The sequence below is a fragment of the Rhodococcus sp. K11/5 genome (assembly GCF_055193735.1).
This window is the reverse complement of sequence record NZ_CM143721.1, coordinates 743,438-1,204,810: the sequence shown is the minus strand read 5'-3', so window position 1 is coordinate 1,204,810 and position 461,373 is coordinate 743,438. Positions and strand designations below refer to the sequence as shown.

The 461,373-nt window shown below is 67.5% G+C and carries 421 protein-coding genes, 1 tRNA gene, 17 pseudogenes and 1 riboswitch (1 of these 440 running past the window's edge); of the genes and pseudogenes, 234 read left to right on the top strand and 205 right to left on the bottom strand.

Annotated elements, in window-relative coordinates:
• Positions 1–524 precede the first annotated feature (524 nt).
• From ACY466_RS05825 to ACY466_RS05810, 4 genes are all read right to left on the bottom strand, one after another.
• On the bottom strand, positions 525–989 hold the full coding sequence (locus ACY466_RS05825) for a lysostaphin resistance A-like protein (protein WP_463250602.1): 465 nt from the start codon (positions 987–989) through the stop codon (positions 525–527).
• A gap of 178 nt (positions 990–1,167) precedes the next feature.
• Positions 1,168–2,901, bottom strand: coding sequence for an alpha/beta hydrolase (locus ACY466_RS05820; protein ID WP_463252145.1), 1,734 nt, complete (start codon positions 2,899–2,901; stop codon positions 1,168–1,170).
• A gap of 82 nt (positions 2,902–2,983) precedes the next feature.
• Positions 2,984–5,302, bottom strand: coding sequence for a phosphoribosylformylglycinamidine synthase subunit PurL (gene purL, locus ACY466_RS05815; RefSeq protein WP_463250601.1), 2,319 nt, complete (start codon positions 5,300–5,302; stop codon positions 2,984–2,986).
• Between the two features lie 99 nt (positions 5,303–5,401).
• Positions 5,402–6,676, bottom strand: a complete 1,275-nt coding sequence (locus ACY466_RS05810; RefSeq protein ID WP_463250599.1) for a M18 family aminopeptidase — start codon at positions 6,674–6,676, stop codon at positions 5,402–5,404.
• 120 nt (positions 6,677–6,796) lie between these two features.
• On the opposite strand from ACY466_RS05810, the gene ACY466_RS05805 reads away from it, so the two are divergent.
• On the top strand, positions 6,797–8,065 hold the full coding sequence (locus tag ACY466_RS05805; RefSeq protein WP_463250596.1) for an alpha-amylase family protein: 1,269 nt from the start codon (positions 6,797–6,799) through the stop codon (positions 8,063–8,065).
• A gap of 21 nt (positions 8,066–8,086) precedes the next feature.
• On the opposite strand, the gene purQ is transcribed toward ACY466_RS05805, so the two are convergent.
• Both purQ and purS read right to left on the bottom strand, forming a co-directional pair.
• The gene (gene purQ, locus ACY466_RS05800; RefSeq protein WP_463250594.1) at positions 8,087–8,803 is read right to left on the bottom strand and encodes a phosphoribosylformylglycinamidine synthase subunit PurQ; all 717 of its coding nucleotides are present in this window, start codon (positions 8,801–8,803) and stop codon (positions 8,087–8,089) included.
• 5 nt (positions 8,804–8,808) lie between these two features.
• Positions 8,809–9,042, bottom strand: a complete 234-nt coding sequence (gene purS, locus ACY466_RS05795) for a phosphoribosylformylglycinamidine synthase subunit PurS (RefSeq protein ID WP_463250592.1) — start codon at positions 9,040–9,042, stop codon at positions 8,809–8,811.
• Between the two features lie 107 nt (positions 9,043–9,149).
• Between purS and ACY466_RS05790 the strand changes: the two genes are divergently transcribed.
• The gene (locus tag ACY466_RS05790; RefSeq protein WP_463250590.1) at positions 9,150–9,797 is read left to right on the top strand and encodes an MBL fold metallo-hydrolase; all 648 of its coding nucleotides are present in this window, start codon (positions 9,150–9,152) and stop codon (positions 9,795–9,797) included.
• Here the strand turns inward: ACY466_RS05790 and ACY466_RS05785 are convergent.
• Positions 9,790–11,433, bottom strand: a complete 1,644-nt coding sequence (locus tag ACY466_RS05785) for an FAD-binding dehydrogenase (protein ID WP_463250587.1) — start codon at positions 11,431–11,433, stop codon at positions 9,790–9,792. The genes ACY466_RS05790 and ACY466_RS05785 overlap by 8 nt on opposite strands.
• 155 nt (positions 11,434–11,588) lie before the next feature.
• The gene (locus ACY466_RS05780) at positions 11,589–12,188 is read right to left on the bottom strand and encodes a helix-turn-helix domain-containing protein (protein ID WP_463250585.1); all 600 of its coding nucleotides are present in this window, start codon (positions 12,186–12,188) and stop codon (positions 11,589–11,591) included.
• 65 nt (positions 12,189–12,253) lie between these two features.
• Here ACY466_RS05780 and ACY466_RS05775 point away from each other — a divergent pair, with 65 nt between their 5' ends.
• Both ACY466_RS05775 and hglS read left to right on the top strand, forming a co-directional pair.
• Positions 12,254–13,804, top strand: a complete 1,551-nt coding sequence (locus tag ACY466_RS05775; RefSeq protein ID WP_463250583.1) for an FAD-dependent oxidoreductase — start codon at positions 12,254–12,256, stop codon at positions 13,802–13,804.
• Between the two features lie 24 nt (positions 13,805–13,828).
• Complete coding sequence (hglS, locus tag ACY466_RS05770; RefSeq protein WP_463250581.1) at positions 13,829–15,136, top strand: 2-oxoadipate dioxygenase/decarboxylase; 1,308 nt, start codon at positions 13,829–13,831, stop codon at positions 15,134–15,136.
• A 1-nt stretch (position 15,137) separates the two neighbouring features.
• Here hglS and ACY466_RS05765 read toward each other — a convergent pair whose 3' ends face one another.
• The 3 genes from ACY466_RS05765 to ACY466_RS05755 form a co-directional block, all read right to left on the bottom strand.
• Positions 15,138–15,887, bottom strand: coding sequence for a DUF2334 domain-containing protein (locus ACY466_RS05765; protein ID WP_463250578.1), 750 nt, complete (start codon positions 15,885–15,887; stop codon positions 15,138–15,140).
• A 78-nt stretch (positions 15,888–15,965) separates the two neighbouring features.
• Positions 15,966–16,466, bottom strand: a complete 501-nt coding sequence (locus ACY466_RS05760) for a glutathione peroxidase (protein ID WP_463250576.1) — start codon at positions 16,464–16,466, stop codon at positions 15,966–15,968.
• Between the two features lie 115 nt (positions 16,467–16,581).
• The gene (locus ACY466_RS05755; RefSeq protein WP_463250575.1) at positions 16,582–17,967 is read right to left on the bottom strand and encodes a cation:dicarboxylate symporter family transporter; all 1,386 of its coding nucleotides are present in this window, start codon (positions 17,965–17,967) and stop codon (positions 16,582–16,584) included.
• 153 nt (positions 17,968–18,120) lie between these two features.
• Here ACY466_RS05755 and ACY466_RS05750 point away from each other — a divergent pair, with 153 nt between their 5' ends.
• Both ACY466_RS05750 and ACY466_RS05745 read left to right on the top strand, forming a co-directional pair.
• Positions 18,121–19,704 (top strand): sensor histidine kinase, encoded by a 1,584-nt coding sequence (locus ACY466_RS05750; protein ID WP_463250573.1) that lies wholly within the window; start codon positions 18,121–18,123, stop codon positions 19,702–19,704.
• Positions 19,701–20,390: a response regulator gene (locus ACY466_RS05745; RefSeq protein ID WP_463250571.1), complete on the top strand. Its 690-nt coding sequence runs from the start codon at positions 19,701–19,703 to the stop codon at positions 20,388–20,390. The genes ACY466_RS05750 and ACY466_RS05745 overlap by 4 nt, the downstream gene beginning before the upstream one ends.
• A 9-nt stretch (positions 20,391–20,399) precedes the next feature.
• On the opposite strand, the gene ACY466_RS05740 is transcribed toward ACY466_RS05745, so the two are convergent.
• The 3 genes from ACY466_RS05740 to ACY466_RS05730 all read right to left on the bottom strand — a co-directional run bounded on the left by ACY466_RS05740 (position 20,400) and on the right by ACY466_RS05730 (position 24,429).
• Positions 20,400–21,290, bottom strand: a complete 891-nt coding sequence (locus ACY466_RS05740) for an alpha/beta hydrolase (protein ID WP_463250569.1) — start codon at positions 21,288–21,290, stop codon at positions 20,400–20,402.
• A gap of 95 nt (positions 21,291–21,385) precedes the next feature.
• A complete protein-coding gene (locus ACY466_RS05735) occupies positions 21,386–23,548 on the bottom strand; it encodes a S9 family peptidase (protein WP_463250567.1) in 2,163 nt (720 codons plus the stop codon).
• Entirely contained in the window at positions 23,545–24,429 is an 885-nt protein-coding gene (locus ACY466_RS05730; RefSeq protein ID WP_463250564.1) for a phosphoribosylaminoimidazolesuccinocarboxamide synthase, read from the bottom strand. The genes ACY466_RS05735 and ACY466_RS05730 overlap by 4 nt, the downstream gene beginning before the upstream one ends.
• Positions 24,430–24,497: 68 nt before the next feature.
• Between ACY466_RS05730 and ACY466_RS05725 the strand changes: the two genes are divergently transcribed.
• Positions 24,498–25,967 carry an MDR family MFS transporter gene (locus tag ACY466_RS05725; RefSeq protein ID WP_463250563.1) on the top strand — a complete coding sequence of 490 codons (1,470 nt, stop codon included), beginning with the start codon at positions 24,498–24,500 and terminating at the stop codon, positions 25,965–25,967.
• Here the strand turns inward: ACY466_RS05725 and ACY466_RS05720 are convergent.
• From ACY466_RS05720 to ACY466_RS05700, 5 genes are all read right to left on the bottom strand, one after another.
• Positions 25,925–26,839, bottom strand: a complete 915-nt coding sequence (locus ACY466_RS05720; RefSeq protein ID WP_463250561.1) for a siderophore-interacting protein — start codon at positions 26,837–26,839, stop codon at positions 25,925–25,927. The two genes, ACY466_RS05725 and ACY466_RS05720, sit on opposite strands and share 43 nt — an antisense overlap.
• Positions 26,840–26,954: 115 nt before the next feature.
• Positions 26,955–28,754, bottom strand: coding sequence for a DUF4012 domain-containing protein (locus tag ACY466_RS05715; protein WP_463250559.1), 1,800 nt, complete (start codon positions 28,752–28,754; stop codon positions 26,955–26,957).
• 136 nt (positions 28,755–28,890) lie between these two features.
• Positions 28,891–30,216 carry a UDP-glucose dehydrogenase family protein gene (locus ACY466_RS05710; RefSeq protein WP_463250557.1) on the bottom strand — a complete coding sequence of 442 codons (1,326 nt, stop codon included), beginning with the start codon at positions 30,214–30,216 and terminating at the stop codon, positions 28,891–28,893.
• Positions 30,217–30,344: 128 nt separating this feature from the next.
• Positions 30,345–31,766 carry an adenylosuccinate lyase gene (gene purB, locus ACY466_RS05705; RefSeq protein WP_463250555.1) on the bottom strand — a complete coding sequence of 474 codons (1,422 nt, stop codon included), beginning with the start codon at positions 31,764–31,766 and terminating at the stop codon, positions 30,345–30,347.
• Between the two features lie 30 nt (positions 31,767–31,796).
• On the bottom strand, positions 31,797–32,429 hold the full coding sequence (locus ACY466_RS05700; protein ID WP_463250553.1) for a TetR/AcrR family transcriptional regulator: 633 nt from the start codon (positions 32,427–32,429) through the stop codon (positions 31,797–31,799).
• Positions 32,430–32,497: 68 nt separating this feature from the next.
• On the opposite strand from ACY466_RS05700, the gene ACY466_RS05695 reads away from it, so the two are divergent.
• A complete protein-coding gene (locus ACY466_RS05695) occupies positions 32,498–33,556 on the top strand; it encodes a threonine aldolase family protein (protein WP_463250552.1) in 1,059 nt (352 codons plus the stop codon).
• On the opposite strand, the gene ACY466_RS05690 is transcribed toward ACY466_RS05695, so the two are convergent.
• Together ACY466_RS05690 and purD are read right to left on the bottom strand one after the other, a co-directional pair.
• Positions 33,557–34,711, bottom strand: coding sequence for a pyridoxal phosphate-dependent aminotransferase (locus ACY466_RS05690; RefSeq protein WP_463250550.1), 1,155 nt, complete (start codon positions 34,709–34,711; stop codon positions 33,557–33,559). It abuts the gene before it with no gap.
• A complete protein-coding gene (gene purD, locus ACY466_RS05685; protein ID WP_463250548.1) occupies positions 34,711–35,970 on the bottom strand; it encodes a phosphoribosylamine--glycine ligase in 1,260 nt (419 codons plus the stop codon). The genes ACY466_RS05690 and purD overlap by 1 nt, the downstream gene beginning before the upstream one ends.
• A 102-nt stretch (positions 35,971–36,072) precedes the next feature.
• On the opposite strand from purD, the gene ACY466_RS05680 reads away from it, so the two are divergent.
• The 4 genes from ACY466_RS05680 to ACY466_RS05665 are packed head-to-tail and all read left to right on the top strand — an operon-like array spanning position 36,073 to position 38,778.
• Positions 36,073–37,164 (top strand): serine hydrolase, encoded by a 1,092-nt coding sequence (locus ACY466_RS05680; RefSeq protein WP_463250546.1) that lies wholly within the window; start codon positions 36,073–36,075, stop codon positions 37,162–37,164.
• Positions 37,161–37,649, top strand: coding sequence for an ArsR/SmtB family transcription factor (locus tag ACY466_RS05675; RefSeq protein ID WP_463250545.1), 489 nt, complete (start codon positions 37,161–37,163; stop codon positions 37,647–37,649). Before ACY466_RS05680 ends, ACY466_RS05675 begins: the two co-directional genes overlap by 4 nt.
• Positions 37,650–37,703: 54 nt before the next feature.
• Entirely contained in the window at positions 37,704–38,129 is a 426-nt protein-coding gene (locus ACY466_RS05670) for an HIT family protein (protein WP_463250543.1), read from the top strand.
• A 34-nt stretch (positions 38,130–38,163) separates the two neighbouring features.
• The gene (locus ACY466_RS05665) at positions 38,164–38,778 is read left to right on the top strand and encodes a LysE/ArgO family amino acid transporter (RefSeq protein WP_463250541.1); all 615 of its coding nucleotides are present in this window, start codon (positions 38,164–38,166) and stop codon (positions 38,776–38,778) included.
• On the opposite strand, the gene ACY466_RS05660 is transcribed toward ACY466_RS05665, so the two are convergent.
• Positions 38,695–40,182: a sensor histidine kinase gene (locus tag ACY466_RS05660; RefSeq protein ID WP_463250539.1), complete on the bottom strand. Its 1,488-nt coding sequence runs from the start codon at positions 40,180–40,182 to the stop codon at positions 38,695–38,697. The two genes, ACY466_RS05665 and ACY466_RS05660, sit on opposite strands and share 84 nt — an antisense overlap.
• Position 40,183: 1 nt before the next feature.
• Entirely contained in the window at positions 40,184–40,900 is a 717-nt protein-coding gene (locus tag ACY466_RS05655) for a response regulator transcription factor (RefSeq protein WP_463252144.1), read from the bottom strand.
• A 116-nt stretch (positions 40,901–41,016) separates the two neighbouring features.
• Positions 41,017–41,081: riboswitch (guanidine-III (ykkC-III) riboswitch) on the top strand.
• 13 nt (positions 41,082–41,094) lie between these two features.
• On the opposite strand from ACY466_RS05655, the gene ACY466_RS05650 reads away from it, so the two are divergent.
• Together ACY466_RS05650 and ACY466_RS05645 are read left to right on the top strand one after the other, a co-directional pair.
• Positions 41,095–41,409: a DMT family transporter gene (locus tag ACY466_RS05650; protein WP_463250537.1), complete on the top strand. Its 315-nt coding sequence runs from the start codon at positions 41,095–41,097 to the stop codon at positions 41,407–41,409.
• Between the two features lie 41 nt (positions 41,410–41,450).
• Entirely contained in the window at positions 41,451–42,299 is an 849-nt protein-coding gene (locus ACY466_RS05645) for an ABC transporter (RefSeq protein WP_463250535.1), read from the top strand.
• A gap of 10 nt (positions 42,300–42,309) precedes the next feature.
• Here ACY466_RS05645 and ACY466_RS05640 read toward each other — a convergent pair whose 3' ends face one another.
• Both ACY466_RS05640 and ald read right to left on the bottom strand, forming a co-directional pair.
• Entirely contained in the window at positions 42,310–43,011 is a 702-nt protein-coding gene (locus ACY466_RS05640; protein WP_463250533.1) for a dienelactone hydrolase family protein, read from the bottom strand.
• A gap of 34 nt (positions 43,012–43,045) precedes the next feature.
• Positions 43,046–44,131 (bottom strand): alanine dehydrogenase, encoded by a 1,086-nt coding sequence (ald, locus tag ACY466_RS05635; protein ID WP_463250531.1) that lies wholly within the window; start codon positions 44,129–44,131, stop codon positions 43,046–43,048.
• A gap of 121 nt (positions 44,132–44,252) precedes the next feature.
• Between ald and ACY466_RS05630 the strand changes: the two genes are divergently transcribed.
• Both ACY466_RS05630 and ACY466_RS05625 read left to right on the top strand, forming a co-directional pair.
• Positions 44,253–44,786: an Lrp/AsnC family transcriptional regulator gene (locus tag ACY466_RS05630; RefSeq protein ID WP_463250529.1), complete on the top strand. Its 534-nt coding sequence runs from the start codon at positions 44,253–44,255 to the stop codon at positions 44,784–44,786.
• Between the two features lie 148 nt (positions 44,787–44,934).
• On the top strand, positions 44,935–45,744 hold the full coding sequence (locus ACY466_RS05625) for an anti-sigma factor (RefSeq protein ID WP_463250527.1): 810 nt from the start codon (positions 44,935–44,937) through the stop codon (positions 45,742–45,744).
• Between the two features lie 370 nt (positions 45,745–46,114).
• Here the strand turns inward: ACY466_RS05625 and ACY466_RS05620 are convergent, their stop codons facing one another.
• Together ACY466_RS05620 and pruA are read right to left on the bottom strand one after the other, a co-directional pair.
• A complete protein-coding gene (locus ACY466_RS05620) occupies positions 46,115–47,056 on the bottom strand; it encodes a proline dehydrogenase family protein (RefSeq protein WP_463250524.1) in 942 nt (313 codons plus the stop codon).
• Positions 47,056–48,696 carry an L-glutamate gamma-semialdehyde dehydrogenase gene (pruA, locus tag ACY466_RS05615; protein WP_463250522.1) on the bottom strand — a complete coding sequence of 547 codons (1,641 nt, stop codon included), beginning with the start codon at positions 48,694–48,696 and terminating at the stop codon, positions 47,056–47,058. Before pruA ends, ACY466_RS05620 begins: the two co-directional genes overlap by 1 nt.
• 137 nt (positions 48,697–48,833) lie before the next feature.
• Here pruA and ACY466_RS05610 point away from each other — a divergent pair, with 137 nt between their 5' ends.
• Positions 48,834–50,462: a PucR family transcriptional regulator gene (locus tag ACY466_RS05610; protein WP_463250520.1), complete on the top strand. Its 1,629-nt coding sequence runs from the start codon at positions 48,834–48,836 to the stop codon at positions 50,460–50,462.
• Here ACY466_RS05610 and ACY466_RS05605 read toward each other — a convergent pair.
• A complete protein-coding gene (locus ACY466_RS05605) occupies positions 50,447–51,079 on the bottom strand; it encodes a DUF2461 domain-containing protein (RefSeq protein WP_463250518.1) in 633 nt (210 codons plus the stop codon). The two genes, ACY466_RS05610 and ACY466_RS05605, sit on opposite strands and share 16 nt — an antisense overlap.
• 91 nt (positions 51,080–51,170) lie before the next feature.
• Here ACY466_RS05605 and ACY466_RS05600 point away from each other — a divergent pair, with 91 nt between their 5' ends.
• The 16 genes from ACY466_RS05600 (at position 51,171) to ACY466_RS05525 (ending at position 68,409) form a co-directional block, all read left to right on the top strand.
• The gene (locus ACY466_RS05600; RefSeq protein ID WP_463250516.1) at positions 51,171–51,692 is read left to right on the top strand and encodes a VOC family protein; all 522 of its coding nucleotides are present in this window, start codon (positions 51,171–51,173) and stop codon (positions 51,690–51,692) included.
• Between the two features lie 81 nt (positions 51,693–51,773).
• The gene (locus tag ACY466_RS05595) at positions 51,774–52,433 is read left to right on the top strand and encodes an FAS1-like dehydratase domain-containing protein (protein WP_463250515.1); all 660 of its coding nucleotides are present in this window, start codon (positions 51,774–51,776) and stop codon (positions 52,431–52,433) included.
• 212 nt (positions 52,434–52,645) lie between these two features.
• Entirely contained in the window at positions 52,646–53,062 is a 417-nt protein-coding gene (locus ACY466_RS05590; RefSeq protein ID WP_463252143.1) for a Fur family transcriptional regulator, read from the top strand.
• A gap of 71 nt (positions 53,063–53,133) precedes the next feature.
• Positions 53,134–55,338, top strand: a complete 2,205-nt coding sequence (gene katG, locus ACY466_RS05585; RefSeq protein ID WP_463252142.1) for a catalase/peroxidase HPI — start codon at positions 53,134–53,136, stop codon at positions 55,336–55,338.
• 212 nt (positions 55,339–55,550) lie between these two features.
• A complete protein-coding gene (locus ACY466_RS05580) occupies positions 55,551–56,378 on the top strand; it encodes an SDR family NAD(P)-dependent oxidoreductase (RefSeq protein ID WP_463250513.1) in 828 nt (275 codons plus the stop codon).
• Positions 56,379–56,618: 240 nt separating this feature from the next.
• Positions 56,619–56,717 carry a potassium-transporting ATPase subunit F gene (locus ACY466_RS05575; RefSeq protein WP_463250511.1) on the top strand — a complete coding sequence of 33 codons (99 nt, stop codon included), beginning with the start codon at positions 56,619–56,621 and terminating at the stop codon, positions 56,715–56,717.
• Positions 56,718–56,723: 6 nt separating this feature from the next.
• The gene (kdpA, locus tag ACY466_RS05570) at positions 56,724–58,439 is read left to right on the top strand and encodes a potassium-transporting ATPase subunit KdpA (protein ID WP_463250509.1); all 1,716 of its coding nucleotides are present in this window, start codon (positions 56,724–56,726) and stop codon (positions 58,437–58,439) included.
• Positions 58,436–60,520: a potassium-transporting ATPase subunit KdpB gene (kdpB, locus tag ACY466_RS05565; protein ID WP_463250508.1), complete on the top strand. Its 2,085-nt coding sequence runs from the start codon at positions 58,436–58,438 to the stop codon at positions 60,518–60,520. Before kdpA ends, kdpB begins: the two co-directional genes overlap by 4 nt.
• A 1-nt stretch (position 60,521) precedes the next feature.
• Positions 60,522–61,157: a potassium-transporting ATPase subunit C gene (locus tag ACY466_RS05560; protein ID WP_463250506.1), complete on the top strand. Its 636-nt coding sequence runs from the start codon at positions 60,522–60,524 to the stop codon at positions 61,155–61,157.
• Between the two features lie 14 nt (positions 61,158–61,171).
• Positions 61,172–63,676: a sensor histidine kinase gene (locus ACY466_RS05555; RefSeq protein ID WP_463250504.1), complete on the top strand. Its 2,505-nt coding sequence runs from the start codon at positions 61,172–61,174 to the stop codon at positions 63,674–63,676.
• Complete coding sequence (locus ACY466_RS05550) at positions 63,666–64,367, top strand: response regulator (RefSeq protein ID WP_463250502.1); 702 nt, start codon at positions 63,666–63,668, stop codon at positions 64,365–64,367. Before ACY466_RS05555 ends, ACY466_RS05550 begins: the two co-directional genes overlap by 11 nt.
• A gap of 118 nt (positions 64,368–64,485) precedes the next feature.
• Complete coding sequence (locus tag ACY466_RS05545; RefSeq protein ID WP_463250500.1) at positions 64,486–64,662, top strand: hypothetical protein; 177 nt, start codon at positions 64,486–64,488, stop codon at positions 64,660–64,662.
• A gap of 293 nt (positions 64,663–64,955) precedes the next feature.
• On the top strand, positions 64,956–65,627 hold the full coding sequence (locus ACY466_RS05540) for a SipW-dependent-type signal peptide-containing protein (RefSeq protein WP_463250499.1): 672 nt from the start codon (positions 64,956–64,958) through the stop codon (positions 65,625–65,627).
• Positions 65,628–65,652: 25 nt separating this feature from the next.
• Entirely contained in the window at positions 65,653–66,315 is a 663-nt protein-coding gene (locus ACY466_RS05535; protein WP_463250497.1) for a hypothetical protein, read from the top strand.
• Positions 66,316–66,346: 31 nt separating this feature from the next.
• Complete coding sequence (locus ACY466_RS05530; RefSeq protein ID WP_463250495.1) at positions 66,347–66,895, top strand: signal peptidase I; 549 nt, start codon at positions 66,347–66,349, stop codon at positions 66,893–66,895.
• 41 nt (positions 66,896–66,936) lie between these two features.
• Positions 66,937–68,409, top strand: a complete 1,473-nt coding sequence (locus ACY466_RS05525) for a hypothetical protein (RefSeq protein WP_463250494.1) — start codon at positions 66,937–66,939, stop codon at positions 68,407–68,409.
• Positions 68,410–68,414: 5 nt separating this feature from the next.
• Here ACY466_RS05525 and ACY466_RS05520 read toward each other — a convergent pair whose 3' ends face one another.
• Positions 68,415–69,644 carry a polysaccharide pyruvyl transferase family protein gene (locus ACY466_RS05520; RefSeq protein WP_463250492.1) on the bottom strand — a complete coding sequence of 410 codons (1,230 nt, stop codon included), beginning with the start codon at positions 69,642–69,644 and terminating at the stop codon, positions 68,415–68,417.
• Between the two features lie 186 nt (positions 69,645–69,830).
• Positions 69,831–69,920 (bottom strand): annotated as a pseudogene (locus ACY466_RS05515) (MFS transporter); the annotation flags it as partial.
• Between the two features lie 281 nt (positions 69,921–70,201).
• Here ACY466_RS05515 and ACY466_RS05510 point away from each other — a divergent pair.
• Positions 70,202–70,333, top strand: coding sequence for a hypothetical protein (locus ACY466_RS05510; RefSeq protein ID WP_463250490.1), 132 nt, complete (start codon positions 70,202–70,204; stop codon positions 70,331–70,333).
• Positions 70,334–70,421: 88 nt separating this feature from the next.
• Here ACY466_RS05510 and ACY466_RS05505 read toward each other — a convergent pair whose 3' ends face one another.
• From ACY466_RS05505 to ACY466_RS05475, 7 genes and pseudogenes are all read right to left on the bottom strand, one after another.
• Positions 70,422–71,858 (bottom strand): GntP family transporter, encoded by a 1,437-nt coding sequence (locus ACY466_RS05505; RefSeq protein WP_463250488.1) that lies wholly within the window; start codon positions 71,856–71,858, stop codon positions 70,422–70,424.
• A 39-nt stretch (positions 71,859–71,897) separates the two neighbouring features.
• On the bottom strand, positions 71,898–72,818 hold the full coding sequence (locus tag ACY466_RS05500; protein ID WP_463250486.1) for an NAD(P)-dependent oxidoreductase: 921 nt from the start codon (positions 72,816–72,818) through the stop codon (positions 71,898–71,900).
• Entirely contained in the window at positions 72,815–74,260 is a 1,446-nt protein-coding gene (locus ACY466_RS05495; RefSeq protein WP_463250484.1) for a four-carbon acid sugar kinase family protein, read from the bottom strand. The genes ACY466_RS05500 and ACY466_RS05495 overlap by 4 nt, the downstream gene beginning before the upstream one ends.
• An 80-nt stretch (positions 74,261–74,340) precedes the next feature.
• Entirely contained in the window at positions 74,341–75,051 is a 711-nt protein-coding gene (locus ACY466_RS05490; protein WP_463250481.1) for a FadR/GntR family transcriptional regulator, read from the bottom strand.
• A gap of 147 nt (positions 75,052–75,198) precedes the next feature.
• Positions 75,199–75,885 carry an acetate uptake transporter family protein gene (locus ACY466_RS05485; protein WP_463250479.1) on the bottom strand — a complete coding sequence of 229 codons (687 nt, stop codon included), beginning with the start codon at positions 75,883–75,885 and terminating at the stop codon, positions 75,199–75,201.
• Between the two features lie 103 nt (positions 75,886–75,988).
• Positions 75,989–76,435, bottom strand: coding sequence for an MmyB family transcriptional regulator (locus tag ACY466_RS05480; RefSeq protein ID WP_463250478.1), 447 nt, complete (start codon positions 76,433–76,435; stop codon positions 75,989–75,991).
• 184 nt (positions 76,436–76,619) lie between these two features.
• Positions 76,620–76,838 (bottom strand): annotated as a pseudogene (locus ACY466_RS05475) (helix-turn-helix domain-containing protein); the annotation flags it as partial.
• A 102-nt stretch (positions 76,839–76,940) separates the two neighbouring features.
• Between ACY466_RS05475 and ilvD the strand changes: the two are divergent.
• A pseudogene (ilvD, locus tag ACY466_RS05470) lies at positions 76,941–78,778 on the top strand (dihydroxy-acid dehydratase).
• Here ilvD and ACY466_RS05465 read toward each other — a convergent pair.
• The 3 genes from ACY466_RS05465 to ACY466_RS05455 form a co-directional block, all read right to left on the bottom strand.
• Positions 78,779–79,663 carry a universal stress protein gene (locus tag ACY466_RS05465; RefSeq protein WP_463250476.1) on the bottom strand — a complete coding sequence of 295 codons (885 nt, stop codon included), beginning with the start codon at positions 79,661–79,663 and terminating at the stop codon, positions 78,779–78,781.
• On the bottom strand, positions 79,660–82,368 hold the full coding sequence (locus ACY466_RS05460; RefSeq protein ID WP_463252141.1) for an HAD-IC family P-type ATPase: 2,709 nt from the start codon (positions 82,366–82,368) through the stop codon (positions 79,660–79,662). Before ACY466_RS05460 ends, ACY466_RS05465 begins: the two co-directional genes overlap by 4 nt.
• 62 nt (positions 82,369–82,430) lie before the next feature.
• Positions 82,431–82,781, bottom strand: a complete 351-nt coding sequence (locus tag ACY466_RS05455; RefSeq protein ID WP_463250474.1) for a cupin domain-containing protein — start codon at positions 82,779–82,781, stop codon at positions 82,431–82,433.
• A gap of 339 nt (positions 82,782–83,120) precedes the next feature.
• On the opposite strand from ACY466_RS05455, the gene ACY466_RS05450 reads away from it, so the two are divergent.
• From ACY466_RS05450 to ACY466_RS05440, 3 genes are all read left to right on the top strand, one after another.
• Positions 83,121–83,642: a flavodoxin domain-containing protein gene (locus ACY466_RS05450; protein WP_463250473.1), complete on the top strand. Its 522-nt coding sequence runs from the start codon at positions 83,121–83,123 to the stop codon at positions 83,640–83,642.
• 190 nt (positions 83,643–83,832) lie between these two features.
• Positions 83,833–84,273, top strand: coding sequence for a universal stress protein (locus ACY466_RS05445; RefSeq protein ID WP_463250471.1), 441 nt, complete (start codon positions 83,833–83,835; stop codon positions 84,271–84,273).
• Positions 84,266–84,682 (top strand): VOC family protein, encoded by a 417-nt coding sequence (locus tag ACY466_RS05440; RefSeq protein WP_463250470.1) that lies wholly within the window; start codon positions 84,266–84,268, stop codon positions 84,680–84,682. The genes ACY466_RS05445 and ACY466_RS05440 overlap by 8 nt, the downstream gene beginning before the upstream one ends.
• A gap of 19 nt (positions 84,683–84,701) precedes the next feature.
• Here the strand turns inward: ACY466_RS05440 and ACY466_RS05435 are convergent, their stop codons facing one another.
• The 3 genes from ACY466_RS05435 to ACY466_RS05425 all read right to left on the bottom strand — a co-directional run bounded on the left by ACY466_RS05435 (position 84,702) and on the right by ACY466_RS05425 (position 87,251).
• Complete coding sequence (locus ACY466_RS05435; RefSeq protein ID WP_463250468.1) at positions 84,702–85,289, bottom strand: hypothetical protein; 588 nt, start codon at positions 85,287–85,289, stop codon at positions 84,702–84,704.
• A 187-nt stretch (positions 85,290–85,476) separates the two neighbouring features.
• Entirely contained in the window at positions 85,477–86,913 is a 1,437-nt protein-coding gene (locus tag ACY466_RS05430; protein WP_463250466.1) for a bifunctional aminoglycoside phosphotransferase/ATP-binding protein, read from the bottom strand.
• Positions 86,914–86,996: 83 nt separating this feature from the next.
• Positions 86,997–87,251: a hypothetical protein gene (locus ACY466_RS05425; RefSeq protein WP_463250464.1), complete on the bottom strand. Its 255-nt coding sequence runs from the start codon at positions 87,249–87,251 to the stop codon at positions 86,997–86,999.
• A gap of 268 nt (positions 87,252–87,519) precedes the next feature.
• Here ACY466_RS05425 and ACY466_RS05420 point away from each other — a divergent pair, with 268 nt between their 5' ends.
• The 3 genes from ACY466_RS05420 to otsB all read left to right on the top strand — a co-directional run bounded on the left by ACY466_RS05420 (position 87,520) and on the right by otsB (position 94,164).
• Positions 87,520–88,410, top strand: coding sequence for an alpha/beta fold hydrolase (locus ACY466_RS05420; protein WP_463250462.1), 891 nt, complete (start codon positions 87,520–87,522; stop codon positions 88,408–88,410).
• 106 nt (positions 88,411–88,516) lie between these two features.
• Entirely contained in the window at positions 88,517–90,070 is a 1,554-nt protein-coding gene (locus ACY466_RS05415; RefSeq protein ID WP_463250460.1) for an alpha/beta fold hydrolase, read from the top strand.
• Between the two features lie 152 nt (positions 90,071–90,222).
• Positions 90,223–94,164, top strand: coding sequence for a trehalose-phosphatase (gene otsB / locus ACY466_RS05410; RefSeq protein ID WP_463252140.1), 3,942 nt, complete (start codon positions 90,223–90,225; stop codon positions 94,162–94,164).
• Between the two features lie 112 nt (positions 94,165–94,276).
• On the opposite strand, the gene ACY466_RS05405 is transcribed toward otsB, so the two are convergent.
• The 4 genes from ACY466_RS05405 to ACY466_RS05390 all read right to left on the bottom strand — a co-directional run bounded on the left by ACY466_RS05405 (position 94,277) and on the right by ACY466_RS05390 (position 97,891).
• A complete protein-coding gene (locus ACY466_RS05405) occupies positions 94,277–94,735 on the bottom strand; it encodes a hypothetical protein (RefSeq protein WP_463250458.1) in 459 nt (152 codons plus the stop codon).
• Between the two features lie 114 nt (positions 94,736–94,849).
• Positions 94,850–95,896 (bottom strand): alcohol dehydrogenase catalytic domain-containing protein, encoded by a 1,047-nt coding sequence (locus ACY466_RS05400; protein WP_463250456.1) that lies wholly within the window; start codon positions 95,894–95,896, stop codon positions 94,850–94,852.
• 102 nt (positions 95,897–95,998) lie between these two features.
• Positions 95,999–96,784, bottom strand: coding sequence for a GAF and ANTAR domain-containing protein (locus ACY466_RS05395; protein WP_463250454.1), 786 nt, complete (start codon positions 96,782–96,784; stop codon positions 95,999–96,001).
• Between the two features lie 96 nt (positions 96,785–96,880).
• Positions 96,881–97,891, bottom strand: coding sequence for a zinc-dependent alcohol dehydrogenase (locus ACY466_RS05390; protein ID WP_463250452.1), 1,011 nt, complete (start codon positions 97,889–97,891; stop codon positions 96,881–96,883).
• 313 nt (positions 97,892–98,204) lie between these two features.
• Here ACY466_RS05390 and ACY466_RS05385 point away from each other — a divergent pair, with 313 nt between their 5' ends.
• On the top strand, positions 98,205–98,582 hold the full coding sequence (locus ACY466_RS05385; RefSeq protein ID WP_463252139.1) for a DUF1003 domain-containing protein: 378 nt from the start codon (positions 98,205–98,207) through the stop codon (positions 98,580–98,582).
• Positions 98,583–98,591: 9 nt separating this feature from the next.
• Positions 98,592–98,960: a DUF5313 family protein gene (locus ACY466_RS05380; protein ID WP_463250450.1), complete on the top strand. Its 369-nt coding sequence runs from the start codon at positions 98,592–98,594 to the stop codon at positions 98,958–98,960.
• Between the two features lie 15 nt (positions 98,961–98,975).
• Here ACY466_RS05380 and ACY466_RS05375 read toward each other — a convergent pair whose 3' ends face one another.
• Both ACY466_RS05375 and ACY466_RS05370 read right to left on the bottom strand, forming a co-directional pair.
• Complete coding sequence (locus tag ACY466_RS05375; RefSeq protein WP_463250448.1) at positions 98,976–99,854, bottom strand: universal stress protein; 879 nt, start codon at positions 99,852–99,854, stop codon at positions 98,976–98,978.
• Complete coding sequence (locus ACY466_RS05370; RefSeq protein WP_463250447.1) at positions 99,851–100,420, bottom strand: DUF5994 family protein; 570 nt, start codon at positions 100,418–100,420, stop codon at positions 99,851–99,853. The genes ACY466_RS05375 and ACY466_RS05370 overlap by 4 nt, the downstream gene beginning before the upstream one ends.
• A gap of 268 nt (positions 100,421–100,688) precedes the next feature.
• On the opposite strand from ACY466_RS05370, the gene ACY466_RS05365 reads away from it, so the two are divergent.
• Genes ACY466_RS05365 through ACY466_RS05345 form a run of 5 tightly spaced genes read left to right on the top strand, consistent with a single transcriptional unit; the run spans position 100,689 to position 105,014 of the window.
• A complete protein-coding gene (locus tag ACY466_RS05365) occupies positions 100,689–100,922 on the top strand; it encodes a heavy-metal-associated domain-containing protein (RefSeq protein ID WP_463250445.1) in 234 nt (77 codons plus the stop codon).
• The gene (locus ACY466_RS05360; RefSeq protein ID WP_463250444.1) at positions 100,919–102,907 is read left to right on the top strand and encodes a heavy metal translocating P-type ATPase; all 1,989 of its coding nucleotides are present in this window, start codon (positions 100,919–100,921) and stop codon (positions 102,905–102,907) included. The genes ACY466_RS05365 and ACY466_RS05360 overlap by 4 nt, the downstream gene beginning before the upstream one ends.
• A gap of 54 nt (positions 102,908–102,961) precedes the next feature.
• Positions 102,962–103,387: a cupin domain-containing protein gene (locus tag ACY466_RS05355; RefSeq protein WP_463250442.1), complete on the top strand. Its 426-nt coding sequence runs from the start codon at positions 102,962–102,964 to the stop codon at positions 103,385–103,387.
• Positions 103,384–104,292, top strand: a complete 909-nt coding sequence (locus ACY466_RS05350) for a universal stress protein (RefSeq protein ID WP_463250440.1) — start codon at positions 103,384–103,386, stop codon at positions 104,290–104,292. The genes ACY466_RS05355 and ACY466_RS05350 overlap by 4 nt, the downstream gene beginning before the upstream one ends.
• Positions 104,289–105,014 (top strand): VIT1/CCC1 transporter family protein, encoded by a 726-nt coding sequence (locus ACY466_RS05345; RefSeq protein ID WP_463250438.1) that lies wholly within the window; start codon positions 104,289–104,291, stop codon positions 105,012–105,014. Before ACY466_RS05350 ends, ACY466_RS05345 begins: the two co-directional genes overlap by 4 nt.
• A gap of 37 nt (positions 105,015–105,051) precedes the next feature.
• On the opposite strand, the gene ACY466_RS05340 is transcribed toward ACY466_RS05345, so the two are convergent.
• The gene (locus tag ACY466_RS05340; RefSeq protein ID WP_463250436.1) at positions 105,052–105,930 is read right to left on the bottom strand and encodes a LysR family transcriptional regulator; all 879 of its coding nucleotides are present in this window, start codon (positions 105,928–105,930) and stop codon (positions 105,052–105,054) included.
• A gap of 70 nt (positions 105,931–106,000) precedes the next feature.
• Between ACY466_RS05340 and ACY466_RS05335 the strand changes: the two genes are divergently transcribed.
• Positions 106,001–106,927 carry an EamA family transporter gene (locus ACY466_RS05335; protein WP_463250434.1) on the top strand — a complete coding sequence of 309 codons (927 nt, stop codon included), beginning with the start codon at positions 106,001–106,003 and terminating at the stop codon, positions 106,925–106,927.
• A 157-nt stretch (positions 106,928–107,084) separates the two neighbouring features.
• Positions 107,085–107,963 carry a bile acid:sodium symporter family protein gene (locus tag ACY466_RS05330; protein WP_463250432.1) on the top strand — a complete coding sequence of 293 codons (879 nt, stop codon included), beginning with the start codon at positions 107,085–107,087 and terminating at the stop codon, positions 107,961–107,963.
• A gap of 24 nt (positions 107,964–107,987) precedes the next feature.
• On the opposite strand, the gene ACY466_RS05325 is transcribed toward ACY466_RS05330, so the two are convergent.
• Positions 107,988–109,214 carry an AI-2E family transporter gene (locus ACY466_RS05325; protein WP_463250430.1) on the bottom strand — a complete coding sequence of 409 codons (1,227 nt, stop codon included), beginning with the start codon at positions 109,212–109,214 and terminating at the stop codon, positions 107,988–107,990.
• 165 nt (positions 109,215–109,379) lie between these two features.
• On the opposite strand from ACY466_RS05325, the gene ACY466_RS05320 reads away from it, so the two are divergent.
• Positions 109,380–110,558: an acyl-CoA dehydrogenase family protein gene (locus tag ACY466_RS05320; RefSeq protein ID WP_463250428.1), complete on the top strand. Its 1,179-nt coding sequence runs from the start codon at positions 109,380–109,382 to the stop codon at positions 110,556–110,558.
• A 308-nt stretch (positions 110,559–110,866) separates the two neighbouring features.
• Entirely contained in the window at positions 110,867–113,047 is a 2,181-nt protein-coding gene (locus ACY466_RS05315; RefSeq protein ID WP_463250426.1) for an EAL domain-containing protein, read from the top strand.
• 124 nt (positions 113,048–113,171) lie between these two features.
• On the opposite strand, the gene ACY466_RS05310 is transcribed toward ACY466_RS05315, so the two are convergent.
• The gene (locus tag ACY466_RS05310; protein WP_463250424.1) at positions 113,172–113,432 is read right to left on the bottom strand and encodes a hypothetical protein; all 261 of its coding nucleotides are present in this window, start codon (positions 113,430–113,432) and stop codon (positions 113,172–113,174) included.
• A gap of 591 nt (positions 113,433–114,023) precedes the next feature.
• Here ACY466_RS05310 and ACY466_RS05305 point away from each other — a divergent pair.
• Positions 114,024–114,938 (top strand): alpha/beta fold hydrolase, encoded by a 915-nt coding sequence (locus ACY466_RS05305; protein ID WP_463250422.1) that lies wholly within the window; start codon positions 114,024–114,026, stop codon positions 114,936–114,938.
• Positions 114,939–115,003: 65 nt separating this feature from the next.
• Positions 115,004–115,714, top strand: coding sequence for a glycosyltransferase family 2 protein (locus ACY466_RS05300; RefSeq protein ID WP_463250420.1), 711 nt, complete (start codon positions 115,004–115,006; stop codon positions 115,712–115,714).
• Between the two features lie 28 nt (positions 115,715–115,742).
• On the opposite strand, the gene ACY466_RS05295 is transcribed toward ACY466_RS05300, so the two are convergent.
• The 4 genes from ACY466_RS05295 to ACY466_RS05280 form a co-directional block, all read right to left on the bottom strand.
• Positions 115,743–116,306, bottom strand: coding sequence for a class I SAM-dependent methyltransferase (locus ACY466_RS05295; RefSeq protein WP_463250418.1), 564 nt, complete (start codon positions 116,304–116,306; stop codon positions 115,743–115,745).
• The gene (locus tag ACY466_RS05290; RefSeq protein ID WP_463250416.1) at positions 116,303–117,055 is read right to left on the bottom strand and encodes a PIG-L deacetylase family protein; all 753 of its coding nucleotides are present in this window, start codon (positions 117,053–117,055) and stop codon (positions 116,303–116,305) included. Before ACY466_RS05290 ends, ACY466_RS05295 begins: the two co-directional genes overlap by 4 nt.
• Entirely contained in the window at positions 117,052–118,014 is a 963-nt protein-coding gene (locus tag ACY466_RS05285) for an acyl-CoA dehydrogenase (RefSeq protein ID WP_463250414.1), read from the bottom strand. The genes ACY466_RS05290 and ACY466_RS05285 overlap by 4 nt, the downstream gene beginning before the upstream one ends.
• Positions 118,015–118,167: 153 nt before the next feature.
• Entirely contained in the window at positions 118,168–118,794 is a 627-nt protein-coding gene (locus ACY466_RS05280) for a TetR/AcrR family transcriptional regulator (protein ID WP_463250412.1), read from the bottom strand.
• Between the two features lie 137 nt (positions 118,795–118,931).
• Here ACY466_RS05280 and ACY466_RS05275 point away from each other — a divergent pair, with 137 nt between their 5' ends.
• Genes ACY466_RS05275 through ACY466_RS05265 form a run of 3 tightly spaced genes read left to right on the top strand, consistent with a single transcriptional unit; the run spans position 118,932 to position 122,354 of the window.
• Positions 118,932–119,573: a VOC family protein gene (locus ACY466_RS05275; RefSeq protein WP_463250410.1), complete on the top strand. Its 642-nt coding sequence runs from the start codon at positions 118,932–118,934 to the stop codon at positions 119,571–119,573.
• A 37-nt stretch (positions 119,574–119,610) separates the two neighbouring features.
• Positions 119,611–120,537 (top strand): fumarylacetoacetate hydrolase family protein, encoded by a 927-nt coding sequence (locus tag ACY466_RS05270; protein ID WP_463250408.1) that lies wholly within the window; start codon positions 119,611–119,613, stop codon positions 120,535–120,537.
• Complete coding sequence (locus tag ACY466_RS05265; RefSeq protein WP_463250406.1) at positions 120,534–122,354, top strand: FAD-dependent monooxygenase; 1,821 nt, start codon at positions 120,534–120,536, stop codon at positions 122,352–122,354. The genes ACY466_RS05270 and ACY466_RS05265 overlap by 4 nt, the downstream gene beginning before the upstream one ends.
• A 325-nt stretch (positions 122,355–122,679) precedes the next feature.
• On the opposite strand, the gene ACY466_RS05260 is transcribed toward ACY466_RS05265, so the two are convergent.
• Positions 122,680–123,969: a carboxylesterase family protein gene (locus tag ACY466_RS05260; RefSeq protein ID WP_463250404.1), complete on the bottom strand. Its 1,290-nt coding sequence runs from the start codon at positions 123,967–123,969 to the stop codon at positions 122,680–122,682.
• Complete coding sequence (locus ACY466_RS05255; RefSeq protein ID WP_463250402.1) at positions 123,966–124,688, bottom strand: 1-acyl-sn-glycerol-3-phosphate acyltransferase; 723 nt, start codon at positions 124,686–124,688, stop codon at positions 123,966–123,968. The genes ACY466_RS05260 and ACY466_RS05255 overlap by 4 nt, the downstream gene beginning before the upstream one ends.
• A gap of 213 nt (positions 124,689–124,901) precedes the next feature.
• Here ACY466_RS05255 and bla point away from each other — a divergent pair, with 213 nt between their 5' ends.
• The gene (gene bla, locus ACY466_RS05250; protein WP_463250400.1) at positions 124,902–125,852 is read left to right on the top strand and encodes a class A beta-lactamase; all 951 of its coding nucleotides are present in this window, start codon (positions 124,902–124,904) and stop codon (positions 125,850–125,852) included.
• A 104-nt stretch (positions 125,853–125,956) separates the two neighbouring features.
• Here bla and ACY466_RS05245 read toward each other — a convergent pair whose 3' ends face one another.
• Positions 125,957–126,421: a YdeI/OmpD-associated family protein gene (locus ACY466_RS05245; protein WP_463250398.1), complete on the bottom strand. Its 465-nt coding sequence runs from the start codon at positions 126,419–126,421 to the stop codon at positions 125,957–125,959.
• Between the two features lie 119 nt (positions 126,422–126,540).
• On the opposite strand from ACY466_RS05245, the gene ACY466_RS05240 reads away from it, so the two are divergent.
• The 6 genes from ACY466_RS05240 to ACY466_RS05215 all read left to right on the top strand — a co-directional run bounded on the left by ACY466_RS05240 (position 126,541) and on the right by ACY466_RS05215 (position 131,753).
• Positions 126,541–127,122: a TetR/AcrR family transcriptional regulator gene (locus ACY466_RS05240; RefSeq protein WP_463250396.1), complete on the top strand. Its 582-nt coding sequence runs from the start codon at positions 126,541–126,543 to the stop codon at positions 127,120–127,122.
• Positions 127,119–128,279, top strand: coding sequence for an SGNH/GDSL hydrolase family protein (locus ACY466_RS05235; protein ID WP_463250394.1), 1,161 nt, complete (start codon positions 127,119–127,121; stop codon positions 128,277–128,279). The genes ACY466_RS05240 and ACY466_RS05235 overlap by 4 nt, the downstream gene beginning before the upstream one ends.
• Positions 128,280–128,448: 169 nt before the next feature.
• On the top strand, positions 128,449–128,970 hold the full coding sequence (locus ACY466_RS05230; RefSeq protein ID WP_463250392.1) for a TetR/AcrR family transcriptional regulator: 522 nt from the start codon (positions 128,449–128,451) through the stop codon (positions 128,968–128,970).
• 41 nt (positions 128,971–129,011) lie between these two features.
• Complete coding sequence (locus ACY466_RS05225) at positions 129,012–129,668, top strand: NAD(P)H-dependent oxidoreductase (protein ID WP_463250390.1); 657 nt, start codon at positions 129,012–129,014, stop codon at positions 129,666–129,668.
• A gap of 77 nt (positions 129,669–129,745) precedes the next feature.
• The gene (locus tag ACY466_RS05220; RefSeq protein WP_463250388.1) at positions 129,746–130,996 is read left to right on the top strand and encodes an MFS transporter; all 1,251 of its coding nucleotides are present in this window, start codon (positions 129,746–129,748) and stop codon (positions 130,994–130,996) included.
• Positions 130,989–131,753: a helix-turn-helix domain-containing protein gene (locus ACY466_RS05215; protein WP_463250386.1), complete on the top strand. Its 765-nt coding sequence runs from the start codon at positions 130,989–130,991 to the stop codon at positions 131,751–131,753. The genes ACY466_RS05220 and ACY466_RS05215 overlap by 8 nt, the downstream gene beginning before the upstream one ends.
• A gap of 54 nt (positions 131,754–131,807) precedes the next feature.
• Here the strand turns inward: ACY466_RS05215 and ACY466_RS05210 are convergent, their stop codons facing one another.
• Positions 131,808–134,354 (bottom strand): putative bifunctional diguanylate cyclase/phosphodiesterase, encoded by a 2,547-nt coding sequence (locus ACY466_RS05210; RefSeq protein WP_463250384.1) that lies wholly within the window; start codon positions 134,352–134,354, stop codon positions 131,808–131,810.
• A 123-nt stretch (positions 134,355–134,477) separates the two neighbouring features.
• Positions 134,478–135,338, bottom strand: a complete 861-nt coding sequence (locus tag ACY466_RS05205; RefSeq protein ID WP_463250382.1) for a class I SAM-dependent methyltransferase — start codon at positions 135,336–135,338, stop codon at positions 134,478–134,480.
• Positions 135,339–135,397: 59 nt separating this feature from the next.
• Here ACY466_RS05205 and ACY466_RS05200 point away from each other — a divergent pair, with 59 nt between their 5' ends.
• Positions 135,398–136,210 carry a class I SAM-dependent methyltransferase gene (locus ACY466_RS05200; RefSeq protein ID WP_463250381.1) on the top strand — a complete coding sequence of 271 codons (813 nt, stop codon included), beginning with the start codon at positions 135,398–135,400 and terminating at the stop codon, positions 136,208–136,210.
• A complete protein-coding gene (locus tag ACY466_RS05195) occupies positions 136,201–137,175 on the top strand; it encodes a phytanoyl-CoA dioxygenase family protein (protein WP_463250379.1) in 975 nt (324 codons plus the stop codon). Before ACY466_RS05200 ends, ACY466_RS05195 begins: the two co-directional genes overlap by 10 nt.
• Before the next feature lie 11 nt (positions 137,176–137,186).
• On the opposite strand, the gene madM is transcribed toward ACY466_RS05195, so the two are convergent.
• The 4 genes from madM to ACY466_RS05175 all read right to left on the bottom strand — a co-directional run bounded on the left by madM (position 137,187) and on the right by ACY466_RS05175 (position 141,274).
• The gene (gene madM / locus ACY466_RS05190) at positions 137,187–137,951 is read right to left on the bottom strand and encodes a malonate transporter subunit MadM (protein WP_463250377.1); all 765 of its coding nucleotides are present in this window, start codon (positions 137,949–137,951) and stop codon (positions 137,187–137,189) included.
• Position 137,952: 1 nt separating this feature from the next.
• Positions 137,953–138,354 (bottom strand): malonate transporter subunit MadL, encoded by a 402-nt coding sequence (madL, locus tag ACY466_RS05185; protein ID WP_463252138.1) that lies wholly within the window; start codon positions 138,352–138,354, stop codon positions 137,953–137,955.
• A gap of 26 nt (positions 138,355–138,380) precedes the next feature.
• The gene (locus ACY466_RS05180; protein ID WP_463250375.1) at positions 138,381–139,901 is read right to left on the bottom strand and encodes an AMP-binding protein; all 1,521 of its coding nucleotides are present in this window, start codon (positions 139,899–139,901) and stop codon (positions 138,381–138,383) included.
• Positions 139,902–139,981: 80 nt separating this feature from the next.
• Positions 139,982–141,274 (bottom strand): malonyl-CoA decarboxylase domain-containing protein, encoded by a 1,293-nt coding sequence (locus tag ACY466_RS05175; RefSeq protein WP_463250374.1) that lies wholly within the window; start codon positions 141,272–141,274, stop codon positions 139,982–139,984.
• 153 nt (positions 141,275–141,427) lie between these two features.
• Here ACY466_RS05175 and ACY466_RS05170 point away from each other — a divergent pair, with 153 nt between their 5' ends.
• Positions 141,428–142,090 (top strand): GntR family transcriptional regulator, encoded by a 663-nt coding sequence (locus ACY466_RS05170; protein ID WP_463250372.1) that lies wholly within the window; start codon positions 141,428–141,430, stop codon positions 142,088–142,090.
• 328 nt (positions 142,091–142,418) lie between these two features.
• Entirely contained in the window at positions 142,419–142,997 is a 579-nt protein-coding gene (locus ACY466_RS05165; RefSeq protein WP_463250370.1) for a GNAT family N-acetyltransferase, read from the top strand.
• Positions 142,998–143,100: 103 nt separating this feature from the next.
• Here ACY466_RS05165 and ACY466_RS05160 read toward each other — a convergent pair whose 3' ends face one another.
• The gene (locus ACY466_RS05160) at positions 143,101–143,685 is read right to left on the bottom strand and encodes a TetR/AcrR family transcriptional regulator (RefSeq protein WP_463250368.1); all 585 of its coding nucleotides are present in this window, start codon (positions 143,683–143,685) and stop codon (positions 143,101–143,103) included.
• Positions 143,686–143,741: 56 nt separating this feature from the next.
• On the opposite strand from ACY466_RS05160, the gene heR reads away from it, so the two are divergent.
• The 3 genes from heR (at position 143,742) to ACY466_RS05145 (ending at position 146,947) form a co-directional block, all read left to right on the top strand.
• On the top strand, positions 143,742–144,554 hold the full coding sequence (heR, locus tag ACY466_RS05155) for a heliorhodopsin HeR (protein WP_463250366.1): 813 nt from the start codon (positions 143,742–143,744) through the stop codon (positions 144,552–144,554).
• A 222-nt stretch (positions 144,555–144,776) separates the two neighbouring features.
• Positions 144,777–146,009 (top strand): DUF3500 domain-containing protein, encoded by a 1,233-nt coding sequence (locus ACY466_RS05150; RefSeq protein WP_463250364.1) that lies wholly within the window; start codon positions 144,777–144,779, stop codon positions 146,007–146,009.
• A gap of 32 nt (positions 146,010–146,041) precedes the next feature.
• Positions 146,042–146,947: an alpha/beta fold hydrolase gene (locus ACY466_RS05145; protein ID WP_463250362.1), complete on the top strand. Its 906-nt coding sequence runs from the start codon at positions 146,042–146,044 to the stop codon at positions 146,945–146,947.
• A 19-nt stretch (positions 146,948–146,966) separates the two neighbouring features.
• Here the strand turns inward: ACY466_RS05145 and ACY466_RS05140 are convergent, their stop codons facing one another.
• The 3 genes from ACY466_RS05140 to ACY466_RS05130 all read right to left on the bottom strand — a co-directional run bounded on the left by ACY466_RS05140 (position 146,967) and on the right by ACY466_RS05130 (position 149,314).
• The gene (locus tag ACY466_RS05140; RefSeq protein ID WP_463250360.1) at positions 146,967–147,530 is read right to left on the bottom strand and encodes a dihydrofolate reductase family protein; all 564 of its coding nucleotides are present in this window, start codon (positions 147,528–147,530) and stop codon (positions 146,967–146,969) included.
• An 86-nt stretch (positions 147,531–147,616) separates the two neighbouring features.
• Positions 147,617–148,201: a dihydrofolate reductase family protein gene (locus tag ACY466_RS05135; RefSeq protein ID WP_463250358.1), complete on the bottom strand. Its 585-nt coding sequence runs from the start codon at positions 148,199–148,201 to the stop codon at positions 147,617–147,619.
• 36 nt (positions 148,202–148,237) lie between these two features.
• Positions 148,238–149,314, bottom strand: a complete 1,077-nt coding sequence (locus tag ACY466_RS05130; RefSeq protein WP_463250357.1) for a helix-turn-helix domain-containing protein — start codon at positions 149,312–149,314, stop codon at positions 148,238–148,240.
• Positions 149,315–149,426: 112 nt separating this feature from the next.
• Between ACY466_RS05130 and ACY466_RS05125 the strand changes: the two genes are divergently transcribed.
• Positions 149,427–149,804, top strand: coding sequence for a VOC family protein (locus ACY466_RS05125; RefSeq protein ID WP_463250355.1), 378 nt, complete (start codon positions 149,427–149,429; stop codon positions 149,802–149,804).
• A 117-nt stretch (positions 149,805–149,921) separates the two neighbouring features.
• Here ACY466_RS05125 and ACY466_RS05120 read toward each other — a convergent pair whose 3' ends face one another.
• Positions 149,922–150,872: an alpha/beta hydrolase gene (locus ACY466_RS05120; protein WP_463250353.1), complete on the bottom strand. Its 951-nt coding sequence runs from the start codon at positions 150,870–150,872 to the stop codon at positions 149,922–149,924.
• Between the two features lie 82 nt (positions 150,873–150,954).
• Positions 150,955–151,752, bottom strand: coding sequence for an SDR family NAD(P)-dependent oxidoreductase (locus tag ACY466_RS05115; protein ID WP_463250351.1), 798 nt, complete (start codon positions 151,750–151,752; stop codon positions 150,955–150,957).
• Between the two features lie 161 nt (positions 151,753–151,913).
• Here ACY466_RS05115 and ACY466_RS05110 point away from each other — a divergent pair, with 161 nt between their 5' ends.
• Positions 151,914–152,444, top strand: a complete 531-nt coding sequence (locus ACY466_RS05110) for a TetR/AcrR family transcriptional regulator (RefSeq protein WP_463250349.1) — start codon at positions 151,914–151,916, stop codon at positions 152,442–152,444.
• Between the two features lie 8 nt (positions 152,445–152,452).
• Here ACY466_RS05110 and ACY466_RS05105 read toward each other — a convergent pair whose 3' ends face one another.
• Positions 152,453–153,931 (bottom strand): flavin-containing monooxygenase, encoded by a 1,479-nt coding sequence (locus ACY466_RS05105; protein WP_463252137.1) that lies wholly within the window; start codon positions 153,929–153,931, stop codon positions 152,453–152,455.
• Positions 153,932–154,217: 286 nt separating this feature from the next.
• Between ACY466_RS05105 and ACY466_RS05100 the strand changes: the two genes are divergently transcribed.
• From ACY466_RS05100 to ACY466_RS05075, 6 genes are all read left to right on the top strand, one after another.
• Positions 154,218–155,033 (top strand): SDR family oxidoreductase, encoded by an 816-nt coding sequence (locus ACY466_RS05100; protein WP_463250347.1) that lies wholly within the window; start codon positions 154,218–154,220, stop codon positions 155,031–155,033.
• Positions 155,030–156,556 carry a flavin-containing monooxygenase gene (locus ACY466_RS05095; protein ID WP_463250346.1) on the top strand — a complete coding sequence of 509 codons (1,527 nt, stop codon included), beginning with the start codon at positions 155,030–155,032 and terminating at the stop codon, positions 156,554–156,556. Before ACY466_RS05100 ends, ACY466_RS05095 begins: the two co-directional genes overlap by 4 nt.
• A complete protein-coding gene (locus ACY466_RS05090) occupies positions 156,553–158,187 on the top strand; it encodes a phytoene desaturase family protein (protein ID WP_463250344.1) in 1,635 nt (544 codons plus the stop codon). Before ACY466_RS05095 ends, ACY466_RS05090 begins: the two co-directional genes overlap by 4 nt.
• An 89-nt stretch (positions 158,188–158,276) precedes the next feature.
• The gene (locus tag ACY466_RS05085) at positions 158,277–159,065 is read left to right on the top strand and encodes a cyclase family protein (RefSeq protein ID WP_463250342.1); all 789 of its coding nucleotides are present in this window, start codon (positions 158,277–158,279) and stop codon (positions 159,063–159,065) included.
• The gene (locus tag ACY466_RS05080) at positions 159,062–160,726 is read left to right on the top strand and encodes a thiamine pyrophosphate-binding protein (RefSeq protein ID WP_463250339.1); all 1,665 of its coding nucleotides are present in this window, start codon (positions 159,062–159,064) and stop codon (positions 160,724–160,726) included. The genes ACY466_RS05085 and ACY466_RS05080 overlap by 4 nt, the downstream gene beginning before the upstream one ends.
• 117 nt (positions 160,727–160,843) lie before the next feature.
• Entirely contained in the window at positions 160,844–161,812 is a 969-nt protein-coding gene (locus tag ACY466_RS05075; protein ID WP_463250336.1) for an AraC family transcriptional regulator, read from the top strand.
• Here the strand turns inward: ACY466_RS05075 and ACY466_RS05070 are convergent.
• The 6 genes from ACY466_RS05070 to ACY466_RS05045 are packed head-to-tail and all read right to left on the bottom strand — an operon-like array spanning position 161,794 to position 168,538.
• Positions 161,794–162,237, bottom strand: a complete 444-nt coding sequence (locus ACY466_RS05070; protein WP_463250334.1) for an acyl-CoA thioesterase — start codon at positions 162,235–162,237, stop codon at positions 161,794–161,796. The genes ACY466_RS05075 and ACY466_RS05070 overlap by 19 nt on opposite strands.
• Positions 162,234–164,615: a bifunctional salicylyl-CoA 5-hydroxylase/oxidoreductase gene (locus tag ACY466_RS05065; protein ID WP_463250331.1), complete on the bottom strand. Its 2,382-nt coding sequence runs from the start codon at positions 164,613–164,615 to the stop codon at positions 162,234–162,236. Before ACY466_RS05065 ends, ACY466_RS05070 begins: the two co-directional genes overlap by 4 nt.
• A complete protein-coding gene (locus tag ACY466_RS05060; RefSeq protein WP_463250329.1) occupies positions 164,612–166,270 on the bottom strand; it encodes an AMP-binding protein in 1,659 nt (552 codons plus the stop codon). Before ACY466_RS05060 ends, ACY466_RS05065 begins: the two co-directional genes overlap by 4 nt.
• Positions 166,267–167,205: an acyl-CoA thioesterase gene (locus ACY466_RS05055; RefSeq protein ID WP_463250327.1), complete on the bottom strand. Its 939-nt coding sequence runs from the start codon at positions 167,203–167,205 to the stop codon at positions 166,267–166,269. Before ACY466_RS05055 ends, ACY466_RS05060 begins: the two co-directional genes overlap by 4 nt.
• Positions 167,202–167,642 (bottom strand): cupin domain-containing protein, encoded by a 441-nt coding sequence (locus ACY466_RS05050; protein WP_463252136.1) that lies wholly within the window; start codon positions 167,640–167,642, stop codon positions 167,202–167,204. Before ACY466_RS05050 ends, ACY466_RS05055 begins: the two co-directional genes overlap by 4 nt.
• Before the next feature lie 50 nt (positions 167,643–167,692).
• The gene (locus ACY466_RS05045) at positions 167,693–168,538 is read right to left on the bottom strand and encodes a fumarylacetoacetate hydrolase family protein (RefSeq protein WP_463250325.1); all 846 of its coding nucleotides are present in this window, start codon (positions 168,536–168,538) and stop codon (positions 167,693–167,695) included.
• A gap of 107 nt (positions 168,539–168,645) precedes the next feature.
• On the opposite strand from ACY466_RS05045, the gene ACY466_RS05040 reads away from it, so the two are divergent.
• Positions 168,646–169,059, top strand: coding sequence for a RidA family protein (locus ACY466_RS05040; RefSeq protein ID WP_463250323.1), 414 nt, complete (start codon positions 168,646–168,648; stop codon positions 169,057–169,059).
• A 9-nt stretch (positions 169,060–169,068) separates the two neighbouring features.
• On the opposite strand, the gene ACY466_RS05035 is transcribed toward ACY466_RS05040, so the two are convergent.
• The 7 genes from ACY466_RS05035 to ACY466_RS05005 form a co-directional block, all read right to left on the bottom strand.
• Positions 169,069–169,941, bottom strand: a complete 873-nt coding sequence (locus ACY466_RS05035) for a PaaX family transcriptional regulator (protein WP_463250321.1) — start codon at positions 169,939–169,941, stop codon at positions 169,069–169,071.
• 81 nt (positions 169,942–170,022) lie between these two features.
• Entirely contained in the window at positions 170,023–171,798 is a 1,776-nt protein-coding gene (locus tag ACY466_RS05030) for a GMC family oxidoreductase N-terminal domain-containing protein (RefSeq protein ID WP_463250319.1), read from the bottom strand.
• Between the two features lie 31 nt (positions 171,799–171,829).
• Positions 171,830–172,708: a hypothetical protein gene (locus tag ACY466_RS05025; protein ID WP_463250317.1), complete on the bottom strand. Its 879-nt coding sequence runs from the start codon at positions 172,706–172,708 to the stop codon at positions 171,830–171,832.
• Between the two features lie 147 nt (positions 172,709–172,855).
• Positions 172,856–173,248 (bottom strand): hypothetical protein, encoded by a 393-nt coding sequence (locus tag ACY466_RS05020; RefSeq protein WP_463250315.1) that lies wholly within the window; start codon positions 173,246–173,248, stop codon positions 172,856–172,858.
• Positions 173,249–173,257: 9 nt separating this feature from the next.
• Positions 173,258–174,406, bottom strand: a complete 1,149-nt coding sequence (locus tag ACY466_RS05015) for an NAD(P)/FAD-dependent oxidoreductase (protein ID WP_463250313.1) — start codon at positions 174,404–174,406, stop codon at positions 173,258–173,260.
• A complete protein-coding gene (locus tag ACY466_RS05010) occupies positions 174,403–174,600 on the bottom strand; it encodes a ferredoxin (protein WP_463250311.1) in 198 nt (65 codons plus the stop codon). Before ACY466_RS05010 ends, ACY466_RS05015 begins: the two co-directional genes overlap by 4 nt.
• Positions 174,597–175,799: a cytochrome P450 gene (locus tag ACY466_RS05005; RefSeq protein ID WP_463250309.1), complete on the bottom strand. Its 1,203-nt coding sequence runs from the start codon at positions 175,797–175,799 to the stop codon at positions 174,597–174,599. The genes ACY466_RS05010 and ACY466_RS05005 overlap by 4 nt, the downstream gene beginning before the upstream one ends.
• 343 nt (positions 175,800–176,142) lie before the next feature.
• On the opposite strand from ACY466_RS05005, the gene ACY466_RS05000 reads away from it, so the two are divergent.
• From ACY466_RS05000 to ACY466_RS04990, 3 genes are all read left to right on the top strand, one after another.
• Complete coding sequence (locus ACY466_RS05000; RefSeq protein WP_463250307.1) at positions 176,143–176,817, top strand: TetR/AcrR family transcriptional regulator; 675 nt, start codon at positions 176,143–176,145, stop codon at positions 176,815–176,817.
• Between the two features lie 326 nt (positions 176,818–177,143).
• Entirely contained in the window at positions 177,144–178,136 is a 993-nt protein-coding gene (locus ACY466_RS04995) for an SDR family oxidoreductase (protein ID WP_463250305.1), read from the top strand.
• A complete protein-coding gene (locus ACY466_RS04990; protein WP_463250303.1) occupies positions 178,133–179,677 on the top strand; it encodes an SDR family NAD(P)-dependent oxidoreductase in 1,545 nt (514 codons plus the stop codon). Before ACY466_RS04995 ends, ACY466_RS04990 begins: the two co-directional genes overlap by 4 nt.
• Positions 179,678–179,910: 233 nt before the next feature.
• Here the strand turns inward: ACY466_RS04990 and ACY466_RS04985 are convergent, their stop codons facing one another.
• Positions 179,911–181,026: an ATP-binding protein gene (locus ACY466_RS04985; RefSeq protein WP_463250301.1), complete on the bottom strand. Its 1,116-nt coding sequence runs from the start codon at positions 181,024–181,026 to the stop codon at positions 179,911–179,913.
• Positions 181,027–181,100: 74 nt separating this feature from the next.
• On the opposite strand from ACY466_RS04985, the gene ACY466_RS04980 reads away from it, so the two are divergent.
• The 3 genes from ACY466_RS04980 (at position 181,101) to ACY466_RS04970 (ending at position 184,837) form a co-directional block, all read left to right on the top strand.
• Positions 181,101–181,937, top strand: coding sequence for a TetR/AcrR family transcriptional regulator (locus ACY466_RS04980; RefSeq protein ID WP_463250299.1), 837 nt, complete (start codon positions 181,101–181,103; stop codon positions 181,935–181,937).
• 47 nt (positions 181,938–181,984) lie between these two features.
• Positions 181,985–183,631, top strand: coding sequence for an FAD-dependent monooxygenase (locus ACY466_RS04975; protein ID WP_463250297.1), 1,647 nt, complete (start codon positions 181,985–181,987; stop codon positions 183,629–183,631).
• Positions 183,632–183,838: 207 nt separating this feature from the next.
• Positions 183,839–184,837 (top strand): DUF368 domain-containing protein, encoded by a 999-nt coding sequence (locus ACY466_RS04970; RefSeq protein WP_463250295.1) that lies wholly within the window; start codon positions 183,839–183,841, stop codon positions 184,835–184,837.
• Between the two features lie 48 nt (positions 184,838–184,885).
• On the opposite strand, the gene ACY466_RS04965 is transcribed toward ACY466_RS04970, so the two are convergent.
• Positions 184,886–185,713 (bottom strand): SDR family oxidoreductase, encoded by an 828-nt coding sequence (locus ACY466_RS04965; RefSeq protein WP_463250293.1) that lies wholly within the window; start codon positions 185,711–185,713, stop codon positions 184,886–184,888.
• 217 nt (positions 185,714–185,930) lie between these two features.
• Between ACY466_RS04965 and ACY466_RS04960 the strand changes: the two genes are divergently transcribed.
• A complete protein-coding gene (locus ACY466_RS04960) occupies positions 185,931–187,181 on the top strand; it encodes a PucR family transcriptional regulator (RefSeq protein ID WP_463250291.1) in 1,251 nt (416 codons plus the stop codon).
• A gap of 154 nt (positions 187,182–187,335) precedes the next feature.
• On the opposite strand, the gene ACY466_RS04955 is transcribed toward ACY466_RS04960, so the two are convergent.
• Positions 187,336–188,052, bottom strand: coding sequence for a GGDEF domain-containing protein (locus tag ACY466_RS04955; protein WP_463250289.1), 717 nt, complete (start codon positions 188,050–188,052; stop codon positions 187,336–187,338).
• A 194-nt stretch (positions 188,053–188,246) separates the two neighbouring features.
• Between ACY466_RS04955 and ACY466_RS04950 the strand changes: the two genes are divergently transcribed.
• On the top strand, positions 188,247–188,384 hold the full coding sequence (locus ACY466_RS04950; protein ID WP_463250287.1) for a hypothetical protein: 138 nt from the start codon (positions 188,247–188,249) through the stop codon (positions 188,382–188,384).
• Between the two features lie 612 nt (positions 188,385–188,996).
• Here the strand turns inward: ACY466_RS04950 and ACY466_RS04945 are convergent.
• The 3 genes and pseudogenes from ACY466_RS04945 to ACY466_RS04935 form a co-directional block, all read right to left on the bottom strand.
• Positions 188,997–189,311, bottom strand: coding sequence for a TetR/AcrR family transcriptional regulator (locus ACY466_RS04945; RefSeq protein ID WP_463252135.1), 315 nt, complete (start codon positions 189,309–189,311; stop codon positions 188,997–188,999).
• 57 nt (positions 189,312–189,368) lie between these two features.
• Positions 189,369–189,563: pseudogene (locus ACY466_RS04940) on the bottom strand (TetR/AcrR family transcriptional regulator); the annotation flags it as partial.
• A complete protein-coding gene (locus tag ACY466_RS04935) occupies positions 189,563–190,099 on the bottom strand; it encodes a sugar O-acetyltransferase (RefSeq protein ID WP_463250285.1) in 537 nt (178 codons plus the stop codon). The pseudogene ACY466_RS04940 and the gene ACY466_RS04935, both read right to left, overlap by 1 nt.
• A gap of 180 nt (positions 190,100–190,279) precedes the next feature.
• Here ACY466_RS04935 and ACY466_RS04930 point away from each other — a divergent pair, with 180 nt between their 5' ends.
• Both ACY466_RS04930 and ACY466_RS04925 read left to right on the top strand, forming a co-directional pair.
• Positions 190,280–190,870: a DUF1349 domain-containing protein gene (locus ACY466_RS04930; RefSeq protein ID WP_463250283.1), complete on the top strand. Its 591-nt coding sequence runs from the start codon at positions 190,280–190,282 to the stop codon at positions 190,868–190,870.
• 72 nt (positions 190,871–190,942) lie between these two features.
• Positions 190,943–191,851, top strand: coding sequence for an ATP-grasp domain-containing protein (locus ACY466_RS04925; RefSeq protein WP_463250281.1), 909 nt, complete (start codon positions 190,943–190,945; stop codon positions 191,849–191,851).
• Positions 191,852–191,919: 68 nt separating this feature from the next.
• Here the strand turns inward: ACY466_RS04925 and ACY466_RS04920 are convergent, their stop codons facing one another.
• Positions 191,920–192,330, bottom strand: a complete 411-nt coding sequence (locus ACY466_RS04920; RefSeq protein WP_463250279.1) for a RidA family protein — start codon at positions 192,328–192,330, stop codon at positions 191,920–191,922.
• Between the two features lie 80 nt (positions 192,331–192,410).
• Here ACY466_RS04920 and ACY466_RS04915 point away from each other — a divergent pair.
• Positions 192,411–192,773 (top strand): annotated as a pseudogene (locus tag ACY466_RS04915) (winged helix-turn-helix transcriptional regulator); the annotation flags it as partial.
• A gap of 97 nt (positions 192,774–192,870) precedes the next feature.
• On the opposite strand, the gene ACY466_RS04910 reads toward ACY466_RS04915, so the two are convergent.
• Positions 192,871–193,575: a hypothetical protein gene (locus ACY466_RS04910; RefSeq protein ID WP_463252408.1), complete on the bottom strand. Its 705-nt coding sequence runs from the start codon at positions 193,573–193,575 to the stop codon at positions 192,871–192,873.
• A gap of 117 nt (positions 193,576–193,692) precedes the next feature.
• On the opposite strand from ACY466_RS04910, the gene ACY466_RS04905 reads away from it, so the two are divergent.
• Positions 193,693–193,896 carry an HNH endonuclease gene (locus ACY466_RS04905; RefSeq protein ID WP_463252134.1) on the top strand — a complete coding sequence of 68 codons (204 nt, stop codon included), beginning with the start codon at positions 193,693–193,695 and terminating at the stop codon, positions 193,894–193,896.
• A 988-nt stretch (positions 193,897–194,884) separates the two neighbouring features.
• On the opposite strand, the gene ACY466_RS04900 is transcribed toward ACY466_RS04905, so the two are convergent.
• On the bottom strand, positions 194,885–195,139 hold the full coding sequence (locus ACY466_RS04900) for a hypothetical protein (RefSeq protein WP_463250277.1): 255 nt from the start codon (positions 195,137–195,139) through the stop codon (positions 194,885–194,887).
• A gap of 417 nt (positions 195,140–195,556) precedes the next feature.
• Here ACY466_RS04900 and ACY466_RS04895 point away from each other — a divergent pair, with 417 nt between their 5' ends.
• Positions 195,557–197,398, top strand: a complete 1,842-nt coding sequence (locus ACY466_RS04895) for a DUF262 domain-containing protein (RefSeq protein ID WP_463250275.1) — start codon at positions 195,557–195,559, stop codon at positions 197,396–197,398.
• 263 nt (positions 197,399–197,661) lie between these two features.
• Here the strand turns inward: ACY466_RS04895 and ACY466_RS04890 are convergent, their stop codons facing one another.
• The 5 genes from ACY466_RS04890 to ACY466_RS04870 are packed head-to-tail and all read right to left on the bottom strand — an operon-like array spanning position 197,662 to position 201,619.
• The gene (locus tag ACY466_RS04890; protein WP_463250272.1) at positions 197,662–199,062 is read right to left on the bottom strand and encodes a cytochrome P450; all 1,401 of its coding nucleotides are present in this window, start codon (positions 199,060–199,062) and stop codon (positions 197,662–197,664) included.
• Positions 199,059–200,195 carry a DUF6545 domain-containing protein gene (locus ACY466_RS04885; protein WP_463250271.1) on the bottom strand — a complete coding sequence of 379 codons (1,137 nt, stop codon included), beginning with the start codon at positions 200,193–200,195 and terminating at the stop codon, positions 199,059–199,061. The genes ACY466_RS04890 and ACY466_RS04885 overlap by 4 nt, the downstream gene beginning before the upstream one ends.
• Positions 200,192–200,653 (bottom strand): hypothetical protein, encoded by a 462-nt coding sequence (locus ACY466_RS04880; RefSeq protein WP_463250268.1) that lies wholly within the window; start codon positions 200,651–200,653, stop codon positions 200,192–200,194. The genes ACY466_RS04885 and ACY466_RS04880 overlap by 4 nt, the downstream gene beginning before the upstream one ends.
• 46 nt (positions 200,654–200,699) lie before the next feature.
• Entirely contained in the window at positions 200,700–201,098 is a 399-nt protein-coding gene (locus ACY466_RS04875; RefSeq protein WP_463250266.1) for a hypothetical protein, read from the bottom strand.
• Positions 201,099–201,121: 23 nt separating this feature from the next.
• Positions 201,122–201,619, bottom strand: a complete 498-nt coding sequence (locus ACY466_RS04870) for a hypothetical protein (protein WP_463250264.1) — start codon at positions 201,617–201,619, stop codon at positions 201,122–201,124.
• 625 nt (positions 201,620–202,244) lie between these two features.
• Between ACY466_RS04870 and ACY466_RS04865 the strand changes: the two genes are divergently transcribed.
• The 15 genes from ACY466_RS04865 (at position 202,245) to ACY466_RS04795 (ending at position 216,650) form a co-directional block, all read left to right on the top strand.
• Positions 202,245–203,417 (top strand): hypothetical protein, encoded by a 1,173-nt coding sequence (locus ACY466_RS04865; RefSeq protein WP_463250262.1) that lies wholly within the window; start codon positions 202,245–202,247, stop codon positions 203,415–203,417.
• Positions 203,418–203,505: 88 nt separating this feature from the next.
• Entirely contained in the window at positions 203,506–204,402 is an 897-nt protein-coding gene (locus ACY466_RS04860) for a hypothetical protein (RefSeq protein ID WP_463250260.1), read from the top strand.
• Between the two features lie 53 nt (positions 204,403–204,455).
• Entirely contained in the window at positions 204,456–206,120 is a 1,665-nt protein-coding gene (locus ACY466_RS04855; RefSeq protein WP_463250259.1) for a cutinase family protein, read from the top strand.
• 32 nt (positions 206,121–206,152) lie between these two features.
• On the top strand, positions 206,153–206,788 hold the full coding sequence (locus tag ACY466_RS04850) for a DUF6668 family protein (protein WP_463250257.1): 636 nt from the start codon (positions 206,153–206,155) through the stop codon (positions 206,786–206,788).
• Positions 206,789–206,826: 38 nt separating this feature from the next.
• On the top strand, positions 206,827–207,120 hold the full coding sequence (locus tag ACY466_RS04845) for a hypothetical protein (protein ID WP_463250255.1): 294 nt from the start codon (positions 206,827–206,829) through the stop codon (positions 207,118–207,120).
• Positions 207,117–207,326, top strand: coding sequence for a hypothetical protein (locus tag ACY466_RS04840; protein WP_463250253.1), 210 nt, complete (start codon positions 207,117–207,119; stop codon positions 207,324–207,326). The genes ACY466_RS04845 and ACY466_RS04840 overlap by 4 nt, the downstream gene beginning before the upstream one ends.
• Positions 207,323–207,616 carry a hypothetical protein gene (locus ACY466_RS04835; protein WP_463250252.1) on the top strand — a complete coding sequence of 98 codons (294 nt, stop codon included), beginning with the start codon at positions 207,323–207,325 and terminating at the stop codon, positions 207,614–207,616. The genes ACY466_RS04840 and ACY466_RS04835 overlap by 4 nt, the downstream gene beginning before the upstream one ends.
• A gap of 49 nt (positions 207,617–207,665) precedes the next feature.
• Positions 207,666–208,304, top strand: coding sequence for a hypothetical protein (locus ACY466_RS04830; protein ID WP_463250250.1), 639 nt, complete (start codon positions 207,666–207,668; stop codon positions 208,302–208,304).
• Positions 208,301–209,137 carry a hypothetical protein gene (locus ACY466_RS04825; protein WP_463250248.1) on the top strand — a complete coding sequence of 279 codons (837 nt, stop codon included), beginning with the start codon at positions 208,301–208,303 and terminating at the stop codon, positions 209,135–209,137. Before ACY466_RS04830 ends, ACY466_RS04825 begins: the two co-directional genes overlap by 4 nt.
• Complete coding sequence (locus ACY466_RS04820) at positions 209,125–210,693, top strand: hypothetical protein (protein ID WP_463250246.1); 1,569 nt, start codon at positions 209,125–209,127, stop codon at positions 210,691–210,693. The genes ACY466_RS04825 and ACY466_RS04820 overlap by 13 nt, the downstream gene beginning before the upstream one ends.
• The gene (locus tag ACY466_RS04815) at positions 210,690–212,195 is read left to right on the top strand and encodes an SCO6880 family protein (protein ID WP_463250245.1); all 1,506 of its coding nucleotides are present in this window, start codon (positions 210,690–210,692) and stop codon (positions 212,193–212,195) included. The genes ACY466_RS04820 and ACY466_RS04815 overlap by 4 nt, the downstream gene beginning before the upstream one ends.
• An 81-nt stretch (positions 212,196–212,276) precedes the next feature.
• Positions 212,277–214,094, top strand: a complete 1,818-nt coding sequence (locus tag ACY466_RS04810) for an ATP/GTP-binding protein (RefSeq protein ID WP_463250243.1) — start codon at positions 212,277–212,279, stop codon at positions 214,092–214,094.
• On the top strand, positions 214,094–214,417 hold the full coding sequence (locus tag ACY466_RS04805; protein ID WP_463250241.1) for a transposase: 324 nt from the start codon (positions 214,094–214,096) through the stop codon (positions 214,415–214,417). Before ACY466_RS04810 ends, ACY466_RS04805 begins: the two co-directional genes overlap by 1 nt.
• Positions 214,414–216,054, top strand: coding sequence for a peptidoglycan DD-metalloendopeptidase family protein (locus ACY466_RS04800; RefSeq protein WP_463250239.1), 1,641 nt, complete (start codon positions 214,414–214,416; stop codon positions 216,052–216,054). The genes ACY466_RS04805 and ACY466_RS04800 overlap by 4 nt, the downstream gene beginning before the upstream one ends.
• A gap of 17 nt (positions 216,055–216,071) precedes the next feature.
• Positions 216,072–216,650, top strand: a complete 579-nt coding sequence (locus ACY466_RS04795) for a hypothetical protein (RefSeq protein WP_463250237.1) — start codon at positions 216,072–216,074, stop codon at positions 216,648–216,650.
• Positions 216,651–216,954: 304 nt separating this feature from the next.
• On the opposite strand, the pseudogene ACY466_RS04790 reads toward ACY466_RS04795, so the two are convergent.
• A pseudogene (locus ACY466_RS04790) lies at positions 216,955–218,133 on the bottom strand (IS3 family transposase).
• Positions 218,134–218,404: 271 nt separating this feature from the next.
• Here ACY466_RS04790 and ACY466_RS04785 point away from each other — a divergent pair.
• The 3 genes and pseudogenes from ACY466_RS04785 to ACY466_RS04775 form a co-directional block, all read left to right on the top strand.
• Positions 218,405–218,551 (top strand): ANTAR domain-containing protein, encoded by a 147-nt coding sequence (locus ACY466_RS04785; protein WP_463250235.1) that lies wholly within the window; start codon positions 218,405–218,407, stop codon positions 218,549–218,551.
• Positions 218,552–218,849: 298 nt separating this feature from the next.
• Positions 218,850–219,095, top strand: a complete 246-nt coding sequence (locus ACY466_RS04780; protein ID WP_463252407.1) for a hypothetical protein — start codon at positions 218,850–218,852, stop codon at positions 219,093–219,095.
• A 114-nt stretch (positions 219,096–219,209) separates the two neighbouring features.
• Positions 219,210–219,332, top strand: a pseudogene (locus tag ACY466_RS04775) (2-keto-4-pentenoate hydratase); the annotation flags it as partial.
• Between the two features lie 401 nt (positions 219,333–219,733).
• Here ACY466_RS04775 and ACY466_RS04770 read toward each other — a convergent pair.
• Positions 219,734–220,804, bottom strand: a complete 1,071-nt coding sequence (locus tag ACY466_RS04770; RefSeq protein WP_463250233.1) for a YihY/virulence factor BrkB family protein — start codon at positions 220,802–220,804, stop codon at positions 219,734–219,736.
• A gap of 151 nt (positions 220,805–220,955) precedes the next feature.
• Positions 220,956–221,333, bottom strand: coding sequence for a chorismate mutase (locus ACY466_RS04765; RefSeq protein WP_463250231.1), 378 nt, complete (start codon positions 221,331–221,333; stop codon positions 220,956–220,958).
• Between the two features lie 145 nt (positions 221,334–221,478).
• Here ACY466_RS04765 and ACY466_RS04760 point away from each other — a divergent pair, with 145 nt between their 5' ends.
• Complete coding sequence (locus ACY466_RS04760) at positions 221,479–221,988, top strand: hypothetical protein (RefSeq protein WP_463250229.1); 510 nt, start codon at positions 221,479–221,481, stop codon at positions 221,986–221,988.
• A gap of 14 nt (positions 221,989–222,002) precedes the next feature.
• On the opposite strand, the gene ACY466_RS04755 is transcribed toward ACY466_RS04760, so the two are convergent.
• A complete protein-coding gene (locus ACY466_RS04755; protein WP_463250227.1) occupies positions 222,003–222,380 on the bottom strand; it encodes a hypothetical protein in 378 nt (125 codons plus the stop codon).
• A 199-nt stretch (positions 222,381–222,579) separates the two neighbouring features.
• A complete protein-coding gene (locus tag ACY466_RS04750) occupies positions 222,580–222,801 on the bottom strand; it encodes a hypothetical protein (RefSeq protein ID WP_463250225.1) in 222 nt (73 codons plus the stop codon).
• Positions 222,802–222,825: 24 nt separating this feature from the next.
• Between ACY466_RS04750 and ACY466_RS04745 the strand changes: the two genes are divergently transcribed.
• Together ACY466_RS04745 and ACY466_RS04740 are read left to right on the top strand one after the other, a co-directional pair.
• Positions 222,826–222,975 (top strand): hypothetical protein, encoded by a 150-nt coding sequence (locus ACY466_RS04745; RefSeq protein ID WP_463250223.1) that lies wholly within the window; start codon positions 222,826–222,828, stop codon positions 222,973–222,975.
• Positions 222,976–223,275: 300 nt separating this feature from the next.
• Positions 223,276–224,109, top strand: coding sequence for a hypothetical protein (locus ACY466_RS04740; RefSeq protein ID WP_463250221.1), 834 nt, complete (start codon positions 223,276–223,278; stop codon positions 224,107–224,109).
• A gap of 374 nt (positions 224,110–224,483) precedes the next feature.
• Here ACY466_RS04740 and ACY466_RS04735 read toward each other — a convergent pair whose 3' ends face one another.
• Both ACY466_RS04735 and ACY466_RS04730 read right to left on the bottom strand, forming a co-directional pair.
• Complete coding sequence (locus tag ACY466_RS04735) at positions 224,484–224,618, bottom strand: hypothetical protein (protein WP_463250219.1); 135 nt, start codon at positions 224,616–224,618, stop codon at positions 224,484–224,486.
• 484 nt (positions 224,619–225,102) lie between these two features.
• The gene (locus ACY466_RS04730; RefSeq protein WP_463250217.1) at positions 225,103–225,267 is read right to left on the bottom strand and encodes a hypothetical protein; all 165 of its coding nucleotides are present in this window, start codon (positions 225,265–225,267) and stop codon (positions 225,103–225,105) included.
• Between the two features lie 853 nt (positions 225,268–226,120).
• On the opposite strand from ACY466_RS04730, the gene ACY466_RS04725 reads away from it, so the two are divergent.
• Positions 226,121–226,438 (top strand): nuclear transport factor 2 family protein, encoded by a 318-nt coding sequence (locus tag ACY466_RS04725; protein ID WP_463250215.1) that lies wholly within the window; start codon positions 226,121–226,123, stop codon positions 226,436–226,438.
• Positions 226,435–226,767, top strand: a complete 333-nt coding sequence (locus ACY466_RS04720; protein ID WP_463250213.1) for a hypothetical protein — start codon at positions 226,435–226,437, stop codon at positions 226,765–226,767. Before ACY466_RS04725 ends, ACY466_RS04720 begins: the two co-directional genes overlap by 4 nt.
• A 101-nt stretch (positions 226,768–226,868) precedes the next feature.
• Here the strand turns inward: ACY466_RS04720 and ACY466_RS04715 are convergent.
• Positions 226,869–226,973: pseudogene (locus ACY466_RS04715) on the bottom strand (ABC transporter ATP-binding protein); the annotation flags it as partial.
• A 267-nt stretch (positions 226,974–227,240) separates the two neighbouring features.
• On the opposite strand from ACY466_RS04715, the pseudogene ACY466_RS04710 reads away from it, so the two are divergent.
• Together ACY466_RS04710 and ACY466_RS04705 are read left to right on the top strand one after the other, a co-directional pair.
• Positions 227,241–227,645, top strand: a pseudogene (locus ACY466_RS04710) (DUF3995 domain-containing protein); the annotation flags it as partial.
• A gap of 26 nt (positions 227,646–227,671) precedes the next feature.
• The gene (locus tag ACY466_RS04705) at positions 227,672–227,926 is read left to right on the top strand and encodes a DUF2716 domain-containing protein (RefSeq protein ID WP_463250211.1); all 255 of its coding nucleotides are present in this window, start codon (positions 227,672–227,674) and stop codon (positions 227,924–227,926) included.
• Here ACY466_RS04705 and ACY466_RS04700 read toward each other — a convergent pair.
• The gene (locus tag ACY466_RS04700; protein ID WP_463250209.1) at positions 227,915–229,405 is read right to left on the bottom strand and encodes an MFS transporter; all 1,491 of its coding nucleotides are present in this window, start codon (positions 229,403–229,405) and stop codon (positions 227,915–227,917) included. The two genes, ACY466_RS04705 and ACY466_RS04700, sit on opposite strands and share 12 nt — an antisense overlap.
• A gap of 532 nt (positions 229,406–229,937) precedes the next feature.
• Here ACY466_RS04700 and ACY466_RS04695 point away from each other — a divergent pair.
• The 5 genes from ACY466_RS04695 (at position 229,938) to ACY466_RS04675 (ending at position 235,749) form a co-directional block, all read left to right on the top strand.
• Positions 229,938–231,068, top strand: coding sequence for a tyrosine-type recombinase/integrase (locus tag ACY466_RS04695; RefSeq protein WP_463250207.1), 1,131 nt, complete (start codon positions 229,938–229,940; stop codon positions 231,066–231,068).
• Positions 231,069–231,099: 31 nt separating this feature from the next.
• Positions 231,100–231,399, top strand: a complete 300-nt coding sequence (locus ACY466_RS04690; protein WP_463250205.1) for a helix-turn-helix domain-containing protein — start codon at positions 231,100–231,102, stop codon at positions 231,397–231,399.
• 169 nt (positions 231,400–231,568) lie between these two features.
• The gene (locus ACY466_RS04685; RefSeq protein ID WP_463250203.1) at positions 231,569–232,804 is read left to right on the top strand and encodes a recombinase XerD; all 1,236 of its coding nucleotides are present in this window, start codon (positions 231,569–231,571) and stop codon (positions 232,802–232,804) included.
• 91 nt (positions 232,805–232,895) lie between these two features.
• Positions 232,896–233,837: a GlxA family transcriptional regulator gene (locus tag ACY466_RS04680; RefSeq protein WP_006247388.1), complete on the top strand. Its 942-nt coding sequence runs from the start codon at positions 232,896–232,898 to the stop codon at positions 233,835–233,837.
• 481 nt (positions 233,838–234,318) lie between these two features.
• Complete coding sequence (locus ACY466_RS04675; protein WP_463250201.1) at positions 234,319–235,749, top strand: hypothetical protein; 1,431 nt, start codon at positions 234,319–234,321, stop codon at positions 235,747–235,749.
• A 23-nt stretch (positions 235,750–235,772) separates the two neighbouring features.
• Here the strand turns inward: ACY466_RS04675 and ACY466_RS04670 are convergent, their stop codons facing one another.
• A complete protein-coding gene (locus tag ACY466_RS04670) occupies positions 235,773–236,777 on the bottom strand; it encodes a hypothetical protein (RefSeq protein WP_463250199.1) in 1,005 nt (334 codons plus the stop codon).
• A gap of 345 nt (positions 236,778–237,122) precedes the next feature.
• Here ACY466_RS04670 and ACY466_RS04665 point away from each other — a divergent pair, with 345 nt between their 5' ends.
• The 8 genes from ACY466_RS04665 to ACY466_RS04630 all read left to right on the top strand — a co-directional run bounded on the left by ACY466_RS04665 (position 237,123) and on the right by ACY466_RS04630 (position 249,811).
• A complete protein-coding gene (locus ACY466_RS04665) occupies positions 237,123–237,785 on the top strand; it encodes a TraI DNA relaxase (protein WP_463250197.1) in 663 nt (220 codons plus the stop codon).
• A complete protein-coding gene (locus ACY466_RS04660; RefSeq protein ID WP_463250196.1) occupies positions 237,782–238,222 on the top strand; it encodes a hypothetical protein in 441 nt (146 codons plus the stop codon). Before ACY466_RS04665 ends, ACY466_RS04660 begins: the two co-directional genes overlap by 4 nt.
• Positions 238,216–240,108, top strand: coding sequence for a type IV secretory system conjugative DNA transfer family protein (locus ACY466_RS04655; RefSeq protein WP_463250194.1), 1,893 nt, complete (start codon positions 238,216–238,218; stop codon positions 240,106–240,108). Before ACY466_RS04660 ends, ACY466_RS04655 begins: the two co-directional genes overlap by 7 nt.
• Positions 240,105–240,515 carry a DUF4913 domain-containing protein gene (locus ACY466_RS04650; protein WP_463250192.1) on the top strand — a complete coding sequence of 137 codons (411 nt, stop codon included), beginning with the start codon at positions 240,105–240,107 and terminating at the stop codon, positions 240,513–240,515. The genes ACY466_RS04655 and ACY466_RS04650 overlap by 4 nt, the downstream gene beginning before the upstream one ends.
• Before the next feature lie 267 nt (positions 240,516–240,782).
• Positions 240,783–241,397 (top strand): hypothetical protein, encoded by a 615-nt coding sequence (locus ACY466_RS04645; RefSeq protein ID WP_463250190.1) that lies wholly within the window; start codon positions 240,783–240,785, stop codon positions 241,395–241,397.
• 239 nt (positions 241,398–241,636) lie between these two features.
• Positions 241,637–247,645, top strand: coding sequence for a helicase-related protein (locus tag ACY466_RS04640; RefSeq protein WP_463250188.1), 6,009 nt, complete (start codon positions 241,637–241,639; stop codon positions 247,643–247,645).
• Positions 247,646–248,217: 572 nt separating this feature from the next.
• Positions 248,218–248,436 carry a hypothetical protein gene (locus ACY466_RS04635; RefSeq protein ID WP_463250186.1) on the top strand — a complete coding sequence of 73 codons (219 nt, stop codon included), beginning with the start codon at positions 248,218–248,220 and terminating at the stop codon, positions 248,434–248,436.
• 208 nt (positions 248,437–248,644) lie between these two features.
• On the top strand, positions 248,645–249,811 hold the full coding sequence (locus ACY466_RS04630) for a hypothetical protein (RefSeq protein WP_463250184.1): 1,167 nt from the start codon (positions 248,645–248,647) through the stop codon (positions 249,809–249,811).
• Positions 249,812–249,824: 13 nt separating this feature from the next.
• On the opposite strand, the gene mobF is transcribed toward ACY466_RS04630, so the two are convergent.
• Positions 249,825–255,980: a MobF family relaxase gene (gene mobF, locus ACY466_RS04625; protein WP_463250183.1), complete on the bottom strand. Its 6,156-nt coding sequence runs from the start codon at positions 255,978–255,980 to the stop codon at positions 249,825–249,827.
• Between the two features lie 194 nt (positions 255,981–256,174).
• Here mobF and ACY466_RS04620 point away from each other — a divergent pair, with 194 nt between their 5' ends.
• Genes ACY466_RS04620 through ACY466_RS04610 form a run of 3 tightly spaced genes read left to right on the top strand, consistent with a single transcriptional unit; the run spans position 256,175 to position 257,293 of the window.
• Complete coding sequence (locus ACY466_RS04620) at positions 256,175–256,549, top strand: hypothetical protein (RefSeq protein ID WP_463250181.1); 375 nt, start codon at positions 256,175–256,177, stop codon at positions 256,547–256,549.
• Positions 256,546–257,109, top strand: a complete 564-nt coding sequence (locus tag ACY466_RS04615) for an HNH endonuclease (RefSeq protein ID WP_463250179.1) — start codon at positions 256,546–256,548, stop codon at positions 257,107–257,109. The genes ACY466_RS04620 and ACY466_RS04615 overlap by 4 nt, the downstream gene beginning before the upstream one ends.
• A gap of 40 nt (positions 257,110–257,149) precedes the next feature.
• Positions 257,150–257,293 carry a hypothetical protein gene (locus tag ACY466_RS04610; protein WP_463250178.1) on the top strand — a complete coding sequence of 48 codons (144 nt, stop codon included), beginning with the start codon at positions 257,150–257,152 and terminating at the stop codon, positions 257,291–257,293.
• A 191-nt stretch (positions 257,294–257,484) separates the two neighbouring features.
• On the opposite strand, the gene ACY466_RS04605 is transcribed toward ACY466_RS04610, so the two are convergent.
• Positions 257,485–258,111: a DUF6308 family protein gene (locus tag ACY466_RS04605; RefSeq protein WP_463250176.1), complete on the bottom strand. Its 627-nt coding sequence runs from the start codon at positions 258,109–258,111 to the stop codon at positions 257,485–257,487.
• Positions 258,108–258,461, bottom strand: coding sequence for a hypothetical protein (locus ACY466_RS04600; protein WP_463250174.1), 354 nt, complete (start codon positions 258,459–258,461; stop codon positions 258,108–258,110). The genes ACY466_RS04605 and ACY466_RS04600 overlap by 4 nt, the downstream gene beginning before the upstream one ends.
• A 173-nt stretch (positions 258,462–258,634) precedes the next feature.
• On the opposite strand from ACY466_RS04600, the gene ACY466_RS04595 reads away from it, so the two are divergent.
• The gene (locus ACY466_RS04595; protein ID WP_463250173.1) at positions 258,635–258,910 is read left to right on the top strand and encodes a hypothetical protein; all 276 of its coding nucleotides are present in this window, start codon (positions 258,635–258,637) and stop codon (positions 258,908–258,910) included.
• Here the strand turns inward: ACY466_RS04595 and ACY466_RS04590 are convergent.
• Positions 258,904–259,401 (bottom strand): hypothetical protein, encoded by a 498-nt coding sequence (locus ACY466_RS04590; protein ID WP_463250171.1) that lies wholly within the window; start codon positions 259,399–259,401, stop codon positions 258,904–258,906. The genes ACY466_RS04595 and ACY466_RS04590 overlap by 7 nt on opposite strands.
• 213 nt (positions 259,402–259,614) lie before the next feature.
• Between ACY466_RS04590 and ACY466_RS04585 the strand changes: the two genes are divergently transcribed.
• The 3 genes from ACY466_RS04585 to ACY466_RS04575 all read left to right on the top strand — a co-directional run bounded on the left by ACY466_RS04585 (position 259,615) and on the right by ACY466_RS04575 (position 261,523).
• Positions 259,615–260,016 carry a hypothetical protein gene (locus tag ACY466_RS04585; protein WP_463250169.1) on the top strand — a complete coding sequence of 134 codons (402 nt, stop codon included), beginning with the start codon at positions 259,615–259,617 and terminating at the stop codon, positions 260,014–260,016.
• The gene (locus ACY466_RS04580) at positions 260,013–260,999 is read left to right on the top strand and encodes a hypothetical protein (RefSeq protein ID WP_463250168.1); all 987 of its coding nucleotides are present in this window, start codon (positions 260,013–260,015) and stop codon (positions 260,997–260,999) included. Before ACY466_RS04585 ends, ACY466_RS04580 begins: the two co-directional genes overlap by 4 nt.
• Before the next feature lie 107 nt (positions 261,000–261,106).
• Positions 261,107–261,523, top strand: a complete 417-nt coding sequence (locus tag ACY466_RS04575; RefSeq protein WP_463250165.1) for a thermonuclease family protein — start codon at positions 261,107–261,109, stop codon at positions 261,521–261,523.
• A gap of 231 nt (positions 261,524–261,754) precedes the next feature.
• Here ACY466_RS04575 and ACY466_RS04570 read toward each other — a convergent pair whose 3' ends face one another.
• The 8 genes from ACY466_RS04570 to ACY466_RS04535 form a co-directional block, all read right to left on the bottom strand.
• The gene (locus ACY466_RS04570; RefSeq protein WP_463250163.1) at positions 261,755–262,099 is read right to left on the bottom strand and encodes a hypothetical protein; all 345 of its coding nucleotides are present in this window, start codon (positions 262,097–262,099) and stop codon (positions 261,755–261,757) included.
• Positions 262,100–262,202: 103 nt separating this feature from the next.
• Positions 262,203–262,589, bottom strand: coding sequence for a HicB family toxin-antitoxin system (locus ACY466_RS04565; protein WP_377383889.1), 387 nt, complete (start codon positions 262,587–262,589; stop codon positions 262,203–262,205).
• Complete coding sequence (locus ACY466_RS04560; RefSeq protein WP_222684257.1) at positions 262,586–262,789, bottom strand: type II toxin-antitoxin system HicA family toxin; 204 nt, start codon at positions 262,787–262,789, stop codon at positions 262,586–262,588. Before ACY466_RS04560 ends, ACY466_RS04565 begins: the two co-directional genes overlap by 4 nt.
• A 61-nt stretch (positions 262,790–262,850) precedes the next feature.
• On the bottom strand, positions 262,851–263,093 hold the full coding sequence (locus tag ACY466_RS04555) for a hypothetical protein (RefSeq protein WP_463250161.1): 243 nt from the start codon (positions 263,091–263,093) through the stop codon (positions 262,851–262,853).
• Positions 263,093–263,710 (bottom strand): DnaB-like helicase N-terminal domain-containing protein, encoded by a 618-nt coding sequence (locus ACY466_RS04550; RefSeq protein ID WP_463250158.1) that lies wholly within the window; start codon positions 263,708–263,710, stop codon positions 263,093–263,095. The genes ACY466_RS04555 and ACY466_RS04550 overlap by 1 nt, the downstream gene beginning before the upstream one ends.
• A 36-nt stretch (positions 263,711–263,746) precedes the next feature.
• The gene (locus tag ACY466_RS04545; RefSeq protein WP_463250156.1) at positions 263,747–263,899 is read right to left on the bottom strand and encodes a hypothetical protein; all 153 of its coding nucleotides are present in this window, start codon (positions 263,897–263,899) and stop codon (positions 263,747–263,749) included.
• A gap of 32 nt (positions 263,900–263,931) precedes the next feature.
• Positions 263,932–264,165: a glutaredoxin-like protein NrdH gene (gene nrdH / locus ACY466_RS04540; RefSeq protein WP_463250154.1), complete on the bottom strand. Its 234-nt coding sequence runs from the start codon at positions 264,163–264,165 to the stop codon at positions 263,932–263,934.
• A 212-nt stretch (positions 264,166–264,377) separates the two neighbouring features.
• Positions 264,378–264,608, bottom strand: a complete 231-nt coding sequence (locus tag ACY466_RS04535) for a hypothetical protein (protein WP_463250152.1) — start codon at positions 264,606–264,608, stop codon at positions 264,378–264,380.
• A gap of 388 nt (positions 264,609–264,996) precedes the next feature.
• Between ACY466_RS04535 and ACY466_RS04530 the strand changes: the two genes are divergently transcribed.
• The gene (locus ACY466_RS04530) at positions 264,997–265,170 is read left to right on the top strand and encodes a hypothetical protein (RefSeq protein ID WP_463250151.1); all 174 of its coding nucleotides are present in this window, start codon (positions 264,997–264,999) and stop codon (positions 265,168–265,170) included.
• A 197-nt stretch (positions 265,171–265,367) separates the two neighbouring features.
• Here the strand turns inward: ACY466_RS04530 and ACY466_RS04525 are convergent, their stop codons facing one another.
• A complete protein-coding gene (locus ACY466_RS04525; RefSeq protein WP_463250149.1) occupies positions 265,368–266,327 on the bottom strand; it encodes a DUF4192 family protein in 960 nt (319 codons plus the stop codon).
• A 28-nt stretch (positions 266,328–266,355) separates the two neighbouring features.
• Positions 266,356–266,496: a hypothetical protein gene (locus ACY466_RS04520; protein ID WP_463250147.1), complete on the bottom strand. Its 141-nt coding sequence runs from the start codon at positions 266,494–266,496 to the stop codon at positions 266,356–266,358.
• Between the two features lie 690 nt (positions 266,497–267,186).
• On the opposite strand from ACY466_RS04520, the gene ACY466_RS04515 reads away from it, so the two are divergent.
• The gene (locus ACY466_RS04515) at positions 267,187–268,215 is read left to right on the top strand and encodes a TerC family protein (RefSeq protein ID WP_463250145.1); all 1,029 of its coding nucleotides are present in this window, start codon (positions 267,187–267,189) and stop codon (positions 268,213–268,215) included.
• Positions 268,216–268,373: 158 nt separating this feature from the next.
• On the opposite strand, the gene ACY466_RS04510 is transcribed toward ACY466_RS04515, so the two are convergent.
• The gene (locus tag ACY466_RS04510) at positions 268,374–269,048 is read right to left on the bottom strand and encodes a DedA family protein (protein WP_463250144.1); all 675 of its coding nucleotides are present in this window, start codon (positions 269,046–269,048) and stop codon (positions 268,374–268,376) included.
• A complete protein-coding gene (locus tag ACY466_RS04505) occupies positions 269,045–269,590 on the bottom strand; it encodes a class I SAM-dependent methyltransferase (protein ID WP_463250142.1) in 546 nt (181 codons plus the stop codon). The genes ACY466_RS04510 and ACY466_RS04505 overlap by 4 nt, the downstream gene beginning before the upstream one ends.
• A 413-nt stretch (positions 269,591–270,003) precedes the next feature.
• Here ACY466_RS04505 and ACY466_RS04500 point away from each other — a divergent pair, with 413 nt between their 5' ends.
• The 3 genes and pseudogenes from ACY466_RS04500 (at position 270,004) to ACY466_RS04490 (ending at position 273,951) form a co-directional block, all read left to right on the top strand.
• Positions 270,004–270,150 carry a hypothetical protein gene (locus ACY466_RS04500; protein WP_463250141.1) on the top strand — a complete coding sequence of 49 codons (147 nt, stop codon included), beginning with the start codon at positions 270,004–270,006 and terminating at the stop codon, positions 270,148–270,150.
• Complete coding sequence (locus tag ACY466_RS04495) at positions 270,147–271,040, top strand: type II toxin-antitoxin system death-on-curing family toxin (RefSeq protein ID WP_463250139.1); 894 nt, start codon at positions 270,147–270,149, stop codon at positions 271,038–271,040. Before ACY466_RS04500 ends, ACY466_RS04495 begins: the two co-directional genes overlap by 4 nt.
• Before the next feature lie 908 nt (positions 271,041–271,948).
• Positions 271,949–273,951: pseudogene (locus ACY466_RS04490) on the top strand (IS3 family transposase).
• A 326-nt stretch (positions 273,952–274,277) separates the two neighbouring features.
• Here ACY466_RS04490 and ACY466_RS04485 read toward each other — a convergent pair.
• Positions 274,278–274,694, bottom strand: a complete 417-nt coding sequence (locus ACY466_RS04485) for a hypothetical protein (RefSeq protein ID WP_463250137.1) — start codon at positions 274,692–274,694, stop codon at positions 274,278–274,280.
• Between the two features lie 157 nt (positions 274,695–274,851).
• Between ACY466_RS04485 and ACY466_RS04480 the strand changes: the two genes are divergently transcribed.
• Positions 274,852–275,541 carry a TetR/AcrR family transcriptional regulator gene (locus ACY466_RS04480; RefSeq protein WP_463250135.1) on the top strand — a complete coding sequence of 230 codons (690 nt, stop codon included), beginning with the start codon at positions 274,852–274,854 and terminating at the stop codon, positions 275,539–275,541.
• Between the two features lie 164 nt (positions 275,542–275,705).
• On the opposite strand, the gene ACY466_RS04475 is transcribed toward ACY466_RS04480, so the two are convergent.
• Complete coding sequence (locus tag ACY466_RS04475) at positions 275,706–276,248, bottom strand: hypothetical protein (RefSeq protein ID WP_463250133.1); 543 nt, start codon at positions 276,246–276,248, stop codon at positions 275,706–275,708.
• Between the two features lie 514 nt (positions 276,249–276,762).
• On the opposite strand from ACY466_RS04475, the gene ACY466_RS04470 reads away from it, so the two are divergent.
• The 6 genes from ACY466_RS04470 to ACY466_RS04445 all read left to right on the top strand — a co-directional run bounded on the left by ACY466_RS04470 (position 276,763) and on the right by ACY466_RS04445 (position 280,317).
• Positions 276,763–277,002 carry a hypothetical protein gene (locus ACY466_RS04470; protein WP_463250131.1) on the top strand — a complete coding sequence of 80 codons (240 nt, stop codon included), beginning with the start codon at positions 276,763–276,765 and terminating at the stop codon, positions 277,000–277,002.
• Between the two features lie 41 nt (positions 277,003–277,043).
• Positions 277,044–277,559, top strand: a complete 516-nt coding sequence (locus ACY466_RS04465) for an LGFP repeat-containing protein (RefSeq protein WP_463250129.1) — start codon at positions 277,044–277,046, stop codon at positions 277,557–277,559.
• A 131-nt stretch (positions 277,560–277,690) separates the two neighbouring features.
• Entirely contained in the window at positions 277,691–278,449 is a 759-nt protein-coding gene (locus ACY466_RS04460) for a hypothetical protein (protein WP_463250127.1), read from the top strand.
• A gap of 937 nt (positions 278,450–279,386) precedes the next feature.
• Positions 279,387–279,518, top strand: a complete 132-nt coding sequence (locus tag ACY466_RS04455; protein ID WP_463250125.1) for a hypothetical protein — start codon at positions 279,387–279,389, stop codon at positions 279,516–279,518.
• Positions 279,519–279,559: 41 nt separating this feature from the next.
• Positions 279,560–279,763, top strand: a complete 204-nt coding sequence (locus ACY466_RS04450) for a hypothetical protein (RefSeq protein WP_463250123.1) — start codon at positions 279,560–279,562, stop codon at positions 279,761–279,763.
• A gap of 248 nt (positions 279,764–280,011) precedes the next feature.
• On the top strand, positions 280,012–280,317 hold the full coding sequence (locus ACY466_RS04445; protein ID WP_463250121.1) for a hypothetical protein: 306 nt from the start codon (positions 280,012–280,014) through the stop codon (positions 280,315–280,317).
• 336 nt (positions 280,318–280,653) lie between these two features.
• Here the strand turns inward: ACY466_RS04445 and ACY466_RS04440 are convergent, their stop codons facing one another.
• Both ACY466_RS04440 and ACY466_RS04435 read right to left on the bottom strand, forming a co-directional pair.
• On the bottom strand, positions 280,654–281,481 hold the full coding sequence (locus tag ACY466_RS04440) for an EAL domain-containing protein (protein WP_463250119.1): 828 nt from the start codon (positions 281,479–281,481) through the stop codon (positions 280,654–280,656).
• A 42-nt stretch (positions 281,482–281,523) separates the two neighbouring features.
• Complete coding sequence (locus ACY466_RS04435) at positions 281,524–282,696, bottom strand: GGDEF domain-containing protein (RefSeq protein WP_463250116.1); 1,173 nt, start codon at positions 282,694–282,696, stop codon at positions 281,524–281,526.
• Positions 282,697–283,183: 487 nt separating this feature from the next.
• On the opposite strand from ACY466_RS04435, the pseudogene ACY466_RS04430 reads away from it, so the two are divergent.
• A pseudogene (locus ACY466_RS04430) lies at positions 283,184–284,516 on the top strand (IS3 family transposase).
• A gap of 428 nt (positions 284,517–284,944) precedes the next feature.
• Here ACY466_RS04430 and ACY466_RS04425 read toward each other — a convergent pair.
• From ACY466_RS04425 to ACY466_RS04380, 10 genes and pseudogenes are all read right to left on the bottom strand, one after another.
• Positions 284,945–285,874 (bottom strand): GNAT family N-acetyltransferase, encoded by a 930-nt coding sequence (locus ACY466_RS04425; protein WP_463250114.1) that lies wholly within the window; start codon positions 285,872–285,874, stop codon positions 284,945–284,947.
• 132 nt (positions 285,875–286,006) lie between these two features.
• The gene (locus tag ACY466_RS04420) at positions 286,007–286,360 is read right to left on the bottom strand and encodes a VOC family protein (protein WP_046651482.1); all 354 of its coding nucleotides are present in this window, start codon (positions 286,358–286,360) and stop codon (positions 286,007–286,009) included.
• Positions 286,361–286,432: 72 nt separating this feature from the next.
• Positions 286,433–287,257, bottom strand: coding sequence for an IS21-like element helper ATPase IstB (istB, locus tag ACY466_RS04415; protein ID WP_463250110.1), 825 nt, complete (start codon positions 287,255–287,257; stop codon positions 286,433–286,435).
• A pseudogene (gene istA / locus ACY466_RS04410) lies at positions 287,254–288,921 on the bottom strand (IS21 family transposase). Before istA (ACY466_RS04410) ends, istB (ACY466_RS04415) begins: the two are co-directional and overlap by 4 nt.
• 204 nt (positions 288,922–289,125) lie before the next feature.
• Positions 289,126–290,385, bottom strand: coding sequence for a PP2C family protein-serine/threonine phosphatase (locus ACY466_RS04405; protein ID WP_463250108.1), 1,260 nt, complete (start codon positions 290,383–290,385; stop codon positions 289,126–289,128).
• A gap of 139 nt (positions 290,386–290,524) precedes the next feature.
• Positions 290,525–290,905: a histone-like nucleoid-structuring protein Lsr2 gene (locus ACY466_RS04400; RefSeq protein ID WP_463250106.1), complete on the bottom strand. Its 381-nt coding sequence runs from the start codon at positions 290,903–290,905 to the stop codon at positions 290,525–290,527.
• Positions 290,906–291,221: 316 nt separating this feature from the next.
• On the bottom strand, positions 291,222–292,043 hold the full coding sequence (locus ACY466_RS04395; protein WP_463250103.1) for an ANTAR domain-containing protein: 822 nt from the start codon (positions 292,041–292,043) through the stop codon (positions 291,222–291,224).
• A gap of 169 nt (positions 292,044–292,212) precedes the next feature.
• The gene (locus ACY466_RS04390) at positions 292,213–292,557 is read right to left on the bottom strand and encodes a hypothetical protein (protein WP_463250101.1); all 345 of its coding nucleotides are present in this window, start codon (positions 292,555–292,557) and stop codon (positions 292,213–292,215) included.
• A gap of 16 nt (positions 292,558–292,573) precedes the next feature.
• Positions 292,574–293,305: a mechanosensitive ion channel family protein gene (locus ACY466_RS04385; protein WP_463250099.1), complete on the bottom strand. Its 732-nt coding sequence runs from the start codon at positions 293,303–293,305 to the stop codon at positions 292,574–292,576.
• A 204-nt stretch (positions 293,306–293,509) separates the two neighbouring features.
• A complete protein-coding gene (locus ACY466_RS04380) occupies positions 293,510–293,755 on the bottom strand; it encodes a hypothetical protein (RefSeq protein ID WP_463250097.1) in 246 nt (81 codons plus the stop codon).
• Positions 293,756–294,012: 257 nt separating this feature from the next.
• On the opposite strand from ACY466_RS04380, the gene ACY466_RS04375 reads away from it, so the two are divergent.
• Both ACY466_RS04375 and ACY466_RS04370 read left to right on the top strand, forming a co-directional pair.
• Positions 294,013–294,603: an RNA polymerase sigma factor gene (locus ACY466_RS04375; RefSeq protein ID WP_463250094.1), complete on the top strand. Its 591-nt coding sequence runs from the start codon at positions 294,013–294,015 to the stop codon at positions 294,601–294,603.
• A 3-nt stretch (positions 294,604–294,606) separates the two neighbouring features.
• Positions 294,607–295,092 (top strand): hypothetical protein, encoded by a 486-nt coding sequence (locus ACY466_RS04370; protein WP_463250092.1) that lies wholly within the window; start codon positions 294,607–294,609, stop codon positions 295,090–295,092.
• Between the two features lie 307 nt (positions 295,093–295,399).
• Here the strand turns inward: ACY466_RS04370 and ACY466_RS04365 are convergent.
• Together ACY466_RS04365 and ACY466_RS04360 are read right to left on the bottom strand one after the other, a co-directional pair.
• Positions 295,400–295,737, bottom strand: a pseudogene (locus ACY466_RS04365) (aquaporin).
• 41 nt (positions 295,738–295,778) lie between these two features.
• Positions 295,779–296,081: a hypothetical protein gene (locus tag ACY466_RS04360; protein WP_463250090.1), complete on the bottom strand. Its 303-nt coding sequence runs from the start codon at positions 296,079–296,081 to the stop codon at positions 295,779–295,781.
• Positions 296,082–296,428: 347 nt separating this feature from the next.
• On the opposite strand from ACY466_RS04360, the gene ACY466_RS04355 reads away from it, so the two are divergent.
• Positions 296,429–296,851, top strand: a complete 423-nt coding sequence (locus ACY466_RS04355) for a cold-shock protein (protein ID WP_463250088.1) — start codon at positions 296,429–296,431, stop codon at positions 296,849–296,851.
• Between the two features lie 248 nt (positions 296,852–297,099).
• On the opposite strand, the gene istB (ACY466_RS04350) is transcribed toward ACY466_RS04355, so the two are convergent.
• From istB (ACY466_RS04350) to ACY466_RS04325, 6 genes are all read right to left on the bottom strand, one after another.
• Entirely contained in the window at positions 297,100–297,879 is a 780-nt protein-coding gene (gene istB, locus ACY466_RS04350; RefSeq protein ID WP_095719479.1) for an IS21-like element helper ATPase IstB, read from the bottom strand.
• A complete protein-coding gene (gene istA / locus ACY466_RS04345; protein WP_463250086.1) occupies positions 297,876–299,543 on the bottom strand; it encodes an IS21 family transposase in 1,668 nt (555 codons plus the stop codon). The genes istB (ACY466_RS04350) and istA (ACY466_RS04345) overlap by 4 nt, the downstream gene beginning before the upstream one ends.
• 132 nt (positions 299,544–299,675) lie before the next feature.
• On the bottom strand, positions 299,676–300,710 hold the full coding sequence (locus ACY466_RS04340; RefSeq protein WP_463250084.1) for a BtrH N-terminal domain-containing protein: 1,035 nt from the start codon (positions 300,708–300,710) through the stop codon (positions 299,676–299,678).
• A complete protein-coding gene (locus ACY466_RS04335) occupies positions 300,703–301,227 on the bottom strand; it encodes a PadR family transcriptional regulator (RefSeq protein ID WP_338538091.1) in 525 nt (174 codons plus the stop codon). Before ACY466_RS04335 ends, ACY466_RS04340 begins: the two co-directional genes overlap by 8 nt.
• A gap of 979 nt (positions 301,228–302,206) precedes the next feature.
• Entirely contained in the window at positions 302,207–302,497 is a 291-nt protein-coding gene (locus tag ACY466_RS04330; RefSeq protein WP_463250081.1) for a hypothetical protein, read from the bottom strand.
• Positions 302,498–302,503: 6 nt separating this feature from the next.
• Positions 302,504–303,280: a hypothetical protein gene (locus tag ACY466_RS04325; RefSeq protein WP_463250079.1), complete on the bottom strand. Its 777-nt coding sequence runs from the start codon at positions 303,278–303,280 to the stop codon at positions 302,504–302,506.
• A gap of 233 nt (positions 303,281–303,513) precedes the next feature.
• Here ACY466_RS04325 and ACY466_RS04320 point away from each other — a divergent pair, with 233 nt between their 5' ends.
• The gene (locus tag ACY466_RS04320) at positions 303,514–303,876 is read left to right on the top strand and encodes a histone-like nucleoid-structuring protein Lsr2 (RefSeq protein WP_463250077.1); all 363 of its coding nucleotides are present in this window, start codon (positions 303,514–303,516) and stop codon (positions 303,874–303,876) included.
• Positions 303,877–304,053: 177 nt separating this feature from the next.
• Here ACY466_RS04320 and ACY466_RS04315 read toward each other — a convergent pair whose 3' ends face one another.
• Complete coding sequence (locus ACY466_RS04315) at positions 304,054–304,758, bottom strand: DUF3800 domain-containing protein (RefSeq protein WP_463250075.1); 705 nt, start codon at positions 304,756–304,758, stop codon at positions 304,054–304,056.
• Between the two features lie 342 nt (positions 304,759–305,100).
• Positions 305,101–305,532: an endonuclease/exonuclease/phosphatase family protein gene (locus tag ACY466_RS04310; protein WP_463250074.1), complete on the bottom strand. Its 432-nt coding sequence runs from the start codon at positions 305,530–305,532 to the stop codon at positions 305,101–305,103.
• Positions 305,533–305,834: 302 nt separating this feature from the next.
• On the opposite strand from ACY466_RS04310, the gene ACY466_RS04305 reads away from it, so the two are divergent.
• Positions 305,835–306,341 (top strand): hypothetical protein, encoded by a 507-nt coding sequence (locus tag ACY466_RS04305; RefSeq protein ID WP_463250072.1) that lies wholly within the window; start codon positions 305,835–305,837, stop codon positions 306,339–306,341.
• A 220-nt stretch (positions 306,342–306,561) separates the two neighbouring features.
• On the opposite strand, the gene ACY466_RS04300 is transcribed toward ACY466_RS04305, so the two are convergent.
• Positions 306,562–306,795 carry a DUF2188 domain-containing protein gene (locus ACY466_RS04300; protein WP_463250070.1) on the bottom strand — a complete coding sequence of 78 codons (234 nt, stop codon included), beginning with the start codon at positions 306,793–306,795 and terminating at the stop codon, positions 306,562–306,564.
• A gap of 494 nt (positions 306,796–307,289) precedes the next feature.
• Between ACY466_RS04300 and ACY466_RS04295 the strand changes: the two genes are divergently transcribed.
• The 3 genes from ACY466_RS04295 to ACY466_RS04285 are packed head-to-tail and all read left to right on the top strand — an operon-like array spanning position 307,290 to position 313,370.
• Positions 307,290–312,278: a DEAD/DEAH box helicase gene (locus tag ACY466_RS04295; RefSeq protein WP_463250068.1), complete on the top strand. Its 4,989-nt coding sequence runs from the start codon at positions 307,290–307,292 to the stop codon at positions 312,276–312,278.
• Entirely contained in the window at positions 312,275–312,931 is a 657-nt protein-coding gene (locus ACY466_RS04290; protein WP_463250066.1) for a hypothetical protein, read from the top strand. Before ACY466_RS04295 ends, ACY466_RS04290 begins: the two co-directional genes overlap by 4 nt.
• Positions 312,915–313,370, top strand: coding sequence for a hypothetical protein (locus ACY466_RS04285; protein ID WP_463250064.1), 456 nt, complete (start codon positions 312,915–312,917; stop codon positions 313,368–313,370). The genes ACY466_RS04290 and ACY466_RS04285 overlap by 17 nt, the downstream gene beginning before the upstream one ends.
• Positions 313,371–313,382: 12 nt before the next feature.
• Here the strand turns inward: ACY466_RS04285 and ACY466_RS04280 are convergent, their stop codons facing one another.
• Positions 313,383–313,967, bottom strand: a complete 585-nt coding sequence (locus ACY466_RS04280) for a recombinase family protein (protein ID WP_463250062.1) — start codon at positions 313,965–313,967, stop codon at positions 313,383–313,385.
• A gap of 357 nt (positions 313,968–314,324) precedes the next feature.
• Positions 314,325–315,200, bottom strand: coding sequence for a TetR family transcriptional regulator (locus tag ACY466_RS04275; RefSeq protein WP_463250060.1), 876 nt, complete (start codon positions 315,198–315,200; stop codon positions 314,325–314,327).
• 304 nt (positions 315,201–315,504) lie between these two features.
• Here ACY466_RS04275 and ACY466_RS04270 point away from each other — a divergent pair, with 304 nt between their 5' ends.
• Complete coding sequence (locus tag ACY466_RS04270) at positions 315,505–316,416, top strand: M23 family metallopeptidase (protein WP_463250058.1); 912 nt, start codon at positions 315,505–315,507, stop codon at positions 316,414–316,416.
• Positions 316,417–316,515: 99 nt separating this feature from the next.
• On the opposite strand, the gene ACY466_RS04265 is transcribed toward ACY466_RS04270, so the two are convergent.
• From ACY466_RS04265 to ACY466_RS04245, 5 genes are all read right to left on the bottom strand, one after another.
• On the bottom strand, positions 316,516–317,829 hold the full coding sequence (locus ACY466_RS04265) for an MFS transporter (RefSeq protein ID WP_463252133.1): 1,314 nt from the start codon (positions 317,827–317,829) through the stop codon (positions 316,516–316,518).
• The gene (locus ACY466_RS04260) at positions 317,826–318,935 is read right to left on the bottom strand and encodes a PLP-dependent cysteine synthase family protein (protein ID WP_463250056.1); all 1,110 of its coding nucleotides are present in this window, start codon (positions 318,933–318,935) and stop codon (positions 317,826–317,828) included. The genes ACY466_RS04265 and ACY466_RS04260 overlap by 4 nt, the downstream gene beginning before the upstream one ends.
• Positions 318,936–319,033: 98 nt before the next feature.
• A complete protein-coding gene (gene lpqS / locus ACY466_RS04255) occupies positions 319,034–319,441 on the bottom strand; it encodes a putative copper homeostasis (lipo)protein LpqS (RefSeq protein ID WP_463250054.1) in 408 nt (135 codons plus the stop codon).
• A gap of 226 nt (positions 319,442–319,667) precedes the next feature.
• Positions 319,668–320,609, bottom strand: a complete 942-nt coding sequence (locus ACY466_RS04250) for a M56 family metallopeptidase (RefSeq protein WP_463250052.1) — start codon at positions 320,607–320,609, stop codon at positions 319,668–319,670.
• A complete protein-coding gene (locus ACY466_RS04245) occupies positions 320,606–320,968 on the bottom strand; it encodes a BlaI/MecI/CopY family transcriptional regulator (RefSeq protein ID WP_463252132.1) in 363 nt (120 codons plus the stop codon). Before ACY466_RS04245 ends, ACY466_RS04250 begins: the two co-directional genes overlap by 4 nt.
• A 269-nt stretch (positions 320,969–321,237) precedes the next feature.
• On the opposite strand from ACY466_RS04245, the gene ACY466_RS04240 reads away from it, so the two are divergent.
• Positions 321,238–323,271 carry a heavy metal translocating P-type ATPase gene (locus ACY466_RS04240; protein ID WP_463252131.1) on the top strand — a complete coding sequence of 678 codons (2,034 nt, stop codon included), beginning with the start codon at positions 321,238–321,240 and terminating at the stop codon, positions 323,269–323,271.
• A gap of 102 nt (positions 323,272–323,373) precedes the next feature.
• Here ACY466_RS04240 and ACY466_RS04235 read toward each other — a convergent pair whose 3' ends face one another.
• The gene (locus ACY466_RS04235; RefSeq protein WP_463250051.1) at positions 323,374–324,009 is read right to left on the bottom strand and encodes a DUF305 domain-containing protein; all 636 of its coding nucleotides are present in this window, start codon (positions 324,007–324,009) and stop codon (positions 323,374–323,376) included.
• Positions 324,010–324,093: 84 nt separating this feature from the next.
• Positions 324,094–324,513 (bottom strand): hypothetical protein, encoded by a 420-nt coding sequence (locus tag ACY466_RS04230; protein WP_463250049.1) that lies wholly within the window; start codon positions 324,511–324,513, stop codon positions 324,094–324,096.
• Positions 324,514–324,637: 124 nt separating this feature from the next.
• Here ACY466_RS04230 and ACY466_RS04225 point away from each other — a divergent pair, with 124 nt between their 5' ends.
• The 8 genes from ACY466_RS04225 (at position 324,638) to ACY466_RS04190 (ending at position 329,721) form a co-directional block, all read left to right on the top strand.
• Positions 324,638–324,961: an alkylmercury lyase gene (locus tag ACY466_RS04225; RefSeq protein WP_222647681.1), complete on the top strand. Its 324-nt coding sequence runs from the start codon at positions 324,638–324,640 to the stop codon at positions 324,959–324,961.
• A 93-nt stretch (positions 324,962–325,054) separates the two neighbouring features.
• A complete protein-coding gene (locus ACY466_RS04220; protein ID WP_222647680.1) occupies positions 325,055–325,507 on the top strand; it encodes a bleomycin resistance protein in 453 nt (150 codons plus the stop codon).
• Positions 325,508–325,597: 90 nt separating this feature from the next.
• Entirely contained in the window at positions 325,598–325,999 is a 402-nt protein-coding gene (locus tag ACY466_RS04215; RefSeq protein ID WP_222647679.1) for an ArsR/SmtB family transcription factor, read from the top strand.
• On the top strand, positions 325,996–327,105 hold the full coding sequence (gene arsB, locus ACY466_RS04210) for an ACR3 family arsenite efflux transporter (protein ID WP_222647678.1): 1,110 nt from the start codon (positions 325,996–325,998) through the stop codon (positions 327,103–327,105). Before ACY466_RS04215 ends, arsB (ACY466_RS04210) begins: the two co-directional genes overlap by 4 nt.
• Entirely contained in the window at positions 327,105–327,758 is a 654-nt protein-coding gene (locus ACY466_RS04205; protein ID WP_222647677.1) for an arsenate reductase ArsC, read from the top strand. The genes arsB (ACY466_RS04210) and ACY466_RS04205 overlap by 1 nt, the downstream gene beginning before the upstream one ends.
• A 40-nt stretch (positions 327,759–327,798) precedes the next feature.
• Positions 327,799–328,221 carry an arsenate reductase ArsC gene (locus tag ACY466_RS04200; protein ID WP_222647676.1) on the top strand — a complete coding sequence of 141 codons (423 nt, stop codon included), beginning with the start codon at positions 327,799–327,801 and terminating at the stop codon, positions 328,219–328,221.
• Entirely contained in the window at positions 328,218–328,625 is a 408-nt protein-coding gene (locus ACY466_RS04195) for an arsenate-mycothiol transferase ArsC (RefSeq protein ID WP_463250046.1), read from the top strand. Before ACY466_RS04200 ends, ACY466_RS04195 begins: the two co-directional genes overlap by 4 nt.
• Positions 328,626–328,662: 37 nt before the next feature.
• Positions 328,663–329,721 (top strand): ArsO family NAD(P)H-dependent flavin-containing monooxygenase, encoded by a 1,059-nt coding sequence (locus ACY466_RS04190; RefSeq protein WP_222647674.1) that lies wholly within the window; start codon positions 328,663–328,665, stop codon positions 329,719–329,721.
• Between the two features lie 58 nt (positions 329,722–329,779).
• Here the strand turns inward: ACY466_RS04190 and ACY466_RS04185 are convergent, their stop codons facing one another.
• Entirely contained in the window at positions 329,780–330,226 is a 447-nt protein-coding gene (locus ACY466_RS04185; protein ID WP_222647673.1) for an ArsI/CadI family heavy metal resistance metalloenzyme, read from the bottom strand.
• Positions 330,227–330,323: 97 nt separating this feature from the next.
• Here ACY466_RS04185 and ACY466_RS04180 point away from each other — a divergent pair, with 97 nt between their 5' ends.
• From ACY466_RS04180 to fdxA, 4 genes are all read left to right on the top strand, one after another.
• On the top strand, positions 330,324–330,683 hold the full coding sequence (locus ACY466_RS04180; RefSeq protein WP_222647672.1) for an Rv2640c family ArsR-like transcriptional regulator: 360 nt from the start codon (positions 330,324–330,326) through the stop codon (positions 330,681–330,683).
• A gap of 63 nt (positions 330,684–330,746) precedes the next feature.
• Positions 330,747–331,181: a MerR family transcriptional regulator gene (locus ACY466_RS04175; RefSeq protein WP_463250044.1), complete on the top strand. Its 435-nt coding sequence runs from the start codon at positions 330,747–330,749 to the stop codon at positions 331,179–331,181.
• Positions 331,178–332,197, top strand: coding sequence for an arsenic resistance protein (locus ACY466_RS04170; RefSeq protein WP_463250042.1), 1,020 nt, complete (start codon positions 331,178–331,180; stop codon positions 332,195–332,197). The genes ACY466_RS04175 and ACY466_RS04170 overlap by 4 nt, the downstream gene beginning before the upstream one ends.
• A complete protein-coding gene (gene fdxA / locus ACY466_RS04165; RefSeq protein ID WP_222647670.1) occupies positions 332,194–332,505 on the top strand; it encodes a ferredoxin in 312 nt (103 codons plus the stop codon). Before ACY466_RS04170 ends, fdxA begins: the two co-directional genes overlap by 4 nt.
• A 78-nt stretch (positions 332,506–332,583) precedes the next feature.
• Here fdxA and ACY466_RS04160 read toward each other — a convergent pair whose 3' ends face one another.
• From ACY466_RS04160 to ACY466_RS04140, 5 genes are all read right to left on the bottom strand, one after another.
• Positions 332,584–332,907: a DUF4229 domain-containing protein gene (locus ACY466_RS04160; protein WP_222647669.1), complete on the bottom strand. Its 324-nt coding sequence runs from the start codon at positions 332,905–332,907 to the stop codon at positions 332,584–332,586.
• A gap of 110 nt (positions 332,908–333,017) precedes the next feature.
• Positions 333,018–333,575: a hypothetical protein gene (locus tag ACY466_RS04155; RefSeq protein WP_374198549.1), complete on the bottom strand. Its 558-nt coding sequence runs from the start codon at positions 333,573–333,575 to the stop codon at positions 333,018–333,020.
• Positions 333,565–335,205, bottom strand: a complete 1,641-nt coding sequence (resB, locus tag ACY466_RS04150; protein ID WP_222647668.1) for a cytochrome c biogenesis protein ResB — start codon at positions 335,203–335,205, stop codon at positions 333,565–333,567. The genes ACY466_RS04155 and resB overlap by 11 nt, the downstream gene beginning before the upstream one ends.
• Positions 335,202–336,836 (bottom strand): apolipoprotein N-acyltransferase, encoded by a 1,635-nt coding sequence (lnt, locus tag ACY466_RS04145; RefSeq protein WP_463250040.1) that lies wholly within the window; start codon positions 336,834–336,836, stop codon positions 335,202–335,204. The genes resB and lnt overlap by 4 nt, the downstream gene beginning before the upstream one ends.
• A gap of 173 nt (positions 336,837–337,009) precedes the next feature.
• Entirely contained in the window at positions 337,010–337,933 is a 924-nt protein-coding gene (locus ACY466_RS04140; RefSeq protein WP_222647666.1) for a cation diffusion facilitator family transporter, read from the bottom strand.
• A gap of 188 nt (positions 337,934–338,121) precedes the next feature.
• On the opposite strand from ACY466_RS04140, the gene ACY466_RS04135 reads away from it, so the two are divergent.
• From ACY466_RS04135 to ACY466_RS04110, 6 genes are all read left to right on the top strand, one after another.
• Positions 338,122–340,197, top strand: a complete 2,076-nt coding sequence (locus ACY466_RS04135) for a cytochrome c oxidase assembly protein (protein WP_463250038.1) — start codon at positions 338,122–338,124, stop codon at positions 340,195–340,197.
• Between the two features lie 116 nt (positions 340,198–340,313).
• Positions 340,314–341,375 carry a M23 family metallopeptidase gene (locus ACY466_RS04130; RefSeq protein ID WP_463250037.1) on the top strand — a complete coding sequence of 354 codons (1,062 nt, stop codon included), beginning with the start codon at positions 340,314–340,316 and terminating at the stop codon, positions 341,373–341,375.
• A gap of 25 nt (positions 341,376–341,400) precedes the next feature.
• Positions 341,401–341,754 (top strand): BlaI/MecI/CopY family transcriptional regulator, encoded by a 354-nt coding sequence (locus tag ACY466_RS04125; RefSeq protein ID WP_463250035.1) that lies wholly within the window; start codon positions 341,401–341,403, stop codon positions 341,752–341,754.
• Positions 341,751–342,695 carry a M56 family metallopeptidase gene (locus ACY466_RS04120; protein WP_463250033.1) on the top strand — a complete coding sequence of 315 codons (945 nt, stop codon included), beginning with the start codon at positions 341,751–341,753 and terminating at the stop codon, positions 342,693–342,695. Before ACY466_RS04125 ends, ACY466_RS04120 begins: the two co-directional genes overlap by 4 nt.
• A gap of 152 nt (positions 342,696–342,847) precedes the next feature.
• Positions 342,848–343,450, top strand: coding sequence for a copper resistance CopC family protein (locus tag ACY466_RS04115; RefSeq protein ID WP_308115841.1), 603 nt, complete (start codon positions 342,848–342,850; stop codon positions 343,448–343,450).
• A 10-nt stretch (positions 343,451–343,460) separates the two neighbouring features.
• Entirely contained in the window at positions 343,461–344,411 is a 951-nt protein-coding gene (locus tag ACY466_RS04110) for a cytochrome c oxidase assembly protein (protein WP_222647663.1), read from the top strand.
• Positions 344,412–344,537: 126 nt separating this feature from the next.
• On the opposite strand, the gene ACY466_RS04105 is transcribed toward ACY466_RS04110, so the two are convergent.
• The 4 genes from ACY466_RS04105 to ACY466_RS04090 form a co-directional block, all read right to left on the bottom strand.
• Positions 344,538–345,368, bottom strand: a complete 831-nt coding sequence (locus ACY466_RS04105) for a cytochrome c biogenesis CcdA family protein (RefSeq protein WP_463250031.1) — start codon at positions 345,366–345,368, stop codon at positions 344,538–344,540.
• Positions 345,365–345,922, bottom strand: coding sequence for a TlpA family protein disulfide reductase (locus tag ACY466_RS04100; RefSeq protein ID WP_463252130.1), 558 nt, complete (start codon positions 345,920–345,922; stop codon positions 345,365–345,367). The genes ACY466_RS04105 and ACY466_RS04100 overlap by 4 nt, the downstream gene beginning before the upstream one ends.
• A 65-nt stretch (positions 345,923–345,987) precedes the next feature.
• On the bottom strand, positions 345,988–346,626 hold the full coding sequence (locus ACY466_RS04095; RefSeq protein WP_463250030.1) for a vitamin K epoxide reductase family protein: 639 nt from the start codon (positions 346,624–346,626) through the stop codon (positions 345,988–345,990).
• A complete protein-coding gene (locus ACY466_RS04090) occupies positions 346,601–347,260 on the bottom strand; it encodes a DsbA family protein (RefSeq protein ID WP_463250028.1) in 660 nt (219 codons plus the stop codon). Before ACY466_RS04090 ends, ACY466_RS04095 begins: the two co-directional genes overlap by 26 nt.
• A gap of 158 nt (positions 347,261–347,418) precedes the next feature.
• Between ACY466_RS04090 and ACY466_RS04085 the strand changes: the two genes are divergently transcribed.
• The 4 genes from ACY466_RS04085 to ACY466_RS04070 all read left to right on the top strand — a co-directional run bounded on the left by ACY466_RS04085 (position 347,419) and on the right by ACY466_RS04070 (position 351,005).
• Positions 347,419–347,799 carry an ArsR/SmtB family transcription factor gene (locus ACY466_RS04085; protein ID WP_463250026.1) on the top strand — a complete coding sequence of 127 codons (381 nt, stop codon included), beginning with the start codon at positions 347,419–347,421 and terminating at the stop codon, positions 347,797–347,799.
• The gene (locus ACY466_RS04080) at positions 347,796–349,751 is read left to right on the top strand and encodes a heavy metal translocating P-type ATPase (RefSeq protein ID WP_463250025.1); all 1,956 of its coding nucleotides are present in this window, start codon (positions 347,796–347,798) and stop codon (positions 349,749–349,751) included. Before ACY466_RS04085 ends, ACY466_RS04080 begins: the two co-directional genes overlap by 4 nt.
• On the top strand, positions 349,748–350,302 hold the full coding sequence (locus tag ACY466_RS04075; RefSeq protein WP_463250023.1) for a signal peptidase II: 555 nt from the start codon (positions 349,748–349,750) through the stop codon (positions 350,300–350,302). Before ACY466_RS04080 ends, ACY466_RS04075 begins: the two co-directional genes overlap by 4 nt.
• 100 nt (positions 350,303–350,402) lie before the next feature.
• Entirely contained in the window at positions 350,403–351,005 is a 603-nt protein-coding gene (locus ACY466_RS04070) for a cadmium resistance transporter (RefSeq protein ID WP_463250021.1), read from the top strand.
• A 103-nt stretch (positions 351,006–351,108) separates the two neighbouring features.
• Here the strand turns inward: ACY466_RS04070 and ACY466_RS04065 are convergent, their stop codons facing one another.
• Together ACY466_RS04065 and ACY466_RS04060 are read right to left on the bottom strand one after the other, a co-directional pair.
• Positions 351,109–352,134 carry a recombinase gene (locus tag ACY466_RS04065; RefSeq protein ID WP_463250020.1) on the bottom strand — a complete coding sequence of 342 codons (1,026 nt, stop codon included), beginning with the start codon at positions 352,132–352,134 and terminating at the stop codon, positions 351,109–351,111.
• A complete protein-coding gene (locus ACY466_RS04060) occupies positions 352,131–353,297 on the bottom strand; it encodes a site-specific integrase (protein ID WP_463250018.1) in 1,167 nt (388 codons plus the stop codon). Before ACY466_RS04060 ends, ACY466_RS04065 begins: the two co-directional genes overlap by 4 nt.
• A 301-nt stretch (positions 353,298–353,598) precedes the next feature.
• Here ACY466_RS04060 and ACY466_RS04055 point away from each other — a divergent pair, with 301 nt between their 5' ends.
• The 7 genes from ACY466_RS04055 (at position 353,599) to ACY466_RS04025 (ending at position 361,152) form a co-directional block, all read left to right on the top strand.
• On the top strand, positions 353,599–354,288 hold the full coding sequence (locus tag ACY466_RS04055) for a TnsA-like heteromeric transposase endonuclease subunit (RefSeq protein ID WP_226435562.1): 690 nt from the start codon (positions 353,599–353,601) through the stop codon (positions 354,286–354,288).
• Positions 354,285–356,339, top strand: a complete 2,055-nt coding sequence (locus ACY466_RS04050) for a helix-turn-helix domain-containing protein (protein WP_269596755.1) — start codon at positions 354,285–354,287, stop codon at positions 356,337–356,339. Before ACY466_RS04055 ends, ACY466_RS04050 begins: the two co-directional genes overlap by 4 nt.
• Positions 356,336–357,400: an ATP-binding protein gene (locus ACY466_RS04045; protein WP_059384188.1), complete on the top strand. Its 1,065-nt coding sequence runs from the start codon at positions 356,336–356,338 to the stop codon at positions 357,398–357,400. Before ACY466_RS04050 ends, ACY466_RS04045 begins: the two co-directional genes overlap by 4 nt.
• Before the next feature lie 82 nt (positions 357,401–357,482).
• A complete protein-coding gene (locus tag ACY466_RS04040) occupies positions 357,483–358,313 on the top strand; it encodes a TniQ family protein (RefSeq protein ID WP_463250016.1) in 831 nt (276 codons plus the stop codon).
• 148 nt (positions 358,314–358,461) lie between these two features.
• Positions 358,462–358,833 carry an ArsR/SmtB family transcription factor gene (locus ACY466_RS04035; RefSeq protein ID WP_054720048.1) on the top strand — a complete coding sequence of 124 codons (372 nt, stop codon included), beginning with the start codon at positions 358,462–358,464 and terminating at the stop codon, positions 358,831–358,833.
• A complete protein-coding gene (locus ACY466_RS04030) occupies positions 358,830–360,794 on the top strand; it encodes a heavy metal translocating P-type ATPase (RefSeq protein WP_269596756.1) in 1,965 nt (654 codons plus the stop codon). Before ACY466_RS04035 ends, ACY466_RS04030 begins: the two co-directional genes overlap by 4 nt.
• Positions 360,795–360,804: 10 nt before the next feature.
• The gene (locus tag ACY466_RS04025; RefSeq protein WP_054720545.1) at positions 360,805–361,152 is read left to right on the top strand and encodes a DUF3703 domain-containing protein; all 348 of its coding nucleotides are present in this window, start codon (positions 360,805–360,807) and stop codon (positions 361,150–361,152) included.
• 70 nt (positions 361,153–361,222) lie between these two features.
• On the opposite strand, the gene arsA is transcribed toward ACY466_RS04025, so the two are convergent.
• The 3 genes from arsA to ACY466_RS04010 are packed head-to-tail and all read right to left on the bottom strand — an operon-like array spanning position 361,223 to position 363,953.
• The gene (gene arsA, locus ACY466_RS04020) at positions 361,223–363,025 is read right to left on the bottom strand and encodes an arsenical pump-driving ATPase (RefSeq protein ID WP_463250014.1); all 1,803 of its coding nucleotides are present in this window, start codon (positions 363,023–363,025) and stop codon (positions 361,223–361,225) included.
• Positions 363,026–363,079: 54 nt separating this feature from the next.
• Entirely contained in the window at positions 363,080–363,472 is a 393-nt protein-coding gene (gene arsD / locus ACY466_RS04015) for an arsenite efflux transporter metallochaperone ArsD (RefSeq protein WP_059384767.1), read from the bottom strand.
• 58 nt (positions 363,473–363,530) lie between these two features.
• Positions 363,531–363,953 (bottom strand): arsenate-mycothiol transferase ArsC, encoded by a 423-nt coding sequence (locus ACY466_RS04010; protein WP_395116320.1) that lies wholly within the window; start codon positions 363,951–363,953, stop codon positions 363,531–363,533.
• A 52-nt stretch (positions 363,954–364,005) separates the two neighbouring features.
• Between ACY466_RS04010 and ACY466_RS04005 the strand changes: the two genes are divergently transcribed.
• The 4 genes and pseudogenes from ACY466_RS04005 (at position 364,006) to ACY466_RS03990 (ending at position 366,623) form a co-directional block, all read left to right on the top strand.
• The gene (locus ACY466_RS04005) at positions 364,006–364,413 is read left to right on the top strand and encodes an ArsR/SmtB family transcription factor (RefSeq protein ID WP_395116318.1); all 408 of its coding nucleotides are present in this window, start codon (positions 364,006–364,008) and stop codon (positions 364,411–364,413) included.
• 35 nt (positions 364,414–364,448) lie between these two features.
• Positions 364,449–365,487: pseudogene (gene arsB / locus ACY466_RS04000) on the top strand (ACR3 family arsenite efflux transporter).
• 25 nt (positions 365,488–365,512) lie between these two features.
• The gene (locus tag ACY466_RS03995) at positions 365,513–366,163 is read left to right on the top strand and encodes an arsenate reductase/protein-tyrosine-phosphatase family protein (protein WP_463250013.1); all 651 of its coding nucleotides are present in this window, start codon (positions 365,513–365,515) and stop codon (positions 366,161–366,163) included.
• A gap of 25 nt (positions 366,164–366,188) precedes the next feature.
• On the top strand, positions 366,189–366,623 hold the full coding sequence (locus ACY466_RS03990) for an arsenate reductase ArsC (protein WP_072738921.1): 435 nt from the start codon (positions 366,189–366,191) through the stop codon (positions 366,621–366,623).
• A gap of 139 nt (positions 366,624–366,762) precedes the next feature.
• On the opposite strand, the gene ACY466_RS03985 is transcribed toward ACY466_RS03990, so the two are convergent.
• Positions 366,763–367,908, bottom strand: coding sequence for a sensor histidine kinase (locus tag ACY466_RS03985; protein WP_072738922.1), 1,146 nt, complete (start codon positions 367,906–367,908; stop codon positions 366,763–366,765).
• Positions 367,905–368,684, bottom strand: coding sequence for a response regulator transcription factor (locus ACY466_RS03980; protein WP_174561872.1), 780 nt, complete (start codon positions 368,682–368,684; stop codon positions 367,905–367,907). The genes ACY466_RS03985 and ACY466_RS03980 overlap by 4 nt, the downstream gene beginning before the upstream one ends.
• Before the next feature lie 135 nt (positions 368,685–368,819).
• Between ACY466_RS03980 and ACY466_RS03975 the strand changes: the two genes are divergently transcribed.
• The 11 genes from ACY466_RS03975 to ACY466_RS03925 all read left to right on the top strand — a co-directional run bounded on the left by ACY466_RS03975 (position 368,820) and on the right by ACY466_RS03925 (position 379,040).
• Positions 368,820–369,101 (top strand): SHOCT domain-containing protein, encoded by a 282-nt coding sequence (locus tag ACY466_RS03975; protein ID WP_072738923.1) that lies wholly within the window; start codon positions 368,820–368,822, stop codon positions 369,099–369,101.
• Positions 369,094–370,614 (top strand): multicopper oxidase family protein, encoded by a 1,521-nt coding sequence (locus ACY466_RS03970; RefSeq protein ID WP_463250010.1) that lies wholly within the window; start codon positions 369,094–369,096, stop codon positions 370,612–370,614. Before ACY466_RS03975 ends, ACY466_RS03970 begins: the two co-directional genes overlap by 8 nt.
• Positions 370,615–370,691: 77 nt before the next feature.
• Entirely contained in the window at positions 370,692–371,330 is a 639-nt protein-coding gene (locus ACY466_RS03965; RefSeq protein ID WP_463250009.1) for a DUF305 domain-containing protein, read from the top strand.
• Between the two features lie 52 nt (positions 371,331–371,382).
• Positions 371,383–373,575 carry a copper-translocating P-type ATPase gene (locus ACY466_RS03960; RefSeq protein WP_463250008.1) on the top strand — a complete coding sequence of 731 codons (2,193 nt, stop codon included), beginning with the start codon at positions 371,383–371,385 and terminating at the stop codon, positions 373,573–373,575.
• Between the two features lie 40 nt (positions 373,576–373,615).
• Positions 373,616–374,464 (top strand): F510_1955 family glycosylhydrolase, encoded by an 849-nt coding sequence (locus ACY466_RS03955; RefSeq protein WP_072738926.1) that lies wholly within the window; start codon positions 373,616–373,618, stop codon positions 374,462–374,464.
• Positions 374,465–374,878: 414 nt separating this feature from the next.
• The gene (locus ACY466_RS03950) at positions 374,879–375,085 is read left to right on the top strand and encodes a heavy-metal-associated domain-containing protein (protein ID WP_463250006.1); all 207 of its coding nucleotides are present in this window, start codon (positions 374,879–374,881) and stop codon (positions 375,083–375,085) included.
• A 52-nt stretch (positions 375,086–375,137) separates the two neighbouring features.
• Positions 375,138–375,326, top strand: a complete 189-nt coding sequence (locus tag ACY466_RS03945) for a hypothetical protein (protein ID WP_072738928.1) — start codon at positions 375,138–375,140, stop codon at positions 375,324–375,326.
• Between the two features lie 27 nt (positions 375,327–375,353).
• Positions 375,354–377,591 (top strand): heavy metal translocating P-type ATPase, encoded by a 2,238-nt coding sequence (locus ACY466_RS03940; RefSeq protein WP_255314914.1) that lies wholly within the window; start codon positions 375,354–375,356, stop codon positions 377,589–377,591.
• Between the two features lie 304 nt (positions 377,592–377,895).
• Positions 377,896–378,243, top strand: a complete 348-nt coding sequence (locus tag ACY466_RS03935; protein WP_463252129.1) for a metal-sensitive transcriptional regulator — start codon at positions 377,896–377,898, stop codon at positions 378,241–378,243.
• Between the two features lie 108 nt (positions 378,244–378,351).
• Positions 378,352–378,705 (top strand): type II toxin-antitoxin system RelE/ParE family toxin, encoded by a 354-nt coding sequence (locus tag ACY466_RS03930; RefSeq protein ID WP_072738929.1) that lies wholly within the window; start codon positions 378,352–378,354, stop codon positions 378,703–378,705.
• Positions 378,706–378,725: 20 nt separating this feature from the next.
• On the top strand, positions 378,726–379,040 hold the full coding sequence (locus ACY466_RS03925) for a helix-turn-helix domain-containing protein (protein ID WP_463250005.1): 315 nt from the start codon (positions 378,726–378,728) through the stop codon (positions 379,038–379,040).
• Positions 379,041–379,205: 165 nt separating this feature from the next.
• On the opposite strand, the gene ACY466_RS03920 is transcribed toward ACY466_RS03925, so the two are convergent.
• Entirely contained in the window at positions 379,206–379,736 is a 531-nt protein-coding gene (locus tag ACY466_RS03920; RefSeq protein WP_072739027.1) for a DUF2269 domain-containing protein, read from the bottom strand.
• Between the two features lie 2 nt (positions 379,737–379,738).
• Positions 379,739–379,999, bottom strand: coding sequence for a hypothetical protein (locus tag ACY466_RS03915; RefSeq protein WP_072738930.1), 261 nt, complete (start codon positions 379,997–379,999; stop codon positions 379,739–379,741).
• Between the two features lie 98 nt (positions 380,000–380,097).
• Between ACY466_RS03915 and ACY466_RS03910 the strand changes: the two genes are divergently transcribed.
• Both ACY466_RS03910 and ACY466_RS03905 read left to right on the top strand, forming a co-directional pair.
• On the top strand, positions 380,098–380,667 hold the full coding sequence (locus tag ACY466_RS03910; RefSeq protein WP_072738931.1) for a TetR/AcrR family transcriptional regulator: 570 nt from the start codon (positions 380,098–380,100) through the stop codon (positions 380,665–380,667).
• A 249-nt stretch (positions 380,668–380,916) separates the two neighbouring features.
• Positions 380,917–381,078 (top strand): annotated as a pseudogene (locus ACY466_RS03905) (heat-shock protein HtpX); the annotation flags it as partial.
• A 73-nt stretch (positions 381,079–381,151) separates the two neighbouring features.
• On the opposite strand, the gene ACY466_RS03900 reads toward ACY466_RS03905, so the two are convergent.
• Both ACY466_RS03900 and ACY466_RS03895 read right to left on the bottom strand, forming a co-directional pair.
• Positions 381,152–381,481, bottom strand: coding sequence for a DF family (seleno)protein (locus tag ACY466_RS03900; RefSeq protein WP_246442136.1), 330 nt, complete (start codon positions 381,479–381,481; stop codon positions 381,152–381,154).
• Between the two features lie 14 nt (positions 381,482–381,495).
• Complete coding sequence (locus ACY466_RS03895) at positions 381,496–382,380, bottom strand: helix-turn-helix domain-containing GNAT family N-acetyltransferase (RefSeq protein ID WP_395116306.1); 885 nt, start codon at positions 382,378–382,380, stop codon at positions 381,496–381,498.
• 101 nt (positions 382,381–382,481) lie between these two features.
• Between ACY466_RS03895 and ACY466_RS03890 the strand changes: the two genes are divergently transcribed.
• From ACY466_RS03890 to ACY466_RS03870, 5 genes are all read left to right on the top strand, one after another.
• On the top strand, positions 382,482–383,831 hold the full coding sequence (locus ACY466_RS03890; RefSeq protein WP_395116304.1) for an FAD-dependent oxidoreductase: 1,350 nt from the start codon (positions 382,482–382,484) through the stop codon (positions 383,829–383,831).
• 5 nt (positions 383,832–383,836) lie between these two features.
• Positions 383,837–385,072, top strand: coding sequence for an MFS transporter (locus ACY466_RS03885; protein WP_300404303.1), 1,236 nt, complete (start codon positions 383,837–383,839; stop codon positions 385,070–385,072).
• Entirely contained in the window at positions 385,069–386,145 is a 1,077-nt protein-coding gene (locus tag ACY466_RS03880; RefSeq protein ID WP_463250002.1) for a flavin-containing monooxygenase, read from the top strand. Before ACY466_RS03885 ends, ACY466_RS03880 begins: the two co-directional genes overlap by 4 nt.
• Positions 386,146–386,315: 170 nt before the next feature.
• Positions 386,316–386,555 (top strand): hypothetical protein, encoded by a 240-nt coding sequence (locus ACY466_RS03875; protein WP_226435577.1) that lies wholly within the window; start codon positions 386,316–386,318, stop codon positions 386,553–386,555.
• Positions 386,556–386,798: 243 nt separating this feature from the next.
• Complete coding sequence (locus ACY466_RS03870) at positions 386,799–387,338, top strand: DinB family protein (RefSeq protein ID WP_463252128.1); 540 nt, start codon at positions 386,799–386,801, stop codon at positions 387,336–387,338.
• A 241-nt stretch (positions 387,339–387,579) separates the two neighbouring features.
• On the opposite strand, the gene ACY466_RS03865 is transcribed toward ACY466_RS03870, so the two are convergent.
• The 6 genes and pseudogenes from ACY466_RS03865 to ACY466_RS03840 all read right to left on the bottom strand — a co-directional run bounded on the left by ACY466_RS03865 (position 387,580) and on the right by ACY466_RS03840 (position 393,841).
• A complete protein-coding gene (locus tag ACY466_RS03865) occupies positions 387,580–387,924 on the bottom strand; it encodes a hypothetical protein (RefSeq protein WP_463252406.1) in 345 nt (114 codons plus the stop codon).
• Between the two features lie 383 nt (positions 387,925–388,307).
• Positions 388,308–388,766, bottom strand: a pseudogene (locus ACY466_RS03860) (TniQ family protein); the annotation flags it as partial.
• A gap of 14 nt (positions 388,767–388,780) precedes the next feature.
• Positions 388,781–389,680: a TniB family NTP-binding protein gene (locus ACY466_RS03855; protein WP_463250001.1), complete on the bottom strand. Its 900-nt coding sequence runs from the start codon at positions 389,678–389,680 to the stop codon at positions 388,781–388,783.
• A gap of 46 nt (positions 389,681–389,726) precedes the next feature.
• Positions 389,727–391,400, bottom strand: coding sequence for a Mu transposase C-terminal domain-containing protein (locus ACY466_RS03850; RefSeq protein WP_463249999.1), 1,674 nt, complete (start codon positions 391,398–391,400; stop codon positions 389,727–389,729).
• A gap of 597 nt (positions 391,401–391,997) precedes the next feature.
• On the bottom strand, positions 391,998–392,798 hold the full coding sequence (locus ACY466_RS03845; protein ID WP_463249998.1) for a ParA family protein: 801 nt from the start codon (positions 392,796–392,798) through the stop codon (positions 391,998–392,000).
• A gap of 845 nt (positions 392,799–393,643) precedes the next feature.
• Complete coding sequence (locus tag ACY466_RS03840; RefSeq protein ID WP_463249997.1) at positions 393,644–393,841, bottom strand: excisionase family DNA-binding protein; 198 nt, start codon at positions 393,839–393,841, stop codon at positions 393,644–393,646.
• 132 nt (positions 393,842–393,973) lie between these two features.
• On the opposite strand from ACY466_RS03840, the gene ACY466_RS03835 reads away from it, so the two are divergent.
• Positions 393,974–394,612, top strand: coding sequence for a helix-turn-helix domain-containing protein (locus tag ACY466_RS03835; protein WP_463249995.1), 639 nt, complete (start codon positions 393,974–393,976; stop codon positions 394,610–394,612).
• A 284-nt stretch (positions 394,613–394,896) separates the two neighbouring features.
• Complete coding sequence (locus tag ACY466_RS03830; protein WP_463249993.1) at positions 394,897–395,910, top strand: tyrosine-type recombinase/integrase; 1,014 nt, start codon at positions 394,897–394,899, stop codon at positions 395,908–395,910.
• A 139-nt stretch (positions 395,911–396,049) separates the two neighbouring features.
• Here ACY466_RS03830 and ACY466_RS03825 read toward each other — a convergent pair.
• Both ACY466_RS03825 and ACY466_RS03820 read right to left on the bottom strand, forming a co-directional pair.
• A tRNA-Thr gene (locus tag ACY466_RS03825) sits at positions 396,050–396,124 on the bottom strand.
• A 46-nt stretch (positions 396,125–396,170) separates the two neighbouring features.
• The gene (locus ACY466_RS03820) at positions 396,171–397,349 is read right to left on the bottom strand and encodes a GGDEF domain-containing protein (RefSeq protein WP_463249992.1); all 1,179 of its coding nucleotides are present in this window, start codon (positions 397,347–397,349) and stop codon (positions 396,171–396,173) included.
• A gap of 197 nt (positions 397,350–397,546) precedes the next feature.
• Between ACY466_RS03820 and ACY466_RS03815 the strand changes: the two genes are divergently transcribed.
• Positions 397,547–399,040, top strand: coding sequence for a threonine/serine exporter family protein (locus ACY466_RS03815; protein ID WP_463249990.1), 1,494 nt, complete (start codon positions 397,547–397,549; stop codon positions 399,038–399,040).
• A 1-nt stretch (position 399,041) separates the two neighbouring features.
• Here the strand turns inward: ACY466_RS03815 and ACY466_RS03810 are convergent, their stop codons facing one another.
• From ACY466_RS03810 to ACY466_RS03800, 3 genes are all read right to left on the bottom strand, one after another.
• On the bottom strand, positions 399,042–399,284 hold the full coding sequence (locus ACY466_RS03810) for an MbtH family protein (protein WP_463249988.1): 243 nt from the start codon (positions 399,282–399,284) through the stop codon (positions 399,042–399,044).
• 78 nt (positions 399,285–399,362) lie between these two features.
• Positions 399,363–400,640 (bottom strand): lysine N(6)-hydroxylase/L-ornithine N(5)-oxygenase family protein, encoded by a 1,278-nt coding sequence (locus ACY466_RS03805; RefSeq protein ID WP_463249986.1) that lies wholly within the window; start codon positions 400,638–400,640, stop codon positions 399,363–399,365.
• 68 nt (positions 400,641–400,708) lie between these two features.
• Positions 400,709–401,800 carry a Brp/Blh family beta-carotene 15,15'-dioxygenase gene (locus ACY466_RS03800; protein WP_463249984.1) on the bottom strand — a complete coding sequence of 364 codons (1,092 nt, stop codon included), beginning with the start codon at positions 401,798–401,800 and terminating at the stop codon, positions 400,709–400,711.
• 194 nt (positions 401,801–401,994) lie between these two features.
• Here ACY466_RS03800 and ACY466_RS03795 point away from each other — a divergent pair, with 194 nt between their 5' ends.
• Positions 401,995–402,852, top strand: coding sequence for a bacteriorhodopsin-like (locus tag ACY466_RS03795; protein ID WP_463249983.1), 858 nt, complete (start codon positions 401,995–401,997; stop codon positions 402,850–402,852).
• A 63-nt stretch (positions 402,853–402,915) separates the two neighbouring features.
• Here the strand turns inward: ACY466_RS03795 and ACY466_RS03790 are convergent, their stop codons facing one another.
• Together ACY466_RS03790 and ACY466_RS03785 are read right to left on the bottom strand one after the other, a co-directional pair.
• Positions 402,916–419,049: an amino acid adenylation domain-containing protein gene (locus ACY466_RS03790; protein WP_463249981.1), complete on the bottom strand. Its 16,134-nt coding sequence runs from the start codon at positions 419,047–419,049 to the stop codon at positions 402,916–402,918.
• 28 nt (positions 419,050–419,077) lie between these two features.
• Positions 419,078–419,893 (bottom strand): alpha/beta fold hydrolase, encoded by an 816-nt coding sequence (locus tag ACY466_RS03785; RefSeq protein WP_463249979.1) that lies wholly within the window; start codon positions 419,891–419,893, stop codon positions 419,078–419,080.
• Positions 419,894–420,032: 139 nt separating this feature from the next.
• Here ACY466_RS03785 and ACY466_RS03780 point away from each other — a divergent pair, with 139 nt between their 5' ends.
• The 3 genes from ACY466_RS03780 to ACY466_RS03770 all read left to right on the top strand — a co-directional run bounded on the left by ACY466_RS03780 (position 420,033) and on the right by ACY466_RS03770 (position 422,538).
• Positions 420,033–420,203, top strand: coding sequence for a hypothetical protein (locus ACY466_RS03780; protein WP_463249978.1), 171 nt, complete (start codon positions 420,033–420,035; stop codon positions 420,201–420,203).
• Between the two features lie 113 nt (positions 420,204–420,316).
• Complete coding sequence (locus ACY466_RS03775; protein WP_463249976.1) at positions 420,317–421,792, top strand: alpha,alpha-trehalose-phosphate synthase (UDP-forming); 1,476 nt, start codon at positions 420,317–420,319, stop codon at positions 421,790–421,792.
• Positions 421,792–422,538, top strand: a complete 747-nt coding sequence (locus ACY466_RS03770; RefSeq protein WP_463249974.1) for an FAD-binding oxidoreductase — start codon at positions 421,792–421,794, stop codon at positions 422,536–422,538. Before ACY466_RS03775 ends, ACY466_RS03770 begins: the two co-directional genes overlap by 1 nt.
• 9 nt (positions 422,539–422,547) lie before the next feature.
• Here the strand turns inward: ACY466_RS03770 and ACY466_RS03765 are convergent, their stop codons facing one another.
• From ACY466_RS03765 to dnaK, 4 genes are all read right to left on the bottom strand, one after another.
• Positions 422,548–422,949, bottom strand: coding sequence for a heat shock protein transcriptional repressor HspR (locus tag ACY466_RS03765; protein ID WP_463249972.1), 402 nt, complete (start codon positions 422,947–422,949; stop codon positions 422,548–422,550).
• A 24-nt stretch (positions 422,950–422,973) separates the two neighbouring features.
• Complete coding sequence (dnaJ, locus tag ACY466_RS03760; protein WP_463249971.1) at positions 422,974–424,173, bottom strand: molecular chaperone DnaJ; 1,200 nt, start codon at positions 424,171–424,173, stop codon at positions 422,974–422,976.
• A gap of 82 nt (positions 424,174–424,255) precedes the next feature.
• The gene (grpE, locus tag ACY466_RS03755) at positions 424,256–424,879 is read right to left on the bottom strand and encodes a nucleotide exchange factor GrpE (protein ID WP_463249969.1); all 624 of its coding nucleotides are present in this window, start codon (positions 424,877–424,879) and stop codon (positions 424,256–424,258) included.
• The gene (gene dnaK / locus ACY466_RS03750) at positions 424,876–426,720 is read right to left on the bottom strand and encodes a molecular chaperone DnaK (protein WP_463249967.1); all 1,845 of its coding nucleotides are present in this window, start codon (positions 426,718–426,720) and stop codon (positions 424,876–424,878) included. Before dnaK ends, grpE begins: the two co-directional genes overlap by 4 nt.
• 299 nt (positions 426,721–427,019) lie before the next feature.
• Between dnaK and ACY466_RS03745 the strand changes: the two genes are divergently transcribed.
• The 3 genes from ACY466_RS03745 to ACY466_RS03735 are packed head-to-tail and all read left to right on the top strand — an operon-like array spanning position 427,020 to position 430,023.
• Positions 427,020–427,898 carry an ABC transporter ATP-binding protein gene (locus tag ACY466_RS03745; RefSeq protein WP_463249965.1) on the top strand — a complete coding sequence of 293 codons (879 nt, stop codon included), beginning with the start codon at positions 427,020–427,022 and terminating at the stop codon, positions 427,896–427,898.
• Positions 427,898–429,058: an ABC transporter permease gene (locus ACY466_RS03740; protein WP_463249963.1), complete on the top strand. Its 1,161-nt coding sequence runs from the start codon at positions 427,898–427,900 to the stop codon at positions 429,056–429,058. Before ACY466_RS03745 ends, ACY466_RS03740 begins: the two co-directional genes overlap by 1 nt.
• A 38-nt stretch (positions 429,059–429,096) precedes the next feature.
• Positions 429,097–430,023 carry a zinc ribbon domain-containing protein gene (locus ACY466_RS03735; protein WP_463249961.1) on the top strand — a complete coding sequence of 309 codons (927 nt, stop codon included), beginning with the start codon at positions 429,097–429,099 and terminating at the stop codon, positions 430,021–430,023.
• Between the two features lie 50 nt (positions 430,024–430,073).
• Here the strand turns inward: ACY466_RS03735 and ACY466_RS03730 are convergent, their stop codons facing one another.
• Positions 430,074–431,351 carry a lipase family protein gene (locus ACY466_RS03730; RefSeq protein WP_463249959.1) on the bottom strand — a complete coding sequence of 426 codons (1,278 nt, stop codon included), beginning with the start codon at positions 431,349–431,351 and terminating at the stop codon, positions 430,074–430,076.
• A gap of 232 nt (positions 431,352–431,583) precedes the next feature.
• Here ACY466_RS03730 and ACY466_RS03725 point away from each other — a divergent pair, with 232 nt between their 5' ends.
• Positions 431,584–432,138, top strand: coding sequence for a hypothetical protein (locus ACY466_RS03725; RefSeq protein WP_463249957.1), 555 nt, complete (start codon positions 431,584–431,586; stop codon positions 432,136–432,138).
• 10 nt (positions 432,139–432,148) lie between these two features.
• Here ACY466_RS03725 and ACY466_RS03720 read toward each other — a convergent pair whose 3' ends face one another.
• The 3 genes and pseudogenes from ACY466_RS03720 to ACY466_RS03710 form a co-directional block, all read right to left on the bottom strand.
• Positions 432,149–433,615: a dynamin family protein gene (locus tag ACY466_RS03720; RefSeq protein WP_463249955.1), complete on the bottom strand. Its 1,467-nt coding sequence runs from the start codon at positions 433,613–433,615 to the stop codon at positions 432,149–432,151.
• Complete coding sequence (locus ACY466_RS03715; RefSeq protein WP_463249953.1) at positions 433,612–435,519, bottom strand: dynamin family protein; 1,908 nt, start codon at positions 435,517–435,519, stop codon at positions 433,612–433,614. Before ACY466_RS03715 ends, ACY466_RS03720 begins: the two co-directional genes overlap by 4 nt.
• A 4,589-nt stretch (positions 435,520–440,108) precedes the next feature.
• Positions 440,109–440,315: pseudogene (locus tag ACY466_RS03710) on the bottom strand (IniB N-terminal domain-containing protein); the annotation flags it as partial.
• Between the two features lie 230 nt (positions 440,316–440,545).
• Between ACY466_RS03710 and ACY466_RS03705 the strand changes: the two are divergent.
• The 7 genes from ACY466_RS03705 (at position 440,546) to ACY466_RS03675 (ending at position 449,871) form a co-directional block, all read left to right on the top strand.
• On the top strand, positions 440,546–442,378 hold the full coding sequence (locus ACY466_RS03705; protein WP_463249951.1) for an Hsp70 family protein: 1,833 nt from the start codon (positions 440,546–440,548) through the stop codon (positions 442,376–442,378).
• Positions 442,379–442,386: 8 nt separating this feature from the next.
• Positions 442,387–444,885: a LuxR C-terminal-related transcriptional regulator gene (locus tag ACY466_RS03700; RefSeq protein ID WP_463249949.1), complete on the top strand. Its 2,499-nt coding sequence runs from the start codon at positions 442,387–442,389 to the stop codon at positions 444,883–444,885.
• Positions 444,886–445,131: 246 nt separating this feature from the next.
• Positions 445,132–446,232, top strand: coding sequence for a hypothetical protein (locus ACY466_RS03695; RefSeq protein ID WP_463249948.1), 1,101 nt, complete (start codon positions 445,132–445,134; stop codon positions 446,230–446,232).
• An 87-nt stretch (positions 446,233–446,319) separates the two neighbouring features.
• The gene (locus tag ACY466_RS03690) at positions 446,320–447,693 is read left to right on the top strand and encodes a S1 family peptidase (RefSeq protein WP_463249946.1); all 1,374 of its coding nucleotides are present in this window, start codon (positions 446,320–446,322) and stop codon (positions 447,691–447,693) included.
• Positions 447,690–448,994, top strand: a complete 1,305-nt coding sequence (locus ACY466_RS03685; RefSeq protein ID WP_463249944.1) for a S1 family peptidase — start codon at positions 447,690–447,692, stop codon at positions 448,992–448,994. The genes ACY466_RS03690 and ACY466_RS03685 overlap by 4 nt, the downstream gene beginning before the upstream one ends.
• A 48-nt stretch (positions 448,995–449,042) precedes the next feature.
• Entirely contained in the window at positions 449,043–449,180 is a 138-nt protein-coding gene (locus ACY466_RS03680) for a hypothetical protein (RefSeq protein ID WP_463249943.1), read from the top strand.
• Between the two features lie 325 nt (positions 449,181–449,505).
• Positions 449,506–449,871: a hypothetical protein gene (locus ACY466_RS03675; RefSeq protein ID WP_463249941.1), complete on the top strand. Its 366-nt coding sequence runs from the start codon at positions 449,506–449,508 to the stop codon at positions 449,869–449,871.
• Positions 449,872–449,953: 82 nt separating this feature from the next.
• Here ACY466_RS03675 and ACY466_RS03670 read toward each other — a convergent pair whose 3' ends face one another.
• Positions 449,954–450,664 (bottom strand): ammonium transporter, encoded by a 711-nt coding sequence (locus tag ACY466_RS03670; protein ID WP_463249940.1) that lies wholly within the window; start codon positions 450,662–450,664, stop codon positions 449,954–449,956.
• Positions 450,665–451,170: 506 nt separating this feature from the next.
• Here ACY466_RS03670 and ACY466_RS03665 point away from each other — a divergent pair.
• Positions 451,171–454,695 (top strand): (Fe-S)-binding protein, encoded by a 3,525-nt coding sequence (locus ACY466_RS03665; protein WP_463249938.1) that lies wholly within the window; start codon positions 451,171–451,173, stop codon positions 454,693–454,695.
• A gap of 161 nt (positions 454,696–454,856) precedes the next feature.
• Positions 454,857–455,777: a hypothetical protein gene (locus ACY466_RS03660; protein ID WP_463249937.1), complete on the top strand. Its 921-nt coding sequence runs from the start codon at positions 454,857–454,859 to the stop codon at positions 455,775–455,777.
• 67 nt (positions 455,778–455,844) lie between these two features.
• On the opposite strand, the gene ACY466_RS03655 is transcribed toward ACY466_RS03660, so the two are convergent.
• Positions 455,845–456,540 (bottom strand): SOS response-associated peptidase, encoded by a 696-nt coding sequence (locus ACY466_RS03655; protein WP_463249935.1) that lies wholly within the window; start codon positions 456,538–456,540, stop codon positions 455,845–455,847.
• 85 nt (positions 456,541–456,625) lie between these two features.
• Here ACY466_RS03655 and ACY466_RS03650 point away from each other — a divergent pair, with 85 nt between their 5' ends.
• Positions 456,626–457,399 (top strand): ABC transporter ATP-binding protein, encoded by a 774-nt coding sequence (locus tag ACY466_RS03650; RefSeq protein WP_463249934.1) that lies wholly within the window; start codon positions 456,626–456,628, stop codon positions 457,397–457,399.
• Positions 457,396–458,940: a hypothetical protein gene (locus tag ACY466_RS03645; RefSeq protein WP_463249932.1), complete on the top strand. Its 1,545-nt coding sequence runs from the start codon at positions 457,396–457,398 to the stop codon at positions 458,938–458,940. The genes ACY466_RS03650 and ACY466_RS03645 overlap by 4 nt, the downstream gene beginning before the upstream one ends.
• A gap of 152 nt (positions 458,941–459,092) precedes the next feature.
• Here the strand turns inward: ACY466_RS03645 and ACY466_RS03640 are convergent, their stop codons facing one another.
• Both ACY466_RS03640 and ACY466_RS03635 read right to left on the bottom strand, forming a co-directional pair.
• Positions 459,093–461,219: an alpha-galactosidase gene (locus tag ACY466_RS03640; protein ID WP_463249930.1), complete on the bottom strand. Its 2,127-nt coding sequence runs from the start codon at positions 461,217–461,219 to the stop codon at positions 459,093–459,095.
• Positions 461,216–461,373, bottom strand: the final stretch of a protein-coding gene (locus ACY466_RS03635; RefSeq protein ID WP_463249929.1) for a carbohydrate ABC transporter permease. It continues 763 nt past the right edge of the window; 158 of the gene's 921 nt are visible here — the last part of the coding sequence; its start codon lies off the right edge, out of view; it ends in the stop codon at positions 461,216–461,218. Before ACY466_RS03635 ends, ACY466_RS03640 begins: the two co-directional genes overlap by 4 nt.

Here is a 461,373-nt window from a genome sequence, read left to right as displayed (position 1 = left end):
GACTCATACCCACCACCACAGACCAGAACAGCCCGGGCGATGAATGAAAACTAGAGAGCCAAATCCAGCAATAAAACTCACGCCAGCAATACTCCATTGCTGACAAAAAAGAACCAGTTCCCCCTCGACGGGAAGAAGAGAAGAAACCAGCAAACCAAAAACAATTGGCACTGACATTCATCGACACACTGTTGAGTTCTCAAAGAACACGCACACACCATCACCACCCGCCGAAGCGAGCAAGATCCGGGGCAACCGTTCGAGCCTGAACCCGACCACCGAACACACGCAAACCCTGCGCCGGCCGATCAGGAAGTGGACTGTCCGCTCAGCCTACACCACGTGCAGACGAACCTTTTCTGTCCCAGCCATGCGACTCCGTACAACCTCGTTCGCCAGACCCTCAGGTCTTCGGTCGGTGTCCGTGTCGCTCTGACTCGAAGAAAGTTACGCCACCACCAACCACAACGCAAATCCACTGGTCACAGCGCCTACAGGGCCACCAGGGGCGCGCATTCGGCTGCTCAGGTGTCGGCACGGGAACGCCGACGAGCGGCGTACACCCGCAACCCCGCGCCACCGGCGTTCAGCGAGTAGTGCAGAAGTGCCGGCGCGATCACACTGCCGCTTCGGTGCCGCAGGTAACCGAACAGAACTCCCCCGAGACCGGTGGCGACGAGAGTCGACAGCCGACCCCGCGCGACCGGCAGGTGCCAGATCCCGAAGACGACCGACCCGGCGATCGACGAACCGACACGACCGAACACGCCGGTACCGACGCCGTCGAGAGCGCTGCGGAAGATCAGCTCCTCGCACACCACGGTGCCCAGCGGAATTCTCACCGACAGCCACTCCCCCGGCTTGTCCTCGGGCGGCAGTGACGCCACGCGTTTCCGGATACCGGGGACCAGGGCGGCCACGGCGTACCCGGTCAACGGCACGACCGACACTGCCGACCCCAAGGCGAATCCACCCGCGAATCGCGTCATGCCGATCTCCTCCACGCGTCGGCCACGCGACGCCATTGCGGCAAAGCCAACGCCCACAACGGCATTGGTGATCGCACGCCCTCGTGGCCCGACGGGCAACGAGGGCCCCACCCCGATGTTCCACGCCAGGGCGGCACCGGCGAGCGCGGCATAGCCCAACGGTCCGCGGACCGGTGCGCTACTTCTCGGGACCGTCGGCATCGGCGTACTCGTTCATCACCACGCGCACCCGCTCGGTGTCGGCCGGGGTCCACCCTTCGGGGGCAGCGACCGCGGCGAAACCGTCGAGCACGGTCGTTCCGTAGTTGTGCCCGTGCCCGTCCGGAACTCCGGCCGCGTTGGTCAGATCCGCGCTCACCTGCCAGAACGTCACGAACGGGAACCACCGCATGCTGGGAAGACGGTCGTATCCGGCCGGTTCGGCCAGCCAATCCGGACGTTGGAACAGCAGGTCCGGCGTCCACCAGACGATGGGGTCGGAGGGATGTTGGATGTACAGAACTCGTGGGAAGGGCCACTCCCCGGACAGCGCCTCGACGTCTCTCGAACTGTCCGCGAACCGCATGAGCAGGCCACCCGCGTACACGGGCTGGACCTCGGTGGTTCCGGGATCACGACGGTCGACGTACGTCGACCAGATGCGGTTCGAGTTGGGCGGGCCGACCCACAGCACCCCGTCGACGGTGCTCCGAATATCCGCGATGTCGGCGAACGCGCCCTCACCGGCCTGCGTACCCAGGCTTTCGCCGTAGAGGTAGAACTTGGGCCGACTCTCCGCCGGCTCCTGCACCCACCGCTCGTGAACCCGGCCGATCAGCTCGTCACCGGCCGCCGCGGCTTTCTCCCTGTCGGCCAGGAACGAAATCCAGCTCGGCAGGAACGAATACTGGGACGCGACCAGGGCCACGTCGCCGTCGTACATCAGTTCCACCGCGCGGGCAGCCGTGGGATTCACCCATCCGGTTCCCGTCGTGGGGATGACCACGATGGCCTGGCGGGAGAACGCATCGGTTCGATCGAGCTCCCCCACCAACAGGTCCATTCGTTCCTCGGGCGTCTCGGCACTGTCGAGGCCGACGTACACCCGAATCGCCTGCCGGGACTCGCGGCCGGTGGCGCGCTGCATCTCGTCCGCGGACAGCCCTCCGGACACGAAGTTGCGTCCCTCGAAACCCAGTGTGTCCCAACTGATGGGCGAATCCGGACTCCCCGAACGTTCGGGAACGGTCGGCTGCTCGGCACCGTCCCGCGTGTTGCCGTTCTGCGAACTGAAGACCGAATTGGCGACGGTCATCGTGCCGCGCAGCAGAACACCCTGCACCAGCGTCACCAGCACGGTCACGATCAGCACCAGACCGATCAGATTCGCCACCCAGCGAGGCAGCCGGATGAGTCGAAGGATGGACCCGACGACGAAACGTCGTAGATCGCGGAGCACTTGCCACAGTCCGATCAGCGCGGCACACACCACGACGCTGATCACGCCGGTGCGCAGGAATCCGGAGGTGGCCAGACCTTCCGCGTCCATCAACGCCGCCACCTGGCGCTGCCACTCCGCCGACGCATAGAGCATGATCGCTCCGGCCACGGTCGCCACGATCGGCACGGCGACCAGCAGCGCTCGCTCCAGCCGAACCGGGAGCGGCCACCAGGGCTGTTGGCGAAGAACGGTTCGCAGCAGGATCCAGCCCACCGCGACGCCGACCCCGTATCCGATGGCCGCGGTGATTCCACTGACGATTCCCTGGAACAGCCACCCGCGCGGAAGCAGCGACGGCGTCAGCGACCAACAGAAGAACAGCGCACCGAACGCGATACCGCTGACGTCCAATCGAAGCAGACCCCAGAACCACACGACCGCAGGGTGTTTCCGCACCGTGCGCGTAGCCGAAGCGAGAACGTACGCGGGCAATTCCTCGAACGAGAACGAGGTTCCCGCGCTCTCCGACGGGCGGTTGTTCGACGTATCCGGGTCGGCCGACCGACCGAGCGGATCAGCCGAAGAGTCGGGGAAGCGTTCCTTCGTACGCCTCACGGAGTTCGCTCAGCGGCACCGTGAACAGGCCTTGGAACTCGACCTCGCTCGACCCCTCGTCCGCGACACCGATGCGTACCCATGGCAACCCCCTCGCACTGCACATCCCCGTGAAACGTGTCTCTTCCGTCCGAGGCACGGCAACGAGTACCCGCCCGGACGACTCCGAGAACATCGTGACGAAAGGATCTGTTCCCTCGGGCGGCAGTATGCGACAACCGGTCTCACCCGCCAACGCGACCTCGACGACGGTCTGCGCCAGACCACCCTCGGAGAGATCGTGCGCTGCGGTGACCAGACCGTCCCGACTCGACGCGAGCAGAATGTCCGCCAGCAGCTGTTCCCGCGCGAGGTCGACGCGCGGCGGAACGCCACCGAGATGGTCGTGAACCACCTGCGCCCAGATGGAGCCGTCGAACTCGTCGTGCGTGTCCCCGAGCAGAATCAGCGTCTCGCCGGGCTCCAGGCCGATGCCGGTGGGAATACGGCGGTGAACGTCGTCGATGACTCCCAACACGCCCACCACGGGCGTGGGCAGAATCGGCGTCGACCCCGTCTGGTTGTAGAAACTCACGTTGCCGCCGGTGACGGGAATGCCCAGCTCGACGCAACCGTCCGCGAGTCCGCGCACCGCCTGCTGGAACTGCCACATGACTCCGGGGTCCTCCGGGGAACCGAAGTTCAAGCAGTTGGTGACGGCCTTCGGGGTCGCGCCCGTGGTGGCGACGTTGCGGAACGCTTCCGCCAGAGCCAGCTGCGCTCCGCGATACGGGTCGAGCGCCGTGTATCGGCCCGACGCATCCGTCGACAGGGCGATACCGCGACCCGTCGCCTCGTCGATCCGGATCACCCCGGCGTCGGCGTGCTCCGCGAGAACGGTGTTGCCGCGGACGTAGCGGTCGTACTGCTCGGTGATGAGACGCCGACTGCACAGCTGCGGGGAGCTGATCATCTTCAGCAGCGTTTCGCGCAGTTCGACAGCCGTCTCGGGTCGCGGCAGCCCCTCGGTGGTGTTCGCGACCAGGGCGTCCTGAGCGGCGGGCCGCTCGACCGGTCGGCTGTACACCGGGCCGTCGTGCGCGACGGTTCGCGGAGGAACGTCGACGACGGTCTCGCCGTTCCAGGTGATGACCAGGTTGGTGCCGTCGGTGACCTCACCGATGTCGGTGGCCAACACGTCCCACTTGGCGCAGACGGCCATGAACTCGTCGACGTTCTCCGGTGCGACCACCGCGCACATGCGCTCCTGCGACTCGCTGGAGAGAACTTCGGCGGGGGTCATGCCGGTCGCGCGCAGCGGTACTCGGTCGAGCGCGATGTGCATGCCACCGTCGCCGGCCGCAGCCAGTTCCGATGTGGCGCAGGACAGTCCGGCCCCACCGAGGTCCTGGATACCGACGACGAGCTTCTGGGCGTACAGCTCGAGACAGCACTCGATCAGCACCTTCTCGGTGAACGGGTCCCCGACCTGCACGGCCGGCAGCTTGCGACGGCCTTTCGACTGTCCGGCTCCGCCTTCGGCGTCTTCCTGCTCCGCGTCGAACGTCTCCGACGCGAGCACGGACACTCCGCCGATGCCGTCGAGCCCGGTGCGCGCTCCGAACAGGATGATCTTGTTACCTGTGCCCGACGCGAACGCCAGGTGCAGATCCTCGGTGCGCATGACACCGGCGCACAGGGCGTTCACCAGCGGATTGCCGGCGTAGGACGCGTCGAACACGGTCTCGCCACCCACGTTAGGCAGACCGAGCGAATTCCCGTACCCCCCGACGCCACGCACGATGCCCTCGAGGACGCGTCGGGTGTCGGGCGCGTCGGCCGCTCCGAAACGCAACTGGTCCATCACGGCGATCGGCCGGGCACCCATGGCCATGATGTCGCGGACGATCCCGCCGACTCCGGTGGCCGCGCCCTGATACGGCTCGACGAACGAGGGGTGGTTGTGGCTCTCCACCTTGAACGTGACGGCCCACCCGTCGCCGACGTCGACGACACCGGCGTTCTCGCCGATACCGGCGAGCATGCTCGACCGCATCTCGTCGGTGGTGGTCTCACCGAAGTACTTCAGATGCACCTTCGACGACTTGTACGAGCAGTGCTCGCTCCACATCACCGAGTACATCGCCAGTTCGGCGTCGGTCGGACGGCGGCCGAGGATCTCCTTGATGCGGGCGTACTCGTCGTCCTTCAGACCGAGCTCGGTGTACGGCTGAGCGGTGTCCGGCGCGGCTACGGCGTCGGACACGGTGTCGACCTGAGGAGCGGACTCGACAGACATCGGTGGGTGGGTCCTTCCCTCGGCACAGAATTGCGAGGTCATTCTATGTCGAGTCCACCGGCCCCACCGACCGGGCCGCACGCCGACGGCCGGGCGCGGTCAGGCGCCCAGGAACGCGGCGAGCGCGTCGGCGTACATGTCCACGTCGTGAGCACCCATCAGTTCCCGCGCCGAATGCATCGCCAGCTGCGGTGCGCCGACATCGACGGTCGTCAATCCGGTGCGCGAGGCGGTGATGGGGCCGATCGTCGAGCCGCACGGGAGATCGGCCCGGTGGACGTACCGCTGCAGGGGAACGTCGGCGCGCTCGCACGCCAGCGCGAAGGCGGCGGCGCCGGACGCGTCGGTGGCGTAGCGCAGATTCTGGTTGACCTTGAGCACCGGGCCGCCGTTGACCTCGATCCGGTGAGCGGGTTCGTGCCGCTCGGCGTAGTTGGGATGAGTGGCGTGCGCCATGTCGCCGGACGCGTGGATCGATCCGGCCATCGTGCGCAGAAACTCTTCGCGACCGCCGCCGCGGGCCAGCACGATCCGCTCGAGGACCGTGTTCATCAGATCGGAGAACGCGCCTCGGTCGGACATGCTGCCGACCTCCTCGTGATCGAAGAGGGCGAGCACGGGCACCACGTCCTCGGCCCCGGCCGCGGCAGCGAGCAGCGCCGACGTGCCGGCGTAACAAGTGCCCTGGTTGTCCAGTCGCGGCGCACTGACCAGGTCCTCGGTCAAGCCGACCACCGCGGACGGGGCCAGATCGTGAGTCATCAGCTCCCACCCCAGAACGTCGACCGAGTCGACACCCACCTCGTCGGCCAAGAACCCGAGGAACGAGCGCGGCGAGCGGCCGGTGCCCCAGATCGCGTTCAGATGGTTCTGCGGATTCGGCGTCACGCCCTTGCGGTCCTCGGACAGGTGGATCGCGAGCTGCGGCACTCGCAGGATCGGCCGATCGACGCGTACCAGGACCTCGCGCACCGCGTCGCCGTCCCGCACCCCGAGACGGCCGGAGATGCCGAGGTCACGGTCGAGCCAGGAGTTGAGCCACGCCCCGCCGTACGGCTCGAGGCCCACCATCTGCCACCCGGCCGACGTCAGATCGGGGTTCTGTTTGACCCGCAGATTGGGGCTGTCGGTGTGACCGCCGACGATGCGGAAGGGGCCGTCCGGGCAGTTCTCGGTGGACCACGCGATCAGCGAGCCTCCGCGTACCACCAGGTAGCGGCCCGGCTCGCCGGGCCAGCTCTCGGTCTCGTCGACGACGGTGAAACCGTTCGCGACCAGTTCCGCCGACACGGTCGCCACGACGTGGAACGGCGAGGGCGACGCGTCCACGAAGGAACACAGTCCGGATGCAGTGGCCGAGGTGAGGGACGCCATGGGTGTCGATGGTAGGCGCGGACGGTCCGCGCGGTCGCCGGTGCCCGTAGTGTCGCGACCGACGGGTCCGCCGGATCGGTGAAGTGCCAGTGCGGCAAGTGAAACTGCGAGGAGAGTCCGATGCCCGGTTGGGTAGAGCACGCCATCTGGTGGCAGGTGTATCCGCTGGGATTCGTCGGCGCCGAGACCGACGCGATCGACGGCGTCGAGCATCGGCTGGACCGCATCGGCGACTGGTTCGACTACCTTCTCGACCTCGGGTGCAACGGACTCTCGCTCGGCCCTGTGTTCGCGTCGTCCACGCACGGCTACGACACGGTCGACCACTTTCGCGTCGACGGCCGCCTCGGTTCCGCCTCCGACCTCGACGCCCTGATCGCCCGCGCGCAGGACAAGGGTGTGCGAGTCCTCTTCGACGGCGTCTTCAACCACGTCGGTCGGGGGCACGCGAAATTCGTCGAGGCCATGGAACAGGGCCCCGACTCGGACGCGGGGCGCTGGTTCCGGTGGACGAACGGTGAACCGGTGGCCTTCGAGGGCCACGACCTGTTGGTCACGCTGAACCACGACAATCCGGCCGTGCAGGACCACGTCGTCGACGTCATGACCCACTGGCTGGGCCGCGGCATCGACGGGTGGCGTCTCGACGCCGCGTACGCGGTGTCCCCGGAATTCTGGGCTGCCGTACTGCCGCGGGTTCGCGAGAGCTATCCCGACGCGTGGATCGTCGGCGAGATGATCCACGGCGACTACGCGGATTACGTGACGCGCGCGGGACTCGACTCGGTCACCCAGTACGAGCTCTGGAAAGCCACGTGGAGCGCGCTGAACGACGCGAATCTGTTCGAGTTCGCCCACGCACTGGGCCGCCACGACGAGTTGCTCGGCACCTTCGTCCCGGCCACGTTCGTGGGCAACCACGACGTCACGCGCATCGCCAGCACGCTCACCGACGAGCGCCACGTGGACATCGCCACCGCTCTTCTGCTCTTCACCGCGGGCGTGCCGAGCATCTACTACGGCGACGAGCAGGGTTTTCGCGGTGTGAAGGAAGAACGCGTCGGTGGTGACGACGCGATCCGGCCGGAGTTCCCGGCGTCGTCGGAGGACCTGGCGCCGTACGGCTGGCCGACCTACCGAATGCACCAGACGCTCATCGGAGTTCGGCGGCGCTACCCCTGGTTGTACCGCTCTGCGTCGGAGGTCTCGCACCTGTCGAACACGGGTGTGTCGCTGACGGCGACGGACCCGGATTCCGGGACGCGCCTCACGCTCGTGGTCAATCTGTCGGACGACGAGGTGCGGGCGCCGAGGGGCGAACTGCTCGCGGGCGCCGAGCACACGGGCGAGAAGGTCGCACCGCACGGGTGGGGCATCTACCTGCGGTAGTTCCCCGTGTGGGGCATGGCGTCAGGCCGAGACGATGGCGTCCAGTGCGGAGTAGAAGATGCCGAGGCCGTCGTCGCTGGGCCCGGTGAGTGCCTCGGTGGCGTGCTCGGGGTGCGGCATGAGTCCGACCACCCGACCGTTCGCCGACGAGATGCCCGCGATGGAGCGCTGCGAACCGTTGGGGTTGTCGCCGCTGTAGCGGAACACGACGCGCCCCTCACCCTCGAGCTCGTCGAGCACCGACTCGGACGCCTGGAAGCGTCCCTCGCCGGACTTGAGCGGAACCAGGATCTGCGCCCCCGCCTCGTAGCGGGACGACCACGCCGTCGACGTGCTCTCCACGGTCAACCACTGGTCCCGGCAGGTGAAGTGCAGGTTGGCGTTACGGGTCAACGCTCCGGGCAGCAGACCGGCTTCGCACAGGACCTGGAAGCCGTTGCAGATGCCCAGTACCGGCATACCCTTGCGCGCGGCGTCGATCACGGCTCCCATCACGGGAGCGAAGCGTGCGATGGCACCGGCACGGAGGTAGTCACCGTAGGAGAAGCCACCGGGAACGACGACCGCGTCGACGCCCTTCAGATCCTCGTCTCCGTGCCACAGTCCGACCGCCTCGGCGCCGGAGGCGGTCACGGCGCGGGAGGCGTCGATGTCGTCGAGGGTGCCGGGGAAGGTGATGACGCCGATTTTGGCCGGTCGGTTGTCCACGGGAAGGCCGGAGGCCGGTCGGTTGTCCATGCCGCTCACAGCCGGGTCACTTTCCATTCCTCGATGACGGTGTTGGCCAGGAAGGTCTCGGCGATCTGGTCGAGCGTGGCGTCGTCGACGTCGTCGGACACCTCGAGCTCGAACCGCTTGCCCTGCCGCACATCCGAGATGCCGGTGAATCCCAGTCGGGGAAGCGCACCCACGATGGCCTGGCCCTGGGGATCGAGAATTTCCGCCTTGGGCATGACGTCGACTACGACACGGGCCACGTGAGAACTCCTGATGCTTCGGTAACGGTGCGGGGGCGTGATGGTGGAACCTGCGGAAGTTTACCCACCGGACCCTGCCGTCCACGAACCCGGCGCATACTCGTGGCATGGAGCTGACTCACTTCGGACATTCCTGCGTGATGGTGTCGCTGGCGGGGTCCACCGTCCTGTTCGACCCGGGGAACTTCTCCCACGGTTTCGAAGGCATCACCGGGCTGGACGCCATCCTGATCACGCATCAGCATCCCGATCACGTGGACGCCGAACGTCTGCCGGCGTTGCTCGAGGCCAATCCCGACGCGGCGCTCTACGCCGATCCCCAGACCGCTCACGAACTGGGCGCGGCGTGGACCGCGGTGGCGGCGGGCGACGCCTTCACCGTCGGTGACGTGCACGTGACGGGCGCGGGCGGCACCCATGCCGTCATTCATCCGGACATCCCGCTGATCGACAACACCGCCTACCTGCTGGGCACAGCGGAGCGGCCCGCGCAGTTCCTGCATCCGGGCGATTCCCTCGTGGTGCCGGTGGCGCAGGTCGACGTGCTCGCTCTGCCCACCGCGGCGCCCTGGCTCAAGCTCAGCGAAGCGGTGGACTTCCTCCGGGACGTCAACCCTCGCGTCGCCTTCCCCATTCACGACGCAGTCGTCGCCGATCAGGCCAAGGGCATCTACTTCGGCCGCTACGCGGACATGGCCGCCGAGGGCACCGAGTTCCGGACGTGGAGTCCGGAGAACACGCTGTCGGTCAGCTGAGCGCACGCCCGGCGGCGCGGCCGGAGAAGATGCAGCCGCCGAGGAACGTGCCCTCGAGCGAGCGGTATCCGTGTACGCCGCCGCCGCCGAACCCGGCGACCTCGCCGGCCGCGTAGAGACCCGGGAACGGTGTTCCGTCGGCCCGGAGGACCTGCGAGTTCAGGTTGGTCTGCAACCCGCCCAGCGACTTTCGGGTCAACAGGTGCAGCTTCACCGCGATCAGTGGGCCGGACGCCGCGTCCAGCAGCTTGTGCGGTGACGCGATGCGAGCGGCCTTGTCTCCCTTGTACTGTCGCGCCGCGTGGATGGCGGAGATCGACAGATCCTTGCTGAAGGGGTTGTCCATCTCGCGATCGCGCGCGACGACGATGCGTTCGATGTCCGCCGCATCCAGCGTGACCTCGCCGATCTTGTTCATCCCGGCGACCAGTTCGTCCACGGTGTCGGCGAGGACGAAGTCGACACCGCGCTGCTTGAACGCCTCGATGGGACCGGGCGCTCCGGCGCGCACGCGTTCGAGCAGCTTCACGACGCTCTGGCCGGTGAGATCGGGATTCTGCTCCTGGCCGGACAGGCCGAATTCCTTCTCGATGATCTTCTGGTCCAACACGAACCACGTGTAGTCGTACCCGGTGGAGACGATGTGCTCGAGCGTTCCCAGGGTGTCGAATCCGGGAAACAGCGGCGCCGGGAGCTGCTTACCGGTGGCGTCGAGCCACAGCGACGACGGTCCGGGAAGAATGCGGATGCCGTGGTTCGGCCAGACGGAATCGAAATTGGTGATGCCCTCGGTGTAGTGCCACATGCGGTCCGGGTTGATGACGGTGCCCCCGGCGTTCTGCGCGATCTCGAGCATGCGGCCGTCGACGTGGGCCGGGACGCCGGTGAGCATCCGCTCGGGTACGCGACCCATGCGCGTCGGCCAGTTCTTCTTCACCAGATCCCAGTTACCGCCGATACCGCCCGAGGTGACGATCGTTGCGCCCGCGGCGAATTCGAACTCCCCGACCACGGTGCGCGAGGATGCGACTCCGCGATCGAGCTCGCACGGTTCGAGGACCGAGCCCCGGACGCCGGTCACGACGCCGTCCGTGGTCACGAGTTCGTCGACCTGGTGCCGGAAGGCGGTGACGACGGAGCCGCGCTCGATTCCCTCCCGCACGGTCTTCGCGAAGATCTCGACCAGCGCGGGCCCGGTTCCCCACGTCAGGTGGAACCGGGGCACCGAGTTGCCGGGCCCCGTCGCGCCCTGACCACCACGCTCGGCCCACCCCACCAGCGGGAAGATCTTGAGTCCGCGCTCGCGGAGCCAACTGCGCTTCTCACCCGCGGCGAACGCCACGTAGGCCTCCGCCCACTGACGCGGCCAGTGGTCCTCGTCGCGGTCGAACCCGGCGGTTCCCATCCAGTCCTGCAGCGCGAGTTCGTAGGAGTCCTTGATCCCGAGTCGTCGCTGCTCCGGGCTGTCGACGAAGAACAGGCCGCCGAACGACCAGAACGCCTGACCGCCGAGGTTCGCCTCGCTCTCCTGGTCGACGAGGATCACGCGCTTGCCCGACGCCATCAATTCGGCGGTGGCGACGAGTCCGGCGAGTCCTGCTCCGACGACGATGACATCGGCTTCCGTTGTCCTCATGGAATCACCGTATACGGCGAATTCGGTGACCGAGGAGGCTCGCGCGATCTGACCGCCGCGGCCCCGTCGGAACGCGCGCACCGTGCAGTGAGACGCGCACCGTGCACGGTGCGCGTGTCGCCGCAGGGTGCGCGGGAGGTCGTTGCGGCGTCGTGTCAGCGCCCGGGGTAGCTGGCCCGCAGGTGCATCCTCTCCCCCTGCGGTCCGAAGATGCCGAGGTACTCCACCGGCGCAGTGTCCGCGGAACCGAACCAGTGCGGCAGGTGCGTGTCGAACTCCGCCACCTCGCCGGGCCCCAGCACCAGGTCCTGCTCCCCGAGAATCAGCCGCAGTCGGCCGTTGAGGACGTAGAGCCAATGATACCCCTCGTGCGAGCCCAGCGCCGGATCCTCCACCCGCGGGCCGGCCGGGATGATCTGCTTGAACGCCTGCAGTCCCCCCGGCCGCCGAGTCAGCGGTACCACCGTCATGCCGTGGCGCGACTGCGGCTTCAGGTGTACCCGGGGGTCGCCGGTCTCCGGGGCGTCGACGATGTCGTCGAGCGGGACCTCGTAGACCTTCGCGAGCGGCAGCAGCAGTTCGAGACTCGGTTTGCGCTGGCCGGACTCCAATCGCGACAGAGTGCTCACCGGAATCCCGGTTCGCTCGGACACCACGGCGAGCGTCACGTCCGCACGACGCCGCAGCGCGCGCAACCGGGGGCCGATCGCCGTCAGGACGGAGTCGACGTCGTCGGATCCAGGGGTCGCGGTCATGTTCGCTATTGCACTTTCAGCAAAGTTGTTTGTCAAATTCACACGTACGGGTGCAGGGTGTCGCCATGACATCGCACACCCACACCACAGCCGACGTCCTGGTGATCGGCGGCGGCTCCGCGGGCCTCAGTGCCGCCCTGATGCTCGGCCGCGCGCGCCGCCGAGTCGTCGTCCTGGACAACGGGACTCCCCGCAACGCACCGGCCTCCCACATGCACGGCGTCCTCGGACGCGACCACACCTCGCCGCTCGACTACCTGAAGAACGGGCGAGCCGACCTCGAGCGGTACGACGTCACCGTCGTCGACGCCACCGTCGATACGCTCTCCGGAAGCGTCGGGGACTTCACCGCGACCACCGACGACGGGCGCCACTTCACCGCTCGCCGCCTCGTCGTCACCACCGGCATGACGGACGTCCTGCCCGAGATCGAGGGCGTGGCGGAGCGCTGGGGTCGCGACGTCGTCCAGTGTCCGTACTGCGACGGGTGGGAAATCCAGGACCGACGCATCGGCGTACTCCACACCGGACCTTTCAGCGTTCATCACGCTCGGATGTGGCGGCAGTGGACCGACACGCTCACCTACGTCACCAACGGGAACGCCCTGACCGACGAGGACCGCGAGATGCTCGTCGCCCGCCGCGTCGAGATCGTCGAGACACCCGTCGATCACGTGGTGACGGAACAGGATCGACTGTCCGGCCTCGCCCTGGAAGACGGGACGAGCGTCGAACTCGACGCCCTCGCCGTGGCCACGACATTCACCGCACGCTGCGCCCTTCTCGACCCGCTCGGCCTCGTCACCGTTGCCCACCCCACCGGATTCGGCGACATCGTCGAGGCCGACGCGATGGGCGCGACCTCCGTCCCCGGCGTGTGGGTGGCCGGAAACCTGAACAACCCTCAGCACACGGTCATCGCGGCCACGGCTGCCGGCGCCTTCGTCGGAGCAGCGGTCAACGCCCACCTCATCGACGAGGAGACCGAGTCGGCGGTGCAGCGACGTCGCCACCCCACGGTCCTCGACGGTGCGTTCTGGGACGAGCTCTACCGCGGAGCCGAGCAACGATGGAGCGGCAATCCCAACGCGTCCCTGGTCAGCGAAGTCGAGCACCTGAAACCCGGCCGCGCGCTCGACGTCGGCGCCGGCGAAGGCGCCGACGTGCGCTGGCTGGCCGAACACGGGTGGACCGTCACCGCCGTGGACATCTCTGCCGTCGCCATCGAGCGCGCTCGGGCCACCCATCCGGACGTGGCCTGGGAACAGCGGGATCTACTCGTCGATCCGTTCCCGACGGCATCGTTCGACCTCGTGTCGATGCACTACTTCGGCATCCTGCGTTCGGCGGGACCGGAGGCTCTCGCCTCGCTGGTCGACGCCGTCGCACCGGGCGGGACGCTGCTCGTCGTCGGCCACACCCCGGTTCCCGGTCACGACTGGGCCGGGTTCGCCCCGACCGACTTCGTCTCCCCACACGCGATCGCGCTGTCGCTCGACGCGAACGAGTGGACCGTTCACACCGACGAGACCCGGCCCAGGGTGTCGCCCACGAGTGGGTCCGGCGTCGGTCACCACTCCGACGACGTGCTGATCGCGGTCCGCAGGCGCCCCTGACGCCGAAGCGGCTACCGTTCCCTCATGGTGACGGCGACCGCTCTGCGCGCACGCTTCGCGGCGGCGCTGTCCCGTATGTACGGCGACGAGGTTCCGGCGTACCGGACCCTCGTCGAGGTCGCAGCGGCGGTCAATCGCGACGTCCTGACGCGAGACGGAGCCGGCGCGGAGCGGTGGGGATCGATCGAGCGCGTGACCGCCGAGCGGCACGGGGCCATCCGCGTCGGATCCGCGACCGAGCTCCGGGACGTCACGCGCCTGTTCGCGGCGTTCGGCATGCATCCTGTCGGCTTCTACGATCTGCGCGAGGCCGCGACCCCGATCCCCGTGGTCTCGACCGCGTTTCGACCCACCGATCCGGAGCAGTTGGCGCGCAACCCCTTCCGTGTGTTCACCTCGATGCTCGTCACCGACGACCGCCGGTTCTTCGACCGGGATCTCCATCGACGCCTCGACCGCGCACTCGCGACTCGGACGCTGTTCTCCCCCCAGCTACTGGACCTGGCCGACCGCGTCGGCGGCGAGGGTGGTGCCGAGGACGACGACGCCGACACGCTGATCCGACTCGCCACGGCCGCGTTCGAACTGGACCGGAATCCGGTGGACCGCGGGTGGTACGCCGAGCTCTCCGCCGTGTCCCCGGTGGCCGCCGACATCGGTGGCGTGGCGTCCACCCACATCAATCACCTGACACCGCGGGTGCTCGACATCGACGAGCTGTATCGGCGCATGACCGCCCGCGGCATCGAGATGATCGACCGCATCCAGGGACCGCCGAGCCGTCCCGGACGCGATGTTCTGCTGCGGCAGACCTCGTTTCGTGCGCTGGCCGAACCCCGACTCTTCCGGGAAGCGGACGGCCGCGTGTTCTCGGACGAGGTGCGCGTGAGGTTCGGCGAAGTGGAGGCGCGCGGGGTGGCCCTCACCCGTGCGGGTCGTGAACGGTACGACACCGCGATGGCCGCGCCGAATCCGGACGCGTTGTGGGACAACCACTTCCCCACCACCGAGACCGCACTCGCCGCGTCGGGTCTGGGGTACTACACGGTCGCGGCCGCGGACGGCCTCGGACCGCGGCCGCCGACCCGCGCGGAGCGGATCGAGCAGGGGTGGGTAAGAATCACCCCGGTGGTCTACGAGGACTTCCTGCCGGCGTCGGCCGCGGGAATCTTTCGCTCCAACCTCGACGGGGACGGTGCGGTGAGCGCGGAGGTCGAGGGCACACCGTGGTCGAGGCACGCGCTGGCCGAGGCCATCGGGCGCCCGATCGCCGATCCCTACGACCTCTACGACGCCGCGGTGGAACGATCCTGGGCGGCCGCGGAGCGGTGAGTCAGGCGACGGTGCGCGAACGTGTACCCGGGACCCATTCGTAAACAGCCGATTCCGCGCCGTGGAAACGAGCCAGATCGATGGCGTCGAGCATGGCCGTGCGAGGTCCGGGGCGGCCGAGCTGCTTGGCACCGACGGAGAGGCGCACCACTCCGCCGCGCCGCGCGACCCGTCCGGCACCCATGACGAGCGCTTTGCACCACCACGGCTCCGAGGTTCCCGGCTCCCAGACGTAGCCGGCCGACCCGGTGCCGAACCCTTCACCGATTCCGTAGACCCGCGAGCGCACCCGCGTTCCGCGCTCGAGGTCGTGCACCGCGCCGAGGCCGGCGAACGTGCGGAACCCCACCGACGGCAGTGCGGCGACCGCACCCGGCGACGCCACCCACCGCGGCGGTGCGAACACGCGGGTTCGCAGACCGATCTCTTCCATCACCCGATCCGCGGCGGTGAGGCGCAACCGCGCTTCGTGTGCCGGCAGCATCGCGAACTCGGCGCGGCGGCGCTTGGTCGCGGCCTGATCGTAGCCGTGCAGCACGATGGAATCTCCGTGCCGACGGCGCTCGCGCAACCACTCCTGCGTCTCGTCGTCCCTGGTCAACCGGTACTTGTCCTTCAACCGCGGGGCCACGAGAAGCGAGACGCGCACGCCGCGCTCGTCCATGTCGGCAGCGAACGCGGCCGCGTGTTCGCGGGTCTCGTCACGAATGCCGGACACGGAGACGATCAGCTGGGCTCCACCACTGCTCATGAACAAAGACGGTGGCACACGGACATGTACACCGGTCACAGCGAGAGTGAACGCCGGCCCAACGATCGCCGTACGGACTCAGAGGGAGGGGACCGGCAGCACCTTGTCGATGGCCGCGAGGACCTCGGGGGCGTCGGGCTCGGTACGGGGGCGGAACCGGTTCACCACCTCACCGTGCGGCGAGATGAGGAACTTCTCGAAGTTCCACTGCACGTCGCCGGCCTCGCCGTCGGCGTCGGGGGTCTGCGTGAGCTCGGCGTACAGCGGGTGACGGTTCTCGCCGTTCACGTCGACTTTTTCGAGCAGCTGGAACGTGACTCCGTACGAGGTCGAGCAGAACGTCTCGATCTCCTCGGCCGTGCCCGGCTCCTGGCCGCCGAACTGGTTGCACGGCACTCCGACCACGGACAGTCCGCGATCCGAGTACTCCTTCGCGAGCTTCTCCAGCGCGGTGTACTGCGGCGTCAGACCGCACTTCGACGCGACGTTCACCATCAGCACGGCGCGGCCGCGGTATTCCTCGAGAGACGTCGGCGCCCCACCCAGGGTGTTGATGCCGATGTTCTGCAGTTCAGTCATGCGGACACAGTACCGATCGGTAACCCGGCTGCGCATCACGCGGTCACGACGCAGAAATCCGGTGCAGAATCCCTCGCGTGGCGAAGAATTCTGCACCGGATTTCGGGTGCCGATGTCAGTTCTTGACGAGCTCCGGCTTGTCCGCCGGATCCTGCGCCGGACCGTGACCGTCATCGACCATGGTGGTCTCGTCGAACGGAAGCTTGCCGCCGAGTACGTCCTTGACGCGGTCGTTGTCGATGGTCTTGGTCCAGGTACCCACCAGCATGGTGGCGACCGCGTTACCCGAGAAGTTGGTGACGGCGCGGGCTTCGGACATGAACCGGTCGATACCGACGATCAGGCCGATGCCGTCGAGCAGTTCGGGGCGGTGGCTCGAGAGCCCGCCGGCCAGCGTGGCCAGGCCCGCACCGGAGACACCGGCCGCACCCTTGGAGGCGATGATCATGAACAGCAGGAGTGAGAGCTGCTCACCGAATTCGAGCGGCTGTCCCATGGCGTCGGCGATGAAGATCGAGGCCATCGTCAGGTAGATCGCGGTGCCGTCGAGGTTGAACGAGTAGCCGGTGGGGACGACCACACCGACCGTGGTGCGCTGGACTCCGACGTGCTCCATCTTGGCGATGAGGCGCGGCAGGGCCGACTCGGAGGACGACGTGGCGACGATCAGCAGGTACTCGCGGCCGAGGTACTTGCAGAGCTTGAAGATCGAGACACCCGAGACGATCCGCAGGATGGTGCCGAGGATGCCGAAGACGAAGATCGTGCAGGTCAGGTAGAAGGCGATCATCAGGGTGCCGAGCTGGATGACGGCGTCGAAGCCCGTGTCACCGACCACCTTCGCGATGGCGCCGAAGGCACCGATCGGGGCGAGCCACAGGATGCCGGCCAGGATGCGGAAGACCAGCTTCTGGATGGACCCGATGCCACGCAGGATGCCTTCGCCCTGAGCGCCCATGGCCTGGATGCCGAAGCCCACCAGCAGTGCGACGAACAGGGTCTGCAGCACGCTTCCCTCGGTCAGCGAGGACAGCAGCGAGGTCGGGATGATGTTCTGGAAGAACTCGAGTGTGCCGCCGCTCTCCGCGGCTTGACCGGCCAGCTCGGCGCCGGCGTCCGGATCGCCCTGGATGTTCAGGCCCGACCCCGGCTGGATCAGGTTGCCGACCACCAGTCCGATGGCCAGCGCCGCCGTCGACATCGCGATGAAGTAGCCGAGCGCGAGGCCACCGACTCGACCGACGCTCGCCGCCGCCTTGACGGACCCGATGCCGAGCACGATGGTGCAGAAGATGACCGGGCTGATCATCATCTTGATCAGGGACACGAACATCGTGCCGAGAACGCCGAACTCCGATGCGACCTCCGGAGAGACCAGACCGAGGACGACGCCACCGATCACGGCGACGATCACGGCGCTGTAGAGCCAGTGGGTCTTGTCGCGCTTCTTCTTGGGCGGTGGGGTCGTGTTGTCGGTTCCCGCGTCGATGCTGGTTGTCATAAGTGTTCGTCCTTAGGATCAAGCGCGTGAGGTGGCTCACGCTGGGCTGTTGTGAATGGTGGTCCAGACCGTGAGCCGAGTCACCCTTGAGTGCATTTCGTTCACGTGTTCAGCCGTTTCGGGCGAACACCGCCCGACCCCGAGAGGCCCACCGTGACCGCCAGGACCCGACGCAATCGCAGTGTCGCGAGGCAGCTCTTCCTGTGGCAGCTGGGCGTCGTCGTCCTGCTCGTCGCGCTCGGTGGTGCGGCTGCCCTCTACGACGAGCGGCAGGACAGCGACGACGCGACACGGCGCGAGGTCGTGGCGATCGCGGTCGCGTTGGCCACCGCACCCTCCACGCGAGACGCCGTCGAGAACGCCGACCCGACCGCCGTCCTGCAACCGGTGACCGAGCGAATTCGCGCGGAGACCGGGGTCGACTTCATCGTGGTGATGGCCCCGGACCGCACCCGCTACACGCACACCAGGACCGAGCTGATCGGCGGATCGTTCACCGGGAACATCGAACCGGCCCTGGAGGGCGGCACGTTCACGGAGAGTTTCGTCGGTTCGCTCGGGCCGTCGATCCGCTCGGTCACCCCGATCGAGGACGACGGCCGCGTCGTCGGGCTCGTGTCCGCGGGCGTCACGCGCCAGAAGATCTCGGACCAGTTCGTCTCGGGGCTGCCGGCGATCGTGTCCATCATCGCCGCCGCGCTGCTGCTGGCCGTCGCGGCCTCGACCGCACTGAACCGCCGACTCAATCGGCAGACGCTGGGCCTCGCACCCGGCGAACTACGGTCGATGTACGACCAGAACGATGCCGTATTGCATTCCATCGGTGAGGGACTGGTGGTGTGGACGGATGAGCCGGAGGCCGATCTGGTGAACGACGAGGCTCGTCGGCTGCTCGATCTGCCCACAGGACCGGTGACGCGAGACGATCTCCCCGTGTCCCTACGCAACCTCGGCGACGACGGCGTCCGGGACGAGATGCATCTGACGGATTCACGCGTTCTCGTGGTCAATCAGAACCCGGTGCTGCGAGGACACCGCCGCCTCGGAACGGTCACCACGATCCGCGACCACACCGAGCTGCAACGCGTTCTGGGAGAACTCGATTCGATGACGAGCTTCGCGGAGTCACTGCGGTCGCAGGCGCACGAGAGCGCGAACCGATTGCACACCGTGATCACGATGGTGGAGCTGGGCCGGACCGAGCAGGCGGTGGAGTTCGCGACGAAGGAGCTCGCGCTGTCTCAGCATCTCATCGACCGACTGATGGGCACGGTGCAGGAACCCGCTGTCGCCGCCCTGCTGCTGGGCAAGGTCAGCCAGGCCGCCGAGCAGGGTGTGGAACTCACCGTCACCGACGACACCGCGCTGTCCGAGACCACGTTCGATCGCCACGAATTGGTGACCCTCGCCGGAAATTTGATAGACAATGCGATCGACGCCGCCAAGGAGTCGGACCAACCATGGGTGGAGGTGACCGTGCGGGAGCAGGGCTCCGATCTGGTGGTTCAGGTGGCGGACAGCGGCCCCGGTATGGATCCGGACGCACTGGCCACGGCGCGCACGCGTGGTTACTCCACGAAATCGGGATCGCGCGGACTCGGCCTGGCCCTCGTTTCCCAGGTCGTCGCCCGCCATCACGGGCGGTTGGAGTCGGAGAACACGTACGGGTCGGTCGTGACGGCAACCGTCCCCGTCGACTCGCACGATTCCGATCGAACCCCGCCGGCCCCGGCATGATTCGCGTCCTGATCGTCGAGGACGAGCCCCTCATCGCCGAGGCCCACGGGAACTACGTCGGCCGGGTGCCGGGGTTCGTCCTCGGTGGGGTCGCGCACTCGGGCAGTTCCGCGATGCGGTCGGCATCGAAAGCGATCGCGGACGGCACCCCGTTCGACCTGGTGCTGTTGGACATCGGCCTGCCCGACGCCAGTGGGATCGACGTCGCCGCGGCTCTGGGTGGCCTTCGACCGGGGCCCGACGTCATCGCGATCACCTCGGAGCGCGACCTGGCCGTGGTCCGGTCCGCCGTGGCCCACGGGGTGGTGCTCTATCTGCTCAAGCCGTTCACCTTCGCCGCGTTCCGGGACAAGCTGGAGCGGTATCAGGAGTTCCGCAGCGCGCTCCGGGATGGCGAATCCGCGGTCAGTCAGCGCGACATCGACCGCGCCATGGCGTCGCTCCGCACCGCGGACGAGCGTGCCGCTTCCCCCAAAGGCATTGCCCCGCAAACGTTGACCGAGATCTCGAACAGCGTTCGTGCCGAACCGGAGGGCCTCGGCGCCTCCGAGGCCGCCAAGGCGGTGGGCGTCTCCCGGGTCACAGCGTGGCGCTACCTCGAACGGCTCGCCGACGACGGACTCGTCGAGCGTCACACCGAGTACGGGCGGGCCGGGCGACCGCAGGTGCGGTACCGCTGGCGCTGACCGAACCGGTCACGCCTGCAGCGGCACCCGGCGCCGGAGGAATTCGATCTGGTCCGCCACGACGGTCTCGAAGGCCTCCCCCACGTAGATCGCGAAATGCCCGTACGGATACCGCATCACCTCGGCATCGGACAGCCGGCGTGCGTGGCGCAGTGTGGCTTTCGCCGGCGCGACGGTGTCGGGGTCACAGACCGCGAAGAACACCGGACACGTGATCGTGCGGGCGATGCGCCCCGGGAAATAGCGCAGGATGTTCAGCGCGAAACGAGCCGCGACCTCGTTGCGGAAGTCGCTCCCCGGCGGTTGCAGCGCCCGAAAACCCTCCAGCGCGTCGTCGCTCGCCATCAGCGCTGTCCCTCGATGCTCTGCGGCCAGCGGCACCAGTACCGGCTCCCGCCCTCGAACGGCCGCAATCACGTCGCGCACGGCGAGCGGGGCGATGGTCGCCGTGGTCCGAAGGGGAGTGACCGCCGCCGAGGCGAGGCCGTCGGTGAAGGGGCACTGCGCGATCACCGCAGCCACGCGCGCGTCACGGGCGGCGGCGACCAGCGCGTGGCCTCCGCCGAAGGACGAGCCCCACAACACGATCCGACCGGTGTCGACGCCCGCCAGCGTGCGGGCGAAGGCGATGGCCGCCGCCCAGTCCTCGAGTTGTCGGCCGATGTCGAGCAATTGCCGAGGCTGTCCCCCACTGGCGCCGAAGTGCCGATAGTCGAAGACGAGGCACGCGTAACCGGCCGCGGCGAACCGCTCCGCGTAGGCATCGAGTCTCATCTCTCGAACGCCCCCGAGGCCGTGGGCCATGACGACGATCGGCGGCGGACCGGCGCCGTCCGGCCGGTACACCCATGCCGCGCAGTACGAATCCCCCGATACGAACTCGACGTCGTCCCGATCCACTTCGACCCCCCCGGTTTCGTTTCGACCCGGCCTCACGTTCGGATCCGGACGATCCTCGCACCACACGGAGGAGCCGTCCAGACCCGGAACGAAAGTCAGTCGTCGGTCACACCCCACTCGGCACCGGACCGGTCGATGACCCACGCGTGCTCGAAGGCGACTTCACGCCACTTCTCGTAGCGCCCGCTCACCCCGCCGTGGCCGGCGTTCATCTCCGTCTTGAGCAGGATCGGTTCGGTACCGGTGTTCACCGGGCGCAGAGCCGCGACCCACTTCGCCGGTTCCACGTAGAGCACGCGGGTGTCGTTGATCGACGTGATCGCCAGGATCGCCGGATACGGCTGCTCGGCGACGTTCTCGTACGGGCTGTACGACTTCATGTAGTCGTAGACGGCCTTGTCCTCCAACGGGTTACCCCACTCGTCCCACTCGATCACGGTGAGTGGAAGGGACGGGTCCAGGATCGACGTCAGCGGGTCCACGAACGGGACGTTGGCCATGATGCCCGAGAACAGTTCCGGGGCGAGGTTGGCGACGGCACCCATCAGGAGTCCACCGGCACTGCCGCCGTCGGCCACCAGATTCGCGGGCGTCGTGTGACCACGATCGATCAGGTGGCGAGCGGCCGCGATGTAATCGGTGAAGGTGTTCTTCTTGGTGAGCGTCTTGCCGTTGTCGTACCAGAGACGCCCCATCTCGCCCCCGCCGCGCACGTGAGCGATGACGAAGACGATGCCGCGATCGAGCAACGACAACCGCGCCACCGAGAAGCTCGGGTCCATGCTCGCCTCGTAGGACCCGTAGCCGTACAGGATGGTCGGGGCGGGGCCCTCGACGTCCGCGCGCGCGATCACCGACAACGGGATCTCGGTGCCGTCCTCCGCCGTCGCCCACTCCCTCGACTGCGTGTATCGCGAGGGATCGAAGTCACCCAGCACGGGCTGCGACTTCCGCAGGATTCGCTCACCGGTGGCGAGGTCCAGATCGTAGATCTGCGACGGAGTGATGAACGAGGTGTAGCCGAACCGCAGCAGCGGTGCGTCCCACTCCGGATTCGACGCGAGTCCCACCGAGAACAGGTCCTCGTCGAACTCGAGCTCCTTCGGCTCGCCGTAACCTTCGTCGGTCAACGGCCACAGCGCCATTCGTGGGATCGCCCCGCGCCGGTAGGACAGCACGAGGTGGTCGGCGAACGCGTCCACGTCCTCGAGGCGCACGTCCTCGCGGTGTCCGACCAGGATCGTCATGTCGCTGGGGTCGTCGACCGGCGCCTCGGCGAGAACGAAGTTCTCGGACTTCACACCGTCCACCACGTCGTTGTGCATGACGAGGAATCGATCTCGCCCGGCGACGACGGCATGTTCGGCGTTGTACTCGACTCCGTCGCGGCGAGGAAGAATCACGCGGAACTCACCCGTCGGGTCGTCCGCGCTCAGGAACCATCCCTCGGTGGTCACCTTCGAACCGACCCAGATCATGAGGTACTTCTCGCTGCGAGTGGATCCGAAGCTCACCCAGAACGCCTCGTCGGGCTCGTGGAAGACGACTACGTCCTCGTCCGCCCGGGTCCCCACGCGGTGACGCCACACCTTGTCCGGGCGCCACGAATCGTCGACGGTCTGATAGAAGAGGAACTGCTGATCGGCGGACCAGGTGGCACCGGGTGCGGTGCCCTCGATCTCGTCGGCGAACAACTCGCCGGTGCGAAGGTCCTTGATGCGCAACGTGTATCGCTCGTCACCGGCCGTGTCCACCGAATAGGCCAGCAGATGGCCGTCGTCGCTGAGGGCGAAAGCGCCGATGGAGAAGAACTCGTGTCCGGTGGCCAATTCGTTGGCGTCGAGCACGATCTGCTCGTCCGCGATGTCGGCGCCGACCTCGAGATCCGGAGGCGTCCAGTCGTCCTTCGACGCGACCGGGCAGCGGCACTGGATGCCGTAGCTCTTCCCCTCGACGGTTCGGCCGTAGTACCACCACTCGCCGCGACGGGTGGGGACCGAGAGATCGGTTTCCTTGGTACGCGACTTGATCTCGCGGAAGATCTGCTCCTGCAACGGCTTCAGATGCTCGGTCAGCCGATCGGTGTACTCGTTCTCCGCCTCGAGGTACGCGATGACCTCCGGATCGGTCTTGTCCCGCAGCCACTCGTAGTGGTCGACGAAGGTGTCACCGTGGTGCGTGCGCTCGTGCGGTACCCGCTTGGCCACCGGAGGCGCGAGGTCGGGATGGTTCTCGGTCACGGTGTCGCGTTCGGTCACGAGGAGATCCAATCGTCGAAGGAAAGTCCGGAGATGCGTTCGTACGCCTCGATGTAGCGATCCCGCGTTCGTGCGACCACCGACTCGGGCAGCGGGGGCGGCGGGGAATCACCGTGGCGATCCCACCCCGATTCGCCGGTGAGCCAATCGCGGACGAACTGCTTGTCGAAGCTGGGCTGCGTACGCCCCTCGGTGTAGCCGTCGGTGGGCCAGTACCGCGACGAGTCGGGAGTGAGCACCTCGTCGGCGAGCACCAGTCCCCCCTGCGCGTCGAGACCGAACTCGAGCTTGGTGTCCGCCAGGATGATGCCGCGCTCGGCCGCGAACTCCGCGGCCCTGGTGTAGATCTCGAGCGTCGCGGTCCGCAACCGCTGCGCGAGGTCCGCGCCGACCGCGCCGACGACGGCGTCGAAGTCGATGTTCTCGTCGTGATCGCCGAGTTCTGCCTTGCTGGCGGGCGTGAAGATCGGCTCCGGAAGTCTGCTGGATTCGGTCAGCCCGCTCGGCAGGCTCACCCCGCAGACCGATCCGGTCTCGCGGTAGTCGATCAACCCCGAGCCGGTCAGATAACCACGCGCCACGCACTCGACAGGCAGCATCTCGAGGCGTCGCACCACCAGCGCGCGGCCGAGCACCTCCTGCGGAATCCGTGGGTCGTCGGCCGGTCCGGCGAGGTGATCGTCGACGCCGAGGCGGTCGAAGAAGAACACGCTCATAGCGGTCAGCACCCGGCCCTTGTCCGGGATGGGCGTGTCCAACACGAAGTCGTACGCAGAGATGCGATCACTGGCCACGAGGAGCAGATGATCGTCGTCGATGCGATGGAGGTCGCGGACCTTGCCGGCCGCCAGATGCGGGTAGTCAGACAGTGAGGGGCGCACGACGCTCCACCCTAGTCCGGCGTCGGAGGCGTCTGACAGTCTGTAGTCGTACGCAGACGAAAGGATCGGTGGTGACAGCACCCCAACCGGTCAGTGTGGGGTTCCGATCCCAGCGGGGCCCCATCCTCGCGGCGCTGATGCTCAGCAACTCCCTCGTCGCACTCGACTCGACGATCATCGCCACCTCGGTGCTCACCATCGTCGACGATCTGGGCGGCTTCTCGCGGTTCCCGTGGTTGTTCTCCGTCTACCTCCTGGCCCAGGCCGTGACGGTGCCGATCTACGGCAAGCTCGCGGATCTGTTCGGCCGCAAACGCCTCGTGCTGTTCGGTATCGCCGTGTTCGCGCTCGGGTCGGTGCTGTGCGGGCTGGCCTGGAGCATGCCGTCGTTGATCGCCTTCCGTGCCCTTCAGGGCATCGGCGCCGGGGCTGTGCAGCCGATGGTCCAGACCATCGCGGGCGACATCTACACGGTGCGCGAGCGGGCGAAGGTCCAGGGCTACCTCGCGAGCGTGTGGGCGATGTCGGCGATCGTCGGTCCGACGCTGGGTGGGGTGTTCTCGGAATTTCTGTCCTGGCGGTGGATCTTCTTCGTCAACGTCCCGTTGTGCGCGGTGGCGGCGATCGTCCTGTACCGCAGGTTCGACGAGAAGACGCCCGCGAAGACGTCCGTGCGCATCGATTACGCCGGGGGCCTGCTGCTGACGGTGGGTGCCGGCGCGCTGATCCTCGGACTGCTGGAAGGCGGTCAGTCCTGGGCCTGGACGTCCCCGACGTCGCTGGTGGTGTTCGGGCTCGGGGTGCTGAGCACGATCGCCTTCGTCCTCGTCGAGCGCAGAGCGCAGTCGCCGATCCTTCCCCTCTGGGTGCTGACCCGACGCGTCCTGGTGGCCACCAGCGCCGTGGCTGCCGTCATCGGCACGGTGGTGCTGACGCTCACCACGTACGTGCCCACCTTCGCGCAGGGCGTGCTGGGATACGGCGCCCTGGTGGGCGGATTCGCGCTGGCTCCGCTGCTGCTGTCGTGGCCGTTGATGTCGTCGCAGTCGGGAAAGGTCTACCTGAGGATCGGGTTCCGCCGGACGGCCCTCATCGGCAGCGTGGCGGTCCTCGCGGGCGCGGGGCTCACGCTCACCCTGAACGTGGACTCGTCGATCTGGCAGGTCGCGCTCGCGTGCCTGGTGATCGGCGCCGGCATGGGCTTCGTGGCGAGTCCGGCGCTGATCGCAGCTCAGTCGAGTGTCGACTGGTCCGAACGCGGGGTGGTCACCTCGACCAACACGTTCGCCCGCTCCATCGGCAGCGCCGTGGGCATCGCGGTGTGCGGCGCCATCGTGAACGCGAACGTGAGTGCCGACCCCGCCCCGAGCGATCTCGCCGACGCGCTGCACCTGGTCTTCTACACGGTGCTCGGCGGTGCCGTTCTGCTGGCTTTGGCCGCGCTCAGCATGCCCGGCGGCACGGTGGACACGGGTGAATCAGACGTCGAGGACGGTCACAGACCGACGCGCTCGAGCAACGCTTCGAACTCTTCCTGAGCCTGCGCCTCGGTCTTGCCCTCGCGGAGTGCGCGGGCGTATCCGGCGAGCGCCATCTTCTCGTAGCGCTTGTAGTTCGCGAGCCACTCCTCGGCCTTGGCGCGCCAGTACCCGATGACCGAGCACTGTGCGGTGCCGAAGCCCCACTGCTTGCGCACGTGGGAGCGCACCCCGCGAGAGACCGCGGCTTCGCCCGCGAACCACACGTAGCCGGTTCCGTCGGGGCGGTCGAACGAGGTGACGGCGTCGAGCAGAACGCTGGCGGTGCGCCCGTTCCCCGTCCCGATGCGCCAGTCCACGGTGACGTCGCCGACGGAGACGAACTCCTGCACGTCGGCCTCGTCGAGTACTTCGAGGATCACGTGGGCCCGTTGTCCGGGCATCAGCTGTTCGAGGGCGCGACCCACGGCCGGAAGTCCGGTCTGGTCGGCGACGAGAAGCTGCCAGTCGGTGCCGGCAGGCACGGCGTACCACGAGCGGGGGCGGGAGAACACGACCTGGTGGCCGGGCTGCGCGTTCTGCGCCCAGTCCGACGCGATGCCCACCTCGTGCAGGACGAAGTCCACCGTCACGGTGGACGCGTCGCGCTCACGGACGGTGTAGTTGCGGCAGTTGGGACGCGTCGCGGCGTCGTGGTAGCACCACGAGCCGTTGATGCAGGTCATGGGCGGCAGAGCGTCGTCCATCGCGGCCGGGAAGTAGATGGTCACGCACTCGTCGGGTGCGGACTTCCCGACGTATCCGCGGAGGTCCTCACCACCGAAGATCACGCGAACGATGCTGGGAGAGAGGCGTACGACGGACTGAACCGTGGCGTAGTAGAAGCCGGGTTCGATCTCGGCGATCGTGTCGAACTCGAGTGCCGTGGACATCGGCTCCCTCCCGTCGTGACGTCGAATGGAACCCGGCGCCTGAGGCAAGCCTAACCATGCCGATGGATCGACGCAATGGGCTCGGCCCGCGAGATCACCACGCGACCCCGACGGTTCAGTCGGCGCAGTTCGGCACGTCGGCCGATGCCTCCGCGTCGAGCGTCTGCGGCTGGATCGGCACCCGCGCCTCCCCCGGCGCCGTGGGTTCGACGAGATCGAGCACCAGCGTGCGTGTCTCGCCGGGCTCCACGACGAGCGGTGTGTAGAACACCGGACGGCCTCGCTCCGTCATCGTCAGCAGGAAGGTCTTCTGCCCGTCCAGAGTGGCGTCGACCAACTCGGATCCCGTGGTGGTGAACACCTCGAGCACGGAGCGATTGGTTCCGGGCGGTCCCTCGTACGCCGTCGACTCGTTCTGCCGGCCGGCGATGTAGCGCGGGTACTCCTGCGCGGGCGCGGTATTGGTGACGGTGGCCGTGATCTGCGTCCGACGGGTGTCACCCTCGCACGACTCCGCGGTGTACGCCGTGTCGCGGCGGAGGTAGTAGTCGAGCTTGCCGCCCGCCCCGTTGTTCACGACCACCGCGGCGTACGGCGCCGCGTCCTCGGGAACCTCGTGGGCGATGGGGGTGCCGGACAGCGCGGCCTGGATCTCGGGGTTCGCACTCCACACCGCGGTGTGGCGTTCGCTCACCCCTCGCCCGATGGCTTCGAGAAGCCGCTCCGGAGAACTGATGGAACCCTGCACCTTGGCGAACACGCCGGCGGCGATCGACTGCAGGTACTCCTTGCGTGCGTTGTTGTCGTCCTCGAACCGGAAGTACGCCTGCGACTGGGTCAGGTCCACGACGTTGTCCGCGGTGATCTGCTCGCCGTCGGCGAGGATCACCGGGCCGACCACGTCGAGGATGTAGCTCAACGCCACGGGATCGGTCGCCAGAACGCCGTCCACCGATTGCCCCGACTCCTGCTGCCAGATCGAGCGCAGGATCTCCCCCGTGTAGGGGAAGTGTGGGCTCACGTTCGCGTTCTGCCAGTTCGACGTCGCGTCGTACTGGGCGTAGTTCCGTGCGAAATCCGGGCCGAGATCGATGGGGTCGTAGGAGGGCTGCAATTCGGTGTTCCGCGCCAACTCGTCGAGCGTGATCCGGCCGCGATCGGCGTCGACGATCGCGAACCCGCCCATGAGACCGCCGGTCCCGCGCGACTCGGACCCCGTCTGGAACGCGAGGAAGTAGCTGGTCGGTGTCGTCTCGCCGAGCATCTCCGGCAGGACCTGCGCCGCGAGCGAGGTGTTGGTCAACAGGTTGGACAGATCCCCGAGCTGCGCGCGGAAGGATTCGGCGGCGTCCGTGACCTGCCCGACGTAGGTGTCGGTGTCGAGCGCGGCGGTCCGCTCGTTCAGAGCCGCCGCGGAACCGGAGATCTGCGCGAGGGCCGGAGCCGACTCCCGGAGCGAGGCGAGGTCGATGGTGCCGTCGTCGGCGCGCAGCTCGCCGGGATTCAGCGCCGAGCCCACCTCCACGGCGGGATCGAGGACCTCGGTGGTGACATCGCGGACGATGTCGCTGAGCGGTCCGACCACCTGCAGCGGACTGCCGAGCCACGGAACTGCCGCCGCCGCACGCCAGATCGGGGACCCGGTGGCGTCCGCCGCGTCGCCGGACGACGCGATGGCGTCGTCGACTCTCGCCCGAGCCGTCTCGGAATCGCCCTGGACGATAGCCGCGCGTGCGGCGACGACGTCGTCTCGTGCTGCGGCCAGACCCGTGTAGGCGGTGTAGACGGCATATCCCAGCCACGCCAGCAGCGCGAGCACCAGGACGAGGGCGAGCAGGATCCAGGTGCGCGCAGAGAATCGGCGCGGTCGATCGGCGTGGTCGCGCGCATGCGTGGAGGGACTGTGATGACTCATCGGATGGAGAACGCCCCTCGAATTCGACCGCGGCTTCTACGAGCGCACGACTCTCGGCTGTATCGGTCGCAGCTTAGCAATCACCGACGGCCGGTGGAGTCGCGCAAATATCTCCGGCTCGGTGATCACCGAATTACTACGGCCGTCCGATTCCCTTGTAATGCCACCCACCCGCACGCCACAGTTCGGCGTCGAGGCAGTTGCGACCGTCGATGATGCGCTTTTCTCTGACCACCCCGTCCAGATCGGCGGGAACGAGGTCGCGGAACTCCTGCCATTCCGTGAGCACCAGAACCACATCGGCTTTCTCGCACGCCTCGAGCGCCGAGGAGGCGTAGCCCAGGGTGGGAAAGAGGGCACGACAGTTGTCCAAAGCCTTTGGGTCGTAGACGTTCACGTTGGCGCCCTGCAGTTGCATCTGACCGGCCACGTTGAGCGCCGGTGAGTCGCGCACGTCGTCGGAGTCCGGCTTGAACGCCGCTCCGAGGACGGCGACCCGTGCACCGAGCAGGGTGCCGAGGGTGTCCCTCGCCAGCTCGACGGTGCTGGTGCGCCGACGCATGTTGATGTTGTCGACCTCCCGCAGGAAGGTGAGCGCCTGGTCGGCGCCGAGTTCACCGGCGCGCGCCATGAATGCCCTGATGTCCTTCGGCAGGCATCCTCCGCCGAATCCGATTCCGGCATTCAGGAAACGTCGCCCGATTCGAGCATCGTGCCCGATCGCGTCGGCCAGAACGGTCACATCGGCGCCGGCCGCATCGCAAACCTCGGAAATGGCGTTGATGAACGAGATCTTGGTGGCCAAGAATGCATTGGCAGATGTTTTCACCAATTCGGCCGTGGCCAGATCGGTCACGACGAAGGGAATGTCCTCGGCGAGGAGAGTCGCGTAGACCTCGCGGGCGACCGCCTCCGCACGGCCGGGCCGATCTCGCCGAACGCCGAGCACCAACCGGTCGGGGTGGAGGGTGTCGCTGACCGCATGTCCCTCGCGCAGGAACTCGGGGTTCCACGCCACCTCGAGGTCGGTGCCGGCCGGCGACAGTTCGGCCGCCAGCTCGCCGAGCCGCTCGGCGGTCCCCACCGGCACGGTCGACTTACCGAAGATCACCGCAGGACCGATGATCAGCGGGGCCAGCGACGTCACCACGGAGTCGACGTACCGGACGTCCGCGGCGTACTCACCCTTCTTCTGCGGTGTCCCCACGGCGAGGAAGAAGATGTCGCCGAACGACGCGGCCTCCTCGTAGGACGAGGTGAACCGCAACCGTCCGGCGGCGATGTTCCGCTTCAGCACCTCCTCGAGGCCGGGCTCCCAGAACGGGACCTCACCGGCCTCGAGCTTGGCCAGCTTTCCCGGATCCACGTCCACGCCGAGGACGTCGTGACCCAGTTCGGCCATGCAGGCTGCGTGTGTGGCTCCAAGGTAGCCGGTTCCGACGACGACGATCCGCTCACTCATAGGTGGAACCGTAAGGGGTGAGTGGATCCCTCTCCACCGGAGCACCTCGCTGCGGAGAGTGCCTGCCGACGCTGTACGGACGCATCACAGGCGCACCCGAGGTACTTCGCACGCCCATCGGGTGAATCTCACAAAATGGGAGCCGGTGCGTACCCCGCAGCGTCCGGATTCAGCGAAACCAATCGATCCACCGCATCGACGACCTCGGCCACCTGCGCGTGGGCGGCGCCGACGAAGGCCGAGCGGTCCGCGAGTGCCGCGTCGAGCTCGGCCCGGCCGAGGGGAAGACGGTCGTCGGCCGCGAGGCGGTCGAGCAGATCCGGCTCTCGCCCCTGCTCGCGCATGGCCAGCGCGACGGCGACGGCGTGTTCCTTGATCGCCTCGTGCGCGGTCTCGCGGCCGACCCCCGCGCGCACCGCGGCCATGAGCACCTTGGTGGTCGCGAGGAACGGCAGATAGCGATCGAGTTCGCGCGCGATCACCGCGGGGTACGCGCCCATCTCCGCCAGCACCGTCAGAAAGGTCTCCATCATGCCGTCGATCGCGAAGAAGGCGTCGGGAAGGGCGACGCGGCGCACGACGGAACAGAAGACATCGCCCTCGTTCCACTGCGCGCCCGCGAGCTCGGCGGCCATCGATCCGTACCCCCGTAGCACCACCTGCAGGCCGTTGACCCGCTCGCAGGAACGGGTGTTCATCTTGTGCGGCATCGCGGACGAGCCCACCTGACCGGGCTGGAATCCCTCGGTCACCAACTCGTGACCGGCCATCAGCCGAACCGTGTGCGCGAAGGACGAGGGTGCGGCGCCGACCTGGACCAGAGCCGACACGACGTCGTGGTCGAGGGACCGCGGGTACACCTGGCCGACGCTGGTGAACACGTGCGCGAAGCCCAGATGCCGCGCCACGGCCTGCTCGAGCCGGTCGAGCTTGTCCGCGTCGCCGCCGAGCAGATCGAGCATGTCCTGTGCCGTCCCCATCGGTCCCTTGATTCCGCGGAGCGGGTAGCGCTCGATCAGCTCGCGAATGCGGGTCAGCCCCACGAGCAGTTCGTCGGCCGCCGAGGCGAAGCGCTTGCCCAGGGTGGTCGCCTGCGCGGCCACGTTGTGACTGCGGCCGGCCATGACGATCTCGGTGTACTCCGCCGCCCGTTCGGCGAGCCGGGCCGCCACCGCGACACCGTGCGCGTGCACGTGCTCGAGCGAGCGCAGGATCTGCAGCTGCTCGACGTTCTCCGTCAGATCGCGACTGGTCAGGCCTTTGTGAATGTGCTCGTGCCCGGCAAGCGCGTTGAACTCCTCGATGCGCGCCTTGACGTCGTGGCGCGTGACTCGCTCGCGGGCGGCGATGGAGTCGAGGTCGACCTGCTCGAGCACCCGTTCGTAGTCCGCGACGGCGCCCGCCGGAACGTCGATGCCCAGGTCGGCCTGCGCGCGCAACACGGCGATCCACAGCTGGCGTTCCAGAACGATCTTGTGTTCCGGAGACCAGAGCCTGGCCATGTCGGGGCTGGCGTAGCGGTGGGCGAGGACATTCGGGATACGGCTCACGAGCGGGGAGTTTACGGCCAGCGCCCTCGGTCAGGTCACGCCCGTCGCACCCAGCGGAGCGTGCCGATCGACGAAATCGAGGAGCACCTCGCGGACCCGGTGCCGCGGCTCGGATTCCTCCTCCCCCAACGCGCCGAGAACGATGCCGTCGACGAGCGCGATGAGAACCCGTACGCGGTCACGGTCGGACGGCCGCCCCACCCTGGCGAGCGCGTCCACGAGTAGATCCTCGAGGTCCGCGCGAAGGCAGTACTGCAGCTCCTGCAGCTGTGGATGCCGGGCGGCCGCCATGCATCGCTCGTACCGAGCGAGCAGCAGGTCGTGGCGTTCTCGATCTGCACCACGCGGCCCGATCAGGAGGTCGAGCATCATGTCGACGGTGTCCGACACACCGAGGGTGCCCGGAACGACCGAGGTGAGCTGCGTGCGGATGAGATCGATCTCGCGGGATCCGTTGAGGGCTGCCGCGTGCATCACCAGATCGTCGAGCGAATCGAAGTAGTAGGTGGTCGAGGCGAGAGGGAGCCGGGCGCGAGCGGCGACGCTGCGGTGGCGAACCGCGTCGTATCCCCCGGCGAGCAGCAGATCCGCGGCGGCCGCGATCAACGCTTCCCGACGCCGTTGACCCTTCGGCGTCGCTCGTGGTGAGGACCCGATCGACATGGAAACACATGCTGCCACCGAACCGGGCTCCATCCGGGTGAAACGACTGGTATGGAACAGTCCAATTCATGCCGATTGCCGCAGATTCGACCGCAGCCGCCTCACCCGTCACACCACCGCGCATCGACCTCCGCTCGGACACCGTCACCGTCCCCGACGAGGAGATGCGCCGGGCCATGGCGTCCGCCGCCGTCGGGGACGACGTTCTCGACCACGACCCGACGATGCGCGCGCTGGAGGAGGACGTCGCCGCAGCGCTCGGAATGCCCGCGGCTCTGTGGGTGCCCACCGGAACCATGGGCAACGTCATCGCGTTGATGATGCATCTGCGGCGAGGGGACCGCTTTCTCGCGCCCGACCACGCACACGTCCTGGGGTCCGAGCTCGGCTCGGCGGCGTGGCTGGCGCTGGGAATGCCGCATGCGCTCGCGCACGACGGCGGCCCCGGTCGACCCTCGCCCGACGCGGTGCGTCGGGAGGCGTCGGCGGACGGTCCGTACTACGCGCTGCGAACCACGCTGCTGTGCCTCGAGAACACCCACAACTTCGCCGGCGGCACCGTCACCCCCGTGGCGGAGTGGACCGAGTTGACGGACGCGGCCCACGCCGCGGGACTCGCGGTGCACCTCGACGGCGCGCGCCTGTGGAACGCGGCGGCCGCGCTGGGCGTCGACGCATCCGCGCTCACCGCGGGGGCCACCACGGTCAACGTCTGCCTGAGCAAGGGGCTCGGGGCGCCGATGGGGTCGGTGCTGGCGTCGGACGCCGACCGGATCGCCGAGGCTCGCCGCGTTCGCAAGATGCTCGGTGGCGGCGTCCGCCAGGGCGGCGTCGTGGCGGCGGCGGGCCGGCCCGCTCTGCGATCGCGCGATCGGCTCACGGTCGACCACGAGAACGCGCGGCGCCTCGCCGACGGGCTCACCGAACTGGGATGGGACGTGGCGGTGCCCGACACGAACATCGTCCTCGCCGCCACCGCGGATCCGTCCCTCACGGTGCACCGTCTGGGTGAGCGCGGTATCGGCGCGGTCACCGTGGCCGGCAAGGTGCGCTTCACGACGCACCGCGGGATCATCGCCGACGACATCGGGACGGCACTGGCGGCATGCGCCGCGTTGGCGACGTGATCAGCGCAGGTGCGGGGCGAGCCTGACGAGAGCCTGCTCGATGTCGCCCGTGGCACCCGCGAACGAGAAGCGGATCGCGTGGTGGCCGTCGACCGGGTCGAAATCGGCTCCGGGTACGACGGCCACGCCGGTTCGAGCCAGGATGTGCGCGCACCACGTCAGGGAATCGTCCGTCAGGTGCGCGACGTTCGCGTAGACGTAGAACGCGCCGTCCGCAGGAGCGAGGTCGGTGAGCCCCACCGATCGAAGGCCGTCCAGCAGAACGTCTCGATTGCGCGCGTACCGCACCACGTGCGAATCGAGTTCGGTCAGGGACTCCTCGTCGAACGCGGCGATTGCCGCGACCTGCGACACCGTGGGCGGGCACACCGTCATGTTCGACGCCAACCGCTGAACGGCCCGAGTCAGGTTGCGCGGCAATATCATCCAGCCCAGACGCCATCCCGTCATCGAGAAGTACTTCGACACCGAGCCGACCACCACGGCCTCGGTCGAGAACTCGCGCGCGCTGGACGTGGCCACTCCGCCGTAGGTGATCCCGTGGTAGATCTCGTCCGAGATCAACAGCGTCCCGTGCCGCTCGCACCACGCGGCGAGATCGCGCAGCACCTGGGGATCGATCACCGTACCCGTCGGGTTCGCTGGACTGGCGACGATCAGGCCGGCCGGTGGTTCGGCCAGCGCATCGAGCATGGCGACGGTGGGCTGGAAGCGCACGTCCGCACCGCACTCGAGTTCGATCACGCGGCATCCCAACGCGGCCAGGGTGTTCCGGTACGCCGGGTAGCCGGGCCGGGCGACGACCACGGTGTCACCGGCGTCGAACGCCGCGAGGAAGAGCAGGGTGAACGCGCCGGACGAGCCCGTGGTGACGACGATGTCGTCCGCATCGAGCACCACTCCGGATCGTTGTGCGTGGTACCGCGCGATCGCCTCGCGCAGCGGGAGGATGCCGAGCGTCTCGGAGTAGCCGAGAACCTGCGAGTCGAGCGCGGATCTCATGGCGTCGAGAACGGGTCTCGGTGCGGGAGTGGAGGGTTGACCGGCGGCGAGGGACAGCAGATCACCGTGGGACTGCTGTCGACGCGCGGCCGCGGCGAAGACGTCCATCACGTGGAACGGTTCGACGCGGGATCGCGCGGATTCGCCGCGCATCAGGACGGGACGGCGATCCGGCCCTCGACGGCCGCGAGTCCGATGTCGGTTCGGAAGTGACTGCCGGGCAACTTGATTCCCTCCAGCGTTCGGTAGGCGGCCTCGCGCGCCGACGTCAGATCGTCGCCGACTCCGACCACGCTGAGCACGCGTCCCCCCGCCGACACGACGCTGCCGTCCGACGAGGTCGCCGTTCCGGCGTGGAGGACGTTCGGCCGATCGGCACCCGTGATCGTGTCGCCGACCCGGGGACGCCCGGGGTAGTTCTCGGCCGCGACCACCACGGTGACGGCGGATCTGTCGGACCACCGCAGCGGCGGCAGATCCGCGAGCGTGCCGGTTGCCGCCGCGTGCAGGGCGGCGCCGAGCGGCGAGTCGAGCAGAGCGAGCACGGCCTGGGTCTCGGGATCGCCGAAGCGGCAGTTGAATTCGATGACCGCGGGACCCTCCGCGTCCACAGCCAGGCCCGCGTAGAGCAGACCGGTGAAGGGACATCCGCGCGCGACCATCTCGGCGGCGACGGGAGCGACCACCTCGTCGACGATGCGACCGACCATGGCCTGCGGGAGCCACGGCAGCGGCGCGTACGCGCCCATGCCACCGGTGTTGGGTCCGGTGTCACCGTCGCCCACCCGCTTGTGATCCTGCGCGGGCAGCAGCGGAACGACCGTGGCGCCGTCGACGAGGCAGAACAGGGACACCTCGGGACCGGAGAGGAAGGATTCGAGGAGTACCGGATGACCGTTCTCGAGGAGATCCGCGGCGTGTCCGCGAGCGGCGAGCCGGTCGGTGGTGACCACGACACCCTTGCCGGCGGCGAGCCCGTCGTCCTTCACCACCCAGGTGGGGCCGAACCGATTCAGCGCCGCGTCGAGACGAGCCGGACTGTCCACGATCTCGCTGTGCGCGGTGCGAACTCCGGCCGCGGCCATGACGTCCTTCGCGAAGGCCTTGGACCCCTCGATGCGCGCGGCCTCGGCGGATGGGCCGAAGCAGGCGATCCCGGCCGCGCGGACCGCGTCCGCCACGCCGAGGACGAGTGGGACCTCGGGGCCGATCACCACGAGGTCGGCGGCCAGCTCACGGGCCAGTGCCACGACCGCATCGCCCGACGCGACGTCCACGGGGTGGATCGAGGCGATCGCGGCGATGCCGGCGTTGCCCGGGGCGCACATCACGGCGCTCACCTCGGGGTCGGCGGCGAGGGCGAGCAGCAGTGAATGTTCACGGGCTCCGGAACCGATGACGAGTACGCGCACGGGGAGCAGCGTACTGGCAGAGGACCGGCCCCCATCGGTGGACACCGCACGCGCCCGACGTTAGGTTGTTCCGTAATTACGGAATTACGACAAAGGAGCGTCATGCGCACAGCAGTTCTGGTCGTCGCCACGTCCATCGCCCTGACCGGGTGTTCTGCAGCCGGATCCGAGCCCGTGCCCACCACGGAAACCAATTGCGCCCCCACTCCGGCCGCGGATCTCACCACTCCCGACGGGTGGATCGGGTTCCTCGCCGAGAACCCGGACGCCGCGTCGGTGGTGATCGACGACGGCACCGGATCCGCACTCGTTCACGACGGTGATCGAGATCGCCCCCTCGCCTCCGCGGTCAAGGTGGTTCACCTCGGCGCGTACGCACGGGCGGTCGCCGACGGCTCCCTGGATCCGAACGAGCAGGTACCCGTCGCGGACTGGCAACGCTGGTATGTCCCCGGCACCGACGGCGGTGCGCACGTCGCCGCGCTGACCCGGTTGGGGATCGCGAACGACGGGACCTCGCCGTCGGATCCCGCCGCCACGGTTCGACTCGACGACATGGTCACCGCGATGATCCAGGAATCCGACAACGCGGTACCGGACTATCTTCGCAACCGGCTCGGGGATCGGGCGCTGCTCGACGCGGCCGACGCCGGCGGATGGTCCGACTTCCGGGTTCCGAGCCTGGTCGGTACGGTTCTGGGCACGCTCGGGCTGCCGGAGACGAGCGGGGACCCCTGGGATCTCGCCCAGCGGTGGGCGTTCGACGTTCCGTTCCGCGCCTCGATCGTCGCGCCGTCAGCGGACGCGGATCCGTTCGCGTTTCTCGCCGAGAACGGCCCGCGTGGATCTGCGAACGACCTGAGCGCGTGGTACCGCTCCGTCGTCGACGGCACCTTCGGGGCGGGCGTCGCGGACGTCCGCCGCATTCTCGAGTACCAGCCCGCACCGGACGGACCCGCCGCGGCGGGCTTCGACTCCATGGGCTTCAAGGGGGGCAACCTGCCGGGCATTCTGACCCAGGCGTTCGAGTTCCGCCGCGACGACGACACCGGCACCACCGTCGTGTGGTTGACGAGCGGTCTCGACGAGGCCGACTATCTCGACGCGATGGCCGGAGTCGCACCGCAGCAGCAGCTGATCCTGGATGCGGCGACCGATCCCGCGGTGGTCGAACGGATAGCCTGCGCGGTGTGAGTCCCGAACCGCAGGAACCCGACGTCGCCGAGCGTCTCGCCGCGCTCGAGGCGCGGGTGCGCGCGCTGGAAACGGGCGAACGGTCGGCGTCCGACCCCGTGGACGGCGGCACGGGAGGCCACATCTCCTACGCGGGCGAGACGCATCTGCACGGAGACGTCTCGTGGTCCATCGGCTGCTCCCCCGACGCCGTCCTGGATCTTCCCGCCACCGGATCGATGGAAGTACTGGCGGCACTGGGACATCCGGTGCGCCACGCGATAGTGCGCACACTGCTGCGCGGACCCGCGACGGCTTCCGAGCTTCAGGCCGCGGTGGGACTGTCCTCGACGGGGCAGCTCTATCACCACCTGAAGTCGTTGACGAGCACGCGGATCGTGGAGCAACCCACCCGCGGGGACTACCGCCTGGCCCCGACCACCGTGGTCCCCGCGCTGGTACTGATCCTCGCCGCCGCGGACGTCGCGGGCGATCTGCGGCGCTGAATCGACCGATGCGTCCCCACACGGCCGCGGAACCCGCGGCCTAGAGTGACGCCCATGGCATCCGTCTTCAGCGCGATCATCAACGGCGACATCCCCGGTCGTTTCGTCTGGCAGGACGACGACGTCGTCGCGTTCCTCACCATCGCACCCGTGACGCAGGGCCACGTCCTGGTGGTGCCACGGGCCGAGATCGACCAGTGGCAGGACGTGGATCCCGATACGTTCGGATCGCTGACGTCGGTGGCCCAGACCGTCGGCAAGGCCGTCCGCACCGCGTTCGGAGCGCCGCGCGCCGGGCTGCTCATCGCCGGGCTCGAGGTACCGCACCTGCACCTGCACGTGTTCCCGGCGTACGACATGGGCAACTTCGACATCTCCGGCGCGGACCCCTCGCCGTCCGCGGAGTCACTCGACGAGGCGCAGACGAAGATCGTCGCCGCGTTGCGATCCATGGGCCACGGGCAGCACGTCCCCGCCTGACGGATTCCCCGAGTCCGCCATCGGTCGTAGCACCGTGACCTCACTGCTGCTCGGGTTCGGTATCGGGCTGTCCCTCATCGTCGCGATCGGCGCCCAGAACGCGTTCGTCCTCCGATGCGGCATCGCTCGAGCCCACGTCACGACGGTGGTCGCCATCTGCGCCGTGTCCGATGCGGTCCTGATCCTCGCCGGTGTCCTCGGCGTCGGCGCCGTCGTCCGACGCTTCCCCACGGCCGTCACCATCGTCACCATCGCGGGCGCGGTGTTCCTCGTCGGGTACGGAATCCTCGCCCTGAACCGTGCTCGTCGGCCGGCGGCCCTCGACGTGACCGGGGTGGTCGGCCCGGCCTCGCGATCCGCCGCGGCCGCCACCGCACTGGCGCTGACGTGGCTCAATCCACACGTCTATCTCGACACCGTGGTCTTCCTCGGGTCCGTCTCGAACCGCGAAACGGGATCCGACCGTTGGCTTTTCGCAGCCGGCGCCGTGACCGCGAGTCTGGTCTGGTTCACCGGCCTCGGGTACGGCGCGAGGGTGGCGACACCCTTCTTCGCGCGACCGGCGTCATGGCGCATCCTCGACGCGGTCATCGGGGTGGTCATGCTGTCCATCGCGGTGGGGCTCGTTCTCCAGCTGCCGAGTCGATAGTTCCGCGAGCGGGAGTTCGACGCGGAACGTGGTCCCCGCGCCCGGCTCGCTGCGCACCTCGACCCGACCCTCGTGGGCCTCGACGAGCGCCGCGACGATGGACAGCCCCAGACCGCTGCCGCCGCTCTCGCGGGTCCGCGAGCTGTCGGCTCGATAGAAACGCTCGAACACTCGCTCGGCGTCGTGGGCGGACATTCCGGGGCCGGTGTCGCGCACCTCGAGGATGCCGGCACCGCCGTCGGTGCCCACGACCACCGTCACCGCGGCCGAGGTCGGCGTGTGACGGAGCGCGTTGCTCACGAGGTTGCCCAGAACCTGGCGGATCCGAGCGTCCTCACCGAGAACCTCGGCGACTCCGGTTCCGGGAAGCACGTCCAGAGTCACCGAACGCGACGGATCCAGAGCCGACGCGTCGTGCACGGCGTCGGCGGCGATGCGCAGCAGATCCACGGGCCGCCGATCCAGCGGCCGCTGTGCGTCGAGCCGCGCGAGCATCAGCAGGTCCTCGACCAGCACGCCCATGCGGACGGACTCGCCGCCGATCCGCGTCATCAACATCTCGGTGTCGGTCATCGCGCCCTGCCGATACAGCTCCGCGAAGCCCCGGATGGTGGTGAGCGGGGTCCGGAGTTCGTGCGAGGCATCGGCCACGAAGCGGCGCATGCGGTCCTCGGACTCACGCGCCGCGGTCTCCGAGGCCGTGGCGGCGGCGAAGGCCCGCTGGATCTGGGTGAGCATGCCGTTGAGGGCATTCGACAACCGGCCGACCTCGGTCCGTTCGTTCCACTCCGGCACTCGGCGATGCAGGTCGCCGCCCGCGATCGCGGCCGCGGTGGTCTCGACCTCTCGGAGGGGACGCAGGCTCGCGCGCACCACGAAGTAGGCCACTATCGCGAGGACCGCCAGCACGGCGAGTCCGATTGACAACTGGAGGACGATCAGCCGGGCCACGATGGCGCGATTCTGATCGAGGGGGAACGCGATGGTGGTGGACCCATCCGCATTGGTGACCGTCATGGCCCGCCACTGCACGTCCGGGTCGCCGACCGACCCCACCGTGACCGGTACCGGGGACCGGGCCGCAGCGAGATCCGGCGTGGGCCGACCGTCCTCGACGACGGGTGTCCGGACGACGCCGTCGGTTCCCACGGACCGGACGAAGAAATCGCTCGGCGGGCGTAGCGGGCCGGCGTCACCGGGCGGCGCGAAGTCCGGGACCCGGTCGCCGCGAGGCTCCGCCCACCCGCGGGCCGCATCCCGCAACTGATCGTCGACGCGGGCGCTCAGGGTGTTCTGCAGCGCGGTGGTGACGGCGACACCGGACCCGAGGAGTCCTACGGCCACCAGGAACAGCAGGGCGACGACGAGGACCACGCGCAGCGGCACCGATCGGAATCCCGGCACGTCAGCGTCTCGGTTCGCGCAGCACGTATCCGACGCCCCGCAGCGTGTGCAGCAGCCGAGGTTCCGTGGTGTCGATCTTGCGGCGAAGGTAGGACACGTACGACTCCACCACCCCCACCTCGCCGCCGAAGTCGTAGTTCCACACGTGGTCGAGGATGCGCGGCTTGCTGAGCACCGTCCCCGCGTTGATCATGAAGTACCGCAGGAGGGTGAACTCGGTGGGTGACAGGGCGACAGGTTCGCCGGCCTTCCACACCTCGTGGGTGTCGTCGTCGAGTTCGATGTCCGCGAACACCACCCGCGACGGCGCGTCCCGAGTGCCGGGCTGCGAGCGTCGCAGCACGACCCGTAACCGGGCGACGACCTCCTCGAGGCTGAACGGTTTCGTGACGTAGTCGTCCGCGCCGAGGGTCAGACCGGTCACCTTGTCCTCCACCGAATCACGCGCGGTGAGGAACAACACCGGGGCGTCGATCCCGTCGGCGCGAAGCCGCCGCAGCAGACCGAATCCGTCCATGCCCGGCATCATCACGTCGATGATCAGCGCGTCCGGGCGAACGGCGCGCGCGACGTCGAGCGCCGCGGGACCGTCCGACGCCGTGCGCACGTCGAAGCCCTGGAACCGCAGGCTCACCGACAACAACTCGACGATCGTCGGTTCGTCGTCGACCACCAGGACGGTCGCCTCGGCAGCGGAGTCGGCACGCGGTTGGCTCATCACGAAATTCTCGCTCACGGTGTCCAGTGAAGCGGGCGACCCCGGGCCGGACCCGGGCGCACGCTGTGAGGTTCCTGTCAGCGGCGGGCCCGGGTGAGGCCCGATTTGCTACGGTCGAAGACGTCGATCCCGACATCCCGGACGAGCGCACCGTACCCGGCCAGCGACAAGACGGTGCCAGGAGACGAACTCTCATGGCATGGGCGATTCTCGTGATTTCCGGAGTACTGGAAGCGATCTGGGCCACCGCGCTCGGCAGGTCCGACGGTTTCAGCCGCCTGACCCCCACGGTGGTCTTCGGCGTCGCACTCGTCGCGAGCATGGTGGGTCTGGCGTACGCGATGCGCACCCTCCCCGTCGGCACGGCCTACGCGGTCTGGGTCGGTATCGGGGCGGCCCTCACGGTGTCCTACGCGATGGCGACCGGTGCGGAGTCCGCGTCGGTGGTCAAGGTGGCTCTCATCGTCGGGCTCGTGGGGTGCGTCGTGGGGCTCAAGGTGCTGCACTGAACGGTTCCCCGCCACCGTGACCCCCGGTTACAGTGACTCCCATGAACTGGGTGTCTGCGATCACACTGCCGGTGCGGGTGGGTCTGGCCGTCGCGGAATCCGCGGTCGGGGTGGCCGAGGCCGCCGTCTCGACGACGCGCATGACGTTGGCCGCGGGCGCGTCGGGCTCGCTCGACGCGATGGCCCTGGCCAGCCCGCGCAGTGGGCCGCTGCAACTGCTGACCCAGATCGCCGAGCTCACGTCCGAGGACCGCGCTCTCGGACACGCGCTGCGGCCCGGTGGTCCGCTCGACCGCCTGCTCGAACCGGGCGGTGCGGTGGACCGGCTCACCAGCAAGGGCGGCACACTCGATCGACTGCTCGAGCCCGGCGGACCGCTCGAACGCATTCTCGCGGACGACGGACCGCTCACCCGGGTACTCGCCGAGGACGGACCGCTCGATCGGCTGCTCGCCGAGGGCGGACTGCTCGATCGGCTGACCGCGGTCGACGGTCCGATCGAGCGTCTCACCGCGAAGGACGGTCCGTTCGAGATGCTGACCCGGCCGGGCGGCGTGGTCGAGACGTCGCTGCAGGAGGGCGGACTGATCGAGAGCATGCTCGGGGACAGCGGGTCCGTCGCCCGGCTGACCGCCAAGGACGGGCCCCTCGATCAGCTCGTCACCGTGGCCGAGTCGCTCAGCTCCCTCGCACCCAACCTGGAGCGGATGAGCATCAGCGTCGAGATCCTGCAGGACACCGCCGACGTCCTCGCGGCCGCGGTGAACCCGCTGGGCGAACTGGTGGGCAAGCTGCCCACCCGATGGGTCAAGAGCCGTGGGCCGATGGAGTCCAAGAGCGGCACGGCCGAGGTCCGCGGTGCACCGCGGAACCCGGCCCTGGGGCGCTGACCCCGGCGGATCAGCGCTTCACGTGCCGATCGAAGAAGGAGAACACCCGACCGAAGGCGTCCTCCGCCTGCTCGTGCTCGTAGCCGAAGCCGGTGATCCGCATGATCTTCGGCCCCACGCCGGAGCCGAAGTCGTTGGCGAAGCTGTGGCCCGCACCGTCGTAGGTCTTCACGTCGTGCTCGACGCCCTGCTTCGCGAGGGCGTGCTCGAGTTTGCGCCCGGCTCCGGGGAGCAGCACGTCCCGCTTGCCGAAACTGGCGACCACGGGGCAGGTGTTGTTCAGCGCCTGGTCGATGTGCTTGGGAAGAATGCCGTAGAAGGGCGCACTGGCATCGAAACCCCTGGGCGCCAACACGAGTGCGAATCCCCCACCCATGCAGAACCCGACCACGCCGACCCCCTCGGTGGTGTCCGGCCGGGCCAGCAGGGTGTCACGGCAGGCCAGGAGGTCGTCGACGGCGCGGCCGCGCTGCGCGATCAGCTCGCGGAACACCCGCGTCACGCACGTGGTGCGCCCACCTCGGGCATAGAGATCCGGAACCAGCGCGAGGTAGCCGTTGTCGGCGAAGCGTCGGGCGATGGCGCGGATGTCGTCGGTCATCCCGAACACGTCGTGCACGATCACCACGGCGGGCCACGGACCCTCCCCCGCCGGCCGCTCGAGGACCGCCTCGATGGTGTCCGTTCCCGTGTTCACGCCGATGACCGTCATGCCGGGTGACTGTAGCCGCCGCGGCGCGCGTCCGTCAGCGACCGAGCGCAGCCGCGACCGTCTCGGACATCAACTCACCCGCGTGCACACTCAGCCCGTTCTTCAACCCGGGGACCGTCTCGCAGGCCTTCTCCCAGCCGAGATCGGCGAGGGCGATGACGTAGGGCAGCGTGGCGTTGGTCAGCGCCTGGGTGGAGGTGCGCGGCACGGATCCGGGCATGTTGGCGACGCAGTAGAAGACCGAGTCGTGAACGGTGAACGTCGGCGCGTCGTGCGTGGTGGGGCGGGAGTCCTCGAAGCATCCGCCCTGATCGATGGCGATGTCGACGAGCACCGAGCCGGGGCGCATCCGGGCGACCAGTCCGTTGGAGACCAGGGTCGGCGCCTTCGCGCCGGGGACCAGCACGGCGCCGATCACCAGATCCGCGTTCATCACCGCGCGCTCGAGGGCCCACGAGTTGGACACGAGCGTCTTGACCTGCCCGCCGTAGCGAGCGTCGATCTCACGCAGTCGTGCGATGTCGAGGTCCAGGACGGTGACGGACGCGCCGAGACCGTGGGCCATGGCGACGGCGTTGGCGCCCGAGACACCCGCGCCGATCACCACGACGTCGGCCGGGGCGACTCCGGGAACGCCGCCCATCAGGACGCCGCGGCCGCCGGCCTGCTTCATCAGCTGGTACGCGCCGGCCTGGGTGGCGAGCCGGCCCGCGACCTCGCTCATCGGCGCGAGCAACGGCAGCCCACCACCGGCGCCGGTGACCGTCTCGTAGGCGATGGCCGTGGTGCCCGACGCGAGCAGCGCGTCCGTGCACGGTGCCGACGCGGCGAGGTGAAGGTAGGTGAACAGCACCTGGTCCGACCGAAGGCGCGAATACTCCTCGGCCACCGGCTCTTTCACCTTCAGCAGCAGATCGGCGGTCTCCCACACCTCGTCCGCGGTCGAGAGAATGCGGGCGCCCGACGCCTTGTAGTCCGCGTCGTCGAAGGACGAGCCGAGACCGGCGTTCGCTTCCACCACCACGTCGTGGCCGCGCACCACGAGCTCGTGCACTCCGGCGGGGCTGATCGCGACACGGTACTCGTGGTTCTTGATCTCGCGGGGGATCCCGATCTTCATCTCGTTCTCCGATTCGTGGGCTTCACGGCCATCCCCGGCGGTTCCGCGGGATTGCCCATAATCCTGAACTCGTGAGCAATTCACGGCAACGGATGTGAACATCATTCTGTAAACTCGGATCATGGAATCGGATTCTTCGAACAGCGGCCGGGCTGAATCCATTCCGCCGAACGATGTTCGATCGGTGCGATTGGATCGAATCGACCACGCGCTGCTCGCCGCACTCGCGCGCGACGCCCGCATCCCGAACAACGCCCTCGCCGCCCTCGCCGGCATCGCACCGTCCACCTGCCTCGGCCGCGTGCGCGCGCTCGTCGAGCGCGGAGTCATTCGGGGTTTCCACGCGGACATCGACCCGAGCGCACTGGGCCAGGGCCTGCGGGCGATGATCGCGGTCCGACTGCACGCCGGGGCGCGGCGGCACCTGAGCGAGTTCGCCGAGTCGTTCGCCGTGCACCCGGAGGTGCTCGACGTCTATTTCATCGCGGGCGCCGACGATTATCTGATGCACGTGGCCATGCGGGACACCGCTCAGCTCCGGGATTTCGTGGTGCAGAATCTGAGCGACCACCCGTCCGTGGCCGCGACCGAGACCACACTGATCTTCGAACACATCCGTCCGCGCACCGGCGTGCGCGAGCATCCCCGGCCGTGATCCCGTAGCGGCCCACGACCTGCCCTGTCCCATCCGGAGGGCCGAGCGCGCCGAATACCCCTATGAACCACAGAAGAGAAACACACGTTGTTCTCGCGGCCGAAAGGACGTCTCTTCGTCCACGGTTGTCGATATATGGAGGCTGAGCGTGAAAAGCGATGACAATTCGCGCGCCGACGCCTCGGTGACTCCGATGCCGGACCGCGATCTCGTCGAGTTGGCCTACATCTGCGCACTCGACGCGATGGCCGCGTCGGAGCACTACGAGACGATGACCCGCCTCGACAACAGTGATGCTCTGACCCGACGCAAGTTCGACGCCATCACTCGCGACGTTCGTGAAACCATGGCTGTCGCAGGACATTCCGTGTACGTTCCGCCCCCCGCGGATCTACGCAGTCGCATCCTCGACGCCGTGGGGACCACCGAACAGGTCGCTCCCGACGCGATCGGTGCGGACCCGGACGTCGAATCGAATTCCGACATTCCGGTCGAATCCGAATCCCGAGAATTCGACCGCACCCGATACGAGGGGACCGTCGTTCCGCTCGCCGGTCGCAGTCGCCGGTGGCGGCTGGGTGCCGCCGCGGCGATCGCGGTGGTCGCCGTCGGAATCGGCGGAGGCGTCGTGCTCGAACAGACCGCGAGCCCCACCACGGAGGAGATCGCGGCCACGTCGATCCAGGCTTCGGTGACCGGTGGCGGCACGATGACCGTCACCCACACCCCCGGCGACCCCACCGCGACGGTGGCGATGGCCGGCGTCTCCGATCCGCCCGCCGGATCGGTGTATCAGGTGTGGCTGATCGACGGCGGGCCCGTGTCGGTGGGAGTCATGACCGAGAATCCGCAGTCGGTACCGGTCGACGGAGCCGAGGCTCTCTCGATCACGGTCGAACCGACGGGCGGTTCGACGTCTCCCACCTCGGCGCCGATCGCCCGCGTCGATCTGACCTGACCCGGGGACTCCCGAATTCGTCCCAACGGGTTCGAACGCCCGTTCGATAACCGCTAGAGTGAGCGCACCACCCGCTCACGTCTGACCTTCCCTCACGACGTCCGTCTCATCTGGAGTCATCGTGATGAATCGACGCCGAAATCTGCAGCGCATGCCCGCCGGCCTCTGGCACGAGGAGGCCCCCGAGCGCTGCGGCAACGGACACGAACTCCGAGCTCGGACGGTCCTGGTCGGAGCCCGCGCGTGTTCGTGCGGGATCGGGCATCACCGCACTCACCATTGCCGTGAGTGCGGTGACACCGTGTTCAGCCCGGCCCTGGGATCGACGTGCCGGGACGGCACCTTCGACGGCCGGGCGAACCGACGCCCCTCAGCCGCGGGTGAGCAACGACCGTAGGAAGAACGTGGTGTTGGCGGGCCGCTCGGCGAGTCGGCGCATGAAGTAGCCGTACCACTGCGTTCCGAACGGCACGTACACGCGCACGGTGTGGCCGGACCGGGCCAACCGCTGTTGCTCGAGGTCCCGGATGCCGTAGAGCATCTGGAACTCCATCGTCTCCGCCGGGCGTCCGTAACTCAGGGCCGCCTCGATCATCCGCGGATCGTGACTCGCGACCATCGGGTAGCCGTCGCCCTTCATGAGCACCCGCAGGCACCGCTCGTACGACGCGTCGACCTCGGCCGTCGACCGGTAGGCGACCGTCGACGGTTCGTCGTAGGCACCCTTGCACAGCCGGATACGCGACCCTGCGCCCGAGAAGTCGCGGCAGTCCTGCTCGGTGCGGTGCAGGTAGGCCTGCAACACGGTGCCGAGCGTCGGGAAGTCCTTGCGGAGTTCCCGGACGATCGCCAGCGTCGAATCCGTGGTGGTGTGGTCCTCGGCGTCGACCGTGACCAACGCGCCGACGGTATCGGCGGCCGTGCAGATCTTGTGGGCGTTGGCCGTCGCGACCGCGTCCCCGTCACCCGGCAGCGACTGCCCGAGAGCCGACAGCTTCAGCGAGATCTCCAGCGGCGGAGTCACCGACGAGGGAACCGTGATGTCGGCGTACGCCCGCAGCAGCGAGAGGTACGCGTCGACGGTGGCGGTGGCCTGCGCGAGCTCGGTGGTGTCCTCCCCGAGATGGTCGACGCTCACGGCGCGACCGGACTCGAGGAGCGTCCGCACCGAGGCCACGGCGTCGGCCTCGGTGCTGCCGGCGACGAAACGATCGACCACCCGGCGGGTCACCGGAGAGGTGACCACCAACTTCTCGAGGCGCGCCGAACGCGCCGCGGCCAGCAGCACGGGCCGCAACGGGTTCGCCGACATCACTGCACTCCCTGGTGGGGGTAGCGGTGGTCGGTGGCCGGAACGAACGTTTCCTTGATGGTGCGAGCCGACGCCCAGCGCAGCAGGTTCTGCGGCGATCCGGCCTTGTCGTTGGTGCCCGACGCGCGGGCACCACCGAACGGTTGCTGTCCGACCACGGCTCCGGACGGTTTGTCGTTGACGTAGAAGTTGCCGGCGGCGAATCGCAGTGCGGAGGTGGCCTGCGTGACCGCGGTTCGATCGTCGGCGATGATCGACCCCGTCAGCGCGTACTTCGAGTCCGCGTCCACCCGCGTCAACAGATCCGTGAACGCACCGGGCTTCGTGTCGTCGTACACGTGCACGGCGAGGATGGGTCCGAAGTACTCGGTGTGGAAGGCGTCGTCGGCGGGATCGTCGCCGAGGAGCACCGTGGGATCGACGAAGTAGCCGACCGAGTCGTCGCACGTGCCGCCGGCCGCGATGGTCAGACCGGTCGTCGACTTGGCTCGCTCGAGGGCAGCGGCGTTGCGGTCGAAGGACTTTCGGTCGATGACGGCGCCACCGAAGTGGGAGAGATCCGTGACGTCGCCGTAGGACAGCGACGCGGCGGCATCGATGAACTGCTCACCCATGCGCGCCCACACCGACTTCGGCACGAAGGCCCGCGACGCCGCGGAGCACTTCTGGCCCTGGTAGTCGAAGGCGCCGCGCAGCAGCGCGGTGGAGAGGACCTCCGGGTTCGCCGAGCTGTGGGCCACGACGAAGTCCTTGCCACCGGTCTCGCCGACCAGTCGCGGGTAGCCGTCGTAGGTGCCGATGTTGCGACCCACGTCGGACCACAGCCGCTGGAACGTGGCGGTGGACCCGGTGAAATGGATGCCCGCGAGGCGGGGATCCTTCAGCGCGACCTCGGACACCATCGGTCCGTCGCCGATCACCAGATTGATCACGCCGGGAGGCAGTCCGGCGGCTTCCAGAAGCTGCATGGTGAGGTACGCCGCGACGGCCTGGGTGGGCGACGGCTTCCAGATGACGGTGTTGCCCATCAGCGCCGGCGCGGTGGGCAGGTTGCCGGCGATCGCGGTGAAGTTGAACGGCGTGATGGCGTAGACGAAGCCCTCGAGGGGGCGGTACTCCACTCGATTCCACATCCCGGCCGAGGAGACGGGCTGGTCGGCCATGATCTGCCGGGCGAACGAGACGTTGAACCGCCAGAAGTCGATGAGCTCGCAGGGGGTGTCGATCTCGGCCTGGTACGCGGACTTCGACTGACCCAGCATGGTCGCGGCCGCCATGGTCTCGCGCCACGGACCGGACAGCAGGTCGGCGGCGCGAAGGAAGACGGCGGCCCGCTCGTCGAAGGGGAGGTCGCGCCAGGCGGGAGCCGCCGCGGTGGCCGCCTCGATGGCGTCGTGCACGTCCTGGTGGGTCGCGTTGGCGAAGCTGCCGATCACGGCGGAGTGCCGGTGTGGCTGCACGACGTTCTCCCGCGGACCCGATGCGTGCCGATGCGTCCCGCCGATGACCTGGGTGATCTCCGTGGGTTCCGCGGCGAGCCGATCGAGCTGCGCGACGAGCTTCGCGCGCTCGGGGCTGTCCGGGGCGTACGAGTGCACCGGCTCGTTGATCGGTGTGGGCACCGAGGTGATGGCGTCCATGGTGGGACCTCCTTCTGCAGTGGTTCGTCGGCGTGTGGCTCTACTCAAGACCTTTTCCGGCCACCGGTATTCGGCCGATCCGATGAACTCGTGACGGGTTGATTGTTCGATCGGCCAACCGCACCTATCCTGGGCGGATGCCCGCCGCCACCTCCACGCTCGGCGCTCTGCTCCACGCGCTCAACGCCGCGTTCGTCGAGTTGCTCGATGCGCCGAACGGTCTCGGCGTTCCCATCGCGTCGGTCGCTCTGGTCGATGCCGACGACCTCGCCGCCGAGTCCGCCACGGCCGCGGATCTCTATCTCCTCGCCGGAGTGCGCGACCCCGAGGTGCGGGAATGGCTCGACGGCATCGCGGACCGCGAACCGGACCGGCGTCCCGCCGCGATCATGACCAAGATCGACGCGTCGGGAGCCGTGCGAGATGCGGCCCGAACGGCGGGCGTCGCCGTGATCGCCGTGCACTCCCACACGCGCTGGGACCGCCTGCTGTCCATGGTGCGCGGCGTCCTCGACCACGTCGGCGCCCGCACCGAAGCACCCGCCGGCCACGAGGATCTCGCGGGCACGGACACCGACCTCTTCGGGCTCGCACACACGGTGGCCTCGCTGACTCGCGCCATGGTGAGCATCGAGGACGAGCGCGCCCACGTGCTCGCCTACTCGGCATCCGACGACCAGGCGGACGAGCTACGGACCCTGTCGATCCTCGGCCGAGAGGGACCCGTCGAATACCTCCGGCGCCTCGAGGACTGGGGGGTCTACGACCGCCTCCGACGGTCCGACGAGGTGGTCGAGGTCCCTGCGCACCCCGATCTCGGTATCCGGCGACGCTTCGTCACCAGCATCCGCGGCGCCGACGCGGATCGTCGCCGACTCCTCGGCACCCTGTGGATCCAGGAGGGTGGGCGCCCCATCGCCGAGGACGCCGAGGCCGTCCTGCGGGGCGCGGCCGCCGTCGCCGCTCGCCTGATCACTCAGATCCTCGCAGCGCCGACCAACGAGGCCCTGCAGATCCAACGCCTGATCGGGGCGCGCGGCGGTGGGGTCGACGTCCCCTCGCTCGCGTCGGCGCTGTCGATTTCCACCGACGGGTCGGCCGCCGTGATCGGCATCGCCACCGCGGACGACGGTCCCGCCTCCGCCGCCACCCGGTTGGCCCCCGCGATCAGGTTGCACGCCAGCTCGTTTCATCGCACGTCGCTCGTCACCACCGTGGACGACCGCGTCTACGTCGTCATCGCCCACACGGATGCGGGCGCGTCGGTCTCGGGGTGGACGCGGCAGTTGCTGGAGGGAATCGAGGTCCGCACCGGGGCGGTGCTGCGAGCGGCGGTGGCCACTCCCGTCGCGGGTCTGGCCGAGGTCGCGTCCGCCCGGGCGGAGGTCGATCGAGTTCTCGACGGGACGGTCGGCGCGGACCGGGTGACGACGCTCGCCGACTCGCGTACGTCCGTGCTGCTGGGTGAGATCCTCGACCTCGTCGGCGCCGACGACGCGCTCCGCGACCCACGGGTCGACGCCCTGATCGCGTACGACGCGGCATCGTCGTCGACGATGCGCGAGAGCGTCGAGACCTACCTCCGCCGCTTCGGCGACGTCCGCGCGGCCGCCGCGGATCTGCACGTCCACCCGAACACGCTGCGCTACCGCATCCGGCGTGTCGAGGAGATCATCGGCAGCGACCTCACCGACCCGGCGGCGCGCCTGCTGCTCGAGGTTCAACTGGCCGTGTCACGGCGTCGGGATCGTCAGGCCAGTATCTGACGGCACCAGTCGACCACCGGAGTCAGGTCGCGGAACGCGGCCCGCACCCGGTCCGCGCACTCGGGCGTGTCCAACCACGGTGGGGCGCCGAACATGTGGCTCATGGTGAGCGACTTGTGGCGCAGCAGGTCGATGCGGGGGTGGTCGATCTCGAAGCCACGCGGCTTGGTCTTCAGCCGCTCGCCTCCGCGCTGGTACCCCTTCTTCTCCAACCGCGCGATCACACCCTCGAGCTCGCGGCCGCGCACGTCGTCGTCCACCACAGCGCGGAACCGGGCGATGGAATCCGGGGTCGCGTCGTAGAAACCGCCGGCGACCATCAGCCCCTCGGCATCGACCTGGACGTAGTAGCCGGCGGACGGCGCCACCGGAACGAACGCCCCCTGATGCACCTTGTACGGCGTCTTGTCCTTGGAGAACCTGACGTCGCGGTGGGGGCGGAAGAGCTTCGCGGGGCCGAACTCGTCGGCCAGGACCTCCGCCAGCGCGGACACCGGTCCGCGGACGTCGGCGTCGTAGACGTGCTTGTGCTCCGCCCACCACGCCTTGCTGTTGTCGGCCTCGAGGTCCTCGTAGAAATCGAGCGCGGTTTCGGGGATACCGGTGAAGGCGCTCATGGTTTCCGACGATAGCTGCCCGTGCGATGAGTCCGACGGCGACGCGAAGTCTCCATCTCGACACGGTTGACGCATTCGACGGGAGAACACCATGCAGAAGATCACGCCCAGCCTCTGGTTCGACGACCGCGCCGAGGAGGCCGTCGATTTCTACGTCTCGCTGTTCGGCGGACGGGTGCTCGACGTCGTCCGTTACGGCGATTCCGGTCCCGGCCGGTCCGGAAGCGTGATGACGGTCGACTTCGAACTCTTCGGCCAACGGTTCAACGCCCTCAACGGTGGTCCCATGTTCGCGTTCACCGAGGCGATCTCGTTCTCGGTGAGCTGCGCCGACCAGGACGAGGTGGACCGGTACTGGAACGCGCTCGTCGCCGACGGCGGGTCCGAATCGCAGTGCGCCTGGTGCAAGGACCGGTTCGGCGTGTCCTGGCAGATCGTGCCCGTGCAGCTTCCCCGGCTGCTGAGCGATCCCGATCCCGCAGCATCTCGGCGGGTGATGCAGGCGATGCTGTCGATGACCAAGATCGTGGTCGCGGACCTCGAGACCGCACACGAGGGCAACGGCGTAGCTCGGGTCGACACTCGGAGCGAGGGAGGACCCCGCCTCACGTAGGATCACGTCACAACGTCGACCGGGCGGGTGTGTCGCACGTCACGTTCCGGTCGCCTCGTGCCCCCGACGGAGAGGTAATCGGTGTCCACCGACATGGTTCACGGTCAGACCGAATCGACTCGCGAGAGCGACGCCGCTGCCACCGGCGCGATGCCGACGCCCGCGGAGACTCCCCTCATCGCCTCCGACGCGGCGAGCAGCGCCGCGCACGACGACGAGCGGTACGAGCGCACCAAACACCTCGTCGGGCAGAAGTACGTGATGCCCGATTACTACGAGGTGGGCCGCGAGAAGATCCGCGAGCTGGCCCGCTCCATCCAGAACGATCACCGCGCGCACCACGACCCGGCGGTCGCTGCGGAGATGGGGTACAGCGGCCTCGTCGCTCCCGCCACCTTCGTCAGCGTCGTCGGCTCGATCGCCATCGACTACCTCTTCAACTTCATCCTCGTGGAGTACGAGATCACGGCCGTGCTGCAGACCGAACAGGGCTTCGTGTTGCACCGTCCGGTGATGCAGGGCGACAAACTCGTCTCCGAGCTGGAGGTCGTCTCGATCCGCCAGATCGCCGGCAACGACATCATCGTGGTGCAGAACAACCTCTCCCACGAGGGGGAACCGGTCTGCACCAGTTCGACCACCTTCATCGCCCGGTCCGACTCCGAGGCAGATCCGGCGGCCATCGCCCTGGTCGACTCCGTCCTGCCCGCGGGTGTGCCGCGGATCGGGGCCAATCACTGACCTCGGTTCGCCTCTCGGTCGGAGATCGCGATTCGCACCGGTTGTGTGCGGTTCGCACCGTGTTCTGCGCGCTGTAGGCGGTGCGGACACTCGAAACCCGTGCGGATCGCGGTGACCCGTGACAGAAGCGCGCGACTTTCTTCGTTTACTGGACCGGTTCCAGAAACGTATGCATAATGAGAGTTGTGACCACGCCGACGAACTACCCGGAGATGCTGCGTAGTGCCGCGCTCCGAGTCACTCGTCCTCGGCTGGCGATGCTCGACGCGGTCCACGCTCATCCACATGCCGATACCGACACTCTGTTCGGAGCCGTTCGGGCCACACTTCCGGACGTCTCACGCCAGGCCGTCTACGACGTTCTGAGCGCGCTCACCGCTGCCGGGTTGATCCGGCGGATCCAACCGTCCGGGTCGGTGGCCCGGTACGAGAGCCGAATCGGAGACAACCACCACCATCTCGTGTGCCGTTCGTGCGGTGCCATCGCCGACGTCGAATGCGCCGTCGGCGCGGCCCCGTGCCTGACCCCCTCGGAATTCCACGACTTCACCGTGGACGAAGCCGAAATCATCTACTGGGGTCTGTGCGGCTCCTGCTCCAACCACGCGGCAGCCCGATCAGGGTCCTGATCGAGAAGGACCGTATGTCTACTCCCGGAAGGAAACTCGTGTCCGAAGACCACACCACACGCGAAAAAGACATGAACCAGGCGCAGCCTCAGGACGGCGCGTCCGAGGGTGGCAAGTGCCCCGTCATGCACGACTCGATGCCGATGCCCGTCGAGGGTGGCAGCAATCGGGAATGGTGGCCCAAGGCCCTCAACCTGAAGATCCTGAAGAAGAACCCGGCCGTCGGTGACCCCATGGGCGCCGACTACGACTACGCCGCCGAGTTCAACTCCCTCGACCTGAACGAGGTCAAGGAGGACATCCGCGCGCTGATGACCGATTCGCAGCCCTGGTGGCCCGCGGACTTCGGCCACTACGGCCCCTTCTTCATTCGCATGGCGTGGCACGCTGCGGGCACGTACCGCAAGCAGGACGGACGCGGCGGCGCCGGTGCCGGAATGCAGCGCTTCGCACCGCTGAACAGCTGGCCCGACAACGCGAGCCTGGACAAGGCCCGTCGTCTGATCTGGCCGGTCAAGCAGAAGTACGGCCGCAAGCTGTCCTGGGCCGACCTCATCGTGCTCACCGGCAACGTGGCCATCGAGGACATGGGTCTGCCGACCTACGGCTTCGCCGGTGGACGCGTCGACTCGTGGGAGCCCGAGGAGGACGTGTACTGGGGTCCCGAGCAGACCTGGCTGGGCGACGAGCGCTACGGCGAGACGCGCCAGAGCCTCGAGAACCCGCTCGCCGCGGTCCAGATGGGCCTGATCTACGTCAATCCCGAAGGCCCCAACGGCAACCCGGAGCCCGCCCAGTCCGCCATGGACATCCGCGAGACCTTCGGCCGCATGGCCATGAACGACATCGAGACCGCAGCGCTCGCCATCGGTGGACACACCTTCGGCAAGGTGCACGGCGCCGCCGACCCCGACGCCCACATCGGCGCCGAGCCCGAGGGCGCACCCATCGAGCAGATGGGCCTCGGCTGGAAGAACAGCTACAAGAGCGGTGTCGGCGCGGACGCGATCACCAGCGGCCTCGAGGGCACCTGGACGCCGACCCCGACGACGTGGGACAACACCTTCCTCGAGACGCTGTACGGCTACGAGTGGGAGGTCCACAAGGGACCCGGCGGCGCATGGCAGTGGCGTCCGAAGAACGGCGAGGGCGCGGACCTGGTCCCCGACCCCGCCGATCCGAACAAGCGCCACCAGCCGATGATGCTCACCTCGGACATCGCGATGCGCGTCGACCCGATCTACGAGCAGATCACCCGTCGCTGGCTCGATCACCCGGAGGAGCTCGCCGAAGAGTTCCAGAAGGCCTGGTTCAAGCTCACCCACCGCGACATGGGACCCGTTTCGCGTTACCTCGGTCCCGAGATCCCGTCCGAGACGCTGCTCTGGCAGGACCCGATTCCGGCCGTCGATCACGAGCTGATCGGTGAGGCCCAGATCGCCGAGCTCAAGCAGACGATCCTCGACTCGGAGCTCACCGGCGAGCAGCTGATCTCGGCCGCATGGGCCGCAGCCTCGTCGTTCCGCATCAGCGACAAGCGCGGCGGCGCCAACGGTGGCCGCCTCCGCCTGCAGCCGCAGGTCGGCTGGGAGGTCAACGAGCCCGACGAGCTCACGCGCGTCATCCGGGTGCTCGAGGGCATCCAGGAGTCGTTCTCCGGAACGGTCTCGTTCGCCGACCTCGTGGTCCTCGGTGGCGTCGCCGCCGTCGAGCAGGCCGCGAAGAACGCGGGCGTCGACGTCACGGTGCCGTTCACGCCGGGTCGCATGGACACCACGCAGGAACTGACGGACGTCGATTCGTTCTCGGACCTCGAGCCCAAGGCCGACGGCTTCCGCAACTTCCTGGGCAAGGGTCAGCGCCTTCCGGCCGAGTACTCGCTCGTCGACCGCGCGAACCTGCTGTCGCTGAGCGCGCCCGAGATGACCGTGCTGGTCGGCGGTCTGCGCGTTCTCGGTGCCAACCACAAGCAGTCGACGCACGGCGTTCTCACCGACAAGGTCGGCACGCTGAGCAACGACTTCTTCCTGAACCTCCTCGACATGGGCAGCGACTGGGTTCCCACCGCGGAGGACGGCATCTACGAGGCCAAGGACGCCGCCACGGGTGAGAAGAAGTGGACCGGCACGCGCAACGATCTGGTGTTCGGATCGAACTCCGAGCTCCGCGCGATCGCCGAGGTCTACGCCTGCTCCGACGCGAAGGAGAAGTTCGTCCACGACTTCGTCGCCGCCTGGGACAAGGTCATGATGCTGGACCGGTTCGAACTGAGCTGAGTCCCGTAGCACCACCGACACCCCGTGAACTTCGGTTCGCGGGGTGTCGTGCTGTGTGGGGGGGTGCTGTCGTGTTCGCGCTCCCGTTCCTGCGCACCCTCCAGCACCGTGCGCACGCTGCAGCGTCAGCATCACGCTGCAGGGTGCGCGAGGGCGGGGCCAGCCGCGGCCGAGCACCGTACCCCGGACTCTCCCCGCCTACGATGAAACGGGTGAACCTCCCCCGCCCCGCCCCCGATCGCACGGCCGTCGTCACCGGGGCCTCGTCCGGCATCGGCGCGGCCATCGCCCGCGAGCTCGCCCGCCGCGGTCACGGAGTCACCCTTGTCGCCCGACGCGTCGACAAGCTGACCGACCTCGCGGCCGAACTGACACGCCTCGGGATCCGCGCCGAGGTCCTCGCGACGGATCTCGGCGATCGCGAGGCACGCAGCGAACTGCTCGGGCGTATCACCGCCCTCGGTCTGACCCCGGACATCCTGGTCAACAACGCCGGGGTCGCCACCTTCGGCACCGTCGCGGAGTCCGATCCGAACGCCGAGACGGCGATGATCGAACTGGACGTGGTCGCCGTCGCCGATCTGTGCGCCCGCTTCCTTCCGGGGATGACCCGCCGCGGCCGCGGCGCGGTGCTGAACGTCGCGTCCACCGGTGCGTTCCAACCCGTTCCGGGTCAAGCCGGCTACGGAGCGTGCAAGGCATTCGTCCTGTCGTACACCCAGTCGCTGGTCGGGGAGCTCGCCGGCACGGGGGTGACGGCGACGGTGCTGTGCCCGGGCCCGGTGGACACCGGGTTCGGCGACGCCGCGGGTTTCACCAAGGACGAGGCGGAGAAAATGCTGCCGACGCCGCTGTGGAAGTCGGCGGAGCACGTCGCGGCGGTAGGTGTCGACGCCCTCGCCCGCGGACGAATGGTCGCGGTGCCGGGTTTGGCCAACCGGGTCGGATCGATCCTCGCGCACCTCGCGCCGCGCACGTTGCTGGTGCCTCTGCTCGCCCGTGCCCACCCGGCCGTGGGACGGCCCACCGTCGAGCAGTGAGCGTGACCGCATAAAGATTGCGTCAGGGAGGCGTCGGGGGGCGTAAAGATGTCGTAGTGACGACGAGATCGCGGCTCGTCGACGCGTAGATCTGGAGAGCCACGGCAGACCGCCGTGTCCCACGTCTACATCGCAAAGGCACTCCGACATGGCCGATCTGGCTTTTCTCGCGGTCGCCGCACTGGGTTTCGGTGCGTGCGGGTCGATTCTGAAGGCACTCGTCTCCACCGACGTGACGTCGTGAGCACCGCAGGCGTCGTCGACGTCGGCCTGATCGTGATCGCCGCTCTGGTGACGGTGTACCTCTTCGTCGCCCTCGTCGATCCCGAGAGGTTCTAAAACGCCGTGAACTCCGCACTGGCCGCCGGCCTTCAGATCGCCGTCGTCGTCGCGGTCCTCGCCGCTGCCTACGTCCCGCTCGGGGACTACATGGCGAAGGTCTACGGATACGACAAGGCGACCACCCCCGACACCCCACTCGGCTCCCACTGGCGCATCGAGAGTGCCGTCTACCGACTCTGCCGCATCGATCCCCGCGCCCAGCAGACCTGGGGCGGGTACGCCCTGTCCGTGCTCGGATTCTCGGCGGCGAGCGTGTTCTTCCTGTATGCGCTGCAACGCGTTCAGGGTTTCCTGCCGCTGAACAACGGTCTGCCCGGGGTGAGCCCGCCGGTGGCGTTCAACACCGCGATCTCGTTCACCACCAACACCAACTGGCAGTCGTACACACCCGAGACGACGATGTCCCACCTCACCCAGGCGCTGGGCCTCGCCGTGCAGAACTTCGTCTCCGCCGCGGTCGGTATGGCCGTGGCCATGGCCCTGGTCCGCGGCTTCGCCCGGGTGCGCGCCGGCGGTGAACTCGGCAACTTCTGGGTCGACCTCGTCCGGGGGACGCTCCGCATTCTGCTCCCGCTCTCGTTCGTGGTCGCCCTGATCCTGTTGTCCCAGGGGGTCATCCAGTCGTTTCACGCCGGTTTCGACTCCACCGGTCTCGACGGAACGACCGTGACCAATGCGCTCGCCCCCGTCGCGTCCCAGGAGGCGATCAAGGAGATCGGGACCAACGGCGGCGGCATCCTCGGTGCCAATTCCGCCCACCCGTTCGAGAACCCCACCCCACTGTCGAACATCGTGCAGATCATCTCCATCCTGCTGATTCCGGTGAGCCTGACGCGCACCTTCGGCACCCTCGTGGGCAGCCCCCGGCAGGGCCTCACGCTGCTCTCGGTCATGGCCGCGATCTTCGGCACCGTCCTCGCGATCACCCTGTCCGCCGAGTCCGGCGCCCGCGGAGTCGCGGCCGGAGCGGCGGGAGCGATGATGGAGGGCAAAGAGGTTCGCTTCGGGATCCCGGCATCGTCGTTGTTCGCCGTCGCCACCACCGGTACGTCCACCGGCGCGGTCAACTCGGCCCACGACAGCATGTCCGCGGCGGGCGGCGGCGCCGTCCTGCTGAACATCCTGCTGGGTGAAATCGCCCCCGGCGGTGTGGGTTCCGGCTTGTACGGAATCCTGATCCTGGCCGTCGTCGCCGTGTTCGTCGGCGGACTCCTCGTCGGCCGCAGCCCGGAGTACCTGGGCAAGAGGATCGGTCGACGCGAGATCACGCTGGCCGCACTGTCGGTTCTGGTGATGCCGATCCTGGTGCTCGTCGGGACTTCGATCACCGTGATCCTGAGCTCCACCCCGGAGGCGCAGGGCAACTCGGGGGAGCCGGGCTCCCCCGGTTCCATCCACGGCTTCACCGAGGTCCTGTACGCGTTCGCCTCCGCGAGCAACAACAACGGCAGTGCCTTCGGTGGCCTGAGCGCGACCAGCGACTGGCTGCAGACTTCGCTCGGCCTCGCGATGCTCCTCGGTCGCCTGCTGCCGATCCTGTTCGTCCTGGCGCTCGCGGGGTCCCTCGTCCGCGCCCGGCGCACCGCGAGCGACCCGGGCACGCTTCCCACCACCGGCTCCCTGTTCGGCGGTCTGCTGATGGGCACCGCCGTCCTGGTCGCCGCGCTCACCTTTTTCCCCGCCCTGGCCCTCGGGCCCATCGCAGAGGCAGTTCTATGACCACGTTCGCCCCCACCGAATCCGTTCCGGACATCCCCGACGACGCGGTACGCACCGGCGCCTTCGACGTCCGCCAACTCTGGACGTCGATCCCCACGGCCGTCCGCAAACTCGATCCCCGTCACCTCGCCCGCAACCCCGTGATGTTCGTGGTCCTGGTGGGATCGGTGGTCACCACCGTTCTCGCCGTGGGCACTCCGTCGGTGTTCTCCTGGCTCGTCGCCGCCTGGCTGTGGTTCACCCTGGTGTTCGCGAACCTCGCCGAATCCGTCGCGGAAGGCCGCGGCAAGGCGCAGGCCGCCAGCCTGCGCGCCGTCACCCGGAACACCACCGCCCGCCGCCGCGCCGCCGACGGCTCCCTCGCCGAGGTGCCGAGCGCGCACCTGCAGGTCGGCGACGAGGTGGTGGTGACGGCCGGGCAGGTCGTCCCCGGCGACGGCGACGTGGTGGAGGGCATCGCGACCGTCGACGAATCCGCGATCACGGGCGAGTCCGCGCCCGTGGTCCGCGAATCGGGCGGGGACCGTTCGGCGGTCACCGGCGGCACCGTCGTGCTGTCCGACGAGATCATCGTGCGCATCACGGCGCGGCCGGGTGAGACGTTCGTCGACCGCATGATCGCTCTGGTCGAGGGAGCCGCTCGTCGCAAGACCCCCAACGAGATCGCCCTGAACATCCTTCTCGCCGCCCTCACCATCGTGTTCGTCGTGGCCGTCGTGGCCGTCGGGCCGATGACCGCGTACGCCGGCGGCTCGCCGGATCCCGTGCAGCTCATCGCCCTGCTGGTGTGCCTGATCCCCACCACCATCGGCGCGCTGCTGTCGGCGATCGGAATCGCGGGCATGGACCGGTTGGTGCAACGCAACGTGCTGGCCATGTCCGGACGTGCTGTGGAGGCGGCCGGCGACATCGACACCTTGCTGATGGACAAGACCGGCACGATCACCTACGGGAACCGTCGGGCCACCCGCCTGCACCCGGCACCCGGCGTCTCACCCGACGAGCTCGCGGGCGCGGCTCGGTTGGCGTCCCTGGCCGACGGCACCCCGGAAGGGCGCAGCATCGTCGATCTGTGCCACGAGAAGTTCTCCCTCGACCCGCGGGCGAACGACGACGAGAAGCGCGGTGACTTCGTCGCGTTCACGGCCCAGACCCGGATGAGCGGAATCGACATCGATGACCGCAGAATCCGAAAGGGCGCAACCGATTCCGTACTGTCCTGGGTTCGGCAGAGCGGTGGCACCGACGACGACAACGAGGTTCGCGCCACCGTGAACGCCGTGTCGCAGGCGGGCGCGACACCTCTGGTGGTCGCCGAGGGAACCGAGAACGGATCGGCTCGGACCCTCGGGGTGATCGAGCTGTCCGACGTGGTCAAGCCGCACATCGCGGAGCGCTTCGCACGGTTGCGCGCCATGGGAATTCGCACGGTCATGGTCACCGGCGACAACCCACTCACCGCCGCGGCCATCGCCGCCGAGGCCGGGGTCGACGATTTCCTCGCCGAGGCGACACCGGAGGACAAACTGGCGCTGATCCGTCGAGAGCAGGAGGGCGGGCGGCTGGTCGCTATGACGGGCGACGGCACCAACGACGCCCCGGCCCTGGCGCAGGCCGATGTGGGGGTCGCGATGAACACCGGGACGTCGGCGGCGAAGGAAGCCGGCAACATGGTCGACCTCGATTCCGATCCGACCAAACTCATCGAGATCGTCCAGATCGGCAAGCAACTGCTCATCACCCGCGGCGCGCTGACGACGTTCTCGCTCGCCAACGACCTCGCGAAGTACTTCGCCATTCTGCCCGCGATGTTCTCCCTCGTGTACCCCCAGCTCGACGCCCTGAACATCATGCGTCTGGCCACACCGCAGTCGGCCATCCTGTCCGCGGTGATCTTCAATGCCGTCGTCATCGTCGGCTTGATTCCGTTGGCACTGAAAGGGGTTCGCTACGTCCCGTCGAGTGCCTCGGTCCTCCTTCGACGCAATCTGCTGGTGTACGGACTCGGCGGCGTGATCACCCCGTTCATCGGCATCTGGCTCATCGACCTCGTCGTTCGTTTCATTCCAGGGATAGGGTGACATGCGATTCACGCAACGCTTCTTCACGCAGATTCTGGCCGGCTTCGCGGTCCTGATGGCCCTGACCGTGGTCGTCGGCGTCGCCTATCCGGCCGCGGTCTGGGCGGTGAGCCGACTCGACCGCGACTCCGCCGAGGGCTCCGCGTTGATCGACGCGAACGGTTGCGTCGTGGGCAGCGCGCTCGTGGGCGTCGACCCGCAACCCTCCGGGGACGGCGACCCCTTCTTCCACACCAGAGTGATCGGCTCACCCGACGACGACGATCCGTTCGCTCCCGGCGACCCGGCGGCAGCGGCACCGAGCAACCTCGGCCCCAACAGCGAGGTTCTCGCGGACTTCGTCGATCGCCGTCGTGCGCGGATCGCCGAGCGGGAGGGCGTCGATCCCGCCTCCGTACCCGTCGATGCGGTGACCGGGTCCGGTTCCGGCGTCGACCCGGACATCAGCCCCGCCTACGCGCGACTGCAGATCCCCCGCGTCGCCGCGGTGACCGGCCGCGCTGTCGCCGACGTGACCGCCCTCGTCGACGAGAACACGTCCGGTCGGCAGTGGGGCTTTCTCGGCGCCGAGCGGGTGAACGTCCCCCGTCTCAACCTCGCTCTCGGGCTCACCGCACCCGGCTGCGCTGCGCAGTAGTATCGGCTTCCGACATGACGCAGACACCGAACGGCCGGGGCGCGCTGAGGATCTACCTCGGTGCCGCTCCGGGCGTCGGCAAGACCTACGCCATGCTCGGCGAGGCGCACCGGCGTGCGCAACGGGGCTGCGATGTGGTCGCGGGAGTGGTCGAGACCCATGGAAGGGTCAAGACTGCCGAACTGCTCGACGGCATCGAGATCGTGCCGCCACTCGTGACGCGGTACCGCGGGGTGGCGGTGTCCGAACTCGATGTCGACGCTATCATCGCCCGGGCGCCGGCGTTGGTGCTCGTGGACGAACTCGCGCACACCAACACCCCCGGCGGTCGGCGAGCCAAGCGGTGGCAGGACGTCGAGGACCTTCTATCCGCCGGGATCGACGTGGTGTCCACCCTCAACGTGCAGCACCTCGAGAGCCTGAACGATGTGGTCGAGCAGATCACCGGGATTCGTCAGCAGGAGACGGTCCCCGATTCGGTGGTGCGCACGGCCGAGCAGGTCGAACTGATCGACGTGGCCCCGGAAGCTTTGCGGCGCAGGCTCTCTCACGGGAACATCTACCCGGCGGAGAAGATCGACGCCGCTCTGGGGAACTACTTCCGCCAGGGCAATCTGACCGCACTGCGCGAACTCGCGCTGCTGTGGATAGCCGATCAGGTCGACGCCGCTCTCGCCAAGTACCGCTCGCACCACCACATCACGGACACGTGGGAGACGCGCGAACGCGTCGTGGTCTCCGTGACCGGCGGGCCGGAATCGGAGACCCTGCTGCGTCGGGCCAGCCGAATCGCCTCGAGGTCCAGTGCGGAACTGATGGTGCTGCACGTGGTGCGCGGAGACGGGCTCACCGGACTGTCCGCTCCGCAGATGGGGCCGGTCCGCGTGCTCGCGGCCGGACTGGGAGCCAGCGTGCACACCGTCGTGGGTGACGATGTTCCGGCGACGCTGCTCGACTTCGCGCGGGGAGTCAACGCCACCCAGTTGGTGATCGGTACGTCGCGTCGATCGCGGTGGGCTCGCATTCTCGACGAGGGCATCGGCGCCGCCGTCATCGCGAATTCCGGGAAGATCGACGTGCACATGGTCACCCACGAGGAGGTGGCCCGGCGCAGGCGGCTCGGTCGTCTCGTCCCCCAGCACCCGACGCACCGCCGGGTCGCGTCGTGGGTCGCCGCCGTGGTGGTGCCCGCCGCGGCGACGGCTCTGTTCACCGTCGTGGATCCGTATCTCGATCTGGGCGGGATGAGTGCGCTGTTCTTCGTGGTCGTGCTGGGGGTCGCCCTACTCGGCGGGGTGGCCACCGCGGCGCTGTCCGCGCTGGTCTCCGGCTTTCTGCTGAACTTCTTCTTCACCGGCCCCCGGTACAGCCTGACGATCGCCGAACCGAACAACTTCGTCACGGCCGTGGTCCTCCTCGTCATCGCCGTCGCCGTCGCCGCCCTGGTCGACTCCGCGGCACGGCGCGCGGCTCAGGCTCGGCGGGCGTCCCGGGAGGCCGAGTTGCTGACCCTGTTCGCCGGAACCGTCCTGCGCGGAGGAGATCTCGACGCTCTGCTCGAACGTGTGCGCGAAACCTATTCGCAGAGAGCGGTGTCCATCGTCCGGGACGGATCGGTACTGCACGCGGTGGGAGAGCAACCCCCGACGACGGTCGACGACGCGGACACCGCCGTCGAGACCCCGGACGGCTCCACCACCCTGCTCCTGGCGGGAACGCGCACCGGGGCCCGCGATCGGCGGGTGCTGACCGCCGTGGCGAACCAGGCACGAGGGCTGATTCGGCAGAGCGAGCTCTCCGACGCTGCCTCCGCCGCAGCGGGTCTGGCGGAAGCGGATCGCTTGCGCCGTGCCCTGCTGTCGGCAGTGGGCCACGATCTTCGTACCCCGCTCGCGGCGGTCAAGGCGTCGGTGTCCAGCCTGCGCAGCGCCGACGTCGAGTTCTCCCCCGAGGACACCGCGGAGCTGTTGGCGACGATCGAGGAGTCGACCGATCACCTGACATCGCTGGTGGGCAACCTGCTCGACTCCTCCCGACTCGCAGCCGGTGTCGTGCGTCCCGCTCTGGTCGAGGTCTACGTCGACGACGCGATTCAGGACGCCGTCCGCGGCCTGCCCGCTCCCTCGGTCGCACCGGGTCTCACCGTCGAGGTCGGTGATGTCGCCGTGCTCGCGGATCGGGGACTCCTCGAACGAGTGCTGGCGAACGTGCTCGACAACGCGGCGCGGCACGCACCGGGGTCACCGGTCGACGTCGGAGCCCGCACCGTCGGAGATCGAGCGGTGGTCACCGTCGCGGACCACGGGCCCGGCGTCGTGGCAGGACACGAGGACCGCGTGTTCGACGCGTTCCAGCGATCGGGAGACCGGGACAACAGGACGGGCGTCGGGCTCGGGTTGTCGGTGGTTCGCGGGTTCGTCGAGGCGATGGGCGGATCGGTCGCCGTCTCGGCCACGACCGGTGGCGGCACCACGGTGACGATCGACCTCGCTCGGGCCGGGGCCGACCGTGACCGCTGACGACGTGGTCCGCACGCGAGTGCTCGTGGTCGACGACGAACCGCAGATCGTGCGCGCACTGCGTATCAACCTCAGCGTCCGCGGTTACGACGTGCTGGTCGCCGACACCGGAGCCGGCGCCCTGAGAGCCATTGCCGCCGAACACCCCGACGTGGTGGTGCTCGACCTCGGTCTCCCCGACATGGACGGCATCCGCGTCCTCGAGGGGATGGCCGGTTGGAGCGACGTACCGGTGATCGTCTTGTCCGCGCGCACGGACAGCAGCGACAAGATCGATGCCCTCGACGCGGGAGCCGACGACTACATCACCAAGCCGTTCGGCATGGAGGAATTCCTCGCACGCCTTCGCGTGGCGGTGCGGCGGCGGGCCGCGATGACCGCTCCGGCCGACCCGGTGGTGGTGACCGATGCGTTCACCGTCGACCTGACGACGAAAACCGTCACCCGCGACGGCGAGGCAGTCCATCTGACCCCACTCGAATGGGGCGTGCTCGACACCTTGGTCCGCAATCGCGGCAAACTCGTCGGACGCCAGGAACTGTTGCGAGCGGTGTGGGGACCGGGCCACGATCACGAGAGTCATTACCTGCGAATCTATCTGGGGCAGCTACGGCGCAAGCTCGAACCGAACCCCTCGCGGCCCCGCCACCTGATCACCGAGACCGGAATGGGGTACCGGTTCGTCGAGTGAAGGGCTGCACGGGGAACGACCGTTTCGTATCGTGGAGTAAGTACGTTTGCTGACGAGGCGCTTCTCGGTCTCGCTGCCAGTGGCGCCGCCGCATCCTGCTTTTGACCGGAGGTAGACCATGAACAGCACTCTGTGGAGCCCACGGTTCGCGGCGGTCTACTTCGCCGTTGCCGCGCTGCTGACAGTGCTCTACGTCGTCATCGACGCGTCCTTGATCATCGTCACACCGCTGATTTTGATCCTCGTAGGCATGGGTGTGGCCGTCCTGCTGAACGGCAGGAAGACCGCGAGCTGACGGCGGACTCCGCTCGACAGGCTGTTGCGAGGCGAAGACGGGTCGGTCCACAAGGCCGTTCATCGGCGATTCCGACGCCATTCCAAGCGACCGGACAGTCAGATTCGACTCACGCGGATCGACCGCCCGGTTTCCGCTCGATGATCGGAACGAACCCTGATCTCACTGCGAATTTCGATGTGAGGCATGCGCCGAAGTCCGGAAAAAGTCGAGTAAATGGATGTTGCTTCGGCTATATTTCCTGGCATTGCCGCCATTACTGGAATGGCTGCCCGGGACCACCGAGGAATGCCATGTCAGTCGATCAGCACACCACCGACGCCGTGTCCGGCGATCCACGCGACACGCGCCGGCGCAAGATCCGCGCCCTCCTCGCCGGCGGGTTGGTTCTCGGTATCGGCGCGGCGGTGACCCTCGCCGCCTGGACCGACAACGTGGTCGGCGAGGCCGAGTTCTCCGCCGAGAACTGGAACGTCCAGGGTGACTTCTCCGCCGATGGAAGTGGGGCCTGGGCTGAGTACGCCACGGACGGCACTGCCGGAACCTTTACCTACACAACAGGTTTCGACGCCCTGAGCCCCGGCACGACGGTCTACTCGCCGGTCGCCCTGCGGGTGGGAACCGCCGCGGGCGCGGGCGGTGCCTACGACGCTAACGTCACCCTTCTCGGCGCGACCAACCCCGGGGGCGGCGCCCTGGGCGAATTCCTCAGGTACACCGTGTCCAGCGGAGTGTCGGCCACCGACTGCAACAGCGGAACCCTGGCCGGCGGAACGGCCATCGTGGCACCGGACAGCACCCTGGACACCGGGAGCGCGGCCAACGCCGTGATGCTCCCCCTCGACGGTGCAGCCGTGCCGCTCTGCTTCGCCGTCACGCTGCCCCAGACGGTGGCACCCGACGTGGTCGCCGGGCAGACCACCGGACGCGTCGTGTGGCAGTTCGAGGCCACCGCGGTCGTCTGACCTTCGTCACGGATCTCGCCGTCCCATGCCCCGCCACGCGCAGCCTCGGCGCCCCCGCTTCGGCGTGAGCCGTCGGGCGCGGCTCGTCGCCGCCTCCGGGCTGATGGTGGGGACGGCGATCGCCGCCGTCACCACCACCGGGGTCGCGGCCACCTGGAGCGACCGGGCCTTCGGCGAATCCTCGTTCGCGGCAGGGATATTCGGGTTCGAATCGTCGGTGGACGGCGGAGCGACGTGGGCGACCCACCCCGAGGGAGCACCCGCGGAGCTGGCACTCGGTACGGGCGGAAGCGGAATGTTGCCGGGGACATCGGCATTCGGTGCCGTCTCGCTGCGATCGATAGCCGCATCGCCGGCCGTGTCCATGACGATCGACGGGACCACGCCCACCGCATCGGGACTGGGGGCGGTCCTGCAGTACACCGTGGTGCGGTCTCCGACGTGCTCGAGCTCGAGTTTCGACGCGGGCGCGACCTTCGTGGTGGGCGCATCCACGGCCGGCGTCGCTCTCTCCGCGGATTCCTCCACCGGCGCGCTGACACTGCCCGCCGGTGCCCCCGAGAACCCCGGAGCAGAGGTGCCACTGTGCTTTCGGCTGACCCTTCCCGACACCGCGGCCGTCTGGAGTACCCCCGGAATCAGCTCACAATCTCTCACCGCGACGTGGACCTTCCTCGGCACCGAATGACCGCCCCGACTCCCAGCAGGAAGCGACCATCATGACCGCCCAGCACGCCGCACCTCCCCGCCGCTCCGTCGCATCGCGGCTCGGTGACGCGCTGCTGACCGTGCTGGCCCTGGGCGGCGTGGTGTGCATCGCGCTCGTCGCGGCGGCTTTCCTGTTCAACGTTTCGCTGATCATGTTCAAGACCGGATCCATGGCGCCGACCATTCCCACGGGTTCCCTGGCGGTGGTGCGCGAAGTGCCGGCGGACTCCGTGGTTCCGGGCGACGTGGTGACCGTCGACCGCGGCGGCGAACTCCCCGTGACGCATCGCGTCGTGCGCACCTCGCCCGCGCTCGACGGCGCCACTTTTCTGGAGCTCAAGGGCGACGCAAACGAGTACGAGGACCCGGCCGGGTACAACGTGACCGAGGTCCGCAAGGTCCTCTGGTCCGTCCCCGAGATGGCGAAAGCGATCGTGTGGATGTCGAACCCCCTCGTGCTCGGCACTCTCACCATCTCGATGGCGGTCCTCGTGGTCGCCGTGTTCTGGCCCCGGACGCCCGCCCCGCGCCCCACTTCGCAACCCGGGCCGCGACAGTGACCCGCCGCAGACGGTCGTCGATAGCGATCCTGTTCGCCGTCGTGATCACGGTCGTCGGTCTCACCGTGCGCACCACCGCCACCGATGCCGCGTGGACCGGTCGAGACCACCTCGCGGCGAACGTGAGCTCTGCATACTGGCCCACCAGCGGGTACGCGAGGGCGGAGGCGGGACGGGTGACGGACGTGAATTTCGGCCTTGCTGTTTTACCCGGTGGGAACCCTTTGCCGTGGGCCGGACCGACCGCCGAACGAACCGCCGTCACACCGGGGGCGGCGAGCGCCGAGCTTGCCGGCCCATATTCCACCGACGGCGTTCTGGGACTCATCGATGCCTTCACCGCCAGCGGCGCAACCGGAGATGCCATCGGTGGAACAGCTTGCGTCAACTACTCATGGGGACCAGGCAACCCCGAGCAATGCGGGTCGGCGCCGCAGCGGGTCTTCGCGTCCGGGTCACTCTCGTCGTATCGCATCCGCGCGAACCTCCTGTTGGGAATCGGAGCCGTCGACGTGGTGACGGTGCCGTCCCCACTGACAGCTACGGCGGCTTGCAACCTCACGTCACCGACCGCGGTGAACACCGCCGTGACCGCTCGGGCCGCGAATGCCGGGGCGGGGAACCAGGGGACGCTTCGGGTGCGCGGAAACAACGTCAATCTGCCTTCGGCGAACGCTACGACGAACTTCTCTTTCGCACAGGGCGTGCTATTGGATCTGACGCCCGGAGTCTCGGGAACATTGACAAGCACCGTGACTGAAAGCCCATCCGAGGCCAGCACGAGACTTGTTATGAACGGACGAATTGTCCGACTGGGCGTGCTCGACATTCGGTTCAGAGCAGTGCTGATGGACGTTTCCTGCGGCACGGCCGCATCGCCCCCCGCTCCCCTGTCGACCGGCCTCGCCGCGGCGCGCGTCGCCGCACCACCCGTCGAGGGCGAGCCCGACATCACCGACCCCGAATCTGTCGAGACGCCCGCCGAGGATGCGTCGGACACCGTCGAGACGAGCGAGACCGTGACGGACGCGCCTCGGACGGACACGGTCGAGACGAGCGCGCCCGAGACGACGACCGACGCCGAGGTCACGCAGACGACCACCAGCGTTCCGTCGACGACCACCGCCTCGAGCACCACGGCTACCGCGACCACCACCACCCCGACGACCGCCGTCCCTACGACCACAATCCCCACGACCACGGTTCCTTCGCCGACCGCCGTCCCTACGACCACAATCCCCACGACCACGGTTCCTTCGCCGACCGCCGATCCGTCCACAACGTTCAGCGGTCCCACGACCGGCGAGGTGGCACGGTTCGTCACCGCCGACGGTCGTTCCTGCTCGGCGGGTACGGACCCGGGTGCCTTCGCCTGCGACGACGGCACCACCCTGACGTTCGACCCCGACGCTCTGTCGACGGCCAGCGTGGACTCGGCAATCATCGACGGCGTCTGGACTCCGGTCACCGCATCGGGGGTGCGTGTCCCCGTGATCTCCGCGGTTCGGGGCTGACGCCGCTACCGTCCGACGCGGCTGCGCAGACTGCGACCGAAGCTGCGGAGCGGACTCACGGATTCGACTGTCGGTGCCGGGTAGATGCGTTCGGCCAACGCGGCTTTCGCCGATCGGGCCCGCGCAGCGTCCTCGGCGGTGAATCCTCCGGCCCGAGGTGGAGCCGCCGGGAGTTCCGCCGCCGAACACATCGTCCAGCGCGACCCCGCGTCGAGCAGGGACCGATGCTTGATCGGGTAGTAGTCGTCGCGGCCGGCCAGAATCACTCCACTGCTGCCCGCTGCTGCCGCGATGAGATGGGGGTGAAATCGCGTGCTCACCCAGGTCTGCTCGGCGGTCGCCGGCAACCCGTGCATCCAGAGCTCGGTGAAGGGGACGAAGACGGCGTCGGGAAGCAGCGGGGCGAGGCGGTCGAACACCACCCGATCGATACCGGGAATGCCCTCGACCACAGCGACATCCGAGCTCGGCAGGCCCCACTTCTCCAACAGTGCGGCGACGGCATCGACCAGCCCGTCGAGCCCGCGCCCGTTGTCGAAATCGTCCATCAGATCGGCCTGCAGGCACAGCACGACGGGGCAGCGGGACGCGTCGGACTCGGTGTCGTAGGCACCGTCGTCGATGCCGAGCCAGGCGTCGTCCCCGGTTCGTGACGCGTCCACCGCACCGCCGAGAAGTTCGACCGACGGAGCGTCTCGGACGTCGACGACATCGAACCGCGACAGCCACCGGTGTAGGAGTTCGCCATCGCTCGCGGGAGAGAGTCCCTGCCCGGTGGCCACGAGCCGACCACCGGATCGTTCCACCGCCGCGGCCGCGGACCCGAGCAGCGAGACATGATGGGGCCATACCGCATTGATGTATCCACCGCCGACCAGATGCACCACATCCGCTCGGGCCAGGAGTTCGATGCCGGTGACGATGCGGCAGAGGATGCCCGGATCGTGCACCACGCGGTGCGAGAACTCCACGGCCTCCGCGGGCGGCAGATGCGCCGACTCACCGCAGATGCGCCACACGGTGTCGACGAACGTCGCTCGCGGATGCTGGTCGGCGTGCAGGGCCGCGGCCTGGCCGGGAGTGTGGCAGTCCACGACGACATCGGCGTCGGGGCGCACCCGCGCGAGGTACCGCATCCAGGCCCGCAGAATGAACTCGTCGCCGTAGTTGGGGTGACCGGCCGGCGCGATCAGGTACACGAGCTCGGCGCGCGGCGGTGTGCTCGGTGTCGTCACGGGTGCCGTCTCCGATCACGCCGAGTCCATGGCTTCCCACCTCGACGGCGACGGGGCGCGTACGACTCGACCTACCGACACCCCGGTCTCGCACCCTACGCGGTAGTGTCCGTTTCGGGCGAATAATCCGTTTCCGGACTCGACGGTCGGTAAGGAGTACTCCTCGCGAAAACGCGCCTCGAGTTGTACGCACACACCGATCGCGACACTGCGAATCCTCAGCGGGAAGATCTCGGCGAGCATGAGCCAGACGAGCGGCCCGATGGTGCCCTGCAACCGAAGGTTCCGACCACGCCGTTGATGACGCCGGTGTCGTAGCCGAAGAGGAGGCCACCGAAAGTCGCAACCACCGCGATGACGCCCAGTCGCTGCGAGTGCGGCCCCGCGGTGTCCGGCGGTAGCGCTACGAGTATTCCTCTCGCACTGGCGCGAATCGTGGACGTCCGCACCCGCTCAGCAGGTGTGGACGTCCACGATTTCGCGGTTCGCGTTGACACACCGCGTCCGATGAATCTACCTTTATCCTTAAGTTACTTAATGATCGAAGTGGGTGGGACATGGACGTACACGATTCCGACGACGACGGTGCCGTCGCCGAACACGAGGCCCCGCGGGCTCGTCGACACTCGACGTTCCTCGACCTGTTCCACGAAGCCCACAGCGACAGTTCCCGCATCGACCCGGTCTGACGCCTCGATTCTGCGAACGAAACGTGCAGGTGCTTCCGAAATATCGTACGCACGTGCATGATTCGCGCGCTGAATCGAAACCGACGCGTCAGACTCCCGTCGCGGACACCACACCCCACAGCGCGAACGTGATCAGGAAGCCCGCGATACCGAGGACCGTGGTCAACACCGTCCACGTGCGCAGACCGTCGGCGACGGACAGGCCGAGGAACCGCGTGACCACCCAGAACCCCGAATCGTTCACGTGCGAGAACCCGAGCGCACCGAAACCGGTGGCCAGCACCAGCAGGGCGACCTGCACGACGGTGTAGTCCCCCGCGGTGACCGCCGCACCGAGCAGACCCAGCGTGGTCACGATGGCCACCGTCGCCGATCCCTGGGACGCACGCAGGGCTGCGGCGACCACGAACAGCGAGACGATGAGCGGAAGTCCCGCCTCCGACAGCGAACCCGCCAGCGCATCACCGATGCCCGATTCCGTCAGGACCCGGCCGAACACACCGCCCGCGCCGGTGACCAGGATGATGATCGCGGCCGGTGCGAGGCCCGCGTCGAGCGCCTGACCGATCTGCTGCGACGACAGTCCGCGACGCACTCCGAGGATCAGGTACGCGAGCGCGGTGGTGACCAGCAGGGCCACGGCGGGCGCGCCGACGAATCCGAGCACTCCGGCTGCGGTGGAGTCCTCCTCGACGATCAGTCCGCCGACCGTGCCGAACATGATCATGACGATCGGCAGCAGAATCAGCCCGACCACGGGGAGCCAGCCGGCCGGCTTCTCGCGTCCGGCCCGCACGACGGGATCGTCGTCGTCGGCATCGGCGCCCGTGCTGGACGAACCCACCGTCACAGCGGTTCTCGTATTCGCGGCGAACGCCGCGAACGATCGGGCCGTCTCCGGCGACATCGTGATGTCCCGACGGTTCAGGACGCGGCCGACGTAGTAGCTCAGCACGCCGAGCGGCAGGCAGATGATCAGGGACAGGATGGTGAGCCAGCCCAGGTCCGCGTCGACCAGGGCGGCGCCGCCCACCACACCGGGGTGCGGCGGAACGGTCACGTGGATGGCCAACATGATGCCGGCGACGGGCAGGCCCACCTTGACCGGATCGACCCCGAGTACGACGGCGAATCCGTAGATGATCGGGACGAGGACGATGAAGCCGACGTCGAAGAACACCGGGATGGCCAGCAGGAACGCGACGGCGACCAGGGCCGCGACGAGACGCTTCTGCCCGAACACCTCCCCGGCCTTGTCCGCCAGAGACCGTGCCCCACCGGAGATCTCGATGAGTTTGCCGAGCATGGTGCCGAGGCCGACGAGCAGCGCGACGTTGCCGAGTGTGCCTCCCATGCCGGCGACGACGATGTCGATCACCTCCCCGAGCGGGATGCCGGCGACGATCGCGGTGAGGATGCTGACGGTCAACAGCGCCAGGAACGCGGGCACCTTCAGTCTGATGACGGCGACGAGAAGTACAGCGACGCTCGCCACGGCGACGAGCAACAATCCGGTGGTACCCACGACGTTCTCCTTCGAACTGGGGCAGGGATAGGGAAGGGGTCAGTGCGAGGGGCGGTTCGGGGCGACCGCCTTGATCACCGCGGAATCGTCGGCGCCGCCGAGACCCTGCGCCTGGCCGATGAGGTAGAGCTGTTCCGCGGCACTGGCCACCGGTGTCGCGAGACCGAGGCCGCGCGCAGCGGTGGTGACGATGCCCATGTCCTTGACGAAGATGTCGAGGCGGCTGAGCACCTCGGCCCCGTCCTCGTCGTAGGCCTGGAGAACGCGCGGACCACGGTTGCCGAGCATGAACGACGCGGCCGCACCGCTCTGCAACGCGTCGAGCGTGGCATCGAGGTCGAGCCCCAGCGAATCCGCCAGGGCCAGAGCCTCGGCCGCAGCCGCGATGTGCACTCCGCAGAGAAGCTGGTTGACCGTTTTCAAGGCCTGGCCGTCGCCGGGGTTGTCCCCCACGACCACCAGGGTCGACGCCAACGCGTCGAGCACGGGTGCGGCGCGGTGACGGGCATCCGGCGTGCCGCCGACCACCACCAGGAGGTCTCCGGAGCCGGCGCGCGCGGGGCCACCCGAGAGCGGCGCGTCGACCAGGTCGACGCCGAGTGGTTCAAGCTGTGCCGCAGCAGCTTTCACGGGATCGATGCCCACGGTGCTGGTCATCAGAACCACCGCGCCGCTGCGCAACGACGACGCGATGCCGGCGTCGCCGAACAGGACGTCGTCGAGTTGGGCACCGTTGCGGACCGCGAGAAGAACCACGTCGGCGTCGGCGGCCGCGGCGGCTCCGCTCGCGTGCGTTCGGATTCCCGACTCGTCGGCCAGGGCGGATCGCTCCGGGTTCGGGTCGAAGCCGTGCACCTCGACCACCGTGGCGAGATGGCGGGCCATGGGCAGCCCCATGGCGCCCATTCCCAGGACGGCGACGCGGGTCGGGGCGGAGGTGTGGACGTCGGTGGTGCTCATGCGATGCCTTCTTTCGACAGGGTGCGGACGACGTCGGTCAGGGACGTGGTCCCGCCGACATTGCCGGCGAAAACGATGTACGGAATGTTCAGCCCCGGGCCGTCTTTGGGCTCCCAGAGCGAGACGATGCCGGGAAGCATCGGGCCCCTGACCACGGCGCGGCTCATCCCCAACCCGTGGGCGGCCAGATCCGAGGAGGTGATGCCACCCTTGGCGATGACGAACCGGGGAGCCCGGATCTCGAGCACGCTGCGCACGATGTGCACGAGAGCGGCCGACACCTGGCGGGAGATGTCCAGGCTCTCGGCGCCGTCGGTGGTCTTCACCAACTTCCGAGAGGTGCTGAGCACCACGGTGCTGTCGGCCAACCCGCGGCCGACGGTCTCGACCAGTTCGGCGAGGTGCGCCGCACGGCGCTCCGGGTCGATGACGGTCGGCACGTCGAGCACTACCGACGTCTGCTCGATGTCGCTCGACCCGAGGTCGTCGAGCTGGCGGGTGGTGAGACCGACGTGCGAGCCGACCACCACGAGCCCGCCGGTGTCCGGGCCGCCGGACGGGAAGACGTCGGCGGCGGTGAGCGGTTCACGTCGATCCTGTCCGATCAGTCCCCGGACGAAGGGCGGGCCGACCCGGTGGACGAAGCGTCGGCCCCGGCTCTGCGAGAGGTGGATGCCGTGGGCGACCGTGCGCAGGTCCTCCTCGACCACCATGTCGACGATGACCGGCACCGCGTCGCGCGCCGTGTCGAGCAGTTCCGCGACGCCCTCGGCGCCCCGCGTCCTGATCGTGTGCAGTCCGATGTGCACGACGTCCCGAGCGGTGATGCGTCCCGCCGTCTTTTCCTCGACCCAGTCCGACAGGGCCGACGACGAGTAGCCGAACGTGGCGTCCTGTGCGAATTCAGTCTCGGCGGCGGGCACGGCGCGGCCGCCCTGCTGCGGATCGAGAAAGTAGTGGACACCGTCGACCGTCACCCTCCCCGCGTCGGGAAAGGCGGGGACGACGACGACGCCGTCGATGGTCGATGGGGTGCCCTCGAAGGCGTCGATCTCCTCGACGAGGGTGTCGGTCTCGAGCGGGAAGTGCCCACGCAGGGTGGAGTCGCTGCGCGAGACGAACGACACCGTGACACCGAGTCGTCTCGCGACCGACTGTGCGACGCGTGCGATCTCCCGGTTGCGCTGCTCGGCCTCGGCCGGATCGAGGCTGCGGGTGTTGGTGAGGACGTACACCGCGGGCACGTCCTGCGCGAGCGCCCACTCGAGGTGCTCCTCGTCCCAGCGGGTCAGGACCGGGAGGTCGTGGACCGATTGGGTCCCGGTCGGATCGTCGTCGAGGACGACGAGAATCGGTGCCGAGGCCGCCGCGTCGTGGACGCTGCGGGCGCTGACCTGCGGAGCGGGTGAGTGATCGGCGAGCAGTTCGTCGAGGGTGGGCATGCCGCCTCCTGGCTAGACATCAGATGTCTGACATCTTGCGTTGTGATGACGGTCATGTCAAGAACTCGTGTCGCCCGCCGTCACACCTCGCGGTCGGCGATGACGAAAGCCTGCAGATCGTCGAGCGTCTGCTGCATGTGATCGGCCATCGCCGAGCGGGCCTGCTCCGGATCCCCCGCCGCCATCCCCGCCACGATCTTCTCGTGCATGCCGATCGCGTTGCTCTGGATGGCCGGCACCGCGGACGTCTCCCGCCGAGTCTGCGCGAGCAACCGACGTACGGGGTCGTACACCGCCGGCACCAGAAGATTTCCCGACGCCGCCAGAATCACGTCGTGGAAGGCCAGATCCGCCTCCACGAAACCGTCGATGTCACCCGACTCGTGCGAGGTGCGCATCCGATCCAGGTGACGGCGCAGCGCCTCGATGTCCTCGGGCGTGCACCGAGACCCGGCCAGCTCCGCCGCACCGACCTCGATGATCCGCCGCATCTCCAACATCTGGATCGACACCTCGTGCGCACGACCGTTCGCGGCGGCAGCGCGAACGACCGCCTCGATCGACGTCCACTCGGAGACCTCGTTGACGTAGGTTCCCTTGCCCCGCACCGCAGTCAGCACGTTGATCGCCGCCAACTGTTTGAGCGCCTCGCGCACCGTCAGCCGCGAGACCTCGAACTGATCACCGATCACCGTCTCCGACGGCAGCATGGTGCCCGGCGGGAGCTGTCCGGACACGATTCTCTCCAGCACCTCCTGGGCGACGACCGCCACCAGCGAGTCACGCGCCACGATGCTCTGCTCCTCGGACAGTCATGATCGACACTATAGAGCCGCCTCTCGGGCCCCCCGCGCGCGATTCTGCGACCGAAATGTGTGGCCGCACGCGAAATATCGTCCGCAGAAACATATTTCGTTCGCAGAATCGCGAGGACGCCCTCACAGATCGCTGCGAATGCCCGCTTCGCGCTCGATCTCCGCCGTTTCCTCGTCGAGATCGCCGCCCGGAGCACCGCCCGTGCGCCACACCGGGACGACGGCCCGCTTGTGCACGTCCTCGAGCTCGAACCCGAGCGCAGCGTAGAACGCGACCACCGCGAGCAGCAGTCCCGTCCACCCCGCCACCGCCATCCACTGCGAGACACCGCTGGTCTCGGCGATCCCGGTGATGATGTATCGCGTCGCACTCAGAAGCATTACCCCGACTGCCAGTTTCTTGGCGGTGCCGGCGGCCGCGGGGATCAGAATGGCGAGGCCGGACAGGATGAGGACGACGCCCAGTCCGGGGTTCGTGGTGCCCGGTGGCGTGATGAGCGTGGCCACGCCCAGCGTGGCCCAGGTTCCGGTGAGGATTCCCATCCCGGTCCCGGCGATCGGATCGCGGGCGAGGAAGCCGAGCACGCAGGCGACGAACTGCACCGGAACCGAGAACGCCAGCACCGCGACGGCGACGATCGAACCCTGCTCGGGCGGAATCCAGTTCAGCTGCAGGGTGCTGAAGGCCGCGGTGCCGAAGAAGAGTCCGATGAACCCCAGCGGCAACGGGTTCCCCATGGGCCGCAGGACGATCTGAACGCGACGCTTCTCCGCATCCCTCGTCTCGTGGCCGCCCTCCCCCGCGCTCACTGGAAAACCGCGAGTGGATCGGGGGCGATGCTCATGACGTTCCTCCGGGGTCGGACGGTGCGCGGGACGTGCACAACCTTCGCACGAATCGGACGAACCCGACTCAGGTGGAGCGATGCGCGTCGACCCACGCCTGCAGCTTCTCCGCCGTGCCGGTGCCGGGAACCGGGAGGTAGACCACGATGTGCAGGTCTCTCTGGTCCACCGGCGCCACTTGGTGGTGCTCGAGGTGGAGGTCGCCGACCACCGGGTGTCGGAACGTGCGCTCCCGCGACGCGAATCCCTCGACGTCGCGGCTCTCCCACCCCTGCCTGAACGGTTCACTGACGTCCAGGAGTCGATCGATCAATCGACGGAACTCGACGGTCCCGAGCGCCGGCCCGGCATCGGCACGGAATTCCGCGAGGAAGCGGCGGCTGTCCACCTGCCAGTTCGGAAGTAGTTCTCGCACATACGGATCGGTGAAGACCAGCCAGAGCAGATTGCGATCGACCGCGGCCACCTTCTCGACTCCCGGGTACAGGGCCCGGTAGGCGTCGTTCCATCCCACGATGGACCACTCGGGCCGCACCGCGAACGCAGAACGCGTCCAGCAAGCGCTGCACCGAAGGCGGCGCGACGGGGCCGCTGTCGGGCGGTGTTCGCGTGGAGTGACCGGCGAGGGCCAGCACGTAATCGTGTTCGGCCGGCGTCAATCGCAGCGTCCGGGCGATCGCGTCGAGTACCTGCCGCGAGGCGCTGATGTCACGCCCCTGCTCGAGCCAGGTGTACCAGGTGAGGCTGATGCTCGAGAGCGACGCCACGTCCTCGCGACGCAGCCCGGTCGATCGGCTGCGCGGCGACGGCGGCAGTCCGACCCGCGCCGGAGCCAACGCGGCGCGACGCGTCCGCAGGAACCGGCCGAGCTCGGCGCGAGCGATGCTCGACGCGTCGGGACTCGAGGGGTCGGCCACACCCGCGAGTCTAGGGTCGATGCTCGGCTCGAACCGGGTGCTCGCGGTACCAGTATCGATACCGCCTTTCCCGCACGCCACGGCGTCGGCACGCTGAACGGCATGCCTTCGTTGCGATCACGCACAGTCACCCACGGACGAAACATGGCCGGCGCCCGCGCACTCCTCACCGCCGCCGGGGTGAACAGCGCGGATTTCGGCAAGCCCATCGTCGCGGTCGCCAACAGCTTCACCGAATTCGTGCCGGGCCACACTCATCTGCAGCCGGTCGGACGCATCGTCTCCGACGCCGTCACCGCGGCCGGCGGCATCCCTCGCGAGTTCAACACGATCGCCGTCGACGACGGTATCGCGATGGGGCACGGCGGGATGCTGTACTCACTACCGTCCCGCGACCTGATCGCGGACTCCGTCGAGTACATGGTCGAGGCGCACTGCGCGGACGCGCTGGTGTGCATCTCGAACTGCGACAAGATCACTCCCGGCATGCTGATGGCGGCACTGCGACTGGACATCCCCGTCGTCTTCGTCTCCGGTGGGCCCATGGAGGGTGGGACGGCGGTTCTCGTGGACGGCACGGTACGTACCCGGCTGACCCTCGTCTCGGCCATGACCGATGCTGCCTCCGAGCTCGTCTCCGACGACGACCTCGCCCGGGTGGAGGACGCCGCGTGCCCGACGTGTGGCTCGTGCTCGGGCATGTTCACCGCCAATTCCATGAACTGTCTCACCGAGGCCCTCGGACTCGCTCTTCCCGGAAACGGGACCACCCTCGCCACTCACACCGCGCGTCGGCGGCTCTACGAGGACGCCGGTCGTACCGTGGTGGACCTCTGTCGGCGCTTCTACGACCACGACGACGTCCGCGTCCTTCCCCGGCAGATCGCCACGCGGGCCGCGTTCGACAACGCGATCTCCCTCGACATCGCGATGGGCGGGTCGACGAACACGATCCTGCACCTGCTCGCGGCGGCAAGGGAGGCGGATCTGGACTACACCCTCGACGACATCGACTCACGGTCCCGGAAGGTGCCGTGCCTGTGTGCACTCGCGCCCAACGGGCACTTCCTCGTCGAAGACGTACACCGCGCCGGCGGTGTGCCCGCGATCCTGGGCGAGCTCCGCCGTTCCGGTCATCTGCACGAGGACGTGCACACCGTGCACGCCGAGTCGCTCGCCGAATGGCTCGATCGGTGGGACATCCGCTCGGGAACCGCCGACGCCGACGCCGTCGAGTTGTTCCACGCCGCGCCGGGATGCGTGCGATCGGTGACTGCATTCTCCCAGTCCGAACGCTGGCAGAGCCTCGACCTCGACGCCGCGCGGGGATGCATCCGCGACACCGCCCACAGCCATTCCGCCGACGGGGGGCTCGCCGTACTGCGCGGCAATCTCTCCGCCGACGGGTGCGTGGTGAAGACCGCCGGCGTCGACGATTCGATCCTGATGTTCACCGGGTCTGCCGTGGTGGTCGAATCGCAGGAGGACGCATGCGAGGCCATCCTGTCGGGACGCATCGTCGCCGAGGACGTTCTGGTCGTGCGATACGAGGGCCCACGCGGCGGCCCCGGCATGCAGGAAATGCTCTATCCCACCGCATTTCTGAAGGGCAGGGGGTTGGGCGCGCAATGCGCACTGATCACCGACGGACGATTCTCCGGCGGGACGTCGGGTCTGTCCATCGGGCACGTGTCCCCGGAGGCGGCGGCGGGTGGCGTCATCGCCCTCGTCCAGGACGGCGACACGATCACCATCGATATTCCGAAGCGCACCATCACGTTGAACGTCGACGACGGGGAGCTCGCCCGTCGCCGTGAATCGTTGCCCACGTACGAGCCTCGTGCTCGAGAGCGCCGGGTGAGCCCGCGTTGCGCGCGTACGCGCGGCTGGCCCTGTCGGCGGACAAGGGCGCGGTACGCGACGTCGACGCGCTGAGGTGATCACCGTTCCGACTGCTCCCGCACGATGATCAACGGGCAGTCCACGAGATGGCTGAGCGACCGGCTGGTCGACCCCAGGGACAACCCGCCGAAACCACCGCGACCGCGCGCCCCGACCACCACGGCCTGCGCGTCCGTCGACAGCTCGCGGATAGCGCCGACCACGTTGTCGTGCACCACGATCGGCTCGACCGTCACCGTCGGATACCGATCCCGCCACGCCCCCAGGCCCTCGGCGAGGACGGTCCGCTCCGCGGCCTCGAGAGCAGCGGCGGCGTCGGCGCGATAGCGCTCGGGAACGATCCGGTCCGTCCAGGCGTGCACGGCCACCAGTCGGGCCCCTCGCAGCGAGGCCTCCTCGAAGGCGACCGCGATGGCGTCCCGGTTCGACGTCGACCCGTCGACACCCACCACCACCGGACCGTCCCGGTGCCCGGCGGCCGGAACACCGCGAACGACCACCACCGGGCACTCCGCGTGCCCCGACACCCCCGCGCTGACCGAGCCGAGCATCTCGGCGAAGTACGCGCCGTTGCCGCGAGAACCGACGACCAGCATCCGAGCCGACCGCGCTTCGTCGAGGAGAATCGGGATCGTCGGTCCCGGCGCGGCAACGGTGGCCACCGACAGTGCGACGGAATCCTCGGTCGCGCGTCGGGCGATGGCGTACGCGGCCTCCAGCATCGCCGTCGTCGCGCGCTTTTCCGCCTCCCCCTCGTCCGCCGGGACGGCCGCGAGCGTCGTGTAGATGTGATCGTCCTGGTAGGTCGAGACCAACTTCATTGGCACGCCTCGGAGTTCGGCGGCGCGGGCCGCCCAGCGGACGGCGTCGAACGAGGCTCCCGAGCCGTCGACTCCCACGACGATCGGTGCGGTGTTTCTCATGCGTTCTCCTTCGATCGGGTCGAACCGGACGGCTCTCTGTCACCCGGTTCGTCGTGACGGTTGCGCAGGCGCTTGTCGATGGCGACGACGAGCGAGACGACGGCGGTGATCGCCAGGATGCGACCCCAGGTACCGATATCGATCGGAGCGGTTCCGAAGACTGCGTTCATCGCGGGAACGTAGGTCAACGCCAATTGTCCGAGTATCTGGACCCCTACCCCGACGATGATCCACCGATTCGTGAACAGCCCGAGTTGCCAGGCAGATCGGGTCAGAGAGCGGCAACTGAACAGGTACGCGATCTCGACCACCACGAACAGGTTGAGCGCCGCGGTCCTCGCTTCGTCGAGGCCGGCGCCGTTGGCCTGCTCCCACGTGAACATCGCCCACGCTCCGGCCACGAGCAGAGACGACACCAGGAGAATGCGCATCACGAGCGCTCGGGTCAACAGCGGTTGGTCCGGCCGTCGGGGCTGCCGTGCCATGATGCCCGGCTCCTTGGGTTCGAACGCGAGCATCAACCCCAGAGCGACCGCTGTGGTCATGTTGATCCACAGAATCTGCGTGGGAAGAATCGGGAGAGCGGTGCCCACGACGATGGCGACCAGGATGACGAGACCCTCGGCGAGATTGGTGGGAAGGGTCCACGCGATGAACTTCGTGAGGTTGTCGAAGACTCCTCGGCCTTCCTCGACCGCGGCTTCGATGGTCGAGAAGTCGTCACCGGTGAGCACCACGTCTGCCGCATCCTTGGCCACTTCGGTTCCGCTGTGTCCCATCGCGATCCCGATGTTCGATCGCCGAAGAGCGGGTGCGTCGTTGACACCGTCGCCCGTCATGGCAACGACCTCACCGCGGGCCTGGAAGGTCTCGACCAACCGGAGCTTCTGCTCGGGGGATGCCCGCGCGAAGACGACGGCCTGGTGCACGGCCTCGGGGTACTCGGTGGCGGACAGCGTCGCCAGATCGGTCCCGGTGAGAATGCTTCGGTCGTGACGTTCGTGCGCGGCCAGTACACCGACCTGACGAGCGATGACCTCGGCCGTGGTCGCGTGGTCTCCGGTGATCATCTTGACCGAGATACCCGCTGCGCGGCATGCGGCTACGGCGGCGGTCGCCGCGTCCCGAGGAGGGTCCATCATGGCCTGCATACCGACGAAAACCAGAGCGCCGTCCAGGCTTTCGTGTGTCAGTTCCGCAGAGTCCACCGTTCGGCTCATGGCGGTGGCCAGGACACGCAGCCCTCGGGACGCGAGTTCTTCCGCGGCCTGCGAGATTCGCCGATGGTCGATCGGAACGAGCGAGCCGTCGGCCGCCATGACATCGGTGCACATCGCCGACACCCGTTCGACCGATCCCTTCACCAACACGACGGACTCTTCCCGAATGCGGTGACGAGTGGCCATGTACTGACGCTCGGAACCGAACGGGATCGCATCCGTGCGCTCGCTCGACGGTGGGAGATCCACGCTCGTCTTGCCTGCCGCGACGATCATCGCGCCCTCGGTCGGATCTCCCAACACCGTCCAGACGTCGTCGACCTTGCGCAGGGACGCGTCGTTGCAGACCGCGCCGACGGTCAGACACCAGGTCAACGCCTCGTCGTCCTCCAGGACCACGGCGGTGCCGTCGGCGTCGGTCACGTTCCCGGCCGGGTCGTACCCCGATCCGGTCACGTCGAAGTGCGCGTCCGGCGTCCACAAAGCCAACACGGTCATCTGATTCTCGGTCAACGTGCCGGTCTTGTCCGTGCAGATCACCGTGGTACTGCCCAGCGTCTCGACCGCCGGCAACTGTCGGATCACGGCACCACGGCGCGCCATCCGTGAGACACCGATGGCGAGAGTGATGGTCACCGCCGCGGGAAGCCCCTCCGGGATGGCGCCGACCGACAGCGCCACGGCCGCGACGAACGTGTCGGCGACGTCCTGTCCACGGAGCAGTCCGATACCGAACGTCACGCCGGCGAGGGCGAGAATCGCGAAGGTCAACACTCGGCCGAATTCGGCGAGCTTCTTGGTCAACGGTGTCGCGAGCGGACTGGCGGACCCGACGAGGTGGTGGACCCCACCCAGCTCGGTGTCGACGCCAGTGGCGATCACGGTGCCGCTACCGGTACCGGCAGTCACCAGGGTGCCGGAGTACGCCATGTCCGTTCTGTCCGCGAGCAACGCTCCGGCCGGCGTGACGACCACGTCTTTGGTCACCGCGGCCGATTCTCCGGTCAGCGTCGACTCGTCGACCTGCAGTGCCACCGTGTCGGTCAACCGTAGGTCTGCGGGAACCTTGTCACCCGGCTCCAACCGGACCATGTCACCGGGAACCAGGCCCTCGGACGGCAGCTCACCGACCATTCCGTCGCGCACCACGCGCGCCGGGGTCCGCGCCAGAGAACGCAGACTTTCCAACGCCGAGCCCGCCTTGGACTCCTGCACGAAACCGATGACCGCGTTGGCCACGACCACGGCGAAGATGACCGTCGAGTCGACGTACTCCCCCAGGACAGCGGTCACGACGCCGGCGACGATCAGGACGTAGATCAACGGATTGTGGAATTGCGCGAGCAGACGGCGGAGCGGGCCCGGGCCGGTGTTCGGGGGCAGAACGTTCGGGCCGAACAGAACCAGTCGTCGAGCTGCTTCGTCGGAGGCGAGGCCGTGCACCAGGTCGGTGTCGACCGACAGCGCCACGTCCTGGACGGACATTCCGTGGGGGTCGGTGGTGAGACGGTCCGCGGGACCGGCCACCACCGGCGTGACCGAGGCGCTCACGAGCCCGTCTCGACGGCGGGAAGCTTCGCCACCGTCAGCAGAACGGTGGACGTCTCGAGCGCTTCGAGGGAGTGGCGCGCGTTCGGGATCTCGATGAGGTCTCCTGTCGATCCGTCCCATTCGTCGGCACCGGACGCGAGCCGAACCCGGCCGGAGAGCACCTGAAGCGTGGCCTCCCCGGGGTTCTCGTGCTCGCTGAGATGCTGTCCTGCAAGGAGTGCGATCAGGGTCTGACGGAGAACGTGCTCGTGACCGCCGTACACCGTGTGCGCGCTTCGGCCGCTGTGGGCTCGGGCGGCCGTCGCTTCGTGCTCACGGATCAGCGCAGTCATCGAAATCTTCTTCATGCCAGGTCCGTTCGTCGTTCGAGAAGCGTCCACCCGCACGGGATCGGACGGCGCACTCCGAACGCCGGTGGACGTCTTCCGCTGACGGTACGACCGGCGGACGCGACGGGACCACGGCCGAACGTCCTCGACCGTCGAGTCCAAGGTCCCGGTCGATCGTTCCGTTCGTGCACGTCGTGGCCACGACCTTCGGCGAACGATCGGGGTATTTCGTCCCTGACGAACGGGTGCGGGGCCGGCGCAGACTCGAAGCAGTCGGTGACACCGTGTCGCCTGCACCGTCGGTCACACACAGACCGTTCACTCACAGTCCGTTCACACCCAGTCGAAGGAGTTCGCATGCGCGTGCTCGTAGCCACCGCGAGCCGTCACGGTGCCACCCGAAACATCGGGAGTTGGATCGCCTCTGCGATGGTCGCCGACGCGAGGAGCATCGATTTTCCCATCGACGTCGATCTGCGCGATGTGCACTCACTGGACAGCGTCGACGGTTACGACGCGGCCGTCCTCGGCAGCGCCGTGTACATGGGCCGGTGGCTGAAGGCTGCTCGATCGTTCGTCGCACACGAACAGTCGTCGCTGGAATCGATTCCGGTGTGGCTCTTTTCGAGTGGCCCCATCGGAATGTCGCCCGCGTCCGGCTCACCGACTGCCGGCGGGAAAGCGTCGTGGGCGATCGAGCACAAAACCTTCGGCGGCAAGATCGATCTCGACGCGCTTTCCCGGCACGAACGATTCATCGCGCGAATGATTCGCGCCGAAACCGGTGATGATCGTTCACGGGCGGACGTCGACCAGTGGGCGTCGTCGATCGTTCGGTCGCTGGCCCCGAAGCAGCCGACGGCCGGGCGCGCACGATGATCAGGCGTCGCAGGCCCCGCACGACCGGGGTCGACGCCGGACCCGACACCGGACCCGACACCCTCGAGGAACTGTTCGCCGCGCGCTTCGCCCGCGGGGACATCGGTTCCGATCAGTACCGAGCGAGCGTGGCACTTCTTGCTGCGCGGCTGAACGCCCCGCGAACATCCACCAAGGAACGGACTCGACCATGGACGAGCAAGCACACACAGAACGCATAGTGGTGGGCGTCGACGGCTCGCCGTCGTCGGTATCGGCGTTGCAGGAAGCCCAACTGATCGCTCGCGCCCTCGGTGCGCACCTCGATGCGGTCGCGGCATGGCAGTTGCTTCCGTACCTCGGCGTGCCGGCCGTCGAGGATCGCCGACCCCAGATCGAAGCCGACAGAGTGCTCGACGACGCGATCACGGCGGCGTTCGGGGACTGGACACCACACGATCTGCGTCGCACGGTGATCGAAGGCGCCCCGGCCAAGGTTCTGGTCGAAGCGGGCAAGAACGCCCGAATGGTCGTGGTCGGAAATCGTGGTCGCGGTGGGTTCGCCGGACTGCGTCTCGGTTCGGTCAGCTCCCAGGTGGCTCAGCACGCGGGGTGCTCGGTCCTCGTCGTTCACACGAACGCCCATGACTGAGGCTGCGGGAGTGGCGGTTTCGTCGATGCTCATGCGTGTCCACGATCTCGACCGGTCGGTCGCGTTCTACCGCGAGGTCTTCGGGTGCACCGTTCAGGTCCTCGATTCCGACGCTGCGTTACTTCTCGCCCCCGACGGTTTCCAGATCTACCTGTACGCGGACTCGACCTCCGTTCAACGTCCCTTCGGGGCCGTCGGTGTTCGCGAGGTGATGTGGTCGGCATCGAGCGCGGGGGAACTCGACGACATCCACGAGCGGATGCGGCGGCACTACCCGGCCACCTATGCGCACAGTGCGCACGGGGTGAGTTTCATCGATGGCCGCGATCCCGATTCGAATCGCATCCTGGTGGCCTTCCCCAGCCCGGCCCAGCTGCCGCGACACGCCATCGCCGACCGATTCCGGTAACCGACACTGCCGCAATCGATCACAACCTCGGCGGGAACCATCCAGCCGCATCCCGTACTACCCGACTGGCGACGTCGATCACCGGAGATCCCGACCGTTCGGACAGTCGCCTCAGCTCGGCCCGTCCCTCGGCGGGCGTGCGACCGCCTTCGACGAACACCCCCACCGCGCGACCCACCTGGCTCGCGATGCGCGTACCGTCCTCGGCGCTGGTCACGGGATCGTGATGTCCGGGTTCGAGATGGCGGTCGAATTCGACGGCGTCCTGACCGAACGCCGTGCGCACGTAAGCCGCGAAGCCGGCGAGAGACCCGCTCACGGTCGAACGGATCACGAGGTGGGCGCCGAACTGTCGGTCGGAGCCCAGCTGCACCCCGACGGAGGTGGCCGCGACGACCTGACGGTGCATCGGCACGATGGTCGTGATCTCGAAGCGGACGCCGTCCACCGGAACCGCGATACTCACCGTGGCCGTGTCGAGCGATCCCAGTACCGCATCGAAATCCGCGACCACCTCCCGAGCGAGATGCGCGAAATCGGTGTCGATGTCGTGCAGCAACCGGGTCAGCTGGTCCAGGTCGTCGACCTGGACTGAGTGTAGGTGCATGGAAGTTCCCGAGCGATCCGAACGCCCGTCGGTGTCCTCCGTGACGCTCGCGGCAAGGGGCTCACCGCAGCGTGCAGGCGGAAGACCGAAGTCGGAGCTGTGGCCTCGTGAACGCCTGCGGATACGACGGTACGCTCAACGCACCGCTGCCGGGAGTCCCCCGGGTGCCCGGCCACCGCATTCGTCGCTACTGCGATCGCAGACGATCTCCCATCGTGGCGCGCCGTTTCCAATGAATCATTGCGTCGTCGGCCGCGAAAAGTGGGTGTGCGGACGTGTCGATCGGGACTGCGTGCGTCCACGGTGCCCGGCTCGCTTCCATGTCCCGGTAGACCTCCGGGGTGGCGTCGGACGGACTGTTCACTCTCGCCCCGATCCGTTCGAGCGAAATGCTGCTGGGCGCCCTGCATTCCAGCTGGACGATCGTCGATGACGTTGCGACCGCAATCCGTTCGGCCTGTTCCCGAAAATGTTCATCGCTCCACGACGCGTCGAGCACCACCGAGCGACCGGCGCGGAGTAGATCACCGGCGTGCGTCAAGAGCGCGTCGTATGTTCTCGTGGTCATGCCTCGTGCGTACAGACCCTGTCCGGGCGCGGCTCGGTGGGAGCTGAGGGGCGAAACGCCGACGATGTTCTTGCGCACGACGTCGCTCGACATCATCAGTGATTCCGTTCGGTCGGCCACGCTGCGCGCCAAGGTGGTCTTTCCGGTCCCGGGCAAGCCTCCGATCAGGGTCAGTGTGACGGCGCCGTCGCGGAGGTGGTCCAGAGCCAGTCGAGTGTGCCGCACCGCATCCGCGCGGGATGCGTCGTTGCCCTGCAGATAACGAATGCACGCGACCTTGGCGCGGACGAAAGCGCGATAGGCGACATAGAAGTGCACGAGAGACGAGGGAGCGTCGTCGATCGAGGCCTCTCGGTAGGACTCCATGAAGTGTCGAGCCGCATCGGAACGCCCGTGGTACTCGAGATCCATTGCAAGGCATGCTGCGTCGTCGATTCCGTCGACGTACCGCAGAGCATCGTCGAAGTCGAGGCAATCGAGAATTCGTGGACCGTCGGGAAGGCAGAAGATGTCGTCGGCGAGTAGGTCTCCGTGCCCGTCTACGATGCGTCCCTCGTCGATCCGAGACTGGAGAAGCGACGTTCTGCCGGCAAAGAACATCGTCACGCGATCCTGGATCTCATCGAGCACCGCGTCGTCGAGCACGCCTGCACGCAGCGCACGCGTTTCCTCGATGTTGGCATGCCATCGCCGCGACACGGAGCCGCTGCGACCGGCGTCGTCGACCACAGAACTGCGCACACTCCGTGCGTGCACGGATGCGAGCTGCCGCGCAACGGCATCGAGATCGGCGTTCACGCTGCCTCGTCGAGTCTCTGCGAGGGTCGCCAACCGCGTTGCGTCCGGGAGTCGACGCATCTCGAGCATGGGCTCGACTTCTGTGCCGTGTCGATCCTCGGGTTCTGTGACACCGAGGTAGACGTCCGGTGCGAATCGGCTGTTCAGTGTGTACTCCCGCTCCAAGGCGGACCGTCGGTCGCCGATGGTTCGGAAGTCGAGGAACGCGGTTCGGAGCGGCTTCTTGATCTTGTACGCACGGTTTCCGATCAAGACCACGTACGCGCTGTGTGTCTCCCGTATTTCGGCGCCGTTCGAAGGACCGGCTGCACGTACGGGCGCCGAGCCACTCTCGACGGTCGTCACACGGCCTGCTCGACGGTCGAGGTCGACACGACCGCGTACGACCCCGATGCGGCGAACTCCCGCGTCGACACGAGATCATGGAAGGAAGCGACGCCCTGACTTCGCATCAATCCCCATGCATCGCGGTAGACGGCCGCGAGGTGCCCCGCGAGTGGGTCGACACACGCGGCTGGCGGGGGCCGATTCGCGTCGTCGATGATCTTCGGTGTCACGGACACGGCGTGCTCCACTTCGATGGGCGTGATGGTCATTCTGCTTCGACATCGAAGTTACGGTCGCTGTGCGCCGTCCGATGCTGGCCGAGGTCACCGAAATCGGGGCCTTTGGTCCGGGCCCTCGACACCTGGGGCCTACGGCGACCGAGCAACCGGCCCGGAATCAGATGCCCAACGACTCTTGGGGAAGAGAGCCGACCCGACCAATCTTGGCGATATGTCGAAACTCGAGCAGGAACGAGTACCCGCAGGCAATTGCCGACCGAACGCTCACGCACGATTCGACCACCCCGAAGGAGAATCGGTGACGACATCGACTGTGCCGACCGACGACGGCCGCGTCCTCGAAGTTCTGGACACCGGCCCCGACAACGCATTCCCACTCGTCTATCACCACGGCACGCCGCAAGGTGCGGTGCCGTTTCCCACGCTCGAGCGAGCAGCGTCGGAGAACGATCTACGGGTCATCTCCTATTCGCGCCCGGGATACGGCGCATCCACGCCGCGCCCGAACGGAGCCACGACCGCGCGAGTGGCCGACGACGCCCGTGACACGGCAACCGTTCTCGACCATCTCGGGGTCGACGCCTTCGTGACGATCGGCTGGTCCGGCGGTGGACCCCGGGCACTGGCGTGCGCCGCGCTGCTACCCGGCAGGTGTTTGGCGGCCGCCTGCTGCGTGGGGATCGCCCCGGCCGCCGAGTACGACGGTGACATTCGCGAGGGAATGGCCGAGGAGAACATCGACGAGTACACCGCCGTGTTCGCCGGCGCCGATGAGCTGGAAACGTTTCTCGAGATCCGGAAGGGGTTCTTCGCCGTCACCCCCGACCAGGTCGCAGCGGGGCTGGGCGCGCTCGCACCGCCGGTCGACCGTGCCGCGTTGACCGACGAGCTGGCCGAGTACCTCGCCGTGTCGGTCAATGCGGCCGGCCAACAGGGCATCGTCGGATGGCGCGACGACGACCTCACCCATACCCGGCCGTGGGGTTTCGAGCTGGGAGACATCCGAGTACCGGTCTCGATCTGGCAAGGCCGCCTCGACACCATGGTCCCGTTCGCGCACGCGGAATGGTTGGCCTCCCACGTTCACGGGGCGCGGGCACATCTGATCGACGGGGAAGGCCACATCTCTCTGATGCGGAAGGCGTCCACCATTCTCGACGATCTGCGACACCTCGGCGGAATTCGGTAAACCGCTCGGACTGGAACGGTAATCGCTCGGTCGATCCGAAATACTCTGCGGACCACTGCCATCGGCCCCTGTTGCGAGGACGTCGACGTGCTCGAGGATCGGTCGTATGCCCACGACCCCTCCCGAACGACGTCGAACGCATCGCAGACTCGGTGGTGATCGACACGGGCTCACGTCTCTTCCTCACGGTTCGCCGATCGCCGTGGTGACCGCCGGATTCGCTGTCGGCCTCTACGGTCTCGTCGCCGGTTTGTGGACACCCCGAGGGCCCATCACCGCGGGCGAAGCGGTGGCCACGATCGGTCTCGGCGTGGCCGTCGGAGTATTCGCGGGGATCGTGATGCGAACCAGGTGGGCCATGCTGCTCGCTCCCGTGGTGTTCGCCATCGTTTTCGAAGTCACCCGACTCGATACGCCAGGGCCTCTCGTCGACGGCATTCATCTCGACAGTCCGTTCGGGATCATCGCGTTCGTCAGCGGACGCGGACTGCACGGGATCCTGGCGTTGGTGCCTCTGCTCGTCGGTGCCGTGTTCGGAGTGGCCGCCGCGCGGAGGTCCGACGGCGGAACACCGTCTCGATCCGGTGTGTCTCGAGCCGGTCTCTGGGCTCGTCGCACGGTCACCTCGCTGGTGGTGCTGAGTCTCGTTGCTCTGCTCGTGGCAATTGTTCGTCCTGCGCACACGGCTCCCACTCTCGGGCAGGACGGTGCGCCGCTCTCCGGCAGTGTCGCGGAGCTGACGCGGGTCGACATCGGCGATCGAAACCTGTCCGTCATGATCCGTGGTGATGACGTGCGCAGGCCGGTGCTGCTGTTCCTGGCGGGCGGGCCCGGTGGAAGCGAGCTCGGGGCGATGCGCCGACACGGCCGCAGCTTGGAGCGGGACTTCGTGGTGGCCACCTTCGACCAGCGGGGGGCCGGAAAGTCCTACGACAGTCTGGAACCCACATCCACCGTGACCGTGGCCGGGGCAATCAGCGACGCGATCGACATGACCGATTACCTTCGTGAACGCTTCCGGCAAGAAAAGATCTACGTGGTCGGTCAATCGTGGGGTTCGATCCTCGGTGTGCTCGCGGTCCAGAAGCGTCCCGAGTTGTTCCGGGCTTACATCGGGGCCGGTCAGATGGTCGACCCGCTGGAAACCGACCTGGTCTTCTACCGGGACACACTCGAATGGGCGCGCAACACCGGAAATTCCACGGTCGCGGACCGCTTGTCGGCAAGTGGACCGCCGCCGTACGAGAACATGCTGAACTACGAAGCGCTGCTGTCGAATCCTGACGTATACCCGTACGACCACGCACCCAACAGCGAAGGGGCGGGCGGCTTCAGCGAGAACATCTTCGTCGAGGAGTACAGCCTGCTGGACAAGCTTCACCTGTTCGGTGCCTTCTTCGACGTCTTCAGCGTGCTCTATCCGCAACTGCAGAGCATCGACCTGCGCACCGACGTTGCGTCGCTGGAAATACCTGTCTTCCTTGCACAGGGGCGGCATGAGGCGCCCGGGCGGGCCGAGCTCGCTCGCGAATGGTTCGAGCACGTGGACGCACCGATCAAGCAGCAGGAGTTCTTCGACACCGCGGGTCATCGGTCACTTTTCGAACGGCCCGACCTCTTCCACCGATTCATGACCGAGACCGTTCTGCCTGCAACCTGATCCATTCTTCACGCCCGAGCGAAGTCGATCCGAGCGGTTGCTCGCATCCGTCACTGCAACCGAGGACCTTGGACCATGTCCGAAATGGCTGCGCGCCCCTAGCGTCGGTGGCACCCGCACACCGCCACCTGCTCGAAAGGAACGTCTTGCCCATCTCGCTCCCGGTCACGATCGATTCGCGCTTCCACGATGCCGTGATCTTCGACCTGGACGGAGTCGTGACCGATACCGCGTCCGTTCATTTCACGGCATGGTCGCACGTTTTCGACTCGTTTCTCGAGCGGCGAACCGAGGCCGACGGTGGCGACCTGTCCGTCTTCACGCAGTCGGACTACCGACGCTGGGTGGATGGAAAGCCGCGACACGACGGCGTGATCGACTTTCTCGGCGCGCGCGGAATCACGCTTCCTCTGGGCCGAATGTCCGATGACGACGGCACCACCGTCCGCGGTATCGGCAATCTCAAGCAGCAGCAATTCCGCGAGTTGCTTCGATCACAGGGGGTGCCCGCATTCGAGACGACGGTGTCGCTCGTGCACCGGTTGAACGACATCGGCATCAAGACCGCCGTGTTCTCTTCGAGCAAGAACTGTGAGGAGGTACTCCGTTCGGCGGGACTCGCAAATCTGTTCGCGGTGCGGGTGGACGGCGTCGTGGCGGAAGAACTCGGACTACCGGGGAAGCCGGACCCAGCCGTTCTTCTCGAGGCCACGCGCCGCCTCGACGCCCGCCCGGAGCACACGGTGTGTGTCGAGGATGCCTCCTCCGGTGTAACCGCCGGCGTTGCGGGTGGCTTCGCCGTGATCATCGGGGTGGATCGGTCCGGCCATGCGGACGAGCTGCTGCACGCCGGAGCCGACGTGGTGGTGTCGGACCTCGCAGAAGTTGTCGCAGGAAGGAAACTTCCGCGCAGGTCCGACCTCCCCGACGCTCTCGAAGAATTCTCTCGACTCACCGGAAGCTTCGGATCCGGACGGCCGGCGATCTTCCTCGATTTCGACGGCACCGTGTCGTCGATCGTGCGGGATCCGGGCGCCGCCGTTCTCGTTCCCGGCGCGGCGGGGGCATTGAAGACATTGTCGATGCGGTACCCCGTCGCCGTGATCAGCGGTCGCGATCTCGTGGACGTCTCGGCTCACGTCGGGCTCACGAGGCTGTGGTTCGCGGGTAGTCATGGTTACGAACTGACCGAACCCGACGGATCCCATCATTGCGTCGACGTCGACGGCATGGACATCGACGAACTGAATCGAGTGGCTGCGGAGCTGAATGTCGAACTCGGTGCGATCGCCGGTACCGACATCGAACAGAAGAATTTCGCGGTCGCAGTGCTTTACCGTAATGCCGAGACCACCGACGTCGATGCCGTCCTCGCCACGGCGCACGCTGCGGGGCGACGCCACGGTCTCCGCGTCGACATGGGACGCCGAGTCGTCGAACTCACCCCCGATGCCGAGTGGAACAAGGGCACGGCGGTGCAGTGGATCCTCGGTCTCGCCGGTGCGCGTGAGACCTCGTGTCCCATCTTCCTCGGCGACGACACCACGGACGAGGACGGCTTCGACACCGTTCGATTCGATGGCATCGGCATCGTCGTCCTCGGTGATGACGGAGACGACCGGACGACGGCGGCGCGGTTCTCCCTGTCCGGGCCCGAAGCGGCGGCACAGTTTCTGACGCGGCTGGCGCAGTACGGCGAGGCTCGGGATCTCGCTGCATCCGACTCCTGGACCTTCGAGTACGAGGGGTACGAACCCGAAACAGAGAAGCGTCGAGAGGCGCTGTGCAGCATGGGAAACGGGTACCTCGCGACGCGCGGGAGCACGCCGGAGTCGGTTGCCGGCGAGAATCACTATCCGGGGACCTACGCCGCCGGCGTCTTCGACCGCCTCGTCGACGACGTCGACGGTGTCACCGTCGACAACGAGAGTGCGGTGAATCTTCCCGACTGGCGTTCCTTCCGGTTTCGGATCGACGACGGCGCGTGGTTCGACCCTGCAGCGACGACCCTGCTGTCGTACCGCCACGTGCACGATCTGCATCGATCGATTCTGCGGCGCGAGATGCGATGGCGTGACTCCGCCGGACGGGTCAGCAGCGTGACACAGGAAAGCTTCGTCTCGATGGACGATCCACACGTGTGCGCCCTGACAACGACGATCACTGCGGAGAATTGGAGCGGAGTGATCGAATTTCGCTCGGTGCTGGACGCCGACGTCCGCAATTCGCTCGTGGCGCGTTATCGAGACCTGTCGACGCGGCACCTGCATTCGGTGTCGGCGCGACACCTGACCGGGGACTCGGTACTTCTCGACGTTCGCACCGACCAGACCGGAATCGTGGTGGCACTCGCTTCCCGGACGACGGTCGAGCAGCCCCACGCCCGGTACCTGGCGATCGACGACGCCGGGAGGGTCGGCCATCTCGTGTCGGTCGACGTCGGGATGGGTCGCTCCGTGACCGTGAACAAGATCGTCACGGTGTACACCTCTCGTGACTGCGCGATGTCGGAACCCGCGGGTGAGGCCGAACGCAGTCTGTGTGCGGCCGGCTCGTTCGCAGAACTGCGCAGTCGACACACGCTGGCGTGGTCTCATCTGTGGGAGCAGGTCGATACGGACCTGCACGGTCACGCCGACGAGGTGAGGACCCTGCGGCTGCACATGTTGCATTTGCTGCAGACGGCGTCGTCGCACAATGTCGACGTGGATGCGGGTGTACCTGCTCGCGGCTTGACCGGCGAAGCGTATCGGGGCCACATCTTCTGGGACGAACTGTTCGTGTTCCAGGTTCTGAACCTCCGTCTGCCCGCCGTGACCCGCGCCTTGCTCCGCTATCGATATCGCCGGCTGCCCGCCGCCCGCCGCGCGGCCCGCGCCGCGGGCTTTCGCGGAGCCATGTTCCCGTGGCAGTCCGGCAGCGACGGACGAGAGGAGAGTCCGCAACTGCACCTCAATCCTCGATCGGGACGGTGGACTCCTGACCCCAGCGCGAGGCAGCACCACGTGGGACTCGCAGTGGCATACAACGTGTGGCAGTACTACCAAGCCACCGGCGACCGCGGGTACTTGATCGAATGCGGCGCAGAACTCCTGGTGGACATCGCTCGTTTCTGGGTCAGTGCAGCCGAATTCGACAACGACCGCGAGCGTTACGTCATCCGGGGGGTCATCGGACCCGACGAATTCCATGCCGGTTCTCCGCAGGACCCTTTCGCCGGGGTCGACAACAACGCGTACACGAACGTCATGGCGGTCTGGGTCATCCTGCGTGCGACCGAGGCACTGAACCTGCTGCCGACCCCGAACCGGATGGAGTTGCTGGAAACGCTGGGTCTGCGCGGTCCCGAACTCGCGCTCTGGGAGCGGGTGAGCCGACGGATGTTCGTTCCGTTCCACGACGGGATCATCAGCCAGTTCGAGGGGTACGAACATCTCGACGAACTCGACTGGGCTCACTACAGAAAGAAGTACGGAAACATCGGGCGGATGGACCGCATCCTCGAAGCCGAGGACGACGACGTCACCCGATACAAGGTGTCCAAACAAGCCGACACCTTGATGTTGCTGTATCTGATGTCCTCGGACGAACTCCGCGAGATTCTCCTCCATTGCGGATACGTCTTCTCGCCGCACCAAATCCCGGCGACCGTCGACTATTACCTGGCTCGCACCTCGCACGGGTCGACGCTGAGCGCGGTCGTGCATTCCTGGGTGCTGGCGAGGGCGAACCGGGAGAAGGCCGCCGAGTTCTTCGGGCAGGTGCTCGCGTCCGACGTGACGGATATTCAGCGTGGAACCACTCCGGAGGGAGTACACCTGGCCGCGATGGCAGGAAGCGTCGATCTCGTACAGCGGTGCTTCACCGGGCTCGAGACGCGGGGAGATCGAATCGTGTTGTCGCCGACCTGGCCGCACGCGCTGGGGACGTTGGCGATGTCGATTCTCTATCGCGGACGGCGACTCCGCCTGAGTGTCGACGGAACCTCGGTCACGGTCGGTGCCGATGCGGGTGAGGGCCCTGGTATCGATGTCGAATGCCGGGGCCGCACCGAGCACCTGTCGGCCGGAGACACGGTGACCTTCGGTTCCTGAACTCCCGTCGCCCCGAAACCTTCACCGGACACCGACCGACCGAGAGGATCGATGTCGCTCGGAACCCGAAAATCCAGCCGGGCGAGAAGGTCTGGTGGTGGTGTTGCGGCCTTCACCATGCGTGCTTCGTCGCGGGACGTCGCGGGACTGTCGAATCCTCGCCGGACCATCGCGGCCGCAGTATCTCGCGGTAGCCGAGTATTGCCACCGTGACACCCGTCGCGATCGACAGAACGTGCACGAAAACGAATTCACCGGTGACCACGGCATGGATCGACATCAGTGCGACGAGCAGCACACCGGCACACGAGGCCGTGAGGGCACTGCTGTGCCTGCGTGCACTCGCCTGGTGGGCGGCCGCGGTCATCGGCACCGCAACCACGGCCAACACGACGATGCCGGCGAGTATCGGGCTGTCGGCGATCAGCCGACTGTTCGCCTCCGACCCCAATCGGATCGCGCCGGTGAACAGTCCTACCGCGGCGGCGTAGGCGATGACCGCGACGGGACCACACAGGGCGGCGATGTGCCAGTAGGGGAACGTCGGCGGCGTTGTCCTTCGGTCTCTCATCCTTCGAGTGTGGGCGCCTGTCGGTCTGCGCCACAGGCCCGTTGGTCCTGACGATGGACGACGTTCGGCCCCGATGAACAGGGCCCGACCGAGGTGCGACCGAACCCGTCCCCGTCATCGGTGCGGGGTCAATACCACCTTCAGCGCGCCGGTCTCGGATGCCCGCTCGAACACGTCGTATGCGGCCTCGAACTCGTTCAGATCGAACCGGTGGGTGATCATCGCCGACGTGTCGAGCTTGCGTCCGGCGACCAGACCCATCAGCGTCGGCGTGGAGTAGGTGTCCACCAGCCCGGTCGTGATGGTCAGGTTCTTGTTCCAGATGTCCTCGAGGTGGAGTGCGACGGGTGCACCGTGGACCCCGGCATTGGCGACGTGCCCGCCCGGCCGAACCAGGCGGACTGCGAGTTCGAAAGTCTCCGCAATGCCCACCGCTTCGATGGTCACGTCTGCACCCAGCCCGCCGGTCGTGTCGAACACGATGGCGGACGGATCGTCTCGTCCGCTGTTCACCACGATGTCGGCCCCGAACGCGCGGGCTGCGTCGAGTCGCGCATCGGCCACGTCGATCGCGATGATGTGGCTCGGACTGAACAGTCGTGCGGTGAGAACGGCAGCGAGACCGATAGGGCCGGCACCCACGATGACGACCACGTCGGCGGGAGCGACGGCCCCGTTCAGAACGCCGACTTCGTACGAGGTCGGCAGGATGTCGGCCAGCATGAGCATCTCGTCGTCGGAGACGCCGTCCGGAATCTTGTGAGTGGAGTTGTCCGCGAAAGGAACTCGGACCAACTCGGCTTGGGTCCCGTCGACGAGGTGGCCGAGAATCCATCCGCCGCCGCCGAGGCACTGCCCATAACTGCCGTCTCGGCAGTATCGGCAGCTCCCACAGGACGTCACGCACGAGACCAGCACCCGATCACCCACCACCAGTCGACCAACGCCGGAACCGATCTCGACGACCGTTCCCACAGCCTCGTGACCGAGTATTCGGCCGGGTGTCACCTCGGGAACGTCGCCGCCGAGGATATGGAGGTCGGTGCCGCAGATGGTGACGGCATCGACGCGAATCACTGCGTCGGTCGGCACTTCGACGACCGCGTCGGGCACGTCTTCCCATGCTCGCTGTCCGGCTCCGTGGTAGATGAGGGCTTTCATGCTGGACTCCTTCGTAGACGTCCTGCCCAGTGTCGGACCCGCACAGCCACGGGAGGAACGGGCCGATGACCTCGTCCTCCGCGAAGAAGGTCCTCTGTTCCGTCAGTGCCGACGGCTGCGCGAGCGCGCCGACTTCTTCGCTTCGGAAACGAGAGTGTGCGCGACGACATCGATCTTCTTGTGGTCGACCTGACTCATCGACCTCAATTTCTCGTACGCCTCGTCGGCCGTACATCCCGAGCGGCTGATGAGAATGCCGACGGCCTGATCGATCGCGGATCGATGACCGAGCGCCTTCTCGAGCTGCTCCGTCAACCGCTTGGCGCTCGCGAGGGCGCGAGCGTTCTGAACCGAGATCGCCGCCGGTGTCGCGAAGAACTGGCCGAGTTCGACCGAACGGTCGTCGAACGCATGGGGCGCGTGCGCATAGACGTTCATGGCTCCCAACACCCCGCTACCCGTGATGAGCGGCAGTGACAGTGCACTGTGCACGTTCAATCGCCCTACCCGAGAACCGAATCGGGGCCACTGCGGATCGGCGTCGAGCGACCCCGACCGCACCGTGCGCCCCTCGGATGCCGCCGTGATGCACGGCCCCTCACCGAGGCCGTACTGGATGTCGTCCACCTCCCGGACGAAATCGGCGCTGGCGACGATGGTCGCGGGGCGCTCGGGGTGCAGAAGGGTCAGCCCGGCCCCGTCGGCGCCGGGTATCGCCTGCACCGCGTACTCCGCGACGTGCGACAACATGTCCGGTAGCGAGAGCGTGTTCATCGCCAGTCGCGCGAGGTCGGCGAGACTCCCCCGAAAATCGACTTCGACCTGGTCCGAGTCCGCAGCGTCGAGCGCGAGCGCCTCGGCGACCTGATTCGCGTGCTGGTCGTCCATCGAATCTCGTTTCGTCGTGGGCGCACATACCCATCCGGCACGTGTTCCCCCCGTCGTCGACCCTACGGCCTCACGACGCACGCAGCGGAGTTCGGCTCAGAACTCGAACACCAATCGAGCCGTGACGCGCCCGGCCAACACGTCCGCGAAACACTCGTTGACCTGCTCGATCGCACGAGGGACCGCGGACACCGTGGTCCTTCCGGCCTCGTGCAATGCGAAGACCTCACGCAGATCCTTCCGAGTTCCGACGATCGATCCCAGAACGGAGATGCCGCCGACGACGGTTTCGAAGATCGGGATCGGCAGAACCCCGTGAGCGGGCATCGACACACAGACCAGACGTCCGCCGCGCCTCAGGGATCGGAACGCCTGGTCGAAGACCTCCGGGATCACCGCCAGCACGATGGCGACGTCCGCACCGCCCAGCGCCGCGATGGCCTCGACCGGATCCGTCGTCGACGAGTTCACGGTGTGGTCCGCGCCCAGCTCGCGTGCCAGATCGAGCTTCGCGTCGTCGATGTCCACCGCGGTGACGAAGCCGCCGGCGATCTTCGCGTATTGAACGGCCATGTGGCCCAGGCCGCCGACACCGAAGATCGCGACGCGCTGCGCCGGCACCACCCCTCCGACCTTCACCGCCTTGTAGGTCGTCACTCCCGCGCAGGTCAGCGGAGCCGCGTCGAACGAGGTGACGCCGTCGGGCACCCTCACGACGTACCGAGCATGTGCCACAGCGTATTCGGCGTAGGCACCGTCGATCGAATAGCCGCTGTTCTCCTGCTTCTCACAGAGGGTCTCCCACCCGGACACGCAGTGATCGCACTCCCCACACGCGGATCCCAACCATGCGATGGCCACACGCTCACCGATGCGGGACATGGGCACCTGCGCCCCCACCGCATCGATGATGCCCACCCCTTCGTGCCCCGGCACGAACGGCAGCGTGGGCTTCGCCGGCCAATCGCCGGTCGCGGCGTGGATGTCCGTGTGGCACACCCCGCAGGTTTCCATCTTCACCAGCACCTGCTCGGGGCCGGGAATCGGAATCGGAAGATCGCGAACCACCAAGGGTTCTCCGAATTCCGTGACGACTGCAGCTTTCATGACGAGGTCCTCCACATTGTCGACGCTGTGCCGTTCTCGTCGTTCGAGCGATGCACCAACGGGACGATCGTCGCCGAGGTCCGAGCCGACCGAGTAGGGCCGGAGGTCCTCCCGAACAGGGCGTTCGGCAGCCCTAGTGCTCTGGTGGAACACCCGGACTCGAGGACACACTGGAGGTCATGCTCGTTCTGTCCTCACCCCCTCGCACCGCACGCCGGCGGCCGTCGTGAATCTGTGGAGAAGGCATCCCGGAGTACGCACCGGGGATTCGCTGACCACCGGAGAGCGGGCCGCCGATCGCGTGCGAAACGGCATGGGGTCGTGGCCTTTCGTGTTTCTGTTCCTGTCGGTCATGGCGGTGTGGGCGGGGTACAACGGCACCGGCGGGTTCGATCCGTATCCCTTCATCCTGCTGAACCTGTTCCTGTCGTTGATGGCCGGTCTGCAGGGTGCGATTCTGCTGATCTCGGCCAAACGCGCGGACTCGATCAGCAGCGAGGTGGCCGTGCACACGCTCTCCAACACGGCACTGCTGCGCGACATGATCGCCGTGAACACCGAGCTGACCGAGACCATCGCTCGATTGGCGACGGAGATGCACGAACACGTGTGTCCGAGCGTCGACGACCCCGGCGTCCAGCGGCCGAATTCGGGTCGGAAGTCCCTATCCGAGCCGAACACACGTACCTAACGTGAAGGCATGCTCACACCGACGGTTCGACAGAGGGTCTCGTACAACCTGGGCGGGGTACTGCCCGAATCCTTGAATCCGTGGGTGACCGAGGATCTGTTCGGTCGAGGGTCGCGTCTGCGGTACGTGGTGCGCTTCCTGCTTCCCATGATCCCGGTGCTGAGCCTGTTCCTGTTGTTCCCCGGCCCGGTGTGGGTTCCCATGGCGATGATGGCGCTCATCTTCGGGTCGGTGCTGTACTTCTCGCTGGCCCTCGCCTCGGTCTACCGGCAGTACCGATTGCAGCAACACGGCCTCGACCACGTCCTGGCCCAGCGAGAGCAGGAGAGCGCGGCGGAAGAACGGCGTCGCTACCGCACGAACTTCGGCCACGAGTAGTCGCCGGGTCAGTCGTCAGCGGCCGGTCGGAACGATGACGACCGGGATGTCGACCGAGTGCAGAACCGCTTGCGACGTGGACCCCAGGAGCATCGACGCGAATCCGCCTCTCCCCCGGCTTCCCAGCACCACCAGTTGCGCGTGTGCGCACTCGCGGACGATCTCCCGGACCGGCGCGTCCTTGGCCACGACGCGGCGAATCGTCACGTCCGGATGGTCGTCGTCTCGACCGGCCAGACTCTCGGACAGCGCCACGTTCTGACCCACTTCGTCCTCCCACCAGTGGGTGATGAAGTCACCGGCGAGGACACTGCCCGTGTCGACATCGCTCCAGGCGTGCACCGCGACGAGGTCGACACCGCGCAGGGAGGCTTCTCTCAGTGCGACACTCACCGCCGGTTCGCTGTTCGGAGTGCAGTCGACGCCGACCACGACGGGTCCGTCGACGGTCTCGCCCGACTTCACCACCACGACAGGGCATTTCGCGTGAGTGGTGACCGCCGTGCCGACCGATCCGACGAGGCCACCCGTGAACTCCCCCAACCCTCGGGACCCGAGGACGATCATGGCCGGCAGATCCGCAGGATCGGTCAACACCGCGGCCGCCGAGCCGTGTTCGACGCGGGTGGTGATCGACAGCGCCGATGATCCGGCGACGGTCTCGGCGACCTCGATCGCCTCACCCAGGATCCGTTCTGCCTCGGCGTTGCGGTCGCCGGTACCGCCGGCGGTGCCGGCAACCGCCTCGCGGAGAGTCCGCGAGGACGGGTGCACGGCGGTGACCACCTCGACCGGCACTCGACGAGCAACAGCATTTCTCACGGCCCACCGGACGGCGTGAAACGATGCGTCGGATCCGTCCACACCGACGACGACGCGGTTGGACGCACTCATGACGACACTGCTCCGGCGAACTCCCCGTGCTGCGGAGCCTGCGGTCCACCGTCGGTGTCCCATCGCTGTTGCGCCACAGCCGGATCGGTGAACGGCGCCACGTCCGTCAACGTCAAGCCGAGAAGCTGTTGCACGGTCTCCGCATTGCCGGGCCGGGCGGCATTCTCCATGACCACGCGACCTGCCGAACCGGTTGTCGACACGGGCACGACGAGAATCACGATGCGTCTCCCGTCCGAGCACCGAAGGCCCACCGTGTGCCGAGGTTGACGGGTGTATCCGCCCAGACGAACACGACCGGAGGCGAGCCACAATTGCCTCGGCGCAGGTTTCCACTCGTCGAGCCGATAGACGACACGCTCGACCGGCCCGGTGTGTGGCCCGAGCGTCGACAGGAGAAGCGGCAGCTGCTCTTCCAGATCGTCGGTGGTCGGCATCCAACCGCCGTCCACCGGTCCTGCGGCGGCGGTCGACGCGTGGCGAAGCGCCGCCGTCGGTTGCCCGTCCCGATCGTCGGTCGGCCCGCCCGTGGGGTCGGAAGGCTGCGGACTGGTGATGCGTGACATGAAACCTCGTTCTCGACGATCGGCGGTGGTGCTCGTCGCTCGATCGTGTCCGGTCGTCGCATCGAGCGACAGAGCACAAAGGACTCTGCCGACGGGACCCCTGTACCTGCGAACATCGGTACCGGCGCGGCATCGAGAACTCGGGACCATGTGCCCCTGATCCGAGGGATTCGGTCCGTGTCCGTCGCGAGCTCGATCGCGCACGCTCGAACTGTGTCGTTCCGTCGTCCCGACGGTGTCGAGACGCAATCGAAAGTAGAAGCTTCCTGTGAGCACTCCGACCATCACCCACACGCTGTTACGCGCCGAGGGATTCAGTTGCCCATCCTGCGTGGCCAAGGTCGAGAAACGTGTCGGCAAACTGGAAGGCGTCGAGAAGGTCGTGGTGCATTTCGCGTCCGCTCGTATCGACGTCGATCACGATGCGACCGTCACGACCGTCGACGACATCGTCGCGGCCGTTGCCAAGGCCGGATTCACGGCGAAGCCGTCCTCGATATGAGTCGGTTCGTCACCGGCCCGTGGGCGGTTCCACTGGTGTCCGGACTGCTGATCGCCGCGTCGTTGGTTCTCGGCCGGTCCGGAGGCGCAGTGGCCGACCCCGTTCTCGGCTCGGCGTGGTGGATCGACGCGGGCCAGGACTCGGCTGCATCCTCGGTGTTCACGCTCGGCGGTGCCCTGATCATCGCGGCCGCCCTCCTCGCCGGGTACCGCATCGCGGTGTCCGCGTTCCGTGCCGTGATGGTGAAACACGTGGCCATCGACCTCCTGGTCACCATCGCCGCGGTGGGTGCCATCGTGATCGGGAACTTCTGGGAAGCGGCCGCGGTCACGTTCCTGTTCTCCGTCGGCCATGCACTCGAGGCGGCCACCATCGGCAAGACCCGTTCTGCACTGGCGGAACTGGTGGCGGTCGCGCCCGATGTCGCCGTCGTGATGCGCGACGGTGAACAGCGGGACGTGCCGGCCTCGGACGTTCACGACGGTGAGATCGTCCTGGTGAAGAACGGGGCGAAGGTCCCCGTGGACGGACGCGTCGTCTCCGGTAGCGGCGCGGTCGACGAAGCGTCGATCACCGGAGAATCGATTCCGGTGGAGAAGACGGAATCGGACCGCGTCTTCGCGGGAACGGTGTCACGAGGCGGATTTCTCCAGGTGCGTGCGACCGGCGTCGGTTCCGACACGACGCTTGCGCGCATCATCCACCGCGTCGAGGAGGCGCAGGACGCCAAGGCGAAGACCCAGGCGTTCATCGACCGGTTCTCCACCTGGTACACCCCTGCCGTCATGATTCTGGCGATCGTCGCCGGCGTGGTCTCCGGCAATGTCGTCCTGGCACTCACACTGCTCGTGATCGGGTGTCCGGGTGCGTTGGTCATCTCGATCCCCGTTGCCATCGTCTCCGGAATCGGACGGGCGGCCCGCAACGGCATCCTGATCAAGGGTGGCGAGTACCTGGAGACCGCGGCGAAGATCTCGTCCGTCGCCGTGGACAAGACCGGAACCCTCACCGAGGGACGACCCCGGGTCACCGACGTTGCGATCACCGCCCCCGGCTTCGATCGTGCGGACGTGCTGCGGTGGGCCGCGGCGGCCGAGGCGGGATCCGAACATCCGCTCGCGCGAACCGTTCTCGACGCCGCTCGGGACGCCGGGGTCGCACCGGTCGGCGCCCTCGGATCGGTGACCCCGGTTCCCGGCAAGGGCATCGTCACCGATCTCGACGGCAGGCAGATTCTGGTGGGAAACGCACCGCTGCTCGAGCAGTACGGAATCGTCGACCACCACGACGCCGTCGAGACCGCGATCGCCTTTGCCATCCGGGGCAAGACTCCGATGATCGTCGCGTTGGACGGCACCGTGATCGGAGTCGTCGCCGTGGCCGATCGCATTCGTCCGGACGCTCCGGAGATGGTCCGCCGCCTGCACGAGGCGGGGGTCGGCAAGGTCGTCATGCTCACCGGTGACACCCATCCGGTCGCGGAAGCCGTGGCCGACGCGACGGGCATCGACGTCGTTCGCGCCGGACTGCTGCCCGAGGACAAGCTCGCGGAGGTGGTGGAGCTGCAACGACAGGGCCACACGGTCGCCATGGTCGGCGACGGCGTCAACGACGCACCGGCTCTGGCGACCGCGGACATCGGCGTGGCCATGGGAGCCGCAGGATCCGCCGTCGCCGTCGAAACCGCGGACATCGCGCTCATGGGCGACGACCTGCTCAAGCTTCCGGAGTCGATCGCACTGGCCAAGCGAACCGTGACGGTGATGCGCCAGAACATTGCGATCGCGATGTTCACGGTCGTCGTTCTGCTCGCCGGTGTCTTCTTCGGCGGTGTGACCATGTCGATCGGGATGTTGGTCCACGAGGGCTCGGTACTCGTGGTGATCGCCAACGCGATGCGATTGCTCAGAAAGTCCCCCCGACCCGATCCGGTGCGGGGAACCGACCGCACAGCAGAGGCCGACACGCCGGCGATCAATGCGTGAACCACACCGCCCGCTCGACCACCCGAATCACCACAACGACAGTCAGGACGTCACATGACCACGCAGAGTTTCTCCATCGAAGGCAACGTCGAGCACTACACGATCGCGGATGCAGCACGGGCGAACCCCGATTTCCGCAAGGTTCTGTGGACCGGTGAGCACGCTCAGATCGTGGTGATGACCATTCCCGTCGGGGGTGAGATCGGAAGCGAGGTGCACGAGAACACCGACCAGATCCTCACTTTCGTCTCCGGTACCGGTGAGGCGACACTCAACGGTCACACCCACGTCGTCGAGTCGGGTGATCTCTGTGCGGTGGCAGCAGGCGCGCGCCACAACTTCCGGAACACCGGCGACGAGCCACTGGTTCTCTACACGGTCTACAGCCCGCCCGAACACGCCGCGAACGGGTCGTACGCGACCAAGGCGGACGCGGATGCAGCCGAGGCATCCGGCGCCGACGAACCTCCGCGCGCGTGATCTCGCTCCCCGTCGTCGTCGGAATCGACGGGTCCCCCGAAGCCCTCGACGCCGTTCGATGGGCGGCTGCGGAGGCAGTCGACCGTCAGGTGCCCCTGCGGATCGTGTCGTCCGTGCTGCTGTCGACGGGGACCCTCACGGACGATTTCACACTGTTGATGGGAGCCCCCCGGGACTCGGAACCGGAGGTGGAGAACGCACTCTCCGCGGCCGCAGAGCTGGCCCGGAACACCGTCGGGGACACCGGAGTCACCGTGTCGACCCACCTCGAACACGGCGCCCCGGCGAAAACCCTGGTCGAGTACTCCTCGACAGCGCTGATGATGGTGGTCGGTGCGCGGGGACTCGGCCGATTGGCGGGATCGCTGATGGGATCCGTCAGTACCGCACTCGCCGCTCACGGGGCGTGCCCCGTGGCGATCGTGAGACATTCACCCGACCGCGGTGCGCTTCGATCGACCGGGCCGGTCGTCGTCGGTGTCGACGGCTCGGCGCGATCCCGCCCGGCCGTGCGGTGGGCGTTCGACGAAGCCTCTCGGCGCGGCGCCGACCTGGTCGCGGTCCACGCCTGGAGCGACGCGGACGACACCGACCTCGCTGTGTTCACACACGCGTACCCCAGCGTGCTCGACCTCGAGAACGCCGAATCACTGTTTCTCGCGGAAACTCTCGCCGGATATCAGGAGGAGTACCCCGACGTCCGGGTCCACCGCACGGTCGTACGGAACAGTCCGGCGAAGGAGCTCCTGCTGGCGGCGGAATCCGCGCAGATGGTCGTTCTCGGAACTCGTGGACGCGGCGGTTTCACCGCTCTCCTGCTCGGCTCCACCGGGCGGGCGGTCGCACACCGCGCACGCGTGCCGGTGGTGATCGTGCCCTCGACGGAGGATGATCGGAGACGATGACCGACGATCAGCGTTCCCCGGAAACACACGCGAGTGAACCCCACGGCAACTTCGCCGGGCGACTCAACTGGCTGCGCGCAGGCGTCCTGGGCGCCAACGACGGCATCGTGTCGACGGCCGGATTGGTGGTCGGCGTCGCCGCGGCGAGCACGGACAACGGCCCGCTGGTCGCCGCCGGCGTCGCCGGGCTGGTCGCGGGCGCGGTATCGATGGCTCTCGGTGAGTATGTCTCCGTCAGCAGTCAACGTGACGCCGAACGATCGTTGCTCGACAAGGAGCGACGCGAACTCCGCGACGAGCCCGATCAAGAGCTCGAAGAGCTTGCCGCACTGTACGAGGCGAAGGGACTCTCACCCGAGACGTCCTGGACGGTCGCCCGCGAGCTCACGGACCACGACCCCTTCGCCGCACACGTCGACATCGAACTCGGTATCGATCCGGAGGCACTCACGAACCCGTGGCACGCCGCGCTGTCCTCCGCCGTGGCGTTCGTGAGCGGAGCACTGTTGCCCCTCCTCGCGATTCTGCTTGCCCCGATGGGCATTCGGATCCCCGTGACGTTCGCCGTCGTGCTGCTCGCCCTCGCACTCACCGGTGCACTGAGCGCCCGCTTGGGCGGCGCCCGGCGCCGACCGGCCGTGACGCGCATCGTTGCGGGTGGCGCCCTGGCCATGATCGCCACCTACGCCATCGGTCAACTCGTGGGTGTCGCGGTGCTGTGACATCGCCGCATGACACTGCCGCTTGGAGGCTGCGCCGTCACCGGCCGACGGCGCCACGCGGCCCGGAGTACAGCGCAGTCAGCGTCTCGATCAGCGCCGCGAGCCCGCCGGGTGAATCGCCCCGCCACCACGTCAGGTACACCGGCACCCGCGGTCCGTCCTTGATCGGACGGTAGGAGATACCGGATCTCGGGTGGTGCGACGCCGTCGCCTCCGAGGTGGTTCCGACGGCTCGGCCGGTGGCGATGGCGTCGAGCCACTCCTCGACGTGGGAGGTCTCCACGACGGTGGTCGGCCGGTCGTCGTTCCGCCACAGATCGGGGGTGGTGGTTCCGGTGCGGGGATCGAGAACCAGAGTGCGGCGGGCGATCTCGGCCATCGTGAGGGTCCTGCGTCGACGCCATTCGGCGTCGTCGGCCGCGAACGCCGCCACCCGACGCTCGAGCCCGATCACCACCGAGTCGAACCGCGATTCCTCCACCGGGGTGCGCACGACGGCGACGTCGCAGAACCCTTCGAGCAGACCGGCGGTGTGCGAATTGTGCCGCACGAGTTGGAGTTCGACCTCCGGATGATCGCGCGGCCAGTTCCGCAGGAGCGGGGTGGTGTGCGCGCCCACCGCCGCCCACGCGTAGCCGAGTCGTAGCCGGGTGTGTCGCGTGAGGGCCAACTCGTCCAATTTCGACAGCTCGGCCAGCACGCGTCGGGCCTGGGGAAGGAGTTCCGCCCCGAACGCGCTGAGCTCGCACCCGTGCGGAGTGCGACGCAGCAGTCGATCGCCGAGTCGCTGTTCGAGGGCGGAAATTCCTCGTGACACGGCGGCCTGCGATACCCCCAGGTCGTACGCCGCATCGGTGAACGAATTGGCGTCGGCGACCGTCACGAAATACCTCACGTCGCGCACCGTCCACGTCATAACCAAAGCGTATACCGGAGGAGCGATATGCATTTCAGGTATCACGTCGACGCGACTTATCGTCGCTGTCATGACCGAGACCAACGTGCGGATGACTGCTCCACCGGACGGCCCCGTGACTCCCCGCCAACGTGCGGTGGGTATCGGCGCCGCGATGACGGGGTCCGCCAGCAATCAGGCCGGCGCGGCGATCGGTGCGCTCGCATTTCCCGCGATCGGGTCGGTCGGGGTGGTGGCGGTGCGTCAGATCGTGACCGCCCTCATTCTGGGCGCCGCCGTCAGGCCCCGATTCCGGACGATGACGGCGCAGCAGTTCTGGCCCGTCCTGGCACTCGCCGTGGTCTTCGGGGGGATGAACGCGAGCCTGTATTTCGCGGTGGAACGCATCGGGCTCGGGTTGGCGGTGACTCTCGAGTTCCTCGGCCCGCTGGCGGTGGCGATCGTCGCGTCGCGGCGTCGGATCGACCTGGGATGCGCCGTCGTCGCCGGGGTCGGAGTGGTGATCCTCGTCGGCCCCGGCACCTCGACGGACTACCCGGGCATCGCGTCCGGTCTTCTGGCCGCGACCGGCTGGGCGAGCTACATTCTGCTCAATCGCCGCGTGGGACAACAGTTCGCCGGGCTCCGGGGCACCTCGGCGGCAGCCGTTCTGTCGGCCGTCATGTGGGTGCCGATCGCCGCGGTGTGGTTCGCGCACCGACCACCCGATGCGCACGCACTGATGCTGGCCGCGGTGTGCGGCGTCCTCGCCTCCACGGTGCCGTTCGCCGCGGACATGATCAGCCTTCGGCGGGTACGACCCGGCACGTTCGGCACTCTCGCGAGCCTCGCTCCGGTGTGGGCGGCGCTCAGCGGGTGGGTGGTCCTGGGGCAGCAGCTGACGGCGTGGGAGTTCGCCGCACTCGGTCTCATCGTGGTGGGGAACGCGGTCGTCGTGGCCGCCCCGCCGTCCGCTCCCCCGGCGCTGCGGATACCGCCGCCCACCTCGCACGGCTGAAGCACCAGCTGCACACAACCGTCCCGTACCGGGCCGAATGTGACTCCGGGGCGGTGGTGGTGTGCAGTCTCTGTGCGAGCCATTGTGCCGAACACGCGGCCGGGATCGGACATATGCCGCACACTCGTCTCACGGTTCGGCGCATCGAGAGGATTTCATGGACGACTCGGTACTGATCTCGACGTTTCTGCCCATCGCCCTCGGGATCATCATGTTCGGCCTCGGACTGTCGCTGACCGTCGACGATTTCCGACGCACGGCGCGCTCGCCGCGGGCCGTCGTGATCGCCCTCGTTCTGCAGATTCTCGTCCTGCCCGTCGTCGCGTTCGGGTTGATCCTGGCCTTCGACCTGCCGCCACTGCTGGCGGTCGGCGTCATGCTGTTGGCGGCCTCGCCGGGCGGGACGACGGCGAACCTGTTCTCGCACCTGTTCCGCGGGGACGTCGCGCTGAACATCACTCTGACCGCGGTGAATTCGGTACTCGCTGCGGTCACGATTCCCGTCATCACCAACTTCGCGATCGCCTACTTCGACGCCGAGGGCGAACTGGGGCTGCAGTTCGGCAAGATCGTTCAGGTCATCGCCATCGTGTTGATCCCGGTGGCCCTCGGAATGCTGGTGCGGAATCGCTCCCTGGCCTTCGCCGAGCGCGCGGATCGACCGGTTCGCATTTTCTCGATCGTCGTCCTGGTGTTGGTAGCCGTCGGCGCTCTGCTCGGCGAGAGGGAGAACGTACTCGAGTACGTGCAACAGGTGGGCCTCGTGACGGGGCTGTTCTGCCTGGCCAGCCTCGGCATCGGATACGGCGCCGCCCGACTGCTGAAGATGGGTGAGCCGCAGTCCATCGCCATCTCGATGGAGATCGGCATCCACAACACCACCGTCGCCCTCACCGTGGCGTTGAGTGTGCTCGGAAGCACCGAGGTCGCGATCCCGGCCGCCGTCTACTCGTTCCTGATGTACGTGTTGGCCACGGTGTTCGGTTACCTCGTCACCCGGCGTGCCCGGAGGACGACGAGCGGGGTCCCCGGCTGAGCGGTCCTGCCGAGCGCGCAGACGTCAGTCGTCCGCGGCAGCGCCTTTCCGTGACGGTTCGGGAGCGAACTTCGAGTCCTCCTCGTGCACCACGACCGGTGGGTCACCGTCGTCGTGGCCGATGTCCTCGTGCACCTTCTCGGCGATGTCGTTGGCCCCCGGGTCCTCGTCCGAACGCACCTCGATCTGCTCGTTCACGTACCGGGCGAGCACCGCCGCCACCGCGGCGGCGGGCACCGCGAGGAACGCACCGATGATCCCGAAGATCGACGCGCCGGCCGAGACCGCGAGCAGCACGATCGTGGGGTGCAGATTCATGGACTTGCTCTGGAGAACCGGTTGCAGCAGATTGCTCTCGACCTGCTGCACCACCACGATGACGGCCAACACGATCAGCGCGGTGGTGAAGCCGTTGGCCACCAGCGCGACGAGGACCGCGAGACCCCCGGCGACGAACGCGCCGACGATCGGAATGAATCCACCGAGGAACGTCAGCGTCACCAGAACCGGCACGAGCGGAACGCCGAGCACCAACAGGCCGATGCCGATGCCGATCGCGTCGATCGCGCTCACCACCGCCTGCGTTCGTATGAAGCCACCGAGCGTGTCCCACATCCGGCGCATCACCTCGGCGAGGTGACCACCCGCTCCCCGTCCCGCGAATCCGTGCATCCACGGAAGGAAGCGCGGCCCGTCCTTGAGAAAGAAGAACGTCAGCACCAAGGTCAGACCCAGGGTGACCAGCATGGTCCCGACGGTGGAGAATCCGGCGAACACACCCGACGCGATAACCTCGCCGCTGCCTTCGAGCTGATCGGCGAGCGTCTGAACCGCCTGGTCGATCTGGGAGTCGTCGAGGTTGACCGGAGGACCCTCCAACCATTCCTGCACCTGACCGATGCCCTGTGTCGCGCTGTCGGCCAACTCGGGTGCCTGGTCTCTGACCGAGGGCACGATGAAGGCGACGACGCCACCGAGAATGCCGAGGAAACCGAGCAGCGACACCAGGGACGCCAACGCGGGCGGTGCCTTGCGGCCGCGGAGCCACCGCGTGACGGGCCACAGCACGGTGCACACGATGAGCGCGAGCAACACGGGGAGGACGATGATCCACAGTTGCCCGACGAGCCAGCCGAGCAACCAGAGCAATCCGGCGACGAGGATGGCGATTCCCGACCACCGGGCGAGCCACATTCCGCCCGACGAGACGAGGGTGCTGCGGGTGCGGCGGGACGGATCGTTCTCGGACATCGGGTCCCTTTCACGGGTCGGCACTCGGGCTGGGGGCAGGACACGGTCGAACGATGTCGGCCACCAGCCTCGCACGCGAGGCCGGTGCCGTGCGCGGGCGCGGGGGTGGTGGCGAATCCGACGAAGGTGGTGGACCGATCCGAATCGGTGATCGATAGTGAGGGCATGGACACGCTGAATCCCGACGTTCCGGACGACGTTTTCGCAGACGTACTGAAGCAGGTCACGCACTTCGTTCGGTCCCGCGTTGTCCCCCGTGAACTCGAGATCATGAACACGGACGCCATTCCGGCGGACCTGCGCGCGCAGTCGGCCGAGATGGGGTTGTTCGGTTACGCGATCCCGCAGGAGTGGGGTGGTCTCGGGCTCGACCTCGTTCAGGACGTCGAACTGGCCATGGAGCTCGGCTACACGACGCTGTCGCTGCGCTCGATGTTCGGGACCAACAACGGCATCGCCGGCCAGGTACTCGTGGGGTTCGGCACCGAGGAGCAGAAAGCGGAGTGGCTCCCCGCCATGGCGTCGGGTGAGGTCGTGGCGTCTTTTGCTCTCACCGAGCCCGGAGCCGGATCCAATCCTGCGGGTCTGCGCACCACCGCCCGCGCCGACGGTGACAACTGGGTGATCGACGGCGCCAAGCAGTACATCACCAATGCACCCATCGCCGATCTGTTCCTCGTCTTCGCGAAGATGGATCCGCCACCCGAGGCCGGTCATGGCATCGCCGTGTTTCTCGTTCCGGCCGACACTGCCGGCGTCGAGGTCGGTGCGAAGGACGCGAAGATGGGGCAGCAGGGATCGGGCACGGCCGACGTGACCTTCACCGGAGTCCGCGTCGGACCCGACGCGCTCGTCGGAGGCAGCGGCGACGTCGGCTACCGGGCGGCGATGACATCCTTGGCCCGCGGCCGCGTGCACATCGCGGCGCTGTCGGTGGGGCAAGCGCAGCGGGCACTGGACGAATCGGTGTCTCACGCCGCGTCGGCCACGCAGGGCGGCGAATCGATCGGCAACTTCCAACTGGTGCAGGCGATGATCGCCGACCAGCAGACCGGCGTCATGGCCGGACGCGCCATGGTGCGCGACGCGGCGCGTGCGTGGGTGCAGAACACCGATCGCCGCATCGCCCCGTCGGCCGTCAAGCTGTTCTGTACGGAGATGGTGGGGCAGGTGGCCGATCTCGCCGTGCAGATCCACGGCGGTGCGGGCTACATGCGGGAGGTTCCCGTCGAGCGAATCTATCGCGACGTGCGGCTGCTTCGGCTCTACGAGGGCACCAGCGAAATTCAGCGGCTGATAATCGGCGGCGGATTGATCCGGGCGGAGCAGAAACGCCGAGCATGATTCGGCCCGCACGAATACGGCATCTCGGGCCGAGATTCCGCCGCCGCACACGCGGCGCCGACACAACACGCGGGGTATATTCACCTCGACTGGAAAAACAGTCGAAACCGGGCCGTCGGCGCCGCCTCGAGCGGGTCGCGTCGACGTGAGCGTGATCGCCGCCGGACAACTCTGACCGTCCCTGCCCGAATTCGTCGCACACACGATGACATGCGGTGCGCCGCAGGCTCCATGATTACTCGAGAATCGTTCTCGACGGCCGGTGCGATCACGACACGCACACTGCGGCCCCGCCGCATGGACACGCCATGACGTTCGATCGACCCAGTCCGAACGACGACGACGCCCGTGCAGCCGCGAGCCGCGACATCTCGGGTATCGACGCCCCGGGTGTCGACACCCCGCTCCGTGTGCGCTCGGCGGTCGACGAGCGTGACCAGCGCGCCGCAGCCCGTGACGCGCGCGCGGCCCGCGACGACGTCGACGCCGAATCACGCGACCGCGAGAACGAGCGCCTCGACGACATCGAGGTGCCCGGGGGCGAGAGCTGGCGGACCCGCTCGCGGGACGCCCGCCGTGCCGCGGCACTCGACCGCGAACGTGCGCTCGCCGACCGCATGGCCGCTCGCGCCGATCGGGTGGCCGCGGCGACCGACCGCCGACGCTCGGCGACGGACGAGCTGACCGGTGCCTATCTGCGCAACGCCGGAATCGTGGAACTCGAGCACGATTTCGAGACCGCCCGGCTCACGGGCCAGTCGATGGTGGTGTGCTTTCTCGACGTCGACGGCCTCAAGGCCATCAACGACAGTCAGGGGCACACCGAGGGCGACCGTATACTGCGCCGCGTCGCCGACACCGTTCGCGCCCATCTGCGCGTCGAGGACGTACTCGTTCGATTCGGCGGCGACGAGTTCGTATTCGCCGTCGTCGGTGTCGCGGAACACAACGTTCTCGATCGCATCGAGGCCATCGACGCTGCGCTACGTCTGGAGGAAGGTGTGTCGGTCACGTGCGGCACCGCTCTGGCCTCACGATCGACCACAGTGGCCGCCGCCGTAGAGCGCGCGGACCACGATCTCTACCGCCGTCGGCACGCTGCTCGGGCCACGACGACGGTCGGTACGCGCTCGTTCTCCTCGAAGCGGCGCCCGGCTCTCGACGGGCCCACGCCCACCGATGTGGCCGTCGATGCCGTTCTGGCCGAACCTCAGTCGGTGCAGCCCGTCTACCAACCGATCGTCGATCTGAAGACCCGTGGCGTCATCGGATACGAGGCGCTCGCCCGGTGGCCTCATCTCCCGGCCGTCGATCCCGCCGCCGTGTTCGCCACCGCCGCGGCGCGTGGTGCGCTCCTGGACGTGGACTGGGCGTCGCGTCTGGCGGCGATCGAGGGAGCCCTCGCAGCCGGTCTGACCTCCGAGACCACCCTGTTCCTGAACATCGAACCCCACAGCCTCGACAACGTCCCCGCCTACGCACATGCCCTCGTTCGCGCCGCGACCGAGAAACTGTCCGTCGTCGTCGAGCTCACCGAACGGTCGCTGCTGGCCGACCCCGGCGCGCTACTGCGACAGGTCGATCGAGCACGGGCCGAGGGGTGTGCCATCGCGCTGGACGACGTCGGGGCCAACCCCGACTCGTTGACGCTGCTGGAGTTCATCTCGCCGGACATCATCAAGCTCGATCACACTCTCGTACAACAGGATCCGACACCCGATCAGGCGCGCATCCTCGCGTCCGTGCGCGCCCACGTCGAAGCGACCGGAGCGGTGCTGCTGGCGGAGGGCATCGAAAACGTCGAGCACCTCGACCGCGCGCACGCCTACGGATGCACCCTGGGTCAGGGCTACCTGTTCGGACGACCGTCCGCGCTACCGGCCACCGCGTCCGACGCACTCACCCCGCCGGTGTGGTCGGAGTCCCGGCGCCGTTCGGCCACCGCACGATCCGACGTCCCGGTGCTGTCGGTTCCCAGCGTGGCGTTCGACCACTCACCTCCCGCCGTCGGTCGCAAACCGCTGGTGTTGGCCCTCACCCGACAGATCGAGGATCAGGCGATGGCCTCCCCCGAGCCGCTGACCATCCTGGCGTCGTTCCAGAGTGCGACTCACTTCGGTCCGGTCATCGCGCGGCGTTATCGCACGATGGCGGAAGCGAACCCGTTCGTGGCCGCGCTGGGCGTCGGGATGAGCGAGGTTCCCGCCCCCGGAGTTCGGGGGGCGAACCTCCTACCCACCGAGGCTTTCGCCCGCGAGTGGACCATCACCGTCGTCGGCCACCACTACTTCGCGGCACTCATCGCGCGCGACGTGGGTGACACGGGGGACGACGACGATCGCCGATTCGAATTCCTGCACACCTACGACCGTCGGACCGTCGTTGCGGCCGCCCGATCGATGATGCGCCGCATGCTGCCCGGCTACACGATCGAGGCCGACGTCGGTGCGCCGGCAACGGCTCCGCCGCTGCACGTGGTTCGGCCGTGACGACCCATTCGACCGTCGATGGCGCACCGGCGATTCTGCGACCGAAATACGAATCTGCTCGCGCAATGTCGCTCGCAGTAGGACATTTCGTACGCAGAAGCTGGGCCCTGGTACCCGACCCGGCTCAGATCGGGTCGTAGACGTACCCGTCCCCGGCGCGGATTCGGCGGACGCACAACTCCACGAGCGCATTCCTGGTCGAGTCGTCGGGGACGAACGTGTCACCGACGGACGTGAGCACGTCTCGGAGTCGCCGGAAGTAGATCGACGGCGTCACGCCGAACGTCACGAGAATGTCCTCGGCGCTCGGACCACCGAAAGGCAACCACTGTGTCGCGTGCGCGATCACGCGGTGCGACTCGGACAGGTGGGCATCGGCGGGCATGACATCAGTATGCGGCCGCACCGGGCTCGCAGCCGGGTGAACGGACACGCGCGGATGTACCGAAGATGAACAATCGAGGACCTCCCCGGGGCCGATCTGTGCGACTCGTTCCTCGGTGTCAGACTGACGCTGCCGGTCGACCGAGCCGGCACATCCCTCGAACCTGGAGCAATTCCGATGTCCTACATCCTTTTCGACGCACTTCTCCCCTACCTCGGCAACATCGACGCGTCGTACTGGGCCAACCTGCTGGTCGTCTCGCCGATCTGATTCACCTGCCGTTCACCGACATCCCACGCGCCGGTTGCCGGCCGTACCGCATGCCGAAACTTGTGCTCGGTACAAATGGCCCGCACATCGAACCGTGACCGATCACGGATCGCTTCACAACACTGGGAGAGCACATGATCACCGACCTCGCGAGCTTCGTCGACTTCCTGGGCGCGCTGTCCGACATCTTCGGCGGCGCCGGATCCTTGATCGACGGACTCAGCTTCTTCAGCTGATCGTCGACCCAGCACCACCGCATCGAGCCGACCACGGCGCACGTGGTCGGCTCGATGTGTTTCGCCACCGGCTAGATTGATCCGCATGACGAACCCGGAACGGTCGGACGAATGTCGAACCATTCGGGTCGCAGGAGAGTTCGTCGACTTCGCCGCGCTGGCTTGGGGTCCCGACGACGCACCCCTCGCACTCCTGCTGCACGGGTACCCGGACTCGCCTCGGTCGTGGCGGGGCCTGGCCCCGACGCTCGTCGACGCCGGCTACCGCGTCGTCGCCCCCTTCACCCGCGGCTACGCACCCAGCGGCCCGCCCACCGACGGCTCGTTTCACATCGGCGCTCTCGCCCACGACGCCATCGAACTACACGGACTGCTCGGCGGGGACGAGCGATCCGTCCTGATCGGACACGACTGGGGTGCGGTCGCGGCGCACGCCGTGGCCGGACTCGCCGATCAGCCGTTCCGGCGCGTGGTCACCATGGCCGTTCCTCCGTTCTCGGCGTTCACCTCACGCCGCGGCGGACCGAGTGCGGTCGCGTCCCGCGTGGCTCGCCAACTCGCGTCGAGTTGGTACATCGCCTTCCAGCAACTTCCCATCGTCTCCGAACGCGCACTGCCGCAACTGGTTCCGCTCCTGTGGCGGCGATGGTCTCCCGGACACGACGCCGGCGCCGACCTCGACGCGGCATGGTCGGCGATCGAGGCCCGACGTACCGAGGTGCTCCGCTACTACCGACACGCCGCCCGCCCGTGGACCGTGCCCGCGACGTATCGCCGGGCGCAACGGGCGGTGCTGAAGCCCAGCACCGTCCCGATGCTCTACCTTCACGGCGGTGACGACGGCTGTGTCCTCCCGGAGTGGACGGCGCTCGCCGACGCGACGATGCCCGCCGGTAGTCGAGCACGCACGGTCGCGGGCGCAGGCCACTTCCTCCAGGTGGAACAGCCACAGCGAGTTGCCGAACTCGTGGTCGATTTCCTCGGCCGCGCCGCTCGCTGAGCGGTCGAGCATCACCCCGGGCGCCGGCCTGGTTGAGGCGCACCGGTTCCGGGAATCTCTCGTACGTGCACTTCACCCCGGTTCGACCCGACCGCATGGTCGTCGTGATCCCCGCACACGACGAGGTCGACCTGCTGCCTCGATGCCTGACGTCCCTGCGGGCCGCGCGGGCGTTGTCACCCGTTCCGGTGTGGATCGTGGTGGTACTGGATTCCTGTCACGACGGCACCACCGGTGTGGTGGGACCCGATGTGCACCGCATCGTCACGGACGTCCGCAACGTCGGGTCCGCGCGTGCCGCCGGGTTCCGGGCTCACGCGTCGTCGGGGAGCGCGTCGACCTGGTACGTGAACACCGACGCCGATTCGGTGGTGGCCCGCGATCACTTCCGATCGATCATCGCGTGCGCCCGCGACGCCCACGTGGTCCCCGGCCCGGTGAGAGTGGCCCGGTGGTCGGGCCGATCGCCGGACCTGGCTCGCCGCTATCAACTCGGATACGCGGCCGAACAGCGGGCGGGTGTTCGACACGTCCACGGCGCGAACCTGGCCGTGCGGGCAGATGCGTATTGGGCTGTCGGCGGCTTTCACGCGTTGGCCGAACACGAAGACGGCGATCTCGTCGACCGTCTCGACCGACGGGGTTATCGCATCAGCGACGCGGGTGCACCGTCCGTGATCACCTCGGCGCGCAGCAGCACCAGAACTCCGGGCGGCTTCGCCTCGTTCCTCGATGCCATGACGGACCCCGACGATTCATCGGTCGCCATCGTCTGACCCTCATCACTCGAACATGCCGCCGGATTCACCGAACGCGGAAGACGTCGATCAGCACGTCGTCGTCCCGGTACTCGGCGACGAGGGCCATTCCTTCGGCCGATCGAAACGCGGTGTGCACCTGCTCGGCAGTACTCGGATACTCCGGAACGTCGTGACGCCAGTGGGCAACGAGGATAACGCCGCGTGGAGCCGTCACCGCGACGGCGGAGGCAGCCAGTGCGCCGAGATCGGGCGGGTCGACGTAGTAACACATCTCGCTGAGGACCACGAGGTCGAAGGGGCCGTCCGGCCATCCGTCGTGCAGTGACTCGCGACGGAACGTGGCGTTGACGATGCCGCGGGAACGCGCGCGGGCGAGGGGCGCCTCGGCGATGTCCGTGGAGAGCACGTGGTCGCAGCGCGCCGCGAGCAACTCGGTGAGGACTCCCACCGAACAGCCCGGTTCGAAGGCTCGGCCGTAGTGCTCGTCCGGAAGCATCGCCGTCGTCAGGGCGTACTTGCGTCGCTCGTACCATCGGGTTTCGAATCCCCACGGGTCGGGATCGGCCTCGTACATCCGGTCGAAGAAGCTCCCCGGCATCCCGCTCATCCGAACACCGTCTCGTGCGGACGGGTCAACCGAGCGAGCACCCACGGTGGCAGGATCGCGTAGGCGTCACCCTCGGGAATCGTCTGGGTGCGAAATCTGCTGACGGCACGGCTCTTTCGGGCGCGGGCATCGTCGTTCAGCAGCACGGTGCGCGCCGCCGACCACGGCACCGCGGCGTCACCGGGCTCCGCCCAGTGCCACATCCACACCGGATACTCGACGAGCACGCACCCGGCCGATGCCGCGGCTGCGGCCGACGCGCGGCCCACGGCCTCGTGATCGGGATGACCGTCGGTGCGCAACGTCGCGGCACACCACAGCCCTTCGGCGCTCCCGAGGGAGACCAGCACCTCGTGCAGTCGCTGGGCCAGCTCGGTCTCGTGCGCCCCGACGTCTCCGTCGGGCAGACCGAGCCGCACGCAGCGGTGGACTCCGAGATCCATCAGCGCTGCATCACTTTCCGCGACCCGCAACCGTTCGAGATCGACGCGCGACCGAGCGGCGGTGGCGACGTGGGACGCGCCGCCGTCCGTCACGGCGACGACGGTGACCGCGGTGCCGGACGCCGCCATGGACGCGGCCCAGCCGCCCACTCCGAGCACTTCGTCGTCTGGATGCGGAGCGACGATCACCAGGTGGGTGCACGCACTGTCGTCGAGGACGGGAAACGTGGTTCCGGCATGCTGCCAGTCCGCTTCCGAGGTGCCCCGGGCGGCGATCGGCTCCGCCGCGAACCGCTCCACGCTCATCGTGGGACCTCCCCCGCGGCGACCGCGCGGCCGAGGGATTCGAGATCACCCTCGGCGTGAGACTGCCGCAGGTACGTCGTCAGATCCGCCACGCGTCGGGCGTGGGCTTCGTCCTGGCCCAGGGGCGCGGCGCCGAGGGCTCGGCCCACTCGGTCGAGCACCTCGGTGGCGGCGCGTTCGACGACGGACCGCACCCGCAGTGCGCGAATGCGCGCATCGTCCGTGGACCCGGGGTTCTCGTCGATCTCGCGAGCCGCGGCGTCGACGGTGGCGGCGCAGGCGTGCAAAGACGCGTCGACGGCACCGAGATGGGCAAGCGCGTGTGGCCCGGCGCGACCCTCGGCCGCCCGGCGGTACAGCGGTTCCGCGACGCCCTGAGCGGCCCCGAACCAGCACGCTGCCACCCCGATGGCTCCGTGCCAGAAGCCGGCTCGCCCGGTGTAGAAGTCCGCGCTGCCGATCGTCACGGCGTGCGTGTCGTCGAACAGCACCGATCCCGAATCACTCGCACTCATCCCCACCGCATGCCACGAATCGGGTTCGGGCCGAACGGTGTTCCGCGTCAGATCGGCAGCGAAGAGGCGCGAGACACCGTCGGCGTGCGCGGTGACGAGTGCATGCGTACAACTGTGCGCGCCCGAGCACCACAGTTTGCGGCCCGACAGCGACCACGAGCCGTCGGACCGCCGCGTCGCCTCGAGCGGTGGTGGCGCCTCGGCCGCCCAGACGCCCCACACCTGCCCCGGCACGACGGCATCGGATCCGGCCTCGGCGAGGATCGCCGCGGCGTCGTGGTGCGCTTCGAGGAGTCGGCCCACCACCGCATCCGCGCGGGTCCATGCGGCCAACATCGCCCATCGCTCACGGGTGCCGCCGGACCCCGGCAACGGAAGGTCGCCGGTGTCGGCCAGGATTGTTCGGACCGCGGCCGGGGCACTGCTACCGATGTCGTGTCTCACGTGGGCCTCTCGGAAATGTCGTCGAGTCCGTCGGGTACCCAGTTTCACGGGCTCGAGCGCCCACTCGGCGATTCTGCAACCGAAACAGTTGTCCGCGGCCGATGATTCGGGCGCACAATGCAGTGTCGTTCGCAGAATCGAGGAGCCGGGGAATCACCTGTCGATACGCCCGGCCGACTCGACGACGGCGAGCAGCGAATCCACCGCCAGTGTCACCACCTGGTGCAGATCGACGTCGCCGCGATCGAAGTAGTCGTCCGCGGCGGTATCGAGAAAGCCGACCCACCCACGCACCGCGGTACGAAGCAGTGGGGTCATCGGCTCGTCGAGCCCCACCAGCCGAGCGACCTGTAGGGCACCCGCGTCACGGGCATCGTCGATGGCTCTCGCGACCTCTGGATCACCCAGGACGCCTTCGCGTGCCACCGCGTCGTAGGCCGCTCGATACTTCTCGAGGAACTCGAGGTGGCGCCGCACGAATCCCTCGAGCCGCGCACGCGTCGTGCGCTCGTCCGGCAGCGGGCCTTGATGAGCCGCGAGTTTGCCCAGGATGTCGGTCAGCGCTGCCGCAACCAGGCCTTGCTTGTCGGTGAAGTAGTAGAAGAGCAGCCCGTGCGCCACGCCGGCGCGGCGGGAGATGGCCGCGGCGCTGATGTCGGCGTCGGATCCCTCGGAGATCGCATCGATTGCCGCGTCGATGAGCGCTTGCCGGCGGTCGCGGCGTGGACCGGCCGCCGCGCGGCGCGGTTGACCGCTGCTCGGAGATCGATTCGTCGCCATTGCTGCCGACAGTATCGGACCTCGCACAACAGCACGGGACCGGTTTTTGACCGATGTTCAAATTATTGACTGACAGTCAAGTTCGTCGTACCGTCGGCCGAGACAACCGACGCCGATCACCATCGAGGGGCGAGACGATGACGACACCGAACGAACTCCGCGCCGACGTGGCCACCCCAGCGCGTGTCGCACCCGACTACATCGCTCACTGGGTGGTGAAATCCGCTCGCCGGGACGAGTTGGTCGAGTGGTACGGCACGGTGTTCGGAGCGACGATCGCCTACGAGGACAGCGGTATCACCTTCCTCACCTGGGACGACGAATCGCACCGACTCGCGATCATCCCGGTACCTCGACCCGTGCGATTCCTGTTCCCGCTGGCCAGGTTTCGACGCAAGGCCTACGGGATCGACCACATCGCACTGACGTTCACCTCCCTCGAGCGACTGCTGGAGAACTACGTGCGGTTGAAGCGCCTCGGCATCCGGCCCGTGTGGGCCATCAATCACGGCCCGACGATCTCGTTGTACTACGAGGATCCCGACGGGGTGCGGCTCGAGTTCCAAGTAGAGAACTTCGATCCGGAGAACACCGCCGCCTTCTTCTTCACCGAGGAGTTCGCCAGCAATCCCATCGGCGTGAACATCGACCCGGATTATCTGCTGAGCCGGCTGCGCAACGGCGCCACCCACGAGGAACTCCGACGCCGCGAGGCGGGAACACGGCCCGGTCGACGCATCGTGGCGAACAAGAAGACCATCACCCCCACGACCCTCTGATCCACCGACCCGTCGACCCATCAGGAGGCCGATTCTCATGTCCGTGAACGTCGTTCGTACCGTCGACGGCTGGTTCCGACTCGACGGCGACCGAGCCGTCCGCATCGACACCGCAGCCGAGAGCACCCGCGCCCTTCTCGCCGATCGCGATGCCATCGACAGCGCCGCGGGCTCGGCTGTGCCGGTGCACGATCTCGACCTGCTCTCCCCCGTCACCGCGCCCTGCCGCGTCGTGGCGCAGTTGCTCAACTATCGCTCGCACGCACTCGACACGGGAGCAGACCCGGACACGCTGCAGCCGACGTTCTTCCGCAAGTCGTCCGCATCCATCAGTGGTCCGTACGACCCCATCCGACAGCCGGCCCACGTGACCCTGCTGGATTACGAGATCGAACTGGGGGTGGTGGTTGGAGCGGACATCCCGATCGGCACCACGATCACCGACGCCACGCTCTCCACGTACGTCGCCGGATTCGTCGTCGCCAACGATGTGTCCGCCCGCGAGATCCAGTTGACCAGAACCCAGGTGTACGAGAGCAAGTCGTACCCCACCTTCACTCCGCTGGGACCCCGGCTGGTTCTCCTCGACAGCGCCGAACTCGCACGACTCCCCGAATTGCGCCTGACCCTCGCGGTCAACGGTGAGATCCGCCAGGACCAGGTCATCGGCGACGATCTGATCACCCCGCCTGCCGACGCGCTGACCCGCCTCGCACGGTTCCAGAACATGACGGCGGGCGACGTGTTGCTGACCGGAACCCCGGTGGGTACGGCCATCTCGGCACCCCCGGCGCTGATCCAGAAGATCGGCGAACTGATTCCGCCGGCACTCAAATGGAAACTGTTCTTCGCTCGCCAGGAGAAGAACCCCGACTACCTCTCGGTCGACGACGTCGTCACCGCATCCATCTCCACCGCCGACGGCTCCATCGATCTCGGCACGCAAGAGACGATCGTTCGGTGACCGCGCCGGTCGTCGTGATCGGTGCCGGCCCCGCGGGGGCGACGGCCGCACTGCTGCTCGCTCGCAGGGGGATTCGCAGCGTCGTGCTCGAACGGCGTACGGAACCGCTCTTCCACCCGGCCGCGCACGTGATCAACGCGCGCAGCCTGGAGATCTGGAACGAATACGATCCCCGACTGGCCGGGTCGATCGCGGCCATGTCTCCACCCCACAACGAGGTCAATCTCATCAGTTGGTTCGGGAACCTGTCCGACGGACCCATCGGATCGATCGACCTGCTGTCCGACCCCGCACGCAAAGCCGAGGTGGAGAGCCAGAGCCCGTTCATGGTCTCGCACGTCGGTCAGCACCTCCTGATGCCCGTTCTGTGGGACGCGTTGGACGCCGAACCCCTCGTCGATTTTCGACGGGGTCACACCGTGGAGACCGTCGAGTCCGGCTCCGACCGCGCGCGCGTGACGGCAACGTCGGACCGCGCCGTCGAACTCGACACCCAGTACGTTCTGGCGTGCGACGGAGCGAACAGCGCCGTCCGCACCGCTGCGGGCATCGATCTGACGGGCCCCGTGCTCGCGAACATGGGTAGCGCGTTCTTCACCTGCGCCACGATCTTTCCCGACGACGCCCGGCCGCTGCTGAGCTGGATCTACACCCCGGACCTCTGCGGTGTCCTGATCGCGCACGCCGACCATCGATACATCCTCATGACCGCATACCTCCATCCGGAACAGGAGATCGCGGCGAACAGTCGCCGGTACTGGCAACGCATGCTGCCGACGGTGCTGGGCGACAACGACGTCGAGCTCGAGTCCACGGGAACGTGGGTGATGACGTCCCAGATCGCGGAGACCTTCCGGCGCGGCCGGCTGCTCCTGCTGGGTGACGCCGCCCACCGCTTTCCCCACACCGGAGGATTCGGCCTGAACTCCGGCGTGCAGGATGCCCACAACGTGGCGTGGAAGCTCGACGCAGTCCTGTCCGGAAGGGCAACGGCCGACCTCCTGGACACGTACGACGTCGAACGGCGGCCCGTGGTGGAGAAATTCGCCGATCAAAGCGTGGCCAATCACTTCCGGATGGACGACATCGGGTCGCGCGTCGGCATCACCAATGCGGCGCTCGCGAAGGCCACCCGTGCCGTTGCCCGCAGGCCGCTCGCCGCCGTGCCGGGAAGAATCCTCGCCCCGCTGGCCGCTGCCGCGATGCGCCTGAAGATGGCCCGTTCGGCCCGCCTTCGCCCCGACGCCCGCGGTTCGGCCGAATTGCGACGGGAGATCGCCGACGCAGTCCCCGGTCAGGTCGAGCATTTCGTCTCCACCGGACTGCAATTCGGATACCTGTACGGTGGGCCCCTCGTCGCTCGGGACTCCGCCACGAAGCCGACCGAAGACGTCGTCGACTACCGCCCGACGACGTACCCCGGCGCACGCCTGCCCCATGCGAACCTGTCGATCGAGGGTGCAACCGTGCCGGCCCACGACCTCGTCGATCGAAACGCGCTGACGCTCTTCACCTTCGCCGAGGACGACTGGGCGGACCGCCTCGACGGTGCGACTCGACGCGCCGGTGCGCCGGGTGTCACGGTCGTCGGCATCTCGCCGCCGACCGGTGCGGACCGCGATCACCTGATCGACCTGTACGAGGTGGGAGAACTCGGCGCCGTTCTCGTGCGCCCCGACGGTCACGTGGTCTGGCGCTCGACGCGGCCCGCCGACGAGGCGGCGCAGTCCCTCGTCGATTTCGTCGACGAGCAGTGGGGATCGTTCTACGCCGGATCGGTTCGGCCCACACCGCCGACAAGAGCATCGACCGCCTGATCGACCTCGAGAGACGGGTCCAGAACGCGCGCCGACCGCAAGATACCCACGGTGACCTGGACGTGGTTCTGCGGATCCAGACCGAGGACACTCGCCGCCGCTTCGAGCACCCCGGTGCGGGCGTCCTCGAACACCTGCCATACCTCGGGGTCCGCTGGAAGAGCAGCCCGAGGGCAACGCCGGCTTCCTTGGAGATTTCGACGACGCCGACCTTCTCGTCATCGTTCTCGGCGAAGAGGGCGACCGCGGTGTCGACGAGGCGCTGCCGCGTCTCGGCCGCCCGAGCGGGAGATCGTGTTCCGCCGACTGCGCGCTCACCGGAGCTTCAGAAGATCAGGAACGGGGTCGGCAGAGCCGCCACCCCTCCCCTGGCGAAATCGGCCCACGTTCGACGCATCCGGGCAGCCAACTCTCGCGGCGGTGCGTGGCCGGCCAGCATCGGGGAGTTCGACCACGCATCGCCGAACAGCAGGGGCAGCTCGATGCAGTGACACGCGCCCAGCGGCGCACCGGACGGCGCCCAGTCGACCCGGTACGTCGCCACCCGGCCGCCGGCGCGGCGCCACAGCTTGACCATCCCGTCCACTCCGAACAGCAGGGTGGTCACGAGTCGAACGACAGGCGCGGTGAGTGCGGTGCTGATCGGCCCGAACCTGTTCAACCACAACGCGGTCGAGACGATGTCCACGAACGGTGCCGCGTCGTCCCTGGTGTGACCGATCAGGAGCTCGACGCGGGCCGCGCTCCGATGCAGGGCATCGGCGCGCATAGGTTCCCGATCGCCGATCGGACCGAACGGCATCCCACCCGCCGCACCGAACCGCCGCACCGCACGCGTCACGGCCACTTCCGCATCCAGCACGGTCGATGCCGGCGCGGTGATGGGATCCGTACGAAAATGGTCCGTGAATGCCTTCCTCGCGGTCCGGTACAGAGCCGCACGACCGGATCGCAACCCGAGCGGCGCGCTCTGCACGATGGCTCGGGAGAACAGTCCTTCGGCCGACTCGCACTCCATCAGCGCGAGGATCGCATCGCCGCCCGCCGACTGACCGAACAGGGTCACCTCGCGAGGATTGCCGCCGAACCGACCGATGTTGGTCGACACCCACCGCAGGGCTTCGATCTGATCGCGCACACCGAGATTGCTGTGTCCCACACCTTTCGGGGTCAGGTATCCGAATCCGCCGAGCCGAAAAGTGACACGGACGACCACGATGCCTTCTCGCGCGAGCTCGTCGGCGTCGTACTTCTGCGCTTCCCCGCCACCGGAGACGTATCCGCCGCCGTGGAGCCACACCATGACCGGAAAGTTCTGCGCCGCAGTCGGAGCGGTCACGGACAACACCAGACAGTCCTCGCTCTGCGCGAGCTCGTCGACCATCGGACCCGTGACAGGGTCGAGTTGCGAGGGCAACTGAATGCATGCCGGCCCGCGCCGGGTGGCATCCCGAGTGATTCTCGGGGTGTCGATGGGCTCGGCAGTCTCGAAACGCGTCGCCGTGGCGTAGGGAATACCGCGCGCATGCGTCACCCCGTCGACGTCGATCGCGACGAGGTCTCCGCTGGTGGTTCCGGTGATGGTCCGTCGCGCCGACACCGGCTGTGTCGTCATCCGATCACGGGGCGACGGTTGCGGGTGAGCACCGTCATCTCGTCCTGCATGGCAGCGTGTACTCGGTCGGCGAACGACTCGGCGCTCTCCCCGTCGACTGGCCTCATGGTGGGCAGAATCGTGGTGACCAGTTTCGTCGGGAGCGGCAGGTACGGCAGGAGCCCGGCCAGGCCGATACTCAGTCCCCACGGCACCGAAAGCGAGATCGGCAACGAGTGCAGTCGCAGAAGCTTGCGGGCTCCGGTCATCTCGGCGAGCCGTTGACCGTTGCTGAGTACGTAGAGCGACTCGGACGCCCCGGCCGTCACGATCGGGACGATGGGGACATCGGCTTCGATCGCAAGCCGCGCGAAACCGCTTCTGCCCGAGAACAACACCTTGTTGCGATCGCTCCACGGCTTCATCGCGTCGATGTCACCTCCCGGAAACACCAGCACGTGCTTACCTTCGCCGATCGCTTTCATCGCCGTGCCATGGCCGGCGGGCCGGGCGTCGAATTCTTCGATGACCCGTCCGACCCCGAGCTTCCACGCCATGGCGTGTGTCAGGGTGACGACATCACGATCGTCACCCAGGCGTTCGTACGCGGCGGCGACCGCCAGCAGGTTGAGATCGACGATGCCGCCGAAGCCGTGGTTGGCCACGAACAGCACGGGACCGTCCGGCAATTCGCCGCGGTTCGAGACCTCCAACCGGTTGTAGACGCGCGCGACGGCCACTCCGAAACCGACGAGGGTCCTCGGGAGCGGTCTCACGGTCGTGCCGCCGGCACGGTGGCCGTACTGTCGGCGTCGTTCCGAGCTGTGGTCATTCGCGGCCTCCAGGCAGGTGTCTGTGACGCTATCGTCACCCGATTTCTGACTCGAAGTCAATGAAGTCACGAGCCGTACGACCACGCGAACAGCCAGTCCCCGACCGAAGCAGGAGGCCACGTGCAGTCCCCGACCCGTCTGACCATCGCCGTTGCCGCGGCTGCCGCACTCACGCTCGCCGGGTGCGCGGTGCCGCAATCGCAATCGCAATCGCAATCGCAATCGCAATCGCAATCGCAATCGCAATCGACCACTGTGTCGACCTCGTCGGCACGATCTGCTGCCGACGAGGTGGCAGCCGCCCTCGGTGACCTCGAAGAGCAGTTCGACGCACGCGTCGGTATCGGTTTGTTGGACACCGGAACCGGGGAGACTGTCGCCTACCGCGACTCCGAGCGCTTCGGGTACGCCTCCACCGTCAAGGTGTTCGCGGCGGCGGAGTTCCTCCGCGGGACCTCCGTCGACGAACGAAACGAACTGGTTCGGTGGACGAGTTCCGACATCGACCGCGCGGGTTACTCACCCGTGACCACGGAAAGCATCGGCACCGGGCTCACCTCGATCGAACTCGCTGAAGCGGCCGTCCGGGACAGCGACAACACCGCGACGAACCTCGTTCTCGCCCGGATCGGCGGACCCGCGGGTCTCGACGACGCGCTCGAGCTGCTCGGCGACACCACGACCGAGGTGGTCAACGAGGAACCGGACCTGAACACCGTCGAACCCGGTTCCACCGCCGACACCACCACACCGGCCGCCTTCACCTCGGCCCTGGCCACGCTGCTGGAATCCGACTACCTGACCGGCGGCGATCGCGCGATTCTTCTCGACTGGATGAGCGGGAACCCGACCGGTGATCAGCTCGTGCGAGCGGGTGCGCCCGACGGGTGGATCGTGGCCGACAAGTTCGGTGGCGCGGGACCCATCCGCAACGACATCGCCGTCGTCACGCCGCCGGGCCGTGCACCCCTCGTGGTCACCGTCCTCACCGAGATGAACGACCCGTCAGCGGAATACGACGATGCCCTCGTCAGCTCGGCGGCCGACGTCGTGCTGCGCGCCGTCGAGTGACCACTCGAGGTCCGTGCACCCGCTGCACACAACCGTGACCCCCAGGGCCGGATGTGACGCGGGAGAGATGGTTGTGTGCAGATTCTGCACGTGGACCGTCTGCGTCAGGGCTCCAACGTGCGCACCAATCGGGCGATCCGAGCAGCGCGGGTGGTCTCGCGGACGGCGCTGTCGATGGGCACCAACAACTGGCGGCGCTCGGCGGCCCGCTTCCGTTCCCACACGGACATGCACTCGGCGTTCTCCAACGCCTCGGCGACGTCCGCGGGCAAGGGCACCACGTCGGGGTCGGCGGGAGCGAAGTCGCACGAGACGAGGTCGCCCGGGGTGACACCCAGTCTGCGCTGCAGACTGGCACCGACGTAGACGAAGGTGCCGGTCAGCACATCCGGATCCGCCTTGTTGAGCCCGAGGTTGAGACTCAGCCCATCGATCGCACCATCGATTCGCCGGGTGGGCCAGCGGGCGGCAGCATCGACGAGTTCGGTCGGCACACGAATGATTGCGTACGTGTTCTTGCCCCACACCAGGGGTTCGACTACAGCGTCGAACCGGACGCGGTCACTCATGGTCGTGCGTCTGGTCGGCGGTGCACACCCGACATTCGGAGTAGCCGAGCCATCGGACTTTACCCTTCACCGAACCTATGGTCAATAGGCAAACACCTAGTGATGATAGCCTGATCGTCGTGCCCAGGACGACCCTCGACAGATCCGCTGTGATCGAACGCGGTGCGAGAATCGCCGACTCGACGGGGTTCGACTCGTTGAGCCTCGCGGCCGTGGCTCGATCCTTCGGCGTACGGACCCCGAGCCTCTACTCGCACGTCAAGGACCTTGCCGACCTGCGAGACGGGATCACCGCTATGGCCCTCGGTGAGCTCGCCGCGAACATCGGCGACGCGATCGCCGGTCGATCGAGGAGGGATGCGTTGGTGGGTTACGCCACCGCACACCGCGAGTACTCGATCGCGCACCCGGGGCGATGGGCGTCGCTGCAGCGGCGTGCGGGACGGGCCGCCGTCGACACCGCCGCCGCGCGCCGCATCGTGCAGGTGACCGACGCCGTCCTGTTCGGGTACCACATCACGGGGCCCGACCGCACGCACGCCACCCGAATCATGGGCAGCGCGCTCGGCGGGTTCCTGAACCTCGAACGCATCGGAAGCTTCGCGCACAGCAGCCCACCGGCGGAACAGTCGTGGCCGGAACTGATCGACACTCTGGACTTCCTCCTCACTCAGTGGCACAACCGCATGAAGGAATCATGATCACCACCCGTCTCACCGACGACATCGTCCGCGGCGCAGCCGAACTGGAGCTCACCGAGCGCGGCGTCCGCCCGCACCGGCTGCCCCGTCGCATCCGAGAACGGGACGCCGATCCGCAGCTCGCCCTCATGGAATCGCAGCCGTCCGGGGTGCGGATCGCCGTGGTCACCACCGCCGCGCACATCACCCTGGAGGTGCACTCGACGCGCATCACCTATCGCGGCGTGACCCGCCCTCGTGGCGCCGTCGATGTCACGGTGGACGGCATTCTGCACCAGTCGCACGTCCTCGCCGGCGGGGACACCAGGGAGATCGACATGGCCACGGGCGCGACCGCCTCCGAGTCCGGGGCCTCCGACGTCGTCACCGCGACCGACTTCCCGGCCGGACCCAAGACCGTCGAGATCTGGCTTCCCCACAACGAACAGGTCGACCTGATCGCTCTGCGTTCGGACGATGCGCTGCAGCCGATTTCGCCCGAAGGTCCACTGTGGTTGCACCACGGGAGCTCCGTCAGCCACGGATCCAACGCCACGAGCCCGACGCGCATCTGGCCCGTCGTCGCCGCTCTGCGTGCCGGGGTACGGGTGCACAACCCGGGGTTCGGCGGCAGCGCGTTGGTGGACCCGTTCATGGCCCGGTTCATGCGGGACACCCCGGCGGACGTGATCAGCGTCAAACTCGGACTCAACGTGATCAACCGCGACTCCATGCGGCTCCGCAGTTTCGTTCCCGCCGTGCACGGCTTCCTGGACACCATCCGGGACGGTCACCCCACCACGCCGCTGCTTCTGATCTCCCCCATCCACTGCGGGATTCACGAGGACACCCCCGGCCCCGGCGGATTCGACCCCACCACCTTCGGCACCGACACGGTGCAGTTCGTCGCCACCGGAGAGCCGGGCGATACCTCGTTGGGGCGCTTGACGCTGCGCGTCGTCCGAGACGCTCTGAAGGAGATCGTGGACAGCAGGTCCGACGACCCGAACCTGCACCACCTCGACGGCCTCACCCTGTACGGCGAGGACGACGCGCAGCACCACCCACTCCCCGATGGCCTGCACCCGGACACGGAGACCCACGCCGTCATGGGGCAGCGCTTCGCGGACGCGGTGTTCGGTGACGGAGGAGCGTTCGGCGCAGACCGAGTCCGCTGATCCGCGGGCGGGGCATCCGGCGATTCTGCGACCGAGTCGGTTCACCGCACACGATATATCCGACGCACGAACAGGTTTCGTACGCAGAATCGCAGCGGACCGGCCACCGCCGGCACTCTCCGTGCAGCGCGGCGTGACAAAGTAAAACGATCGTTGTACCGTTGACGCCGTGCCCACCTCACCGGAACAGATCGCCGCCAGCGCGGAGAGCGTCTTCGACAACAACGGTTTCGCCGCGAGCGGGATGGATGCCCTCACCCTGGCTGCGGGCGTCTCCACCCGCACGCTCTACAAGCACATCGGCAGCAAATCCGACCTCATCACAGCCGTGCTGCGCGCGAGGAGCGCACGATTCTTCGAGCGCCTCGAGGTCGATGACGTCGACGGCCTCTTCACGGGACTCGAGAACTGGGTGAGATCCGAAGGTGCCCGCGGCTGCCTGTTTCTCCGTGCTGCAGGGGAATTGGGTGACGATCACCCTGCCGCACGACAGGCGATCGACGACTACCACTCGAGGCTCCGCGACCTGATCCGCACTCTGGTGGACAGGCAGCGGGGATGCCGTGACGACACCCTCACCGAGCAGATCCTGGTGCTGTTCGAGGGCGCCACGGCAGCGGCCTCCTATCGAGGGACTCCGGCGATCGCAGCAGCGCGAGCGGCGGCCGCGGCACTCCTGCAGCGGACCTGAAAGTCCCTGAACCCCACCATCTCGAGAAAGTTCTCCTCGCCATGCATCTCCTCACCGTCTTCTCCCATCCGTTCACCGATCGGTACCCGTCGGCCGTCATGGGGGCCTTCCACGACGCGTTCGACGGTTCGAAGCACACGATCGACGTGCTCGACCTTCATCGCGAAGGATTCGACCCCCGCTTCACCGAAGCCGACCACGCGCACTTCTGGGGCGGCCCGCTGCCCGCGGACATCGCCGAGATGCACCACCGCGTCGATGCCGCAGACCGAATGGCCTTCGTCTTCCCCGTGTACTGGTGGAGCATGCCGGCGCTGATGAAGGGCTGGATCGAGCGGGTGTTCACCGGCGGTTGGGCCTACCAGTACGGGCAGGGCGTCGACGACCGGGGACAGAAACCTCTGAATGCGTTGCTGCGCAACGTCCCGACGACTCTGATCGGGATCGGCGGCTCCAAGGAGCGCACCTACGACAAGTACGGGTATCGAGACGCCATGCGGACGCAGCTGGACGTGGGCATCTTCGCGTACTGCGGCGTGACCGACGTCGACAGTCATGTGATCTACGACGTCGAGGGCGACGCGAACGGTCCTCAGCGCGAAGCCGGACTGCAGACCGCGCGCGCCGTCGGACAGGCGTTCGTCGACCCGCAGCGCGACCGGCGGAACGCGAAGGACGAGGACCTGCAACGACGCTGACCCCGGCGACCCCCGCCCAACAGTTGATTCCACTTCGCAGTTGACTCCGACGCCACGTCATAGTTTTGGCTGGCCGCATGAGACTTCTACCGGCGACCTACCTGGCGTCGTACACCCTGTCGGCGCTCGGCAATTCCATCGCCGCCATCGTGCTGCCCCTGGTGGTTCTGCAGACCACGGGCAGCGCGCTGGCTGCGGGCACCGTGGCCGCGGCCACCATCGTGCCCGCCGTCCTCGCCGGCATGTTCATGGGCGTCGTCATCGACCGGATCAACCGACGTACGTCGTCGGTGGTCACCGATCTCGTCTCGGCCGCCGCGATGGGCGCGCTCCCCCTCGTGGACATGATCACCGGCCTGTCCGTCGGCTGGTTCGTCCTGTTCGGCATCATCGGCGCCGTCGGTGACGTCCCGGGAATCACCGCGCGAGAAGCCCTGCTGCCCGCCATCATTCGGCACGGCGGGTTGTCCGCGGAACGCATCACCGGGGCTCGCGAAGCGCTGGGTGCAGTCGCCATCATCGCCGGGCCCGCAGCCGCCGGGTTCATGGTCACCGCCTGGCACCCCACCACCGCGCTGTGGGTCACGGCGGGCACGTCACTGACCGCCGCGCTGCTCACGCTCCTGGTGCCACGTCGGGTAGGGCGAATCGACACCGTGGACACGGCGGTCGGCGCCCGGGCACGCCGGGTGTGGTCGCAGCTTCGCGAAGGATGGGCGGAGCTGATCCACAACGAATTCGTTCTCGTCACCACGATCCTCACCAGTGCCGCGGTCGTGGCCATGGGCGGCCTGCAGGGCATCATCCTGCCGCTCCACTTCACCGAGATCGACCGTCCGGGGTTGCTCGGTCTGGTTCTGAGCGGTATCGCCGCAGGATCCCTCGTCGGCGGCGGCATCTACGCCGTCGCGGGATCGCGCGGTTCGCGCCGCGGCTGGTTCGTGACCGGTGTCCTCGGCAGCATTCTCGGCCTGGCAATCATGGCGCCGCTGGTGTCGGTCTCCGTGCTGTTTCTGGGCGCCGTCGTCCTCGGGTTCTCGGGCGGACTCTTCGGAGCACTGGTCGGTGTGCTGTCGATCGAGCGCATCCCCGAGGTCACACGCGGTCGCGTGCTGGGTATTCAGAACACGTTCGCCACGGCGGCGTCGCCGCTGGGCATCTTCGTCGCCGGGGCCCTGACCCAAGCGACGAATCTCCGCACCGCACTTGTGGTGCTCGCCGCTCTGTGGTCTCTTGGGCTGGTGGTGGCATTGTGCGCCCGCTCCATGCGCAACTTGGACAAGCCGGTGACCGTCGAGCAGGACCGAGAGGCGCCGCGTCATGCGTAGCAGCGACCTCGCCCGCTTGGCCGGTGTCACCGTGCGAACCCTGCGGCACTATCACCAGATCGGCGTTCTCCCGGAACCGACGCGGTCGAGCAACGGCTACCGGGTGTACGACACCGCAGCGCTGGTCACGGTCCTGCGCATTCGGCGCTTGGTGGACCTGGGATTCTCGCTACCGCAGATCTCGACCGTGCTCGCGGGCACGGAGCCGCCCCCGGACGCGGTGTTCGACGCCCTCGATGCGGAGTTCGCGGCCCAGATCGACCGCCTCACTCGACAGCGCGAGGTGCTGGCACACCTCAGGCAGCACAACGCATTTCCCGACCTTCCGCCCGAGATCGCCTCGTACCACGACGTTCTGCGCCGCGTCGGTCTGCCCGACGGCGCCGCGGCCCTCGATCGCGACCACACACTTCTGTTGATGCACCTGGTCGGCAGCGACGGATCGAACCACCTGGCGACCGTGTACGAACTGCTCAGCCATCCCGACCGGGCCCCGGCCGCGGCGGCAGCGATGACGGCCTGGGCGAACCTCGGCGGCGAAGCCACCCCCGTCGACATCGACATGCTGGTCGATCGACTCACCGAGCTGTTTCGGCCCGTCGTGTCCGACCTCGCCGCCCGCGATCTGCCCGATCTGTCACTGCGTCCCGAGACCTGGTTTCAGGAGTACACGAAGGACTACCTCACCCCGGCGCAGCAGGAAGTTCTCGAGCGGGTTCGAGCCGCGCTCGACACCTCTTCCGACGAAGGACCGTGAGCGGTTTCCGGACACCACGGCGCGTCGATCGCCCGTAGTCGAAGTGAGCCGACGTCACCGAACGTCGGACACGACGCCCTGTCTCGGACGAGGAGTCCAGGTGTCCAACGGCTCGGCGGCCGGTCGACCCAGCAGGTATCCCTGCCCCTGCACATCGCCGGGCAGAGCGACGAGTTGTTCCTCGGTCTCGATCCCCTCCACCACACATCCGAGTCGGAGATCACGAGCCAACGCGACGATGGCACGGACGATTCCGGCGCTCGCCGGATCGCTCGTCATGGTCGCGGTGAACGACCGATCGATCTTGACCGCACTCACCGGCAGTGTCGCCAGGTACCGCAGGCTTGCGTAGCCGGTGCCGAAATCGTCGATGGCGATCCCCACCCCATCCCGACGCAGTTCCGAGAGTTGGCGCAGGGTCGACGATCCCGATTCGAGCAGAACCGATTCGGTCAGTTCCAGAACCAGATCCTCAGCCTTCAATCCGTGCCGGTCCAGACTGTCACCGACGACGAGGCACATGTCCACGTGCTGCGCTTGCCGCGCACTGAAATTCACCGACATCGTCACCCGTCCCGACTCGACGGCAGATGTCGCGCCGGCCGAGCGCCACCGCACGAGTGCGCCCAACGAGTCGTCGAGAACCCGAGCGCCCAGCGCCGTGATGAGTCCGGTGTCCTCGGCCACGGTGATGAATCCCTCGGGGTCGACCGCCCTACCCAGATCGTCCCGCAGTCGAGCAAGCGCCTCGAACCCCACGAGTCGGCCGCTTCCGAGTTCGTACACGGGCTGGAACACCACGGTCAGCTCGGCTCCGCCGGGTCGCGGCGAATCGAGCGCGTCGCGAAGGGTCTGCTCGATGTGAGCGCGCTCGAGCGCCCCGGCCCTGAGCGCGTCGTCGAACAACTCGATGCGGTTCTTGCCGCGAAGCTTCGCCCGGTACATCGCTGAGTCCGCGTCCCGGAGCGCCTCGTGCGCCGTGTTGCCCGCGATCGCGGCCACCATTCCGATGCTGGCCGAGACCACGTAGTCACGGCCGGCGAACGAAATCGGTTCCCGGAGAACGGCCCGGACCCGCTCGGCGATGCGTTGCGCCACGTGTTGGTTCGCATCGGATTCCTCGCCCACCTCGTCGGCGGGCAACCCGTCGATCACCAGAACGAACTCGTCACCTCCGACTCGTGCGATGGAATCCCGCGAGCGCAGAACCGAACGCATCCGGCGAGCCACCTCGATCAGCACGGCATCGCCGGCAGCGTGTCCGCCGGTGTCGTTGACCCGCTTGAATCCGTCGAGGTCGCAGAACAGCACGGCCGCCGCGGCGCCCGTTCGTTCACCGCGATCGATGGCCGCGCCGATGCGCTCGAGCAGCAACATGCGATTCGGAAGTCCCGTCAACGGATCGTGGAGGGCTGCTCGTTCGAGTGCCTGCTCGGCCTCCACCACGTCGGTCACCTCGCGAACCACCGAGAGCACCTCGAGCACGTCGCCCGAGGTGGCTCTGCGGAAGGGAGTCGTCCGGCGTGACAGCCACCGGACGTCACCGTCCGTCGCCCGTACCCGGTATCGCGTGGTGAGACTCTGCCCGTCGGGCAGCAGAGCGGCCTCCCGGTCGGCGGCACGGACCGTGGCGACGTCCTCGGCAACCACGTCCACGGACTGGACGTCGGCATCCGGCGCATCCGGCGCATCCGACGATTCGGTTCCGGGCCAAGAAAGAGTGTCCCCGTCCACCGGGTGTTCCAGCAGTGTGCGCAGGCTTCGCGATGCCCACGTCGTGCGTCCGGTGCGCACGTCGGTGAGAGCGGTGACATCGGGGGACGCCGTCAGCACCGCGTCCCGAAAAGCTCGGGCCCGTTCCAGTTCGGCTCTCGCAGCACGCTCCTCCGTGACGTCCTCGGCGAGCACGAGAGCACCGACGATGCGATCTCCGCCGTCGAACAGCGGCCGGGCCCGCACCTGGAACGTCTTGCCCGTGACGTGGCTGACGGAGTCGAACTGGGACACCTCGCCCGCGAGCGCTCCGCGGTAGTGCGGCTCGAGGTGTGCGTACACCTCGGGTGGAACGGTGTCCTGCAGCAGGCGGCCCTCGAGCAAGCGCCGGTCGTACCCCGCTTCCGCCAGACCCGCGCCCTCGGTCAGAACGAACCGAAGATCGGTGTCCACGACGAACACCACGGTGTGCGGCAGATTGGCGGCCAGCTGGCGGTACCGAGCTTCACTGGCGTCGTCGAACATCGCCGGGGAGCGAAGCAGCACACCGTACGAGCGTCGCAGACCGAGGTACACGACCCCGGCCAGCGCAGTTCCGGCCGTCACGGTGACATCGACTGCCCCACCCATCGATTCGCGCATCGTCGCCAGGACTCCGTCGTCCGCCCCGCCGTGCGCGGAGTGCAGATCGGACGCCGACACGAGGTGAAGCATGTGCACCAGATGATGGGCTGCGCAGGTCAGGAAGATGGCCGCCGTGGCCACGGCCAGCCGGTTGTTGCGGAGTTGCCCGGTACGGCAAAGTCCCCGCACGATGAACACGACGATTCCCAGATACGCCGCCGCGGTGACGCCGTTGAACACGACCACCCACACCCAACCGCTCACCAGAAACCCCCTCGACCGACCCAATCGACACGCCGGAGGCGCTGTGGGACCCGAGAACTGCACGGGTCGAATCAGTGTGATGTCGCACAGATTAACCCGGCCCGACGCAGGGTCCGTGCGCGGTCAGCGACGGATCGCGCGGAAACCGTGCACCGGGTGCGGCACTCGCGGCGCGCCGTCCGCACCGGGTACCGAGACGGCGTCGAGATAGGCCCGCACCGGACCGCGGAGTGCGGGGGTCAGCCGAGCCTGCACCGCGAAGTCGAGCACCTCGTCGCTCGCGGAGGCGAGGTCGACCAGGGCGTCCAGGGTGAGCGCCTCGTCGAGGAGGATGCCGGCGTCGACGAAGGACTTCTCGATGTCGGCGCTGAACCACTGCCGATGGTTTTCCAGCGGCGGAGCGAGGACGCCGACGAGAGCGTTCAGCGCGCCCAGCGGTGCGATGAGCACCCACAGTTCGCCTCCCGGCCGAAGGAGGTCGAGTGCGCCGCGCAGCGTCTCCACCGGATCGGTGACGTAGTACATCGAATGCACGAACATCACCACGTCGAACGCCTCGTCCAGCGGGGCGTCGGCGAACGAGGCGACGTGGGCGTCGACGTGGAGCTCGTCCGCATTCAGCGCCGCCAGCCTGCGACCGAAGTTGTCCGCGCTCGCGAACCAGGGGTCGACGCCTACGTAGCGCACCGGTCGCCCCGGCACCGCCCGCACCAGTCCCTCGGCGAGCCTCGCGTCCAACGAGCCGTCGCCGCACCCCACCGACAGCACCGAGATCGGTCCGTCCCCCCGCCCGCTCAATCGGGCGGCGAGGTGGTCGGCGATCAGGCCGCGCTGGTCGGAGAGCAATTCGAAGGCCGCGTGACTGCGGGCGTAGGCATCGGGCTCGAGTCCGGGCAGGGCCGCGGCACCGTGCCGAGCCGCACGCACGTCGTCGAGAAGTACGGCTGCGGTGTCGGTCGACGAGGTCGGCGCTAGGTTGGACATCGACACGAGTCAACCACGACGCCGTCATCCCGGTGCCTGGTCGGCGACGAAGGAGTGATGTGAGCAGCGGAGATACGGCCGACCGAAGTCTCGAACACTGGAGCGAGGCCGGACGAACGGGCATGGAGGCGTTCTACGCCCTGGCCACCGAGGACTACCGACAGCTGGCCCTGGCCGCCGACTGGCCCGCACTGCTCGCCGAGCACGCACACGACGGCTGGTCGCTGCTCGACGTTGCCTGCGGCAGCGGCAAATTCCCCACCGCTCTGCGTCTCCACACCGATCTGTCCGCCGTGCCCGACGTGGCCTACGACCTCCTCGACCCGTCGGCGTTCTCGGTCGCCGAGGCACGCGGAGCGCTGGGCGCGCCCTTCGTGGCCCGGAACGACCTCGTGATGACCCTGCAGGACCTCCCCGCCGACCACACCGGCTACGACATCGTGTGGGCCACCCACGCGCTGTACGCGTTGCCGCCGGCCGAGCTGGACACCGCGGCCCGGCGGTTCGTGGACGCGCTGGCCCCCGGCGGTCTCGGTCTGATCGCCCAGGCCACGGCCACGTCGCACTACCTCGCGTTCTACGACGCCTTCCGCGCGGGCGTGCGCGAGGCAACCCCGTACACGACGGCCGAGCAGGTGCGTGACGCGCTGGTCCGCGCCGGTGCCGACGTGCGCGAGCAGCGCATCACGTACAGCACGGGTACGTCCGATCGCGCCGTCGCGGAAGGCTTCCTCCAGCGGTGCGCCTTCGACGACTCCGTGTCGCTGGACGAGATGGAGGCGTCGCCCGTGCTGGGCGACTATCTCGCCTCCTGCCGCGACGCATCCGGTTCCTACACCTTCTCTCACGAGGCGGCCCTGCTGTGGCTCTGACGAACGAACGGCTCCCCGAGCAGAATCGCGACGGCGGCATCGACCAGGACTGGGCGGGCGACGATCAGGACTGGTGGGACTGGTACGTCACGCTGGCCGCCAACGACGGGACCCCCACCGAGCTGGTCGACGGTCCGGGCCTACCCGACGTCGAGCCGGCGACCGACGAACAGGTCGAGCGGGAGCTGTCCGAGCCTTACGACCTCGACCCCGCCGTGATCCGGGCTTTCGCACGCGATGCCTTCGTGCGTCTTCCCGCTGTGCTGTCGCCCGCCGTCGTGCGCCGTCTCGCCGAGCGGCTCGAGGTGCTTCTCCGCGCCGAACACGGTGACGACGTCGCCGGCAGATTCACCGCGCTGGAACAGATGTGGTTGCACGACGACGTGATGCGCGCCGTCGCGCTCTCGCCCCGCATCGGCGGTCTGGCCGCGGAACTTCTCGACGAACCGGCCGTTCGGCTGTACCACGACAACGCGCTGTCGAAGGAGCCCGGCTGCGGCCGCACTCCGTGGCACCACGACGCCGAGCACTTCCCGTTGCAGACCACACAGGCCGTGACCGCGTGGATGCCGATGTCCGCGATCCCCGGACGCATGGGCCCGCTGTCGTTCGCTCGTGGCCGCGAGGTGCTGAGCGAGGTGGCCGATCTGGAGTTCGACAAGGTCGGCACGTCCTACGACGAAGCCGTCTCTCGACGCTTCGGCGAGCGCGACGTCGCGGTGGAATCCGCACCGTTCGCGGTGGGCGACGTGTCGTTCCACTCCGCGCTGTGCTTCCACACCGCGGGACCCAACCTGACGACGCAGCCACGCCGAGCGCTGGCCACCACGTACTTCGCGGACGGCGCGCGGGTGGTCGAGTCACCGACGCTGATCAGTGGCACGTGGCGGGAGTTCCTTCCCGGTGTCGAGCCCGGAGGCCTCGCCGCGTCCGAGCTCAATCCGGTGGTCGGCCGACGGGGCTGAGTCGGGCCCTCTCACCCGCCGACGATCGCCCTCATCGCCACGTAGAACAGGGACGGGCCCAGCAGGCAGCCGACTCCGGTGTAGAAGGTGGCGGTCATGGCGCCGTACGGAACGAGGCGCTTGTCGGTGGCCGCGAGACCGCCGGCCACCCCGGACGTGGTTCCCATCAACCCGCCGTACGCCATCGCCGACTTCGGGTTGTTCAGACCGATGAGGCGCGCGAACATCGGGGTACCGACCATCACGAAAACCGATTTCACCAGGCCGGCCGCCACGGACAGCGCGATCACCTCGGAACTGGCGCCCACCGCCGTTCCGGTCACCGGACCCACGATGTAGGTCGCCGCACCGGCACCGATGGTCACCAGGGACTCCGCGTCGCGATAGCCGAAGGCCGCGGCGACGGCCGCGCCGACGACGAACGACAGCGTCACGCCCAACACGATCGACAGCACGCCCGTCACGCCGGCCCGCTTGATCTCCTGCAGGTCGACGCCGTAGGCGGTGGACACGATGGCCAGATCGCGAAGCATCGAGCCGCCCATGAGAGCCAGCCCGGAGAAGATGGCGACGTCGGCCAATCCGTTGTCTCCGCCGGTCGACACACCTCCCCAGTAGGCGAGTGCGAGACCGAGGATGATCGCGATCGCGGATCCGTGCAGCCGGCCCCGCGTCAACGTCTTGGACAGCCAGCCCGACAGCAGCATCAGTGCCCCGACCACCACGAAGGCCAGCAGCAGATTGTTCCTCTCGAAGACCGAAGCGAACAGTTCCATCTCAGGCCTCCTGCATTTCTTCCTCGGTCATCGGAGGCAGCGGTTCGGCACGTTCGCCGATCCGCGCCAGCAACGGAACCATGGCGGCACCGGCGAGGAGGGCTCCCAGGCCCGCCAGGAGAGCCATCGGGCCGCCGGTGATGGCGGTCGCGACGTTCTGGATGGATGCCATCGCGATCACGATCGGGATGTACATGGCGCTCCAGAACAGAACGCCCTGCTCACTTGCCTTCGGGAACTTGCCTTTTCGACGCAACCAGTCGGTGGCGAAGATCAACATGATCATCGCGAATCCGACGCCGCCGACATTGGCGTCCACACCCAGCATCACGCCGAGCAGTTCGCCGACGATAGTGCCGGACAACATGCACAGCGCCAGCGCTGCCACTCCGTAGAGAACCATCATGTACTCCTGAGGATGAGAAGGAATTAAGCGTCGACGCCGTCGAAGAGACCGGCATAGTTCTTACGAAGTTCGGCCTTCTGCACCTTGCCCATGACATTGCGAGGAAGGGCGTCCACCATGCGCACCGCGCGTGGATGTTTGAAGCGGGCGAGATCACCGGCGATGTGGTCCATCAGCTCGCGATCCTGCGGCTTCTCGCCCGGCCTCGGGACCACCAACGCCACCACGGTTTCGCCGAACTCGGGGTGCGGTACGCCGATGACCGCGGACTCGAGCACCGAGGGATGGCTGTCGAGCAGCTCCTCGATCTCCTTGGGGTAGATGTTGTATCCGCCCGAGATCACCAGATCCTTGTCCCGCCCGACGATGCACAGGTAGCCGTCCTCGTCGATGCGACCGAGGTCGCCTGTGACGAAGAAACCGTCCGACCGAAACTCCGAGGCCGTTTTCTCCGGCATCTGCCAGTACCCGGAGAAGACGTTGGGTCCGCGGACCTCCACGATCCCGACGGCACCGTCGTCCAGCACGTCTCCGGTCTCTCGGTCGACGATCCGGATCTCCGTGCCGGACAGTGGCTTTCCCACGGTGCCCGGCTTTCGTGGTCCACCCTCGTAGGGGTTCGTGCTGTTCATGCCGGTTTCGGTCATGCCGTAGCGCTCGAGGATCGCGTGACCGGTACGAGCCGCGAAGGCCTCGTGGTCGGCGGCCAACAGCGGCGCGGACCCCGACACGAACAACCGCATCGACGTGCACAGCTCCGGAGTGAGTCTCTCGCTCTTCGCCATTCGGGTGTAGAAGGTGGGCACTCCCATGAGAACCGTGGACTGTGGGAGCAGGTCGATGATCGTCTCGGCGTCGAACTTGGGCAGGAAATGCATCGATGCACCGGCCGCGATCGTCATGTTGGCTGCGACGAAAAGCCCGTGGATGTGAAAGATCGGCAGCGCGTGGATCAACGTGTCTCGGGACGTGAACTGCCAAGCGTCGAGCAAGGCCTCGCAGTTGGACGCCAGGTTGCCGTGAGTGAGCACCGCCCCTTTGGAGCGCCCCGTGGTGCCGGAGGTGTACAGGATTGCCGCGGGGTCGGTCGCCGCGGCGTCGACGACGTGGTCGTCCCGGTCCTCGTCGCTCAGCAGCGTGCCGTCCGCGGACTCCCCCAGGGTCTCGAGGACGAGGACCCCCTCGTATTCGGCGTAGTCACTCTGCCGATCGGGCGCACAGACCAGCACCCGCGGTCGAGCGTCGCCGAGGAAGTACCGCATCTCCGCGCCGGTGTACGCGGTGTTCAGCGGGAGGAACACGCCGCCGATCTGGAGTGTCGCCAGGTACAGCGCAATTGCCTCGGGGGACTTGGGTACCTGCATGGCCACCCTGTCTCCCACCTCGACGCCGTCGGCGCGCAAACGAGCTGCAATCCGATGAGCGGTGTCGGCGGTGTCGCCGTAGGTGATCGTGCGTCCCTCGGGTAGCTCGAACAGCGGCGCGTCCGGCCTGGATCGCACCTGTTCGGCGAACAGTCCGTGGATGGTGGTCTCGTGTGCCATCGGTGGTGCCTCTCTCTTCTCGGTCGGGTCGTGTGGTCGGTGGAATCCTGTGGTCGGTGGGATCCTGTGGTCGGTGGGAATCAGGGGCGGGCAGGCGCATCCGTGTCGGCGACCGCATCTGCGAGTGCTTCGAGCGGCCCACCGACCGCCACGTGGCGACGTCGGACGAAATCCTCGTGGCGGTGCTCGAGTTGGTCCGGCTCGTACTGGTAATTGACCATGGCCCCGTAGGACTGCCGCCACGCCTGCGGCGACGCGTTCGCCGGCCAGTTCAGTCGCCAGGCCCTCGCCCCGTTCCCCAGATGGAATCGAGCCACGGGGTCCACCGGTCGCCCGTCGGCCCGTCGCTCGACGGTCAGATACCTCAGCAGGGCTGGGAACAATGTCTCCCTGATGTCCTCGATGCGGTCCTCGTCGAGGAGATCCGGATCCTCGACGGCCTCGAGACGATCGGCGAGCGAACGCAGTTCTGCGTCGCTGGCCCCCCGGTCGTCGAGCCATCGGCGAAAACCGGGAATCGGTGAGAGGGTGACGAATTCGCGCAGATGTGGCAGCTGCCGGCTCACCTGTTCGATGACCTGCTTGATCAGCAGACTCCCGAAGGACACACCGGCCAGCCCGTCGAGGGCATTGTTGATGGAGTAGAGCGCGGCCGTGTCCGCCACCGACGGGTCGAGCTCCTCCCCCTGCTCGAGCAGGGGGCCGACCCGGCTGGGAACGCCACGAACGAGTGCGACCTCGACGAAGATCAGGGGGACATCTCCGGTCGCGGGATGAAAGAACGCGTAGATGCGTCGGTCTGCGGGGTGAAGCCGCCGACGTAACTCCTCCTCGGTCGCCATGGGGTGGACGGTTTCGTAGTGCATCAGATGGCGGTGCAGTTCCGGAGGCGAATCCGGGGTGACCTCGGCCATCGAGAGGAATCCGCGGTTGAACCAGGACGTCAGCAGGTGGTGGAAATCGTGGTCGAGGAGACGAAGGCCGGGGTGATCGCGCATCAGTCGACGCAGGTCCGCACGCATCTCGACCAACGCGAGAGTGGCGCCGGGTGCGTGGTTGATACGGCGTAGCAACTGCTGACGAGCGGGCTCGACGGCCCGGAACAGTTCGATCATCTCGTCACCGGCATCGGCGTCGGCGTCGGTGTCGGCGCTCTCCCACCGATGAAACGCGGTGCGAACCCTGTCTGCATCGACGCCGTAGACCGTGGTGACGTGCTCGAAGAAGCGCAATTTGCCGCAGTCGTCGAGGTCGGCGTAGGCCTTCAGCGCTTCCGCGGCGACCGCTCGGATGGATGCCTCACCCACGTCACCCATCAGGATTTCGCACGCGTCGAGCAGCCCGGTCAGCGATCGGACCTCTTCGCTTCTCATGTCGAATCCTCTCGGGGGTCGATGCGCACGGCTGTGTGCATGTGCGCCACACCGTATTCATGCACGTCGGTGATATATATAACAGTGACCGTAGCGGATAGATGTGAGCTGCACCACCCCTCTCATCGGATAATCTCGAGCAAGGAGGCCCACATGATTCGAGTTCCCGAGTCTCAGCGAGTACGAGACGCGCTGGAGAACGCCGTCGTGGACGGCCATTACCGGCCCGGCGAACGCCTGGATCCAGCCCAGCTGGAGAAGGAGTTCGGCTGCTCGCGCACCCCGATTCGCGAGGCGTTGCAGGCGCTCGAGCGCTCCGGGCTGGTGCAGATTCGGCCGAAGCAGGGCACGTACGTCACCGAGTTGGGCATCTCGGAAGTAGCCGAGCGCTTCGAGGTCATGGCCGAACTCGAGGGGATGGCGGCGCGACTCGCCGCCGGCCGCATCGAACGCGAGTCTCTGGCCGAACTCGAACTCGCACTGCAGGAATGCGAGGAACACGCGCTCAGTGGTGACGCGGACGCCTACTACTACGCCAATGCGCGGTTCCACGGCATCATCAACGACTCCTGCGGAAACGAGTACCTCCGCCAGCAGGCGCAGGCACTGAAGCGAATTCTGCAGCCTTACCGACGGTTACAGCTGCGCGTCCCCGACCGGATGCGACGCTCGATGGCCGAGCACAGGGTCATTGCCGACGCCATCTCCGTCGGCGACGCGGCGGCCGCCGAAACCGCCGCTCGCGACCATGTACTGGTGCAGGTCAAGGAGTTCAGCAACCTGGTGCGTACCTGGCGTCAGCTCTCGGCGAGCTGACGACACCTCGGCTGTTCATCACACCCCCACCCACCCGACACCGCGGAGTCGGATCGGCGCCATCTGCAGTGGATACCACCAGTTCGCATACCGGACCGTGACCGATCACGGCCCACACCAACACCTTTCAGGAGCGCACATGATCACCCACCTCGCGAGCTTCGTCGATTTCCTCGGCGCCCTCTCCGACATCTTCGGCGGCGCCGGCGATGTGATCGACGGACTGAGCTTCTTCAGCTGACCCTCACCACCGATGCACGTCGAGCCGATCACGCATTCGTGGTCGGCTCGACTGCTGTCAGCGTCGTCTCGACGTACGATCCTCCCCATGACCTGGGAAACTCATCCGGTCACACCGGACCGGTTCGACGACTTCGGCGACGTGATCAATCCGAATCGACGACCCACGCACTGCTGGTGCCTGTCCCACCGGTTGCCCGCGGCCGAGATCGAGTCACTCGGCGAAGGCAGTCGGGAAACGGCGATGCGGCGGCTCACAGAACGAGAACGCCCACCCGGCGTGGTGACCTACCGCGACGGAGTACCCGTCGGGTGGTGCAGCATCGGTCCGCGCTCGCAGATTCCGCGCCTGGAACGCAGCAGACTCATCAGGCCGCTCGACGACATTCCCGTCTGGAGCATCATCTGCGTCGTCGTGCGGTCCGGACATCGCAGGCAGGGAGTGACGACGGCGATGCTCGACGGCGCGGTTGCGTACGCGGCTGCGAACGGCGCTCCTGCCGTGGAGTCCTATCCGGTCGATCCGACCGGCCGAATGGACCTGACCATGGCCTTCGTCGGCACCCGAAAGATGTTCGCCAACGCAGGTTTCGAGGTAGTGGGTTCCACTGGAGCCGTGGCGTCGAAGATGCCCAGAATCGTCATGCGTCGAACCTGCTCGACCTGATCGTGGAATCAGCTCGCGCGCCGACGACCACACTCAGGCCCGGCACGGCCGCCCGTCGAGAGCAACGGCTGACCCGCAATTCTCCCGCCCGACGACGCGGGAATCACCGAGGCACCGACATGGAGCCACGAAAGAGGATGTCCAGCAATTGTCGTCGCGCCTCGGTCGGTGACATCTGCCCGTCCACCACGTGTCGTGCCATCGTGGTGATGCCCGCGATGACCAGCCCCGCCAACAGGTCGACGTCCACATCCGGTCGCAGCCGCCCGTCCTTCCGCAGAGCCGACAGCAGTCCAAGAACGTCGCGGCGAAATCGCTCGATGTGAGTCCTGACCGCCTCCGGTGGAGAACCCAGCGCCGCGGCCGTGAGCAGCGCCCTGGTCGGCGATTCGGCGAAATAGTTCAGCTGAAGGTCGATGTAGTCCCCGAGCACCAGGATCGGGTCGGCACCGGCACCCGCGTCGAGGACGCCCTGGAGCAGAAAGTCGACCCGCGAGACCTCCTGATGCACCCAGGCTTCGAGGATTCGGGCAACGTCGGGGAAATAGCTGTACAGAGTCGGCCGCGACACCCCCGCACGCCCGGCGACGGCCGACATCGTCACACGGGTGGTGCCGTGAAGATCCGCCAGTTCGATGGCCGCCGTCATGATCCGATCGCGCGCAGACGGACCACTGTTCGTCGCCATCGAGACCTCCTCACCGCTCCTTGTCAGCAGCCTTACAACCTGTAAGGCTAGCGGGTATGGCCCGCACACCGCATCCACGTTCCGCCCACCAGAGGGAGTCGGGGCCCGAGGCGACCGATGACCACAGCCTCGCCCCGAACCGGGCGCGCCGACTGCGCATCTGGAACATCTCGCTGTCGGTGCTGCACGCCGTGCAAGCGATCGCAGTGCTTCTCATCGCATCCGACTTCGCCATCGACCTGACCACCGCATACCCCGCGGGCCCACCCGGAACCAGGGTTCCGGAAGCTCAGTCGGCGTTCGCGGTGCCCATCGGAATCGCCGTTGCGGTCTTCCTCGCGCTCGCCGCGATCGACCACTTCCTCAGCGGAGTGCCGCTGAGAAAGACCTACGAACAGAATCTGCGACGCGGGATCAATCCGTTCCGATGGATCGAGTACAGCATCAGCGCCACGATCATGGTGCTGCTCATCGCGCTGTACGCCGGCATCACTCAGGTCACCGCCATCATCGCGATCATCGGCGCCAACGTCGCGATGATTCTGTTCGGCTGGCTCCAGGAGCGTACGAGCACCCCTGAGCGCCGACCGGATCTCACCGCCTTCTGGTTCGGCTGCATCGCCGGAGCCGCGCCATGGGTGGCGATCACCGTGAATCTCGCCGGTGCGTCGGAGGTCCCATCCTTCGTGTTCGGCATCTTCGTGTCGCTGTTCGTCTTCTTCATGAGCTTCGCCCTCAACCAGTGGCTTCAGTACCGACAGATCGGACCGTGGAAGGACTACGCCTTCGGTGAATTCGTCTACCTGGTCCTGAGTCTCGCCGCGAAGTCCGCGCTGGCCTGGCAGATCGTCGCCGGCTCCTTGGCGTGATCCGCCGCGCTCGCCTCGGACGCGTACACAGGCTGCACACAACCGTCCACGAAATGGCCGGATGTGACACGGAGGGCATGGTTGTGTGCAGCTGATGCAGGGTGACGCAGCCGGGTGTGGGCGTGAGCACTCAGGATCTCGCGCCGACTCGTCCGCGTCCTCACAGGAAACGTCCAGTTTCCTCGCAGCTGCTCGGGAGGAACCGAACCTACGGTTCTCACCATGACCTTCTACACAGGCCGAAAGGCTCTCGCTTCCGTCGCAATCATCGGCAGTCTCCTGCTCGGTGGGTGCAGTTCCGCAGTCACAGAACCGGTCTCGTCGGACACCACCTCGCAGACCGCATCCGCCACCGACTCCACCGCGACCTCCACCGACTCCACCACCACCGCAGCCACCGTCTCCGACAGCGCCGCAGCCGCCGAGGCGTTCCTGTCCACACTCTCCGACGAACAGCGCGAACAGGTTCTGTACGCCTACGACGACGAGACGAAAACGACATCGTGGTCGAACTTCCCGGTCACGTTCGTCGATCGCGCCGGACTGAACCTGTCGGATCTCACCGACGAACAGCGCGCGGCAGCGATGAACGTTCTCGACGCACTTCTCAGCGACGAGGGTTACGCCACCGTCACCGGCATCATGGGCGGCGACGAGTATCTGCACGAGAACAGCGCATCCACCGAGGATTCGCTCGGCGAGTACTACATCGCCTTCTTCGGCGACCCGTCCGACACGTCGGCGTGGGAAATCCAGTTCGGCGGTCACCATCTCGGCATCAACGCCACCCTCGACGGCGCCGCCGACGCGATCACGTTCGCGCCGACGCACCTCGGTATCCAACCCGCCGTGTACACGGACGCAACCGGCATCGAGGTCGAACCCTTCGACGGCATCTACACCACGGCTTTCGCGTTCTACGACAGCCTGACCGACGAACAGAAGGCCGAGCTGTACCAGGGCGACAGCGTGTCGAACATGGTGTGTGCGCCGGGCAGCACCTGCGACTACCCCACCGGCACAGGGATTTCGGGCGCCGACCTGACGGAGGAACAGAAGCAGCTGCTTCTCGACGTCATCGCCAACTGGGCCGGTCTGGCCGACGAGGAGACCACCGCCGACGCCCTCGCGGACATCGAATCCGGCCTCGACACCACGTACGTGAACTGGTCCGGCGCAACCTCCTACGACATGAGCCAGGGCGACGGCATCTACTTCCAGATCTCCGGGCCCGAGGTGTACATCGAGTTCGCCGCTCAGCAGGGATCCGCCGGCGCAGACGTCGACGGCGTGACCACGTCCGGATGGGGCCATGTTCACACCATCTATCGCGACCCCACCGACGACTACGCGAGCAGCGCCACCCAGCAGGAAGCAACCGGAGGAATGGGCGCAGGCGCACCGGCAGGCGACGGGGGCACTCCGCCGTCGATGGGAACGCCACCGAACGGCTGACCACTTGATGACGGCACGGCATGATGACGGGTATGGATACGGTGCGAGCGGGAGTGCTCGATGTCGGCGTCGAACGGTACGGCGACCGGGGCGGCCCGTCCGTTGTTCTGCTGCACGGTTTTCCGTACGACACGCGGTCCTACGACGACGTCGCGCGGTTGCTCGCCGACACGGGTGCCGACGTGGTGGTGCCGTACCTGCGGGGGTTCGGGCCGACGCGATTCGTCGACGACGCCACGATGCGCTCGGGGGAACAGGCCGCCTTGGCCCATGATCTGCACGATCTGATCGAGGCGATGGCACTGGACCGTCCGATCGTCGCCGGCTACGACTGGGGCGGCCGGGCGGCGTGCGGTGTCGCGGCACTCTGGCCCGAGTCCGTCTCGGGTCTGGTCAGCGTGTCCGGCTATCTGGTGCAGGACATCGAAGCCGCCGTGGCGACGCCCGCACCGCCGCACCTCGAGAAGCGGTACTGGTACCAGTACTACCTGCACTCGGAGCGCGGCCGAGCCGGGCTGGCCGCGTACCGCGCCGAGATCGCGCAGACGCTGTGGACCGACTGGTCCCCGACCTGGCGGTTCGGTGACTCCGAATTCGGCGCCACGGCAACGTCGTTCGACAACCCGGACTTCGTCGACGTCGCGGTGCACTCGTACCGGCACCGCTACGGTCTCGAACCGGGAGACCCGCGGTACGCGGCGACGCAGGACGCACTGGCACTGCAACCGTCGATCACCGTGCCCACCCTCGTCCTCGATCCGACGGAGGACACGGTCGCCGCGCTCTACGGTTCGCCCGATCACGGGAAGCACTTCGCGGATCTGATCGACGTGCGCGCGGTCGACGCCGGTCACAACCCGCCGCAGGAACTACCCGGAGTATTCGCCGACGCCGTTCGGACGCTCGCCGAGGTCGTGAACGCTCGAAGACAGGCCTGAAGTCGCGAAGCAGGGTCCGTCAACGGCGCACGTCGAACACCTGCTTCTGCACACCGTTTCCGTACACCTCGTGCTTCACGAGCGTCAGCACGGTGGTGTCCTTGTCCGAGTCGCTGAACAAACGCGTTCCGGCACCGAGCAACAGCGGAAACACGAGCAGGTGGTATCTGTCGACCAGGCCGGCGTCGGCAAGTGACCGGCCCAGCGCCGCGCTGCCGTGCACGATGATCGGATCGCCCTCACCACTCCTGAGCTCGGCAACGTCGTCCACCGAACGCAGAACCGTTGCCGGCCAGCGGGAATCGTCCTCGGTGAGCGTCGTCGACACCACATAGCGCGGCATCGCGTTGTACCCGGCGAAATCGTCCATGGTCGGCCACACGGGCGCGAACGCCTCGTACGACCGGCGGCCCAACAACAGCGCGCCGGCCTCCTCCTGCTCGCGGCCCTTGATCTCGTACGCCGCCCCGTCGAACTCGACGTCCTCGAACGTCCACCCCGCGTTGCGGTAACCGGGTTCTCCCCCGGGTGCCTCCATCACACCGTCGAGCGATACGAACGCGGTGACGATCAACGTACGCATATGGCAGTCCCTCCTTCTTCACGCGCGACACTCGGCTGTGGTCGAACTGTAGGTGTCATCGAACGGGATTCATCGTCGACAAGGATCTATCGTCGAACGGCATAGTGCGCGATGATCACACCTGTCGTCGTGGGAATCGAGCGCACCAACTCGAGGTCGACGCGGTCCGCGGGGCCGAACAGTCGCGTCCCCGACCCCAACACGATGGGGTGAATCTGCAGCACGTACTCGTCGATCAGTCCCCCGGCGTGCAGGCTGCGCACGAGTTCACCGCTGCCCATGACGGTCAACGCCGTACCGGTGCGAGTGCGAACGTCCCGAACCGTGTCGACGGCATCGCCCGCGATCAGTTCGGAACGGGGAAAATTCAGCTGCGTGTCCCTCGACCGGGACACCACGTACTTCGTCGACTGCAGGAGAACGTCCGTGAACGGGTTCGGCTCGGGGGTGGTCGTCCAGTACCCCAGCATGTCCTCGTAGGTGCGCCGACCGAACAGCAGTGCGCCCTCCTCGCTCATGCCCTCGGCAGCGAACGACATCGATACCTCGTCCTGATAGCCGCGGCCCCAGCCACCGTGCGCAAAACCCCCACGCAGGTCCTCGTCGTCGCGGCCCGGGCCCTGCATGACGCCGTCCGCGGTCACGCTTTGGAAAACGGTGATCGTCGACATTCGTCGCATCCCTCCATCGTTGTGGGGTCCATCCACCTACTCCGACCGATGCGCAGCACAAAACTCATCACCGATCGGTCGGCAATGCTGTCCGCGCGGGCCGAAGCCAGGCGCCACCTTCGTCGGATTGGGCATCGCCTCTCCGGTCCGGCCGAAGGATCGTCGGTACGCGGACGGGCTCGTTCCCACCTGACGCGCGAAATGCTTACGCAAGTTGGCTGCGTTTCCCAGTCCGGTTCGCTCGGCAACGACGTCGACGGACAGGTCGCTCGTCTCGAGCAACTGTTGAGCGAAGCCGATGCGGCGCACCACGAGCCACCGGTGCGGGGTCGATCCCGTGGTGGACGAGAAGTGCCGCGCAAAGCTGCGGGGGCTCATCGACGCGCGGCGCGCCAGATCGACCACGGTCATCGGTTCATCCAGATGTTCGGCCATCCACGACAGGGTGTTCGACAACGGCCCCGGTCCGTTCGCCGCGGGCATCGGTGTCTCGATGTACTGCGCCTGACCGCCGTCGCGGTGCGGCTGCACCACCATCGAGCGGGCGAGCCGACCGGCGACCTCGGCGCCGTGATCGACTCGCACGATGTGCAGGCACAGATCGATGCTCGCGGCGCTGCCTGCCGAGGTGAGGATGTCACCGTCGTCGATGTAGAGCGCCGACGGCTCGACGGTGATCGACGGGAACGCGTCGGCGAACCTGTCGCACTCCGCCCAATGAGTCACCGCACGTCGCCCGTCGAGTAATCCGGCGCGGGCCAGGACGAAAGCTCCTGTGCACAGCGAGAGGATCCGGGTTCCGCGCGCGTGCGCTCGACGAAGTGCTGTCAGCACGGCCTCGGGTACGGCGTCCGCGTCGTCGCACGGCGGCACCACGACGGTATCCGCTGCGCGGAGCGACGCCAGGCGGCGCGGGACCTGCATCGTCAGGCCGTTGTCCATGCGTACCTCGTTCGAGACAGCGCAGACCACGGTGTCGTACCAGTCGGTGAGCTCCGGCCCGTCGTGGGAACCGAATACGTGTACCGCGACGGCGAATTCGAACATCGAGAGGCCGTCGAAGGCCAGGACGGCGACGCGCCTGCGGGCGGGGTTGGCAGGATCGGAGCGCACATGGTCATCATTGCCACTCGTGTCGTCGACCGCAACGGAGCAACATGGCGATCGCAGGAACGGACCAGGCAGATTCGGCCGCCGCCGACGACACTCGACAAGGAGTCACGACATGGGTCTTCGACTCTCGCACACGACGTTCGATGCATCGAACCCGTACGAGATCGCCGAGTTCTGGCGGGTTCTGCTGGACTGGCACATCACCGAAAATGACAGCTACCGGCCAGGATCCGACGAATGCTATCTCGTCGATCCCGACGGCAGCACCACCGTGCTCTTCATGACCTGCCCTGACCCCAAGACGGTCAAGAACCGAGTTCATCTCGATATCGTGCCCACCCGAACCTCCACGCAGAGCGACGAACTGGCACGAGCGATATCACTGGGTGCGACTGTGGCAGCCGACCTTCGCGACGACCACGGGTGGGTGGTCATGGCGGACCCGGAAGGAAACGAGTTCTGCATACTCAGCGCGCGAGAGGACGCGTAGATCCTCACGATCGGTGAAGCCTCACGAACCGGATACGTCTGCCTCGGCCGGTGCGGCCGACTCACGCTCGTGCGGTCGATACCGCGAGTCCGAGTCGGTTCCGATTCCGAGTCGAGGTCAGGTGGTCCTGCCGACGTGACGATCGAGGAAGGCGATCTGATCGGTCACGATGCGCTCGAAATGCGGTTCCAGATAGGGCTCGAAGTGGGTGCAGTCGTAGGACAACACCTCGCCGCGCGGGATGCGGGCCACGATACGCTTCGCCTTCGCGTAGGGAGTGACGTCGTCGCGCATGGCGAGCTGCACCAGAGTCGGCGCGGTGATGGCCGCGACGGTGCGCCCCGGTGAGTACAACGGGACCCGCAGCGCGATGCGGGCAGCAACGTCGTTCTCGGCCAACAGTTCGTCGCGCTTGTCTCCGGCCATGCGCATCACCAGGTCGTACGCGCCGGGGGACGTCATCATCGCGACCTCACCGGGGGTCCCGACGGACTTCACCCGGTATGGAGGCCGACCCAGCCACGCGCCCACCTGATCACGCACCGCCGCCAGCGCCAGCCGGGCGACCAGCGCCGGGGACTGTGCGAACGCGGACGCGGGACCGGTGACGTGGGGCACCTGCACGATCGCGGCCGCCAGGTCGTGGTCCCGCGACGCCAGATCCAGGACGTGGCCGCCGCCGAACGAGGACCCCCACCCCACCACCCGCGAGGAGTCCACCCCCTGGAGGCTGCGTGCGTAGGCGACCGCGGCACGCCAGTCGGCCTGCTGAGCGGCGACGTCGAGTACCCGGCGCGGCTGTCCGGCGCTCGCCCCCCAGTACCGGTAGTCGAAGACCAACGCCGCGTACCCGGCCTCGGCGAAACGGGAGGCGTACGCGTCCAGGCGGAGTTCGCGGAACGCCCCGAACCCGTGCGCCAGCACCACGATCGGCGGATTCGTCACCCCGCCGGGCCGGTACAGCCATCCCGCACACGTCACACCCTGCGACGAGAAGGTGACGTCCTCGCGGACGTAGGTGTGGCGGGGCTCGGTGCCCTCGGGCGAACCCTGCTCGTTGATCGACATTCAAGAAAGATAACAGCGTCTTGAACGGGACTCAAGAAGTTTCTGCGACGGTTCCACCCACACGCGTCGTCGCGGTCGGGCCCTAGTTCTTGAAGGGGTTGAGCGCTCGGCCGAGTGCGTAACCGGCCCGCAGCGGAACGGGTCTGACCGCTGCAGCGGCGACCTTGTTCATCGTGCCCGGTATGCACACCGGATTGCCCTTCTCCACCGCGTCCCACGCCTCGCGAACCACCGCGTCGGGCTCCTGCCACAGGAAGGCCGGGATCTTGCCCGACGCAGACTCGCGAGTGCCCATGACGTCGTGGAACTCGCTGTGGGTGAAGCCCGGGCACAGGGCGGTGACGTGCACCCCGTACGGCTCGAGCTCCATGTTCAACGCCTGAGAGACGTTCAGTACATAGGACTTGATGCCGGTGTAGAGCAGGCTCGACGCGGGAGGCATCAGCGCTGCGAGCGAGGAGACGTTCACGATGCGGCCGTACCCGCGCTCCTTCATTCCGGGGACGACGAGGTGGGCCAGTTCGGTGACCGCGGTGATCATCACCTGGATCTCGTCACGCAAGTCGGTGAACGGGGTCTCGGCGAACGCCTGCTTGCCGGACAGGCCCGCGTTGTTGATCAAGATGCCCACCTCCCGTCCCAACTCCGCGATGCGGTCGACGATCGCCTGCGGTGCCGCCCGGTCGGTCAGATCCGCGGCGACCACGTCACACCGGACCCCGTGTCGGGCGGTGAGTTCCTCGGCCAGCGACGCGAGTCGATCCTCGCGGCGAGCGACGAGAACCACACCGATGCCGCGCCCGGCCAGGTGCCGCGCGAATTGTGCGCCGATCCCCGACGATGCTCCGGTCACCACGGCCGTTCGAGCTGCTGATGTCATCCGATCCTCCATGTCTTGATCAGCGGTCAAGAAAGCATCGTGACACGTTCGGGCGCACTCCGGGGCGAATCGATCAGGAGATGGCCGTCATCTCAACGCTCTTCTTGGACGTCGTGCAAGAGGGTGCGCCACCCCGCGCACCGTGAGACTAGAATTTCGTGATGCCAGCCAACCGTCGTCCCCGAGCACGGGCCGAGAAGCGAGACGAGATCATCGCCGCGGCGCGCCGGCTCTTCGTCGACCACGGCTACGACGAGACCGCGTTGAGCAGGATCGCCACCGATGCGGGCGTCACCACGAACACCGTCTACTGGTACTTCGCCGACAAGGACCACCTGCTGGTGGCCGTCCTCGAGGAGATACTCGCCGACGCCCTGTCTCGATTCGAGCCGATGGCACAACGCCCACTGGCAGACAAGATCATGTTCGTCGTCGAGGAGTTGTCGGCGTTGCGCAACCTCGTCGACACCGTGCACTCACGGCGTTCGGCGTCACCGGTGATCGATGGGTTCCATACCGAATTTCACGAGATCGCCGACGCTCTGACCCGCGCCGACATGCCCCCCGAACACGCGCAGGCCGCCGGCAACGTCGTCGCCTTCGTCGTCGAAGGCCTGCTCACCCACCCCCGCGACGCCGCCGAGCAGCGATCGATCGTCGACTTCCTCGTCGACCGAGTCGCCGCACCCTGACCCCGCTGCTACGCAAAGGTGTAGTGACTCAGCGGGAATCGTCGGCTCCGCCACGCTGCCTCGGGCGTGGTGGACGCACGGAAGGGCACGTCGCCCTGCTTGGTGAAGTAGTAGCTGTTGGCGTTCGAACACGTCGGATCGTTGAACACCTGTCGGGAACGGCGCGCGATGATCGAGGACATGTACTGGTCCTGGGCTTGCGCAGTGACCTCCGCTGATGCCGCATCCCGACGCCGGGCCTCGGTGAGGACCCGGACGATGTGCGCGGAACTGTTCTCCACCAGCGTGAAGAACGACGCGCCGTTGTAGCCGTAGGGGCCGAACACCGTGAAGAAATTCGGGAAACCGCTCGTGGCGACGCCCTGGTACGTGTGGAACCGCATGGATTCCCAGTGCTCGGCGAGGTCGGTGCCGTCGGCCGACCGCAACGCGTACGTCGGAAGAGCATCGCGGTCGGTGACCTTGAAACCCGTGGCGAGGACGAGGACGTCGAGGTGGTGCTCGACGCCGTCCGTCGTACGGATACCGGTCGGGGTGATTGCCTCGATCGACGTGGTCTCCAACGCGACATTGCTGCGATCGAACGTCGACAGGTACGAGTTGTGGAAGCTGGGACGCTTGCATCCGAGTGCGTAGGTCGGTGTCAGCTTGTCCCGCGTCACCGGATCGGAGACCTGCGACCCCATGTACCGCCGAGCCGCAGCTTCGAGAAGCGTCGTCGCCGGCACCCAGGTGTGAAAGTGCGCGAGCACCGGGAACGTCGCTTCGACGAACGTCTGACTCGCCAGTCGCGCGATCCGACGGACACCCGGGACGGAACTCAATCCGACCTGCGCGGCCCGGCCCAGCGGAAAGTCCGGCTTGGGCAGGCACCAGATCGGGGTGCGCTGGAACACGGTCAGCTGTTCGACTTCGGGTGCGATCGCGGGAATGACCTGAACCGCGGTCGCACCGGTACCGACGATGCCGACGCGCTTGCCCGCGAGAGAGACCTCGTGATTCCAGCGGCTGGTGTGCATCGTCGTGCCGGCGAAGGTGTGCATACCGGCGATGTCCGGCAGCTTGGGCTGACTCAGCGGGCCGCCCGCGTGGATGAGCCACCGAGCGGTGAGATCACCTCGGCTGGTCTCGATTCGCCACTGCGCCGAGCGGTCGTCGAACGTTGCGGCGCGCACCCGGGTGTCCCACTGCAGATGAGAACCGAGGTCGTACCGGTCGACGATGTGCTCGGCGTACGCACGCAACTCGTGGCCGGGGGCGTAACTGCGCGACCACGTGGACTGCTGGTCGAACGAGAACTGGTAGCTGAACGACGGAATGTCCACCGCAACAACCGGATACGTGTTCCAGTGCCATGTCCCGCCGGGTCCGGTCGCGTCGTCGACGATCAGGAAATCGCCGAAGCCCGCCCTGAGTAGTGCGATCGCCGTCCCGAGGCCGGAGAAACCACCCCCGACGACGACGATCTCGTGATGTGTGGGCTGCAGATCCTCGGCCATCGGTCGACGCTCGCTTCTCGTTCGGGGCTGATGACGGGGCCACACTGAGTGCGACACCGTGTCCAAGACAATTATCCACGGACCGACGACGCCGAGGCGAGAACTCGACGATGTTCGCGCCGAACCCAACGGCCGGGTGTCGGCTCGTTGACGCTCGGTGCGCCATCGGGACTAACCCTGCGCATTTCGGATATCCGGACTCCTCGGGTCTCCGTAACGTCCCTCGCTACCGAGAGCCACCGAGATGTGACTCTCCCATCGCAAGGGAGCCCCCGTGACCACCGCAGACCTGACAGGACGCACGGCCATCGTCACCGGAGGAGCCACGCTGCTCGGGCGCGGAGTCGTTCAGGTGCTCGCCGATCACGGCGCGTCCGTGGTCGTCGCCGACATCGACGAAGAGAACGGCGGACTCGTCGCGAAGGAGTCGTCGAGCTCTGGGGCCACTGTCACCTTTCGTCGGGTCGACGTCACCGACGACGCGGCACTGGCGACTCTCGTCGCCGACACGGTCGCCGAACACGGTGGCCTCGACATCGTGGTCAACCTGGCCGCCGTCTACATCGACGACGGATTCGCAACCACGCGAGCGGATTGGCTCACGGCTCTGGACGTCAACGTCGTGAGCATGGTTGCCCTGGTACAAGCCGCGCACCCGCATCTGAAGGCAAGCCGACACGCGTCCGTCGTCAACTTCACGTCGATCTCGAGCTCGGTGGCACAGACCGGTCGCTGGGTGTACCCAGCGGGCAAGGCCGCGATTGCTCAGCTCACCCGATCGATGGCCATGGACCTCGCCGCCGACGGGATTCGAGTCAACTCGGTCAGCCCTGGCTGGACGTGGTCCGCGATCATGGACAACCTCTCCGGCGGCGATCGCGTCAAGACCGATCGGGTTGCCGCACCGTTCCACCTCACCGGACGCGTCGGTGACCCCAGCGAAGTCGGCAACGTCGTCGCCTTCCTCGCGTCCGACGCGGCCTCGGTCGTCACCGGAGCCGACTGGGCCGCGGACGGCGGATACTCCGCCATGGGTCCCGAGCAAGCCACTCCAGCCATTCCCCTTCTCGCCGAACAGGATCCCTCATGAGTGTTCACCGAATTCATCCCAGCAAGACCATCGCCATCGTCGGTGCCGGGTTCGCCGGACTGTCCTCGGCACGGGTATTGACCGAATTGGGGCACGACGTCGTCGTCTACGAGAAGGCCCCCGACGTCGGTGGCGTGTGGAGCGCGACGCGTCGTTACCCGGGACTCAAGACGCAGAACAACAAGGGCACCTACGCCTTGTCGGAGATGCCGATGCCGAAGCACTACCCCGAGTGGCCCTCCGGCGAACAGGTTCAGTCCTACCTCGAAAACTACGCTCGCACATTCGATCTGATGGACCGAGTGCACTGCGACACCGAGGTGGTCGACGCCGTCCCGACCCCTTCCGGCGGCTGGGACGTCACCACGAGACGTACGGATGCAGCGGTGCACGGAGACGAGCCGATCACCAACACCGAGCACGTCGATCATCTGATTCTCGCCAGCGGCATCTTCTCCGAGCCCTTCGTTCCGGCGTTCGACGGTGCAGACGTCTTCCTTGCGGCCGGGGGCGAGATCTTCCCCGCCGGGGACCTGCACAGCCTGGATCAGGTGGACGGCAAGCACGCGATCATCGTCGGATACGGCAAGTCCGCCTGCGACATCACCGTCGAGGTGTCGAAAGTCGCGGCCTCCACCACCGTGGTCGCACGCGAGCTGCTGTGGAAGTTGCCTCGCAAGATTCGCAACATCGTCAACTACAAGTTCATCATGTTGACCCGACTCGGCGAAGGTCTGTTTCGCTACCACTCGGTCAACGGCGTCGAAAGAGTGCTCCACGCAGCTGATTCCACGATCGCCGACTCGATGGTGTCCAGCGTGGGAAGTGTCACCACCAGGCAGCTCGGCCTGAAGAAGCTCGGCCTCGTTCCCGAGGGTTCGTTCGCCGACATCGCACGATCGACGGTCTCATTGGTCACGGAAGGATTCTTCGAGGCAATCGCCGACGGGTCGATCGATGTGCGCCGTGAAACGACCATCGTGCGTCTGCTCGAAAAAGACGGATATCCGCAGGCCGAATTGTCGGACGGCACGGTGATCCGGGCGGATGTCGTGCTCGCAGCCACCGGCTGGAAGCAGAACATCCCGTTCCTGTCCCCCGATGTACTGCGCCGGTTCACCGATGCCAACGGTGACTACGTTCTGCATCAGCAGATTCATCCCGTCGGGGTGTCGGATCTGAGCTTCGCCGGGTACAACTCCTCGTTCTTCTCGCCGCTGTCGGCAGAGACGTCCGCGTTGTGGATCGGTTCACTGCTCGGCGGCAACCACACACTCCCCTCGGACGAGGAGATGCGCGCATCCGTCGCGAAACGCCTTGCCTGGATGCGCGAACGCACCAACGGCAATCACGCGCGTGGGACCAACATCATTCCGTTCTCGGTGCACAACATCGACGAAACGCTCAACGACATCGGAATCAACGTGTCGATGCTGACGCGGGCGAAGCAGTGGCTGCTTCCGGTGAACCCGAGTGACTACCGTGGAATCGTGCAGACACTGAAGAAGCGGATCCACGGGTGACGACCCGCAGTTTCGACGCCGTCGTCGTCGGCGCAGGAATCAACGGAATGGTCGCTGCCGCGGAGCTCGCCGGCGCGGGGTGGTCGGTCGCGCTCGTGGACGAACGCGAGAAGCTGGGCGGATTCATCGCCTCGGACACGCTGACGCGTCCGGGTTTCGTCCACGACACCTTCAGTTCCTGGCACCCCCTGTTCGTCACCGGTGGTGCGTACGCGACTCTCGGGGATGACCTGCACCGTCACGGTCTCTCGTACTCCAACACCGACGGAGCTGTCACGGCCGCGGTGTCGGACCGTGGTGTCGCAGTGGCACACCGCGACCCGGCGCGAACCGCCCGAGACTTCGAGCACGAGCACGATCGCGTGGCGTACGCAGCGATGCTCGCGGACCTCGAGAGCTGGGCGCCCCACGCATTCGGTGCCCTGGGCTCGGAACTGCGGCCGTTCGACCTCGCTCGCCTCGGCGCATCGATGGCGCGCGCACTCGGCAAGGACGGCAGCGTCGAGATGCTGCGCGTGTCGGCGCAGAGCGGACGCGCGTTGATCCGTGAGCGCTTTCGTGGTTTCGAGGCCGATCATCTCTGGTCTCCGTGGCTCCTGCATGCCGGCCTGTCGCCCGACCACGCGACGGGTGGGCTGATGCTTCCGATCATGGCCTTCACCATGCACGCGGCCGGCCTTCCTGTGGTGACCGGCGGCGCGGACAACTTCGTGATCGCATTCGATCGCGTGCTCCGCGAGCGCGGGGTGACAGTGATACTCGGTGAATCCGTTCAGCACATCGAGATTCGGTCCGGTCGTGCCGTAGCGGTGCATCTGGCGGGCGAAAGACTCGCAGCTACACGGGCGGTACTGGCCTCCACAGCAACGCCCAGGCTCTACGACAACCTGCTCGATCCTGCTGTCGTTCCTGCAGCGGGTAGACGCGCGGCCGATCGGCATCGCCCGGGTCGGGCTGCGATGCAGCTGCATTTCGCGCTGGACCGTCCCCTTCGGTGGTCCGATTCCCGACTCGACGAGGTGCCGCTGGTACACATCGGAAGCGGCGCGTCCAGCACCGGAATCGCCTGCGCGCAAGCAGAATCAGGCCTGCTCCCCGCAGAGCCCACGATCGTCGTCGGTCAACAGTGCGTACTCGATTCCAGCCGTGCACCGACGGGCAAGGCAACGTTGTGGGTGCAGCTACAGGAGCTACCGTTCGCGCCGAAGGGTGATGCCGCGGGATCGATTTCGACGGACGGCACGTGGAGTACCGGTACCACGACGGCGTACGTCGATCGCGTCCTGGACTCGATCGAGCGCTACGCACCGGGCCTGCGTTCGACCGTACTGGATTCCTACTCCATCCCGCCGACCGCGCTGACGGCTGCGAACGCCAACGCCGTCTCAGGCGATCCCTACGGCGGCGCGGCCGAAATCGACCAATCGCTGCTCTGGCGCCCCGGCACCGGCACCGGCCACCGCACGGGAATCGACGGACTCTTCCACATCGGTGCCTTCACACACCCCGGACCCGGACTCGGCGGCGGCTCGGGCCATTTGGTCGCCCAGCACCTGCTCGCACCGTCTCGTCGCACACGCAGTGTCGATCGCGTGCGCAGCACCATCGAGAAATTCACTTCGGGACCATGACGAGGATCTGCGACAACGTGGCATGCGGGTGCGAGCTATCGGCTTGGCCCGAACAGTAACTTCGACAGAACCGACGAAAGGCTCGACCGATGACCGCTCCAACGACACCCTCGACACTGACCAGCCTGTTGACCGAGCTGGCGAACGGCGCGATCCGCGTCGTCGACCTGACGGCTCCCCTGTCGTCCACGACACCGGTGCTGGCACTGCCGGCACCGTTCGCGAACACGATCTCGCTGTCCCTCGAACCGGTCAGCGACTTCGACGATGCAGGTCCGGGCTGGGGATGGAACAACATTCACACCGGCGAGCACACCGGCACGCACGTGGATGCGCCCGCGCACTGGGCAACCGGCCGCGACGGTCATACCGTCGACACGATTCCCCCGTCTCGACTCGTCGGTCCCGCCGTCGTGCTGGACTTCACCGCCGAGGTCGCGTCGGATCCGGATTTCCTGCTCGAGCCGACTCATCTGGACGAGTTCGTGACGAAGAACGGGCCGCTTCCGGAGAACGCCTGGCTGGTCTTCCGCACCGGATGGAGTGCTCGCAACCAGGACGCGGAGACGTTCCTGAACGCAGACGACACCGGCCCACACAGTCCCGGCGTCTCGGTGGCAGGTGCGCAGTGGCTGGCCGAGTCGGCCATCTCCGGATTTGCCGTGGAGACCGTGGGAGTCGATGCCGGTCAAGGTGCCGCAATGGAACCGATGTTCCCCGTCCACCACTACCTGCTCGGCGCGGACAAGTACGGCGTCACCCAACTGCAGAACCTCGATCAACTCCCCGTCACGGGCGCAGTACTCGTAGTGTCTCCGCTCCCTATCGTCGGCGGAACCGGTTCTCCTGCACGCGTTCTCGCGTTCGTTCCGGCATGACGCGCACCGTTGCACACCTGGTGGCGGACGTGCTCGCCGATCTCGGCGTCGGCCACATCTTCGGTGTCGTCGGCAGCGGCAACTTCGACGTCACCAACGCCCTGATCGCACGCGGAATCCCCTACACGGCAGCACGTCACGAAGGCGGCGCCGCATCGATGGCCGACGGATTCGCCCGCCTCGCCGAGCTACCCGCGATCGTCAGCGTGCACCAGGGTTGCGGGCTGACGAACGCGATGACCGGTATCGGTGAGGCCGCCAAGAGCCGCACCCCCGTCATCGTGTTGGCCGCAGACGTCGCGGCATCGTCGCGATTGTCGAACTTCCGCATCGACCAGGACGCGCTGGCCCGCAGCGTCGGCGCTGTCTCCGAGCGGGTGCACTCGGCGGGGACCGCCATCGCCGACGTCACCCGAGCGTGGCAGACGGCCGTGCACGACCGTCGCACGGTGGTGCTCAACCTGCCGCTCGACGTCCAATCCGCTCCTGCACCGGACTACGACGGCACCGTCGCGCGACCCTCGGCTCCCCAACCGGTGCGTCCGGCGCAGTCGGCGGTCGAGCAGTTCGCGGCCCTGCTCGCAGGGGCGTCGCGGCCGGTATTCGTCACCGGCCGGGGCGGCCGCGGCGCCGGCCCGGAGATCTCGGCCCTGGCCGAGCATGCCGGGGCACTCGTGGCGACCTCTGCAGTCGCCAACGGCCTGTTTCGAGGCGAAGAATTCGATCTCGGAATTTCGGGCGGGTTCTCGGCTCCGCTGACCGCACAGTTGATCTCCGACGCAGACCTCGTGGTGGGGTGGGGTTGCGCGCTGAACATGTGGACGATGCGACATGGATCGTTGATCGGGGCAGATGCCCGCGTGGTCCAGATCGACGACACCGCTTCCGCACTCGGCGCGCATCGCCCGGTGGACCTCGGAATTCACGGCGACTGCGCCTCCACCGCGATCGACGTTCTCACCGAACTGAGTCGGAACTCTGCGGTACGCAACGGCTACCGGACGCCCCGGGTATCGACGGAGCTCGCCGCCCGTCGATGGTGGAACGACACCGAGACCGAGGACCTGTCCACGTCCGAGACCATCGACCCGCGCCCGTTCACGAAGGCACTGGACGAGATGCTGCCCAAGGACCGTGTCGTGGCCATCGACTCCGGAAACTTCATGGGGTATCCGTCGACCTACCTTCGCGTCCCCGACCACATGGGCTTCTGCTTCACGCAGGCGTTCCAATCGATCGGTCTCGGATTGTCCAGTGGCATCGGCGCAGCACTGGCTCAACCCGATCGCCTCGCCGTGATCGGTACCGGCGACGGTGGCTTCATGATGGGCATCTCGGAACTCGACACCGCGGTCAGACTGGGCCGTCCGATGCTCGTCGCGGTGTACAACGACGCGGCGTACGGCGCGGAGGTGCACCACTTCCAACACCTGCCGCAGGACGGAGCGCCTGCAGACCTGACGACTGTCACCTTCCCCGACATCGATATCGCCGCTGTCGCCCGAGGATTCGGAGCCCGCGGCGTGACGGTACGCAGTCTCGCCGACCTGGACGAGGTTCGTCGTTGGGCCGAATCACCGGAGGGGGTCATGGTGATCGACGCCAAAATTGCCGCAGACGGCGGTGCCTGGTGGCTGGCAGAGGCGTTCAAAGGTCACTGAAGCATGGAGGGGCCACTGAGCCGAGCAGTAGTATCGTCGATTTTCGACGATCGATACATCCTCGCAACATCCCGCGGCTATGATGGAGGTCACACAGCCCGGAAGGTGAGGACCGTCATGCCCGCTCTGCTTCGCCGTCACCCGGTGCTGGCCACGGCCGACCTGGACGAGGCGCGCTCGTCGGTCGGCCAGTCGTTCTGTCCGCATCGCCTGACGGTGAAGACACGCCACGGCGCACTGTCGGTAGTCCACAATGCTGCCTCGGTCGGTGGAATCGGCATCAACTACCTCCGCTACGGACAGGATGTGCGCATCACCCCCGGCACCTTCGAATCCTTCTTCCTCGTGCAGATTCCGCTCAACGGCACCGCGCGAGTCAAGGTCGGCGATACCGTCGTGCAATCCGACCGACGGTTCGCGTCCCTGCCGTCACCGACTCTGCACGTGGACATGGAATGGTCGGCCGATTGCGAACAACTCCTCGTGCACATCCCCCGCGACGCCGTGCAGTCGGCGGCGGAATCGGAGCCCGGGGCCTCGGCCGATCCCGTCGTATTCCACCCATTGGTGGACATGAACTCCCCGGCGATGTCGAGCTGGATGAGGATTGTCCACCTTGCCTGCGACGAGGCCGAGCGAGAAACCGGGATACTCTCCTCGCCCTTGGCCGCGAGTCACTTCGAGCAGGTCCTCGTCACTGGACTGCTTGCAGCGCAGCCGAACTCCTCCATGCAGTCGCCTCAGGCCACGCAAACTGCACTGACGTCCCGAACTGTTCGTTGCGCACTGGATCTGATCCACGAACAGCCCGAATATCCGTGGCGCGTCGCAGAATTGGCTACCAGAGTCGGCGTGGGTCCGCGAACACTGCAAGCCGCCTTCCAACGTGAGCGCGGAACGACGCCGCTCGAGGAACTACGAAGAGCTCGCCTGGCACGAGCGCACGCCGACCTGGTCGATGCGGCACCCGACGGCACCAGCGTCACCGAAGTTGCGACCAGGTGGGGGTTCTTCCACCTCGGTCGGTTCTCGCAGTTCTATCGCGCCGAGTTCGGCCTGAGCCCGTCTCAGACTCTCGCGTCCTGACCGGGCCCGGCCGGGGTCTTCACCAGACCGTGCAGAACCTCTCGCCACTCCGACGGCCAGGGTGCCGCAACGGCTCCCGAGACTGCCCGGTCGATGTGCACCGTCACGTACGAACCTCTCGCCGCGAGTTCACGGTCTCGCCCCTCGAATGCCTCACCCCAGATCGAGAACTCGAACCGCATCGACGACGACCCGAGGTGCGCAATGTCGAGGTCCGTCGTGACTTGCTGTCCGAAATACAACGGTGCGTGGAAATCGACCTCGTACCGAACTCGGGGTGCTACCGGGAAATAGCCGACGAGGCCACACTCGCGAACGAGTGCGGCCTCGGCGGATTCCACGAACCGGACGACTGTGCTGTTGTGGTAGATGCCCGCGGCATCGGTGTCCACCCATTCGACCCGGCCCGACAACGAGAAAGTCATGCAGGCACTGTACTTCTCGGTTGCCACCGCACATGGGCTGAGTGGTCGGAACCGTCCCGAAGCAACGACAGACGCGGCGGGACCTTGTCGGTACGAGAGGTCGGTGGACGTCGCCGACCCGCGTGCCACTGCGCAGGCCATTGCGCTCCGGGTCCTCGGTACTCCTGCTCCGCAGCAGCATGCAGCGTCCACTGTGGGTCGTAGAGGTGCGGACGTCCGAGTGCGCAGATATCGGCTCGGCCGGCCAGGAGAATGGAATTGACATCGTCGTACGACGAGATCGCCCCCACGGCGATGACCGCCACTCCTGCGGCTGCGGCCACCTCGTGACGTATCCGGTCGGCGAACGGAGTTTGATACGACCGTCCGAATGCCGGCTTCTCGTCCTTGGTCACCTGGCCGGAGGACACGTCGATAGCGGCTGCACCGTGTTCGACGAACGCCCGAACGATCTCGACGGCGTCGTCCACGGTGTTTCCGTCCGGTGCCCAATCGGTCGCCGAGATACGCACGGAAACAGGGAAGCTCGACGGGACCGCACGTCGGACTGCATCGAAGACCTCGAGCGGGAATCGCAGGCGGTTCTCCAGGCTGCCGCCGTAGGAGTCCGTTCTGACGTTCGCGACCGGAGACAGGAACGACGAGAGCAGATACCCGTGTGCCGCATGGACTTCGATCAGATCGAAGCCGGCGGCCACGGCACGCTCGGCTGATGCGACGAAATCGGCCACTACGACATTCATGTCCTCGCGCGTTGCCTCACGTGGAACATGGCATCCGTCGCCGTACGTTAGGGGCGACGGTCCGATCGGCTCCCAATTCCCCGCCTCGAGCGGCTCGTCGATTCCGTCCCACATCAGCTTCGTCGATCCCTTACGACCCGAATGGCCGATTTGGACCCCGATCTTCGCTGCACTGTTGGCGTGCACGAAGGAGGTCACCCGGGCCCACGCATCGCGCTGCCCGTCGGTCCACAGCCCCGGGCAGCCCAGCGTGATCCGAGCCTCCGGCGACACACAGGTCATCTCGGTCATGATCAGACCGGCCCCACCCAGCGCCTTGGACCCGAGATGGACGAGATGGAATTCTCCGGGCAGGCCGTCGACCGCCGAGTACATGTCCATCGGCGAGAGCATGATCCGGTTGACCAGGTCCAGTTCACCGATGCGCACCGGCTGGAACATGGCGGGCGCTGAATCGACTGCCGGTCCACCCGCAACGGTATCGGCGAACCGCTGCTGCACCAGTGCTGCGAACTCGCCGTCACGCTCACCGAGATTGTCGAATGTGATTCTGCGAGAACGGGTCAGCAGATTGAAGACGAACTGCGTGTCCTCCTGATCGGCGTAGAGACCGATGTTCTCGAACCACTCCAGCGAGGCCTGGGCCGCCCGCTGGGTGCTCTCCACCACCGGCTTTCGCTCGGCCTGGTACGCAGCCAGTGCGTCGGCGATGCTCGAATGTTCGTGCACGCAGGCGGCCAGGGCCAACGCGTCCTCCATCGCGAGCTTCGTGCCCGATCCGATGGAGAAGTGGGCCGTGTGCGCCGCGTCGCCCAGCAGTACCACGTTGTCGTCGAACCACCGCTCGTTACGAACGGTCTGGAACGACAACCACTTCGAGTTGTTGGTCAGAATATCGTGACCACCGAGATCGTCCGCGAATATCTCGCGAATCCGTTCGACCGCATACGTATCGGACACGCCCGGTGGCAGGTGCTGGTCCTCGGTCGCGTCGAGGCCGGCCCGCCGCCAGACATCCTCGTGCATCTCGACGATGAACGTCGAACCCTGATCCGAATACGGATACCCGTGGATCTGCATGGTACCGAATTCGGTATGCCGGACGAGGAACTGAAATGCCTCGAACACCTTGTCGGTGCCGAACCAGATGTACTTGTTGTCGCGACGGTCCAGCGTCGGCCGGAAAACATCGGCGTAACGGGTACGAACAGCGGAATTCAGACCGTCGCACGCGATCACCAAGTCGTAGGACGCCCGCAGAACGTCGGTATCGGGTGCCTCGCTCCGGTACTGCACCTCGATGCCCAGCTCGGCGACGCGCTGCTGCAGGATCGCCAGCAATTCTTTGCGACTCATCGCCGCGAATCCCTGTCCGCCTACTGTGTACGAGCGGCCGTCGATCTCGACATCGATATCCGTCCACCGCGCGAACCGACGCTCCATCTCGGTGTGCACGACGGCGTCGGCACCTTCGATACTGCCGAGTGTCTCGTCCGAGAACACGACACCGAAGCCGAAAGTGTCGTCGGGTGCGTTGCGTTCCCAGACGTCGATCCGATGACTGGGGTCGAGTTGTTTCGCGAGGGCGGCGAAATAGAGACCGCCGGGGCCCCCACCCACGATGGCAATCCTCATGATGTGCTCTCCTGTATCGTTTCGCGAAGCTTGAAGTGCTGAAGTTTGCCGCTCGAATTCCTCGGCAGAGCGTCGATGAAGCGAATTCGTCTGGGGTACTTGTACGGTGCCAGTTCTGCTTTGACGTGATCTTGAATGGATTTCACGACCGTCGAGTCTCGGGCCACTCCCGACCGAAGCACCACGAACGCGCTGACGATCTGGCCCCGTTCGGCATCCGCTTCGGCGACGACGGCCGAATCCACGACATCCGGATGCATATCGATGCACGCCTCGACCTCCGGAGCACCGATGTTGTAACCCGAGGACACGATCATCGAATCGGTTCGTGCGCAGTAGAAGAAGAAGCCGTCCTCGTCGCGGTAGAACGTGTCACCGGTGACGTTCCACCCGTTCTCCACCCGCTCGTACTGACGGTCGTCGGCCAGGTATCGGCACCCGACGGGACCGATCACCGCCAGCCGACCCGGTACGCCGGCTGCGACCGGTTCGCCGTCGTCACCGAGAATTTCGGCGCGATAGCCCGGCAGCGGCTTACCTGTCGAACCCTCCCGAATCTCGTTCGCTGCAGCGGTGGACAGAAAGATGTGCAACAGTTCTGTGGCACCAATTCCGTCGACGATCTCGAGACCGACCGCGTCCCGAATGCGGTTCCACACCCCCGCAGAGATGTGCTCACCGGCGCTGACCGCTGTTCGCAGGCCGGCCAGCTGCATGATCTTCCCGGCCTTGATGACCTGCTTGTATGCCGTGGGGGCGGTGGCCAGGACCGAGACTCCCTCGTTGACAACGACATCCGCCAGTGCAGCGGGAGTCACCGCATCGGTGAGCAGAGCGCAGGCACCGGCCCGCAGCGGAAACACCACCAGCATTCCCAGGCCGAAGGTGAACGCCATCGGCGCAGTGCACGCGACCACGTCGTCCGGCCGGAGGCCGAGACCGTGTGTGCCGAACGTGTTGTCGATCGAGAGCACATCGCGGTGGAAGTGCATCGTGATCTTCGGTGTCCCGGTGCTCCCGGAAGTCGGGCACAGCAACGCGACGTCGTCTGCCGCGGTATCGACGGCCACGAAGTCGGTCGGCTTGCCCGCCGAACGAACCATCAGATCCTCGGAATCGTGCCCTCCGAAGGGAACCACCACCAGTTCGGGATGCCCCTCGTCACGCACCGTCCGCAGATCCTGCGCGGACCGCGAGTCCACCAGTGCGATGACCGGCTTCGTCTTCTCCACGATCGGTGCCAGTTCGCGAGAGCGCAAGGCGCTCATCACCACCACCGCTATCCCGCCGGCTTCGACGATCGCGAGCCACGCCGCTACCGCGATCGGCGTGTTGGGCGAGCGCAGCAGGACGCGGTTGCCCGGCACGAGTCCGAGGTCCTCGGTGAGCACCCGAGCGATCCGGTGCGTGTGGTCGCGGAGTTCACCGAGCGTCCAGGCGATCCCGGCCGGGGTGCGAAGAGCATGATGATGCTCGCCGAACCGCTCGACAGCGCGCTCGATCAACTCGGCTCCCGCGTTGAGCCGCTCCGGATACTGCAGTTCCGGGGTCGTGAATTCGAGGACCGGCCACAACTCGGCGGGTGGAAGGTTGTCTCGCGCGAACGTGTCCACGTGTGCGCTGCGGGTGAGAGCTTGTACTGTGTCCGCGGTCATCGCACGGCTCCTGTCGTCTCGGCATCGATCATGCCCTCCTGGACGACGGTGGCCAGGTGGATTCCTTCGGGGGTGAAAAATTTGCCCATGCCGACTCCGCGCCCGTGATCGGCGGCGACTGCCTCCTGGGCGTAGAGCAGCCAACCGTCCATCGCCCCCGGCTCGGGCGTGCGGTGGAACCACATCGCGTGATCGAGACTGGCTGTGACGAGCCCCTTCTCGGCCCATGAATGCCCCAGTGCACGGAGCACGGGCTCGAGGATGGTGTAGTCGCAGACGTACGCGAGCGCGGCGAGGTCCCGCTGGGCATCGGAGAGACCGTCCACCGGACGCAACCGGTCGAAGGGGCGTACCCAGATGACCTGGTGTGGGCTTCGCCCGCCCTCGATTTCGAGGTACACCGGACCGGGGACGTGCCGCATGTCGAAGCTACGACCGACCGACCAGTACTCCTTGGAGACCGTGGTCATCGTGTTCTGCTCGGAGATGGTATGGCCGGCCAGGTATTGCTCCGACGTCGGAAGAGATTCGGGCGCAGGCACATCGGTGGGTACCGTGCTACTCAGCGATCCTCCGGGACCGCCGGCTGCGAAGGACACCATGCCGATGTAGGCGACCTTGTCGTTCTGATGAGCGCGCACCTGCCTGGTGGCGAATCGGCGACCGTCACGAATCACCTCGACGTCGTAGTGCACCTCCGCATCGATGTCGACGGGCCGCAAGAAATACGAGTGCATCGAGTTCATCGACTTGCCGTCGGTCACCGAACGCATGGCCGCGGCTGCCGCCTGAGCGACCATGTCGCCGCCGTACGCTTTGGGCCACGGACACGCCTGAGTCCGTGCGGTGAAACCGAGATCCGCACGACGCGGCGCGGCCTCGGCCAACGACACGCATCGGGTGAACATGGCGGAGGTCGCCACCGCTTGCGTCACGGTCGGTCCGACCAGTCGGGAAGCGAAGCGTCATCTACCACAGGAAGATTGACGACGATGTTGTCCGGTGTACGTGTAGTCAGCCAATGCAACGGCTGGGTGCGGCTGAGATTGCATTCGATGTGCGGCATGAACGGTGGCACGAAGACCCAGTCGCCCTCGTTCATGTCGATGTACTCCGAGTAGTTCTTTCCGAAGTAGATGCGAGCACGGCCCGACAGGACGTAACCACCCGTCTCGGCCTCCCCGTGATGGTGCGCGAGAGAACGATATCCCGGTTCGTTGCTCACTTTTCCGTACCAGATCTTCGTGGCCGGCGTGTGTTGCGGGCTGACGCCCGAGATGCGCACCGCGCCCTCGGTCTGACCGGTCCGGCCGTCTTCCTCACCTGCCCGTGTCACGACAGGAACGACCTGCCCACCGACGCTGGCGTACATCGAGTTGTCCCCGTCCAGAGAGTATCCGGCGTTGGAATTGATCTGGGTGGTCATGCTGTTCTCCTTGCTCGAGAGGCCGGCTCGGTGACCCGGACCGTGTTGATGAGGGTGCCGATGGCCTCGATCTCCGTTTCGAGAACGTCGCCGGCGGTGAGGAACCAGGCAGGCTCACGAGCCATGCCGATTCCGCCAGGAGTACCGGTGAGTACGAGATCTCCGGCACGCAGGGTAGTGAAAGTCGATATGTACGAAAGCAGTTCGACAGAATCGAAGACCAATGTGTTGGTGCTGTCTTGCTGGACCACGACACCGTTGACCCGGCACGTGATCGTGAGTCCCGCGGCCGGGTCGATCTCGTCTGCCGTGACTACGACCGGACCGACCGGAGTCGTTGCGTCCCAGGCTTTTCCTTGGAACCACTGCAGGGTGCGCCGCTGCCAATCGCGCATCGACACATCGTTGGCGACGGTGTAGCCCAGGATTGCCTCGGCTGCTTCGGCGCGCGACGCACGCGTCAGCGTTCGGCCCACGACCACCGCGAGTTCGGCTTCCCAGTCGGCGTTGACGTCCCCCGGTATCACCACGTCGTCCGTCGGTCCGATGAGGGAGTCGGCGAATTTCGCGAACAACGTCGGGTGGGTCGGCAGGTCGCGACCGGTCTCGGTGATGTGCTCGCCGTAGTTCAACCCACAGCAAATCACCTTCGCAGGCGCAGGCAGCGGAAGAACGGGTGTGCCGGTCACCTGCGGTCCTTCGACGATGCCCGAACTGGGTGCAGACCAGCCGGTGCGAAGCAGTTCCGACAGCGACGATGCAGGTAGCGCCACCCATCCGTCCGCAGAGCTGGCCGCCGCAACGGTGTCCCCGCTGTCGAGTTCGAGTGTTGCGAGCCTCATCATGCGTCCTTCCGACGTGATCTTGTATCGAGTTTTGCACGATCGTCGTAAGTGCGCAATACTTGTCGGAGATGCAGACACTCGACCACTCTCGGGAAGGACCACTCATGGCCCACCACACCGTCAATCCCGCCGAACTGCCGACACCCAAGGGTTTCTCACACGGCACACTGGCCGGAAACACGCTCTACCTGGGCGGACAGACAGCCCTCGACGAGAACATGAACATCGTCTCCGGCGGGATAGTGGAGCAGTTCCGCCGGGCGTTCTCGAATGTTCTGACCACCTTGGCCGCAGCAGGCGGACAGCCCGAGGACCTGGCCAACGTCACGATCTTCCTGACCGATATTCCCGATTACCAGGCGCATGGCAAGGAGATTGGCCGCGTGTGGCGCGAACTCGCCGGGCCGGTCTATCCGGCAATGGCCGGAATCGGCACCACCGGTCTGTGGCAAGAGGAGGCACTGATCGAAATCACCGCTGTCGCAGTGATTCCCGAGGATCGCCTCATCCGTCCGTAGGCGGTCCGGTCACACTCGATCGACGAATGTATGCGCGGGCTTCTCCAGCAGCGCGCGAAGATCGGTGAACAGTGCCGTGGCCCGGTCCCCGGGCCACGGTCGAGGAAGAAGGTGGGCGGGCAGACCCGGGTCGCGATACGGGAGACGCCTCCAGGCAGTCAGCGCGCGGATGTAGTCGGCGAACGCCTCTCCCGGATCCTCGGCGGGCGACGCGTCCGTCCACGTCTCGCGGAGTGACTCGAACTGGCTGAAGAATCGAGCATAGGCGGCACCGAGCGCCTCGAGGTCCCACCATTGCCCTACCCGCAGCGACAGATCTGCGAAGGCGAGACGAGCACCGACGAAGACGTCGGCGTACGCGTCCAGTCCGTCGACGGCCAGCGCCTGCGCGCAATCGTCGGCGAGGTGTGCCGGTGCGATCCATACACCCGAGGTGACATTGCCGAATCCGAGCCCCGCCAGGCGAGTCCGTAACGCATGTCTGTTGCGCCGTTCGCTTTCGGGAACCGAGAACACCACCATGGTCCAGTCCTCGTCGACTGCCGAGGGCCGAGCGAAAATTCGTCGGTCGCCGATGGCCAGAATATCGCGCGCCACCGCCGAGAGCGCGTATCCCGCTGTGGTACCCCGCTTCTCGGCAACGAGAATCCCGCGCCGTTTGAGTCTCGACACCGCAGACCGCACAGCGGGCGCGTCCACACCCACCGGCTCCATCAGACGGATGAGGCTGCTGACACCCACCCATCCCCCGAACTCGCGCACGTACAGCCCGACCACGGTGACGATCAGGGACCGTGGCGGTAGTGATCGATCGGCGAGATCTGCTGCACCGTCGACCGAGTCCGCATCGCCCATCATGTCGGAGCCGTCGAAATCCACCACTCGACGATCCAACCACACAGCCGTTCTATCGACCCCGGATGCTCATCGCACAACCGCCGGCTCGGTTCGGATGCCCGGAAATCAGAGTCCGAGCTCGATCATGCGGCGCGTGATGCGGGCGTCGGTGGTGACGATGGGTGCATCCCGGCCCACCCAGCGATCACCGCCGAAGTAGGTGGTCATGATGTGCTCGGCCGTCCGCGTCGCGAACGCCTGCGTCGCGAGCGTCGGGTTCGGCCCACCGAGCGAGTTCGCCAGCATGGAGTTGTCGGCTATGTAGAGCCGCTGCACGAAACGCGCCTCACCGGTTGCCGACACCACCGAGTTCTCGGCCGACTCACCCATCCGCATCGACGAATGTACGTGCAACAACAGGGGCGCCCAGTCGACGCGGTAGATCTTGTCGGCCCCCGCCTTGCGCAGAATCTCGGCAGCCCGGTTGGCCAGGAACTCGCGGTTGCGTTCGGTGGCCGGCAATCGGTTGCGGGACTTCAGGTCGATCTTCGCCACGGCACCGTTCTCGTCCGCGGGGAACGCCGACGGGACGATGCGCTGTTCCGGGTCCACGTGATCGTCGGTGATACAGAGAACGTTGAGCATGCGATCGATGCCGTGCTCCATGAATTCTCGCAGCTCGGCTCCGGCGAGGCGGCCCGCCTGACCGTCCCAGGCACCGGTCCCGCCGCGGCCGTTCGTGTACTGGCCCCGAATGCCGCTTTCGGAGAGGTTCATCGTGAACGCCTGAATGCCAGGAGTCAGGCCCGCGTTCTCGAGGCCGCCGTAACCGGGATATTCCACGCGAGCACACGAGTTCGCTCCACGGGAGTTTCCGGTGTCCTCGTCGAACAACCCCACCACCCAGTCGAACCAGTGATCGGTGTGCCCGCGCCCGACCCACCCGTTGGGGTTGGGCAGTCCGCTGTTGAACCACAGTCGAGGGGTCTCGGTGGCGCCGGCCGCCATGACCACCACGGTCGCGTCCTCGCGGACGGTCTCACCGGTGTTGTTGTCCCGGAACGTAACCCCGGTCGCACGGGTGACACCACCGACCGTCTCGTGGTGCACCTCGGTCACGAACGCGTCCGCCCGCAACTCCATCACCCGACCACCGGGCCGAACCGCGTCCGCCGCCAGGCCCAGTGGGACATAGCTGTTGTCGGTCGATCTCCGTGCGTACTGGTTGCGCGGAGCCTGTCGCGGCAACGAGCATCCCTGGAAGCAGTGTCCGCAGAACGTGCAGCCGGTGGCGTCCGGAAAGACCAGCAGAGAACTGTCCGACGTCAGGCCGGCGTTTCCCCCGGGATGCAGAATGGCGTTCGGTTGCGGCCGATAGGCCGCCTCCGTGGTGTCCCGGCCGCGCTGGAGCGGGAGACCGACCCCCTCACACCCCCGGAAGAACAACGCCTCCTTCGTTCCCATCGGGGCCGGCCGTACCGGCAACGACTCCTCGACCCATTCGAGATACGGAACCAGCTCCGCATAGGTGAGCGGAAATTTGTACGCCGTGTCGTACAACCCGGCGTCGGCCCCCTCGTAGCCGGCGAACACACCGGCGTACGGACGCGGACTGTTGCCGAAGTAGTGCTGCGTCGTGCCACCCACGCCGGACAGTTCCCACACGAAACTGTTCTGTGCCCACTCGCGGAACCACGCGGGCTTGTCCCGGTCACCGGGGCCGAATCTGAGGAACCCCGAGGTGGGATCGTTGGCGTCGAACTCCAGATGCGACCATTCCGAATCCGGGTCCGCATGTCGAGGCCCACCTTCGAGCAGCAACACATCCAGACCCTGCAACGCCAATTCGGCGGCCACGACCGGCCCGCCACCCCCGGCTCCGACCACGATCACGTCACGCATACGTCTTCCGTCCTCGCATTCCGACCGTCGGTCAGAACGCGTTCATTCCCTTGTGAAATCCGATGAACTCGTCGTGCCCGTCCACGAGGCCGTTCGGGCGATAGCCGGTGATGTCCCAGGCGATGGGACGCGCGGACAACGTGCGCGTGTGACGGTCGTAGAGTTCGTGTTCGCTCCAGGCCGTGAACGCGGCGCCGTCGAGCAGGATGCCGCCCAGGAATTTCAGCACTCCCGACGCGGACCCCGCGAGGGGTTGCGGAAGCGCGTCGTCGATCAGCGAGACCAGCAGCGGAAGCGGTGATTCGATCAGTTCCATGACGCGGCACTTGGAGGTGTACGTGGAGTTGGCGAACGCCGACGCGAACGGACCGTCGATACTGCGAACGTCGACCAGCAGTGCACCGACGTCGAGCAGGAGCCCCGCCAGGAGAGTCGCCGGAAACGTGCGGTCGTTGAAGCGGTAGCCGATGGCCTCGTCGATGACCCGAGCGCGTTCCGCGTCCGGCAGAGCTCCGGGAACGCCGCCGGTCAGGTCCACCAGGGTCGTGCTCAACGCCACCGCCACCGGTCGGAGCAGTTGGTCACCTTGCGGGATGAAGCGGTCCACCAGATTGACGAACGACTCCGGTGCGTTCTGATCCAACGGCCCCGGCCCGTTCGCCGTGACGCCCTGACGGACCGAGTACGGATCACCGGCGGGCATCATCATGACCACCATCCCGCGCATCGCGTCGGTGGACGAGAGCACGAGCCGGTCGAGCACCGCCTCCGCCCATTCCGGGAGATCCGGATACCCACCGAGCGGTCCGGCCCCGGCCGTACCGGGGCGCACCGCCGTGATGGTGGCGACCATGGCAGTCAGTCCACCGAACTGCAACGCCCGACGCCGTGTGTGTTTTGTCCGTATCACGGCCCTGATCGTACTGTGTAAATCACCAAGACTTTCCCCCGTCGCGCCGCACCCCAGCGACGACAGTCGACGGTCGGCCACGGTGACGTTCGTTCGACCGATCACAGGCCCACCGTGAGCTGCGAAGGAGATCGATGGTCCGGGCCGCTACCGGTCCAGGTGTATCTCGGCCAGCGCGCCGGCGACGGCGAAGCCGCCGGCAACAGTGCATCCACCTATCCGTGTTCTCTTCGGCAGGTGTGCGGTGAGTGCAAACGCGGCAGCGTCCCATACATCCACGGCCACCCCGGCGCGGAGTAGAACGCGAACGGCGGCAGGGGCGTACAGAGTTGCTGCGTACAGTCCCCCGCCGACGTAGATTTCCCGTACTCCGAAGGTGCGGGCCGCAGCTCGGGTGGTCGCAAGACCGGCGTCCGGGCCGGCGAGCAGCTCGTTGGCGCGGGTGGGGGCGACCATGTGAGCGATGCCGATGGCGGCTCGGGCGAGCCCGACAGCTCCGGGGAGATGTCGCGCGAGACCGGGCTTGACGGAGCGATTCATCGTTCTTCCTCAGTTCGTGGTGGGGGTCGAGTCGCGAGCCAATCGCCGCAGCACGCCGACGGCCTTCTTTCGGCCGTAGGCCACGACCGTCCGGCGGCCGTCGTCATGCGTCCATTCGAGCAACGCCGAGCCGTCGTCCACGGACCCCTCGAGGACCGTGGGAGTACCGGTCAGCGGAAGGGGTCCGACGACCTTGATCGACAACCCCAGCACCTCGGTCCAGAAGTAGTCGTCCGTCGGAGCGCATCGTGCCGGCTTGCCCACCGCCGACGCTGCGGCGACTCTGCCCTGAGCGATCGCGTTCGACCAGAACGGCGTTCGACGGGGTGCACCGTCCGTGCTGCGTAGCCACGACACGTCGCCGGCAGCGTAGATTCCCGCCACAGAAGTCGCGCACCGATCATCGATGCCGACACCACAGTCGTCCGCGATGCCGGTCCCGTCGAGCCACGCCGTGCCGGGTATCTCCCCGGCGCAGGTCACCACGAGGTCGGCCGCGAGATCGTCGCCGTCGATACGGATCCCGCTCACCGGGTCGCCGACCAATTCGACCGGTGTGCGCGCCCGTCGGTAGGCGACGGACTGCGAGGCAGCCCGCGCGAGAACGGCTTCGGACAGGAACGGGCCGAGAATTCGTTGCAACGGCGGGTCCACGTCGACCACCGTGACCGGAATGCCCCGCGCTGCACAGGCACTGGCCACTTCCATCCCGAGGAATCCCGCACCGACGACGACCGCGGACGACGCCGTCTCCAAGCGGTCCCGCAGTGCACCCGCGTCGGCGAGTGTGCGCACCACTCTTTCCCCGCGCTGACCCGCGGCCGCCAGTCGGCGTGCGTCCGCGCCTGTCGCCACGATCAGGATGTCGTAGTAGACGGGGTCGCCGTCGTCGAGGGTGATCATCCGCCGGTCGGTGTCGACTCCGGTCGCTCGCCCCGCGACAGCGGAGACGTTCAGATCGGAGAGATTCCACGTGTCCGACGCGCCGAGACCCTCGGCAAGAACACGTTTCGACAGCGGCGGCCGGGCGTAAGATCCGTCCGGGTCGCCGCTGATCAAGGTGATCGGCCCCTCGTGCTCCAGTGCTCGGAGCTCTCTCACGGCGGTGCACCCGGCAATGGAGTCACCGACGACGACGACGTGTGCGCCGTGGCTCACGCCTGTTCTCGCAGCGCGGCCACCGGGCACACCCCCACTGCGGAACGCGCCCCGGCGACGAACTCGTCGGGAATGTCGGCACCGTCGTAGGCGTGGTGTAGCTCGCCCTCGTCGTCGAGGCTGAACACCTCCGGTGCCTGCTCGGCGCAGATGCCGTGTCCCTCGCAGCGATCCCATTCGACGTCGATCTTCATGATGCGGTCCTCTCTGCTGTGACCAGCCTCAGTGGGAGGCGGTCGAATCGATGGATGACGTTGTTCACCGCGCGCGACGGAGTTCCCGCGGGCTCTATCTTCTCGACGCGCTCGGCCAGCACCCGCAGGATCGTGGAGGCCTCCAGGCGAGCGAGACCCTGACCCGCACAGCCGTGCACTCCGGATCCGAAGCCGAGTTGACGGGACGCGTCGCGGGTGATGTCGAACGAGTCCGGGTCGTGCCACTCGCGGGGGTCGCGGTTGGCCGAGGCGTAGAGCACCAGTACCCGAGCGTCCCGCGGGATCACCACGCCGCCGACGTCCTCCGCTCGCACGGCCCGTCGAGAGAACGCCCGGATCGGTGACTCGAACCGCACCACCTCGTTGATCGCATTCGGAATCAGTGACGGATCGTCCCGAATCGCCTGCCACTGGTCCGGGTGTCGCGAGAACAGGTGCAGTGCACCGGAGATCGCACCGATGGTGGTGTCCAACGACGGGCCGAGATAGTCGATCATCAACGCCGGACACTGCGATTTCTCGATACGGCCCTCGTCTGCGGCCGTGAGAACGTCCGCGCCCATGCTGCCCGGCAGCACCGAACGTTCACGGACCACGCGCCGCGAATAGGCGAACATTTCCGTCGCCGCTCTGGTCGCCGTCACGGCATGGCGATTCAGGGGACCGAGCACATCGAATGTTGCTCCGGCCCAACGCAGGAGATCGTCTCGGCCGTCGTCCGGCCATCCCACCAGGTCGGGGACGATCGACATCGGAAGCGCCGTCGCCAGGTCGTCCACTCCATCGATACTCTGTTTCGCGATCGCGGCTTCGACGATCTGCTCCGCTTTGTCCTGCACCGCCGACGCCATCTTCCGGACGGCCTTCGGGGTGAGCCGATGGGCGAGCACGGACCGTTTGAGGGTGTGCTCGTCGCCGTCGCTGTTCAGCGTCGTTCCCCGGCCCAGGCGGTTCGCCACGGGATTGAGCGCCACACCGTCGCCCGAGATGAACGTCGCGTCGTCGAGCAGCACCTGCTTGCACTCCGCGTATTGCGTGATCGCGTAGACCTTCTGACGAGACAGCCACACCACCGGACCGAGCGCTCGGAGCTCTGCATAGTGCGGGAGCGGATCGAGGATGGCATCGGTGGAGTAGATGTCCTTCCCGTACCGGGGAACGATCGTGTCTGCAGTCATCGTGATTCCTCCATGTCGATGCGGGTCATCGGGCGAACCGCACCGTCGTCCGTGGCGTACCGAGGTCGAGCATCGCGTCGTCGGCGGCGATGGTCACCTCCACCACGTCACCGTCCTGCAGGTACGCCGGGTTGTTCGCCTCGGCCTACCGGAGAACGTCTGCGGACTCCGCGGCCCGGAACGCCGCAATCGGTGTGCGGGATCGATCGTCATGACGACTCCTCGTATTGGTGACGATATCGTCACCTATGATGGTAGCCACAGTCAAGGGCTCGACATCACCGTTGTCGCCGGAGTGCCGCCTAGACTCCGATCAACACTGGTCGCCGAAAGCAGGAAGTCCATGACCGAGGTCAACCGGCTCGAACGTCGCAAGGCGCGCACTCGCGCCGCGCTCGTCAGCGCGGCGCAGACCTTCGTCGCCGAAGGACGGTTCAACGCGCCGGTTCTCGAGATCACGCAGGCAGCAGATGTGGGAATGGGATCGTTCTACAACCACTTCGAGAGCAAGGAAGATCTGTTCCGCGCCGCGGTGGACGACGCACTGGAATCGGTCGGCGCGTACCTCGACACCCTGACCGTGGATCTGGTGGACCCGGTCGAGATGTTCACCCAGTCCTTCAGACTTGCCGGCCGGCTGTTCAGGCTCGAACCCGAGCTCAGTCGCGTCTTGCTGAATTCGGTTCCGGCCCTCTCCGATTCGACCCGAACCGGACTCGCCCCCCGGTCGCTGCGCGACATCCAGGCCGCCGCCGCGGTGGGTCGGTTCGACATCGACGATCCGGAGTTGGCTCTCGCGTTGGTGTCCGGCTCCCTGCTCGCTCTCGGTCGACTGCTCATCGACCAACCCGATCGCGACGACGAGGTGGCGGTTGATGCGATGACCGTGAGCGTGCTGCGGGCGCTGGGAGTATCGGCGGCCGAAGCGAACCACCTCTGCAGTCGCCCACTCCCCCCGACGTACGACGAGGCCCTGCGGACCGTTCTCGACCGGGCGGTTCTCCGACGCGAGAGCTGAGGCCCCACAACGTCACCGTGACGGCATGAACGGTGCGTTCGCACCACCCGCGTCACGCTGACAACGACATCGACTCCCCCGTACACGACGAGGAGGGGGCCGCCGATCCCGCACAGCCTGCGCCAGAGCCGCGGTGTGCCGAATACCCCTGCGCGACAGGGACCGGAATCAGAGCGGCAGCACGTTCGACGAGTCCGATGGCGCCCAGCAGTGCGCCGGCCTCGACTCCCATCGACACCTTCGCTCCTTGCGTTATCTGCATCACGCATGCAATATTCGCATATCGCATCGGGAGGGGCCGGGTGCGGACACCGGAGGGGAGTCTCATGATCACAGTGACCAGTGCCGCGGGCGGTGTCGGACGGGGACTCGTCCGACAATTGGCACGACGAGATGTTCCGGTGCGCTCGGTGGTGAAGAACGACGACCAGGCCCGCACGACACGACGAGACGGCGCGACGGAGATCGTCGTGGGCGACCTACGATCTCCACTGACACTCGACGAGGCCCTGGAGGGCACCACCGTTCTGTACCACGCAGCCCCCACGCAAGTCATCGACGAGCGACCCATCATCGAGCACCTGATCGCATCGGGACCGTCGCATGGACTGCCGCACATGGTGTTCCACTCCGTGATTCATCCGAACCTGCACGAGCTGACACACCACCATCAGAAGGACATCGCGGAAGACCTGTTGCGCGACAGCGAAATCGCCACGACGGTGCTCAGGCCGTCGCACTACATGCAGAACTATCTGGAAGTGTGGGAGTTCCTGCAGGCCGGTGTCATGCCCTACCCGGTCTCGCCCGACAGCGTCATGGGTGTCGTCGATCTGGCCGACGTCGCCGAGGCGGCGGCGAACGTCCTCGTCGACCCATCGCCTCACACCGGCCGGACCTACGACCTGTCCACGGTGGAACTCACCCGCCACCAGATGGCGCAGATCTGGTCGGACGTGATGGGACACACGGTGACTGCCGTCCGCATTCCGCCGTCGTCCCTGACGAACTCGCTGGCAGTACTGCCCGCGCTCGTCTCGGTGGTCGGACACGCAGTGCAGTCGACGAAGCTGGGCTCGGTCGGACACCTCGTCCGCGGCGCGCGAGCAGCGTCCAACCCCCGTGACATGAAGAACTGGCCACCGGACGCACGCGAGGCATATCGCGTGATGATGACCCACTACGACGGCCACGGGCTTCCCGCAGGAAATCTCGCGGATCTCCCGGGACTACTGGGCCGTGCACCGACCACGTACGACGAGTTCGCGCGGCGCTCCTGCGTGGAGCGCGGACGTACGCCGGCGGCCGTTCCCCGATGAGGCGCCCGGCTCCGCGATACCGGCCGGGCCGCGCGCTGGTCACCGGCGCGAGTTCGGGAATCGGCGCCGAGTTCGCCCGGGCACTCGCTGCCCGCGGCTGCGATCTGGTCCTCGTCGCGCGACGCGAAGATCGACTGACAACGCTGGCGGGCGAACTCGAAGCAGCCCACGGCATCGAGTGCCGCACGGTGTCCCGGGACCTGTCCGAAGAGGCGAGTGGCCGACGTCTGCACGACGTCGTCCCCGAACGAATCGATCTGATCGTCAACAACGCCGGGTTCGCCGTACAGGGACCGTTCGAAGACGGCGCCGCCGACGAGTTCGAACGGCTCATCGCCGTCGACGTCCGCGCCGTGGTGGACATCTGCTCTGCCTTCCTCCCGCAGATGATCGCCCGCGGAAGCGGAACCATCGTCAACGTCGCCAGCACCACAGCGTTCCAACCTGTGCCCACCCTTGCGGTCTACGCGGCGGCCAAGGCATTCGTCCTGAGCTTCACCCAGTCACTGTGGTACGAATCCGCGCGCCACGGGGTCACCGTCTTCGCGCTCAACCCCGGCCCGACTCGCACCGAGTTCTTCGACGTGATCGGCGACACCGCCGCGGCTACCGGCAACTACCAGACCCCGGCCGAGGTCGTGGCCACCGCCATGCGCGCTCTGGATGCCAGAACCTCGCGCCCACAGGTGATCTCGGGACGACGAAACGCCGTGCAGGCGACCGTGGCCGGACTCGTCCCGCGCGGCTTCTCCTGCCTGCCCTCGCGCGAATGCTGCACTGACGGAAGCGCTGAGCTCGACACCCGGGACTGTACTGTCGCGCTCATGGCCAGGGTCTCGAAGTTCACGCTCGCCGATCGACGTGACGCGGTGGCACGCGCCTTCGGCGGCACCGAAAGCCCTGCGGTGGTGGCGCAATCCCTCGGTATTCATACGACCACTCTCTACCGCTGGGCCGAATCCACGTCGACGGACGACCCCGTGCCGGCGCCCGCCCGCCTCGTCGAAGCCACTCAGACACTGCTCCGGTACGCCGACTACGCCGACATCACGATCGACGACGTCGCCGTCGAGTGCGGTCTGGCACCCAGGACGGCGTTCCATCACTTTCCCACGAAACGCGATCTGTTCCGGGCAGCGATCGACGATGCCGCCGCCGTGCTGATCGACCGCATCCACCAGAAGTCCCTCGCCGCCACCTGGCCCGGCACCCCACTCGAGCAACTGCAGATGTTCCTCCACATCGCCGCGGAAAGCATCTACGAGACCCCGCGCACCCATGTCCTGTTCCGCAACCTCGGAGTGCCGAAATCGGACGGAACCGCGGAACGTTGGCACGATCATTTCGTCGACGCGATTCATCAATTGTTGCGCGCCGCAATCGAAGCCGGGCACATCGACGACCGTACGGACCTGCTCGGCTCGGCGCGTGTGATCACCGGCGCCATGCGCGGCATTCACGAAGCGGTGTTCGACGGAGCCGAAGCGGAGACCGCACTTCACCTCGTCGACCGACTTCATCTGCTGATTCCACGCCGCTGACACACTCGGGCCACCCGGTCCGGACACGTCGCCGATCGGTACCGACCGAATCGTCGCCGAACGCGCGCACAGGCTGCACACAACCGTCCACCGGATGGCCGGATGTGACGCCGAAGGCGTGGTTGTGTGCAGCTGGTGCGCGGTACCGGCGAGGAGACTTCGGTTCTGCCGACAGGGTGGTCGTCCACCCTCGACGTCGCGCCGAAGCAGCGCAGACGTTCGCCGGCGGTCGATCAGAGCTCCTCGGCGCTCTGATCGCGAAGGTACTCACGGAGGTACGGCAAGGCGAAGTCGACGTAACCGCGCCGTGTGGGGTGGATGAGCTCGGCCGCAATCAATCTCAATCGATACTGGCTGGCGTAGTTCACGTCGACGCCGAGTCGGCGCGCAATCTCCCCCATCTTCGAGGGACCGTCGTCGTGCGACATAGCGAACAGAAAAGACTTGTCGATGTCGGAGACTGCGCTCAGCGCCGGCTCGTGCACGAGGATGCCCAGACGACGACGTGCTCTGGCCACGCCCTCGGTCGCATCCGCCGGAGAGATCTCGTCGTCGTTCGGGTGGAGCCGCCACGTCTGCGCTCCGATGAGTTGCAGAAGGAACGGGTAACCGTCAGCTGCGTCGATCATGATGCGAAGTGCTGCATCGCCGACGGTTCGACCGGCCGCTTCGATCGGTTCGCGAAATCCGCGCTCGACGTCCCTACGGGTCACGGAGCCCAGTGAATACCGCTCCGCCCGACGGAGAAAGGTGAGCACATCGTCGTTGACCAGGTCGCTGACGCTCGCGGCGAGGCCGGCGCCGGCGAACGCGAGATCGCGGCCGTCTCGGAATGCGTGTTGGACCGTCGTCGCCAGCTCGCGCAACTCCACGCGCTGGTTCTGGTGGATCTCGTCCAACGTGATCAACACACCTGACCGACGTTCGGCGAGCAAGTCCGTCAGCATGTCGAGCTGGTTGCGGAGGCCGGCGTGCGATACGTGGGTATCGGTTGTGTCCCAGTCGACCCGCCCGATGTTGAACGGTGCCGTCAACCCCTTCACCCGGCGCTGTACTGCGTCGGGATCGAAATCGCGCAGCATCCGTGGCAGGTGCTGCTGGGTCATCCGCTCGACGAAACCCGGTGTAGCGGTCTCGCTGACAACGAGCCAACCCCGCTGACGTGCAAGATCTTCGACCGCATTGAGCATGACGGTCTTGCCGGCGCCGCGCGCACCCGTGTAGAGCGTCGCGCGACCCGCCGAACCCGGCCCGTCCTCGAGCGCCTCGTCGAACTCGTCGAGTACGGCCTCACGGCCGACCAGCAGCGGAGGGCTGACCCCGAAGCTGGCGTGGAACGGATTCGGCATGCCCGAACCGTAGCAGGTGAGTTTAGACTTTTTTAGATTCTTTAGAGTCGGTTAGATACGCGAGCTCGCCGCCGATGTCCTCGCACCACTGCTCGACCGTAGTGTCAGGGGACGACCGCCCGCGGGTTGTTCGTGCACGCCCGGCCAGGCTTGTACGGTCACCCGATCTCGCGCCGACCCGTGGCGCCATCCCGGAATGGATCTCGCGAGTGCCCCCACCACAGCGAACGTCTGCCTCGCACTCCAACCGGTACGAACGGCACCGAAGTCGAACCCGGTCTGCGCTCATCGGCGCTGCATGCGATCTCCTTGCCGGGTCCGTCGGGACCGATGCAAGCATTCAGCAGATCACCGACCGCGCCGACGTGGCCGTCGGAACGTTCTACAACCATTTCGCCGACAAAGCGGAGCTGTTCCAGGCAGCCATCGCCCGGACTCTCGACGACTTCGGCGCGTTCTTCGACGACGCGACGGCCGGCGTCGATGATCCTGCACTGCGGTACGCGAACGGAATTCGGATGACCCTGCATCTGAGGCGAACTCACCGACAGATGACCGACATCGTCGTGAGGCTTGGCTTCGACGCGCTCGCACACGACCGCGCCCTCATCCCGCGTGCATCGAAAGGGCTGAAAGAGGCAGCGGAGTCCGGACGATTGCACATCGCCGATATCGACACCGCGATCGCGTGTACCGCGGGATCGATGCTCGGTTGCATCAATCTGCTCGCGGGCAACCCCACCGCCGACACCGACGCCGTGGCCACCGAACTGGCGACCAACCTGCTTCGCATGTTCGGCCTACCGGAGTCGGAGGCACGAGCGCTGGCGTCGGCGCCACTGCCGACACCGGGGCAGAAGTTTCCAACCCGTCCATCGACTGACGAAATAATCAACTCTGAAGGTCGTTGACACCGGTTCCACGCGGGCGTGACGATCACGTCCGACGAAGGAGCGCCATGACCACCACACGCACCACCGAGTCCGACTCGGCCGCGGACACCACGATCGTCGACGTCGTCATCGTCGGACTCGGTCCTACCGGAGCGACGGCGGCGAACCTGCTGGGCCAACGCGGTATTCGCACCGTTGTCGTCGAGCGAGATCTCACCGTCTTCCCCCGTCAACGGGCCATCGCATCGGACGAGGATGCGCACCGGGTGTGGCAGGGGCTCGGATTGTTCGACGAGATGCTCGACACCATGTCCACCGACGTGCGCGTCCACCTCAAACACGGCAAGCGGACATTCCTCACGATGTCCTCGGCGGAGAGTTTCGATCAAGGTGTGCCCGGCATGGCGTTCTACCACCAGCCCGAGCTCGAACGTGTTCTGCGTGAGGGCATTTCGCGGTTCCCGACCGTGACGGTGATGCCCGGTTTCGACGCGGTCGCCCTCAGCCAGGACAAGGACTCCGCCACCGTCACGCTGCGGCCGATCAACGGCGGACCCGACCGACAGATCAGCGCCGAGTACGTCATCGCTGCCGACGGTGGGTCCAGTCCGATTCGCAAAATGCTCGGGATCGCATTGCCGGGCAAACACATCGCCGAACAGTGGTTCGACATCCAACTCCGGGCCTGGTACGACCTGCCCGTGGACGCCCCGCTGGACTTCACGTTCATCGCCGATCCGAAACGCCCCGGCGTCGACTGCCCGTGCCCGATGGGATACCACCGCGTCGAGTTCCGGGTGAACAAGGGTGAGACGGTCGAGCAATTGCAGACCGAACAGGGACTTCGCGGACTGCTGGCCGAACGCAACATCGACTACGACCAGGTCGAAGTCTTTCGGAGCTGGGGCTATACCTTCCACATCCGCCAGGCCGAGACATGGAGCAGAGGAAGGGTTTTCCTGGCCGGCGACGCAGCACACATCATGCCCCCGTTCGCCGGTCAGGGCGTCTCGTCCGGTGTGCGTGACGTGGCCAACCTGTGCTGGAAAATCGATGCGGTGCTCAACGCCGGCGCCGACCCCGAGCTGTTGCGAACCTACGAGCCGGAGCGTCGACCCAACGTCGTCGCGCTCACTCGCTTCTCCCTCGGCATCGGCCGTCTGGTCATGCTTCGCAACAACACGGCCGCGCGTGCTCGGGACGGAATCATCACCGCCGCGACGAAGATCCCCGGCGTGCGGCCGTGGCTGACGAGCATGGGCCTCAAGCCCCGCTACGAGCTGGGGACCGAGGGCGGCTTCTTCGGCGGACCGGACAAGCGGCGCAGCCTTCGTGGATTGTTCGTGAAACAACCGTGGGTCGTCTCCTCCGATCTGGCCGCCGTGCGCCTCGACACCGTGCTCGACAACCGATGGACCTGGATCGGGTTTCCGTCCTCCCCCATTCCGCCGGAACTCGCAAGCGCCGGTGTGGCCGAAGTGAAGCTCGAGTACGCCTCGGCGATCGCCACGCACTCGGTTCCCGACGGTCACTACGTCGACAGCGAAGGCGTTCTGGAGAAGCAGATGCGCCGAGCACGGGTGAACGGACTGCTCGTCCGCCCGGACCACTTCGTATTCGGCGGCGACTCCGAGCTCACACCCGACGACTACCGACGGGTCGCCGACGTGGTGGTCCGAACACCGCGGGTCGCGACCGACGCTCACCGGTAGGTAGGCGACGGTCAGCCACTGAGTTGCCATCGGCGCGACGGCCGGGTTCACCGGACGGTACTCGAGACGCTGCACCATGGCGGTGTGCCGCTCGCCGCTGGTGAGGCACGGTGCATGCTTCCCGTCGTCCGGGCCGAGCAGACGGGTCGCACCCGGGCTTGTCGAGCCGGTGTCGCGCGGCACGGCAGTGTTTGGGACGATTCGGGCATGACGACGAACGGGCAAACGCCCTCCGCCGATGGGCACAACGAGCAGGGTCGACCCGGGCTGGACCAGCGACCCGTACTCGATGACGTCGCCAGGGGGCGGCCGCCGGCGACGGAAATTGCCGCCAACGTCGTTCGCGGCGGTCTGATCGGTCTGGCGGAGACGGTACCCGGGGTCTCCGGCGGCACGGTCGCCCTGGTCACCGGCATCTACACCCGGGCCATCGCGGCGGCGAACGATCTGACGGACATCGTGAAGGCAATGGTGACGCGGTCCGACGTGCGCGCCGCGGTCCGTCGGGTCGACTGGTGGCTGCTCGTCACGGTCGGCGTCGGCATGTTGGTGATGGTGTTCTCGGTGGCGGGGATCATGGCGGATTTCGTCACGAATCAGCCCGTCTACTCCAAGGCACTGTTCATGGGCATGATCGCGATGTCGGTGGCGATCCCGTTCATGGAGATCACTCGTGGCGCTTTCCCCACCACCCGGTCCCGACTGTCTGCTGTGGCGCTGTTCGTCGTTCTCGCTGTCGGGGTCGTCGCTCTCACGTCGCTACCCGGGGCCGAGGCGTCGAATCCGTCGTTGATTCTCGTGTTCTTCGCCGCGACGATCGCCATTTGTGCGCTCGTGCTGCCCGGCGTATCGGGGTCGTTCTTTCTGCTGGTCATCGGCCTGTATGCACCGACACTCACGGCCGTCGACGAACGGAACCTGACGTACCTGGCCGTGTTCGCCCTGGGCGCTCTGGTGGGGTTGGCCAGCTTTGTTCGACTGCTCGAGCGGTTGCTGGCGAACCATCACGATCTGGCGATGGTCGCCGCTGCCGGTCTGCTGTTGGGATCGTTGCGGGCACTGTGGCCGTGGCAGGGCGAGAACCGAGAGCTGCTGGCCGTCGGGAACGAATGGCCCGCTGCCTTGGGGTTGTTCGCCGTGGGAGTTGCGGTCGTGGCTGTGGTTGCGATCGTTCAACATCGACTGGCAACCACGCGTACGCCCTGACCGACACCGGAGGGCGTACGCGCAGAAGGCCAGGAAGAAATCCGACGATCAGCTCCGCCGGGCTCGCTCTTCGTATGCCAGCCTGGTCGCGGTGTCGACGTCGCCCAAGAACGACCGGTCCACGCCGAGTGCGCGGTTGAGCGCTTCGCTGACCTGATGGGGGAAGAACTTCTGGCTCGCTGCCAGGGCGCCGACGAGCGTGGGCACTCGGACCTTGGATCTGGGCCGTTCGATCAGCGCGGCCACAGCCCGAGCGATCGCTTCGGGCTCGCAGTTCTTCTGTCCGGGAATCTCCTTGATGCCGGCGCTCAATTCGGTGTTGACGACGGATGGCAGTACTACCGAGAAATCGATTCCGGTGCCGCGGTGCTCGACCCGCGCAGCATCGGTGAAGCCGACGACGGCGTACTTGCTGGCGCAGTAGGTGGCCAGTCCGGGCGAGTACACCTCGCCGGCGAGCGAGGCGATGTTGACCACGTGTCCACGTCCGCGGGGCAGCATTCGCCGAACAGCGAGTTTGGAGCCGGTGATCACTCCGAGGACGTTGATGTCGAGTATCCGCCGGGTGACCGCATCGGATTCGTCGGCGATCCGGCCGGTGGGCATGATGCCGGCGTTGTTGACGAGCACATCGATCGGCCCGAGCGATGCCTCCACGTCGTCGAGAAACGTCTCGAAGGAGTGGGCGTCGGTCACGTCGAGCTTGCCGTGAGTAGCCAGACCGAGGGCGGTCGCGGATTCGGCGAGTGCGCCCTCGTCGATGTCGCCGATCGCGACTCGTGCGCCCAACTCGGTCAGGACCTGCGCGGTTGCGAAGCCGATTCCGCGGGCGCCGCCGGTGATCGCTACGACGCGACCGGCAAGAGACTGAGCCATCGTGTTACGTCCTTCTCTCGTTGGTGAAGACCTGCTCCGGGCGATATGCGCTGCCGCTCCGACGGTCTCCGCCGAGTTCTCCAGCACCACCTCGCCTGGCTTATGGTGTGCATCACGTTCCATCACGATGACACAAGGGCGTGGGCGGTTTCTTGACGAGATCGGCTAATCAGGTCCCGCGTTTTTGTACCGGAAGTACAACGGAAGAGGTCTGCCCATGTCCGGTGACGATCGAGCGTCGGCCTGGATCCGTGCGTTCTCGGCGGAGGCGTTGGCCCCCGACGTTTTCGACGGTTTCGTCTCCTGGTTCGACGCCGCCATCGTGGCGGAGGTCGGCGACGTGACCGCCGACCGAGAGTTGCGCCGGGACCTCGAGGCCAGCACGCGAGAGCAGGGACGCGCGATGCTGATCTGGCTCACCGGGGATTCCACGGAAGTGACCCCGCCTCAGGCGGCCCACGATCTCGCGCGCACGATTGCTCGACATGGTCTGCACCTGAGGGTCCTGATGCAGATCTATCGGGTGGGCCAGAAGGCGCTCCTGAGGTTCGCCGCGGAAACGGCACGAGAACGCATCACGGATCCCGCCTTGGTGCCGACGGTGTTGATTCTGCTCCTGGAGCGGGCGAACCAGTGGCTCAACGTGTCGCTGGAGATGCTCACCGACAGCTACACCGAGGAACGAGAACGTGGCCTGAGTGGCACATTCGCCCTGCAGGCAGAGGTGGTCCGGACAATCCTTCGAGGTGAGACCGTCGACACCGCAACAGCGTCGACGCGCCTGCGTTACCCGCTGACGCGGTACAACACCGCCCTCGTGCTGCGTTTCGAGGATGCGTCGGCGGAGCAGGTCGACGATGCGATCGGTGTCCTCGAGTCCGTCGTCCGCGCGGTGGCCGCGAGGAGCGCTCGGTCCCGGGTGCTGACCGTGCCGTCGGGATCGCGAGGGCTGTGGGCATGGATCGCGACTCACGCCGAACCGGATCACCCGACGCGCGATATCGAGGCGCATCTGCCGGCCGGGGTGTCGGTCGCACTGGGCGGTCCGGCACAGGGAGTCCGGGGTTTCCGGCGAAGCCATGTCGAAGCACTCGCCGCACAGAAGATCTCCGAGTTCCAGACCCCTGCATCGCCGCTCACCCACTACCGAGACGTCGAGGTCGTCCATCTGCTCGACGGACACCCGGATGCGGCGAGGGAACTGGTGTCGCGCGAATTGCGCGGACTCGACGGCACGGACCCGACCTCCGTCCAGCTGCGGCGCACGGTGCGCACGTACCTCGACGTCGACCAGAGCCCCGGCGCGGCAGCGCGAGCTCTCGGGGTGCACAAGAACACCGTGAGGTACCGAATTCAACGCGTCGAGCAGATGCTCGGGCGCCCCATTGTTCAGAACAGACTCACACTCGAACTCGCGTTGCAGTACGCCGCCGTTTACGGGGCGTCGACTGCCGAAGAGCGAGGGTGACGGCCGGACGCGTGGACCTCCGCCGAACCGCCGTTGGTCCACGGTTTTCGCCCACGATGCGCCCGGCCGGACAGTGGGCCGGCAGGGCGTTGGTGGTTCCTTCCTCATTCGATCGGGAGGGTGTCACGACGTGCCGCGCAGGTGCCGGACAGTTCTACCGACGCCTGTTGCGACGCTGTTCGTAGAGAGAGCGATCGGCACGTGCGATCGCGCCGAACACGTCGCCCTCCTCACCCACCGTGACAATGCCGAAAGATATCGAACCACGTTGCCGAGCAATCAAATTCTCGTTGACCCGCAGCAACCGCGACTCCGCCATCGCGCTCGACGCGCCCACCATGGAGAGCACGAATTCGTCCCCGCCGTATCGCACGATGAGGTCGTATTCCCGAACATTTGCACGTACTTCTCGGACGATCTCGCGCAACACACGGTCACCCGCCTCGTGACCGAGCGTGTCGTTGACCGCCTTCAAGCCATCGACGTCGACGAAGCCGATCACCATCGGAACACGGGTGCGACGCGACCGTTCGCAGTCGCGGACCAACTCTCTGGCACCGCTGTCGCGGCGATACGCGCCGGTTGTCTCGTCGATGTCGTGAGAGGCACGCTCCGCCGCTGCCGCCGCCCGGTCCGCCCTGGCGTGAAGGCGCATGGCCGCGCTCCGAGCACGGTCGGCAGCGGACGCCCGTCGGTCCCTCGACGCCCACGACCTCGCGGCGCCGTCGTCGGTGGTGGCGGGCGCCGCGGACTGTCGAGCCCGCGCGTCACCGTCGCGCGTATTCGCCGCGGTGTCCCGCCGATCCGACGATTCGTCGTGCACGGCGGCGTCGGCGTCCAACCGGTCCGACAGCGCATCACGGTCGGACACGGCTCGGTCGTGGGCCGGTGAACCACGGCCGGGGCCCGTCGTTTCGTCGTCCATGCCTCGCCTCACGCCCCGATCGGTCAACGCTCCCGAATCGGGACGTTCGCCGTCCTGAACCACTGGATGACGCCCGGCGCGCGGGCCGGTGACTGTGTCGATCGCGACTCTCGAGCCGACGGTACGCCACGGCAACGACCGTGAACCCTCCAACCGTGGACCGTGAGGGTCCCGACGCCCACCGAGGGAGCGCGCGCTACGCCACCGAGCCCGCGATCGACGCCGACATGACAGCACAGGCGGCCCTGAGCGCCGCCCTTCGAGCAGACGACGACTGACTACCGTTCCGGCGGTTCGTCGCACCCCCCGTGCCCCGATGACCGGCACCAGGCGCGACGGATATCGGTGGTCGTCCACGAACAGCACGACACCGCTCAGGACATCGGAGGCCAGTGACGCCAACGATGCCGATTCGGCGAATGCGCGAGCGCGCAACCGCGCGGACGCATCTGCCATTGGCAGGTCCAGTTGCTCGGCGAGAGCCCCATCAGCGATACCGATATCCCCCCTGATCGGATCGAAAGGTCCCGCAGACCCATCGAATTCGGTGTCCTCGACCGCGGACGTATACGCCACGAGTTCGGCGCTCACTGCGTCGCCGAGCGCGGGTAGAACGCTGCGCGCCGACTCGACCTCACACTCGGTCAACGGGGTGGTGCCGTGACGGTGCAGCGTCGACACACCCGAAGCCCCACCCCCGGCGGTCGGAGGAAACTCCGCGGCGGACATCAGTGAATGGCATACAGCGCTGGCGACACCCATGTTGCTCGACAAGATGCTTCTTACGATCCGCCGACCGCGCAACTCGCCGATCCCTCACTGCCTGCACGTTCGGTCGACAGATACACCGGCTGTGAACGGGAGGAGTGGCGTTGACCCCTGATGATCATCTACCCCAGGATGCGACGAACCGCCTCTGCCGTCATCGCGTCGTCGGCCGGTCCCATGTCGAGGTTCCGATGGCTGGCAAGGCCTTCGACGAGTGCATCGAGCATTCGCGCGGTCGCGGGATCGAACCACCGCTCGAATACGGCCCGGCTGTGCCCCATCCAGGTGTGAGTGATGTTCCGGAAAGCTGAATTTCGAGCAGCGAGGGTATAGAGCTCGTACGTGAGGACGAGGTCACGCTCGTTGCCGAACACCTCATGGTTGATCACATCGATCACTGCGTCGTACGCTTCGCTACGCGTGGTCGCGATCGTCATCCGGCGATCGAACCGATCGGCCACAGTGCCGGCGAAGCGCGAGAATGCCTCGTGCAGAAGGTCGTCCATCCCCGCAAAGTGGTACGTCATCGACCCCAGCGGGACATCGGCGACCGCGGCGATCTTGCGGTGCGAAGCCCCAGCGACACCGTTCTGCGCGATGACGTCCAGGCACGCATCGATGATCCGGTCCCGACGACACGGATCTGTGCGCCGTGGCCGCGTGGCCGCGACTTTCGGTGCAACACTCATCACTCGATCCGACGGATCGCGCGGGCAGGGTTCCCGGCAGCGACAACATCGGGTGGCACATCGCGGGTGACCACGGCGCCGGCACCGACGACGGAATTGTCGCCGATGCTGATGCCAGGACAGACGATGACGCCGCCCCCCAGCCACACATTGTTTCCTATCGAAATAGGTCGCGCCGACTCGAACTTGGCGCGTCGCGGTTCGGGATCGATCGGGTGGATCGGCGTCAAGAGTTGAACGTTCGGACCGATCTGGCAGTCCTCGCCGATCGTGATGCGGGCGACATCGAGCGCCGTGAGGTTGTAGTTGACGAACGTTCCGGCACCGATGTGAATGTTCTCGCCGTAATCGACAAAGACTGGCGGCTTCACGAATGCGCCTTCCCCCAGGCTGCCGAGAAGTTCATCGAGAATCGCTCGAGCTGCTACCGGGTCCTGGCTCGCTGCGCGCTGATAGTCGCCTGCGAGGCGTACGGCGCGCTGCGCGAGTGCGGTGTTGTCGGCGTCGTCGTCGATGTAGAAGTCGCCGGCGAGCATGCGCTCGCGATTGCTCCGCCCGTCAGCGGCATAGCTTATCGTCCCCATATGTACGACCGTACGCTCAGCGTGTCTGCCCGTCACCGGGCGCGGGACGGGGCACACGCCCGCTCGCGAACGGTGTGGGCCTCGTACCGGAAGCCCCCGGCACCACGCCGGATTTCCCTCGGAAAGGACTTCATGCCTCACACGATCGCCTGGACAACAGGGACCTGGACGAACGACCCCGTTCACGTAGCAGTCGACGACGACGGGATGCGCGTCACCGCCCGCGAGGGCAGCGACGCGTGGCGCACGACCTCCTACGGTTTCGTCCACGCGTCAGAACATGCTCTGCTGGCACCCCTGCCGCCGGAGACCGCGGTCGAGGTGCAGTTCCGCCTCGACTTCGTCCGTCAGTTCGACCAGGCCGGCATTTTCGTCAAGGTCGACGACACCTCGTGGACCAAAGCGGGCGTCGAGGTCAGCGACGGAGAATGCAGCTTGGGAGCTGTGGTGACTCGAGGCAGCTCCGACTGGTCGTTACGCCCGGTGGATGAGTGGACCGGGCGTCTGGTGACAATCCGTGGCAGCCGGTCCGGCAACGCGCTGACCGTACGCGCCCGGGTCGAGGACGACCCCTGGCAACTCGTCCGAGTCGCACCCCTGGATCCGGACGCTGCCGTGTCGGCGGGCCCTTACTGCTGCGCACCGACACACGCCGACCTCACCGTCCACTTCACAGCGTGGCGCAGCGCCCCGGCCGACACCGCATTGCATCCGGACCCGTAAGCCTGTTCCCCACGGATCCCGACGAGCGCTGTACAGCAGTCCGGGCGGCCATCTCTTTGCGACACTGTTGGGGTGAACGACCAGGCTCAGACCCCCTCCTCGACCCCATCTGCCCGAAACCGGGTCCTCTACGTCACCGACCTGGCGTACGAAGCACGCGGGCGCCGCTACTGCGATGAGGACATCTACCTGTCGGCGCGGCTCCGAGAACACGTCGACATAGCGCTGTGCCACCCCTCGGATGCCTCGAAGTTCATGAACTCTTTCGACGCTGTCCTCGTGCGAAACACCGGCCCGGCGATCTATTACCAACAGGACCACGATGCTTTCAAGGCATCTGCTGCGGCACAGCAGACCCTGGTGCTCTCCGAGATGAGCGGCAAAGCCGACATGGCCGGGAAGCAGTACCTGGTGGAGCTGTTCGCCGACGGGTATCCGGTCATTCCCACCGTCGATCGCGCCGCCGATGTGGCACGCCTTCCCGAAGCCGTCGAATATGTGGTCAAGCCCAAATTCGGCGCGGACTCGGTCGGTCTTCGATTCGTCCACGACGACGAACTCGCTGACTTGAACGAGGACGACATTCTCATCCAACCCCGAATCGACTTCGACTACGAGGTGTCCTTCTACTTCATCGGCGACACATTCGAATACGCCCTCTATGCGCCGGACCCCAGCCGACGATGGGATCTGGAACCCTACGAATCGACGCGAGCCGATCTGGATTTCGCTCGACAGTTCGTCGACTGGAACGACTTGAGACACGGGATTCAACGCGTCGACGCGTGTCGCACCAGTGCGGGCGACCTGCTTCTCGTCGAGCTCGAGGATCTGAACCCCTATCTGTCGCTCGACCGAGTCTCCGACGCGACACGAGACGTGTTCGTCGCCCATCTGGCCGCAAGTATCGACTCGATGATCAACGGTTCATCGAGACCGAATCGATCGGCAAGTCGCGGCAAGGATCCGTCCATCGGCTGACGAGAAAGACTGACTCCTCCCGTTTCCCTCGCGCATGGCTTCGACGCTACCTACCCGGTCGTCGCTTATCAGTCCAGGATGGCGGTGGCTTCGACCTCGACGAGCACGTCGGGCTCGAACAAGTAGTCGACGCCGATCAGCGATGCGGGCGGCATGGGAAGCGGTAGCCCGATTTCCCCAGCGACATCGTCGATGCCGGCCATGAATTGCGTGATCTTCTCGGGCGACCAGTCGGTGACGTAGAAGGTCAACCGCAGAACGTCGGCGAAGGTGGCGCCGGCCCCGGCGAGGCCTCGTGCGGTGTTGCGCAACGCTTGTGACACCTGACCGGCCAGATCACGCGGGGCGACGGGAGTGCCGTCCCCGAGTCGGGCGACCTGGCCGCTGACGTGCACGTGCCGAGTCCCCGTCCCGACCGACACGTGGTGATACGGGGTGGGTTGCGTCATGCCTTCGGGCGTCGAGTACGCGACGGACATCGAAGTTCTCCTTCAAGAGTTCGAGCAGGTATACAACTGATACCTGGTCTACGAAGGTCACTTCAACGGAACGAGGTTTCATGACCGATACCCCCAGCACACCGGTCGAGCTCACCATCAGCGCCCCACATCGCGAGCTGCTCGATCAGGTGCTCGACAAGTGGTCGCTGGCCGTCCTGAACGAACTGTGCGACGGCCCTGCCCGGTTCAACGGCCTACGGCGTGCAATCCCGTCGGTCACTCAGAAGTCACTGACTGCGACACTGCGAAAACTCGAGCGCAACGGGATAGTCGAGAGGGAGTTGCTCAGTTCGCGCCCGGTCGCTGTGGAGTACCGCATCACGCCCCTGGGGAAGACCCTGCGTCCCCCGATCGACGTCATCCTGGAATGGGCGAACGCGCAGATGCCGGACATCGAGAAAGCCCGTGCTCGGTTCGACGCTGGGGGGGGACCCCTGACGCCGGGACGGACGTGCGATTCGCATGCCGAAGTTGTGAAACGACAGGCCGGATCAGACTATTTCTCAGCACTTATGCTGGTCAGAGCCGCCTCATGGAGCCTCCTGTCAGGATTGAACTGACGACCTTTCGCTTACAAGGCTTCGACGACCCGATCAGGTGGATACATCTGGACTCACTAAAGGCGTTCTGAACTGCAGATTCGTCCATCAACGGCCGCTCCGGTCCACCTCCGTCCGTCCCAACTTGTGACACTCTCGTGACACCGAACTCCTGTGCCGTACCCACCAAATCGCTGACACTTGCGGCAAGGCCAGCACCGGTTAACGCCAGATCGCGGCAGTCACGAAATGCGCAACTCACAGTCGTCGCCACCTCGCGCAGCTGCGGACGCTGAGTCTGATGAATCAGGCCCAGCGTAATCAGCGCACCTATGCGGTGTTCGCCGAAGACGTCGATCACCGACTCACACTGGTTGCGTAGGGCGGCAGCAAGCGAACAGGCTTCGTCGCTCGCAAGAACATCGGTAAAACCGGCAAACAAGCCTTTCTCTGCCGACATCCAGACTGTCGGCTCGAATTCGATGCCACGTTGAATCAAAACGACGACGTCACATTTTTTGTAGCAAGCTATGGCGCCGTATGGCAATCGCTCGATGGGGCTATTCCGTACGAGCCGCTCAAGCGAATTCTCGACAAAGCGCAGCAAAATGCAATTCGCACGTGCGATTCGGAAGGGCTTACCGCGCTGCTGGACAGCATCGCCATATCGGTACCCATCGCGCACGCCAGAACAACCATACCGACGGGCGGCCGCCGAGAGTCGTTGGTAAAGGTCCGGAACGGCCAGAAAAATTTTAGGCGCATCTTACTTCAGAGAGACGGTCTGGCATGCGCAATCACAGTGCCCTGCCCAGAAGTAGCAATCGAGGCAGCTCATCTCCGCGCGTTCGCCGTCCACGAATCCCACGATCCCACTGAAGGAATTCTGCTGCTGTCGGACATTCACCAACTGTTCGACCGGGGCCTGATCGCAATCGATCCGGAAACGATGAAAGTCGTCGTATGTCCATCGCTCGAACCATACGAGTTACTACCGAAGCCTTAGTGGGACCATCGTCAAAGCCGGCCCGAGAGTCCAAGCACTATGCGATCACTACCGTGAGGCCGTAGCGGCATGGGTGATACCCCCGCAGCCTGGCGCGCACCAGCCCATTCTCCTAACCCAATAGAGTGAACGCTAAAAATCCTCGCTATTGCCGAAATACTCTCGGACGTCAATAGCAAGAAGAGTAGCGTAGTTGCTGTTGGGTCGGTTTCAGGAGGCTAAATCCGTCGTCCTACACCCTTACAAGAACTTATCGCTTCTCGCGGATGTTGCCCAGCAAAGTTTTTGGGTTGCGGCTCGTCCATCGACTCGAAAATAGACTGCCTGCGTACCTTCGAGATCTGCCCGGTTGATCTACCGGCGTCGACCTGTCCCTTGAGATCCGGCCGAAACTTCCCCCCATGGGCGGCGGTCGCTGTACGAAGATCTGGTTTGGGGTCCCGCACACTTGCATATCGTCAGAGGCCTGGTATTCCAGACTTCCGAGAACGCAAGTGGGCCCTCTATCCAAGTCACTACCTTTGAACCTTTTCGAGTTGAAACTACGGACCCTCGCTGCCCGTGAGGATTTGCACACGACTCAACCGCATGAAAGACACGTTTCGTATAGCTGTCGGACCCCTGGGCTCCGGTTAACCGTAGCCAACCGGTCAATGGTTCATGCATGATGGAGACCCTTCCTTTGGGTTTTGTCGCGATTCTGTCGGCTCCAAGTGAAATGTTCTGGCAGCTTCGATGGTCACGTTTGACTCTCTAATCAGCACAGAAGGATCGGGTGCACTGCATTCGAGGAGCTCGGCTTAGCCCCAATGAGAACGCACTCCGACGTGTCTTGATCGGCGGCCGCAAACCACATGATCAAGTGCGCGGCGACACGCCAGCTCCCCCATCGAACGCCCGGGCTCCGCATTTCCGGCTTGCTGCAATGGGTGCTCGGCCTCCCTGTAGCGGTGGTCCGATATTTGCGTCCTGACCCAGGGGCGATGGCTCACAACGGCCAACCCCGGAGATGCGATGCTTCCTTACGCCATGATTCCAGCGCGTAGGCAACCACAGTGAAAGGGTCAGAACCCGGCGGGTACGCCACGTCGATGTTCACCCGATGTCCCTCGCCATCGTCGAACGGGGACATACGGTCCGCCAGTGCAATCTCGCCATGAAACCTGCCACCGCTTGCACGGCCTTCGAAGGCGCCAACCAATTCACCACCAATGCTGAGCTGAAAGAAGATGTCTGGATGCATACCCAGATTATGACATCGTTTCAGAGACAGCGTGAGTGAATGTGCTCGGCCCTATCCGACTAAAAGCCGCCAACGGCGCCTCGGCAACCTCCGATCGAGTTTGAGACGATCAATCACCCCGCACACGCGGCCTGATCCAGTCGATCCAATGCGTCAGCCGGAGTGGGGAAGTCCCGTGCATCCACATCCCCTGACTGACACATCGGGGTCAACCGCGAACTCGTCATGCGAGGCGGAGGAACGCGGTCGCTCACGGCACCACCTCGACCTTCAGGCCCTCCAACGCACGGCAACGCCGCTGTCGAGCTTCCCCGTCGGGCGGTACTCAAGAGGAGCAGTCAATGACCACGCATGCCTGCCAGCAACGCCTCGACAGCAACCTCGCCCAGCACCGACTACAACGACTAGGGTCGCGGCATGGGACACAAGGAGCCGATGTCGATCGCTGCTGCACTGAGGGAAATTCAAGGGCACAGACTCATCCTGCCGGCAATTCAGCGAGAGTATGTGTGGAAACCATCGCAGGTCATTCGGGTTTTCGACTCCGTCATGCGCGGCTACCCGGTGGGCAGTTTCCCCTCATGGAAGGTGTTGCCGGAGACGATCAATTCATTCAAGTTTTACGGTTTCATGAGGGACTATAGCGCTTTTGACAAGCGACACAACCCTGTGATCGACATTCCGAACGATAGGGAGATCGTTGCAATCCTCGATGGCCAGCAGCGGTTGACGTCACTTAACATCGGGCTGCGCGGTTCGTATGCGTACAAGAACCACGGCGGATGGGCGAACAAGCCCTGGTCATACCCTGAGCGCCGCTTACATCTGAATTTGGCCGGTGAAGCCCCCGAGAACGAACTCGGACTCAAATACCACTTCCAGTTTTTGACGTCCGGCGACGTCGATGCGGCCGTTGATGACGTCACGAAGAAGTGGCTACCGGTCAGCGAGATATTCGAGGCATCGGAAACTTCGACACTGCTACAGGTACTGGCAAAGTACGAGGTCGGCAACGACCTGGTTGCTTCTTCGCTGGTCAGCAAACTTTGGGACCAGGTTCACAAGACAGCCAGCCTGCATTTCTACGAAGAGGATGACCAGGACATCGAACGTGTCCTCGACATCTTCGTTCGTGTCAATTCCGGCGGCACGGTGCTCTCCTACAGCGACTTGTTGTTGTCCATTGCGACCGCTCAGTGGGACGGCGACGCCCGGGCAGCGGTCCACAAGCTTGTCGACGCACTCAATCAAACGGGCAACGGTTTCAACTTCTCCCGTGACACCGTCCTGAAGGCCGGCCTCGTACTCGCAGACGTCGGCGACATCGGGTTCAAAGTAAAAAACTTCACCACAGCAAATATGGCGAAGCTAGAGGCGGGGTGGGATGCGATGAGCACCTCGCTGCACGTCGCAGTCGGCCTACTCAGCGACTTTGGACTCTCCGGGGGCTCTCTTACCGCCGACAGTGTATTGGTTCCCGTCGCCTACTACGTGCACCAGCGGAAACTTGACCACACCTACCGCCAATCGCCAAAGACACGGGAGGACCGGCAGGCTCTGCGATCATGGGTACTTCGGTCGCTGATCGTGCGCGGCGTGTGGGGATCGGGCCTCGACACCTTGCTGCGCGATCTGCGCGAGGTCATACGACTCCATGGGCAGTCGAAGTTTCCGGTAAGCGCGATCGAGCAGACGATGTCGCACCGCGGTAAACCACTGGCCATCACCGATGCACTCATCGACGACATAGCCGGACTGCAATACGGTCGGCCGCGAACCTTTGCCGTTCTCGCGGCCCTGTTCCCGCACATCGACACCCGTAACCAGTTCCATGTCGATCACGTGTTCCCAGCGTCTCAGCTCGACCGACCCAAGCTACGGCGACGACAAGCCCCCGACGGCACGAAGGAGTTCACTACCGATCAGATCGACAATCTAGTTGCGCTGCGAGATTGTTTGCCCAATCTGCAACTCCTGCCCGGACTGGAAAACATCGGCAAGTCAGCGAAAGCACCCGATGACTGGATGGCCACGGAATACCCATCACCAGATGACCGCAGTGCATACCTCGCCCGCCACGCACTACCAGCAACACTTCCGCATACCGTCGGCGAGTTCACAGACTTCTTCGAGAGGCGACGACAGCTACTGGTCACCCGTATCCACGACATGCTCGACCCCCAGACAACCGGTACGGTCGCGACGTCGACTAGCGCACCGGACCTTGATGAGGAACTCGCCGAGGGCAACGACGACTGACCGACTCGCGCAGTCAACCGCCAACCTGTCGGCGCAAGTCGAAGTCGCCGCTCAATCGAGGCCACACCTCCCCTTCCGGTCACAAACATGAACCGAAAGTCGCGGTCGATCTGCTGTCGACGGACGCATGTATTGAGCCGATCTCATCGCCAAGGGGCGAGGCCACACCCAAGAGGCCGAAGGTGCCGAGCGCGAGTGAAAGAAGCCAGAGTCGATGCTGTGAGCACGATCATCGAGCAACCCGCCCTCATCGGGCGTGCCGATCAACGCGGCCGCACCTGCAGCCTCAAACCTCTCGGCTTGAGGGTGATCGTCTCCTCGACCTCCAGCTCGTACCCCGGTCGGGGCACCACATTCACCCGGTTCACGATCATCGCCAGGGCCACCAGGATCTCGTGGTACGCGAACTGCCTCCCGATGCAGGCGCGCAGCCCTGTCCCGAACGGCTTGTAGAGGTTCGCCAGATTCGCCGGCACCCGTGAGCGCTCGAATCGATCGGGGTCGAAGGACCCCGCATCGCTCCCCCACGCCGGGTCACGGTGCAGCTGCAACAGCACCACGAACACCCACTCCCCCTTCTCGAACGGATGCTCACCGACCATCGTGTCCTCACGCGCTTTCCGGAAATATCCGGGCGCCACCGGCCACAACCGCATCGTCTCCTCCACCACCCGCCGCAGGTACCGCAACCTTCCGACGTCGTCGAAGTCGATCACCCCGTCCGGGCAGATCACCGCCACCTCCTCGCGGATCCGCCTCACCACCGCAGGGTGCAACGACAAAAAGTGCAGTGCGAACGCCAACACCCCGGCGGAGGTTTCCTGACCCGCCACCAGGAACGTCAGGATCTGATTGCGAATGTTGCTGTCCGAGAGCCGGTGATCCGGTGCGCCGTCCCCGGCGCCGAGCATCAGATCGAGCAGATCACCGGACCCCGCCGCTCCCCGGCGGCGGCGCTCGGCGACGATCGTGTCCACCAACTCGCGAGCCACCGCCACGTCCTCGCGGTGCTGACGCCGCGCACCCCGGAACACGGTCGCCTCGATCGCAGGGTGCGAGTACGCCGCGCGGTTGATGTACTTCAACGCGCGGGAAATCCTGACGACCAGCTCGTGCGGTGGGCGCCCGTCGAACGGATGGAAGTCGTGCCCGAACGCCGCGTCACCGATGATCGACAACGTCAATTTGTTCATGTCCGCCGCCGCGTTGTGCCAGGTGTCGGGACCGGCGTCCTCCCAGTACGAGAGGAGCTTCGCGGTGTTGCCGACCATGGCGTCGTGGTAGCGGCGTATCGACGCCTGGGTGAACGCCGGCGTCAGAACCTGGTGCGCCGACGCCCACGCCGGCTCGGAGTTGTAGGCGGTGAACAGTCCGTCCTGCGCGACGGATCTCAGGTTGCGCAGTGGCACACCGAGGAACTTCGCCCACACCGTTTCGTCGTTCACGGCAGCGACCTGCTCGGGACCGGACACGTACGTCACCCGAGTGCCGAACACGTTGCGCTCGTAAATCGGACCGTACCTCTGCGCGTCGCGCATCGCCCACTGGCTCGACTCCGACACGTGCAGATCGACGACGTCTCCGAGCAGCGGCAGCCGCCGCGGTGGATGCGGAAGCACCCGGTCGGCAGCGGAAATACGCGCGGCATCGGCGGTTCCGGTCATGGTCGCGTCCCTTCGTTACCGAGAACCGCTGTGTCAGCGGGAGGCCAGTGGCGGCCCAGAGCAGACAGTGCGGCGACCTCCCCGCCCAGATCGGCAGATTGGCTGATCGGGACCCGCCTGAAGGACCCCGGTACGGCGTCTGACCGCTTCCGCTGGGCCGCACGCGAGATCAACTGAGCACGAGATCGGTTGTTGACGGCCCCCCAGTCCGATTCGTCGCCGAGGTATCGGCCCAGAAGGCTCAACGCGTCGCGAATTTCGACGCACATGCGGTGCACCCGTTGTTGGGGTCCTGGTGAGGAGAACCGCGGGAGCACGACCTCCGGGCACGTGAGCACCAATTCGGACCACATCGGAGTGAGCAAGCGGCTGGACCGTGACCATCTGTCCACCTCCAGCAACTCAGCAGCACGTCGCCACAAGGGCAACGCCGCACACACCACGGCCACGGCCAGAAGGTAGGTGAAGCTGAACTCGTTCATCTCGACACGCGCCGCCACGAAGCCGGGTGCGTAGCCGGTCGACGCCAGCAGTCCCATGCAGAGGATCGATAGTGCCTCCTCAAAGCCCCATAACGTCAATACGACGAAGAGCACGAACGTCAGCGCGACCTGTCGACTCAGTTGACCGCGCCGCAGCTCACGAATCGACACGCGCAGATACATGAGCGGCATAAGAGCAGCCCAGACGAAGAAGACAACGAAATACACACCGGTTCGCCAACCAGGAAGAACGTCGATGTATTCGCCGACTCCGCGCGCTTCCGAGCCGACGGCAAGCATCACGCCCCCACTGAGGAGTGCGGCCCCGATCAACCCTGCAGTGGAGGAAGTTCGCCAACCGGCGTGGTGCCATCGTGCCGCGATCGCAATGAGCGGCGCCAAGGCAACAACCAGAGCGACCGTTCCGATCTGCTCCAGTAGAGCTACCTCCAAGATGCCGCTGCTTGCGTCTACGATGACGATTTGCACTGGTCTCTCACGCGCAAGACCGGACATCACACCGAATACGAGAGCGAGGTTCACGAGCCGGCACGCCGTCGTACCTCTCAGCAGTGACATTCGCCCGACGAGCACCGTCACGCTCATGAGCAGCACCACCAGCGTCACCATCGTCGGAACAGATGAGGTCATGTCAACCCCATGAAGTCGTCCATCGCACTGGAACGTCGGTATCGCGACACCATTGCCGACATCAAGAGGTCAGCGAAAGTCTCGGCCTCGCCCTCCTGATCGTCGTCGAAGTTCGACCGCTTCATCACCGACCGAACAGCACGAAGATCGATATCGGGCAAGATCGTCGCCAGTGACAGATCGGCCGAAGGCGACCCGCCATGACCGAGAAGCATGTGGCCGACCTCATGAAGAATCGTCTGATCGATCTGATACTCCGACGTACTCCTGTGACACACGATTTCGTCGTGATCGGAGAAGGCCAACCACAAACCGCACGGAAGCCCGGGGAGCGGCACCGCCTCGATCGATGTCAGCGTTATCGGTCTTCCTCGAAATCCAGCCAAGGCGTCGAGAAACTCGTCGCGATTCCATGGATTCGGAACGATGTGCGCTATCGACCGTGCGGCCGTGACCACACTCTGTCCTGAAAATGCCATTTCCCCCCCAGGAATTCACACGAAACTAGGTGATACTCGAGCTCTGTTCACGCCGTCGTCGGAGTTTTTGGAGCAACGACGTCAACATTGCTGGCTCCGCGGCGAGTTGCCCTCCGCGAAGGCGAATCCTGTTGACACCGCCTGTCACTAACTCTTCCAGCAACAACAGCTGCGCGTGGACGGCGGCCGCTTTCGTTTCGTCCAGAAGATAATCGCGGCTCGACGGAAATACCTCGGTGAACGCTGTCAGTAATGCCGGGGAAGCCGTGCGACGACCCGATCGAAGATCTTCGACGTCTTCGGCGCTCACCCGAACGATCCCCGTCGCCGTCATTGCATCTGCAACCGCTCGGTGGCTGCGCTCGCGGCCGTCGTCGGTACGCCACACTCTGAACAAGAGGTCGATACGATCCGGGATCGACACCGCGCACGACTCTCGTTGGTCTGTCATTTCCGCCCCCTGTCGAAACGCTCTCGAAATCGCGTCAGCACGGCATCGTCTGCTTCGATGTCTCGACCCGCCAACCAACGCCGGTACAGACGTTCCTCGTGTTCGGCGTCGTCGAGCGAATCGATCGGCTCGTCCAACAACTGACCGAACATTTCGAAGACCGGCGATAGAGAACCGTTCTGGCGTTTGCTGTCCTCGAACAATCTTGTGACGTACTCGCCGTAGATCGGGCGCATCGCTACTGCCAGTTGCCGCGAGAGGTCGGTCAAATCTGCGAGATCGCTGTGCTGACGCGCAACCGCCTCCATCTCACGGGAGATTGCGAGCAGATCGAGAACCACCTGCACCGACACCACGACAGCGTTTGGACCGAGCGACGCATCGGAGAACTGACGCGACCGCAGTCGCGGCTCGCCACCTCGGACGACATCGGCCGCGCTTCCCGGCTCCCAGCCCAGGCCTGTGTCCAATTTTCCGAGGGTCGTAGCGGCCACCGTTCGACTGCTTCCCTCTTCGATGTCCTTCAGGGTCGGTACTGAAGGGCCACCTCTGTCGCGAACCTGGGGGCGCGACAGGCCTAGCTCCGTACGGCGTTTCCACGCGTACTCAGCCAATCGTCCAGGACCGTCCACGTTCGGAACCCTAGGCCGTGATGTTGCCGAGGAGCAAGGAAAGAAAAAAGTCTCTGACCAGCATGGAGATGCACACAAGCACCGTGCCCACTGAATTTGTCTTGCTTTATCTATTTTTATTTTGCTTTATATGCTTAACTCGTTGGTACACATGCACTGGCGGGGGGCACATGCAGGACACACGGATACGCAATCGCGCAGACCAGTACGAGTGCCGGGAATCAGTATTCGACGTGATCACCGGGGAACGATTCCGCTGCTCAGCGACCGATCACACGGACAACTGGCACGAGGCATGGTCCGAAGAGGGAATTGTCGTCGCGCGCTGGCGTGCCCCTCATCCGATCGCTGATCGAACAACCCCGAACAACGACTGATCACCTTCGGGTGCAGCCGGGCGGTCCGGAGGTCGACCCTCAATTTCCGGCCCGAACGTGCGACCCGAACGTGGTTGTTCAACCACCATCGATGTGAAAGGACGGAAAAAGTGGCAACACATGGCAATCACCGCCGGAGGGACTGCCGACGCGCAGCTCGTGCACTGGTTCCTCTGACTCTGGTGTTCGCCCTGGGCCAGGGCGTCGCAGATGCTGCTCCCCAGGATTTCGTCACTGCACCCGACACCGCCCAGCAGAACACCACCGACGCCACGCCTCCCCCGGCACCGACCCCGCAGCGCGAGTTCCTGCCCGGGTTCACTCCGTCGCCGCAGGTGCAGCAGTCGCGGTGGCGCAGTTATGACGACTATCGGTCCGGTCGCCAGCAGCCCTCCACCGTCCAGACCACCTACTACACAGCACCTCTCGTGCAGCCGGCCCCACAGGTCGGACCCCCGGCACCGAGCGCGCCGCCGGAGCCACCTCCTGTTCCCACCGTCGACCGCAAGGTCATCGCCCCGGTCGACGCACCCGAGGGCACCATCCTCATCGGCAGCCAAGCCATCGCCCGACCCGATTGGGTGGACGCGCGCTTCGCCGAGCAGTTCAACAACTCCGCCTCCGCCCTGCAGGCGGATGGCGCCAACGCCCTGGTGAACGCCGGCCTTGTCGACGCACCGCAGGCCGACCGCACCGCCGCCGGTGCGGCGACGGGCATCGTCGTGGGCGGTGCTGTTGGCGCCGCCGCGCTCGGTGTGCCCGCTACTGTCGTCGGCGCGGTCGGCGGCGGACTTGTTGGACTCGGGATCGGTTCGGCAACAGTGCCGTTCACCTGGTGGGCTCCCGGTGTCGGGTGGGTCTTCGGACCCGGGCTCGGCGCGGCCATCGGCGCCGGAACCGGCGCGGCGTCACTCGGTATCCCCGCGGCCGTCGTCGGCGCCGGTATCGGCGGCGCCATCGGCGGCACCATCGGTGCGACCGCGCTCGGCGGGGAGCAGATCACCATTACCGAGCCCGCCCCTGCTCCCGCACCCGCACCCGCACCCGAGGCAGCGATCCTCGCCCCGACGTCTCCGGTGTGGACGCCGCCGCAGGACGTCCAGCAGGTCGTCGACACGGCCCCTGCCTACGTCGAGCAGGCCCGCCAGGCAGTCACCGACGTGCCCGGCGGCGCGGACGTATTGACCGCGGTCGAGACCGTGATCGCCGACAACGCCCCGCTGCTCGACCAGGGTGCTGCTGCTTTGAACGGCGCCCTGGCCGCTCTGAACCCCGCGATCTGACGCACTGGTGCAGCCCCACCCACCAGTTCGCCGGGGCTGCACCAAGACGTTCGACCTCCTCACCGCATCGACCTCGGAAAGGCCTGTTGTGGCACCTCGAGACCGCACCACCGACACCCACGACGGGTCCGACGACTGGTTCGACGACACCGCCGTCACCGTCGCCACAGCCCCGGCCGCACCGAGTCGCCGACTGAGTGTTCTGGCCGACCACGAACCCATCGCCGCCGACCACGACGACCACGACTCATGGTTCGTCGACAGCGACGGCGAGACGGTTGCGGGTGACCACAACGAGCTTCACGATCCCCACCACGCCCCCACCGGGTCGCCAACAGACCCAAGTGGCTCCTTCGACACGCAGACCTCGGTACTGCGCGCTCAGGGACCACGCGACACACCACAGCCGACGCGGTCCTGGTGGAAGCGCCACCGCTCCGCTGTCGCCGTCACCGGCGCTCTCGCGGTCCTGGCCGGCGTGATCACCGGTGCGGGGGTCCTGCTCACGGGAACGACCGACGACACGCAGGTCCCGGAAGTGATGGCCCTCGACGAGATCGTCACCACGACCGCCGCCCCGACTTCGGCCGCCCCCGCAGCAGCCGGGGCCGCGGCCGCCGACGTCACCTGGTGCACGGGCCAGGCAGACGGCGACCCGGTCACCGACAGCAGCGCCGACCCTGGCGCAGCGGCGATCTGGCGCTTCGAGAAAGCGTTCTACTTCGACCGCGACGGAGCCGCCGCACGAGCGGCTGGCGCGCCGGACGCGGTCATGGCGTCCGCCCAGCGTCTCCAACAGGGCATCGACCAGCTCGAACCAGAGATCGAGTTCTGCGTGCTGGCAAATCCCGTCGACGCGGGCATCTACGACGTCACCGTCGTCGAACGCGGGCCCGGCATCGACGGACGAATGAGCCGCCAACGGATCACCACCACCGAGCAACAGGACGGGCAGACGCTCATCACCGCGATCGTCCCCCGCTGACCGGCACCCACGACCAGACACATCAACCAGAACCCCCAATGGAAAGGGAAGCCGTGCACACAATCCTCGCCGAGCAGGCCCGCCGCCTCCTCGCAGCCACCGCAGCGGTGACCATCGTGGCCTCCGCCGGCGGAGTCGCGGCCGCGCAGCCGATCACCACACCCAGCCCGCCCGCATCCGCGACCACCACCACGCGAGCATCCAACGGTGATTGCCCGGCCCTGCACCTGGTGGTCGTGCCGGGCACCACCGAGATCGACGAGAACTCCTCACCCGAGACCGATTCCGGGTTCTTCTCCCGGCTCACCGTCCCGGCGATGCGCGACGCGAACTCCGGTGAGGGACCCGCGCTCGACCGCAGCTACGTCCCCTATCCGGCGAGCTTCGGTGGCAAGCCGGGGGACCGGTCGACCGTCCCCTATGCCCAGTCGGTCGACATCGGCGTCGAGAACACCCAGAACATGATTTCCGAGATAGCGGCCCGCTGCCCCGGCACCAAGGTCTTTCTCTCCGGCTATTCCCAGGGCGGCGAGGTCGCGTCGAAGGTCACCCGCGCGATCGGCGCGGGAACCGGACCGATCGACGCAGACCAGTTCGCGGGAGCGGCGCTGTTCTCCGACCCGACCCGCGCCGAAGGCGAAAACGTCATCGCCAGTGGAGAGACCGCACCGGCACCAGCGCCCGGAACCGACGGCGCCGCAGTCGACACCGTGACACTCGCTCCCGCCGTGGCTGCCGCACCACCCGCAGGTGGCGGCATCGCGCCCACGCCGAAGATCAGCGACTTCGGAGCAGTCAGCGACCGCGTCGCGTCCTACTGCACCGCCGGCGACCTCGCGTGCGACACCCCCGTCGACGCACCAGCCGCAAAACTCGTCGCCTCCATCGCAGGTCAGTCCTCGATGGACACCCGAGACCCCGTCCGCATCCTCACCGACGTCTCCACCGCTGTCGGACGCACCGCCCTGATGACCGGGGCCTCCGTCGTCAACGACAACATCGACTTCGACTCCAAGGCCGGACGATTCGAGGTCAACGCGGCCCCCGAGACCGTCCTGTCGAAGATGGCGAAGTACTCCGATCCCTCGACGACCTCGACGGACGAGATGGTCGACGAAGCTGTCGGCGCGGTCACCAAGATCGCCGGAATGGCCATCGGAGCCGCGATCACCGTCGCCAAGGACGTCATCACCCCCGAGACCATCGGCCAACTCGCCACGGTGGGCCTGACGAACCCGCCCGCAGCCCTCGGCCTCCTGGCAACGAAGGTCGCCACCTCAGCGGTCAAGCTCGTTCCCCCGGCCACCATCGACTCCGCCGTCAACGTCGCCTTCACCGAAGTCAGCAACACCATCGACGAGAACGCCGGCCTCGCACAGCTCGTCACGGACACCTCGTACTGGAACACGGCCACCAAACACGGCTCCTACGACAGTGTTCCGGTCGGATCTCGCGGAGAGACACCCGTCGAGCTGACCGTCCGCTGGATCGTCGCGCTCGCCGCCGACCTCACCGGCGACCAGACCCTCGCGGACAAGGTCGGAGCCGTGATCGAACAGGGCGCGGCACTGTTCGGCACGAGCGAGACCGTCCGCAGCGCCGGAAGCATCCTCGCCGCAACCAACACCGCCGGCGGATCGACATCCACCGCGACCACGACGACTACGCGCGTGGCCACCGCCGCACCCACCACCGCCTCGCCGACCACCACTCGGTGACCGAGAACGCCGGAGAAGGAGGTGCGCCCGACATGGCCGCACAACCAGCAGAGCACCGTGACTACTACCGAGACGACGAACAGATCACCCCGGCCGGACTGCGGGTTCCTCCGCCCTCTCGCCGCGCGCCGATCCACGACGAACCGCTCTCGGTTCACGGCCGCCCGCCCGTGATGTGGCTCCTCGCTGCTCACGGACGCTCCGGCGCAGGCACACTCGCCCGCATCTGGGCACCCGCAGGCGACGCGCAACGAGGGTGGCCCGCCGCCGACCGGCACCGGGGCGTCGTGGTGGTCTCCCGCACCGACCGCGACGCCCTGGACGCCGCGCACGACCTGCTCCTGCAGTCGGCGGCGGGTCTGACCGGCGGCTGCACGCTGCTCGGCCTCGCGCTGGTCCCCGACGCACCAGGGCCACTGCCGAAGACTCTGCGCAGGCGCGCCGATGTCGTGGCCTCCGCAGCCCCGGCCGTGTGGCGGATCCCCTACATCGAGGACCTGCGCACACACAGCCAGAGCGAGCTGGCGAGCTGGTCACCCACCGAACCCGACCCACCCCCACCCGGACGGATGCGCGCCACCCCACCGTCGACGAACACACCGCACCCCGATCTCGCCGTGATCGGACGGGCCGTCTTCACCGCCGCACGCGTCGCCGCGGGCCGCTGACCCCACTACACCGCACCACCACCGAAGGAGAACCATTCATGGCCACCACACTCACCACGTCCACGATGTTCCTCGCGCAGAACATCGGCGACGTCGATCCCACTCCGCCGTCCGGACCGACCGGCGACAAGATCCTGACGCTGCTGTCCTGGCTGATGTGGGGCTGCATCATCGCCGCCGTCGCCGGAATCATGATCTGCGGCGCGATGCTCGCCTACGAGAAGATCACCGGCGGCGGTCAGGGCAACGCCACCGGCAAGCTCGTCGGAGGACTGTTCGGATCCATCGTGATCGGGGGAGCCGCCGGCCTCGTGAACATGCTCGTCCTGTGAGCACCCAGACCCAGTTGCACTGGGCACTCTGGCTCGTGCCGATCATCGCCACCATCGGTGTGCTGGCCGGCAGCATCATGATCGCGTCCGACAAGGTCACCTGCCGAAACGATCCGCGACCCGTGGTCTCGATCCTCGACCTCGCCGTTGTCGGAACAGGCACCTTCATCGTGTTGAAACTGCTCTCCCCACGGCTGTACGCATGAGCGCCGCGATCGCCACCGACACAGGGGTTCCGTTCCTCGCGCAGCCACCGACCGGACCGGTGGACTGGCCGGCAGAAGTGTGGCAGCCGATCATGACCGGCCTGTCGTGGCTGCTCTGGTTCTCGATCGTCACCTGCATCGCGGCACTGATGGTGTGCGGGGCGGTGTTCGTCAACCAGCGCAAGTCCACCGGCACGCAGATGGTCGAGGACGCCACTCTCATGCGCATCCTGATCTGCGCCGCCATCATCGGCTCCGCCTCCGGCATCGCCCAAGCCGTCCTCGCCTGAGCCCGAAACCGCAACGAACAGTGACCATTCGACCGAAAGGCATCACCTGATGACCGTCCCGCGCCCACTCCTGATCGCCGCAGCAGCGGCGACAGTCCTCGTCCTCGCTGCGTGCGGCTCGAGCGACGATGCGGCACCGACAACACCGGAGGTTCCGGCACCGGACCTCACCTCCGCCCCGGTCGAACTGACCTGGCGCGAGATCGCAGGGGTATCGGTTCCCACCTCCAGGGTCGACGGACCGCAAGCGGGAACATCGGTCAACCGCAGCGGGTACTCGAAGACCCCGCAAGGAGCGGTGCTGGCGGCCATCAACGGCCAGACCGCACTCGCGGTCGCCGACGACCGCTCATGGCCGCAGGTGGTCAACACCGTCACCGCACCCGGAGCCGGCCGCGACGAGTTCGCGGCGGCGCGAGCTGCGGTCACCGTGTCCGGATCGGTGCCCTCCGCGTCCGCGCCGACCTTCGTGGCCTTCGAGATCACCGACTACCAGGGCGATCCGCTCTCGGCCGCAGTGTCGGTGGCACAAACAATCGGCACCGACGACCAGCTCTACGCCTACCCCGTCGCCCTGCAATGGGTCGGCAACGACTGGCGCATCGTCCTGCCGACCTCCGCCGAGAACATCGACGCGGTCGAGCTCGACTCCCTCGACGGCTACACCACGCTGGAGCGCACGGCATGAGCCGCCGCCTCCGCACCGCAGCGATCGGCGTCGCAGCGATCGTCGTCATCGCCATCATCGGGGTGCTCGTCTTCATCGTCCCCGGAGACGACGACCAGCCGCCCACGGCCGCCACGCCTGCTTCGCCGACCACAGAACCCACCGGCCAGGCCCCGCAGGGCTCGAACAACGGGCAGGAAGGATTCGGCGTCCCCGACGCCGATCTCTCCGGTCGCACGGTGATGGTCCCGAACAACCCTGCGGGTCAACCGCTGCCGCAACGCGAACCGACCGGGCCTCGGGTCGAGTGCACCGATGACGGCCGCCCTGTCACCTCTCCCGAGTCGATGATGATTCAGCGCAACTTCGGTGTCTCCACCCTCTACTCCGAGACCGACGGGCCCTCGTACATCGACGGACTGGTCCTGGCCGGCTACACGCGCACCCCGCAGGGCGCAGCTCTCGCCGCGGCCAACTTCCTCCCCCGCGGGCTCGCGGGCGGACCCGTCGCCGTGGAGAGCACCGAAAAGCTCACCCTCGTGCCCGACGAGGACATCGCCGGGCCGGAGAAGAAAGCCGCTGAACTCGCCAAACCGGTCAACACCGACACAGTCGCGCTACGAGCGCCCATGGCCTTCAAGATCCTCTCCTGCACCGACAATTTCGCCGTCGTCGAGCTCGCCGTCATCCGCGACGTCGACGACTCGGGCCAAAGGATGCCGAGCCCGATCTACACCGGAATGCGCTTCAACATGGCCTGGGACGACGGCACCTGGAAGGTCAGCAAACTCGACGGAACCGTCACCGGCGGCCCGTACAACTCGCTCGACGGATTCACCCGGTGGGCACTGTGACCCGCACCGCGGCCACCGCCGCACGCGCCGTGGTGATTGTGCTGATGTCGTTGCTCTCCGTCATCGGCGCGGCCGGACTCGCTCACGCACAGGACACACCCACCCCCGCACCCAATCTCAGCGAGCAGATCAACCCAGCAGCGGACGGGAACGGCTTCCAGGTCGCACGCCGCGAGTGCGAGGCCAATGGATCCGAAGTGCTCTCCGACGGGTGGCTCAACGACGCACTGGACGGCACAGCAATAGGTGACATCGCGGACGAGGTCCTGTGCCTGGACTCCGCCCTCACAGCTCACCCGGGCGATGCCTTCTCCACTGCTGTGTTCTCGGCCGCCTCGACGTTCTGGGGCGACCCGGTCGGCGACTTCGCCAAGTCGGTCCTGGAAGGCAACACGCAGGCATTCCGCGCCGTCATGACGTTCTGGATGTCCTCCGGCATACCGGGGTTGGCCGCCGAGAACGCCATGTCCGGACTACGCAACATCATCTCCGGGTTCACCGTCGTCGCCTTGTTCGCCTCGATCGTCATCGCCATGACCAAACTCGCCGTCGCCCGCAAGCAAGCGGTGATGGAAGGCGCCACCGAGACCGCGACCATGCTGGTCCGCACCGTCATCACGGTCTCGCTGTTGCCGATCCTGGTGCTGATGTTCCATCAGGGCGGAGACATCGCTTCGTCCTACGCACTGGAGATGTTCGTCGGCGGCAACCTCGACGAGAAGATCACCGCCATCACCGCGTTCGACGACAAGACCGGTCTCGGCCCGATCCTCGCGCTCGCCTGCGCCGGATTCGCTTTCCTCGGCTCCGTCGCGCAGCTCATCGCCCTGCTGATCCGTGAAGCGGTGCTGTGCGTCGTCGTCGCCGTCATCCCGATCGCCGCGGCCGCCTCCGCCACCGGAACCGGCCGCAGCTCCTACAAGTCGATGATCGCCTTCACCCTCGGCGCTCTGCTGTTCAAGCCGGTCGCGACCCTGTTGTACCTGTTCGCGTTCTGGGCGTCCTCCGCCTCGGCGGACGACCAGATCGCGACCGTCATCATCGGCTCGATCCTCCTCGCCGTCATCGGGTTCTCCCTCCCGACACTGATCAAGATCGTCGCTCCCGCAGCAGAATCCATCTCCGCAGGTGGCCGCGAGGTGGGCATGCTCGGCGCAGCCGGCGGCGCAGCAATGGGAGCCGGCGGTATGGCCGCATCCCGCGCACTCGGAGCAGCCGCCAAGACCGCCGCCGGATCCGGAGCAGGCGGAGCTGGTGGGGCCTCCGGAGCAGCCGGGACCGGCGCACGCCCCGCCACCGGACTGCAAGGCCGCTACACCGGCGGATCCAGCCCCTCCCACGCAGGCGCGTCGTCCGGACCGATGGGCGCGGCGCGACGAGCCGGGTCCACCGCCGCCGGCGCCGGCAGGGCAGGTGCCTCGGCGACGATGCGCGGCGCGGCCGGCGCACTTCGAGCCGCCGGAACCGTCGGACGCGCAGCCGGATCGGCATCGAGCAGCCTCGGCTCCGCCGCAGAAGGCGCAGTCGGCAACTACCACGGACGGATTCAGCGATGAGCGCACAACTCGAAGCCCCGTACGAGCCACCCATCTACTCCGCCGGAAACCGGCCGCAGTCGACCTTCGCCTTCGGGTTGCCGACCAAGATCATCGGCTACGGCGCAGGCTTCTTCGCCATCTCCTTCGCGGTCCTGATCTTCGTGCACGTCGTCGTGGGCCTGGCATTGATGGGAATCGGCGCTCTCATCCTCACCCCCCTGGTGTTCGCGCCGAACGGCCGCACCCTCTACGAGAGCGGACAACTCACCATGCAGTGGCAGTGGCGCAAGCACATCGACAAGTCCACCGAGTACCACGCCGGACCGCACTCACGGATCCCCGGCGGGCGCTACAAGCTGCCCGGCCTCCTCGCCCGCACCAAGGTCTACATCGGAATCGACCGACACGGCAACGAATTCGGCATGATCCACAACCCGGACGATCACCGCTACACCGTCGTGTTCGACGCACTGCCGGGCGGCGACGAGGCGATCATCCAACGCGACAAGGACCTCTACACCGCCGACTGGGGCGTCTACCTCGCCGACCTCGGCCTCCCCGGTGACATCGTCGGCGCAGTCGTGGTGGTCGAGAACATTCCCGCGACCGGCCTACGCCTGGCCCGCCGCGCCGAACACGAACTCGTCCCCACCGCACCGCCCCTGGCGGCCGCGTTCATCGAACAGTCCGCCGTCCGGATGCCGTCGGGACGCCACCGCACCCTCGCGCGACTGTCCATCACCTTCCGCGCCACGACCCGCGAGCGGCAGAAGGACCCGGAGGAGATGGCGACCGAACTAGCCCGACGCCTACCCGACCTGTACGAATCGCTCAGCGGAGCCGGAATCGACGCGCAACCGATGACCGCCGCCGAGATCACCGCGGCCGTACACCGCTCCTACAACCCCTCCACCGAGAACGACTTCGAGGAACTCGAACTCTCAGGACTCGACCACGGCGTCGACTGGGACGACGCCGGCCCCGGCCGCGCCAGAACCGAATGGGCGCACTACCGCCACGACGGCGGCGTCTCCGTCGTCTGGGAGATGGCCGCCCCGCCCGAATCGGTATTCACCGACACCGTCCTCAAACCGCTCCTCCAGCCGCACGACGACCTCCCCCGCAAACGCCTCACGCTCATCTACCGCCCGTACACAGCAGGCGACGCGGCCAAGAAGGTCGACAAGCAGTACCGAGACGCACTGCACGCGATCAACTCACGCGGCAACAAGATCACCTCCGCCGGCTCCGAGAAGCGCCGCGAGATCGCCGAACAGGCGCGCCGCGAGATGGTCTCCGGAGCCGGATACGAGCGCTACTCGGCGCTGCTCACCATCACCGTCGGCTCCGTCGACGAGATCGCGAACGCGGCCGCCGTCACCGAATCGTTGGCCGCACGCTCCCGCCTGCGGTTACGGCGATCGTTCGCCTTCCAGGACGCAGCGTTCGCCGCCGGCCTCGGTATCGGTGTGCTGCTGCCCGACCAGATCTCCACGTCGATCCTGGTCCGCCGCAGCTAGCACAGCGCGCACAGCTAGCGCTGATAGGGCGGCCGACCCTGTCCGCGTCACCGCCCACACCCCGCGACGAGAAAGACGACGATGACGATCACCGATGAGCGCACCGGACGCGGCCACGACCACCCCCGCCGCGACACCCGCCCACACGACGGCGCCGACCCGCATGACGAGGACGACGCTACGACGGAGCCGGGCGCGGTCGTGCGGTGGATCATCGGCACCACCGACTACGCGGACCTCGCCGCTCGCATTGCGACCGGGGACGCCGAGGAACCCGCCAAATACTCCCGCCGCGGCATGGGACTGACCCGGTGGCGTAACGAGCACCCCCACGCCGACCAGATCGTTCACGAGGCAGCGAAAGACCCCTGGTGGCGTGCTGCGCTGTCCTCCAGCACCCGCGGGCACAAGGGCCCCGGCGGCGGGCGCATGTCCACCGTCCCCGCTCCCATCGAGTACGAAGCGACGTCAGTGCAGATGTGCGGACTCAACCCCTGGGCCATCGGCGCGGCCTCACCGTCGTCGGGCACCATCGTCGGCCAGCACGCCATCACCGGCAACGCCGTCTCCTGCGACCCGTTCGCCTACTTCCGCGACAAACTCATCGGCAATCCGTCGATGTTCGTCCTGTCCCTCCCCGGCCTGGGCAAGTCGACGCTCGTCCGCAAGATCCTCCTCGGTGCGACCGGCTGGGGACAGACCGCGATCATCCCCGGCGACATCAAGGGCGAACACGTCAAGATCACCCACATGGTCGGGGGCCAGGTCATCACCCTCGGGCACGGCGGCGGACACCTCAACCCTCTCGCCGCCGGGGCACTCGGGCAGGCCGTGGTCCGAGCCATCGCCGCTCGCGACGCGGAGACGACGCCGGAGCGGATCGCCGAACTCGACGACCTGGTCAACACCGCCACCATCACCATCACGACCCGCCAGATCAACGCCGTCTGCGCCCTCGTGGAGCTCATCCGCTACGACACCCACTCGGTGAAGGCATTCGAGAACTCCATCATCGGAATCGCACTGCGCGAGCTGTACTCCGTCGGCGGCTTCTCCTACGAGAACCCGCCCCTGCTCAAAGACCTCTACGCACGCATCGACGCCGGCTCGCCCGCCATGCTCGACGCCGCCTACAAGACCGACCGCGCCAGCTACCGCGAGGCCGTCACCGAACTCATGCAGGCGCTCGGCGCACTGACCTCCGGTCCGCTGGGCGACATCTTCGCCGACCACACCACGGAACCGATCGACCTCGACGCGCCCATGATCTGCATCGACGTCTCCTCCCTCGACCGCGGCGACACCACCCTCAAGGCAGCCGTCCTGCTTTCCTGCTGGGCCGACGCCTACGGCACCGTCGAAGCGGCGCACCTGCTCGCCGACGCCGGACTCGACCGGCAACGGTTGTTCCTGATGGCGCTCGACGAGCTGTGGCAGGTCATCGGCGCGGGACCCGGCATGGTCGCCCGCGTCAACGAGATCACCCGACTCAACCGCACCGACGCCACCGGACTTCTCATGATCACCCACACCGGCCGCGACCTCGAGACGCTGCCCACCGAGTCGGACATCAAGACCGCCAAAGGGTTCATCGACCGAGCCGGCATGGTCGTCTGCGGTGGCCTGCCGATGGGCGAGGTCGAACGACTCTCCGGCGAGCTGAAGTTCACCGACGCCGAAGCCGGCATGGTCACCTCCTGGTCCCGCGGCGCCGCGCTCCGCGGATCCGAACGGCGCACCGTCCGCGCTCCCGTCGGGCGCGGGAAGTTTCTCATCAAGGTGGCCAAGGACAACACCCCAGGCATCCCGATCCAGACGGTGCTCACCGACGTCGAAATCGAGACCGGTGTCCACGACACAAACGCCCGCTTCGCCGAGTACTTCGCCGGAGCAGCGTGATGCGCGCCGGGTACACCGCCCAGACGCGGGCGTGGGCGCTGGCGGAGTACGACAAGTCCCGGCACAACTACGCCTCGCGCGCCGAGTGCGTCGCCGCGATCGCGAAAGCGATCGGGGCGCACGAGAACACCGTCGCGCGGTGGATCAAGACGGAGTTCGGATCACCGCGCTCGCCCGCTGCCGATGAGATGACCGCGAAGTTGCGCGCTGCCGAGGCGGAGTGCGAACGCCTGCGCCAGGAGAACCGCACCCTGACCGAACGCCTCGCTGCCCGAGCCCACCGCTCGCTCGCAGCCCAGTCGATCGGAGCGGCCGCGCTGTGAAGAAGGGCGGCGCGATAGGTCTGTCGGTGGTGCTCGCGCTCTGCCTGTTCGTGGTGCTGTTCGTGACCACCGGCGTCCGCGAGGACACCACCGACTGCCTCCCCGGCCGCAGCACCTCCGTGCCGTCAGCCGGGGGTGTCCCGGCCGGGTCGTTCGCCAAGCCCATGAAGACCGGCGAAGCGCAGCTCACCAGCGGCTTCGGGCCTCGGTGGGGGACGCAGCACAACGGCATCGACCTCGCCGGTCCGATCGGCACACCCATCTACGCCTACGCCGACGGTGTCGTCTCCCAAGCCGGTGCGGCCAATGGGTTCGGGCAGTGGATCGTCCTCGACCACAACATCGGCGGCCAGGTCGTCTCCACCGTCTACGGGCACATGTTCCCCGACGGCGTCCTCGTCAAGGTGGGGGACCGGGTGACCGCCGGTCAGCACATCGCGAACGAGGGCAACAACGGCGACACCACCGGAGCGCACCTGCACTTCGAGTACCACCCCGGCGGGTGGACGCAGGGCGGCGGCATAGACCCTGCCCCCTACGTCGCCGCCGCGGCCGAACCCGGCAGCGGCACCCCCGGGTCGACACCCGCACCCGCGGCACCGGGCGTCCCGAACGCTCCGGACAGGTCGGTGGGGACCGGCGGCGCAGTCGCCGAGATGGCGTCGCTGCCTGCGTCGGTGGGGTCGGAAGAGCACTGGCAGGTCGACACGGTCCGCGTCGCCCGCGCGGTCCACGCGAAGTTCCCGCAGATCACCACCATCGGCGGGTGGCGGCCGTCGGATCCGATTTCCCAGGATCACCCGTCCGGGCGGGCCGCGGACATCATGATCGACAACTGGTCCTCCGAGGACGGCAAGGCACTCGGTGATCAGGTGAAGGACTATCTCTGGGCCAACCGCGAGGTGTTGCAGATCGAGTACATGATCTGGCGACAGCAGTACATCCCCTCCGACGGTGAACCGAACATCATGGAGGACAGGGGATCACCGACCCAGAACCACTTCGACCACGTCCACGTCACCACCATCGGCCACGGACCGCCCGCACCCGGGCAAACGTACGGTTCCGCACCGGGCGGGGCCGGATCGGCCCCGAAGGCCAACGGCACCTGCACCACCGCACCCGGCGCGGGGATCGGCGACCACGCCGACCTCGCCGCCGGACAAGTTCCGCCCGAGTTCGAGCCGTGGCTCGCTCTCTCGGCCGCGCAGTGCCGCGAACTTTCCCCGGCCTTGCTCGCCGCCCAGATCAAACAAGAATCTGGATTCACACCGGGCCTCACAAGTCCCGCAGGGGCGGCGGGATACACACAGTTCATGCCCGCCACCTGGGCGTCCTACGGGTTCCCCGTCGACGAGACCGGCAACGTCACCGGACCCGCCGGCGCGGGTGACCCCAACGACGTCGGGGACGCCGTCATGGCGCAAGGACGCTACAACTGCTCCGTCGCCGACACCCTGCGCCCCGGAATCGAATCGGGATCCATCACCGGAGACCCCATCGAACTGATGCTCGCCGGATACAACGCCGGACCCGGAGCCGTGCAGCAGTTCGGCGGCATCCCGCCGTATGCGGAGACACAGAACTACGTCACCACCATCACCGCCACCGCCGGCGACTACGACCTCGCCCGATGACCCGCCAAGGAGCACCCGTGTTCGACACCCACCACCGCCGACGCCCGACTGTCGCCGTCGTGCTGGCAGCCCTGGCCGTCGTCCTGATCGTCGCCGTCGGCACCGTCGTCGCGCTGTGGGTCACCGGCGACAGTGACGACACCCCCGCGGCCGGGGGAACCGACGCCGGATTCACCATCGACCCCGTCGGCAGCGACCCGATCGACGTCGCCACCGTCGTCATGGCCGGCGTGTTCACCTGGCAACCAGCAGTGCAGGACTCGACCTGGGACGCCCTGCACACCCAGGCCGGGCACCTCACCGGCCCGATGGCCACCGCCGCCGCACAGGCGCCGTCACCGGCCCCAAAACCCCTCTCGGAGTGGGCAGCGTGGGCGCGTAGCGGCGACACCCTCACCGCCGTCGTACGGCCCGACGGAGACACCACCGTGGACGGCGACACCGCCACGGTGCCGGTGACCATCGCGCAGACCGTGCAGCACCAGTCCGGGCAGGCCACGCCGTACACCACCTACACCGCCACGGTGACGCTGAACGACGACGCCGAGGGGAAGTGGAAGGTCAGCGACTACCGGATCACCAGCAGCAGCCTGTGAACGGTACCGACGACCGCGGCGGAGGGTATGGGGAGTGGCCCACGTCATGCCCCGTACGAGTTGTGAGGCATGGCGGGCCGTTTCGAGGCGAGCAAATACATGGTCCGCCGCACCCGGGCAACGGGGCTGAAAGAAAGCAGAGGAGTACCACCTCAGGTCATGTCGATGCGTTGTCCAATGAGCAGTCTGCTTTGTGCACTCGTCTCGCCTTGTGCGCGATGGCTTTGCAGGCGCCTAACACATGCCGATGCAGACCCACCCTTGAATCGGTGGGGACTGCTGCACGTTCAGGTGACAGATTCAGTCACGCAGCCTGAGTGGCTGGTGTGGCCATGATGGTCTCGTACTCGACGGGCGTCAATCGGCCGAGCCCAGCTTGGCGTCGGCGGCGGTGGTAGGTCCGTTCGATCCAAGTGACGATCGCGATCCGAAGATCGTTCCGCGTCGCCCAGTGTTGGCGGTCGAGGACGTTCTTCTGCAGCAGCGCGAAGAACGATTCCATCGCGGCGTTGTCGCCGCAGGCGCCGACTCGGCCCATCGATCCGACCATCGCGTGCCGGCCAAGGGCGTGGACGAATTTTCGTGAGCGGAATTGCGATCCACGGTCGCTGTGAACTACGCACCCGGACAACAGGTCTCCTGCTGCGCCGCGCCGGGAGACAGCGGAGTCGAGGGCGTTCACCGCGAGTCGGGCTTTCATCCTCGAGTCGATCGAGTAGCCGACGATCCGGTTGGAGTACACGTCCTTGATCGCGCAGAGGTAGAGCTTCCCCTCGCCGGTGTGATGTTCGGTGATGTCAGTGAGCCACACCCGGTTCCGCTCATCGGCAGTGAAATTCCTGGCGACGAGATCATCGTGGACCGGCGGGCCGGATCGGATGTGCTTGGTGCCTCGCTTCTTGCCGAACGAACTCCACCATCTGTTGGCCGAGCAGATCCGCCACGCGGTACGAGACGCCATCTTCTGCCCGGCGTCGGTGGCTTCGTCGACGAGGAACCGGTACCCGAACTCGGGGTCGTCCCGGTGAGCGTCGAACAGTGCGTCGGCCCGATAGGCTTCCTCGAGTTCGGTGGTGGTCACCGGTGCGGCGAGCCACCGGTAGTAGGGCTGACGCGCAATGTGCAGCACCCGGCACATCCGCCGCGACGGGGATCCCGTCGGCGGCCAGCTCACGGACGAGCGGGTACATCATTTTCCCGGCAGGTTCGCCTGCGACAGATACGCCGCCGCCCTGCGCAGCACCTCGTTCTCCTGTTGGAGCAACCGGATCCGCTTCCGAGCCTCGCGCAACTCGGCATTCTCGCTCGCCGTCGAACCGGGCGTGATGCCGTCCTCGATGTCGGCGGCCTTCAACCAGTTGGCCAGGCAGGATTCGCTGATACCGAAATCGGCGGCGATCTGTTTCAGCTGCTGGCCGGGTTCCCTGTTGCGGGCCACCCGGACAACGTCGTCACGGAACTCTTTGGGATAGGGCTTCGGCACGGGTACATCCTTCCAGCAGTGCCCCTCGGCACCACAGATCAAATGTCACCTATTCGTGCAGCAGTCCCTCGTGCCGCATGGCTGCTGGCGGCGGTTACGTCGCCGCAGACGCGACATCATGCTCGACACTGACCAACCTCCACAGCGACACGCAAGTAGAAAGCACAGACACCACGCGGGAATACGCAGCATAACCAGAGTTGCCGGACAGACGACTCCTCGAAAAGACAGAGACCTGTCGCCAACGGTGTCACAGTAGTTTCGTCGAGGAATGCCACGTACCCGCCGGGTGTGCGCTGATATGCCTCGGTTCGGGCTGGACGCGGTGGCAGCGTTCGGGATGTTGCGCACGCTCTCGCAGCAGATGAACGTGCCGGTGGCCGAACTCGCCGTCCGCGTTACGACGAAGCAGGAGTGACCGTCACCTGGCGGGGCGCCCCGGAGGGCACGAACATCGCGTCGGGCGGGCCGGCGCCGCCCTGTACGCCTAGACCATTACCGGGGTTGGTGACACCTCCGAGGTGGACGACGACATCTTCTCCGGCTGCGCCGACGGCACCAGGGGACGGGGGATCCGGGGGCACAAGGGGAGCTGTCGATTCGTCGCGAGTGGAAATCGCGAGGTACGGCTCGCGCACTTGGTAGTGATCCTGAGGAGAGGTGATCGCTAATCCGCCGCCGAGCTGTATCCTCGTACCCGAGCGGGGTGGTTCACCGTGCACGATCACAACCATGAACGACGGCGACATCGCGAACCGTCTGGCAGTGAGCTGAAGAACGTCTCCGTCGACAACGTCCCGGACGCCCTGATCAAGATCACTACGACTAACATCTACGGCAGCGACCTGCACATGTACGAGGGTCGAACCGACGTCAAGCTGGGCAATGTCCTGATTGCCGATTGTATCGTCGACGTGAAGATCGCGCTCGCTGACCGCTTCGTCCGGATCCGCGAGCGGTAGCCGGAGCGCCCGCCTGACCGAACGCCAATCGCATCACCAGCGAGCTGAGTCGCCTGCCGATTCAGCTCGCTGAATGCCTTTTACCGATCGTGACATCAGTGGTGGGCCTCGGGTCACCGCCCGCTGGGCGTTGCGCTCGAACCGGGCCACGTCGTGCTCCCAGGATCCATGACTCGCGCGGTCCCTATGTCTCCCGGTGACACCGTGGTGGCATCTATGGCAGGCCTCGGCACTGTCCGAAAGGAAACCCAGCGGCATGTCGCAGCAGGTACGAGGTGTCGTGTCCCTGTCCACGAAGGAACCCGCTCAGGTAGTGACCGTAGCAACACAGGGCAACCATTCATCGCGCGACGATCGCCCGATGATTGGCCGCGCGCATCGCGGACGTCCTCCTGACAGCGGAGCGCTCGGCGATGCCGCGCAGGTCCGGGCAGGGCACCAACATCCCACCACACGCCCCCACGGAGGCGGTGGTGTCGGTACACCGCCGGGTTCGTCGCGTCACGATGGCCAGTGCGCGGCCTAGTTCAGCCGACCGCACTCGGGACACAGCGGCCGCCCGACATTGGGCGTGTGCTCGCGCCCGGTGGCGCTGACGCTGCTGACTGCAGGAACTCGACGTGTCGTCGGGTGTCGGCTCAGTGCTCGTCGGGGGAGTCGTCGGCGCCGTGGGACAGTCGCAGGGCGCGGCCCCGTTGGACGTGCTCGGCGTCCTTCTCGTCGTTCTTGTCCGACACACGGGTATCGCGGGGCGGTAGCTGCAGGTCCTCTTCGGCGGGCAGTCCGGCTTGGAGTTGGCGGCCCCGTTCGAGTTCGGAGTCGAGTTCGGCGCCGAAGAGCAGTGCGAGGTTGGTGATCCACAGCCACAGCAGGAAAATCACCACACCGGCGAGGGACCCGTAGGTCTTGTTGTAGCTGGAGAAGTTCGCGACGTAGAACCCGAACACTGCGGACGCTACGATCCACGTCACGATGGCCACCACGGCGCCGATGCTGATCCACCGGAACTTCGGCTGCTGCACGTTCGGGGTCGCGTAGTACAGGACGGCGACGGCCACGACCACCAACGCCAGGATGATCGGCCACCGCACGATGTTCCACACCGTCAGCGCGCCCTCACCCACACCCGCCGCGTCACCGACCGCGCGGGCCACCGGGCCGCTGACGGCCAGCATCAATGCCCCCACCGCCAGGCAGATCAACCCGACCAGGGTCACCAGCAACATCTGCGGACGCAACTTCCACACCGGGCGGCCCTCGTCGACCTCGTACATCCTGTTCATCGCCCGCCCGAACGCACCCACGTACCCCGACGCCGACCACAACGCACCGGCCACACCGACGAGCAGCGCCACCCCCGCTGTCGGCGCCTGCACCAGCTGCTCGACCGGACCACGCAGAGTGTCCACCGCAGAGGACGGACCGAGATCACCGACGATGTCTAGCACGGCGGTGACCGTGCGCTCACCCTGACCGAACACCCCCAGCAGCGACACCATCGCCAGCAACGCAGGAAAGATCGACAGCACCGCGTAGTAGGTGAGCGCAGCCGCGAGGTCGGTGCACTGGTCCTTGGAGAATTCCCTGGCCGTCTTACGCAGAACGTGGAGCAGCGAAGGCCGTGTCAGGTCGGTGGGGGAGTCGGGCTTGCCCGGGCCGTCCGGATCGGAGGACGGTGGATCGGCAGCGGTCGATCGCGTGGTGGTCATCCTATTTGTGTTCCCGCCGCGGACACGTCGGAAACCGCCGACCGTGGCCAGATGCAGCACCGGTCGTATGCCGAGTGCACCCGCGTGCGCACCCGGACTCGACCCGTCCGCGCGACCTGCGTGCTCGCCGTTTAGCGTCCGTGCGGGTGCCTCAGGCGGCGGGACGCCCGCGGCCCAGGCGCAGCAGGATCGTGGCCAGCGTGCGCCCTTCCCGGCCGAGGTCGTCGAAACGGTGCAGCACCTCGACCTCACGGGTGTGCGCGAGGCGGGGCTCACCGCGCGTGACCCGCAGCTGCCCCAGATCGCGGGAGATCCGGGATCGATGCGCAACGGCAGCGAGAATGGTCTCATCGATCCGGTCGATGTCGTCGTGCAGCTGCTCGAGGTCGATATCCGCCGACGTTCGGGTCGGGCCGTCGGGTGGCCGGTGGTCTCGGCCGGTCGAGCCGCGACGTCCTGACCTGTGTCGTCGCGTCCATCGGCGTTGCCGTGTCCTGCGGTGGTCATTTGTCCCATTCCTCGGTTCCACCTATGTGTCGGGTTAGTGCCACATCTCGTTACGTGTCATTGCCGGCTACCGGTGACGACAAGAGTGCAGACAGGTGCCGATGTGCGGTGCGCGTGACGTGGCCGGCCCCGACGCGCCGGCTGGGCTGCGGCTCCGAATGGTCGACATGGCTCATCGATCCGATCCGACACCACGTTCGTGCGATTTTCTCGACCTCGCTGCGGGGCGAGGGGACAGCGCAGACGGGTCGGCGGCGGGTTTTCTGGTGTGGTTGGTCGACGACCGGGACACGGTGGTGGTGCGGGCGGCGTCGACGCTCGTGGGCGCTGCGCAGGCGGCGCGTGCGTACTGCGCGGCGTGGGGAGCGCAGGTGCGTTACGTCGAGGATCCGCAGGGGGGGATCGTCGACCCGCAGGTGTGGGGACCGTTGTTCGCCGCGGCGGGGCCGTTGCCGTACGTGTACACCGTGGAGCTGAGGGCACCGGCGTCGACCGGCCGCGCCGAATTGGTGTCGGCGTTGTGGACGAGCACCGATCCCGCCGAGGCGCTGCGGTGGCGGTCACTGCTGCCGGAGCCGCTGCGCGGGCGCACGCTGGTGGTCAGCAACGCCCCCGACGGGCACTACCCACCGCGTCCCCGCGCGAGCGAGGGAGAAGCAGAAGTCCCCGCTGTATGATCGGGGCCTGTGGCTCAGCCGGGCCGTGCGGATTGCCCGGATTCACCCGGCTGCGCGGGCGACTGTCCGGCGTTTTCGGATCCGCCCGGGTGCCCGGCGAATCCGGCTCCGCCCGGCTGTGCGGGCGGGTTGAAGTCGGCGGTGTCGGCGAAGATCAGCCGCCCCGACTCCAATGCGACCGCCCACCGGCGCGCCGGTGCCCAGTTCCGCCCGGACACCTGTGCCGAGAGCACCGCGTCGCCGTAGTCGTCGACGATGCGACCACGCTCGACAGTCCCCGAGGTGCGGTCAGTGACTGTGACTTCGGCACCCACGAAAGGGGTGAATGTGGTGACGTCCCCCGAATCTCGGCTCATGTGCTGCATTGAAGCAGACTTCGTGGTGGCGCCCACGAGGTACCGGGATTGTTTCCGACCGTGCCAGTGTCAACCGGTTGACCCTATCGGGCCTCGGCGCGATCACAGAGAAGGTCGGTGGTCACTGTCGGGGGTGTTTCGGCGGCGCCGCGGGTGTGAAGATCGGCGAGGTCGGCAAGGGACGCGTGTTGGGGCCGCCGCACAGGTGTCGACCAGGACGATGTAGGGATGGTCGTCAGCGGACGGCTACGAGCGCCGAGCTGCCACGCGGCGGCTGAACCCGGACGGGCTCGCCGGACGCCACCGCGGGCCGCCGCAGGTGCGGAGCGAGCAACTCGACCGCTCGGCGTCCGGGACCGGTCGGCGCCAGCACGCGTACCTCGCTGAACTGGGACGCCTCGTCGAGAGCGCCGACCACGGCGGAGAACACGAACGTAGCGCCGAACAGGTCGACCACGATGGACGACCGGACGTTAAGACGGTGTGGACCACTTCCGACGTCGACGCGGCCCGCCGGTGGCAGGACATGCCGCCCGAGATGCTGCGTCACCGCACCCTGATCGTGAGCGACGCCCCGGACGGGCGCCGGCCGTCGGCGCCGTGGACGATCGTAGAACCGGCACGCGACTGACCTGATCCGTCTCGACGACGCGACGTCGACGTCGACTTCGACGAACATCTCGACCCTTGTCAGATGTCACCACGACCTGTGAGTCGAGTAGCCGTCGATATGTGACACCGCACCACGAGATGCGATGAAACCGACCTGCGGTTGGCGTGCACTGCATTTGACGTGCCCGTGATTGGTTTCTCTGTCACCATGCGAAGAGGCTGCCGTCAGGGCAGCCCGGTGACGGCGCCGTGCCCGGCGCCGCATTTCTCACGTCGGGTCCGGTCGGCCCGGGCTCGGCCTTCTTTCAGGGAGTTCCCCATGACTGCTCCGGCTGTCCAGTCCGTGTCGTCCACCGCCACCGCCCTGTTCGATCCTGCTGTCGTCGGAGGGGGTGCGCTGGGTATGGCGGGTCGTTCGCGTCGCAGTGTGAGCGTGGACGGGTCGTTGACGTTGGCGGCGGCGACGCCGTCGGGTGATCCTGCGTTGTGGTCGCGGTTCGTCGACGGCGCGTGGGCGTCGTACTCACGGCACGGGGTGAGCGTCGCACTCGATCTCGACGAGGTGGCATCCGGTGCGACGACGACGGTGTTCTTCGTCGTCCTCGACGAGGCCGGGGTGATGCTCGGTGGTGTACGCGCCCAGGGCCCGTACGTGATGATCGAGCAGTCGCATGTGTTGACCGAGTGGGAGCACTCGCCGGGCCTGCCGGTGGTGGCGCAACGGCTGCGGTCGCGTATGCCGCACGGAATTGTGGAGATGAAGAGTGCCTGGGTCGGTGACGGGGCGCCGGGGCGGGCAGTGTCGGCCACGCTCGCGCGGACCGCGTTGCCGACGATGGCGTTGACCGGTAGCCGCTATCTGTTCGCCAGCGCGGCCGATCACGTGTTGCGGCAGTGGGAGACCTCGGGTGGGGTCATCGACACTGCGGTGCCGACGGCGGCGTATCCGAGTGATCGGTACCGCACCCGGATGATGTGGTGGGATCGACGCACCATCGACGCCGATGCGCACCCGCAGGTGTGGGAGGAGATGGTGCGAGATGCACGAATGCTGTCGGGCGCGCCGACCGGCGACGGCTCGGTGCGAGGCGCCGCGGATCCCGCGCAGCGGGTGGCGGCCGCTCCGTCCGGTGCTGCCGCCGCCGCGCGGTGATCGTCTGACCGCGTCGGTTCTCACCGGTCCAGGATGTTGTCGTGCTCTGCGATCATTCGCGTGAGCGTCCGAGTCCAGGAACGGCGGCATGTGGTTCACACTCTCCCGGTGGTGTGGTCGGGGTCGACCGAACACACCCACTGATGCGGTCGCCGGTTCGGCCGGTCCCGGTCGGGGCGTCTGAGGAGGAGGCCACCGCAGTGCCCGCGGGAGGTCGAGGTGTCCGTGCAACGCGGGTTCTGTCTGGCCATGGCAGCCATTGTGCGTCGATCTCGACCATGGTGCGCACGCGGCCGGATCTACGGGTCGTGGCGACGGTTGCATTCCGACCGGTCAGGGTCGTGGGTGGGACTTGTCGCAGCGGGGCGGCGTGGTCAGCTGCTCGTGCGCCGGGCGCGATCTCGTCGCACGAGGACCGCGTGCGCGATCTCGACGACGATCAGGGTCGGTAGCGCCACTGCGAGTACTCCGATGGAGATGACCGCCGCCGGTATCAAAACCGAGTACATGGCGTCACCGTACCCGCCGAATCCTGCTGAAAGCAGAGGTCGAGGTCGACCCATCGGCGCACTCGGCGATTCGCCGTATACCACAATACCCAGCGATATCGGTTCCGGCTCGCGCGAACGGAGTCTGTCGGATCCACCGCGGAAATGACTTTCGGCCGTCGGCAACTGGAGGTCGCTGCCACGGTGCTGGTGTGTCGAGAGTCGCTGGACCGGGGCCCTCGCACGTCACCGCGGCCTACAGAGGCGGGACCTGCCGCGGCGTCACCGGCGTCCTCGGGCAGCAACGCGGCGCGGCCGCTGACCGCATGCACCGGCCAAGATGGTGTGCACGACGCGCACCTACAGTCACATGCAGTTCGGCGGAACACATTACTGTTAGTTTCACTTAACGCGCTATAAGGCTCAAATCGCCAGTTCAGCACAGTTTTGCCCCGCAACCGTGTCGGACGCGGGGTCTAGGCTGCAATAGGGAGTCCCGACCTGCCTAGACGGCCCCCGTACGCCCGCTGACGGCCGTCTCGGGTCCCTCGGTGGGCACGGCGGCACCGGCGATCCCCGCTGCGGTGGCCACGCGGATTGCCGGTGCCGTGGAGTCGTCCCGGTCGGCCGGGACCCGCCGCGCGTACGCCGCAGGGTGGCGACGGTTCACCGACTGGTGCACCCGGGGCGGCCACGTCGCACTGCCGGCGCACCCCCGTCACGGTCGCGGCGTACCTTCACGACTGGGACGGCGAGATCGACGTTCGTTGCCGCCCAGTACATCCACTGGGGCAATTGCCCCGATCGGGTCGTCGACGAAGGTCGCCGTAGGCTTAGACAACCCCCGCCGACAACCAGGAGCAGCGGGGCACCTGATTGCTTCTGTACCCCTCCAGGTGAGTTCCACACGGGACGGAGGACGCCAGCCCCTTTCGATGCGCACACCGGCGCGGCCTTCCGATGTTGCATCCGGGACAGCAGGACGACCCCTCTCGAACTCGCTCGGTAGACTGTCGAGCGTCTACGGCCTGGATAAGACCCACACCGCCTGTGTGCACGACAGCGTGAGTGCAGCATGAGTTGACGTCCTTGCCTACGTCTCCTGAGCCAACGACTGCGCTCGGCGGGGCTATTCGGATCGACAGGGCGTGTTGCCTGGACACACGTTGGTGGAGTCCCCCTGGTCGACGACGCGACGCGGACTGCTTGACAGCAAGTCATGTGATACCGCGGGTCGGCTGGCGGCGGCGATCTTCGAATGGATCTAAGCCCGGCACAACCCGCATTGCCGGCACCTGAGATCAAGTACTATTCATCGACAGATTACGAACACGCCTTCCATCGACGGGTCACCTAGAGGTGGCCTGAACACCCAACCCGAACTGTCCGGAGTACCGGGTCTGGCTCTGGTACGACACGAATCGAACGCATGATGCGGCGCGGCTTCCGGCCCGCGCCGCGGTGGGTTGCGGCGACGCGAAGGCCACCATGGGGTCGTCTAGTCGCCGGAGAGGATGATCCCGATGGTGATGACTGTGCCGTTGCCTGTCCGACGACTGATCGACGCCGTCAATGCCGGTGATGCGGAAGCACTATTGTCGTCGTTCGACGACGGCGGTGTAGTCGACGACCGGGGGCGCGTGCACCGTGGGCGCAGTGCGATCGCTATCTGGTCGAGGTCGGCCTTGATCGGCGCGGGCGTTCGCCTTTCGGTTCTGGCCGTTGACGGGGATGCCACCTTCACCTCGGTGGTGACCGGCGACCAGCATGGCGGGACCGGGTTGCGGACGTTCACCTTCGCCCTCGACGGGGAGTCGATTTGTCTGATGACCGTCCGTTGAGCGGATCGGCGATGCGTTTCGAGTCGAGCTCGGGCAGGAGTAACGACGCGCACAACGATGGCGAGACGCACAATTCTGGTACAGCCGCGGCCGGCACCGACCTTTTTGCCGGCGAGTCGGTCGACCCGCGGCTGGCATACGCGGTGCAATGGGCCCCACACGGCGGCGGCGCCGCAGCCGACATTGCCGATCGATTCGGGGTGTCGGCGCCGCAGTTGTACCGCCAAGTGCTCGACTTGCTCAGCGCCGACGGGGGCAGTCGGCTTCCGGCCGCAGTTCGCGACCACGTGACCGCCGCTGCACGCCGCAGGATATGGCTCGGCGCATGACTACCCACGGGTACGCGATCGGCAGCTCCAGGCTTTACTCGGGTGGACGGCGCCGACCTACACCATGTCCAATGATCGGGCAACCTGCCCCGGGCGGCGAGTCAGACTGCGCTGGCCGCTCGGTTCACGTCGACTTTCCCGTCGACCATCCGGTACACCGCATCCATCCGGTGCAGGTGTGACCGGTCGTGGGTGACGAGCAGGGTTCGGTGGTGCGCGGTGACGACCTGCACCTCGTCCACTTCGCCTGGATGACCTGACCGTGGTGCGGTACCTGATCGCGGCTGGTGAGGACCATCGACGTCACCACGACTCCGACGAGCACAGCGGGAGGCAACGGGTCCCACCTGCGCGCTGTGGCCACCGTGAAAGTGGACGTCGGTGTCAGGGTGTTCCCGGATGTTCAGGCGAACGGATCGTTCCTAGTGTCGATCGTGTGCAGACATCCTCGGGAACGACACGCATAACTAAGCCTGCGGCGGTGGCCTTTTCTCCTCGCTGCGGCAGCCGGGCTGCTGCATGCGGCCGCGAGCGTGTACTGGGCGGTGGGAGGTCGATGGCAGCTCGCCTCGGTGGGGGACTGGGCGGTGGCCCTGGCCGACGACCGGCCGGTGGCGAGCGGTCTTGCGCTCGGTGTCGTCGCTGTCATGAAGGCCGGCGCTGCTGTCCTCCCGTGGGTGAACGAGCGGGTCCGAGGCCCCGTTCATCGGCAGGTCCGCATGTGCTGGTGGTGCGCGGGCGGTGTGCTGTTCGTGTGGGGCGCAGTGTCGACGGTGTCCGCGGCAGCGGTACTCGCCGGCGTCATCGTGCCCGACGGCGGGTACGACCGGGCCGCGATGATCGGGCATGCCGTGGTCTGGGATCCGCTGTTCGCGGTCTGGGGATCAGCGCTGCTGACCGGGTTGTGGCTCACCACGCACACGCGGCCTCTGTTGACGGAACCTGGAGGGTCCCGGTGTATCCCGACGGCGACTACTACATCTTCGCTCTGCCCGATTTCGGCGAAGGAACGTTCGGGCACCCATGGGAACAGTCACTCTGTGTATGTTCGGGCCGCCTGGTCAACACACTCCGCAGGACCCTGTCGAGCTGGCTGCGGTCCAGGCAGCGGCGAGTACGAGTTGGTGTCCGCTCGTGTTCGCCGAGCTCAGCGTTGTAATGACAATCGTTCGGCGCGACCGGACCGCGCCCTGACCGCCCCGAAGGCGACGAGAACCGCAGCAAGCAGCGCGACAGCGGCACCCGCGACGGAGATTCCCGTCTGGAACGTGGCCGCTTGGTGAGCAGTCCACACGGTGTACGAGATGTCGCCGGTAAAGAATGCCGCAACCATGGTGCCGGTGACGGCGATTCCAATACCGGTGGCTACCTGGCTCGACGTGTCGACCATGGCGGCGCCGATCGTGGTGCGGTCTTCGGGGAGACCGGTCATGACATTCGTACCTGCGACGACACCGACGATGCGCATCCCTGCGGCGACGAGGACGAGAGCGAGCGCGATCCAGGCGTAGCCGAATCGACTGCCAGCCGCGAAGACGGTGAGACCCAGCACGACTGCCGCCGCGCTCATCCAGGCGGCGCGGGTCGTCCCCACCGCGCGCAGGAACGGTGTCACGAGGCGGCCCCCGACAATTAGAACGATGACTTGAGGGAGCATCCCTATCGATGCGGCGGCCGGCGACCAACCCCACGCGAACTGCAGCTGAAGTGTGGTCATGTAGCCGAGCGCAGCGATCGCGAGCCCGGAAGCAGCCTTGTAGGCCAGGCCGCTGGAGACGAGGGGCCGGGCGACGAGCGCCAGATCGAGGAGCGGGTACCTGGTGGTGTGTTCGCGGATGACGAAAAGCCCTGCAGCAACCAGGGCGCCGACCGTCGCCACCCATGGTGACCACGAACCGGAGTCCTCCTCGACGAACAGAGTCGGCGCCACCAGCGCCAGAACGATCGTGGCCGTGCCGAGGAGCACTCCGGGGACATCGAGAGGGTCGCGATGCAATTCTTCGTGGCGGTCGTCTGTGATGCCCGTTCGAATGCCGAGGTAAGCGGCGATGGCGATGGGCACGTTGATCAGCAGCCGCACCTTCCACGGCGCGAATGCGAGGACGACCCCGCCGACAGTTGGCCCGATTGCCAATCCGGTCAGGCCGACTGTCGAGATCAGAGTGAGGGCTCGAACGCGCAGCGCTTCTGTGTCGAAGAGCCGGAAGGCCAACGCCATGGAGCCGGGTGTGGTCATAGCCGCTGCAATGCCCATGGCCGCGCGGACTGCGATGAGCTGCGCGGGCGTGGTGACGAGGGCGGTGGCAGCGCTGGCAAGGGCCAACAGTACGAGGCCGGCGAGCATCACCCGTCTCCTACCGAATCGATCTGCAATAGTGCTAAAGAGCAGCATCAGTCCGCCGAGGACGACCGCGTAGGCGCCGGTGACCCATTGCAGCAAAGTCGCCGAGGCGCCCAGGTCACGTCCGATGGTGGGCAGGGCGACGTTCAGAATCGAGTTGTCCAGCATCTCGAACAGGAACACCGCCGACAGCCCGGTCAGCGACACGGCGGCGGCTCTCATCGTCTGCGGTCGACCGTTCGGCGGCGAGGACTGCGCTACTTCGGCCTGTAATTCCGGCGTGCGCTTCTGGTGCATAACACTTCTCCTTCTAGGGAGAAGTGGTCGCTCGGCGAGTGACGTATGCGCGGGGCTTCAAGCCTCGTTTTTACTTCCGGTATGCGGAGGCTAGCAGACAGAACGACGGCTTGCGCGCAGTCGCCATCTAACCAGCGCGCACCGTGTCGTCGCCAGCCGTCCGCGTAGTGGTACTGGACCAGAAGACAGACGTCGCGGTGACGCGGCCGCTCGCATGTGCACCTATAACTGAACCACCCATTGTCGACAATGACACTCATCGCCGATAATTTATATTATGACATAATGTAGATTGGTTATCAGCACTTGGCGCGAATATCTCTGCTTCGTGTAACTGCCCCCGTGCTTCGCCGATACTCGCCTGAGCTGCATCGATACCATCGGCATGCACATCCCAGGTCCACATCTAGGCGCCGCTCCGATGAGACAGTGTCACGACAAGCAGCCCGGTCTGAGCAGGCGTTATGGCAGCTATCGTTGCAGTTTGCGCTCTTCAAGTGCAGAATATGCAGACAGACGAAAGGGTGCTGACGTGGACCGACGTGACGTTGGTGGTCGATTGATCTACCTTCCGGCCGATAGTTCCGCATCCTCCGAAGCCTTCCTCGACGATGTCCTCGTCGGCTGGCGACGCGCGCAGATCACCCAGAATTTCCGTGCAAGTACCGCCGACCGCCGAATCAAACTGATCCATCGCATGGTCGACTTCGTGGGATCCCCACCGTGGCAATGGTCCCCGCACGATGCCGACGAGTTCTTCGCTCATCTGCGTGGGGTACGCAATCTCTCTCACGCCACGATTCGGGCTTATCAGTCCGACGTCCGACTGTTCTTGGAGTACGCGACCAACCCCGTCTACGAGTGGAACGAGAACTGCGGGCGGCTGTTCGGGACCGTGTTCTCGCAGGTGATCACCGAATTCAACCGAGCCACTCATGTGCAGACCAACGACACCCAGGACAAGCGGCGCCCGTTCACCAAGGCGGAGCTACAGCAGTTCTTCGACCTCGCCGATCTCGAACCGGAACGAATCCTCAACTCGGGACGCAAAGGCGCACTTGCTGCGTGGCGCGATGCGGTGGCGTTCAAGGTCTTGTACGGATGGGGCCTGCGGGCCGGCGAAGGGCGACAGCTGCAACTGGTCGACTGCTCACGAAACGCCCGTGCCCCTGGTTTCGGTGAATGGGGACTGCTACGTATCAGGCACGGAAAAGCGATGCGCGGTTCACCCGCCAAACAACGCACAGTCCTGACCGTATTCGACTGGGCTGCAGAGGCACTCGAACACTGGGTCAACTACGGCCTACCCCGTTACGGACAGCCGCTCGCCGACCTGTTCCCCACCGACCGCGGAGGTGTTGTCGCCGGCAGAGACCTGTGGAAGCGGATGCGAAACCTGGTGGACGAGCTCGGCTTCCCGCCGGGCTTGGACCTGCACTCGCTCCGACGCGCGTATGCAACTCATCTACAGACCGAGTACGGATACGACTTGAGCTTCGTGCAAATGCAGCTCGGCCACGAACACGCAGCAACGACCTCCATCTATACGATCGCCTCCCCCGACTACCGGGCACGCCATCTGGAACAAGTGTTGTCGAACACGCTGCGTCGCAGCGTCGGTGAACGAGATGGTGCGAGAGGAAAGGCAGACGATGAAACGTGAAATACAGTATCGCTGGCGTGTGCGTGAGCACATGGCACGCGTTGGAATGAAGAACAGTCGTGACCTCGTGGAACCGTTGCGGGACAGAGGAATTACCCTGTCCGAATCACAGATCTACAGGATTGTCGGACAGGAACCCGAACGCATCGCGTTCAGTGTTCTCGTTGCCCTCTGCGACATCTTCGGCATCGAAGCCGGCGACCTCGTGACCTACACCGCGACAGACGCGAACCGTCGACGAGACAAGCGTGCAGTGAACTCGCCAACGGACGTTCCTCTCCTTGACGCATACAGCCCAGTCAGGGCGCGAATCACCGACGACGATGCCTGACCGTCCCAGAGGCCGACCGCGTACGGTCGGCGGATCGAAGGTGTGCGATCGCTGCACTATCGCTGTTTCCCGGCACCGAGTCCGATGGCCCACCGAATCACTCTGCGGTGCGTGCTTCACCGCTGCAGTGCGCACCTACGGCCGCTGCGCATTGTGCGGAGCCGAACGCATGACGCCAGGACGATCGCCCGAGGGGCAGTCGATCTGCCGGGAATGCGCAGGCATCACCACTGCCCTCGACTGCACGAACTGCGGCCGCGAGGCCGAGCGCCTACGTGGTGGACATTGCGCACGATGCGTCGTCACCGCAGACCTCACCGCGGCTCTACGACCGCACGATCCCCCAGACCTCCGACTCAAACGGCTCGTCGCAGAACTGGCGAACGTGTCACGTCCGGAGAGCATCGTTACCTGGATGCGAGGCAAATCGGCTGCCGAGCTGCTGCAGAAGATCGGTGACCGTGAGCTGATGCTCTCGCACAGTGCCTTCGACGAGCTACCCCCTGGCCGACACGTCGAACACCTTCGAGAAATGCTGGTGGACCTTCACATCCTGCCCGACCGCGGTAATCCTCGACTCGCCCGGTTCCAGACGTGGCTCGAGAACCGGCTCGACACACTCGCAGACCGACCAGATGTTCGCACCGCTCTCGAACAATTTGCCCGATGGCATCACCTTCGCCGCATCCACGGAAACCGAATCCGCAACATGGACAACGCAACTCGAACCGCGAAGCAAGAGATCACCGAAGCCGGGAAGTTCCTGATCTGGCTGAGCGAGAACCATCACGTCACTGTCGACGCACTGACTCAGGCCCACGTCGACGAGTACTTCTCCACTGGGACCACCACCCGAATGGCAGCACGCAACTTTCTCCAATGGCGAGCCAAAACAGGGATCGGCAAGCGCTACCACCTGAAATACCGCGAGGCTCGGCAAACACCACTCGCCTCATCCCACGAACGCTTTACACTGATTCGAACAGTCCTCGAGTCGGAGGCAGTGGTGCTCAACAACCGGATCGCTGCACTGATGCTTCTTCTGTATGCGCTGCCGGTCCGCCGGATCGCCGAAATGCGCACGGAGCAAGTAGAAGTCACACCAACGGGAATCAGCCTCCACCTCGGTGAACATCCTGCGCCAGTGCCCGAACCGCTACTCCCCCTCTTCCATGAATACTTGACCTCACGCGCCAACCAGCGCACCACCAACAATCAATCCCCGTGGCTGTTCCCAGGAACACGGGCCGGGCATCACATCACCGAGCAGACCCTTCTGAATACACTCAGACAGGTCTTCGGCATCAAAATCCTCGCGATTCGCAACGCAGCGCTGCACGACCTGACCAAAGAACTCGACGCCGCAACGCTCGCCGACCTACTCGGATACAGCAATTCTCCTTGAAGTCGGGGTTCTTCGTGGGGCGAGTTCAGCGTATGACGAGCGAGGGCCGGTGGGGAGTGGCGTATACGACAGTATTGCTATTGTTCGCGCCATGCGTATCGGACTGATCGCGATCGACGGCTGCTTCGGTTCGGCGGTCGCGTCGGTCATCGACATCGTGCGGGTGGCCGACGGAGCCCGCGGCGATGTCGACCCGCGGATCGACCCGATCGAACTCGCCATCCTCGGACCGAAACGGCGAGTGACCACGACGGCATCGATGACCCTGTCGGTGGACCACCCGCTGTCGGAGTCCGGAGAGTTCGACGTGGTCGTCGTCCCTGCGCTTGGAACCCTCACGGCCGCCGCGACCCACGACGCCCTCCAGAGCCGAGATGCACGTTCGGTCATCGCCTCACTCGGGCGCCTCGACGACGCGACCACCCGGATCGCCGCGGCGTGCACCGGCGTGTTCGCCGTCGCCGAGACCGGACGGATGCATCATCGGCGGGCGACGACCAGCTGGTTCCTGGGGCCGGAGTTCCTGAAGCGCTATCCGACCGTCGCCCTCGATCTCGACACCATGGTCGTGGTCGACGGGAACCTCGTCACCGCCGGCGCCGCGTTCGCCCACATCGACCTCGCGCTCTCACTCGTGCGATCGATCAGCCCCGACCTGGCCCAACATGTCGCCAAGCTCCTCATCATCGACGAGCGTCCGTCGCAGGCGGCCTTCGTCGCCTACGAACATCTCCGGCACGAGGACCCGATCGTCGTCGAGTTCGAACGCTTCGTGCGCGCCCGCCTGGACGAACCGTTCAACGTCGCCTTCGTCGCGCAGTCGCTCGGCACCAGCCGGCGCACCCTCGAACGACGAGTCCGTGCGGCGCTCAACCTCACTCCGCTCGGCTTCGTCCAACGGCTTCGCATCGAACGAGCTCGGCACCTCTCAGCAACCACGGACCTCACCTCCGCCGAGATCGCGCTACGGGTCGGCTACGCGAACGCCGAGACTCTGCGCTCCCTCCTGCGCAGGGAGCGACGCCGTTCCTGACCTATCGCCATGCCTGTAGCCGGTGTCCTAGCGCTCGGTTGGAACCACCTCTCAGCACGTCGCGTCGACGCTCCTGCGTCGCCCCTGGACGACCCACTCGACACGCCCGCAGCACAGGCCATGTGACGTGCCCCGGCTTCCCGGACGGTCGGGGTTGGGTGGCTGTGATGTCGCTGCGTTCTCGTCGAGGGGGTCAGCAGACCCGATCAGGGTCGATCGGGATGAGCCGCGAAGGCGGTCAGGTCAGGGCGGCCGAAGCCGGCCGGCGGGGTAGCGTCGGACACGTCGAGGTCTTTCGGATGGATGGCGTAGGAACCTCCATCGTCGGGAGACCTCGACGTCTACCTGCGGACCGACGCGCCCGGCCGACCTACACCCTCATCTGGGAAGAGCCGAGAAAGGTATCCAACTACCATCGCGACTACCAAGACCGGTAGCCGAGGTCTTGCTCCTACGGGCGATCAAAGACCAAGATGAGCCGATGGTCCTGCCCCGGATAGCGAAGCATGGGAAGCGCGCCGGGGATCCACCTGGTCCGTTCGATGAGGGCGGGCGACCGCTCCGCGTTGTTGTCGATTTCTCTCACAGTCAGGGATGCGTTGAACAGTGGGATCGAAACGATCGCGCCCCGCTCGACGCACCGGACCCGGTGAGCATGTTGTGGTCACTGGCCTGTCGGGACGACATCGACCTGTACTGGATCGGTAATGACAGCGACCCCGCCGATGTCGGTCGTATCGTGATTCCAAGCACGCCGCAAGCGTCGAACGACTATCTCGGGTTCTGGATCGCCAAAGGCCGAGGAAGAACGGCCGGGCGCGCTGTATGGCCATACAGCACCTACGAACAGTTCGCTGCTGAAGACGCGGCCGCGGTCGGCCTGTCCGCCGACCAATGGTTAGAGGAGGTTCTGGTCGCCCGAGTTAGTGTCGAAATGGGCGCGGACCTGTTGGTCAGCACCCAACCGAGCACCCTGTCGAGTTTGGCCGGCTACATCACGGACGCCAACGCCTGTTCAGCAGCTCGGGCGATAGGGATCGTGGGCTTGTACCTCCGCAAGCAGGGAAGGTACCCGATTATTGGACCTGAACAACTCACGCTCCCCAAACGGTCACTGTTCACACTGGCCGTGGAACAACTCCTTCCCTCGTGGCGGGTGTGGGCGAGCGCCCTCGACCAGCACACTTGCGCCACGGGCAATGACGGGCCGCAGCTTTTAGGTCAGTCTGTCAAAGAACGGATGATCCGCCTGCTCCGGTGCCGCGACAGATTGCTCGTGGCAACCCTGGCTGCTCAGACCAACGTCACCGCCGACCGTATAGTCGAATCGTTCGACTACTTCATGGTCAACCTCGTCGGCGCCTTCGATGCCGCTGCTCGTGCCGCGCATCTCGTCGAAGGCCTGCCGCATGATGAACGGGCGTACGCGGGTTGGCAGAAATCGGACTGGCGGAAAAAATTAAACAATGACGACCTCAAGGCGCTGTTCAAACCAGACGGTGATGCCGACGTCATATTTTGGATATGCCGCACGCTCCGCAACACCGTTCACGGTGAGGGCCTTTCGACGATCTCGTCGAGCGAATCAACGGCCAGGCAGCCCGAAACGCTCGTGCGCTTACCTCAGGACGAGGCCGATGACCTTGCTGACAAGTTCGACCGGCTTGGAGGCGCTGATAAGTGGGGTCTGCGTCGCTCCCGGGCACCCATTGGGGATCACATCGACGCGGCCGTCTTCATCGAGCGTCTTCTGCCGATGGCGACGACAGTGTTGGACGATGTTCTCCGCTTGACCCGGACATCCACGCTGGTAGGTGTGGATGCATCCCAGCTGAGCAGTGGCCCTCCGGTCAGTGCTTACGACAGCGAGGGGACGCGTGCTCGCGTAGGACTGCTGTTCGGTTTCACGTAGGAGGCGGGCTTTGCCCCGCTCAGCTAGCGTCCTGGATCGCTGGTAGGTGCAGGGTCGTCGTCGTCGCCCGACGATAGGGGCGGTGGCTCTTCGCAACTGCCATACAGCTTTCTCAGATTTCGAGTGCTGGTGGGATCTGCGTCGAGGATCTGGTTCAGTTCGTCATCGTGACGTACACGCGCGGTCAAGATCGCGTGTCTCCGCTCGTGCTCTTCCCAGTCCCGCTCGATCTCCTCGAATGATTCGTCGAACGTGAGCCGGGCCTTGTCCAGATGCGCGAGCCATTCTGCTGGGATTGTTTCGATCTCCGAAGTGGCCTCGACAGCCGAGTACGCCACATGGAGGGCGACCGCCGTGATCTCACGTGCGACAGAGCGGAACCTTTGCTCGTCGTACTCGGGATAGAGGCGAACTCCGAACGTGTTGTCTGAATCGTTCCCGAACACTATGGGCATAACGGACGTTGGGGCTGGATGGGCGTGTGCGCTCGCCTCTTTGTAGAACCGTTCGTAGTTGCGTCGTGCGGTTTTACCTCCTCCTGCTAACTCCGAGCGTATCTTCCGCGTGAATCCATCACTCTTCCAGTGACTCTCGTGGAGCCATTTTTCGGCGTCTTCTGTGCTTTTCGCTAGCGCGGTGGCCAGCCCGCCGGCCTCGTAGACGAGACGTATCGTTGCTCTCGCGTCCAGGTAGAGGCCGGTCGTACAGAGAATGACGCAAGACTGAACGCCCTGGTAGGCCCGGCCGAGACAGGCCACTGCCGCGGTGTTGTTGGGAAACCATTGCGACTGATCGGCTGTCGAGGCGACGCGCAGCATCTCGTCCAGAAACATCATCACGTCGTTCAAGATCGCGAAAGCCTCGTCGGCGACCGGAGCTGCCTGTGAGGCGTTCTCGAGGCCGACCAGGAGGCGGTCTTCTCCGTGACGTGGTGCCTGGTAGTTCTGGAGGGGGCTCTCGGTTCGTCGCTCCCCACTTTCGTGGTCCGGCCGCTCGGATTGCGGATGCTCGACTCCGTTAGGTGACATTCAACGGAATCTACCGCCGCCGTTGCGGCCCATATCGGAACCGCCGCGCCTCTGTTCGAGTACCAGTCGCCCGTGCATTCGGTTGACGGTTCGCGACGCTCGGCTTCACGCTACGGAGAGCTGCGTCCTGATCGCACATGCGCTATGTTGAGAGCGTTCGACCGTCGATGAGGGTCACGGTCGAGCGTCCATCCAGCATCAGCGCTGCACAGACATTGCTTCAGCGTCTGTGAGTTGCGTTGTGGCTGGCCGACGCTCCCAGTGAAGGCCCTTCATGTCGAACTCCTTCTTCCGTTTGAACAACACTTCCGACTCCCCGTCCGCGCTCACTGCCGGCGGTCGGCGATGACCCGCACACCGTCGTCCGCTGAGCAGCAGCGGCGCTCACAGATCGCGGCGTCTGCCTACCAGCGCGGTCGCCGGGCAGCGCTGGCCGCCGCCCGTCGCCGCGCCCTCCCCGACCGAGCTGCCGCTCAACGGCACGAGGTGCGGTCTCGGTCGCACTCGCACGAGCCGCGCAGCGACAGTCGCGCGTTCGGACTGCTCGACTCGAATGCGTCGTTGGTACGCGCGGCCGCCTACCTCGCCGCAGCGGGCGTCGCACACGAGCTGGTCACCGCGCAGACCGTCACCAGCTCAGCCGACCAGAGCTGGATAGACGACACAACCAACCGCACTGCCGTGCACGAGGACGCGTGGCGGTACCGACTGGTCGAGAACGGTATCGACGATGCCGTCCTGCATCCCGGACTGTCCGACGATGCATTGGACGACCTGCCCACCGAACTCGCCGGGTTGGACTTCGACGACATCGCCGAACACACCCTCGACGTGTCCGCGACCTCCTCGGACGTCGAACCGATCCGCCTGGCCGACCTCATGCTCGAGACACCGCGACGCACCCGGTCCACCAGCGGCGCAATCGTCGACATCACCGACCGCGTCGCCAGCGTCATCGAACTCGACCGCGACGTCGACTCCGCCATCGACGGAGGGCTGGGCGCATGACCCCACCAACGACGCACCGGACGACCGTGACCACGTCGCCGGCGCTCCCGCTGATCGTCGTCTCCGCAGTCGTCGTGTCGATCGCACTGGCCTACGGCTCACTGCGCACCGGTCACGCCATCGCCGACACCGGACAAGCCCTGCCGGTCAACCCGTTCGAAGCACTGTTCGCCGCTGCCAGCGGCAGCGTGATGTGGCCGAGCGAATCGACCGTGGTGTTCGTCGGCGCCGCTCTTATCGTCCTCGGTCTCATCGGTGGCGGAGCCGCCGCTACCAGGGCGCCGCGGCCGGATCACAGCGCCGCGGACACCGTCGGGGACCGCATCGACAGTGGGCAGAGGGTGGTCACCGCGTGGAAGGACACCCGCCCGTTCCCACTCGCAGCTCCGCAGACCGGCACGACACGTCCGGCCGAGGGTGGTGCGAGCGCATGGTGACCAAGAGACCGACCTCCCGAGGAGCCGGGACCACCTCCTCGACGCTCCCGCTGATCGCGATCACCACCGTCATCGTGATGATCGCGCTCGCCTACGGGTCGCTGTGGGCCGGTCATCTCGTCGCCGGCACCACCGGCGACCTGCCGGGCAACCCGTTCGAGGCTCTGTTCTCCGCCGCCGGCGGGAAGGTGCTGTGGCCGACTGCCTCGACGTGGGTGTTCGCCCTCGCCTTCGTGCTCGTCTGCGGCCTCACCGGCGTAGCGATCGCTGCGAAGGCATCACGGTCGGGCGAGACGGACGTCGACGCCAAGGCCCGCCTGATGGGATCGGCATCGAAGCTGACCGGCGTGACAGGGAAGCAGGCAGCGACCCGAGCGAAGACGCTGCGACCGGACCTCGCCGACCTGGCCACCCTCGACGACGCCGACATCGGTGTCATCGTCGGCGTCACCGTCGACGGCGGGCACACAGTGTTCATGTCGTGGGAGGACATGCTGTTCGCACTCGCCGGGCCCCGCATGGGCAAGACGGCGGCGTTGGCGATCGACGCCCTCTGCACCGCACCGGGAGCGGCGCTGTTCACCTCCAACAAGCGCGACGGTCACGACTTCACCCGCGGCGTCCGTGAGGAACTCGGCACCGTCTGGCGCTACGACCTGCAAGGTATCGCCGAAGGTCCGCTCACCGGCGGCGACGGGTTCTGGTGGAATCCGCTGCGCGGGGTGGGCTCGATCGTCGCGGCCCGCAAGCTCGCCTCCTACTTCGCCGCCGCGTCCCGCGACGACTCCGCCCGGGTCGACGCCTACTTCGACGGCGGCGCACAGGAACTGCTCGCGCAGATGATGTTCGCGGCCGCGTGCGGCGGCGGAGACCTGCTGCACGTCTACGGCTGGCTCTCCGACGAGGAGAACGAGCTCCCCCAGGCGCTCCTGCAGGACCACGGCCACCACATCGTCGCGCTGCGACTGAAATCCGTGCGGGAACTCAACCCGCGCCAGCGAGACGGCCTGTACGACATGGCACGCCGATTCATCGGACTGCTGGAGGAGAAGTCGTACGCGATGTCGATCATGCCGCCGACGCGGGTCGACCTCTCCACCCCCGATGTTCCGGACACCAAGATCGGCAGCGGGGTGCGCTACCCGCACTCGATGCCGGAGTTCGTCGTCGACGAGTTCGTCACCAGCACCGACACCCTCTACGCCCTGTCGAAGGAAGGCCCCGATTCGTCGTCCGCGCTGACCACGGCACTGATCGGGTCGATCATCGACGCCGCGCAGCGCACCGCACGGCACAGCCCGCGCGGCCGGCTGCCGGTGCCGATGCTCGGCGTCCTCGACGAGGCCGCGAACGTGTGCCGCCTCCCGGAACTCCCGGCCTGGTACTCGCACCTCGGATCGCAGGGCATCTGCGTCATGACGATCGTGCAGAACCTCTCCCAGGCCCAGCGCGTGTGGGGGCAGGACGGTGTCAAACAGCTCCTCGATGCCGCCAACTTCCTGTGGTACGGAGGCGGAGTGAAGGACAAGACCACGCTGGCAGAGCTGTCCGCGCTCGTCGGTGACCACGACGTCGAGCGGTGGTCCAAATCCCGCAGCGGAGGCATGTTCGAGGGCGGCTCGTCCTCGCGGTCTCAGTCCTGGTCGAAGGAACCGATCCTGACGGTCGACGACCTCGCCGCCATCCCCAAAACACGCGCACTGGTACAGATTTCGGGCAACCGGCCGGTGCTGGTGAAGAAGGTCTACTGGTCGGACGGCCCGAACGCCGACGCCATCACCGAATCCTTCGACCGGTACGGCATCACCGAAGCACTCGAACCGGTCGACGAGCAGCTCGACGACGATGACGCGCCTGTCGAGCTGGGGAAAGAGCCGTTCCTGTGACCGCCGCAGAATCCGCGCCGCGGACCGGAGCCGCCGAGGCACCTGCGCCCACGTTCACCACCTTCGACGTCTGGTTCGAGGCGTGGCTGTCCGGGATCATCGCCCGCAAGCTGTCCTCGACAGCGGGCAAGAACCGGGTCTTCTGCCCACGCTGGTGGGAGCACGCCGAGGTGGTGGTGCGACTGAACGCGCTGTGGTCGGCGTGGGAGGCAGCGAAGGCCTCCGACGACGGCGCGGCGATGTCGGGGTGGTGGGTCCATCATGCCGATCCGCAGTTGCGCACGATGCTCGACGCCGAGCACGGCCCGATGTATCAGTGCACCCGCGAGGTGCACGTAGCGACACCGCCGATGCGCAAGAAGCTCGTCTCGCCGCCCGCCGGGTGGTTCGACGACCCGGGCGCCTGACCGAAACCTGACACAACCCCTCGAACCGCAACGTACGTGCACCGCACGTAGCAGCCAGAGGCCCTGGTGGGTGGCTAGACCCACCAGGGCCGATGTGGCCGGAGAGTGTGTGCCTCCGGCCGACGACGACGTTAGCGATCCCCGCCCGGATACGGGCGGTTCGGGTCGCGCAGACGTCTCGCCCGACCCCAGGAGCGCACACCGTGGCCAAGAATCCCGACGATGACCAGCTCGATTTGTTTGCCGACGCAGAGGACAGTGATAGCCATGATCGACCCGACAACGCAGGACGTGATGAAGCTCTACCTCGAGCACGTGGGTTTGCCGGCGGAGCTGAGCCCGGAGGACCAGCAGGAGTTCCTCGAGAGGGAGAGCGAGCGAATCGCGGAGCGGATAGACAACATGAAGATCCACATGCAGGACCAGGTGCTGACCCGGTACGTGCGGGACAACGGGGAACCGGCTCCGTACCTGGAGCAGGTGGGTCTGATCAATCAGGCGTGGGCGCAGGCGACGGACTTCGTGATCAACGAGGAGATCTACAACCAGCTCCCGGAGGACATGGAGGCGTACCCGCCGGACCAGGAGAGCGCGGAAGCGGAAGCGGAGCGGGACCGAGCGCGGATCCAGGTGCACAAGAGCGACCCCGAGAGGTGGCGGAATCCGCTGAACTGCGCCGACCCGATCGAGTCGACCCGGTCTCTGATGCGCCTGTTGTGGAAGGACAAGCCGGTTCGGTTCCAGTACTACGCGGTGCACCTTCTGCAGGCGAGGATGGAGGACGACCAGCGGTACCCGACGTCCCCGCAGCACCCGCTGTATCCATCGTTCACGAGCCTGCTCGACGAGAGAGTGGCCGAGTACGCGGCAAGCGGAAAGTAACCCGCCGCAGCGAAAACGACGCCCAACTGGACCTGTTCGCGTTCGACGCCGACGGAGCCGCACCAATAGATCCGGCCTCCACCGACGTCGGAGGGTCAGCGCTGCCCACCCCACGCGACCCCGCCGAACTCGTCGCCGAAGCAACGGACACCACCGCTGCACCGACCCCCGCAGTCGTTCCGACAGCGGTCCCTACCCCGAGGCCGACGCCTGCCTCCGCTCCGACACCGGCGGAGTTGGTGCGCGACGCCTACGGGCGGCTCGCGCGGGAGGACGAGGCCTCGGTGCGGCTGGTGCGTATCCGCGCCGACCTCGCCGGCACCCTGACCGACGACCAGATCACCGAGGCGCTGCTGGGGATGCGCCGCGACGGCGACATCTCCCTGATTCCGGAGGAGAATCAAAAGACGCTCGAACGCGAGGATCACGCGGCCGCAGTGACGTTCGGGAACCAGAACCGGCACCTGTTGTCCATCGACGGACGTCGCGTCGATCAACTCCTGAGCGCACCGCCGCAGGTGGTGCAACGCGTCGAGGTCGCACCCGAGGCGGTTGGGTCGGAACCGGTTGCGCCGAAAACGGTGGCGAGCACGGTCGAGGAGACGGTGACCGCCCCGGACGAGAGCGTGGACACCGCCAACGACGTCACGATCCGCACCGAACCCGATACTGCCGCCCTCGACTCCGCTACCCCCGATCCCGTCGAGGCGATGTGGACCGTCGAGCCCGTCGACTTCCGACCCGGTACCGACGTGTTGGTGCCATCCGGAACCAAGGCGCGAGTGACGGCGAACATCGACGCGCTACGCACGTTGGCCGCGATCACCGCACAGGACCGCTACGCCACCGAAGCCGAGCAAGCGGTGCTGGCCCGCTGGTCGAGCTGGGGCGCGACCCCGCAGGTGTTCGACCCCCGCCGCCCCGACTGGGCAACCGAACGCGAACAGATCCGCGACCTCCTCGACGACACCGCATGGGGACAGGCGCAACGCACCATCCTCAACGCCCACTACACCGACCCGGCGATCGCGGCCGCGATGTGGAACGCCACGATCCGAGCCGGGTTCTCCGGCGGACGGGTACTCGAACCGGGGTGCGGCGGCGGCACGTTCATCGCCCACGCCCCGGCGTCGGCGCAGATGGTCGGCGTGGAACTCGACGCCACCACCGCCTCGATCGCCGCGGCACTGTCCCCGTCGGCGCAGATCCGCGCCGAAGGATTCGAGAAGACCAACGTCCCGCAGAGCTCGTTCACCGCCGCGATCGGCAACGTGCCGTTCGGCGACTACCGGCTCTACGACCCGGTCCACAACCAGGCCAAGCACTCGATCCACAACCACTTCATCGTCAAGTCGCTCGCACTGACCGCCCCCGGCGGCTACGTCACCGTTCTGACCTCCCGCTACACCCTCGACGCCCAGAACCAGCGAGCACGGCGTGACATCGCCGCCCTGGGCGACCTGATCGGCGCGGTCCGGCTGCCGTCCAACGCATTCCGGCTGGTCGCCGGGACGGAGGTCGTCACCGACATCCTCGTACTGCGTCGCCGCGAGGACGGCAAGAAGCCCGCTCCGCTGACCGACCGGTTCCTCGGCCTCGAGAACGCCACCGCCCTCGACGACACCGGCGAGGACAAAGGCGTACCGATCAACGCCGTCTACACCGACCACCCCGAATGGGTGCTCGGAGAGCTGCGGGTCGGGCACGGCATGTACGGGGAGGACACTCTCTCCGTCGCCGCCCGCGCCGGGGCCGATCTCCCGACGCTGGTCGAGGACTCCCTCGCCGCGATCGTCGACACCGCGAAGGACGCGGGTCTCGGTCACACCGCCTCCTGGCGGGACACCCTCGGTCCCACCCGCGAGGACTTCGAACGAGGCCTGCTCGCGGTCGGCCTCGCCGCGGAGGACGAGCTGGCGGTGGGAACGCTGCGCCACGACGAGCAGGCCGGCACCATCGAACGCTGGGACTCGCTGACCTGGGAGCCGGTGAACACCCGCGGCGCCAAACAGGTCGCCGAATGGGGTCAGCTGCTCTCGATGCGGGACACCGTCCATGCTCTCATCACCGCTCAGCGCGACGGGGGCACCAGCACCGGTCAGCGACAGGCGCTGCGGGAGATCCTGGGCGAACAGTACGACGCCTACGTCGCCCGCTACGGGCCGATCAACCGCTTCACCATGACCGTGCCCAAGGACCTCACCGAGGCGCAGCACGAGAAGGCTCTGGACAAGCTCATCGAGACCTGGCGCAAGGACGAAGGCGTCGCCGGCGACCCGTACGCGGGGGAGATTCCCGAGGACGTCTACGACCGACTCTCCGACGACGCGTGGATCAACCCCAAGTCACCGACGAAGCTCCAGAGCCACCTGGGCAGGGCTCTGCGTACCGATCCGACGTTCGCACCCGTCCTCGCGTTGGAGCACTTCGACGACGAGACCAGGACCGCTCGTAAGGCGGCGATCTTCCACACCGACGTGCTGCACTCACGTGAGTTGCGCACGCACGCCGACACTGTCGACGAGGCGATGGCCATCTGCCTCGACGAACAGGCCCGCTTGGACGTCGGACGGATCGCCGAGCTACTCGGGACCACCACCGAGCTGGCCGAGACCGCGATGGAGGGCCGCGCGTTCCGCACCCTCAACGACCCGACGCGGTGGGTGTCATCGTCGAGCTATCTCTCGGGAAATGTACGCCGCAAGCTCGCCGACGTCGAAGAGCTGGCCGCGCTGGACCCGCGCTATCAGGCCAACGTCGACGCGCTGACCGCGGTGATCCCGCCGCGCAAGACCGACGTCGACGTCTCGCTCGGTGCCCCGTGGGTGCCGATCGAGGTCTACACCCGGTTCGTCCGGGAGACGTTCGAAGTCCCTGACCATGCCGATGTGACAGTCGAGCGCGCATCGGGTCGATGGACTGTGGCAGTGGATTCCTATTCAGGGATGCGCACACAAGATCTCAAATGGGGCCTGATGCCCAAACGCGGGAGTTGGTCGACGGAATACAACTTCGAGCACCGCCCCGCCGAGGATCGCGGTATCAGCAACGCCGGTATGCGTGCCGGGGACTACAGCTGGAAGGAACTGCTGACCGATCTGCTCAACAGCGATCCCATCGAGATCGCCAGCTCCAAGGAGTTCAAGGAATCCGCCGGCGCACCGGCGGTTCACGACGCGGCGACCCGCGCCGCGCAGTCGAAGGCCCGGCGGGTTGCGCAGGAGTTCGGGCAGTGGGCGTTGCACGCGGACGAGGAACGCCGAGAGCTGCTGCTCGACATCTACAACGACAAGTTCAACTCCCTCGTCGCACCCGTCCACTCGGGTGAGCACATGAGCTTCCCCGGCCTCGGGGAGAAGTACGCGCCGTATCCGTACCAGCGCAACGCCGCCGCCCGGATCGTCTCCGAACCGACGGTGCTGCTCGATCACGTCGTCGGGGCCGGTAAGACCGGCACGATCCTCATGGGGGCGATGGAACTCAAGCGCCTCGGGTTGGCCGACAAGCCGTGGGTCGTGGTGCCCAACCACATCATCGACCAGGTCGTCCGCGAGGCCGGCCAGTGGTATCCCGGTGCGCGGATCCTCTCCGGGTCCGCGGCGACCGACGCCGACGGCCGACGATTGCTCGTCGCGCAGTCCGCCTCGCAGGACTGGGACATCGTCATCGTGCCCCGCTCGGCGTTCTCCTCGATCGGTGTCGATCCCGGTACGAAGGCCGAGTACATGCGCGCTCAACTCGCCGATCTGAATGCAGAACTGGCGGAGGCATCGGCGGACCTGACTACGAAGCGACTCGAAGCGATGAAGGCCAAGCTCGAGGAAAAACTCAACACGGCGCTCGAACAGGCCGGGAAGGACCGCGGGCTGACGTTCGAAGCGTCGGGGTGCGACTACCTGTTCATCGACGAGGCCCACGAGTTCAAGAACCTCGCCCGCGCCTCCGGGGTGACCGAGCTGGCCAACGAAGGGTCGCACCGGGCCACCGACCTGGACCTCAAGCTGGGTTACCTGCGGGCGATGCGGCGCGAGGAAGCGATCACCAAGGGCATCCCACCCGAGGAGTACACCGAGCGCGTGGCCACCTTCGCCACCGGCACCCCGGTCGCCAACTCTCTCGCCGAGCTGTGGGTGATGCAGCACTACCTGCGCCCGGACCTGCTCGACGACGCCGGCGTCGGGCAGATCAACGACTGGGGGTCGACGTTCACCGACACCGTCGAGCGCGTCGAGCTGAACTCGTCCGGATCGCGGCTACGGGCCGTCACCCGGGTTGGTGAGTTCACCAACGTCGGTGACCTCATCGGCATGACCAGCGTCTACACCGACGCCGTGACACGCGATCAGGTGCCGGCAAACCTGCCGGTCAAAGACGGCGGCCGCAACACCGACGTCACGTTCACCCCGGCCCTGGAGGTGCAGGACTTCATCGCCGACCTCGGCTACCGCGCCGACACCGCCGACGCCAAGCGGCCAGACATCGACAACGCGCTCAAGGTCGCCAACGACGGCCGCAACGCCACCCTCGACCCCAGGGTGGCGCACCTCGACGCCGCTCCCCCGGCCCACTCGCGGGCGCACATCGTCGCCGAGCGGATCCTCGCCGTGCACCACGACACCCGCGAGAACACCTACCTCGACTCCGCTGGGGAACCGCACCCGACGCCGGGGGCGTTGCAGATCGTGTTCTGCGACCGCTCCACCCCGAAAGCGGACGGTTCCTGGTCGATCTACGACGGCATCCGCGAGGAGCTGATCGCCGGCGGCATGGACCCCGCGAGCATCGCCTACGTCCACGACTACCCGAAACCGTCGGAGAAGGCGCGGCTGTTCGAGATGTGCCGCACCGGTCGGGTGTCGGTGGTGTTCGGGTCCACCGAGAAGATGGGCACCGGCACCAACATCCAGGACCGCGCCGTCGCACTGCACCACGTCGACGTGCCGTGGCGACCGGCGGACCTGGAACAGCGCGAAGGCCGAATCATCCGGCAGGGCAACCAGAACGCCCACGTCAAGGTGTTCAACTACGTCGCGGAGAAGACGTTCGACACCGTCATGTGGCAGACGGTGCACCGCAAGGCGCACTTCATCGAACAGCTCAAGAAGGCCGACCGCACCATGCGCCGGGTGGTCGACCTCGACTCGGACTCCCTCGCGGAGAACTCCGCGATGACCAAAGCCCTCGCCACGGGCGACGATCGGTACATCCGGCAGATCGAACTGGACTCGCAACTCCAGGAGCTCCAATCCGAAGCCGACTCGCACTTCGCCGAGCAACGCTCCATCGAACGTGACCGCGACCGGCTGCGCCGGGAAGTGCCGCGGGCACGTGAGCGCATCGCCGTGCTGGGAGAAGCGGCCCCGAAGCTGCAATCACGCCGCGACGCCGAACAGTGGCCCGGCATCACCGTGCGCGGCACGTTCTACAGCAAGCGGAGCGAGGCAGCGGCGGCGATGGCCACCGCGCTGCAAGGGACGTACCAGTCACTCAAAGGCGAGGGCTTGACCAAGTCGGTCATCGTGGCGGAAATGAACGGGTTCCCCATCGAGGCGCGGCGCCCCGCGCAGGACAGCGCCCTCTACCTCTCGTTCTCCGGCCTCGGGTCGTCGACGAAGGTCATCGAGCCGGCGGCGCTGTATCCGCGGATCGGCGACGGCGATCGCAGCCAACACGCACTCGGCCTGCTCACCCGAGTAGAGAACATGGCGTACACCGTCGACAGTGACCTGCTCAGGGCCCAACGCGACCTCGACCGAGACGGGCGCCGCCTCGACGCCCTGGAGCTGACGGAACTCTCCGACTTCCCCAAAGCCCGCCAGCTCAAGGACCTCTCGGACGAGGTCTCCCGCATCCGGCGCGAGATCAAGGAGTCCGAGACCAGTCCGGAAGCGATCGCCCGCGACCAGGCCCGCGCCGAGCGTGCAGCAGCGAAGGGACGCGAAAAAGGCTGGTCACTGATGCTCAACCCCACCAGAGCGCTCGTCGAAGACCTCGGCATGGAAACCGCGGACGACGTCCGCGCCATGATGCGCGACGCCGAAGCCATCGCAGCGCAAACCCTCCGCGACGCCGGCGGCACCATGAGTGCGGAGTCGGGAACCGACGACCAGTCGACCCGGCCCGGCGGGTTCCTCCGCGCCCTGGACCACGACACCGGAACACCAGGAGAGTGGAAGGCACCCGACGACAACACCCCGGACCACGGCCATGACGACGGACCCGACAACGGGTACGACCTCGACACGTGATTCCCAGGAGACGGGACGCTCCGGCTGCGGCGCAGCAATTCTGATGGGTCGCAGCCGGTCCAGATCGAACAGTTTCGGTGAGGACAGGCATTACGGCCGTGGGTGTCGTCGGCCGACGGGGTCCCGCGGCTTCCCGCGCTGTGAAGCAACCGCCATGTTTACGTGATCGGGGCAGCTGAACCATCTAGGGACAGGAGGTGCTGCGCCGCCGACCAGCGCAGTGTCCGTAGCCTTCCGCACGGCGTGGCTCCCATAGAGAAATCGTGTAACACGGCGGTTGCTCCACTCCGATACGGAGACGAGTCCTCAACGGTTGGAGAGCTGTGAACATATCGACCTGTATCCCCACCAAGCGACTCTTGATCGCTGTGTCCGCGCTGGCCACATTGCTAGTTGGGTGCTCTGACGAATCCACCGAGAGCCAAGGCTGTTCCGAATCTCCCTCGGTCCCCTCGTCGTCGTCGGACGACTGGTTCGCGGCGGTTTGCCAGCCGGGAACCTTCGCGGACGGACAAGGCCCAAGCGCTCTCACGGGCGCCGACCAAGGTACTGCGTACTGTTACAGCAAGCCTATGGGCAACGAGCCGCTTGGCGCCCCGATCTACATCGGTACCTACTCTTCTCGGTTCAAAGCGGACAACGACGTCTACTACCTCGGTCCTTACGCCACCATCAACACCCAGTCCGACCTGGTTCAGGTCTTCGCATTGGGCGCTCCAGGTGAACCGTCGGCACCTCTACAGCCGTTGGCCCGTTTCGGCTTCGAGTTATTCCCGTCCGCTTCTGGTTGAGCATCGCGACCGACACGAACGATTCAAGCGCGCCCTTTGCGCTTGCACGGCAACGATGTCTCATGATTCCGCTGGTCCGCGACGGTCCGGGACGCGATCAAAATAGCCGCCGGCGGACACGGAATGCTCGGCGGTGATGAATGCTTCACGTCCGCACGGTGGTCGGGGAAATTACGGCTCTTTGGCCCCTGAGCCGTATCGTTCGAACATGATTTCCCTCCCCGGCGTCGAAGAGACGATCACGGTTCTGAAGAACGGTCCGCTACGGGACTTCGGCCAACCATCGGAGACACCCGGCGCTCAAGGGCCGTCGTTCCGGAGAAAATTGACGCCGACGGAGGTTCCGGTACCGGCATTGTGGAGAGTTGCTCTTGAACTGGTCGACCTAGAGCCGCGCGGACCAGGGGAAAAAATTGCGTGGTCGATCGAGTTCACATTCGGGACCACGCCATGCGCTCTGACACACGAGAAGTTCGGCGCTCGGCTGTACGTCATAGCCGACGACGCAGACCAGGCTGAAACGGTCTCGAACCAGATCATCAAAAAGATCCGTTCGGCAGTCAAATCGGTTGAGAAGCTGATCAAGAAAGAAGCGCCCAACCTTCTGGGACAGGGCCACGCCACCGTGGTGAACCAGCACCTTCAGCTCCACCATGCCTACGAGTACTTCCGCGAGAAAGCGCTCGCACCCAACGTCATCGAGTCCGTCACTACGGAACACCTATCCGCTGACGGCACAGTACACGGTTGGTCGACAACAAATGGTCCGGCTCAGATGCGCGTGAACGCGTTCCACGACCTTGTTGCGTCAATCACCGCATACCTGAGCCTTCGCGAACACGATTTGGTATTGGCCCTGGCGTTTCAAGGATTTGACCCGCAGACGGACAATGTGACCGAGATGATCGCGAGCTCGTGGGCCGACAAGTACGAGCGAGTTCTTGGCACGAAAGATCCCGCGCCCACGTACCGTGCACGTCTGTACGAGATCGTGGAGCGGTGGCGTAATACGTACGCTCACGGCGGATTCGGGAAGGAACGCATCGGTACTAGCGCGGGCGCGGTCTACCTTCACGTTCCTGGGGTGGGAGCCCTACCCGTCGGCCTCACCAACGTCAGCACCAGCCCGCTGTTCACGCTGTTCCCTGCGACCCCCACGGACATCGAAGACGTCTTCACGTTCTTCGACGAGTTCGACGCGTGGCTTCGAACGACGATGCCGGGTGCGATGGCCTGGGTCGAATCGGGCTTGGACGTGCGCTTCGACCAGAAGTTTCGCGACGAGGCCGCGGCGGCTATAGCCGCCGGGACACTTGACGAGTACATGCACGGCGTAGCCGAAGAGATAGACCGCTTCGAGAACATGGACTTCTGACCAGAAAGAACCCTCACATCCCGCGGTCGTTGTCGTATCGGCGCTCGGCCTCTCGCGCACTGTGATCGTGCTGCGGTTCGTAGCCGACCTGTGTGGGGCTTTGCCCGCTGCCGGGAGCGGACGCGTCTGCCAGGAGGCGTGCGATGTGCCGCTGCGCGTTCCGATCGACTGTCTCGGTTGTAGCGTTCCGGCTCTCGGTGTCGGTGACTCCCTCGATTGTCGACGCTTGCGCGGCGCTCGCTGTGGGCCTCATGGCGCGGATGCGTTCCTCAGCGTCGTGACGCTCCGACGCCAGGGTCACCGCCCGTAGACGTCGACCGTGTTCGGTGATGGCGGTGTCGAAGACAGCGGCGGCCGCGAGGTCCGCGGCGCGGCGCTGCGGATCGGTGGCACGGGCGATGATCGTCGGCCACTCACTCGCCTCCGCCTGCACGCGGCCGGCCGCGTTCTCGGCGGCGCGCTTCGTGTCGCGGACCTGGCGGGCGAGCCGGTCGGTTCGTGTCCGTGCGTCCTCGACGGCGGGTTCGAGTGTCTTGCGGTCGCGGCGCTTGGCCCCGGCCAACTGGTCGGTCAGCGTGGCGTGTTCGGTGCGTGCTGCGTCGTGCTCTGCCGTGATGCGGCGCAGTTCGGCGTCGAGCTCGCGGGCGGCGGCGATGGCCGCGGCCTGCTCGGCGAGGTGGGCGTGGAGCTTTTCGGTGTCGGCGACGACGGTGGGCTCGGTGCGTCCTCGGCCGGCGCGGTCGACGAACGCAGCGAGGTCCGCGTCCGGAACGAGGCGGATCGGGTCCTGCTGCATCCGCGCCAGCAGCTCGGCGTCAGCCGCCGAGAGCGTGGTCTCGGGTTCGGCCTGCGTCGTCTCGGTGACAGGCTCTGCCGACGGCACGGCCTCGGTGACCGTGACGTCCTCTCCTGCCACATCCAGTGGAGGTTCAAAGTGCACGACGGGCACCAGAGTGGGTGCCTCCATTGCTTCACGCCGGGCGGCGGCTTCGGCGCGCCACAGCGCCGACTCGATGCGGCCGGCCTCGGCCTTGAGGTCGGCGAGGACACCAAGGTCGATGTCCTCCGCGGCGCCGCGGGCGGCGATGACGTCGATGTTGGTCACCGCTCCCCCGTCAGCAGCGGTGATGCGCTCGTACTCGGCGGCGGCGACCTCGGCGCGGGCGCGCGCGACGGCTGCGGCGTCGTCGGCGTATCCGGCGCGCCAGATCTCCCAGTCCAACGTGCGCTGCGCGAGTAGTCGAGCGTCCTCGTCGTCACCGGCGGCCGCGACGGCTGCGGCGACGTCGCCGCGGACGACGGTGTCGATGTGGTGCCAGAGCGCTTCGGCCTCGAATGCGGCGTCCGTCCAGTCCTGGCGGGCGTCGAGCATCGCCACCCGCGCCGGCTTCTGCCGGTCGGCCCGTTCCTGCATCTCGATCACCAGCGGTGCGCTGTGCGCCATCGCGGGGCTGGTGCCGTCGGCGATCGCCGCACGCAGCGCCCGGTACTGGGCGGTGGCCTCGTCGAGGTCGGCTCGAAGGAGCCGGATGCGTTCGTCGCGGGTGACCGTCGGGTACGGCAGGGCGACCCTGGCGTCGTCGAGCATCGCGTCGAACGGGTCCACGACGGCGGGCTCGTGCTCGACGTCCGTGTCGTGCGGGGCGGCGTCCGGCTCGGCGACGGGCTCGCTGTCGTACCCGTCGTACTCCGGCGGCGGCGCGTCGTCGTACTCGGTCGGTGCGTCCAGGGCGTCGAGGGAGGCGAGGTAGTCGGCGTCCGACTCGACGGGGATCGACGGGGACGCGTCGTCGACCGGCCCTGCGGCGTTGACGGGTGCGGGGAGCCTGCCGGGGTTGGCGAACTCGGGCGGCAGGACGTCGCCCGCGGTGTCGCCGATGGTCTCATCGACGGGGGCGAGTGCTTCCTCGTCCTCGACGGACAGCGGTTCGATGTCGGGGCCGATGTAGGTGCGGGCGAGGTGGTTCTCGCGCACCAGCATCTCGGCGCGCCAGGTGAGCGCCTGGGCAAGCTCGTGCGCGGGGACGGTCAGTCCGTGATCGACCGGGTCGATGCCGCCGTGCAGGAACTCGTACGCAGTACCGAGGAGTTGGCCGGGCGTCCACATGCTCGGGTCGGCGGCGTCGACGGTTGCCACCAGCGCCGGCCAGGACGGGTCGGACATGACGCGCACCGCGGCGTTCATGCCGACCAGTTCGGTCAGCACCGGTGCCCATGACGGGTCGAGGTCGGAGCCGGTGCCGTCCGCCTCGAGCGCGGCCACCGACAGCTCACCGGACAGCCGCCACCACAGGGCGGCGGCGGGCAACTCGTCCGGCAGCGATGCCTGCGCGAGCGAGCCCCGCACCATCGCGTGCACGTCGATACCCGCACGGGCAGCGGCGGACAGGCGGTCGGCGAGGACCGGGAAGTACGGGTCGCGGGCGATGTGGTGGTCGAGCTCGTCGACGAACGGTCGCCACCGCTTCACGGCGTCGTTGGTGGCGCCGACGACGGTCTCGGCGCGGGTGTCCAGGCGGCGTTGCGCGACCGCGGATGCGGCGGCGTACTGATCGGGTCCGGTGGGTCGGCGGTCGGCGGGGTCGACGTCGTGGGCGGCGCGGAACACCGCCAGGTCGGTCAGCAACCGGGTGTCGGGCTTGTCGGTGAGGAATGCTCGCGCCCACACCGGTGCGGTCGTCGGTGTCCACGTGGCGACGTCGGCGGCGATGCGGTCGCGGTGGGTGGTGATCGTCTCGGCGCGGGCGTCGAGGTAGTCCGCCCACTCGGGCTGCTTGCGCAGTGCGGCGGGGACGGCGGGGAGCCAGGGCAGCGGTCCGCGGCCACCGGCGTGGCGTCCGGTGGCGTCGAGTCGCCAGTCCAGGACGGCGGCCTTGTCGCCGGCGGTGCTGAGGTCGCGGCCACCGATGGCGGCGGTCAGCGCGGCGACGGGATCCTTGCCTCGGGCGGCGAGGATCGCGAGGTGTCCACGCAGCACGGGCCACGCGGCCTCGTCGGTGAGCCCGGCGATCGCGGTTTCGGCGGCGGTGTCGATGGTGGCCATCGTCTCCGGTCCGGCGAGGACTTCGCACGCGGTGGCCACGGAGTAGTCGTAGGCGTTCGCCGCGGGTGCCAGTGCGAGGTGCGGGTCGGCGGCGGCGGCGAGGGTGGAGTGCGCGGAGACCTGTGCGCCGTCCCTGCGGAGGATGGCGCGGAAGTCGTCGACGGCGGTGGGGGGCAACATGCCGCGTTCGGTCATCGCGGTGTGCAGGTCACCGTCCGACGTCGTCGCGAGGTACATGTGGTTGGCGAATCGGCCGCGGGTGAGCGCGACGTACGCGAGCTGGCGGGTTTCCTCGCCGGTGGCGACGACGTGACAGGTGTCGGAGGTCGAGCCCTGCGCGGAGTGCACCGTTCCGGCGTAGCCGAGTTCGGTGGAACTGCGGACGTAGTCGGGTGCGAGGGTGACGGTGCGTCCGAGTTCGAGGTGCCGCACCACCAGGTCACCGCCCGCGGTGACGTCCTCGACGGTCCAGCGGTCACCGTTGCGGACCCAGTCGGTCTGCGAGAGCGGGTTGCGGCGGTCGTTGGAGCGGGTGCGCACGATGTCGCCGACGCTGGCCTGCAAGCCGTCGGAGAGGACCACGGTCGGGCCGACGGGGTCGTCCGACGCGGCGAGGCGGTCGCTGCGGGCGCGGGTGTTCAGCTCCGCGACCAACTCGCGGGTCGGGGCGAGGAGCAGTGCGTCTTTGCCGGCGTCGCGGTCGGCGGTCCACGCCGTGTAGGCGTCGTCGGTGACAGTGGCGATTGAACCGACGTGCAGCCGGGAATGGTCGATGTAGAAGCCGATCGCGGCGTCGTCGCCGTCGCGCAACGCCAGCGACGCTGCGCCTTCGGCGGCGCCGGTGACCGGGTCGCGGAAACGCACCACCTGCGAGAGGGTCAGCGCGCCGACGCGGTCGGCGATGTCGCGGAGCACACCGCCGGAGGCGACGGCGGCGAGTTGTTGGTCGTCGCCGATCAGCCGCACCGTCGCACCGCGCGCGGCGAGTGCGGACACCGCTTCGTCGAGGTCGCGGGTGCCGGTCATACCGGCCTCGTCGACGATGATGAGGCTGTCCGGGCCGATGTCGGTGTACCACTGCGACACCGGTGCACCGTCGCGCAGGCGTCGGGTGATGTCGACGAACTTCGCCAACGTGTCCGTCGTGGTGGCGATGTCCTGGCGCAGCACCGCGGCGGCGGCGGCAGTCGGGGCGAACCCGACGACCCGGCCGCCCGCGTTCTGCCACGACCGCGTCAACGCGTTCATCGCGGTGGTCTTGCCGGTGCCCGCGGGTGCGAGGGCGAGTTGCACCTTCGCCCCCGAGGTGGCCATCGCGCGCACCAGGGAGCGTTGTCCGGCGTTGAGGTCGCGGCCGTTGGCGACGGATTCGAGCAGCGCCATCTCCACGTGCTCGTCGGCGATGGCGACGCCGTCGGTGCGTGCTGCGAGGGCAACGATGCGCGCTTCCGCGTCGAGGACGTCGGTGGTGGTGAACAACGTCGCTTCGTGGCGGGTGTGCACGTCGAATCCGTCGCGGCGACGCATCACCGCAGGGGCGAGGTCGGCGGCGACGTCGTCGCCGACCTCCTCCCCCAACGACACCGCGAGATCGGTACTGCACGCGCGGTCGGTGACCGCCTCGACGAGTTCGGTGATGCGCTCCGCCGGCGGGTTCACCGACCGGACACGGCGGATCGCTTCGGCGCGGATGTTGTGCCGCCGGTACCGCGAGCGTGCGCGGGAGACGACCTCGACGACCTCGGCGGCGCACTGCTCGACCCACCGCGGATCGTCGACGTCCACGCTCGCCGAGGTGCGGGTGCGGCCGGTGACACCGGCGACCATCTCCGACACCAACTCCGGTGACCCGAGGACCTCGATCGCCTCGGCGCGCCACCCACCGCGCTGCTCGGCGTGACTGCGCGGCTCGTGCTTGGCCTCGCGGGTTTCGAGAGTGGCGCGCTGCGCGAGACCGATCGCTTCGACGGCCGTCGGCTCGCGGTGATGGTCGAGCTGGAACTGCCGCGACAGCTCCGCAGTGCGCGCGGTGATCGCCGCGGTCCGTGAGGACCACCGCTCGGTGAGGCGGTCGTCCATCCCGACGATCTCGCGCACGGGACGTTTGCTGCGGTCCTCGCTCGGGCGGTCGGCGAACTCCACACCGATGCGCTCACGCAGGTGCGCTTCGAGTGCGGTGTTGTAGACCTCGGAGGCGGGCACGTTGTTGCGGTACAGCGCCGCACCGTCGAGCGCGAGCCACTTGACGGTGCCGTCCGGCAACGTGGTGGAAACCTTGTTGCTGATCGCGACGTGGGTGTGCAGATTCGGATCCCCCGCACGCGAGTCGCGGTGCGTGAACGCAGCCGCGATCAAACCGTTCGCATCGACCTGGGCGACACCGCCGTTGCCGAGCCGGGTGAAGCACGCGTGCTCTTCGAGGTACTCGAGCGCCGCACCGATCGCCGCATCGTGGGCGGCTTCGATCTGCTCGGCCACTTCCCGCGGCGCGACCGCCCACAGCGCCGACACACTCTTGACGGGAGTGAAGGTCAGGTCGAATCCGGCGACGGCTTTGGTGTTCTGCCGGCCGGACTTCGCAACCCACCCGGACAGTTCACGCTCGTCGGCGGGTGCGCGTCCGTACTCGCGGGCGAACATCTCCGTCGCCACCCGGGTGCGGATCTTCGCGCGCTCCTCCGCGTCGATCGGCGCGTTCCACTTGTCGTCGCCGGCGAGGTTGTGCTCGACGAACGCCTTCGCGCAGGCGATGCGGTAGTCCGAGGCTCCGTTGTCGATCTTGAACGCCCGACCCAACCGGATCGACGCCGCCGCAGCGCGGGCCGCGTTCGTCGCCGACGCCCCCGCCGCCAACTCGGCGGCGAACGTCTCGGCGTACATCGTGTCGGCCTGCGGGTGCAGACCGTCACCGAACAGCGCCTTCATGTGCGCTTCGGAGACCTGGCTGCCCGCGCCGATCGACTCCAACTCGGCCAGGCCGGTCCCGGTCCACCGGCCGGGCGATTCGCCCTTCTCCGAGTAGTACTCCGACAGTGTGGCGGCGCCTCGCTCGGTGGAATCTGCTGCTGCAACGTGCCTGGTCAGGTACGTGTACCCGTCCCCGGCAGTGAGCTTGTGCAGACCCATCACAGACCGAACCGTACCGCAGGTGACCTAAATGCATGAGGTGTGTGGGATTTGGGATGTGTGATTAAGGCGTAGTCGGTTTGGCGGACGCAGGTTCGTCGGTGGTGCGGGGTGACGCTGGCGGATCGGCGATGTGGGAGGAGGTTGTGTCAGGAATGGCGAGATTGTCGGATCGTGGGGCTACGGTGTCGGGCATGGCAGCGACCGGGACACGGCAGAGTGCGCGGGCGCGGGCCCGCGCGGCGAACCAGGCGGTGATCGCGGCGCGGCGGGTGCGCGACGAGGCGAACATGGTCTCGTTGACCGATTACTTCGCCGCCGCCGACGCGATCGAGGCGGCGCGGCTGACGATGGCGCGGGCGATCTCGGATATTCGCGATCGTGAAGGAACGGTGACCGCGGCGGCCGCGTTGGCCGGCATCACGATCGGTGACGCCCGCAAGCTGCTCGCATTGCTCGCCGACACGGCTGCCGACACGGGTGCCGACACGGGTGCGGGCGAAAGCGGCACCGAACCGTCCCAAGACAGCGGTGACACCGTCGATGCCGGCGCGGTCGAGGCGTCGTGACCGCAGCGGTGGCACAGCTTGCCTTGTTCGGCGACGCCGTCGGCGCCACCGACACACCAGCGTCGCCTGCGACGTGGACGTGGCGTCCACTCAAAGCGCCCCTACCGGAGGAGACGGTGCGCCGCTTCCGCGCCAAGATCGTCGTCACCCCGGGTTGTCACTACTTCGTCGGTGCGGTGTCGAACCCGGACGGCTACGGACGGTTCACCTTCACCGACGGCGACACCCCACGCACCCTGTCCGCGCACCGCTTTGCGCTGCTACTGGCGCACGGCGACCTCGGCCGCAACGTCGTCGGCGAGCACGACTGCGACGAGACGTTGTGCGTGCGCGTCGGCGACGGGCACCTCAAACTCGGCACCCAAGCGGCGAACCTCGCGCACGCCGTCGCTACCGGCCGGCACCTCGGACCGACCCCCGCCTACCGCGACCCGCGCGGCCGATACGGGCGCGCGGTCGCCATTCGCGACGCACTGCTCGACGGATACGACCCCGACCGGCTACGCACCGCCCTCACCGGAACCGACGCGGACACCATTGCCGCCCCGACGCTGTTCTGAGCGTTAGCGTTCTCCGCAGCCAACAAACTGGGATCCAGTGGTGTCGCGTGCACGAGCCGCGTTGGTGGTGGCGGCACTGCGCAAGTCACTGCTGACCTACGGAGAACTCGGCGCCGCTATCGGTGTCCGGGGTGTCGACCTCCGCAACCAAGCGCGCTACATACTCGACCATCTTTCCGAGTAGAACCACCGCGACAATGAACCGTCGCTCGCCGCGCTGGTCGTCAACAGCAAGACCGGTCGACCGGGCTCAGGATGGACCGACGGTGTCGATAGCAGCGGTGTCGATATCGAGTGGCACACGGAAGTGCGCCGCGTGTTCGACCACGACTGGACCGCGTCGCCGCGCACCTGACGACGCCTGCCGCCGGCGCTTCAGTTCGACTTGCCCCACATCCAGCTGACGACGTCGAGGACGCGCAACGCACTGACGTCGTCGGGCAATGCTGCGGCCGCTCTGATCGTCAGTAACCGGGCATTCAGGGCTCCGTTGTCGACGCGGAGGGCCTCCCTGATCGGGTCTCGGTGAACCTTGACTGTGCTGAGAACGCGGGAGACAACGGTGTCGTAGATCGGCACCAGTCGAGGCCGTTTGCGGGCCATCAGCTTGGTGGCTTTGGTCAGTTGGATATTTGGAATGCTCCGCAGTTCTGTTTCCAGCGCGTACAGGGGCGCGTCGGGTGTCAGCCCGTGTTGTTCGTCGACGAGGTCTCGGTCGGGTCCGACTGCTTCCAACAGCGCGGTTAATCGTGCTGCGCGGTTGACGAGGAGCTCGCGTGCTGCGCGCGCATCGACAGCGACGGACAAGAACGTGATCGCGACCAGATCGTCGGCGGTGAAACGGTTGGCATCGGCCGCCCGAGTCTGCGGCGCCCAGCTGTCGAAGAAGGCGCCGGTGTAGCACCCGCTGTCGAGGTAGGTCCGACCGTAGTACTCGCGGAGGAGCACCACCGCATCGTCGTCGGTGGAGGCCGTGAGAGGCGGTGGGAGAGTGACACTCACGACGCGAATTCTGTCAGGTCGTACGCGGACTCGGAACGCGAAACACCATTGACCAACAGTGCGGTCACCGACTCCGAGACTGTCACGCAGGCGTTCACGACAACAGTTGTCGCCCCGTCGAGACAGGCGCGGTCGGTGCGCGCGAACGCACGCGGAAAGAGCCAGAACGGGATCGAACCGGTGTCGTCGACGAACAGCCCACGCGCCCACAATCCCGACTGCTCGTGCCGCCTGACCATCACCTCGACAAAGGACCCGACCAACACGGCATGGGTTCCGTTCTCGACTTTCCCGTCGAGCACATCGTGGACCCGAATCCGCGGCTCGATTGATGCGCTGTCATCTGCCATCGGGGGAGGCTCCCACACGACGCCGACAATCCAGCGACCCACACGTGCGACCATGCTGCAGCGCCGCGACGGTCGCGTGTCGTACCCCCGGTGTAGACAGCGGGCACACACCTCGTGCGCGCCGCGCTGATCCGCCGTTCGTGGTGCACCACCTGACCGACGGGAGACCGCTCGTGCTCACTCCACTCGTTATCGCCGGCGGAGGACTGCTAATCCTCCTCGTCCGCCACCTCGCCGACACCCGCCGCGGTGTCGTCGGGTTCGTTGCCAACGCGCTCGTCGTGATCGGTGCGCTCGCCGTCGGCGCTGTCGTCATCGGCGCACTTGTCGCGGGCGCGGCCGTGCTCGCGCTGATCGCGGCCGTGTGCCTGTTCGCCATCCCGCTCGCGCTGCTCGGCGGATCGGTCGGCAACGGCAGCAAAGGCACCTACCCGCGCCGCCACTACTGACCCTCGCGACGCCACCCCACCACATGACGTTTGTCGAACAGGTCCCGTGAGTAGATCGCAGACGCAATCACCGCGACCGCACCGATGCCCACAGCGAGCCGCCAGTAGTCGGCTACCGCCGTCTCCTCGACGCCGATCCACGCCATGAAGACCAGCACGGCCCCCGCGACACCGACACCCGTAGGGACAGCCACCACCACCGCTCGAACCCACCCCGGCGCGGTCGGGGCCAGGACGCGCATCACCGCCCGCACTGCGAGCGCGACAAGAACGGCCGTGCCCCCGAGCAACGTGCACACCACGACCACGGTGATCGGAACACCCGCGAAGACCCACGCCACGAGGCCCAAGAGGTTGAGGCCGTCTTGGGAGATGTCAATGGCAATTACGACGACCCAGGTGACGATGGTGCAGAACGCCGGCCAGAGCATCGCCTGCACCCGCCAGCTCAGCCCGGTGCGTCGATAGCGAGGGTCGTCGGGGTCGGGCACACCTCGAGCCTCCCACGTCGCCGAGCGGTGTCGTCGGTGATGCGTGTGTCGGTGTCGTGTTCTACAGTCGTCGGTGTTCGACCGTCGATGAGGGTCACGGTCGAGCGTCCATCACCGGTCGTCACACACCGCGTGTGCACACCACCGCTGCTGCGGGGGTGCACCTTTCGCGTACCTGTTGTGCGGCCGCCGACGCCCCCACGAGAGGCCCTCATGTCTTCCATCACCACGCTCGACAAGGACACCGTTCTCGCGCGCGCTCGCGCCGCGATCGACACCCGCACCCGCTACGTCGAATCCCTCTTCGACGCCGCAGCCGCCGCCTCCGCCGCACACACCGCAGCCGAAGCCGCCCGCAGTGCGGCGGCGGACGCCGACACCGCACTGGCGAAGGCGTACAAGGACGCCGTCGACGCCGGCTGGACCCCGGCCGAACTGAAATCCGCCGGCCTGCCCGCACCGACCTCCCCGCGCAAGCCGTCGCGGCGCGCGTCGGGTCGACGCACCCGCCCCACCACCGACACACCCGCCGCCGACACCACGGCCGCCGACGGACCCGGCTCGGCCGGCGACACTGGGTCGCGCACCGCCGAAGGTGCGGAGGTGCACCAGTGACGCCACAGTCGGTCGTGGAAGCGGTGATCGCCGACCGGCGAGGCGACGGCAGCGGCCCACGCCGCGTGCACGCACACGGAGTGTTCCCCGACGAAGCCGCGGCGACCTGCTTCGTGCGCCACCAGCTCGTCGCGCTCCCGGTGCGCGGAGTGACCGACCTGCACGTGAGCCTGACCGCGCTGGGTGCAGACGACACCTCGCGGCCGCTGCGTGATGTCTCCGGCGACGCGGACACGGTCGCGGCCGAGTTCGACACGCCCCCGGCCGTCGAACGGGACCTCGCCGCAACACTGACCCGCGCCGCCCGCAGTCGCCGCGTCGACGTCGCCGCCGTCCTCGAACGGGCGGCGGCGACCGCCGCGGCGAACGTCGGCGGCGCGGACCTGCTGCTCGCGGCCTCGCCGGAGTCGGTGGCGGCGCATCACGTGTCCGCGTTGGCCGGCCTGGGCACCGATCCGGAGTTGCCGCTGCTGCGGCGCACCGAGCCGGTGGTGCTCTACTTCGCAACGCGCGACCAACAGCTCGACGACTACGGCATCCGCGAACTCTGCACGCGGGACACCGTGGCCATCCGGGCGGAGCTGCGACGCGCCGAACGTGACGGCGGGCCGCGGGAGGAGTTGGAGGCGGAGCTGGCGGCGGTGCAGACGCTCTACGAGGCGGACGTCGAGACGTACGTGGGGACGTGGATCGCGGCGGCGAGGTCGCGGGCCCGCGACCTCGGGTTGCGCGATGATGTGCCGGTGCTGCTGTCGACCGACGAGACCGAGAGCTACGACGACGGGGACCTCGAACCGCTCTACGACTACGCCTTCGCCACCGTCGCGTTGCCGGGGTGCGGGTACACCCCGACCACCTACCCGCACCGCGACACCGGCGGGATGCCGGACGTCGAGGCGTTCGTCGACGCCGAACGCACCGCACACCGCTCGTACCGGGATCGTGTTGCGGCGACCCGCGGCGGCCGACGGGTGCCGACGTGACCCGCCGGGCCCGTGCGGCGGTCGCCGTCGGTGTGGCAGCAATCGCGTGTTCGGGATGCGTGCCTGGCGGTACGTGCGACGCCGGGCCACCGAGCGAGGTGGGTGAGGTGACGAACGTGGTCGACGGAGACACCGTCGATGTGGCGACCGCGTCCGGGACGAAGCGAGTACGCATCCTCGGAATCGACACACCCGAGACCGTCAAGCCCGGCTCGCCGGTGCAGTGCTGGGGGCCGGAAGCCACGGAGTTCGCGATCGCTGCGCTCTCCGGTCAACGTGTTCGCCTGCTGTCCGACGCCGGGCAGGACGACGTCGACGACTACGGGCGGGTGCTGCGCTACGTACTCGTGCAGCCGTCCGGTGAGGACTACTCAGTCGCCGCGGCCGAGGCCGGCGCTGCCCGCGCGTACGTCTACGACGACACCCGTCCTCCGCAGTTGGCCGGCGAGATCGCCGCCGCGCAGGACCGCGCCGACGCCGCGGGCCTGGGGTTGTGGGGACCGCCGTGCCACGGCGGCCTCTGACAGAGTCCCGCTCAGACGACGAGAGCCGCAGACCAGTGGTCTGCGGCTCTCGTTGTTGTGTGGGACGGTGCTCGCCAGTGCGCCTCTCGGCAGGTGGCCGCTCGTAGCGGCGAAGGGGTGGTACCCGGGGCATTGGGACCGAACACCGTCGGCCTGTCCAACGACGGGGGTACCGAGGGTATTCCGGTGTCGTCGACCGGTGAGGCCGCTGCAACTCGGGCGAGGTGCGGTTCAGCGGGGATCGTGCAGCCACGGCCGGTCGGCGCGGTCGTCGTCGGCGACGGCGGTGGTGAGCGACGACGGCCGCTGCGACTGTTCCGGCCGGTCGGTGGCCGCCGATCGCCGCGGCCGGTCGTGTCCGCGCACCAGCATCGACATCGCGATGAGGGCGAACACCACGGTCAGAAACAGTCCGCCGTCGGCGGCGGTGAGGTTCCCTCCCGATGCGAACCCGCGCTCGGCGGTCGCGTTACCGACCAGCATCACCGAACACATCGCGATCACCAGGACGAGCAGGGCGAGGGTCAGCTTGGTCAGCAGCGGCATCGAACTGGTGGCCTTACGGAAGTCGGGCACGGGGAGATACCTCTTTCGTCTGTGCGGTCGGACGATGCCACGGGGCACCGACACGAAGCCGGCCGCCGGTGGGCGGCACACGTCGGGTCGGGAACTGCGCTGGTCAGGTGTTGACGAGCTGACTGACGCGCTGGAAGGTCACCCCGAGCAGGGTTCCGATGTCGCGGACGGGGACCTGGGCGGCGGCGAGTTCGCGGGCGAACGCGGCGGTGTCGGCGCGGACCTTCGCCTCCTCGGCTTCGAGGCGATCGCGGCGGGCGCGAATGTCGGCCACGCGGGCGGTGAGGTCACCGTCCCCGGGTGCGAGTTCGACGTGCACGTCGATACTCACCTCGTCGAGTGCGGTGCCGGTCTCGAGGGCCACCAGTTCGCGGGCGGCGGTGTCGACGTCGCCGAGTCGGCGGGCTTGGGTGAGGGCGTCCAGTTCGGGCACGGCGACCATCCACCACTTGCCGTCGCGGGTCACCGACACCGTGTAGGTCGTGCTCACTGCTCTCGAGCCTCCTTCATGGCCTTGACGATGTTGCGGTACACACCCGGCGAGATGGTGCGGTGCCCGTCCGGGACGGTGATCTTCACCGACCCGTCGGCGGACACCCACATCGTGTGCGAGCCGACCGTGCGGAGCGGGGAGAACCCTGCGCCGCGGAGTTCCTTCTGCACTTTGCGAGTGGGCTGATCCGCGACCATGACTCTAGTCTAGCCTACTGGACTGTTTCTAGTCAATCGCGCTAGACGAATGCGGGTGACGTCAGAACAGGACGTGTTGTGCGTCGGCGGCGGCTCGGTCGCGGTCGGCGCACCACAGGGTGTGCAGGTGCCGGGCGACGCGGGAGTGCACACTGAGGTCGTCGGCGAGCGTGGCCCAGTCGGCGCCCCGGGCGAGTTCGGTGTCGAGCCAGCGGCCGGCGTCGACTCCGTCTGCGGTGAGCGTCCCGTCGGCGGTGAGGTACCGATCCGGATCCGCGACGGCCGCGTCCTGGTGCTGCGTCATCACTGCATTCCTCCTGCTCGAAAGGCATTCAGGCGGTTCCACGCGGCGCGCTGCCGGCGGCCGAGCTGGACCATGTAGTCGAACAACTCCTCCTCCGGTCCCTGTTCGGCGGCCTGGGTGATCCGCTGGCCCGCGATGTGAAAGCTCCGACGGTAGGACTGGGAGAGCACGATGTCGACGTAGTGCACGGCGGAGACGGCGGGGGCGTCGGCGGTGACGACGTCGGCGAGCACCCGCCGCAGCGGGGCGTCCTTCTGCCCTCCCCCGGCGCGGTGGATCACCGCAGCGACGGAGGCGGGGTCGTGCGGCCGGTCCTCGGCGATGAGGGCGGCGATGACGGTGAACAGTTCCGCGTGCGCGGGGCTGGCGAAGTCGCCGGGGGTGAGGGCGGTGGCGACGCGGGTCGTGTCGGCGGACTCGGCGGACCACATGAGGGCGCAGAGGGTCAGCGATTCCGGGTCGGTGCGCGGGTCCAGTTCGCCCTGCTCGTCGAGCTCGTCGGCGGCGGTGGTTTCACGGTCCGGTGCGTCGTCGGGTGCGAGGTCGAGGACCGCAGCGTCGCGGCCGGCGGGGTGCTCGTCGGGGCCTTCGGTGGGGACGGCTCGGAGTGCGCTCACGGCTCTCACCTGCTCTCGGGGTCGGATCGGTCGGGTTTACGGGGTGCCGATGCGGTCGGTGCGGTCGGTGGCCGTGGGCCACGGCCCGTCGATGACGGTCCCGCCGGCGGTGTCGGCGGCGAGTTCGGTCTCGATCTGCTGGGCGATCCAGTCGTGGTCGTAGTGGGCCCGGGCGGCGTAGTGGGTCATGGCGGGTGCGTCCTTCCTGCGGTGACGGCGGGTCAGGCGGCGGCGAGTGCGGCGATGCGGGTGTCGCGGAAGCCGGACCAGTGGGTGCTCTCGTCGACGACGACGACGGGGGCGGCGAGGTAGCCGAGGGCCATGACGTAGTCGCGGGCGTCGGTGTCGAGGGTGATGTCGACGGCGGTGTAGTCGATGCCGGCCTTGTCCAGTGCGCGGAAGGTGGCCTTGCACTGGACACAGTTCGGCTTGGTGTAGACGGTCACTGCGGACATTTCTCGGGCCCTTTCGGTATTCGCGGGGATTGCGTCTATTCTATTTCAGCAGCGGATATTTGGCCAGTCGTGCACCGATTTATTCGGTAACAATTCGACGCACTGCGCGGTGTCGCATTGATTTGTATTCGCATTTCGCTTCGCGGCGACATTTCGCATTCGGCGAGGGCGGTCCGACGCTGCGTACGTGGCCGCCCCCGTCGGGCGGGTCGTCAGTCCTCGTCCCATCGTTCGCCGGCGTAGGTGGGGTCGAAGTCGGCCGGCTGGTGCTGGGGGTAGCGTCGCCGGATCTCCTCCTCGCGGTCGAGGCGGGCGCTCCAATGCCGAGCGCATCGGGAGAACGGTAGTCCGCTGCCACTGAGCGACATTCGGGGCTCGACGGTGCCGTGGCAGGGTGTGGTCCCGCGCTCGATGCAGTCGGTGTGGGTGGTGGTGTCGGGCATGGCTACTCCTGTGGTCGGCGGTGGTGGGTAACCCCCTCGTCGGTGGCCTTCCCCTTCGTTCTTTCGCCGTCATCCGGCGTGGCGCCCGAGTCGGCGGCGCAAGTGGCCGTGCGCCATTGTTCGAGACGACAAAGTTTTCGGGCGCCGGAGCGCAGCGCAGGTGTGGGTGCGGCGAAAAGTTGTCGGACCCCGAAGGGGCCGGTAGATCGGATATTGGCGTGTGCGGCCGGGAGTGCCGCAGAATCGGAATGCGCCGGATGTGCCGAAAGAACAGTGTTTCTTCTTTTCTGCACGAAGCGCAGTTCCGCCTGTGGGGTTGGTCTTGTCGCCGGCCCGCCAGGGGCGGCGAGACGACGGAAAATCGGTGGCGCGGTTCTACGATCGGGGTATGGAGCGGTCGTCGGTGGAGTCGAGGTTGTCGGAGCTGATGCACGCTGCGGTGCCGCCGTCGGATTTGGCGGTCGCGGCGATCGTGGCGGGTGTTCCGGTAGAGCAGACCCGGCCGACGGGGCTGCGGAACGCCGATGTGGCGTGGACGGACCGAAAGTTGCCCGGCGTCTGACCTTTCGGACACGGTCCGGACTCCGCCGGCGTCGTTTCCGGGCTGCCCGCTCGGGTAGGCGCGGTGGTGGATGCGGCCGAGCCTGGGATTCGGCTGCGTTCGAGGGGTACGTGAGTTCAGGTCAGACAGCTCACGTGCCGAGGCCACCGACCATGTCCCCGTAGGTCCGGTCGGTCGCCTCACCTCAATTGCCCTGCTCAGTGCCGGTCGGATGCCCCGGGCAGGTGCGCCCCGGTGTGTTCGCGGACGGTGGCAGGGTCGAGGTCGAGCAGCGCCATGTCGGCGGGGGTGACGCCGTTCTCGAGCGAAGCCTGCAACAGGGTGAGCAAGTTCGGGATCGGGGTGCCGGTGATGAGGGCTTCGGCGGTGGCGGCGTCGTAGGCGATGTTGGCGGCGGCTCCGTCTCCGGCGCGATGGTTGAGCCAGCCGACGATGCACAGGGCGTGCACGCGCGGGGCGGCGGTGGTGCGCCGGGCGACGGTGGTCATGACGACGTGGGCGGAGGCGCTGCCGTAGGCGGGGAGTCGGAACATCGCATCGCGGACGGCCGGGGTGGTGATGACGGCGGCGGTGCGGGCGATCAGGTCCACGCTGGGCAGCTCGTCGGCGTAGACGACGGCGGCGAGTTCTTCGAGCACTCCGGCGGGGTCGGCGTGCTCGGCGGGGGTGACGGTGTCGGTGCGGGTGTAGCGGTCGGCGATCGCGTCGCGGCTGCGTTCGATCCGCTGACCGGTCTCGACGGCGGCGGCGACGGCGACGAGTGAGGCGGTGGGGTCGACGGCGATGGCCTCGAGGGTGTCGAGGTTCTGCGCGGTGGCCGGTTCGGCGAGCGTGGGGATCCAGTAGTTGCCCTGCACGCGGGCCACGCCCGTGAGGCGGTGGGCGAGGATCAGGTGCTCGGTGGTCGCGGCGCGCTTGTCGGCGTGGTCGCTGACGCTGACGATGTGCACCGCGGTGGTGCGGTGGCGGGTGAGGGCGTCGACGATGCGGTCGGTCTGGGTGTCGACGTCGGTGCGGTCGATGCGAACCGTCAACGTCGCGGCGGTCCCGGTGAGGGCGATGACCACGATGGAGTCGGTGGGGACGAACCGGACCAGGGCGGGGACGGCGGCGATGAGGTCGGCGGCGGTGCTGATGGTGATGCGGCGTTGCGTCATGGTTCGGGCCTTTCGAGTGGGTGGTGTGTCAGGACCGGAGGGCGCGGCGGGCGGCGCGGCGGTCGTAGCGGGCGCTGGCCTTCTTGACCGTGCGCCGGATCTTCGGTGCGCCCTGCTTGTGAACGAGGTGGTCGATCTCGTCGGCGGTGGTGGTGTGCTGTGCGCGCATCACTGGTGCTCCCCTTCCGGAACTGTTGTCGGTGCGGAGTCGGTGGCCCTTCCCCGCGTTCTTTCGCCGTCATCTGGCGTGGCGTAGAGGAGGCGGTGCGAGTGACCGGCGCCAGCATTCGAGCCGAAAAGTTTCCAGCCGTAGGCGCTCTGGAAAGTTTTCGGACCCCGCAGGGGCCGGAGCGCAGCGGAGGTCGGGTGTTGGCGGTAAGGGAGGGAGTACCGCAGCATCGCAGGTAGCCAGATGTGCCGAAAGAACGATGCTCTTCATGGGTGCGGAGCGCAGCGGAGCTCCGATCAGGGGACGCCCGCAGGGTGGCCGGCGCCCAGCCGGCCACGGTCGGCCTGCGATACCCGACCGCCGGTCACACCACCGGCGATGCCACCTTCCACCCGTGGGGCACGCAGCGGTGTTGTGCGGGAGCGACGGATACAGGCCACGTTCCGCGGGTCGCGGTAGCTCTTTGGTGGGTGGTGTGCGGGTGGAAGCTCGGATTGGCGTCCGAGCTCGGCCTGCCGGGGTCGACGCGTCGAACTCGCAGCACGCAAATCGGGGCGCTAAACTGCGAGGACGGAGGGGAGTATCCCCGCGTCGTCTCATCGTCATCACGGCATGGCAATCCATGTCCGGTGAGCGAGTTCCCACGGGAACGGGAAAGACCTCCGGTCGCACATCGACCGGAGGTTGAGTATGTCCGTTCCACTGTGGGGTTGGCTGGTCGTTCTCGGAGTGATTCTGGCGATGCTCGCCATCGACTTGTTCGCTCATCGAGATGCGCACGTCATCGGAGTCCGCGAGGCTGCGGTCTGGTCGGGGATCTGGGTGGCGTTCGGCGTGGGGTTCGGTGCCCTGGTCTGGACCGTGTGGGGCTCGGAGTTCGGTCAGCAGTACTTCGCCGGTTACCTCATCGAGAAGTCGCTGGCCGTGGACAACGTGTTCGTCTGGGCCATCATTTTCACGTACTTCGCGGTACCGCGTGAGCTGCAACATCGGGTGCTGTTCTTCGGCGTGGTCGGCGCGCTGGTGTTTCGCGGCGCGTTCATTGCCGGCGGCTCCGCGTTGATCGCCAGCTTCGGCGCGATCCTCTATGTGTTCGCCGCGTTCCTCGTCGTGACCGGTGTGAAGATGCTGCGCCAGCGCAACGACCATCTCGATCCCGAGAAGTCGAGGACACTGCGGCTGTTCCGCCGCTACGTTCCGATGACCGACGCCTTCTACGGACAGCGATTCCTTGTCCGGATCGGCGGCGGTGCTCTCGTGGCCACTCCGCTGCTGGCCGTTCTGGTCTTGATAGAGGTCACCGACATCGTGTTCGCCGTCGACTCCATCCCCGCGATCTTCGCCGTCACCGACGTTCCGTTCCTGGTGTTCACCGCGAATGCCTTCGCGATCCTGGGATTGAGGGCGATGTACTTCCTGCTGGCCGACCTGATGCACCGCTTCGTCTATCTCAAGGTGGGCCTGGCCCTCGTCCTGATCTGGGTGGGCATCAAGATGGCCCTGAAGATCGACCTGTACTACATCCCCACCACGATCTCGCTCGCCGTGATCGCACTGGTGATCGGCACCTCGGTGGCGTTGAGTCTGCGTGCCACTCGCGGGCAAAACCGTGAGGACACACCGTCGGAGGTGGTGCCCTCTCCGTTCCGGGTGGCGACCGAAACCGAACTCGCGGAGGCAGCGCCGGTGTGGGGCACCGCTCGTCGGGGTGACCGCTGACCTGCCTGATCTTGGCGGGCGGTTTCGGTAGGTCGTCGAGATGAGACCGCGGCGCTCGGAGCTTCATCACGATCGAGCGGGCGAGCATCGCCCGAGGTGTCTACTGACATCCCGGGGGTAGGTGCCCTGTCTCTCGTCGGACGTCCGATGATGGTTCGCTACCGCGCAACCCCTGCCGCTGAGCGCCGCACGACTGAGGCTTCTCCACGCCTCTTCGACGAGAGATGGCGAATGGTGTTACCTCGACGACGGGTGAGGGCGATCGATCCTGCTGAGATCCCGACTATCGCGATGGCCGTCATTGCCGGTCCGGACGTTCGGGCAAGGTCCAGTGCAGACAGGGCGAAATACCCGACGCTCACCTTTATTGCGGCCCAGAGGGCGGCGGCGGCGGCGGCACTGAACGGCGCGATGCTCCGGTACGGCAGCCGAGCTGCGCCGGCCAGATAGGGGGTGACCGTACGCACCACGGGAACAAACCGCCCCGCGAACACTGCCCGCCCTCCGTGCTGTTGCACCACAGTGCCCGCACGGTCGACCGCGGAGGAGGGCGCTTTGGCCAGCAGGTGCCGCACCCGGGGGCGCTGCTCGAGCGTTCGGCCCGCTCGGTGTCCGAGGAAGTCACCTCCAGCCACCGCCAGAGCTGCTGCAGTGACCACGAGCACCGGGTGGAGGTGGCCGTCAGCGGCGAGAGCTCCCGCCGTGACCAGTGTGGTGAAGGTCGGTACGAACGCACCGATGAGCAGGATTGCCTCGGCGAGAACGACGGTCATGATGAGTAGGTACGTCGCGGGTGCGGGGATCCGGCCGAGTGTGTCGATGATCGTGCTCATCGGACGGCGTCGCCGCCGGCGGGGAGCGTGAGCTCCCAGACTCGTGCGGGGGGAACGTTCGCCCATACCGTGCGCTGCCGGGTCTGGTAGCCGCGTCGGAACACGGCCAGCTCGTGCTCGACGCGACTATGCCGGTCGATGCTGAACTTGTTCATGCTCAGCGCACGCAGACGGGAGGTGCCCCGGTATGCGAAGTAGGTGATCACCCCGCCGGGCGTGAGGAGGTCGCGGTACCGATCCGTGATCGCTGCAACCTGGCCGACGTCGAGATTGGCGAAAGGTAGTCCGGAGATGATCGCGTCGTACCGGTGTTCTGTGTCGAAGGATTCCAAGCGTGTCTGATGCACGGTTGCGGCCGGGCCGGGTCCCCGGCGGCGAGCGAGCAAGCGAAGCCGACGGGCGAAAGCCGGGTTGACTTCGACGATATCGAGGGTGTCGGCGGGGTTCAGTCGGTCGAGCAGGGCGGCTGTGATGGTGCCGGTGCCGGCGCCGACTTCGAGGACGCGAGCTGGAGTGTGCGTACGGGCTACCGCGTCGGTCATGGCCCGAGACAGGGAGTGCCCGCTGGGAGCTACCGCGCCCACGTCCCGAAAGTTGCGCACCGCTTCCCGTGCGAACAGCGGCAGCTGCGTCTGCCTGTGTCTCGGCGTTGTCCGGCGGTCGCTGTTGTGGGTCACGCAGGGTGGCCGACGCCCGGCCGCCCTGCGGCCGGCCTGCGATACCCGACCGCCGGTCACAGCACCCGAGCTGCCACCTTCCACCTGTGGGGCATGCAGCGGTGTTGTGCGGAAGCGACGGCGACCGACCACGGCCCGCGGGTCGCGGTAGCGCTGATGGAATGGTGGCGTTTCCGGCGGGCGCAGCCGTTGTCCGCGTTCGCCGTATTCCGGCCGATGAGCTGGACCGCTGGAGTGAGTCCGTGACCGTCTGCTGAGCTCTGACGTACCATGCGTCCATGGCCAGGACGGGCGTCGAGGAGTCGCAGACCGAGCGCAGCTCGGACAGTCGTGACGCCGTCGTGGTCGCCACTGATGAGGAGTTCGCTGCGGCGTACGCGGTCGAGAAGGCGCGTTGGGCTTCGCTGGCCGAGCGACTGAAGTGACCACGAAGTACCTCACCGTCGACCAGCTGATCGCTATCAACGCCAGTCAGGACGGCGGCGTTGGTGTGCAGAACCTGGCCGGTGTGGAGCAGAACGCAGGTCGTCCGCAGTCGGGTTTCGGTGGGTACGAGACTTTTCCCGACCTGTGGGCGAAGGCTGCCGCGTATGTGCACGGGATCGCGAGCACTCAATATTTCACCGATGGCAACAAGCGCACGGGGTGGTTTGCTGCCGTCACGTTTCTCCGGCTCAACGGTGTGCCGTTCCCCGACGTCCCGGATGTGGAGGCGGAGGTCTTCGTGCAGGCGATCGCCCAGAACATCTTCGACACCGAGGACGAGCCGGACAGGACTGTTGCTGTGGCGACCGAGTGGTTCACGGTCAGATCATCCGTTCGACACACGTCGGCCTACGTTCTCGATCCCCGGTTGGAGTTCTGCTTTCTGGCCTTCACGGCTTCCGTCGATGCGAGCGGCGGAATTTTTCAGGCGTTCGATGCCGGTCTCGGCGCGATCGCTGTTCCTGAGTTCCCCTATCCGGTTCAGCTCTCGATTGTCGGCAGAATCCACTGGGACAGAGGCGACCTGGGTCGTGATCATCGAGTCGGCGCGAAGTTCGTCCAGATTTCCGGGAAGAAGCGCATCAATCGAAGCCGAACGGATGAGCCGCTGGGGGTGTCGTTGATCGAGAGCGATCGTTGGCACCACCCGTCCGGAGTGCTTCCGACCGTGTTCGTACTCGAAGTCGATCCGGTTTTCGTCGGCCCCGGGGAGAACAAAGTGGTCGTCACCATCGATGGTCGACCTGTTGCCGAGCTGCCGTTCGACGTCACTCACCGACCGGATCTGAGCAGCAGCACGATCGAGAGCTTCATGAGTTCGCATCAGTAGGGGTCGGCTACTCGACTCGCGCAGGCATGGTCGTCAACGGGTGTGACGGCCGGGCGAGTCCTTAGACTTATCCGCTCTCCCGCCCCACCTGCATCGTGCATGTTCGTTTCCCTGATCGGCCAAGCCGACGGCCGTGGCGTACGCGCGCGCTGCGCGCCAGGTTCGGTGGGTAAATGCGGTGGCGGCCCGCGAACTCGCGGATACACCGCGGGTCGACGGAGATGGTGTTGGTCCTCAGATGGGTGGCAGCATCGACAGCCGGGCAAGACGGCGTCTTGTCGCGGTGCGATCAGGTGAATGCCTTAACTCAGGCCAGTCTGTTCAACCCTAGCCATGCAGTCAACCCGCTTCTCGACACCGGGGCCGATTTTGCTGTTTCTACGGAGCGTTGGGAGTTGTATGACGCTTCCGTTCAGTCGCGATTGCGGTTCGGTCCCCACCACGTCTCCCTCGGACCGGAATGTCGGCCTTGAATAGTTCAAACGGATTAATTGCGCGATGCCCGTGAGTTCAGAACATTCGGTACTTTGCATTGACCTAAGCCGTCCGGCTTAGGTGCACCGACCCACGGTGCGTCGATTCACGGGAAAGAGGGGCCAATGAAGTGCATTAAGTCTGTCCAACGTATTGCGACTGGCGCATCTGTGGTGGCGTTGTCGGCCGTCCTGCTATCCGCCGGCGTTGCCAATGCCGACACCCGCACCGGGTGGGTCGGCTCGACGGGCCCCGTAGGCGGAAATCTTTCGTCTGCCATGAGCATGGGACCAGCGTGACCTGATTTCTGCCAGGGTGATGGGACCACCTGGATTGCCAGTTATGGGACCACCGGCGCGCCTTGCCGGTGGTCCCGTCGTTTGCTCGTTCGATCGTCTGTGACAGCACGAAGTCCGTCACGGAGGTCGGTGAGCATGGCTTTTCGGGAGATCAGTGTGAACGAAATCAGAGAAGTACTACGGCTGTGGCTCGGGACGGCGGCACTGCCGACTCCGGGGCTGCGCACGATCGCCGAGCATGCCGGTGTGGATCGTAAGACGGTCCGCCGTTACGTCGAGGCAGCCCAAGCAGCCGGCCTGAGCAGAACCGACGATGCCGACGCGGTCAGCGACGAGGTGATCGCAGCTGTCGTCGCCACTGTCCGGCCCGACCGCCCCCACGGTCACGGCGCGGCCTGGGAGCAACTGGTGCCCCATCAGGAGCAGATCAGCAAGTGGGTGGCAGGCGACGGTGAACGTAAGCCGCTCACGATCGCGAAAATCGAAATGCTGCTTGCCCGTAAGGGCTGCGTGGTGCCGTATCGGACGTTGCACCGGTTCGCGACCGAGCGGTGCGGTTTCGGCCGCAAAGACCTCACCGTCCGCGTCGTCGACGGCGAACCCGGGATCGAATGCCAGGTCGACTTCGGGTATCTGGGGATGCTCACCGACCCCGACGACGGCCGGGTTCGCAAAGTCCACGCCCTGATCTTCACCGCGGTCTACAGCCGGCACATGTTCGTGTGGCTGAGCTATTCGCAGACGTTGGTGGCGGTCATTGCCGGCTGCGAAGCAGCGTGGAAGTTCTTCGGCGGCGTGTTCGCGGTCTTGATCCCGGACAATCTCGAACCTGTTGTCACGAGGGCGGACCCGATCGCTCCGCGGTTGAGCGATGGATGGCTCGACTACAGCGCCCACGTCGGATTCATCACCGACCCGGCGCGGGTGCGCTCGCCGAAGGACAAACCAAGGGTCGAACGCACCGTGCAGTATGTGCGCGGAAACTTCTGGGCGGGTGAACGATTCAGCAGTCTAGAGCAAGCGCAGGAGGCTGCGGTTCGGTGGTGCAGCAGCACCGCGGGTATGCGTATTCACGGCACGACCTGCGCACGGCCGCTCGAGGTGTCCGCGGCGACGTTGTACAACTGGCGGCGTCAGTACGGCGGGATGGACACCGATGCCGCGAAGGAACTCAAGGAGTTACGCGAGCAGAACGGCAAGCTCAAACGGTTGCTCGCCGAGGCCGAGCTGGAGAAGGACGCGCTGCGGGAGGTAGCGAAGGGAAAATTCTGAGCCCAGCTGCGAAGCGCCGCGCCGTCGACATGCTCGTGACCACGATGAGTCTGTCGAAACGTCTGGCGTGCAGAGCTGTTGGGCTTGCCCGCTCCACTTACGCACGAACACCGATCGCCGAAACACCCGCGGACCCCGACGCGGCCCTGAGGGCCTCGTTGCGGACATACGCAGGCTCGCATCCGCTGCACGGCTTCCGCCGCGCCTGGGCGCATCTGAGGCACGACGAGGGCATGTCGGTGAACAAGAAGAAGGTGCACCGGCTCTGGAAGGAGGAGGGTCTGCAGGTTCGGATCTATCACCCACGCAAACGCGCCGGCATGAGCTCGTGCCCGCAGGTCGAGGCCGATGCTCCGAAGGTGGTGTGGGCTATGGATTTTCAGTTCGATTCGACCGTCGACGGGAAGGCGATCAAGATCGCATCGATGATCGACGAACACACCCGGCAGTCCCTGTTGAACATCGTGGAGCGATCGATCACCGCACAGCGACTGACCGACGAGCTCGACAAGACGTTCGCGCTGTGGGGCGGGCGTCCGTTGGTGCTGCGAATGGACAACGGCCCGGAGTTCGTTTCGCATGTGCTGCAACAGTTCTGCCGAGACCGTGTCGGTATCTCCTACATTCCGCCGGGGACGCCGTGGAACAACGGACACATCGAATCGTTCAACAACCGGCTACGGAAGGAGTGCCTGAACCGCAATCACTGGACGAGCCTTCTCGAAGCGAGGGTGGTGATCGAGGACTTCAAAGACGACCACAACCATCGACACCGGCACTCATCCCTCGGCTACCTCACGCCGTCCGAGTACGCTGCCCGATGCGCCCACAACCACCAACCGGTCGAGGGCTGCGAGATCGACTGAAATCAATCACACCGTGGCTCTAGAACACGGTGGCTCGACTATCGGGGACCTGCCATTACCGCCAGCCGCGGCGGCCAAGAGCGTCTGACGTGCCAGTGGCCAGGCGACCGCAGGTTCGTCGGTTGCGCGCATCCAAGCGGCGCTCACCAGTCCACGGTAGGTGGTCGGCGCCGACGCAACGGCGGCTCCAGCCATAGCGTCGGCCACCTGTGGGTCGAGAGTCACATATGTGAGGAAGCGACCAAGCGCTCGGATCGGATCTTCCTGATCGATGTCGCGAACCGGCGTGGCGTAGCCCTGAGGCTCGGGTGTCCCACCCACCTCGACTACCGCTGCGTCCGAAGGCCGCGGGGTACGCCCGCGTCAATTTCGCCACCTGGTGCTCCGTTGCGAGATGACCGGTCGCTGTCGGGATGGGGGTCTGCGACCGGCAGCGGCTCGGCCTCGGCCTCGGTGTCGGTGTCGGTGTCGGTGTCGGTGTCGTTGTCGTTGTCGTTGTCGTTGTCGGCGGAAATTTGCTCGTCGTCGACGAAGATTAAGTCCCCGACATCGAGGGAGACCGCCCAACGCCTGACCGGCGGCCAGTCTGCGCGGAGGTTCATGCGATCGACCCAGCGCGCGTAGTCCTCGATCAGGACTCCTCTGCCGCCCGGTGCTTCGCCCGCTCGCGAAACGATCACCCGATCGCCGACCTCGAATCGACGCGGGTCGGGGGCGTCGTCGCTTGCTGTTGGTGTGGTCACTGCCGCGGTCCCTCCGCTAACCCGACTCGCCACGTCGGGAAAATAAATAAAGTTGGAACGAAACTTCCAACATCATAGATTTTTTGTCCATTCTCATCGGATGCGACCGACACCGTCGGCACCGGGTAACGACGCGAATCCCGTTACCATCGGGGCTATGGGTCCAACGCGCCAGCAACGCACGTACGGCGGAAAGACCATCGCCGTACGTCGCGCAGAGCGGCGCGCGGCATTCTTGGAGGCGGGATTGTCGCTCATCAGCGAGAAGGGCTTCGCGAAGACATCGATCTCCGATTTGTGCGCTACCGCAAACTTGGCGCGCAGCCAGTTCTACTCAGAGTTCAGCGACCGCGAGAACCTGCTGATCAGCGTCTACGAACACATCCAAATCCAACTTCGCGGTGCGATGATTGATGCTTTAGATGCGTTGCCCCCGACTGCCGAGTTGCACGAGGTGGCCGAAGCGGTCGTGCGCGCCCTTCTACGTGCGTTGACAAGCGACCCTCGCCGCTCACGGGTGTGTTTCGTCGAGGTGCTTGGAGCAACCGAGCGAGTGGACCGCTACCGCACCGCCCGCCTCAAGGTGTGGGTCGACTTTTTCGAGATGATGATCCGGCGCAACGTCGGCGACGACTACACCCCGCCCGGCGGATACACCGTCGTGGCGGCCATGATGAACGGAGCTATCGGAGAAATCGGTCAGCTCTGGACACGCTCGGGCCCACATCCGCCGATCGAGGAACTGGTCACCGCCATAACCTCCATGCTTGGCGCCCTGGTTCCGCCGACCGCGCGGCCGGTAACTGCGGTCGACGGGATACAGCTCCGCGTAACCGAAAAACTCTGAGCTGCGAACGCCCGAACAACCTCGACCCGATCAGCGCGACGACTCGCTTTACAGCTGCCGCGTGGCAGCGCCACCGCCAGCACAGCGAGAAACACGAACGCCAGGAGAATCAAATTGTACAACGCGCCTCCAAAGCAAAGGTCAAGATCGGTCGGTTGACTAGGTCATTCGTTTCGGTCAGCGCCGATGATGATCGTCGCGAGCAGCAGCTGCGCGTGCGCGCGCACCAGATGAACCAATGCCGCCGAGCCGGGATTGCCGAAGCTTCGTGGGTCGGCAAGATGGTCACCGAGAAAGTTAGTCAGCGAAGCGTGCAGACCGAACAACGTTGCCCGAAGTACAACCTGATCGGACTGCTCGTCGCTGCAGCGGCACTGCGACAGCTGCAACACTGCAGCGAGTTCGTCGTAAGCTGTCAACACGCACCGTGTGGCGGTGGCCGGGCCGTGTCCGATTGCGTCCAACCACCGCGCCGCAGCAGCGGCAAATCTCGCTTCCACGTCGCGTACGACCTCAGCGAATCGGACATCGCCGTCCGCTGCGTCCGGGTTGAACCGGCGCATCAGCCGTAAAGCCAGCCCCGCAGCCAAGAGATCGGTGGGAGTCAGTGCGTCCCACCGAATCGACACCAGGACCGCGGTGGCCGCATCGGCAGGAATGGATGAACACCCACCTCCATCGAGGTGGTCGAATCGGTGATCGGTCACTCCGTGACCCCTCGTCGCCGGATCGGACGCCGCGGTGGTTGACGCCACAACGACGTGACCGAACATGCTTGCGGATGTCGGTCTTCGCAGCTCATTTCGTCGAGCTCGAACCACATGCGTCACCGCCTCGCTGCTTTGCGCCATGGTCGTAACCGCGTTCCTTTCATTGGTCCGACCCGACGTCGCCGGATGGCACGTTTCCGTTGATCTGTTCAGGCGACATCCACCGAGGTCCGAACACTCCGGGCCATGGTCGTTCGAGTAGACCACTGTGTCGCGGTGACCTCTCTCGTCGTCGGATCGGACCCCTACAACAGTGCGTGCACATGCTAGACGTTGTTGTCTATCAATTCGATACGTGGAGATCGGACACGGCGCAACATCCAACTCCTGCCAGTTCAGAACCGCCACTATAGTAAAGATCACGGCTCTTACATAGACTGTCCAGTCTAAAAATTGTCCAGTTGGGTATCTGATGAGGGCAGTTCTCTCGTCAGCACCCACAGGAGTCGGCATGCCGAGCTTCGAGGACATCAAGAGCAACATCGTCGGCCACCGGCACGAGGCCGGGGCCTCCGTCGATAAAGCCGCCGAGGCCGTTGGCACCAAGACCTGTCACCGCGATCAGATCGACAAGGTCAATGACACGGTCGAGCGGCACTTGGCGCGGGCATCGAGCCCGGCGGCGAGACTCCGAGCAGCACTGACGTGCCGACCCAAGCGCACCCGTTCCCGAAAGGACACCTCTCGATGAGACCCTCTCGCCCTGCCACCCTGGCCGCCGTCGCACTCGCCATGGGTCTGACCTTGAACGCGTGCAGTTTCGACGACGCTTCCGAAACAGTCTCCGACGCCGCCTCCTCGGCGCCGTCCCTGGCGTCGAGCGCATCCGAATCTGCGGCCACATCGAGTCCAGGGGAAACGTCAACGGCTGGCGCCAGTACGGCCATCCCGGGTCCCGCCGGGCCGCTCGAGAATGTCGATTCGGCTATCACCGCCAAGTATGTCGGCCGCGGCGGCTCGACGAGTTCGCTCGGGAAAGCCACTGGACCACAGACCCCCGTCGGTGACGGCTTCTCGGTGCCCTTCGAGGGCGGCGCGATCTTCACCTCACCGGAGACTGGAGCCCATGTCGTTCAGGGTGAAATTTTGCGTGTCTTCACCGAGCAAGGTGGGCCGGCGGGGACGTTCGGCTTCCCGACGAATGACGAGACCCCGATTCCGGGCGGCTGGTCGTCGATGTTCACCGGCGGCACCATCACCTGGACCGGTGAGTCGGGTGAGTTCGCGGAAACCCTGCGGCCCAACTGAGGGTGCCACTGTCTGCGGTGGTGTCCCGTCGAAAGCATTGGGAGGGAGCGACGGGACACCACTGCACTCTCCCCCACCGCATCGACCCGCTACTGGGGCATTCAGTAGACCACCGGTAAGGAGACAATCGGGTGACCCATACCCCGCCGATCGATCTTGGCGACACGCGAGCGGTGGAGGCCGAGCTCGCGTTGTTGTTGACCCGGGCTGCGCGCGCGCGGCGCGTCGACATCGCCGCGGTCCTCGAACGCGCCGTCGCGACAGCTGCCGCGAACGTCGGCGGTGCGGACCTCCTGCTGGTGGCGTCGCCGGAATCGATCGCAGCGCAGTACGTCACCGAACTGGCGCGGTTGGGTTCTGATTCCGAATTGCCGCTGTTGCGGCGGACCGAGCCGGTGGTGCTCTACTTCGAGACCCGCGATCAACAACTTGGTGACTACGGGCTGCGAGCATTGCACGACCGCGATGTCGCCGACATCCGTAACGAATTGTCGACCCCCGGTGTCACCGACGTTCGCCGCGGCGAACTGGCCGACGAGCTGTGGAGGGTCCAGGAGCTCTACACCTACGATGTGGAGAACTATCTCCAGACCTGGACGGTCGCTGCGACCGCAAAGGCACACGAACTCGGGTTGGACAACTCGGTTCCGGTTCTGGTGACCACCGACAACACCGCACCTTGCGACGACGGCGACCTCGAACCGCTCTACGACTACGCGTTCGCGGCCGTTGCCCTTCCGGGTTGCGGTTACACCCCCCAGACATTCCCCCACCGTATCGCGACAGGTCAACCAGATATCGGTGAGTTCGTCGCCGCCGAACGGGCAGCGCACCGCACCTACCGCGGCCGCGTCGCTTTCGATCTCAGCCACGCGGGATGGACGCGTTGACGTCGGCCGGTGAGCTTGCAGGGAGTGGCTGAGGTGATTCGTCAACTGCGGTGCCGCGACATATCCACCTCAACTGTACGGTGCGGTGGTCTTTTACGGTCCGTACCCGTGAAAGAGGCCGGTCCCGACGCACCGCAGCCACAATGGATCTGCACCGTTGATCCAACTCACGATTCCAGAAGTTGCATCCGGGCGCCGCGCTGACCGGCCGAGGACCTCGAGCGTCCGCCCCATGCGCGCGTTTATCAGCACCTCTACACACCAGGCCAAATGTCACTTCCGAAGAACGGACACCCCATGCGGGACACCCTCATTTCGGCATCACTGAACCCTCTTCCTCACTACCGAGTCTGCGCCCCTTATCGGGCCCCACGAAGCTCGCCGGGACCACCGTTCTGGCCGTTGAAGCCTCGATCCCGGATGGGCAACAGAGAGCACCTTCAAGAGTCGGGCCACGTCGCCCTGGGCGTGGCACCCCGTTGCGAACACGAACAGCAAAGCGGCCGCTGCGATGTCCCCTCGGACGAACGCGATGCAGTCCTGGATACTGTCCCAACAGCGGTGCTCGCAAGCGGGGATGAACAGGAACGGTTCCCGAATTACTATCTCGCCCGGGATCAGGACGAACAGGTCGGCGTGAGTGCCACCGGCCACGATATCGCCGCGGCTGATCGCGAAAATGGCCACCGCGGCGGCAACGACTCGCTCCTAGTAGATCCATCGCAGGTATTCGAACACCACTCTCGACACCTGTGGCGGCCGCGAGAACCCGGTGCAGTTCCAGGTGGCGAACAGCACCTCAGACGACCGCCCCCGATCGGCGAAGCGGGGCGGACGTCGTCGACTGCGCGACGAGCGGGATGTGGCGCGTCGGGACCGGTTCCCGCCAACAAATTACGAGGCGGTGTAGTCGCCGCCGTACGACGATGGGTGAAAGATGTTGCAACTGGTGATGATTTCGGGTCTGGTGCTGTCGGTGGCCGTTCTTGCGGTGACCTTGCCCGTCCTGCTCGTCGTGGAGGGATCGCGTTCCGGTATCCGCTGGATCATCGTCGGTTCGAGCCGATGAGTGGTGCGGGAGCGGAGCATTCGGTACCGAGGCTCGATTCGGTGGTCGCGTTCGCTGTGGAGTGGGCACCGCACGGCGGGGGGTCGGCGGTGGAGATCGAGTCTCGGTTCGGGATGTCGGTGACGGAGTTCTACCGTCGGGTCCTCGCGATCCTGTCGTCCGGCGACGAGCCGACACAGCTCTCTCCTGTCGTTCGCGACCGGGTGATGGCCGTCGCTCGCCGCCGAATCTGGTTGGGGCAGTGACGGTGCAGCCACACTACCGTCAGGCGGGGTCGTCGATGGTGCGTGCTCGAACCGCTCGGTGCACGATCTCACCGTGCGCCTCGGCGTCGGTCGCTGCGTGCGTGAAGACGATGTCGGAGCTGCCGTGGCACACGTGCGGTCCGGCGGATCTGTTCGCACTCTCGTGCGCGTTTCGTATGGCGCGGGGAACGATCGACCGCTCTTCGAAAATGTCGGAGGCTCTCGAATGCGCGAATTGTGCACTGGAATTGGCTGCAGCGACCTGGTACACCGCTCGGGGTACGGGTGTCGACGTCGTGGAGATTCAGGCCCAGGAAGTTCTGGACGAGCTGTGTGACGATGCGGAGCACCGCCGGTGCCGGTGCTCCGCCACCGCAGCAGTCGACCTTCCCGCGTTCCGACGAGCGCTGCTCGACACGGTCGAAGCCATCACAGCGCTCACCGAAGCGGATACGCCATCGATAATCGGCGCCATGGCCGATTCACCGGACGCCGTGACTCTCGTACACCTCGACCGAGCTCGTGCGGCGCTGGAATTCGTGGCTCCGCTGTAGTCCGCGGTTCGTGCTCAGGTGGGCGTCCGTCCGGCCCGGAAGGTTGTTGAGGCGGTTCCATGCTGCCCGCTGTGCGGTGCCGAGCTGGACCATGTAGTCGAACAACTCTTCCTTCGGTCCCTGTTCGGCGGCTCGGGGAGGCCCCGCCGGGTGATGTGGAGGTTGCCGGTAAAACCGGGAGAGCACGGTGTCGGCGCAGTACACGACAGGACCGCGGTGGCCTCGACACCGGGGATCAGCCGCGCTCCGGAGCTGCACAGGACCCGAGGTATTCGTGGTCATCCGCGCGCTCTCTTCGAGGCGTGTGAGTGTTCGATCCCGCCGACGTGGTGGTCGTTATCGGCGTGTCGACGACCGGGCGAGGGCAAGAACGTCGAACAGGGTCGTCGTGGGGGTGTTGCTCACTGCGGAGGGCAGTGGGGCGGCAGCGCCGTAGAGCCATCCTTGGCCGAGAACGGCGCCGAGCGTGTGCGCGTGACGTCGATGGGGAGCTGTTTCGATGCCCTCGGCGAGTAGGACGGCGCCGGAGCGGTCGGTGTAGTCACGTATCGTCTCGACGACGTCGATGTGGTCCGGTCCCTGGCGCTGCAGCGTCTCGCGGTCGAGTTTGACTATGTCGGGGGCGATCAGTGGCAGCATGGTCAAGGTTTCCGGTGTGATACCCACGTCGTCGACCGCGATCAGGCAGCCCATCCTGCGACCGTGTTCGACGGTTGCCGCGACTGCGGCGGTATTCGTTGCCAGAGCCCTCTCGGTCACTTCCAGCACCACTGTCAGTTTCGCGGCCTCGGCTGCCACCACGACGCGGCGCGCACTGGTGGGAATACCTGTCGGTGTGCTGGGTTCGATGTTGACGAACAGGGCCAGCCGTTGATCGAAGCCTGCTGCGAGCGCTCCGTCGAGTGCCGCGGCCCGGCACGCCCAGTCCAGGTCGGCACCGACTTCGGTTTCACGGTTCGTGGCGGCTTCGAATACGTCCTGCGGTTCGAGGCGGGGTAGGTGCGGCCATCGCGCCAGAGCTTCGTATCCCACGATGGTGCCGGTTGCGAGTGCGGCAATCGGTTGATATTCGATGCGGATCGCTGACAGGTCGGCCAACGCAGCGTCGATGTCCGGTGTCGAGCCGGTACCGACTCGCTCTCCGTCGTCCGCCGTGTTCGTCACGACACTTCTCTGCTTCGCGGCTCGATCGACGAGTGCACCGATTCACACGGGATTCGTGTCGTGAGCGCGCTGCGCTCGGCCGGGGTTCGATGCAGATGACCGTCGTCCGGTTCCGATTCTCCGCGGTCGGGTCGAAGGCGGTGTAGCCGACATGGGTCTCACCGGGGACCACGTGATCGCGGGGGCGCCGGCGTGAGCGGCTCGATCGCGACCGGCGTTCTTCGCCGCGTACAGTGCGCGGTCGGCGACAGTGGTCAGCTCGTCGATGATCGACGAGGCGTCGCGGGTGGACCCGGGGGCTGCGGTCACAGCGCAGCGGATGACCCCGATACTGACGGTGACCGTTCGGGAGGCGCGAAAGGCGTGAAGCATGCGTGCTTCGAGTTCGTGTACGTGCTTCGCGCGGCCGAGCACGAGAAACTCCTCACCGCCCAGGCGCGTCACCAAGGCGTACGGGCCCGACTGCTCTCGGATAGTCTCCGCCACCCTCACCAGAACGTCGTCTCCGCCGGCGTGTCCCAGGGTGTCGTTGACCGCTTTGAAGTGATCGACGTCGATCAGGAATATTGCCAACTGATCACCGATCACGCAGACCTCGTCCAATAGCGCAGCGAGTCGCGTGGTCAGACCGCGGCGATTCAACAGTGACGTCAGCGGGTCTGTCTCGGCGAGTATTTCCAGTTGGGCTGTCACCTTCAGCAGCGACGATCGCAGCAACGTCATCAGCAGGGTCGGGACCGTCACGATGGTGACCATGGCACCGATGGCCACGACACGGGCGGTCCCCGACGTGCCGATGATGCCCAGCGCGATCGCCAGCGCAATCGCCGATGCGGTCAAGGAACCAGTGATGCGCGGTGGCGACCCCGCAGCGGCGATGGCGGGGACCACCGCCAGCATCGCGCTCACCGCTGCGGTCGCGACCGGGTCGACGATGACGTACGCCGACACCGCCACGCCCAGCATTCCTCCCGTTCCCAGTACCACGAACTGTCGGTCGCCGAGCACCCCGACCCGTGCCGTGACGAGCACTGTGACGACGGTGAAAACGGAGATCGCAACCAGTGCCCGCACCCCGGCCGGCTGTACGAAGGTCGGATCGAGCAGAGCGACGACGAGCAGGGGCAGCGCACCCGAGGCCGCGCATGCAACGGCCACCGATCGGATGTCGAACTGGCGCGGAAACCGCGGGAGGTTGCCCATCGCGCGTGGCATGGTGGTCCTTCGGGGCCCTTTCCTCGTGTCCTCGGTCCCCGACCGTGGCGTCATCGCCGAACGATACTTCCCCGTGCCACCGTTGCACCCGCGCGGGACGTGTCGATCCTCCACCTCGAGACCACGCTCATCGATCATCGGTCCTTTCGCCGGTGTCCTGTCCCGAACACTATCGGTGAAGGTCTTCACTCCATGCGACCCACCGACCGATCGATGTGCCGGCCGTGAACGAATGGCCGCCCCGAGTCGTGGTGAACGCGCACGGGAGCTGTTCTCCTGTGTCCGGCGCCGATCCTCGACCCAGTACGGCCGTGAGTGGCGACTCCGCATCTCGTGCCGTCCGCACTCACCGGAAACGCACGCACCACGACTGCGGTCCCTCTCCCACGAGGCACCGCAGTTCGTCGCTAGGACACCCTCGGCGGTAGCGGACTGAATCGCCCTAGGTATCGTGCCGCTTCCTTCTGAGTTTGGAAGGATGCACGCCATGCCCAAGAAGATCGATCCGGAGGTCCGTGCGCGGGCCCTGAGGTTGTTGGAGACCCACGGCCAGGAGTACCCGTCGCTGACCGCGGCGGCAGCGGCGATAGCGAAGCAGGTCGGTGTCGGTCACGAGACGGTGCGCCGGTGGGCGGTGCAAGCTCAGGTCGACGGCGGAACACGGACCGGCACCACCACCGAAGAGTCCGCGGAAATCAAGAAGCTCAAAGCCGAGAACAAGCAGCTGCGCGAGGACGTCGCCATCCTCAAAGCGGCGACGACTTTCTTCGCGGGGGAACTCGACCCCCGCAACCGATGATCATTGGATTCATAGATTCGTTGCGCTCCAACGGTTTCGCGGTCGAGTCGATCTGCCGGGTCCTGCGTGAGCAGGGCGTGGCGATCGCCGCGAGAACCTACCGGGCGTGGAGGACGCGCCGGCCGGCGGCGCGAACGGTCTCCGACGCCGTGGTCGTCGACGCGGTACGGGACGTGGTGTGGAGAACCGACGACGACGGACGGCGGCGGATGACGCCGGAAGGGCTGTACGGGCGGGTGAAGATGCGCGCTCACCTCGACCGTGTGGTCGCTCCGGGTGTGTCCTACGGGGCCGTCGATCGAGCTATGAGGACGCTGCAGCACAACGGAATCCGGCGCGCCAAGGGAATCAGGACCACGATCCCGTCCGCCGACGGCAACCGGGCCGGGGATCTGCTGAACCGGCAGTTCCGTGCGGACGAACCCAACCGCGTATGGGTTACTGACTTCACGTATGTCAGATCGTGGGCAGGGTGGGGTGGGGGTACCTCCCTGCACGCAGTGCTTGGGGGAACGTGGTGTTCATCGTCGACGTCTTCTCCCGCCGCATCATCGCCTGGCACGCCTCGACGTCGAAGTCGGTGGAGCTGGTGACGGTGCCGCTGAGGATGGCGTTGTGGCAACGCCGGCGGGAAGGTCATCCGGTGAAAGCTGCTGAGCTGATACATCATTCGGACGCCGGGAGCCAGTACACGTCGGTGACGCTGACGGAGAGATTGGCACCCCCGGACATCGCCGCATCCATCGGGTCCGTCGGGGACGCCTACGACAACGCCCTCATCGAGTCGGCGAACGGGCTCTACGAGACCGAGTGCATCCGCACGACGATCTTCCATTCCGGCCCTTACCGGACGGCCTCCGAAGTCGAGTTCGCGACGGCCGGGTGGGTCGATTGGTACAACAACACACGGTTGCATTCGAGCATCGGCTACATGCCCCCGATCGAGTACGAGACACTGCACTACTCTGGCCTCACCACCGAGGATCAGCCCCAATTGGAGGCGGCACAGAACCTAGGGTGATTCAGACCACAGATCGTGGTGGACTCCGCCGACGGACGCACTCACTGTTTCTGGAGGGATAGCTCGGAAAACGATCGACCACCGATCACCGCCGACACCCGACAGTCGCGTTCGAACGCCGCACTGTGTACGTGCCCGACCACTCGGCACGACGCCGACCTGCCCGGACGACATCGAAAGGCCTTCACAAGAGAAACATCTGCTCGATGCTGGCTATGTCAACCCCACTTGGCCCCTGGATGACGGCCAGAAATGGACCCACCTTCGCGTCACCAGCGGCATTACAGCGCGTTCAATCAGCTCGTTCTGAAGGTCTGTCGGTAGGCGCTTGGTGTGGTTTCGAGGGTCTGGTTGAAGTGACGGCGCAGGGTGCTGGAGGTGCCGAGTCCGGTGCGTTGAGCGATGGCTTCCATGGGCAGCGTGGTGGGTCAGGGCTCGAGGTCGATGCGTGTCTCCGTGCATCGGTAGCCGGCTCGCGTGAACGCTGCTGCCATGGGTGTGTTCACGGCGTCGGTGGTTGCGGTGATTCGTGGTGCCCCGGCTGTGGCGTGGAAGGCGGTGATGAACGCCAGGAGGTCATCGACGTATCCGTGACCGCGGTACTCGGGCAGGACCGCGAGGTAGCCGACGTTGCGATTCGTGGGTGTCGCCGAAGGGATCGCGATGCCATTGATGGTGCCCTGCTGGTCGTACGCGACGCGCCACCAGTCGCGGTCGCCGGGGCAGGAACGGTAGTAGTCCACCTCGTCGCGAGCCAGGCTCAGTGTGTCGGTGGTGGCCAGCTCGCGTCGCGTCATGACGTCGAGCGAGCCGTGGGCGGCGCGGGCGATGAGGTCGATGAACGTGCTGTCGTCTGCCTGCTCGAACCGCAGTCGCGGGCCGGGTTCTTGCATCGGGCTGCCCTGGTCCCATTGGAACTGGCGTCGCTCGTTGTGCTGCCTCAGGCCAGCAGCGGCGGCTGCCGCGATCTTCGCGTGGACGTCGTGCGCTACGGCGGTGTTGTCGCGCCACGTGACGGGGACACGCATGGTGTGCGGCAGCGGGGTCCGGGTGCCGTGAGCTTCCAAGGCGGCGTGGCCTCGTTCCAACAGTGCGCTGAGGATCGCCTCTGGCGAGTCGTGGCCCGCGACAGCATCCCACACGTCGAGCGCGATCGGCTTGTGCTCGTCTCGTCCCCACCACAGGGCCCGGCCGATGATGTTGCCGTCATCGTCGAGGGCGACCTGCGACCAGTGTGGCTGCAGGCGGCCGGCAGCGATCTCGGTCTGGATCTGGTCCGGTGTCATCCCGACCGCGGGCATGGTGGGCATCTCGGCGGCTTGGTGGAGAAGTTCCGCTGTGGGTGTCTCGATCCTCATCCCGTAGATGGTTGCGTGGGTCTGATCCCGACGCCAGCGATTTTCACCGCAGACGGGACTTGACCGCGAGGCCGCCCAACCGGCGTACATCGGCCAATCGGTCATGTCAGACACTTCGAGGATCGCGGCAGATCAGGTCGTCTTGGTGTGCATGCCCACGTTGACGACCCGGCCATCGGTGGCCCGGTAGAAGAAGCGGGTCACACCCCATGGCTCTTCGGTGAGTGGGTGCACGATTTCGAGGCCGGCGCGGCGGGCGCGCTCAAGAGCCTCGTGCACGTCATCGACGAAGACTGAGACATCGGGGTTCACGGGACCGGAAGCGTCTCGCGTCATCACGCTGAGCTGGTGGCCGTCATCGTCTGCCAACGTGACGATCCATCCGTGATCCATCACAGGTCTCAGGCCCAAGACCGCTGCATGCTCTTCTGTGGCCTTGGCCAGGTCAGTAACAGTCAGATTTGGAACGACTCGGTTCACCCGCATGGCAATACCTCAGCACACCGGCGTGAAGACCGATAGAGGAACCAAGTTCCTGTATTCGGCAGATGATCAATGTCACGCGCCTGTGGTGGGGGTGTGGTGGCGGGCGCGGGTGTGGGCGAGGCGGTGGGAGTTGGTGCCGGTTTCGATGATGGTGGCGTTGTAGGTGAGGCGGTCGACGATCGCTGCGCACAGGCGGGGGTCGGTGAAGGTGTCGGTCCAGGCGGAGAAGGACTGGTTGGACGCGATCGCGATGGCGTTCTTCTCCTCGCGTTCGGTGAGGACCTGGAACAGCAGTTCGGCGCCTCGCCGGTCGAGTTCCATGTAACCGAGCTCGTCGATAACGAGGAGGTCGACGCGTCCGTAGCGGTTGATGGTCTTGGTGAGTTGTTTCTCGTCGGCGGCTTCGACGAGTTCGTTCACGAGCCGGGTGGCGAGGGTGTAGCGGACGCGGTAGCCCTGTTCGGCGGCGGCGGTGCCGAGCGCGATGAGCAGGTGGGATTTGCCGGTGCCGGAGTCCCCGATCAGGCACAGGGGGTCGCCGCGGCGGATCCAGTCGCCGGTGGCGAGCTCGTTGATGGTGGCGGGGTTGATGTTGGGGTTTGCGGTGAAGTCGAAGTCGGCGAGCCATTTCTCGCGGGGGAAGCCGGCGCTCTTGATGCGGCGCAGGGTGGAGCGGCGGTCGCGGTCGTCGACCTCGGCGAGCAGGAGTTCGGCGAGGAAGCCTTGGTAGGTGAGTTGTTCCTTCGTGGCGGCCGCTACGGCGTCATCGATCACGGCGCGGATCGTGGGCAGCCGGAGCCGGCGGCAGGCCTGGTCGATCGCGGCTTGGGCGGCTTGTTCGGTGAGGCTGTGACGGCGGCGAAGACCGCCCTGGCGGTTGCTGGTGCTGGTGGTCATGGGGTTCCTGTCTGGGTGTGATGGTGGACCTCGGCGCTGGCCGGGGCGGGGTCGGGTTGACGGCGGCGAGGGAGTTCGTCGTAGGCGGTGACGGTGGGCAGGGGTCGGGTGTCTTCGGGTAGGTGCGCGATGGCCTGGTGTGGGTCGGTGGGGCGTCGTGGTGGCAGGTTCACGACTGTCCCGCCCCTGGTCGGGGTGGCTGGGTGGGTGTGTGGCCGGTGGCGTGGCGGCGGGCTTCGACGGCGACGACGTCGGGGCTGATCGCGCCGACCGACAGGGCTGAGGTGATGCCGGCGAGCACGGCGTCGGCGGGGAGGGATCGGTGGAGCAGGAGCACGTCGATCAACGCTTGGGTGCCGGCGACGTCGCCGCTGGTCTTGCGGGCGGCGGCCCAGAACGCGTCGTGGGCTGCGGTGAATGCTCCGGCGGCGCGGGCCTGCGCGAGGGCGGTGGAGTCGGGGAACGCGCCGGGCTTGTGGCGTAGGACTTCGAGGTAGTGGTCCAGCTCGACACGGGTCACGCCACGGGTGCCGAGGCGGGGGTGGGTGGCGACGACGGTGCGGCCCTCGAACACGACCACGCATGAGGCCCGTAACGACACGCGGACGCGTTGGCCGATGAGGTGCGCGGGGACGGAGTACTTGACCATGCGGACGGTGATCAGGGCGGAGCGGTCGACCCGGGGGTGGAGGATCAGGCCGGGGTCGAAGTCGTCGGCCGGCAACGGTGCCAGATGTGGGAGTTCGGCGTGGTAGTCCTGCCCGAATCGTGTTCGCGTGTCCGGTGATGCGGCGGGTGTTGTCGTCGACTTCCCAGGCGCGGATCTTGTCGTTGAGTTCGTCCAGGGTGGCGACTTCGGGCATGGGGGTGAGGTGGTTGCGGCGGAACCAGCCGACCTCGCCCTCGACGCCGCCCTTCTCGTGGGCGCCGTCGATGCCTGGCTGACAGTAGAACGCGTCGAAGCCATAGTGGGAGCGGAACAGCACCCAGCGTTCGTTCTCGTCGCGGAGCCGGTTCCCGCCGTGGATGACCTGCACGACGGCTGAGGTGAGGTTGTCGTAGCGGATATGGCGGGTCGGGATGCCACCCAGGGCGTGGAAGGCCTCGATGTGTCCCTCGAGGAAGGCCTCCTGCCCGCCGGTCGGGTAGACGCGGTGAATCGCTTTGCCAGAGTGCGACAGGCGGTAGACGAACATGTGGCACTTGGTCTTGACGCCGTCGAGGATCACGTAGACCTCGCCGAAGTCGACCTCAGCCTCCGCGCCGGGCGGGTGGTCCTGCGGCACCATCGCCTCCACCCGGCGCCCGGCCTCCAGATCGATCTGCGCGCGCCGGACCCGCACGTAGTCCCTCACCGTGGAGTAGGACAGGTCGGTGGCGCCGTGCTCGTCGCGTAGCCGGGCCAGAATCCTGGTCGCGGTATGACGCTGCTTGCGCGGCGCGGTCAGGTCATAGGTGAGCATCTCGTCGATGGCCGGCTTGCACGGGTCCAGGCGGGGTGCCGTACGGACTGGTTTCTTGCGGGGTGGGGGTTCGGCAGCGGCGAGTGCCTGGCGGACGGTGCGGCGGTGGACTCCGTGTTTGCGGGCGAGCTCGCGGATGGACAAGCCCTCCACTCGCGCGTCGTGGCGGATGTCGGCGTACAGCTGCACTCGTGACCCCATCTTGGCTCCCTTGCCCTCGCGACTGGTTCCCAGTGATGGGGACCAGCGTGAAGGGGTGGGGCCAGTTCAGACCGTCAACACCCCGGCAAGTCGCACGCGGGGCCAGATCAGGCCGTCACAACGGGGCCGAACCAAGCTGTCACAACCACGATGCTGCTCGTCGCGCCCACCTGTGTTCCGTCCGATCACCGGCGGAGCCCTACCTCACGAACTCCGGATGCTGCCCAATGCGAGCAGAGCGACGTCGTCCTGCACCCCGTCACCGAAGCCGTTCAACACGCCGATGAGGTCGTCGACCACCCGAGCCGCAGTGGTCGGGGCCGCAGCGACGGCGAAGTCCTCGAGTGCGCCGGTGTCGTCGTACCGGAACCGCCCCGGACCGACGTGCGCCTCCGTCAACCCGTCGGAGTAGAGCAACAGCACATCTCCGGGAGCCAGTGCCAACTCCGCGGCCCGGAAGTGCGGATCGGGGAGGGCTCCGACCAGTTGTCCGCCGACGGTGTCGACGTAGCCCGCCGTCCCATCGGCGCGCAGGTGCAGAGCGGGGGGATGTCCCCCGCTCGCCAAGCTGACGTGTACCGAGCCGTCCACCGCGGTCACGGTGCCGAACAGCACCGTACAGAACCGCGGATCGTCACCTCGAAACTCTTGCTGCAGGACAGCATTGAGGTTGTGCAGAACCGAGACCGGATCTCGGTCGAACACCGCCGCAGCCCGCAGGGTGTACCGCGTCAAGGACGTCACGGCCGCCGCGGCCGCGCCTTTTCCGCTGACATCGCCGAGAAAGAAACCCCACGTTCGTGCATCGAGCGGAAAGAGATCGTAGAAATCGCCGCCTACCTCGTCCTCGGAAGCGTGGTGGTAGTACGCGGACACCTCGGTCCCGGTGGGTGAGGTCAGGGCCGGCGGAAGCAGGGTTCGCTGCAATGTCGTGGCCAGGATCTGAAGAGCGGTGCGCTCGGCCTCGGCGCTCTTACGGGCGTCCTCGGACTCACCCAACGCGCCCTCCGACCGGGCCAGCGCATCCTCCGACCGAGTCAACGCCCGCTCCGCGACCGACTGCGCCGACACGGCATCGTCGCGCGCCTCCACGAGACGCTGCTCGCGGATGCGGTGGGCCGTCGCGGCGTGCAGCGTCACGCGCACCTCGGCGCCGTCGTCGCTCGAACCGCGATTGGCCATGAGGAGAACCGACAGGGTGTCGTGCGGTCCCACCACCAGTTCGGCCATGGCCCCGGCCGGTGGGTCGGAGTCGGCGTCGGAACCGGCTGCGAGCAGGGCGATGACGGTGCCGGCGCTCGACGGCACGAACAGATCGCGTAGCATCGATCCGACCACGCCCTCGGCGCCGATCATCCGGACCACCGTCGCGTTGGCGTAGGTCACCACGCTGGTCTCCGCGTCCACCACCAGAAAGCCGGCCGGGGGCGGTGTCCAGTCACCGCACTGCTCTGTCGGCGGCACGCGAACGACCGGAACCGCGTTCGCCTTCGCATGCCATCGCGTCCTGTTTGTACCGCACGCGCAGTCAGGTGTCCATCGTCGCGCCTTCTGCGCTCAAAGCCGTGCCACGCATCGAGCGTCGGGCAGTTCGGTCGAACCGTCAGTCCTCGGCGGGGTCGCCGGACCCGGGTGTATCGGTGAACTCGTTGAGCCGGCGCCGCTGGGGGACGGACCGTTCGTACGCGTCGACGACCTCGTCCGAGATTCGCCCCCTGTCGGCCACCGTCAACCCGTGCGTCTTGCCCCACGCCCTGATCGCCGCGGCCCGCGCGCGGTCGACGGCCGATCGCGACGAGCCCACACCACCGGACAACACACGACCGCGCTCGGACCACAGCGTCAGCAACGCGGTCATCTCCGCCGCGTTGGCGTCGGTCAGATCGATCTCGAACCACCGCCCGTCGTATCCGAACCTCACGGTCGACCCGGCGGCTTCACCGGTCAGATCGTCGAATGTTCCGACCTCGATCTTGCGTACCATCGCGTCCTCCGATGCTCATCGTCTCCGACGACGGTATCCGACACACACGATCCCCTCCCCGCACCCGCATCGCATCCGCACCGTCGAACCGGAAACCGTGATCACTGCCGCTGTGCTGACACCGCATCTCGCGCCATCCGCTTGGACCGGCGGTCACGGGAAAGACCACCGCACAAGCGCAGAAGATCGCATGCGAACGGTGCAGCGTGCACGCCGGGCGGCGGTAGACCCCTACGGTCACGACGGGGCGACGCCTTCTGCGCGCCAACATCGTGGCCACGCTCCTCGCGACCGGTCCGGCGACGGACCGGTCGGTTCACGGTCCGCGTGGGGTCGCACAATCGGACGTCGTGGCAACGAGTTCCACCGCGATGTCGCGCAGTTTGCGGTTGCTCGATTGCGAGTGCCGCCGCATCGTGTCGAACGCGGCGTCGGCGTCTATACCGTGGACGGCCATCAGAATTCCCTTGGCCTGTTCGATCGGAGCTCGGTTGTCGATGCTCCACCGGAGGGCCTCGGCGACGTCGGAGGCGGATTTGAATCGGGCGTAGTCGCCGATGGCGCGGGACACGGTGGAGGTGAGAACACCGATGAGCTTCTCGTCCACGTGTGTGAACGCCTCGCGCTCGCGGCCGTACAGGTTGAGGGCGCCGAGCGCGACGTCCGCAGTGTGCAGCGGCGCTGCGAGGAACGATCGCACTCCCTCCGCCCGGGCCGCGGCGGCGAATTCCGGCCAACGCTCTGCCGACTGCGCCACGTCCACTCGGACGGTTCGGCGAGTTCGTGCGGCATCGAGGCAGGGGCCGATCCCGCTGGAGTACTGATGCTCGTCGACCGTCAGTGTTCGTTCGTCGGTGTGGACGGCGGTGAAGATGGTCGGCCCCAGAGTGATCGTGACTCCGGCACTGTCGACTCCGTCGATGACCTGCGCCGCCACCTCCACTGCACGTTGCAGCAACACCGTCACTTCGTCGGCATCGTCGAGAGGACCTCCGAGCGCGACGAGCATGGCGCCGAGCTCGGTGGCGTCGAGCGCAGTTCGTCGTGCGGTTTCCAGAATGTCGGCGGCCTCCTCGGTGACACCGTCGGGGGTGGCCGCGAGAAGCGATCGCGATGTGGTGGAATCGTCGTCTCCCATGACCATCAGGGCTACCACATGCCCGAGACACCGAGCGTGAGCGGGGTGTTGCCGTCAACCGGCTCTGCGCGACCTGTTTCGAGCCCCCGAGGAGGCGGAACCGAGAAGCCGGAACCCCGGCGACGCGGGGTCGCAGGTCGACGCGATCGCGGGTTCCGGTCGCTTGTCCTCACCGCGCAATACCGAACCGGTCGGGTCGATTCACGGTCGCTCGCGGCCCTCGGATCGACGCCGTCGTGCGTAGGAATCGACGCCGACGGCGAATCTGATCAAAATGGATGCGCTCGACGCCGAGCGTATCGACCAAGTGGCGCACGCGGTCGGGTGTTGCGCAGTTCTGTCCGGCCGCGAGTTGCGCTGCGGCGGCTGCAGTCAGACCCGCATCGAACAGGGCCACCAGATCACAGGTCCACCGCGGCGACACGGTCTGCCCCACTGCCGAGCACCATCGGTGTCCGCACAGCGCAGAGGTGGTCTCTGCGCTGCGCGGTCCGTGACCGTCGATGCCAGACATGGTCACCGTGCGTAGGTCAGTACCGGTTGCGGTACTCACGCTGCGCGCGGTCTGCTTGCTCTGATGCAGACGGGTTCTGCGCAACCTGCTCCTTGATGCGCGGGATTTCCTCTTCCGCTTTGCTCAGGTACTGCTCCCACCGCTGCGTCATCGGCCGAACGAGGCCGCCGCCGACTCCGACGACGAGGATGCCACCTACCGTCGCCAGCACCGCGACGAGAATCGGGGTGGTCACGGTGGTGGCGACTCCGATCTGGTTCAGCGCGGCGATGATTCCGAAGCCGAGCACGAACACCGACGCAATCGTCGCGAGCGTCCGGCCGTAGGACAGGCCTCCTAGAGAGGTGGCGATGAGCTCGCGAACGGCGGCAGCGATCGCTGCGGCGACCACGACGATGATGATCGCGACAATCAGACGCGGGAGGAACGCGATCAATTCACTGAGCAGTTCGCTGATCGGATTGGCCGGGAACACACCGAAGGCGAGTTGCAGAACGAACAGGACCAACGCGTAGTAGATGATCTTCGATACCACATCGCTGGCGTCGTACTTGCTGTTCGCGAGAGCCTTCTTCACACCGCCGCGTTCGACCGCCCGATCGAATCCCACTCGTTCGAGGATCTTGGACAGCGCTTTGCCGAGCGCTTTGGCCACGAAGATACCGATCAGAAGTATGAGCAAGAACAACAACAGGCGGGGAACGAAGTCGGCGGCAGTGGACAGGGCGTTGTTCAACGATTCGGGCACGAAGGGAACTCCTCGGATCTCGGATGGTGTTCGGTGACGCGTGGATGCGTTCTGTGAACGTCGACGAAGCGCGAACATGTGATCACGTAGTCGTTGGACCGGTTCCACCGCCGAAACCGAACCTCGACCGAGTGTGACACTGCTCACACCGGACGGGTTCGTGGTGGCGGCCCGGAAAGCGCGGAGACGGATCTGCCGACGCGCCTACTCGCCCAGCCAAATTCTGCGACGCGCCGTCTGCGCGACACGCTCGGCCACCATGGCACTCACGGTCCCCGCACGCACAGCGTCCTCGCAGGTTGCGAGGACCTGTCGGTAGAAGGCGACGACGGACACGTCGAACCGCTCGACGATCTCGCGCTCGCTGCCGCCACCGTGAGCGGCCCAGCGAATTGCGAACAGAACCCGTTCGTCGACGCCGATGGTCGGCACTCGCTCATCGGGGTACATCCGCAAACCTCCATCTCGTCGTGCCGGCAATGATGGCATCCACGCCGTGCGATGCCGCCGTCACGGGTCCCTTCCCCCGCGGCGCATCCCCTGTTCCCATAATTGCCGACTGCCGTTGCCGACCAGAGACGGTGACGCGCGACATCGTCGATGTTTGGGTGGAGCCGGTTCGTGACACTCTACGACGAAACCGCACGCCCACCGGCGTGATCACGTACACCTTGCCTCTTCCCCGCGACGGCGCCGAGAGGAGAGGCATGTCCGCTACGGCAACCACCATCGAGACTCCGACGACCGCGACATCGGCCGACGCCGACGATCGCGCCCTCGCCGCTGCAGCGGTGTCGGGTGAGCGGAGCGCTTTCGAGTCCTTGGTCCGACGCCACGGCCCGGGGCTGCACGGCTTCGCTCGGCGGATGCTCGGCGACGACAACGACGCTGCGGACGTCGTCCAGGACACCTTCGTTGCCGCGTGGCGTCACCTCGACACCTACCGCGGTGACTCCCGGTGGCGAACCTGGCTGTTCTCGATCTGCGCTCGCAAAATCATCGACATCCGCAGGCTCGGACACCACCCGCCGCTCGACGATGCCGTTCTGAACCACGCCCCGGATGCTCGAGCGGTCGATCCGTTCGCCTTCGCATCGAACGCGGTGTTCGTGACCGCTCTGGAACGGACACTGTCGGAACTGCCCGCGCATCAACGTGCATCATGGATGCTCAGAGAGATCCACGGACACACCTTCCCCGAAATCGGGGCGATCCTGGGATTGAACGCGGACGCCGCCCGAGGACAACATCGACGCGCGCGCGCGACACTGGCGACACGGATGTCGAGATGGCAATGAACTATGAGCAATGACAACCTCTTCGGAGGGAGGATCGACCGGCCGCTGCCGTCCATTCCCGAACCCGGGTGGGACCGCATCGCAGATGCCGTGATCTCTGCCGTGCGCGCCACGGCCCGCAGGAGCCGCCCCATCGACCTCCTCGATCCCGGCGCCACGCGGACGGACACCGACGGCGCTGCACCCACGGTGCGTCACGCGTTCGCGGTCAGCGACCTGGCTGTCCGGGCCCGCGTATCGCAAGCGGTGCGCTCCGACGATGCCGTCGCATCGAGCGTAGTCCGAGCCGTCGTGGTGGGCCGCCGACTGACCGGTATCCGGGTCGAACTGAGCACATGGCACGGATACGAGGTGCGAAGTCTCGTTCGACGTATCCGGACCGCCGCGATCGGTGTCGTGAACGACGTGATCGGGGTGGGCGCGATAGACCCCCGAGGAGTGGACATCGTCGTCACCGAGGTCGAACCCTGGCGACCTCTTCCGTACTGACCGTCGCCAGGGCTCGACCCATATGCCGACCACCGCTCCGGTTCACCGTCGACGCCGACCCCTGCACCGCGTGTGTCCGAGCTCTGCACCCTCTCTGCCGTCGAGACAAGCGGATAGCAACCCCGATCGACGGGCCGTTTACCGCGCCGACTCGGTCCCATCGGTGCACTTCGGACGTTACGCACCCCCGCGGACCGTGCTCCGGTAACCCCGCGTTGGGCGAGTCCACGGACGCAGCGTCGCGCCGGCAGGAACATCGTCGACAGACGGCAGATTTGGTCGATCGTGGAGCACGGGTCTCGGGTATTCACCCGGCTTCCGGTGCCGCTGCGCGGCGCACGACGCGGTCGTAGAGAACCGCAGCGGGGATACCACCCACCACCGGGGCGAACATGTACACCCACCACGATGTGAAGGTCCATGTCGCGATCTGCGGACCCAGCGCGCGGATGGGGTTGACTGCACCGCCGGTCGCAGCACCGCCGATCAGCACCGCAGCGGTCAAGGCGAAGCCGATGGACGTACTGGCCACCGCAGGGGCCACGCGATCGTCGGTCGTGACCGCGATGATACAGCCTGGCACAGGACATAACCGGGAACCGCCCGCCACGGAAACTGCACTGCGGCGGCGAGACCGATGGTCACGGCGGGATTAGGATGAGCTCCCGACACGTGTCCCTGCGATTTCACTCGTAACGCGGACACAGCCGGCGTCTTGGTGGTGACAGCAGGCCCGGTGCTTCGATGATCTCGCGATCGAGACACAGAACGATGATCCCGAACCTGTCTGTACCGGGGAGGAGATGGCGCTCCACATGGTCCTCGGTCGAGCGCGGACAATGGCCACCAACGGGTCCGATCGCCGTATGGATTTGGTCGGCGGTATCGCCGCGCACGACAACGACGACGACGACTGGGATGCTCCGCTGGACTTTCTGTTCCAGAACCACGATGTGCTGACTCTGTTCGACAGTGACATCGATCCGCATCCTGGTGCAGTCAATCTCGTTCCCGCGGACTGTGGATTTTGTCGCCGGCAAGATCGAGTAACAGCGGGTACATCACTCCGCTTGAAGCCTGCAAGTGCACCGAAAGAGTTCTCCACAGGCGGTAGTGGTATCGATCTGATCGGTGAAGCGTGCAACTCAAGGGCATCCCGGAACCCGTGCCATTCTTCGAACTGCTGTGGTCGAAAGGCCGGTTCGGTGTCCGCTCGTCCGTGGTCACCGAAATCTCGACGGGCCCGGTTGTTCCTGCTCCGACTGCATCCGGCCAGCCCACTACGGCCCCAGGGACCGGTGCGGCAGATCAACTGGTCGGAACGGCCAAAGTATGGATGGCCGACCGCGGCTACGGGTTCGTCACCGTCTCGGACGGGGAGGACTTCCACGTCTCGAGTCGGGCACTCCTGTACGACGAAGACGTCGAACATCTGAAGTCCGGTTCTCGCGTGATCTTCGTACCCGCCGAAGCTGCCGTGGCGGGGAAGTCACGGCGAGCTCTCAGTGTCGTGGTGGTCGGGCAGGAGGCCGAAGGGCGTGTGTCGTTCATCCATCCCGACAAGCCGTTCGGCTTCGTTACGACCGGCGATGACCGGGGGCATCTGCTGCGCTTCCACATGGTCGTCGACGCCGAGCTTCGCGCAACCCTCAAGGTGGGTGACGACGTCGGGTTCGAGGTTGCTCTCGATCCGAGCGGCCTCCGCGCCCGAGCGATGAACGTTGAGCGACTCGGCGGGGACGGAATCGCTGTCGCGTAGCTGTCTGACCGGATGCGGTCTGATCCACCATGTCTCGGTGGATCAGACCGCATCCGTCTGTGCGGGCACTTACACTGTTGCGCGGTCCGCGTTCAGCTACAAGCGGTGGCGGAGGAACAACACGACCTGCCCTGGCTTCGCCGGTTTCGTCCGACACCGCTTGTCGGTGAGTTCTGACACCGCTGGGGCCGGATTCGTGCTGGTGATGTAGGTCTGGGTCGACATCACTTCCCGCGCATGGGCAGCGGTCAGGTCGTCCGCTGCTTGGCGGCTTGGGCCAGGCGGTAGGAGTCGGTGCCGGTCTCGAGGATGGTGCCGCCGAAGGTGAGCCGGTCGACGATGGCGGCGCATAGCCGGGGGTCGGTGAAGGTCTTGGTCCAGCCGCCGAAGGACTCGTTCGAGGCGATGGCGACGGAAGCCTTCTCCTCGCGTTCGGTGAGGACCTGGAAGAGCAGTTCCGCGCCGCGGCGGTCGAGTTGCATGTAGCCGAGTTCGTCGATACACAGCAGGTCGACGCGGCCGTAGCGGGCGATGGTCTTCGCCAGCGTCATCTCGTCGGCGGCCTCGACGAGCTCGTTGGCGAGTTGGGTGGCCAGGGTGTACTTGACCCGGTAGCCGGCCATGGCGGCCTCGGTGCCGAGTGCGATGAGCAGATGGGACTTGCCGGTGCCGGAGTCCCCGATGAGGCAGAGTGGCTGGCCCTTCTGGACCCATTCGCACTTGGCGAGGGTGTGGATCACGGCGGGGTCGATGTTGGGGTTGGCGTCGAAGTCAAAGGCTCGCAGGGACTTCTCGCGGGGGAACTTGGCGGCCTTGATTCGGCGCTCGGACCGGCGTCGGGCGCGGTCGTCGCATTCGGCGAGCAGTAGTTCGGCGAGGAAGCCGCGGTAGGACATCTGCTCCCGGCTGGCCCGGTCGGCGTAGTCGGTGAAGGAGTTGCGGATGGTGGGCATCCGGAGCATCCGGCAGGCCTGGTCGATCGCGGCGTCGGCTGCTTCCTCGGTCATTCCACGGCGTTTGGGGGTCATGGTGCGGCTCCTTCGTTCGGGTTCTCGCGGCGGCTGGCCAACAGCTGGTCGTACTTCTCCACGCTCGGCAGCGGCCGATCGTCTGCGGGCAGGTGGGCACGGAGCCGGCGCTCGGTCAACGACCTGACTGCGGGTGCCTCCTGCGACGCCAATGGCTCGCCGCTGATCTCGATGACGGCCTCTTCCGTCGAGTTGTCGTGTTTGCGGGCTTCCAGCGCGACGGCGTCGGCGGTGAGCGCGCCAGCATTCAGCGCTGCGGCAAGGCCGGCGACGACCTGGTCGTGGGGCAGATGACGGTGCAGCATCAGCACCTCGATCAGCGCGCGGGTGCCTTCGGCATCACCGTGCGCCTTACAGGCGGCGGCCCACCAGGAGTCGTGGACCGGCGTGAACCGGCCTGCCGCGCGCGCTTGCTCCAGCGCGGTCGCGCCGGGCAGTGCGCCAGGCTTGCGGAGCAGGACTTCGAGGTAGTGGTCGAGATCAACGCGTGTGCCGCCTTTGGTCATCAGCCGCTCGTGGCGGGCGATCTCGGTCTTGCCATCGAACACGACCAGGTTGCTGGCGTGGAGCAGCACTCGGACCTGGCGTCCGACCATGCGGGCGGGCGCGGAGTACTTGTTCATCCGCACCGCTATCTGGGCGTACCGGTCGACCCGGGGCGTGAACCAGCGGCCGGTCTCGAATGGCTCGGTCGGAAGCGGCGCGAGGAGCGGTTCCTCGGTGGAGAAGTGCTCGCCGACCGTGCGGGCGCGCGAACCGATCCGACGAGAGTCATCGTGGATGTCCCAGACGTCGATGAGGGCGTTGAGTTCCGCGAGGGAGTCGACCTCGGGGACGGGGACGAGGTGGTTACGGCGGAACCAGCCGATCTGCCCCTCGACGCCGCCCTTCTCATGCGCCCCCTGGATGCCAGGCTGACAGTAGAAGGCCTCGATGCCGTAGTGGGATCGGAACGCGGTCCATCGGTCGGCCTCGACCCGCTGGCGGGAGAAGCCGATCACGCTCGCGACGGCGGCCTTGAGGTTGTCGTAGCGGATCTTCCCGGTCGGGACCCCGCCGAGCACATTGAAGGCGTGTGCGTGGCCCTCGAAGAAGGCTTCCTGCCCAGCCGAGGAGCTGATTCGGTGCACAGCCGAGGAGCTGATTCGGTGCACAGCCTTGCCGGAGTAGGAGAGCCGCAGACTGAACAGCGCGCATGTGACCAGCTCGCCGCGCAGCCGGATCGCGACCTCGCCGAAGTCGACCTCGGCCTCCCGACCGGGGAGGTGTTCCTGCGGGATGAAGGTGTTCGCGGGTTCTCGACCGGCCTCGATGCGGATCTCGCGGCGGCGGGTGGCGACGTAGTCGCGGACCATCCCGTAAGAGACGACGCCTGTGGCCTCGTGCTCGTCCAGCAGCCGGTCGAAGATCCGCTTGGCGGTATGCCGCTGCTTCCGCGGCGCGTCGAGATCGTCGCGCAACCAGCCGTCGATCACGTCTCGGTACGGATCGAGCCGTGACCCGCGCTTGGGCGGCGGCTTCCTGGCCTTCGGCCACGCCGACTCCAACGCAGCAGCGACCGTGCGGTACCCGACCCCGTGCTTGCGCTGCAGGGCACGATTCGACATGCCCGTCCTGGCGTCACGCCGGATCGCGGCATACAGATCCACCCGGCTTCCTGCCATCAGGTGGATCCGATCCTCAGACAAGGTGCCTTTCGCGCGGCCGGGACCGCGATCGCTCCGAGGAGGCGCAGGCGACCGTGCACGACCGACCCGCTTAGGAGCGCCGTGGGGAGTGGTCTGGCCCGGACTTCGTCAGGGAGCGAGTGCAGTCATCGCGGAGGTCTCGATCGTCGCGATGTCATCGAGCAGTTGACTCGCCTTGGCGAGATGGTCCGGGCTACCCGAGGCACCTGCCTTCTCGATGAGTTCGGCAACGCTCGTCCAGAGCAGCGCGGATTCGGCGAAGAGATCCCTTCCCTGCTCTACGAGGTCCGCGCCCGGCCTGCCTTCGAGTAGTCCGTGGCACTCGGTCAGGAAGTCTCGGTACAGGTTGCGAAACAGTGCGCCTCCGGTGCCCGCGCGTTCCATCAGGGTGGCGATGACTGTGAGGTTGCGGCCGGGGTCCTCGACTCGATCGAACCACGAGTGCACGCGCTTGGCTGCTGTGCGGATTCCTCGGTTGCCGAGGTTGGCGATCGCCGGCGTCAGGAAGTCCTCAGCGCACGCGGTGATCGCGGAGATGATCGCTGGGATGAGGTGCCCGCCATCCATGTTCGGCACCGCCACCTTCACGGTGAAGGACCGGTGGCGGGCCGACATCGGCCCGCGTGCGGCTCGCGCTCTGGCCAGGCTCTCCAGGCTCGTGGACACGGCTCCGCCCTGCTGCGCGGTGTCGACCAAATAGGCCCGCTCGGCGTCGTAGCCGTACATGGCGACGACGTGACCGGCGAAGTGCACGCGGGATCCGAAGTACTCCAGGTCATGGCTGTCGAGCTGTAGCCCTACGGGGATCCCATCGTCGATCGAGGAGCGGACCTGGTCCCAGGCCTTACGTGCGGAGGTGGTCTCCTGCACGCGCAGCTCGAGCCCCAGCCGTTGGGTCAGGTTCTGGGCGAGCACGAAGGGCTTCACCCTGCCGCCCAGGAAGGGCAGCTCCTGTTGCTTCGAGTCCCAGTAGATGAAGGACAGCCCGCTCCCCAACCCAAAGAGCATCGGTTCGGAGAGGTCGAGTCCGGCATGTCGCAGGAGCACGCCGAGCGCCGTCGTCTCGCAGTGCGAGCCGCCGGCCGTGGAGACTCCGTCGATGATCGTCCTGTCGGGCGGTTTGAGCTCGGCCTTGTCACTCATCGGATACCTGGACTCGTTCGGCGAGCCACGACCTTTCCGCCTCCAGGAGGCTGAGGGAGTAGGAGAAGACCTCCCGTGCGGGGCGTGGGAGGGGAGCTTGCGACCGCTCGGCTTCCATGACTGATGCGATCCTGGCCTCGAGCTGAATCAGCCTGCTGCGCAGCGCCTCGTCGTAGGCGCGCTCCGAGACCAGCGGCAAGTTGGCCAGTCCGACGAGGACCGGATGTGGGACCGCCCGAAGATCGGCGATGAACGCAACGGCTTCATCTGCGGCGATCTGCCGCCCCTCCGCAGTGGCCTGGAACACCCGCCGAGACTTCACGCCAGAACGGCCCTCGGCGGCCTCGATGAGGCCGCGCTTCTCCAGCTTGGCGAGCACGTAGTAGATCGATGAGAAGCCGATGTCCGTCCACTGTCGGATGCCGCGCTGCTCGATCACCTGTTCCAGGTCGTAGCCGTGCCGGGGGTGCTCAACGATCAGGCCCAGCACGGTCAGTTCGGCAGGAGTCAATTCCACCCAACTATTCTAGCACTAGAATAGTTGGCCATCGGAGACCCATCTGGAGACCGGGCCGGGCGCATTCGCCCCCAGCTGAGGCCCCCGGGACGGTGGTGTCAGATCTCGTCGACACTCGACCCGACGGCGGTGCCAAATGGTGCTCACGGCCGCCGACAATCGGTGTCCGATGAGACCGACAGAATCAGTGGGGGGCCGTACCGTCTACAGCTACGGCGAGATCCAGCGCCAGTGTCACAAGGAGGTTCTGACGGTGCTGTTCCGATTCGACCGTCGGATCGACCCGGTGTGGTCACGTGACGTATTGGTCAACGCCGGTGTCATGGTGTCAACACCGATGAGTATCACGTCGGTACCGGAGGCAGGAACAACATGGGTGCGATCTCAGCTGACGAGGTAGGCAGGGTCGCACTGATGTCCATTCGCCCCTGCTACGTCCACGAGATTCTGAACGGTGAGAAACGAGTCGAGTTCCGAAAGCGTCCTCTCGCACGAGATGTCACGCATGTACTGGTGTACTCGACAGCCCCGGTCAGCGCGGTCGTAGGCGCCTTCGTGATCGACGAGCAGGTGACGGTAGCTCCGCAGCTGCTGTGGGACCGATTCGCCGATATAGGCGGGATCGAACCGACAGCGTTCAAGACCTACTACGCCGATCGATCCGCAGGAACCGGAATCACTATTGGCGCAGTGTTCCGAACAGAGAACCCGATTCGTCTCCTCAGCATCGCGGGGACACAGCATCCGCCACAGAGCTTTCGCTACATCGACACAGCAGTCGCTTTGCCGTTGCTCCAAACAATGAACCTCGTCGAACCCAGACTCACCGGAGCCCTCACCTCTGGAACTAACGGCGAGGTCACTCACCTCGCTCCTCGATCACCAGACCGACTTGCGCACCGCCCTGAAGCTGCCGCCTGTGGGTCCATTCGACACTGGGCTGAGCGGGACCTGACTGGTCGACCTCACGATTGCGCAGCTACGGACGAAGTGTGACGTTCAGGCGTTGTGCGATCTCGTTCTGGGTTGTGTACCAGGTGGCGAGATCACGAGGATAGATCTCGACTAGCGTGAGTGAGTGCTTGGCCGCGAGCTCGCGCTTGCGTTCGATCTTGCGGTCGTACTCGGGGTTTCCGACCATTCCGAAGTACTCCACTAGTTTGCCGTTGACGAGGAAGTCGCCGCGCATCCGGGTTTCGGGGTAGGGCGGCTCGCGGTCGTGCTCGATGCCGTGAAGGTGGAGCCAATCGTCGATCGTTTTCTCTGCCAACGACAGTCAGATGTGCCCGTCGAGGGCAACACACTTCACGCCGCGGCTTAGCTGGAGGCCGTTCTCCACCACCCCGGATGCAAGCAGCACGTTGAACCAGGAATCATGGGTACGGGTGATGGCGTCGAGAGTAGGGCGTTGCTGGGCGATTCTCATCAGTTCGATCCGGGTCGCTCGGTCGAAGTGGGCCAGGCAGCGGGGCGGTTCGAAGAAGTTCTGCGGCGGAATGACCTGGGCGACTCGTGCGAGGTCGGCGGCGTACTGCTGGATCGCGGCGTGTTCGGTGAACCCGGGGGATTTGCCGCGCGTGTCTTTGGGTTGGAAGGCCTTTCTCGAGCACGGTTCGCAGAAGTCGAGGGCGGTGCGGCCGCCGACTCGGGTGTACGCCCACTTGGGCACGTCGTCCTCGCGGAACTGTGTGCCGCAGAGCTCGCAGGTCTCGAATCGGGGCGGGGGAATGATCGCGTCGAGCCCCAGTTTGCTGGATCTGGCGATGATGAACTGGATCAGAACACCTTCCCAGCTGTACTCCACACACAGTGGGTCGTTGAGACGCCATTCCTCGAAACCGCGTGACGGGGTGTGCGCTTCGATCACCTTGGGAGCATCGAGGAAGTAGTGCCAGTCGAGCTGACGCATCAACTCCATCAACAGGTCGTCGTGGCGAGGTTCCCACCAGGAGAGAATCTCCGCCCTGTCTGCTCGCTCCAATGGCACAGATTCCAAATACTGCAACATCGACATTCTGCGCCGCACCTCCCGGTCACGGCGCGCGATGAGCATGCCGTTTCACATCAGATTAATACGCGACCACCAATAGTCAGTGCGATCAGTGATGATCGCTCGCCGGGGGCTTCTCCTCTAGCCGGAGCGACTCCATACGACCGCCCTGAAGGCTCCGAAAAAGGCACCGCAAGGGCCGACACACCGGCCTGCGCCCGCGGCGGGTCAGTTGACCGTGAGACGGTGAGCATGCATTTTTCGCCGTTCCACCGAGAAAGATAGGTAACCGCGCCGTGGCCAAGAATCTGATCGTCGAACTGACCGATGACATCGACGGGAGTGTCATCGCCGACGGTACCGGCGAGTCGATCGAGTTTTCCGTCGACGGCGTCGACTACACGATCGACTTGAAGGACAAGAACGCCGAGAAGTTCCGCAAGACCCTCGATCTGTACACCACGCATGCGACGCGGATCGGTGGTCGCAAGCGCCGACGATCTGCCGGTAGCGCCGACGCTGCCGCGCCGACAGCAGCGAAGCGCGGCCCGGGGCAGACGCGGGCGATTCGTGAGTGGGCCAATAGCAACGGGTACGAGGTCAGTGACCGGGGACGCATCCCCGGTGCGATCATCGAGGCGTTCGACGCCGACCATTGAGGTGCCGTATCACCACGTTTGCTGAGTACACCGAGGCTCGTCCGTGGTCCATCAACTCCTGCCGGTACACCGTCGCCATGCAGGTGTTGATGGAAAGAGACCGGAGGAGTAGTGTCTTCGGTGCAGACCCCCCCACTCCTGTGGATAAGGGGGTCTTGCTGTTTCTCCAGCATCGACTTACGTCTCTACCGGCCTTCGCTGAGGGTCGCGTTCTGCAAGATGGTCGGTGTACCACTGTTCGGCGAAGTTGTTCTTCTCGGTGCGGTCGATCGTGGCGTTGGCACACCAGGCGACGAGGTCGGCCATCTGGATCAGCTGCGATGCGGACGAGTCGATGTGGATGGCGTCCTCGATGACTCGCCTGCTGGCGAGTGGGAGTCCTCGGTGCGCACTCCGGTACGAGGTATCGCTGCCGTCACCGTCCATGAACACCAGAGCCAAGATGCCGGTCGCGTGTAACTCCCGTTCGAAGCGAGCGACGAGCGCACCGTACAACTCGCGTTTGGTGGAGGCGAACTCCTCCGGGGCGCCCCGCCGGTAGACCGACCCGACGGTCACTCCCTCGGTCGATCGCAGGGTGTGAAGGCACTCAAGAGCGACTTCTCGCCCGAAGTCCTTCCAGTACTCGACGCCGTCGTGGAGGTGCTTGTCCGGGATGCGTGTCGAAATCCGACCACGACCGTTCGCGTACGCGGTGGTGTGCAACTCCGTGGTCACCGGCACCCGGTACTCCCGCCACAGGCGCTTGCGGGTGTCGAGCCAGGACCGCAGGACCGAACGCCATCGATCCGGGCTGAACTCGATCCACCCGTACACCGCGAGACCTGATTGCGGGCGTCCTGAATCGTCGATGTAGATCATTCGGTCGATATGGGAAGGCACCGGTTGATGATGACGCACCGACCAGACCCACCGGGCACGCCGCACCGGCCAGCCGCAGGGCGTGAGGTCAGCGCGGCGTGAGCTCGCAGACGACCCCACAGTGATCGCTCAAACGCAGTTCGCCCAGTGTTCTCGGCCAGGTTCGGACGCTGACGCAGTCGAAATCCGACGCGATGTGGTCGATGAGCTGACCGTCGTGCGTAATCCCGGCGGTATGGCACGTCCATCGCCTCATCACCTCGGCCAGGCGGTGGGCCACCCGGATCGGTTGCTTCGCTCGCGGTATCTTCTGGTTGAAATCGCCAGCCACGATGACCGGGACAGTCGAGTCGAAGGTGCCGATCAGTTCCTCGATCTGGTCGAGGCATTCGGGTGCTCGGACCACGCGGCGGCATCGCGCCGCCCGGTGGTCACGTGAGCGCGGGACCAAGGGATGCACACCGCGAGCAGTCGGACCGGACCACTCAGGGTTTCGGTCAGCGCGGTGACCACCCGGCCTGCGCCAGCGCCGCTGTTCATGCGCGTCACCTCGGTCAGTGGCTGTCGGGATCGCACCAACACTTTGCGTCGGTCCGGTTCGGTCTTGTATCCCCAGTCGTCACCGGCGTCTATGACATGTCCACCATCCGGGAGGACATCACGCTGCCCCTCCGTCACGACGAGGATGTCGGCTGCAGTACTCCCCAACCGGTCCCGAATCCCTGGGCCGCGCCGGCCGCGGCTGGTGGCCCATTCGATGTTCCAGGTGGCGACCGTAGTGCGGGCAGTGCTCACAGCGTGTGAGTGTAAGCGGCGCACTCGGTCTGGTTGCCCTTCGATCTTGAGATAGCGCCGGTGGGTCATGACGAGTGTGTACGAGGTCGCGTGCCGCAATGGACCGTCGACCACAGCCGGCCTGCGGCCCGGTTCCACCTTTCGCTCCTCCTTGCCGGCCGCCGACATCTAGTCACACACATCGGTGTCGGCCGCGTGGGAGCGACGGAGACCAGCCACGTTCCGCCCTGGGCGCCACCACTAGGACGTTCGAATGTGCATAGTTCGTTGATAATTTGAAGATACTTTGCTACGTTCGTAACATGGCAAACAGCGAGAATGCAGTGATCGTATTCACTGGCAAGAGCTTCGACTCGATCCTGAAGGAGGGCGGGTCGCAGTCGTGGAAGTTGGACGCTGGTCGCGCCAAAAGGTGCGAGTACCTGGTGTGTACTCAGAACGCGCACAACCCGGAGGCGTACGCGGACGGCACCGAACCCCATGGGAGCGCGTTTCTAATCGGGCGCATCTCGCGGATCAGCCCTGCCACCGACGGGGAGCCCAGCCGTTGGAAGATTCAGTTCAGCGAGTACGCGCGGGTCACTGTGCCGAACGTATGGACGGGCGACCGGAATCCCGTGCGGTACAGCACGATCGAAAGCCTGGGGATCGATGTGGGGAACCTCGACTTCGAACAGTTTCAGGAAGAGCAGGTGCGCCCGGACACTGCCCGAGCATCTGCAGGGCTGACGATTCGCGAGGCGAAGGCCGGACTCGCGCTGACGTACGACGTCGATGTCGAGTCCATCGAAATCGTCATCCGGGGATGACCGGCGTCCCGGTCAGAGGACCTTGCAGCGCGGACCGGTGATTGTCGGGGAAGCCTCCGTGGACCAGGGTGGCCCCTCGACTCTTGCGAGTCGAGGGGCCACCGTTCTCATCGTGCCCTTACCGGGGTCTGGTCGTGATCGTCACCTTGCGGATCAACCAAGGAACTGTGACGGTCTTTCGTTGGCGGGTTTGATGGTGATCCTCTTGGTGATCATGCCGTCACCCCTTGATGCTTCGAGGATCGTTGCCCGGCTTGATCGTGTTCTTCTCCCGGAACTGTCCGTTGCGACCCTGGATTGTCACGTCTCCACCGCCGAGGTTGCAGACGATGTCACCGGCACGGTTGATCGCCTGACGCTGGGTGTCGAGGTGGGCACCTGCACGACGTCCGGCACCCCTGACATCCCAACCGCCGTTGGGATTGGGGCTGACTGTGCGATTGTTCTTGGCCATGGGTATGGCTCCTTCTACATCGCCGACTCACGTGCCAGCGGGTTTGCGCGTTATTTGGCGCAACCCGCTCGGCGGCGGTAGGTTGGCAAACCGAACCGCTCAAAGTTCATGCTTGGCCAGTAGCCCCACCGTCCACCACCGGATGGTCCGGGGCTAATCGGTCGTTGCAGACACTACACCTAGTGTCCGACACTGCAAGGCAACACCACACTTTGTAATGACACGCGTGGAATTACCTGGTCGCAGAAGACGGTGACCGTATGTCGCGGACCCTCACACGTGTGTTGGGAATGCCTTGGATCCCGGCCGCCGAGCGCAGCGAACATCATCATCGGACGCGTCAACCCTGTCGCTCCGACCGGTCGACGCCTCCTCCCCACCACAATCGACGCAGGGTCCCCGGAGCCACAACCGCCCGTGGTCACGCGACTCGTCCGACGCAAGCGGCATACTCGGTCTGATTGCTCCCGAGTGCGAGGCGGTTCCGGTAGGTCATGGCGAGTGTTCACGAGGTCATCGAGGCGTTCCGGGGCGAGCCCACCAACTCCGAGCGCGGCACCAAGTTCGAGCAGTTGATGGTGCGGTACTTCCAGCTCGATCCGACGCTGTCGCAGCAGTACGAGCAGGTGTGGCGGTGGATCGACTGGCCCGAGCGGCAGGGTCGACCCGACACCGGCATCGACCTCATCGCCCGCGAACGCGACACCGGCGAATACACCGCGGTCCAATGCAAGTTCTACGAACCCACCACCACCCTCAGCAAGGGTGACCTCGACTCGTTCTTCACCGCCTCCGGGCAGACGTTCCCCACCGCCGAAGGGACCCGGTCGTTCACCAACCGCGTCATCATCTCCACCACCGACCGGTGGGGCGTCCACGCCGAGGCAGCGATCAACGACCAGACCATCCCGGTGCAACGCATCGGACTGGCAGAGATCGCCGAATCTCCCATCGACTGGACCATCGCCCGCCCGGACGGCGAATTGGCCGTCGAACTCAGCGAAGCGGTACGCAACGAACCGCGCCTCCATCAGGTCGAGGCCATCGACGCCGTCTTCGGCGGGTTTGCCGCCGGGAACGACCGCGGCAAACTGATCATGGCCTGCGGAACCGGGAAGACGTTCACGGCACTGAAGATCGCCGAACGCACCGCCGAGGAAGCCGGCGGCAGCGCCCGCATCCTGTTCGCGGTCCCGTCGATCTCTTTGCTCTCGCAGACGCTGCGGGAGTGGACCGCGCAGACCCGCCTCGATATCCGCGCGTTCGCCGTCTGCTCCGACACGAAAGTCTCCCGCTCCGCGGAGGACTACAGCACCGTCGACGTCGCGATTCCGGTGACCACCGACCCCGACACCCTTGCCGGGCACATGGCGCACCGTAAACGCTCCAAGGGCCTGACCGTGGTGTTCACCACCTACCAGTCCCTTCCCACCGTCGCAGCCGCGCAGGGGTTGGGGGTGGACCCGTTCGACCTCGTCATCTGCGACGAGGCGCACCGCACCACCGGCGTCACCGTTGCCGGCGCCGACGAGTCGAACTTCGTCCGAGTCCACGACTCCGACTTCCTCAAAGCCGCACGCCGGCTGTACATGACGGCCACACCGCGCATCTTCGACGACGCCGTCAAGGAGAAGGCCGCTGACCACTCCGCCGAGTTGTCCTCGATGGACGACATCGACATCTACGGCCCCGAGTTCCACCGCCTGTCTTTCGGTGACGCCGTCGAACGAGGTCTGCTCACCGACTACAAGGTCATCGTGCTCACCGTCGACGAGGACCTCGTCGCCGCTCCGATGCAGAAGCAGCTCGCCGGCAACTTCGCGGAACTCCAGCTCGACGACGCCTCGAAGATCGTGGGCTGCTGGAACGGTCTCGCAAAACGCGCCGGCCGCTCCCCCGACGGCGAGGGCTTCGCGATCGGGGCTCCTCCGATGAAGCGGGCCGTCGCGTTCGCCAAGGACATCGCCGCATCCAAGCAGGTCGCCGAGGTCTTCCCTGCCGTCGTCGACGCCTACCGTGGTCTTCTCGAGGAGAACGAGAACGACGGTGAACACGTCGACTCCACCAACCGTGACCTGACCGTCTCCGCCCGCCACGTCGACGGCACGTTCAACGCGCTGCGCCGCAACGAACAACTCTCCTGGCTCAAGGCCCCCGTCCCCGAGGGTGAGTGCCGCATCCTCTCCAACGCCCGGTGCTTGTCCGAGGGTGTCGACGTGCCTGCCTTGGATGCGGTGCTGTTCCTGCACCCGCGCAACTCTGTCGTCGACGTCGTCCAGTCGGTGGGCCGAGTGATGCGTTTATCACCGGAGAAGGACTACGGGTACATCATCCTGCCCGTCGCCGTCCCCGCCGGTGTCTCCCCCTCACAGGCGCTGTCGGACAACCGCCGCTTCAAGGTGGTGTGGCAGGTCCTCAACGCTCTGCGTGCCCACGACGACCGGTTCAACGCGATGGTCAACTCCATCGCTCTCAACGCCACCACCAAGCAAGCCAAGACCGGGCAGGGCAACGACAGGCTCCTCGGCGGCCACATCGGCCCCACCACCGACGCGGACGAAACCATCGGCGACGGAACCACACCCACGAACACCGCTACGGCCGCCGCCCCGAAGCCCGCCGACAACGGCGGGGGTGGGATGGCGTCGCAGATGGCGCTGTTCGCTCTCTCGGAGTGGCAAGAAGCGATCTATGCCCGCATCGTCGACAAGGTCGGCACCCGCGTCTACTGGGAGCAGTGGGCCGCCGACGTCGCCGACATCGCCGCCGCGCAGATCGCCCGCATCAACGCCCTCCTCACCGGCGCCTCCCCCGCCGTGGCGGAACAGTTCGACAAGTTCCTCACCGGACTGCGGGCGAACCTCAACGACTCCATCAGCCGCGACGACGCCATCAGCATGCTCAGCCAACACTTGATCACCCGCCCGGTCTTCGACGCGTTGTTCGCCGGCCACGATTTCGCTGCCCACAACCCCGTCTCGATCGTCATGCAGCAGATGCTCGACACCCTCGACGACGCCAACCTCGAATCGGAGACCGCAGGCCTGGACCGCTTCTACGACTCCGTGCGCGTCCGCGCCTCCGAGGTCACCAGCGCCGAGGGCAAACAGCAGGTCATCGCCGAGCTGTACGAGCGGTTCTTCCGGGTCGCGTTCAAGAAGCAATCCGACGCGCTCGGCATCGTGTACACCCCCACCGAGATCGTCGACTTCATCCTCCGCGCCGCCGACCACGTCTCCAAAGAACACTTCGGGAAAGGCCTCACCGACGAAGGTGTGCACGTCCTGGACCCGTTCACCGGCACCGGCACCTTCCTGACCCGGCTGCTGCAGTCCGGGTTGATCCTCCCAGGCGATCTGGCGCGCAAGTATCGGAACGAGTTGCATGCCAACGAGATCATGCTCCTCGCGTACTACATCGCCGCCGTCAACATCGAGACCACGTACCACGCCCTCACCACCACCTACGACGGTGAGGACGGGCAGTACGAGGCCTTCGAGGGCATCGTCCTTGCCGACACGTTCCAGATCGCCGAGGACGGCGACACCATGGACGCGATCATGTTCCCGCAGAACAACGATCGCATCGTGCGTCAGATCGAAGCCCCCATCAACGTCATCGTCGGAAACCCCCCGTATTCGGTCGGGCAGGACAGCGCCAACGACGACAACGCCAACCTCCGCTACCCCACCCTCGATGCCCGCATTGCCGCGACTTACGCCCGCCGCTCCACTGGAACTAACAAGAACAGCCTCTACGACTCCTACTACCGCGCCTACCGGTGGGCAACCGACCGCGTCGGCGACACCGGCATCGTCGCGTTCGTTTCCAACGGCGGGTGGATTGACGGCAACACCGCCGACGGCGTCCGGCTCAGCTTCGCGGACGAGTTCGCTCACCTGTGGATCTACAACCTCCGAGGTAATCAGCGCACTGCCGGTGAACTTTCCCGGAAGGAGGGTGGCAAGATCTTCGGCTCCGGAAGTCGTTCCACCATCGCAATTTTCATCGGCGTCAAGGACATAGCACACGCCGGGCCGGTGCACATCCACTACCGGGACATCGGCGACTACCTCGACCGCGACCAGAAGCTGCGCCTCATCTCCGCCGGCGCCATCGACACCCTCGACTGGGACACCATCACCCCAAACACCAGCGGCGACTGGATCGGACAACGCGACGACACCTTCGGCACATGGCCCGTCATCGGCGAGCGCGGCAATCCAACCGGCCCTAGGATTTTCGCGCGCTACTCCGCAGGACTGCAGACCAACCGGGACGCGTGGGTGTACGACTACTCCCGTACCGCACTGGACACGAAGGTTCGCCGGATGATCGACAACTACAACGCACTCCACGAACCATTCGCCGCGTTCTGCGCCGCACACTCCATCACCACACCCAAAGAAGCCGACGTCACGACGTTCTTGACTGCGCACCCCGAAGCCGCGCGTGAGGACCAGATCAAGTGGTCCGCAAGCCTCAAGCAAAATCTCGCACGAGGCGTTCGTGCGCACTTCGCTAGTCCCGCTATCACAGACGCCAGCTATCGACCGTTCGATCGCGAGTACGTCTACTTTAACGGGATACTTAACCACCGCCAGGGCGAACTGAAGTCGATGTTCCCGACGCACCACCAGGACAACTACGGCTACTACGTCGTCGCGACAGGATCAGACAAACCGTTCTCGGCCCTAGCAACTGCCACCATTCCCGATCTAGCGCTGTGGGGATCCAGCAGTGGGCAATTCTTCCCGCGCTACACCTACGAGCGCGCGGATGCGGCGGCGGCCGGGGGTGAGCTCGACTTCGGTTCCGCGGCATCCGAGTCGGGTGTCGACGAGCGGGGGTACCGGCGGGTCGACAACATCACCGACGACATCCTCGACATCTACCAAACCGCGGTGGATGGATCGGTGACCAAGGACCAGATCTTCTGGTCGGTGTACGGGCAGCTGCATGTTCCGTCTTACCGCGGCACCTACGCGGCCGATCTGAAGAAGATGCTTCCCCACATCCCCACCCCCGACACTCTTAAGCAGTTCACGCAGCTCACCGCCGCCGGGGAACGGCTCGGCGCACTTCACATGCGGTACGAGGACGTCGACCCGTACCCGCTCGACGTCGAGGTGAAATCTGGCGCCAATGCGGCGGACCGGGAAACGTGGCGGGTGCAGAAGATGAAGTGGCGCAGCAAAATCGATCACACCGCGATCATCTACAACACCAAGGTGACGATCACCGGAATCCCGCCCGAAGCCGAAGAGTACATGCTCGGATCACGGTCGGCGCTGGGGTGGATCATCGACCGCTATCAGGTCAAGGCCGACAAAGCATCGGGCATCGTCAACGACCCGAACCTGTGGTGCGACGAACACGACGACCCCACCTACATCGTCGAGCTGATCAAGAAGATCACCACCGTCGCCGTCGAGACGACACGTATCGTCGCGGCGCTCGAATCGAGCGGTGACGCGGAATGACCACAGCAGTGGCGGCGGACGCACGGCTCGTGGCCGCACTGGTCAGCAGGACGGGACTGCAGCCCCGCGACGATGAGCGCACGTGGAACCACATGGGCGCGCTCATCGTCGATGCCGCCCTTCAACCACGCACCCGGTACAAAACCGTCGTGTGGCCCCGCGCTCGCAAGATTCGTGACGAATGGCCCGATGCCAGTACTACCGCAGGATTCGCCACTCGCCTCGCCTCCGTCGACTTACCGACCTACCTAGCGTGGCGTCCGACGTCACCGAAGATCACAAAGATTCACGATCTGACGTCCGCGATGACAGATCTTCGGATCGACACCGTGGGTGAACTCGCCTCCCGTCTGAGCGCACCCACCGGTGATCGAGAGGTACGCAGTGCCCTGCGACGTGTCCGACATGTCGGCCCCAAGACACTCGACTACATCGCCATCCTCGCCGGGTCCACCGATCAGGTTGCGGTGGACCAACACATAGCCGCCTTCGTGCGGGCCGCAGGGGCGCAGGCTCGGTCGTACGACGACGTTGCGGCTGTCGTCAAAGCGGCCGCAACCGACATGGGCTGTTCGCCCGGAGCACTCGACGCCGCAATCTGGAACCACATGAGCGAACAGACCAGCAAGGAGAATCGTGCTGCGCGATCCTGAGTTCTCGCTCCCGCCACTCGAAGCCGGCCAGCGACTGTTCGTCTGCACCGGATCGCCGTGGGAAGAGGCACTCGAAGACGTCCGAAATCCGCAGGCAAACCGCGGCCCTCGAGTGTGGAGCGTCGCACGGAACTACGCTAAGAACGACTGGATCTTGACGTACCTCAGCACCCAGCCGAGAGTTTTTCTGTGTTGGGAGCAGGCCATACGGGACGCAACTCCTGGCGGGCAGATACTCGTCGACTATGACCGAACCGTATATTTCGACAACCTGGTGACCGTGGACAGCGTGGAACGACAAACCGGGCTGCCGATCAAACCCCAACAATCCTTCGAGTACGAAGACGCACTCACCATTCGCAGCGCCCTGATCACCGAACTCTCGCGCCCCCGGTCATGGCACGGCCTACCGAGCCAACACGGCGACATCGACTACTGAGAAACGCTGCACCTACGACCGTTCGTCACGCGCTCTGGTGAGAGTGGCATACATCGCCGATCGGCTCAGTCCGGAGATCTCCATCAGCTGCACGGTGCTGTACTCCCCCGTCTCGTAATCGGCGAGCAGTCGACGGCGTTGCAACGCGGACAGTTTCGGGGTGCGGCCGAGCATGCGCCCTTCGGCTTTGGCGATCGCGACGCCCTCGCGGGTGCGGGCGCGGATGAGGTCGGCCTCGAACTCCGCCATCGCGCCGAGCATGGTGAAGAACAGCTTTCCGGCCGGGTCTGCCGGGTCGTGGGTCGAACCGCCGTACGCCAGCCGGGCGCCTTTGGCTTCGAGCTCGGAGGCGATCGCGTGCAGATCGGTGACCGAGCGCCCGAGCCGGTCGAGTTTGGTGACGACGAGGGTGTCCCCCTCCCCCACCGCCCCGAGGGCGTCGGCAAGTCCCGGGCGAGTGCGGTTGCGTCCGGTGTAGCCGCGGTCGGTGTAGATGCTGCCGGCGTCGACGCCGAGACGCTTGAGGGCTGTGCGCTGCGCTCGCAGATCCTGGCCGCGGGTGGAGCATCGGGCGTACCCGATGAGGTTTTCGTCCATCTGCGGCCTTCTGTCTCGTATCGCGGCGTCTAACAGGATTTCCTTGCAGGAGTATCTACCAAGACACCGACACACAGGTCCGCGGCGCGGCCAATGTCAGTTTCAGAAGTTAGCTGCACTGCGTCAGAAGTCGGGTGCATTCCCGCGGAGCCTCGCGCCAGTAGCGCCCTCTTCGGCTGGTGTCGTAACGACCGTACCTCCCGGTGCGCCACGTCCCGTTTTGAGAGCCGGCGCGGGATCACAGTTGCCTAACCGGCCGCAGGCGACTGGTCCCGTCGCTCACACCTTGCCCGCACCTGTTGTCGTCTGGACGGCCGTCCTCGGTGTTTGCGTGTCGTTCTGAGCGGTCGCGGCGCGTCACCGCAGGACGGGGGCGATGAGTCGGTGCACGGTTGCGCAGACTTCGGGGTCGGCGAGGCCGTGACGGTCACCGGGGATGGTGAGGACGCCGCCGAGGATCGCCATCACGGCATCGGCCGACGCCACCGCATCGGCGGGTTCCGAAGTTTCCTCGAGAATGCCGATCAGGGTGTCGCGAAGGGTTCGGTACGAGCCGGCCCGTGCGGTCGAGGCGTAGGCGGGTTCGTTCCACAGCACGGCCTCTGCGCGCAGGAGCGGGGTGCGCGATGCGTGATGGACGTACTTCCCCACCACTGCGCGCACACCGCCGGCACCGTCGCCGTCGGTGTGGGTGCGATCGCGTGTGCAGCATCTGTCGCGAACAGACACCGCCGCGGCTTCGCCGAGCATGGCGACGACGACAGCGTCCTTCGAGCCGAAGTGGAAGTACACGGCACCTTTGGAGATGTCCGCTGCCGCCATGACGTCCCTGATGGATCCCGCCGAGCCCTGTCGGGCGATAGTGGCGGCGACGGCGTCGAGAATTCGGCGGCGGGTGCGCTCGGCACGCTCCTGGGTCTTGGGGCGGAGCGGTCCGACCTCGGCGTCCGGCCGGTCGCGGTGAGGGACGGACTGGCGCAGAGCCTCGGCTGCGGTACCGGACTCTCCGCCCAGGAGCGCCCGAGTGGACGCGCCCGCGTCCCAGCGCAGGGCTCCGTCCAGTCGGATCAGGACCGTCGCGGTGGTGGTTCCGCATCCGGCTTCGATCTTGCGGGTCGTCGCCGTGGACGGGCCGCCCGCGTGGGCGATCTGATTCGGGTGCATTCCGAGGAACTCACGCCGTCGAGCGACGAGGTCTCCGAACCACGGGGTCAGGTCGACGACAGGGGGCATCGGTGCGCGATCATCTCCCTCTCGTGGGTCGGCGTCGACCGGAGGCGCACTGCTCCGGCGCGTGGTCTCGCACCGTCGATGCGCATCCGTGACCGGCACCTCGGGCGCCGGTGACGATGGGGTCTCTCGGATGCGGGCGGTCCGCACCGATTCGGGCCGGGGGTCGTCCGACTCACGCCGAGCTTCTTCCCTGCCGACGAAATACTAGGTTGCGTAGTTTTTCACGCGGCACTCGTATATCGTTTCGTTATCTTTCAGGTCGCCGGTGTCGTTTCGGACTCGGGAACAATGAGGAGTACATCGAATGGGACGCCACGAGCTGGACACCGGCCGAATCGTCGACGACGGTGACGGATCGCCGTGTCAGAGGTGGGAGCCGCGCCGCGCGTCCGGGCGGCACCGGCAGCAGTCGCCCCGCGGGGGACACGCCGCGTGGGCCACCGTCACCACCAGCGCGTTCCTGGCGATCGGGTCTCAGCTCGTGGCGCCGATGACAGCAGCTGCGCACCCGGTCGACGCGCCTCCCGAAGCGCAGACGCTCACTCCCGCGCCCGCGTCGACCGGGTCGTGGTGGGCGGCGATTCCCGAGGTGGGGGCGGCGATCGATCAGTTCGCGAGCGACCCCCTCGCCACGGTGACCGGCCGGCCCTCGGGTGTGTCGAATCCTCCTCTCGCGCAGGCTCCGACGTCTCCCGGGGCTGTCCCGGATGCCCGGGCCTTCACCGAGCCCGGTGTCCCGGCGTCCGTTCCGGATCTCGTCGCCGGGGCCTCGGTCGGTGACCTGCCCTGGATCGAGCAGGCGGCGCCGGCTCCCTCCGCGGTGTCCCCGGTCGAGGGGACGGTGACGTCCTCGTTCGGTCCCCGATGGGGAGAGGTCCACGCCGGAGTCGACATCGCCAACGAGATCGGGACTCCGGTGTACGCCGCGGCGTCGGGCACGGTGATCGAGTCGGGGCCGGCGTCCGGGTTCGGTCTGTGGATCCAGTTGCAGCACGCCGACGGGTCGACCAGTACGTACGGACACATCGACGAGACGTTCGTCGAGGTGGGACAACAGGTCTCGGCGGGAGATCAGATCGCGACGGTCGGCAACCGCGGTCAGTCGACCGGACCGCATCTGCATTTCGAGACGACGAATCCGGACGGGGCCAAGACGGATCCGTTCCGGTGGTTGGCTGCTCGCGGTGTGGCCGAGTCGCCCCTGTCCCGAGTGTGACCGGCCTCGAACAGGGTTCGGTCCCGGAAGTTCGACGCTGCTTGCGAGGTCGCCCCGTCGCCGACGTGGGCGACCTCGCCGCGGTGGGAGTCGCACCGGTCAGGGGCGGGACCTGACCTCGCCGTCACCGACGGCGTCCGCGTCCGCGTCCGGCGCGTCCCCGGCGACGTCGTGTGCAGGCGCAGTCAACGACCCGGATCGGTGCAGCACGAACAGTGCTGCCGCACAACCGACACCGAGCGTCGTGAGTATCACCCAGATCAGCGACTGCAGACCGGCGTCGCCGAGGCTGCCGAACACAGCCCCCGTTCCCAGGTTCCCGAGCAGGATGCCCACGCCGACCACGGTGTTGTAGAACCCGTAGTGAGTTGCCACCAGCTTCCCTCCGGACATGGCGACCACGGTGTCCATCTCGAACGGGAACACCGCTGCGGTACCCACCGCGAGAACCGCCGCCGAGGCGAGCAGTGCTGCGATCGCCATCGGAGCCCCCAGAACGTCGGGGCCCGGGATCAGGGCGAGTGGGACGAAGGCTCCGGACATGATCAGCATGCCGACCACCAGTGACGGCCCGGTGCCGAAGCGTCGAGCACACCACGAGGTGATCCGGAGCTGGCCGACTATCGCCACGAGACCCGAGACGACGAACAACGCGGTCACCAGAACGGTGTCGCCCTCGCCGCCGACGATGGTCGCCGCTTGCAACGGCAGGGCCAGGTAGACCTGGAAGGACAACACGTACGACCCGATCATCGCCGCAGCGAACAGCACGAACGGCCGATTCGACACCACCACACGCCAGTCCTCGGCGACCGATCGCGACCCGGTCACCTGGTCCCCATTGTGGGCGGGCAGTCCCCAGATCTGCACCACCGTCAGGACGGCGAACACCGCTGCCGCCGCGAACGCGGTGGTACGGAAGTCGAAGGAGGTCAACGCCAGTCCCACGAGCGGACCGAGCAGGATCCCCGCCTGGTAGAAGATGTTGAACACCGCGAACGCCTCGACCCGGCGAGGTCCGGCGTCCGCGGCCAGATAGGCACGCACCGCCGGATTGAACAGTGCGCCGGCGAAGCCGGTGGCCACCGAGGCGATCAGGATGGCCGGCAACGACTCCACGACCGCCAGGAGGCCGAAGCCGGCCACACGCAGCAGGCACCCGGCGACGATGAGGGGCTTGTATCCCAACCGGTCGGCAAGGGTGCCCCCGAGGAGGAACATCCCCTGCTGCGAGAAGTTGCGCACGCCCAGCACCAGACCGACCACCCACGCCGCCAATCCGAGCGGACCCGCCAGGTACCCCGCGAGGTAGGGCATCAGCATGTAGAAGCCGACGTTGATCGAGAACTGGTTGACCATCAGGATCTGGGTGGGCCGCTCGAAGCTGCGGAAGCTGCGCACCACCGAACTCACGAGGGCCGCCCGGTGGGGTCGACGACGGTCGAACAGCGAGTCCACGCCGACACCACGCTCCCCGACGGGTCCTCGATGGTCACCGGCCCGAGGGGTGGGTCGGTGTCGAGCAGACCGTGTTCGGCGCAGTAGTCGTCGTTGTAGATGGTGTCGAAGTACCGCTGCGGGCCGTCCGGGAAGATCGCCGCCACCCGGGTCTCCGGTGCACTGGTCCGAGCGACCCACCCTGCGGCCAACGCGACGGCGCCCACACTCCATCCACCACTGGCGTGATGAGTGGAGGCCAGTGTGCGGCACGACCACACAGCTTCGTGCGGAGCCACCCAGTGCACCTCGTCGAAGGCCGGGTAGTCGATGTTGTCGGGATAGATGCTCGAACCCAGACCGCGCATCAGCCGAGCCCGTGCGGGCTGACCGAAGATCGTGGAGCCGACGGCGTCGACCCCGACCAGCCTCATGTCCGGGCAGTATCGTCGTAGGACCCGCGCCACACCGGCGGAATGTCCGCCGGTACCGACCGAACAGACCAGGACGTCCACCCGACCCAACTGGGAGGCGAGTTCGAGTGCGAGAGATTCGTAGGCGTCCACGTTGTCCGGGTTGGTGTACTGGTCCGGACACCACGCTCCCGGTGTCGCCGCGAGCAGTTCGGCGACCCTGTTGCGGCGCGCCTCCTGCCACCCTCCCGTCGGATGCGGGTCGGTGACGATGTCGACGGTCGCCCCGTACGCGGACAACATCCGATGCACGATCGGTTCGAGCCCGGGGTCGGTGACCAGGGTCACCGGGTGGTGGTGAGTGATCCCGGCCAGAGCCAGACCCAGGCCGAGTGTGCCGCTGGTCGACTCGATGATCTCCGCACCGGGCGCGAGATCTCCGCGTGCTTTCGCACGCTCGACCATGTGCAGGGCCGGGCGGTCCTTCATACCTCCGGGATTATTTCCTTCGAGCTTGGCCCAGAAGCCGCGGCCCGGACCGGCGAACGGTTCCCCGACCCACAGGACGGGGGTGTTGCCGACCATCGTCGCCGGCTCGAGGCAGCGTTCAGCGGTGGTCAGAAGCCGGGCGGACGACGAGACGACTGGGGGGTGAACGGCACTGTTCATGTGTGAGTGATCCCTGTATCGGACTGCAACGAGTGCAGTGCATCAGTGGTGAGCAGCAACGACCGAGCAGTCCGGAGGAACGGACGGCTCGGCGGCTGTCAGCGCCGATCGATACAGAGGGTGCGCAGAATCGTGGTCCCGGAGCGGGCCGGGGCAGGTGGCACCGGAGGCGCGCGGGGAGTACGCGGGGTCGCCGCCAACATCATGACGACCAGGGTCACCACAGCAGTCACAGCAGCAGGTCCGGACACCCGCAGGACGTTGTCCGATCTCGGCATGGCCGCGACCTCGTGCATCTCGTGCGACAGGTGCGGTTCCTCGTCGGTGTGCGCGTGTCCGGAGTGCAGTTCCGCCGCCGGCGACGAGCCGAGGACGTGCACGGTCGAACCGTGATCGGAGAGCAGCAGTGCACCGCACTGCGCGAGGGCATGCGCGAGGAAATACATCGCGACGATCAGCGCCACGTATCTCAGCGTGCGCTGAGGACGGACGGAATGTGCGCTCACGATGACCCGACTGTAGCAGCGCGAAACGACCCCGATCGGTTGGTTTCCCACCGGATGCGGACCGGCGTCGAGGATCGTGAAGTCATTGCGCGCGTTCCCATCACACGCGGGTGCGCAACACTCGACCCACTCCGCAACCCTGCCCCGGGTGGACCGGCGCCGGAGCGCCGTCCTCGTGCGCCTGATCGGTGTTCCAGCTCGGTGTCGGCTGCCCGGTGTCGGCTGATCAACACACCAGAGCGGACAAGGTCCCGACACCGAGCAGGACCACCAGGACGGGACCGACGGTGAAGGCTGCGCTTGCTGCCATACAGGAGAACCAGGGCCGACGCGCCCGAGTGTCTCCAGCCAGCGACCGCAGCCGTGTGGCGGCGTCGTGGGAGGCGCACGCTGCCGTCGGCACCGACGACGACTCCGCCGGATCGCACGGCGGCGCCGTCATCGCTGTCAGTGCCGCTCGAACCGCTGCGGCGCTGGTGGCGCGTGCAGCGTGCTGGTCCGCCGTCAGTTCGACGAGAGCGCCCACCGCGGGCGGTGCGGCGGAGAACAGCGGTAGACGCGGCAACGTCGCCGCCATGACACCGCAGAACGCGAGGATCCGGTGGTGTCTACCTCGCAGGTGCGCGCGTTCGTGCGCGAGCACGGCCGCGCATTCACTGCGGGTCAGACGCACCGCCAACCCGTCGGTGGCCACCACCAGTCCGGGTCGACCAGCGACGCTGTACGCGAACGGCAAAGGATGATCGAGCCACATGACACCACCGTCGGAGCGGGCCACGATCGCCATCACGTCGCGGTGACGCGCACGCACTCGCGACGCCACCCGGACCGAGCGACGCCCCAGCACCACACCCCGCACCACGGCCGCACCCACTCCCACGGTGAGGACGACGCAGACCGTCACGGTCAACCACATCTCGGCGTCGTGGGAGAGCACCGACCAACAGCGCGCCACGGCCTCCGCCGCGGCCTCGGCGGGGGCATGCGCCGGCCAGAGCGAGACGATGACCGCCGAACCGGAGAAGAACAGAGCGCCGCACATGCTGCCCAGCCACGCCGCGATCACCGCGTCCGGGGCGAGCCCTACCCGCGAGAGCCCGCGCAGGATCCGCGGTGCCACCACCGTGACCAGACCGACCGCGGCCAGCATGATCGCAGCCAGCGTCACGACCCATCGCCTTTCCGGCCGCGGCGGAACGCGTCGAACTCGACATCGGTGACCGTCCTGGCGAAATGCAACAACACCGCATCGGAATTGCCGCTGTCGTCCAGCAGCGCACGCAGCGCATGCGCCGTGGCCTCTGCACGACTGCTCGTCGGTGAGTAGAAGAACGCGCGACTGCGTTTCTCCCGTTGCACCCAGCCCTTCCGATGCAGGTTCGGCACCACGGTGAGAATGGTCGTGTAGGCAGGCGCTCGTCCCTCGACTGCGGTGACACGCTCGACGACGTCGTGCACCGACAGAGAGTGGTCGGTGGACCACAAGATGTTCATCACCTCGGCTTCGAGGCCACCCAGTCCCTGCATGAGCTCAACGTATACAACGATCCCCGCACCACGAAGCTCCACAGCCCGCCGACGGCGTCGTCACACCCGACCCCGAGGAGCCCACGCGAGGACCACCCTTCCCGAGACCGCACCGCAGGAGTATGGTTTCGACATACCCCAGGGGGGTATACGAACGACGTTGCGCGAGCTGCGGCGCGGACCCGTCGAGCCACCAGTCGACAACGAGAGCGAGGAGCACCATGAACCAGACATCGCACGCCAGCGCCGGCCACCAGGACCACCAGGACATGGCCGGCGGCCACGGCGGCCACGGCGGCCACGGCGGCCACGGCGGCCACGGCGGCCACGGCGATCATGCCGGCCAGTTCCGCAGGTTGTTCTGGGTGATGGCAGTCCTGGCGGTTCCGGTGATCGCAGCGTCGGACATGTTCGCGATGATCCTCGGGTACTCACTGCCGGACAGCTCCTGGATCGGGTGGGTGTCCCCCGTGCTGGGCACGGTCATGTTCGTGTGGGGTGGCTCCCCGTTTCTCACCGGTGCGGTCGGCGAGATCCGCAGCCGCACACCGGGAATGATGCTGTTGATCGCGTTGGCGATCACCGTCGCCTTCGTCTCGTCTCTCGGTGCGAGCGTCGGTCTGCTCGATCATCAGCTCGACTTCTGGTGGGAGCTGGCACTGCTGATCGTGATCATGCTGCTGGGGCACTGGATCGAGATGCGATCGCTCGCGCAGACGACGTCGGCACTGGACTCGCTGGCCGCACTGCTGCCCGACACCGCCGAGCGGGTCGACGCCGATGGTGAGGTGACCGTCGTGGATCCGGCGCAACTGCAGGTCGGGGACGTGGTGGTCGTGCGCCCCGGCGGCCGGGTCCCGGCCGACGGTGTCGTCGTCTCCGGGGCGGCGAGCATGGACGAGTCGATGATCACCGGCGAATCCCGGACAGTGCGCCGCAGCGACGGGGACACCGTCGTCGCCGGCACCGTCGCCACCGACTCCGGAATCCGCGTGCGTGTGTCCGCGATCGGCGAGGACACCACTCTCGCCGGGATCCGGCGCCTGGTCAGCGACGCGCAGAACTCGACGTCGCGGGCGCAGCGGATCGCGGACATCGCCGCGGCGTGGCTGTTCTGGTTCGCCCTCGGCGCCGCCGTTCTCACCGCCGCCGCGTGGACCCTCCTCGGCTCCCCCGACGACGCGGTGATCCGCACGATCACCGTCCTGGTCATCGCCTGCCCCCACGCGCTGGGGTTGGCAATTCCGCTGGTGGTGTCCATCGCGACCGAACGTGCCGCCCGCGGCGGCGTCCTGATCAAGGACCGCCTCGCACTCGAATCCATGCGCACCGTCGACACCGTGCTGTTCGACAAGACCGGCACCCTCACCCGCGGGGAACCCGCCGTCACCGACGTCGAAGCGGTCGACGGGCGCACCGCCGAGGAGGTTCTGGCGCTGGCGGCCGCTGCGGAAGCGGACTCCGAGCACCCGTTGGCACGCGCGATCGTCGCCGCTGCTGAGGGCCGCCGACTCGATATCCCGTCTGCGCAGGACTTCCGGTCCTCTCCCGCGGTCGGGGTGTCCGCGGTCGTCGACGGCGCCGCCGTGCGGGTGGGTGGTCCGGCGATGCTCGAGCAGGAGCACCGCTCCGAGCTCGACACGGCCGATCGGTGGCGCCAGGACGGGGCCATCATCTTGCATGTCGTCGCCGACGGCGCCGTGATCGGAGCGTTGAAACTGGCCGACGAGATCCGCCCCGAGTCCCGCGCTGCGGTGGCCGATCTGCACGCCCGTGGGGTGCAGGTGGTCATGATCACCGGCGACGCCGACGCGGTCGCCGCCTCGGTCGCCGGTGAGCTGGGTATCGACCGCTACTTCGCCGGGGTTCGCCCCGAGGACAAAGCGCAGCGGGTGGCGGACCTGCAGGGCGAGGGCAGGAAGGTCGCGATGGTCGGTGACGGTGTCAACGACGCCCCCGCCCTCGCCCGCGCCGACGTCGGCATCGCCATCGGGGCCGGCACGGATGTGGCGATCGCCTCCGCGGGGGTGATCCTCGCCAGTGACGACCCCCGCTCGGTGCTGTCGGTGGTCGACCTCTCCCGCGCTGCGTATCGGAAGATGAAGCAGAACCTCTGGTGGGCCGCCGGATACAACCTGCTCTCCGTGCCGCTGGCCGCCGGCGTGCTCGCTCCGATCGGGTTCGTGCTGCCGATGTCGGTGGGGGCGATCCTGATGTCCCTGTCGACGATCATCGTCGCCGCCAACGCCCAACTGCTCCGCCGACTCGATCTACGGCCCGGCGCGGGCACCCCGCAGCACTGACCTGCGCCCCTCCGGAACGATGCAGCCCCGCACCGATATCGGTGCGGGGCTGCCTCGTTCGTCGAGCAGAACCCGCGGCAGCGGGTCGGGCCGGGTTCTCGGTCAGCCCAGGAGCTGCTGCATGCGAGAGATCTCGGCGTTCTGCGTCTCGACGATGGTGCGGGCCATCGCGACCGCATCCGTGTTGGAGCCGTCGGCGATCTCCTTCTCCGCCATCGTGACCGCGCCCTGGTGGTGGGCGATCATCATCGTCAGCCACTGCCGGTCGAAGTCGGCACCTGACGCGGCCATCAGCGAATCCATGTCCTGTGCGGTCATCATCCCGCTGCCCGATCCGTGGTCCATACCCTCCATCGAGCTCGCGTCAGACGACGGTGCCGGCTGACCCCACTGCGCCAACCACGACGTCAACTGCTCCATCTCGGGTTTCTGGGCGGCGGCGATCTCCCCTGCCAGGGCGACGATCTCCGGGTTCGTCGTGCGCCCGTCGACCATGGTGGCCATCTCGACGGCCTGCGCGTGATGGGGATACATCATCGACGCGAACATGACATCGGCGTCGGTGAAGTTCGCTGCGGGATCCGCGGACTGCGCCGACGAAGACTCCATCGAGGTGGACGAGCCCATCGAGTGGCCCTCCATCGACGTGTCCGATCCGTCGTCGCTACACCCTGCGAGGAGAGTGATGCCGACCGCCGCGGCGGCGAGGACAGTGGTCGTTTTTCTGTTGATGCGCATGGAAGTACTCCTGAGGTGTGTCGAACGAAAGACGAGGTGGATCTGCGTGCGATCCGCCGGAGCGCCATGGCCCCGGACTCTCCGTCACACCCGAAGAAGTACCGACTTGTCCAGCGAGCGCACAGCCCACGGGGGCGCACGACCTGCCCGAGCCACGATCGCGACAACGCGGTCGGACACGGTGTCGAGTGCTGGCATGAGCTCGGCGGTCCCGGTCGGCACCGGCATCGCAGGGAAAGACGTGACCGTCCCGATGCACGGATGCACCATGTCGTGGCCGCTCGGGCACGGCATATGCGCTGCCGACGTCTCGACGTCGACGGTGTGTGTGTCAGCAGAGTGGTGGACGACCACGCTGTTCGGCTGCCCTGGTGCGGGCATCGCGTCATGGGCCGCGGCGGTGGGGACGGGCAGGGTCGTGTGCATCAGCACCACACCGAGCGCGATCAACACCGTCCACAGCATCGAGAGCGCAGACGATCGCCGCCGAACACCCTCAGACATCTCGCCACCGTACCAAGAGATACCCCCTACGGGTATCACCGTGTGGTCCGACCGCAGATGCCGCAACGCGGCGCCACCACGTGATCGCACGCGGCCCGTTCCCGCGAGGGGCACAATCGTCCCCATGAAGGTGGAGATCCTGTACTTCGACGAGTGCCCGAACTGGCAGGACGCGGCAAACCGAGTTCACACGGCGGCGACCGCGATCGGACTCCCGGACATCGAGATCGAGTACCGGCTGATCACATCGGACGCCGAGGCCGCTGCTTCTGCGTTCGCGGGCTCGCCCACCATCCTCGTCGACGGCGTCGATGCCTTCGGCGATGCGGTCCAACTCACCGAACTCGCGTGCCGCATCTACCGCACCGGTGCCGGTACGGCTGGTCTTCCGACCGTCGATCAACTGGTCACGTCCCTTCGCAAGAGGGTTACGCAGCCGCCGGCCTGACCCAACGACTGTCGGCCCGTCACTCTGGCGGGCAGATCCGGGGGTGCGGTGTCAGCCCGTTCATCGCGCAGGTCTTCGGCGTTAGAGTTGCTCATGGGCATGTCGAGAGTGGTCCCCGCGCTGCCGGTACGACACATCGAGTCCGCTGTCGCGTTCTATGCCCGCTCGTTCGGCTTCACGACCCGGTACTCGGATCCGAGTTTCGCCAAGCTCACCCGTGACGACGTCGAGATCCACCTCTGGGCCGCCGACGACGACAGCTGGACCACCCGCACCGACCCTGCGCCGTGGCCGGTGTGCAGTGGAGCCGAGACGTTCCTCGCGGGCACTGCCAGTTGCCGCATCGCCGTGGACGAGATCGACGACCTGTACACCGAGTTGTCCGGAGCGGGCGTTCTTCACCGCGCAGACGTGGGCCGCCCCGTCACGACGGACTGGGGATCGATGGAGTTCGCCACCGTCGACACCGACGGCAACCTGATCACCTTCCATACCGAGACCGACGCGAGGCACGAGCCCGGTGCCACCGGCGACAACGCCTCCTGACCCGGCAACACCGACGCTCCGACGCTCCGATCGGGGTCGTTCACGCGGTATTCTTTTGACGCCTGATTCGCCGACCATCAATATAGACGCATGTCGAAACACACCGCCCCCATCGTGGCGTCGGACAGCGAGTGCTGCTCCCCGCTGGTTCGCGAACCTCTGACCACCGACTGGGCCGGTGATCTGGCGCGGATGTTCAAGGCACTCGGCGATCCCGTCCGTCTGCGCCTGCTGAGCCTGGTGGCCAGTCACGAGAGCGGCGAGGCGTGCGTCTGCGACATCTCCGGGTCCTTCGACCTGTCGCAACCGACGATCTCCCACCACCTCAAAGTCCTGCGCGAAGCCGGCCTGCTCGACTGCGAGCGCCGCGGAACATGGGTCTACTACTGGGTCATTCCCGCTGCGTTGCAGCAGTTGTCGTCGGTTCTCGCCGCAACGGATCCGACCGCCGGAGACGCGAATCCCGTCGGTGTTGCGTTGGTGAGCGCATGAGCACCGCGGCGAACACCACCGACCACCCCGCCGTCGTCGGCAAGCTCTCCACCCTCGACCGCTTCCTCCCGGTGTGGATCGGCGTAGCGATGGTCGTCGGGCTGCTGCTTGGACGCATGATCCCCGGGATGAACGACGCGCTGTCGTCCATCTCCGTGGACGGCGTGTCCCTCCCCATCGCGATCGGCCTGCTGATCATGATGTACCCGGTGCTGGCGAAGGTCCGTTACGACCGGCTCGACACGGTCACCGGCGACAAGAAGCTGCTACTGGGTTCCCTTGCCCTGAACTGGATCCTGGGCCCCGCACTGATGTTCGCGCTCGCCTGGCTGTTCCTCCCCGACCTGCCCGAATACCGGACCGGGCTGATCATCGTCGGACTCGCCCGGTGCATCGCGATGGTCATCATCTGGAACGACCTCGCCTGCGGCGACCGCGAGGCCGCAGCCGTCCTCGTGGCCATCAACTCGGTGTTCCAGGTGATCATGTTCGCCGTCCTCGGCTGGTTCTACCTCTCCGTGCTTCCTGGCTGGCTCGGCCTCGACCAGACCACCATCGAGGCATCACCGTGGCAGATCGCGAAGTCGGTCCTGATCTTCCTGGGCATTCCGTTGATCGCCGGATTCGCCTCGCGGTACTTCGGGGAACGCGCCAAGGGACGCGAGTGGTACGAGACCTCGTTCATCCCGAAGATCGGGCCGTGGGCGCTCTACGGACTGCTGTTCACGATCGTCGTCCTGTTCGCCCTGCAGGGCGACCGCATCACCTCCCAGCCCCTCGACGTCGTCCGCATCGCGCTGCCGCTGCTGGTGTACTTCGCGGTGATGTGGGGCGGCGGATACGCCCTCGGCGCAGCGATGGGACTGGGCTACGAACGCACGACCACCCTGGCGTTCACCGCGGCGGGCAACAACTTCGAACTCGCCATCGCCGTCGCGATCGCCACCTACGGAGCCACCTCCGGCCAAGCCCTCGCCGGCGTCGTCGGACCGCTGATCGAGGTCCCCGTCCTGGTGGGCCTGGTCTACGTCTCGCTCGCTCTCCGCAAGCGCTTCACTTCCTCGCCGTCCGCGACCGCGCCGGTTCCCCAGAGCAAGGAATCGTGATGTCCGAGCACCGCGCACAACCGGAACTGCTCATGCCGCAGGCGGTCCTGACCCGCACCGCGCAGACACTGTCGGCGAAGTACGCCGGCATCTTCTCCCCGCAGACGGTGGAGCGGTACGTCTTCGAGTCCTACACCGCACTGCGCCGCACCTCGAAGATCCACACCCACTTGACCACCCTCGCAGGGCGGTTCGCCGCCGACCGGCTCACCGCACTCGCGCAGTCGACCGGCGACGCCCCGAAGGAAGTGCCGGAAGTGCTGTTCATCTGTGTGCACAACGCGGGCCGCTCGCAGATGGCGGCGGCACTGCTGACCCACCACGGCGCCGGGCGCGTCCATGTCCGCTCCGCCGGGTCCGCGCCCACCTACGCGATCAACCCGGTCGTGGCCGAGGCGATGGACGAGCTGGGCATCGACCTGGGCGATGCGTATCCGAAGCCGCTCACCGACGACGTCGTCGCCGCCGCGGACGTCGTGGTGTCGATGGGCTGCGGCGACGCCTGTGCCGTCTACCCCGGAAAGCGGTACCTGGACTGGGATCTCGACGACCCCGACGGCAAGAACATCGACGAGGTGCGCCGCATCCGCGACGACCTCGACACCCGCATCACCACGCTCCTCGCCGAGCTGAGCGCCCCCGCACACGCCTGACCATCCCCCGCCCTTGAACACCCGAAAGGTGCACTCTCCCATGTCCGACACACCCAGTGTGCTGTTCGTCTGCGTCCACAACGCGGGCCGGTCGCAGATGGCCGCCGGCTTCCTCACCCACCTCGGCGGCGGCGCCGTCGAGGTCCGCTCCGCCGGCAGTGCCCCCGCCGAGACCATCAACTCCGCCGCCGTCGAGGCGATGGCCGAGATCGGCATCGACATCTCCGACCAGTCCCCGAAGATCCTCACTCCCGACGCCGTGGAGACCTCCGACGTGGTGATCACCATGGGCTGCGGCGACGCCTGCCCGGTCTTCCCGGGCGTCAGCTATCGGGACTGGGCGCTGCCCGACCCCGCCGGCAAGGGCCTCGAGGCGGTGCGCCCGATCCGCGACCAGATCAAGGCCCGTGTGGAGGACCTCCTGGTCGAACTCGTGCCCGCAGAAGCGGACGCAGCGCGATGAGCGCCCCGAGTGTGCTGTTCGTGTGCGTGAAGAACGGCGGCAAGTCGCAGATGGCAGCAGGCCTGATGCGCAGGGCCGCCGGCGACGATGTCGAGGTGCACTCCGCCGGCACCGCCCCCGGCAGCTCCGTCAACGCCCTGTCGGCGCAGACGCTGCTCGAGGTCGGGGTGGACCTGTCCGGGGAACACCCCAAGCCGATCGATCCGGAGTTGCTGGCGCGGATGGACTACGTGATCACCCTCGGCAGCGAGGCGACCGTCGACCCGGTCGACGGACCGACCTACCTGAACTGGGACACCGACGAGCCCTCCGCGCGGGGCATCGAGGGCATCGAGCGGATGCGTCTGGTGCGCGACGACATCGCCGCTCGCGTCGACGAACTCGCTGCCCGCCTGCGGGACTGACGCCATCACCGCACTGCACACCGACGGCACGAACCCGATGACCACCACCGATGTTCGGGTGGTGGTCATCGGCGGCGGTCAGGCAGGCCTCGCCGCCGGGTACTACCTCCGCCGAGCGGGCCTCGAGTATGTAATTCTCGACGACCAGCCGGCCGCTGGTGGGTCCTGGCGGGAGTACTGGCCGTCATTGCACCTGTTCTCCCCCGCCGCGCACTCCCGGTTGCCCGGGTGGCCGATGCCCCCGTCTGCACAGGAGTTCCCGCCCGGATCACACGTCGTCGACTACCTCAGCGCGTACGAACAACGGTATGAGCTGCCGGTGCAGCGACCCGTCACCGTGACCGCGGTGCGCCGCAACGGTTTCAGGTACTCGGTCGAGACCACCGCGGGATCCTGGTCAGCGGAGGCGGTCATCAACGCGACCGGCACCTGGTCTCGGCCGTTCTGGCCCACCTACCCCGGCATGCGGACTTTCCTGGGCCGTCAGATCCACACCGCGCAGTACGACGGACCCGGCACCTTCACCGGGCAACGGGTCGCGGTGGTCGGGGGCGGCAACTCCGCCGCGCAGATCCTCTCCGAGATCTCCACCGTCGCCGACACCCTGTGGTTCACCACCAGGCCCCCGCGGTTCCTGCCCGACGACGTCGACGGTCGTGTGTTGTTCGACGTCGCCACCCGCCGCGCCCGCGCACTCGCCGCCGGCGACGATGACACCGGCGGTGTGGCCGGTCTCGGCGACGTCGTCATGGTGCCGTCGGTGCGGGACGCCCGCGATCGCGGCGCCCTACAGGCGCATCCGATGTTCGCCGCACTCACGGCCGAGGGTGTCGTCACCGACGACGGCGGCGCCGAACGGGTCGATGCGGTGGTGTGGTGCACCGGATTCCGGCCGGCGCTGCGGCATCTCCAGCCGTTGCACCTGCCCACCACTGACGGCGGCATCGCGATGGACGGTCTGCACGCCGCCGGCGAACCCACCATGGTCTTTCTCGGCTACGGCGACTGGACCGGGCCCGCGTCGGCAACGCTCATCGGTGTCGGCAGCACAGCACGCCACGCGGTGGAGCACCTCACCGCGACCCTGACGGGCTGATCGGACGACCACGGCGGGGTGGTTCCGTGCGATGGGGGTGAGCCGACGCGGGCGGGCGTCAGCAGCAGGATGTGGCCGTCGACGTCGAGCCGGAAGTGACGCTGGGTGCGGGCGCCGGGATCGGGTGCGATCCGAAGGTGTCGGAGTCCGCGAGAACGGTGTAGACCTCCCAGCGCTCCCCACCGGGACCGGTCACCCACACCTTGTCCTGGGTGGCGAAGCAGCAGGTCGTGCCGATCTCCTCGTCGGTGAACAGCCCTTCGCCGGTCAGGCGGGCGATCTCCTCGTGCACCCGGCTCGACGAGTCGACCTCGACGCCGAGGTGGTTGATGGTGCCGCCCTTGCCGGGGTTCTCGATCAGCACCAGCTTCAAGGGCGGTTCGGTGATGGCGAAGTTGGCGTAGCCGGGCTTGACCTTCGCCGGCGCCACGCCGAAGAGCTTGCTGTAGAACGTGATCGCGGTGTCTATGTCGTCGACGTTGAGGGCGAGCTGAGCGCGAGACATGGCAAACCTCCGAGGTTGCGATATATGTCGAATCAGAGACCACCACAGGGTGCGCCACGTATTCGACATATGTCAAGAACGTTGTAGAGTCGGGTGCGTGCCCAAGACGCTGCCGATCATCGATACCACCACCCCGGTGTGCTGCGCCCCCGTCTCCGCAGCACCGATGGACGAGCATGCCGCGCTCGAGGTGGCCGTGCGGCTCAAGGCGCTCGCGGACCCGATGCGAATCCGCTTGATGTCGTTGCTGCTCACCGATACTGCCGGCGCTGTGTGCACATGCGACCTCGCCGACGCGCTCGGTCTCGCCGAATCCACTGTCAGCCACCACCTCGGACAGCTCCGCAAGGCCGGCATGGTGGTCTCCCAGCGGCGGGGCATGAACGTGTACTACTCCGCGCGCCCGGAGGCACTCGACGCGCTCCGAGTAGTCCTCGACCCCGCGTGCTGCCGCTGACCCGTCGTGCCGTCGACTCGGCCGACTTGCCTTCGAGCTGACTCGAACCTTTAGTGTGCGGTCATGGCCGCTCTGCTGATCTCGCAACTATCCTCGGCGACGGGAGTGCCGGCGACGACGCTGCGCTTCTACGAGAGCGAGGGTCTGCTCCCGGCGGACCGGGCCCCGAACGGGTACCGAATCTACGACGAGCGAGCCCAGCAGCGGTTGGCGTTCATCACCGCCGCGAAGAGCCTGAATCTGACTCTGCCGCAGATCAAGACGATCCTGCGGGTGTGGGAGAACGACTCCTGCGCCGCGGTGAAGTCCGGGCTGCGGCCAGCCCTGCGTGAGCACATCGCCCGAGCGGAGGAGTCGATCGCGCAGCTGACGGTACTGCGGGACGCGCTGACCGGCGCGCTGGACCGTCTCGACGACACTCCCGATGCGTCGACGCCGTGCAACCCACAGTGCAGCTGGTTGGCATCGACGATCACCACACCCGGGCACGTGTCATGACCGGATCGCGGCGGACCTCGGTGGTGCAGTGGTGGGACACCCACCAGATCGGCTTGTACCTCCTCGCTCTCGCCGTCGGTGCCGCAGTGGGCCTCGCTGTTCCCGCCTCGGCGCCGACGTTCGAGCACGCCATCAACCCGGTGCTGATCGTGCTGCTCTACGCCACGTTCCTCGCCGTGCCGTTCGCCGCGATCGGCCGCTCCCTGCGGGATGCCCGATTCACCACCGCGGTCATCGTCCTGAACTTCGTGGTCGTCCCGATCGTGGTGTTCGCTCTGACGCGCATCGTCGCCGCCAATGAGGCGGTCCTGGTCGGGGTTGTGCTGGTGCTGCTCGCCCCGTGCATCGACTACGTCATCGTCTTCAGCGGCCTGGCCGGCGCCGCATCGGAACGCCTGCTGGCCGGGGCGCCGTTGTTGATGCTGCTGCAGATCGCGCTGCTGCCGTTGTGGCTGTGGTTGTTCGTCGGGTCCGACACGGTGTCGATCATCGACATCGCACCCTTCGTCGAAGCGTTCGTCCTGCTCATCGTCATCCCGCTGGCGCTGGCGGCGGCGACGCAGTGGTGGGCGCGGCGCCGACCCGCGGGCGAGCGGCTGATGGAGGTGATGGCGGCGGCGATGGTGCCGGTGATGATGGTGACGCTCGCCGTCGTCGTCGCCTCCCAGATCGACGCCGTCCGCAGCCGCGTCGATCAACTCGCGGCGGCCGCCGCCATCTTCGTGGTGTTCCTGATCGTGATGGCGTTCATCGGTGTCGGCGCCGGGAGAGTGTTCGGGCAGGACGTGCCGGCGACGCGGGCGCTGGTGTTCTCCGGCGCCACCCGCAACTCGCTGGTCGTGCTGCCCCTCGCCCTGGCGCTGCCGCCGGCGTTGAGCCTGGCCGCGGTGGTGGTCGTGACGCAGACCCTGGTGGAGCTGATCGGCATGGTGCTCTACGTCCGCTACGTGCCGCGCCTGGTTCCGGACGCGGTCCCGGACGACAGCACCGCCGCACCGGGGCCCTCGGCGCCGTGACGTACGTGATCGCCGAACCGTGTATCGACGTCACCGACAAGGCATGCATCGAAGAATGCCCCGTCGACTGCATCTACGAAGGCCGACGGATGCTCTACATCCACCCGGACGAGTGCGTCGACTGCGGTGCGTGCGAACCGGTCTGCCCCGTCGAGGCCATCTTCTACGAAGACGACCTCCCCGCCGAGTGGGCCCACTACGTCACCGTCAACGCCGACTTCTTCGACGATCTCGGCTCGCCCGGTGGAGCCGCGAAACTCGGCCCGACGGGCCACGACCACCCCACTGTGGTGGCGTACTCGCGGTGAGAACGGCCATCGGGAGCGTCGGTGACCGTCCCGCACTTCGTCGAACAGCATGGTCGACCTGCAGCAGGGTCGCCGCGCTCATGCTCGTTTGTCGGTGTTCCGGCGGGGTGCTGGTGCGCTGCGGGGGGCTGATCGTGTGGCCGAACGTTCTCGATCCACCGCCTCGATGTCAGCGTTGATCGTTCGACGTAGTTGTCTCAGTGCGAACGCCGACAGCGGCAGACTCGTCGCCAGCGCGATGAGCAGGACGAGCACGACAGGGAGATCGAGACCTGTCAGGGCATCGACGACGACGATTACTCCCGCCGCGACGGCGACGAGAGCCAGACGTGCAGCGTTGTAGGCCAGCACGTGCCGGACGAGCCGGCCTTTCGCTGTCGCGGGTGTCCGGATGAGTGGCATCGTCGTCCTGTCGTCCTGTCGTCCTGTCGGTCATCGGTTGGCGCTTGTCGTCGGCCCGGCCGGCCGACGAGGCGACGTGGTCGCAGGCGTGAGCGGCACTGCGACGTGAGTCAGTCGTGGGGTGCCGCCGGCGGTACCTGCTTGGTTGCTGCGTCCGCGTCCGCGTCCGAGCGTGCCGCGAGTTCGGCGAGATAAGTGTTGTACTGCGCCATCTGGCGCGATTCCGTGTCGGTTCCGAGGGTGTCCGACGGCGCCAGTCTCACGCGCGGCGGGAGCACGTCTATCGGGATCTCCGTGACTGCCGACGCCGGGGGCGGCTCGGTGGTCGTCGTGCTGGTGGAGTCCTCGAGGTGCACGAAGCGGCGGTAGGCGAAGACGACGAACGCGGCGAACAGCGGCCACTGGAAGGTGTAGCCGAGGTTCTGTCCGGTGCCCCCGGTGGAGGTGAACCGGTCCCATTGCCAGTACCCGAGGATCAGGCACACCGTGAACGCCGCGGCGACGAGGACGACGAGGGCGGGGCGTCTCATCGTGGGTTGCGGTGCTCCGTCGTGGCCGGGCGCCGACGCGGCTGTCTCGTGTGGTGCGGAGTTCTGCGCGCGCCCCGGTTCGGCCGGATTCGTGTTCGGTGCGGTGGAGGGGCGGCGGCGGAAGGTGTCAGTGAGCATGATCTTCCGGACCGTTCTGTCGTGGGTGTGTGGTGGTCGTGGGCTCGGGGAGAATCCGGTCGGCGAGGGTGTCGAATTCCGGTCCCCACCCGGCGTGGTCGGTGCGGGCCAGTCCGGCCATCTGCACCTCGGCGTGCCCGGTGCCGGTGGGGCGGATGCGAACGAAGACTCGTCGGCGCCGGATGGTGAGGGAGACGACGAGTCCGAGCATCATGGTGGTGGCGAAGACGAGGACCCATTTCTGGGTGGGGTCGTATCCGACTTGGAGGTTGGCGAACTCTTTTGCGCCGTCGAATCGGACGGTGGTGCCGTCGTCGAGGGTGGCGAACTGGCCGGGGCGCAGGTTGACTCGGTCCTGTTTGACCAGGCGCCCCTGTTCGATCATCGAGGTGCCCAGCGCGAAGATGGACTGGGGGATCCCGGTGTCGAGTCCGGCGTCGCCGCGGTAGATGTCGATGGCCACTGCGGGGTCGGTCATCTCGGGGAATCGGGAGCTCAGGAGGGCGCCGTTGAATTCCGCGGTGGGTGCGAAGAGCCCTTCGATGGCGATCTGGTTGCGGCGCCGCTCGTCCGGGTCGGTGTAGGAGCCGCCGGGTGGGTCGATGCGTAGGGCGCCGCTGCTGAGGAATGTGGTGGCGTCGTCGGGCCGGAATTGTATTGTCTCGGTGCGGGTCTGGCCGTCGGGGAAGGTGACGGTGAAGGTGGGTGCGTAGCCGTGTCCGGTGAGGTACACCCGCTGGTTTCCCAGTCGCAGAGGTGAATTGACTTTCAGTTGGTAGTCGCTCCAGGTGCCGGTTGTCAGGTCGGAGCCGCTCTGGTAGGAGATGTCGGAGGTGAACATCTCGGCCTGCCCGTTCGGCAGGTAGTCGGCGGTGAAGTTCTTCACGCGCACGCAGAACGGGTCCAGGCCGGTTCCGTCGACGGCGCTGCCCGCGCGGAAGGAGTCGTAGACGGCGGGTGAGGTGTTGCAGAACCCGGGTCCGTTGTCGGCGACGACGATCACCGATCCTTCGTAGCCGACGATCTTGCCGATCGCGACGGCGGCGAGGACCCCGACCAGGGAGAAGTGGAAGATCAGGTTGCCGGCTTCGCGGGTGTAACCCTTCTCGGCCGAGACGGTGACGGCGCCGTCGGGCTCGGTCCTGGTCTCGGTCCGCCACCGCGGCAGGTGCGTGCGGATCTCGTCGGCGATCTCTCTGGGCCCGCCGCCGGCGCGGGCACCGCCGCGGTGCAGGGTCAGACGACCGAGGTTGCGCGGCACCGCGACCGGTCGGGCTCGCAGTGCGCGGGCATGGTCGACCACCCGCGGGAGCAGGCAGCCGATGAGGGAGACGAACAGCAGGGTGTAGATGGCGGTGAACCAGGCGCTCGAGAAGACGTCGAACACCCCGAGTGCGTCGAGGGCGGGGCCGATCGCCGGTCGGGACGCGATGTAGTCGGCCACCGCCTGACTGTTGAGGTCTCGCTGCGGGAACAGTGCCCCGGGGATCGCTGCGAGCGCGAGCAGGAACAGCAGGATCAGGGCGGTGCGCATCGACGTCAGGCGCCGCCAGGTGTTGCGGACGGTTGCGGCGGCGCTGCGTGCGGTGGTGGGCCGCGCATCCGGGCGGTTCTGTACGGGCGTCGTCATGTGCCGGCCACCTGCGCGGGTGCACCGGCGGGGTTCGGTGTTCCACGTCGGGTTCGCCGCGCCGCGATGGACGCGGCGATCAGCGCCAGGACGGCCGCTGCGGTGGCGGCGCCTTCGGGTGCGCTGCCCAGTCTGGTCGCGAGAGTCAGCTCGTCGCCGAGGGGCAGGGTCGCCACGAGGGCGGCGGGGGTGAACAGGTCGGTGCGTTGGGTGACCTCGCCGGTGGGGTCGATGATTGCGCTGACACCGCTGGTGGCCGAGACGACCACACTGCGTCCGTGTTCGACCGCGCGCACCCGCGACATCGCCAGTTGTTGGTAGGTCATCTCGGTGCGCCCGAAGGTGGCGTTGTTGGTCGGGACCGCGATGAGCTGGGCGCCGGTGCGGACGGCATCGGTGACGAGCGCATCGAACGCCACCTCGTAACAGGTGGCGACCGCGACACGCAGACCGGCGATCTCGACGACACCGTCACCGTTGCCGGGGACGAAGTTGCCGGCGCGGGCGGCCGACGGGACCAGGGCGGTGACGAGCGGGCGCAGCGGGAGGTACTCACCGAACGGCACGAGCTGGCGCTTGTCGTGGGTGTCCGCCGGTCCGGTCACCGGGTCCCACACCATCGAGGTGTTCGTGGTGGTGCCGTCGCCGCGCCGCAGGACGGCGCCGACCAGGATCGGGACACCCACCGCGCGGGCCGCGCCGGTGATGGCCGCGGCGGCGTCCGGGTTGCGCAGCGGGTCGATGTCCGAGGAATTCTCGGGCCAGATGACCAGGCTCGGGCGCAGCGCCCTGCCCGCGTCGATGTCCGCGGCGAGCTCCAGCGTCCGCGCCACGTGATTGTCGAGCACGGCGCGGCGCTGGGCGTTGAAGTCCAGTCCGGCCCGAGGGACGTTGCCCTGCACCAGCGCGAGAGTCACTTCGCGACGATCGGCGGGAGCCGACTGCGGTGTCGTGGCCGTTGCCGCGGCCGCGGTGAGGGCGAGCACGAGTGCCATCGCGCCGAGTGGGCCGATGAGCTGCGCGACGCGGCGCCGACCCATCACCTCGGCGGCGGCGGCGGTCGTCGCCGCGCCGACGAGGGCGACGACGAAGCCGATGCCCGGAGCGCCCACCCACGCCGCCAGCGGCAACAGGGGACCTTCCGCCTGTCCGAATGCGGTGCGGCCCCAGGGGAAACCGCCGAACGGGACGCGGGATCGGACCGCCTCGGCGCCGACCCAGGCGCACGCGATCCACAGTGGCGCCGCGGGTAGTCGCCACAGCGCGGCCGCTGCTGCACCGAAGAGCGCGACGAAGCCTGCCTGGATGACGGCGAGCGCCAACCACGGTGCGGCGCCGACGTATTCACCCACCCACGGCAGCAGCGGAACGAAGAAGGCTGCGCCGGCCACGGCGCCGTAGGCTGCGCCCGCTCGGACGCCGACTCCGCGCAGGACCGCGGTCAGGATCGCGAGGGCGATGACGGCGAAGAACCACCAGTCGCGCGGCGGGAACCCGGCCCACAGCAGTCCCCCGGACAGGGCTGCTCCGCCGCCGCGGACAAGCAGGGCGCGCAGTGCGCGTGCGCGCAGATCCCCGGGGCGGGCTCCGCTGCGGGCGGGGTCGCCCGCAGCGAGGGTCTCTGTCGTCATGCACTCCCCCGGTCACATCCGTGGACACAGGACGACACCCGCCCCTCAATTACTACGATACATAGTATTTTCGGGTCGGCGGCCTGCGCCTCACGGAACGGGACACACGGTCGACCACAGGCGCGTCGGTGCACCTGCTGCCCTGGTGTGAGAGCGGCGTGATGCGTCCCTGGTCACCAGGACAGTTCGGAGCACCGCCCTTGTCCCTGGACCGGCTCGACCTGGATGGTCGCGTGTTCGAGACCGTAGCGGTCGGCGAGGATCTCCCGCGCCCGGGCCAGCACCGCGGCCGGCTCGACCCCGTCGTGCACCGCCATGTGCGTCGAGGCCACCTCCATGCCCGAGGTGAGGGTCCACACGTGCAGGTCGTGGACGTCCTGGACTCCGTCCACTGCGGCCAGCGCCGCCGTCACCTCGTCGATGTCGAGCCGTGCGGGTGCGTGTTGCAGCAGGATCCGCAGGGCACTGCGCCCGAGGGAGTAGGCGCGGGGCAGCACGAACAGGCCGATGGCGACGCCGATGACCGGGTCGGCGTATCGCCAGCCGAACAGCACGGTGACCAGGCCGCTGATCAGGACTCCGACGGATCCGAGCATGTCGGCCATCACCTCGAGGTACGCGCCGCGCACGTTCAGGCTTTCTTTCGCGCCGCTGCGCAGCAGGAGGAAGGCGGCGATGTTCATCAGCAGTCCGAACGTCGCGACGGCCATCACCGGTACACCCGCCACCTCGGGGGGATCGGAGATGCGCTGGGCCGCTTCGTAGAGAATCCATCCCGCCACGGCGAAGAGCAGGATCGCGTTGAACAACGCCGCGAACACCTCGGCGCGGTAGAGCCCGAAGGTGCGGTCCGAACGCGCCGATCCTCGTCGGGCCAGGGAGATCGCGACCACGGCCATCAGGATGCCGAAGACGTCGGTGAACACGTGCGCCGAATCGGACAGCAACGCGAGCGACGAGGTGGACAGCCCGACCACCACCTGCGTGATCAGCGTGGCGCATCCCAGCCCGACCGCGATCCACAACCGCGTGAGGTGAGCGCCGGAGGCGCTCACCGGATCCTTGTCGCCTACACCGTGTCCGTGTCCGTGTCCCACAGCTCCTCCTTCGTCGACCCTGGTCGGCCGTCCGGACAACATATGCACGGATGCGCATGTATGCAAGGGCCTGCGGGCGGGAGGGCCGCACCTCCACAACAACTATGCTCCGTAGTAGAACAGGGTTCTCGTCGCGGTGTCTCGGTCCCGGGCGCCTGGGACGGGCCACCGAGAAGGGGTGCAGACCGATGCCGACCGACACCGCCCGCAGAGGCGCCGCGCAGGGGCGCCAACTGGTCGCCGCAGCACTGACCGCGGCCCCGGTGATAGCGGGCGTTCTGGCCGCTGCCCTGGCGAGTCGCTCCACGTCGCAGGCGTTGTCCTTGCTGGGGTTGCCCGACCCGGGACTGCTCACCACGCTCGGCATCCCGGCGCTGACCGCCGCCGGGGAGGTCTGCGCCGCCATCGCCGTCGGGTCGTTGCTGCTGTCCGCGTTCGTCCTCCCGCCGCAGCGAACAGGTGTCCTCGACCTCGACGGCTACCTCGCGGCGCGGACGGCGGCGGCGGCGATGTCGGCGTGGGCGGTGTGCGCCGCGCTGCTGGTGCCGCTGACGTTGTCCGATGCCTCGGGTCGACCGATCTCCGAGGTCGCGGCGCAGCCTGCTCTGTTCGCCGCCGCGGTGGCGGACGTGGACACTGCCGCGGCGTGGGCGGCGACCGCGGTACTGGCCGCCGTCGTCGCCGTGATCTGCCGGTCCGCCCTCACCCACGCAGTGATGCCCGCACTGTTCGCGGGCGCGGTGCTCACGCTCATGCCCCGCGCGGTGTCCGGGCACTCCTCCACCGGCGGCGATCACGACATCGCCACCGATTCGCTGATCCTGCACATCGTGGCGGCGGCGGTGTGGATCGGCGGATTGCTCGCACTGCTCGCCCACGCCGGTCGCCGGGGCGACGACGTGGCGCGGGCGACGCAGCGGTACTCGCGCTTCGCGACGGTCGCCTTCGCCGTCATCGCCGTCTCCGGTGTCGTCAATGCCGCGGTGCGCGTGCCGGTGACGGCGTTGTGGGGATCGACCTACGGAATCCTGGTTCTCGGCAAGGCGGCGGCGCTGATCGCGCTCGGCGTCTTCGGGTGGCGCCAGCGACGCCACCTGATCGGCGCACTCTCGCGGCCGTCCGACACGGTCGAGCGCCGCCGCGCCTTCCTGCGCCTGTCGGTCGTCGAGACTTTCGTCCTCCTGGCCACGGTGGCCCTGGCCGTCGCACTGGGCCGGACGCCGCCGCCGGCGCCGGAGGACGAGGGCCTGCCACAGGCCCACGAGGAAGTGCTGGGCTTCGCCCTCGACGGACCCCTCACGGTGGCCCGCGCGGTGTTCGACTGGCGCATCGACCTGCTGTTCGGCTCGGCCGCGGTCCTGGCCGTCGTGATCTACCTCCTTGCCGTCCGCCGTCGACGCCGCCTGGGCCTGCACTGGCGCAGGCGGTGGACCGCCAGCTGGATCGCCGGCGCCGCAGTCATGCTGCTCGCCACGTCCTCCGGCGTCGGGCTCTACGCCCCCGCCGTGTTCAGCGCCCACATCGCGAGCATCGTCGCCACCACGATCCTGGCTTCGATGCTCCTGGTCCTGGGGCGCCCGATCACCCTCGTGGCCTCCGTGACACCGACCGCTGCGCCGCAGGACGGGGCACTGGGGTGGCGACACTTCCTGCGGTCGGTGTTCCACGGTCGGATCGCCCGGTTCGCCTCCTCGCCGTGGGTGTCGGCCACCGTGCTGCTGGTGAGCCTGTTCGTGATCTACCGCGGCGGTCTCTTCGATGCGGCCGCGGACTCCCACGTCGCCGGCATCATCGTCCGCGCCTGGCTGCTGGTCTGGGGACTGGCGTTCTTCTGGTCGACGATCGGCCTCGATCCCGTCCCCCGCCGAGTCGGCGGCCCCACGCGTCTGCTCGCCACCTTCCTGCTCCTGGGCGGTTTCGCGTCCTTCGTCGTCGCCCTGATCGATACCGACACCGCCGTCGCCGCGGCGTACTACGAGAACCTGCGGCTGGAGTGGAACACCGACCTGCTCGCCGATCAGCGCCGGGCGGGCAATCTCGCCTGGGCACTCGGCGAGCTCCCCTTGCTGCTCGCCGCCGTCCTCGCCGCCGTGCGGTGGTCGGCGTCGGATCGGCGGACCGACGACGATGCCGAGGATCGCGAACTCCTGGCATACAACGAGATGCTCGGCGCCCTGCCGACGAACGGCGGTCACGGCCGCGCCGAGACCGACGGGCGCGGTCGACGGGGAACCGCGGCGGCGGGCGCTCCCGAGGACGACTGACCGGCGGCGCCCGACTCGGGAGCGATGGAAAAACTATGCTGAATAGTTGTACTGTGGCCTGACCGTCACCGTTTCGTTACCGAATCACGAGACCCGCACCCCTGAGGATCACGATCTTGGCTCGTCACCGTAAACCCGATCTGCTCGACGAGACGTGGCCCTCCGTACCGACCCGCGGCCCCGGCTGGGGAGCCCCGATCCCGCCCGTGCGAGGCCGCGAACTCGTGCGGGACGCCCCGACGGCCTGCCCACCGACCCGGGGCCCGAGCTGGGACGCCCCGTCGATGTCCGTGTCGGACCGGACCGGGCCGGCCGGGGGCGCCGACCTCGCAGCGCCTCTCCCCTCGGACCGAGCAGCCCGGCGCAGGGACCCGGCGGTGGTGCCCACCACCGCGCCGCACACCGCCACACCGCCCACCACCGCGGCGATCCCGACCCGAGCAGCGGGAACTCCGCGGCGCCGCGGCGCACATCGTCGACCCGCCCCGGCGGTGGGTGGCCGCACCATCGTCGTCTCGATCGCCGTCGGCGCCGTCCTGTCGGCGGCCGCCGGCTTCCCCGAGTCGAGCTCGGCGGCGCCCACCGGGACCGCGGCCGCCGAGTTCGGACCGGCGACCACCCCGAGCACCGCTCCGTCACTCCCTTCTCCTCCGCAGATACTGGCGCTGCCCGACCTCGACCGGACAGCGCGTGAGCTGACCGATCAACTGGCGAAGGGAGGCCTGCGTCAGGCGGAGCAAGCGCTGCGCGAGGCCATCGCCCGCAGGCCGCTGACCGCGTCTCCGGTGTCGGGGACCGTGACCTCCGCCTACGGCCCCCGGTGGGGCAGCACCCACTACGGACTCGACATCGCCAACACCATCGGCACCCCCATCGTCTCGGTCACCGACGGGGTGGTCATCGAGGCCGGCCCGGCGGACGGGTTCGGACTGTGGGTGCGCATCCGCCAGGACGACGGGACCATCGGCGTCTACGGTCACATCGACGAGGCTCTCGTCAGCGCAGGACAACGAGTCGCCGCCGGCGATCTCATTGCTACGGTGGGCAATCGCGGCCAGTCCACCGGCCCGCACCTGCACTACGAGGTGTGGCAGGCGGACGGGGCGAAGTCCGATCCCACCACCTGGCTCGCGGCGCGGGGCGTGAACGTGGGGCAGACGACGAACAGTGCGCAGTGACGGACGGCAGAGAGAACTGACAGTGATGAAGAGGCTCGGCGACCTCGAGGCAGCGGTGATGAACGTGCTGTGGGAGAGCGATACCCCCAGGTCGGTGCACGAGCTGCGGGACCTGCTCAGCGACCGCGACCTGGCCTACACCACCGTCCTGACCGTCGTGACGCATCTGCACGAGAAGGGGTGGGTACATCGCACCAAACTCTCCCGCGCCTACATCTACTCCCCGGTGCAGACCCGCGCCGAAGCGACCTCGCAGGCACTGCGGGACATCCTCGACACCAGCGGCGACTCCGCCGCGGTGCTGATGCACTTCGCGAAGACCGCCACCGCCCGCGAACTCGACGCCCTCCGCACCCACCTCCCCGGGGCGGAGCGATGATCGCCGCGGCGGTCCTGGGAATCGCGGCGTTCACCCTGGCCACCGCCGGCCCCTACTGGCTCGACGCCCTCACCCGGCGTGTGGCCCCGTCCCTCGCTCTCACCGCGTGGATCAGCAGTGTCGCGGCGGTGTTCGTCCTGCTCGCCGCGGCGCTGGTGGTGCTGCTTTGGCCCGATCACGCCCCCGCCGAGGGGCTGGTGGAGCTCGCCGTCTCGTGTGCGAGCAGCCTGCTGCACACCGCACGGCCGTGGGTCGGAGAAGCCGCAGCTCTGACCTCGGCCGCCCTGGCTGCCGGGGCGGCGGTGCGACTGGCACGCTCGGCGCGCTCGCAGCGGCGAGCCCGCAGCCTCGTCCGCGAGCGGCACCGCGACCTGCTCTCGATCGTCGCGCGTGCCGGGAGCGGCCCCGAGCGTGTGCTGTGGTTGGACCACCCGCTACCCCTGGCGTACAGCGTGAGCGGGCGCCCGGGGTTCATCGTCGCCACCGAGGGTCTGCGCGAGCACCTCGACCACGACCAGCAGGACGCCGTGCTGGCGCACGAGCGTGCGCATCTGCACGGGCGGCACCACGCCCTCGTCGCCGCCGCCGAAACCCTCGCCGCCGCCTTTCCCCGCATTCCCCTGTTCGGCGCGGCGCCGGGCGCGATCCGGGTCCTGGTCGAGCATGCCGCCGACCGGAGCGCGGCCGGCGCGACCAGCGCCGCCGCGGTGAGCTCAGCCCTGGCCACCGTCTCCGGCGCGGAGTCGATCCGCCCGTCCTGGGCGTTGGGGCTGATGAACGAGACCACGCGCGACCGGATTCGACGACTCGACGGGTCGATCACGCACACCACCTCGACCGCCCATGCTGCCGTCGCCGTCCTGCCGGTGCTCGTCGTCGCCGCCGCGGCCCTGACATTGAGCACCTTCTCGGCGCTGCTCTGCCTGGTCCTGCAGTCCTGACCCGAAAACTACGCCGCATAGTATTTCCGATACGCTGGGTCCGCGGCGCCGCCGCCCGGTAAGAGGGACGCCCCCCCTTCCCGACCCCGAGACCCGCGACGCCCACCGTGTGGGGTGCGCGTCGGTCGCCGCGACAGATGAAGGACGTACCGGTGAAACGCAGTGTCATGGCCCTGATGTTGGCGGTCGGTCTCGCGCTGCTCGGAGCAGCGCCCGCCGCGGCGCACAGTGAACTGATCAGCTCCAACCCCGAAGCCGGTCAGGCACTGGACTACGCCCCCATCGGGGTCGAACTGGTCTTCAACCAGGACATCAACGAATCCTTTGCCACGGTCAGCGTCGTGGGACCGGGCAACGAGCAGTGGGCGCAGGGCGACACCGATGTCGACGGCCCCACCGTGACGGTGTCGGTACGCGAGGGCGCCCCCGTCGGCCGCTACACCGTCGGTTACCGCGTCACCTCAGCCGACGGTCACCCCATCACCGGCTCGTACGACTTCACGGTGACCTCCCTCGACCCGGTCGACGCCCCCTCGTCGCCCTCCCCCACCGACGCCCCTGCTGCCGCGGGCGCCGCCGCGACACCGACGACCACCGCCGCGCCGGCCTACGACCCGCGAGATCCCGCGGCCAGCGAAGGCGAACGCGAACCCAAGCAGGACACCGCGGTGCTGTTGACCACGCTGGGTATCGCCGTCCTCGGGTTGGGAGCGATCGCCGTCACGTTGGTGATCCGCAAGAAGAACAAGCCGTGACGCCGCGCAGATGACGTCGTCGATCGTCGACCTCCCACAGGCTCCCCCGGACCTCGGCGCGCTGCTGTCGTGGGACGTGCCGCCGCTACCGATCCTCCCTCTGGCCGCCGCCGTCATGGCGGGCCTGTACTGCTGGGGTGTGTACCGGGTGCGGCGGACCGGGCGGGCGTGGCCGCGGTGGCGTACGGCGAGCTTCCTCGCCGGGTGTGCGGCGTTGGCGGCGGTGACGGGTCTGCAGATCGAACGCTACGGCTACGAAGTGTTCAGCATCTTCATGTTCCAGCACCTGACGCTGTCGATGGCGGTCCCCCCGTTGCTGGTGGTCGGCTCGCCCGGCAGGTTGCTGCTGCGCAGCGCCGCGCATCACGGAGCGGGTCGGGCCGTGCTGGTCGCGGCGCTGTGGGGACTGCGCAGCCGAGCGGGACGTCTCGCGCTACATCCCGGAGTGACGATTCCGCTGTTCCTGTTCAGCTACTACGGGCTGTATCTGTCGTCGTTGTTCGACGCGCTCGCCTCGACCGTGCTCGGGCACACCTCCATCGAGGTCTTCTTCCTGCTCAGCGGGCTGGTGTTCATCGTCCCGGTGCTGGCGGTCGGGCCGCTGCCGATCCGGCAGAGCTACCTGGGTCGGCTGTTCGATCTGTTCGTCGAGATGCCGCTGCACGTGTTCTTCGGAGTCATCCTGATGATGTCGACGACCCCGATGCTCGCCACGTTCGCTTCCCCGCCGGAGGACTGGGACCTGGATCCGGTGGCCGATCAGAAACTCGCCGGAGCGTTGGCGTGGTCGTACGGTGAACCCGTCGCACTGCTGGTTGTGGTGATCTTCTGCATCGCGTGGCACAAGCACGAGACGTCGAGATCGGCGCCGTCGTCGACGCACTCGGACGACGATTCCGCACACCTGGCGTACAACGCGTATCTGCACTCCCTCGCCACCGGGGAACGCCGCGTCCGGTGACCGGCTCGAACTGCCCCCCGCCCGCGCCGGTACCGAGGGCCGACCGTGGTGAACGATCCCGGGAGTCACACCATCGACACAGTCGTCGAACGGCGACGGTGCGCGGTCCGGGCGGCGGGGTGCAGGTCAGATGGGCAGGATCACCGAGGTGACGAACTCGTCCCGGATCCAGCTGATGAACACACTCCACACTCCGGTGACGAGTGCGACCCCGACCGCGATCATGATCAGCCCGCCGACGGTCTTGATGGTCCGGGTGTTGCGGCGCAGCCACCCGATGCTGCGGACCGCCGAACTCGACCCGAACGCCAACGCGAGGAACGGGAATCCGAGGCCGAGGCAGTAGGCGGTGATCAGCAGCACCCCCCGCGCCGCCGTGGCGCCCTCGGTGCCGGCGGCGACGGAGAGCACACCGGCGAGGGTGGGGCCCAGACACGGCGTCCATCCCAGCGCGAACACTCCGCCGAGCAGCGGGGCGCCGGCCAGCGACGAGATCTGCCGCGGCGCGAATCGGGTGTCGCGTTGGAGCGCCGGAACGAATCCCAGGAAGGTCATCCCCATGACGATGGTGACCACACCCCCGATCCGTTGCAGCAGCTCCTGATTGAGCCGCAGGGTGCCGATGACACCGAACACCGACACCGTCGCCAGCACGAACACCACGGTGAATCCGGCCACGAACAGTGCCGCCGCCCCCACCACCCGCCACCGGGACGCCAGGGTGGGCGCCGCGCCGCCGGCGGCGTTCCCGCCGGCCGCGCTGTTCGCGGTCGGCTGGTCTGCGCCGGAGATGCTGGCCAGGTAGGACACGTATCCGGGAACGAGCGGGACCACGCACGGGGAGGCGAAGGAGACGAGGCCGGCGAGCACGCACGCCGCTACAGCCAACAGAAGCGGCCCTGTCGCGGCGAGGTCCTGGAATCGTGTTCCGATGTCCTGCGCCAGGAGCTCGTTCACTCGGCCGCCACCCGTTGGACGACGGGCAGCAGGTCCTCGGCCAGCAGCGCCCGCATGAACACCGCGGCCACGCGGTGCTCGCGGTCGAGCACCAGCGTCGAGGGGATCACGCTGGCGGGGTAACTGCCGCCCAGGGCGGTCAGCGTGCGCATCGCGGGGTCGTAGATCGAGGGGTACGAGACGTTGTTGTCGACCACGAAGTCCTGCGCCTTGTCCTGCTGCAGGTCGCGGACGTTGATACCGAGAAAGTTCACACCCAGGTCGCGGGTGCGCTCGTAGACCTGTTCGAGGTCGTCGGCTTCACCGCGACAGGGTCCGCACCACTGGCCCCACAGGTTGATCACCACGACGTTGCCGGCGAAGTCCGACACCGAGGTGACGGCGGCGGGGTCCATCAGGTCCGGTCCGCTCATGGGTCCGATCGCGCCGCGGGAGTCGGGTGGGTCGTAGAAGATGTCGGTCTGTCCGCCGGGGGCGACGAAATCGAACGTGCCTCCGGAGGCGACCGCGTCCGAGCCGCCGGCGCAGCCCGAGAGCGCCAGCACCACCGTCATCGCCGCCGCCGCGGCGCCGACGATCCGCCGGGGCACCCGGCGTCCTGTAGCCGAACGGCGGGCGTTCATGCGAGCGTGCTCCAGTACGACCAGAACCGCACTGCGATCAGCCCGGCGAGCGTGAGGAACCACAGGGTCAGCGGAACCGAATGCGTGCGCACGAGCGCTCTCGCCCACCCGGGTCCGCCGCGGGCGGTGGTGAGGCGGTCGAGGTTGGTCAGGGTGACGTACCAGAACGCCGGCACCGTCACCGCCCACACCACCATGCAGTACGGGCACAGTGCGCCGATCTCGTACAGGCTCTGACCGATCAGCCAGTGCACGAACACCACGGCCGCGGTCATCGCCACCTGCACCACTGCCCAGAACCACCAGGACAACACTGCTCCGGCGAGCAGCGCGACGCCGACGGCGCCCAGTGCGGCGAATCCCCCGACGCCGATCAGGGAGTTGGGAAATCCGAACACCGACGCCTGCTCGGTGCTCATCACGGACCCGCAGTTCAGGACCGGGTTGATGCTGCACGTCGGGACGTAGGACGGGTTCGACGCGAGGGTGAACTTCTCGACCGTCAGCGCGAAGGCGGAGGCGAACCCGAGCGCTCCCGCGGCCAGGAGCAGCCACGGCAACAGCCGCGCGAACGGCCGCGTCGGTGGCGGCGCGGGCGCGGCGGCGCGGTCAGCGCAGAGCGGCGTCGAGGGCATCGGTGAGATCACTGATGTCGGTCGCCTCGACGCGGACGCCGTCGACGAAGAAGGTCGGGGTTCCCTGCACTCCGAGCGCTTGCCCGTCGGCCACGTCCGCGCGGATCCGCTCGAGCGTCGCCGGGTCGTCGTAGGCAGCGTCGAATGCGGTCATGTCCAGGCCCAGTCCGGCGGCGAACTCGCGGAACAGGTTGTCCATGGGTGCCTGCTGCTCACCCCACTGCGCCTGCGTCTCGTACATCCGCTGATACATCGCTTCGAACCGGCCCTGCTGAGCGGCGGCCTCCACGGCACGTGCGGCGCGCTCGGCGTTGGCGTGCGACGGGATCGGGAAGTATCGGACGACGAAGGTGACCGTGTCGCCGTAGGTCTCGCGCAGCTGCTCCACCGCCGGGTACGCCGCCCGGCACGCCTCGCACTCGAAGTCCAGGAACTCCACGAACGTCGCCCTGCTCTCCGGTGGGTCGCTGAGGCGGTGACTGTTCTCCCGCACCGCCACCGCCGCCGGGTCACCGGCGGCGTCCTCGGCCGCCGCCGCAGCATCGGAGTTGTTCGAGCTCCAGAACACGAACGACGCGAGCGCGACAGCGAACACCGCGATCAGGACGATCGAGACCTTGACGGACCGAGTCACGCTCCACTCCTTTGCACTGACGACGCGCCGGCTACCGGCCGCTCATTCAAATACTACGTGGCATAGTAATTGACGTGATTCGGCGGGCGGCGACGGGCCCCTCGGCCATCGGATCGTTCCACACCGATCACACCGGATCAGACTGCTATCATCGTCGGATGACGATTAATTCTGGTGCGTGTCTGTCCGGCGGCACCGCGTCGGCACTCGATGCCGCGGTGTCGCTGTTCCACAGTCTCTCCGATGCCACCCGTCTGGCCATCGTGCGTCGACTCGCCGATGGCGAGGTACGCGTGGCGGACCTGGTCAGCGAATTGGGGCTCGCCCAATCGACGGTGTCGGCGCACATGGCGTGCCTGCGGGACTGCGGCCTGGTCACCGGTCGCCCCCAGGGCCGACAGGTGTTCTACTCCCTCGACCGGCCGGAACTGCTGGACCTGCTCGCCTCGGCCGAGAACCTCCTCGCCGCCACCGGGAACGCGGTGGCACTGTGCCCGAACTACGGCACCGAGTCCGCCGGGCCGGCGGTGATCGCATGAGCGACGCGTGCGGCTGCGGCCACGACGAACCCCGCCCGGACGGCGACGAGGAGCACGAACCCGACAAGCTGTGGCAGATCACCGAGATCCGCGCCGCCGCACTGGCCGGTGTTCTCCTGGCGGCAGGATTGATCGTCGGGTGGACCGGCGGACCCGATCGCGTCACCCTGGTGCTCGAATCGCTCGCGCTGATCGTCGCCGGCTACACCTTCGTCCCGTCGACACTCCGGCGCCTGGCCCGCGGCAAGATCGGCGTCGGCACCCTGATGACCATCGCGGCGGTCGGCGCCGTGATCCTCGGTGAGGTCGGCGAGGCCGCGATGCTCGCGTTCCTCTTCGCCATCAGCGAAGGCCTCGAGGAGTACGCGGTCGCCCGCACCCGGCGCGGTCTACGGGCACTGCTGTCCCTCGTTCCCGACACCGCCACGGTCCGCCGGCACGGCCGCGAGCAGTCGGTGTCGCCGACCGAGTTGATGCTCGGGGAGATGATGATCGTCAAGCCCGGTGAACGCATCGCCACCGACGGCACCATCCGCCGCGGCACCACCGCACTCGACACCTCGGCGATCACCGGCGAATCGGTGCCCGTCGAGGCCGGGCCCGGCGACGACGTGTACGCCGGGGCCATCAACGGGACCGGCGTCCTCGAGGTGGAGGTCTCCGCACGCGCCGAGGACAACTCGCTGGCCAAGATCGTCCGGATCGTCGAGGCCGAGCAGTCCCGCAAGGGTGAGGCTCAGCGGCTGGCCGACACGATCGCCAAGCCCCTGGTACCGGCGATCATGGTCGCCGCCGCCCTCATCGCCGCCGTGGGCAGCCTGCTCGGCGAACCACGGGTCTGGATCGAACGCGCACTGGTCGTCCTCGTCGCCGCCTCACCGTGCGCACTGGCCATCGCCGTCCCGGTCACCGTCGTCGCGGCGATCGGCGCCGCCAGCAAACTCGGCGTCCTGGTCAAGGGAGGCGCAGCCCTCGAAGCGCTGGGCCGCATCCGCGCGATCGCGCTCGACAAGACCGGCACCCTGACCCGCAACAAGCCGGTCGTCATCGACGTCGCCACCGCCAACGGTGCGACCCGCGAGCAGGTCCTCGCCGTGGCCGCAGCGCTGGAAGTGCGCAGCGAGCACCCCCTGGCCGCGGCGATCCTCGCCGCCGTCGACAACCACACTCCCGCCGAGGACGTCGTCGCCGTCACCGGCGCCGGACTCACCGGGCGCCTCCGCGGTACCGACATCCGACTCGGGCGGCCCGGGTGGATCGACCCCGGCCCGCTGGCCGCGGACGTGGAACGGATGCAGCACGCCGGAGCCACCGCCGTGCTCATCGAACAGGACGGCCGCCCCCTCGGCGCGATCGCGGTCCGCGACGAACTGCGACCCGAAGCCGCAGAAGTCGTCGCCGGTCTCCGCCGCGACGGCTACCACGTCGCGATGCTCACCGGGGACAACGAACGCACCGCCCGCGCGCTGGCCGCCGACGTCGGTATCGAGGAGGTCCACGCAGATCTGCGACCGGAGGACAAAGCACGCATCATCGGCGACCTGAAAGGCCGCCGGTCGACCGCGATGGTCGGCGACGGCGTCAACGACGCCCCCGCACTCGCCACCGCCGACCTCGGAATCGCCATGGGCGCCATGGGCACCGACGTGGCCATCGAGACCGCGGACGTCGCCCTGATGGGTGAGGATCTGCGGCACCTGCCGCACGCCTTGGCTCACGCGCGCCGATCCCGGCGCATCATGTTGCAGAACGTCGGACTGTCGCTGGCGATCATCATCGTGCTGATGCCGCTCGCCCTGTTCGGGGTCCTGGGTCTGGCCGCGGTGGTGCTGGTGCACGAACTCGCCGAGATCGTGGTCATCGCCAACGGCGTCCGCGCCGGCCGCACCCACCCCCTGCCCGCCGCAGCGGTGCCCGCACCTGCCCCGGCAGCAGCCGAGGCCCGCACATGAGCCCGGACCCCACATCGGGCCCGACGGGCCCGATGCCGGCGGTCTCGACCGGGGGCCGCTCGGCGACTCGATCCCGGTGGACCCTGACGATCGTCGTCGCTGTCCTCGTCGCGGCTGCACTCGCGGCCGACCCCGTCGCCCGCCGCGCACTCTCCGACGGCCGCGTCGTCGACCTGGGGTTACTGCAACTCAAGCTCGCCTACAACAGCGGTGTCGCCTTCAGCGTCGGCAACGGGTTGCCGCCGTGGGTACTCATCGCCGTCACCGCCACCATCACCGCCGCCATCGGCGTCTACGCGTGGCGCACCGTCCCCGCCGGGTCACCGACCGGGACCGTGGGACTGGCGGCGATCGTCGCCGGTGCCGCCGCCAACGTGATCGACCGCGCCGCCGACGGCCGCGTCACGGACTATTTCCACACCGGCTGGTGGCCCACCTTCAACCTCGCCGACACCTACCTCACCTGCGGAGTCGTACTGGTCATCATCGCGACCCTGCGAGAGGGCAGGACGCACTCCGATCCCGCTCCCCCGCAGGAGCCATCCGCATGAGCGCGTCGCGACGTCGACGACGGGCCTCCGCAGCCACGCTCGAACACGCCGCCCGGGGCGCCCGGGGCGCCCGGTCATCCTGTCGTCACGCGGTGCGGCAGTGATCACCACCATCGCCGCGGCCGTCGCCATGTTCGCCGGCACCAACATCGACGACATCGTCGTGCTGACCGTGCTGTTCGTCGCCTCCGCGAGCCAGGGTCGGCCACGGGCCTGGCAGATCGTCGCCGGCCAGTATCTCGGCCTGATCACCCTCGTCGCGATCAGCGTCGTTGCCGCACTCGGACTGGTCATCGTGCCGCAGGACTGGGTCGGGCTGCTCGGTGTGCTGCCCCTGTCGCTCGGCCTGTGGACACTGATCCGCGGCCTGCGCAGCGACGACGACGACGAACCCCCGGTCGCGGCGACCGGAATGGCCGGTGTCGCCGCCATCACCATCGCCAACGGCGCCGACAACATCGCCGTCTACACCCCCGTCTTCCGGACACTCGGGGCGCCACAGACCGCGCTCACCATCGCCGTGTTCCTGATCTGCGTCGGAATCTGGTGCTACGCCGGCAGCGTCCTGGGAACACGCAGAAAGGTCGTCGACACTCTCGAACGGGTCGAACACTGGCTCGTACCCGCGGTGTTCATCGGCTTGGGTATCTTCATCCTCCTCGAATCCGGAGTACTCGGCCGACTTGTCGCCGCCGCGTCCTGACCCGCATCCGCTCACCCGTCGGCTTTGGGCGCCGTTCCATGAACTGCTGGGCCCCGGCTCGCGGGATCATCGCGCCCCGGCACGGTTCGGATTCCGCGGTCCGCTAGCCCGGCGGCGCCACGTCGATGCTGTCGATCTTGCGCAGGAGCTCCTCGATGCGGTCGTCGACCTCGTCGAGTCGTGCACCCACATCCGACAGTCGCTGGTGAGCGCGCCGACGCGCCAGGGTTCCGTGCGCGTAGTAGTTCTCATCGAGGACGAAGTCGTCCTCGAACCACGGGTCGGCAGTGTCGGGGACTTCGCCCGGCCCCGTGATGCGTCCGCGATGAGTCGGCGACTGCCCTGTCAGGTGTGCTCTCGCAAGGATCGACGCTGACCTTCCGGTCAGCGGGTCCGGCGCCCACGGGGTGTGGCCCCAGCGGTCGATGCGCACCAAAAGCGGGTCGTTCGCGCGCGCCGCCGGGATCAGTTCTCTCGCGTCGCCGGTCCTCGGGGCCCCTGCACGAGCCGGGTCGAGAGCGTCGGCCATCATCCGATTCGTCACAGCACCGTCGAGAATCGACTGAACCTGCGCCCACCGCCGATAGATCGCGACCGGACCGTGACCGCTGCGGTCACCGAACAGATCTTCCGTGATGCGATGGTTCCCACGGACGACGAGGTCCGCGCCGTCGATGGTGATGTCGCCGCGCCGCAACACAGTGATCTCGGTGGAGGTCATTCCGGATGCGACCAGCGTCAGGATCATCGCGTCGCGGCGGCCGAACAACGCGTGAGGCCAGCCGTGCGTCGGGATCGTCTCGATCATCGACGTCGCCGCCGCGCGGAAGTGAGCGGTGAGTTCGCGGCGGCGCCCGTTCACCGCCAGCCGGATCGTCACCGCGTGTCCGGGCTCGGGCAGTCCACTGCGCCGGTGCACGGCGTCGATGTCGGCGACGCGGCGTCGCTGCGTGGACGCCGCCGCCGGATGAGCGGTGAGGAACTGCGCGAGCGTGGACGGGTCCGCCGGCAGAGCCGGTCGCTCGGTGGCGGCGCACCAGTCGCGGAACAGTGCCCACGTCGACGAACCGGATCGGTCGAGGCCCGCCGGGCCGAGCGCGCCCCCCAGCTCCTGACGGTCCGCGTTCACAGGCCCAGCCTGGTGACGGCGTTGCCGATCAGGGGTGCGTTCTCGCGGGCGTAGATCTCGACCATGCCGGGGGTGGTGTGCCCGGTCTGACGCATGATGGCGTGGGCGTCGGCCCCGTTGCGGAAGGCCTGGGTGACGAACCCTGCACGCAGCGAGTGCCCACCCAACTGGGCGACCGTGTGATCGTCGTAGCCGGCGTCGGCGGCGCGGCGCCGGATCGCCGCGTGCACCGCAGCGCCCGACAGTGCCGTCGTCGAGAGGTTGCCGTTCTTGCGGATGGACCGGAACAGTGGCGCTCGCCCGCTTGCGGTGGGCAGCGGACCTCGGCACACGTGCACCTCGAACGGGACTGCGCGGCCGAGCAACCGGATGACGGCCACCCGCCCACCCGCATCGAACGAGGCCACCACTTGCAGCCACCGGATCCACGCGCACACCGGGCACGTGCGGTGCTGGTCGGTGAACGGCAGCGCCTTCACCGACCCGACGCCGTCCTGGTCCGTCTTCGAGCGGCGGATCCGCACATGGGCGCCATCGAGGCGGTCACGGCGAACGTCCCGGCATTCGAGGTCGACGAGTTCGCTGCGCCGGAACGCCCCGGTGTAGCCCATCACCAGCAGCGCCGAGTCTCTTCTCTCCAACACCTCCGATGCCCACCCCGCTGCGCTGCGGCGGGCGTGATCGACGATGATGGTGATGTCCGCGGTCACCAGCGGTGCGCGCGGATTCCGGGGCCGGTCCCCCGCCGCGGCATAGTCGCGGCGAATCCCGGCGAGCGTCGCCCGCACCATCTCGTGGCCGCATGGGCTCTCGCATCCGGTGCCGCGATGCTGGTCGGCGATCGCGGCGACCCATTTCCCCAGCGTCGCCGGCGCGTAAGACCGCGTCCCGTCGGCGGTGACCGTGTCGGCGGCTTCGACCAGGTACGCCGCGACGGTGGCCGGGTGCGCCGGCAGCGGACGGTGCCCGGCGCGCCCACACCAGCTCTCGAAGCGTCGCCACGACGAGGAGTAGGCGCGGCGGGTTCCCACAGACCGCGCCGAGGCCATCGACCGCTCGATCCGCGCGGCGACGTCGGTTGTCAGGTCCGGGAACGTCGCCGCAGCGCCTGCAGGAACGACCGGAACGGGCCTCGAGGTGTCGCCGGGCTGCTGATGTGCCATGTCCGGCACTGTAGGCGGCCCCTCCGACACCCCTCGTGCACCCGAAAGTGCGCTGAACTGGTCATTCGGCGAAGACGATGCGGGAAAGGAAATTCTCGTCGGTCACCGCCCAAATGCAGTCAGTGACTACGCGCAACCGATTCCGAACGGCGCTCCGGGAATCGCTGTAGGTTCTCGGATTCGGTGTCAGTTTCTCAATTTCATGTCAGTCGCCTGTCAGCGGCGTGTCGGTTTCTCAAATTCGTGTCAGTAGCGGGACCCTGAAAAAGTGCCCCGGACCAGCGAGGTTGAGGTCAGGTACGTGCAGGAATCAGGTGATCCTGTCGCGACGACCCTCGCTGCGGCAGATCCCTATCGGATGATCCTGGGCCTGCCGGTACGGAAAGTCCGCAGTCACCCCCATCAGCGCCACTATTCCGGGATGTTCTGGTCGGCCACCAACCGTGGCCACGTCCTCTACGAGAGCCGACTCGAACTGGACCGGTTGTGGCTGGCGGACTACGCACCGGAAGTGGTGCGGATCGCCGCACAGCCGATGTGGCTGTGCGGCCCGGACGGGAAGACCATGCGTCGGCATGCGCCCGATCTGCTGCTCCAACGCACAGACGGCGGATTCACGGTCGTCGACGTCAAACCCGCCGAGTTCGCCCGTCGCGACGCAGTTGCGCAGGTGTTCGCCTGGACCGAACGACTGTGTTCGAGTCGGGGCTGGTCGTATGAAGTGTGGACCGGTGCAAACCCAGTAGTGCTGGCGAACCTCCGAATCCTCGGGGGCGCTCGTCGTAGCGAGTGGATCGACCCCGCGGTGATGAGGGCACTCGACAGCGTCGCAGTGCCCGGGATGACCCTCGACGACCTCGCCGCATCGGTGAACAGGCCCGGCTCGCGAATCGCGGTGCTGGCGAAGCTGTGGTCCGGTCTGTGGTCGGTGGACCTGACGGTGCCGCTGTCCGGACAGTCGCAGGTGTCCGGTGTAAGGAGCACGCCGTGACCAACATCGTCGAACTACGTGCAGGAATCAAGGTCTGGCTCGACGGCTGCTCATGGGAAGTCGTGGCGCTGCAGGGACACGATGTCACCCTCCGGTCCGGAGAGCGGATGCAGCGTGTCGCGGTCACCGAGATCGCGGCACGGGGAACAGCGATCTCACCGCCGGACGACACCGCCTCCGCTGACCCTGCTGCCGTAGTGCTCTCCTCGCTGACCGCAACCCAGATTCAGGAACTGGAAACACGAGCCGAACACGTCCGCGGCATCCTGACCGAGGTTGCGACCTCCGGCGCCGAACTCGAATCGGTGTTGGCCACCAGAGCGGCGGAACTTCACGTCTCTGTGCGCACCCTGTACCGCTGGATCGCCGGATACCGCGCGGCAGGAGTTGCCGGACTCACGGACAGTCGGATCCGTAGCCGCTACGCCACCAGTGTCGATCACCGGTGGGACGCAGCATGTGTGCGGGTGCTCGATAGGTACGTCACCGTCTCGACCCCGACGATCGGCGCGGTCATCGATGCCGTTGCCAAGGACCTGGAAGCAGAATTCGGGCCGGGCATGGTGCCGTTGCCCTCCCTGAGCACGGCATACCGGCGGGTGAAGACATTGTCGAAGGGGCGGCACGCGTTCGGTAGCGCGAAAGGCCGGCGGTCGGTGGCGGACCGGCCCCGCGGTGTCCTCGGCCGACTGCGCGCGACCCGTCCGGGGGAGTACGTGGTGCTCGATACCACCGCGCTGGATGTGTTCGCGATGGAACCGGTCACCATGCGCTGGGCTGGGGTGGAGTTGACCGTGGCGATGGACCTGTTCACCCGCTGCATCCTCGGACTGCGCCTGACACCGCTATCGACGCGGTCCCAGGACGTGGCGAATGTGCTGTACCAGTGCATCACTCCCGCCCGCGACACCGACCCGACTGCGGATCAACTCTGGCCGTATCACGGGGTGCCGCGAAACCTGCTCGTCGGCACCGAGTCCCCGGACGGGATCTCCCAGCGACGCGTCGGGGATCTACCGGCATGTCTGCCCGAGGCGATCGTCGTCGATCACGGCAAGCAGTACCTGTCCTCTCATGTGATCGGAGTCTGCGCCCGACTGGGTATCACCGTTCAGCCGGCGATCCCGCACAAGCCCACCGACAAACCCACCGTCGAACGCTTCTTCCGCACCCTGCGCGAATCACTGCTACAGCACCTGCCCGCCTACAAGGGCCCGGACGTGTACTCACGGGGCAAAGACGTCGAAGACGCCGCGTTCTACTACGCCAGCGAACTCGAGCAGATCATCCGGGAATGGGTGGGCCGGGTCTATCACCACACCCGACATGACGGGCTGTGCGTGCCGGAACTGCCGCGGGTGGGGTTTTCGCCGAGCGAGATGTTCGAGATCGGGGTCGCCAAATCGGGTGGTCTGCTGTTGCCGGCGAATCCGGATCTGGCGTATGAGTTCCTCGATGTGCGTTGGCGTACGATCCAGCACTACGGCGTCGAGGTCGACGGACTGCGTTACGACGGATCCGGGCTCACCTTGTATCGCACCACCCGTTCGCCGTATGGCGGTGTGCACGCCGGCAAGTGGCCGATCTTCGTCGACAATCACGACATCCGGCACGCCTGGTTCCAGGACCCGGACAGCCACCGTTGGCATCAGTTGGTGTGGGAGCACGGCGCTTGCCTGAACCAGCCGTTCAGCAGGGACGCCGCCGACTACGCCAAACGCATCGCCGTGCGCGAGCATCGCCACTTCGATCCCGCCGCCGCGGTACGGGATCTGCTGCTCGCGTGGAGCCGAGACGACGTCGCGACACGCCGCGACCGCGCCCTGGCCCGCCGACTCAGTGCCCACCGCCCGCATCCGGAAACCGAAGGACAGCAGTCCGGTATCGACGACGAACGCGACACTGCGTCCGTGCCGGGCGTCGCCGAGCTGCTCGACGAACTCGCCACCAGTCGAACTCAACGGTTGGAGGTGGTCGACGACGTCGACGTATTCGACCGGTACTACGCGGAGCATCCCGACGAAGACGTGTTCGAGGTGTTCGACGAATGAACCCCTGGGCCACCTGGCTGGCAACGTATGGCACTGTCCGCTACCAGCTCTCCCGCAAACAGGGCTGGCACGCCTTCGTCACCGCCCCACCGCGTGAACCGTTCGAGGTCCTCTCCCGCACCGCGATGTCCCGACTGTCGCAGGAGGAGCTCGAGGACTACAACGAAGCCCGGATGGTGTGGAACGCGAACCTGCCGACGATCAAGACCAGCCAACTCGCCGCCGCCTACGGGATCTGCGATCAGGTGATGGCCTCGGCGTATCGGGACGGCGACAAGCTGCGCGGCTCGGTGGTCATCGACGCCGAACCCGGCCTCGGCAAGACCACCATCGCCACCCGCTATGCCCGCGACGTCCACCGGCGAGTTCTGCGCCGCGACGGACCCCTCACCGTGGAGGGGCATCAACGGTGGCCGGTGGCGTTCATCCCGCTCAGCGCCGGGGTCACCCTCAAAGGCCTCAATCAGCAGATCCTGCGGTTCTACGGCCATCCGGCCGTGGACCGTGCCTCCACCTCGAAACTCGGGGCCTTGGCGGTGGACTGTGTCACCTCCTGCGGTACCCGGTTGATCGTGCTCGACGATCTGCACTTCGTCGACTTCCGGCACCGCAACGGCCTGGAGGTATCGAACCATCTCAAGGGTTTGGCCAACGACATGGCCGCTACCTTCATTTACGTCGGGGTGAATCTGACCGCCAAACGCTTCTTCGACGAAGGCCTGCTCGGCGAGCACACCGTCTACGCCCAGACCAGCCGCCGCGCCACCCGCTGCCCGGTTGCCCCGTTCAGCATCGACACCGACACCGGGATGCGCGGCTGGCTCGCGCTGCTGCGCACCGCCGAAGAACACCTCACCCTCGCCGGCAGCCATGACGGGATGCTGTGCGAGCATGCTCGGCTGCTGCACCGCCGCACCCAGGGGCGGATCGCGTCGTTGACGAATCTGCTCGACCGGATCTCGTATCTCGCGATCGTCACCGGCGTCGAAGCCGTCACTGCTGAGTTGATTACGACCGCGACCGTCGACAATGCCAGCGAATCCGCCGCCCGCACCGGCTGATACCGGCTGGTCCCGCCCTGGCCGGCTCAGTGGTTGGGGAACCACTATGGCCACGATAGGAGTCGACCGGTGGCCGATCACCGTGCAACTACATCCCGCCGAGTATCTGCCGGGCTGGCTGATGCGCGTCGGCTGTCGCTACCAACTGACCCCGATCCAGATTTTGCGCGAGCTCCGTGTGCCGCGGAGCCCGACCGGATATCACCTCGTTCTCGAGCACCTGAGCCTGCACGCTCGGTGGATCGCCGCTCACCTCGGTGTCCCTGCCGGTGACCTGCGCGCCGCCCTGTGGGGCCGGCCGATCGATGCCGCCGCGGCACGGTACCTGGTGCACCACCGCCACATTCGGCCCGACCGGGGAGGATCGCGTTTCTGTGCCCGATGCCTGGCCGAACCCGATCCGTGGTGGCATGCAGGCTGGGCCAATCCGCTGCTGCCGCTCTGTGTACGCCACCAGGTGTATCTGCAGTCGACATGCGAAGGCTGCGGTCAGGTGCCGTGGACAGGAACGGCGTGGATGAGCGCTCTGGCCCCGCCGTGGCAGTGCCCGCAGCGCCATGCTCGCGAACCGCAACGCCCGGGGCGTGTGAGACCGTTCTGCCGATACGACCTGCGTGACGCTGCTGTCCTCGCTGCACCGGCGAAGCTGTGTTATGCCCAGCAGAATCTGATCGAGTTCGCTGCCCTCGCCGACCTTCAGCCGAGCCGACAGTTGCGCTACGGCACCACCGACATGCCCATCACCGAGGTGCTCGACGAGCTGTGCCGTCGATTCGTCGACACGATCGGCTCTCCCGTGCGAGGACCTGGCGACCGGCCTGGACAGTCTGAGCAAGGCGATCCTCCCGCGAGGCAGAACTGGCATGCGACCCGTTGGCCGTTCCAGGCTGGGAGCCAGCCGGCCAGTCTGTGAACGTCCCTTGAGTCGTGACGAGCCGGTCCGAGAATCCGCCAGCCGTCATCATTCGCGACCGTTGTCGGAGTCCGCACTGGCGGAGTAGAACGCGCGTTGTCCCGCTCCCTCCGCTTGATTAATCATGTTTCCTCAATATCATCGTTTTATGACGATGAATGAGCGAGCGACGACCTGCTTCGGTGAAAGTCTCGACTCTGCAGCAGCGTTGTTCCACAGTCTCTCCGACGGCACCCGCCTGGCCATCGTGCGCCGCCTCGCCGCCGGGGAATCCCGAGTAGCGGACCTGGTCGGCGAGCTGGGATTGGCGCAATCGACAGTGTCGGCGCACGTGGCATGCCTGCGGGACTGCGGCCTGGTGCAAGGCCGCCCGCAGGGCCGGCAGGTGTTCTACTCGCTGGCCCGACTGGAACTGCTCGACCTGCTGGCCTCGGCCGAAACCCTCCTGGCCGCCACGGGCAACGCCGTCGCGCTGTGCCCGAACTACGGCACCGACACCGACACGGGAGTGACGGCATGAGCGACGCCTGCGGATGCGGCCCCGACGAACCCCGCGTCGAGGGCGAAGACGACCAGGAGCCCGACAAGTGGTGGCAGGTCACCGAGATCCGGGCGGCCGCCGCCGCGGGTGTCCTGCTGATTGCGGCCCTGATCGTCCGCGTCACCGGTGGGCCCGACGCTCTCGGGACGGGCTTCGAGGCGGTGGCGCTGGTCGTCGCCGGCTACACCTTCGTCCCCTCGACCCTCAAGCGGCTGGCCCGCGGCAAGATCGGGGTCGGGACCCTGATGACGATCGCTGCCGTCGGCGCCGTGCTGCTCGGCGAGGTCGGCGAAGCCGCGATGCTCGCGTTCCTGTTCGCCATCAGTGAGGGTCTCGAAGAGTACGCGGTCACTCGCACCCGACGGGGCCTGCGCGCCCTGCTGAATCTGGTGCCGGACACTGCCACCGTCCTGCGCGGCGGCCGTGAACAGACCGTCGCCCCCGCGGAGTTGGGGCTCGGGGAGATCATGATCGTCAAACCCGGGGAGCGGCTCGCCACCGACGGCACCATCCGCACCGGGCGCACCGCCCTGGACACCTCCGCGATCACCGGGGAATCGGTGCCGGTCGAGGCCGGACCGGGCTCCGAGGTGTTCGCCGGGTCGATCAACGGCACCGGCGTGCTCGAGGTCGAGGTCACCGCCGGCGCGCAGGACAACTCGCTGGCCAAGATCGTGAAAATCGTGGAGGCCGAGCAATCCCGCAAGGGCGAGGCCCAGCGTCTGGCCGACAAGATCGCCAAGCCCCTGGTGCCGGGAGTGATGGTTGCCGCGGCGTTGATCGCCGCGATCGGCAGCGTATTCGGTGATCCGCTGGTGTGGATCGAACGCGCCCTCGTCGTGCTGGTCGCCGCGTCCCCGTGTGCGCTGGCCATCGCGATCCCGGTGACCGTGGTCGCCGCGATCGGCGCCGCCTCCAAGCTCGGCGTCCTGGTCAAGGGCGGTGCCGCCCTCGAAGCGTTGGGCCGGATCCGCACCGTCGCGTTGGACAAGACGGGCACCCTGACCCGGAACCGCCCCGAGGTCATCGACGTTGCCACCACCGGCGGCACCACCCGCGCCGACGTTCTGAATGTCGCCGCTGCGCTCGAGGCACGCAGTGAGCACCCCCTCGCTGCAGCGATCCTCGCCGCCGTCGACGACTACACCCCCGCCGAGGACGTCGACGCGGTCCCCGGTGCCGGACTGACCGGTCACGTCGGCGGCATTCCTGCCCGTCTGGGCCGGCCCGGGTGGATCGACCCGGGCTCTCTGGCTGCCGATATCGAGCGGATGCAGCACGCCGGAGCCACTGCGGTGCTCATCGAACGCGACGGCACCCTGATCGGGGCGATCGCGGTGCGCGACGAACTGCGTCCCGAAGCCCGCGACGTCGTCGCGGGGCTGCGCCGCGACGGTTACACCGTGGCGATGCTCACCGGCGACAACGAGCGCACCGCACGAGCGTTGGCCACCGATGTCGGTATCGACGAGGTGCACGCCGATCTGCGTCCGGAGGACAAGGCCCACATCATCGACACCCTCCGCGGTACACGGCCGACGGCGATGGTCGGCGACGGTGTCAACGACGCCCCGGCCCTGGCCACCGCCGATCTGGGGATCGCGATGGGCGCGATGGGCACCGACGTGGCCATCGAAACCGCCGACGTCGCCCTGATGGGTGAGGACCTACGGCATCTACCTCAAGCCCTGCAGCATGCCCGCCGATCACGAACGATCATGTTGCAGAACGTCGGCCTCTCGCTCGCGATCATCACCGTCCTGATGCCCCTGGCCCTGTTCGGGGTACTCGGCCTGGCGGCGGTTGTCCTGGTTCACGAGGTCGCCGAGATCATCGTGATCGCCAACGGGGTCCGCGCCGGACGCGCTCGCCCCCTGACAATCTCCGGATCGGCGGCACCTGCGTCGAATCCTGGGGTACGAGAATCCTTTTCTTCCTGAAGGGCCTTCCATGAGTCCAATGCCTGCAACTGTCCGAGCCTGGTATGCCGCGGAGATGACCGCCGCTCGACACACTCACACTGCAGCCGAGCGGTGGACCCATCTCGAACGCGCGCACATCCTGTCGCAGCCCTACCCGTGGCCGCACACTCGCAATCACCTCGCCATGCTCGGTCTCGCGGTGCGTCAACGCGACCGTCGCGAAGCCCTTGGGCAGATCATCCGGATCATGGTTGCTGCCCCCGGTTCCGCGCTCGGGGGTTACCCCGAAGGCAACACCGGCCGCGTCGCTGCAGGGTTGATGACCCCCATGCCGATTCCCGCCGATCTGACCGACGTCCTCACTGGCACAGCGTGATCCGAATCGTGGCTTCAGGCATGTCTCACACGAACGACATGAGTGGACGACCCGGCCCGGTGCTGGCGGATCAACGCACCGGTGCCGGATGCCGTTCGGCCAGCTGTCCCAACGCGGTGATTCCGACCGGTTCGCTGACGGCCAGCGGAATCACCGCGCACCGATTGGCGAGTTCGTCCCGGACCGTGTCGATCTGCTCGAGTTCGGCAACCGCTCGCTGCCGCAGCAGCGGCGCGGTGGGCGCCGCCGCGGCCAGGGAATTGTTGACCACCCACCCCCACGGCTCGATACCAGCGCGCCGCAGATCATCCTGCAAACCGGCCGCCTCGAGCACCGGGGTGGTCTCGGCAAGAGTGACCAGCACAATCTTGGTCTGCGCCGGGTCCTGCAGCCGCATCAGCGGGGTGATGAAGCGCCCGCCATCGCCCATCTGCCGGGCGATCTCCCGGTGATACGAGCCGGTCGCATCGAGCAACAGCAGAGTATGCCCGGTCGGGGCGGTATCGACGACGACGAACTTGCGGCGTGATTCGTGGATGACCTTCGAAAAGGCCTGGAACACCGCGACTTCCTCGGTGCACGGGGACTGCAGATCTTCGGCGAGGGTGGCGCGGCCGGCGTCGTCGAGTTCGGCGCCCTTGGTGGCCAGGACCCGGTTGCGGTAGGTCTCGCTCGCCTCGTGCGGATCGATGCGGGAGACCTCGAGGTGATCGAGTTCCCCGGCGAGAGTGTCGGTCAGATGTGCGGCGGGGTCGGTGGTGGTCAGGTGCACGTCATGACCACGGCGGGCCAGCGCCACCGCGATCGCGGCGGCAATGGTGGTCTTGCCGACTCCACCTTTGCCCATGCACATCACCAGCCCGTGGCCATCAGCCTCGATCGCATCGACCAGATCCGCCAGTGAAGCATCGGCGACCGCGGCGACACCCGGTTCGGTGTCGTCGACACTCACAGCGGTGGTGGTGGTGGTGGTGGTGTCGAACAGGGTGCTCAAAGCATCGAGACCGACCATGTTGACCGGCTTGAGCTCCACCAGATCGGTGGGCAGCGCGACGATCGCGGCGCCGCGACCCGCCAATGCTGCCTGCTCACGCTGGTACACGGCGGTAGCCAGCGGGTCGGTGTCATCGGCCGGGTCGGGCAGCACGCCGTTGACGACCACATGCTGTCTCGTCATGCCGATCGCGGCGAGTTCGCTGTGGGTGCGGGCGATCTCGGCCAGAGCGGCACGGTTCGCGCGTGCCACGAGCACCAGGCGGGTACGGCCGGGATCCGACAACGCCTCGACCGCGCCGGCGTACATGGCTTTCTGCTTGTCGAGCCCGGCCAGCGGACCGAGGCAGGACGCGTCGCCCTTGCCGTGGTCGAGGAATTCGGTCCAGTTACCGGGCAGTTGCAGCAGCCGGATGGTATGGCCGGTGGGGGCGGTGTCGAACAGCACGTGATCGAACCCGGCGACCCGGTCGTCGGGATCGGTGAGCAGAGAAGTGAATTCGTCGAACGACGCGACTTCGGTGGTGCACGAGCCGGACAACTGCTCGGTGATCGACGCGATCTCCGCTGCGGGCAACAACCCGCGGACGGGACCGACGATGCGTTCGCGGTAGGCGGCGGCGGCCTCCTCGGGGTCGATCTCGAGCGCGCAGAGCCCCGCCGCCGCGGGGACCTCGGTGATCGTGTTGCCGATACTCAGACCGAAGACCTGCCCGACATTGGAGGCGGGGTCGGTCGAGACGAGCAGCACCTTCTTGCCGGCCCGGGCCAGGCGCACCGCCGACGCGCACGCGATGGAGGTCTTACCGACCCCACCTTTACCGGTGAAGAACACAAACCGGGGCGGGTCGGTCAGAAACGTCGGGTCGGCGGCAGCCATGAAAGCAGGTACTCCTCGTCGGACGGGTCAACGGAAAGGTGCAGACCTGTCTGGTCAGCAGCAGGTGGACTCGCCCGGGGTGCAGCAGGAGTCGCTGTCGTCCGCGAGCCCGAGCATGGTCACCCCGGACGGCGGCGCGGGTACCTCAAGGCCGGCCCAGGTGGCGAGCTCGGTGCGGGTCGGGTAGCGCCCGGTAGCGACGGTGACGTCGTCGACGAGCACGAGCGGCAGCCCGTCCGATCCGGCGAGTTCGAGGAATTTCTTGACCGTCTCGTTGTGGGCGAACGAGAGTGGGTCGTTGGCCAGGTTGTGGCGGGTGATGGCGGCGCCCTGCTCGGTCAGCGCGGCCATGTCGGCGGTGAAGGTGACCAGGTTCTGGTCGAGGTCCTCGCCGCACACGCCGGTGTTGCAGCACAGGGCCGGTTCGAAGACTGCGATGGTGCTCATAGGTATCAGGTATTCCTTCAGTGCTCGAGGGCGAACAGAGTTTCCGGGACGAACTCGGTTATCGGGCGTCGGCGTCGGACAGCAGCCGGGTAGCGAGCTCCTCGACGCGGACGGCGATGTCATCGCGGACCAGGCGCATCCGCTCGATGCCGTCGATGCCGCGCTCGGACGGCTCATCGGTGTCCCAGTTCTCCACGCGTACCCCGGTGGGCGCATCGACGCGGGCTTCGCCGCCGAGGGTGACCACCAGGTCGACTTCGGTGAGGAGCTGCGGGTCGATCGGCTTGGGATACTCACCTGCGGTGGGTGCGCCGACCTCGCCGAGGACCTGCATCGACAGTGCGTTCAGCGACGATCCGGGCGTGGTGCCGGCGGAATGGACAGCGATCCGGTCGCCTGTGGTCTTACGCATGAGGGCGGCAGCCATCTGGGATTTGCCGCCGTTCTTGACGCACACGAACAGCACCGAAGCAGTGGGCACGTGGAGGTCCCTTCCCGTTGACGACTGGATTGATAACAGTCAATATAGACGCATGTCGAATCAGCTGTCGAATGGGGACGAGCCGTGCTGCCCACCACTCGCACGGGAGCCCCTCACCTCCGATTGGGCCACCGACCTGGCCCGCATGTTCAAAGCCCTCGGTGACCCGGTACGCCTGCGCATGCTCAGCATCATCGCCAGCCACCAGGGTGGGGAGAGCTGCGTGTGCGACATCAGCCCCGCGTTCGACCTGTCGCAACCGACCATCTCGCATCACCTCAAGGTGCTGCGCGAAGCCGGACTGCTCGACTGCGAACGCCGCGGCACCTGGGTCTACTACCGGGTGATCCCCGCCGCCCTCGAGCAACTCTCCGCGGTACTCGCCACCGAATCCGGTGTGCTGCCCGGTTCGGCCTGCACCTGCGCACCGGCCGAACCTTTCGAGGAGGCCGTCTCGTGACCACCGCCACCGAACACCGGTCCGTCGCCGGCAAGATGTCGGTCCTCGACCGGTTCCTGGCCGTGTGTGTGGATAGGCATCGCCATGGTCGCCGGTCTGCTGCTCGGCCGCCTGATCCCTGGGCTCGGGGACGCATTGAGCGTCATCGAGATCGACAACATTTCCCTGCCGATCGCGCTGGGCCTGTTGATCATGATGTATCCGGTGCTCGCGAAGGTGCGCTACGACCGCCTCGGCACCGTCACGGGCGATCGCAAGCTGCTGATCTCGTCGCTGATCCTCAACTGGGTGCTCGGTCCGGCGCTGATGTTCGCCCTCGCCTGGCTGCTGCTGCCCGACCTGCCCGAGTATCGCACCGGCCTGATCATCGTCGGCCTGGCCCGCTGTATCGCGATGGTCATCATCTGGAACGACCTTGCGTGCGGTGACCGTGAGGCCGCCGCAGTGCTGGTTGCGATCAACTCGGTGTTCCAGGTGATCATGTTCGCTGTGCTCGGCTGGTTCTACCTGTCGATCCTGCCGGGCTGGCTCGGGCTCGAACAGACCACCCTCGATGTCTCGCCGTGGCAGATCGCGAAGTCGGTGCTGATCTTCCTCGGTATCCCTCTGGTCGCTGGTTTCTTGACCCGCCATTTCGGTGAAAGGGCCAAGGGCCGCGAGTGGTATGAGGGCACGTTCTTGCCGAAGATCGGCCCGTGGGCGCTCTACGGACTCCTCTTCACGATCGTGATCCTCTTCGCCCTGCAGGGCGAGCAGATCACCTCGCAGCCGTGGGACGTAGTGCGCATCGCGTTGCCGCTGCTCGCGTACTTCATCCTCATGTGGGGTGGTGGGTTCCTGTTCGGTGTGGCGGTCGGCCTGGGTTATGAGCGCACCACCACACTGGCGTTCACCGCCGCCGGAAACAACTTCGAGCTCGCCATCGCCATCGGCACCTTCGGTGTCACCTCAGGTCAAGCTTTGGCGGGGGTGGTCGGTCCGCTCATCGAGGTGCCCATCCTGGTTGCTCTCATCTACGTCTCGCTCGCTCTGCGGAAGCGTTTCACCAGTTCGTCTGCCCCCGCTGTGTCGTAAGGATCGGCCACGTCAGGAGATGTCGATGTCCGAGCACGCTGCTCAGCCGGAATTACTGATGCCTCAGGCGGTGTTGCACCGCAGCGCCGAACATCTCGCCGAGAAGTATGCCGGGGTGTTCTCGGCGCAGACCGTCGAGCGGATGGTCTTCGAGTCGTATGCGGCGCTGCGGCGCACCGCCAAGATCCACACCCATCTGCCCTCGCTGGCCACCCGCTTCGCGGGCGAACGTCTCACTGCTCTGGCGCAGGCCGAGGGCGCTATACCGAAGGATGTGCCGGAGGTGCTGTTCGTGTGCGTGCGTAACAGCGGACGTTCGCAGATGGCCGCGGCACTGCTGGCTCATCACGGCGCGGGACGGGTGCACGTGCGCTCCGCCGGATCGGCTCCTGCAGCGGCGATTCATCCTGTCGTGGTCGAGGCGATGGCCGAGATCGGGCTCGATCTCGGCGGCGAATATCCCAAACCCCTGACCGACGATGTGGTGGCAGCCGCCGATGTGGTGATCACCATGGGGTGCGGTGATGCGTGCGCGGTGTATCCGGGTAAGCGCTACCTCGATTGGTCGTTGCTCGACCCGGAGGACGAAACGGTGGGCGCGGTGCGCGCGATCCGCGACAGCATCGACGCCCGGGTGCGTGCGCTTCTCGCCGAACTCGACTCTGTCGCTGTCTGACTTCTACGAAAGGACGTCTGGTTCCATGACCATCGACTCCACGACCGCCCGCACACCCTCGGTGCTGTTCGTGTGTGTGCACAACGCCGGCCGTTCCCAGATGGCCGCGGGATTCCTCAGCGCGCTGGCCGGCGACCGGGTCGAGGTCCGTTCCGCGGGCTCGGCACCGGCCGAGCAGGTCAACCCGGCCGCCGTCGAGGCGATGGCCGAGGTGGGTATCGACATTTCCGCGCAGAGCCCGAAGATCCTCACCGTTGATGCGGTGCAGGCCTCGGATGTGGTGATCACCATGGGGTGCGGTGACACGTGCCCGGTGTTTCCGGGCAAGTCGTATCGGGATTGGGTGCTCGAGGATCCGGCCGGGCAAGGGGTGGAGGCGGTGCGTCCGATCCGCGACGAGATCAAAGCCAAGGTCGAGGCGCTGATCGCCGAACTCGTCCCTGACGGCGCCCACGCCTGACAGGGGTGGTCCGTCGGCGCCGATGACAACAAACATGACGGAGGCGTTCAGTCCCTCAAGTCGAGGGCCCGCGCTCGGAGGTCGTGAGTCCACGGATTGAGATGTACCGGATACGGCAACACCGAAGCAGACTCCGAGGTCAGACTGCAATGACGGGCAGTTCGATCGTAAAGCGTGCCCCACGGCCCGGCCCGTCACTGTGTGCTCGGATGCGCCCGTGGTGGGCCTCGACGAGGGCACGGGTGATGGTCAGGCCGATACCGCTGCCGCCGTGTCGGCGATCGCGGGCAGTATCGGCGCGGTAGAACCGGTCGAAGAGGTGGTCGAGGTGATCGGCGGCAATGCCCTCGCCGGTGTCGGCCACCGTGATCTCCACCCTGTCGGTGTGCGCTTTTCTGCTGGCGACGGTGACCGTGCCGCCACAGGCGGTGTGGCGCAGGGCATTGTCGAGCAGGTTGCCCAGGACCTGACCGAGCCGGTCGGGATCGACCGTCACGACCACGGAGTCGTCGACACGGCTGTGCAGTGCGACGCCTTTGCTGTCGTACCGTTCGTGCACCGCATCGACCGCGGCGGTGACGAGGGCGCCGGTGGTGGTGGGCACCGGCCGGATGCGGGTGAGGTGTTCTTCGGCGCGCGATACCGCGGTGATGTCCTGGGCGAGACGACCCAGCCGGTGGGTGGCGGCGCGCAGGATCTGTCGGGTGTCGTCGTCGAAGGTGCGGACGCCGTCGTCGAGGGCTTCGAGATAGGAGTCGAGGGTGGCGATCGGGGTGCGCATCTCGTGGCCGAGGTCGGCGAGCATCCGGCGACGGGTGCTTTCGGTGGCGTCGAGGCGGCGGGCGAGTTCGTTGACGGTGAGGGCAAGGTCGTCGAATTCGCGGCCGAGTCCGGGGCTGGTTACGCGGGTGTCGTACCGGCCGCCGGCGATCCGGGCGGTCGAGGTGGTCACCGCGGTCAGCGAGCGTTGGACACGGCGGGTGATGTACCAGCTCACCGCCAACGCCAGCAGCACCGCGATCCCCACCGCCAGACCCCACGCCAGGACGATTGCCCAGGCGAACGCCTCTTCGACATGGGCGGCCTGGCTGGAGTTGTGGTCGATGCCGGCCTGACCGAGGTGATCGTGGAAGATACCCGGCGCAAGGGCGGAGGCGACGAGCCAGGCACTGGCGGCGCAGCCGACCACCACCACGGTCAGGGCCAGGAACAATCGGGTGCCGAAACTCGACCCCGCCAGTGCCCGCCGCACCGACCCTCGTGGAGCGGGGATCTGGGGATTCATGCTCCCGTGCCCATCCGGTAGCCGACTCCACGGACGGTGCGCACGTAGCGGCCGCGGGTCGCGTCGTCGCCGAGTTTGCGGCGCAGATGACCGATGTGTACGTCGACCAGATGCGCGTCGCCGGTCCAGCTCGGCCCCCACACTGCCTCGATCAGCTGGGCCCGGGTGAGCACCACGCCGGGATCGCGTGCCAACGCGGCCAGAACATCGAACTCGGTGCGGGTCAAGGGCACTGGCTTCCCGTCGACGGTGACCTCGCGGCCATCGATGTCGAGGGTCAGGTTCCCGACACGGTGGATCGGATCAGCGCCGGTGGTGTTCTCGGCCGGTCCGGGTGCGGCGATCCCGGTGCGGGGACGGCGCAGCATGGCCTGGATGCGGGCCATCAGCTCGCGGGGGCTGAACGGTTTGCTCATGTAGTCGTCCGCGCCGACCGACAGCCCGATGAGGGTATCGATTTCTTCGGTGCGGGCGGTGAGCATCACGACATAGGCGTCGGAGAAGGTCCGCAGTTGCCGGCACACCTCGACCCCATCGACTCCTGGCAAACCGAGATCGAGGACCACGACGTCGGGGTCGACCTGCCGGGCGAGGGTAACGGCGTCGGCGCCGTCACCGGTGATCGCGGTCTCGAACCCGTCGCGTTCGAGATACGAGCCGATCAGGTTCGCCAACGGTGCCTCGTCCTCGACGACCATCGCCCGCAACCCCGTCGCGGGACGCGGCGGCGGCGCCGGGTCGCTGGCCGCAGTCAGAGGGCGAGCGGAGGAGTCCATGGCGTCCATCTTCACCGGCGAGTATCGCTGTCGACGACGCGGTGGGGTTTCTTGAGCAAATCTTCATACGACCTCCACAGGAATCGGGGGGTACGGGCGTCAGGCTGAAGACATGAACGGAGAAAGGAGGCGATCATGATGGGCTGGGCAGGTGAGCTGACCTGGACCGGATGGGTCGTCATGGCCGTGTGCATGTTCGCGTTCTGGGCGGTGGTGCTCTATCTGGTGGCCATGATGTTCCGCACCGATCGTGTGAACGGGCCGGGCCGCGCCACCGTGGAGGCCGATCCGCTGCGGCTGCTCGAGGCACGGTTCGCCCGGGGCGACATCGACTCCGACGAATTCGTGGCCCGTCGGCAGGTGCTGACACAGACCACCGGCATGCCCGAATTCAGGCAGGGGCAGGGCCGTGGCTAGCGTGACCCGCCGATCCTTCCTTCTCGGCTCGGTCCTCGCCGGAGCCGGAATCGTGGCGGCCTGCTCCGGATCGGGCTCGCCGACCGGCGCCCCTGTGCAGCCGACGTCGAATGCGGTCCGCCGTGTCGAGCAGGCGCGCCGCCGCCCGGGCGGCCAGCAGGTGGTCTCGGCCCGGTTGACGCCGCGTCCGATCGAGGTGGACCTCGGCGGACGCATCGTCTCGACCTGGGGATACGACGACACTCTGCCCGGTCCGCTGATCCGGGCCCGCGCCGGAGACTTGCTGCGGGTGGAGGTGGACAACCAGCTGCCGGCGGAGACGAGTGTGCACTGGCACGGCCTGGCGTTGAGCAACGACATGGACGGGGTGCCCGGGCTGACCCAGGACCCCATCGCCCCCGGGGCCCGGTTCGCCTACGAGTTCACGGTCCCGGATCCGGGCACCTACTTCTACCACTCGCACTCCGGACTGCAGCTCGACCGCGGCCTCTACGGGCCCCTGGTCATCGACGACCCGAACGAGCCCGGCGGCTACGACCACGAATGGATCGTGGTGCTCGACGACTGGCTCGACGGCACCGGCCGCACCCCCGACGACGTGGCCCGCGACCTCGGCATCGGCGCCGCCACCGGTGACAGTGGCAACGGCGGGATGGGCGGCATGGACCACCGCGCCATGGACATGGACGGCATGGACATGGGCGAGGAAACCATGCTCTCCCCACTGCTCGGCGGCGCCGGAGACGTGACCTACCCGCACTTCCTCGTCGGCGGGCGCGTCCCCGAGGACCCGATCGTGTTCACCGCGACACCCGGGCAGCGGGCGCGGATCCGGTTCATCAACGCCGGCGCCGACACCGCCTTCCGCGTCGCGCTCGGCGGGCACCGGATGACCGTCACCCACACCGACGGCTTCCCGGTCGTGCCGCAGGACACCGACGCGCTGCTGCTGGGCATGGGCGAGCGTGTCGATGTGCTCGTCACCCTCGGCGACGGCGTCTTCCCGTTGTTCGCGCAGGCCGAAGGGAAGACCGGGCACGGGCAGGCCCTTGTACGCACCGCGGTCGGGGAGCTGCCCGCACAGACCCGCCCGGGCGAGCTGGACCGGCAGGTGCTGCTCGGCATCGACCTCGCGCCCCGGGAATATGTGCGCCTGGCCGAGAAAGAGCACGATGTGTATCACAGCGTGGACATGGGCGGGACCATGTCGCCGTACCGGTGGACCCTCAACGGCCGCGCCCACCCCGACATCCCGCCGTTGAACGTCAACGAAGGGCAGCGGGTGCGCATGCGGATGCGGAACATGTCGGACATGTTCCACCCGATGCACCTGCACGGGCACACTTTCGCGCTCACCGACACCGGCCTGCGCAAGGACACCGTCACGATCGGGCCGATGCGCACCGTGGAGATCGAATTCGACACCGACAACCCGGGCCAGTGGGCCCTGCACTGCCACAACGCGTATCACCAGGAAGCGGGAATGATGACCACCGTGTCCTACCTGGCCTGATCCCCGCCTGCCGACCGGCCGTGCCCGGGCCCCGGTGCCATGGCGGTCTGTGACCGTTCGAGAAAGGACCACATCCCATGAACAACAAGAAGATTCTCGCCGTCGGCGCCACCGCACTGGCGGTGGTGTTCGCCGCGGCCGCGTGCAGTGACACCGGGACCGACACCGACACCACCGTCGCGACCTCGCCCGCGACGACCTCGGCCACCACCTCGGCTACCGACGAGGCCGCGGCGCACAACGACGCCGACGTGATGTTCGCGCAGATGATGCTGCCGCACCACAGTCAGGCGATCGAGATGAGCGACATGCTGCTGGCCAAGCAGGACATCCCCGCCGACGTGACCGCCCTGGCAGAGCAGATCAAGGCCGCTCAGGGCCCGGAGATCGAACAACTCGAGTCCTGGCTCGGGCAGTGGGGCGAGCCCACCGAGATGCCCGAAACAGGCCACGACATGCCCGGCATGGAAGGTATGGAAGGTATGGAGGGGATGATGAGCGAGGAGGACATGCAGGCGCTGTCCGATGCGCAAGCCGCCGACGCCGCCCGACTGTTCCTCGAGCAGATGATCGCCCACCACGAAGGCGCCGTCGACATGGCGCAGACCGAGATCGAGGACGGACAGTTCCCCGACGCCGTCGAGATGGCCCGCACCATCGTCGACACCCAGCAGCAGGAGATCGAGACCATGCGTGAGCTGCTGAGCACCCTGTAACCACGCCCCGCCCGGTTCCTCTCGGCCCGTTCGCCATCCCAGGAGGCTTTCGATGTCGCACCAGCAGCACGGACACCCCCACCCGGACCCGGCGCCCGCCGGACACGTTCACGGCGCCGATGCCCAGAGCCCGCCCCCCGACGAGCACGATGCTCACCCCGGGCACGGCGAGCACCTCGCCCACGTCGGACCGGGTGAGCACACCGGGCACGATCGGCACGCCGGGCACGATGGTCACGATCGGCACGCCGGGCACGGTGCACACGGGGAGATGTTCCGCCGCCGGTTCTGGGTGTCGCTGGTGCTGGCGATACCGGTGGTGTTCTTCAGTCACATGGTCGCCGACCTGCTCGGCTACACCATGCCGGACTTCCCCGGCGCCATGTGGATTCCCCCGGTGCTGGGCACGGTGATCTTCGTCTACGGCGGCATGCCGTTCCTCACCGGAGGCTGGGCCGAACTCCGCTCACGCCGGCCCGGGATGATGCTGCTGATCGCCATGGCGATCAGCGTCGCGTTCCTCGCGTCCTGGGTCACCACCTTGGGTCTCGGCGGGTTCAACCTGGACTTCTGGTGGGAACTGGCCCTGCTGATCGTGATCATGCTGCTCGGGCATTGGCTCGAAATGCGTGCCCTCGGCTCCGCCTCCGGCGCCCTCGACGCACTCGCCGCGATGCTGCCGGACACCGCCGAGAAGATCACCGAGACCGGCACCACCGACGTGCCCTTGTCGGAACTGGCGCTCGGGGATCTGGTGCTGGTGCGCGCCGGAGCCCGGGTGCCCGCCGACGGCACCGTCACCGACGGCCGCGCCGAAGTCGACGAATCGATGATCACCGGCGAATCCAAGACCGTGGTTCGCGAAGTGGGTGACACGGTGGTCGCCGGCACCGTCGCGACCGACAGCGCCCTGCGGGTGCGCATCACCGCGGTCGGCGAGAACACGGCCCTGGCCGGTATCCAGCGGATGGTCGCCGACGCGCAGGCCTCCTCGTCGCGTGCGCAAGCATTGGCGGACAAGGCCGCGGCGTTCCTGTTCTACTTCGCCACCATCGCGGGCGTTCTCACCTTCGCGATCTGGACGCTGCTCGTCGGTAACGTCGACGAAGCGGTGGTCCGTACCGTCACCGTGCTCGTCATCGCCTGCCCCCACGCTCTCGGATTGGCGATCCCGCTGGTGATCGCGATCTCCACCGAACGCGCCGCCAAATCCGGGGTGCTGGTCAAAGACCGGCTCTCGCTCGAACGCATGCGCACCGTCGACGTGGTCCTGTTCGACAAGACCGGCACCTTGACCCAGGGCCGGCATCAGGTCACCGGCGTCGCCAGCGCCCACCAGATCACCGACGAGCACCTGCTCGCGCTGGCTGCGGCCGTCGAAGCCGACAGTGAACACCCCGTCGCCCGGGCCATCGTCGCCGCCGCCGAGACCCGTGTCCCAGCAGACGAGCGGATCGCCGCCACCGACTTCCGGTCGCTGCCCGGCCGCGGGGTGCGCGCCCTCGTCGACGGCACCGAAATCACCATCGGCGGCCCGGCCATGCTCAGCGATCTGCGGTTGTCGGTGCCCGCCGACGTCACCGCCGTGACCGGGCAGTGGGTGGCGCGCGGAGCCTCGGTGCTGCACCTCGCCGAAGGGGACCGAGTCCTCGGGGCCATCGCGCTCGAAGACGCCGTCCGCGAGGAATCCCGTCAGGCCATCGACGCCCTGCACGCCCGCGGGGTCAAGGTCGCCATGATCACCGGCGACGCCCGGCAGGTCGCCGACGCCGTGGCAGCCGACCTCGGGATCGACGAAGTCTTCGCCGAGGTGCTGCCCGAGCACAAGGACGGCAAGGTCACCGAACTGCAGCAGCGCGGGCACACGGTCGCCATGGTCGGCGACGGCGTCAACGACGCCCCTGCCCTGGCCCGCGCCGATGTCGGTGTCGCGATCGGCGCCGGCACCGATGTGGCCATCGAATCCGCCGGGGTCGTGCTCGCAGCGAACGATCCGCGAGCGGTGCTCTCGATCATCGCACTCTCGCATGCCAGCTATCGCAAGATGTGGCAGAACCTGGTGTGGGCCACCGGCTACAACATCATCGCCGTGCCCTTGGCCGCGGGTGTGCTCGCGTTCGCCGGCGTCGCGATCTCTCCCGCGGTCGCCGCGATTCTCATGTCCGTCTCGACCATCGTCGTGGCGCTCAACGCCCAACTGTTGCGCCGCCTCGACCTCGACCCCAGCCGTCTGGCTCACACCTGAGCCGGTCACCCGATCGATCCGAAACGAGTTCCTGCTTCTCATGTCGAGTTTTCCCCTGCGCCGGTGGGCGCATGTCCTGGTGCCTGTTGCTGCCGCGGCGGTGCTTGCCGGTTGTGCGACCGGCGAGCAACCCGCAGCATCAGCGGGTTCGGCTTCGTCCCCCGTGGCCTCGGAGGTGCCCGGCGTCGCGTTGGAACCGGCACTCGATCATCTGCACGGTCTGCACCTCGATTCCGGCGGTGTGGTGCTGGCCGGTACCCACACCGGCCTCGTCGAGATCACCGCGAACGGGCGCACCACCCGCGTCGGTGACTCCGACGACGACTTCATGGGACTGACCGGGACGCCGGGCACCGACCGTCTGTTCGCGTCCGGGCATCCGGGTCCGTCGAGTTCGGCGCCGAATCCGTTAGGGCTGATCGACAGCACTGATCGCGGCCGCACCTGGACGCCGAAATCCTTGACCGGCGAGGTGGATTTTCACGCCTTGGCCACCGACGGTGAACTGCTGGTCGGCTTCGACGGCGTGACCGGATTGCTGATCTCCACCGACGGTGGCAGCAGCTGGACCGCGGGCGCTCCGGTGGCTGCGGCCGCGCTCGCCGTCACCGACGCCGGGGTGTGGGCGAGCACCACCGCCGGGCTGCAGCACAGCACCGACGGCGGGCGCACCTTCACTGTGGTGCCGGACGCCCCACCGCTGGCGTTGCTGTCTGCCGCGCAGGACGGCTCAGTGTGGGGCATCGACACGGCCGGCGCTGCGTGGCGCAGCCGTACTGGCCAGAGTTGGGAGCAGCATGCGGTGCTCGGGCCGGTCGAAGCAGTGCTCGCCGTCGACTTCGACACTGCCTACGCCGCGACCGCGCAGATGCTCTATCCGCTGAACTGACCCCGGTGAGCAGTGGCCCGGGCCCTGCGGAACTGCAGACACATTCCAGTGGGGACCACGCGGTCCCAGCGTGGTCCTCTCCGATGTACCGGCCGGCAGCAACTGCGGCCCCCAATACTGCGCCGACCCCAACACTGCGCAACAGATACGGGTAAGGGGTATCTCTGACCTGAACGAAGCAAAGAAGCCCGGTTGAGGCGCGGGACGGGTCCTATCCGTCTTGATTCCTGAAAATACCTTTGCAGACACTCCTTTCGGTGCACGGAGTACAACGGCTCGACCGCAGCGAACGCAGGGCAACATCATCTCCATTGCATACCCTAGGGGGGTATTGTAAAAATGGCTGTGGTTCCGACCAGGAGACTGCCCCGACACGGATTCTGTGTCCCCCATCGATCGAGAAGAGGTTTCGACATGAGCACCACCACCATCACCGTGACCGGCATGACCTGCGGACACTGCGCCTCGTCGGTCCGTGAAGAAATCGGCCGGATTCCCCAGGTAACCGGTGTGAACGTCGATGTGGCCAGCGGCCGGGTCGAGATCGACTCGTCGGCCGAGGTCGACCGTGCCGTCATCGCCGCAGCAGTCAACGAAGCCGGCTACCAGCTCGCCGACTGACAACCCGCTCGAGTCAACCCCACCTATCGGACCCGGACAGGAGATTCTCACGATGAAGGCGTCATCGAAGTTTGCTGGATTCACCGCCGGACTGGCCGTGGTCTTCGCACTCGCCTTCGGGGCAGGCGCTGCGTTCGGCCCCGAGGCCACCCCGACGACCCACACCGACACCACACCCACGCTCGACACCACACCCACGCTCGACACCACCGATCCGGCTCCTGCCGGGCACGGACACTGACCATCGCAGTTCGAGAGGAGCACACAGGTGAATCCCGTCACGCATCCCGCCGACGGCCGGATCGAACTCGATATAGGGGGCATGACCTGCGCGTCCTGCGCCAACCGGATCGAGCGGAAGCTCAACAAGATGGACGGCGTCACGGCCTCGGTGAACTATGCGACCGAGAAGGCACGTGTCGACTATGTCGGTGACATCTCGGCATCCGACCTGGTCGCCTCCGTCGAGCAGGCCGGATACACGGCTTCGGTTCCTGCGCCCCCCACCGCCACCGAATCCGCACCCGCTGCGCAACCCGATCCGACCGCCGCTCTCCGACAGCGGCTACTGGTTTCGCTGGTCCTCAGCGTCCCGGTGATCGCCATGGCCATGATCCCGGCATTGCAGTTCCCGAACTGGCAGTGGCTTTCGCTCACCCTCGCTGCCCCGGTGGTCGTGTGGGGTGCATGGCCGTTCCACAAGGCCGCCTACATCAATCTCCGGCACGGTACCGCCACCATGGACACCCTGGTGTCCATCGGCACCCTCGCAGCTCTCGGCTGGTCGATCTACGCGCTGTTCTGGGGCACCGCCGGCGTGACCGGCATGACGCACCCCTTCGAATTCACCATCGCCCGAACCGATGGCACCGGCAACATCTATCTCGAGGCCGCTGCCGGGGTCACCACCTTCATCCTCGCCGGCCGGTATTTCGAGGCTCGCGCCAAACGCCGCGCCGGCGCCGCACTGCGCGCCTTGCTCGACCTCGGCGCCAAGGAAGTCTCGATTCTCCGGGACGGAGTCGAACAACGCATCCCGGTCGATCAGCTCACCGTCGGCGACGAGTTCGTAGTCCGCCCCGGAGAGAAGATCGCCACCGACGGTGTCGTCGTCGACGGCTCTTCCGCAGTGGATGCAGCCATGATCACCGGCGAATCCGTCCCGGTGGAAGTCGGTCCGGACGACCAGGTCGTCGGTGCCACCGTCAACGTGGGCGGACGAATCCTCGTGCGCGCCACCCGCGTGGGATCCGACACGCAGCTCGCCCAGATGGCCCGGCTCGTCGAGGACGCCCAAACGGGGAAGGCCCAGGCCCAGCGGCTGGCCGACAGAATTTCCGGGATCTTCGTCCCGATCGTGATCGCCCTGGCGGTGGCCACCCTCGGATTCTGGCTCGGCACCGGCGGCTCGGTCGCCGCCGCGTTCACCGCCGCCGTCGCCGTGCTGATCATCGCGTGCCCCTGCGCCCTCGGCCTGGCAACCCCGACCGCATTGATGGTCGGTACCGGCCGCGGCGCCCAGCTCGGCATCCTGATCAAGGGCCCCGAGGTGCTGGAGTCCACCCGGCGAATCGACACCGTCGTGCTCGACAAGACCGGAACGGTCACCACCGGCAAGATGACCCTGCTCGACGTGATCACCGCCGAGGGCGAGGACACAGCCGAGGTACTCCGGCTCGCCGGGGCAGTGGAGGACTCCTCCGAGCACCCCATCGCACAGGCCATCGCCAAGGGCGCCCGAGATCAGGTGGGTGGCCTGCCGGCAGTGCAGCAATTCGCCAACCTCGAGGGACTTGGGGTGCAGGGCACAGTGGACGGTCATGCGGTACTCGTCGGCCGCACGCGACTGCTCGCCGACTACGCGCATCACCTGCCCGATGACCTCGCCGACGCCATGCAGGCCGCCGAAGCCGATGGCAAGACCGCCGTCGCAGTCGGCTGGGACGGTGCCGCCCGCGCGGTCCTGGTGGTCGCGGACGCCGTCAAACCGACCTCCGCCGAAGCAATCACCCAGCTGCGCGGTCTCGGGCTGACGCCGATCATGCTGACCGGAGACAACGCCGCTGCAGCCCGGACCATCGCAGGTGAAGTCGGGATCGACGAGGTCATTGCGGAGGTTCTGCCTGCGGAGAAGGTCGACGTCGTCAAGCGTCTCCAGGATCAGGGCAAGGTCGTCGCCATGGTCGGCGACGGGATCAACGACGCCGCCGCCCTCGCCCAGGCCGATCTCGGGCTCGCGATGGGCACCGGCACCGACGTCGCGATCGAGGCCAGCGATCTGACACTCGTCCGCGGTGACCTGCGGGCGGCAGCGGATGCGATCCGCCTGTCCCGTCGCACCCTCGGCACCATCAAGGGCAACTTGTTCTGGGCCTTCGCCTACAACGTCGCCGCACTGCCACTGGCGGCGATGGGTCTGCTCAACCCGATGATCGCGGGCGCCGCCATGGCCTTCTCGTCGGTGTTCGTGGTCAGCAACAGCCTGCGACTGCGCCGATTCCACTGAACCGCACGGTAATCGGACCGGAAGCACCCGAAGACACACGGGAACCGGTGTGTGGCGCGCCGCGCCACACACCTGCCTCGTTCAGCACCGCACGACCAGGAGAAAGAACATGTCGACAGTGACCACGGCTCTGCTCCGGATCGTCCGCCATCCCGCCGCCCGGGCGGCGGCCCGGTGCGCAGCCGGGTGCGCCGCAGCGGCGATCGGCCACCGCGTGGAGGATTCGCACCTGAACCGTCCGCATACCCCCCGACGGACATAATCGACGATGCCCGCCGTGACAGCCGGATTCCAGGAGGACACCATGGCCACCCCCACCCCCGCGGCCACACCACCCGAGGCTCCCGAAGCCGACTGCCATGAGCACGCGGGACACGGATACATCACCGCCAAGGACGACTACCTCAAACGACTCAAGCGCATCGAGGGCCAGGCCCGCGGACTCCAGCGCATGGCCGAAGACGAGAAGTACTGCATCGACATCCTCACGCAGGTCTCGGCGATGACCAAGGCTCTGCAGGCCGTCGCGATGGGCCTGCTCGAAGACCACATCAGTCACTGCGTCGTCGACGCCGCCGTCGCCGGCGGACCGGAAGCGGACGCGAAGATCAAGGAAGCCACCGACGCCATCGCCCGTTTAGTCCGGTCCTGACCGGAGTATGTGAGGCGCACCTCTACCAAAAATAGAAGTTCAGCGTTATATTGTTGGTGGCTCACTGGCCACGAAGGGTCACACAGGATTGCGGAGGTCGGTCGGTCCATGGAGTGCGAGGTTGTGCTCCTGGACGACGTGGAGCAGTGGTACCTCCGTCTGGTCGAATCCGATGACGGCGACGCGGCTGCTGTCACCGCCGCCATTGATTACTTGGAACGTGAAGGGCCGACGTTGGGTCGGCCTGTGGTGGACAAGGTCAAAGGTTCCCGAGTCCACAATATGAAAGAGCTGCGCCCCAGTGGAACCTCCATCCGGATCCTGTTCGTGTTCGATCCCCAGCGGCAGGCGGTCCTGCTGATCGCAGGAGACAAGGCCGGCGAATGGAAACAGTGGTACATCGACAACATCCCCATAGCCGAGGATCGCTACGACATGTGGCTCGAAGAGCAAAAACGCTAAGGCACCAGGAGGTGTGGAACATGGCTCGACACTGGCGCGAGGTGCGGGCGGAGGTCGCCGAGAAACTCGATAAGCAGGCCGTCAGCAATGCCAGCAAGACGATGCAGGAAGAAGTCCGGGCCCACCGTTTGGTGGAGATCCGTCGCGAGCAAGGGTGGACTCGTCAGGACGCGGTGGCCGAGGTGATGGGGATCTCCCAGTCCCGGGTCTCCCAGATCGAGCGAGGCGACCTTCGGCACACCCAGCTCGGCACTCTGGAGTCCTATGTGGAAGCTCTCGGCGGTCACCTGCGCGTCGTCGCCGATTTCGGCGACCGCTCCCTGACCTTGGGTTGAGGACTGACACCGGCCCAGACGCTCTGCGGCACGAGGACTGGCGGTAGGGGCCGCTCCGCCCAAGATCCCACGTTCGCCTCCTGGCGCTTGGTGACACGGAATGGGGGAATCGCGCCTTGGGCGTGCCTTCTCGGGGCCTGTCAGGCAGAACGTCGCGACCGCGACTCAGGCGGACACACTGGGCGCCGCCCGGTTCCGCAGTGCCCTGCGGTGCCCGTATGCGGTCATCCCGCGCGGCTTGTATACCGCCAGCACCAGCGCAGCGAGCACCACGATCAGCGCGGCGGTGGCATGAACCAGATGGGCCGGATCCTGCAGGACGGCCCGGTCGGCCTCTGACCAGGTCGGCTGCGCCGCGACGGTCGCGGCGTGTTCGATCGAGCGGGTGTAGAGCACCAGAACGACAGCGGCGACCAGGTTGAGCACCAGCTTGAACAGCACCCAGTAGTGGCGCAGCAACCCCCACGCGGTGCCGAGCGAGCAGATCAACCCGGTGACCAATGAGGCCACCGCGAACGGCAGCAGCATCGCGTCGGCGAGCATCGCCATCACCTGATAGCTCCCGCGTACCTGTTCCGGATCGGCGCTGATCAACGTGGCCGCAGCCACCACAAGATAGGTGATGACGGCGCCGAGCCATCCTCCCGAGGCACCGATGTGCACGGCTCGCGCGAGGGTGCGCGCCCGTGGCGTCATCGTCACCGCAGGATCGGTCCGGTCCATGTGTCCGGTGAGGACTCGACGCCGTCGGCGCTGATCATCGGGTGCATCACCGCGGCAGGAGCGGACAGATGCCGGCCCGGACCGTGGTTGCCGCCACTGAGCAGCATCACGGCGACGACCAGCACGATGAGAACGCCGACGACGACGGCGACCACCTTCACCCAGCGTGGCGTGCGGTGTTCCGGGCCGCCGACAGTGCGGCGCGGTGGCGGTGAGGTGGGAGTGGGATCGGTCACCGGCGGTAGCCCCCTCAACACAAAGACGACTCTTTCGATACACACTGTCACAGACGACATCAGTGTGTCGATATGGCGCCACTGCGTATGCTTCGGGGGTGCCGAAGCTATGGAACGAGACCATCGCCTCGCATCGCCGTGCGGTGCGGGAAGCGACCATGGACGCGGCCGCGGCAGTGGTTGCCGAGTCCGGACTCGCCGCGGTGACGATGTCGAAGATCGCCGAACGCACCGGGACCGGCCGGGCCACGCTGTACAAGTACTTCGCCGACGTCGACGCTGTCCTGTCCGCCTGGCACGAACGCCAGATCACCGGTCATCTGCACCATCTCGCTGAGATCCGCGATCACGCCGCCGGCCCCGGTGCCCGGCTCGCGGCGGTGCTCGCGGCATATGCCCAGATCCTCGCTCATCATCCCGGCGGGGCGATCGCGGCCGGGCTGCATCGCGGTGAGCACACGGTGGACGCCCAGCAACGTCTGCACGAATTCGTCCGAGACCTGCTCACCGACGCAGCGGGGGCGGGTGAAATCCGCGACGATGCCACTGCCGATGAGCTGACCCGATACGTGCTGCACGCAATCTCGGCGGCCGAAGGGCTCGACTCACCCGCTGCCGTGCGCCGGCTTGTTGCGATCATCCTGACCGGGCTGGAACCACAGCGCTGACCGCACTCTCGTACTGCCGACCGAAGGCAGGTGCGGGTCTCGGGCCGGGTCGGCGGGCGCAAGAGACAGCAGATCGCCACGATCCGCCGCGGTGACGCCGAGGTCGGCGAGCGTTCGCCGCTCCGCCCGGGCCGACAACGTCGGTGCTGTCGACGGTGGCGTGCGACAGTAGCCCCTTCCCGAAGATATGCGCTACCTCGACTGATCGATCCGGACGACGAGTCGCTCGAGACGGTGCGCGACATTCGCGGTGACACGTGCCCGGTGGTTTCCGGGCACGTCGTATCGGGATGGGGTGCTCAAGGATCCGGCCGGCCGAGGGGTGGGGGCGGTGCGTCCGATCCGCGACGAGATCAAGTCAAGGTCGAGGCGCTGATCGCCGAGCTCGTTCTCGACGTCGCCCGCGCCTGAGTGTCCTGGCACTCTCGATGACCTGATCGTCGCCGGGTCGACGCCTGTTGGGAGTCCATCGGCGGTGCACCGCTCACACGTGCGACACCGGATCCCTACCGAGCCGCAGCACGGTGATCAGATCGGCGGTGCTAGGGGCACCCTCGAGCCCGTCGGCGGTGCGGTAGACGCGGCAGGTCAACCCGACACCGTCGGTGGGGCCGAACGGATCGGTCCCGTCGATGCGGATGGTCGGGGATCCGGGGAAGGCGGCGCGCTCGGCGGCCTCCGGGGTCTCGATACGGCGCAGCCGGATCGGGGTACCGGCGTTGCCGGTCGCGGCCAGGGCCTCGGCGAGGCGGCCCCGGGCCTCCTCCCAGTTCGGGCAGCCGTCGAAGTACAGCAGTTCGATGTCCATCTTCATCTGAGTCGCTTTCACTAGTTCTCGGCGGCGGAAACGGCCTCGGAGCGGCGTTCGAGCAGCACCGTGTCGCGCCAGATGCCGTCTAGCCGGCCGATACGTTCGCGTACACCCACGGTGCGGAAGCCCGCCGAATGGTGCAGCGCCAGGCTGGCCCGGTTCTCCGGGAAGATCGAGGTCTGCAACGTCCACAACCCGGCCGCATCGGCGGCGATGACCTGGGTGCGCAGCAGGGCCTTGCCGACGCCGCGCCCGCGCATGCCGTCGCCGACATACACCGAGTTCTCGGCTACCCCGCGGTAGCACTCGCGGGTCGACACCGGGCTCAACGCCGCCCAGCCGACCACCTGACCGTCGATCTCGGCGACCCAGCGATGCTCGGGCAGCCACTGCTGCTCGAGATGGTTGCGGCTGGGGGCCTCGGTGGTGAACGTCGCGGTGCCGGTGGCGATGCCGTCGCCGTAGATGCGGCGCACCGCCTCCCAGTCACCGCCTGCGAGTGGGCGCACGGCCACGTCGGCGGGGACGTCCTCGGGGCAGCACGGGCGGGCGGTGAGCACCCCCATGACCGCGTCGGCGGCACTGGGCAGGTCGCTGCAGCAGCTCGGGTTGATCCGCACCACGGTGCTGGTGCCGTGTTTTCCGGTGGTGACGAAGCCGACGTCGGCGAGTTTGCGGACGTGATGGGAGATGGTGGGCTGGCCGATCCCGAGCCTGTCGGCGAGTTCGCCGACGGTGATGCCGGACGGATGGGCGGCGACGTGGTGCAGCAGCCGCACCCGGGTGGGTTCGGCCAGGCAGGCGAACCATCCGGCGTAGGTGGCCGCGTCCTGCGGGCTCAGGGCGTCGAGGTCCACCTCCGCGCCGGGGGTCGCCGTGAGCGGTAGGCCGAGTGCTGTCATACCCCCACTATATCGATCGGCATCGATTGTTGCATACATCGACGACCGTCGATACTCTGACAGCAACTTAGATCGATACCCGTCGATGAAAGGATCCTGTCATGAGCGAGTTGCCCGTCGTCGTCGTAGGGGCCGGACCGATCGGCCTGGCCGCCGCCGCCCACCTGCGCGAACGCGGCCTCGAACCGCTGGTGCTCGAACGCGGCGACGTTGCCGGAGCCGCAGTGGCGCAGTGGCGCAGTGTCCGCACCTTCTCCCGCTGGGCCGAACTGATCGACCCCGCCGCCCGCCGCCTCCTCGACACCACCGGCTGGCAGGCCCCCGACGACGACGCGTACCCCACCGGCCAGGCCTGGGCCGGGCAGTACCTGACCCCACTGGCGGATGCTCTCGGTGACGCGGTCCGCCTCGATCACGAGGTCGTCGGCATCGCCCGCCGCGGCCGCGACCGCATCGTCGACGCCGGCCGCGACACCGAACCACTGTCGGTGCACGTGCGCCACCGCGACGGCACCGAAACCCGACTGCTCGCCCGCGCCGTCCTCGATGCCTCCGGCACCTGGGGCACTCCCAACCCGCTCGGCGGCGAAGGCCTGCCCGCCCTCGGTGAACGCGCCGCAGCCGAGAAGATCACTTACCGCGTCCCCGACCTGGGCGACGATGCGGTGCACACTCGCTACGCCGGCCGGCACACCGTCATCGCCGGTAGCGGCCACTCGGCGCTCAACGCGATAGTGGCGCTGGCCGAGCTCGCCCGCACCGTCTCCGGCACCCGGCTGACCTGGGCGGTGCGCCGCGGTGAGGTCGGCGCCGCGTTCGGTGGCGGCCAGGACGACCAGCTGCCCGCCCGCGGCGCCCTCGGGCTGCGCGCCAAGACGGCCGTCGACGACGGGCTGCTCACCGTGGTCACCGGGTTCCGCACCGCCGCCGTCGAACCCGCCACCGACGGTCAGGTCGTCATGGTGTCCGATACCGGCGCCCGCATCGAGGCGGTGGACGAGGTCATCGCCTCTACCGGCTTCCGGCCGGACCTGTCGTGGCTCTCGGAGATCCGTCTCGACCTCGATCCGGTGCTGCAGGCCCCGACTGCCTTGGCCCCGTTGATCGACCCGAACGTGCACTCGTGCGGGACCGTCTACCCGCATGGGGCCGCCGAGCTCACCCACCCCGAACCGGGCTTCTATGTGGTCGGGATGAAGAGCTACGGGCGGGCCCCGACGTTCCTGGCGATGACCGGCTACGAGCAGGTCCGCAGCATCGCCGCCGCCCTGGCCGGTGATCATGATGCCGCGGCCCGCGTCGAGCTGGTCCTGCCCGAGACGGGGGTGTGCGGCGGCGCCGGAGTGTTCGACGACCCCGCCGCCGACACCGCCACCGAGGCCGCGGCCGGTGGGTGCTGCGGTGCGCCCGAGCCGGAGTTGGTCACTCTCTCCGCCCGCACCGGCGGATAGCGCCGGTGACCGACACGTCGACCCGCCCGCAGCCCGGCGCTCTCACCGGCGCCGGGCTGCGGCGGGTGCTGGCGGTGCTGTGCCTGACCGAGATCACCAGCTGGGGCATCCTGTACTACGCGTTCCCGGTCCTGTCGGTCTCGATCTCCGCCGAGACCGGCTGGTCGCCCACGGCGATCACCGCGGCGTTCTCGCTCGGTCAGCTCGCCACCGCGCTCGCGGGTATCCCGGTCGGGCGCATCCTCGACCGGGTCGGACCGCGCACGATCATGACCGCCGGCTCGGTCCTCGCCGTCCCCGCGCTGGTCCTGATCGCGCTCGCCCCCACGCTGCCGGTGTTCTACGCCGGGTGGCTGCTTGCCGGCACCGCGATGGGCGCGGTGCTCTACCCACCGGCGTTCGCCGCGCTGACCCGCTGGTACGGCGACCGCTCCGTCCGCGCCCTGATGATCCTGACCCTCGCCGCGGGCCTGGCCAGCACCGTCTTCGCCCCGTTGACCTCCGCAGTGGATCAGCAGTCGGACTGGCGCACCACCTACCTGATTCTCGCGGCGATCCTCGCCGCGATCACGATCCCCGGGCACTGGTGGGGACTGCGCGGATCTTGGCCCGCCGCGGCCCCACCGGCGAACGGCGCGGCCCTGGGGCACCGGGAGATCGCCCGCAGCCCCGCGTTCTTCGCGCTGGTGGCCGCGTTGGCTCTCGGTGCGTTCACCGCCTTCGCCGGGGTGTTCAACCTGGTGCCGTTGCTGCTCGAACAGGGCTTTTCCCCGTCGGTGGCGGCGGTGACGCTCGGGCTCGGCGGCGGCGGACAGGTCCTCGGTCGTCTCGGTTATCTGACCCTGGTCGCCCGTACCAGCGTCCGCAGCCGCATCGTGGTGATCCTGGCCGGCACCGCGGCAACCACCGCGCTGCTCGGGGCGGTGACCACGGCCGCGGCGTTGGTCGGCGCGGCGATCGGCGCGGGACTGGTGCGCGGATTGTTCACCTTGATCCAGGCCACCGCCATCACCGACCGGTGGGGCTCGACCCACTACGGGCGCCTCGGCGGGCTGATGTCCGCCCCGATCGTCCTGGTCATGGCGTTGGCGCCGTGGGCGGGAACCGCCCTGGCCGGCGCGACCGGCAGCTACGCCACCGCCTACCTCGTGCTCGCGGTCGTTGCCGCGCTCGCCGCACTCCTGGCGATCGCGTCCGTGCCGCGGCTGACCCCCACCGACACTGTCGAAGGAACACCATGACCGACTATGACGCTCTCGTCGTCGGCGGTGGCCAGTCCGGCCTCGCCGCCGCCTACGCTCTGTCTGCTCGCGGCGTGCGCACCGGGCTGCTCGAAGGCGGCGACGAGCCGGTCGGGGCCTGGCCGCACTACTACGACAGCCTGACCCTGTTCTCCCCGGCGAAATACAGTGCCCTGCCCGGCCTGGCGTTTCCGGGCGCCCCGGACCGCTATCCGCGGCGCGACGAGGTGATCGAGTATCTGCGCCGCTACGCCGCCGGACTCGACGTCGACATTGTGACCGGCTCCCGCGTCGAGACCGTCACCTGCGAGCGGGGCGTCTACACCGCCCACACCGCTGTCGGCGGCAGTGTCACCGCGCCGATTCTGATCGCGGCCACCGGCTATTTCGGGTCCCCGAATATCCCACCGCTGCCGGGGCTGGACACGTTCGGCGGCACGGTGCTGCACACCGGCGACTACCGCGACCCCGCTGCATTCACGGGCCAGAACGTGGTGGTGGTCGGTGCCGGTAACTCGGCGGTGCAGATCGCCACCGAACTCGCCGAGGTCGCTACTGTGACTCTGGCCAGCCGCCGACCGCCGAAGTTCCTGCCGCAGCGGATCTTCGGCCGTGATGTGCACTTCTGGCTCACGGTCACCGGAGTCGACCGCGCCCCCTTGGGGCCGTGGCTGCCTGCGTCGCCGACCCAGCAGGTCCTCGATACCGGCCGCTACCGGCGTGCCCTGGCCAGCGGCAACCCGCAGCCGCGGCCGCTGTTCACCGGCCTCGACGACCGCCGGGTGTTCTGGCCCGACGGCGCCGCCGCCACCGCCGACACCGTGCTGTTGGGTACCGGTTATCGCCCGCACCTGCCCTATCTGACCGGTCTCGGCGCTCTCGACGAGACGGGCCGGCCCCGGCACCGGCAGGGTCTCTCCACCACTCATCTGGGGCTGGGGTATGTCGGTCTCGAATGGCAGCGCAGCCTGTCGTCGGCGTCGTTGCGCGGGGTCGGCCGCGACGCCGGCCGGGTCGCCGATCGTGTGGTCGCCGCCGCCCGGTCCCGCCGCGCACTGCCTATCCGTCCCTGACCGGCGCTGCGTCCATAGATGTTCACGGAAACGGTGACACCATGGACGGCACACCGCCCGTCCCCTCGGGGGCGGGTTTACCTATCTCTCGTGCGATCCGTCGCCGATTCGAGACGGTGGGCGGCATGTCTGCCGCCGCATGCCCGCATCCGCGTTTACCATCTGTCTCAATGAGAACCCGCGTCGTCGAACGGGTTCCGGCCGACACGACCGCGGGAGCGGCGCTGATGGACATGGACGAACAGTTGCACCAGCTGGCGTGGCAACTCCAGCACAACGGACACGACTGGAGTGAAGTCGCCGCCGAGCTCGGCTGCGACGAAACCGTCGCCCGGGCCATGGCCGACCGATACCTCGCCGACTCCGAGACTCGAGCACAGAAGGACCAATTCTCGCTGTTCGATCTCTGAGCGGCGCACGTCATCCCGCGCTGCTGCTGTTACGCCAGCCGTCCGGCGGTCACGACACGGCGATCCGCGCCGCGCCACTGCGGCAGGTACGTCCGACGTGGCATCCGAGGGTCGACGGGGGCGCTATATCGATTCGCGACATGAGACTGAATTCGGCCGGCAGTTGTGGAGGCCGCCCGGGAGGGGGAAGTCTGGTATCGACGGCCATCGAGTGCCGTCGGCTCCCTGGACAGGTGGTGGATCATGGGCCATTCCGAGCGGGTGGACAGGGCCGCTATCGCCGGCGAGCTCGAACGCACCCGTGTGCATCTGCACCGGCTCCTCGCCGACGCTTCCGACACCTCGTTGCGGAGTCAATCGGCGGGGACGCGGTGGACCAACGAGCAACTGTTGTTCCACATGGTCTTCGGGTACATGGTGGTGGCGGCGCTGCTGCCCTTGGTGCGGATGGTCAGCCGGCTGCCCGCCGGAGTGGAGCGTCGATTCGCCCAGGTCCTCGATGCCGGTACGCGGCCTTTTGACGTGGTGAATTACTACGGTTCATGCGCTGCAGCCCTGGTGTTTGACCGGAACCGGATGGGCACGAAAGCCGACCGGGTCATCGGTGCGCTGAGCCGCCGACTGCAACGCGAATCGGAGCAGGCGTTGGGACGGGGAATGTTCTTCCCGGTGCGCTGGGACCCGTTCTTCACCGATTACATGACCATTGGTGAGCTGTACCGATATCCCGTCAGACATTTCGATTTCCACGAACGACAGCTCACTCTCGATCGTCCGCATTGAGTCAGAACTCAGGCTTCGAGGCAGCAGACTCTTCGATTCGGTTCTCGCGGCTTGGGCACAGGACCGAAACATCGTCCGGGATGCCTGAGGATTCCGACAAGATCGTGAGAATCCCTGACTGACACGAAATTGGAAAGCCGCAGGCCCGTGCGCCGCACTACTGACACCTCCGGCGGGAACCTACAATCGCTCACACCTACGACTGGGCTCTATCGCTATCGTGCCGCCACACCCTCATCGGTCACGGCGGGAGACGAATGTCCAGGTCAGCGAACACCTTCTCGAGTCGGGCCGTGTCGGCCGGGGTGTGGCATCCGGTGTACAGGAACGCGAAGAGCGAAGCCGCCGCAGCGCTGTTGCCGCGGGCGAACTCGATGGCGGCGTCGATGGCGTTCTGCACACCGTCCAGCGCACTGTGCTCACGAGCCGGGAAGGACGAGCGGGTGGGAGCGATTCCCGGGTCCACTGTCGCGACCGGGATCGGGGCGAGCAGGCCGGCGTGAGCGCCTCCGGCCGCGATGTCGCCGCGCTCGATCGCGGAGATGGCCGCCGCGGCGGCAGCGAGGACGCGTTCTGCTCGATCCATCGCAGATGCTCGAACACCACTCGCGACGCCTGTGGCGGCCGCGGATGCCCGGTGGAGTTCCAGATGGCTGACAGCACCGTCGGCCACCGCCCCGCGCGGCAGAGCGGGGTGCAGACGTCGTCGACGACGCTGCGCAGCATGCGGAACCACACTGCTGCGTGAACCCGGTCGCGGTCGAGCTGCACCCACCCGGACGTCAGAGCTCGGGCGGTGCGCCGGTCGAGTGCGACGACCTCCGGCGGTACCGAGGCCGGCGGCAACCGCTCCTCCGACGCGGTGCGGTCCCAGAGAACGACCCGCCCGGGCAGGACAGAGCAGATTTCCAGTCGGCAGCCGTGCGCGGGACAGCTGGTCAGCAACGACAGCTGGTGCAGCAACGCCACACTGATGTCGGCGCTGCATTCGACGTCGGCGATGCACACCGGGCACGCCCTGGTGCGCAGCGCGCTGACCCATGGAAGCCACGTGCCGCCCGCTGGTGTGCGGCAACGGCGGTCCTGGACCGCCAGGCCCATCGGCAGCAGGACCGAGAACTGGTGGACGTAGGTGTCGAAGTTGCACCGCACCGGGTCGGTGTCGTCGAGCAGCCACGGCGTCCATCCCGACAGCGTCATCGACCGCAATTTCGACACCGGAACGGTGCTGCGAGTGGCCAGGTACGCCAGTAGCGGTTCGGGGACGCACCGATCTACGTCGTGGTCGGCGATGTCGAAGCCCGGCAGCAGGTCCGCCGGTCTGACGAGTCCGTAGTACGTACAGGTACGCCGCAGCCACGATGTCAGTGCTTCATGTGGGCGAGGCGGCGGATGCAGCGGCCACGGAGGGGTGTCCCGCTCTCCCACGGGCCCGAGCCTGCTCACGTGAGGTGGCGTTCGAACTGTCGTCGCCGCTCGGTCGGACCGAGGTACTCGGTGCGTTCGAGCACGCCGGGGGTGATCGCTTCGTCGCCGGTGTCGACTGCCAGCACGGCTGCCGAGGTCAGCAGGGTCGACAGTTCGCCGATGGTGCCCTCGCAGCGGGTGAGGAGGTAGTCGGTCATCTCCGGCGATGTGAGGTGCGATGGTTGTCGCAGCGGGTAGCTGGCAGCGAAACTGGCTAGCAGCGAGCGGGTCCCGGGGGTGTTGGTCCACGTCGGCAGGGTCATCGGCGCGAACCTGTTCTCGAGCTGCGGGTCGGTGCGGACAGCGAGGTAGGCGTCACGGGTGCCGACGCCGACGAGGGGAACGCGTAGTTCGTTGCCCAGGAACCGCAGCATGTTCAAAAATTCCCGTCGAACGTTGTCGCGGCCGGCGAGAACGTTGTGGAGCTCGTCGACGATGAGCATCCGGACCTCGGTGGCTCGCAGCAACATCAGTGCTTGCCGTTCCAGGTCTGGAACGCGACTGTGCGGCTTGATCGGTGTTCCCAGGGCGGCGAGCACGGCGAGGTAGAACCGGCTCGGTGAGGGGTCCGGGGGCATCTGGACGCACAACACCGGGATCTGTTCGCGGTCACTGAGGCTGGTCGGGGGGTGCGTGCGTCGGAACTTCTCGATGATCAGCGACTTGCCGTTGTTCGTCGAGCCGAGCAGCAGCAGGTTCGGCATGCGTTGACGGTCCGGCCACGACAGCAGCGTCTCGAGGTGCTCGAGGACGGCACGTGCCTGCGGGTAGCCGATCCAGCGCTCGGAGCGGATCGACCGAATGCGGGAGGCGTCGTCGAGTTCGGCGAGCGGACGCGCGGACTCCGTCAGGTGCCCGAGGTCGGTGCCGGGCATCGCAGTCGAATCCCGGGCGCTGCGCCGCGAGGTCGGTGTCATCTGCTCACCACTGCTCGATGTCGTCGAAGACCGACACGTCCGTGTCCGGCTCGCTCTGGTGCGGCGGCGCCGGCACCGCTGTGGTCGTGGGTGTGCTGTCGGCGAGGTGGTTCCGTCGTTGGCGGTTGCGGCGAGCTCTGCGGGTGTCCTTCTGTGCACGGTCGGTGAGGTCGCGCATCTGCTCGATCATCGAGAACAGGGCACTCTCGTCGATGCTCGACCGTCCCTGCTCTCGCAGGCGGGCGGTCGCCGCGCGGTGCTCCCACAGTGTCACCGCGGGGTGCGCCATCATCCGGTACGGGACCTCGATGTATCCGGCGCCGTCGGGTTCGAGAACCCAGATGCGGCTCAGATCGCGGGGGTCACGTCGGATGACGAATGCGCCCAGGTGCTCGCGGCGCGCGACCCACGGCTTGAGTGCGTTGGAGAAGTAGCGCACATGGTCGATGACGAATCCGGTGCGAGTGAGCCGGCGGCGGATCACGGGCAGGAAGTCGATCAGGAACGTGGTCTCGTCGACCACCACTCTCGGCGGGCTTGTCGCGGCGTCGACTCCGGTGCCCCATCTTGTCGCCGGAGACTGCCGGAGGCCGGTGTGCACGCTCTCGTGGTAGGTCGCGATCGAGAGCACCAGCCATCGTTCCAGCTCGCGCAGCGTCAATGCGGCGTGTGCATCCGAGTCGTAACTGCCTCGCTGGCTCGGGTTCGAGAACGTGGTTCCGGGGAGCTCGTGCACTGCGGTCATCGCTGTTCCTATGACGCGTTCGACTATCCCGCCGTAGTGGGGTCGCCCCGGTGGCCGGTAGTCGAGTGTGATGGCGTGTTGAGCGCAGCCACGACGCAGCGCCTCGCTCTTGAATTCGGCGGCGTTGTCCAGGTACAACCGCTGCGGCTTGCCCACCATCGGCCACCGGACCTCGGCCGACAGGTCGTGGGCCTGCAACCATGCCTGTTTCTCGCTGCACACCCGTCCCAGGCACAGGCCCACCGAGACTGCGGAGGGCGGTTCCAGTGTCACCACGAAACCGAGTACGGCTCGACTGAAGACGTCGATGGCAACCGTCAGGTAGGGACGGCCGATCGGTCTACGCTCGTACTCGTCGACGACCATGACGTCGACAACGGTGTGATCGACGTGAACCAGTTCGAGGATCCCCCGAATCGGCGGCGGGATGTCGCCGGCCGCCTGGCGTGGACGTGCCGCGTCCGCTCCCCCTCGTGCTCGGGCCACCGCTGCGGGATTCAGGGCCGCGATCCGTGCAGCGACCGTGTTTCGAGACGGCGGCGGCAGACCCGCACGGTGACAGACAACAGCGATACGACGATGCACCGCAGCGACACTCAACTTCTGGCGGCGGAGGAAGTGTCGTCCCACCTGCTCCGCAATGATCTCTTCGACAGCATCGGACACCCGGGTTCCACCTCGACCACCCGACGGCCGACGCACCAACAGATCGGCGACAGTTCCTGTGCCGTTCTCGAGCTTGTCGAGCAGGACGTACACCTGCCGGCGGGACAGGCCCAGACGTTCGGCTGCCTCGTCGACAACCGACAAGCCCACCGGGTGCGTCTCGAGCAGTGGAGCGAGCACCGCGAAACGGGATTCCGCCTGCCCCCACCTCTTCGGCGACGCGGTCAGAACCCCGTTCTCCACTACATCGAGCTTGTCTACGTCCACCTCGTCCCCAGGTCACCCGAGTTCGCGACAGTGCTGCGCTCTTCTGACACCAGGATTTCAGAACGCGACTGCACACACCCAGGAAACGAGACGAAAAGGCGCGGTTCACTCCTGACACTGACAAGACGACGCGACTCGTCCCGCCTGCCACATACGGTCGTTTCTGTCACCGCCCAACCCAAGCCGCCAATTTGCGGCGGCCCACGGATCCAGAACCGCACTGCATGCCGGTAGGCCAAGCACCATGGAGCTTGGCCTGCCACGGCGAGCTACCGAATTCGTGGTCCTCTTTGCAGCGGCCCACTTCTCTGTGCGAACGGTCTCCCATTGTTGTACGTGTCCTCCAGGAAGTCGACATAGCGCTCCACCGCCTCTGCAGCAAGGTCGGAAGGGCCTCGAGGTGCGCCGGGAGTGGCCATCAGCGCTTCGGCCGCGTTCAGCAATCGTTCACTGGTCTCGACGAAGAAGTAGAAGGTCCTCTTCGTCTTGGCGGGCCTGTCCGCAGCTGGAGGCTTGGGCGCAGTCGCGTCCGTGCTCGTTACTGGCTCGGACATTGGATCGAGGGGGCTCGAGTTACCCAGGCTGCTCTTGAGGCGTTCAGGACGCGCCATTGCCGACTCCCTCCATGAGCAGCCCTGACGTGCGGCGGTAGATGCTGGCCAGATTCCGGGCGTCCGTCGTACCCCAGTCGAGCAAACTGGTCTGCGCCTCTGAGGAGTCCTTCAACACAACTCGCTTGGGTACCGGGTCGCCGATGATCGTGATGCAGTCGGCGATCTCCGCCAGCTGCTCACGACCTGCGATGGTGTTGCGTTCGTGGAGGTTGATGATCGCGCCGACCAGCTCGAGTGTCGGATTGTAACTGCGGCGCACCACGTCGATGGTGCGTCGTAGCCGTGCCAGCCCGTTGGCGGAGAAGAGCGCGGACTGACTGACCACGAGCGCTCGTCTGGCCGCCACCAGTGCGTTGATCGTCAACAGGTCCAGGCTCGGCGGGCAGTCGATTACCACTAGTCCATACTTCAAAGCGAGCGACTCTAGTGAATCGCGGAGCCGCCGCTCGCGTCCCGCGCCTCCGAGAATCAGCTCATCCCGCACGAACGCGAGGGATTCCGAGTTCGGATCGGTGGCCACCAGATCCACGCCTTCCCAGATGGTCGGCGCCACGACGTCTTCGAGGGTGGCGGCCGACCGGTCCGACAATGCGTCCGCCATGCCCGCGTCGCCAGGGGAAGGCTCACCGGCGCTGAGCACGGTGCTCAGGTTTCCCTGCGGGTCCATGTCGAGTGCCAGGACTCGGTGGCCGGCGCGACGGGCGGCATCGACGATGTGGAATGTGGTCGTCGTCTTGCCTACGCCACCCTTTTGGTTGCAGAAGGCGATCACGTTGTGTGACATGTGTGTCCTTTCATATTCGGTGATTCCGAAGACTTGCCCGCCTTGCCGGAATTACCGGCAATACGGGTGAAGGAAGAGAAGTACGTGATGGCCGTATCGGAGGAATGGCAGCACGTACCGCGATACAGCCCACCCCACCGAACAGTCCGATACGGGTAATAAGCGATTGGGACGTGAGACCCGTGCGGGAAGCAATACCGGCAATACCGCCGTCACTGGGACCGCGGACGACGCTGGCAACACCACTGTTACTGCGAACACTGGTAATTCCGAGCGTGTCATCGAACCCGCACGTGAGTCCGTCGCGCACCGGGTCCAGCGATTCAGTCTTTCGAGAGATGACAACCAAAGTTGTTGGCATTGACGGTGGTCCCGTCTACTGCGTCGGACTACGTGCTGCTACACCCGGACCCCCCAGGGGTGACCCCCAATGTCCGCACCCACGTTGTCCGCTCCACGCCCTCTGGCCCCGCACCCGGACGGGCGCGTGGCTTTCGGTATCGCCACGTCGTCGTGGATCAGTCGACGGCATGGTGCCCCGGGGCCGGTCTCCGGGGATCGCTACAGGGTGCACAGTCAACGGCGGCAGGCTGGTTATCGTCGGGCTCTGCCAGAAAACGACGGACGTGGAGCATAAGATCGTGCTCAGCGTTCAGCGCCATCAGCCAATTGCTGATGGACGGGCCGTCCCGTCAACATTCACCGTTGAAGGACGCGCAAGAATGACCTAAGGTCGGATTCAGAAACCTCCGATTTGGTACGAGGCGGTTTCGACGCCCTCGGCTTCGGTGCTGGTTACACCGAGACATGCCGGGGGCGTCAGTCTTTCCGGGTAGGACTTCGATTCACGCAACATCCGTCGACATCGACGCCTGCGCCTCGAGGCGTTCGATGTACTCGTCGATGGCCGTATCGGGTATGAGGCGTCGCTTGCCCACCTTGATGCTCCTGATTTCCCCGGATGCGAGCTTGTTGAAGAAGTTGGACCGACCCAAGCCGGTGAGCTCCATACCCTCTTGCACGCTGAACAGCTGTCTCGTCATGACACCCTCCGTTGCGTTGATTCACCACCCACAACCCGCCGAATGCGGTTTGTTCACGTGGTTCCACCACAAAGTAGCGGACACGTGTAATCACCGCAAGAGGACTCAGAACAAGCTGTAGAGTGCGTGTTCATGACGCAAAGCTGGGCCCAAGCGATTGTGGATCGGGCTGGCGCCGAGGTCCGCCGACTCCGGACGTCCGGTGCCCCGCCGCTGTCCGCGCAAGCACTCTCCGAACGCACCGGCGAACTCGGCCACCCCATATCGAGGGCGGTGATCTCCGACCTCGAGACGGGCAGACGCAAGGGCCTCGACGTGGCCGACCTCCTGGTTCTAGCCGCGGCGCTCGATGTCGCGCCGGCACAGCTGCTGTTCCCCGATCTCCCTCGCGGAACAGCGGACGTGCTCCCGGGTGTCCCGCAAGAATCACACGACGCCGTCAGATGGATCGGAGGCGAAAGCGGCCTCCTGATGCTCGAGGACTCGGGTTGGTCCGACGAAGCAACCGGGCAGACGGTTCAGGTCTTCGTGCGCCGCCAGTTCGATTCCCGCAGAGACCGGATGACACTGACTCACGAATGGCGCCGCTCGATCACCGCAATGCGCAGCGCCCGAAAACAGCTGCAACGAGCACATGAGAACAACGAATCTCCCGACCAGATCGAAGCACTGGAGGTCATCTACGAGAACGCGCTCAAGCGGACGGCAGCGCACCGGGACACCATGGCCGAGCTCGGGATGACCGTCGGAGACGGACTCCCCCGTGGCTGATCGCTCATCAAGCGCGCAAGCGACTCGGATCCGAGGAACACTGTCGAGATTCGCTTCCAGTACGTTCCAGTCGGCCGATGGCTAGAAACCAACTACCTCCGCAGATCCGAAAGATCTCGGTCACCGATCGCCGTACGGGGAGAGAGGTTTTTCGCTACCAGGTCACCGTCGATGCGGGAACGCGAGAAGTACCGCGCCTGCGGCCAGACGGATCCTCTTATCTCCACACGACGCGATCGCAGTCCCGACGGCGATTCGATACCGAGAAGGACGCTCGCGCGTATTTGGCCCGAGTCACCGACGAAGTCAATCGTGGTGTTCACGTATCGGGCAATGCGCTGTCCGTCGACGAGGTCTGCGAGGCATGGCTCGCCGGCCGGCGGGTGAGACCCACGACTAAGAACGCGTATCGCCACGCGCTGGAACCGCTGAGGCAATTCCATGGACCGCTGCCGGTACAGCGGTTGACCAAGGGCCACCTCGACTCGCTCGTGACCGCACTGGCCGCCGGCGGAACGCCCATGACATCTAGTTCGGTGCGTCGACCGTGGAGCCCGCAATCCATCAATCCGATGCTGAACATCATTTCGGCGGTGCTGACCGACCTCGTCAAGCAGGGCCTTCTGGTAAGGAACGTCGCGCTGTTGGTTGACCGACTGCCGCGCACGCATACACAGATGCGAACGTTCTCCGTCGACGAGATGCGCCAGATGTTGGCTTTCGCGCAGACCGACCGAGTTGGACACGCGTGGAACCTGGCCTTGTCCGGCCTGCGCCGCGGTGAAATCTGCGGACTCCGATGGTCCGACGTTGACTTGGACGCCGGCATCATGTCGATCCGAAACAACCGCGTGTCCGTGGCCGGCCAAGCGGTGGACGGACTGACGAAGACGGAACGGTCGAACCGCGACCTGCCGTTGACCCCGGTGCTGACCGCCGCCCTGATCGCCGCTCGTGACCGTCAGGACCTTGAGTGCGCAGCCGCCGCTGCCAACTACGGGCCGGGCACACACGTAGTTTGCGATGTGCTCGGCCGCGCCTACCACCCGGACACACTGTCCAACTTCTGGTCGACGGCGTGTAAGCGCGCCGGAGTGCCGCAGATCAGGCTGCACGATGCCCGCCACACCTGCGCAACTCTGATGCACCTTCAGAACGTTCCGATTGCTGTGATCTCTGCGTGGCTGGGCCACGCAGATTCCGCCTTCACCATGCGCACGTACGCCCACGCCCCGAACGACGCGCTCAAGATCGCGGCTCAGAGCCTCCAGACGATGTCAGACCTACGCAAACACTGACCCTGTCCTCGCGCCCCAATTTCCGGCCCTCTGTGGAGCAGTTTCGAGTGACTTGTGACAACTCGTGACATCGGTGTCGCACCGCCCATTCACGCGAGGCGGGTGGCACTACAAAACCCCAGTTCAAGGCCGTTAAACGTGGAGCCTCCTGTCAGGATTGAACTGACGACCTTTCGCTTACAAGGCGAGTGCTCTACCACTGAGCTAAGGAGGCGCACCCGGCGAACCGGGCGGCCCCAGCATAGCGAGGCCACCGCCCGTCAGCGCCCGCCCACCCCGTCCCGCTGACGCCGCTCGGCCACGACGCGGTTGCCGCCGCCCCGCTTCGCCTCGTACATGGCCTCGTCGGCGCGGTCGGTGAGCTGCTCGAGGGCGTCGATGGGATCGGTCGACAGCGAACCGACCGGGGCCGAGGCGACGCCGACGGATGCGGAGACCGGCGCGGGGTCGTCGACTCGATGGATGGTCACCAGGAGGTCCTTCGCGAGGTCGCATCCGCGCTGCGCGTCACCGAGCACCGCGACGACGAACTCCTCGCCGCCGCAGCGCGCCCCCACACCGGTGGATCCGGCGAGCCGGTCGATGCGCTGCGCGGTGGTGCGCAGAACGTCGTCGCCCGTGCGGTGACCGAAGCGGTCGTTGACGGACTTGAAGGCGTCGAGGTCGAGACAGAGAACCGTCAACACGTCGTTCCCCCCACCGCGCTCGCGCGACTCGCGCACCATCTGCTCGACGGCGACGTGCAGACCGCGGCGGTTGGGCAGACCGGTCAACTGGTCGTAGTACGCGCGGGCGGCGTCGTTGCGCAGGGCCGTGAAGAAGAAGTGATTGAGCGCGGACGCGGCGAACAGCAACACGACGACGGTGATGAGCGTGGCCACCGCGTCGGGCAAGGGGGTGTCCGTAGAGGTGACCAGTCGGACGAACAGCACTCCCGTGAGCGTGAGCGCCCAGATCTCCTGCAGCACGAAGATGCGGGCACCGTGGAAGGCGCTCGCGTAATTGCCGACCGAGACCATCAGAGCCGCGGAGATGAGGGTGATCTGGCTCGGTGGTAGCGCGAGCAGAGCGATCGAGATGGTCAGGCCACCGATGACGACGAACGCCAGTGATCCCCGTCTGCTGAGGAACTTCCCCCGAGCCCACCAGAATCCGAGCGCGACGGCCACCGAGGCGGCCGCGAGGAGAACCCAGCGACCGGTCGGAGTGGCGGTTCGGCCGATCCCCGACACCGCCGACGCGGCGGCCATGACGCCGAGAAGAAAGCACGAGGCCGCGATCAAGTACGGGGCACCGTTCAGAAAACGGTGAGTACGGTGATAGTTCGCGACCCAGTCGTAGTCCAGGTCCGCGAACCACCAGTCACGGAGTGCGCGCAACGTGAGAGCCAGCCTTGCGTAGAAGCGAATCGTGTCCGCCGCGGTGGCCCCCGCCACCACGACGTCGTTCAGTATTCGATCACACCGATTTCGCCGTTCTCCTGTTTTTCGGTTCTTTCACTGGAAACGATCGGTGAAACCGGACACCGTGCCCGTTTCGACCCCCTCCTCGCCCGGGAAACACACAGTCCGACCCGGTACCTTCTCCCCTGTCACCCGACGACAACCCGCCACCGAAGAAACCACGAGAACGAGGCATGACTTTCCTGCAGGGCCTGACGTCGACTATCAGCCGGATGACCGGCGAGCGACGCGCCATCGTCGACACCCCGTCGGGCGCACCGAGCCCGCTGAAACCGATCGACCTGACCGACGACGCCTCCGTGTCGGAGGTCCTCGACCTCGCCGTACGCGTCGGCGAGGTGACCCTGGCCGCCGGTACGGGCGCCATCGACACCGCGGCGCAGGTCCAGTTCATTGCGTCGACCTACGGCCTGAACCGCTGCGACGTGGACGTCACGTACAACTCGATCGTCGTGAGCGCCTACCGCGGCCCGACGCTCCCCCCGGCCAGCACCATGCGCATCGTGCACTACCGCTCGATGGATTTCACCCGTCTGGCCTACGTCGACGCTCTCGCCCGCAAGATTCGCCTCGAGGTGCCCCCACCCAGCGAGGCGCACGCCGAGCTGATGCGCATCATCACCGCCCCACACCCCTACAACCGTTGGACGGCGACGCTGGCGTGGGCCGGCATGGCGGCCTCGATCGGCGTCCTGCTCGGCGGCGGCGTGCTCGTGGCCGTGGTGAGCTTCCTCACCACCATGGTCATCGACCGGGTGGGCCGAGTGCTCAACCGCGCCGGGTTGCCGTTCTTCTTCCAGCAGGTGGTGGGCGGCTTCATCGCGTCGGCCCCGGCCATCACCCTGTTCAACTTCCAGGATCAACTGGGGATCGAGATCAATCCGTCCCAGGTCATCGCGGCCGGGGTGACAGTGCTGCTCTCCGGATTGTCGCTGGTGGGTTCCGTGCAGGACGCCATCACGGGCGCGCCGATCACGGCGGCGGCCCGCTTCTTCGAACTGTTGATGATGACCGGCGGCATCATCGCCGGCGTGGCCACGACGCTGCGCCTGGCGACGCTGGTGGGACTGGAACTGCCGATCCTGAGCAACCTCCCCCCGGCCGACATCACGCAGGTCCCCACGAAGGTCCTGGCCGGTGCCGCGGCCGCGTTCTTCTACGCGCTGGCCTGCTACGCCGAGCGTCGGGCGTTGACCGCGGCGTTCCTCGGTGGATTCGTCGGTGCGCTGGTGTTCCTGGTGGCTCAGTCGCTGGGCTTCGGGCCCGTCCTCGCGGCCGCGATCGCCGCCACCACGGTGGGGCTCGCGGGTGGTCTCATGGCGCGTCGAGCGTTGATTCCGCCCCTGATCGTCGCGGTCGCCGGCATCACGCCCCTGCTACCCGGCCTGGCGGTGTACCGAGGCCTGTTCGCACTGCTCGGGGATCAAACGCTGCTGGGCTTCAGTTCGCTGCTCGCTGCCGTCGGCACCGGCGGCGCACTCGCCGGTGGGGTCACCCTGGGCGAATGGGGCGCTCGAACGCTGCGTCGACCCCGGATAGTCGAACGCACCGAGTCTCTACGCCGCCCGATCATGAAGATCAGGCGGGGAGACTCGGTGCGTACGGTGCGCCCGCGCAAGCCCAAGCACAAAGGCTCACGGGTGACGGGCAGCTGGGACCAGGAGTAGATCAGGCCTGCGTGCGGTGCCGGCCGGCGGCGTCTTCTTCCATGGCCTCACGCAGGCTGCGCGGACGCATGTCGGTCCAGTTCTTCTCGACGTACTCGAGGCACGCCGTACGGCTCTCCTCACCGAAAACGACACGCCATCCCTGAGGGACCTCCGCGAAGGTCGGCCACAGCGAATGCTGGTCTTCGTCGTTGACCAGTACGTAGAAACGGCCGTCTTCGTCGTCGAACGGGTTGGTGCTCATCGTGCCTCGCTCACTGCAATCGGCGCCGGGGGTGCCCCGGCCGGGTCAATGGAAGGTGGACCTGATCGAGCGAAGGTCCTACGAACCGCTGTCGACCCTAGCAAGGTCTGCGCCCGCCACACGGCGAGCGAGGACCGAGTCGACGATCTCTCCGGATCTGATTGCGACGTTGGACAACAACGAGGACGTGATTCCGTGCGTCGTCTCGGTTCCGCCCTGGAGGTAGATGCCGGCCGCCATGTCGCGGGGACCGACCAGCCGGTAGTCGCGGGTCACGACGCGCGGAGCGGATTCGTCCGGCGCGAGGTCGCCGAGCAGCGGCTGCAGGGACGACGGCCGGAAACCGGTCGCCAGGACCAGGGCGTCGCACTCGAGGGTGTCGGCGATGCCGTCGATGAGATCGCGGACGACGACGTCGATGCCATCGGCCGTCTCCGTCACGGACGCGATCTCCGACGCCCGACGCATGAAGAGCCGGCGGTGGCCGCTGACGCGCTCCGCGTACTCGGTGCGGTAGAGCTCCTCGATCAGTTCGATGTCGACCACCGAGTAGTTGGTGCTGCGGTGCAGGGCGATGAGCCGCGCGCGCTCGGCGGCGGGGGCTCGGTGCAACTCGTCGACGGCCATCGGATCGAAGATCCGATTGGCGTACGGGCTGTCGTCCGCCGGGCTGTAGCCGTACCGGCTGAAGACGCTGTGAACCTCGGCGTGCGGGTAGGTGCGGTGCAGGTGCTGCACCACCTCGGCAGCGGATTGCCCCGCCCCGAGGACCGCGAACCGCTGGTGCACCGGCTCGGGCATGGCGGCGAGGCGCGGCAGGAACTCGTGGTTGTGGAAGCACCGCGCGGACGGGGTGGCCCAGTCCGGGACATGCTTGGTGAGGCCCGCACCCACGGCCACGTTGCGGGTGCGCAGCACGGTGCCGTCCGAGCACCGCACGTCGAGGATCTCGCCGTCGTCCGACGCGGTGATCTGCTCGACGGCCACCCCGTAGCGAACATCGGCGTCGACGCGGCCGGCGGCCCAGGACAGGTAGTCGTGGAACTCGTGCCGCGTGGGGAAGAACGTCTGGTGGTTGACGAAGTCCACGAGCCGGTTCCGCTCGAACAGATAGTTGAAGAAGGTGAAGCTGCTCCGCGGGTTGCGGAACGTCACCAGGTCCTTGGGGAACGCGATCTGCATCGTCGCGCCGTCGAGGAGCATGCCGGGATGCCACCCGAACGCGGCCTGACGTTCGACGAACACGGCCTCGATGCGGTCGCGAGCGTCGCACGTCTCGTTGTGTTCGGCGATCGCGATCGCAAGGGCCAGATTGGCCGGACCGAACCCCACTCCGACAACATCGAATTCGCTCATGGAAATGCCATCCGTTCTGCCCCCACGGAGGTGGCGACGCGCGCCGGGGGACAAGCGGTCAGCTTAGCCTAGCCTTGGCTGACCGCCAAGGGCTCCGGACGCCAGATCCGCTGGCGGCTGTCCATGAAGGTCACGACGGCGACGTGCGGCACCGTGAGAGCGGAGATCAGGACGAGGTAGGCCCCCAGAGCGCTCGCCCCGCTCTGCTGCGCGCCGGGAACCACGAGGGCGACCACCACCAGTGCCGCGATCGCCACGGCCGTCGTCGGTGCGCACGCTCGGGTCAGCGTCACGACGCGCTCGCGAACCGACCGCGGGCGGTCACGCTCGATGACGTCGATGCGATCGAGACGGACGAAGTGCCGCAACGCATGCCACAACGAGAAGTACAGACCGAGCGCCAGAACGGGCGGCACCGTCGCGAAGAATCCGAGCAACACCGCGACCTCCAGTTGATCGCGCGCCCACGTTCGCCGTTCGACCGCGGTGCGGCACCGACTCCGGGTCACCACGGCGACCGCACCGACGACCGCCAGAAATGCCGTCACGGCGACCGCGCGCAGCGGTCCGGTGTCGACGACGCCGACCGGCACGGCGGAGGAACCCACGAGACCAGCGGTGCTCGCGAGAAACAGATCGAGGGTGCCGGGATGAGCGAGGACGGGGATCGTCATCGGCAGACCGCCCCGGACGACCACGGCGGCCGCGCGCACCCCGCGGGTGTCCAGGTACGTCGAATCATCCACGGCCAGTGCGATGTACAGATCACCCTGCCCCCAATGGAACCAGGTGAGCAGCACGAACCCCAGAGCCGCCGCCACGGGCGCGACGATCCACAGCGCGAAGGTCACCGCCGCCAGGACGAGGTACACCGCGATCACCCGCGCGATCGACGTCCACTCCTGCCGGCGCCGGTCCAACCAGGCCGGAACGAGATGGTCGGCCGCGCCGTGTGGCAGCCCCAGCACCAGCACGCTGGCCGCGAACGGGACGTACTGCAGCCATACGGGAACAACGATTCCGGTGGCGAACACGGCAGCGAGAACGGCGAACAGCACGACGACGGGCGTGAGCAGTCGTCTGCGAACCGCGCGAGAGTGCCTGGCGGAGAGGCTGTCCACGGCACCGGGGGCCGAGGTTGCCGCGGGGTTCGTGACCATCGACCACACCTACGTTCGTTGTCCTGTTCCTACTCCTCATCGCGCCCGGAGAATCCCATTTGGGGGAATTCGACCTTTCCGTACCAGGACTCCGAACCAATGATGTCGGCCCTTCAGACCCCAGCAGGCTTTCGACAACCCCGCTGCTCTCTCCAGACCGACGGCTCTCGCCACTCTCGCCTCTGGAGGACTCCGTGATACCCGATACCCTCACCGCCGGCCAGTATCAACTGGTCTACAACACCTTTTCCTTGGTGATCGCGTCGCAACTGTTCGCCGCGCTGTTCATGATCGTCTGCCTACCTCGAATTCTTCCCCGATATCGGCAGGCGATGTGCGTCGCCGCCGTGGTCTGCGGAATTGCGGCCTACCACTACTTCCGCATCTTCGACTCGTTCCGCGCCTCGTTCGAATCCGACACCGTCGGTGGCGGTGGCACCTACACCCAAACCGTCGGTGAGGGTTTCAACGAGGGCTACCGGTACGTCGACTGGCTGCTCACCGTTCCGCTGCTGCTCGTGGAACTGATCGCCGTTCTGGCCCTCGCACGCGCATTGCAGAACCGTCTGCTGATGAAACTGATTCCGGCCGCTGTGGCCATGATCGCTCTCGGCTATCCCGGAGAAATCAGCGACGACACCTTTACCCGCAACCTGTTCGGATTCCTGTCGACCATTCCCTTCGTCTACATCCTCTACGTGCTGTTCGTGGAGTTGACGAAGTCGATCGCGAATCAGCCACCCCAGGTACGTTCCTCGATCAGCCGACTCCGCATCCTGTTGCTGGCCACCTGGGGTGTCTACCCGATTGCATACCTGTTGCCGCAGTTGGGAATCGACGGTGCGGACGCCTGGACCGGCAAGCAGTTGGGGTACTCGATCGCGGACATCCTCGCCAAGGCGCTGTACGGCCTGATCATCTACCGCATCGCCCGCATCAAGTCCTTCGCCGACGATCCGTCCTTCGCGGCGTCGGAACTGTCCACCCACGAAGCCGAGGAACTGCTCGGCGACGACGCGAGGGCTCGGCCCGTCGCCCGCGGCAAGGCCTGACCACCGGCCCACCGGGGTTCGCCACTCTCTCGAGTCGCGCGCCCCGGTGGTCGGCTGTCCCGATCAGGTTGCGTCGCCCAGGATCTCGGTGATTCGTGCCGCCAGCGCCTCCACGGCCGGCCGATCGTCCAGGCCCGACGGCACCTGCAACTGCGCGAACAGCGGACCGTCGTCCGCGGGTTCGTGCACGCTCAACGTGAGATCCGCGTACGGCCGGCCCACGGGTACCGGGAGCAGCGACGCACCCGCGGCTCCGAGGTCCGCGACCTGGTGGTGCACGATCATCACCTGCGGTCGCCTCGGACCGTCGGATCCGACGATGTCGACGTAGGACGGACCGGACCGGGCGAGCGCATCGACGGTCGCATCCTGCACCCGACGCGCGATCACCGCGAGATCACCGGCGTCGGTGTCGGTACGGAGGGGAACCAGGTCACCGAAACACCCGACCATGGGGTGCGTGTCGACGTCGTCGCGACCTGCGACCAGCGTGGCCATCGTGATGTCCTCCCCCGCCCCGGATTCGGTGAGGGCCTGCGCGAACGCGGCATGCAGGATCGCGTTGGTGCCGGTGCCGATGCGCGTGGCCAGGGCCGCCATCGCACGTCGGGTACGGGCGTCGATCTCGACCGGGACGGCGTCCGTTCCGGCTCCGGTGACGTTCCAGGGCAGCGTGATTCGATCCGGAGTTCCCCGCAATGACTCCCGCCAGGGCGCGAGCGGCACCGCGGACGCACGCTCCGATGCCCACACCGCGACATCGCTGTAGCGCAGCGCGAGCGGGGCGAACGACGGTTCGTCACCGTTCGACCGCGCGGCGAGCGCCGCCATCAGGTCGGTCAGCAGCGGTACCACGGACCACTCGTCGACGGCGACGTAGTGCATCACGACCAGCAGGACACTCTCCCCGGAGACGCTGCGCAGCAACACGATACGCAACCCCGGCCGCAGGGTGAGATCGGTCGGCTCCTGCGCCACCTCGAAGGCTCGGTGGCGTACGTCGGCGTCACCCACGTCGACGGTTTCCAGGGTCACCGGTTCGCCGAGCCGGGTGCCGTCCTCGGTGAGTACCGAGTGCAGCGGTTCGTGCCGCAGGGCCACATCGCGCACGGCGGCCGCCAGTGCGTCGACATCCCACACTCGATCCGAGTCGTACAGCGCCACGGCATGATCGGCCGGCGCCACCCACCGCGCGGGAAGGAACGTGCGTTGCGCCGGAGAGAACGGCACGACGTCTGGCCGCTCCGGACGCGCGACCAACTGCGGCCCCGTCGCCGCGCCCAGCCGGGACGCCAGCGCGGCCACGGTCGGCGCCTCGAACACGTCGCGCACCGTGATACCCGCGCCGAGTCCCGAGCGCACCGCACTCACCAGTCGCATCGCCGCCATCGAGTGGCCGCCGAGATCGAAGAAGTCGTCGTCGACGCCCAGGGTCGGTAGCCCGAGCACCTCCGCCATCACGGCGACCAGAGCGCGCTCGGTGTCGGTGCGGGGTTCGGTTCCCCCGGTGACCGTCGACCACTCGGGTGCGGGCAGCGCGCGGCGATCGAGCTTGCCGTTGGCGGTGAGCGGGAGCGCACCGGGCAGCACGATCACCACGGTGGGCACCATGTAGTCCGGCAGCCGCGTCGCGGCGAAGGCCTTGATGTCCTCCCCCACCAGGGTGTCGGTTCCGGTGACGTACCCGACGAGCCGGGTCAGGCCGCCCGCCGCGGTGTCCACCACCACGGCCGTCTGGTCCACGCCGTCGTACGCGGCCAGTGCGCCCATGATCTCGCCGGGCTCGATGCGGAACCCGCGCACCTTGATCTGATCGTCCACCCGGCCGAGGAAATCGAGGTTGCCGTCCTCACGCCACCGCGCCCGGTCACCCGTGCGGTACATGCGGCCACCGGTGAACGGATCGGCCACGAACCGCGCGGACGTGAGTCCGGTACGGCCGAGGTAGCCGCGCGCGAGTCCCCGTCCGGCGATGTACAACTCGCCGGGCACGGAGATCGGGACGGGCCGCAGCCGATGGTCGAGCACGTAGGCCTTCTCGTTGGGATCGGGCACCCCGATGGGTACCGAGGCGGTCCACCCGGGCCGAGCCGGCCACAGCGTGTTGTTCACCGTGGCCTCGGTGAGACCGTAGGCGGCCAGCAGGTTCAACCTCTCCGACCACGCCGAGATCACCGCGGGCGGCACGGTTTCCGTGCCCACGAGGACGGTGCAGCCCTCGGGAAGCGCGCACCCCTCGGGCAGAGCCGCCATGAGGGAGGGCGGGATGATCGCATGAGTCACCGCGTGCTCGGCGCAGAAGTCGGTGAGCTCGGGACCGGCGACCTTGGCGTCGTCCGGCACCACCACCAACCGCGACCCGGTGCACAGCGCCATCGCGAGTTCGAAGACCGCGACGTCGAACCCGACCGACGCGAACTGCAGCACCACCGATCCCGTGGTGAGCGCCATTCGGTCCTCGGCCGTGGCCACGAGCGAGGCGATGCCCTCGTGCGGCACCGCGACACCCTTGGGCCGACCGGTGGATCCCGAGGTGTAGATGACGTATGCGGCCAGATCCAGCGAGTCCGGACGCGGAGGCAGGACCGCGTCCGACGCCGGAATCGTCTCGACGAGAACGTGCGTCGACCCCGCCGGCAGCGCCGGCAGCGTCGACGATGCGGCCGCGGTGGTCAGCACGACCGCCGCGCCCGCATCGGTGATCATGTACTCCAGCCGATCGGCCGGATACGACAAGTCCAGTGGCAGGTACGCCGCCCCCACCGCGAGCACGGCCATCGTCGCGGCGATGTTCGCGGCCGAGCGCGGAACCGCGACTCCCACGATGTCTTCCGGTCCCACACCGACCCGAAGCAACTCCGCGGCGATGTCACCGGCGCGGGCGTGGAGCTGCGCGTAGGTCATCGCGGTGCCCTCGTCGACCACGGCGATCGCGTCGGGGGTGGTGCGGACCCACCGCTCGAACGAGTCGAACAGCGACTCCGCCGGCACCTCCCGCTCGGTGGCGTTGAACTCGGTCACCACACGCCCGCGCTCACCGGGCAGGAACAGATCGAGATCGTCGACGCGTACGGACGCGTCGGTGGCCATCTGCTCGAGCACCGCGAGCTGGCGGGCCGAGATCCGCTCCGCCGTGGCGCGATCGAAGAGATCCTCCGCGTACTCGAGCCGTAGCTCCAGGCGATCCGAATCCCGGTACTCGGTGTAGTTGAACACCAGGTCGAACTTCGCGGCCGTGTTGTCGACCGGGAGTTCCGCGACGACGTCACCGCCGCCGTCCTTGGTGTGATGACTGATCATGATCTGGAACAGCGGGTTCCGCGACAGCGACCGTTCCGGCGCGACCGCGGTGACCACGGAGTCGAAGGCGACGTCGGCGTGGGCGAACGCGTCGAGATCCGTGGCCCGAACGTCGTCGATCAGCCGGTCCACGGTGGGGTTCGCCGAGAGATCGCTGCGCAGCACCAGTGTGTTGACGAAGAACCCCACGAGTTGCTCGAGGCCCTCCTCGCCGCGGCCCGCGACGGGCGATCCGAGCGCGAGATCGTCTGCGCCGGTGAGCCCGCGCAGCACCGCGGCCGCGGCGGCGTGCACGGTCATGAACAGGCTCGCGTCGTGCCGGCGGCCGAGCTCCTTCAGTCCCCGCACCACGTGCGGCGCCACCGTGGACAGCACGATGCCGCCGCGGTGGCTCGGGCGCGGCGGCCGCGGCCGGTCGGTGGTCAGCGCGGTTTCCTCGGGGAGATCGGCGAGCCGGTCCCGCCAGTAGCTCAGCTGCCGGCCCGCAACGCTGTCGGGGTCGGACTCCTCGCCCAGCAGCTCCTGCTGCCACAGCGTGTAGTCCGCGTACTGCACCGGCAGATCCGGCAGGGAGGCGTCGGAGCCGGAGCGTCGCAGCTCGTACGCCGAGAGCAGGTCGGCGAGCAGCGGACGGTCCGACCACTCGTCGGTGGCGATGTGGTGCAGGACGAGCACGATGATGCAGCCGCCGTCCGTGGTCAGGATGGAGGCACGCACCGGGATGTCGCGGGTGAGGTCGAACGGCCGGGCGACGAGCGCGGTGACGGTCGCGGCAGGATCGCCGGTTACGCCGAGCACCTCGACGCCGGGTGTGGCGTTCTCCAGTACGCGCTGCACCGGAACCCCGTCCTCGTCGGCGAACACGGTGCGCAGTGACTCGTGGCGGCGCACCACCTCGGTCAGCGCCGCGCGGAACGCGTCGACGTCGACCGTCTCGGGGAGCGGCAGGACGATCGGGAAGTTGTACACCGGCGACGCCGGATCCAGCCGGTGCAGCAGCCAGAGACGTTGCTGCGCCGAGGACATCGGCACCGCCGCCGGGCGCTCCCGACGCCGCAGCACGGGCCGACGGGTCCCGCCCCGAGCGTCGAGCCGCTCCGCCAGGCGGGAGACCGTGCGCGCGTCGAACAGGTCGCGGATCTCGACCTCTCGGTCCAGGGCGGTCCGTGCGCGGCCCACCACTCGGGTCGCGAGCAGGGAGTGCCCACCGAGATCGAAGAAGTCGTCGTCGACTCCGATCTCGCTGAGGCCCAGCACGTCCGCGATCACCGCGCACAGCACCCGCTCGGTGTCGGTGGTCGGTGGGGCGCTCGCCGCCGTTCGGTACTGCGGGGTCGGCATGGCCGCGACGTCCAGCTTGCCGTTGACCGTCATGGGGAACTCGTGCACCCCGATCACCAGTGGCACCAGGTAATCCGGAAGCTTGTGCGCCACCGCCGTCTCGACGGCCTCGGAATCGGCGCTGTCCACGTACGCGACGAGACGCTTGAAGCCGCCGGGTCCGTCGACGGCCACCACCGCCGCCCGGCGCACGCCCGGCAGAGCGGCGACGACGGACTGCACCTCGCCGAGTTCGACGCGGTGGCCACGGATCTTGACCTGATCGTCGGTGCGGCCGAGGAAGTCGAGATCGTGCGGGCCGGTGGTCCGGCGCCGCACCAGATCACCGGTGCGGTACATCCGGGTGCCGTTCCCGGACGGGTCGGCGACGAACCGTTCGGCCGTCAGCGCCGCCCGGGAGAGGTACCCGCGTGCGAGCCCGACGCCCGCGATGTAGAGCTCGCCGGCCGTGCCGTGGGCCACCGGCCGCAGCCACGAGTCGAGAACGTGGGCCGCGGTGGCTCGGATCGGTTGTCCCACCGTGGGCGTCGCGCTTTCGTCCGTACCGCCGCCGAGGGTGTTGATGGTGTACTCGGTGGGGCCGTACAGGTTGTAGCCGAGAACGCCGTCGGCGTCGCGCAGCGCCGACCACACCTCGTCGCCCACCGCCTCGCCGCCGAGCAGCACCAGGGCGGGCCGGTGCTCGGTCAGCAGTCCGCGTTCGAGCAGCACACCCGCGTAGGTGGGGGTCACGTTGATCACGTCGACGGCCACCTCGGCCGAATACCGCACCAACGCATCGGCATCGCGCCGCAGGGCCTCGTCGGCGATGTGCACCTCGTGACCCTCGACGAGCCACAGCAACTCTTCCCAGGACATGTCGAACGCGAACGAAACGGTGTGCGCGATCCGCAGCGTCCGGCCGCCGGCCGCGCGCACCACGGGTTCGAAGATGCGCTCGCGGTGGTTGTCGAGCATGTTCGTCAGACCGCGATACGGGGTGAGCACGCCCTTCGGGTTACCCGTGGATCCGGAGGTGTAGATCAGGTACGCCGGGTGATCGAGCCGGCCGGGCGTGCCGGGGACGAACCGACCCAGTTCGGAGGCGCGCAGGGGTGTGGTGTCCGTCGACGCCAGCGGTTCCGCGGTCCAGTCCACGACCACCGTGGTCGCGGAGGCCGGAACCCGTTGCGCGACAGCGGCGATGGTGACGACGCAGAGCGGGGCCGCGTCCGACAGCAGGGCGTGCAACCGGGCGTCCGGGTGGTCGAGCTCGAGCGGCAGGTAGGCCGCACCCGTGCGCAGGACCGCGAACAGGGCGACCACATTGTCCGGAGTACGCGGAAGAGCCAGGGCCACCACGGTTTCCGGACCGGCACCGCGAGCCAGGAGCACCCGCGCCAGCGCGTCGATGCGTTCCGTCAGCTGCCGGTAGGTGAGGGTCTCGGTCTCGGACACCAGGGCCGTCGCGTCGGGCTGCGACCGCGCGGTGACGGCGAGGAGTTCGGCGAGGGTGGCGTCGGGAACCGGATCGGCGGGGACCGTCTCCCGCGGCGTCGGGCTCAGGGTCACGACCGGCGCGAACGGGCGCACGGCGTAGTCGGTGAGCAGCGAGACGAACCGATCCAGCATCGTCTCCACGCGCGCGGCGTCGATCATCTCCGGGCGGTACTCGAACTTCACCGCGAGACTCGAACCGGGCGTCACCACCACCGTGAGCGGATAGTTCGTGTGGTCGATGCTGTCGCTGCCGCTGATGTCGTACGCGGAGTTCAGGGACGCCGAGGCCGCGTCGTCCACGAAATTCTGCACGACACAGAGGGTGTCGAACACCGGACGGTACGGAGCCCGCCGCCCGATCTCGGCGAGACCGAGGAAGTCGTGGGTCATCGCGTCGAGCCGCTCGGCCTGCAGGCGTCGGGTGAGGGTGTCGAGCGTGGCGTCGGGCTCGAGCCGTGCGCGGACCGGCACCGTCGACAGGAACATGCCGGGGGCGGAGTCGAGACCGGGCACCTCCGGTGGTCGACCGGCGACGGTGATGCCGAAGACGACGTCGGTGCGGCCGGTCACCGCGCCGAGGGTCAGGGCGAGCGCCGCGGTCACGACGGCGTTGAGCGTGACGCCGCGACTGGCGACGGCAGAGCGCAGCGCCGCGGTCCGCTCCGCGGTCAGAGTCGCGCTGAGGCGCGGCGGGATCCCCGTCGGCGGGACGTCGCGCTGGTCCACCAGGGTGGGTCCGTCCAACCCGGCGAGGGCCGACGACCAGAAGGTCCCCGCGGCGTCGCGGTCCTGGCGGTGCAGCCACTGCAGGTAACGACCGAACGCGCTGTCCGGTGCGCTCGGCAGGTCCGGATTCTCGTAGCGCGCCAACAGTTCCCCGACGACGATGCCGTTGGACCAGCCGTCCCACAGGAGGAACTGCCGGTTGATCACCAGCCGGTCGCGACGATCGTCGAACCGGATCACCATCACCCGCCACAGCGGTGGGCGAGCGAGGTCGAACGGCTCGGCCCGGTCCTCGGCCATGAGGGCCGCGGCGGCCGTCTCGGATCCCGGTCCGGTCGCGTCGACGAACCGCACCGGGACCTCGGGCGACGCGGACACGAACTGCACCGGTACGCCGTCGGCGGTTTCGGTGAACCCGGCGCGCAGGGTGGGGTGACGGCGCTGCAGTCCGCGCAGCGCGGCCCGTAACCGGTCGAGATCGAGATGCCGGTCGAGGTCGAGCGAGAACTGTGCCGTGTAGATGTCGCGCTCGGCCGCCGAGACGCTCTCGAAGTAGAGCCCTTCCTGCAGCGGGGCCAGCGGCCACACGGTCTCCACGCCTGCGGGCGCGTCGGTCGTGAGGGCTGCGAGGTCCGACTCGGTGACGGAGACGAACGGAACGTCCGAGGGGGTGAGGATCGGTGGACCGTCGTGCGCGGCTGCGCGCTCGGCCAGCTCGGTGAGTGCCTCCTCCAGGTGCCCGGCGATGGCCCGCGCGTCGGCGCGATCGAGATGGTCGTCCGCATAGGCGAACTCGACGGTAAGCGCGCCGTCCTCGACGCCCGCGTTGATCACCAGCCGATAGGGCCCGCCCATGTCGGCGTCGGGATCGGTGCGCAGCAGTGCGGATTCGGACGCCGGTTCGAACGGGCCGGTGCCGACGGCGGGTCGGCGGCCCAGGTAGTTCAGCAGCACCTGCGATTGCTCGCCGCGGGCCAGAACCGCAGCGGTGCGGGCGTTCAGGTAGCGCAGCAGCCCGTAGCCGAGGCCGCCGTCCGGGGCGCTGCGCAGCGTTTCCTTCACCGAGGCGAGGTGGCGCACCGCATCGGGCTCCGGCGTCACCCGCACCGGCGCGATGGAGGTGAACCAGCCGGTGGTCCGGGAGAGATCGACGCCGGGCGCCACCTCCTCGCGGCCGTGACGCTCCAGGTCGATCAGGAGGTCGCGGTCGTCCTGCCCGGTCTCGGTGCGCCACCGTGCGAGCGCCGAGGTCACCGCAGCGACCATCACGTCCGTGACATCGGCGCCCACGAGCGCCGGAACGGCGGTGAGAGCGGCGTCGGTCAACTCCGACGACAGAACGGTGCGCAGCCTGTCCCCCTGCCGCGCCGAGAGGTTGCCGTCTCGGCCGATGGTCGCGGCGCCGGGCGCCGTCACCGAGATCCACTGCGGCAGTTCGGCGATGCGGGGCGCGCTGTGGGCGCTCTCGTCGAGAAGGCGTCCGTACTCCTTCAGGGAGGTCGGTACCGGGGCGAGTGCGGAGTCGGCGTCCGGGTGGCCATCGGCGGCGAACCACGCGCGGGCGAGATCCTCGATCAGGATTCCCCACGAGACACCGTCGATCACCAGGTGATGGGCGACGAGCAGCAGCCGTCCCGGCTCGATGCCGCCGTCGAACCAGACGACCTCGAGGACGCGTCCCTGTTCGGGAGCCAGGCGATTCGCCGCGGCGTCGGAGGCGTCGGCCACGCCCTCGACGCCCTCGATGCGCAGCACGGGGGTATCCGCGGTCTCCCGCACGGTGACCGTCCACACACCGCGGGCGTGCCGGGTGAGCCGGGATCGCAGGCTGTCGTGGTGCGCCACGACCGCATCCACTGCGGTCTGCACGGTGCCGCGTCCCCGCGTCGGCACCGGAACCGTCAGCAGGACGGCCTGATTGAACCGATCGGTGGTGCCTTCCCATTCCGAGAGACGATGCACGACGGGCAGGGCGCGGAGCTCGCCGACGCCGGAGTCCGCGGCCACCGGAGCCGCCGGGGCCTCCCGCACGGCCACGGCGGCGAGCGCGCGCGGAGTGCGGTGCTCGAAGATCTGCCGGGCCGTGACCTCGAGGCCGCTGCCGCGGGCGAGGTTGGCGAGGCGGATGGCGAGAATGCTGTCGCCGCCGCGGGCGAAGAAATCGTCCTCGACGCCGACGGACTCGCCGCCGAGGACGGTCGAGAAATGTTCGGCAAGGGTGGATTCCGCATCACCCGGCAGAGTGACCGCAGCCGTCGATGCAGCCGTGCCGATCGAGGCCACCAGCGCGGCCCGGTCCAGCTTTCCGCTCGGTCCGGTGGGGAACGAGGACACCGTCTCGATGGTGGTCGGCACCAGGGACGCGGGCAGGTGCTCGGCGAGGAACGTCCGAACATCTTCTGCTGCCGCGGTTCCCACCACGAACCCGATCAACTGGGCGGTGCCGCGGTCGGTGCGCACCACCGCGGCCGCCCGCTCGACACCGGGGTGGCGGCGGAGCGCCGCCTCCACCTCTCCGAGCTCGACACGCTGGCCCCTGATCTTCACCTGACCGTCGGCGCGGCCGAGGTACTCCAGCGTCGTATCGCCGAGGCGTCGCACGACGTCTCCGGTGCGGTAGCGCCGAGTGCCGTCCGGCCCGGCCACGAAGCGGTCTGCGGTCAGCGCGGCGCGGCCGAGGTACCCGCGCGCCAGTTGGGCGCCCGAGAGGTAGAGCTCCCCCGGCATTCCCGGGCCGACGGGGTGGAGCCACCCGTCGAGAACCTCGGCGCCCACACCGGGAAGCGCGGAGCCGATGGGCATCGCGTCGCCGGTGACGGCGTCGACACCGAGGGCGGCGGTCACGTCCACCGCCGCTTCGGTGGGCCCGTACAGATTGTCCAACCGCACTCCCGGCAGCAGGCGGGCGACGGTGCGGGCGGTGTCGGCGGCGAGTGCCTCACCGCTGCAGACGATCACGCGCAGCGACGTGCATCGGGACACCCCGGGGTCGGTGAGGAACGCCTCGAGCATCGACGGCACGAAATGGATCCAGGTGATGGACTGCGCCACGATCGTCTCGACCAGGTAGGCGGTGTCGCGATGGCCTCCCGCATCCGCGAGCACCAGGGTGGCGCCGGACGTCAACGGACCGAAGAACTCGCTGACCGAGACGTCGAAACTCGACGGTGTCTTCTGCAGGAGTCGATCACCGCGGCGCAGCGGCGTGGCCTCGCGCATCCACTGCAGGCGCCGGGTGATCGCGCCGTGCGGAACGACGACGCCCTTCGGCCGCCCGGTGCTTCCCGAGGTGTAGATGACGTAGGCGGCGTCGAGCTCCGCGACCGGCGCGGACACGGACGACACGGGTCCGTCGATCAGATCGCTCGAATCCAACAGGTGCAGAACGGGATTCGCGTCGTCGAGCATGAACCGGATGCGCTCGGCCGGATAGTCGGGATCGACGGGAAGGTACGCGGCGCCGGCCTCGAGGACGGCGCAGAGTGCCACGACCAGATCGATCGAGCGGGGCAGCGACACCGCGACGATCGATCCCGGGGTCACTCCGCGTGCGCGAAGTCCGGCCGCCGCGGCGTCCACGCGGGTGCGCAGCGCGGCGTAGGTGAGCGTCTGGTCCCCGTGGATCAGGGCGATGTCCTCGGGGGTCCGCTGCGCTTGCGCGCGGAGGGCGACGTCGAGGGTCGCCGGGTTCACCGGCGAGGGCGCGACGGGAACCGACGGCGGGGCCTCGAGAAGCGGGCCGGCGAGGGGCATCGTGAGCACCGCGACCACCGCGTCCAGCAGGGCCCGCGCGGTCTGCGGTGCGAGCGCGTCGGCGTGGTACTTCAGGTCGAGGGTCAGACCGTCTCCCGGTACCACGATCAGCGTCACCGGGTAGGGCGGATTCTCCTCGAACCGAATGCCCGTCAACGCGATCGAGCCCGACGGGTCCGTGATCGCGGTGTCGCCCAGGGGGTAGTTCTCCATCACCACCAGGGTGTCGAACAGCTCGTGCACCCCGGTGATACGCCGGAGATCGGACAGTCCGATGTGCTGGTGATCCAGCAGCGCGGCCTGCTCGCTCTGCCAGCGCTGCAGCAGGTCCGCGAGCGTGTCGGCCGGCTCGATCTGCAGGCGGGCGGGCAGCGTTTCGATGAAGAGACCCACCATGGTCTCGATGCCCGGGACGGCGTCCGAGCGACCCGAGACGGTGGTACCGAAGGTGACGTCGCGTCGACCGGTCGTGCGGGCCAGCGTGATTCCCCAGGCGCCGTGCACCAGGGAGCTGAGCGTCACCGACGCTGCGCGCGCCCGGTTCGCGACGGCGCCGCTCGTCGCGGCGTCCAGGGTGACGCGCTCGGACCGAGTTCCGGTACCCACGGCGCCGAAGGACGGCAGCGGAACGCTCTCGCCGACGCCGGCCAGGGCCTCGCGCCACACCGCCGACGACGCGTCGCGATCCAGGCTCGCGAGGTGACGGGCCCACACGCCGGGCGGCGTCACCGGCGGAAGGTCGGGGTCCGCGCCGTACGACGCCATGGTCTCGCGCAGCATGATCGGCACGGACCATCCGTCGGCGACGATGTGGTGGATCGACTGCACCAGCGCCGTGCCGTCCGCGGTGCGGACCAGTGAGAAGCGCACCAGCGGAGGGCGAGTGAGGTCGATGCCCGCGCGGCGATCGGCGGCCAGTACCTCGTCCACCGACGCGTCGGTGACCCACCGGAAGGGGGCCTCGACGTCCGTGGCGACGACGGCGACCATCCGGCCGTCCGCGAGCGCCCGGAAGCCGGTGCGCAGCGCGGCGTGTCGGTCGACCACCGTCTGCAGGGCGCGCCGCATGAGGTCGGGGTCGACGGGGCCGGACAGGTCCACCACGTGCTGCACCACGTACGGGTCGAGCACGTCCGCGACGGTGCTGTGGAAGTGGATCCCCTCCTGCACCGGGGTGAGCGGCAGGATGTCCTCGATCGCCGTCTCGGCGCCGAGGGTCGACAGGTCGGCGGACGTCGGTGCGACGAGCGGGAAGTCGGTCGGCGTGAGCGCGGCGTCGGCGGCGCTGTGGGAGAGCCGTTCCAGCGCGTCGGACCAGGCGTTCGCGAACTCGGCGGCGGAGCGCTCGTCGATCACGCCGCTCGCCCAGCGCACCGTGGTGCTCAACTGCGGGCCGTGGGCCGTGTCCTGCACCATCGCATCGAGGGTGAGGGCCTGCGCGGAGGGACGATCGGGGTCGGCGCCGCCGTGGAAGGTCACCCCGGTGGCGCCGGCGGTGCGCCCGAGGTAGTTGACCAGCACCGGCGCGGGCGGCGCGCCCACCAGCTCGGGGTCGCGCGCCAGGTAGCGCAGGATCCCGTATCCCGTTCCGGAGTCGGGGATCTCACGCATCCGGTCCCGGACGTCGAGCAGGGCGCGGCCGGGCGCGGCGAGCGCGGTGTCCACGAGTACCGGGTAGACCGTGGTGAACCAGCCGATCGTGCGGTCGAGACGCGCATCGACGTCGCGCCCGTGTCCCTCGACGTCGACGAGGATCCGCTCCGCGCTCGCGCCGGACCACCGAGCGAGCGCGAGAGACAGTGCCGCGAGCAGGATCTCGGTGGGTCCGGTGCGGTACGCGGCGGCGATGTCGGCGAGCAGCCGCGCCGTGACGTCGACGGGGGTGCGCACGACGCGTTCGGCCATCGAGCTCTCGGTGTCCCGCACGGGGTCGAGGGCCCGCGCGCCGAGGATCACCGGCTCGCGCTCGACGACGGATCGCCAGTACTCCCGTTCGTGGTCCCATGCTCCCGCGTCCACACGGGGGTGCTGGAGCTCGGCCCACCGCCGGAACGAGGTCCCCACCGGCTCCAGGGCGATCGGCTGTCCCGCGCCCGCGGCGGTCAGCGCCGCGGCCAGGTCGCCGAGCAGGATGCGCCAGGACACCCCGTCGATCACCAGGTGGTGCACGGCGACGATCAGGCGTCCGGGCGTCAGCGTTGCTGCCACCATGTGCTCGGCGTGATCCACGCGCGCGACCGTGCCGACGATCGAATCGTCCTCCGCCACCGCGAGGTCCACCGGTTCGGCCGCCTCGGGCACGGTCAGCGCCCCGCCGGTCCACGTCGCACTCAGCATCGGGTGGTGCCGGACGACCGCGTTCAGGGCGCGCTCGACGACGTCCGCATCCGTACCCGCCGGGACGTCGATCACCGCGGTCTGGTGGAACCCGCGCAGATGCTCACCGCGCTCGAGGGAGCGCGCCACGATGGGGGTGAGCGGAACGTCTCCGAACGGATCGTCGTCCCGATCGACCTCGACGGCCGTGGGTGCGGCGGCGGCCATGGCCTCGGCGGTGCGCAGGCCGAAGACCTCGCGCGCGCCGATCTCGATGCCGGCGGCGCGAGCCCGCGACACCACGGTCATCGCCACGATGCTGTCGCCGCCGAGGGTGAAGAAGTCGTCGGTGACGCCCACACTCGGCACGCCGAGTGCCTCCGCCAGGACGGCGCACAGGACGCGCTCGCGGTCGGTGCGTGGCGCCACCCCGGCGGACTCGGGCGCGGCCGGGTCGGGGAGCGCGCGCCGATCGACCTTGCCGTTCGCGGTGACCGGAAAGGCCTCCATCACCACGACGGCACTCGGCACCATGTACTCGGGCAGCATCGATCGGGTGTGGCGATCGATCTCGTTCTCCGACAGCGTCGTTCCCGTGTTCGAAACCACGTACCCCACCAGCTGCTCCGCCCCGGCGGGCGTGCGCCGGACGTCGGCGACCGCGCGCCGCACACCCGGAGACGACGCCAGAGCCGCCTCGACGTCCTCGAGTTCGAGCCGCATCCCGCGAATCTTGACCTGGTTGTCCACCCGGCCGAGGAAGTCGAGGGTGCCGGCCTCGGTCCAGCGCGCGCGGTCGCCCGTGCGGTAGAGCCGGGTGCCGTCGGCGGCGAAGGGATCGGCGACGAAACGCGACGCGGTGAGTGCGGGCGCACCGACGTAGCCGCGGCCCAGCAGGAACCCTCCGGCGTAGAGCTCGCCGCCGACGCCGATGGGAACCGGACGCAGCCGCGCGTCGAGCACGTACAGACGGGTGTTGGGGTTGGGGACGCCGATGGACGTCGCGATGCGCGGGGCGTCGTCGCGGTAGATCACGTGGGAGACCCCGATGGTCGCCTCGGCGGGGCCGTACCCGTGATACAGGGTGGTACCGAGCTGAGACCGGAAGCGGGAGAACAACTCCGGGGTCAGCACCTCGCCGCCGCACCACACGTGCTTGATCCCGTCGAGCGCATCGGTGCCCTCCGCGAGCACCAGCAGGGCGTCGAGCATCGACGAGACCAGGTAGACGAACGTGACGTGATGCCGTGCGATGGCGTCGAGCAGGTACCGTCCGTCGCGCTCACCGCCCGGTTCGGCGACCACGACGGTGCCGCCGGACACCAGGGGCAGCAGGATCTCGTTGATTGAGATGTCGAACGCCAGCGGCGCTTTGAACAGGGTCGCGTCGCCCGGACCGAACCCCAGGATGCGGTCGATCTGCCACTGCAGCCGAGCGCAGATGGCGTCGTGTCGGATCATGGCGCCCTTGGGGGTTCCGGTGGACCCGGAGGTGAAGACGACGTACGCCAGGCGGGACCCGTCGATGGACGAGACGACCGGCGCGGTGGTGGGGCGATCCTCGTACGCCCAGCGGCGGAGGTCGACGGCCATCGCCCCGTCGGCGTCGGTGGAACCGAGCACGGTGCGCACGTTCGCATCCCGCAGCACGCGGGCGCGCCGCTCGTCCGGCCACGTGGGGTCCACGGGCACGAAGGCGCCGCCGGCGACCATCGTGGCCATCACGGCGACCACCATCTCGATCGACCGCGGCATCGAGATGGCGACCACGCCTTCGGGGGGCACTCCGGTGTCGCACAATGCGTGCGCGAGTTGGTTCACCGCGGCGGCGAACTCCGCGAAGGTGAGCGAGCGTCCGTCCTCGGCCACCGCCACCGCGTCGGGCGTGCGCTGGACCTGCGCCGCGAACCGGGCGGGGATCGAGGTGTTCACCGTGGGTTCGGCGGTGTCGTTGAACGTGGTCAGCAGACGTTCGCGCTCGTCGTCGTCGAGAATCTCGAGCGAGCCGATGGGCCGATCCGGTTGCGCCAGAATCTGATCGAGCACTGATTCGAAGCGTCGGCAGTGGTCGACGAGTGCGGCGTGCGCGCCGGGACGGGCCCGGAAGTCGTAGACCAGAGGCTCGTCGTCGCGGCCGCCGGTCACCGTGACGTCGAGATCGCGCACCGGCCCGGTCCGCAGACTGTGCATGTGGGCGGGGACGCCGCCGACGTCCGTGGAGTGCGGGACCATGAGGACGTTGACGCCCGGGCCGTACACCCGTCGATACGGATCGTCGGCGCGCAACGCCCGAGCGACGTCCTCACCGCGGAATCGGCCGTGGCGGACCGCACCGATGGACGCGGTGTCGAGCGCCGCGGCCACGTCGGCCAGGCTCATCTGCGGTGACAGGCGCAGCCGCACCGGCAGGATCGTCGACGCCATCGACGGCGTCGTGCGCGCCCGACGCCCCACCCGGCCGGTCGTCGGCAACGAGACCACCAGGTCGTACTGCGCGGACACCGCCGTCAGGTAGGCGACGAGGGCGGCGGGAGCGAGCCGGGTGCGCCGCACGTCGGCTTCGTCCCCGTAGACGTAGAGCGGATCCACCTTCTCCCGCGAGAGCGACACCCGCTCGGTGACGGCAGCACCGGTGTCCGGTACTTCGGGCAGCAACGTCGGCGGCTCCGGGGCGTCGGCCAACTGATCGACCCAGTACCGACGGTCGGCGTCGAACGCGTCGGACTCGCGGTAGGCCGCATCCGCCGCCACCAGCGGCGCCAGGGCCCACTGGCCCGGCGCGTTCACTCGCTCCGGATCGGCGTATCGCGCCCGGACCTCGTTGAAGATCAACGACATTGCGAAGCCGTCGACGACGCTGTGGTGGTAGCGCTGGAACCAGAACCGGTGTTCGTCTCCCGCGACGAGAACGGCGTTCCGGTGGAGCCGCTCGTCCCCCGTGGCGCCGGCGGTGGAGGCGATGTCGGCGTCGATCCACCGGTGCACGGCGGCCACCGGATCGTCCTCGCGGCGCAGATCGATCAGATCGACCGCCGCATCGTCGACCACGCGGTGCTGGACCGCCGTGTCACCGGAGAAGTCGAACCGGACGTGGAGGGCGTCGGTGTCGCGCACGGTCGAGGCGATCGCCGCGCGAATGCGGTCGTCGTCGAGCGGGCCGGTGACCTCCACCAGCAGCGTGATGACGAAATCCGTGCTGCTCGGCTGCATGTGCTGCGCCGTCCAGATCTCGCTCTGGGCGGCGGTGAGCGGCAACGTGGAGGGCTCCGGGCGGTTCGACACGAAGCAAGGCTAACCTAAGACTGCGCGCTCAGTTCTCGCGCAGGAACTCCAGGATCGCGCGGTTCACCTCGTCGGGCTTCTCGAGGTATCCGTAGTGTCCGGCGTCCGCGATCTCGAGGTAGCGCGCGCCGGGAATCACGTCCGCCACCTCGGCCGCGAGGTACGGCGGGATCATGCGGTCGTCGGCGAACCCGACGGACAGGCACGGCACCGTGATCGACCGGTACGCCTGGCGACGGTCGAACGACTCGTCGAGAGTCAGCTGCGCACGCTGCCCCGGGCTGAGGGGCGCCACCGAGAATTCGAACAGATCGAGCCAATCCCGCGCGGTGAGCGGGTCCGCGAGGGAGGCCGGGGAGAGATTGAAGGCCGCCGTGACCGCGGCCGCGTACCTCGGCGGCAGCGTGACCGAACCGTCGGCCAGCTCTCGCTCGCCGGCTCCGAGGACCTTCTGGAATTCGTCGAGCCGGGCGTGGGCGGCGATCAGCACCGCCTTCGACACCAGATCGGGCCGAGCGAGTGCCAGCTCCTGAGCCACTCGCGCTCCCATGGAGGTGCCCACCACCACGGCCTTCTCCGTCGCATCGGAACGAAGGAGCTCGATCAGGGCGGCGGTGTCCTTCACCAGATCGTCGAGCACCATTCCGCCGACGCTCTCGTCGGACGGCGCGATGCCGCGGTTGTCGAAGGTGCAGACGCGGTAGCCGGCCGCGGTGATCGCGGGTACCTGATGGAGTTGCCAGACCCGGCCCGGGCTGCCCGTTCCCATGATCATGACCACCAGCGGGCCCGTGCCCGATACGTCGTGGTTCAGTCGAATGCCGTTGACGGTGGCGATGGGCATCTGGTGAGACCCTTCCCTTCGTTGGTCGGCTTTGCGGGTTGGCGCCGAATTCTCATAGAGTCTGCCTCGAAACCGCCCGGGAGCACGGGACGGGGCACGTTCCAGCCGTACATCACAGCCCATCACGACGGAGACACACATGGCCGCCAACACCACCGACACCGAGATCGCCGACGACGACATCGAGCCCTTGGCCGACGACACCGCCCGGATGGCGCAGCGCGTCGTCGCCGCCTACGCGGCCGACGCCGACGAGTGCCGGATGCTCCTGTCGATGCTGGGCATCGATCCGGTCGTCAAAGCGGTCTGACCCCGGTCCCGCCACCGGGGGGCTCGATTGGTGCCCGACCATTCGGGTATGCCCGTTGTTCACGGGCCGCGGAATGCGGCGCCGGATGTGCACGTGACCGTGAGGATCTTTGGGTGAGCGAAACAGGTTCCAACTTCGTCGTCGTGGCGAACCGTCTGCCGGTCGATCTCGAGACGACCGAGGACGGCTCCCGCCGATGGAAGCGCAGTCCCGGAGGACTGGTCACCGCGCTGGAACCGATCCTGCGGAGCAACAACGGGGCCTGGGTGGGTTGGCCCGGCGTCCCCGACGTCGACATCGAGCCCTTCGAGGACGACGGTCTCGAACTGGTTCCGGTGCCGTTGTCCAGCGCCGAGGTGGCCGACTACTACGAGGGCTTCTCCAACGCCACCCTCTGGCCGCTCTACCACGACGTCATCGTTCGCCCCGTCTACGAACGCTCCTGGTGGAACGCCTACGTCGAGGTGAACCGACGCTTCGCCGAGGCCACGAGCAAGGTGGCCGCCGAGAACGCGACCGTGTGGATCCAGGACTACCAGTTGCAGCTGGTACCGAAGATGCTGCGCATGCTGCGCCCCGACCTCACCATCGGCTTCTTCCTGCACATCCCGTTCCCCCCGGTCGAACTGTTCATGCAAATGCCGTGGCGCACCGAGATCGTGGAGGGCCTGCTCGGCGCGGACCTCATCGGTTTCCACCTGCCCGGCGGCGCGCAGAACTTCCTCTACCTCTCCCGACGCCTCGCGGGGCAACCGACCTCCCGCGGCAGCGTGGGTGTGCGGTCGAAACTCGGTGTGGTGCAGGTGGGTTTCCGCTCGGTGCGGGTCGGCGCCTTCCCCATCTCCATCGACTCCGGCGATCTCGACGAGAAGTCGAAGCGCAAACCGGTGCGCGACCGCGCCCGCGAGATTCGCAAGGAGCTGGGCAATCCGAAGACGATCATGCTCGGCGTCGATCGCCTCGATTACACCAAGGGCATCGACGTGCGACTCAACGCGTTCTACGAACTGCTGACCGAGGAACGGGTGAACCCCGAGGACACGGTGATGATCCAGATCGCCACGCCCAGCCGCGAACGCGTCGAGAGCTACAAGCAGATGCGCGGCGAGATCGAGGGCATGGTGGGCCGGATCAACGGTGAGTTCAGCCGCGTCGGGCACGCGGTGGTGCACTACATCCACCGCGGCGTTCCTCGCGACGAGTTGACCGCGTACTACCTCGCCGCCGACGTCATGCTGGTCACCCCCATCCGCGACGGGATGAACCTCGTGGCCAAGGAGTACGTGGCCAGCCGCAGCGACCTCGGTGGCGCCCTGGTGCTGAGCGAGTTCACCGGGGCCGCAGCGGAATTGCGTACCGCGTACCAGTGCAACCCGCACGATCTCGAGGGCGTCAAGGACGCGATGTACGCGGCGATCGAGCAGGACCCGGAGGCCGGCAAGCGGCACATGCGCTACATGCGTCGCCAGGTTCTCGCGCACGACGTCGACCGGTGGGCGCGCTCGTTCCTCGAGGCCCTCAACCGCACGGGCGACGACGCGCCGAGTCAGCTCATCTCCAACCGAGACGTCGGTGAGCAGATCGTCTGATGGGACGCGCTCAGGTGGTGCAGTACCACCGCATCCGACGCGACGTGGCCGTGGTGCGGCTCGTGGGCGGCTTCGTACCGTTCGAGCCCGGACAGTCGGTGCTCGTCACGACACCCGCGATGCCGCACCAGCAGCGCCGCTACTCCCCCGCCATGCCGCCGTCGCGGGACGGCAAGTTCGAGTTCCACGTCCGCGCGATCCCCGCCGGATGGGTCAGCGGATCGGTGGTCCGAGGCACCCGTGAGGGTGACGTCTGGGAACTGGATTCTCCCGCGGGCACTCTGGCCGTCGACGACGCCGACGAGACCGTCGTGATGGTCGCGGGCGGAACGGGACTCGCTCCCCTGTTCGCCATTCTGCTCGACCTGTCCCGACGGCCCCGTCCGCCCCGTGTGCACCTGTTCCTCGGCGGGCGTACCCCGCGGGACCTGTACGCGGCGGACATGGTGTGGCTGATGCGCGAGCGGAGCCCGTGGCTCTCGGTCACTCCCGTGGTGGAGCAGAGGAGCGATCCGGGGTGGACCGACGAGTTCTTCGACGCCGCCGAGGCGCAGCGTCGGACCGCGATGCCGGAGTCGCAGTTCGCGCCCACCGAATACGCCGTCGGGACCGTCGGGGACGTCGCCGCCCGGCACGGGCCGTACCCGGCGGCGCGGGTGTTGGTGTGCGGATCACCGGCGATGGTCGATCACACGCACCGAACGCTGGTGGCGGCGGGAACGCCGAGCGCGAACATTCGACGCTGACGGGCGGGCTCAGCGCTGGTTGCGCGGCTTCCACACCACGAGGGCGTTGCTGCGACGGATCGGTACCAGGTCGCGTCGGTACGCGGCGTGCACGCGAGCCAGTTCGTCCGCCATCTCGCCGATGCGAGACCGCAGTTCCTCGACCTCGTTGGTCAGTTCGATGATGCGCTTGATGCCGGCGAGGTTGACGCCCTCGTCCTGCGAGAGCCGTTGCACCTCACGGAGCAACGCGACGTCGCGCGGCGAGTAACGACGCCCGCCGCCGGTGGTGCGGGACGGCGTGACCAGACCGAGCCGGTCGTAGGTCCTCAGCGTCTGCGCGTGCATGCCCGCGAGTTCCGCGGCGACCGAGATGACGAAGATGCGCGCGTCGGGGTCGGCGCCCGCTTCACGCGGATCGTGGGTGTTCACCGATGATCACCTCCGACACTGGTCTCAGGCCCCGGGCCAACCGGCCCGGGGATCGAATCCGCCGGCCTTCTCGGCGGCCGCGTAGGCCTCGAGCGCGTCGCGGGCCGCGTCGTCGATGAGTCCCGGTATCGCGACCTTGACGGTCACCAGAAGGTCACCCGTGCGGGTCTTCTTCGCGATGCCTCGACCCTTCACCCGGAAGGTGCGGCCGTCGACGGTGCCCGGCGGAACCTTCAGGCCCACCCGGCCGTCGAGCGTGGGGACCGACAGCGTGGTGCCGAGCACCAGCTCGCTGTAGGACACCGGGACGGTGAGGGTGAGATCGTCTGCGGCGCGGCCGAACACGGCGTCGGGGCGCACGTGGACGGTGACGAGGAGGTCACCCGCACCCGCACCGCGCAGACCCGCTTCGCCGCGACCGGCCACGCGAACCCGCTGGCCGTCGCTGACCCCGGCGGGGACGCGGACGGTGACCGACCGGGTGCGGTTCTGCACACCGCTGCCCCGGCAGTCGGCACAGGGATCGTCGATGATGGAACCGGTGCCCCGGCAGTCGTCGCAGGGCTCGCTGAAACCGAACGCGCCCTGGTTGCGGCTGACGACACCGGCTCCGTTGCAGTGCGGACACACTCGCGGACTGGTGCCCGGCTTCGCGCCGCTGCCGTGGCAGGTGGTGCACGAGGACGGGCTGGTGATGGACAGCGGAACCGAGGTGCCGGTGGCGGCGTCGCGGAAGGACAACGTCACCTCCGCCGAGAGGTCGCTTCCCCGGCGCGGGCGGGTGGACGACGCCGTGCGCTGGCCACCCGCTCCGCCACGATTGAACAGTCCGCCGAAGATGTCGCCGAGGTTGGCGTCGCCACCCTGAGCGCCGCCTCCGAAGAGGTCGTTGATGTCGAAGCCCCCGGCGCCGCCACCACCGAAGTTGGTGCCGCCGAAGTTGTTTCCGCCGCCGGGCGAGAATCCACCGCGACCGAAGCCACCGCTGGCGAACATCGACCGGGCTTCGTCGTACTCCTTGCGCTTGGCCGGATCGGCCAGCACGGCGTGTGCCTCACTGACGGCCTTGAATCGCTCCTCGGCCTTGACGTCCCCCGGATTGGCGTCGGGGTGCAGGTCACGCGCGAGCTTGCGGTACGCCTTCTTGATCTCCTCCGCAGACGCGGAGGAGGAGACACCCAGTTCCTTGTAGAAGTCCTTCTCGATCCACTCCCGTTGGCTCACCGGTCATCTCCTCCTCTCGCGCTGATCTCTGCGGGTACTGCTGGTTACTGCTGTGGTGCCGATTACTGCCGTGTTGCTGGAACTATGCCTTCTCGTCGGCGGTGTCGCCCGGCGAATCGGATTCGTTCCCGCCGTCCGACGATCCCTCGACGACGGCCACCATCGCGGTCCGCAGCACGCGGTCGCGCGCCTTGTACCCGCGGCGGAACACGCTGCCGACCACGGGGTTGCTGCCGTCGCCCTCGTGCTGCACGGCCTCGTGCAGCGCGGGGTCGAAGGCGTCGCCCTCGACTCCGAAGGCCACGACACCCTGGGCGGTGATGACGTTCTCGAGCTTGTCGGCGACGGACTTGAGCGGCCCCGACTCGAGATCGCCGTGCGACCGTGCCCGATCGAGATCGTCGAGCACGCCGAGCAGTTCGGCGAGCACCGACGCCTTGGCGTTGTCGATGTCGACCTGCTTGTCACGAGCCACCCGTCGCCGGAAGTTGGCGAACTCGGCGCTCAGACGCTGCAGGTCGGCCGTGCGCTCGGCCAACTCGTCGACCTCGGGCTCGGTCTCGGCGGTCTCCGCCTCCGGGGCCTCGGCCTCCAGGACGTCGTCGTCCACCACCGAACCGGGCTGAGGCGCCGTGGCGGAGCCCGCGAGGGACTCCTCCACGACGTCGTCCTCTACCGGCCCGCGATCGGTGTCGTCAGCACTCACTTCTTGTCCGTGTCGGTGGGCTCGTCCACGACCTCGGCGTCGACGACATCGTCGCTACCGTCGGTCGGGGCCGCACCCTCGGCTGCGCCCTCGGCGCCCGCACCGTTCTCGTAGAGCGCCGCGCCCAGAGCCTGCGACTCCGTGCTGAGCTTCTCCACGGCGGCCTTGATGGCCGCGAGGTCGGTGCCCGCGAGCGCCGTCCGAGCGTCGGTGATGGCCGTTTCGACCTTCTCCTTGGCGTCGGCCGGAACCTTGTCCTCGTTGTCCTTGACGAACTTCTCCGTCTGGTACACGAGCGACTCGGCCTGGTTGCGGGTCTCGGCCTCTTCGCGTCGGGTCCGGTCCTCGTCGGCGTGCGCCTCCGCGTCCTTCACCATGCGGTCGATCTCTTCCTTGGAGAGGCCGGAGCCCTCCTGGATCTTGATCGTGTTCTCCTTGCCGGTGCCCTTGTCCTTGGCCGTGACGTGCACGATGCCGTTGGCGTCGATGTCGAAGGTGACCTCGATCTGGGGCACTCCGCGCGGGGCGGGCGGCAGCTCCGTCAGCTCGAACGAGCCGAGAAGCTTGTTGTGCGAGGCGATCTCGCGCTCACCCTGGAACACCTGGATCTGCACGGACGGCTGGTTGTCGTCGGCCGTCGTGAAGGTCTCGGAGCGCTTGGTGGGGATGGTGGTGTTGCGCTCGATGAGCTTGGTCATGACGCCACCCTTGGTCTCGATGCCGAGGGACAGCGGCGTGACGTCGAGGAGCAGGACGTCCTTGACCTCACCCTTGAGCACACCGGCCTGCAGTGCGGCGCCGACGGCGACGACCTCGTCCGGGTTGACGCCCTTGTTCGGCTCGCGTCCACCCGAGAGCTCCTTGATGAGCTCGGACACGGCCGGCATACGGGTCGAGCCGCCGACGAGAACCACGTGGTCGATGTCCTTGACCGCGATGCCCGAGTCCTTGACCACGGCCTGGAACGGCGCGCGGGTGCGGTCGAGCAGATCGGCGGTGATCTTCTGGAACTCCGAGCGGCTGAGCTGCTCGTCGAGGAACAGCGGGTTCTTGTCGCCGTCCACCGTGATGTACGGCAGGTTGATCGAAGTGCTCTGGCTCGAGGACAGCTCGATCTTCGCCTTCTCGGCGGCCTCGCGCAGACGCTGCAGCGCCATCTTGTCCTTGGTCAGATCGATGCCGTTCTGAGCCTTGAACTTGTCGACGAGCCAGGTCACGATGCGCTCGTCCCAGTCGTCGCCACCGAGGTGGTTGTCACCGGAGGTCGCGCGGACCTCGACGACGCCGTCGCCGATCTCGAGCAGGGACACGTCGAACGTGCCGCCACCGAGGTCGAACACCAGGATGGTCTGTTCCTTCTCGCCCTTGTCCAGGCCGTACGCGAGTGCGGCGGCGGTGGGCTCGTTGACGATGCGCAGGACGTTGAGGCCGGCGATCTGGCCGGCTTCCTTCGTGGCCTGACGCTGGGCGTCCTCGAAGTAGGCGGGCACGGTGATGACCGCGTCGGTGATCTCTTCGCCCAGGTACGCCTCGGCGTCACGCTTGAGCTTCATGAGCGTGCGGGCGCTGATCTCCTGCGACGTGTACTTCTTGTCGTCGATCCCCACGGTCCAGTCGGTGCCGATGTGGCGCTTGACCGAACGGATGGTGCGATCGACGTTGGTGACGGCCTGGTTCTTCGCGGACTGACCGACGAGAACCTCGCCGTTCTTCGCGAACGCGACGATGGACGGGGTGGTACGAGCACCCTCGGAGTTGGCCACCACGACCGGTTCGCCGCCCTCCAGGACGGACACGACCGAGTTGGTGGTCCCGAGGTCGATTCCGACCGCACGAGCCATTTTGTAGCCTCCTGTGTAAGTGCTGCTGTTCCGGGTACCTGGTGTATCGGGCACCGGAGTGGTTCATTCGCTGCATCGTTCCGGACGTCAGGACAGTGCCTGAGCGAACTGCACTCAAGTTTGCCTGCGCCTGCGCGCCCTCGTCAAGTCGGACTTGAGTGAAGCACGCTCAATGCAGTCACAGGGCACAACGTGCACCGGGTCGAGAATTGTTCCCGCCCGTCGACAGGTCTCGCATCGTCGCCGGCGAATCCGGCGACCAGACCACGAGGTCTGTGCCGCCCGCTAAGGTCTGCGCCATGGCACCGAGCAGGGCATCGAGCACGGCATCGACCGACGCGGGCCTCACCGCCCGCGGCCTCTCCCGATCGTTCGGCCGACACGTCGCAGTCGCCCACGCGGACGTCACCCTCCGACCCGGGCGCATCACCGGCCTGGTGGGCCCCAACGGCGCGGGCAAGACCACCCTCCTGTTGATGCTCGCCGGGCTGCTGGCCCCGGATTCCGGCACCGTCACCGTCGACGGCGTCGCCCCGGCCCCGGCCGAGCTCCGAGCCCGGATCGGATGGATGCCCGACACGTTCGGAACGTGGGACAGCCTCACCGCGACCGAGATCCTGTCCACGTTCGGCCGGTTGTACGGGCTCACCGCGCAACTCGCCCGCACCCGAGCCGCGGAACTGCTGGACCTGGTGCACCTGTCCGAGTTCGCCGACCGGCCCGCACACGAACTCTCGCGCGGACAGAAGCAACGACTGGGTTTCGCACGCGCACTGGTGAATCGACCGACGACGCTGCTTCTCGACGAGCCGGCGTCGGGTATGGATCCGCGATCACGCGTCGAGCTGCGCGATCAGTTGCGGTCGATGGCCGATCACGGCTGCGCGGTGCTGGTGTCGTCCCACATCCTGACCGAACTCTCGGAGATGGTCGACGACGTGGTCGTGATGACGCAGGGACGCACCCGCGACACCGCGCCGTCCACCGGCCACGCGTGGCGGATCCGCGAGGCGGGCCGACCGGCGGCCACGGCAACGACGATGACCTTCGCCGACGATCTCGAGGCCGCCCGCCATCTCGGCGACCTCGTCTCCTCGGGCGTCCACGTCGCCGAGTTCGCGCGGGTGGACACCGACCTGGAGGACACCTACCTCGCGCTCGACGCGGAGAGGACCTGATGACCACCACCACCGAGACCGTGCCCGGTAGCCGCCTCGACCGAATTCGGCGCTGGTGGACCGTCATCGGCGTCCTCGTCGGCCTGGAGCTGCGTCAACGGCTGCGCACGACCCGGTGGAAGATCAGCGCCGCGGTCACGTTCGCCGTGATCTCGACCGCGGTGTTCGGGTCGATGTACCTCGCCGTGAACGCCGGCGGCGCGGACTACCGCAGCTGGGCCGAGAACCTCTACGCCATCGTCGTCGGCATGCTGCTGTTCCTCGGCGTCGTGCTCGCACCCACCCTGACGGCGACCTCCATCAACGGCGACCGCAAGGACGCCACCCTCGCGGTGGTGCAGGCCACGCCGATCAGCAACTGGCAGTTGGCCGTCGGCAAGCTGCTGGGCGGATGGAGTTCGTGTCTGGCCCTGGTGGCGGTGGCCTCGCCCTACGTGGTGTGGGCGATCCTCGCCGCCCCGTACGGCATCGGTGTCGGACTGCTCGGCGTTCTCGTGCTGTGCCTGCTGTTCCTCTGCTATTGCGGTGTGGGACTGGGGTGGTCGGCACTGACCGCGCGACCGGCGGGTTCCGCGGTGCTCACCCAGGCAACCGTCTTCCTCGTGATCCTCGGCCTGCCCGCCGTCTTCGGATTGCTCTATCCCACCGTCACACAGGAGCATCGGGTGGTGGGTGCCGAATACACCTACCCGCCGAACGCGGGCATCGACGAGGAGCCTACGTGCCGCGACGTGGAACAGACGGTGACGTACAGCCACACCGAGCGGACCTGGTGGCTGCTGGCCCCGAATCCGTTCCTCATCGTGCCCGACGTGGTTGCGGCACACGACAACCCGCAGATCTACTCGTGGTCCGGCGACGAGCGACCCCCGGATCCGACGGTTCTCGCTCCCATCGCGGAGACCCTGTCCGCCGCGCGTACGGGCCCGTTCGTCGGCGAGCCCACCTGCCGAGACCAGCGTGCCACCTACACCACGGACGGCACCGTCGCCGGCTCGTACTACGAGGAATCTCGCAACCACAGCGGCGCACGCGTCGGTGACAGCTGGTACCTCGGACTGGGTGCGAACCTGGTGTTCGGCGGACTCGGGTTGGTGGCGGCCGGGCGTCGGCTGCGCGTGCCCGCCGGGGCCCTGTCGGGCGGCGTGCGGATCGCCTGAGAGGTGCGGCCGATCCGACCGCAGGCGACAATGACCCTATGCCGCTCGACGACGCCCTGACGCTCGACCGGGTGGCCGACGAGCTCTACGGACTCGACCCCGGTGAGTTCGTGGCCACCCGCACCGCGCGGCAGAAGCAGGCGCGCGCCGACGGTGACAGGCCGCTCGCCACCGAGATCGGTGCGCTGCGCAAACCCACGACGGTGGGATGGGTGGTGAACGTGCTCGCCCGCCGATCCGCCGACGAACTGGGCGACCTCCTCGACCTCGGCGACGCACTGCGCGAGGCGCAGCAGCACCTCTCCGGCGCCACGCTGCGCACTCTCTCCGGTGCCCGCCAGCGCGCGGTTCGCGCCCTCGCCACCCGAGCCGGCGAGCTGGCCGCCGAGCTCGGCAGACCCCTCACCGACGACGCCCTGCGCGAGGTCGTCTCGACGCTCAACGCGGCCCTGTCCGATCCCGACGTCGCCGAGACCGTGCGCCGAGGCCGAATGCTGGGGGCCGCCGAGTACAGCGGGTTCGGACCGGCGGTCCTCACCCCCGTCACCGACACGCCGCCCGAGCCGACGCCGACCGACGCCGCGACAGGGAATTCCCAAGAGCCCACGCCCGAGACCGATTCCGACGCGACAACCGCTGCGGAGCAGGAGGAGTCCGACGCGGCACGCCGTGAGGAGCGTCTCGCGGCCGAGCGCGAACTCACCGACGCCACGGCCGAGGCGGACCGCGCCGCCCGCGTTCTGGCCGACGCGGAGGAGCGCGTCGGCGCCCGCGGTGACGAGGTCGACGCCCTCATGCGCGAGCACGACGACCTGACCCGCCGGCTCGCCGAGGTGGTCGGCGCCCTCGACACCGCGAGGGCCGAGCGGGACATCGCCGTGGCCGAGCGCGACGACGCGAAGGATCGGCACTCGACGCTGCGGTCACGGGTGGTGAACGCGACGAAGCGCCTCGATCGGTGGTGATCGAGGCGCTTCGGTCGAGCGGTGGAGCTGTGGAGCTGTGGATCAGCTGATCAGGCGCAGTTGCCCGCCGTCGGCACTCCGCGCAGTCGCTGATCGAGCCAGTTGGTGGCCTTGCCCAGACCGGTGAAGTCCGGCAGGACGTGGCCGATGGCCAGACCCGGCAGGATCCACGGCAGCGGCACCGTGTTCAGTTCCACGGTCGCACCCTTCGCGCACCAGTCCGCGTTCAGCTGCACGGCCTGACCGTGCGGCACGATGTCGTCGGAGACGTTGGTGTCGATGTAGACCGGCGAGTTGGGCGTCCGGTTTCCGACCTTGTTCGCCGCCAGCACGGGGCCGGCCTCGGGGACCTTCTTGAGGAACTCCGAGAGCGACTCCCCCGTCGAGATCCACTGGTTGGTGCGTCGGAAGCCGATGGTCAGCGCCGATTCGACGATGCACTGGTTGGCCGCCTGCGCGAGGACCTCGCGACCCTCGTCGTTGACGGCCGCGTCGATGATCGGGTTCAGTTCGGGGTTGGACACGCGCAGACCGTTGATGGTGTACGCGATGACGCCGGTGAGAATCGTGCCGTCGACCTGAGCGAGTACGTCCTCGAGGTCCGCCACCGGTGCGCCCGCGTAGGTCCCCTGCAGGTTGAGCTCGGGTGCGTATTCGGGAGCGAGCTCGGCGGCTCCGGCCACGGCCCCGCCGCCCTGCGAGTAACCCCAGAGGCCGATGGGTGACTCGGCCGCGATCTTGGTGCCCTCCACCTGCAGCGCGGCGCGAGCGGCGTCGAGCACGGCGTGCGACTGGTCCACCCGGTTGACGTAGGTGTGCGTGCCGGGGGTGCCGAGTCCGGCGTAGTCGGTGATGACGACGCCGTAGCCACGCGCCAGCAACGCGTAGGTCTGCAGGATCTCGTACTCCACCATCAGGCCGAGGACCGGCGTGTAGGTGAGAACGTTGTTGAGCTGCTTCGACGGTGCACACTGGTCGCCCTGACCGTGCGTTCCGGGGGCGATGACCACCAGCGGCCGAGGACCGGGACCGGTCCAGTCGGCGGACGGGTCGATGTAGGTGCCGGAGACGGCGTTGGCCTGCCCCTTGGAGTCCTCGCTGCGGTACATGATGCGCGTGGCCTGGCCCGGGATGGGACCACCGAGGCTGGGGAGGGAGAGCGCCAGGTTCGACGCGCCCGTCCGGATCAGGTCACCGTTGGAGCCCGGGAGCACGGGCGGCGGTACGTAGAAGTCACCGGCCGGCTGAGCGGCGGCCATCGGTGTCACCGCACCGGCGATGCTGATCGTGAGGGCCAGGAGCACCCCCGCTGTTCTGCTGAATCTCATCGAATTGTTCCGATCGCTGATCGACGTGGGAGGGGCAAGCCGGACTGCACGCTGGGCTGCGCGCTCGCCGAATGTACGTGACGGGCAACACCTTCTCCGCAGTTTTCGGGCGTCGAGTCGGCTTTCGGGTCATCTCGAGATCCGGTCATCGAATTCGCGCCGGTCGCTTGGACGCGGCCACACCCAACTCTCACCACGCGACGTACTCTTTCCTGGTGACAGGTCTGCGAACGTGACGACGCCGCCCGGAACACCGGAGGAACCGGCCAAGCCGCCGCGTCCGTCCGTGCGCGTCGAGCCGCTGCGCGACCCCGTGCCCGACGCCCGCCCCCGCGCCGTCGTCGTGTCCGCGGCGCTGTGGTCGACGTGCCTCGCCCTGATCGCCGTCACCGCGGCGATTCTCGGGGTCGGCTACCGCGAGCTGCGAGCCCGGCTCACCGACGGTCTCGCCGCCGCCGCTCCCGACACCTCGTCGACGGCCATCGACGAGACCGTGACCGTCACCCTGATCGCGGGCGCCGCGGCGGCGGCCGTCATCGTGCTCGTCGTCGCGTCGGGAATGCTGCAGGTCCTGCGGCGCCGCACCGCCGGCCGAGCCTCGCTCGCCACGATGTCGGTGTTGGCGACGGCAGGGTCGGTCGCCTTCCTGATCGCGACGGCCGACGCACTCCCGACGCTCGCCCGGTGGTTGCTTCCGGCGGTCGTCGCCCTCGCCGCGGTGTCGTCGGTGCCGCTGTTCCTCCGTTCCGTGAACCGCTGGTTGTCGTCCGCCCCGGCGCGTCGCTGACGCCGCGAAGTCACCCGCTCAGGTCGGCCAGGATCCCCTCGGCGCTGCGGGCCGCCACTCCGCACGCCCGCGCGGTGAACTGATCGATCAGGGGATGCCGGGCGCGGGTACGCCACGACCGCACCGCCTCGAACGCGGTGGTGCGCAGAGCGTCGACGCCGTCGTCGGGGTCGAGCCCGAGGCGGGTCGCCGACTCGATGCCGTGAGCGCCGATCACCCGGTTCAGTTCGGCGAGTTGCTCCTCCGGCAACCGAGCCGAGCGCGCCCGCAACTGTCCGAGCAACCGCAACTCCCGGAATCCGTGCACGTCGGCGAGGGTCTGCCCGACGGCGGCGTGCAGTTCGCGCGTCGCGGTGCGCGGTGATGCGGCGAGCACCCGATCGAGCGCGACCAGCGCGGAGTGCGCCTTGAGCTGATCGGCCCGCTGACCGAACTGGGTGTCGACGATGGTCTGCAGCTCCCCGAGCCCGCTGCGCTCCACCAGTTCTCGGGCCAGCGCCGTCGAATCGGCAGTGCCCATCCGGATCAGCGTCACGGCCATCCGAATCCCGAACAGTCCGAAGCGATCCGCCAGCGCCGCGCGCGTCGCCGGTTCCACGGTCAGCGGCATGTCCGGGCGCGAGAATCGATCCGCGGACAGCATCGCCAGCTGCAGGTCGGCCGGATCCGCGGCTGCGAGATCGACGAACGCGGCGTACTCGCTCTGCCGCAACGTGCGCGCACCGAGGGCGAGCAGGCCCGCCACGGGAACGACGGCCTGACACAGACCCGTCTTCTCGAGCTCGACCGCGAACCGCGCGGCGACCTCCTTGGCCGACATCATCGCGTCCATGCGCCCGGCGCCCACCTCGTCGGCGCGCGAGACCACCCCCACCACTCCGAGCGGTCCCGATTCCCCGCCGACGGCGTCGTTGATGCGGCCCAGGAAGTTCGTGTCCGACGCCGTGAGGGTGCGAAGAAGGTAGACGACGGCATCGGCACCGGACGTGGAGTCCTCAGGAGTGAGCATCTCGAGGGTGCGCGCGGAGACGTCGCGCGAGAGCGAGGACGTTCCCGGGGTGTCGATGATGGTGGTGCGAGCCAGGGTTCGCGCCGGCCACTCGACCTCGAGCCGGTCCACCTGCGACGCGGTGAGGTCGCCGAAGTCGAACGACAACCGTCCCGATCGCCGCAGGACCGGGATGCTCCGGTTGCGGTCGCCGTCGTACCAGGCGGTGACCGACGGTGTCGTTCCGCGCCGGTACCAGGTGACGACGCGCGTGCACTCGGTCGCGTCGGTCGGGGCGATGTCCTGACCCACGAGGGCGTTGAGGAGCGTGGACTTGCCGGCCTTGAGCGATCCGGCCAGCGCGATGCGCAGGGGTTCGTCCAGCCGTGCTGCGCACCGGTCGAGTTCGTCTCGGCTCGCGGGCTCGTCGCGGTACTCGATCTGCGCGGCTCCCACCAACTCTCGCGCCCGGTCCAGGGTTCGGCTCACGAGGACGAACCGATCGCGGCGGTGCCCGTGGTCTCGGGCCCGGCACCGACCTCCGCGTCGGGATCGAGTTTGCCGGCGATCGCACGCACCGCCGAGACCGTCTTCAGGGTGCGCTCGAGTTCGGCCGTCCGCGACGACCGGTCCGCGTTGGCCACCGACGCGGCCTGCTGCGCCGCCCGCAGCGACTCGTCCACCGAGCGCAACGTCTGATCGGCCATGTCCGAGAAGTGATCTCGCAGGAGTCGCTGCACCAGCCGCAACCGGTCCTTCGACTCCTTGCCCACCTGGAAGCTCACGTCGTCGGTGAACTTGCGGATCGCGACCTTGGCGTCGGCGCGTCGTTTCAGAACGCGCTGTTCCTTGTCGTCCTTGTAGGCCTTGCTGCCGAGCAGCACGCCCGCGCCGAGCGAGATGGGATTGAGCAGCGCCATACCCATCATGGTGGAGATGAGGCCGAACATCAGGACGCCGCCGTAGGACCCGCGCATGCCCACCAACACCTTGGAGGTGATGCCCATGCGCCCCGACTCGAGTTCGGAGAGGGAGGTGACCGGATCCATGATGCCGTCGATGTCGGAGATGTCGACCGCGGGCAGATGCCCGTCCGCGGTGTCCGCGAAGTGCCGCGCGACCGTCTCGGCGAGCCACATCGACCGCTCGTGGGCCCAGACGAAGTTGTCACCGACCGCGGCGGAGATCTGCTCCTGCAACCACTCTCCGATCTGCGGCCACTCCTTGCCCGGATCACCACCGTCCACGGCGTCCTCGGCCTCGCGGGTGATCGCCCGAAGCCGGTCGCGCAGATCGTGATCGATGTCCGCCGCGAGGTCGGTGACCCCGTCGTTGAGCGTCTGCTGCCACCGGCTCGTGCGCTTCTGCAGGTCCTCGGCGGTCGCCTTGGCCTGCTGGAGTCCGGCCACCGCCTTCGCCGCCGTCTCGGGATCGCGGAGCGCCGCGAGTTCGCTGCCCAACGCGAGAGCCAGGTGTTCCGACACCGAGCGCAGATCGAGGGCCACGGCTTTCCGGGTGGTCTCGTCGGCGGCCGCGACGACGCGGTCCCGCAGCCAGTCGTACAGGGCCGGGAATCCCGCCTCGGCGTCGAGGGACGCGTCGCCCAACCGGGTCGCGTGCGAACGCAGCATCGACGAGATGGGAAGCAGCGGAACGTCGATGCCCTCGCGTTCGAGGTGCCCTCGGTCCGCCTCGACGATCTGCCGCCAGTGCGGATACAGATCGGTCTTGGTGATCAGGCACGCGACGGTGGGGCACAGGCCCACCACCTGCCGCAGGAACGCGACCTCGGGTTCGGTGAACTCCTGGCTCGAATCCGACAGCACCAGAACGGCATCCGCCGACGTGACCAGACCCAGGGTGCTGCTCGCGTGCGGGTTCCCGTGACCGCCGACGCCGGGGGTGTCCACCACCACCAGACCGTCGGCGAGCAATCGGCTCGGCACCCCGATCTCGAGCCGCAGGACCTCGCGCCCCTCGGCCGCGGGATGGGCGGGGGTGACGCCCTGGATGTCGTCGACGGGGATCGGAATCCGCACCGGATCAGCGCCGAGTTCACCGACCACCAGCTCCGCGATCGCCGTGTCCGCGTGCTGCACGACGGTGGGCACGGCGGTGGTCTCGTCGTCCCCCACCGAGCACACCTCGAGGTCGAGGAGCGAGTTGACGAACTGACTCTTGCCCTGCTTGAGCGGGCCGACCACCACGATGCGGCGTCGGGGATCGAGCACCCGCTCGCGCGCCGACGTCAACCGCTCGACGAGGTCGCGGCGACCGGCTCCGGCGGCGACCTCGCTCAGCCGCGAGAGCACCTCGCCGAGTTGCTGGGCGTGGGTGGCGACCGGGGCGGCGCCGGCGGCCGAGGCCACCGCGGTGGTCGAACTGCTCTCCATGAAAATTCCGATCTGGTCTGAGGCGAACGGGGTCCGGTGGGTCCGGTCGTCTCCTCGAATTAAACGGGAACGGCCCCGTACGCGCATGCGTACGGGGCCATTTCCGTGCTCGACGAGAGACGACGTCAGTTGGTGAGGTCTCCCAGATCGACGGTCGCGTCCTGCGCCGAGGTGTCGACGTCCGCGGACGCGTCGTCCCCGCCGAGGCCGCCGGTCAGACCGCCCATCAGACCGCCGGTGAGCCCACCGGTCAGGTCGTCGACGGTGCCGCCGACCGCTCCGGTCACCGCGGTCGAGGTGCCGAACACCGCGTCGGCGTCGACGTCGGTCCAGGCGTTGTCGCCCGAACCCGTCTCGACGGAACCGCTGCCGCTGTCGACGGACGCGGCGCCGGTGTCGATCGCGCCGCCCGTGGCCAGACCGGCGAGGTCACTGGTGAGGTCGACGACCCCGCCCACACCGGCAGCTCCACCCAGGCCGGCCGCACCGCTCAGATCGGCGGCACCACCCAGGTCGGCCACACCGTCGGTCACCGCTCCGGCCGCGGCACCCACGTTGCCCACCAGCCCGGCTCCGGCGCCGACCGCTCCGTCGATTCCCGCGGTGGCGTCGAGGCCACCGGCCACTCCCGCGACGGCGTCGAGGTCCAGCGACGAGGCCGCTCCGGCTCCGGCCGCGGCCGCCGCGCCGGCGATACCCGCCACGTCCACGACGTTCTCGAGGTTGGCGGCCACGGTGTCCTCCGTGATCGCGGCGGCGCCGGTGCCGAGCCCGGCGACCAGACCCGCACCGAGACCGGTCACGGCGTTGCCCGTTGCTTCCAGGTCACCGGCCGCGTCCAGGGCGGCGCCGGCGGTGGCGTCGACGGTCGATCCGACGACCGCGGCGGCGCCCAGTCCACCGGCCAGCGAGCCCACCAGACCGGCCGCTCCGCCGACGTCGACGCCCGTTTCGGCGTCGAGCAAGGCCTCGATGCCGCCACCGGCGGTCAGCGCGCCCCCGGCTGCGGTCGCGGTCTGCAGGGCGGTGTCGAGCACGGCGGTGAGGTCACCGGACGCTCCCAGGGCCGCGCCGAGCGAGGCTCCGAGTCCGGCCTCCAGGTCGAGGTCGGTCGCGGCACCGAGCAGACCGCCGAGTGCGGCGCCCACCTCGGCTCCGGCCGCGCCGCCGACGGTGAAGACGGCGCCGAGAGCACCCTCCACGTCGGCCAGGCCGGCGAGGTCGATGCCGCCGAGGTCGACCGCACCGTCGATGGCACCCGCGAGGGTTCCGGTGAGATCTCCGGCCACGTCGAGATCGCCGAGATCGAGTGCGCCGCCCAGGGCACCGGCGACGGCAGCGCCGAGACCGCCGTCGACCAGCCCGCCCAGGTCCAGATCCGCGAGTGCGCCGGCATCCAGGACACCGCCGAGCGCGCCGCCGAGCTCGCCCGCCGCGACGCCGCCGAGGCCGAGGGTCGCGCCCAGTACCGCGGCGAGATCCGCGTCGCCGGCGAGGCCGAGTCCGGCGGCCACCGCACCGCTGACGACGGCCGCGAGGTCACCGTCCAGGTCCAGGCCACCGGCCAGTACCGAGGTCAGAGCCGCGGTGAGGTCGGCGCCGCCACCCAGCAGGCCGACGAGCTCGCCCTGCAGTTCGGTGGTCAGCGCGCCGCCCAGGGCGGTTCCGAGCGTGGCGCCCACGGTGGCGGCGACGTCGCCGCCGGCCGCCAGGACGGCCCCGAGGGTGGCCGCGACGTCGGCGTCGGCACCGAGCATGCCGGTGAGATCCAGATCCGCGCCGAGGCCGAGAGCGGCGTCCAGCGCGGCCGCGAGCGACGTCGACGCCGCACCGGTCACGCCCAGAGCGGCGGCGATGGCGGCACCGGCGTCGAGCGAACCGACGAGATCGGTGACGGCGGACGCGTCGAGCAGGCCGCCGAGCGACGCGCCGAGTTCGCCGGCGATACCGCCGCCGAGACCCAGCGTGGTGCCGAGTGCCGCGGCGAGCTGCGCGGTCAGACCGCCGTCGAGCAGGGTGCCGAGACCGCCGTCGAGCACGGCGGCGAGGTCACCGGAGACCAGTCCGCCGGCGCCGAGCACGGCGGCGAGGGAGGTTCCGAGCTCGGCGACGAGATCGGTGGTGAGGCCGGCGCCGAGGCCGAGAGCGCCGTCGAGATCGAGTGCGCCGCCCAGCACGGTGGTCAGGGCGGTACCCAGATCGGCGCCGCCCGCGAGCAGGCCGGAGAGCTGCGCTCCGAGGTCGGCGGACAGTGCCGAGCCGAGCACCGCGCCGAGCGTCGCACCCAGGTTGGCGGCGACGGCGCCGCCGGCTCCGAGGCCCGCGGACAGTGCGGCACCGAGGGTGGCGGCGATGTCGGCGCTGCCCAGCAACGCGGTGAGGTCGAGATCGGTGACCCCGGCCAAGGCGCCGTCGAGGGCACCCGCGAGCTGTCCGGTCAGGCCGAGGGCACCGTCGAGTCCGAGTCCCGAGGTGAGCGCGGCGGCCAGGGTGGCGCCGAGGCCGAGTACGGCGTCGGCACCGAGCATGGCATCGAGATCGAGGGCACCGGTCAGGCCGCCGAGCACCCCGCCGAGGGCGAGTCCGAGGTCACCGGCGAGAGCGCCGCCGGCGGCGAGGCCACCGCCCAGGGCGGCCGCGAGCTGCGCACCGACGCCACCGGACAGCAGGCCGACGAGATCGGCGTCCAGCAGACCGCCCGCGCCCAGCAGAGCGTCGAGCGAGGCTCCGAGGGTGGCGGTGAGGCCGCCGCCGAGGCCCAGCAGGCCGTCCGCGTCGAGAAGTCCGCCGAGGCCCGGCAGTCCCCCGAGGTCCAGCAGTCCGTCGAGATCGAGGAGTCCGCCGAGGCCGAGTGCCCCGTCGAACACGGTACCGAGGGCGGCGCCGAGGTCCAGTCCGCCGGCGAGGAGTCCGACGAGCTGGCCGGCGACGTCACCGGAGAGCACTCCGCCGAGGACGGCGCCGAGTGCGACACCGAGGTCGCCGGCGACGGCTCCACCGGCGGCCAGGGCACCGCCGAGGGCGGCGGACAGGGTCGCGGAGAGATCCGCACCGACACCGGTGAGTGCGGCGAGATCGAGGTCGCCGGCCAGGCCGAGGGCCGTGCCGAGGGCCGCACCGAGCTGCGCGGTGAGTCCGGCGCCGAGACCGAGGGCTCCGGTGAGGCTGGCGGCGAGGGCACCACCGAGGCCGAGGGCGCCGTCGAGGTCCAGCAGACCGTCGAGGTCGAGGCCGCCGCCGAGCAGGCCGCCCAGATCGAGACCACCGGTGGCGCCGACGAGGGCACCGAGCACGCCGGCCAGCGACGCCCCGAGATCGGCGCCGAGGATGCCGCCGGCGGACAGGGCGCCGCCGAGAGCTGCGGACAGGGTGGTGGAGAGGGTGCCGGCCAGGCCGGCGATGACGGATGCGTCGAGCAGACCGCCGAGGGTGGCACCGAGATCGCCGGCCAGGCCGAGGACCCCGTCGAAGGCACCGACGAGCTGGCCGGTCAGTCCGGCGCCGACGCCGAGCGCGCCACCGAGCACCGTGCCCAGAGACCCGGCCACGCCCAGTCCTGCGGAGAGGGCGGCGGCCAGTTCGGCGCCGATGGATCCTCCGACGCCGATGGCGCCACCGAGCACACCGCCGAGAGCGGCGCCGACGGTCGCGCCGAGTTCCCCGCCCACGGCGAGGGCGCCGCTCAGCACGCCGGTCGCACCGACGAGGGCGTCGAGGTCGAGTCCGCCGACGGCGCCGACGGCAGCGTTCAGGGCCGCCGCGAGCTCCGCACCGACTCCGGCGCCGAGGCCGAGCGCGCCGGTCAGTGCGGCGGCGACGCTCGCGCCGATGTCGACCAGGTTGGCGATGTCCAGCACGCCGCCGATCGCGAGGAGCGCGTCGAACGCGGCTCCGAACGCGGCGGCGATGTCGCCTCCGACGGACAGTCCGTTGGCCAGCACGAGGGTGAGGACGGAGGTGAGCTGTCCGGCGAAGTCGAGGTCACCGAATTCGATGCCGCCGAGGCCGAGGTCGCCCAGCCCGATGTTGCCGAGATCGATCATGCCGAGGTCGATGGCACCGAAGTCGATGTTGCCGAAATCGAGGGCCCCGAAGTCGATGGCGCCGAGGTTCAGGTTGGCGAGGTTGAGATCCCCGAAGTCGATGGCGCCGAGGTCCAGGCCGCCGAGGTCGAGTGCGCCGAAGTTCAGGCCGCCCAGGTCCAGCCCGCCGAGGTTGCCGACGTTGGTGAGGTTGCCGATGCTCGCCAGGCTCAGCCCGCTCAGGGCCACGGGGGCGCCGATGAGGGCGGGGCTGAACGAGCCGAAGCTCAGCGCGTTGGTGTTGTTGCTGCCGAAGACGTTGTTGCTGCCGAACACGTTGTCGTTGCCGTTGTTGTTGCCGATGGTGTTGATCGTGTCGCCGATCGTGGTGGTGTCGCCGATGGTGGTGGTGTCACCGATCGTGGTGGTGTCACCACCGTTCGTGATGGTCGTGTTGGTGACGGTGTCGCCCACGGTGCTGGTGTTCGTCGTGGTGTTGTTCGACGTCGTGTTGTTCGACGTCGTGGTGGTGACGGTCTCGGTGACCGTGTTGTTCGTCGTGTTCTGGGCGTTGACGATGGACGCCAGCCGCGACCCCTCCGCGAACAGTCCGGACTCGGCGACCATTGGCGCGACGGCGACGATGTCGGCGTGCGAGACGTCGGACAGGCCGGCGGCGTTCAACTCGGCCTGCGGGTTGTCGCAGTAGGCGGCGGCGGCGCGCTCGTCGCGGAGCAGTCCGAGGATGAAGTCGAGTACGGCGTTCGTGGCCATCGTGGCTCCTGTGGGTCCGAAGGGCGGGGTCGGCTCGGGAGAGATGTCGAGCCGGTGGTGAAGACGACGCTAGGGCGCGGCGGACCCGTGCCCAACGGGGTTGCGCCCCCTGCCCGACGCCCCCGGGCAGGCATGGGGGGTTCGTCCGGAATGGGGGGTATAGGGGATCTGCCCGCGATAGGGTTTGTGAGGAGTAACAAGTTGCTCGGTTCCCACGACAATGGGGACACGTGTCGACGAACAAAGGGATGTACGTCATGGCTGCAGGGCTCGGACTGGGTATCGGATCCACCACGTCCATCGCGGTGTCCACCGCGTCGAGCGGCAGTACGAAAGACGCCCGAACCCTGGTCGTGCCGACCGTTCTGCGACTCGAACCGGGCCGAGAACCCGTTCTGGCGAACGGATTCGGTGGTGGGTCGGTACTCACCGGTTTCACCGGGCGCGTCGGTGATCCGGTCTCCCTGGTCGCCGACGACGGTTCCACCCACACCGGCGACGAGCTGTGTGCAGCGATGCTCGCCCGCCTCGCCGAGCGCGCGAAGGACGAGGGCGCTCCGGACGATTCCGCCGTCGTGGTCACCCATCCGACGGGGTGGCAGCCCTACACGGTCGACCGACTGCGCGACGCCACGTCCGGCCACGGACTCACCGACGTCACGTTCGTCCCCGAGGCGATCGCCGCGGTCGCCTGGCTGCAGCGCGGGGACGACGCCGTTCACGGCGACGGCACCGTGGTGGTCTACGACGTCGGCGGCAGCGTCCTGGACGTGGCGGTCGTGCGAACCGGCACCGAATCGCGCATCGTCGGACGCGGGGCCCGCTCCGAGGACATCAGCGGCGCCCATTTCGATCATCTCGTTCTCGCGCACGTCCTCGAATCCGTGCCACAGGAGCTCGATCCGTTCGACCCCGCCACCGTCGAGGCCCTCGCCGTGCTGCGTACCGAGTGCGCGCGGGCGAAGGAAGCACTGTCCTCGGACACCGAAACCGTGGTGCCCGTCCGACTTCCGGGTGTCGAGACCGACGTGCGACTGGTCCGCTCCGAGGTCGAGGAACTGTTCCGCGACACCGTCGAGTCCTCGCTGGACGTGGTCGACGAAGCGTTGCGCTCGGCCGGACTCACCGTCGACGACGTCACCCGGGTGCTCCTCACCGGCGGTGGTGCGGCCATTCCGCTGGTGACCGAGGCGGTGTCCGCCGCGCTGCGTGTCCCGCTCACCGCGTCCGCCGATCCCGCGAGCACGTCCGCCGTCGGAGCGGCCGTGCTGGCTGCCGAGATCGCCGAGGCGTCGGGCGAGCTCGATCGAGTCGGCGCCGCACCGGTACCCGTGTCCGACGAGGCAGTCACCGCACCGACGCGGGTCGTGTCTGCCGCAGCGGCCGAGCTGCCCACGCGGACAGCGACCTCGCACGCGAAGAAGTCGAGCGGCAAGCGGGTCGCCGTCATCGCGGGTGCCGCCATCGCCATCGCCGTGCTCGCGGCGGGCGGACTGTCCGCCAGCACCGGCCTCATCGGCGGGACCGACCCGGAGACCTCGAGCGTCGTGGTCGAAGACGCCGCGTCCGAGGATGCGATCGACATGGACTCCACGGCGGGCGAGGGCGGAACGCCGGCCTCGGCGGACACGGCCGGCACCGGCGACGCCGCGGGTGACGCCCGGCCCGGAACCGCCGACTCGGCCCCGGCGGGTACGTCCGGATCAGGCTCCGCAGCAAATGATGCTGCCGTTCCCGGCGGTGCCGCACCCGCACCCGCTGCCGGCGGCTCGTCCGGCGCGGGGTCGAACCCGGCAACTGCACCGACGGCGCCCGGCGTTCAGGCCCCTGCGGTACAGGCACCCGCGCCGACCCGAGCTCCCGCCGCTCCGGCTCCCGCACCGACGCGCGCTCCCGTTTCCGTACCCCAGCTCCCGGCACCCCAGTTCCCGTCGAACCCGCTGCCCGGTGTGGTCGGCGGCGTCACCGACGGTCTCGGGAACACGGTCGGCCGGGTCGGTGAAGGAGCCGGCAACGTCGTGGGCGGCGTCCTGCAGGTGCCCGGCCGGATCCTCGGGAACTGACCGAACGGGTGCCCTCCACGTCCACGCGGCTCGATCCCGCCCTCGCGGGTCTGCCGTCCGTCGCAGCAGCGCTGCGCTCGGTGTCGAGCGCCGAGCCGCCGCGACTGGTGGTAGTGACCGGGGCTGCGGGCAGTGGCCGCCGGGCCGCGCTGGACGCGCTGGCCGCGGCCCTGTCGACGTCGAGTCGGCCCGTGGTCACGGCGGTCGGCGATCTGACCGAGCGGTCCGCGGTGCTGGTCGCCGACGATGCCCATCGGGCGAGCGCGGAGGACCGCCGACTCGTGGACGCCGCCGTGGCCCGCGAGGACGTGGTGGTGCTGCTCGGGACCGAACCGCGGCCCCACGACGCCTGGCTCGCCCGGCTCGGCGCCCTGGCCGGACCGTCCCGGTCGCTCGTCGTCGAACGGCTCGATCGCGGGTGCATCGCCGAGCGCGCCCGCGCGCAGAACCTCGACCTCACCCCCACGCTCGTCGCTCGAGTGCACACCGTGAGTGGCGGCGTGCTGCGCGTCGTCGACGCGGTGCTGGCCGAACTCCGCACCGCCGGTCCCGACGCGTCCCCCGACCGGGCCGCGACCGAGGCCTTCGCTCGCCTTCTCCGCCACCACGATCGGCCCACTCTCACCGCACTCGCCGTCGGCGCGCTCGGAGTGCGCCCCGATCCCCCTCTCGTCTCGGCGGTCACACCGACCACGTACGACGACGCCGACACCGCGGTGGAGAGCGCGCGGTGGTCCGGAGCGACGACGGATGTGGGCGACCTGCTGCCCACGGCGGCCGCGGCGATCCGGTCGATCCTGGGCGAGCACACCGTGGTCGCGATCCTGCGGTCGGTGATCGGATGGCAGCTCGATCACCATGTGCTGCAACCGAACATCGCGATGGCCGGGGCCGCGTCGGGAATCCGGGACGAACGTCTGGCGGCGGAGCTGACGCGGTTCGCCGAGCGCAGCGCACCCGAGCGCGCCCGCCCGCTGTGGGAGGCGGCCCAGACCGCGGGCGCGGACGTGGCCGTGCCGTTCGCCCAGTCGTGCATGGCCGCAGGCGATCTCGACCGCGCCGCCCGCCTCGCTGATTCGGTGTTGGCCACCGAGAGCGGTAACGACGCCACCCTGCGCGCGGCGGTTCGGATCGCCGCCACCGTCGCGGGTCGACGCGGAACCCCCTCGCGCAGTGCGGAACTGTATCGGTGGCTCGGTCCCGAGCGAGCGGGATCGGACGCCGCGTTCGCCGCGTCGACCCTGCTGGCCGTCGGCGACCGCGAGCACGCGGCCGCCTTCCTCGCCGCCGCCGCGACGCTTCCTCCCACCACCGGCAACGCCCGCGAGAAGCTGATCGTCGACGGGCTGATCGAATCCCTGGAGTCGACGGCGGCGGTGGCGCTGAGCTCGCTGCTGCGGGCGTCGTCGATGACCGATGCGTTCTCGGACGCCGGATCGGCCGCGTCGGTCGCCGCCCTGCTCGCACTGCACACCGGCGATCCCGTGACGGCCCGCTCGGTCCTCACCGCCGCCGCCGTGGATCCCGCGTCGGCCGGAACCCGCCGTCGACACGCGACCCTGATGCTCGCCTGGACCGACATGCTCGCGGGCGACCTCGGGGCAGCGACCGCCCTGCTCGACTCTCTCGACATCGCGGCGCTCACTCAGCGCGAAGCGCTGTCGGCGCATGCTCTGGGCGTCGCCCTCGCCCGTCGCCGCGGCGACTCCGGAGCGCTGCTCACCGCCTGGCGCGCGGCGCAACGCACGGTCGCCGAGGTCGAGATCGACCTCTACGAACTGCTGCCCCTCGGCGAGCTGTGGCTGGCGGCGGTCCGAGTGGGCGACGTGGACCGCCTCGCTCACCTGGTCGACGCGGCGGACGCACTGCTCGCCCGCCTCGGCGATCCGCCGGCCTGGGCCACCACGTGGCACTGGTACGGCGTCCACGCGGCCATCCTGACCGAGAGTCCGGCGGCGCTGCTCCCGCACGCCCGCGCCCTCGGCGACTCCGCCGAGTCCAGCGCCTACGCGGCCACCCTGGCGGACGCCGGGCGAGCGTGGCTGCGAGTGCTCCAGGGCGAGCCGGACGTGGCGGAGGTGGAGCGGTGCGCGCGCGCCCTCGAACGCTTCGGGCACTCGTGGGACGGCGCGAAGCTCGCGAGCGACGCGGCCCTGCGCGTGCGCGACACCAAGGACGCGACGACGCTGTTGCAGATCGCCCGGATGGTGGGGAGTCGGCCGCAGACCGTCGTACCCGCCGCGGGGACGGCGCCGAACGGCACCGAACGGGCCGCCCCGACGGGTCCGTTGACCGATCGGGAGGCCGATGTCGCGCGCCACCTGATGCTCGGTCTGACGTACCGGGAGATCGGGGCCAAGCTCTACATCTCGGCGAAGACGGTCGAGCATCACGTGGCGCGGATCCGGCGTCGACTCGGGGCCGAATCGCGGTCGGAGATGCTCTCGATGCTGCGGGCCTCCGGGTACGCCGACACCGACGATCGACGGGCGGATACCGGTACCTGACGCCCGCCACCTGCGGCGACCGCGTCCTCTGCTGCTTGTCACAGCGAATTCACCACTCGTTACCGAAATGTTCCAGCGAACCCGGATAAGGGCTGGTCAACTGCGACAATTGCTGCGGGCATCGCGGGGGGCTGCTCGGCGAAGCGCCGCGCCTGTCGCCGGGGAGCGGTACGGTCTATGCGACCGAACGTTATGTTGCCGCGTTCACATCAGTGATCGACCGTCGTGCCGAAGGAGCGAGATCTCGTGTTCTTTCGCTCCTCCGGATCCCGCACCGCCGGCCGGTCCACGCCTCCCGCGGTCGCGATCGCCCTCACCCCCGTCGCGGTTCGCATCGCCTGCGTCGGCAACGGCGAGGTGGACACCCTGGGCGCCGGCACGGAGCTGATTCTCACCGCCGACGGACGCACCCTGCTCGCCGACGAGACCCCCGGTCGGCCTCGGACCGGTGATCGCCGCGTCGACGTGCGCGCGGTTCTTCCCTTCGTCGGCCGACCCGACGGGGCCCGTCTCGCCGACGGGTCGAGGGTGTGCGCGGAGGACCTCGTCGCGTCCTTCGTGCGGCGACTGCACGTCACCGTGACCGATCTCTACGTCATCGACCCGAGCGCGCCGTGCGTGGTCGTCCATCCGCGAACCTGGTCGCCGTCGGCGGTCGACGCGATGCGCGACGCTCTCGACCGCGCCGGATCCACCGCGCGGCCGGTGGCCGCCGACTCCGCGGACGCCGAGACCGCGGCCCGGTCCGCGATCGCACTGCCTCCGCCGATCCCGACGGCGGCGCCGAGCCGGCCCGTCACACCGCGCAGACCCCCGACACGGGTGGCGGTGGCCGCGGCGGCCACCGCGTTCGCCGTGCTGTCCGTGGGCGGGGCCTGGGCCACGCACACCTCCTCGGAGCCCGTGGCCCCGAGCCGCACCGAGCGGGTCATCGAGAACTCGGGCGGGGGCGCGGTCACCGAGACGCTGCCCGATTCGCCGGAAGTGCCCGCCTCGTCGCCGGAACCGCCCGCGCCGGCACCGATCGAGCCGCCGGTCGAACCGCCTCCCGTCGCGCCGGTCGAGCCACCGGTGACGGCGGCGCCCTCGCCGGTCGAGCCCGTGCCGGTCGCACCGACCCGGATCGACACCCCGCCACCGGCGGACCTGCCCTCCATGCCCGCCCTGCCGCTCGAGCTCCCCGATCTGCCCGACCCGTTCTCCCTGCCGACCGCACTGCCCGGCTTCCCCGGCGCGCCCGCGCCGTCCCCCACACCCGGACCCGGATCGACGGTCCCGCCCGGGACCGACCCGTCGCCCCCCACCAGCACCTCGCCCACACCACCCCCCGTGCGGCCGACCCCGTAACCGTTCCGCCCGGCGTCGACCATGCTTTCGGAGTCGTGTCGATCACCTATGCTCGGGCGCTGACTGCTTCACCGATGAAGGGACTCCATGCGTAACTCGGCGGCCTCCAGGGCCACGGGCCTGCTCGACATCGATCTCGGAACGGCTCGTACCGGCCGCCGGATCGCCGCCGCGGGAGCGACGCTGTTGCTCACCCTCGGCCTGTCCACCGGCCTCGCCGCCGCGGCACCGAGTACCGATTCGGTTGCACCCGCACAACTCTCGGCCGACGAGCTTCCCGCCGAGCTGGTCGACGCGGTCACCCGCGACCTGAAGATCACGCCGCAGGAGTACCTGACTCGCGCGTCCGACGCGCAGCGCCTGCGCTCCTACGCGGACGACTTCCGCCGGGACCGGCCCGCCGACTTCGCCGGCGCCTGGATCGGTGACGACGGCGTCCCCGTGGTCGCGGTGACCACCGACGAGGCCGCCCAGCAGGTGGCGCGCGACGGGTACCGCAGCCGCCAGTCCCCCGTCTCCGCCGAGAGCCTCGACCGTTCGCTCGACGCGTTCGGGGACTGGGCCGCGGCGCTGCCCGCCGAGGTGTCCTCGGAGATCAACGGCGCGACGGTCGACGTGTTGAACAATCGCGTGGTCGTGGACATCGCGAACAGCCCGGTGGGCCGGGCGTTGAACCTGCCGACGCTCATCGCCAACCTCCAGGTCGTCCTCACCCCGCCCGCGCCGTCGCCCGGACCTCCGCCCGCGGTGATGGGCGGCGACGATTACGTCACCTCCACGGAGGACCTCGCGACCACGGCACTGTCGAACATCGAGATCTGCTCGTTCGGCTTCAACGCCGTCGACGGCGCCGGCAACCCGGTGAATCTCTCGGCCGGACACTGCGATCCGAACAACGCCTCCGGTGCCGCCGGCGCCTCTGTCTACCTCCCGGACTCCACCGACGTGCGTCAGAGCCGCAAGGTCGGTGAGTTCACGACGTCGAGTGTCGGCGCCACGGACGGTCTCGACTATTCCGTCATCGCCCTCGACGACGCGGGGGTGGCCGCGGGTCTCGACAGCCCGACGGTGCGCGGCGCGAACGGAACGGCGCTCACCATCACCGGGACCGCGGCGCCCGTGATCGGTGCGCCGGTCTGCAAATCGGGTCAGGCGTCGTCGTTCACGTGCGGAGTGGTCGCGGCCGACCGCGTCGAGACGCAGCTGATCATCGCCGACGGCTCTTCCCGCGCGGTGCGCGGATTCGCCAGCACCGCCTGCACCCTGGCCGGCGACAGCGGTGGCGCCATCGTCACCGGAACGCTCGCACTCGGCATCACCAGCGGATCCAACTCCGGGGGCGCCCCGAGTTGCGGCGAGGCGAACCTCGCGCTCGCGCAGTACGGCGGCACGGCCAGCCTGGGCATGCCCGTCGACGCGGTGACCGCCGCGACCGGCACCACCGTGCGTACCGCCGGATGACGGGCTCCTCCACCCGCGGGCTCCTCGGCCGCGCCGCCGTCGCCGTCGCGCTCGCCGCGGCGGTGTCGGGTCCCGGTGCGGTGGCCACTGCAGCGCCGCTGCCCGAGGTTCCGGCAGCGCCGATACCCGCAGCGCCGTTGCCCGGGTCGATGGCCGACGCGGTTGCTCGCGACCTCGGCCTGTCCGAGGGCGATTACCTGGCGCGCGCGGACACGGCGCAGCGCGTGGCCGCGTTCACCGACGACGCCCGCGCCCGCTTCGCGCAGTCCTTCGCCGGGGCGTGGATCGATCCCGACGGTTCCGCCGTGGTCGGCCTCGCCGAGGGCGCCGACTTCGCGGCCGCCCGCGCCGCGGCCGAGAGTGTCGGGTTCACCGTTCGTCCGATGGGCCGCAGCGAGGCCGCACTCCGGGCCGACGCGTCGTGGCTGGGTCAGTTGCTGGCCGCCGCGCCGCCCGTGCTCGCCGACGCCGTGCGCGGCATCGCGGTGGACACGATGAGCAACGCGCTGCAGGTTCGCCTGGCCGACACCGAGGCCGACGTCGCCCTCCCGCCCTTCCTCGACGGGATCGACGTGTTCTTCACGCCCGACGCCGTCGACGCCGCTCCCGTCTCCGTCGCCGACCCCATCGATCCGGCCACCGCGATGGCCGGCGACCTGTACGCGTCGTTCGCGGGAGCCGAGGGCCTGCGGTGCTCGCTCGGCTTCAACGGCACGGACGCCGCCGGAGCCGCGGTGAACATCAGCGCCGGTCACTGCGATCCCGATCCCGCGGCCGCCGGGACTCCAGCGGCGGCGGAGACCCGATCGGGGGACGGGGTGCGCTTCGGTTCCGTCGCGCGGTCTAATCGCGATCAGCGCGACTTCTCCGTCATTCGCATCGACGACGCGGCCGCGCCGCGCTTCCAGAACAACCTGGTTCGCGTGCCGGGGGCCGGTCCGGTGCCCATCACCGGCACGGCCGACCCCGTGGTGGGGGCTCCGGTGTGCAAGTCGGGGTCCACGACCGGGTTCACCTGCGGCACCGTCTCCGCCGTCGGGCAGACGGTGGACGTGGGCTCGCGGGTTCTCGTCGACAGCTTCGTCACCGACATCTGCGCGCTCCAAGGCGACAGCGGCGGTGCGCTGATCTCGGGGACGTCGGCGGTGGGCATCTCGAGTGCGTCGAACGTGGGGCAGTACGGGGTGTGCGAGGTGGCGGACGTCGTGTCCACGCTGTCGGGATCGGGCCCGCAGCTCTTCGCGACCCCGATCGCGTCGATCCTGGCCGACAACCCCGGCTTGGTACTTCGCACAACGTAAAGTACCGATCGTTGTGCTTCGTCGGGTATCGTTCCCGCGGAGACGAGGTTGCTCCCGCGGGGTGAGGGATCGGCCGGTGACCACTACGAGAAAGAACTGTCGACCATGGATTTCCTGCAGCTTGCCTTCACGATCTTCGGTTACGTCATGCAGATCGCGACCAACCCCCTCCTCGGTCTCAGCTGACCGACGCACCCCGTACGGCCCCGCCCCCTCCGGAGGGCGGGGCCGTTCGTACGTCCGAGACATGCTGCCGCCCAGTGTGATTGACGCATCGTTCGCGATGGTGTTTTCACTCTGGTAACAGGAGTAACATGGCGCCTGCGGTAATATCGACCGCGCGACGAGATGCCCGGCACCGAAACCCGCTGCCGGAACGCAATCGACTCGATCCCACAAGGAGGTGCATCGCCGTGCTGCGCTGTGTTCGAAACCCAGTTGACCCCACCCCGGACGTTCGTGACCCGAACGCCGACTCCCTGCCCGCCCTCGACGCCCCCGTGAGGTCGATGTGACCGACCTCGCCGACGCCTCGCGTCCCCTCCCCGTCGTGCACACCGTGCCCACCGCTCCGGCGGCCGCGGCCCCGCGCCGACCGCTGATGGACACGATTCTGCGCACCGCCGAGGGAGAACGACGCTTTCACGCCGATCCTCGCCTCGCCGACATCTCGCTCGCCATGGGCGCCGTGTCCGTCATCGCGTTCTGGAGCTTCGGCTTCGGCGCACTCCTCGGCCTCGCGGCCGTGGTGACCGGCGCGCTGTCCACGCAGGCCGACGAGCCCAACCTCCGCGACTCCGCCATCGCCATCGTCACCGGTGCAGTGGGCCTGATCGCCGGCACGTTGTTCCTCATGTCCGCGCTGCCCAACATGTAACTGCCCAGAATTTCACCGGGCGCCGAACGCAGAACAGGCCGTCACCCTCGCGGGTGACGGCCTGTTCTCGTGGTTCAGGTGATCAGTTGGCGAAACGCGTGGTGCCGGGGGCTGCCTGGTAGGTGTTCAGCAGGTCGATGCCCGCGACGACGAGGGTCGGCCCGCCTGCGGTGATGGTTCCGATGACGCCGCCGATGCTCGCACCGACAACTGCGCCACCGAGGCAGGTGGCGATGGCAACCGGAATGGCCAGCGCAACAGGCGTTCCGCCGACGATGCAACCGATACCCGCACCGGTGATGGTGCCGGACAGGCCACCGATCGCCGAAGCGAGGGACAGCTGCGAGCGGAATGCTTCCTCGGCCGCGAGGTTCTCGGCCGGTGATGCCGCGTTCTGCTCGAGCGCGTTCGGAGCCAGGCCGATCGGAGCCGCGAGGTTGGGGATGAGCTTCACGGTGCGGCCCTCGTCGGTGTACTCGACACCGTAGGGGAACTCGATGCCGTTGAGGTTGAAGGTGACCGGGAGGGCCAGCACTTCGTTGCCCTCGGCGTCTTCGAGGACGACGGACTCGCCGTCGTCCGAGCCGCGGAACAGTCCGGCGTCGACGGTGGTGACGACGCCACCCGCCTCGACGCGCGATGCCCAGTTGACGTCCGAGTTCTCGGGGGCTGCTTCGGAGATGGCCGGGGCGGAGTCGGTGTCGATGGCCGGCTGGGCGTACGCCGTGCCGGTCGCGACGGCGAGAGAGGTGATCGCGAGCGCAGAGGTGACCGCGAGTCGACGCAGGTTCATTCAGTGAGTCCATTCGTAGGTTCAACGCGAATCGTTGAATCGTCGTGTCGTGCAGGCCGTCCGAAGAGTCGGCCGGCAGTGTTCGGTACAGCGGTGTGTCGCCCCGACGAGATCAGAGTAACCGTTGCCACCGTCACAACCGAATCCAAAGTTGGTTTTTCTTTGTCCGTTTTGCCGTCATTGACGATAACTGGTGCAGATGGGGCTCGAGTTGTCGATCGTCGCCCGAAACGGGCCCCGAAAGTTACCCGTCGGGCAAGTTAGGAATACCTGTGCACGACCGTTGCCGGTACCGGGTAATACGGTGGAGCGATCGCCCACGGAACGTCGGGACCAGCCCACCGCCGACCTGCAGCGATGTCCGAGACACGTGTTAAGTTACCGATCAGTACAGTGACAGTGTTACTCGCGGGTAACTTCTGGGTTCACCGAACGGGTCGTCCGGCCCACCAGCCGGGTGACGGTTCACCAGCGACGCCCCACGTCGCAGAATGGAAGGCAGCGTCATGAACGCCCTGACGATCACCCTCGGCACCGCTGGTGCCCTGCTCAGCCTGGTGTGTTGGGCCTACTTCTTCCGCGGCGCCGCCCTCATGGTGCGCAGCATCGGTCTCGGTCAGCCGGACCGCACGCGGATGGGTCCGTTCGTGCCCCGCTTCAAGCAGATGTGCATCGAATTCGCGGCGCACACGCGCATGAACAAGTTCCGCACCGTCGGTTGGGCCCACTGGCTCGTGATGGTCGGCTTCATGTTCGGCGCCATCGTGTGGTTCGAGGCCTACGGGCAGACGTTCAACCCGGAGTTCCACTGGCCGATCATCGGCGACACGGCGATCTACCACTTCCTCGAGGAGATCCTGGCCCTCGGCACGGTCATCGGCATCATCGTGCTGATCGTGATTCGCCAGCTCAACCACCCGCGTGACCCGGAGCGGCTGTCCCGGTTCAGCGGCTCCAACTTCCGCGCCGCGTACTTCGTCGAGACCGTCGTCCTCATCGAGGGCCTCGGCATGCTGATGGTGAAGTCGGGCAAGATCGCCACGTACCGCGAGGGAAGCCTGATCTACGACTTCGCCTCCGTGCACATCGCCACCCTGCTGCCCGCGAGCCCCGAGCTCGTGTCGGTGTTCGCGTTCGTCAAGTTGATGTCCGGCATGGTGTGGCTGCTGATCGTCGGCCGCAACATCACCTGGGGCGTGGCGTGGCACCGGTTCAGCGCGTTCTTCAACATCTACTTCAAGCGTGAGGCCGACGGCAGCCAGGCTCTGGGCGCCGCGAAGCCGATGATGTCCGGCGGCAAGGTCCTGGTCATGGAGGACGCCGATCCCGACGTCGACGCGTTCGGCGCCGGCAAGATCGAGGACTTCTCCTGGAAGGGCTGGCTGGACTTCACCACCTGCACCGAGTGCGGTCGCTGCCAGTCGCAGTGCCCCGCCTGGAACACCGGCAAGCCGCTCTCCCCCAAGCTCCTCATCACCTCGCTGCGCGATCACGGCAACGCCAAGGCGCCGTACCTGCTCGCCGGTGGACGCAAGGACATGGCGGGCGACGAGATCGGCCTGGTCGACGCGGACGGCAAGCCCGACGAGGCGAAGCTCGCGAAGATCCCCCAGTCCGCCATCGACGAGGCGTCGCGCCCGTTGGTCGGTGAGACCTCGCTGGACGACGGTGGTCTCGGCGGCATCATCGACCCCGAGGTCCTGTGGAGCTGCACCAGCTGCGGCGCGTGCGTCGAGCAGTGCCCGGTGGACATCGAGCACGTCGACCACATCCTGGACATGCGTCGCTACCAGGTACTGATCGAGTCGGAGTTCCCGTCCGAGCTGTCCGGCCTGTTCAAGAACCTCGAGAACAAGGGCAACCCCTGGGGCCAGAACGCCAAGGACCGCCTGAACTGGATCAACGAGCTCGAGTTCGACATCCCGGTCTACGGCCAGGATGCGGACAGCTTCGACGACTTCGAGTACCTGTTCTGGGTCGGCTGCGCCGGTGCGTACGAGGACCGCGCGAAGAAGACCACCAAGGCCGTCGCCGAACTGCTCGCCACCGCGGGAGTGAAGTTCATGGTGCTCGGTGCGGACGAGACCTGCACCGGTGACTCCGCCCGCCGCGCGGGCAACGAGTTCCTGTTCCAGCAGCTCGCCCTGCAGAACGTCGAGACGCTCAACGCCGTGTTCGAGGGCGTGGACGAGACGAAGCGCAAGATCGTCGTCACCTGCGCGCACTGCTTCAACGCGCTCGGCAACGAGTACCCGCAGGTGGGCGGCAAGTACGAGGTCGTCCACCACACCCAGCTGCTCAACCGGCTGGTGCGCGCCAAGAAGCTGATCCCGGTCGCGTCGGTGCAGGAAGACATCACGTACCACGATCCGTGCTTCCTCGGCCGGCACAACAAGGTCTACGACGCACCGCGTGAGCTCATGGCGGCGTCGGGCTCGAACCTGAAGGAGATGCCTCGCCACGGTGAGCGCTCCATGTGCTGTGGCGCCGGTGGTGCGCGCATGTGGATGGAAGAGAAGATCGGCAAGCGCATCAACATCGACCGCGTCGACGAGGCGCTGTCCACCTCACCCAAGAAGATCGCCACCGGCTGCCCGTTCTGCCGCGTGATGCTCAACGACGGTGTGACGGCGCGGCAGGAAGCCGGTCAGGGTGAGGGCGTCGAGGTCGTGGACGTCGCGCAGCTGCTGCTCGGCTCCATCACCCGGCTCGATTCCGCGCAGCTCGGCGAGAACGTCAAGGTCGTGCCGCGCGAGAAGGTGTCGGTCGCTGCTGCCGTCGAACCCGTCGACACCCCGAAGGCCGAATCGGTCACCACCGAGAAGGCTGCCTCCACGGTGGAGGCGGGACGCCTCGACGAGGTCACCACGGCTGCCGCCGGAGGCGATCCCGAGGTGAGCTCCGAGCCCGCTGCGGGCAAGGGACTGAAGATGAAGGGGCTGGCCAAGGCTCCGGGTGCCAAGGCTCCCGGCGCGAAGGCACCGGGTGCGAAGGCTCCGGGTACGGCGACGTCCGCCGGTTCCCCCAACGCCGAGGGTGCCGACGCCGACGACGCCTCGCAGGGTCTCGGCTCGGCCAAGGCGCCCGGCAAGGGACTCGGCATGGCGGGTGGAGCGAAGGCGCCCGGCAAGGGACTCGGCATGGCGGGCGGAGCCAAGGCGCCCGGCAAGGGACTCGGCATGGCGGGTGGAGCGAAGGCGCCCGGCAAGGCGTCGGCTGCTGCACCGGCTCCGGCCGCCCCCGCTTCGTCGGCTCCGGCGTCGGCCACTCCGGCCGCCCCCGCTTCGAGTGAGGGGACCCCTGACACCGCAGGACGGACCGAGGGTGCCCCTGACTCCACGGACGCGAGCACCGACAGCGCCGCGACCGAGGTCAAGCCCACCGTCAAGGCCAAGGGTCTCGCCGTGAAGTCCGGGTTCAAGAAGCCCGGAGCCAAGGCGCCCGGGAAGCCGGCCGCTGCTTCGGAGGCGAACGGATCGGCTTCGGCCGCACCGGCAGCCGCGTCGGCGTCGGCTTCGGCCGCTCCGGCCGCCCCCGCTTCGAGTGAGGGGACCCCTGACACCGCAGGACGGACCGAGGGTGCCCCTGACTCCACGCCGGCGGGAGAATCGGCACCGGCCGGCGCGTCGACCGAGGCAACGGAAACGATGCCGACCGTCAAGGCCAAGGGTCTCGCCGTGAAGTCCGGGTTCAAGAAGCCCGGAGCCAAGGCGCCCGGGAAGCCGGCCGCTGCTGCACCGGCCGCACCGCCTGCTTCCGCACCGGCCGCACCGGCTTCTCCCGCACCGGCTTCGAGTGAGGGGACCCCTGACACCGCAGGACGGACCGAGGGTGCCCCTGACTCCACGCCGGAGACAGAGTCCGCACCCGAACCCGAGGCGTCGTCCAACGGCACCAACGGCCACGGTTCGAACGGCAGCGGCGCGAACGGGTCGAACGGTTCGTCGACGGAGAGCCCCGCTCCCCCGAAGGCGAAGGCCGGCGGTCTCGGATTCAAGTCCGGAGCGAAGGCGCCCGGCCGAAAGTCGTAAATCCGCACCACTAATCGCAACCGAACACCCCTACCAGCACGCTGGTAGGGGTGTTCGCGTTCAAGAGGGTGTGCGGATTCGTTCGCTAACAGGCACCCCGGTTATCCACAGACGTGCTTTTCCCAGCCTGTGCGCGCTCCACCGTCCGCAACGATCGACGCATGACCCGCATTCGACGCCGCGCAGACGAGATCGCGCGCGGATTCACCGACGCCGAACTCCGACGCAGTTGCACCGACGGCGATCTGCTCCGGCTGTGCCGCGGCTCGTACGCCGATGCCGCGGAGGTCGCCGAACTGGACGACGGCCGACGCCACGTGCTCCGGGCCGCCGCGATCCTGGGCACCGCGACCGCACCCGACACCGTCTTGAGCCACGCGTCGGCAGCTTTGCTGCACGGCATCGATCTGTGGAACGTCCCGCTGAACCGTGTGCATCTCACCCGAAACCGACGCTCGGGCGGCCGCACGACCAGCACGCGACAGGTGCATGCCGCGCCGTACGAACCCGAAGAAGTGACCGTCGTGAACGGACTTCGGGTCACGTCGCCGGCGCGCACGGTCGTGGACCTCGCACACTCGTTGCCGTTCGAGGAGGCGGTGTGCGCCGGAGACGACGCGGCTCGCAGGCTGGGGCTCGCGCGAGCCGATCTGACCGCGCTGCTCGATCGGCGCTCGGGTCGAACCGGGCACTCGCGGGCACGGCGCGTCGTGGCGTTCATCGATGCGCGCTCCGAGAGTGTCGGCGAATCACGGAGTCGCGTCGTGCTGAACGACCTCGGACACACCCCCGAACTGCAACGGAAGCTGAGGTGCGCCGGGCGAAGCCACCGCGTCGACTTCCTGCTCGAAGACGAGGGCGTGGTGTGCGAGTTCGACGGTCAGGTGAAGTACGGCCGCCTGGTGAAGGACGGCGAGACACCCGCGAGCGTGCTGTGGGCCGAGAAGCTCCGCGAGGACGACCTGCGCGACGCGGGATACGGCGTCGCCCGGTGGACCTGGGCCGATCTCGCGAGGCCGACGCTCATCGCCGCGCGAATAGAGCGGCAATGCGCACAGGTTGCTCGACGCGCACACCCCTAGCAGCACGCTGCAGCCGGTGCGGACCACGGCAACCGGTGCGGATCGGCGGGGACCTCGGCAGGGACCGCTACACCGGCACAACCAGTTCCGGCCCGTTGTTGCGCACACTGTTGACGGCACTCGACACCTCGTACGGCGCGAGGTGCGGTTCGGGCATCGAGCTCACCAGCTCCGCGACCTCGTCCAACGCCGTCAGCGACGGGTCCAGCCACGAGGACCGCAGCTCCGGCGGCACGATGACGGGTGAACGGTCGTGGATGTGCCCCAGTTCGTCGACTGCCGTCGTCGTCAGCACCGTGGTGGTCCACAACCACTTGTTCGGATCGTCCTCGGGCAGCGCGGGATCCGGCCACAGCTCGTACAGGCCCGCCATGGCGATCACATCGTCCGGACCGTGCAGGAAGTACGGAATCTTCTTGCCCTCGCGCTTCTCCCATTCGAAGTACCCGTCGGCGGGCACGAGGCAGCGGCGGCGCGAGGCGGCCTTCTTGAACGCGGGCTTCTCGGTGACGGTTTCCGACCGCGCGTTGATGAGACGGCTCGCGATCTTGCGGTCCTTCGCCCACGACGGCACGAGCCCCCATCGGACGGTGCGCAATTGCCGCTCGACGGAATCCTCACCGGACCGCTCGAGCACCACCCGCACGGGGTCGGTCGGGGCCACGTTGTACGACGGTTCGGGTGGATCCCCGAGCCGTACGACCGCGTCGAAGATGGACGAGAGATCGTCGTCGGATCGGGTACTGGCATAGCGTCCGCACATGCGTCGATTGTGCCCCGAGCGGTAGCCAGACGCGATGCCGTGTGGTTACCGTGGGTAAGCACACCGAACGGTATGGAGGAGCCGGATGACGAACATCGACGAATCACCCGCTGCACTCCAGTCCTGGGGACTGAGCAAGCAGTACGACGGCGGCGCGGTCGCGGCGCGATCGATCTCTCTGTTCGTACCGCACGGAACGCTGTACGGGCTGGTCGGACCCAACGGCGCCGGCAAGACCACGTTCCTGTCCATGGCGACCGGCCTCGTTCGCCCCACGGGCGGGCAGGTGTGGATCGCCGGGCACAACGTCTGGACCGATCCGGTGGCCGCGCGCGGGCGCGTCGGGCTGCTTCCGGACGGGCCGTCGTTGCCGGAGGCTCTCCCCGGACGTCGCGCCCTGCACTACGTGGGCGTGCTGCACGGACTCGACCCCGCCGTGGTCGACGAGCGCAGCGACGAGTTGCTGAACGTCCTCGGCATCGCCGACGCGGCGGATCGGCCCGTGTCCGAGTACTCCGCCGGTATGAAGAAGAAGATCGGGCTGGCCGCGGCGATGATCCACTCACCGCGGCTGCTGGTGCTCGACGAGCCACTGGAAGCAGTGGATCCGATGTCCGCGAGAACGATTCGCGGTCTGCTCGAACGGTACGTCGCACGCGGCGGCACCGCCGTGGTGTCCAGCCACTCCATGCCGCTGATCGAGCAGATGTGTTCGCACGTCGCGATTCTCGCGCAGGGTTCGTTGGTGACGGCAGGCGAGATCGACGAGATCCGCGCGGGCGGCACCCTCGAATCCGCATTGTTCGACGCGGTGGGCGGTGTCGAACAGAACGCCGAGCTCCCCTGGTTGGGCTCATGATCACCGCACCTGATCGCACACTCCTCCAGCTCGACTCCGAAATCCGCCGCAGCAGCAAGGGACTCGGGGCGCGCATCGTCCTGGCCGTGGTCGCCGCGCTGGCACTCGTCTCGATGTACGTGACGACGTTCTTCGCATCGGAGTCGGGCCGCGGCACCATCGCCGCCCTCTGCGCCCTGTTGGTGATCGCGGGGCCGATCTTCTCGCCGCTGCTGTCCGGGGTCGGGAACCGCGGTCTCGCTCCGCAGCACGTCCGGCATCTGCCGGTACCCGCAGAGGAGTTGCGGCGCGCGCTGGCGGTGGTGAGTCTGCGCGGCGGCGCGTTCGTCTTTCTCCTCGCGGGCCTGCTGCTCGGGGTGTTCGCCGTGCCCGGCGCATCGGGACTCGCACGCGCCGTCGCTGCCGTCGTCGCGGTGGTCACGGCGGTGGTCGCGCTGGTCCTTGCTCGCGTCGCGGCATTGCGGGTCGATGCGGCGCTGAACACCAGTCGAGGCCGCATCGTCGCCGCGATCGTCGGAACGGTGCTGGGCGGTGCGGTGTATGCGCTGTTCGTGTTACTGCAGAACGTGTCGTTGACGTTCGCGGACAACGACATTCTCGGCGCGGCCGCACGCATCGCGCCCAGCGGGTGGGCGGTGGTATCGGCCGAAGCCGTCGACGACGGTCGGTGGTGGTTGCCCCTCCTGATCCTCGCGTTGCTGGTGGCCGGCGGCGCGTTCCTGGTGCGCCGGTGGACCGCGGCCGTGTCCGACGCGCTCGACGGATCCCCGGCCCGACGCGATGCGGCCGAGGAGCGACGCGGTGGCGAGCTGCGGGTGCGGGGTCCGTTGCGGACCCTGGTGTCCGCCGAGGCTCTGCAGCTGGTCCTCGACCCGCGGCGTATCGGGTTGCTGTTGTTGCCCAGCATCTTTCTCGTCGTCGGCGTCGTCCTGATGTTCTCCTCCAACGACATCTACGGCATGCGGTACGGCGCCCCCGTGATCGTGGTGATGGCGGCCAGCGCGTTCAGCAATTCGTACGGCCTGGACGGACCCGCGTTCTGGCGCGTGGCGGTGGTTCCCGGTGCAGCGCAACGCATCGTCGATGCCCGCATGATCGTCGGCGGTGCGGTGGCCGCTCTGTACGGCGTGGTCGGGACGGTGCTGGGGCACGCGTTCGGCGGCGGTTCGTGGTCGGACGTTCCGGTGGCGGTCGCGGTGATCGTGGCCGGTGCGGCGAGTGTGGCCGCGGTGGGCGCGTTGCAGTCCGCGCTGTCCCCGTACGCGGTGACCGGCCAGACGGCGGGAAGCGCGATGAACGCGCGCGGTTCGATGTCCGGCCGGGCGGTGGGGTGGTCGGTGGCACTTCTTGTCGGAGCGGCGGTCGCGTGTGCGCCGGGAGCACTGCTCGCGGCGCTGCTGGACGGGCCGCTCGCGATGCTCGGTCCGGTGGTGGGCGCACTCGTCGGAGCCGCCGTGGTGGCCTTCGCGCGGCCCAAAGCGGTGGCGCTGGTCGCGGAGCGGGGGCCGGAGATCTACGTGGCCGTGTCGCGGGCGCCGTGAGCGCGCGGGACGTGAACGTGCGGGATCCGCACACCTTCCCCACCATCCGCACCGCCTCCAGCGTGCGGTAAGCGGTGCGAACGCGAGCAGCCGGTGCGGATCGGGCAAGCGCCCCCGCCACAAGCGCCCCCCCCCCGCTACACCGCCCCCCGCTACACCGCCCGCAGCCGCAGCAGCACCCCGGTCTGCGGAAACAGCACCGGCACCGCCACACCTGCCGCGTCCAGCGCCGCACCCGACAGTTCGAGCACCCCGCCCTCCGAGACCCAGAGGGGCGGTGCCGTTCCGTGCCCGGAATCGCTCAGCGCCGAGACCAGTTCCACCCGGTAGCGCGTCGACACGTCCAACCCGGGGAGCCGGACCCGGTCGGTGCGGTCCTCGGGTGAGGTATCCATGCGCACCACGGAGAACGCGGCCTCGGAGCGATCTGCGGCGACCACCCCGTGCACCCACACGCTGGGGTCGGGATGATCGGCACGCACCACGTCGCCCGAGTGCAGCAGCGCCCGCATCTCCTTGTACAACGCCGTCCATCCGCTCAGGTACTCGTGCTCCTCCGCCGACAGCTCGGTCACGTCCATCTCCAGCCCGGCGTGGCCGAACAGCGCGGTGAGACAACGGAACTGCAGGGTCGACCAGCGTCCCGACGTGTGCGCGATCTGCGGCCCGACGTGGGAACCGATCAGCTCCGGCGGTATCAACTGCGCCGTCCACCGCTGGATGCGCTGCCGTTCGAGGGGATCGTTGGTGTCCGACGCCCACACCCGGTCGGTGCGCGCGAGCACCTCGAGGTCGATGCGGGCACCACCGGAGGCACAGGATTCGAACTCGATCGACGGATGGCGCGAGCGCAGCTCGTCGAGCAACGCGTAGAACGCGAGCGTCTGACGGTGCACCGCCGCCCGGCCGCCGGCGTCGACCGCGAGCATCAGGTCGCGGTTGTGATCCCACTTGACGTAGTCGGGCCCTTCGGTGGTCAACACCGCATCGATGGAGCCGAGAAGGTAGTCGAACACCTCGGGTCGGGTCAGGTCCAGCACGTGCTGAGTGCGCCACTCGAGCGGAAGCCGGCCGGGTGCGGCGAGCAGCCAGTCGGGGTGCGCGCGGGCGAGGTCGGAGTCGAGGTTGACCATCTCCGGCTCGAACCACAGACCGGGGCTCATCCCCAGCGCGCGGACGTGATCGAACAGCGGCGCGAGCCCGTCCGGCCACACGTCCGAGTCCACCTGCCAATCCCCGAGTCCCGCCGTGTCGTCACGGCGATGCCGGAACCATCCGTCGTCGAGGACGAAGCGCTCGACTCCGACGCGAGCTGCGGTGTCGGCGATGCCGCGCAACCGATCGAGATCGTGGTCGAAGTAGACGCCCTCCCACACGTTGAGCACCACCGGCCGCGGTGACACCGGATGCGTGCTGCGCGAGCGCAACCATCGGTGCAGCGAACGCGCCGAACCATCGAGTCCGGCAGAGGAATACACGAAGTGCACCCACGGTGCGACGTACCGTTCCCCGGGCCCGAGCACCATCTCCCCCGGTTCGAGCAACTCCCCGCCACCGATCGCTCCCGACGCCTGGCCGGCGCGTTCGGGCAGGCGTTCCGCGACGTGGACGTGATCACCGCTCCAGGCGACGTGCGCGCCCCACACCTCGCCGTGCCGGAATCCGAAGCCGTCGCTCCCCGCGGTCATCAGCAGGGTCGCGTCGTGCCCGGTTCGTCCGCGCCGTGAGGCCCGCACCGCCGACCCGTGATCGAAGCGTCGGCGTTGCGGAGTGCGTTCGCGGCAGTGTCGGCCCGTCAGGTCGAGGAGTTCGGTTGCGGTGTCCGGCAACGGCATCAGCGTCACGACGCCGTCGACCGTGAGTGCCGTGTCCGCGGTGTTCTCCACGCTCTGCCGCACCCGCAGCGACCCACCGACCTCGAGCCGCACCTCCCACGACCACGTGATGCCGTCGTCGGACGCCGAGACGGTGCACTCGAAGTCGGACGACTCCACCGCCACGGCCGACCACAGCGGGTACTGCGCCACCCCACCGCGGTGCAGAGCGAGCGCGGGCGTTCCCTGCCAGGCGTCGGCGGTCCCGGGTGCCAGCGTGAACCATCGCGGGACGTCGACACTCGAATGCGGCACCGCGGGCACGGCGGCGAGACGGAGCTGATCCAGGTCCGACGCGGACATCGGACCGAGGTCCTCACCCCAGTGCACAACGGCGGGAACGGATGTCGACGACGGTCCGAGGACCACCATCACGCCGTCGCGTCGGAGAACGGTGAACGTCACTTGTTGGCACCCATCGTCAGTCCGGACACGAAGTGCCGCTGCAGCGCCACGAACACCAGCACGGTCGGCAGGGCCACGAGCACGGCTCCCGCGGCGAGAAGATTGGTGTCGGTGAAGAACCCGCCCTGCAGGTTCTGCAGCGCCGTGGTCACCG

What these genes read in the sequence shown, in the direction of transcription:
- ACY466_RS05070 (WP_463250334.1), bottom strand. Translation starts at nt 162,237, where the DNA reads ATGACTTTCTCGTTGTCGGGCCGGGTCGAATGGGTGGACACCGATGCC.
- ACY466_RS04520 (WP_463250147.1), bottom strand. Translation starts at nt 266,496, where the DNA reads ATGCGCGCACAGCACACCACCACCGCCGACGAGATCGACCACCTCGTT.
- ACY466_RS04225 (WP_222647681.1), top strand. Translation starts at nt 324,638, where the DNA reads ATGAAGGTGGAGATCCTGTACTTCGACGAGTGCCCGAACTGGCAGGAC.
- ACY466_RS05030 (WP_463250319.1), bottom strand. Translation starts at nt 171,798, where the DNA reads ATGCGTGACGTGATCGTGGTCGGAGCCGGGGGTGGCGGGCCGGTCGTG.
- ACY466_RS03875 (WP_226435577.1), top strand. Translation starts at nt 386,316, where the DNA reads ATGAGAACCCGCGTCGTCGAACGGGTTCCGGCCGACACGACCGCGGGA.
- istB (WP_463250110.1), bottom strand. Translation starts at nt 287,257, where the DNA reads ATGACCACCAGCACCAGCAACCGCCAGGGCGGTCTTCGCCGCCGTCAC.
- ACY466_RS05495 (WP_463250484.1), bottom strand. Translation starts at nt 74,260, where the DNA reads ATGCCCACCCTCGACGAACTGCTCGCCGATCACTCACCCGCTCCGCAG.
- ACY466_RS03735 (WP_463249961.1), top strand. Translation starts at nt 429,097, where the DNA reads ATGCCGCTCGACGACGCCCTGACGCTCGACCGGGTGGCCGACGAGCTC.
- ACY466_RS04280 (WP_463250062.1), bottom strand. Translation starts at nt 313,967, where the DNA reads ATGGACGAAAACCTCATCGGGTACGCCCGATGCTCCACCCGCGGCCAG.
- ACY466_RS04740 (WP_463250221.1), top strand. Translation starts at nt 223,276, where the DNA reads ATGACTGCTCCGGCTGTCCAGTCCGTGTCGTCCACCGCCACCGCCCTG.
- istA (WP_463250086.1), bottom strand. Translation starts at nt 299,543, where the DNA reads ATGGCAGGAAGCCGGGTGGATCTGTATGCCGCGATCCGGCGTGACGCC.
- ACY466_RS04170 (WP_463250042.1), top strand. Translation starts at nt 331,178, where the DNA reads ATGACCGGATCGCGGCGGACCTCGGTGGTGCAGTGGTGGGACACCCAC.
- heR (WP_463250366.1), top strand. Translation starts at nt 143,742, where the DNA reads ATGGCCCGCACACCGCATCCACGTTCCGCCCACCAGAGGGAGTCGGGG.
- ACY466_RS04030 (WP_269596756.1), top strand. Translation starts at nt 358,830, where the DNA reads ATGAGCGACGCCTGCGGATGCGGCCCCGACGAACCCCGCGTCGAGGGC.
- ACY466_RS05415 (WP_463250460.1), top strand. Translation starts at nt 88,517, where the DNA reads ATGCCCACGACCCCTCCCGAACGACGTCGAACGCATCGCAGACTCGGT.
- lnt (WP_463250040.1), bottom strand. Translation starts at nt 336,836, where the DNA reads ATGACGACAGAGACCCTCGCTGCGGGCGACCCCGCCCGCAGCGGAGCC.
- ACY466_RS03890 (WP_395116304.1), top strand. Translation starts at nt 382,482, where the DNA reads ATGAGCGAGTTGCCCGTCGTCGTCGTAGGGGCCGGACCGATCGGCCTG.
- ACY466_RS05720 (WP_463250561.1), bottom strand. Translation starts at nt 26,839, where the DNA reads ATGTCCACGGCACTCGAGTTCGACACGATCGCCGAGATCGAACCCGGC.
- ACY466_RS05305 (WP_463250422.1), top strand. Translation starts at nt 114,024, where the DNA reads ATGACGAACCCGGAACGGTCGGACGAATGTCGAACCATTCGGGTCGCA.
- ACY466_RS04370 (WP_463250092.1), top strand. Translation starts at nt 294,607, where the DNA reads ATGAGCAATGACAACCTCTTCGGAGGGAGGATCGACCGGCCGCTGCCG.
- ACY466_RS04380 (WP_463250097.1), bottom strand. Translation starts at nt 293,755, where the DNA reads ATGTACCCCGATGAGCGAGTGCCGACCATCGGCGTCGACGAACGGGTT.
- ACY466_RS04220 (WP_222647680.1), top strand. Translation starts at nt 325,055, where the DNA reads ATGGGCATGTCGAGAGTGGTCCCCGCGCTGCCGGTACGACACATCGAG.
- ACY466_RS05610 (WP_463250520.1), top strand. Translation starts at nt 48,834, where the DNA reads ATGCCCGCCGCCACCTCCACGCTCGGCGCTCTGCTCCACGCGCTCAAC.
- ACY466_RS05540 (WP_463250499.1), top strand. Translation starts at nt 64,956, where the DNA reads ATGTCAGTCGATCAGCACACCACCGACGCCGTGTCCGGCGATCCACGC.
- hglS (WP_463250581.1), top strand. Translation starts at nt 13,829, where the DNA reads ATGGTGACGGCGACCGCTCTGCGCGCACGCTTCGCGGCGGCGCTGTCC.
- arsA (WP_463250014.1), bottom strand. Translation starts at nt 363,025, where the DNA reads ATGGCTGCCGCCGACCCGACGTTTCTGACCGACCCGCCCCGGTTTGTG.
- ACY466_RS05755 (WP_463250575.1), bottom strand. Translation starts at nt 17,967, where the DNA reads ATGACAACCAGCATCGACGCGGGAACCGACAACACGACCCCACCGCCC.
- ACY466_RS04095 (WP_463250030.1), bottom strand. Translation starts at nt 346,626, where the DNA reads ATGCCCTCGACGCCGCTCTGCGCTGACCGCGCCGCCGCGCCCGCGCCG.
- ACY466_RS04470 (WP_463250131.1), top strand. Translation starts at nt 276,763, where the DNA reads ATGCCGAGCTTCGAGGACATCAAGAGCAACATCGTCGGCCACCGGCAC.
- ACY466_RS04980 (WP_463250299.1), top strand. Translation starts at nt 181,101, where the DNA reads ATGTCCTCGCACCACTGCTCGACCGTAGTGTCAGGGGACGACCGCCCG.
- ACY466_RS04085 (WP_463250026.1), top strand. Translation starts at nt 347,419, where the DNA reads ATGACGATTAATTCTGGTGCGTGTCTGTCCGGCGGCACCGCGTCGGCA.
- ACY466_RS04985 (WP_463250301.1), bottom strand. Translation starts at nt 181,026, where the DNA reads ATGCCGAATCCGTTCCACGCCAGCTTCGGGGTCAGCCCTCCGCTGCTG.
- ACY466_RS04195 (WP_463250046.1), top strand. Translation starts at nt 328,218, where the DNA reads ATGAGCGCCCCGAGTGTGCTGTTCGTGTGCGTGAAGAACGGCGGCAAG.
- ACY466_RS05765 (WP_463250578.1), bottom strand. Translation starts at nt 15,887, where the DNA reads ATGAGCAGTGGTGGAGCCCAGCTGATCGTCTCCGTGTCCGGCATTCGT.
- ACY466_RS04690 (WP_463250205.1), top strand. Translation starts at nt 231,100, where the DNA reads ATGGCACGCGTTGGAATGAAGAACAGTCGTGACCTCGTGGAACCGTTG.
- ACY466_RS05145 (WP_463250362.1), top strand. Translation starts at nt 146,042, where the DNA reads ATGGATACGGTGCGAGCGGGAGTGCTCGATGTCGGCGTCGAACGGTAC.
- ACY466_RS03945 (WP_072738928.1), top strand. Translation starts at nt 375,138, where the DNA reads ATGAAGGCGTCATCGAAGTTTGCTGGATTCACCGCCGGACTGGCCGTG.
- ACY466_RS03865 (WP_463252406.1), bottom strand. Translation starts at nt 387,924, where the DNA reads ATGGATCGAGCAGAACGCGTCCTCGCTGCCGCCGCGGCGGCCATCTCC.
- ACY466_RS03650 (WP_463249934.1), top strand. Translation starts at nt 456,626, where the DNA reads ATGACGAACATCGACGAATCACCCGCTGCACTCCAGTCCTGGGGACTG.
- ACY466_RS03800 (WP_463249984.1), bottom strand. Translation starts at nt 401,800, where the DNA reads ATGGTCACGAACCCCGCGGCAACCTCGGCCCCCGGTGCCGTGGACAGC.
- ACY466_RS05205 (WP_463250382.1), bottom strand. Translation starts at nt 135,338, where the DNA reads ATGTCCAACCTAGCGCCGACCTCGTCGACCGACACCGCAGCCGTACTT.
- resB (WP_222647668.1), bottom strand. Translation starts at nt 335,205, where the DNA reads ATGACGACGCCCGTACAGAACCGCCCGGATGCGCGGCCCACCACCGCA.
- ACY466_RS04885 (WP_463250271.1), bottom strand. Translation starts at nt 200,195, where the DNA reads ATGACCTCATCTGTTCCGACGATGGTGACGCTGGTGGTGCTGCTCATG.
- ACY466_RS04970 (WP_463250295.1), top strand. Translation starts at nt 183,839, where the DNA reads ATGACGACGAACGGGCAAACGCCCTCCGCCGATGGGCACAACGAGCAG.
- ACY466_RS05135 (WP_463250358.1), bottom strand. Translation starts at nt 148,201, where the DNA reads ATGTCGACGATCACCGTTTTCCAAAGCGTGACCGCGGACGGCGTCATG.
- ACY466_RS05450 (WP_463250473.1), top strand. Translation starts at nt 83,121, where the DNA reads ATGCGCGTGCTCGTAGCCACCGCGAGCCGTCACGGTGCCACCCGAAAC.
- ACY466_RS05620 (WP_463250524.1), bottom strand. Translation starts at nt 47,056, where the DNA reads ATGTCGGCGAACCCGTTGCGGCCCGTGCTGCTGGCCGCGGCGCGTTCG.
- ACY466_RS04975 (WP_463250297.1), top strand. Translation starts at nt 181,985, where the DNA reads ATGACCACCACACGCACCACCGAGTCCGACTCGGCCGCGGACACCACG.
- ACY466_RS04025 (WP_054720545.1), top strand. Translation starts at nt 360,805, where the DNA reads ATGAGTCCAATGCCTGCAACTGTCCGAGCCTGGTATGCCGCGGAGATG.
- ACY466_RS04990 (WP_463250303.1), top strand. Translation starts at nt 178,133, where the DNA reads ATGAGGCGCCCGGCTCCGCGATACCGGCCGGGCCGCGCGCTGGTCACC.
- ACY466_RS03975 (WP_072738923.1), top strand. Translation starts at nt 368,820, where the DNA reads ATGATGGGCTGGGCAGGTGAGCTGACCTGGACCGGATGGGTCGTCATG.
- ACY466_RS04585 (WP_463250169.1), top strand. Translation starts at nt 259,615, where the DNA reads ATGTCTTCCATCACCACGCTCGACAAGGACACCGTTCTCGCGCGCGCT.
- ACY466_RS04190 (WP_222647674.1), top strand. Translation starts at nt 328,663, where the DNA reads ATGACCACCACCGATGTTCGGGTGGTGGTCATCGGCGGCGGTCAGGCA.
- arsB (WP_222647678.1), top strand. Translation starts at nt 325,996, where the DNA reads ATGAGCACCGCGGCGAACACCACCGACCACCCCGCCGTCGTCGGCAAG.
- ACY466_RS05440 (WP_463250470.1), top strand. Translation starts at nt 84,266, where the DNA reads ATGACTGAGGCTGCGGGAGTGGCGGTTTCGTCGATGCTCATGCGTGTC.
- ACY466_RS04900 (WP_463250277.1), bottom strand. Translation starts at nt 195,139, where the DNA reads ATGCATCCAGACATCTTCTTTCAGCTCAGCATTGGTGGTGAATTGGTT.
- ACY466_RS04305 (WP_463250072.1), top strand. Translation starts at nt 305,835, where the DNA reads ATGGCAAACAGCGAGAATGCAGTGATCGTATTCACTGGCAAGAGCTTC.
- ACY466_RS05535 (WP_463250497.1), top strand. Translation starts at nt 65,653, where the DNA reads ATGCCCCGCCACGCGCAGCCTCGGCGCCCCCGCTTCGGCGTGAGCCGT.
- ACY466_RS03955 (WP_072738926.1), top strand. Translation starts at nt 373,616, where the DNA reads ATGTCGAGTTTTCCCCTGCGCCGGTGGGCGCATGTCCTGGTGCCTGTT.
- istB (WP_095719479.1), bottom strand. Translation starts at nt 297,879, where the DNA reads ATGACCCCCAAACGCCGTGGAATGACCGAGGAAGCAGCCGACGCCGCG.
- ACY466_RS04435 (WP_463250116.1), bottom strand. Translation starts at nt 282,696, where the DNA reads ATGCCACGCGCGATGGGCAACCTCCCGCGGTTTCCGCGCCAGTTCGAC.
- ACY466_RS04680 (WP_006247388.1), top strand. Translation starts at nt 232,896, where the DNA reads ATGCGTATCGGACTGATCGCGATCGACGGCTGCTTCGGTTCGGCGGTC.
- ACY466_RS03685 (WP_463249944.1), top strand. Translation starts at nt 447,690, where the DNA reads ATGACGGGCTCCTCCACCCGCGGGCTCCTCGGCCGCGCCGCCGTCGCC.
- ACY466_RS04525 (WP_463250149.1), bottom strand. Translation starts at nt 266,327, where the DNA reads ATGACGCAACGCCGCATCACCATCAGCACCGCCGCCGACCTCATCGCC.
- ACY466_RS03985 (WP_072738922.1), bottom strand. Translation starts at nt 367,908, where the DNA reads ATGAATCCCCAGATCCCCGCTCCACGAGGGTCGGTGCGGCGGGCACTG.
- ACY466_RS05670 (WP_463250543.1), top strand. Translation starts at nt 37,704, where the DNA reads ATGGCATCCGTCTTCAGCGCGATCATCAACGGCGACATCCCCGGTCGT.
- ACY466_RS05330 (WP_463250432.1), top strand. Translation starts at nt 107,085, where the DNA reads ATGGACGACTCGGTACTGATCTCGACGTTTCTGCCCATCGCCCTCGGG.
- ACY466_RS04510 (WP_463250144.1), bottom strand. Translation starts at nt 269,048, where the DNA reads ATGAGCACGATCATCGACACACTCGGCCGGATCCCCGCACCCGCGACG.
- ACY466_RS05115 (WP_463250351.1), bottom strand. Translation starts at nt 151,752, where the DNA reads ATGACATCAGCAGCTCGAACGGCCGTGGTGACCGGAGCATCGTCGGGG.
- ACY466_RS04155 (WP_374198549.1), bottom strand. Translation starts at nt 333,575, where the DNA reads ATGCTCACTGACACCTTCCGCCGCCGCCCCTCCACCGCACCGAACACG.
- ACY466_RS05295 (WP_463250418.1), bottom strand. Translation starts at nt 116,306, where the DNA reads ATGAGCGGGATGCCGGGGAGCTTCTTCGACCGGATGTACGAGGCCGAT.
- ACY466_RS05170 (WP_463250372.1), top strand. Translation starts at nt 141,428, where the DNA reads ATGATTCGAGTTCCCGAGTCTCAGCGAGTACGAGACGCGCTGGAGAAC.
- ACY466_RS04455 (WP_463250125.1), top strand. Translation starts at nt 279,387, where the DNA reads ATGTTGCAACTGGTGATGATTTCGGGTCTGGTGCTGTCGGTGGCCGTT.
- ACY466_RS04535 (WP_463250152.1), bottom strand. Translation starts at nt 264,608, where the DNA reads ATGCCCGACACCACCACCCACACCGACTGCATCGAGCGCGGGACCACA.
- ACY466_RS05075 (WP_463250336.1), top strand. Translation starts at nt 160,844, where the DNA reads ATGCCCGCTCTGCTTCGCCGTCACCCGGTGCTGGCCACGGCCGACCTG.
- ACY466_RS05335 (WP_463250434.1), top strand. Translation starts at nt 106,001, where the DNA reads ATGACCGAGACCAACGTGCGGATGACTGCTCCACCGGACGGCCCCGTG.
- ACY466_RS05345 (WP_463250438.1), top strand. Translation starts at nt 104,289, where the DNA reads ATGACCGACGATCAGCGTTCCCCGGAAACACACGCGAGTGAACCCCAC.
- ACY466_RS05215 (WP_463250386.1), top strand. Translation starts at nt 130,989, where the DNA reads ATGCGTAGCAGCGACCTCGCCCGCTTGGCCGGTGTCACCGTGCGAACC.
- ACY466_RS05790 (WP_463250590.1), top strand. Translation starts at nt 9,150, where the DNA reads ATGGAGCTGACTCACTTCGGACATTCCTGCGTGATGGTGTCGCTGGCG.
- ACY466_RS05355 (WP_463250442.1), top strand. Translation starts at nt 102,962, where the DNA reads ATGACCACGCAGAGTTTCTCCATCGAAGGCAACGTCGAGCACTACACG.
- ACY466_RS04465 (WP_463250129.1), top strand. Translation starts at nt 277,044, where the DNA reads ATGGGTCTGACCTTGAACGCGTGCAGTTTCGACGACGCTTCCGAAACA.
- ACY466_RS03745 (WP_463249965.1), top strand. Translation starts at nt 427,020, where the DNA reads ATGGCACCGAGCAGGGCATCGAGCACGGCATCGACCGACGCGGGCCTC.
- ACY466_RS05280 (WP_463250412.1), bottom strand. Translation starts at nt 118,794, where the DNA reads ATGGCGACGAATCGATCTCCGAGCAGCGGTCAACCGCGCCGCGCGGCG.
- ACY466_RS03995 (WP_463250013.1), top strand. Translation starts at nt 365,513, where the DNA reads ATGTCCGAGCACGCTGCTCAGCCGGAATTACTGATGCCTCAGGCGGTG.
- ACY466_RS04325 (WP_463250079.1), bottom strand. Translation starts at nt 303,280, where the DNA reads ATGCTCATCGCGCGCCGTGACCGGGAGGTGCGGCGCAGAATGTCGATG.
- ACY466_RS04235 (WP_463250051.1), bottom strand. Translation starts at nt 324,009, where the DNA reads ATGCGCATCAACAGAAAAACGACCACTGTCCTCGCCGCCGCGGCGGTC.
- ACY466_RS05085 (WP_463250342.1), top strand. Translation starts at nt 158,277, where the DNA reads ATGACCGCTCCAACGACACCCTCGACACTGACCAGCCTGTTGACCGAG.
- ACY466_RS05380 (WP_463250450.1), top strand. Translation starts at nt 98,592, where the DNA reads ATGCTCACACCGACGGTTCGACAGAGGGTCTCGTACAACCTGGGCGGG.
- ACY466_RS04530 (WP_463250151.1), top strand. Translation starts at nt 264,997, where the DNA reads ATGGAGCGGTCGTCGGTGGAGTCGAGGTTGTCGGAGCTGATGCACGCT.
- ACY466_RS05245 (WP_463250398.1), bottom strand. Translation starts at nt 126,421, where the DNA reads ATGAGTGACCGCGTCCGGTTCGACGCTGTAGTCGAACCCCTGGTGTGG.
- ACY466_RS03660 (WP_463249937.1), top strand. Translation starts at nt 454,857, where the DNA reads ATGACCCGCATTCGACGCCGCGCAGACGAGATCGCGCGCGGATTCACC.
- ACY466_RS05110 (WP_463250349.1), top strand. Translation starts at nt 151,914, where the DNA reads ATGCCAGCCAACCGTCGTCCCCGAGCACGGGCCGAGAAGCGAGACGAG.
- ACY466_RS04845 (WP_463250255.1), top strand. Translation starts at nt 206,827, where the DNA reads ATGGCCACCACACTCACCACGTCCACGATGTTCCTCGCGCAGAACATC.
- purL (WP_463250601.1), bottom strand. Translation starts at nt 5,302, where the DNA reads ATGTCTGTCGAGTCCGCTCCTCAGGTCGACACCGTGTCCGACGCCGTA.
- ACY466_RS04260 (WP_463250056.1), bottom strand. Translation starts at nt 318,935, where the DNA reads ATGAACAGTGCCGTTCACCCCCCAGTCGTCTCGTCGTCCGCCCGGCTT.
- ACY466_RS05160 (WP_463250368.1), bottom strand. Translation starts at nt 143,685, where the DNA reads ATGGCGACGAACAGTGGTCCGTCTGCGCGCGATCGGATCATGACGGCG.
- ACY466_RS04655 (WP_463250194.1), top strand. Translation starts at nt 238,216, where the DNA reads ATGGTGACCAAGAGACCGACCTCCCGAGGAGCCGGGACCACCTCCTCG.
- madM (WP_463250377.1), bottom strand. Translation starts at nt 137,951, where the DNA reads ATGGAACTGTTCGCTTCGGTCTTCGAGAGGAACAATCTGCTGCTGGCC.
- ACY466_RS03815 (WP_463249990.1), top strand. Translation starts at nt 397,547, where the DNA reads ATGACTTTCCTGCAGGGCCTGACGTCGACTATCAGCCGGATGACCGGC.
- ACY466_RS05775 (WP_463250583.1), top strand. Translation starts at nt 12,254, where the DNA reads ATGACATCGCACACCCACACCACAGCCGACGTCCTGGTGATCGGCGGC.
- ACY466_RS04660 (WP_463250196.1), top strand. Translation starts at nt 237,782, where the DNA reads ATGACCCCACCAACGACGCACCGGACGACCGTGACCACGTCGCCGGCG.
- ACY466_RS03670 (WP_463249940.1), bottom strand. Translation starts at nt 450,664, where the DNA reads ATGAACCTGCGTCGACTCGCGGTCACCTCTGCGCTCGCGATCACCTCT.
- ACY466_RS05045 (WP_463250325.1), bottom strand. Translation starts at nt 168,538, where the DNA reads ATGAGGCTCGCAACACTCGAACTCGACAGCGGGGACACCGTTGCGGCG.
- ACY466_RS05695 (WP_463250552.1), top strand. Translation starts at nt 32,498, where the DNA reads ATGCCGATTGCCGCAGATTCGACCGCAGCCGCCTCACCCGTCACACCA.
- ACY466_RS03665 (WP_463249938.1), top strand. Translation starts at nt 451,171, where the DNA reads ATGAACGCCCTGACGATCACCCTCGGCACCGCTGGTGCCCTGCTCAGC.
- ACY466_RS05825 (WP_463250602.1), bottom strand. Translation starts at nt 989, where the DNA reads ATGACGCGATTCGCGGGTGGATTCGCCTTGGGGTCGGCAGTGTCGGTC.
- ACY466_RS05645 (WP_463250535.1), top strand. Translation starts at nt 41,451, where the DNA reads ATGAACTGGGTGTCTGCGATCACACTGCCGGTGCGGGTGGGTCTGGCC.
- ACY466_RS05315 (WP_463250426.1), top strand. Translation starts at nt 110,867, where the DNA reads ATGACGTTCGATCGACCCAGTCCGAACGACGACGACGCCCGTGCAGCC.
- ACY466_RS05760 (WP_463250576.1), bottom strand. Translation starts at nt 16,466, where the DNA reads ATGACTGAACTGCAGAACATCGGCATCAACACCCTGGGTGGGGCGCCG.
- ACY466_RS04480 (WP_463250135.1), top strand. Translation starts at nt 274,852, where the DNA reads ATGGGTCCAACGCGCCAGCAACGCACGTACGGCGGAAAGACCATCGCC.
- ACY466_RS03810 (WP_463249988.1), bottom strand. Translation starts at nt 399,284, where the DNA reads ATGAGCACCAACCCGTTCGACGACGAAGACGGCCGTTTCTACGTACTG.
- ACY466_RS04810 (WP_463250243.1), top strand. Translation starts at nt 212,277, where the DNA reads ATGACGATCACCGATGAGCGCACCGGACGCGGCCACGACCACCCCCGC.
- pruA (WP_463250522.1), bottom strand. Translation starts at nt 48,696, where the DNA reads ATGGACGCCATCACCTCGGTGCCCACACCGATCAACGAGCCGGTGCAC.
- ACY466_RS03835 (WP_463249995.1), top strand. Translation starts at nt 393,974, where the DNA reads ATGACGCAAAGCTGGGCCCAAGCGATTGTGGATCGGGCTGGCGCCGAG.
- ACY466_RS05425 (WP_463250464.1), bottom strand. Translation starts at nt 87,251, where the DNA reads ATGACCATCACGCCCATCGAAGTGGAGCACGCCGTGTCCGTGACACCG.
- ACY466_RS04635 (WP_463250186.1), top strand. Translation starts at nt 248,218, where the DNA reads ATGGGCAACGAGCCGCTTGGCGCCCCGATCTACATCGGTACCTACTCT.
- ACY466_RS04035 (WP_054720048.1), top strand. Translation starts at nt 358,462, where the DNA reads ATGACGATGAATGAGCGAGCGACGACCTGCTTCGGTGAAAGTCTCGAC.
- ACY466_RS05460 (WP_463252141.1), bottom strand. Translation starts at nt 82,368, where the DNA reads ATGTCCGTCCAGGACGTGGCGCTGTCGGTCGACACCGACCTGGTGCAC.
- ACY466_RS05275 (WP_463250410.1), top strand. Translation starts at nt 118,932, where the DNA reads ATGACGACACCGAACGAACTCCGCGCCGACGTGGCCACCCCAGCGCGT.
- ACY466_RS03965 (WP_463250009.1), top strand. Translation starts at nt 370,692, where the DNA reads ATGAACAACAAGAAGATTCTCGCCGTCGGCGCCACCGCACTGGCGGTG.
- ACY466_RS05435 (WP_463250468.1), bottom strand. Translation starts at nt 85,289, where the DNA reads ATGCACCTACACTCAGTCCAGGTCGACGACCTGGACCAGCTGACCCGG.
- ACY466_RS04785 (WP_463250235.1), top strand. Translation starts at nt 218,405, where the DNA reads ATGCCACGTACCCGCCGGGTGTGCGCTGATATGCCTCGGTTCGGGCTG.
- ACY466_RS05235 (WP_463250394.1), top strand. Translation starts at nt 127,119, where the DNA reads ATGATCACCACCCGTCTCACCGACGACATCGTCCGCGGCGCAGCCGAA.
- ACY466_RS05225 (WP_463250390.1), top strand. Translation starts at nt 129,012, where the DNA reads ATGCATCTCCTCACCGTCTTCTCCCATCCGTTCACCGATCGGTACCCG.
- ACY466_RS04935 (WP_463250285.1), bottom strand. Translation starts at nt 190,099, where the DNA reads ATGCTCGCCGGCGACTTCTACATCGACGACGACGCCGACAACACCGCA.
- ald (WP_463250531.1), bottom strand. Translation starts at nt 44,131, where the DNA reads ATGAAGATCGGGATCCCCCGCGAGATCAAGAACCACGAGTACCGTGTC.
- ACY466_RS04560 (WP_222684257.1), bottom strand. Translation starts at nt 262,789, where the DNA reads ATGGTCGCGGATCAGCCCACTCGCAAAGTGCAGAAGGAACTCCGCGGC.
- ACY466_RS04045 (WP_059384188.1), top strand. Translation starts at nt 356,336, where the DNA reads ATGAACCCCTGGGCCACCTGGCTGGCAACGTATGGCACTGTCCGCTAC.
- ACY466_RS04995 (WP_463250305.1), top strand. Translation starts at nt 177,144, where the DNA reads ATGATCACAGTGACCAGTGCCGCGGGCGGTGTCGGACGGGGACTCGTC.
- ACY466_RS05545 (WP_463250500.1), top strand. Translation starts at nt 64,486, where the DNA reads ATGAACAGCACTCTGTGGAGCCCACGGTTCGCGGCGGTCTACTTCGCC.
- ACY466_RS05080 (WP_463250339.1), top strand. Translation starts at nt 159,062, where the DNA reads ATGACGCGCACCGTTGCACACCTGGTGGCGGACGTGCTCGCCGATCTC.
- ACY466_RS05065 (WP_463250331.1), bottom strand. Translation starts at nt 164,615, where the DNA reads ATGAGGATTGCCATCGTGGGTGGGGGCCCCGGCGGTCTCTATTTCGCC.
- ACY466_RS04645 (WP_463250190.1), top strand. Translation starts at nt 240,783, where the DNA reads ATGATCGACCCGACAACGCAGGACGTGATGAAGCTCTACCTCGAGCAC.
- ACY466_RS04500 (WP_463250141.1), top strand. Translation starts at nt 270,004, where the DNA reads ATGGCCAGGACGGGCGTCGAGGAGTCGCAGACCGAGCGCAGCTCGGAC.
- ACY466_RS05465 (WP_463250476.1), bottom strand. Translation starts at nt 79,663, where the DNA reads ATGAGAAACACCGCACCGATCGTCGTGGGAGTCGACGGCTCGGGAGCC.
- ACY466_RS04390 (WP_463250101.1), bottom strand. Translation starts at nt 292,557, where the DNA reads ATGTCTGGCATCGACGGTCACGGACCGCGCAGCGCAGAGACCACCTCT.
- ACY466_RS04375 (WP_463250094.1), top strand. Translation starts at nt 294,013, where the DNA reads ATGTCCGCTACGGCAACCACCATCGAGACTCCGACGACCGCGACATCG.
- ACY466_RS03870 (WP_463252128.1), top strand. Translation starts at nt 386,799, where the DNA reads ATGGGCCATTCCGAGCGGGTGGACAGGGCCGCTATCGCCGGCGAGCTC.
- ACY466_RS05785 (WP_463250587.1), bottom strand. Translation starts at nt 11,433, where the DNA reads ATGAGGACAACGGAAGCCGATGTCATCGTCGTCGGAGCAGGACTCGCC.
- ACY466_RS04075 (WP_463250023.1), top strand. Translation starts at nt 349,748, where the DNA reads ATGAGCCCGGACCCCACATCGGGCCCGACGGGCCCGATGCCGGCGGTC.
- ACY466_RS04300 (WP_463250070.1), bottom strand. Translation starts at nt 306,795, where the DNA reads ATGGCCAAGAACAATCGCACAGTCAGCCCCAATCCCAACGGCGGTTGG.
- ACY466_RS05405 (WP_463250458.1), bottom strand. Translation starts at nt 94,735, where the DNA reads ATGAGAGACCGAAGGACAACGCCGCCGACGTTCCCCTACTGGCACATC.
- ACY466_RS05530 (WP_463250495.1), top strand. Translation starts at nt 66,347, where the DNA reads ATGACCGCCCAGCACGCCGCACCTCCCCGCCGCTCCGTCGCATCGCGG.
- ACY466_RS05455 (WP_463250474.1), bottom strand. Translation starts at nt 82,781, where the DNA reads ATGAAGAAGATTTCGATGACTGCGCTGATCCGTGAGCACGAAGCGACG.
- ACY466_RS05260 (WP_463250404.1), bottom strand. Translation starts at nt 123,969, where the DNA reads ATGACGACACAGCCGGTGTCGGCGCGACGGACCATCACCGGAACCACC.
- ACY466_RS05360 (WP_463250444.1), top strand. Translation starts at nt 100,919, where the DNA reads ATGAGTCGGTTCGTCACCGGCCCGTGGGCGGTTCCACTGGTGTCCGGA.
- ACY466_RS04100 (WP_463252130.1), bottom strand. Translation starts at nt 345,922, where the DNA reads ATGACGGTGGTGCTGGCGCTCTCGGGCTGCGCCGGCGGCTCGGACGCG.
- ACY466_RS03690 (WP_463249946.1), top strand. Translation starts at nt 446,320, where the DNA reads ATGCGTAACTCGGCGGCCTCCAGGGCCACGGGCCTGCTCGACATCGAT.
- ACY466_RS04230 (WP_463250049.1), bottom strand. Translation starts at nt 324,513, where the DNA reads ATGTCTGAGGGTGTTCGGCGGCGATCGTCTGCGCTCTCGATGCTGTGG.
- ACY466_RS04205 (WP_222647677.1), top strand. Translation starts at nt 327,105, where the DNA reads ATGTCCGAGCACCGCGCACAACCGGAACTGCTCATGCCGCAGGCGGTC.
- ACY466_RS03895 (WP_395116306.1), bottom strand. Translation starts at nt 382,380, where the DNA reads ATGACAGCACTCGGCCTACCGCTCACGGCGACCCCCGGCGCGGAGGTG.
- ACY466_RS04965 (WP_463250293.1), bottom strand. Translation starts at nt 185,713, where the DNA reads ATGGCTCAGTCTCTTGCCGGTCGCGTCGTAGCGATCACCGGCGGCGCC.
- ACY466_RS05600 (WP_463250516.1), top strand. Translation starts at nt 51,171, where the DNA reads ATGCAGAAGATCACGCCCAGCCTCTGGTTCGACGACCGCGCCGAGGAG.
- ACY466_RS04630 (WP_463250184.1), top strand. Translation starts at nt 248,645, where the DNA reads ATGATTTCCCTCCCCGGCGTCGAAGAGACGATCACGGTTCTGAAGAAC.
- ACY466_RS05340 (WP_463250436.1), bottom strand. Translation starts at nt 105,930, where the DNA reads ATGACGTGGACGGTGCGCGACGTGAGGTATTTCGTGACGGTCGCCGAC.
- ACY466_RS05290 (WP_463250416.1), bottom strand. Translation starts at nt 117,055, where the DNA reads ATGAGCGTGGAGCGGTTCGCGGCGGAGCCGATCGCCGCCCGGGGCACC.
- ACY466_RS04245 (WP_463252132.1), bottom strand. Translation starts at nt 320,968, where the DNA reads ATGCAGGGACTGGGTGGCCTCGAAGCCGAGGTGATGAACATCTTGTGG.
- ACY466_RS05180 (WP_463250375.1), bottom strand. Translation starts at nt 139,901, where the DNA reads ATGGCACACGAGACCACCATCCACGGACTGTTCGCCGAACAGGTGCGA.
- ACY466_RS05005 (WP_463250309.1), bottom strand. Translation starts at nt 175,799, where the DNA reads ATGACTGCAGACACGATCGTTCCCCGGTACGGGAAGGACATCTACTCC.
- ACY466_RS04735 (WP_463250219.1), bottom strand. Translation starts at nt 224,618, where the DNA reads ATGTACTCGGTTTTGATACCGGCGGCGGTCATCTCCATCGGAGTACTC.
- ACY466_RS04270 (WP_463250058.1), top strand. Translation starts at nt 315,505, where the DNA reads ATGGGACGCCACGAGCTGGACACCGGCCGAATCGTCGACGACGGTGAC.
- ACY466_RS04830 (WP_463250250.1), top strand. Translation starts at nt 207,666, where the DNA reads ATGACCGTCCCGCGCCCACTCCTGATCGCCGCAGCAGCGGCGACAGTC.
- ACY466_RS04850 (WP_463250257.1), top strand. Translation starts at nt 206,153, where the DNA reads ATGGCCGCACAACCAGCAGAGCACCGTGACTACTACCGAGACGACGAA.
- ACY466_RS04670 (WP_463250199.1), bottom strand. Translation starts at nt 236,777, where the DNA reads ATGTCACCTAACGGAGTCGAGCATCCGCAATCCGAGCGGCCGGACCAC.
- ACY466_RS05590 (WP_463252143.1), top strand. Translation starts at nt 52,646, where the DNA reads ATGCTGCGTAGTGCCGCGCTCCGAGTCACTCGTCCTCGGCTGGCGATG.
- ACY466_RS04620 (WP_463250181.1), top strand. Translation starts at nt 256,175, where the DNA reads ATGGCAGCGACCGGGACACGGCAGAGTGCGCGGGCGCGGGCCCGCGCG.
- ACY466_RS04725 (WP_463250215.1), top strand. Translation starts at nt 226,121, where the DNA reads ATGGTGATGACTGTGCCGTTGCCTGTCCGACGACTGATCGACGCCGTC.
- ACY466_RS04600 (WP_463250174.1), bottom strand. Translation starts at nt 258,461, where the DNA reads ATGGCAGATGACAGCGCATCAATCGAGCCGCGGATTCGGGTCCACGAT.
- ACY466_RS04815 (WP_463250245.1), top strand. Translation starts at nt 210,690, where the DNA reads ATGAGCGCACAACTCGAAGCCCCGTACGAGCCACCCATCTACTCCGCC.
- ACY466_RS04355 (WP_463250088.1), top strand. Translation starts at nt 296,429, where the DNA reads ATGGCCGACCGCGGCTACGGGTTCGTCACCGTCTCGGACGGGGAGGAC.
- ACY466_RS04945 (WP_463252135.1), bottom strand. Translation starts at nt 189,311, where the DNA reads ATGACGATCGCGACCACGCGTAGCGAAGCGTACGACGCAGTGATCGAT.
- ACY466_RS05020 (WP_463250315.1), bottom strand. Translation starts at nt 173,248, where the DNA reads ATGAATCGCTCCGTCAAGCCCGGTCTCGCGCGACATCTCCCCGGAGCT.
- ACY466_RS05385 (WP_463252139.1), top strand. Translation starts at nt 98,205, where the DNA reads ATGGGGTCGTGGCCTTTCGTGTTTCTGTTCCTGTCGGTCATGGCGGTG.
- ACY466_RS04930 (WP_463250283.1), top strand. Translation starts at nt 190,280, where the DNA reads ATGCCTCACACGATCGCCTGGACAACAGGGACCTGGACGAACGACCCC.
- ACY466_RS03655 (WP_463249935.1), bottom strand. Translation starts at nt 456,540, where the DNA reads ATGTGCGGACGCTATGCCAGTACCCGATCCGACGACGATCTCTCGTCC.
- ACY466_RS03855 (WP_463250001.1), bottom strand. Translation starts at nt 389,680, where the DNA reads ATGCCCGGCACCGACCTCGGGCACCTGACGGAGTCCGCGCGTCCGCTC.
- ACY466_RS04120 (WP_463250033.1), top strand. Translation starts at nt 341,751, where the DNA reads ATGATCGCCGCGGCGGTCCTGGGAATCGCGGCGTTCACCCTGGCCACC.
- ACY466_RS04275 (WP_463250060.1), bottom strand. Translation starts at nt 315,200, where the DNA reads ATGCCCCCTGTCGTCGACCTGACCCCGTGGTTCGGAGACCTCGTCGCT.
- ACY466_RS03935 (WP_463252129.1), top strand. Translation starts at nt 377,896, where the DNA reads ATGGCCACCCCCACCCCCGCGGCCACACCACCCGAGGCTCCCGAAGCC.
- ACY466_RS03840 (WP_463249997.1), bottom strand. Translation starts at nt 393,841, where the DNA reads ATGACGAGACAGCTGTTCAGCGTGCAAGAGGGTATGGAGCTCACCGGC.
- ACY466_RS03780 (WP_463249978.1), top strand. Translation starts at nt 420,033, where the DNA reads ATGGCCGCCAACACCACCGACACCGAGATCGCCGACGACGACATCGAG.
- arsD (WP_059384767.1), bottom strand. Translation starts at nt 363,472, where the DNA reads ATGAGCACCATCGCAGTCTTCGAACCGGCCCTGTGCTGCAACACCGGC.
- ACY466_RS04110 (WP_222647663.1), top strand. Translation starts at nt 343,461, where the DNA reads ATGACGTCGTCGATCGTCGACCTCCCACAGGCTCCCCCGGACCTCGGC.
- ACY466_RS04675 (WP_463250201.1), top strand. Translation starts at nt 234,319, where the DNA reads ATGGTCCTGCCCCGGATAGCGAAGCATGGGAAGCGCGCCGGGGATCCA.
- ACY466_RS05150 (WP_463250364.1), top strand. Translation starts at nt 144,777, where the DNA reads ATGACCTTCTACACAGGCCGAAAGGCTCTCGCTTCCGTCGCAATCATC.
- ACY466_RS05165 (WP_463250370.1), top strand. Translation starts at nt 142,419, where the DNA reads ATGACCTGGGAAACTCATCCGGTCACACCGGACCGGTTCGACGACTTC.
- ACY466_RS04360 (WP_463250090.1), bottom strand. Translation starts at nt 296,081, where the DNA reads ATGCGGATCGATGTCACTGTCGAACAGAGTCAGCACATCGTGGTTCTG.
- ACY466_RS05745 (WP_463250571.1), top strand. Translation starts at nt 19,701, where the DNA reads ATGATTCGCGTCCTGATCGTCGAGGACGAGCCCCTCATCGCCGAGGCC.
- ACY466_RS03770 (WP_463249974.1), top strand. Translation starts at nt 421,792, where the DNA reads ATGGGACGCGCTCAGGTGGTGCAGTACCACCGCATCCGACGCGACGTG.
- ACY466_RS03805 (WP_463249986.1), bottom strand. Translation starts at nt 400,640, where the DNA reads ATGAGCGAATTCGATGTTGTCGGAGTGGGGTTCGGTCCGGCCAATCTG.
- ACY466_RS03880 (WP_463250002.1), top strand. Translation starts at nt 385,069, where the DNA reads ATGACCGACTATGACGCTCTCGTCGTCGGCGGTGGCCAGTCCGGCCTC.
- ACY466_RS04395 (WP_463250103.1), bottom strand. Translation starts at nt 292,043, where the DNA reads ATGGGAGACGACGATTCCACCACATCGCGATCGCTTCTCGCGGCCACC.
- ACY466_RS04555 (WP_463250161.1), bottom strand. Translation starts at nt 263,093, where the DNA reads ATGACGCAGCACCAGGACGCGGCCGTCGCGGATCCGGATCGGTACCTC.
- ACY466_RS05375 (WP_463250448.1), bottom strand. Translation starts at nt 99,854, where the DNA reads ATGAGTGCGTCCAACCGCGTCGTCGTCGGTGTGGACGGATCCGACGCA.
- ACY466_RS05120 (WP_463250353.1), bottom strand. Translation starts at nt 150,872, where the DNA reads ATGTCGATCAACGAGCAGGGTTCGCCCGAGGGCACCGAGCCCCGCCAC.
- ACY466_RS04060 (WP_463250018.1), bottom strand. Translation starts at nt 353,297, where the DNA reads ATGGCACATCAGCAGCCCGGCGACACCTCGAGGCCCGTTCCGGTCGTT.
- ACY466_RS04895 (WP_463250275.1), top strand. Translation starts at nt 195,557, where the DNA reads ATGGGACACAAGGAGCCGATGTCGATCGCTGCTGCACTGAGGGAAATT.
- ACY466_RS04665 (WP_463250197.1), top strand. Translation starts at nt 237,123, where the DNA reads ATGACCCGCACACCGTCGTCCGCTGAGCAGCAGCGGCGCTCACAGATC.
- ACY466_RS05605 (WP_463250518.1), bottom strand. Translation starts at nt 51,079, where the DNA reads ATGAGCGCCTTCACCGGTATCCCCGAAACCGCGCTCGATTTCTACGAG.
- ACY466_RS04835 (WP_463250252.1), top strand. Translation starts at nt 207,323, where the DNA reads ATGAGCGCCGCGATCGCCACCGACACAGGGGTTCCGTTCCTCGCGCAG.
- ACY466_RS03920 (WP_072739027.1), bottom strand. Translation starts at nt 379,736, where the DNA reads ATGACGCCACGGGCGCGCACCCTCGCGCGAGCCGTGCACATCGGTGCC.
- ACY466_RS05175 (WP_463250374.1), bottom strand. Translation starts at nt 141,274, where the DNA reads ATGAGAAGCGAAGAGGTCCGATCGCTGACCGGGCTGCTCGACGCGTGC.
- ACY466_RS03845 (WP_463249998.1), bottom strand. Translation starts at nt 392,798, where the DNA reads ATGTCACACAACGTGATCGCCTTCTGCAACCAAAAGGGTGGCGTAGGC.
- ACY466_RS04160 (WP_222647669.1), bottom strand. Translation starts at nt 332,907, where the DNA reads ATGCCACTCATCCGGACACCCGCGACAGCGAAAGGCCGGCTCGTCCGG.
- ACY466_RS05715 (WP_463250559.1), bottom strand. Translation starts at nt 28,754, where the DNA reads ATGAGTCATCACAGTCCCTCCACGCATGCGCGCGACCACGCCGATCGA.
- ACY466_RS04505 (WP_463250142.1), bottom strand. Translation starts at nt 269,590, where the DNA reads ATGACCGACGCGGTAGCCCGTACGCACACTCCAGCTCGCGTCCTCGAA.
- ACY466_RS04215 (WP_222647679.1), top strand. Translation starts at nt 325,598, where the DNA reads ATGTCGAAACACACCGCCCCCATCGTGGCGTCGGACAGCGAGTGCTGC.
- ACY466_RS04760 (WP_463250229.1), top strand. Translation starts at nt 221,479, where the DNA reads ATGGCTCATCGATCCGATCCGACACCACGTTCGTGCGATTTTCTCGAC.
- katG (WP_463252142.1), top strand. Translation starts at nt 53,134, where the DNA reads ATGAACCAGGCGCAGCCTCAGGACGGCGCGTCCGAGGGTGGCAAGTGC.
- ACY466_RS05805 (WP_463250596.1), top strand. Translation starts at nt 6,797, where the DNA reads ATGCCCGGTTGGGTAGAGCACGCCATCTGGTGGCAGGTGTATCCGCTG.
- ACY466_RS05650 (WP_463250537.1), top strand. Translation starts at nt 41,095, where the DNA reads ATGGCATGGGCGATTCTCGTGATTTCCGGAGTACTGGAAGCGATCTGG.
- ACY466_RS05640 (WP_463250533.1), bottom strand. Translation starts at nt 43,011, where the DNA reads ATGACGGTCATCGGCGTGAACACGGGAACGGACACCATCGAGGCGGTC.
- ACY466_RS03930 (WP_072738929.1), top strand. Translation starts at nt 378,352, where the DNA reads ATGGAGTGCGAGGTTGTGCTCCTGGACGACGTGGAGCAGTGGTACCTC.
- ACY466_RS04515 (WP_463250145.1), top strand. Translation starts at nt 267,187, where the DNA reads ATGTCCGTTCCACTGTGGGGTTGGCTGGTCGTTCTCGGAGTGATTCTG.
- purQ (WP_463250594.1), bottom strand. Translation starts at nt 8,803, where the DNA reads ATGGACAACCGACCGGCCTCCGGCCTTCCCGTGGACAACCGACCGGCC.
- ACY466_RS04200 (WP_222647676.1), top strand. Translation starts at nt 327,799, where the DNA reads ATGTCCGACACACCCAGTGTGCTGTTCGTCTGCGTCCACAACGCGGGC.
- ACY466_RS05655 (WP_463252144.1), bottom strand. Translation starts at nt 40,900, where the DNA reads ATGAGCCAACCGCGTGCCGACTCCGCTGCCGAGGCGACCGTCCTGGTG.
- ACY466_RS03740 (WP_463249963.1), top strand. Translation starts at nt 427,898, where the DNA reads ATGACCACCACCACCGAGACCGTGCCCGGTAGCCGCCTCGACCGAATT.
- ACY466_RS05630 (WP_463250529.1), top strand. Translation starts at nt 44,253, where the DNA reads ATGGAATCGGATTCTTCGAACAGCGGCCGGGCTGAATCCATTCCGCCG.
- ACY466_RS05000 (WP_463250307.1), top strand. Translation starts at nt 176,143, where the DNA reads ATGACCGAGGTCAACCGGCTCGAACGTCGCAAGGCGCGCACTCGCGCC.
- ACY466_RS03715 (WP_463249953.1), bottom strand. Translation starts at nt 435,519, where the DNA reads ATGGAGAGCAGTTCGACCACCGCGGTGGCCTCGGCCGCCGGCGCCGCC.
- ACY466_RS03730 (WP_463249959.1), bottom strand. Translation starts at nt 431,351, where the DNA reads ATGAGATTCAGCAGAACAGCGGGGGTGCTCCTGGCCCTCACGATCAGC.
- ACY466_RS05780 (WP_463250585.1), bottom strand. Translation starts at nt 12,188, where the DNA reads ATGACCGCGACCCCTGGATCCGACGACGTCGACTCCGTCCTGACGGCG.
- ACY466_RS04890 (WP_463250272.1), bottom strand. Translation starts at nt 199,062, where the DNA reads ATGACCGGAACCGCCGATGCCGCGCGTATTTCCGCTGCCGACCGGGTG.
- ACY466_RS03950 (WP_463250006.1), top strand. Translation starts at nt 374,879, where the DNA reads ATGAGCACCACCACCATCACCGTGACCGGCATGACCTGCGGACACTGC.
- ACY466_RS05220 (WP_463250388.1), top strand. Translation starts at nt 129,746, where the DNA reads ATGAGACTTCTACCGGCGACCTACCTGGCGTCGTACACCCTGTCGGCG.
- ACY466_RS05500 (WP_463250486.1), bottom strand. Translation starts at nt 72,818, where the DNA reads ATGAGCACCACCGACGTCCACACCTCCGCCCCGACCCGCGTCGCCGTC.
- ACY466_RS04340 (WP_463250084.1), bottom strand. Translation starts at nt 300,710, where the DNA reads ATGAGTGACAAGGCCGAGCTCAAACCGCCCGACAGGACGATCATCGAC.
- ACY466_RS05700 (WP_463250553.1), bottom strand. Translation starts at nt 32,429, where the DNA reads ATGTCGATCGGGTCCTCACCACGAGCGACGCCGAAGGGTCAACGGCGT.
- ACY466_RS04080 (WP_463250025.1), top strand. Translation starts at nt 347,796, where the DNA reads ATGAGCGACGCGTGCGGCTGCGGCCACGACGAACCCCGCCCGGACGGC.
- ACY466_RS05680 (WP_463250546.1), top strand. Translation starts at nt 36,073, where the DNA reads ATGCGCACAGCAGTTCTGGTCGTCGCCACGTCCATCGCCCTGACCGGG.
- ACY466_RS04685 (WP_463250203.1), top strand. Translation starts at nt 231,569, where the DNA reads ATGACGCCAGGACGATCGCCCGAGGGGCAGTCGATCTGCCGGGAATGC.
- ACY466_RS05140 (WP_463250360.1), bottom strand. Translation starts at nt 147,530, where the DNA reads ATGCGTACGTTGATCGTCACCGCGTTCGTATCGCTCGACGGTGTGATG.
- ACY466_RS04295 (WP_463250068.1), top strand. Translation starts at nt 307,290, where the DNA reads ATGGCGAGTGTTCACGAGGTCATCGAGGCGTTCCGGGGCGAGCCCACC.
- ACY466_RS03785 (WP_463249979.1), bottom strand. Translation starts at nt 419,893, where the DNA reads ATGCCCATCGCCACCGTCAACGGCATTCGACTGAACCACGACGTATCG.
- ACY466_RS05060 (WP_463250329.1), bottom strand. Translation starts at nt 166,270, where the DNA reads ATGACCGCGGACACAGTACAAGCTCTCACCCGCAGCGCACACGTGGAC.
- ACY466_RS05370 (WP_463250447.1), bottom strand. Translation starts at nt 100,420, where the DNA reads ATGTCACGCATCACCAGTCCGCAGCCTTCCGACCCCACGGGCGGGCCG.
- ACY466_RS05690 (WP_463250550.1), bottom strand. Translation starts at nt 34,711, where the DNA reads ATGCGCGGCGAATCCGCGCGATCCCGCGTCGAACCGTTCCACGTGATG.
- ACY466_RS05050 (WP_463252136.1), bottom strand. Translation starts at nt 167,642, where the DNA reads ATGTACGCCAGCGTCGGTGGGCAGGTCGTTCCTGTCGTGACACGGGCA.
- ACY466_RS05510 (WP_463250490.1), top strand. Translation starts at nt 70,202, where the DNA reads ATGGACGTACACGATTCCGACGACGACGGTGCCGTCGCCGAACACGAG.
- ACY466_RS05395 (WP_463250454.1), bottom strand. Translation starts at nt 96,784, where the DNA reads ATGGACGACCAGCACGCGAATCAGGTCGCCGAGGCGCTCGCGCTCGAC.
- ACY466_RS04005 (WP_395116318.1), top strand. Translation starts at nt 364,006, where the DNA reads ATGTCGAATCAGCTGTCGAATGGGGACGAGCCGTGCTGCCCACCACTC.
- ACY466_RS05810 (WP_463250599.1), bottom strand. Translation starts at nt 6,676, where the DNA reads ATGGCGTCCCTCACCTCGGCCACTGCATCCGGACTGTGTTCCTTCGTG.
- ACY466_RS04825 (WP_463250248.1), top strand. Translation starts at nt 208,301, where the DNA reads ATGAGCCGCCGCCTCCGCACCGCAGCGATCGGCGTCGCAGCGATCGTC.
- dnaK (WP_463249967.1), bottom strand. Translation starts at nt 426,720, where the DNA reads ATGGCTCGTGCGGTCGGAATCGACCTCGGGACCACCAACTCGGTCGTG.
- ACY466_RS05560 (WP_463250506.1), top strand. Translation starts at nt 60,522, where the DNA reads ATGCGATTCACGCAACGCTTCTTCACGCAGATTCTGGCCGGCTTCGCG.
- ACY466_RS04420 (WP_046651482.1), bottom strand. Translation starts at nt 286,360, where the DNA reads ATGCGGGTGAACCGAGTCGTTCCAAATCTGACTGTTACTGACCTGGCC.
- ACY466_RS04770 (WP_463250233.1), bottom strand. Translation starts at nt 220,804, where the DNA reads ATGACCACCACGCGATCGACCGCTGCCGATCCACCGTCCTCCGATCCG.
- ACY466_RS05310 (WP_463250424.1), bottom strand. Translation starts at nt 113,432, where the DNA reads ATGCCCGCCGATGCCCACCTGTCCGAGTCGCACCGCGTGATCGCGCAC.
- ACY466_RS03925 (WP_463250005.1), top strand. Translation starts at nt 378,726, where the DNA reads ATGGCTCGACACTGGCGCGAGGTGCGGGCGGAGGTCGCCGAGAAACTC.
- ACY466_RS04135 (WP_463250038.1), top strand. Translation starts at nt 338,122, where the DNA reads ATGCCGACCGACACCGCCCGCAGAGGCGCCGCGCAGGGGCGCCAACTG.
- ACY466_RS04805 (WP_463250241.1), top strand. Translation starts at nt 214,094, where the DNA reads ATGCGCGCCGGGTACACCGCCCAGACGCGGGCGTGGGCGCTGGCGGAG.
- ACY466_RS05555 (WP_463250504.1), top strand. Translation starts at nt 61,172, where the DNA reads ATGACGCAGACACCGAACGGCCGGGGCGCGCTGAGGATCTACCTCGGT.
- ACY466_RS05010 (WP_463250311.1), bottom strand. Translation starts at nt 174,600, where the DNA reads ATGAAGATCGACGTCGAATGGGATCGCTGCGAGGGACACGGCATCTGC.
- ACY466_RS05445 (WP_463250471.1), top strand. Translation starts at nt 83,833, where the DNA reads ATGGACGAGCAAGCACACACAGAACGCATAGTGGTGGGCGTCGACGGC.
- ACY466_RS04400 (WP_463250106.1), bottom strand. Translation starts at nt 290,905, where the DNA reads ATGGTACGCAAGATCGAGGTCGGAACATTCGACGATCTGACCGGTGAA.
- madL (WP_463252138.1), bottom strand. Translation starts at nt 138,354, where the DNA reads ATGGTTCTCTACGGAGTGGCAGCGCTGGCGCTGTGCATGTTGTCCGGC.
- ACY466_RS05390 (WP_463250452.1), bottom strand. Translation starts at nt 97,891, where the DNA reads ATGAAAGCTGCAGTCGTCACGGAATTCGGAGAACCCTTGGTGGTTCGC.
- ACY466_RS03645 (WP_463249932.1), top strand. Translation starts at nt 457,396, where the DNA reads ATGATCACCGCACCTGATCGCACACTCCTCCAGCTCGACTCCGAAATC.
- ACY466_RS05710 (WP_463250557.1), bottom strand. Translation starts at nt 30,216, where the DNA reads ATGAGTGAGCGGATCGTCGTCGTCGGAACCGGCTACCTTGGAGCCACA.
- ACY466_RS04960 (WP_463250291.1), top strand. Translation starts at nt 185,931, where the DNA reads ATGTCCGGTGACGATCGAGCGTCGGCCTGGATCCGTGCGTTCTCGGCG.
- ACY466_RS05325 (WP_463250430.1), bottom strand. Translation starts at nt 109,214, where the DNA reads ATGTCCGAGAACGATCCGTCCCGCCGCACCCGCAGCACCCTCGTCTCG.
- ACY466_RS04920 (WP_463250279.1), bottom strand. Translation starts at nt 192,330, where the DNA reads ATGTCCGTCGCGTACTCGACGCCCGAAGGCATGACGCAACCCACCCCG.
- ACY466_RS04175 (WP_463250044.1), top strand. Translation starts at nt 330,747, where the DNA reads ATGGCCGCTCTGCTGATCTCGCAACTATCCTCGGCGACGGGAGTGCCG.
- ACY466_RS04545 (WP_463250156.1), bottom strand. Translation starts at nt 263,899, where the DNA reads ATGACCCACTACGCCGCCCGGGCCCACTACGACCACGACTGGATCGCC.
- ACY466_RS04700 (WP_463250209.1), bottom strand. Translation starts at nt 229,405, where the DNA reads ATGCACCAGAAGCGCACGCCGGAATTACAGGCCGAAGTAGCGCAGTCC.
- ACY466_RS03900 (WP_246442136.1), bottom strand. Translation starts at nt 381,481, where the DNA reads ATGAAGATGGACATCGAACTGCTGTACTTCGACGGCTGCCCGAACTGG.
- ACY466_RS04185 (WP_222647673.1), bottom strand. Translation starts at nt 330,226, where the DNA reads ATGTCTCGCGCTCAGCTCGCCCTCAACGTCGACGACATAGACACCGCG.
- ACY466_RS05095 (WP_463250346.1), top strand. Translation starts at nt 155,030, where the DNA reads ATGAGTGTTCACCGAATTCATCCCAGCAAGACCATCGCCATCGTCGGT.
- ACY466_RS05270 (WP_463250408.1), top strand. Translation starts at nt 119,611, where the DNA reads ATGTCCGTGAACGTCGTTCGTACCGTCGACGGCTGGTTCCGACTCGAC.
- ACY466_RS05400 (WP_463250456.1), bottom strand. Translation starts at nt 95,896, where the DNA reads ATGAAAGCCCTCATCTACCACGGAGCCGGACAGCGAGCATGGGAAGAC.
- nrdH (WP_463250154.1), bottom strand. Translation starts at nt 264,165, where the DNA reads ATGTCCGCAGTGACCGTCTACACCAAGCCGAACTGTGTCCAGTGCAAG.
- ACY466_RS05125 (WP_463250355.1), top strand. Translation starts at nt 149,427, where the DNA reads ATGGGTCTTCGACTCTCGCACACGACGTTCGATGCATCGAACCCGTAC.
- kdpB (WP_463250508.1), top strand. Translation starts at nt 58,436, where the DNA reads ATGACCACGTTCGCCCCCACCGAATCCGTTCCGGACATCCCCGACGAC.
- mobF (WP_463250183.1), bottom strand. Translation starts at nt 255,980, where the DNA reads ATGGGTCTGCACAAGCTCACTGCCGGGGACGGGTACACGTACCTGACC.
- ACY466_RS04240 (WP_463252131.1), top strand. Translation starts at nt 321,238, where the DNA reads ATGGCCGGCGGCCACGGCGGCCACGGCGGCCACGGCGGCCACGGCGGC.
- ACY466_RS04125 (WP_463250035.1), top strand. Translation starts at nt 341,401, where the DNA reads ATGAAGAGGCTCGGCGACCTCGAGGCAGCGGTGATGAACGTGCTGTGG.
- ACY466_RS04290 (WP_463250066.1), top strand. Translation starts at nt 312,275, where the DNA reads ATGACCACAGCAGTGGCGGCGGACGCACGGCTCGTGGCCGCACTGGTC.
- ACY466_RS03990 (WP_072738921.1), top strand. Translation starts at nt 366,189, where the DNA reads ATGACCATCGACTCCACGACCGCCCGCACACCCTCGGTGCTGTTCGTG.
- ACY466_RS03960 (WP_463250008.1), top strand. Translation starts at nt 371,383, where the DNA reads ATGTCGCACCAGCAGCACGGACACCCCCACCCGGACCCGGCGCCCGCC.
- ACY466_RS05320 (WP_463250428.1), top strand. Translation starts at nt 109,380, where the DNA reads ATGGACACGCTGAATCCCGACGTTCCGGACGACGTTTTCGCAGACGTA.
- ACY466_RS05040 (WP_463250323.1), top strand. Translation starts at nt 168,646, where the DNA reads ATGGCCCACCACACCGTCAATCCCGCCGAACTGCCGACACCCAAGGGT.
- ACY466_RS04425 (WP_463250114.1), bottom strand. Translation starts at nt 285,874, where the DNA reads ATGAGGATCGAGACACCCACAGCGGAACTTCTCCACCAAGCCGCCGAG.
- ACY466_RS03980 (WP_174561872.1), bottom strand. Translation starts at nt 368,684, where the DNA reads ATGGACTCCTCCGCTCGCCCTCTGACTGCGGCCAGCGACCCGGCGCCG.